The 457,836-nt window shown below is 71.3% G+C and carries 406 protein-coding genes and 3 pseudogenes (1 of these 409 only partly in view); 231 read left to right on the top strand and 178 right to left on the bottom strand.

Annotated features, from left to right (window positions below):
- From QQ657_RS02030 to QQ657_RS01945, 18 genes and pseudogenes are all read left to right on the top strand, one after another.
- A protein-coding gene (locus QQ657_RS02030; RefSeq protein WP_284740277.1) for a hypothetical protein crosses the window boundary here: on the top strand, window positions 1-64 show its end. It extends 1,871 nt beyond the left edge of the window; only the last 64 of its 1,935 coding nucleotides appear in the window; the start codon falls outside the window, past its left edge; the stop codon is at window positions 62-64.
- 136 nt (window positions 65-200) lie between these two features.
- Window positions 201-449: pseudogene (locus QQ657_RS02025) on the top strand (bifunctional DNA primase/polymerase); the annotation flags it as partial.
- Window positions 450-551: 102 nt separating this feature from the next.
- Window positions 552-1,811 carry a tyrosine-type recombinase/integrase gene (locus QQ657_RS02020; RefSeq protein ID WP_284740433.1) on the top strand — a complete coding sequence of 420 codons (1,260 nt, stop codon included), beginning with the start codon at window positions 552-554 and terminating at the stop codon, window positions 1,809-1,811.
- A 182-nt stretch (window positions 1,812-1,993) separates the two neighbouring features.
- Window positions 1,994-4,204, top strand: a complete 2,211-nt coding sequence (locus QQ657_RS02015) for a tyrosine-type recombinase/integrase (protein WP_284740276.1) — start codon at window positions 1,994-1,996, stop codon at window positions 4,202-4,204.
- A gap of 45 nt (window positions 4,205-4,249) precedes the next feature.
- Window positions 4,250-5,224: a bifunctional DNA primase/polymerase gene (locus tag QQ657_RS02010; RefSeq protein WP_284740275.1), complete on the top strand. Its 975-nt coding sequence runs from the start codon at window positions 4,250-4,252 to the stop codon at window positions 5,222-5,224.
- A gap of 126 nt (window positions 5,225-5,350) precedes the next feature.
- A complete protein-coding gene (locus QQ657_RS02005; RefSeq protein ID WP_284740274.1) occupies window positions 5,351-5,944 on the top strand; it encodes a hypothetical protein in 594 nt (197 codons plus the stop codon).
- Window positions 5,945-5,972: 28 nt separating this feature from the next.
- Window positions 5,973-6,161, top strand: a complete 189-nt coding sequence (locus tag QQ657_RS02000) for a hypothetical protein (RefSeq protein ID WP_284740273.1) — start codon at window positions 5,973-5,975, stop codon at window positions 6,159-6,161.
- 300 nt (window positions 6,162-6,461) lie between these two features.
- Window positions 6,462-7,238, top strand: coding sequence for a DUF4192 family protein (locus tag QQ657_RS01995; protein ID WP_350310629.1), 777 nt, complete (start codon window positions 6,462-6,464; stop codon window positions 7,236-7,238).
- 60 nt (window positions 7,239-7,298) lie between these two features.
- Window positions 7,299-7,487 carry a hypothetical protein gene (locus QQ657_RS01990; protein ID WP_284740272.1) on the top strand — a complete coding sequence of 63 codons (189 nt, stop codon included), beginning with the start codon at window positions 7,299-7,301 and terminating at the stop codon, window positions 7,485-7,487.
- A 582-nt stretch (window positions 7,488-8,069) separates the two neighbouring features.
- The gene (locus tag QQ657_RS01985; RefSeq protein ID WP_284740271.1) at window positions 8,070-9,368 is read left to right on the top strand and encodes a hypothetical protein; all 1,299 of its coding nucleotides are present in this window, start codon (window positions 8,070-8,072) and stop codon (window positions 9,366-9,368) included.
- Window positions 9,356-10,162 carry a class II glutamine amidotransferase domain-containing protein gene (locus QQ657_RS01980; RefSeq protein WP_284740270.1) on the top strand — a complete coding sequence of 269 codons (807 nt, stop codon included), beginning with the start codon at window positions 9,356-9,358 and terminating at the stop codon, window positions 10,160-10,162. The genes QQ657_RS01985 and QQ657_RS01980 overlap by 13 nt, the downstream gene beginning before the upstream one ends.
- A 68-nt stretch (window positions 10,163-10,230) precedes the next feature.
- Window positions 10,231-10,773 carry a hypothetical protein gene (locus tag QQ657_RS01975; RefSeq protein WP_284740269.1) on the top strand — a complete coding sequence of 181 codons (543 nt, stop codon included), beginning with the start codon at window positions 10,231-10,233 and terminating at the stop codon, window positions 10,771-10,773.
- Between the two features lie 30 nt (window positions 10,774-10,803).
- Window positions 10,804-11,283 (top strand): hypothetical protein, encoded by a 480-nt coding sequence (locus QQ657_RS01970; protein ID WP_284740268.1) that lies wholly within the window; start codon window positions 10,804-10,806, stop codon window positions 11,281-11,283.
- Window positions 11,280-11,468 carry a hypothetical protein gene (locus QQ657_RS01965; protein ID WP_284740267.1) on the top strand — a complete coding sequence of 63 codons (189 nt, stop codon included), beginning with the start codon at window positions 11,280-11,282 and terminating at the stop codon, window positions 11,466-11,468. Before QQ657_RS01970 ends, QQ657_RS01965 begins: the two co-directional genes overlap by 4 nt.
- Window positions 11,469-11,522: 54 nt before the next feature.
- Window positions 11,523-11,909, top strand: coding sequence for a hypothetical protein (locus QQ657_RS01960; RefSeq protein ID WP_284740266.1), 387 nt, complete (start codon window positions 11,523-11,525; stop codon window positions 11,907-11,909).
- Window positions 11,910-11,964: 55 nt separating this feature from the next.
- Window positions 11,965-13,008: a DUF4192 domain-containing protein gene (locus QQ657_RS01955; RefSeq protein ID WP_284740265.1), complete on the top strand. Its 1,044-nt coding sequence runs from the start codon at window positions 11,965-11,967 to the stop codon at window positions 13,006-13,008.
- Between the two features lie 400 nt (window positions 13,009-13,408).
- Entirely contained in the window at window positions 13,409-13,909 is a 501-nt protein-coding gene (locus tag QQ657_RS01950) for a single-stranded DNA-binding protein (protein ID WP_284740264.1), read from the top strand.
- Window positions 13,910-14,167: 258 nt separating this feature from the next.
- Entirely contained in the window at window positions 14,168-14,632 is a 465-nt protein-coding gene (locus QQ657_RS01945) for a hypothetical protein (RefSeq protein WP_284740263.1), read from the top strand.
- A gap of 13 nt (window positions 14,633-14,645) precedes the next feature.
- Here the strand turns inward: QQ657_RS01945 and QQ657_RS01940 are convergent, their stop codons facing one another.
- Window positions 14,646-15,293: a hypothetical protein gene (locus tag QQ657_RS01940; protein WP_284740262.1), complete on the bottom strand. Its 648-nt coding sequence runs from the start codon at window positions 15,291-15,293 to the stop codon at window positions 14,646-14,648.
- A 164-nt stretch (window positions 15,294-15,457) separates the two neighbouring features.
- Between QQ657_RS01940 and QQ657_RS01935 the strand changes: the two genes are divergently transcribed.
- The 9 genes from QQ657_RS01935 to QQ657_RS01895 all read left to right on the top strand — a co-directional run bounded on the left by QQ657_RS01935 (window position 15,458) and on the right by QQ657_RS01895 (window position 24,093).
- The gene (locus QQ657_RS01935) at window positions 15,458-15,847 is read left to right on the top strand and encodes a DUF6283 family protein (protein WP_284740261.1); all 390 of its coding nucleotides are present in this window, start codon (window positions 15,458-15,460) and stop codon (window positions 15,845-15,847) included.
- A 68-nt stretch (window positions 15,848-15,915) separates the two neighbouring features.
- On the top strand, window positions 15,916-16,737 hold the full coding sequence (locus QQ657_RS01930; protein WP_284740260.1) for a DUF6283 family protein: 822 nt from the start codon (window positions 15,916-15,918) through the stop codon (window positions 16,735-16,737).
- Window positions 16,738-17,489: 752 nt separating this feature from the next.
- Window positions 17,490-18,686, top strand: a complete 1,197-nt coding sequence (locus tag QQ657_RS01925; RefSeq protein WP_284740259.1) for a hypothetical protein — start codon at window positions 17,490-17,492, stop codon at window positions 18,684-18,686.
- Between the two features lie 69 nt (window positions 18,687-18,755).
- On the top strand, window positions 18,756-18,977 hold the full coding sequence (locus tag QQ657_RS01920) for a hypothetical protein (RefSeq protein WP_284740258.1): 222 nt from the start codon (window positions 18,756-18,758) through the stop codon (window positions 18,975-18,977).
- 545 nt (window positions 18,978-19,522) lie between these two features.
- On the top strand, window positions 19,523-20,632 hold the full coding sequence (locus QQ657_RS01915; RefSeq protein WP_284740257.1) for a tyrosine-type recombinase/integrase: 1,110 nt from the start codon (window positions 19,523-19,525) through the stop codon (window positions 20,630-20,632).
- Between the two features lie 9 nt (window positions 20,633-20,641).
- Entirely contained in the window at window positions 20,642-20,983 is a 342-nt protein-coding gene (locus QQ657_RS01910) for a helix-turn-helix domain-containing protein (protein ID WP_284740256.1), read from the top strand.
- On the top strand, window positions 20,980-22,491 hold the full coding sequence (locus QQ657_RS01905) for a site-specific integrase (RefSeq protein WP_284740255.1): 1,512 nt from the start codon (window positions 20,980-20,982) through the stop codon (window positions 22,489-22,491). The genes QQ657_RS01910 and QQ657_RS01905 overlap by 4 nt, the downstream gene beginning before the upstream one ends.
- Entirely contained in the window at window positions 22,488-23,492 is a 1,005-nt protein-coding gene (locus QQ657_RS01900) for a hypothetical protein (RefSeq protein WP_284740254.1), read from the top strand. Before QQ657_RS01905 ends, QQ657_RS01900 begins: the two co-directional genes overlap by 4 nt.
- Window positions 23,485-24,093, top strand: coding sequence for a hypothetical protein (locus tag QQ657_RS01895; protein WP_284740253.1), 609 nt, complete (start codon window positions 23,485-23,487; stop codon window positions 24,091-24,093). Before QQ657_RS01900 ends, QQ657_RS01895 begins: the two co-directional genes overlap by 8 nt.
- 84 nt (window positions 24,094-24,177) lie before the next feature.
- On the opposite strand, the gene QQ657_RS01890 is transcribed toward QQ657_RS01895, so the two are convergent.
- Complete coding sequence (locus QQ657_RS01890) at window positions 24,178-25,032, bottom strand: restriction endonuclease (protein ID WP_284740252.1); 855 nt, start codon at window positions 25,030-25,032, stop codon at window positions 24,178-24,180.
- Window positions 25,033-25,316: 284 nt separating this feature from the next.
- On the opposite strand from QQ657_RS01890, the gene mobF reads away from it, so the two are divergent.
- A complete protein-coding gene (gene mobF / locus QQ657_RS01885) occupies window positions 25,317-30,425 on the top strand; it encodes a MobF family relaxase (RefSeq protein ID WP_350310620.1) in 5,109 nt (1,702 codons plus the stop codon).
- On the opposite strand, the gene QQ657_RS01880 is transcribed toward mobF, so the two are convergent.
- Window positions 30,419-31,207, bottom strand: coding sequence for an NYN domain-containing protein (locus QQ657_RS01880; RefSeq protein ID WP_284740251.1), 789 nt, complete (start codon window positions 31,205-31,207; stop codon window positions 30,419-30,421). The genes mobF and QQ657_RS01880 overlap by 7 nt on opposite strands.
- A gap of 79 nt (window positions 31,208-31,286) precedes the next feature.
- Here QQ657_RS01880 and QQ657_RS01875 point away from each other — a divergent pair, with 79 nt between their 5' ends.
- Window positions 31,287-32,663 carry a hypothetical protein gene (locus tag QQ657_RS01875; protein WP_284740250.1) on the top strand — a complete coding sequence of 459 codons (1,377 nt, stop codon included), beginning with the start codon at window positions 31,287-31,289 and terminating at the stop codon, window positions 32,661-32,663.
- Between the two features lie 252 nt (window positions 32,664-32,915).
- Here the strand turns inward: QQ657_RS01875 and QQ657_RS01870 are convergent, their stop codons facing one another.
- Genes QQ657_RS01870 through QQ657_RS01855 form a run of 4 tightly spaced genes read right to left on the bottom strand, consistent with a single transcriptional unit; the run spans window position 32,916 to window position 37,547 of the window.
- Window positions 32,916-33,935, bottom strand: a complete 1,020-nt coding sequence (locus tag QQ657_RS01870; protein ID WP_284740249.1) for a YaaC family protein — start codon at window positions 33,933-33,935, stop codon at window positions 32,916-32,918.
- A gap of 10 nt (window positions 33,936-33,945) precedes the next feature.
- The gene (locus tag QQ657_RS01865) at window positions 33,946-34,554 is read right to left on the bottom strand and encodes a hypothetical protein (protein WP_284740248.1); all 609 of its coding nucleotides are present in this window, start codon (window positions 34,552-34,554) and stop codon (window positions 33,946-33,948) included.
- On the bottom strand, window positions 34,551-36,431 hold the full coding sequence (locus QQ657_RS01860; protein ID WP_284740247.1) for a type IV secretory system conjugative DNA transfer family protein: 1,881 nt from the start codon (window positions 36,429-36,431) through the stop codon (window positions 34,551-34,553). The genes QQ657_RS01865 and QQ657_RS01860 overlap by 4 nt, the downstream gene beginning before the upstream one ends.
- A 45-nt stretch (window positions 36,432-36,476) precedes the next feature.
- A complete protein-coding gene (locus QQ657_RS01855; protein ID WP_350310627.1) occupies window positions 36,477-37,547 on the bottom strand; it encodes a C40 family peptidase in 1,071 nt (356 codons plus the stop codon).
- A gap of 266 nt (window positions 37,548-37,813) precedes the next feature.
- On the opposite strand from QQ657_RS01855, the gene QQ657_RS01850 reads away from it, so the two are divergent.
- The 3 genes from QQ657_RS01850 (at window position 37,814) to QQ657_RS01840 (ending at window position 40,936) form a co-directional block, all read left to right on the top strand.
- Window positions 37,814-38,899, top strand: coding sequence for a tyrosine-type recombinase/integrase (locus QQ657_RS01850; RefSeq protein WP_284740245.1), 1,086 nt, complete (start codon window positions 37,814-37,816; stop codon window positions 38,897-38,899).
- 4 nt (window positions 38,900-38,903) lie between these two features.
- Window positions 38,904-39,221 (top strand): helix-turn-helix domain-containing protein, encoded by a 318-nt coding sequence (locus QQ657_RS01845; protein ID WP_284740244.1) that lies wholly within the window; start codon window positions 38,904-38,906, stop codon window positions 39,219-39,221.
- Between the two features lie 392 nt (window positions 39,222-39,613).
- The gene (locus QQ657_RS01840; RefSeq protein ID WP_284740243.1) at window positions 39,614-40,936 is read left to right on the top strand and encodes a site-specific integrase; all 1,323 of its coding nucleotides are present in this window, start codon (window positions 39,614-39,616) and stop codon (window positions 40,934-40,936) included.
- A 38-nt stretch (window positions 40,937-40,974) separates the two neighbouring features.
- Here QQ657_RS01840 and QQ657_RS01835 read toward each other — a convergent pair whose 3' ends face one another.
- From QQ657_RS01835 to QQ657_RS01810, 6 genes are all read right to left on the bottom strand, one after another.
- A complete protein-coding gene (locus QQ657_RS01835) occupies window positions 40,975-42,534 on the bottom strand; it encodes an ATP-binding protein (protein WP_284740242.1) in 1,560 nt (519 codons plus the stop codon).
- The gene (locus QQ657_RS01830) at window positions 42,531-44,039 is read right to left on the bottom strand and encodes an SCO6880 family protein (RefSeq protein WP_284740241.1); all 1,509 of its coding nucleotides are present in this window, start codon (window positions 44,037-44,039) and stop codon (window positions 42,531-42,533) included. Before QQ657_RS01830 ends, QQ657_RS01835 begins: the two co-directional genes overlap by 4 nt.
- Window positions 44,036-45,436 (bottom strand): ICP22 family protein, encoded by a 1,401-nt coding sequence (locus QQ657_RS01825; protein WP_284740240.1) that lies wholly within the window; start codon window positions 45,434-45,436, stop codon window positions 44,036-44,038. Before QQ657_RS01825 ends, QQ657_RS01830 begins: the two co-directional genes overlap by 4 nt.
- On the bottom strand, window positions 45,433-46,248 hold the full coding sequence (locus QQ657_RS01820; protein ID WP_284740239.1) for a hypothetical protein: 816 nt from the start codon (window positions 46,246-46,248) through the stop codon (window positions 45,433-45,435). The genes QQ657_RS01825 and QQ657_RS01820 overlap by 4 nt, the downstream gene beginning before the upstream one ends.
- Window positions 46,249-46,251: 3 nt before the next feature.
- Window positions 46,252-46,542 (bottom strand): hypothetical protein, encoded by a 291-nt coding sequence (locus tag QQ657_RS01815; protein WP_284740238.1) that lies wholly within the window; start codon window positions 46,540-46,542, stop codon window positions 46,252-46,254.
- Between the two features lie 92 nt (window positions 46,543-46,634).
- Window positions 46,635-47,561, bottom strand: a complete 927-nt coding sequence (locus tag QQ657_RS01810; protein ID WP_284740237.1) for a P-loop NTPase family protein — start codon at window positions 47,559-47,561, stop codon at window positions 46,635-46,637.
- A 238-nt stretch (window positions 47,562-47,799) separates the two neighbouring features.
- Between QQ657_RS01810 and QQ657_RS01805 the strand changes: the two genes are divergently transcribed.
- Entirely contained in the window at window positions 47,800-48,453 is a 654-nt protein-coding gene (locus QQ657_RS01805; RefSeq protein ID WP_284740236.1) for a hypothetical protein, read from the top strand.
- 25 nt (window positions 48,454-48,478) lie between these two features.
- On the opposite strand, the gene QQ657_RS01800 is transcribed toward QQ657_RS01805, so the two are convergent.
- Complete coding sequence (locus QQ657_RS01800) at window positions 48,479-49,687, bottom strand: hypothetical protein (RefSeq protein WP_284740235.1); 1,209 nt, start codon at window positions 49,685-49,687, stop codon at window positions 48,479-48,481.
- Window positions 49,680-50,240 carry an ImmA/IrrE family metallo-endopeptidase gene (locus QQ657_RS01795; RefSeq protein ID WP_284740234.1) on the bottom strand — a complete coding sequence of 187 codons (561 nt, stop codon included), beginning with the start codon at window positions 50,238-50,240 and terminating at the stop codon, window positions 49,680-49,682. The genes QQ657_RS01800 and QQ657_RS01795 overlap by 8 nt, the downstream gene beginning before the upstream one ends.
- A gap of 167 nt (window positions 50,241-50,407) precedes the next feature.
- On the opposite strand from QQ657_RS01795, the gene QQ657_RS01790 reads away from it, so the two are divergent.
- Window positions 50,408-51,643: a cytochrome P450 gene (locus QQ657_RS01790; RefSeq protein WP_284740233.1), complete on the top strand. Its 1,236-nt coding sequence runs from the start codon at window positions 50,408-50,410 to the stop codon at window positions 51,641-51,643.
- On the opposite strand, the gene QQ657_RS01785 is transcribed toward QQ657_RS01790, so the two are convergent.
- Entirely contained in the window at window positions 51,597-53,855 is a 2,259-nt protein-coding gene (locus QQ657_RS01785; protein WP_284740232.1) for an ATP-binding protein, read from the bottom strand. The two genes, QQ657_RS01790 and QQ657_RS01785, sit on opposite strands and share 47 nt — an antisense overlap.
- Window positions 53,856-54,775: 920 nt before the next feature.
- On the opposite strand from QQ657_RS01785, the gene QQ657_RS01780 reads away from it, so the two are divergent.
- The 9 genes from QQ657_RS01780 to QQ657_RS01740 all read left to right on the top strand — a co-directional run bounded on the left by QQ657_RS01780 (window position 54,776) and on the right by QQ657_RS01740 (window position 63,206).
- A complete protein-coding gene (locus QQ657_RS01780) occupies window positions 54,776-56,695 on the top strand; it encodes a S53 family peptidase (RefSeq protein ID WP_284740231.1) in 1,920 nt (639 codons plus the stop codon).
- Window positions 56,696-56,778: 83 nt separating this feature from the next.
- Window positions 56,779-57,639 (top strand): L,D-transpeptidase family protein, encoded by an 861-nt coding sequence (locus QQ657_RS01775; RefSeq protein ID WP_284740230.1) that lies wholly within the window; start codon window positions 56,779-56,781, stop codon window positions 57,637-57,639.
- A 31-nt stretch (window positions 57,640-57,670) separates the two neighbouring features.
- Window positions 57,671-58,423 (top strand): hypothetical protein, encoded by a 753-nt coding sequence (locus tag QQ657_RS01770; RefSeq protein WP_284740229.1) that lies wholly within the window; start codon window positions 57,671-57,673, stop codon window positions 58,421-58,423.
- Between the two features lie 143 nt (window positions 58,424-58,566).
- Window positions 58,567-59,673, top strand: coding sequence for a hypothetical protein (locus tag QQ657_RS01765; protein WP_284740228.1), 1,107 nt, complete (start codon window positions 58,567-58,569; stop codon window positions 59,671-59,673).
- Between the two features lie 23 nt (window positions 59,674-59,696).
- Window positions 59,697-60,170 (top strand): cupin domain-containing protein, encoded by a 474-nt coding sequence (locus tag QQ657_RS01760; protein ID WP_284740227.1) that lies wholly within the window; start codon window positions 59,697-59,699, stop codon window positions 60,168-60,170.
- A gap of 108 nt (window positions 60,171-60,278) precedes the next feature.
- Window positions 60,279-60,476, top strand: a complete 198-nt coding sequence (locus tag QQ657_RS01755; protein ID WP_284740226.1) for a hypothetical protein — start codon at window positions 60,279-60,281, stop codon at window positions 60,474-60,476.
- A gap of 2 nt (window positions 60,477-60,478) precedes the next feature.
- The gene (locus tag QQ657_RS01750) at window positions 60,479-61,609 is read left to right on the top strand and encodes a 3-oxoacyl-[acyl-carrier-protein] synthase III C-terminal domain-containing protein (protein WP_284740225.1); all 1,131 of its coding nucleotides are present in this window, start codon (window positions 60,479-60,481) and stop codon (window positions 61,607-61,609) included.
- Complete coding sequence (locus QQ657_RS01745) at window positions 61,609-62,145, top strand: hypothetical protein (RefSeq protein WP_284740224.1); 537 nt, start codon at window positions 61,609-61,611, stop codon at window positions 62,143-62,145. The genes QQ657_RS01750 and QQ657_RS01745 overlap by 1 nt, the downstream gene beginning before the upstream one ends.
- Window positions 62,142-63,206: a tyrosine-type recombinase/integrase gene (locus tag QQ657_RS01740; protein ID WP_284740223.1), complete on the top strand. Its 1,065-nt coding sequence runs from the start codon at window positions 62,142-62,144 to the stop codon at window positions 63,204-63,206. The genes QQ657_RS01745 and QQ657_RS01740 overlap by 4 nt, the downstream gene beginning before the upstream one ends.
- Before the next feature lie 77 nt (window positions 63,207-63,283).
- On the opposite strand, the gene QQ657_RS01735 is transcribed toward QQ657_RS01740, so the two are convergent.
- Complete coding sequence (locus tag QQ657_RS01735; protein ID WP_284740222.1) at window positions 63,284-64,105, bottom strand: hypothetical protein; 822 nt, start codon at window positions 64,103-64,105, stop codon at window positions 63,284-63,286.
- A gap of 351 nt (window positions 64,106-64,456) precedes the next feature.
- Here QQ657_RS01735 and QQ657_RS01730 point away from each other — a divergent pair, with 351 nt between their 5' ends.
- A complete protein-coding gene (locus QQ657_RS01730) occupies window positions 64,457-65,125 on the top strand; it encodes a hypothetical protein (protein WP_284740221.1) in 669 nt (222 codons plus the stop codon).
- On the opposite strand, the gene QQ657_RS01725 is transcribed toward QQ657_RS01730, so the two are convergent.
- A complete protein-coding gene (locus QQ657_RS01725; protein WP_284740220.1) occupies window positions 65,100-66,257 on the bottom strand; it encodes a hypothetical protein in 1,158 nt (385 codons plus the stop codon). The two genes, QQ657_RS01730 and QQ657_RS01725, sit on opposite strands and share 26 nt — an antisense overlap.
- Complete coding sequence (locus QQ657_RS01720; RefSeq protein WP_284740219.1) at window positions 66,254-67,339, bottom strand: helix-turn-helix domain-containing protein; 1,086 nt, start codon at window positions 67,337-67,339, stop codon at window positions 66,254-66,256. Before QQ657_RS01720 ends, QQ657_RS01725 begins: the two co-directional genes overlap by 4 nt.
- 297 nt (window positions 67,340-67,636) lie before the next feature.
- Here QQ657_RS01720 and fabG point away from each other — a divergent pair, with 297 nt between their 5' ends.
- The 6 genes from fabG (at window position 67,637) to QQ657_RS01690 (ending at window position 73,547) form a co-directional block, all read left to right on the top strand.
- The gene (gene fabG, locus QQ657_RS01715; protein WP_284740218.1) at window positions 67,637-68,398 is read left to right on the top strand and encodes a 3-oxoacyl-ACP reductase FabG; all 762 of its coding nucleotides are present in this window, start codon (window positions 67,637-67,639) and stop codon (window positions 68,396-68,398) included.
- Window positions 68,399-68,403: 5 nt separating this feature from the next.
- Window positions 68,404-68,856 (top strand): MaoC family dehydratase, encoded by a 453-nt coding sequence (locus tag QQ657_RS01710; protein WP_284740217.1) that lies wholly within the window; start codon window positions 68,404-68,406, stop codon window positions 68,854-68,856.
- A gap of 167 nt (window positions 68,857-69,023) precedes the next feature.
- The gene (locus tag QQ657_RS01705) at window positions 69,024-70,040 is read left to right on the top strand and encodes a phosphotransferase family protein (protein WP_284740216.1); all 1,017 of its coding nucleotides are present in this window, start codon (window positions 69,024-69,026) and stop codon (window positions 70,038-70,040) included.
- On the top strand, window positions 70,040-71,263 hold the full coding sequence (locus tag QQ657_RS01700; protein ID WP_284740215.1) for an acyl-CoA dehydrogenase family protein: 1,224 nt from the start codon (window positions 70,040-70,042) through the stop codon (window positions 71,261-71,263). Before QQ657_RS01705 ends, QQ657_RS01700 begins: the two co-directional genes overlap by 1 nt.
- On the top strand, window positions 71,260-72,444 hold the full coding sequence (locus tag QQ657_RS01695; RefSeq protein ID WP_284740214.1) for an acyl-CoA dehydrogenase family protein: 1,185 nt from the start codon (window positions 71,260-71,262) through the stop codon (window positions 72,442-72,444). The genes QQ657_RS01700 and QQ657_RS01695 overlap by 4 nt, the downstream gene beginning before the upstream one ends.
- Window positions 72,441-73,547 (top strand): acyl-CoA dehydrogenase family protein, encoded by a 1,107-nt coding sequence (locus QQ657_RS01690; protein ID WP_284740213.1) that lies wholly within the window; start codon window positions 72,441-72,443, stop codon window positions 73,545-73,547. The genes QQ657_RS01695 and QQ657_RS01690 overlap by 4 nt, the downstream gene beginning before the upstream one ends.
- A 62-nt stretch (window positions 73,548-73,609) precedes the next feature.
- Here QQ657_RS01690 and QQ657_RS01685 read toward each other — a convergent pair whose 3' ends face one another.
- The 3 genes from QQ657_RS01685 to QQ657_RS01675 all read right to left on the bottom strand — a co-directional run bounded on the left by QQ657_RS01685 (window position 73,610) and on the right by QQ657_RS01675 (window position 78,647).
- Window positions 73,610-76,798, bottom strand: a complete 3,189-nt coding sequence (locus QQ657_RS01685) for an AfsR/SARP family transcriptional regulator (protein WP_284740212.1) — start codon at window positions 76,796-76,798, stop codon at window positions 73,610-73,612.
- A gap of 66 nt (window positions 76,799-76,864) precedes the next feature.
- On the bottom strand, window positions 76,865-78,109 hold the full coding sequence (locus QQ657_RS01680; RefSeq protein WP_284740211.1) for a cytochrome P450: 1,245 nt from the start codon (window positions 78,107-78,109) through the stop codon (window positions 76,865-76,867).
- 184 nt (window positions 78,110-78,293) lie between these two features.
- On the bottom strand, window positions 78,294-78,647 hold the full coding sequence (locus QQ657_RS01675) for a hypothetical protein (protein WP_284740210.1): 354 nt from the start codon (window positions 78,645-78,647) through the stop codon (window positions 78,294-78,296).
- 753 nt (window positions 78,648-79,400) lie between these two features.
- Here QQ657_RS01675 and QQ657_RS01670 point away from each other — a divergent pair.
- Window positions 79,401-80,288, top strand: coding sequence for an alpha/beta fold hydrolase (locus QQ657_RS01670; protein ID WP_284740209.1), 888 nt, complete (start codon window positions 79,401-79,403; stop codon window positions 80,286-80,288).
- Here the strand turns inward: QQ657_RS01670 and QQ657_RS01665 are convergent.
- The 4 genes from QQ657_RS01665 to QQ657_RS01650 are packed head-to-tail and all read right to left on the bottom strand — an operon-like array spanning window position 80,285 to window position 86,002.
- Complete coding sequence (locus QQ657_RS01665) at window positions 80,285-82,708, bottom strand: hypothetical protein (RefSeq protein ID WP_284740208.1); 2,424 nt, start codon at window positions 82,706-82,708, stop codon at window positions 80,285-80,287. The genes QQ657_RS01670 and QQ657_RS01665 overlap by 4 nt on opposite strands.
- Before the next feature lie 8 nt (window positions 82,709-82,716).
- The gene (locus QQ657_RS01660; protein ID WP_284740207.1) at window positions 82,717-83,340 is read right to left on the bottom strand and encodes a TetR/AcrR family transcriptional regulator; all 624 of its coding nucleotides are present in this window, start codon (window positions 83,338-83,340) and stop codon (window positions 82,717-82,719) included.
- 41 nt (window positions 83,341-83,381) lie between these two features.
- Window positions 83,382-84,350: a phosphotriesterase family protein gene (locus QQ657_RS01655; RefSeq protein WP_284740206.1), complete on the bottom strand. Its 969-nt coding sequence runs from the start codon at window positions 84,348-84,350 to the stop codon at window positions 83,382-83,384.
- Complete coding sequence (locus QQ657_RS01650) at window positions 84,350-86,002, bottom strand: AMP-binding protein (protein WP_284740205.1); 1,653 nt, start codon at window positions 86,000-86,002, stop codon at window positions 84,350-84,352. The genes QQ657_RS01655 and QQ657_RS01650 overlap by 1 nt, the downstream gene beginning before the upstream one ends.
- A gap of 288 nt (window positions 86,003-86,290) precedes the next feature.
- Here QQ657_RS01650 and QQ657_RS01645 point away from each other — a divergent pair, with 288 nt between their 5' ends.
- Complete coding sequence (locus tag QQ657_RS01645; protein WP_284740204.1) at window positions 86,291-87,106, top strand: hypothetical protein; 816 nt, start codon at window positions 86,291-86,293, stop codon at window positions 87,104-87,106.
- A gap of 54 nt (window positions 87,107-87,160) precedes the next feature.
- On the opposite strand, the gene QQ657_RS01640 is transcribed toward QQ657_RS01645, so the two are convergent.
- Window positions 87,161-90,208, bottom strand: coding sequence for a glycoside hydrolase family 2 TIM barrel-domain containing protein (locus QQ657_RS01640; RefSeq protein WP_284740203.1), 3,048 nt, complete (start codon window positions 90,206-90,208; stop codon window positions 87,161-87,163).
- Between the two features lie 155 nt (window positions 90,209-90,363).
- Between QQ657_RS01640 and QQ657_RS01635 the strand changes: the two genes are divergently transcribed.
- The 3 genes from QQ657_RS01635 to QQ657_RS01625 all read left to right on the top strand — a co-directional run bounded on the left by QQ657_RS01635 (window position 90,364) and on the right by QQ657_RS01625 (window position 92,854).
- Complete coding sequence (locus QQ657_RS01635) at window positions 90,364-91,161, top strand: enoyl-CoA hydratase-related protein (protein WP_284740202.1); 798 nt, start codon at window positions 90,364-90,366, stop codon at window positions 91,159-91,161.
- Between the two features lie 68 nt (window positions 91,162-91,229).
- Window positions 91,230-91,538 (top strand): Rossmann-fold NAD(P)-binding domain-containing protein, encoded by a 309-nt coding sequence (locus QQ657_RS01630; protein ID WP_284740201.1) that lies wholly within the window; start codon window positions 91,230-91,232, stop codon window positions 91,536-91,538.
- Window positions 91,535-92,854: a DUF4474 domain-containing protein gene (locus QQ657_RS01625; protein WP_284740200.1), complete on the top strand. Its 1,320-nt coding sequence runs from the start codon at window positions 91,535-91,537 to the stop codon at window positions 92,852-92,854. The genes QQ657_RS01630 and QQ657_RS01625 overlap by 4 nt, the downstream gene beginning before the upstream one ends.
- A 6-nt stretch (window positions 92,855-92,860) precedes the next feature.
- Here the strand turns inward: QQ657_RS01625 and QQ657_RS01620 are convergent, their stop codons facing one another.
- Window positions 92,861-93,112, bottom strand: a complete 252-nt coding sequence (locus tag QQ657_RS01620) for a hypothetical protein (protein ID WP_284740199.1) — start codon at window positions 93,110-93,112, stop codon at window positions 92,861-92,863.
- Between the two features lie 36 nt (window positions 93,113-93,148).
- Window positions 93,149-95,806: a lectin gene (locus QQ657_RS01615; protein WP_284740198.1), complete on the bottom strand. Its 2,658-nt coding sequence runs from the start codon at window positions 95,804-95,806 to the stop codon at window positions 93,149-93,151.
- A gap of 193 nt (window positions 95,807-95,999) precedes the next feature.
- On the opposite strand from QQ657_RS01615, the gene QQ657_RS01610 reads away from it, so the two are divergent.
- Window positions 96,000-96,518, top strand: a complete 519-nt coding sequence (locus tag QQ657_RS01610) for a dihydrofolate reductase family protein (protein ID WP_284740197.1) — start codon at window positions 96,000-96,002, stop codon at window positions 96,516-96,518.
- 100 nt (window positions 96,519-96,618) lie between these two features.
- On the opposite strand, the gene QQ657_RS01605 is transcribed toward QQ657_RS01610, so the two are convergent.
- From QQ657_RS01605 to QQ657_RS01580, 6 genes are all read right to left on the bottom strand, one after another.
- Window positions 96,619-98,061, bottom strand: a complete 1,443-nt coding sequence (locus QQ657_RS01605; RefSeq protein WP_284740196.1) for an acyl-CoA carboxylase subunit beta — start codon at window positions 98,059-98,061, stop codon at window positions 96,619-96,621.
- Complete coding sequence (locus tag QQ657_RS01600; RefSeq protein WP_284740195.1) at window positions 98,058-98,828, bottom strand: SDR family oxidoreductase; 771 nt, start codon at window positions 98,826-98,828, stop codon at window positions 98,058-98,060. The genes QQ657_RS01605 and QQ657_RS01600 overlap by 4 nt, the downstream gene beginning before the upstream one ends.
- A complete protein-coding gene (locus QQ657_RS01595; RefSeq protein ID WP_284740194.1) occupies window positions 98,825-99,577 on the bottom strand; it encodes an SDR family oxidoreductase in 753 nt (250 codons plus the stop codon). The genes QQ657_RS01600 and QQ657_RS01595 overlap by 4 nt, the downstream gene beginning before the upstream one ends.
- Window positions 99,578-99,702: 125 nt before the next feature.
- Window positions 99,703-100,191, bottom strand: coding sequence for a RipA family octameric membrane protein (locus QQ657_RS01590; protein WP_284740193.1), 489 nt, complete (start codon window positions 100,189-100,191; stop codon window positions 99,703-99,705).
- 105 nt (window positions 100,192-100,296) lie between these two features.
- A complete protein-coding gene (locus QQ657_RS01585; protein WP_284740192.1) occupies window positions 100,297-101,079 on the bottom strand; it encodes a hypothetical protein in 783 nt (260 codons plus the stop codon).
- Between the two features lie 106 nt (window positions 101,080-101,185).
- Window positions 101,186-102,070 carry an SDR family NAD(P)-dependent oxidoreductase gene (locus QQ657_RS01580; protein ID WP_284740191.1) on the bottom strand — a complete coding sequence of 295 codons (885 nt, stop codon included), beginning with the start codon at window positions 102,068-102,070 and terminating at the stop codon, window positions 101,186-101,188.
- Between the two features lie 93 nt (window positions 102,071-102,163).
- On the opposite strand from QQ657_RS01580, the gene QQ657_RS01575 reads away from it, so the two are divergent.
- Complete coding sequence (locus QQ657_RS01575; RefSeq protein WP_284740190.1) at window positions 102,164-102,826, top strand: TetR/AcrR family transcriptional regulator; 663 nt, start codon at window positions 102,164-102,166, stop codon at window positions 102,824-102,826.
- Here the strand turns inward: QQ657_RS01575 and QQ657_RS01570 are convergent, their stop codons facing one another.
- The 7 genes and pseudogenes from QQ657_RS01570 to QQ657_RS01545 form a co-directional block, all read right to left on the bottom strand.
- On the bottom strand, window positions 102,827-103,705 hold the full coding sequence (locus QQ657_RS01570) for an SIS domain-containing protein (protein ID WP_284740189.1): 879 nt from the start codon (window positions 103,703-103,705) through the stop codon (window positions 102,827-102,829).
- 20 nt (window positions 103,706-103,725) lie between these two features.
- Entirely contained in the window at window positions 103,726-105,033 is a 1,308-nt protein-coding gene (locus QQ657_RS01565; protein ID WP_284740188.1) for an alpha-glucosidase/alpha-galactosidase, read from the bottom strand.
- Window positions 105,034-105,172: 139 nt separating this feature from the next.
- Window positions 105,173-105,241, bottom strand: a pseudogene (locus QQ657_RS56605) (hypothetical protein); the annotation flags it as partial.
- Window positions 105,242-105,309: 68 nt separating this feature from the next.
- Window positions 105,310-106,188 carry a carbohydrate ABC transporter permease gene (locus QQ657_RS01560; protein WP_284740187.1) on the bottom strand — a complete coding sequence of 293 codons (879 nt, stop codon included), beginning with the start codon at window positions 106,186-106,188 and terminating at the stop codon, window positions 105,310-105,312.
- Window positions 106,185-107,099, bottom strand: a complete 915-nt coding sequence (locus tag QQ657_RS01555) for a carbohydrate ABC transporter permease (RefSeq protein ID WP_284740186.1) — start codon at window positions 107,097-107,099, stop codon at window positions 106,185-106,187. The genes QQ657_RS01560 and QQ657_RS01555 overlap by 4 nt, the downstream gene beginning before the upstream one ends.
- Before the next feature lie 9 nt (window positions 107,100-107,108).
- Window positions 107,109-108,374, bottom strand: a complete 1,266-nt coding sequence (locus QQ657_RS01550) for an ABC transporter substrate-binding protein (protein ID WP_284740185.1) — start codon at window positions 108,372-108,374, stop codon at window positions 107,109-107,111.
- Window positions 108,374-109,201, bottom strand: coding sequence for an endo alpha-1,4 polygalactosaminidase (locus QQ657_RS01545; RefSeq protein WP_284740184.1), 828 nt, complete (start codon window positions 109,199-109,201; stop codon window positions 108,374-108,376). The genes QQ657_RS01550 and QQ657_RS01545 overlap by 1 nt, the downstream gene beginning before the upstream one ends.
- Window positions 109,202-109,451: 250 nt before the next feature.
- On the opposite strand from QQ657_RS01545, the gene QQ657_RS01540 reads away from it, so the two are divergent.
- From QQ657_RS01540 to QQ657_RS01525, 4 genes are all read left to right on the top strand, one after another.
- Complete coding sequence (locus tag QQ657_RS01540; RefSeq protein ID WP_284740183.1) at window positions 109,452-110,540, top strand: sensor histidine kinase; 1,089 nt, start codon at window positions 109,452-109,454, stop codon at window positions 110,538-110,540.
- Window positions 110,533-111,711, top strand: coding sequence for a hypothetical protein (locus QQ657_RS01535; protein ID WP_284740182.1), 1,179 nt, complete (start codon window positions 110,533-110,535; stop codon window positions 111,709-111,711). Before QQ657_RS01540 ends, QQ657_RS01535 begins: the two co-directional genes overlap by 8 nt.
- The gene (locus tag QQ657_RS01530) at window positions 111,696-112,346 is read left to right on the top strand and encodes a response regulator transcription factor (RefSeq protein WP_284740181.1); all 651 of its coding nucleotides are present in this window, start codon (window positions 111,696-111,698) and stop codon (window positions 112,344-112,346) included. Before QQ657_RS01535 ends, QQ657_RS01530 begins: the two co-directional genes overlap by 16 nt.
- 171 nt (window positions 112,347-112,517) lie before the next feature.
- A complete protein-coding gene (locus tag QQ657_RS01525; protein ID WP_284740180.1) occupies window positions 112,518-113,144 on the top strand; it encodes a hypothetical protein in 627 nt (208 codons plus the stop codon).
- Between the two features lie 49 nt (window positions 113,145-113,193).
- Here QQ657_RS01525 and QQ657_RS01520 read toward each other — a convergent pair whose 3' ends face one another.
- A complete protein-coding gene (locus QQ657_RS01520) occupies window positions 113,194-114,276 on the bottom strand; it encodes a DUF8189 domain-containing protein (RefSeq protein ID WP_284740179.1) in 1,083 nt (360 codons plus the stop codon).
- Between the two features lie 215 nt (window positions 114,277-114,491).
- Here QQ657_RS01520 and QQ657_RS01515 point away from each other — a divergent pair, with 215 nt between their 5' ends.
- The 7 genes from QQ657_RS01515 (at window position 114,492) to QQ657_RS01485 (ending at window position 125,713) form a co-directional block, all read left to right on the top strand.
- Complete coding sequence (locus QQ657_RS01515) at window positions 114,492-117,449, top strand: AfsR/SARP family transcriptional regulator (protein WP_284740178.1); 2,958 nt, start codon at window positions 114,492-114,494, stop codon at window positions 117,447-117,449.
- A gap of 169 nt (window positions 117,450-117,618) precedes the next feature.
- Window positions 117,619-119,844 carry a hypothetical protein gene (locus QQ657_RS01510; RefSeq protein ID WP_284740177.1) on the top strand — a complete coding sequence of 742 codons (2,226 nt, stop codon included), beginning with the start codon at window positions 117,619-117,621 and terminating at the stop codon, window positions 119,842-119,844.
- Window positions 119,837-121,102, top strand: a complete 1,266-nt coding sequence (locus tag QQ657_RS01505) for a hypothetical protein (protein WP_284740176.1) — start codon at window positions 119,837-119,839, stop codon at window positions 121,100-121,102. Before QQ657_RS01510 ends, QQ657_RS01505 begins: the two co-directional genes overlap by 8 nt.
- 23 nt (window positions 121,103-121,125) lie before the next feature.
- A complete protein-coding gene (locus tag QQ657_RS01500) occupies window positions 121,126-121,719 on the top strand; it encodes a hypothetical protein (protein ID WP_284740175.1) in 594 nt (197 codons plus the stop codon).
- An 18-nt stretch (window positions 121,720-121,737) separates the two neighbouring features.
- The gene (locus tag QQ657_RS01495; RefSeq protein ID WP_284740174.1) at window positions 121,738-123,051 is read left to right on the top strand and encodes a hypothetical protein; all 1,314 of its coding nucleotides are present in this window, start codon (window positions 121,738-121,740) and stop codon (window positions 123,049-123,051) included.
- A 53-nt stretch (window positions 123,052-123,104) separates the two neighbouring features.
- Complete coding sequence (locus tag QQ657_RS01490; RefSeq protein WP_284740173.1) at window positions 123,105-124,613, top strand: DUF4056 domain-containing protein; 1,509 nt, start codon at window positions 123,105-123,107, stop codon at window positions 124,611-124,613.
- Window positions 124,610-125,713 (top strand): hypothetical protein, encoded by a 1,104-nt coding sequence (locus tag QQ657_RS01485; protein WP_284740172.1) that lies wholly within the window; start codon window positions 124,610-124,612, stop codon window positions 125,711-125,713. The genes QQ657_RS01490 and QQ657_RS01485 overlap by 4 nt, the downstream gene beginning before the upstream one ends.
- 23 nt (window positions 125,714-125,736) lie before the next feature.
- Here QQ657_RS01485 and QQ657_RS01480 read toward each other — a convergent pair whose 3' ends face one another.
- Window positions 125,737-127,566: a bifunctional sugar phosphate isomerase/epimerase/4-hydroxyphenylpyruvate dioxygenase family protein gene (locus tag QQ657_RS01480; RefSeq protein WP_284740171.1), complete on the bottom strand. Its 1,830-nt coding sequence runs from the start codon at window positions 127,564-127,566 to the stop codon at window positions 125,737-125,739.
- Window positions 127,553-128,599, bottom strand: coding sequence for a shikimate dehydrogenase (locus QQ657_RS01475; protein WP_434056712.1), 1,047 nt, complete (start codon window positions 128,597-128,599; stop codon window positions 127,553-127,555). Before QQ657_RS01475 ends, QQ657_RS01480 begins: the two co-directional genes overlap by 14 nt.
- A gap of 180 nt (window positions 128,600-128,779) precedes the next feature.
- Here QQ657_RS01475 and QQ657_RS01470 point away from each other — a divergent pair, with 180 nt between their 5' ends.
- Window positions 128,780-129,442, top strand: a complete 663-nt coding sequence (locus tag QQ657_RS01470; RefSeq protein ID WP_284740170.1) for a TetR/AcrR family transcriptional regulator — start codon at window positions 128,780-128,782, stop codon at window positions 129,440-129,442.
- Here the strand turns inward: QQ657_RS01470 and QQ657_RS01465 are convergent.
- Together QQ657_RS01465 and QQ657_RS01460 are read right to left on the bottom strand one after the other, a co-directional pair.
- Window positions 129,420-130,190 carry an N-acyl homoserine lactonase family protein gene (locus QQ657_RS01465; protein WP_284740169.1) on the bottom strand — a complete coding sequence of 257 codons (771 nt, stop codon included), beginning with the start codon at window positions 130,188-130,190 and terminating at the stop codon, window positions 129,420-129,422. The genes QQ657_RS01470 and QQ657_RS01465 overlap by 23 nt on opposite strands.
- A complete protein-coding gene (locus QQ657_RS01460) occupies window positions 130,187-131,530 on the bottom strand; it encodes an MFS transporter (RefSeq protein ID WP_284740168.1) in 1,344 nt (447 codons plus the stop codon). Before QQ657_RS01460 ends, QQ657_RS01465 begins: the two co-directional genes overlap by 4 nt.
- A 240-nt stretch (window positions 131,531-131,770) precedes the next feature.
- Between QQ657_RS01460 and QQ657_RS01455 the strand changes: the two genes are divergently transcribed.
- The 6 genes from QQ657_RS01455 (at window position 131,771) to QQ657_RS01430 (ending at window position 139,733) form a co-directional block, all read left to right on the top strand.
- Window positions 131,771-135,070: a hypothetical protein gene (locus QQ657_RS01455; RefSeq protein WP_284740167.1), complete on the top strand. Its 3,300-nt coding sequence runs from the start codon at window positions 131,771-131,773 to the stop codon at window positions 135,068-135,070.
- Window positions 135,071-135,234: 164 nt separating this feature from the next.
- Entirely contained in the window at window positions 135,235-135,399 is a 165-nt protein-coding gene (gene trpM, locus QQ657_RS01450; protein ID WP_284740166.1) for a tryptophan biosynthesis modulator TrpM, read from the top strand.
- 94 nt (window positions 135,400-135,493) lie between these two features.
- Window positions 135,494-136,723: a tryptophan synthase subunit beta gene (gene trpB, locus QQ657_RS01445; protein ID WP_284740165.1), complete on the top strand. Its 1,230-nt coding sequence runs from the start codon at window positions 135,494-135,496 to the stop codon at window positions 136,721-136,723.
- Window positions 136,720-137,514 (top strand): tryptophan synthase subunit alpha, encoded by a 795-nt coding sequence (gene trpA, locus QQ657_RS01440; RefSeq protein ID WP_284740164.1) that lies wholly within the window; start codon window positions 136,720-136,722, stop codon window positions 137,512-137,514. The genes trpB and trpA overlap by 4 nt, the downstream gene beginning before the upstream one ends.
- A gap of 115 nt (window positions 137,515-137,629) precedes the next feature.
- Window positions 137,630-139,087, top strand: a complete 1,458-nt coding sequence (locus QQ657_RS01435; protein WP_284740163.1) for a helix-turn-helix domain-containing protein — start codon at window positions 137,630-137,632, stop codon at window positions 139,085-139,087.
- Window positions 139,088-139,331: 244 nt separating this feature from the next.
- Window positions 139,332-139,733: a DUF302 domain-containing protein gene (locus QQ657_RS01430; protein ID WP_284740162.1), complete on the top strand. Its 402-nt coding sequence runs from the start codon at window positions 139,332-139,334 to the stop codon at window positions 139,731-139,733.
- Between the two features lie 3 nt (window positions 139,734-139,736).
- On the opposite strand, the gene QQ657_RS01425 is transcribed toward QQ657_RS01430, so the two are convergent.
- From QQ657_RS01425 to QQ657_RS01415, 3 genes are read right to left on the bottom strand one after another with little or no spacing between them, the layout of a single operon-like run.
- Window positions 139,737-140,432 (bottom strand): hypothetical protein, encoded by a 696-nt coding sequence (locus QQ657_RS01425; RefSeq protein ID WP_284740161.1) that lies wholly within the window; start codon window positions 140,430-140,432, stop codon window positions 139,737-139,739.
- Window positions 140,432-141,310, bottom strand: a complete 879-nt coding sequence (locus QQ657_RS01420) for an ATP-binding cassette domain-containing protein (RefSeq protein ID WP_284740160.1) — start codon at window positions 141,308-141,310, stop codon at window positions 140,432-140,434. Before QQ657_RS01420 ends, QQ657_RS01425 begins: the two co-directional genes overlap by 1 nt.
- A complete protein-coding gene (locus QQ657_RS01415) occupies window positions 141,310-141,666 on the bottom strand; it encodes a GntR family transcriptional regulator (RefSeq protein WP_284740429.1) in 357 nt (118 codons plus the stop codon). Before QQ657_RS01415 ends, QQ657_RS01420 begins: the two co-directional genes overlap by 1 nt.
- A gap of 686 nt (window positions 141,667-142,352) precedes the next feature.
- On the opposite strand from QQ657_RS01415, the gene QQ657_RS01410 reads away from it, so the two are divergent.
- From QQ657_RS01410 to QQ657_RS01390, 5 genes are all read left to right on the top strand, one after another.
- Window positions 142,353-143,021 carry a serine hydrolase domain-containing protein gene (locus tag QQ657_RS01410; RefSeq protein ID WP_284740159.1) on the top strand — a complete coding sequence of 223 codons (669 nt, stop codon included), beginning with the start codon at window positions 142,353-142,355 and terminating at the stop codon, window positions 143,019-143,021.
- 70 nt (window positions 143,022-143,091) lie between these two features.
- Window positions 143,092-144,207, top strand: coding sequence for a methyltransferase (locus QQ657_RS01405; RefSeq protein ID WP_284740158.1), 1,116 nt, complete (start codon window positions 143,092-143,094; stop codon window positions 144,205-144,207).
- A gap of 52 nt (window positions 144,208-144,259) precedes the next feature.
- Window positions 144,260-144,868, top strand: a complete 609-nt coding sequence (locus QQ657_RS01400) for a TetR/AcrR family transcriptional regulator (protein WP_284740157.1) — start codon at window positions 144,260-144,262, stop codon at window positions 144,866-144,868.
- A 91-nt stretch (window positions 144,869-144,959) separates the two neighbouring features.
- A complete protein-coding gene (locus QQ657_RS01395) occupies window positions 144,960-145,361 on the top strand; it encodes an ester cyclase (RefSeq protein ID WP_284740156.1) in 402 nt (133 codons plus the stop codon).
- A complete protein-coding gene (locus QQ657_RS01390; RefSeq protein WP_284740155.1) occupies window positions 145,358-146,044 on the top strand; it encodes an SDR family NAD(P)-dependent oxidoreductase in 687 nt (228 codons plus the stop codon). Before QQ657_RS01395 ends, QQ657_RS01390 begins: the two co-directional genes overlap by 4 nt.
- Here QQ657_RS01390 and QQ657_RS01385 read toward each other — a convergent pair whose 3' ends face one another.
- Window positions 146,045-146,668 carry a TetR/AcrR family transcriptional regulator gene (locus QQ657_RS01385; protein ID WP_284740154.1) on the bottom strand — a complete coding sequence of 208 codons (624 nt, stop codon included), beginning with the start codon at window positions 146,666-146,668 and terminating at the stop codon, window positions 146,045-146,047.
- 28 nt (window positions 146,669-146,696) lie between these two features.
- Here QQ657_RS01385 and QQ657_RS01380 point away from each other — a divergent pair, with 28 nt between their 5' ends.
- Window positions 146,697-147,320: a nitroreductase family protein gene (locus QQ657_RS01380; RefSeq protein WP_284740153.1), complete on the top strand. Its 624-nt coding sequence runs from the start codon at window positions 146,697-146,699 to the stop codon at window positions 147,318-147,320.
- 85 nt (window positions 147,321-147,405) lie between these two features.
- A complete protein-coding gene (locus tag QQ657_RS01375) occupies window positions 147,406-148,524 on the top strand; it encodes an LLM class flavin-dependent oxidoreductase (RefSeq protein WP_284740152.1) in 1,119 nt (372 codons plus the stop codon).
- A gap of 6 nt (window positions 148,525-148,530) precedes the next feature.
- Here the strand turns inward: QQ657_RS01375 and QQ657_RS01370 are convergent, their stop codons facing one another.
- Together QQ657_RS01370 and QQ657_RS01365 are read right to left on the bottom strand one after the other, a co-directional pair.
- Window positions 148,531-149,019: a GNAT family N-acetyltransferase gene (locus QQ657_RS01370; RefSeq protein WP_284740151.1), complete on the bottom strand. Its 489-nt coding sequence runs from the start codon at window positions 149,017-149,019 to the stop codon at window positions 148,531-148,533.
- On the bottom strand, window positions 149,012-149,839 hold the full coding sequence (locus QQ657_RS01365; protein ID WP_284740150.1) for a LysR family transcriptional regulator: 828 nt from the start codon (window positions 149,837-149,839) through the stop codon (window positions 149,012-149,014). The genes QQ657_RS01370 and QQ657_RS01365 overlap by 8 nt, the downstream gene beginning before the upstream one ends.
- A gap of 95 nt (window positions 149,840-149,934) precedes the next feature.
- On the opposite strand from QQ657_RS01365, the gene QQ657_RS01360 reads away from it, so the two are divergent.
- Window positions 149,935-150,807 carry a TIGR03620 family F420-dependent LLM class oxidoreductase gene (locus QQ657_RS01360; protein ID WP_284740149.1) on the top strand — a complete coding sequence of 291 codons (873 nt, stop codon included), beginning with the start codon at window positions 149,935-149,937 and terminating at the stop codon, window positions 150,805-150,807.
- Window positions 150,808-150,857: 50 nt separating this feature from the next.
- Here the strand turns inward: QQ657_RS01360 and QQ657_RS01355 are convergent, their stop codons facing one another.
- Window positions 150,858-152,000 (bottom strand): acyl-CoA dehydrogenase family protein, encoded by a 1,143-nt coding sequence (locus QQ657_RS01355; RefSeq protein WP_284740148.1) that lies wholly within the window; start codon window positions 151,998-152,000, stop codon window positions 150,858-150,860.
- Window positions 152,001-152,163: 163 nt separating this feature from the next.
- On the opposite strand from QQ657_RS01355, the gene QQ657_RS01350 reads away from it, so the two are divergent.
- The 14 genes from QQ657_RS01350 (at window position 152,164) to QQ657_RS01285 (ending at window position 164,696) form a co-directional block, all read left to right on the top strand.
- The gene (locus QQ657_RS01350; protein WP_284740147.1) at window positions 152,164-153,273 is read left to right on the top strand and encodes an LLM class flavin-dependent oxidoreductase; all 1,110 of its coding nucleotides are present in this window, start codon (window positions 152,164-152,166) and stop codon (window positions 153,271-153,273) included.
- On the top strand, window positions 153,270-153,917 hold the full coding sequence (locus QQ657_RS01345; RefSeq protein ID WP_284740146.1) for an alpha/beta hydrolase: 648 nt from the start codon (window positions 153,270-153,272) through the stop codon (window positions 153,915-153,917). Before QQ657_RS01350 ends, QQ657_RS01345 begins: the two co-directional genes overlap by 4 nt.
- Before the next feature lie 8 nt (window positions 153,918-153,925).
- Window positions 153,926-154,348 (top strand): RrF2 family transcriptional regulator, encoded by a 423-nt coding sequence (locus QQ657_RS01340; RefSeq protein ID WP_284740145.1) that lies wholly within the window; start codon window positions 153,926-153,928, stop codon window positions 154,346-154,348.
- Between the two features lie 14 nt (window positions 154,349-154,362).
- Entirely contained in the window at window positions 154,363-154,791 is a 429-nt protein-coding gene (locus tag QQ657_RS01335; protein ID WP_284740144.1) for a cupin domain-containing protein, read from the top strand.
- 3 nt (window positions 154,792-154,794) lie between these two features.
- The gene (locus QQ657_RS01330; protein ID WP_284740143.1) at window positions 154,795-155,493 is read left to right on the top strand and encodes a DsbA family oxidoreductase; all 699 of its coding nucleotides are present in this window, start codon (window positions 154,795-154,797) and stop codon (window positions 155,491-155,493) included.
- Window positions 155,494-155,634: 141 nt separating this feature from the next.
- Entirely contained in the window at window positions 155,635-156,603 is a 969-nt protein-coding gene (locus QQ657_RS01325) for an ABC transporter substrate-binding protein (RefSeq protein ID WP_284740142.1), read from the top strand.
- Window positions 156,600-157,403: an ABC transporter permease subunit gene (locus QQ657_RS01320; protein ID WP_284740141.1), complete on the top strand. Its 804-nt coding sequence runs from the start codon at window positions 156,600-156,602 to the stop codon at window positions 157,401-157,403. The genes QQ657_RS01325 and QQ657_RS01320 overlap by 4 nt, the downstream gene beginning before the upstream one ends.
- 9 nt (window positions 157,404-157,412) lie before the next feature.
- The gene (locus tag QQ657_RS01315) at window positions 157,413-158,381 is read left to right on the top strand and encodes an ABC transporter substrate-binding protein (protein ID WP_284740140.1); all 969 of its coding nucleotides are present in this window, start codon (window positions 157,413-157,415) and stop codon (window positions 158,379-158,381) included.
- The gene (locus QQ657_RS01310) at window positions 158,378-159,076 is read left to right on the top strand and encodes an ABC transporter ATP-binding protein (protein WP_284740139.1); all 699 of its coding nucleotides are present in this window, start codon (window positions 158,378-158,380) and stop codon (window positions 159,074-159,076) included. The genes QQ657_RS01315 and QQ657_RS01310 overlap by 4 nt, the downstream gene beginning before the upstream one ends.
- A complete protein-coding gene (locus tag QQ657_RS01305; RefSeq protein WP_284740138.1) occupies window positions 159,073-160,542 on the top strand; it encodes an FAD-dependent oxidoreductase in 1,470 nt (489 codons plus the stop codon). Before QQ657_RS01310 ends, QQ657_RS01305 begins: the two co-directional genes overlap by 4 nt.
- Window positions 160,539-160,892: a 4Fe-4S dicluster domain-containing protein gene (locus QQ657_RS01300; protein ID WP_284740137.1), complete on the top strand. Its 354-nt coding sequence runs from the start codon at window positions 160,539-160,541 to the stop codon at window positions 160,890-160,892. Before QQ657_RS01305 ends, QQ657_RS01300 begins: the two co-directional genes overlap by 4 nt.
- Entirely contained in the window at window positions 160,889-161,947 is a 1,059-nt protein-coding gene (locus QQ657_RS01295) for an LLM class flavin-dependent oxidoreductase (RefSeq protein ID WP_284740136.1), read from the top strand. Before QQ657_RS01300 ends, QQ657_RS01295 begins: the two co-directional genes overlap by 4 nt.
- Window positions 161,944-164,175, top strand: a complete 2,232-nt coding sequence (locus tag QQ657_RS01290) for a molybdopterin-dependent oxidoreductase (protein WP_284740135.1) — start codon at window positions 161,944-161,946, stop codon at window positions 164,173-164,175. The genes QQ657_RS01295 and QQ657_RS01290 overlap by 4 nt, the downstream gene beginning before the upstream one ends.
- The gene (locus QQ657_RS01285; protein WP_284740134.1) at window positions 164,172-164,696 is read left to right on the top strand and encodes a flavin reductase family protein; all 525 of its coding nucleotides are present in this window, start codon (window positions 164,172-164,174) and stop codon (window positions 164,694-164,696) included. The genes QQ657_RS01290 and QQ657_RS01285 overlap by 4 nt, the downstream gene beginning before the upstream one ends.
- A 27-nt stretch (window positions 164,697-164,723) precedes the next feature.
- Here QQ657_RS01285 and QQ657_RS01280 read toward each other — a convergent pair whose 3' ends face one another.
- Window positions 164,724-166,298, bottom strand: a complete 1,575-nt coding sequence (locus QQ657_RS01280; protein ID WP_284740133.1) for a DUF8189 domain-containing protein — start codon at window positions 166,296-166,298, stop codon at window positions 164,724-164,726.
- Between the two features lie 182 nt (window positions 166,299-166,480).
- On the opposite strand from QQ657_RS01280, the gene QQ657_RS01275 reads away from it, so the two are divergent.
- A complete protein-coding gene (locus QQ657_RS01275; RefSeq protein WP_284740428.1) occupies window positions 166,481-169,477 on the top strand; it encodes an AfsR/SARP family transcriptional regulator in 2,997 nt (998 codons plus the stop codon).
- A 5-nt stretch (window positions 169,478-169,482) separates the two neighbouring features.
- Complete coding sequence (locus QQ657_RS01270; RefSeq protein WP_284740132.1) at window positions 169,483-171,156, top strand: glucosaminidase domain-containing protein; 1,674 nt, start codon at window positions 169,483-169,485, stop codon at window positions 171,154-171,156.
- Between the two features lie 268 nt (window positions 171,157-171,424).
- Here the strand turns inward: QQ657_RS01270 and QQ657_RS01265 are convergent, their stop codons facing one another.
- Window positions 171,425-172,012 (bottom strand): DinB family protein, encoded by a 588-nt coding sequence (locus QQ657_RS01265; protein ID WP_284740131.1) that lies wholly within the window; start codon window positions 172,010-172,012, stop codon window positions 171,425-171,427.
- A 92-nt stretch (window positions 172,013-172,104) separates the two neighbouring features.
- Window positions 172,105-173,979, bottom strand: a complete 1,875-nt coding sequence (locus tag QQ657_RS01260; protein ID WP_284740130.1) for a Calx-beta domain-containing protein — start codon at window positions 173,977-173,979, stop codon at window positions 172,105-172,107.
- A 347-nt stretch (window positions 173,980-174,326) separates the two neighbouring features.
- Between QQ657_RS01260 and QQ657_RS01255 the strand changes: the two genes are divergently transcribed.
- Window positions 174,327-175,127, top strand: a complete 801-nt coding sequence (locus QQ657_RS01255) for an LLM class flavin-dependent oxidoreductase (RefSeq protein WP_284740129.1) — start codon at window positions 174,327-174,329, stop codon at window positions 175,125-175,127.
- Window positions 175,128-175,135: 8 nt separating this feature from the next.
- Here the strand turns inward: QQ657_RS01255 and QQ657_RS01250 are convergent, their stop codons facing one another.
- Window positions 175,136-176,350 (bottom strand): MFS transporter, encoded by a 1,215-nt coding sequence (locus QQ657_RS01250; protein WP_284740128.1) that lies wholly within the window; start codon window positions 176,348-176,350, stop codon window positions 175,136-175,138.
- Between the two features lie 59 nt (window positions 176,351-176,409).
- Here QQ657_RS01250 and QQ657_RS01245 point away from each other — a divergent pair, with 59 nt between their 5' ends.
- A complete protein-coding gene (locus tag QQ657_RS01245; protein ID WP_284740127.1) occupies window positions 176,410-177,507 on the top strand; it encodes an ROK family transcriptional regulator in 1,098 nt (365 codons plus the stop codon).
- Here the strand turns inward: QQ657_RS01245 and map are convergent, their stop codons facing one another.
- From map to QQ657_RS01230, 3 genes are all read right to left on the bottom strand, one after another.
- Window positions 177,508-178,290, bottom strand: a complete 783-nt coding sequence (map, locus tag QQ657_RS01240; protein ID WP_284740126.1) for a type I methionyl aminopeptidase — start codon at window positions 178,288-178,290, stop codon at window positions 177,508-177,510. It lies immediately after the preceding gene.
- Between the two features lie 100 nt (window positions 178,291-178,390).
- The gene (locus QQ657_RS01235) at window positions 178,391-179,380 is read right to left on the bottom strand and encodes an LLM class flavin-dependent oxidoreductase (protein WP_284740125.1); all 990 of its coding nucleotides are present in this window, start codon (window positions 179,378-179,380) and stop codon (window positions 178,391-178,393) included.
- Window positions 179,381-179,407: 27 nt separating this feature from the next.
- Entirely contained in the window at window positions 179,408-180,295 is an 888-nt protein-coding gene (locus QQ657_RS01230) for an SMP-30/gluconolactonase/LRE family protein (protein ID WP_284740124.1), read from the bottom strand.
- Between the two features lie 140 nt (window positions 180,296-180,435).
- On the opposite strand from QQ657_RS01230, the gene QQ657_RS01225 reads away from it, so the two are divergent.
- The 4 genes from QQ657_RS01225 to QQ657_RS01210 all read left to right on the top strand — a co-directional run bounded on the left by QQ657_RS01225 (window position 180,436) and on the right by QQ657_RS01210 (window position 183,687).
- Complete coding sequence (locus QQ657_RS01225) at window positions 180,436-181,122, top strand: TetR/AcrR family transcriptional regulator (RefSeq protein ID WP_284740123.1); 687 nt, start codon at window positions 180,436-180,438, stop codon at window positions 181,120-181,122.
- A gap of 324 nt (window positions 181,123-181,446) precedes the next feature.
- On the top strand, window positions 181,447-181,743 hold the full coding sequence (locus QQ657_RS01220; RefSeq protein ID WP_284740122.1) for a hypothetical protein: 297 nt from the start codon (window positions 181,447-181,449) through the stop codon (window positions 181,741-181,743).
- Window positions 181,730-182,767 carry a ketoacyl-ACP synthase III family protein gene (locus QQ657_RS01215; protein ID WP_284740121.1) on the top strand — a complete coding sequence of 346 codons (1,038 nt, stop codon included), beginning with the start codon at window positions 181,730-181,732 and terminating at the stop codon, window positions 182,765-182,767. Before QQ657_RS01220 ends, QQ657_RS01215 begins: the two co-directional genes overlap by 14 nt.
- Before the next feature lie 113 nt (window positions 182,768-182,880).
- The gene (locus QQ657_RS01210; RefSeq protein WP_284740120.1) at window positions 182,881-183,687 is read left to right on the top strand and encodes a family 43 glycosylhydrolase; all 807 of its coding nucleotides are present in this window, start codon (window positions 182,881-182,883) and stop codon (window positions 183,685-183,687) included.
- Here the strand turns inward: QQ657_RS01210 and QQ657_RS01205 are convergent.
- Window positions 183,639-183,929, bottom strand: a complete 291-nt coding sequence (locus QQ657_RS01205) for a hypothetical protein (RefSeq protein ID WP_284740119.1) — start codon at window positions 183,927-183,929, stop codon at window positions 183,639-183,641. The genes QQ657_RS01210 and QQ657_RS01205 overlap by 49 nt on opposite strands.
- Window positions 183,930-184,361: 432 nt before the next feature.
- On the opposite strand from QQ657_RS01205, the gene QQ657_RS01200 reads away from it, so the two are divergent.
- Together QQ657_RS01200 and QQ657_RS01195 are read left to right on the top strand one after the other, a co-directional pair.
- Window positions 184,362-185,522, top strand: coding sequence for a 4-hydroxybenzoate 3-monooxygenase (locus QQ657_RS01200; RefSeq protein WP_284740118.1), 1,161 nt, complete (start codon window positions 184,362-184,364; stop codon window positions 185,520-185,522).
- A gap of 15 nt (window positions 185,523-185,537) precedes the next feature.
- A complete protein-coding gene (locus QQ657_RS01195; protein ID WP_284740117.1) occupies window positions 185,538-187,196 on the top strand; it encodes a methyltransferase in 1,659 nt (552 codons plus the stop codon).
- On the opposite strand, the gene QQ657_RS01190 is transcribed toward QQ657_RS01195, so the two are convergent.
- On the bottom strand, window positions 187,180-187,428 hold the full coding sequence (locus QQ657_RS01190) for a hypothetical protein (RefSeq protein ID WP_284740116.1): 249 nt from the start codon (window positions 187,426-187,428) through the stop codon (window positions 187,180-187,182). The genes QQ657_RS01195 and QQ657_RS01190 overlap by 17 nt on opposite strands.
- Between QQ657_RS01190 and QQ657_RS01185 the strand changes: the two genes are divergently transcribed.
- Entirely contained in the window at window positions 187,403-188,488 is a 1,086-nt protein-coding gene (locus tag QQ657_RS01185; RefSeq protein WP_284740115.1) for an SGNH/GDSL hydrolase family protein, read from the top strand. The genes QQ657_RS01190 and QQ657_RS01185 overlap by 26 nt on opposite strands.
- 1 nt (window position 188,489) lies before the next feature.
- Here the strand turns inward: QQ657_RS01185 and QQ657_RS01180 are convergent, their stop codons facing one another.
- On the bottom strand, window positions 188,490-191,096 hold the full coding sequence (locus QQ657_RS01180; protein ID WP_284740114.1) for a hypothetical protein: 2,607 nt from the start codon (window positions 191,094-191,096) through the stop codon (window positions 188,490-188,492).
- A 308-nt stretch (window positions 191,097-191,404) separates the two neighbouring features.
- On the opposite strand from QQ657_RS01180, the gene QQ657_RS01175 reads away from it, so the two are divergent.
- Complete coding sequence (locus QQ657_RS01175; protein WP_284740113.1) at window positions 191,405-193,024, top strand: FAD-dependent monooxygenase; 1,620 nt, start codon at window positions 191,405-191,407, stop codon at window positions 193,022-193,024.
- A gap of 94 nt (window positions 193,025-193,118) precedes the next feature.
- On the opposite strand, the gene QQ657_RS01170 is transcribed toward QQ657_RS01175, so the two are convergent.
- The 3 genes from QQ657_RS01170 to QQ657_RS01160 are packed head-to-tail and all read right to left on the bottom strand — an operon-like array spanning window position 193,119 to window position 194,946.
- Entirely contained in the window at window positions 193,119-193,529 is a 411-nt protein-coding gene (locus QQ657_RS01170; protein WP_284740112.1) for an arsenate reductase ArsC, read from the bottom strand.
- The gene (gene arsB, locus QQ657_RS01165) at window positions 193,526-194,548 is read right to left on the bottom strand and encodes an ACR3 family arsenite efflux transporter (RefSeq protein ID WP_284740427.1); all 1,023 of its coding nucleotides are present in this window, start codon (window positions 194,546-194,548) and stop codon (window positions 193,526-193,528) included. The genes QQ657_RS01170 and arsB overlap by 4 nt, the downstream gene beginning before the upstream one ends.
- A gap of 35 nt (window positions 194,549-194,583) precedes the next feature.
- Window positions 194,584-194,946, bottom strand: a complete 363-nt coding sequence (locus tag QQ657_RS01160; protein WP_284740111.1) for an ArsR/SmtB family transcription factor — start codon at window positions 194,944-194,946, stop codon at window positions 194,584-194,586.
- 83 nt (window positions 194,947-195,029) lie between these two features.
- Between QQ657_RS01160 and QQ657_RS01155 the strand changes: the two genes are divergently transcribed.
- The gene (locus QQ657_RS01155; RefSeq protein ID WP_284740110.1) at window positions 195,030-195,485 is read left to right on the top strand and encodes an ArsI/CadI family heavy metal resistance metalloenzyme; all 456 of its coding nucleotides are present in this window, start codon (window positions 195,030-195,032) and stop codon (window positions 195,483-195,485) included.
- Between the two features lie 46 nt (window positions 195,486-195,531).
- On the opposite strand, the gene QQ657_RS01150 is transcribed toward QQ657_RS01155, so the two are convergent.
- Together QQ657_RS01150 and QQ657_RS01145 are read right to left on the bottom strand one after the other, a co-directional pair.
- On the bottom strand, window positions 195,532-196,743 hold the full coding sequence (locus QQ657_RS01150; RefSeq protein ID WP_284740109.1) for a GNAT family N-acetyltransferase: 1,212 nt from the start codon (window positions 196,741-196,743) through the stop codon (window positions 195,532-195,534).
- A complete protein-coding gene (locus QQ657_RS01145) occupies window positions 196,740-197,069 on the bottom strand; it encodes an ArsR/SmtB family transcription factor (RefSeq protein ID WP_284740108.1) in 330 nt (109 codons plus the stop codon). The genes QQ657_RS01150 and QQ657_RS01145 overlap by 4 nt, the downstream gene beginning before the upstream one ends.
- Window positions 197,070-197,204: 135 nt before the next feature.
- Here QQ657_RS01145 and QQ657_RS01140 point away from each other — a divergent pair, with 135 nt between their 5' ends.
- From QQ657_RS01140 to QQ657_RS01130, 3 genes are read left to right on the top strand one after another with little or no spacing between them, the layout of a single operon-like run.
- Window positions 197,205-197,531, top strand: a complete 327-nt coding sequence (locus tag QQ657_RS01140) for an ArsR/SmtB family transcription factor (protein ID WP_284740107.1) — start codon at window positions 197,205-197,207, stop codon at window positions 197,529-197,531.
- On the top strand, window positions 197,528-198,028 hold the full coding sequence (locus tag QQ657_RS01135; RefSeq protein WP_284740106.1) for an SRPBCC family protein: 501 nt from the start codon (window positions 197,528-197,530) through the stop codon (window positions 198,026-198,028). The genes QQ657_RS01140 and QQ657_RS01135 overlap by 4 nt, the downstream gene beginning before the upstream one ends.
- Window positions 198,025-198,474 (top strand): VOC family protein, encoded by a 450-nt coding sequence (locus QQ657_RS01130; protein WP_284740105.1) that lies wholly within the window; start codon window positions 198,025-198,027, stop codon window positions 198,472-198,474. The genes QQ657_RS01135 and QQ657_RS01130 overlap by 4 nt, the downstream gene beginning before the upstream one ends.
- A gap of 7 nt (window positions 198,475-198,481) precedes the next feature.
- Here QQ657_RS01130 and QQ657_RS01125 read toward each other — a convergent pair whose 3' ends face one another.
- From QQ657_RS01125 to QQ657_RS01105, 5 genes are read right to left on the bottom strand one after another with little or no spacing between them, the layout of a single operon-like run.
- On the bottom strand, window positions 198,482-199,375 hold the full coding sequence (locus tag QQ657_RS01125; RefSeq protein WP_284740104.1) for an alpha/beta hydrolase fold domain-containing protein: 894 nt from the start codon (window positions 199,373-199,375) through the stop codon (window positions 198,482-198,484).
- An 8-nt stretch (window positions 199,376-199,383) separates the two neighbouring features.
- Window positions 199,384-199,815 (bottom strand): DUF3237 family protein, encoded by a 432-nt coding sequence (locus tag QQ657_RS01120; protein ID WP_284740103.1) that lies wholly within the window; start codon window positions 199,813-199,815, stop codon window positions 199,384-199,386.
- Window positions 199,812-200,387, bottom strand: coding sequence for a TetR/AcrR family transcriptional regulator (locus QQ657_RS01115; RefSeq protein ID WP_284740102.1), 576 nt, complete (start codon window positions 200,385-200,387; stop codon window positions 199,812-199,814). The genes QQ657_RS01120 and QQ657_RS01115 overlap by 4 nt, the downstream gene beginning before the upstream one ends.
- 20 nt (window positions 200,388-200,407) lie before the next feature.
- Entirely contained in the window at window positions 200,408-201,274 is an 867-nt protein-coding gene (locus QQ657_RS01110; RefSeq protein ID WP_284740101.1) for a VOC family protein, read from the bottom strand.
- An 11-nt stretch (window positions 201,275-201,285) separates the two neighbouring features.
- Window positions 201,286-202,464 (bottom strand): FAD-dependent oxidoreductase, encoded by a 1,179-nt coding sequence (locus tag QQ657_RS01105; protein WP_284740100.1) that lies wholly within the window; start codon window positions 202,462-202,464, stop codon window positions 201,286-201,288.
- Window positions 202,465-202,584: 120 nt separating this feature from the next.
- Here QQ657_RS01105 and QQ657_RS01100 point away from each other — a divergent pair, with 120 nt between their 5' ends.
- Together QQ657_RS01100 and QQ657_RS01095 are read left to right on the top strand one after the other, a co-directional pair.
- Window positions 202,585-203,271 carry a TetR/AcrR family transcriptional regulator gene (locus QQ657_RS01100; protein ID WP_284740099.1) on the top strand — a complete coding sequence of 229 codons (687 nt, stop codon included), beginning with the start codon at window positions 202,585-202,587 and terminating at the stop codon, window positions 203,269-203,271.
- Window positions 203,272-203,391: 120 nt separating this feature from the next.
- Complete coding sequence (locus QQ657_RS01095; RefSeq protein ID WP_284740098.1) at window positions 203,392-206,589, top strand: family 78 glycoside hydrolase catalytic domain; 3,198 nt, start codon at window positions 203,392-203,394, stop codon at window positions 206,587-206,589.
- 41 nt (window positions 206,590-206,630) lie between these two features.
- On the opposite strand, the gene QQ657_RS01090 is transcribed toward QQ657_RS01095, so the two are convergent.
- Complete coding sequence (locus QQ657_RS01090; RefSeq protein WP_284740097.1) at window positions 206,631-207,653, bottom strand: NAD-dependent epimerase/dehydratase family protein; 1,023 nt, start codon at window positions 207,651-207,653, stop codon at window positions 206,631-206,633.
- 51 nt (window positions 207,654-207,704) lie between these two features.
- Entirely contained in the window at window positions 207,705-208,667 is a 963-nt protein-coding gene (locus QQ657_RS01085; protein WP_284740096.1) for an alpha/beta fold hydrolase, read from the bottom strand.
- Between the two features lie 90 nt (window positions 208,668-208,757).
- Between QQ657_RS01085 and QQ657_RS01080 the strand changes: the two genes are divergently transcribed.
- The gene (locus tag QQ657_RS01080) at window positions 208,758-209,375 is read left to right on the top strand and encodes a TetR/AcrR family transcriptional regulator (protein ID WP_284740095.1); all 618 of its coding nucleotides are present in this window, start codon (window positions 208,758-208,760) and stop codon (window positions 209,373-209,375) included.
- 17 nt (window positions 209,376-209,392) lie between these two features.
- Here the strand turns inward: QQ657_RS01080 and QQ657_RS01075 are convergent, their stop codons facing one another.
- A complete protein-coding gene (locus QQ657_RS01075) occupies window positions 209,393-209,806 on the bottom strand; it encodes a DUF2255 family protein (RefSeq protein ID WP_284740094.1) in 414 nt (137 codons plus the stop codon).
- Between the two features lie 153 nt (window positions 209,807-209,959).
- Here QQ657_RS01075 and QQ657_RS01070 point away from each other — a divergent pair, with 153 nt between their 5' ends.
- On the top strand, window positions 209,960-211,624 hold the full coding sequence (locus QQ657_RS01070; protein WP_284740093.1) for a glycoside hydrolase family 99 protein: 1,665 nt from the start codon (window positions 209,960-209,962) through the stop codon (window positions 211,622-211,624).
- A 150-nt stretch (window positions 211,625-211,774) separates the two neighbouring features.
- On the top strand, window positions 211,775-214,627 hold the full coding sequence (locus QQ657_RS01065; RefSeq protein WP_284740092.1) for an alpha-L-rhamnosidase-related protein: 2,853 nt from the start codon (window positions 211,775-211,777) through the stop codon (window positions 214,625-214,627).
- A 49-nt stretch (window positions 214,628-214,676) separates the two neighbouring features.
- Here the strand turns inward: QQ657_RS01065 and QQ657_RS01060 are convergent, their stop codons facing one another.
- Window positions 214,677-217,487 (bottom strand): type 2 lanthipeptide synthetase LanM family protein, encoded by a 2,811-nt coding sequence (locus QQ657_RS01060; RefSeq protein WP_284740091.1) that lies wholly within the window; start codon window positions 217,485-217,487, stop codon window positions 214,677-214,679.
- 88 nt (window positions 217,488-217,575) lie between these two features.
- A complete protein-coding gene (locus QQ657_RS01055) occupies window positions 217,576-217,977 on the bottom strand; it encodes a DUF6229 family protein (RefSeq protein WP_284740090.1) in 402 nt (133 codons plus the stop codon).
- Between the two features lie 409 nt (window positions 217,978-218,386).
- Between QQ657_RS01055 and QQ657_RS01050 the strand changes: the two genes are divergently transcribed.
- Genes QQ657_RS01050 through QQ657_RS01015 form a run of 8 tightly spaced genes read left to right on the top strand, consistent with a single transcriptional unit; the run spans window position 218,387 to window position 226,205 of the window.
- Window positions 218,387-219,706 carry an MSMEG_0569 family flavin-dependent oxidoreductase gene (locus QQ657_RS01050; protein ID WP_284740089.1) on the top strand — a complete coding sequence of 440 codons (1,320 nt, stop codon included), beginning with the start codon at window positions 218,387-218,389 and terminating at the stop codon, window positions 219,704-219,706.
- Complete coding sequence (locus QQ657_RS01045; protein ID WP_284740088.1) at window positions 219,706-220,542, top strand: amidohydrolase family protein; 837 nt, start codon at window positions 219,706-219,708, stop codon at window positions 220,540-220,542. The genes QQ657_RS01050 and QQ657_RS01045 overlap by 1 nt, the downstream gene beginning before the upstream one ends.
- Window positions 220,543-220,546: 4 nt before the next feature.
- Window positions 220,547-221,059, top strand: coding sequence for an MSMEG_0572/Sll0783 family nitrogen starvation response protein (locus tag QQ657_RS01040; protein ID WP_003073383.1), 513 nt, complete (start codon window positions 220,547-220,549; stop codon window positions 221,057-221,059).
- Window positions 221,060-221,067: 8 nt separating this feature from the next.
- Window positions 221,068-222,138: an MSMEG_0568 family radical SAM protein gene (locus QQ657_RS01035; protein WP_284740087.1), complete on the top strand. Its 1,071-nt coding sequence runs from the start codon at window positions 221,068-221,070 to the stop codon at window positions 222,136-222,138.
- Window position 222,139: 1 nt separating this feature from the next.
- Complete coding sequence (locus QQ657_RS01030; RefSeq protein ID WP_284740086.1) at window positions 222,140-223,510, top strand: MSMEG_0567/sll0787 family protein; 1,371 nt, start codon at window positions 222,140-222,142, stop codon at window positions 223,508-223,510.
- Entirely contained in the window at window positions 223,507-224,337 is an 831-nt protein-coding gene (locus QQ657_RS01025) for a carbon-nitrogen hydrolase family protein (RefSeq protein WP_284740085.1), read from the top strand. The genes QQ657_RS01030 and QQ657_RS01025 overlap by 4 nt, the downstream gene beginning before the upstream one ends.
- Entirely contained in the window at window positions 224,338-225,168 is an 831-nt protein-coding gene (locus QQ657_RS01020) for a carbon-nitrogen hydrolase family protein (protein WP_284740084.1), read from the top strand.
- Window positions 225,168-226,205 carry an MSMEG_0565 family glycosyltransferase gene (locus QQ657_RS01015; RefSeq protein ID WP_284740083.1) on the top strand — a complete coding sequence of 346 codons (1,038 nt, stop codon included), beginning with the start codon at window positions 225,168-225,170 and terminating at the stop codon, window positions 226,203-226,205. The genes QQ657_RS01020 and QQ657_RS01015 overlap by 1 nt, the downstream gene beginning before the upstream one ends.
- On the opposite strand, the gene QQ657_RS01010 is transcribed toward QQ657_RS01015, so the two are convergent.
- Complete coding sequence (locus QQ657_RS01010; RefSeq protein ID WP_284740082.1) at window positions 226,190-226,564, bottom strand: HPF/RaiA family ribosome-associated protein; 375 nt, start codon at window positions 226,562-226,564, stop codon at window positions 226,190-226,192. The two genes, QQ657_RS01015 and QQ657_RS01010, sit on opposite strands and share 16 nt — an antisense overlap.
- Window positions 226,565-226,691: 127 nt before the next feature.
- Here QQ657_RS01010 and QQ657_RS01005 point away from each other — a divergent pair, with 127 nt between their 5' ends.
- Both QQ657_RS01005 and QQ657_RS01000 read left to right on the top strand, forming a co-directional pair.
- Entirely contained in the window at window positions 226,692-227,045 is a 354-nt protein-coding gene (locus QQ657_RS01005) for a hypothetical protein (protein WP_284740081.1), read from the top strand.
- Between the two features lie 84 nt (window positions 227,046-227,129).
- Window positions 227,130-227,525 carry an Imm7 family immunity protein gene (locus QQ657_RS01000; protein ID WP_284740080.1) on the top strand — a complete coding sequence of 132 codons (396 nt, stop codon included), beginning with the start codon at window positions 227,130-227,132 and terminating at the stop codon, window positions 227,523-227,525.
- Window positions 227,526-227,534: 9 nt separating this feature from the next.
- Here QQ657_RS01000 and QQ657_RS00995 read toward each other — a convergent pair whose 3' ends face one another.
- The gene (locus tag QQ657_RS00995; RefSeq protein ID WP_284740079.1) at window positions 227,535-227,885 is read right to left on the bottom strand and encodes a TraR/DksA family transcriptional regulator; all 351 of its coding nucleotides are present in this window, start codon (window positions 227,883-227,885) and stop codon (window positions 227,535-227,537) included.
- Between the two features lie 98 nt (window positions 227,886-227,983).
- On the opposite strand from QQ657_RS00995, the gene QQ657_RS00990 reads away from it, so the two are divergent.
- From QQ657_RS00990 to QQ657_RS00975, 4 genes are all read left to right on the top strand, one after another.
- The gene (locus tag QQ657_RS00990; RefSeq protein ID WP_284740078.1) at window positions 227,984-228,619 is read left to right on the top strand and encodes a GntR family transcriptional regulator; all 636 of its coding nucleotides are present in this window, start codon (window positions 227,984-227,986) and stop codon (window positions 228,617-228,619) included.
- 132 nt (window positions 228,620-228,751) lie between these two features.
- The gene (locus QQ657_RS00985; protein WP_284740077.1) at window positions 228,752-230,167 is read left to right on the top strand and encodes an MFS transporter; all 1,416 of its coding nucleotides are present in this window, start codon (window positions 228,752-228,754) and stop codon (window positions 230,165-230,167) included.
- A 20-nt stretch (window positions 230,168-230,187) separates the two neighbouring features.
- Window positions 230,188-231,087: an ABC transporter substrate-binding protein gene (locus QQ657_RS00980; protein ID WP_284740076.1), complete on the top strand. Its 900-nt coding sequence runs from the start codon at window positions 230,188-230,190 to the stop codon at window positions 231,085-231,087.
- Window positions 231,084-232,076, top strand: a complete 993-nt coding sequence (locus QQ657_RS00975; protein ID WP_284740075.1) for an ornithine cyclodeaminase family protein — start codon at window positions 231,084-231,086, stop codon at window positions 232,074-232,076. Before QQ657_RS00980 ends, QQ657_RS00975 begins: the two co-directional genes overlap by 4 nt.
- A gap of 13 nt (window positions 232,077-232,089) precedes the next feature.
- On the opposite strand, the gene QQ657_RS00970 is transcribed toward QQ657_RS00975, so the two are convergent.
- From QQ657_RS00970 to QQ657_RS00940, 7 genes are read right to left on the bottom strand one after another with little or no spacing between them, the layout of a single operon-like run.
- The gene (locus QQ657_RS00970) at window positions 232,090-233,838 is read right to left on the bottom strand and encodes an acyclic terpene utilization AtuA family protein (RefSeq protein WP_284740074.1); all 1,749 of its coding nucleotides are present in this window, start codon (window positions 233,836-233,838) and stop codon (window positions 232,090-232,092) included.
- Entirely contained in the window at window positions 233,835-234,614 is a 780-nt protein-coding gene (locus tag QQ657_RS00965; RefSeq protein ID WP_284740073.1) for a TIGR03084 family metal-binding protein, read from the bottom strand. The genes QQ657_RS00970 and QQ657_RS00965 overlap by 4 nt, the downstream gene beginning before the upstream one ends.
- A gap of 1 nt (window position 234,615) precedes the next feature.
- Window positions 234,616-235,362 carry an enoyl-CoA hydratase/isomerase family protein gene (locus QQ657_RS00960; RefSeq protein ID WP_284740072.1) on the bottom strand — a complete coding sequence of 249 codons (747 nt, stop codon included), beginning with the start codon at window positions 235,360-235,362 and terminating at the stop codon, window positions 234,616-234,618.
- On the bottom strand, window positions 235,359-237,311 hold the full coding sequence (locus QQ657_RS00955; protein WP_284740071.1) for an acetyl/propionyl/methylcrotonyl-CoA carboxylase subunit alpha: 1,953 nt from the start codon (window positions 237,309-237,311) through the stop codon (window positions 235,359-235,361). The genes QQ657_RS00960 and QQ657_RS00955 overlap by 4 nt, the downstream gene beginning before the upstream one ends.
- Before the next feature lie 4 nt (window positions 237,312-237,315).
- Window positions 237,316-238,914, bottom strand: a complete 1,599-nt coding sequence (locus QQ657_RS00950) for an acyl-CoA carboxylase subunit beta (RefSeq protein WP_284740070.1) — start codon at window positions 238,912-238,914, stop codon at window positions 237,316-237,318.
- Window positions 238,911-240,476 (bottom strand): AMP-binding protein, encoded by a 1,566-nt coding sequence (locus QQ657_RS00945; protein WP_284740069.1) that lies wholly within the window; start codon window positions 240,474-240,476, stop codon window positions 238,911-238,913. The genes QQ657_RS00950 and QQ657_RS00945 overlap by 4 nt, the downstream gene beginning before the upstream one ends.
- An 8-nt stretch (window positions 240,477-240,484) precedes the next feature.
- Window positions 240,485-241,636 (bottom strand): acyl-CoA dehydrogenase family protein, encoded by a 1,152-nt coding sequence (locus QQ657_RS00940; protein ID WP_284740068.1) that lies wholly within the window; start codon window positions 241,634-241,636, stop codon window positions 240,485-240,487.
- A gap of 69 nt (window positions 241,637-241,705) precedes the next feature.
- Between QQ657_RS00940 and QQ657_RS00935 the strand changes: the two genes are divergently transcribed.
- Window positions 241,706-242,326 carry a TetR/AcrR family transcriptional regulator gene (locus QQ657_RS00935; protein WP_284740067.1) on the top strand — a complete coding sequence of 207 codons (621 nt, stop codon included), beginning with the start codon at window positions 241,706-241,708 and terminating at the stop codon, window positions 242,324-242,326.
- A 69-nt stretch (window positions 242,327-242,395) separates the two neighbouring features.
- Window positions 242,396-244,060: an AMP-binding protein gene (locus QQ657_RS00930; RefSeq protein WP_284740066.1), complete on the top strand. Its 1,665-nt coding sequence runs from the start codon at window positions 242,396-242,398 to the stop codon at window positions 244,058-244,060.
- On the opposite strand, the gene QQ657_RS00925 is transcribed toward QQ657_RS00930, so the two are convergent.
- On the bottom strand, window positions 244,057-244,905 hold the full coding sequence (locus tag QQ657_RS00925) for an alpha/beta fold hydrolase (protein ID WP_284740065.1): 849 nt from the start codon (window positions 244,903-244,905) through the stop codon (window positions 244,057-244,059). The two genes, QQ657_RS00930 and QQ657_RS00925, sit on opposite strands and share 4 nt — an antisense overlap.
- 85 nt (window positions 244,906-244,990) lie before the next feature.
- The gene (locus tag QQ657_RS00920; protein ID WP_284740064.1) at window positions 244,991-246,523 is read right to left on the bottom strand and encodes an FG-GAP-like repeat-containing protein; all 1,533 of its coding nucleotides are present in this window, start codon (window positions 246,521-246,523) and stop codon (window positions 244,991-244,993) included.
- Between the two features lie 244 nt (window positions 246,524-246,767).
- Between QQ657_RS00920 and QQ657_RS00915 the strand changes: the two genes are divergently transcribed.
- The 4 genes from QQ657_RS00915 (at window position 246,768) to QQ657_RS00900 (ending at window position 249,809) form a co-directional block, all read left to right on the top strand.
- A complete protein-coding gene (locus tag QQ657_RS00915; protein WP_284740063.1) occupies window positions 246,768-247,181 on the top strand; it encodes a cysteine/serine endopeptidase inhibitor in 414 nt (137 codons plus the stop codon).
- A 13-nt stretch (window positions 247,182-247,194) separates the two neighbouring features.
- Window positions 247,195-247,938: a thaumatin family protein gene (locus QQ657_RS00910; protein ID WP_284740062.1), complete on the top strand. Its 744-nt coding sequence runs from the start codon at window positions 247,195-247,197 to the stop codon at window positions 247,936-247,938.
- A 97-nt stretch (window positions 247,939-248,035) separates the two neighbouring features.
- Window positions 248,036-248,806 carry a polysaccharide lyase family 7 protein gene (locus QQ657_RS00905; RefSeq protein ID WP_284740061.1) on the top strand — a complete coding sequence of 257 codons (771 nt, stop codon included), beginning with the start codon at window positions 248,036-248,038 and terminating at the stop codon, window positions 248,804-248,806.
- Window positions 248,807-248,816: 10 nt separating this feature from the next.
- Window positions 248,817-249,809, top strand: coding sequence for an SdiA-regulated/phytase-like domain-containing protein (locus QQ657_RS00900; RefSeq protein ID WP_284740060.1), 993 nt, complete (start codon window positions 248,817-248,819; stop codon window positions 249,807-249,809).
- Here the strand turns inward: QQ657_RS00900 and QQ657_RS00895 are convergent.
- Window positions 249,806-250,672 (bottom strand): alpha/beta fold hydrolase, encoded by an 867-nt coding sequence (locus tag QQ657_RS00895; RefSeq protein ID WP_284740059.1) that lies wholly within the window; start codon window positions 250,670-250,672, stop codon window positions 249,806-249,808. The genes QQ657_RS00900 and QQ657_RS00895 overlap by 4 nt on opposite strands.
- A 95-nt stretch (window positions 250,673-250,767) precedes the next feature.
- Here QQ657_RS00895 and QQ657_RS00890 point away from each other — a divergent pair, with 95 nt between their 5' ends.
- Window positions 250,768-251,223: a MarR family winged helix-turn-helix transcriptional regulator gene (locus QQ657_RS00890; protein WP_284740058.1), complete on the top strand. Its 456-nt coding sequence runs from the start codon at window positions 250,768-250,770 to the stop codon at window positions 251,221-251,223.
- Between the two features lie 14 nt (window positions 251,224-251,237).
- Here the strand turns inward: QQ657_RS00890 and QQ657_RS00885 are convergent, their stop codons facing one another.
- From QQ657_RS00885 to QQ657_RS00875, 3 genes are all read right to left on the bottom strand, one after another.
- A complete protein-coding gene (locus tag QQ657_RS00885) occupies window positions 251,238-252,740 on the bottom strand; it encodes an AbgT family transporter (protein WP_284740057.1) in 1,503 nt (500 codons plus the stop codon).
- A gap of 68 nt (window positions 252,741-252,808) precedes the next feature.
- Window positions 252,809-253,963, bottom strand: coding sequence for an NAD(P)/FAD-dependent oxidoreductase (locus QQ657_RS00880; RefSeq protein WP_284740056.1), 1,155 nt, complete (start codon window positions 253,961-253,963; stop codon window positions 252,809-252,811).
- 35 nt (window positions 253,964-253,998) lie between these two features.
- Entirely contained in the window at window positions 253,999-254,712 is a 714-nt protein-coding gene (locus QQ657_RS00875; protein ID WP_284740055.1) for a GntR family transcriptional regulator, read from the bottom strand.
- A gap of 939 nt (window positions 254,713-255,651) precedes the next feature.
- Between QQ657_RS00875 and QQ657_RS00870 the strand changes: the two genes are divergently transcribed.
- Genes QQ657_RS00870 through QQ657_RS00830 form a run of 9 tightly spaced genes read left to right on the top strand, consistent with a single transcriptional unit; the run spans window position 255,652 to window position 264,287 of the window.
- Entirely contained in the window at window positions 255,652-256,431 is a 780-nt protein-coding gene (locus tag QQ657_RS00870; protein ID WP_284740054.1) for a glycosyltransferase family 2 protein, read from the top strand.
- The gene (locus tag QQ657_RS00865) at window positions 256,428-258,437 is read left to right on the top strand and encodes a glycosyltransferase family 2 protein (protein ID WP_284740053.1); all 2,010 of its coding nucleotides are present in this window, start codon (window positions 256,428-256,430) and stop codon (window positions 258,435-258,437) included. The genes QQ657_RS00870 and QQ657_RS00865 overlap by 4 nt, the downstream gene beginning before the upstream one ends.
- The gene (locus tag QQ657_RS00860; protein WP_284740052.1) at window positions 258,434-258,778 is read left to right on the top strand and encodes a hypothetical protein; all 345 of its coding nucleotides are present in this window, start codon (window positions 258,434-258,436) and stop codon (window positions 258,776-258,778) included. The genes QQ657_RS00865 and QQ657_RS00860 overlap by 4 nt, the downstream gene beginning before the upstream one ends.
- Window positions 258,775-260,025 (top strand): polysaccharide biosynthesis protein, encoded by a 1,251-nt coding sequence (locus tag QQ657_RS00855; protein WP_284740051.1) that lies wholly within the window; start codon window positions 258,775-258,777, stop codon window positions 260,023-260,025. The genes QQ657_RS00860 and QQ657_RS00855 overlap by 4 nt, the downstream gene beginning before the upstream one ends.
- Window positions 260,022-261,716, top strand: a complete 1,695-nt coding sequence (locus QQ657_RS00850; protein WP_284740050.1) for a hypothetical protein — start codon at window positions 260,022-260,024, stop codon at window positions 261,714-261,716. Before QQ657_RS00855 ends, QQ657_RS00850 begins: the two co-directional genes overlap by 4 nt.
- Entirely contained in the window at window positions 261,713-262,768 is a 1,056-nt protein-coding gene (locus QQ657_RS00845) for a polysaccharide pyruvyl transferase family protein (RefSeq protein WP_284740049.1), read from the top strand. Before QQ657_RS00850 ends, QQ657_RS00845 begins: the two co-directional genes overlap by 4 nt.
- Window positions 262,765-263,301, top strand: coding sequence for an acyltransferase (locus tag QQ657_RS00840; RefSeq protein WP_284740048.1), 537 nt, complete (start codon window positions 262,765-262,767; stop codon window positions 263,299-263,301). Before QQ657_RS00845 ends, QQ657_RS00840 begins: the two co-directional genes overlap by 4 nt.
- Window positions 263,298-263,477: a hypothetical protein gene (locus QQ657_RS00835; protein WP_284740047.1), complete on the top strand. Its 180-nt coding sequence runs from the start codon at window positions 263,298-263,300 to the stop codon at window positions 263,475-263,477. Before QQ657_RS00840 ends, QQ657_RS00835 begins: the two co-directional genes overlap by 4 nt.
- 15 nt (window positions 263,478-263,492) lie before the next feature.
- Window positions 263,493-264,287 (top strand): glycoside hydrolase family 16 protein, encoded by a 795-nt coding sequence (locus QQ657_RS00830; RefSeq protein WP_284740046.1) that lies wholly within the window; start codon window positions 263,493-263,495, stop codon window positions 264,285-264,287.
- Here QQ657_RS00830 and QQ657_RS00825 read toward each other — a convergent pair.
- Window positions 264,284-265,180, bottom strand: a complete 897-nt coding sequence (locus QQ657_RS00825; RefSeq protein ID WP_284740045.1) for a hypothetical protein — start codon at window positions 265,178-265,180, stop codon at window positions 264,284-264,286. The genes QQ657_RS00830 and QQ657_RS00825 overlap by 4 nt on opposite strands.
- 194 nt (window positions 265,181-265,374) lie before the next feature.
- On the opposite strand from QQ657_RS00825, the gene QQ657_RS00820 reads away from it, so the two are divergent.
- Genes QQ657_RS00820 through QQ657_RS00810 form a run of 3 tightly spaced genes read left to right on the top strand, consistent with a single transcriptional unit; the run spans window position 265,375 to window position 268,337 of the window.
- The gene (locus QQ657_RS00820; RefSeq protein ID WP_284740044.1) at window positions 265,375-266,280 is read left to right on the top strand and encodes an ABC transporter ATP-binding protein; all 906 of its coding nucleotides are present in this window, start codon (window positions 265,375-265,377) and stop codon (window positions 266,278-266,280) included.
- Window positions 266,277-267,053 (top strand): ABC transporter permease, encoded by a 777-nt coding sequence (locus tag QQ657_RS00815; RefSeq protein WP_284740043.1) that lies wholly within the window; start codon window positions 266,277-266,279, stop codon window positions 267,051-267,053. Before QQ657_RS00820 ends, QQ657_RS00815 begins: the two co-directional genes overlap by 4 nt.
- A gap of 36 nt (window positions 267,054-267,089) precedes the next feature.
- Window positions 267,090-268,337, top strand: coding sequence for a prolyl oligopeptidase family serine peptidase (locus tag QQ657_RS00810; protein ID WP_284740042.1), 1,248 nt, complete (start codon window positions 267,090-267,092; stop codon window positions 268,335-268,337).
- A gap of 5 nt (window positions 268,338-268,342) precedes the next feature.
- Here QQ657_RS00810 and QQ657_RS00805 read toward each other — a convergent pair whose 3' ends face one another.
- Window positions 268,343-268,678: a putative quinol monooxygenase gene (locus QQ657_RS00805; RefSeq protein WP_284740041.1), complete on the bottom strand. Its 336-nt coding sequence runs from the start codon at window positions 268,676-268,678 to the stop codon at window positions 268,343-268,345.
- The gene (locus QQ657_RS00800) at window positions 268,678-270,099 is read right to left on the bottom strand and encodes an FAD-dependent oxidoreductase (RefSeq protein WP_284740040.1); all 1,422 of its coding nucleotides are present in this window, start codon (window positions 270,097-270,099) and stop codon (window positions 268,678-268,680) included. Before QQ657_RS00800 ends, QQ657_RS00805 begins: the two co-directional genes overlap by 1 nt.
- 88 nt (window positions 270,100-270,187) lie before the next feature.
- On the opposite strand from QQ657_RS00800, the gene QQ657_RS00795 reads away from it, so the two are divergent.
- The gene (locus tag QQ657_RS00795; protein WP_284740039.1) at window positions 270,188-270,766 is read left to right on the top strand and encodes a TetR/AcrR family transcriptional regulator; all 579 of its coding nucleotides are present in this window, start codon (window positions 270,188-270,190) and stop codon (window positions 270,764-270,766) included.
- 12 nt (window positions 270,767-270,778) lie between these two features.
- Here the strand turns inward: QQ657_RS00795 and QQ657_RS00790 are convergent, their stop codons facing one another.
- Window positions 270,779-271,474: a TetR/AcrR family transcriptional regulator gene (locus QQ657_RS00790; protein ID WP_284740038.1), complete on the bottom strand. Its 696-nt coding sequence runs from the start codon at window positions 271,472-271,474 to the stop codon at window positions 270,779-270,781.
- 117 nt (window positions 271,475-271,591) lie between these two features.
- On the opposite strand from QQ657_RS00790, the gene QQ657_RS00785 reads away from it, so the two are divergent.
- Both QQ657_RS00785 and QQ657_RS00780 read left to right on the top strand, forming a co-directional pair.
- Window positions 271,592-273,064, top strand: a complete 1,473-nt coding sequence (locus QQ657_RS00785) for an MFS transporter (RefSeq protein WP_284740037.1) — start codon at window positions 271,592-271,594, stop codon at window positions 273,062-273,064.
- A 5-nt stretch (window positions 273,065-273,069) separates the two neighbouring features.
- A complete protein-coding gene (locus QQ657_RS00780; protein WP_284740036.1) occupies window positions 273,070-273,981 on the top strand; it encodes an NADP-dependent oxidoreductase in 912 nt (303 codons plus the stop codon).
- On the opposite strand, the gene QQ657_RS00775 is transcribed toward QQ657_RS00780, so the two are convergent.
- From QQ657_RS00775 to QQ657_RS00745, 7 genes are all read right to left on the bottom strand, one after another.
- The gene (locus QQ657_RS00775; RefSeq protein ID WP_284740035.1) at window positions 273,974-274,480 is read right to left on the bottom strand and encodes a cysteine hydrolase family protein; all 507 of its coding nucleotides are present in this window, start codon (window positions 274,478-274,480) and stop codon (window positions 273,974-273,976) included. The two genes, QQ657_RS00780 and QQ657_RS00775, sit on opposite strands and share 8 nt — an antisense overlap.
- Before the next feature lie 6 nt (window positions 274,481-274,486).
- Window positions 274,487-275,242 carry a PIG-L deacetylase family protein gene (locus tag QQ657_RS00770; RefSeq protein ID WP_284740034.1) on the bottom strand — a complete coding sequence of 252 codons (756 nt, stop codon included), beginning with the start codon at window positions 275,240-275,242 and terminating at the stop codon, window positions 274,487-274,489.
- Between the two features lie 92 nt (window positions 275,243-275,334).
- Complete coding sequence (locus QQ657_RS00765) at window positions 275,335-278,091, bottom strand: bifunctional YncE family protein/alkaline phosphatase family protein (RefSeq protein ID WP_284740033.1); 2,757 nt, start codon at window positions 278,089-278,091, stop codon at window positions 275,335-275,337.
- A 4-nt stretch (window positions 278,092-278,095) separates the two neighbouring features.
- Entirely contained in the window at window positions 278,096-279,439 is a 1,344-nt protein-coding gene (locus tag QQ657_RS00760; RefSeq protein WP_284740032.1) for an ABC transporter permease, read from the bottom strand.
- Window positions 279,436-280,362, bottom strand: coding sequence for an ABC transporter ATP-binding protein (locus QQ657_RS00755; protein ID WP_284740031.1), 927 nt, complete (start codon window positions 280,360-280,362; stop codon window positions 279,436-279,438). The genes QQ657_RS00760 and QQ657_RS00755 overlap by 4 nt, the downstream gene beginning before the upstream one ends.
- 198 nt (window positions 280,363-280,560) lie before the next feature.
- Window positions 280,561-281,223, bottom strand: a complete 663-nt coding sequence (locus QQ657_RS00750; protein WP_284740030.1) for a response regulator — start codon at window positions 281,221-281,223, stop codon at window positions 280,561-280,563.
- Complete coding sequence (locus QQ657_RS00745) at window positions 281,220-282,335, bottom strand: sensor histidine kinase (RefSeq protein WP_284740029.1); 1,116 nt, start codon at window positions 282,333-282,335, stop codon at window positions 281,220-281,222. The genes QQ657_RS00750 and QQ657_RS00745 overlap by 4 nt, the downstream gene beginning before the upstream one ends.
- Window positions 282,336-282,521: 186 nt before the next feature.
- Between QQ657_RS00745 and QQ657_RS00740 the strand changes: the two genes are divergently transcribed.
- The 3 genes from QQ657_RS00740 (at window position 282,522) to QQ657_RS00730 (ending at window position 285,103) form a co-directional block, all read left to right on the top strand.
- Window positions 282,522-282,893 carry a DUF6223 family protein gene (locus tag QQ657_RS00740; RefSeq protein ID WP_284740028.1) on the top strand — a complete coding sequence of 124 codons (372 nt, stop codon included), beginning with the start codon at window positions 282,522-282,524 and terminating at the stop codon, window positions 282,891-282,893.
- 79 nt (window positions 282,894-282,972) lie between these two features.
- Window positions 282,973-284,154, top strand: a complete 1,182-nt coding sequence (locus QQ657_RS00735) for an NAD(P)/FAD-dependent oxidoreductase (protein WP_284740027.1) — start codon at window positions 282,973-282,975, stop codon at window positions 284,152-284,154.
- 10 nt (window positions 284,155-284,164) lie between these two features.
- Entirely contained in the window at window positions 284,165-285,103 is a 939-nt protein-coding gene (locus QQ657_RS00730) for a sigma-70 family RNA polymerase sigma factor (RefSeq protein WP_284740026.1), read from the top strand.
- A 34-nt stretch (window positions 285,104-285,137) separates the two neighbouring features.
- Here QQ657_RS00730 and QQ657_RS00725 read toward each other — a convergent pair whose 3' ends face one another.
- Both QQ657_RS00725 and QQ657_RS00720 read right to left on the bottom strand, forming a co-directional pair.
- Window positions 285,138-285,326, bottom strand: coding sequence for a hypothetical protein (locus QQ657_RS00725; RefSeq protein WP_284740025.1), 189 nt, complete (start codon window positions 285,324-285,326; stop codon window positions 285,138-285,140).
- Window positions 285,323-286,774 (bottom strand): DNA-binding protein, encoded by a 1,452-nt coding sequence (locus QQ657_RS00720; protein ID WP_284740024.1) that lies wholly within the window; start codon window positions 286,772-286,774, stop codon window positions 285,323-285,325. The genes QQ657_RS00725 and QQ657_RS00720 overlap by 4 nt, the downstream gene beginning before the upstream one ends.
- 321 nt (window positions 286,775-287,095) lie before the next feature.
- Here QQ657_RS00720 and QQ657_RS00715 point away from each other — a divergent pair, with 321 nt between their 5' ends.
- On the top strand, window positions 287,096-288,490 hold the full coding sequence (locus tag QQ657_RS00715) for a DNA-binding protein (protein WP_284740023.1): 1,395 nt from the start codon (window positions 287,096-287,098) through the stop codon (window positions 288,488-288,490).
- A gap of 11 nt (window positions 288,491-288,501) precedes the next feature.
- Here the strand turns inward: QQ657_RS00715 and QQ657_RS00710 are convergent, their stop codons facing one another.
- The 11 genes from QQ657_RS00710 to QQ657_RS00665 form a co-directional block, all read right to left on the bottom strand.
- Complete coding sequence (locus QQ657_RS00710; RefSeq protein WP_284740022.1) at window positions 288,502-288,675, bottom strand: recombination activating protein 1; 174 nt, start codon at window positions 288,673-288,675, stop codon at window positions 288,502-288,504.
- Window positions 288,676-288,747: 72 nt separating this feature from the next.
- Window positions 288,748-290,430, bottom strand: a complete 1,683-nt coding sequence (locus QQ657_RS00705) for a PQQ-dependent dehydrogenase, methanol/ethanol family (RefSeq protein WP_284740021.1) — start codon at window positions 290,428-290,430, stop codon at window positions 288,748-288,750.
- 16 nt (window positions 290,431-290,446) lie between these two features.
- Window positions 290,447-290,902 (bottom strand): MSMEG_3727 family PQQ-associated protein, encoded by a 456-nt coding sequence (locus tag QQ657_RS00700; protein WP_284740020.1) that lies wholly within the window; start codon window positions 290,900-290,902, stop codon window positions 290,447-290,449.
- Between the two features lie 137 nt (window positions 290,903-291,039).
- Entirely contained in the window at window positions 291,040-293,235 is a 2,196-nt protein-coding gene (katG, locus tag QQ657_RS00695; protein WP_284740019.1) for a catalase/peroxidase HPI, read from the bottom strand.
- 23 nt (window positions 293,236-293,258) lie between these two features.
- A complete protein-coding gene (locus tag QQ657_RS00690; protein ID WP_284740018.1) occupies window positions 293,259-293,807 on the bottom strand; it encodes a manganese efflux pump MntP in 549 nt (182 codons plus the stop codon).
- Between the two features lie 87 nt (window positions 293,808-293,894).
- Window positions 293,895-293,969, bottom strand: a complete 75-nt coding sequence (gene pqqA, locus QQ657_RS56600; RefSeq protein ID WP_350310625.1) for a pyrroloquinoline quinone precursor peptide PqqA — start codon at window positions 293,967-293,969, stop codon at window positions 293,895-293,897.
- A gap of 154 nt (window positions 293,970-294,123) precedes the next feature.
- Window positions 294,124-295,233 (bottom strand): pyrroloquinoline quinone biosynthesis protein PqqE, encoded by a 1,110-nt coding sequence (gene pqqE / locus QQ657_RS00685; protein WP_284740017.1) that lies wholly within the window; start codon window positions 295,231-295,233, stop codon window positions 294,124-294,126.
- The gene (pqqD, locus tag QQ657_RS00680; protein ID WP_284740016.1) at window positions 295,230-295,505 is read right to left on the bottom strand and encodes a pyrroloquinoline quinone biosynthesis peptide chaperone PqqD; all 276 of its coding nucleotides are present in this window, start codon (window positions 295,503-295,505) and stop codon (window positions 295,230-295,232) included. The genes pqqE and pqqD overlap by 4 nt, the downstream gene beginning before the upstream one ends.
- Window positions 295,505-296,200 carry a pyrroloquinoline-quinone synthase PqqC gene (gene pqqC / locus QQ657_RS00675; RefSeq protein ID WP_284740015.1) on the bottom strand — a complete coding sequence of 232 codons (696 nt, stop codon included), beginning with the start codon at window positions 296,198-296,200 and terminating at the stop codon, window positions 295,505-295,507. Before pqqC ends, pqqD begins: the two co-directional genes overlap by 1 nt.
- A gap of 138 nt (window positions 296,201-296,338) precedes the next feature.
- Window positions 296,339-296,761 (bottom strand): YkvA family protein, encoded by a 423-nt coding sequence (locus tag QQ657_RS00670; protein WP_284740014.1) that lies wholly within the window; start codon window positions 296,759-296,761, stop codon window positions 296,339-296,341.
- The gene (locus QQ657_RS00665) at window positions 296,758-297,336 is read right to left on the bottom strand and encodes a Chromate resistance protein ChrB (protein WP_284740013.1); all 579 of its coding nucleotides are present in this window, start codon (window positions 297,334-297,336) and stop codon (window positions 296,758-296,760) included. Before QQ657_RS00665 ends, QQ657_RS00670 begins: the two co-directional genes overlap by 4 nt.
- Window positions 297,337-297,527: 191 nt before the next feature.
- Between QQ657_RS00665 and QQ657_RS00660 the strand changes: the two genes are divergently transcribed.
- From QQ657_RS00660 to QQ657_RS00645, 4 genes are read left to right on the top strand one after another with little or no spacing between them, the layout of a single operon-like run.
- Complete coding sequence (locus QQ657_RS00660) at window positions 297,528-298,466, top strand: ABC transporter ATP-binding protein (RefSeq protein WP_284740012.1); 939 nt, start codon at window positions 297,528-297,530, stop codon at window positions 298,464-298,466.
- Window positions 298,463-299,302, top strand: a complete 840-nt coding sequence (locus QQ657_RS00655) for an ABC transporter permease (RefSeq protein WP_284740011.1) — start codon at window positions 298,463-298,465, stop codon at window positions 299,300-299,302. Before QQ657_RS00660 ends, QQ657_RS00655 begins: the two co-directional genes overlap by 4 nt.
- 50 nt (window positions 299,303-299,352) lie before the next feature.
- Window positions 299,353-300,675 (top strand): sensor histidine kinase, encoded by a 1,323-nt coding sequence (locus QQ657_RS00650; RefSeq protein WP_284740426.1) that lies wholly within the window; start codon window positions 299,353-299,355, stop codon window positions 300,673-300,675.
- Window positions 300,672-301,349 carry a response regulator gene (locus tag QQ657_RS00645; RefSeq protein WP_284740010.1) on the top strand — a complete coding sequence of 226 codons (678 nt, stop codon included), beginning with the start codon at window positions 300,672-300,674 and terminating at the stop codon, window positions 301,347-301,349. Before QQ657_RS00650 ends, QQ657_RS00645 begins: the two co-directional genes overlap by 4 nt.
- Here QQ657_RS00645 and QQ657_RS00640 read toward each other — a convergent pair.
- Together QQ657_RS00640 and QQ657_RS00635 are read right to left on the bottom strand one after the other, a co-directional pair.
- Window positions 301,310-301,588 carry a hypothetical protein gene (locus QQ657_RS00640; RefSeq protein WP_284740009.1) on the bottom strand — a complete coding sequence of 93 codons (279 nt, stop codon included), beginning with the start codon at window positions 301,586-301,588 and terminating at the stop codon, window positions 301,310-301,312. The two genes, QQ657_RS00645 and QQ657_RS00640, sit on opposite strands and share 40 nt — an antisense overlap.
- 41 nt (window positions 301,589-301,629) lie before the next feature.
- Complete coding sequence (locus QQ657_RS00635; RefSeq protein ID WP_284740008.1) at window positions 301,630-302,094, bottom strand: DUF1707 SHOCT-like domain-containing protein; 465 nt, start codon at window positions 302,092-302,094, stop codon at window positions 301,630-301,632.
- Between the two features lie 162 nt (window positions 302,095-302,256).
- Here QQ657_RS00635 and QQ657_RS00630 point away from each other — a divergent pair, with 162 nt between their 5' ends.
- From QQ657_RS00630 to QQ657_RS56595, 7 genes and pseudogenes are all read left to right on the top strand, one after another.
- Window positions 302,257-302,952 carry a response regulator transcription factor gene (locus QQ657_RS00630; protein ID WP_284740007.1) on the top strand — a complete coding sequence of 232 codons (696 nt, stop codon included), beginning with the start codon at window positions 302,257-302,259 and terminating at the stop codon, window positions 302,950-302,952.
- Window positions 302,949-304,352 carry a HAMP domain-containing sensor histidine kinase gene (locus tag QQ657_RS00625; RefSeq protein ID WP_284740006.1) on the top strand — a complete coding sequence of 468 codons (1,404 nt, stop codon included), beginning with the start codon at window positions 302,949-302,951 and terminating at the stop codon, window positions 304,350-304,352. The genes QQ657_RS00630 and QQ657_RS00625 overlap by 4 nt, the downstream gene beginning before the upstream one ends.
- A gap of 56 nt (window positions 304,353-304,408) precedes the next feature.
- Entirely contained in the window at window positions 304,409-305,032 is a 624-nt protein-coding gene (locus QQ657_RS00620; RefSeq protein ID WP_284740005.1) for a DUF998 domain-containing protein, read from the top strand.
- Entirely contained in the window at window positions 305,029-307,032 is a 2,004-nt protein-coding gene (locus tag QQ657_RS00615) for a glycosyltransferase family 4 protein (RefSeq protein WP_284740004.1), read from the top strand. Before QQ657_RS00620 ends, QQ657_RS00615 begins: the two co-directional genes overlap by 4 nt.
- A gap of 73 nt (window positions 307,033-307,105) precedes the next feature.
- Window positions 307,106-308,179 carry a LacI family DNA-binding transcriptional regulator gene (locus QQ657_RS00610; RefSeq protein ID WP_284740003.1) on the top strand — a complete coding sequence of 358 codons (1,074 nt, stop codon included), beginning with the start codon at window positions 307,106-307,108 and terminating at the stop codon, window positions 308,177-308,179.
- A 363-nt stretch (window positions 308,180-308,542) separates the two neighbouring features.
- Window positions 308,543-309,646 (top strand): DUF5005 domain-containing protein, encoded by a 1,104-nt coding sequence (locus QQ657_RS00605; RefSeq protein ID WP_284740002.1) that lies wholly within the window; start codon window positions 308,543-308,545, stop codon window positions 309,644-309,646.
- An 87-nt stretch (window positions 309,647-309,733) separates the two neighbouring features.
- Window positions 309,734-309,826: pseudogene (locus tag QQ657_RS56595) on the top strand (glycoside hydrolase family 2 protein); the annotation flags it as partial.
- A 25-nt stretch (window positions 309,827-309,851) separates the two neighbouring features.
- On the opposite strand, the gene QQ657_RS00600 reads toward QQ657_RS56595, so the two are convergent.
- The gene (locus QQ657_RS00600) at window positions 309,852-310,874 is read right to left on the bottom strand and encodes a LacI family DNA-binding transcriptional regulator (protein WP_284740001.1); all 1,023 of its coding nucleotides are present in this window, start codon (window positions 310,872-310,874) and stop codon (window positions 309,852-309,854) included.
- 208 nt (window positions 310,875-311,082) lie between these two features.
- Between QQ657_RS00600 and QQ657_RS00595 the strand changes: the two genes are divergently transcribed.
- The 6 genes from QQ657_RS00595 to QQ657_RS00570 are packed head-to-tail and all read left to right on the top strand — an operon-like array spanning window position 311,083 to window position 318,797.
- Complete coding sequence (locus QQ657_RS00595) at window positions 311,083-312,732, top strand: ABC transporter substrate-binding protein (protein WP_284740000.1); 1,650 nt, start codon at window positions 311,083-311,085, stop codon at window positions 312,730-312,732.
- A complete protein-coding gene (locus tag QQ657_RS00590) occupies window positions 312,733-313,731 on the top strand; it encodes an ABC transporter permease (RefSeq protein WP_284739999.1) in 999 nt (332 codons plus the stop codon).
- Window positions 313,728-314,624 (top strand): ABC transporter permease, encoded by an 897-nt coding sequence (locus tag QQ657_RS00585; RefSeq protein WP_284739998.1) that lies wholly within the window; start codon window positions 313,728-313,730, stop codon window positions 314,622-314,624. Before QQ657_RS00590 ends, QQ657_RS00585 begins: the two co-directional genes overlap by 4 nt.
- Complete coding sequence (locus QQ657_RS00580) at window positions 314,621-315,619, top strand: ABC transporter ATP-binding protein (RefSeq protein ID WP_284739997.1); 999 nt, start codon at window positions 314,621-314,623, stop codon at window positions 315,617-315,619. The genes QQ657_RS00585 and QQ657_RS00580 overlap by 4 nt, the downstream gene beginning before the upstream one ends.
- The gene (locus QQ657_RS00575) at window positions 315,616-316,365 is read left to right on the top strand and encodes an ABC transporter ATP-binding protein (RefSeq protein WP_284739996.1); all 750 of its coding nucleotides are present in this window, start codon (window positions 315,616-315,618) and stop codon (window positions 316,363-316,365) included. The genes QQ657_RS00580 and QQ657_RS00575 overlap by 4 nt, the downstream gene beginning before the upstream one ends.
- A 29-nt stretch (window positions 316,366-316,394) precedes the next feature.
- Complete coding sequence (locus QQ657_RS00570; protein ID WP_284739995.1) at window positions 316,395-318,797, top strand: glycoside hydrolase family 2 protein; 2,403 nt, start codon at window positions 316,395-316,397, stop codon at window positions 318,795-318,797.
- A 6-nt stretch (window positions 318,798-318,803) separates the two neighbouring features.
- Here QQ657_RS00570 and QQ657_RS00565 read toward each other — a convergent pair whose 3' ends face one another.
- Window positions 318,804-319,193, bottom strand: coding sequence for an MmpS family transport accessory protein (locus QQ657_RS00565; RefSeq protein WP_284739994.1), 390 nt, complete (start codon window positions 319,191-319,193; stop codon window positions 318,804-318,806).
- Window positions 319,194-319,319: 126 nt separating this feature from the next.
- On the opposite strand from QQ657_RS00565, the gene QQ657_RS00560 reads away from it, so the two are divergent.
- Entirely contained in the window at window positions 319,320-320,435 is a 1,116-nt protein-coding gene (locus QQ657_RS00560; protein WP_284739993.1) for a GDSL-type esterase/lipase family protein, read from the top strand.
- Between the two features lie 33 nt (window positions 320,436-320,468).
- On the opposite strand, the gene QQ657_RS00555 is transcribed toward QQ657_RS00560, so the two are convergent.
- The 12 genes from QQ657_RS00555 to QQ657_RS00500 all read right to left on the bottom strand — a co-directional run bounded on the left by QQ657_RS00555 (window position 320,469) and on the right by QQ657_RS00500 (window position 334,316).
- The gene (locus tag QQ657_RS00555) at window positions 320,469-321,458 is read right to left on the bottom strand and encodes a glycoside hydrolase family 26 protein (protein ID WP_284739992.1); all 990 of its coding nucleotides are present in this window, start codon (window positions 321,456-321,458) and stop codon (window positions 320,469-320,471) included.
- A 142-nt stretch (window positions 321,459-321,600) separates the two neighbouring features.
- Window positions 321,601-322,974 carry a PepSY-associated TM helix domain-containing protein gene (locus QQ657_RS00550; protein ID WP_284739991.1) on the bottom strand — a complete coding sequence of 458 codons (1,374 nt, stop codon included), beginning with the start codon at window positions 322,972-322,974 and terminating at the stop codon, window positions 321,601-321,603.
- A gap of 29 nt (window positions 322,975-323,003) precedes the next feature.
- A complete protein-coding gene (locus QQ657_RS00545) occupies window positions 323,004-324,680 on the bottom strand; it encodes a copper resistance CopC family protein (RefSeq protein WP_284739990.1) in 1,677 nt (558 codons plus the stop codon).
- Window positions 324,677-325,450 carry a DUF1775 domain-containing protein gene (locus tag QQ657_RS00540; protein WP_284739989.1) on the bottom strand — a complete coding sequence of 258 codons (774 nt, stop codon included), beginning with the start codon at window positions 325,448-325,450 and terminating at the stop codon, window positions 324,677-324,679. Before QQ657_RS00540 ends, QQ657_RS00545 begins: the two co-directional genes overlap by 4 nt.
- Window positions 325,451-325,519: 69 nt before the next feature.
- Window positions 325,520-327,832, bottom strand: coding sequence for a YncE family protein (locus tag QQ657_RS00535; protein WP_284739988.1), 2,313 nt, complete (start codon window positions 327,830-327,832; stop codon window positions 325,520-325,522).
- A gap of 204 nt (window positions 327,833-328,036) precedes the next feature.
- A complete protein-coding gene (locus tag QQ657_RS00530; RefSeq protein ID WP_284739987.1) occupies window positions 328,037-328,534 on the bottom strand; it encodes a hypothetical protein in 498 nt (165 codons plus the stop codon).
- Window positions 328,535-329,506, bottom strand: a complete 972-nt coding sequence (locus QQ657_RS00525; RefSeq protein WP_284739986.1) for a PDR/VanB family oxidoreductase — start codon at window positions 329,504-329,506, stop codon at window positions 328,535-328,537.
- Between the two features lie 214 nt (window positions 329,507-329,720).
- On the bottom strand, window positions 329,721-330,554 hold the full coding sequence (locus QQ657_RS00520; RefSeq protein WP_284739985.1) for a helix-turn-helix domain-containing protein: 834 nt from the start codon (window positions 330,552-330,554) through the stop codon (window positions 329,721-329,723).
- A 133-nt stretch (window positions 330,555-330,687) separates the two neighbouring features.
- Window positions 330,688-331,500, bottom strand: coding sequence for a hypothetical protein (locus QQ657_RS00515; RefSeq protein ID WP_284739984.1), 813 nt, complete (start codon window positions 331,498-331,500; stop codon window positions 330,688-330,690).
- A gap of 465 nt (window positions 331,501-331,965) precedes the next feature.
- The gene (locus QQ657_RS00510; protein WP_284739983.1) at window positions 331,966-332,688 is read right to left on the bottom strand and encodes a helix-turn-helix domain-containing protein; all 723 of its coding nucleotides are present in this window, start codon (window positions 332,686-332,688) and stop codon (window positions 331,966-331,968) included.
- A gap of 27 nt (window positions 332,689-332,715) precedes the next feature.
- Window positions 332,716-333,438 (bottom strand): DUF1775 domain-containing protein, encoded by a 723-nt coding sequence (locus tag QQ657_RS00505; protein ID WP_284739982.1) that lies wholly within the window; start codon window positions 333,436-333,438, stop codon window positions 332,716-332,718.
- A 422-nt stretch (window positions 333,439-333,860) separates the two neighbouring features.
- Window positions 333,861-334,316, bottom strand: coding sequence for a MarR family winged helix-turn-helix transcriptional regulator (locus QQ657_RS00500; protein WP_284739981.1), 456 nt, complete (start codon window positions 334,314-334,316; stop codon window positions 333,861-333,863).
- A gap of 91 nt (window positions 334,317-334,407) precedes the next feature.
- On the opposite strand from QQ657_RS00500, the gene QQ657_RS00495 reads away from it, so the two are divergent.
- Window positions 334,408-335,625, top strand: a complete 1,218-nt coding sequence (locus tag QQ657_RS00495; RefSeq protein WP_284739980.1) for an amidohydrolase family protein — start codon at window positions 334,408-334,410, stop codon at window positions 335,623-335,625.
- A gap of 9 nt (window positions 335,626-335,634) precedes the next feature.
- On the opposite strand, the gene QQ657_RS00490 is transcribed toward QQ657_RS00495, so the two are convergent.
- The 7 genes from QQ657_RS00490 to QQ657_RS00460 all read right to left on the bottom strand — a co-directional run bounded on the left by QQ657_RS00490 (window position 335,635) and on the right by QQ657_RS00460 (window position 342,169).
- The gene (locus QQ657_RS00490) at window positions 335,635-336,258 is read right to left on the bottom strand and encodes a TetR/AcrR family transcriptional regulator (RefSeq protein WP_284739979.1); all 624 of its coding nucleotides are present in this window, start codon (window positions 336,256-336,258) and stop codon (window positions 335,635-335,637) included.
- The gene (locus QQ657_RS00485; protein WP_284739978.1) at window positions 336,255-337,520 is read right to left on the bottom strand and encodes a cytochrome P450; all 1,266 of its coding nucleotides are present in this window, start codon (window positions 337,518-337,520) and stop codon (window positions 336,255-336,257) included. Before QQ657_RS00485 ends, QQ657_RS00490 begins: the two co-directional genes overlap by 4 nt.
- A 92-nt stretch (window positions 337,521-337,612) precedes the next feature.
- On the bottom strand, window positions 337,613-338,083 hold the full coding sequence (locus QQ657_RS00480) for a MarR family winged helix-turn-helix transcriptional regulator (protein ID WP_284739977.1): 471 nt from the start codon (window positions 338,081-338,083) through the stop codon (window positions 337,613-337,615).
- 25 nt (window positions 338,084-338,108) lie between these two features.
- Window positions 338,109-339,524, bottom strand: a complete 1,416-nt coding sequence (locus QQ657_RS00475) for a dihydrolipoyl dehydrogenase family protein (protein WP_284739976.1) — start codon at window positions 339,522-339,524, stop codon at window positions 338,109-338,111.
- Window position 339,525: 1 nt separating this feature from the next.
- On the bottom strand, window positions 339,526-340,089 hold the full coding sequence (locus QQ657_RS00470) for a hypothetical protein (RefSeq protein ID WP_284739975.1): 564 nt from the start codon (window positions 340,087-340,089) through the stop codon (window positions 339,526-339,528).
- Window positions 340,090-340,381: 292 nt separating this feature from the next.
- On the bottom strand, window positions 340,382-340,975 hold the full coding sequence (locus QQ657_RS00465; protein WP_284739974.1) for a TetR/AcrR family transcriptional regulator: 594 nt from the start codon (window positions 340,973-340,975) through the stop codon (window positions 340,382-340,384).
- A 159-nt stretch (window positions 340,976-341,134) separates the two neighbouring features.
- The gene (locus QQ657_RS00460; protein WP_284739973.1) at window positions 341,135-342,169 is read right to left on the bottom strand and encodes an aldo/keto reductase; all 1,035 of its coding nucleotides are present in this window, start codon (window positions 342,167-342,169) and stop codon (window positions 341,135-341,137) included.
- A gap of 63 nt (window positions 342,170-342,232) precedes the next feature.
- Here QQ657_RS00460 and QQ657_RS00455 point away from each other — a divergent pair, with 63 nt between their 5' ends.
- Window positions 342,233-342,769, top strand: a complete 537-nt coding sequence (locus tag QQ657_RS00455; RefSeq protein WP_284739972.1) for a TetR/AcrR family transcriptional regulator — start codon at window positions 342,233-342,235, stop codon at window positions 342,767-342,769.
- 13 nt (window positions 342,770-342,782) lie between these two features.
- Here the strand turns inward: QQ657_RS00455 and QQ657_RS00450 are convergent, their stop codons facing one another.
- Window positions 342,783-343,652, bottom strand: a complete 870-nt coding sequence (locus QQ657_RS00450; RefSeq protein WP_284740425.1) for a helix-turn-helix transcriptional regulator — start codon at window positions 343,650-343,652, stop codon at window positions 342,783-342,785.
- A 106-nt stretch (window positions 343,653-343,758) separates the two neighbouring features.
- Here QQ657_RS00450 and QQ657_RS00445 point away from each other — a divergent pair, with 106 nt between their 5' ends.
- Window positions 343,759-344,538 (top strand): SDR family NAD(P)-dependent oxidoreductase, encoded by a 780-nt coding sequence (locus QQ657_RS00445; protein WP_284739971.1) that lies wholly within the window; start codon window positions 343,759-343,761, stop codon window positions 344,536-344,538.
- On the opposite strand, the gene QQ657_RS00440 is transcribed toward QQ657_RS00445, so the two are convergent.
- Both QQ657_RS00440 and QQ657_RS00435 read right to left on the bottom strand, forming a co-directional pair.
- Window positions 344,513-345,502: an alpha/beta hydrolase gene (locus QQ657_RS00440; protein ID WP_284739970.1), complete on the bottom strand. Its 990-nt coding sequence runs from the start codon at window positions 345,500-345,502 to the stop codon at window positions 344,513-344,515. The two genes, QQ657_RS00445 and QQ657_RS00440, sit on opposite strands and share 26 nt — an antisense overlap.
- Before the next feature lie 13 nt (window positions 345,503-345,515).
- Complete coding sequence (locus QQ657_RS00435; protein WP_284739969.1) at window positions 345,516-346,412, bottom strand: oxidoreductase; 897 nt, start codon at window positions 346,410-346,412, stop codon at window positions 345,516-345,518.
- Window positions 346,413-346,509: 97 nt separating this feature from the next.
- Between QQ657_RS00435 and QQ657_RS00430 the strand changes: the two genes are divergently transcribed.
- A complete protein-coding gene (locus tag QQ657_RS00430; RefSeq protein ID WP_284739968.1) occupies window positions 346,510-347,076 on the top strand; it encodes a TetR/AcrR family transcriptional regulator in 567 nt (188 codons plus the stop codon).
- A gap of 21 nt (window positions 347,077-347,097) precedes the next feature.
- Here QQ657_RS00430 and QQ657_RS00425 read toward each other — a convergent pair whose 3' ends face one another.
- On the bottom strand, window positions 347,098-348,261 hold the full coding sequence (locus tag QQ657_RS00425; protein ID WP_284739967.1) for a TetR/AcrR family transcriptional regulator: 1,164 nt from the start codon (window positions 348,259-348,261) through the stop codon (window positions 347,098-347,100).
- A gap of 208 nt (window positions 348,262-348,469) precedes the next feature.
- Here QQ657_RS00425 and QQ657_RS00420 point away from each other — a divergent pair, with 208 nt between their 5' ends.
- On the top strand, window positions 348,470-349,663 hold the full coding sequence (locus QQ657_RS00420) for an oxygenase MpaB family protein (protein WP_284739966.1): 1,194 nt from the start codon (window positions 348,470-348,472) through the stop codon (window positions 349,661-349,663).
- A gap of 562 nt (window positions 349,664-350,225) precedes the next feature.
- Here the strand turns inward: QQ657_RS00420 and QQ657_RS00415 are convergent.
- From QQ657_RS00415 to groL, 4 genes are all read right to left on the bottom strand, one after another.
- Window positions 350,226-351,170 (bottom strand): sigma factor-like helix-turn-helix DNA-binding protein, encoded by a 945-nt coding sequence (locus QQ657_RS00415; RefSeq protein ID WP_284739965.1) that lies wholly within the window; start codon window positions 351,168-351,170, stop codon window positions 350,226-350,228.
- A 50-nt stretch (window positions 351,171-351,220) separates the two neighbouring features.
- The gene (locus QQ657_RS00410) at window positions 351,221-351,583 is read right to left on the bottom strand and encodes an effector-associated constant component EACC1 (protein WP_284739964.1); all 363 of its coding nucleotides are present in this window, start codon (window positions 351,581-351,583) and stop codon (window positions 351,221-351,223) included.
- Between the two features lie 9 nt (window positions 351,584-351,592).
- A complete protein-coding gene (locus QQ657_RS00405) occupies window positions 351,593-355,024 on the bottom strand; it encodes a caspase, EACC1-associated type (RefSeq protein WP_284739963.1) in 3,432 nt (1,143 codons plus the stop codon).
- A 153-nt stretch (window positions 355,025-355,177) separates the two neighbouring features.
- Complete coding sequence (gene groL, locus QQ657_RS00400) at window positions 355,178-356,788, bottom strand: chaperonin GroEL (RefSeq protein ID WP_284739962.1); 1,611 nt, start codon at window positions 356,786-356,788, stop codon at window positions 355,178-355,180.
- Window positions 356,789-356,992: 204 nt separating this feature from the next.
- Here groL and QQ657_RS00395 point away from each other — a divergent pair, with 204 nt between their 5' ends.
- Together QQ657_RS00395 and QQ657_RS00390 are read left to right on the top strand one after the other, a co-directional pair.
- Window positions 356,993-357,676 (top strand): TetR/AcrR family transcriptional regulator, encoded by a 684-nt coding sequence (locus QQ657_RS00395; protein ID WP_284739961.1) that lies wholly within the window; start codon window positions 356,993-356,995, stop codon window positions 357,674-357,676.
- 81 nt (window positions 357,677-357,757) lie between these two features.
- The gene (locus tag QQ657_RS00390) at window positions 357,758-358,492 is read left to right on the top strand and encodes an AMP-binding enzyme (RefSeq protein ID WP_284739960.1); all 735 of its coding nucleotides are present in this window, start codon (window positions 357,758-357,760) and stop codon (window positions 358,490-358,492) included.
- Here the strand turns inward: QQ657_RS00390 and QQ657_RS00385 are convergent.
- Window positions 358,428-360,221, bottom strand: a complete 1,794-nt coding sequence (locus tag QQ657_RS00385; RefSeq protein ID WP_284739959.1) for a GNAT family N-acetyltransferase — start codon at window positions 360,219-360,221, stop codon at window positions 358,428-358,430. The two genes, QQ657_RS00390 and QQ657_RS00385, sit on opposite strands and share 65 nt — an antisense overlap.
- Window positions 360,222-360,446: 225 nt before the next feature.
- On the opposite strand from QQ657_RS00385, the gene QQ657_RS00380 reads away from it, so the two are divergent.
- From QQ657_RS00380 to QQ657_RS00370, 3 genes are all read left to right on the top strand, one after another.
- Window positions 360,447-361,736 (top strand): hypothetical protein, encoded by a 1,290-nt coding sequence (locus QQ657_RS00380; protein ID WP_284739958.1) that lies wholly within the window; start codon window positions 360,447-360,449, stop codon window positions 361,734-361,736.
- A 75-nt stretch (window positions 361,737-361,811) separates the two neighbouring features.
- A complete protein-coding gene (locus QQ657_RS00375) occupies window positions 361,812-363,035 on the top strand; it encodes an AAA family ATPase (protein WP_284739957.1) in 1,224 nt (407 codons plus the stop codon).
- Window positions 363,032-364,237 (top strand): vWA domain-containing protein, encoded by a 1,206-nt coding sequence (locus QQ657_RS00370; protein WP_284739956.1) that lies wholly within the window; start codon window positions 363,032-363,034, stop codon window positions 364,235-364,237. Before QQ657_RS00375 ends, QQ657_RS00370 begins: the two co-directional genes overlap by 4 nt.
- Window positions 364,238-364,316: 79 nt before the next feature.
- Here QQ657_RS00370 and QQ657_RS00365 read toward each other — a convergent pair whose 3' ends face one another.
- The 3 genes from QQ657_RS00365 to QQ657_RS00355 all read right to left on the bottom strand — a co-directional run bounded on the left by QQ657_RS00365 (window position 364,317) and on the right by QQ657_RS00355 (window position 365,923).
- Window positions 364,317-364,895, bottom strand: a complete 579-nt coding sequence (locus tag QQ657_RS00365) for a DUF8817 family protein (protein WP_284739955.1) — start codon at window positions 364,893-364,895, stop codon at window positions 364,317-364,319.
- Window positions 364,896-364,986: 91 nt separating this feature from the next.
- Window positions 364,987-365,424, bottom strand: a complete 438-nt coding sequence (locus tag QQ657_RS00360; protein WP_284739954.1) for a hypothetical protein — start codon at window positions 365,422-365,424, stop codon at window positions 364,987-364,989.
- Window positions 365,425-365,458: 34 nt separating this feature from the next.
- Window positions 365,459-365,923: a MarR family winged helix-turn-helix transcriptional regulator gene (locus tag QQ657_RS00355; protein ID WP_284739953.1), complete on the bottom strand. Its 465-nt coding sequence runs from the start codon at window positions 365,921-365,923 to the stop codon at window positions 365,459-365,461.
- Between the two features lie 134 nt (window positions 365,924-366,057).
- On the opposite strand from QQ657_RS00355, the gene QQ657_RS00350 reads away from it, so the two are divergent.
- Window positions 366,058-366,945, top strand: a complete 888-nt coding sequence (locus QQ657_RS00350) for an NmrA/HSCARG family protein (RefSeq protein WP_284739952.1) — start codon at window positions 366,058-366,060, stop codon at window positions 366,943-366,945.
- Between the two features lie 353 nt (window positions 366,946-367,298).
- Here QQ657_RS00350 and QQ657_RS00345 read toward each other — a convergent pair whose 3' ends face one another.
- Window positions 367,299-370,385, bottom strand: coding sequence for an NACHT domain-containing protein (locus QQ657_RS00345; protein ID WP_284739951.1), 3,087 nt, complete (start codon window positions 370,383-370,385; stop codon window positions 367,299-367,301).
- A 215-nt stretch (window positions 370,386-370,600) separates the two neighbouring features.
- Here QQ657_RS00345 and QQ657_RS00340 point away from each other — a divergent pair, with 215 nt between their 5' ends.
- Both QQ657_RS00340 and QQ657_RS00335 read left to right on the top strand, forming a co-directional pair.
- Window positions 370,601-372,016, top strand: coding sequence for an SEFIR domain-containing protein (locus tag QQ657_RS00340; protein WP_284739950.1), 1,416 nt, complete (start codon window positions 370,601-370,603; stop codon window positions 372,014-372,016).
- Between the two features lie 103 nt (window positions 372,017-372,119).
- Window positions 372,120-374,450, top strand: a complete 2,331-nt coding sequence (locus QQ657_RS00335; RefSeq protein WP_284739949.1) for an SEFIR domain-containing protein — start codon at window positions 372,120-372,122, stop codon at window positions 374,448-374,450.
- Between the two features lie 46 nt (window positions 374,451-374,496).
- Here the strand turns inward: QQ657_RS00335 and QQ657_RS00330 are convergent, their stop codons facing one another.
- Window positions 374,497-375,552: a YbhB/YbcL family Raf kinase inhibitor-like protein gene (locus QQ657_RS00330; protein WP_284739948.1), complete on the bottom strand. Its 1,056-nt coding sequence runs from the start codon at window positions 375,550-375,552 to the stop codon at window positions 374,497-374,499.
- Window positions 375,553-375,677: 125 nt separating this feature from the next.
- Here QQ657_RS00330 and QQ657_RS00325 point away from each other — a divergent pair, with 125 nt between their 5' ends.
- A complete protein-coding gene (locus QQ657_RS00325) occupies window positions 375,678-376,355 on the top strand; it encodes a GntR family transcriptional regulator (RefSeq protein WP_284740424.1) in 678 nt (225 codons plus the stop codon).
- On the opposite strand, the gene QQ657_RS00320 is transcribed toward QQ657_RS00325, so the two are convergent.
- Both QQ657_RS00320 and QQ657_RS00315 read right to left on the bottom strand, forming a co-directional pair.
- Window positions 376,325-376,792 carry a hypothetical protein gene (locus QQ657_RS00320; RefSeq protein ID WP_284739947.1) on the bottom strand — a complete coding sequence of 156 codons (468 nt, stop codon included), beginning with the start codon at window positions 376,790-376,792 and terminating at the stop codon, window positions 376,325-376,327. The two genes, QQ657_RS00325 and QQ657_RS00320, sit on opposite strands and share 31 nt — an antisense overlap.
- 14 nt (window positions 376,793-376,806) lie before the next feature.
- Window positions 376,807-377,964 (bottom strand): mandelate racemase/muconate lactonizing enzyme family protein, encoded by a 1,158-nt coding sequence (locus tag QQ657_RS00315; RefSeq protein WP_284739946.1) that lies wholly within the window; start codon window positions 377,962-377,964, stop codon window positions 376,807-376,809.
- Between the two features lie 73 nt (window positions 377,965-378,037).
- Between QQ657_RS00315 and QQ657_RS00310 the strand changes: the two genes are divergently transcribed.
- The 5 genes from QQ657_RS00310 (at window position 378,038) to QQ657_RS00290 (ending at window position 384,797) form a co-directional block, all read left to right on the top strand.
- On the top strand, window positions 378,038-378,784 hold the full coding sequence (locus tag QQ657_RS00310; protein WP_284739945.1) for a FadR/GntR family transcriptional regulator: 747 nt from the start codon (window positions 378,038-378,040) through the stop codon (window positions 378,782-378,784).
- A gap of 53 nt (window positions 378,785-378,837) precedes the next feature.
- Window positions 378,838-379,986, top strand: a complete 1,149-nt coding sequence (locus tag QQ657_RS00305; protein WP_284739944.1) for a Gfo/Idh/MocA family protein — start codon at window positions 378,838-378,840, stop codon at window positions 379,984-379,986.
- 103 nt (window positions 379,987-380,089) lie between these two features.
- Window positions 380,090-381,526 (top strand): extracellular solute-binding protein, encoded by a 1,437-nt coding sequence (locus QQ657_RS00300; RefSeq protein WP_284739943.1) that lies wholly within the window; start codon window positions 380,090-380,092, stop codon window positions 381,524-381,526.
- On the top strand, window positions 381,523-383,541 hold the full coding sequence (locus QQ657_RS00295; protein WP_284739942.1) for an ABC transporter permease: 2,019 nt from the start codon (window positions 381,523-381,525) through the stop codon (window positions 383,539-383,541). The genes QQ657_RS00300 and QQ657_RS00295 overlap by 4 nt, the downstream gene beginning before the upstream one ends.
- Window positions 383,538-384,797, top strand: a complete 1,260-nt coding sequence (locus tag QQ657_RS00290) for a mandelate racemase/muconate lactonizing enzyme family protein (RefSeq protein ID WP_284739941.1) — start codon at window positions 383,538-383,540, stop codon at window positions 384,795-384,797. The genes QQ657_RS00295 and QQ657_RS00290 overlap by 4 nt, the downstream gene beginning before the upstream one ends.
- Here the strand turns inward: QQ657_RS00290 and QQ657_RS00285 are convergent.
- Window positions 384,794-385,582: a ribonuclease activity regulator RraA gene (locus tag QQ657_RS00285; RefSeq protein WP_284739940.1), complete on the bottom strand. Its 789-nt coding sequence runs from the start codon at window positions 385,580-385,582 to the stop codon at window positions 384,794-384,796. The two genes, QQ657_RS00290 and QQ657_RS00285, sit on opposite strands and share 4 nt — an antisense overlap.
- A 102-nt stretch (window positions 385,583-385,684) precedes the next feature.
- On the opposite strand from QQ657_RS00285, the gene QQ657_RS00280 reads away from it, so the two are divergent.
- Together QQ657_RS00280 and QQ657_RS00275 are read left to right on the top strand one after the other, a co-directional pair.
- Entirely contained in the window at window positions 385,685-387,274 is a 1,590-nt protein-coding gene (locus tag QQ657_RS00280; protein WP_284739939.1) for an AMP-binding protein, read from the top strand.
- Between the two features lie 224 nt (window positions 387,275-387,498).
- Window positions 387,499-389,502 (top strand): APC family permease, encoded by a 2,004-nt coding sequence (locus QQ657_RS00275; RefSeq protein WP_284739938.1) that lies wholly within the window; start codon window positions 387,499-387,501, stop codon window positions 389,500-389,502.
- Between the two features lie 30 nt (window positions 389,503-389,532).
- On the opposite strand, the gene QQ657_RS00270 is transcribed toward QQ657_RS00275, so the two are convergent.
- Window positions 389,533-391,086, bottom strand: a complete 1,554-nt coding sequence (locus tag QQ657_RS00270) for a Na+/H+ antiporter (protein WP_284739937.1) — start codon at window positions 391,084-391,086, stop codon at window positions 389,533-389,535.
- A gap of 158 nt (window positions 391,087-391,244) precedes the next feature.
- Between QQ657_RS00270 and QQ657_RS00265 the strand changes: the two genes are divergently transcribed.
- Entirely contained in the window at window positions 391,245-394,337 is a 3,093-nt protein-coding gene (locus QQ657_RS00265; RefSeq protein ID WP_284739936.1) for an ATP-binding protein, read from the top strand.
- On the opposite strand, the gene QQ657_RS00260 is transcribed toward QQ657_RS00265, so the two are convergent.
- Window positions 394,295-395,059: an ABC transporter permease gene (locus QQ657_RS00260; RefSeq protein ID WP_284739935.1), complete on the bottom strand. Its 765-nt coding sequence runs from the start codon at window positions 395,057-395,059 to the stop codon at window positions 394,295-394,297. The two genes, QQ657_RS00265 and QQ657_RS00260, sit on opposite strands and share 43 nt — an antisense overlap.
- Window positions 395,056-396,009 (bottom strand): ATP-binding cassette domain-containing protein, encoded by a 954-nt coding sequence (locus tag QQ657_RS00255; RefSeq protein ID WP_284739934.1) that lies wholly within the window; start codon window positions 396,007-396,009, stop codon window positions 395,056-395,058. Before QQ657_RS00255 ends, QQ657_RS00260 begins: the two co-directional genes overlap by 4 nt.
- 206 nt (window positions 396,010-396,215) lie before the next feature.
- Here QQ657_RS00255 and QQ657_RS00250 point away from each other — a divergent pair, with 206 nt between their 5' ends.
- From QQ657_RS00250 to QQ657_RS00240, 3 genes are all read left to right on the top strand, one after another.
- On the top strand, window positions 396,216-397,421 hold the full coding sequence (locus tag QQ657_RS00250) for a PucR-like N-terminal domain-containing protein (protein WP_284739933.1): 1,206 nt from the start codon (window positions 396,216-396,218) through the stop codon (window positions 397,419-397,421).
- Between the two features lie 246 nt (window positions 397,422-397,667).
- The gene (locus tag QQ657_RS00245; protein WP_284739932.1) at window positions 397,668-398,843 is read left to right on the top strand and encodes a PucR family transcriptional regulator; all 1,176 of its coding nucleotides are present in this window, start codon (window positions 397,668-397,670) and stop codon (window positions 398,841-398,843) included.
- A gap of 261 nt (window positions 398,844-399,104) precedes the next feature.
- Entirely contained in the window at window positions 399,105-400,718 is a 1,614-nt protein-coding gene (locus tag QQ657_RS00240; protein ID WP_284739931.1) for an nSTAND1 domain-containing NTPase, read from the top strand.
- Here the strand turns inward: QQ657_RS00240 and QQ657_RS00235 are convergent.
- Both QQ657_RS00235 and QQ657_RS00230 read right to left on the bottom strand, forming a co-directional pair.
- A complete protein-coding gene (locus QQ657_RS00235; protein ID WP_284739930.1) occupies window positions 400,702-401,412 on the bottom strand; it encodes a serine protease in 711 nt (236 codons plus the stop codon). The genes QQ657_RS00240 and QQ657_RS00235 overlap by 17 nt on opposite strands.
- Before the next feature lie 108 nt (window positions 401,413-401,520).
- Window positions 401,521-402,687, bottom strand: a complete 1,167-nt coding sequence (locus QQ657_RS00230; protein WP_284739929.1) for a PucR family transcriptional regulator — start codon at window positions 402,685-402,687, stop codon at window positions 401,521-401,523.
- A 516-nt stretch (window positions 402,688-403,203) separates the two neighbouring features.
- Between QQ657_RS00230 and QQ657_RS00225 the strand changes: the two genes are divergently transcribed.
- Window positions 403,204-403,371 carry a hypothetical protein gene (locus QQ657_RS00225; RefSeq protein WP_284739928.1) on the top strand — a complete coding sequence of 56 codons (168 nt, stop codon included), beginning with the start codon at window positions 403,204-403,206 and terminating at the stop codon, window positions 403,369-403,371.
- Window positions 403,372-403,378: 7 nt separating this feature from the next.
- Here the strand turns inward: QQ657_RS00225 and QQ657_RS00220 are convergent, their stop codons facing one another.
- The gene (locus tag QQ657_RS00220; RefSeq protein ID WP_284739927.1) at window positions 403,379-404,602 is read right to left on the bottom strand and encodes an ROK family transcriptional regulator; all 1,224 of its coding nucleotides are present in this window, start codon (window positions 404,600-404,602) and stop codon (window positions 403,379-403,381) included.
- Between the two features lie 253 nt (window positions 404,603-404,855).
- Here QQ657_RS00220 and QQ657_RS00215 point away from each other — a divergent pair, with 253 nt between their 5' ends.
- Both QQ657_RS00215 and QQ657_RS00210 read left to right on the top strand, forming a co-directional pair.
- Window positions 404,856-406,133, top strand: coding sequence for a PucR family transcriptional regulator (locus QQ657_RS00215; protein ID WP_284739926.1), 1,278 nt, complete (start codon window positions 404,856-404,858; stop codon window positions 406,131-406,133).
- 79 nt (window positions 406,134-406,212) lie between these two features.
- On the top strand, window positions 406,213-407,931 hold the full coding sequence (locus QQ657_RS00210) for an anthranilate synthase family protein (protein ID WP_284739925.1): 1,719 nt from the start codon (window positions 406,213-406,215) through the stop codon (window positions 407,929-407,931).
- 55 nt (window positions 407,932-407,986) lie between these two features.
- Here the strand turns inward: QQ657_RS00210 and QQ657_RS00205 are convergent, their stop codons facing one another.
- A complete protein-coding gene (locus QQ657_RS00205; protein ID WP_284739924.1) occupies window positions 407,987-408,637 on the bottom strand; it encodes a CAP domain-containing protein in 651 nt (216 codons plus the stop codon).
- A gap of 307 nt (window positions 408,638-408,944) precedes the next feature.
- On the opposite strand from QQ657_RS00205, the gene QQ657_RS00200 reads away from it, so the two are divergent.
- The 4 genes from QQ657_RS00200 to QQ657_RS00185 all read left to right on the top strand — a co-directional run bounded on the left by QQ657_RS00200 (window position 408,945) and on the right by QQ657_RS00185 (window position 412,760).
- Window positions 408,945-410,363: a S8 family peptidase gene (locus QQ657_RS00200; protein WP_284739923.1), complete on the top strand. Its 1,419-nt coding sequence runs from the start codon at window positions 408,945-408,947 to the stop codon at window positions 410,361-410,363.
- A gap of 338 nt (window positions 410,364-410,701) precedes the next feature.
- Window positions 410,702-411,109, top strand: coding sequence for a histone-like nucleoid-structuring protein Lsr2 (locus tag QQ657_RS00195; protein WP_284739922.1), 408 nt, complete (start codon window positions 410,702-410,704; stop codon window positions 411,107-411,109).
- A 64-nt stretch (window positions 411,110-411,173) separates the two neighbouring features.
- On the top strand, window positions 411,174-412,361 hold the full coding sequence (locus QQ657_RS00190) for a cytochrome P450 (RefSeq protein WP_284739921.1): 1,188 nt from the start codon (window positions 411,174-411,176) through the stop codon (window positions 412,359-412,361).
- Window positions 412,362-412,400: 39 nt separating this feature from the next.
- A complete protein-coding gene (locus QQ657_RS00185) occupies window positions 412,401-412,760 on the top strand; it encodes a hypothetical protein (RefSeq protein WP_284739920.1) in 360 nt (119 codons plus the stop codon).
- Between the two features lie 219 nt (window positions 412,761-412,979).
- On the opposite strand, the gene QQ657_RS00180 is transcribed toward QQ657_RS00185, so the two are convergent.
- Entirely contained in the window at window positions 412,980-415,775 is a 2,796-nt protein-coding gene (locus QQ657_RS00180) for a glycoside hydrolase family 2 TIM barrel-domain containing protein (protein ID WP_284739919.1), read from the bottom strand.
- 167 nt (window positions 415,776-415,942) lie between these two features.
- On the opposite strand from QQ657_RS00180, the gene QQ657_RS00175 reads away from it, so the two are divergent.
- From QQ657_RS00175 to QQ657_RS00160, 4 genes are all read left to right on the top strand, one after another.
- Window positions 415,943-418,009: a PQQ-dependent sugar dehydrogenase gene (locus QQ657_RS00175; RefSeq protein ID WP_284739918.1), complete on the top strand. Its 2,067-nt coding sequence runs from the start codon at window positions 415,943-415,945 to the stop codon at window positions 418,007-418,009.
- Window positions 418,010-418,082: 73 nt separating this feature from the next.
- The gene (locus tag QQ657_RS00170) at window positions 418,083-418,664 is read left to right on the top strand and encodes a DUF3558 family protein (protein ID WP_284739917.1); all 582 of its coding nucleotides are present in this window, start codon (window positions 418,083-418,085) and stop codon (window positions 418,662-418,664) included.
- A gap of 136 nt (window positions 418,665-418,800) precedes the next feature.
- Window positions 418,801-420,006, top strand: coding sequence for an LLM class flavin-dependent oxidoreductase (locus QQ657_RS00165; RefSeq protein ID WP_284739916.1), 1,206 nt, complete (start codon window positions 418,801-418,803; stop codon window positions 420,004-420,006).
- Window positions 420,007-420,018: 12 nt separating this feature from the next.
- Window positions 420,019-421,359, top strand: coding sequence for an NtaA/DmoA family FMN-dependent monooxygenase (locus tag QQ657_RS00160; RefSeq protein WP_284739915.1), 1,341 nt, complete (start codon window positions 420,019-420,021; stop codon window positions 421,357-421,359).
- Here QQ657_RS00160 and QQ657_RS00155 read toward each other — a convergent pair.
- The gene (locus tag QQ657_RS00155) at window positions 421,356-421,733 is read right to left on the bottom strand and encodes a MerR family transcriptional regulator (protein WP_284739914.1); all 378 of its coding nucleotides are present in this window, start codon (window positions 421,731-421,733) and stop codon (window positions 421,356-421,358) included. The genes QQ657_RS00160 and QQ657_RS00155 overlap by 4 nt on opposite strands.
- Before the next feature lie 51 nt (window positions 421,734-421,784).
- On the opposite strand from QQ657_RS00155, the gene QQ657_RS00150 reads away from it, so the two are divergent.
- Entirely contained in the window at window positions 421,785-422,915 is a 1,131-nt protein-coding gene (locus QQ657_RS00150) for a serine hydrolase domain-containing protein (protein ID WP_284739913.1), read from the top strand.
- 152 nt (window positions 422,916-423,067) lie between these two features.
- Window positions 423,068-424,102 (top strand): LuxR C-terminal-related transcriptional regulator, encoded by a 1,035-nt coding sequence (locus QQ657_RS00145; protein ID WP_284739912.1) that lies wholly within the window; start codon window positions 423,068-423,070, stop codon window positions 424,100-424,102.
- On the opposite strand, the gene QQ657_RS00140 is transcribed toward QQ657_RS00145, so the two are convergent.
- Window positions 424,089-427,793 carry a S8 family serine peptidase gene (locus QQ657_RS00140; RefSeq protein ID WP_284739911.1) on the bottom strand — a complete coding sequence of 1,235 codons (3,705 nt, stop codon included), beginning with the start codon at window positions 427,791-427,793 and terminating at the stop codon, window positions 424,089-424,091. The genes QQ657_RS00145 and QQ657_RS00140 overlap by 14 nt on opposite strands.
- 75 nt (window positions 427,794-427,868) lie before the next feature.
- Window positions 427,869-428,732 carry an NADP-dependent oxidoreductase gene (locus QQ657_RS00135; protein ID WP_284739910.1) on the bottom strand — a complete coding sequence of 288 codons (864 nt, stop codon included), beginning with the start codon at window positions 428,730-428,732 and terminating at the stop codon, window positions 427,869-427,871.
- An 83-nt stretch (window positions 428,733-428,815) separates the two neighbouring features.
- Here QQ657_RS00135 and QQ657_RS00130 point away from each other — a divergent pair, with 83 nt between their 5' ends.
- The 12 genes from QQ657_RS00130 to QQ657_RS00075 all read left to right on the top strand — a co-directional run bounded on the left by QQ657_RS00130 (window position 428,816) and on the right by QQ657_RS00075 (window position 439,899).
- Window positions 428,816-429,730 carry an AraC family transcriptional regulator gene (locus QQ657_RS00130; protein WP_434056711.1) on the top strand — a complete coding sequence of 305 codons (915 nt, stop codon included), beginning with the start codon at window positions 428,816-428,818 and terminating at the stop codon, window positions 429,728-429,730.
- Between the two features lie 228 nt (window positions 429,731-429,958).
- A complete protein-coding gene (locus QQ657_RS00125) occupies window positions 429,959-430,741 on the top strand; it encodes an HpcH/HpaI aldolase family protein (protein ID WP_284739908.1) in 783 nt (260 codons plus the stop codon).
- Window positions 430,738-431,448 carry a CoA transferase subunit A gene (locus QQ657_RS00120; protein ID WP_284739907.1) on the top strand — a complete coding sequence of 237 codons (711 nt, stop codon included), beginning with the start codon at window positions 430,738-430,740 and terminating at the stop codon, window positions 431,446-431,448. The genes QQ657_RS00125 and QQ657_RS00120 overlap by 4 nt, the downstream gene beginning before the upstream one ends.
- Window positions 431,448-432,098 (top strand): 3-oxoacid CoA-transferase subunit B, encoded by a 651-nt coding sequence (locus QQ657_RS00115; RefSeq protein ID WP_284739906.1) that lies wholly within the window; start codon window positions 431,448-431,450, stop codon window positions 432,096-432,098. Before QQ657_RS00120 ends, QQ657_RS00115 begins: the two co-directional genes overlap by 1 nt.
- Complete coding sequence (locus QQ657_RS00110; protein ID WP_284739905.1) at window positions 432,095-433,252, top strand: thiolase domain-containing protein; 1,158 nt, start codon at window positions 432,095-432,097, stop codon at window positions 433,250-433,252. The genes QQ657_RS00115 and QQ657_RS00110 overlap by 4 nt, the downstream gene beginning before the upstream one ends.
- Window positions 433,249-433,641 (top strand): Zn-ribbon domain-containing OB-fold protein, encoded by a 393-nt coding sequence (locus tag QQ657_RS00105; RefSeq protein ID WP_284739904.1) that lies wholly within the window; start codon window positions 433,249-433,251, stop codon window positions 433,639-433,641. Before QQ657_RS00110 ends, QQ657_RS00105 begins: the two co-directional genes overlap by 4 nt.
- Entirely contained in the window at window positions 433,638-434,534 is an 897-nt protein-coding gene (locus QQ657_RS00100; protein WP_284739903.1) for a cupin domain-containing protein, read from the top strand. Before QQ657_RS00105 ends, QQ657_RS00100 begins: the two co-directional genes overlap by 4 nt.
- A 30-nt stretch (window positions 434,535-434,564) precedes the next feature.
- On the top strand, window positions 434,565-435,914 hold the full coding sequence (locus QQ657_RS00095; protein WP_284739902.1) for an MFS transporter: 1,350 nt from the start codon (window positions 434,565-434,567) through the stop codon (window positions 435,912-435,914).
- A 21-nt stretch (window positions 435,915-435,935) separates the two neighbouring features.
- A complete protein-coding gene (locus tag QQ657_RS00090; protein WP_284739901.1) occupies window positions 435,936-437,126 on the top strand; it encodes an MFS transporter in 1,191 nt (396 codons plus the stop codon).
- Entirely contained in the window at window positions 437,098-438,090 is a 993-nt protein-coding gene (locus tag QQ657_RS00085) for a cyclase family protein (protein WP_284739900.1), read from the top strand. Before QQ657_RS00090 ends, QQ657_RS00085 begins: the two co-directional genes overlap by 29 nt.
- A 22-nt stretch (window positions 438,091-438,112) precedes the next feature.
- Window positions 438,113-439,060 carry a DUF6282 family protein gene (locus tag QQ657_RS00080; RefSeq protein WP_284739899.1) on the top strand — a complete coding sequence of 316 codons (948 nt, stop codon included), beginning with the start codon at window positions 438,113-438,115 and terminating at the stop codon, window positions 439,058-439,060.
- Window positions 439,061-439,119: 59 nt separating this feature from the next.
- Complete coding sequence (locus tag QQ657_RS00075) at window positions 439,120-439,899, top strand: IclR family transcriptional regulator (RefSeq protein WP_284739898.1); 780 nt, start codon at window positions 439,120-439,122, stop codon at window positions 439,897-439,899.
- A gap of 7 nt (window positions 439,900-439,906) precedes the next feature.
- On the opposite strand, the gene QQ657_RS00070 is transcribed toward QQ657_RS00075, so the two are convergent.
- The 3 genes from QQ657_RS00070 to QQ657_RS00060 are packed head-to-tail and all read right to left on the bottom strand — an operon-like array spanning window position 439,907 to window position 443,063.
- On the bottom strand, window positions 439,907-441,187 hold the full coding sequence (locus QQ657_RS00070) for an FAD-dependent oxidoreductase (protein WP_284739897.1): 1,281 nt from the start codon (window positions 441,185-441,187) through the stop codon (window positions 439,907-439,909).
- Window positions 441,184-441,882, bottom strand: coding sequence for a response regulator (locus QQ657_RS00065; protein WP_284739896.1), 699 nt, complete (start codon window positions 441,880-441,882; stop codon window positions 441,184-441,186). The genes QQ657_RS00070 and QQ657_RS00065 overlap by 4 nt, the downstream gene beginning before the upstream one ends.
- Complete coding sequence (locus QQ657_RS00060) at window positions 441,879-443,063, bottom strand: sensor histidine kinase (RefSeq protein ID WP_284739895.1); 1,185 nt, start codon at window positions 443,061-443,063, stop codon at window positions 441,879-441,881. The genes QQ657_RS00065 and QQ657_RS00060 overlap by 4 nt, the downstream gene beginning before the upstream one ends.
- Before the next feature lie 107 nt (window positions 443,064-443,170).
- Between QQ657_RS00060 and QQ657_RS00055 the strand changes: the two genes are divergently transcribed.
- From QQ657_RS00055 to QQ657_RS00045, 3 genes are all read left to right on the top strand, one after another.
- On the top strand, window positions 443,171-445,147 hold the full coding sequence (locus QQ657_RS00055; RefSeq protein WP_284739894.1) for an alpha/beta hydrolase: 1,977 nt from the start codon (window positions 443,171-443,173) through the stop codon (window positions 445,145-445,147).
- A 200-nt stretch (window positions 445,148-445,347) separates the two neighbouring features.
- Window positions 445,348-445,689 carry a peptidase inhibitor family I36 protein gene (locus QQ657_RS00050; protein WP_284739893.1) on the top strand — a complete coding sequence of 114 codons (342 nt, stop codon included), beginning with the start codon at window positions 445,348-445,350 and terminating at the stop codon, window positions 445,687-445,689.
- Entirely contained in the window at window positions 445,686-446,048 is a 363-nt protein-coding gene (locus QQ657_RS00045) for a hypothetical protein (protein ID WP_284739892.1), read from the top strand. Before QQ657_RS00050 ends, QQ657_RS00045 begins: the two co-directional genes overlap by 4 nt.
- A 123-nt stretch (window positions 446,049-446,171) precedes the next feature.
- Here the strand turns inward: QQ657_RS00045 and QQ657_RS00040 are convergent, their stop codons facing one another.
- Genes QQ657_RS00040 through QQ657_RS00030 form a run of 3 tightly spaced genes read right to left on the bottom strand, consistent with a single transcriptional unit; the run spans window position 446,172 to window position 448,360 of the window.
- Window positions 446,172-446,465, bottom strand: coding sequence for a DUF1330 domain-containing protein (locus QQ657_RS00040; RefSeq protein WP_284739891.1), 294 nt, complete (start codon window positions 446,463-446,465; stop codon window positions 446,172-446,174).
- A gap of 33 nt (window positions 446,466-446,498) precedes the next feature.
- Entirely contained in the window at window positions 446,499-447,914 is a 1,416-nt protein-coding gene (locus tag QQ657_RS00035) for an MFS transporter (RefSeq protein ID WP_284739890.1), read from the bottom strand.
- On the bottom strand, window positions 447,911-448,360 hold the full coding sequence (locus QQ657_RS00030) for a MarR family winged helix-turn-helix transcriptional regulator (protein WP_284739889.1): 450 nt from the start codon (window positions 448,358-448,360) through the stop codon (window positions 447,911-447,913). The genes QQ657_RS00035 and QQ657_RS00030 overlap by 4 nt, the downstream gene beginning before the upstream one ends.
- 215 nt (window positions 448,361-448,575) lie before the next feature.
- On the opposite strand from QQ657_RS00030, the gene QQ657_RS00025 reads away from it, so the two are divergent.
- Both QQ657_RS00025 and QQ657_RS00020 read left to right on the top strand, forming a co-directional pair.
- Window positions 448,576-449,571 (top strand): aldo/keto reductase, encoded by a 996-nt coding sequence (locus QQ657_RS00025; RefSeq protein WP_284739888.1) that lies wholly within the window; start codon window positions 448,576-448,578, stop codon window positions 449,569-449,571.
- 5 nt (window positions 449,572-449,576) lie between these two features.
- The gene (locus QQ657_RS00020) at window positions 449,577-449,735 is read left to right on the top strand and encodes a hypothetical protein (protein WP_284739887.1); all 159 of its coding nucleotides are present in this window, start codon (window positions 449,577-449,579) and stop codon (window positions 449,733-449,735) included.
- An 83-nt stretch (window positions 449,736-449,818) separates the two neighbouring features.
- Here the strand turns inward: QQ657_RS00020 and QQ657_RS00015 are convergent, their stop codons facing one another.
- The 3 genes from QQ657_RS00015 to QQ657_RS00005 are packed head-to-tail and all read right to left on the bottom strand — an operon-like array spanning window position 449,819 to window position 457,269.
- Window positions 449,819-454,684 (bottom strand): DNA repair ATPase, encoded by a 4,866-nt coding sequence (locus QQ657_RS00015; protein ID WP_284739886.1) that lies wholly within the window; start codon window positions 454,682-454,684, stop codon window positions 449,819-449,821.
- A complete protein-coding gene (locus tag QQ657_RS00010) occupies window positions 454,681-456,690 on the bottom strand; it encodes a flotillin family protein (protein WP_284739885.1) in 2,010 nt (669 codons plus the stop codon). Before QQ657_RS00010 ends, QQ657_RS00015 begins: the two co-directional genes overlap by 4 nt.
- A 3-nt stretch (window positions 456,691-456,693) precedes the next feature.
- Window positions 456,694-457,269, bottom strand: a complete 576-nt coding sequence (locus QQ657_RS00005) for a hypothetical protein (protein WP_284739884.1) — start codon at window positions 457,267-457,269, stop codon at window positions 456,694-456,696.
- Window positions 457,270-457,836 lie beyond the last annotated feature (567 nt).

Below are 457,836 nucleotides of genomic sequence, written 5' to 3'. Positions count from 1 at the left end.
CGGCACCGGCGCTGCGGCAGATCTGGGCGTCGACGCCGCGGAGCTGGCCGGAGCCGCGATCTAGCCGGTCGACGCCACCCCCGACGTCGCCGGACAGGGGCGGGCCCGCCCACCTCCTGCCGGGCCCGCCCCTGCCGTCGCTGTCCTCCTCGTCGCCCGCGCCGCGCGGCGTGCCCACGGCGCAGAACGGAGTTTCGCCGATGCATCCAAACCTTCCGCCGATCTTCCAGCACATCCACCGCACCAGCACCGACAGCGCCAGGCACCGCCCCGTCGACGCCGTCCCTTGCCCCGGCGAACTCCTCCACACCGCGCTGGACGCCGCCGAGCGCGGATGGCCGGTGTTCCCGCTCGCCCCCCGCAGTAAGCGGCCCGCCATTCACGACTGGCAGCAACGAGCAACCTGCGATCCCGACCGCATCCGCCGCTGGTGGACCCGCTACCCGACGTGCAACCTGTTGACCGGACTAACGGACGACACGCCGATGGCTTTGCCGTCAACCTGCCGACCGGCCGGTAGGACTCCCAGATCGTCAAGATCGGGAGGTCGGATGGAGATCCATGAGGCCGGGCGGGCCGACGCACACCCAGCAGTGCTGCCTCGCTGGGGTCGGGTTGTTGCCGCTGACGGCGTTGTGCCGTGGTTGCTGTTGGACGACAGCGACGAGCCGGTGACGCCGGTACACCAGTTTCTCGTCGACTTCGTCGCGCGCGGAAACAGTCCCGGTTCGGTCCGCAGTTACGCATACGGACTGCTGCGCTGGTGGCGGTGGCTCGTATTCGTTGACGTCGCGTGGGACAAGGCGACGTCCGCGGAAGTCCGGGGGTTGGTGTTGTGGCTGCAACAGGCAGCCAAGCGGCGTGAGGCAGACCGCACGCTGTCAGCAGCGACAGCCGGCACGGTCAATCCGGTCACACGCAAGGAGTACCTTGACGACAGCTACAAACCTCGAACCATCCGGCACTCCAATGCCGTGATCCGGTCGTTCTACGAGTTCTGGCTCGACCTCGGCGAAGCGCAAGGCCCCCTGGTCAATCCGGTACCGCTGCGGCGCAGCCGCGGTGCCCGTCCGAACGCGCACCACAACCCGCTGCAGCAATGGCGCACCGACGGACAGCTGCGCTACAACCCGAAAATCCCGAAGCGGATGCCGCGCGCGATGACCGACGAGCAGTGGTTCGCGCTGTTCGGCGCTCTGCGGTCCAATCGCGACCGCGCGATCCTGGCGGTCGCGGTGAGCAGCGCCGCACGCGCGGCCGAGCTGCTGGGCGTCCGGCCGGCAGACCTGGACTGGGGCGAACAGCTCATTCAGGTGACCCGCAAGGGAACCTGCGCGCGCCAGTGGCTGCCGGCCAGTGCCGAGGCGTTCGTCTGGATCCGCTGCTATCTGGCTGATCTCGGCGCACCGTTGGAGCCCACTGAGCCGTTGTGGCAGACGCTACGGCGACGCGATCACGGCACTGGCCTGGTTCGCCAACCCCTGAACTATGAGGCACTGCGGGCGGTTTTCCGACGGGTCAACGCCACGCTGGGCAGCAACTGGTCGATGCACGACCTGCGGCATACCGCGGCGCTGCGGATGAGCCGCGACGAGTCCCTGTCGCTGCGCGACGTTCAGGTCATCCTCGGACACGCACATCTGAGTACGACCGCAGACGTCTACCTCGTCGAGGAGGAGGCCGAAGTCGTCCGGCGGGTACACCAGCACTTCTCCAGACACGCTGATCAGCAACGACAACCAGCACCGGTCGCCGCGGCCGGCTACGACGACCACGACCTTGCCGTGCTGTTCGGAAAGGCTGCCCGATGACAGAGGTTCCTTCTGCGCCGACCACCAGCCAGATCGACCACAACGTAACCTGCCCCGGCCATCCAGCCGGTCCGCACGATCTTCTTGCTACAGAAGATATTCTGCGCATGTTGCCGACTCTGCCGCGCTGGTCTGAGCCGGACCGCAGCTCCCCCGGACGACGGCTGCGAGGAGCAGCTCGCATGCTGCACTGGCTGTCCGCCATGCCGGGTACCGGATGGCAGCAACAGTGGGCTTCCGCAGGCTGCGACCACCACTCCCGCTGGGTCGACCAGGCAGCCGAGGGTGATCCCCGCGACCGTGAAACCTCGCTCGCGGAGTTCCGGGCCGGGATGAACTGGCTGTTCCTCGCACGGATCATTCAGCCCAGCTACGACTATTTCCTCCACTGCAAGACATACACCCTCTTCGAGGTGGCGCCCCGCGTGTTCAGTGTCGACCTCTTCGCCCGCCTCGCCGACAGCGCCGCCAAGATCCCCACGATGTCGGTCGGGCACTACGCGGCGGCAAGTAACACGCTGGTCAAGGTCGTGCTGCACACCGGCAAGGACCTCGAACACCTCTGCGCGAAGGATCTGCTCGAGTTCCGCGACTGGCACCGCGGACGCCAAAAGAAGCCTGAGGGCATCAACACCGCCTGGGATCTGCTACGCGAGGCCGGAGTGCTGGACTCCGACCGGGCGATGTTCACGATGAACCGGCAGGGTCAACGGTCCACAAGCGAGCTCGTCGACTTCTACGGCATCCGCAGCAACAGCATCCGCCAGGTGTTGATCGCCTATCTCGAGGAGCGCCGACCACAGGTGGACTACGCCTCTCTGCGCGGAATCGCCGGGGCGCTCGCGGGCACGTTCTGGGCAGACATCGAGCGCCATCACCCGGGCATTGACAGCCTCGACCTGCCAGACACCGTCGCCACCGCCTGGAAGGAACGCCTGGCCGTCATCCGCACCGCTGACGGCCAGACCCGGCCACGCAAGAGCGTGTTGGACATATTCACTGCCGTCCGGGCCTTCTACCTCGACATCCAGGAATGGGCTCATGTCGATGCGAGCTGGGCGCGCTGGGCCGTCCGCTGCCCGATCCGGCGCGGCGACACCAACGGGATCGTCAAAGCCCGGCAACAAGCCACCGCGCAGATGCACCAACGCGTCCGCGAACGGCTACCGCAGCTGCACGTTCTCGTCGACACCGCCGAACGTCACCTCGCGCACCAGCAGGCCTTGCTCACCGCGGGCCGTGTGATCGTCGGTGAAGGACTGTTCACCCACGACGGGCAGCTCTACCGCCGGATCATTCCCGTCGACGAACTGAAGAAGAACCCCCGCCATCGCAATCACAACAGGCTCGCCGTCGAGCACGTCGGCACCGGCGCCCGCAGCGACCTGATCCAGAGCGAGCAAGACGCGTTCTGGAGCTGGGCGATCATCGAGACTTTCCGCCACACCGGCGTCCGAATCGAGGAACTCCTCGAGATCACCCACCTGGCGCTGGTCACCTATCCGCTGCCCGACACCGGCGAAATCGTCCCACTACTGCAGATCGTTCCCTCCAAGAGCAACGAGGAGCGGCTGCTGCTGGTCAGCCCCGAGCTGGCCAGCGTCCTGGCGACCATCATCACCCGGCTCCGACGCGAGAACGGCAGCACCGTCGCGTTGACCGCCCGCTACGACATCCACGACCGGATCAACGGCCCCGCCCTGCCGCACCTGTTCCAACGACGGATCGGGAACAACTGGCGCGTGTTCAGCTACTACACCGTCCAGCGCCTGCTCAGCGACACCGTCGCCAGAACCGAACTCCGCGACGCAGCAGGAGAACCGCTGCGTTTCACTCCGCATGACTTCCGCCGGATCTTCGCCACCGACGCGGTCACCGGCGGGCTTCCAGTGCACATCGCCGCGCGGCTGCTCGGCCACAGTTCGGTAGCCACCACTCAGTCCTACCTTGCTGTCTTCCAAGACGACCTCGTCCGCTCCTACCGCTCCTTCCTCGACAACCGCCGTGCTGTCCGTCCCGAAGCCGAATACCGCGAACCAACCAGCGATGAATGGCGCGAGTTCGAGCAGCATTTCCAACTCCGGAAGCTCGAACTTGGAACCTGCGGCCGCCCTTACGGAAGTCCTTGCCAGCACGAACATGCCTGCATCCGATGCCCGATGCTGCGAGTCGATCCCCAGCAACGCCACCGTCTCGTCGCTATCAGCCGCAACCTCTCCGACCGCATCGCCGAGGCGAAACAGAACCATTGGCTTGGCGAAGTCCGCGGACTGGAAACCAGTCTCGCTGCTGCGAACGCCAAACTCCTCAGCCTCGATCGCACCGCTCGAACAACGACCGGCTCCCTGACCGATCTCGGCATCCCCCAGCTTCCTCCGCGCCACCAACACTGAGGCCCGCTCAACGTCTGGAATCGGGCCTCTGGAAAGAACGATTCGATGACTGACAACGAATTCCGGTCTGCTGCACTCGACGCCGCCCGCCGCGGCTGGCACGTCTTCCCCCTGCACCCTTACTCCAAGATCCCCGCCATCAAACGGTGGGAAAATCGTGCGACCACCGACGAAGAGACCATCCACAGGTGGTGGCCCGACAAATCCAGAAAAAACGTCGGGATCAGCTGCGGGCCCGCCGGCCTGCTGGTGCTGGACCTCGACGCCGCGCACGGGCGGGTCCCCGAACAGTGGGCACGCCACGACGTCACCCATGGCCGGGACGTCTTGGCGCTGCTGGCCCAGCTGGCCGGTGAGCCCGACCCGGTGGACACCTTCACCGTCGCCACCCCACGCGGCGGCGAGCACCGGTACTTCTACCGGCCGCCCGGGTCGCGGCTGCGCAGCACCGTCGGCGCCCGCGGCCGCGGGCTCGGCTGGCACGTCGACACCCGCGGCCCCGGCGCACTCGTCGCCGCACCCGGATCGCTGGCCACCGTCCGCGGCGTGCCAGTGCCCTACACCGTCACCTGGAACCTGCCCGTCGCGATCCTGCCCGGCTGGCTGGTCGCCGCCCTCACACCCCTGCCTCTGCCACCGCTGGAAGCGGCCCCGCCGTCGCCGCTTCCAGCGACCAGCCGCCGGGTCACCGCCTACGTCCAGGCGGCCGTCGACGCCGAGTGCCGCAACGTCGCCACCGCCACCGAAGGCCACCGCCACATCACTGTGTTCGCCGCCGCGGCTGCCCTCGGCGAGCTACTCGGCAACGGCTGGATCAGCGCCGCCACGATCACCCAGCACCTCACCGACGCCGCCCGCCGGCACCTCGGCGTCGCAGACTTCGACCACGACGAGCTGAGCAGAACCATCCGCGACGGCATCGCGACCGGCCGCGAGCACCGGCGCGTCCTCACCGACCGACCCGCGCCGCGGCCCGGCCGCGCACACGCTGAGGAGCGAAGAACGCCACGCCCGAGGTGATCGCATCCGGTCCGCGCGGCGCGCCCTGCGCGCCAATCTCGCGAACGCCTGACGCTACGAGTAAACGGGGCACCTGACGTGCTCCCTCAACATCACTGTCCATTTGAGACATGAGAGGTGATCGTCATGTCCAAGGATGTGCATCAGCACGACGACAATGCCGTCCGCGCCGACGAACAGCTTGTCAGCGGGGATGGCCAGCCTGCCTTTCCCGCTCGACTCGGTGAGCCGCAGCTGATCGCCGAAACCGACGGGGACCAACAGTTCTATACGGTGACACCCCGGTTTCGCCGAGCTGTTGCCGAATGGGTCGCCATCTCCGTCGAAGCCACTTTCGACCACCTGAGGTTTCGCTGGGACGGCGCCGACCTGCTCGTCATCGACGACGCCGCGATCGACCCCGACGATCCGGCGAGCACGCCCCACATCGACCGCATCCGGCCCGACTCCAGCGGCCGGTACTTCTTCGACGGCTGGTTGTGGAACGAGGCCGACGCCACCACGCACCGATCCGACGACACCTCCCGCGCGGCCTTGACTCTGCTGGCCCAGGACCGCCCGCGGCCGGTCGCGCCGTTGATCCGGTACGTCGCCGAGCGCACCGACCCGCCGCTTGACCCGGCGGAACTGCGACGTATCCGCCGACGGCACCGGACCCGGACGACCTCAGTCCTCTCGGTAACAGCGTTGCGTCCGAAGCACGGGGAAGCCGAGGAGTGACAGCTACGTTGATGTTCCACCGGACTCGGTGATCGAGGTCGCGCGTCCGGGAGACGACGTGGGCGCCAAAGTCGTTCCCGACGGCCAGATCGCGTCACTCGTGGGCGACCACGATACCGGCGTCGCCGTGATCCAGGGCACTCACCGGCAACTCGACGCGCTCCTGCGCCGGGCCGCTCAAGCACTGGATCAAGTAGTGGAGGCCCGCGGCGCGTAGCCGACCGGCGCGCTGGCCCGCCATCAGGACAGCGCACCGGGCTCCGGGCCCAGCCCACCCGCCATGTTCATCGGGTGCGGAGTATCCCGGGGCCTCGGCGTGCTCCGAGGGCGGCTGGTCAGCCGCGCCCGGCGCGGACATCCAGCCCATTGAAGGGAATTGACCGTCGTGCACGGTTGCCGCGCAACGCCTCCCCACCCACCGCAGTCCCTGCCCGTCACACGCCAATCCGCCGATCCCTCGTGAGGTTTCCCATGCCTGCAGCCATGTACTTGACCGACGCCGACCTTCTCGCCGCCGATCCCAGCCACGCTGGGATACGTGCCCGCCGACTCGCTCGTCCTCGTCGCGGCCACCGCCCGCGGCGACGGCACTGCGCGCATGGGCCCGGTCACCCGCTTCGACCTCGACACCGTGGTCCGCCACCCCGGCTACGTCGTCGCCCACCTGCACCCTGACCGACCCCGCCACTTCCCCGATGACCGCGCACGTCATCGCCCTGGGCAACCGTGTCTACCGCAGCCGCGACGAATTCCTGCAGCAGTTCCTCCCCGCCCTGCCGACACCCGCGGCCGCATCGCCGCCCTTGCCGACCCGATCACCGACGAGGTCGAGCGAGAAGAACTTGCCGACGACCGCCCGCGCCTGCGCCGGCGCCTGGACCGGATCGACGATGCCGTCACCGCCGCCACCGGCAGCCAGTTGCCGACCGGTGAGCACGTGATCGCCGACCTTCTGGCCTCCCTCTGCAGTCTCCGCCTGCGCAGTATCCACCTCACCCAGGCCACCGCCGAGAGAGCCGCGGCCGCGCACGCTTTGTGGCTGCACCTGTGGCGTCACGCCCTCGAACGGTACGCACCTGACATGGCCGCCCTGGTCGCCACCACGGCCTACCTGCGCCACGACGGCAGTTCCGCCGCTGCGATCTTCGCCAAGGATCCGCGACCGAACCAGCTCAGCCAGCTGATCCACGCGATGCACCGCAACGGTATCGACCCGGCCACTGTCGACCCCGACTTCGCCACCATCTCCCAGGAACTGCGCACCGAGCTGACCACGTCCGCGCCCGACTTCTGAGCCATCTCCGACGCTCCTGAATGGACATCACCTTCCCCGCTGAAACGAAAGGCCCATCGCATGCAGTCCACTCTCGATTCCACGTGCACGAACACCGCGCCCACCGCGTCCGCAGCACCGCTGCACTATCTCGAACTGACGGTCACCATCGTCGGCATCTTCGTCGCCGTGATCGGGTCGATCACACTGCTGTACTTCCTCCCGACGCTACTCACGTCGATCTCGGCCCGTCTGCGCCGCCGGAAGTAGTTACCGGGAAACCGTTACGACACAAACGATGGCTGTCCCGAACTGACGTCAACCCTGGGCCAGGACATCGAATCCAAGCAGGGCAGGTGGCAACTCCCAGCATCGTCGGCCATGCGGGTCATCGAGAGCACAGCACCCCCAGTCCCGGGGCGCCTGAACCCGGCGCCCGGCCACATCCGGCGCGGGTGAACCGGCGCCGCGGCACCGCGCGCCCACGCGCGTCTCCGACCGCCGGCTCACACCGGCCGGACGAGCCCGCCGGGCTTCACGCCCCGGGCCCGCGGGCGCTCGACCGCGTCGCGTCCCGCACACCGACGAGGCCCAGGAGGCCACCACAGCAACAACGACGACCGTCCACACGCGACTACGCGAGCCGGACGGTCCCAGCCCGCTGACACTTCTCAGCTCGGTGTCCCGGCCGGGACCTCCCTACCCGGCCGGGACACCGTCCCCGAGGGCCGGTAGCGCGGTGCGCGCCGAACACCCAACACCGCGCTACCGGCTCTCCATTTATCCATGCGCCCCTCTCGGTTTCCCGCCGGGAGGCGCTTTTTCACGTCTTCAGCGCGAAAGGCCATCACCATGACCACACCTGTCGACGACATCCTCCGCTGCGGCGACTGCGGCAGCACGACCCCGACGCCGTTCTACCTGAGCCCCACCCTGGCCGTCTGTGACGACTGCGTGCGCGCTCTGCACCAGTGCAGTGGATGCGGGCAGATCACCGACGTCACCTCGGTCACCGACGGCGACGGCCGGATCTGCGACTACTGCGAGCGCGCCGAGCGCTACCGCAGCTGCGATCAGTGCGACATCCTCATCCGCGACGGCTTCCTGTGCCGGAATCACGCTCTCGATGAGGCGGACAATTCCTTCACCTGCGACCGGTGTTCGGGCCTCGTGCCGCTGCGACTGTACGAACCGCTTTACGCCACCGGCGACCGCCAGCTGTGCCCGAACTGCCTCGACGGCTTCGACCTCTGTGACCACTGCGCCTTCTACGACGACGCATTACGTAGCACCGAGACCGGCCGCGACCTGTGCGACAACTGCGCGAGCCGACTCGACTACGTCGAGTGCGACGTCTGCACCACTCTCATCGACAGCGGAAACTACTGCGAGGACCACTGCGACGACGAGGACGACCTCGACGCCCTGCACAGCTACGGGTACAAGCCCACACCAGTCTTCCACGGCATCGGCCCCCGCTACCTCGGCCTCGAACTGGAAATCAACGTCCCGCACGGGCACCTGCCCGACCGCATCGACGACACCGTCGACACCCTCAACGGACTCGGCTACCTCAAAGAAGACATGTCCATCGACTACGGGTTCGAGCTCGTCACCCACCCGATGGCCTACCGCTGGGCCCTCGACTCCTTCCCCTGGCACCTGCTGCAACAGCTCGACCGTGCCGGCTGCAGCGGCGACGGCAACGGACTCCACGTCCACATCAGCCGCGCCGCCTTCACCGGCCCCTGCCACGTATTCCGGTGGATGAAGTTCGTCTACCGCAACGCCCCCGACGTCCAGACCCTCGCCCGCCGCTCCAGCAGCTACGCCGCGTTCCGTGACTCCGAACGCCACAACATCAGAGACGCCTGCAAGGGCAAGTACTGGGGGCCGCGCAGCTGCGCCATCAACACCCAGCCTGCCGACACCTTCGAGCTGCGGGTCTTCGCCTCCAGCCTCGACATCCAGCACGTGCAGGCCGCACTCGCCTTCGCCGACGCCTCCGTCGCCTACACCCGCGACCTCACCGTCCCCGACATCACCCAGGCCGCCGGCTGGATCTGGGGCGCCTTCACCCAGTGGCTGCGCACCCGCCCGCAGTACGCGCCGCTCACCCGTGAACTGGAGGACCTGGCATGTGCATGCTGACCTACCTTCCCGCCGGGATCCAGCCCGACACCACCGCCCTGGCCAACGGAGCCGTGCACAACAAGGACGGCCACGGCTACGCCATCGTCGAGGCTGACCGCATCATCACCGGCCGCGGCATGAACGCCGCCGCCGTCATCGACGAGTTCGCCGCCCTGCGCGGCCTGCACCCCGACCAGCCCGCGCTGTTCCACAGCCGCTTCGCCACCCACGGCCCGGTCACCGAAGACAACATCCACCCGTTCCCGATCGGCGGCGATCCCCGCACCGTGCTGGCCCACAACGGAGTCCTGCCGGAGAAGGCGCGCCCTTCCCGGTGGGATCCGCGGTCGGACACCCGCATCGCCGCCGAAGACATCCTCTCCGCCAAGCGGTTCCTCGCCCTCGATCGCCCCGCCACCCGGCGGCGCATCGAGTCCTGGCTGGGCACGTTCAACAAGGTGGTCATCCTGACCGTCAACCCGCGCTACCCCGATCACGGCTACCTGTTCAACGAGCGCGCCGGGCACTGGGACAACCAGATCTGGTACTCCAACCGCGACTACCTCGACCTGCACCCCGGCCAGACCGCGTGGTGGGGACAGGACGAGGGCTGTCTCTACTGCGGCGTGGCTGACGCCGTCGACCCCGAGACGGGACTGTGCCTCGCGTGCGGCGCGTGTCCTTTCTGCGCCGCCGACAACCAGCCCTGCCCATCCTGGTGCTTCCGGTTGCTCGCCGGCGTCTCCTGCTTCACCTGCGGCGAGGACCTCGACGACTGCGTCTGCGTCGTCGCACCCGCACTCAACGCCTGAACCGCACGCTCTTCGACTGCTGGCCGGGCGCGGCGGCTGCCCCCGCGCCCGGCCGGAAAGGGACCGTCATGCCCTCCCCTCCCGACTACGCCGAGACGACACCACCGATTCCTGCGGCCCTGGCCGACTTGCCCGTCCTCAGCGGTCTCATCGTCCCCTGGGTGACGCCCCGCACCGCCGACGGCCGGTATCTGCTCGGCGCAGTCGATGCCGCCAAAACCCACACCGCCATCCACCGGCGGCTCTGCGGCGTCTGCGGCCGCGCGCTCGCCGACCGCCTGGTCCTGCTCGTGCGCGAGTCCGACCTGGCCCGCTGCGCCAGCACCGAACCCGGGCTGCATCCGCACTGCGCCGCCTACACCACCACGGCCTGCCCGATGGTCGCCGGGCGCCGCAGCCACTACCGCACCAGCGCCCACAAGATCGACGAAGACGCCGTCCACGGCGCGGACGTCGACCGGCGCCTCGGCGCCCCCGCCGAACGCTGGCATGCGGTCTGGCTGACCCGCTACGACGTCGTCACCCTCCACGGCCACCCCGCCGCCTGCTACCTGCTCACGCCGCCGCTGCGCATCCGCCCGGTCAGCGCGTCGCCGCGAAACCGCATCTGACGATCCGCTCAATCCGGAAAGGACAATCCCGTGCCGTCTGACGAAGCGCTGGTGTTCATCGCCAGCAAACACACCACCCCGACCCGCCGACGCGTTCTCTGGCGCGTCACCGTCGCCGACGCCAAGAAGATCTGCAGCGATCCCCGCACCGCCGGCGCCCACTACATGCTGTGCTTCACCACCGAGAACATCGACGATCCCGCCTCGTTCGTGTACGTGCCCGACGACGGTCGCCACGCCGAGGTCCTTCACGACCACGACATCCCACGTCATCCGCGATCACACCACGCGCCAGCCGGCCACGAAACGCCAGCCGCGGTAGGTCCCCGCGCCTGGGCCATCGAGACACTCCGAGAACGTCGTGTTCGGCGCGGAAGCTCGCTGCCAGGAAAGCACACCCGGGCCCCGGCGCCGACCTTCCGTCACTCGGCCGCGCCGACCGATCAGGCGCCGGGGTCCCGGCGTGCTGATCGGGCGCGTCATCCGCACCCGACACGGAGGTTCTCGTGACCACTTTCACCGTCCACACGTCCGCCGACCAGATCGGCTCCGCCTACGAGCAGGCGTGCCGGCTGATTGAAACCGAACTCGGCGGCCGCCGCATCATGGCCGACCCCGACGAACCCGACGCCCGCTTCGCGGTGTGCGCGGGCCCGGAACATCTCATCGACCGCGACAGCACGCTGGAGGCCTGACAGATGCCCGAGAACCAGCTGTGGTTCAGCGCCTACGACTGGAGTCGCTCCTAGGTGCTGCCCGAGTCGGTCGCTTGCAACATCTCCCGTCGCGGCGGCCTCGACGACTACGGCGCCTGGAACGTCGCGCGCGGTGTCCTCGTCGAGCTGTGCCGCGCGCTGCCCGCGACACCGGTCTCGTTGCTCTACGACGAGACCGTGCAGCGCCGCGACCGCATGCGAGTCGCGATCCGGATCACCGCGCACGCCCGTCGCACCGACGGGCAGGACGTGATCGTCATCTACCGCAGCGAACGCAGCGACATCGAGCCATGGCCGGAGTTCTGGAGCGTCGTGGTCAACGGGTTCGTCCCGGCCTCCGGCCACGACGTCCGACGGCCGTCGCCCCCGTGGATCGCCCACACCGCCGCGCAGACGCTACGCACCGAACTCGGCCACTGATCCCAACCCGGTCCCCGCCGACAGCCCTTGCACCCTCTTCTCGGGAAGGACGTTCATGTCCCTCACTCTCGCCAGCACCACCGCCGTCGTCGCCAGCATCCCGGCGCTCATCGGCTTCGTTCCCGACGACTCCCTGATGCTGATCACCACGCTCACCAACGACGACGGCTCGGTCACCACCGGCCCGCTCATCCGAATCGACCTCACCCACCTCACCAGCCACGCCGACGACTGCGTGCTGCAGTTCAACCGGCAATGCGGCGACCTGCCTATTCTCTGCGTCACCGGCATCCTCGTCCGCACCATCGACGAGGACGCCACGAGCGACGACTCGCTGCCGCTGCGCGCCGAGGTCGACACCGTGGTCGAACTGCTGGCCGAGCACGGTTTCACCGACGTCGACGTCGTGCACGTGCCAGCCATCGCCGAGGGCGCGCACTGGCGCTCCTACCTCGACCCCGAGCGCACTGCTGTCCTGCCCGACCCCGCGACCACCGCAGCCGCGGCAGCCGCCGTCGCCGCCGGACACACCATCGCCGCCTCCCGGGACGACCTCGCGGCGCGGTTCACCCCCGCACCGGAGCATCTCCGCTCCCGTCTGCAGCCCCGCATCGCCGACGCCGCCGAATCCGCCGCCATCGACCAGCACTGGCACCTCGCCGCACACGCCCGCCTGGCCCGCGCCGACGCCGCGATCCGCGCCGCCGCCCACGGCGAACTGCCCGCCGACGACGACGCCATCGTCGATCTCGCCGCGACCTTCGCCACGCTGCCGTTCCGCGACGCCCTGCTCGCCGTCCCCGACGACACCGCGCGCTTGGCGGCCGAGAACCTGGTCCTGCACCTGTGGCGCCACAGCTGCGACCCCATCGCCGGCCAGCTCGCCACCGTCATCGCGGTGCACGCCTACCTGCGCGGCGACGGAACAGGCGCGCGGATCGCACTCGAGAACGCCGACCCCGAGCAGCTCATGGTGCGACTGCTCTCGAACATGCTCGGCCACGCCGTCCCGCCGTCGAAGGTCCACCACGTGTTCCAGAACGCCAGCGCCGACGCTCGCTGCACGCTGCTCAGCGAGCCCGCGGTCGATCAGGCATAACGCCATCCCGCAACGCCGTTCGCGTCGGTTCGCGGGGCTGGGTGCGCGATGCTGTGAGCCCGCCGAGCGAACGCCCGTCGCACGCAACCTGGACGGTCGTGGTTGACGGCGCGGCGGTGAGTGCGTGCCACCGGCAATGGCCTCACCCGGCTCGCTGGGACGTGGATCGCCCGAAGGTAAGCACACCCCGGCCGGGGGCAGTGCGTCCCCGAAGCCCGGCCCGATCCGCCCGGGTGAACCAGCCCCTCGACTTTCGATCTCCGATGCCGGTCGAGCAGCGGGCTGGTTCACGCCGGGCGGATGAGCCGGGGCCGGGGACGTCGCCTCACGGCGACCCCCGGGCCGCCGCGTGCTCAGGCTGCGCCGCGTTCCACACCCCAACAAGCCCAAGGAGGCCACCATGGCCGGCGACACCACCATCACCATCATCGGCAACCTCACCGCCGACCCCGAGCTGCGCTTCACCGCCACCGGGGCGGCGGTCGCGAACTTCACCGTCGCCTCCACCCCGCGCACCTTCAATCGCGCCACCAGCGAATGGGAAGACGGCGAGGCACTGTTCCTGCGGTGCACCATCTGGCGGCAGGCGGCGGAGAACGTCGCCGAGTCCCTGACCCGCGGCGCCCGCGTCGTCGTCCAGGGCCGCCTCCAGCAGCGCTCCTTCGAGACCAGCGAGGGCGAGAAGCGCACCGTGCTGGAACTGACCGTTGACGAGATCGGCCCGTCGCTGCGCTACGCCACCACCACGGTCACCAAGAACGCGAAGAACGCGGCCTCGAAGGCCAACCCGGACCTGGTGACCAGCACGCCCGCAACCCCGGCCGAGGACCCCTGGGGTCCGGCCGCCGAGCGGGACCTGGTCGGCGCAAGCGCCGGTGCCAACGACGCGCCGCCCTTCTGATAGAGCCCGGTGTCCGGCCGGACCTTCCCCTCCGGCCGGGCACCAACCCGAAGGCCGGGGCCAGCCTGACGGCTGGCCCCGGCCTTTCTCATGTCACACCACCACGCCCCGGAGGTCACGATGCCCGCCACCCACAACACCAAGCAATCCGCGACGTCCAATACACCGCCCCAGACCCGCCTCGAGCGCACGCGGCGAATGCTCGCACTGGCCCGGAAATCACCCTTTGGGGTAGTAGAATCGCTTTACGCTCGGAGCATGAGCAATCGTTACGGCGTCACGATCCCCGGGCTCGTCCTCGCCGGAGGCACCGGCGTCTACCTCGGCATCCAGCCCTTCGGCTACATCGGACTGATCGTCACACTGTTCACCGACCCCGCCGGGCTGCTCGCCCTGCCCGGCGCGCTCCTGTTCGGTGCGCTGCTCGGGTGCGGAGTCGCCTACCTCAGCCGGCACCGGATCAGGCCCAAGCTCGACCGCGCCAAGCGCTACCGGCTCGCCGCCATCCTCGGCGCCGTCACGCTGCCCGGCTACGTCTTCCTCGCGCACTTCCCCGGCGCCGACGGCGACGGAGCCGGGAACCGCTGGCCCGTCGGCTTCGCGTGCTGCTGCGGCGTCGCCGCGATGATCACCTACTACCGGCGACGCAAGCGTCTGACGCTCGCCCGGCACGCCCGGCGGCTCGCGGATCAGGAAGCTGACCGGCAGACGGCGACGACCTGACTGGGCACGCAGCTCAGTCTGTCTCCTCTCCAGACCACTCGGCGGCCTCACCCACAGGCCCCGGTTCCTCAGCAGCGTCCAGTACGGCGACACCATCGGCAACGGTCGGCTCGAGCTCCGCAGCCGCGGCCGTATCGACGGGCGCCGTCGCACTCCCCTCGTCGTCCGACTCCGGCTCTGCCGCCATCGTGCCGACGGGCGCGGCGTCAGGCGCCTGCCGAGACAACGCCGTCACCGCCTTTGCCGAGATCCCCAGCAGTGCCGCTGTGTCCGCCACGCCGACCTCGCAACTGCGGATCTGCGCCACGGACGTCGCCAGCACCGACCGCCACTCAGCAATCTCCATCTCCGCGTCCGCGCGCACCTGCTCCACGTGCCGCTCGCACTCCGCGACCTTCGCCGCGCGTTGGCGGTCCAGCTCCGCGAGCTTGCGCTCCAACTGGGCCTCAACAGCCGCAATCCGATCCTCGCGCCGACTCTCCGCCGCCTCGATCGCCGTCGCTGCCTCCGCGAACGGACCCAGCGCAGCGTCCACGCGGCGCTCCTTCTCGCGTTCACGCTCCAGCTGTTCCACGCGTCGCTGTCGCGCCGTCTCCAGTCGCTGCAGCGTCGCCGACGACCGGCGCTTCCGCCGCGGACCAGTAGTCCTGCGTTCAACCATGACGAACCTCCCGCGCGCGGGAGGGCACCATCCCAGGCTACCCGCGACGCCACCAGCGCATCGTCGCTTCGGCGGGCCCAGCCGCTATCGTCGATCCCCGTCACGTTGAGGGCCCGACCCGCTGCAACATGCTGGGCCGCCGGCACGACAGACAAGGAGTGGCCGTGAGCTCCGAGCCGCATCGGGCGCAGCCGTGCCGCCAGTGCCCCTGGCGCCAAGACGCGGACCTCACCGCGTTCAGCGAGGCCGACATGATCAAGCTGGCCAACGCCAACGGCTCACCCGGCGCCGAAGCCGCTACCACGGCTCCGGCCATGTCCTGCCACCTCGACCAGCCCGACACCACCCACCCCATGCGGCTGTGCGCCGGGTGGCTCGCGGTCGTCGGCCGCCACCACCTCAGCATCCGCATGGCTCTGCTTGCCGGCACGCTCCCACCTACCGCCGTCACGGCCGACGCCGACTGGCCCGCGCTACATCCCAGCCTCGACGACCTGGTCGCCGAACTAGCTCGCCAGCAGGCCCAACGCCGGCACCCGCGGGCCGCCGGCTGACCGACCGATCTGCTGCCCCATCTCCGCGACTACCCTGTACCTCGGCAACCAGCAAGGGAGTGTTGACCGTGTCGACCCCGACCAGCGACGACGCCACGCCTACCGGCGCCGAGATCCTCGCCGTCCACGACGGCGCCGACGGCTGGGGCGTCGTCACCGCCGCCGCACCCGCTGGCGCCTACCAGGCCAGCCCCTGCGCCCGCTGCCCCTGGCTACGAGACTCCCCCGTCGGCGCGTTCCCGCCGGAAGTGTTCCGCCACTCCGCGCGCACCACCTACGACCTTGCGACTCACAAGTTCGGCTGTCACTCCAGCACCCCCGAGCAACCCAAGACCTGCGCCGGGTTCTTGCTGCGCGGAGCCGCCCACAACCTCTCCGTCCGTGTCCACGGCCCCGACGTCACCACCGCGGTTTCCACCAACCGGCCGCTCTATGACAATTACCGCGAGATGGCCATCGCCAACGGCGTCCACCCCGACGACCCGAGTCTCAAGCCGTGCCGCGACAGCCGCGCCTACCTCGACGATGCCACCATGCTCGACGACGGCGCGCCCCACCCGCAGACTCACCTGGCTCTCGCCCGCGCCGCACGCGTCATCCGCGACTTCATCGTCGCCAGCGTCGGCGCCGACCACGGCGAAGAGATGACCAGCCAAGCGCAGCTGCTTGCAGGCCGCCTTGCCGCGCACGGGCACCTCGCAACCGGCATCACCGCATTCCACGCTGTCGTTCAGCTGCCGGGTGCTGTCATCCGTGACTTCATCGTGGAGTCCGTTGGCGAAGACACCGGCGACGACATGACCGACCAGGCCGAACAGCTACGCCACCAGCTCGCCGCAGCCGGCCTACTTGCCGACGGGGTCTACCAACCCGTCCCGCTCGCGCCGTAGACCTCGACCAGGTATGGCGCCCTGCGTGCTCTGGTACGGGTAGGTCGCGGTACCGCCGCAGTAGCCCCGAGGGGCCACGCCACCGAAGTGGCGAGCTGCGAAACTCGCGGCGGCCCGCTGACGCTCCGACTCAGGGACACGTACGCCCGCGGAGCGCTAGCGGCAGCTTACCTGCGGGTCACCGATGTCGTCGCGCGGCGGGGCCGGAGTCACCGTTTCAGCTGGTCAGACAGCATTTTCGGTGCGCGCCGGCCGTGGGCCCTTTCGCAGGTTCTCGTTGCGTCCGCGGGTGGTGGGTGGCCCCGAAATTGTATCGGTCGCTCCCCCAAATACAAGGGCACCCCAAACTATTTTTGACCGAAAAGCGTGGTCAAAAATAGTTCGAGGCCCCACCCTTGTATTTGGGGCCCCTACTCCCTAGGTCAGGCGTTAAGGGCAGGCCGGGGGCCTGCCCTGGTTGCTTCGGGGCCACCCACCACCCACTCAGCATGTCGTCGCCCATACCGCACCGACCAGTGGAAACAGGCCAACCACCAGGACGGCCGACAGCCACGACGCGCGACGAGAACGACCCTCGACAACAAATCAAACCCATCGCAATTTTGCGCGCTTTAAATTGGCCGAAAAAGTCCCATAAAGAGAGGCTTTCAAGTGGAACAGCACACGCGCCCTCGGTAGTATGGAAATCGCAAGGTGATCGGGAACTGCGAGCCCGAGATCCGAACTCAGCCAACACGTAAGGACCGACTGTCATGGTTTCGACCATCCACCGTAAGCACCGCCGCAGTATCGACCGCGCCGTGCAGGCATTGCGGGAGCAGCCGCCGCGCGTCCGGACCGCGCTCACCGAGCTGCGGAACGTCTTCGCCGACAGCGGCGAGAACCCGCCCGCCATCCTCGCTGCGTGCGCGACGCTGCTCAACACCGACGCCGCGATCAGCGGCGACGTCCTGGCCGCCGTGCGCGCCGCTCACGCCGAGTGGGACAGCTACAGCGAGCAGGAGCGTGCGCTGTTCCATCAGTGCGTGTACACCAGCCAGAGCCGCCGCGCCGTCGCCGTGACCGACGTCAACGACGTGACGGCCATGCTGCGCGAGACTCCCCGACGCGTCTCGGACGCGCTCAACGGGTTGCGGTGGCTCAATGCCCAGACCAACGACGCACACCGCGACGTGTTCACCGCATGCGGGACACTGCTGAAGAACCCCAGCGCCGACCACCCCGCCATCGTCGAAGCCATCCAGACCGCACACCACCTCTGGCCGATCCTCACCCACGACCTGCGCACACTCGTCACATCGTGCGTGTACGCGAGCAAGGCCCGCGCCGCCCACGCGCGCGCCCGAACCGCCGCCCGGCAGCAGGCCACCGAAGCCGAGTCCGCCGATGTGCACCGGTGCGGCAACTGTGACGGCAACCTCGCCGGACTCCCCGAAATGCGGTACTGCTCCGACGCCTGCCGCAAGGACGCCGAGAGTGCCGAGCGCCCGACCGACGGCGAGCACACCACCACGGCCCCCGTGTCCGCCGCCGGGCACGAGCCGATCGAGCAGCAGGCCGCGCGCCGCTACGTCGTCGGCGAAGTCGAAGCCGAGTACGACGAGCACTGGCGGGCGATCGAGAAGGCGATCCCGTCCGCCGGGCTCGTGCGCAAGAACGAAAGCGGCGTCGACGCCTACGAAGCCGAACGCGAGCGCCACCGCGACACCGACGACAGCCGCGAAACCGTGACCGACCTGACCGGCCGCGCAGTGACGGACGATGACTATGACCGGTTGGCCTTGCGCGGCATCGACCCGGATGCGTTGTGCGTGGCGTGCAACCTCGAACGCACCCCCAGCGAGCAGCGCACCCCGAGCACGGACGACCGATGCGAGATGTGCCGAGACCGGAACATGCCGCCGCTGTTCACGTTCGCGCCGTCGCGCGAACTCGCCGCCGTCGCCTGACCACCCACTCGCCAGCGGGGGCACCCGGACCGGGTGCCCCCACCCACTCCAAGACCAGGAGCCGCCACCGTGCGCACCTTTACTGACATTCTCGCCGACATCGACCGCGAGCTAGCCGCCGTCGACATGATCCCGACCGACGAACCCGCCGCCGTCGCCGCCTACCTGCGCGCGCTACTCACCCGCTACGCCCTGACGCTGCCCGACCTCGACGGGGGCGAGGTCGCCATCGTGCCCGCCGCCGCCATCCGTCTCGAACTGTCCTACCTCACCCAGGACAGCCCGAGCTAACGACCGTCCACACAGAACGCGGCCGCCGATCCTGCGATCGGCGGCCGCTTTCGTGTGCCCGGACATCTGGGGACCGCGCCGGCGCCGGCAGACGGCGCCCGGGGCGCCTTAGTGCAGGCGCCGGCGCTCGACCCGAAATTTCGGTCACCACCAACCCGCCTCACCAACCCCACCCCGCCTACCGCACACCGCCCGCCACCACACCCCACCCCGCACCTTCCCCGCCACCCACTCACCCCGCCGACCACGCCACCGCCCCCACCTCAGCCAGCCCCAACCCCGCACACAGCACGTCTTGCAGACGTTCTGAAACCAGGTCGAATCGCATCTGATGCGAACACGCGCCGCGCTACACGCGGCGGTAAAGCGGCGTTCGTGGAGCCCGCCGAAGGGGCGTCGACACGGCCTTCGGGGTCCGAGAGTAGCGCAGGCCAGGACAGCGGAGCGCCATGCCGCGCCGCGTTCGCATCGTGCACTGCAACCAGCTACGATCGCATTAGACGCGAGATCATCGCATCTAATGCGACGGGGCAAAGGCGGATTTTGTGGCGTCGGACGATCGGTTGGCGGGCTCGGCCGGCCTGCACCTGGCCACGGGGGTGCCGCTTCTCCATCCGGAGGAGCAGGTGTTCGCCGCGATGCTGGACGGCTGGTGCAATCAGCTGCTGGCGCGGAACCTGGCACGCTCGACGGTCGCATCCGCACAGCGAGTAGTGCGGCAGTTCGGCGAACACAGCGGCACGTACCCGTGGTTGTGGACCCCCCAGCTGGCCGACGAATGGTTCGCCGATCTGCGTGCGGTCCGGCACCTGTCACTGTCCACAGTGCGCAACTACCAGGGAGCGCTGCGTAGATTCGGCGCGTTCGTCACCGACCCGGCCTACGGGTGGGCAGCCGAGTGCGAGCGCCGGTTCGGCACGCATCCGGTGAAGGTGATCAACGAGGTCAACGCCGCGGTGCACGTCGCGGACTCGGAGGCGGACGCAAGCAAGCGCGCGTTCAGCCGCGTCGAGCTACAGGCGCTGTTCGACTACGCCGACGACGAGGTCGACCGTAAACGAGCGGCGGGCCGCAAAGGCTGGCTGACAGCGTTCCGAGACGCGACGTGTTTCAAGGTCGCCTACGGCTTCGGGCTGCGGCGCAACGAGACGCGGATGCTCGACGTCGTCGACTTCGGGCGGAATCCGCACGGTCCGGAGTTCGGCGGGTACGGCGTGCTCGACGTCCGCCACGGCAAGGCGAAGAAGGGCTCGCCGCCGAAGCGGCGCAGCGTGCTGTGTGTCTGGGAATGGGTGGCCGAAGTCGTCGAGCAGTGGTCAACCGAGGTGCGGCCACTGCTCGGAGTGGACGGCAATCCGGCGCAGTGGCCTTCGGAGCGTGGCTTGCGGATCGGGAACAAGCAGCTCAACCGGCAGCTGGCGACCTACCGCGACGCGCTCGGCCTGGACCCCGCGCTCGACTTCCACTCGCTGCGCCGCGCCTACGTTACGCACCTGATCGAGGACGGCTGGGATCCGCGATTCGTGCAGGAACAGGTCGGTCATGACCACGCGAGCACGACCTCGATCTACACGTGCGTGTCGTCTGACTTCCGTACGAGAACCCTGCGACGGGTGCTGGATGGGACGATCAATCGAGCTCTGGGCTGGGAGTGAGGAGAGTCGATGACAGGCAAGAAGCGGTCGGTCAGCTACAGCTGGCGGCTGCGCGAGGTCATGGCCGAGCACGGCATATTCCAGACCACCGAGCTGGTGGAGCCGCTGCAGGAACGCGGCATCTACCTGTCGGTCTCACAGGTGCACCGGCTGGTGACTGGCAGACCGGAGCGGTTGTCACTGCAGGTTCTGGCGGCGTTGTGCGACATCTTCGCGACCGTCCCCTCAGAGCTGATCGTCACCGACGCGGAGAACGTTGGGATCCGCAAGACCGGCACCGCCGACCGTCCCGCACCGACCGGAGTCACCGAGCTGCGACCCCGGCGCGCCCGGATCACCAGCACCGAATGAGCCGTTCCCGCGAATTCTGCGCCCGCTGCGAGCAGGCGGTGTGCACCGATTGGGAGAAGACGAAGCTGCGTGATCCGCGACTGCGGACCCGGATTCGCTGGCCCGAAGGCCCGGTATGCGTGAAGTGCTACGACGACGCCGTGCACACGCGAGGCCGGTGCGACGGCTGCGACGTCGACCGCCTGCTACCCGGGATCGGCCCGGCTGGAGCGCGGCTGTGCACCAGCTGCGCGGGCGGTCTCGGCGACTTCACCTGCCGCCGATGCGGCCAGGAAGGACCGCGCTACCGCGCCGGAGAATGTGCGCGATGCGTCCTCTCCGAGCGGCTCGCGGCCTGTCTGGACGACGGGACTGGCGCAATCCGGCCCGAGCTGCGGCCGTTCTACGAGTCGTTCCGGGCCATGCCCCGCGCTCGCGGCGGCCTCCTGTGGCTGTCCAAACCGCACATCCCGCCACTGCTGAGCGCACTGGCCGGCGGCGCCGTGCCGCTAACGCACGCCGGGCTGAGCACGCTGCAGCCCTGGCGAGCCGTGATCCACCTGCGCGACCTGCTCGTCGACGCCGGAGTTCTCCCGCCGGTCGACCGGTTCCTGTTCCTGCTCGAGCAGTGGCTTCACGGCTGGCTCTCCTCGATCGAGGACCCGCAGCACCGCAGCATGCTCGAGCGTTTCGCGACCTGGCACGTCCTGCGACAGCTGCGCAACACCGCGGCGAGACAGCCCATCAACCCCGGCCGCGCGAACCTGGCCCGGCACGTCCTGCGGACCTCCGCTCAGTTCCTGGTTCACCTCGCCGAGCACAACCGGCCCCTCGAGGACTGCGGCCAGGCTGACATCGACCGCTGGTTCGCCGCCGATCTCGGCCGCGCGGAGCACTCTCGCGCGTTCTTGCGCTGGTGCATCGCCCAGCGCGAACTGCCCCGCCTGCGGATTCCGTCCGTCGTGAAGAAGACCGGAGCGCGGCTTAGCCAGCCACAGCGCTTGGCCTTCATCCGCCGCGTGCTCACCGACCCGTCCATTCCGGCGGCCGACCGGGTGCTTGCGCTGCTGATCCTGCTCTACGCACAACCGCTGGTGAAGGTCGCGCGGCTGACCGTTGACGACGTCCTGCGCGAGCAGGACCAGGTCCTGCTCCGGCTCGGCGACCCACCGATCCCAGTGCCGCTGCCCTTCGCTGACGTGCTGCTCGACTATGTCGCCAACCGCCCCAACATGTTCTCCGCCACCAACCCCAGCAGTCGCCTCTTGTTCCCTGGGCGCCGCGCCGGGCAGCCGATGCACACGACCTCCCTGCGCCTGCGGCTGCGAAACCTCGGTCTGCCCAGCATCGACGCGCGCACCGCCACGATCCGCCAACTGCTGCTCGAAGCCCCCGCCGCGGTCGTGGCCGGCATGCTCGGCTACCACGTCGGCACCGCCGAAACCCTCGCCATCCAAGCCGGTTCCACCTGGGCTCGCTACGCCGCGGGCGACCACCAACGACCACCACAACCACAGGGAGCGCGATGACCGTTGATGACACCACCGGATCCGAAGCCCGCGCGCACATGAGCGCTGGCTGGGACGGCTGGCCGCACGCTGGCACGCCACTGCACGATGCGACAGAGGCGGGAGGTCTCACCGGATACGTCTACGCCGTCGAGTTCTCGAACAGATGGATCAAGATCGGCGAGACGAACAACGCGAAACGGCGCATCACCAACGAGCATTGCACCGATGCCGCGAAGTTCGGGATCACCATTACGCGGTCGTGGGTTTCCCCCTTGCACCACGAGCGCAAGGTCAGCGAAGAAGCATTGATCGCATACTGCGAGCAGCACGGCCAGCGAACCGCGGGTCGCGAACGGTTCGCCGGTGTCGACTTCGCCGACCTGCAAGCCCACGCCGAGAGCCTTGACTACCGCGCGGTTCCACCAGCACGGGCCATCGACGACATCGACCTCGACCGCATGAAGGCCCTCGCAGCCGACGACAAACTGTGGACGATTGCTCAGGTCGCGGAGGGGTTGGGCCTATCGCTGCGACGAACACGGCAGCTGTGGCGCCAGATGACCGACTGGCTCCAGTACGGCCAAGGAATCTGGCCGCCCAGGCCGGACACCTACCTGACCGATCCGCACCCGGTACAGCTGGAATGGTTTCCGCCCCACCAGACGCTGCTGCCATTGCCAGACGACGACGCAACGGGCCAACCCCGATGGCGAGCCGGAACGATCCGAATGTGGGCAATGCAAACGGGTCGCATGAACCCCGATGGAACCCCAAAACACGCCAAGCCTTCCGGCCGGCCGCGTCAAGCTCCGGCACTTACGGGCTCCGCCGCCCCGGCACCGGGGCCTCGGGCGATGTCACGATCATCCACTGAGAGGGCAAAGCCTGGCCAGCCCCGCCCCCGGCAGACTGGCCAACATCGCACGCCAGCCAAGTCTGCCACGATTTCGGCGACTACTACTGGGACCTCCGACGAGCTCGGCGCTCCCACGGCTGGAACGGAGAGCCGTCATGATTGAGCCTGGCGACATCGCCACCTGGGCGGCCGCTGCCGTCGCCGTTGTGGCTGCCGGCATCGCCGGATGGCAGACCCGCGAGGCCCACAAGTCTCGGATCGCCGCGCAGGCCCAGGCGACCGAGGCGGCCAAGTCCCGCGAGGCTGCTGAAACACAAGCCCGTGCCGCTGAAGAGCAAGTGGCGCTGATGCGTGCCGACCGCGACGAACGCGACGCGCCGGAGTTCTCCGTGTCGGCGGTCGACGCATTCACCGACGATGCGAATTCCTTCGCGGCCAAGGTCGTGCTGCGCATGGAAAGAGGCCGGGCGCTGCGTTCGCTGACCGTCACCGCCACAGGTGACTACCTCGACAAGAATCCCCTGTACCGCTTCACCGACGCCTCAGGCGGCGTCGCCGCTGGCATCCAGCTCACCTTCGACGACATCCGCAACGGACGCGAAGTCGTCTTCTACGCCCAGACCAAGGACGGCTACGTCGGCAGTACCGTCGACCTCGAGTTGACCTGCCACGAACGCGACGGCGAACGCACCTGGCAACGTCACCACGCCTGCACCATCATCCCACGCCCTCCGCGTACCTGGCCGACCTTCAGACCCCTCTGACCGGGGTCACTCAGAAGAGCAGATGAGTGCAGCCGACGCGCTGACGCGCGCCGAGCTGGCGGACCCTGCGCGACGAAGGGACGCTCAGCTGTCGAGGTTGTGCCACTCGTCCCCGAGCACCCACCGAAGCGCAGAAATCCGACCCGAGAGGTAACCCCAAGCCCAGTCCGATTCGACATCTTTTGCAAGCTCCTCGACGCCATACTGCTCCTCTACCCGGCGCTTGGCCGCGAGCATTCCCGCCTTGATGTCCTCCGCCCAGTCGTACTGGTCGACATCCTCATCTGCGGGCTTCCTCCCGTACCAGAGCCGATCCATGAGCTCCGACTCGGACCGCAGGATCTCCGACACTCGTCTCAGCGTGCTCGTACCCACATCGTGCCGGAAGGCGAGGTCGAGGTTCTTCTCTACTAGTCGGAGGAGCTGCGGCTTCTCCCACACGCGAATGCGAAAGGGCGGGCGGTTTGTGCGCTGGTAGTCCGCGATCCAATCCTTCGCGCCGTTGGTGAGGTAGCCAGAGGCAATGAAGAGCACGACCGCGGGACGCTCGGCGTTCGCCCAGGCGAGCGTCCCCTGGAGTGCGTCGGGTGGCACTCCGCGCTTGTAGTGCTTGCAGTCGACGAACCACTGCTCTTCGTACTCGTGGCCGTCGATGTCTCTTAGGGTCTTACGGGCAACGATGTCGCGGCCCCGGTCAGAGGGCGACGACGCTAGCGGTGTGCCCTTCCGCCAGTCCACGTTGGAGAAGCCGCTCTCGGCCATGAGATCGAAGCAGAACTCCTCGAAGTCCGTGGGCGACAGCCCCTCGAAGTCGAGGGAGCCGAGCGCGAAGTCGTCCTCCGACTCGGCAAACTCCTCCACCCGCCCGTCAGCTCGCTCCTCGGGCGGCTGCTCGCTCGCTGCCTGTTCATCGGCTTGCTCGTCCGGCTCACTCTCCATTCCCTGAGTATACGAAGCGGTGCGAAGTGGATGCCTGTTGGCAGCCCGGATCGACGGCACGCACTAGCCAACGGCCAAGCACTATTCGGCAACGCGTCCGTCGATACCTCGACCGGGACGATGTCGCTCGCAGCCGCTTTCGGAGCCGGGCTCCTGCCAAGACAGACTCCATAATGCCTTAGGCCTTGGCGTTTCCAAGGTTTCGCACACGCGCCGACCGAATACGCGTCGTTACCAGTAACCGGGTGGGCGTCGACGCCTTTTCGGCGTAGTCTGGTGTGGACATGATGGGCTTGCGGAAGCTGAGCCCTGGTGGTCATGAGTACCTCACGAACACGGTGGCGTGCGCCGATCGCAGCCGTGAGCTCGCACCCGGCGAGCTGTTAAGTGACTACTACCTCTCCCGTGGATACCCAGCAGGCCAATGGTTCGGCGCCGGAGCAGAGCACTTAGGACTCTCCGGCGCAGTCACCCCTGCCCAAATGAACGCCCTCTTCGGCGAAGGCCGGCACCCGAACGCCGACGCCATCGAAGCCGAGATGATCGCCAACGGCGCTACCGCCGCAGAGGCGCTGAAGGCCACCCGCCTCGGTCGGCGGTTCCCGCAGTACTCCGCACTGGACCACCTACGCAGCCAAGTCTCCCAGGCGTATAAGGACCACAACCGCCAGCACGACCGCCCGATCGGCGCGCCCATCTCCGCGGCAACACGCGCCGAGATCCGCCGCGGCATGCAATTGCAGGCCTACCGCACAGCCCACGACGGCAACGGTCCCGCCGACGACAAAGAGCTGAACGGATGGCTGGCCGAGCAGAAAGGGAACCTCAAGTCCGCGGTCTCCGGGGTCGAGGCCGTGTTCAGTTACGACAAAACCCTCTCCATCGCATGGGCGATGGCGTCGCCGTCCGGACGGAAGCGCATTGTCGGTATGGCGCGTCAGGCGGCCCTCGACACCGTGACCTACGTGGAACGCAACATCGCCTACACCCGCCGCGGGAACATGGGCGAGGCACAGGTCGACGTCAACGGGATCACCGCGGCGATGTTCGAGCACTGGGACTCCCGCGCCGCCGACCCGCACCTGCACTTTCACGTCCTGATCTCCTCGAAGGTGCAGCGCAGCGACGACGGAGAGTGGACCGCGCTTGACGGGCGCACCATGTTCGCCGCGGCGGTCACCGCATCGGAGTACTTCGACAACCGCCTGCGCGACCTGTTCCGCGAGCAAGGCGCTTCGTGGGTGCAGCGCGGCGCCGAGGGCGTGGCCATGAAACGCCCGGTCTGGCAGCTCGAAGGGATCCCTGTCGAGCTAGTGAAGCTGTTCTCCCAGCGCCACCGCCAGTTCGAAGCCGCCCGAGCCAAGCGCATCGTCGAGTTCACGGCCAAGCACGGGAAAGAGCCGACGCCGAAGGACATCTTCGCCATCGACCGCGCCGCCCAGTACGACAACCGACCCGGCAAGCAGCCACCCAAGACGCTTCCGGAACATCTCAAGGCGTGGCGCGAGCACGCGCTGAGCATCGTGCCCGCGAAAGTTCTGAACACGCTTGCCGACCGAGTGTTCCTCAGCGTACGCGCGGAGCCGGATGCGTTCGACATCGCCAAACTCACCCAGGCGACTCGGGGTGTCGTGTCGGACAACTACAGCCACTTCTCGTGGTGGAACCTCGCCGCCGAAGCCCACCGCCAGACGGCGCACCTCACGGTGCCAGTCGACAAGCGCGAACAGCTCGTCGACGACGTCGTCGACACGATCCTCGCCCAGCCCGACACCCTCGCCCTCGTCGGCCCGACCGCGGTCAACGAACCCGCGTCGCTGCGCCGGCGCGACGGCGAGTCAGTGTTCGTTGAACACCGCTCCACCCGCTACACCACCACCGCGACCCTCGCCGCAGAAGGCGACTTGGTCGCGTGGGCGCGCCGCGGCGGCGGGCACCGCCTGCGCGCCGACACCGTAGAGAAGGCCCTCGCCGGGCAGAAGCTCAATGCCGGGCAGACGGAGATGGTGCGCCAGTTCGCCCGCTCCGGGCGGCGCCTGCAGCTCGCGTTGGCCCCGGCCGGGGCGGGCAAGACTTCGGCGATGAAGGTCCTGGCAACTGCGTGGCGGCGCACAGGGCACCGCGTCTACGCCTTCGGTCCCTCCGCCCGGGCGGCCCAGGAGCTCGGCGCGTCGATCGGGGCGAAGCCGCACACGCTGCATCAGCTGACCACCGCTTTGTGGTTCGGGTTCGCCCACCGTGCGTTCCCGATGGAGGCCGGGGACCTGGTGATTGTCGACGAGGCAGCAATGGCCGGCACCCACACCCTGCACAAGGTCGTGAAGTACGCGCTGAACAACGGCGCAGACGTGCGGCTGATCGGGGACGACGCGCAGCTGGCCGCGGTCGAGGCCGGCGGTGCAATCCGGCTGATCGCCCACGACGTCGGCGCCGTGCGGTTCCGGGAGATCGTGCGGTTCCGCGGCGAAGACCGGGAGGAACAGGCCGCGGCGTCGTTGCAAATCCGGGCCTGGAATCCCAAGGGGCTCGAGTACTACGTCGACAGCGGCCGCGTCTCCGACGGGTCGCTGGAAACGATGCGCGACGCCGCCCGCTCGCACTGGCAGGCCGATCTCGACGCCGGTGTGCAGTCGCTGCTGATCGTGCCGACCAACGAGGACACCGTCGCGCTGAACATCGACGCCCGCGAACGGCGCCTCGGGCGTGGCGCGCTCGACCGGGGGCGGGAGGTGGAACTACACGACGCCACCACCGCGAGCGTCGGCGACTGGGTCGTCACCCGGCACAACCAACGGCTGCTCTCGCTGTTCGGGGGAAAGGACTTCGTCAAGAACGGTGACGTCTGGACCATCACCGACGTCCACGCCAACGGCAAGATCACCGTGCAACACAAGGTGCACAAGGCGGCGATCACCCTGCCGGCCGGGTACGTCCAGGCCCACGTCGAGCTCGCCTACGCCGCCACCATTAACCGGGTCCAGGGCATGACCAGCACCGGCAACGCCCACCTGCTGGTCCCGCCGACGATGACCCGCGAGCAGTTCTACCCCGGCATCACCCGCGCCATGCTCGGCAATTTCATCTACGTCGTCACCCACCACCACGTCATCGACCAGCACCGCGAAACCCCCGACCCGGTGTCCCCGCGGTCGGTGCTGACCGGGGTGCTGAACCACTCCGGCGCCGAGGTCTCGGCCACCGAGACCTTGCGGGAGGCGCAGGACGAGGCGGTGTCGATGGGCACGCTGGTGTTGCGCTACAACTACACCGCCACCTACCGCGACGAGGACCGCTACCGCGACGTCCTCACCCGACACGCCCCCTCAACAGTCGATCTCGACAGTGAGCCGGCGCTGATCCAGACATTGCGCAACGCCCATGACCTCGGCTGGGAACCCGATCCCCTTGTCGCCGCGGTCATGCGCTGGCGCCAGTCCCTCGACGACGCCGACAACCCGGGCGCGGCGCTGCAAGCCCGGATCCGAAAGCACCTTGAACGCCGTACGCCGCCCTCACCGACCGCTCCGCCCCACCCTGCGGATATCACTCGCTGGCGGGGCATCGTCGACGCAATCGCGCCACACGCCGCCGTCGAAGACCCGGAGTGGCACAAGATCTGGCAGCGCGCGGCCGGCGGCCTGGCGGTCGGATTCGACATCGAGGCCGCCCTGACCGTCGTCGCCCACCAGCTCGCTGCACGTCCGGCAGTGCCGGATCCGATGCCGGATGACCGCTACGCCGACGCCGCTCTCGCCGCCGAACTGGAACGCCGACGTGAGCGCGGAGAAGCCCACGTGCGCGCCGTTCCCTGGCTGGCCCGCCCCGACTTCGCCCACGTCCGCCACCACCCGGGACATGCCCAGTACCTGCACGAGATGAACCACGCCATCGCCGAGCGCGTCGAGCACCTGCGCGCTGCGGTGATCCGCGACCAACCCGCCTGGGTCTCGGCGCTCGGGCCGCGGCCAGGCAACCCGATATCGGCCGAGGACTGGGACGACCTTGTCGGCCTGGTCGCCGCCTACCGCGAAACCTTCCGCATCAAGGGCGAGTCTGCGCTGGGCGCCAAGCCCGATAGCCACGGCGCGCGGGCACGCGCCTGGCACACCCTGACTGAGCGCTGGGATGCCTTCGGCCGCGCGCAAGCGCACCCCTCCGCTCCAGCGAAGGCACGCACGACCGCTCGGACCGGCGAGCTGGACGATGTGTTCGCCGAGTTCGAGCACGCCGAAGAACGAGTCGTCCTCGAGCCCCTCAACGTGCTCCTTCGCCGCTACGAGCTGCTGGCCCGCGACGGTGATGAAGACCGTTACCTCGACATCCTTGCCCGCTACGTCCCCGGCGCGATCAACGCCGGCGCCGAGCCCGCCGCGCTGAACGCGCTCGCCAACGCCCAGGATCAGGGCTGGCAGGCCGAACGGCTGGTCCGCAAGCTCACCGACGACAGCGGCTTCGCCTGGGCCAGCGATCCGGCCGCCGTCCTGGCCAAACGCATCTCCACGCACCTCAGCGAGCACCGGCCACCGGCACGGATCGGGACGCCGACCGACGAGCAGGTCGACCGGTGGCGCAGCATCGTCGCCGAACACCTGCCGGACGCGATGGTGACCGACGAGCAGTGGGGCATTGTCTGGCGCCACGCCGCCGGCGGAACCGCACTCGGCCTCGACGCCGACACCGCCCTCACCGAAGCTCTCACCGGCCTCGCCGGCGACATCACCGGCGGCGCCGACGGTGACTACCGGCGTGCCGGTGAAGCACTCGTCGCCGTGTTGACCGACCACCACCGGGCCGGCGAAGGGCTACACGCCGCGCTCCCGTGGCAGGCTCAACCGGACTTCGGGACATCCGGAGAGCACCGCGGTGCCTTGGAGGGTCTGGACGGCCTCAACGGCGAGATCGCCGCCCGCGCCGACCAGCTGCTCGACCAGGCGCACCGTGAACAACCTCGGTGGGCCGCCCAGATCGGTCACCGCCCCCACGACTCCGGCCAAGCTGCGAGCTGGGATCAGGTCGTCCGGCTGGTCGCGGCGTACCGTGAAACCTACGGAATCACCACCACCGATGCCGCCTCCCCGCTCGGCCTGCGACCCGCCAGCAACGACCCCAAAGCCACGGCCTGGGACCAGATCACCAACCAATGGAGGCAGCTGATGACCACACCAGACCGGCAAGACGCCGCGTCGGATGCGATGCTCACCGTCGAATCCCGCCACGACACCCTCGACGCCCTGCGCGACGAATTCACCAGCGGCGTCGCCGCACGCACCCAACAGCTCCAGGATCAAGACGAGAAGGAACGGCGGGAGGCACGCCGCGACGAGGCAGAGGACGAGTACGACGACCGCCGGGAAACCTCCGGCGACGACCTGCACCGCGGCATGGGTTACTGACCGGCCCGTTGATCCGGGTCGGGCCGCTGCCGATCGTCCAGTACGTACACGACGCTGGCCTTCCCGTCCGGTGCGGAACGGCGCTCGAGCTGAAACAGCGTGGTGGCTTCGATCAGGCCGCTGAGTTTCGGGTAGCCGTAGTTGCGGGCGTCGAAGTCCGGGCGCCGTTTGAGGATGATGTTTCCCACGGCGCCAAGCGGCGCCCAACCGTCCTCATCGGAGGCAGCGTCGACCGCGCTGCGCAACAGCGTCACCAGTCCGGTGTCCTGCTTCAACTCGGCAGCTGATCGTCGCGGGCTTGGCTTCTCCGTCACGCCTACCGGGCTCGCCGTGCTGGCCACGCGGACCAGGTTTTCGGTGTAGACGAACTTGTCGCACGCCGCGACGAACGGAGCCGGTGTCTTGCGTTCCCCGAATCCGTACACCGTCAGCCCGGACTCCCGCAGCCGCGAGGCGAGGCGGGTGAAGTCACTGTCGCTGGATACCAGGCAGAAGCCGTCGAACCGCTCGGTGTAGAGCAGGTCCATCGCATCGATGATCATTGCCGCGTCGGTGGCGTTCTTGCCGGTGGTGTAGGCGAACTGCTGCATCGGCTGGATCGAGGCGGTCAGCAGCTGTTCCTTCCAGCCGCGCAAGTTCGTGCCGGTCCAGTCGCCGTATGCGCGTTTGACGTGGGCGGTGCCGTACTTGGCGACCTCTGCCAGCAGTCCGTCGATGGTGCCGGGCTGGGCATTGTCCGCGTCGATCAGGACAGCCAGCTTCGCCGCATCGGAGTTGGCCACGGTGTCCTTCCCTTCACCTGCTACATCGGTGATCGTCTATCGACGCGCCCGGGCGTGCGACTCTGCGATCTTTCCAAGCGTGCACGACGCCGGCTCCGGAGGCAACCGGACGCCCCAAGCGGCCTTCGTCATCGCCGCACACCGGATTCCTCTCAGGCTGATTGCGGCGATGGCTGGCGCGGCCCTAGCTCTGAGTCCTCCGGCCGATCGCCAAGTGACCCTGCCTCGTCCCGGAACCGGTGGATCGAGTGTGATGGTCGGTATGACTGTCTTTTCGGAACTCGAGCGCACCGATCCCTCCCCAGGCGAGCACGGGGACAGCCACTTTGAGTTCCTCGACCGGGTGGCGGGTCCCTACTGGGACCAGGTCCGGGGTCTGATCGAGGACTGGTTCTCTCGGCTCTGTCCGGACGCCCAAGCGGACGTCAGAGGAAGGTTGCGATCCCGTGATGACCGGCAGTACAAAGGGGCCTTCTTCGAGCTGTACTTGCACGAGTGTCTTCTCCGGATGGGTTACGCGGTGACCTGTCACCCGGAGATCGAGGGGACCAATCGCCGTCCTGACTTCCTCGCGGTGAAGGATGGCGCGGCGGTCTACGTCGAAGCTCGCTCAGCGTCGTCCAGCGATGTCATGGTGGGCGCGGCTGCGAGGGTCAACACTCTGTACGAGTCGCTTAACAAGATCGACAGCCCGAACTTCTTCCTGTGGATCGACGTGGAGAAGCAGGGAGGCGACCCGCTCCGTGCTCGCCCGCTGCGCTCAAGACTGGAAAAATGGCTTACGGAGCTGGACCCGGACGCCTACACGGATCGTGGGAACGGCCGCGACGACTTTCCGAACCTGCCCTACGAAGCGAACGGGTGGCGAATCCAGTTCCATGCTCTCCCGAAGTCGGCTGAGGCACGCGGAAAGGAGGGCGTGAGGCCGCTGGGGATCTTCGGTGGTGGGCATGCCTTCTTGGTGCATGACGAGGAGGGGATCAAGAATGCGCTGAGCGACAAAGGATCCGCGTACGGCCCGCTCGGTGCTCCGTATATCGTCGCGGTGGCGTCGAGCAGCCTCAGCACCGATGACTACGACGTGAAGAACGCGCTATATGGCACTGAAGCCCTGTTGATCGGCACCGGCCCTGGCGGTGAGACCGACCCGGACGCTGTCGTCCGCAGGCCCGATGGTTACTGGTTCAAAGGTGACCATTGGGGGCATCGCCACGTGTCGGCGGTGCTCGTCGTCAAGCAACTTCACCCCGCCTTCGTAGGCACCAAGCAGCACACCATCTGGGAGCACCCCGACCCTGAGTGGTCCGTCCCGTCACTCCCGATGTGGCGGCGATCTACCGTCGACGCCCACGGTGTAATGCACTTCGCCGATCCTGCGCGCACGCCCGGGGAGTGGTTCGGCTTGGCAGACCCGTGGCCGATCGGGGAGCCCTTCCCGGACCGGAGGCGCCCCTAGACGGTCAGACTAGCCCCCTAGCCCGGCCGACATGCGTGTTTCACGGCGACCTGTCACTCAGCCCCATTGCCGCGCCCAAATCGGTGCTACGACGGAGTGGACCCTGGTTCCGCGTCGTCATCCAGCTCCACGACCTCAAGGTTCTCTGGTGGCGCAGCGGACTTGCGTGCGTCGGAGACCTCTTGAGCCTCCAGGGTGAAACGGTCGGTCAGTGGCGTCGCCCCAACCCGCACATGTGCCGGCAAGGGGTTGTTACGGGGTGACTTGGCGGAGAGTCTCCAAGACCAGCCGCGGCACGACGTGGAGCGCTCGCCGGAGAAGCCGCTCGATAGGTGTTGCGTATCGGCTAGCGTCGACGTCGATGTGGGTCGCCCACTCGCCGGGCTGGTACCTGGCGAGCATCGACAAGGTGTGGAGAACGGCCCACCAAGTCATCAGCGGATGGAGAGTGGCCACGTTGGCGCCAACTGTGGGAAAGAAGTACAACTGGCCCAGGTAGGAATGGGACATCGACCTCAGGTACTTCAACCGCGTAGCACTGTCCACCGAGGTGCCATCTTGGACTTGCCAGTTCATCGTCAGCTCGGACCATCCGTCGACGTGCACCGTCATCGCCGGCAGGTCCGGATCACGCTGAACGTTAACGTAGTTGTGGTAGTCACGAGCACCTGGGAATGCGGCGAGGTATCCGTCCAACATGGCTCGATCGACATTGCCCTGGCCGAACCGAGGCGGGAATCCGACAACCGGAACACTGACCAGTGGATGCGGCTCGTCCCAGAGATCGCGGTCCTCCATCCAGAGCGGCGTCCGCCTTGCGCTGCCTCGGTCCGCCAGCGGCGCGCGTTCGTTCTCCGGCAGTGTGTCCCACAGCTCGTTTAAGGGCACCGGTGTCTTGCCCCACACCGGCGATCCAAGCAAGGCCGAAAGCCGCACGAAGCTGCCCGCGCTTGACGGCTTGTCGGTAGCGACGCCCACGGAAGGCAGGTCTGTGCTCAGGTTGATCGACGCGATCCCGTGTCCTTTCAATTCCCATTCTTGAAGGGTGGACGCTGCTGCGATTGCCCGACCTGCCTGGCTAAGGCCATAGAAGACCTGCAAGGGGCGGGTGGACGTGCCGACCACGGCCGCGGCCCGGAACATCTGTTCGGCCTGCTCCAGCGCCGATACGTAAGTAGCGGCACGAACTCGATCAGCGGAAGCTGCACCGGGCGGGTGCCAGCGAGTTTCCCGTAGTTCGTCCCACGCCGTCTCGCCCAAGTTGTCCTGCACCCGCGACACTCTATCCGCCGCGTCGTTCGGGGGTGTGGCGGTCGATCAATGGCGCGGCACCGACAGGCTTGTGAACCTCGGTCAGGCACTGCTGGTGAGTCCACTCGGTGATCATGCGTTCGGCGAATCCGGCGCGCCACCGGTCGTGCCAGTACTGGGCATCGCTGGCCTTGGCGCCCTTGCCGACGTGCGCGGCCCTCCACGTGTAGGCCAGCGTCGCCAGCTCCGCCACCAACCCGGGATGCTGCGGCCAGCAGTCCGGGATCGCGACCGCGCGCGTCCCGCCTTTGCCGACGTAGACGGCGTTGTAGTACTGCACGAAATTGGTAATCGTGAACACCGGGGTCTGCTCTCGGTGCTGCTTGTCCTCCGCTGCCGGCGGTGCCGGGAACGGCAACCACGGCGCCAGCCGCGGTTTCTCCTCGGCGTCGCTCTCCAGCTCCGCGATCTTCTCGTGGAGCTGCTCGATCTCCGACTGTTGGACCTGCACCCGCGCCCATAGTTCCTCGGTCATCGCGTCGAGCTCGGCGCGCGACCGCGCGGATTGCTGCGGTTCCGGCTGCGTTATGTCGTCCGGTTGTTCGGGTTCCGGGGTGGCGAGGTCATCGTCCTCGGTCATCGCCGCGGCTCCCGAATGTGCGGACCGCCCGCCAACGCCGACGGGAGCGGGCGGAGATACCCATCTGCACCGACTGGGGTATCACCGCGGCGGATCGCGGCGACATCGGCCTGCAGCTGGGGCCAGTCCGGCCGTTGTCGCACGTCAACGGTGCGGCCGAGGATCGGGCGGAGATTGCCGTGCAGGATCAGGACCCGGTCGCGGTCGAGGGTGCGGATGTCCCCGGCGCGCAGCGTCGGGACGGTTTCCTCGCCGCTGGCACCGCGTCCGGGGCTGAAGATCCCGTCGCTGTGATGCTGGTGGGTGCGGCGGCGGTGGTGCCCGGACAGCGTGGACAGCCACTCCAGGGTCTTGTCGTCCTTCAGCCCGGGGAACGCGGTCAGGGTGAGGGTGTTGTCGATCAGCTGCAGCCGGCCGGGCTCGCCGTAGAGCTCGTCCAGCTGGGAGCGCGACTGCGCGGACCAGTGGATCAGGACGCCCCGGCCGGCGGAGTCGGCGATGATCGCCGGCAGCCGCGGCACCGGCGTCCCGGCGAACAACTCGTCCAGGATCGCCGTCGTCGGCGGTTCCAGCCGGCGCCGTTCGTACCGCAGCGCGGTGTCCTGAGCCGTGGTGAGGATCTGCTCCACCAGGGCAGTCAGCACGGCGCGGGCCTGGGGCGCCTGGTGCTCGCCGGCGACGATGAACAGGCTGCCGCGGCGGCGCAGGAACTCGTCGATGTCGAGTTCCTGCCCCGGCGCGGGGGTGGCGAAGTACCGGATGGCCGGGTTCATGAACGGCTCGATCGCCCGCCGCACCGACATCCAGACCGCATCCGCGGTCTCGGCGACCATCCCGATCTCCGAGCGCAGGTTGAACGCCAGCTCAGGGAACCGTTGCCGCAGCAGCTCCACCGGCTCCTGATCCGGCGGCTTGGTGACCGACCAGACGACCAGGTCGCTCACCGTCCGGTGGTGCAGTGCGGCGGCCAGCAGGTAGGCCTGCAGCACGATCGTGGCGCGGCCGCGGAACACCGCGTCGTTGCCGCCGACGTCGTCCAGCCCGAGTGAGGACGCTTCGATCAGCGTCTCCGCCCGTCGCAGTGCAATGGCGGGATCCGCGCAGCCGGTGACCGGCGACCAGCGAGCATGCGCCGGCCAGGACAGCGTTCCGGTGGCGTCGATCACCAGCACCGGCCCGGCATCGGGGCGGCGGGCGCGGGCCAGCAGACACCACTCGGCGAGGTCGTTCTTCGTCGTCGACGCGATCAGCGCGCCCGGCGCGGCGAGGACCTTGTGCACCAGATCCGTCCGCGACTTGCCGGAACGGGTCGGCGCGATCGTCCCGGTCGGGGTCTCCAGCGAGGTCACCAGCCGCTGGCACCGGGGGCCCCGGTGCAGCGGGACCGCGATCTGCTCGACCGGCGCGGTCCGGCGCTGCTCGTCGGTGAGGTCACCGCGAGTCCACACCGCGGTCTTGCGCGCGGCCGCGACCGACAACGTCGTGGCCATCTCGCGGCGGCTGGCGTGTCCCGGGTCGACGGGCCCCACCCGGCGCCAGACCGGGATCGCCGTGCCGACCGTCAGGCCGACGGTGAGCATGGTGATCGTGGTGAACCAGATGTAGAACGCCAGCTGGTGATCGCTGATGGCGCTCGACCACGGGCCCGGCAAGTGTGGTCCTGGGTCGGCGACGTGGAAGGCGACGCTGAGAGCGAAGCCTGCCCACGTGGTGATCGGCGGCCACGTCCAGCTACCGGCGTGAAAACCGGTAACCAGGACGACGGCGGTGACCACGATCGCGCCGAGGACGCAGATGATCGCCAGGGCGGCGATCGCCAGGCCCATCAGGGCGACGTCGCGGTCGAGGTTGAGGGTGTCGGTGCGTGTGCGCGGCATCGGCCGCTCCTCCCGGACAGCGGGAGAGCGGCACCACGTTGTTCATCAGAGTGGGCTCCCTCCCGGTGGCGGGGAGGGCGAACTGGGGTCGGCGATCCGGCGGATCGCGACGATCTTCGAGGTCCAGGCCGAGAGGGGTTCGAGGATGACGCCGGTGTCGGTGTCGTAGGCGTCGACGATCAGCCCGTGCCCGGCGTACATCCCGACGTGCCGCGGCACCTGCGCGGTGCCCAGCGAGCCGGGGATGAACAGCAGATCCCCGGATTGCACCTGCTGGATCGAGGCGACGGCGTGCCCGGCGTGAACCTGGCTGACCGTCCCGGCCGGGATACCGACGCCGGCGGCGGCCCATGAGGCGAGCATCAGGCCGGAGCAGTCGTAGGCGTTCGGGCCTTTCGCGCCCCACACGTAGGGTTTGCCGAGCTGGTTGAGGGCGAAGCCGACCGCGGCGCGCTGCCGGAGGTCGGCGGGCAGCGTGAATCCCGGTGGCAGCTTCGTCGGGTCGACCTGGCCGGGGTCGCGGGGGACGTCGGATCCGCCTTGGTCCGGGCACAGCGTCTTGGCCTGCGCCGCCTCCGTGCCGCCGCCGGGCGGCACTGGCGGGGTGGGATTGTCCGGGCCGGTCCAGAACCGATCCACGATCGCTGCGGCGGCCGGTTCGCGAGGAGCGTAGCGGTCTGGGAAGCCGCTGCGCTGGACCGCCTGCTCCGCCCGTCCCGGGGCCATGGTGTCCCAGCCGGGCAGCGCGATGAGGGCGTCGAGGAATCTGCCGGCGGCGTAGACGGGGTCGAGGATCTGCCCGCGGGTGCCCCAGCCTTGACTCGGCCGTTGCTGGAACACCCCGAGCGAGTCGCGGTCGCCGTAGTCGAGATTGCGCAGCCCCGACTCGACCATCGCCGTAGTGATCGCCAACACTGCGGCCCGCTGCGGTAGCCGGCGTTGCTGCACGAGGTCGACTATGGTGCGGGCGATGTCCATCTCGCCCGCGCCCAGCTGCTGCCGGTCGACCACGACCGAGCCGCCGCCCGGGCCGCCTTGCTCGCAGCCGCTCAGTTGCACGACCGTCGCGGTGGCAGCTTGGCCGACGATGAGGGTCAGTGCGAGGATCGGTAGCACAACCAACCCGACTAGCGCACCGGCGCATGCAGCGACAACGCCGTTGGTCCTCATGATGACGTCGCCATCAATTCGTTGCTGGCTAACGGATTTGCTTTTGTCTCTAGTGTCGTGAGTTCGTGACAGGTCTCGAGGTCCTGGTAGGACGCTGTCCCTGGTGGAGCGCCGTTCACTCCTCTGGATGAAAATTCGATGCTTCGGTCGAGAATCCTGACGGTTCTGCCGAATAAATGACCTATGGACGGGTTTGCTGAACAGGAGGCGCGATGAGCCTCGCTGTCGTGCGGAACGTCGGTGCCCCGCGAAGCCTCCGCTCGACGCAGGACCTCGAGGACTTCGAGCAGGAGATCGTCGACCAGTACGCCCTGGCGATGGCAGCGGCCGGCCTGACCGACGGACACATCAGCGCATCGCGGTCCACTGTGGTCGAGTTCGCCCGAACCCTGTCGGGCCCGTTGTGGTCCGCCTCGACCGACGACGCTGACCGCTACCTCACCGATCTGCGCCGGCACGGCCGCGCACGCAGCACAGTCAAAGGCAAGGCCGACGGAGTCGCCCGCTTCTACGACTTCCTGCTCACCCGCTACCAGGGCGACATTCACCGGCTCACCGGCTGGGTCGTCGCGCAGCCGGTCGACGAGTACAACCGGCCCACCAACCCGACGCACGGGTCGGTCCGCGTCCCGCCCTCCGACGACGAGATTGAGGAACTGTTTTCCCAGTGGCGGCAGGCAATCACCCACGCACGGAAGTACTTGCCGGCGGCGCGTGACTACTTCGCCGCATCGTTGTGGCGCCGGCTGGGGTTGCGGATCAGCGAGACGGTCATGCTCGACATCCGCGACTGGCGTCCCGATCTGAGCGAGCTCGGCAAGCTGCACGTACGCCACGGCAAGGGAAGCGCCGGACGTGGACCGAAGCCACGGCTCGTCCCCGCCATCAACTCCGCAGACGTGCTGATCGATTGGTGGCTGGCCGAAGTGCGACCACAGTACGGCCCGGACTGGGCCGACCCGGATGCCCCGATGCTGCCCAGCGAACGCCGGGACCCCGACCTCGGCCGCCGCATGAGAGTGGGCGACGACGGCCTGCGCAGCGGACTGGCCGCCGCGACCGAACGGTGGCTGCCCGCCTGGATCGGCAAGCTGACCCCCCACGTGCTGCGCCACTACTGCGCCTCCTCGCTCTACGGCAACGGAATGGACCTCAAGGCAGTGCAAGAACTTCTCGGCCACGAATGGCTCTCCACGACGACTCGGTACGTGCACGTGCGCAGCGACTGCATCGAACGGGCCTGGGAACAGGCCAATCAGCGCCTCACGGCACGATTCGCGACAACAGAGGGACGGTGAGGACGTGCGGTGGAATCTGCGGATGAAGGCCGCGGAGTGCGGGATCTGGAAGTCCGCCGAGCTGCGCCGCAGGCTGGCTGATGCCGGGCTCGAGATCAGCGCCGGGAAGATGTCCGCACTGTGGGCCGGAACGCCCACCACCATCCGGCTGGACGATCTCGACGTGATCTGCACCGTGCTCGACTGCGAGCCCACCGAGCTGCTGATCCGCGAACCCGAGAAAGTCGCCGCGTTACGTCCGGCGAAGGCCGCAACCAACCAAGCCGGCCCGACACCGGTCACCCCGCGACTCGGCCATCCCCGCTCGACGCCACCGGTATGAACACCCCACCACGCTTCTGCGCTGCCTGCCGCACCAACCGTGTTGCCTGGACGGCGCCCCGGGTCGACTACTGCTACGCCTGCCTGCCCGGCGGCCCGTTCACTCCGCCGCTCTGCCAAGCGTGCGGGTCCGAGGACTACTTCTGCCAGGGACTGTGCGGCGTCTGCCATCCCAGCGCTCCCGACCATCCTGGGGCCTGCAAGGACTGCCTGGCTTGGGGCGTGCTCCGCAAGCACAACTGGCGATGCTGGAGTTGCCGGGGATGGCGGTACCGGCACCCGGTCGACAACTGCCCCTACTGTGGTGAAAGCAGACCGCTGGCCGCCCACGGAGCCTGTCGGCTCTGCTGGCACCAAGCACTCACGGCTCGCCAACCCGACGAACCGATCGAGTTGGCCGAAGCCAACCGCTTTGGACAGCAACTGTTCTTGGCCAACATGCACTACCAACCGCGCGGCCCACGCCGCGGCAGTCGCCAGCCGCGCCGATTCCGCGCGTCGGCGCCGTCGCGAGGACAGGCCGAGCAAACGGACTTCGCCGTCGTGGATAGCGAACAGCTGGCGCTGTTCTGGTCCCGGCCGGACTTGCGGCGAGCACAATCGCTGCCGGCCGCACCGGACTCGATCATGTCCCGCTACTGCGACACAGTCCTGCACGAGCACGCGGCGCGCAACGGGTGGAGCAAGCGTCTGATCAACGTCGTCAGTCGATCGCTGGACATGGTGCAAGCACAGCAGCCAACACCCGGCGCCAAAATCAAGGCGAGCGAAGCACGGTCGCTGCTGACACAGGACGGCCTCACCGCCGACTCCACGCTGGAAGTCCTGGCCGCGGCCGGTCTGCTCATCGACGACCGCGTTCCCGCCATCCGCACCTATTTCCTCGCGCAGACCGCTGCTCTTCCCGATGCCATCCGCGCACAGTTGGAGATCTGGTACACGATCATGGCCGAGGGAACCGCTGTCCCTCCACGCCGCAAACCACGCCACCCGCAGACCATCCGGATCCAGTTGCAAGCAATGGTCCCCCGCCTCCAGGCGTGGGCTGACGACGGCCACGAGAGCCTGGCTGAGATCACGCCGGACGACATCCACGCGGCACTGACCGGCACTGCAGCTCAGCGCAAGCTCGTCGGCCAGGCCCTGCGGTCGCTGTTTCGTATCCTCAAGTCCCGCAAAGAAATCTTCACCAACCCCACGGCGTCGATATCGACGGAACGACCAGCCGCCAGCACTCCGATGCCGATCGACACCACGACCATCCAGGACGCGCTCAACGCACCGCACCCGGCCCGGGCCCTGGCTGTCGCGCTGGTGGCCTTCCACGGCCTCACCGCCGGGCAGATCACGAAGATCCTGATCACGGACGTACGCGATAGCCGCCTTACCCTCGACGGCCGGACCATTCCGTTGGCCGGGCCCGTCCGAACCCGGCTGAGGGCCTACCTCGACTACCGAAACCAGCGATGGCCGAACACGGCCAACCCGCACCTCCTGGTCAACCGCAAATCTGCTCCCCACGTGACACCGGTCGCTGCCCGATATCCCTGGCACAGATATCCGCTGGCTCCGAGACCTTTGCGCGAAGACCGGATCCTCCACGAGGTCCACGCCACCGGCGGCGACGTCCGCCGCATCTGCGATCTGTTCGGTCTCAGCATCAAAGGCGCCATGCGCTACCAAGCGGTCCTCGAACACCCCGACCTGACCGAGTAGCCCACCTTGAGTTCCTGAACCCACGACACCGCGCCCCGTCATGACCGGACCCCTACACTTGGGTTCCGGCCAACAGAACCGTCAGTTTTCCTGAACCCACGGGGGACCCGGATCAGCTGAGCGTTGGTGTCGAAGATCTGCCGCTCAATCCGGCTGAGCACGGTCTGGATCCGAAGCCCGGTCCGGTTCTCGATCTTCCACAGGGCACGTCCTTGACGGTCGTTGGCCCACCCGGTCGTGGCCTCCTGTTCCTTGTCCGAGAGAGCAAGGACATCGGCCAGTTCGCTCGCCACCCGTGTTGACTGTCCAAGCAGGACACGGATCGAGCACAGGGCGAGCAGGTCGCGGGCGATGGCGACCTCTTGGGAGCCGGTGGCGCCGACGGAGAGGAAGTCGCCGGGTTTGTGGCTGACCAGCACCTGGATCTTGCGTTCCGCGCGGGACAGGCGCAGTTCGCTGTCCACCGCCTGCACCGCGCGCAGACCCAGGCGGAGTTGCCGCCAGATCTCGTCCCGGACGACGATCCGCAGCTCCCCGTCCTCCTGCAGATCCGTGGCCAGCGACGACCACGAGCCCAGGCAGGTCAGCGCGACGGCGACGGCCTGGTCGCCGCGGGTGCGCAGCCGTGAGAGGTCCAGGCTCTGGATCGGGGCGTCCCAGTCGACGGTGAAATTCGTGGCTGCGTCGAACAACCCCGCCAACGGTCCGCTGATCAGGTTGGCCAGCGCGTCGGTGATCGAGCGGAGGTGGTCGAGGAATTGGCGGCGGCCGGCGAAGCGCAGGCTCGACCAGAGCTGGTCGTCCGGGTCGGACAGCATCCGGTGGACATCGGGGATGGTGATCGGCTTCAGGCGGGTGTAGCCGTCGCTGACGCCGAGCAGCTGCCGCAGCACCGCCGAGAGGGCGGCTTCGTCGGTGACGGTGGGCCGGTAGCCTTGGGCTTCGGCGAGCGCGACCAGCAGCTGCACCCACCGGCCCAGAACGCCGTCGACCTCGTCGCGTTGCCGCGCGGTCGACCACGCATCCCAGCGGGCAGCCAGCGGGCCGAGGTCGAGGGCGTTGAGGCGTGCGCTGCTGCCGCGGCCGAGCATGATCGGCGCGACACCCAAGGCGTGCAGCAGCGGGGTGTATTCGCCTTTGACGTCGCCGGAGATCAGGGTGCGGACGCCGGTGAGCATCATCCGCAGCAGGAACGCCACGACCGTGGATGACTTGCCCCGCCCGGGCTCGCCGAACAGGACGAGGTTCGGGTTGGTGCAGATGGAGCGGAGGACGAACTCCACGGGATGCAGGTAGAACGCGCCGCCGGAGTGGACGTCGTAGCCCATCCGCGCTCCGACCGCCGGCAGCGGGCTCGCCGCCAGCAGCGGGAACAACCCGCCGATCTCGTGGGTGCCGGCCTGATATACCTGCAGCGGGGCCGCGACCGGCGACCACCCGTACCCGGGCCGGGCGAACCCGCGCCGGGGCGCCACCCACTGGTTCAGGCGAGCGCTGCGGCCGTCCGGACGCCGACGTCCGGGCGGGCGTGTGCTGACCGCGGGGCCGAAGGTGGCGAGCAGTTCCGCGGCGGTCCGTTCGGCTGCACGGCGGCTCACGATGCACCGCCACGTAGCCGGGGCAGCCCCACACCGACCGGCAGGACCGCGGCGACGAACCCCGCGTCCTGGGCCAGTTCCATCCGCAGCAGCTGGAAGCGGCCGGCGATGTCGTTCTCCAGCCGGGCGGCGTGGTCCTCGACGTTCCACGTTTCGGGGATCGTGACCGCGGCGGCGACGGCGAAGCGGACGATCCCATGTCCGGCCGCGACCGCGTGCTCCTGCGCCCGGGCCCCGCCCGCCTCGCGGGCTTCGGTCGCGCCGGAGTTGAAGCCCTTCGAAGACTTCCAGTCCCGCACCACCCCGGTCCTGAACCGCAGCCGACGCACGGCCTTGCGGGACCGGTGCTGCGAGAGCGTCTCGTAGTGGATGGCGAGGCTGCGGCGCTCGCCGGCGGTCTTGACCGCCAGCAGCCCACCGAGCGATCCGAAAACGGTCCCCGCTTCCGGCATCAGCACCGAGTAGGAGACGGTGGCGAAGCCGTCGTGCTGGTACGCCCTCGCCGACGGCGCCGGAGCATGCACCGGTCCGGCGGTCGCCCACCGGACACCGGCGTCACCGCCAGCCTGGTGGCGGCGCGCGGCGAGACCCGCGGCGGTAGCCGGGTTGAACCCGGTGCGGATCGCCACCGCCAACTCCGGGCCCGAGAGCCACTTCACGCCGGTGGCCCCGAGACTCTTGAGCTTGTCCTCAAGCCCGTCGAGCACCCGGTAGAGCACCGCGGCCCGGCCGGCGACCCCGCCACCGGCCGCAGTAGCCGGGCGTCGCAGGGCGTCTTCGGTGCCGGAGAGGGTGACGAACACTTCGTGCCGGACCGACACCGCCCCGACCAGCCGGTCCAGCTCCGCAGTGGCCTGCCGCGCGAGCGCTGGGGCGTTGGGGACGTCGTGTTCGGTTCGCCAGGCGTGGTAGTCGGCGCCGTCGTCGGGGACGGTGCGCACCAGCAGGCTCATCCGGTCGATGACCTCGCGGTGCCCGATCGACAACAGCAGGTTCCCAAGCCGGTTGGCCAGCCGCTCGCACTGCGCGTCGGACAGCATCCCGACTCCGGCGTGGGTCAGCCGGGCGGTGGCGCCCCACCGCCCGTCGCCGGTGTCGTGGATCAGGCACACCCGGCCCACATCGCGCAGCGGTGGACCGTCGGGGAACCGCAGCCGGGCCAGCACCCCGGGCAGATCCGGCTCATCCAGGTCGTGGGCTTGACCGGCGATCGCGCGCGACTGCCACCGCGACCAGCCCAGCGCGTTCCCGGCGCGGTAGAGCAGCAGGTGTCCCAGCCACCGCAGCGCCGGACGGCCGCGCACCGGGACCACCACCAGCGCCGCCGCACTGCCGCAGAGCCCGCCCAGGGCTAGAGCCTGCCCGAAACGCCCAGCCGCCAGCGCCAGGATCACCGGCACGGCCAGCCCGACACACACGAACGCTTGTATGGGTGTCAGCCCGATGATCCAGCCCGCACGCTCTCTGCGGGACAGTCCTTTGTAGATCCGCGGCGCGGCGCTCACAGCAGCACCGCCGCGTCCTCGGCTGCGCCGGCCGCGGCACCACCGTCGCCGTTATCCGATGGCGGACCACCGTGGGGCTTCGGAACCGGCGGGGTCGGTGGACCGGTATCGCCGGGCGGGTCCGCAGGTGGGGACTCGCCGTCATCGTCGTCGACGGGTCCGGTCACGCTCGCGCCGCCGGTACCGCTGGCCTCGGGGGTGGGCGGATCTGCCGGATCGGTGCCTGACTCTCCTTCGCCGCCGCTGGACTCGCCGGCTTCGGACGCGTCGCCGCCGGAAGCCGTGCCGGCCGCGCTCGCGTCGCCGGACGCGTGCTCGTCGCCAGTCGCATCGAGTGGCCCGGCGGTCGTGTCATCCTCGGCGGCGGCCTGGTCGAAGCGGTCGACGTTCGCCTGCTCCTGGCTATCGCCGCCGTCTTCGCCGTCGCCGCTGTTTGCGTTGTTGCCCATTTCTTTGCGGGCCTTGTTCGAGAATGCGCCGGCTATGCGTCCGGCGATGCTGTTGGCGCCGTAGGAGTCCAACCCGGCGTCCGAGAGCTTGTCCCGGAACACTCCTTGCGGGTCGGAGTCGGGGTCGACGAACGCGAAGAGCTTGAACAGCACGAGCGGCACGCACAGCGCGACGAACAGGACTCCGATGCCGGCCAGCAGTCCGGACAGGCCCTGCGCGCCGCCGACGATCGCGACGGCCAGCACCAGCACGAACGCCAGGGCGGGTTTCATCACGATGGCGACCAGGGCCCAGCGGACGACTTTCCAGTACCAGCGTGCGGTCGCATCCGCCAGCAGTCCGGCTGCGGCGATGGGGATCGTGGCGACCAGGATGTAGATCGCGGCCTCGCGGAACACCGCCTCGAACGCGAACCCCAACCCTGCCGGGATCACCCCGAAGGCCCCGGCCAAGCCGAGCACGACGTTCTTGACCTCATCCGACAGCGCATCGGTGAAGCCGGTCATGTTCAACGCGTCCCGGAAGTTCCCCACACGCAGCCCGGTGGACAGGATCGCTTCGGTTAGGCCGTCGGCGGCGGCGAGCAACGCCGCGACCACGCTCACGGTGAGCGCCAGAGCGATTCCGTACTGGATGGGGCCGGTGACCAGGCGGACGAAGCCGCGGCCGCCGTGTAGGACGGTGGTGATGATCTGCCAGAAGAATATGCCCAGCGCGATGGCTCCGGAGATCCACAGCGTCATCGGCCACAGAATCGACACCGGTCCGTCCGTGGTGGACACCGTGAAGATGGAGAACTGGTCGACCAGCTGGAACGCGGTCCGCAAGATGAACAAGGCCGAGGCCCAGGTGGCCGCCATGAGCGGCTCGAGGACCCCGTCGGCGACCGCGCCGACCGCGCTGCCTGCCAGCTTGCCCAGCTCGTCCAGCAGGTCCAGGGGGTTCATCGGACGCCGTCCCGGGTCAGGGGCCGGTAGCCGGCGGTGACCGATTCGATGCTGCCCGGCCACGCGTGTGTGGCGTAGGCGGCGCGGGCGCCGGGGGCGATGCGCCAGGCGGTGCCGGTCCAGCGCAGGGCCTGGCAGTCGCCGATGCCCATGCTCGTGCTCTGGCCCTGGTAGTCGAAGTTCAGCTGCCCGAGGGTGCACACGACCGCGAACCGGCTCTCGTCGGCGGTGCCTTTGATCAGGCCTTGGGTGACGTCGTAGGTCACGGTCAGGCCGGGCTTGAGCTCTCCGGGGCGGATGTCGGCTCGCTCTCGGAAGGAGGTCAACAGGGCGTACAGGCCGCTGCCCTGCGGGGCCGGGGCATGCGGGAGTGCCGATTCGCTGTAGGCCCGTAGGTAGGTGGCCGGGTCGCCGCCCCGCAGTGCGGTTTCGTTCAGGTCGGCGAGCCAGCCGAGCGCCCCTTCGGCGGTCGCCGGGACCCCGTCGGCGATCAGGCGGTTTGCGATCGGGGCCGGTCGCGGCACAGTGATCGGCGGACCGGCCGTGACAGTGGTGAGTTCGTGCGGCAGCGCCGCCTCGCGCGACAGTGTCAGCATGGGACGGGTCGCCAGCGCGGTCGCCTCGTCGACCGGCGCTGTCGGTGTCGGCGAGGGCGCGGCGCCGGGCGGAGTCGGTGCCGGAGGCGGCGACGGCGGTGCCGTTGTTTGCCGGGCAACGAGCACCACGGCGATCGCGGCGACGAGCAGGACGGTGACGGTGATCAGGCGGCGCGCGCGTGTGCGGGTGCGTGGCGGCGTGGCGGGGGTGAACATGGCTCAGCCGCCCGCGAAGCTGTTGATGAGCGACCAGCCGATGCCGTAGAGGATCGCGCCGGCGATGGCGCAGAGCATCATGACGACGCCGACTTTCCCGGCCCGGTGATGGTCGACCCAGCGGCCGCCGGCCCAGACGATCAGCCCGACGAAGAATCCGAAGACGAGGGCGACACCCGCGCCCCACTTGACGTTGTTGAGCAGCCCCAAGATCTTGTCGCCTCCGACGGCGGGCTGCACCGGTGTCGGATTCGGGATCTGGACGAGCCAGTCGATGACAATGTGCGCGGACATCGCGCCCTCCACATCGCACCGCCCGACGTCACGTCAGGCGGGTCAGGTGGGAGGGCGTTGAAGTTCCTTGTCAGCTGAGCGGCGGAACGGGCTCAGCCGGTGTCGCGGTCGGAGACATGACTGTCGTGGCCGCGGGCGATCCGCGGCCACCGCCGGGACGGGCGGCGTGTCCGCTGCGGCAGCACATGCCACGAACGAAGCAGGTGTTCGGCCGGCGATCGCAGCGACGGCGGTGTCACGTCCGCGGTCACTCCATGTGTGGCAACACCACGATCGTTCGGGAAGAACACCGCATCAGGCAGCAGGACGCTCGTGCGGCGGCCCGCAGTGCCACTGACGCCTTTCGGCCACCTGCGGGCCCCGACGACGAGCAGTTGCGTGGGCGGGGTCGCCGCACCGGCCCGCGCCCACGGGGCCAGTCGGGCCAGGACCTGCTCGGCGTGCGCGAGCCCGGGCACCGTCGGTCGCACCACCAAGGCGGGTATCGGTGAGGGGCTGCCGACGCGCAGCCACTGTCCTGGTCCGAGAGCAGGGTCGGACGCCAGGCGCCAGGGGTCGTGGCCGACGTCGACCACGGTCACGTCGACGCCGCGACCGCCGCCCGGGTGCCAGTGCAGGGGCGGCGGGAACATCACCGGCTCGGCGGCGAGCTCTGAGAGGTCGAGGCGGGCCAGGAGTGCGCGGGCGCGCCGGGAGAAGCGGACTCCCGCCGCGGGATCGGGGCCGTCCCGGCGTGGCCCGTCGGTGCGCGCGGCGCGGCCGAGTCCGGATCGGACGGGATCGCCGGCGTCGATGAGCAGGACTGATCGGCCCGCCAGCTGGAGCGCGTCGGCGATCGCGACGGCGGTGCTCGTCGCACCGGCGCCGGGAGATGCGGCCAGGATCGGCAGGACCCGGCCGAACGCCGACCAGTCGACCAGCTCAACCGCAGGTTCCGCGGGCGTGGACTGCTGCTGCTCGGCGGCCGACGTGTCCACACGGGAGCGAACGTCCGCAGCTGAGTCTTGAGAAGTGATCATGACGGGCCTCCCCTCAGCGGTGGTGGTGCGCCGGTGACGGGTGCGGCGGTCACAGTGGGACCGTGCTCCAACCCCCTGGTCGGGGTGGCGTGGGTTGCGTTCTCTCGACGTTCCGAAGATACTCGCAACAAGCGTGGTGCTTACTTCGATAGTAGACGCAACCGGCGATGTGTCAAATGTCTGCTAACGCGGCCCGACGTTCCACGCTCACTGATGTCGATACGCGATGGGGCAGACGATGAAACGAGCATCCGACGACGGGTCGGGCCCACACGAGAGCAAACCGGTCGCACCACCATCGACTGAACTGCTCTCGCCGATCCCGCGCCGCCGGGCAGCCGACCAACAGGAACTCACCGTCGCGCTGCTGAACCTCGACACCTTCGCCGAGCGGTTGACGTACCTGTTCGACCACGCCTCCACCTACTATCTCTTGCGCGGTGACCCTGTCGTCGATCCCGACGCGATCGACCGGCTCACCGCCGAGGGCGATCCGACATTCCTGACCTTCACCGCGCGGCCGCCGTTGGTCGCCCAGTGGGTGCGCGACCGGACCGGGTTGCCGCTGGCCGAGCAGGCACTACGCAACTTCAAGGCCGGCATCCGGCAGAACAGTCGCCCGGGGATCACGGACGCACTGGCCGAATTCTGGCGGATCCACCATAAGCTGCTCGACCCCTTCGTCCCTGCCAGTGATTTCGCGCTACCCGAGGACGAAATCGCCCGTAAAACCCACGCTCTGATCACCGAACTCGGCTTGGTCGGATTCAACGCACGCGACATCACCAGCTCGATCGGCGATGCGCCCGACGCCGACCGCAAGCAGCTGCTGCAGGTGGTGGAGCAGATCGCACGAACACGGCGCGCCGCACGCGACAATCCCAGCTCCTGATTTCGTCGATTCACCGACAGAGCGATCACGCCTCGCAGACCCTGCCGCGCGTCGCGCTGCTCCTTGCTGCCAGGCGTTGCACACGACGGCTCGTCAGCACCTGTCCGACAGCCGCCAGCCACGTGATCCTGGCGGGGTCGTCGAGCTGCACGCGCTCGGTCTCCGGCCACCATGCCTCGGTCCCAGCATCCTCGACCTCCTCATCCGGGACGTACTGCGCCGACGGTTGAGACAGATGCGCGACGACGACGGAGATCGCAATCTCGATCTCAACGGCGGTCGCCCGCGGTTCAGTGAGGTCTTTGAAAAGGGCGCGGCTCCGCAGGTCGCGGAATATCGTGCGCCGTGTCTCATCGTCGATCAGCTGATCGACGATAAGCAGGGCGTCCTCGATCTCGACCAGCTGCTGGGCCAGAGTCAGCGGTGGCCGCTGCCGGCAAGCGAGCAGCACGCGGACACGCGTCCAGAGCTGTTCAATCGCGGCCTCCCGGCGCTTGCTGCGGCGCCGGTCGAGCCAGTCGAACAACCGCCGGGTCGCCGCGGCGAACAGCGACCCGGCGACGAACAATGCCAGGCCCGCGGCGTCGGTGAACACCGCGAAATGCGTCCCGCGGGGCGGATGGTGCGGGTCGAGCAGCAACCGGAGCACGACACCGAACCGCCAGCACAGTCCGGCCAGCGACACCGCGACCCCCAGCTGAGCCAAGGCGACGCCGCCGCGCACCGCCGCCGGCTCACCTTGGGCCACGGCCATTACACCGACCAGGAGCAGCACGAGCCAGCCGACCATGTAGGCCAGGTAGACGGCGCTGTAGAGCTGTGAGGGCAGAGCCGGATTCCGTGGCGATCCGAAGAAGGACGTGTGCGCCCCGGCCAGCACATACACGGTGACCATCACCGCCGCGCAGACCGCGAAGATCGTGACCACCGCCGGCATCGGGAGGCGCAGCCGCCCGAGGGTGTGCAGGAACCCGGCAGTGCAGACCATGGCCAGCATGGCCAGCACGTTGTGGACGACGATCCCGGCGTTGTGCAGGCCGGTCAGGTGGTCGGCCCAGCCCAAGGTCATCGGGTCACCGAAGGCCAGCGACAAGGCCATGCAGGCGATGCCGGCGGTCAGGAAATGGCGGCTGAGCGCATAGCCGACACCCCGGTTGACCAGCGCCTTGCGGACTGCCTCAACCACGCCCGTGGCCGCGGCGCCGTACCAGAGGAGCGAGACCGCGTCAGCCATCGGCGCACAAGTGCCGACGGGCCCCGAACGCCGCCCGCAGCGCGGTGTGGCCCGGCGGCAGCCGCTCGCGGTGACGGGCTGCCCCGACGCGCACGTGAGCTCGCAGAAGGTGGGCGAATTGTTCGGCTTCGGATTCCCAGCGGTCATCCGGGTGCGTGCGGCGAGTGCAGAGGTGATCGCCCGGATGTCCGAGCACCCAGTGGCCGACCTCGTGGAAGGCGATGTGGGTGCGGTGCGCCGGCGTGGCCTTCGCCGCGACCATGAGCCAGCACTCTTCGCGGGAGCGCGCCAGCAACCCGCTGGCCCCACCGCGTCTCGTCGGCAGCCGGCCCAGGACCACTGACATGCCCCGTTGCCGTCCCACCGCGTCAAGGAAAGCCCGCAATTCGAACGGGTGGCGAATCGGCAGTGTGCTGATGATGGCTTCGCAACGCCGAACGAACTGCTGATCCCCGTACTCGGTAGTGCTCACGTTCACCCCTGTGTGTTCGATATGTCCAGCCGGCCCCCGCCGGCACCCCTGCACGCCCCGCCCAACCTTGACGATCTGCATCGCGGCAGGTCAGGGCGTTGGAGCCATAGTGACGGACACGCTCCGCAACCGACGCCGCTTCTGGCCACAATCGGCCCACATTTCCGTGATGCGGAGTCCACAATCTTCTCCACATCGTCCCGACAGACCCTTGACCTCCGTCAATCGCGAGCAGTAGCCAGATGGGTATGGCTCTGGAAATGGGGGGCGCTGCGGCGCAGATGTCCGGGACCGATCCGACGGATCTGGCGTGGTCGTTCAACCACCTCGATCCCGCCATCGCCGAGACCGCCTACGACACGCTGGGAACGATCCGACGCGGGTGCCCGGTGGCGCGCAGCGGCGAGCTGGGCGGGTTCGTCCTGGTCACCGGGTACGCCGAGATCCGGGAGGCCGCGCGCGCCTCCGATCGGTTCAGTGCCTACGTCGACGGGCTGGGTGCAGCGGCGGTGGTCACCGAGATGCGCGACGCCATCGCGCCGATGTTCGAGACCGACCAGGAGCACCACCACCAGTGGCGCCGGCTGCTGCAGCGCTTCTTCACCCCGGCGGCCGCGGCCGCGCAGGAGCAGTACGTGCGAGCGGTCTGCCGGGAGCAACTGCAGGAACTCATCTCGCACGGCGCCGCGGACCTCGTCGGCGCCTACACCCGCCAGGTGCCGCCGCTGGTGATCGGGCGGGTGCTCGGCCTCGCCGAACTCGAACGCGCCTGGCTATCCGAACACGTGCGGGCTCTCTACAACGCCGAGACGCACGCCGAAGCCCAGCAAGCCGGCCGGATCTACGCAGACTTCCTGCTCGGCCAGATCCGGGAACGCCGCGCCCACCCCGGCCGCGACCTGCTCTCGCGCATGGTCACCACCGAAGTCGACGGGCATACCTCCGGCGATGACGAGCTGGTCAAGATGACCATGCTCATGGTCGCCGCCGGACACTTGACCACCGCCGACGTCTGCGCCACCGCGCTACTGCACCTGCTGGAGGACCAGCCGCTGCGGGAACACATGGCCTCCGATCCGGCGATGCTGGAGGCGTTCGTGGAGGAGCTGGTCCGCTACGAGCCAGCGGTCGCGGCCACTGGACGCACCGTGACTGCGGAGGCCCGCCTCGGCGGAATGCCACTGTTCCCGGGAGATCGGCTGCTGCTGGCGTGGGGCAGCGCCAACCGCGACGAACGCGTCTTCGACGACGGCGACGTCTTCCGCCTCGACCGCGACCGCACCACGCCGCAGCACCTCGGATGGGGCGCCGGCGAACACCGCTGCCTCGGCCGGCACCTCGCTCGCGTGGAACTGCGCGTCATGCTCACCGAGCTACTGCGGGCGTTGCCCGGTCTGCGGCTTCAACCCGGCGCCGCCGTGCGGCGGACCTTCGGCGTCATCCGCGGCGTCGCCGCCCTGCCGGTGCGGTGGGAGCGGCGCTAGGCGCCGACCGAGCCAGGTACCACTCGGCCAGCTGCTGACGTCCCTCCAGGCCCAGCAGCTCATAGATCGCGGTCAGCTCGGTCTCGACCGTGCGCGTCGAGAACTGCACAATCGCCGCGATCTGCGGATTCTTCAGCTTCCGAGCGACCAGTCTGGTGATCTCCCACTGGCGCTCGGTCAACGTCGGCTCCGGCAGGGAGTCGGCGTCGTCGAACGCGAGGGCCACGATCTGCTCATCGGCCAGCAGGCTGCCCTCGAGGTAGGCCGCCGTCGACTCCACCGGCCCGAGCACCAACGCGATCGCCGCTTTCGCCCGTCCCCGGTGATACTTGAAGCCGGCCAGGCCGTTGTAGTGGACGCCATGGCGGGCCTGCAGGCTGTCCGAGCCTCCGATCCGTCGCGCCGCGCCGACGTAGTCTCCGTCGTTCGCCAGTTCCCAGGCTCTCCTTTCGACCCACCAGATAGGCCCCCACAGGTCACCGAGGGCGATCTGCCGCCGCAGCGGCGCGGGGTTGTCGGTCACCGGTTCGGAACACACGGGCAGCCCGCGCGTCCACTCCGCCCACGTCAACGCCCACTCGGCGCCACGGCGGCGAGCCTCGGCCACACACCGTTGCGACAGCTGGTCCGCCTCCTCGGCCGGCCCGAGCAGACCGGCGGTCATGCCGTGAAACAAGTCCGCCATGAACGCCGGACCGTCGGCACCTGCGTCGCGGAAGCCTTCACTGGCGGCCGCCAGTTTCGCGAACCCGCTGCGCTGCCCCAGAGCCAGTGCCTCATAAGTGCCCTCGACGAGCTGAACTGCCGGGGCGCCATCCTTGCCCACTTCGCGGGACAGGCGCAGGCATTCGTCCAGCATCTCCTTGCCGCGCGTTTGCTCGCCGAGGGCGATCCAGACCCAGCCGGCCAACCCCAGCGCCGAGATCCGCACGTCCGACGCCGCCGGTGGCGCATCACGCAGCAGATCCTCGACCTGATGGCACACCTGGACCTCGGTGGCGAAGAAGAACGGCGCCCGCGTCGACAGCACATCCACCATGATCGCCAGGCCGCGCTCCACGTCCTCGCGCTCCACACACCACGCCACCGCCGCCATGATGTTGCGGGACTCGGCGTTGACCAGATCCAGCCACCGGACTTCCTCAGGCCCGAACCATCGCTCGGCCGCCTGCCGAACCAGCCCGGCCACCCAGCGGCAGTGCCGTTCACCGATCTCGTCCAGTTCGCCGAACGTGCTCAGCCTGCGCCGGCCGTACTCGCGCAGGAACGTGTGCTGGCGGTAGCGCGCATCGGAGGAGGCACCCTCGATGATCGAGTGCCGAACCAGGTGGTCCAACGTCGCGAGGATCTCGTCACGGTCGATCAGCTCGTCCGCGCAGACTTGTTCGGCGGCCTCAAGAGCGAATCCGCCGGTGAAAACCGTCAACCGCGCCCAGACCCGCTGCTGCTCCGGCGAACACAGGTCCCAGGACTCGGTGATCGCGATGTCGAGCGCGAGGTGGTGCGACGGGACACCACGCGCGCCAGGCCCGTACTTCAGCGACGCGCCACCCTGGAGGCGATCGAGAACCACCCCCGGCGCCCGGCCCGCGCCGAACTGGGCCGCGATCAGCTCCAGCACCAGCGGGACACCCGCCGACCAGCGAACCAGATCGACGATGGCCGACCAGTCGTCCTGCTCGGTCAGTGGCCGTCCGACCGTGACGGCGCGGTCGGCCAGCAGCCGAACCGCGTCGCTCTGCTCGGCCAGCGCACGGTCCACGTGCTCGGCAGGGGTCGACAACGGCCCCAGGTGCACCCGGTGCTCGCCCTGGACGTCCAGGTAGGCGCGGCTGGTGGCGATCACCTGCACCGTGGCGGTCTCGGTGATGATGCGGTTCACCAGGTCGGCCACCGCGTCGAGCACTTGCTCGCAGTTGTCCAGCACAATCAGCACGCGCCGATCACGGACCTGCTCGATCAGCACGTCCACGAGGTCGACATCGGGCTGGTGATGCGAGATGCGTAACGCTGCGATGAGCAAGTTGCAGATCCGCTGCACGACGTCCGGGGTATTCGCATGCACGCCGAGTTCGGCGAGCCGGACGAACACCGATGCGTCGTAGTGCTCGTTCATATGCATGAGCAGTTCGCCGGCGAATCGCGTCTTTCCGACCCCGGGCGATCCGGTCAGGGTCACCGTGCGGTCGCCGGCGTTCAGTCGCTCACACACCTCGGCAAGCTCGTGCGATCGCCCAAAGAATGTCGTCGGCTGGACACCGGCGGATGGTTGTCCGACTGACCTACGAATGCGCTTATCCACCGCAACGGATGCAGCTACGCCGGCCAGCACCGACCGCAGAATTTGTTCGCCTCACTGTGTCGTTCACCTTCCCCTCCTCGCGCCACAGCGCCCTGTCCGCCCGATCGGCGGACGAGGCCACTCCGCTCGTGACGCCCTCCGTGGCAGATGTCGTACCATCCGTGGCCTGCGAAGATCGACCCCCTGACAACCAAACACCCGATCGGGTTAATCGTCAACACACTGTCCGCGCTGAAGTAACACCGGACCGTGAACGATGGTTTCACTCGGCCGACAGAAACCAGATCGCGCGAGGACCGGCGGCGGGCTTGCGGGCGGCGGTGATGCACCCGGACCTCATTGACGGTACGAACTCGTGCAACTACCTGCCGCGACATTCTGCAGCACGGTCGACCGATCCGAATCGCACTCACAACAAGAACGCCACAACTGTTTGAACTTTCCTGCCGAACCGGTTAGTGTTCGTCTCAGCAAGGCAGGCTCGTGCTCCACCCTGGGGAGGCGTGGAATCTCGCACGGTCCGCCCGACACGTAGGGACATTCTCGTGTTTCCAACCTCCGCACATCGCCGTACGCAGGTAGCTCGCGGACCGCCGACGGTGCAACTCATCAGTAGTACATCGTCACGCGTCCGACGCTGCTTCGGGACTTCTCGATCAGCGAACTCCACGACCGGCTTCACACGGCCGGGCCTTGTGGCCCCTGACGTCTCCGCTCAGCCCCTTTTCGCGTATCGCTGGCTGCGGCACGAGGCACGCCCTTCAGCACTCCCGTCGATCACGCGACGCAGCGCTGGATGGCTTTCCCTTTTCATACAAGGAGAAACCTCGATGCACAGCCGTCTTTTGCACGCTCTCGCCGCGACCGCGGCCCTACTCGCATCCACCGCAGCCACCGCTGTCGCGGCACCCACTACCCCCGCCGGCGACACCGGCGACCGCGCGCCCATCACCGGCAGTACCCCGGCCTGGGCTACCCCGCACACCCAAGTCGCCCGCACCAACGGAAACACCGTTCGGCACATCAAGGTCGCGCTCGCGTTGCGCGACCAGCCCGGCGCCGAACACCTCGCCGCTCAGCTGGCCACGCCAGGCAGCGCCGAGCACAGGAAGTTCCTGTCCTCACAACAGTTCCTCGACCGGTTCGCTCCCGCTCAGAACACCGTGGATCAGGTTTCGCAGTGGCTGGCTCAGCAAGGCCTGCACGTGACCGGGGTCAGCGCTAACAGGCACTTCGTCGACGCCGAAGCCCCCACCGCTGCGCTGGAAACCGCGTTCGGTACGAGGATCTCCGCGTTCCGCACGCGTATCGACGGCACGGTCCGCACGCTGACCGCTCCGGCGTCGCCGGTCACCGTGCCGACCTCGCTGCGCGCGTCGATCACCGCGGTACTCGGGCTGGACGACAGCGCCGCCCTGCTCAAGCCGCAGCACACCCGCCCCGCTGCGGCGGCGGCCGAGCAGCACTGCGCGCGGTGGTGGGGCGAGCAGAACAACACCGACGTCCCGCAGAAGTACCCGTCCGGATCCCAGAGCAACTCGCTGTGCGGCTACACCGGCACCCAGGTCCGCGCGATGTACAAGCTGGACAACGGAAACACCGGCGCCGGTACGACGATCGGTGTCGTCGGCGCCTACAACTCCGACACCGTTGTCGTCGACACCAACCAGGCCGCAGCACAGCTCGGCGTGCCGCCGCTCGCGGCCGGCCAGTACAGCGCGGTGCTGCCGCAGGGCGGGTTCACCGACGCGACCGAGTGTGGCGCCGACGGCTGGGCCGCCGAACAGACCCTGGACGTGCAGGCCTCCCACACGATCGCCCCGGGTGCGAAGATCCGCTACTACGCCGGGAAAACCTGCAAGGGCACCGGGCTCTACGACGCGTTCAACCAGGCCGTCACCGACAACGCCGTGGACGTGATCAGCAACAGCTACGGCAATGCCGACGGCGAACGCTCGCTCCCGCAGGCGGCGCGGGATCAGTTCAACAGCATGGCGCTGCAGGCGGCGATCCAGGGCCAGACCATCACCGTGTCCACCGGAGACGCCGGCAACAACTCCGGCCCCGCCGGACGAGCCACCGCCAGCTTCCCGTCCTCCAGCCCGTGGGTCGTGGCGGTCGGCGGGACCAGTGTCGGCCTCGACCGGAACGACCAGGCCACGGTGCTGACCGGGTGGGAGAACAGCGGCAACACCCAGTCCGGCACCACCTGGGCACCGCAGCGGGACGCCGATGGACCGTTCGCATCCGGTGCTGGCGGTGGCGCCTCCGCGCTGTATGACGCGCCGGACTGGCAGGCCGGCGTCGTCCCGGGCAGCGGCGGGAAGCGGGCGGTGCCGGACATCGCCGCGTTGGCCGACTCCTACACCGGGATGCTGGTCGGGCATACCATCAAGGGCCAGTTCGGGATCGGGTCCTACGGCGGCACCTCGCTCGCGTCGCCGCTGATCGCCGGGCTCGTCGTCGACGCTCAGCAGGCCCGTTCTGGCAACGCGCGGGCCGGGCTGCTCACCCCGATCCTCTACAGCTTGAAGGGGTCCAGCGCGATCGCGGACGTCGTGCCGCAGAAGGCCGGGGTCTGGACGCCGATGATGCACGCTTTCGGCGGCGTCGCCGTCCCCGGCGGCCAGGGCAGCTACCTGATCGACTTCGACGCCCGCCCGCAGAACCTGCAAAGCGGCCCCGGCTGGGACGACGTCACCGGACTCGGCACCCCCAACAGCGGCTTCATTCCGGCACTTTCCCAGTAACCACAACCTCTTCTCGCGGCAGGCCCGCTCGACGCCGGGCGGGCCTGCCCCGGCCTCCATCGACCTTGTGGAAGGACTGTTCCATGTCCGAGATGCCACAGCCGGCGCCGAACCGGTGGCGGGTACTCGCACTCTGGCTAGCCGGGATCGCGCTGGTCAGCACCGCGGGCGTGCTGCTCGCACCGTCGCAACCCGCACCCGACACAGCGCGCGGCACCGACCCGGTCGAGCTGGGCGTCGAACTGGACGCACCGGTCATCGCGGCCCGCGTGGTCCCGAGTCTGACCGGGCTGCCTGAGGCCAGCACCTTCGGCACCGTGCCGGCCGCCCCGCAGGACGCGACAGCAGACGAGGTCCCGGACGGGCAGCTCGTCCACCCGACCACCCCGGTGCCGGTGTACGGGCAGCCCGGTGGCGCAGCCATCGCCGTCATGCCGACCGCGCAGCTGGGATCCGACACGTGGGTTCCGGTCATCGCCGACGAACCGGGCTGGGTGCAGGTGCTGCTGCCGTCCCGGCCCAACGGCTCCACCGGATGGCTCTCCACCCAGGACAACACCCTCAAGATCCGGTCGACGACCGACCGCATCATCGTCGACCGGGCCGCTTTGCGGCTCACGCTCTACCGCGACCACCAGCAGATCGGAACCTGGAGCGTCGGACTCGGATCTCCGGCCGCGCCGACCCCGGCCGGGCGGACGTTCGTGCTCGCCTCGATGACCGACGCGAAGCAGAAGTTCAGCCCGGTGATCTTCCCGCTCGGGATCCACTCCACGACCTATTCCACCTACGGCGGCGGCCCCGGTACCACCGGAATCCACGGCTGGCCCACCACCGACGTGTTCGGCCGCCCGTCCAGCGACGGATGCATCCGCGTCCCCGCTGACGCCCTCACCTCACTCGTCGACCAGGTGCCCATCGGCACCCCGGTCCTCATCCGCTAACCCGACCACACCAACACTTTCGGAGACATACATGAACACCACTCGCACCGCCCTCGCCGCCGCCGGAGCCGGAGCGCTCCTCATCGGCACCCTCACCACCCTCGCCTCCAGCTGCACCCCCGCCACCGCGGCACCGCCGGCCCTCGCCGCCGCCGCGGTGACGTCGACGGCAACCGGGATCTCCGTCTCCGGCGGAGAACACCTCTCCGCACGGCCGAGCGTGTCCAGCAGCGGCGCGATCAAATCCGCCGGCGGGTCGGCGTCCAGCCCGAGCGGCGCAGTCGTCGCCAGCGGCATCAGCCTGCAGGCCGGCGCCGGGTTCGCCGAAGCCCGGGTCGCCTCGGTGCGGGTCGGCGGGACCACGGTCGGGCCGTTCACCGCGACCTGCCGCAACGGCGCCATCACCACCAGCGCTCCCAACGGCGGCAGCGGCAACCTGAAGGTCTCGCCCGGCGGGCACGGCACCGCCGGGGTCATCACCGTCACCACCAGCACCGCCCCCACCCGCACAAGCGGATCTGATGGACCGACGTCGAGCAAGCCGACCGCGGGCACGGCGATCACCGTGACCGTGGCGACGGTCAGCTGCGGCGCCGGAACGCCGCCGCCGCCGACGGGCAACCCGCCGACCGGCACCCGACCGGCGCCGACGCGCAAGCCCGGCGCTCCCGGGACGTCCCGTCCGGCATCGCCGGGCGAGCGGCACCAGCAGGGCGACAACCCGGGTGACCGGACCGCGCCCAAGCCACAACCCAAGCCCGGCCACGTCGCCGTGACCGGCTGACCACCCAGGACCGCGGGCCCGCACGCCCTCAACCCTCCATCGCGGGCCCGCGCCCCCTCCCACCCCACGTCCCCGCCGGGCGGCCTCCCCGCGCCCGCACAACCACACAACCTCATCCGCCTCACCGAACAGGGGAGAAACCCATGTCCACGCTCGTTTTCAGCCAGACCAGCCACGACCTGCTCGACACCGCCTCATCCGAAGACGTCCGGGCCGTCCACTTCGTCGGCTCGCTGCCCGCCGTCCTGACCGGCGATCACCGCGCGACGATGCAGTGGTTCCTCGACCACAGCACCGACACGTCGCTGACCGGTCTGCCGTGCGACCCGGATCCGCGGTGGATCATCGACTGGCTCGACGGCCTCGCCGCCGTCGACGCCCTCGAACCCGTCCGCACCGGCCACTCCGCCGACTACGACGACATGCCGACCTACCGCCTCAAGCGCGGGCACTGGCTCGAATCCGAGGACCTGTCCCTCGGGCGCGCCGCACACACCGACGCGGTGATGGCCGCGCGGAACCAGCTGCAGGACGACCGCGACTTTCCGCCGCATCAGGTGTCGGTCCCGAACCCCTACGACCTGGCGCTGTTCACCTTCGGCAGCCCCGGTGCCGCGGTCACGCATCTGCCGGTGTTCCGCCAGGCTGTGCTCGACGACGTCCACACCATCCACAACCAGCACGGCAACCAGGTCGTCTTCCAGCTCGAGACCCCCGCGGTGCTGGCCACGCTGGACCGCACCCCACGGCCCTTGTGGCCCGCCGCCGTGCGCGCGCTGGCCAAACAGGTCGCGCGCATCTTCGCCGACGGCCCACGCGACGCGACGTGGCGGATCCATCTCTGCCACGGCGACCTCGGCCACCAGCCGCTGTTCGCCCTGACCGACCTCGTGCCTGCGGTGCAGTTCCTCAACGCGCTGCGCAAGCAGCTGCACCGGTTGCGGATCCCCATGCCGGCCGCGCACATCCCGATGTGCACGGGCACAGCCGCACCCTCGGTGGATCCGCGGTTCTACCGGTCGCTGCGGCACCTGCGCCGCGACATCGACGTCATCGCCGGACTCGTCGACGAAACCCAACCGAAGGACTCCGGCGCCGCGCTGGGGCTGGTCGAGACCGAACTGGACCGGCCGGTGCTGGCGGTCGCCGCGGCGTGCGGGCACGGCCGCAGGCTCGTACCGGACGCCGTCGCCAACGCCGCGCTCGCCTGCAAGCTCGCCCACCACACCACCGACACCCCCGCCCGCTGAACTCACCTGGAAGGACTGTCGAGATGGACACCACGACCACGCCGTTGCCGTCAGCTGCGGGGAATCTGGCCGACGAGGACGAGACGCTCACCCCGATCCTGCGCACCGGGGTCGTGCCCACCCGCGCGCTCTCCGGCGGCCGGATGCACCTGCCCGGCGCCACCACCCTTGCACCGCAACGTCACGACACCACCGAAACTGCGATCGCGATCATCAGTGGCCACGTCGCGGTGCTCTCCGGCAACGCGATGCAGCCGTTCCACCCGCAGGCCGGCGACATGATCTACATCCCCGTCACCCTGCCGTACGCGGTGGTCAACCTCAGCAACAACGCCTCCGTCCTCGCACTGGTCTTCCGCACCGACCCCGGCTTCAACACCGACATCCATCGCATGCCCGAACTCGACCACGCCGCCCGCGACCAGATCCCCGACCTGCGCCGCGCCCACCACAAGGCCGTGCTCACCCGGCGCAACGGCCGCGCCCGCCGCCCCTAGCCCAGCTCGTCTCGTCAAGCCGTCCCAGCGTTCACGCCACCTACCGGACCGTCCGGCATCTCCCCGTCACCTGGCGTGCCAACCCACCCGCCCGACCGGGGAGACCCCATGCGCACCTGGATCACCGACACCACCCGCGACCTACTCGACAACCCGCCACCCGGCGGACCGGTCACACTCGACGAAATCGCCGCCTGTACTGGCATCACGACCCATCACCTACGGGCCTACTACGGCTCAGTCGACGCCATCGTCACCGACATCACGTCCAGCTCGGCGGAGCCCACCCGAGACGGGCGGTGCTGACGATGCGCTGGAAGAACACGCACCTCCGCGGTGTCGGAGCCGCGCTCGGCGACATCGTCACCGTCGAGAACCTCAAGACCACGCGGACGCTGCACGGAGCGACCAGCCAGCGCGCGGTATCGATCGCGTCGGACAGCACCGGGATGGACCTGGCTGTGCGGGCCGGACGCAACGCCCTGGCCAGCATCGCCATGACCACCACCGGCCCGCTGCCCGTCCCCGACCTGCACTTCCACGCCGCGATCTGGCGCGGCAGCCGCGGCATCGACTTCTGGTCCCGCGCCGCCTACGTCCGCAGCCGCCTCGGCCTGCCCGCCGGCCGCGGCATCGCCACCGAGCTCAACGCCATGAGCAACAGCCTCATCGGCGGCATCGACATCTCCGCCCGCGTCCTCGCCGGCAGCCCCGACCTCGACACCGTCCTGCTCACCGGCGGCGAAACCTTCGGCCCACCCGCCTTCGACCACCTCACCGCCGACCACGGCATCGCCTACGGCGACGGCGGCTCCGCCCTCATCCTCGGCCGCCACCCCGGCCTCGCCCACATCCTCGCCACCAGCTCCTACACCGACCCCACCCTCGAACAACTCCACCGCGGCAACCACCGCTTCCTCCCCGCCGGCACCACCGAACTCGGGATCGAGCGCATCCGCGAGCGGAAACGCCAGTACACCGACGCCGTCGGCGCGGCCTCGGTCAACCGCCGCAATCACGACGGGGTCCGCGCCGTCATGGACGAGGCGCTCCACGACGCCGGCCTGCAGCTCGACCAGCTGCGCTGGGTACTGCTTCCGCACTACGGCCGACACCTGCTCGACACCCACTGCCTGCAACCCCTCGGCATCACCGCCGACCGCACCCTCTGCCACGCCGGCGACCAATGGGGCCACATCGGACCCAACGACCAAATCATCGGCCTCACCCACCTGCTCACCCGCGGCGCGGTTGCCTCCGGCGATCACGTAGCTCTGCTGGGCATCGGCATCGGCATGACCTGGACCGCCGCGATCCTCCGCATCGACTCCACACCGCCAGGGTTGGACGTCCTCGCCCCGACGCTGCGCTGGCCTTGGCGGGCTGACCGCGTACCGGAAGAGGAAACACGGCATGGCTACCACACGAGGAGTCGATGATGCCCATCCGGGAAGACGTCGACTACCGAGTGGGCGACGCAGTCGATCTCGAAGCCGTTGCCAGACGCTCCGTCACCCAAGAGGGATCCGCAGCGGTCGATCGCATCCTGAACGCCGTGATCCCCGATGCCCTCGCAACTGTTGAACCGTCGCCTCCGGAGCCGCTTCCGGTGGCTCGGCTACTCTCCTCGCGTCGTGATGACTCCATGACGTTCGCGCTCCCGCGGGTCGACCGCGCCGGTCGCGCGCACGACCAACAGGTCGTCGACGCCGCCGCGTGGCTGCCCGGTGAGCCGATCGAGGTCATCGCGACAACCCACGCCGTCGTCTTCCGTCCCCACCCGAACGGCCTCTTGAAAGTCGCGCCGACAAGGTGCGTGACCATCCCCGCCGCAACGCGCCGCCGGTTCAGCATCGCGGCCGGCGACCGCGTTCTGCTCGCTGCGATCGAGGCTCACCGGACTGTCATCGCCTACCCACTCACGACGCTCGACGAGGCCCTCGCGGCGTTCCACAGCACCTCACCGGCACGATGACCGCGTACCTCGGTGCGGCGCCCTTGGAAGTCGGCCGTGCCACTCCTCGTAGGGATGCCGACCTGGAGACGGCGAAGCTTCTCCTCGACCGGCTCGGCGTCACCGCCGAGGACATCTTGGCGGACGACCGGATGGCGAAGACAGCCGTTCCGACTTTCGCCGAGTACATCCCCAGCATTACGGCAGCGACCTCCCCGAAATCGGCTGCGACCTGGTCCGTCTACTGGCGAGTCTTGAACGAGAAGTGGCCCGACCGCGCCATCGACGAACCGACGACGTCGGAGTTGAAGGCTCTGGCCAACGAAGTCCAGGCACGCGCAGCGAGGCGCCCCGGCGCGCGTGGCGGCCTGGCGGCCAAAGCGACTTTCACCGATGCAGTAAGAGCCCTCTACCGTTCCGCGGTGGACGATCAACTCATCCGGGCTCCGAGAAACCCGGCCCTGGGGCTGCGGAAGCCTCGACAGCGAAAGAACCTCCGGCGAGCGTTGACCGCTCGGCAGTTGATCGAAATTAACGAGGTCGCCGCGACGACCGGAACGGATCCCGCTCTCGACACCCTGCTTCTCCGTCTCCACACGGAAACCGCGTGCCGAAGAGGCGGAGCGCTGGCGATCCGGCCGTGTGACGTCAACACAGAGCTCTGCCTGCTCAAGCTTAGGGAGAAGGGCGGCACGACGCGCGACCAGCCGATCTCGCGCACCCTCGCATTGGGCCTCCTCGAACACGCAGAGGAGCGCTCGTCCCACCTCACGGAGTACGATCAGCTTCTTCGGCATCGCAACGGAAATCCGATCTGCCACACCAGGTACGAGACGTTCTGGAAGCGGCTCAGCAACCACCTGCCGTGGATCCGGGAGATGGGCATCACCGCGCACTGGATCCGGTACACGACCCTCACCTGGGTCGAGAGGAACTACGGGTATGCCGTGGCAGCGACGTATGCGGGTCACGCTGCCGGCTATCAGACCGGCAGCACGTTGACCTACGTCGCCGCACCGCTCGAGGAACTGGCCGCCGCGTTGTCTGCCTTGACTGCGGAGCCACACCCGCTCGCGGCGTAGACTGGCTCTCCCGGCCGACCTCTTCGTTCGCGACCAACGCCTTACGCATATAGGTTCGGAAAGTTCGGAAACGCTAATCAGAGATCGCCGGCTGTGAGCTTGAAGGCGTACGGGGAAGGCTGCTCGTCGCCGAGCAGCCGGCGGAACTCCGCGTCGACGGCGACCAGAATTTCGACGCCGTCATCGAAACCGGGAGGTTTTTCTCCAGGCGCCCCTGCCGAGAACACCAGGTTCGTCCAGCGGTTCGCGGACCTCGACCACACCACGAGGTGTAGCGGCGCGAAAAGGAACCACACTGCGTCCGCCTCGCCGGGCAGGTCAGTCAGAGGTTCCAGATGGTGCGCGATGACGACATCAAGGACCTCGGCGAACATGTGGTCAAGCAGGTGCGAAATCAAGAAGACGTTGCGGGCGCAATCTGGCGACGACTTCTTGCTAAGCTGCTCGGCGGCCCGTTCGATCATCTCCCGACCGGCTTCAACAATCGCATTCGCAGACGTGACCTGGGTTTTCCTCGAGCGGTCCCGTTCGCTGAGTTCCTGACCGCGCTTGAGGGCACGCTTGATCCTGGCGTCGAACGCCCGAGCTGGGCCGGGGAGGGACTTCACTTCGAAGTCAACGAACCGGACGTCAGTCCGGCCAATCAGCTCCGCTGCATGCCCGCGCATGTCCACATCGAGATCAAATCGGATGTCGGTACCACCGTCGGAGTCCACCGAACTCGGCGGCACACCGAGGAACGCCGCGGCCAGCACCACGGCCAAGTGCTCTCCGGACCTCGTCTTCAACTTTGCTGCGCCGTCGACGCCGAGGACGTTGATAACTTCCTCGACCATCCGCCAAACGGCCTGGTGATGGATCGCGACGACATAGCTTCCGGCCGGATCGCGGTGTGCCATTGCACAAGCATGCCACCGACCGACGGCCGCGGCTCCTGATGTCGACGGCCTCCCGTCCACTGCCGAAGTTGATCCGTCGCTGACCGACCCAACTCGCACGCGACGGCGTCCCTACGAGAAGCCCGTCGAACCTAGACGCCGCTCGTAAAATTTGTAAAACTACAAATATGCAGGACCTAGTCGGGCCACGGCGGATCTCACAGGTGAACCAGGTCGCAATCCCGGTCAAACTCCTGCGTGCGCTCGGGCTGTCGCCGGGTGACTCCGTGTACTTCGAGCTTCGCGACGAGACGAGTGGCGAACTCACCCTCGTGGCTGAACAGGAAGTGCGTCGTCGGTACTCGCGCAGCGATGACGAGCCTCACCCTGTTGCACTATCGGGTGACCCGTCTAGGCTGCGGGACCGGCCGTCAGCACGAACGCGGGAAGAGGGCACTACCGATGTCGAGTGAGCGGCGGGGCGGCCTGCTCCTGTCCACCGAAGCCGCAGATCGCCATCCCGCGCGCACGGTGATCGACGACCTGGGCTGGGATGGAGTTCTGGCGTCGAACATCACCCTGTTCGGCAAGCAGGTCTCCGTACTGGCGCTCGTCGACGGGGAAGCCCACGCTCTGCGGTTGCGTCGAGGCATGTCCCCGGTCACTGACCGCACGTCTGTCGCCCTGTGGGAGTGGCCAGAACTTCCGGCACCGCCAGCGGTGGTAAGCCTGTCCGCAGTCATCGCGACAGGTTCGAGCTGGCAATCCGGGATGAAGGCGGCAAGCGGCTTTGCCGGGTTCGCCTCGACGGTGCTGGTCTTGCAGCAGGATGAAGCCGCGCCCCAAGCATGCCTGACGGCGGCCGAACGCTACGGAGTCTGGGTTCTGCGATCGAGGTGTTCGGGTGCCATCGTCGACCATCGAGGACGGGTTGGCCCGGTGGCCTCGTCACGACCGACGACTGTGACGAGGTGGACCGAGGAACTGGTCTACGCCCGCCTCCTCGAAGACGGCCTCATCGAGCCTGCGCCGGCAGGCTGAAGTCAGAGGTATCCTTTCCTCGCTGTACCCAACGTCCCAGGTAGGGCGGTACTTCCCACGCGAAGTGGGTCGTGTCGATCTCCATGTGCTTGAACTCTGCGTGCGAGCACTGCTCGGTCCACGCCTTTCGGCGCGTCAAGAGGTCACCACCTCGCAGGATTTCGCGCCGGATGCGGTAGAGGATTTCGATCGAATGCAGGAACGCTGCAATGTCGGGATCAGGAGACGAGCCGAGCTGCTGTAGCGACTGGCCGTTGCAAACATCGCAGTCGCAGTGCCAGTCCGGGTGGTCGGGGTCCATCTGCGCGGTGAGGTCGATCTTCTCCAGGTGCACGTAGGACAGGAGCCGCTCGACCACGGCAGCCGGCTTGGGTCTTCCTCCGCCCGACCCGTCCGAGATCGGATAGAAGTGGCGAAGGTTGGACCGCGTTCCCACGGCGGCGGCGAGCGCACCGTAGGCGAGTGCTCCGATCGATGATGTGTCACATCGGAGCAGGATCACAGGCGCGGGGATCTGCAGTAAGGCCACCAGCCCGTAGATCGCGTACTTCGCACCCAATGGGTCATGCGCATGTTCGAAAGCAACCGCGATCGGCGTACCCGCATCCGTGACGGCATCGACCAGGCGCGGCAGCTTGTCGGGATGAAGCCAGCTCACGTGCAGAAACAGGGAGGCGGCGACGTCCGGGCCTAGAGCGGCACATCGCTGCAGCACGCTGTCCAGTCCGGCATCGTCGTGCTCGCCGACGTAACCGGCGTCCGGAATCACGACGGGAAGTTCCAGCCGACGTTGACGCTCGATCCAGCTGAGATCTAGGTGATCGGACGCTAAGGCCCGGTTCTTACCCGTGTACCGACTGCGGTCGACGAGAATCGGCCTCTGATAGCGCTGGCTGCGGACGAGGTGCTCGGCCGCCTGGAGAGCCTTCTCCCCAGTCAGGACGATGCCGCCGCCCAGGCGGTCCGAGCGCTCGATCGCGACGTCGACCCCGGCATCGCTCGCATCCGCCTGAACGAGCAGAACGTCGGCCAGGGCAGACTCGATTCGACTATACGGCTTGCCCTGCGCCGTTCTGGCGGCGATCGGGTTGACCACGCTGACCCCCTCGGGTCCCAGGTTGTCCGGATTCATGATCGCACCGTCGCGGCGGCGGACTCTTCCACCACAAGAGGTAGGTAGTGGCGCCGGAACGGCTCCGGCAGCATCAGGGCGAGTTCTGCGACGGCGTCGACATCTTGTTCGTGCCGGTCGAGCTGGGCCGTGATCAAGTTGGCGACATGGCGAGGCGCCTCGGCCGAGAGGTCCCCGGGTTCGTGTTGGCTCCAGCCGTACTGGTTCAGCCGGATGCGGAAAGTCTTGAACTGGCTCGCGGAGATGCACTCGAGGTCGGCCGCACGCTGGATGAGCATCGCCATGGACACTTTCCAGGTCATCTTCAGGTCCGCGAGCTTCGCGAACTGTCGCACGGTCAATCCCCGCAGCAGCGGTTCCAGCTCGTCGGCCGGTGCGAGGAACTCTCCGGCGAACCGGTTCGCCTCCTTCTCCTGGTCGTCGGCAGGCAACTCGTGCATCAGGAGGTGGCCGACCTCGTGCGCAAGCGTGAAGCGCTCGCGGTCGGCAGGAAGATCTCGGTTGAGGAGGATCAACGGCTGCCCGTGCGCTGGCCAGGTGCTCACCGCGTCCTGTGCGGCAGTGCCCAAGTCGCGGCGCATCACACGGACGCCCGCGGACTCGAGCAGCGCGACAAGGTCCTCGACGGGTCCGGTCGGTAGTTCCCACGTCTGCCGGAGAGCGGCCGCGACTGCCGCGGGGTCGCCGTGTTCGGCAAGCGGCATCCGGGCCAGTTCGAGGAGCTGCGGCCGCGAGTCGTACACGCCTGCGGACAAGCCGTCGACTGTCAGCCGAGTCAGCTGGGTGAGGCCTTCGACCGCGCGCATCATCTTCACCGACATGACGCCGGAGCGGCGGCGGTGGTGGAGGCAGGTGACCTCAACACCTCCGATTGGACCGGTTACCCGAAGCAGATCCGTGGGCACAGCCAGGGCTTCGGCGACGGCAGCGAGGTACTCAGCCGTCAGGGGAAGAAGTCCTTTTTCGACCTTCGAAACAAAGCCTTGCGAGACGCCGGCCGCGTCGGCCAGGTCGGCCTGAGCCCAACCCCGGGCTTCGCGCACCGTGCGGACCATGCGCGCGATAGCGGCCGTATCGCTCATCGGTCCTCGCTCTCCAGCGGTCCGTCGAATGAAAGCCTACCAAAACTGTGCTCAAATATTCCGATCCGACGCCCTGTTGATACAGCACTCCGATCCAGCAAGTCAAGAGTGCGACGGGCGGGATCACCTGGAGCGGTTCCCCCAAGCGGACCAACCGAGCACCTGCATTCGGCCCCGGCTACGATTCCGCGCATGCCATCACCACTTTCGCGATCAGTCGCGCGTATTCTCCAGAAAGCAACCGCTTAGTAGGCTCGCGGGCACGAGCCCGCTTTCTCAACGACGAGGAGGTCCCCCGTGACCGATTCCCCTTCCCGTGTCGCCGTGGTCACCGGTGCCGGCCGTGGCATCGGCGCCGCTGTGGCTGCTCGGCTGGCCGCTGATGGCTTTGCCGTCGCGCTGCTGGACCTGGACGAGGCCGGTGTCAAGCAGGGCGCCGAGGCCATCGTCGCCGGTGGCGGCAAGGCCGTCGGTGTCGCGCTGGACGTCAGTGACGCCGAGCAGGTCGAGGCCGCCGTCACCCGCGTCGCCGACGAGCTCGGGCCGCCGGTCGTGCTGATCAACAACGCCGGCATCACCCGCGACAACCTGATCTTCAAGATGACCGAGCAGGACTGGGACTCCGTGCTCGGCGTGCACCTCAAGGGCTCGTTCCTGATGACCCGCGCGGTGCAGAAGTACATGACGCAGGAGAAGCACGGCCGGATCGTCAACCTGTCGAGCACGTCGGCACTGGGCAACCGCGGCCAGGTCAACTACTCCGCCGCGAAGGCCGGCATGCAGGGCTTCACCAAGACCCTCGCCATCGAACTGGGCAAGTTCAACGTCACCGCCAACGCGATCGCGCCGGGCTTCATCGCCACCGACATGACCGCCGCGACGGCCGAACGCCTCGGCATGGGCTTCGAGGACTTCAAGGCCGCCGCCGCGACGCAGATCCCGGTGCAGCGCGTCGGCACGCCCGACGACATCGCCCACCTGACCTCCTTCCTGGTCAGCGAGGGCGCCGGGTTCATCTCCGGCCAGGTCATCTACGCCGCCGGCGGACCGAAGGACTGAGGCAGATGCGCGAGTTCGCTTCTTTGGACGAGTTCGCCGCCGCGGTCGGCGAGCACCTCGGGTACAGCGAGTGGCACACGATCACCCAGGACCGGGTGAACAAGTTCGCCGACGCCACCGACGACCACCAGTGGATCCACGTCGACGAGGCGATGGCGGCCGCGGGCCCGTTCGGCGGCACCATCGCCCACGGCTTCCTGACGCTGTCGCTGCTCTCGGCGTTCGGCCCGAAGATCTACAAGGTCAACGGGATCAAGATGGGGATCAACTACGGCCTCAACAAGGTCCGCTTCCCGCAGCCGGTGAAGGTCGGCTCGAAGCTGCGCGCGGGCGCGGAGCTGATCGAGATCACCGACATCCCGGGCGGCAAGCAGGCGGTGTCGAAGTGGACGGTCGAGATCGACGGCGAAGCGAAGCCCGCTTGCGTCGCCGAATGGGTGACGCGGTTCCTCGCGTGACGTCGCCGGGTGCGGAGCTTTCCCGTGAAAGCTCCGCACCCGAGCATCTCTGTACGTCATACCGACTAGTCGGTATGCTCCCCCGCAACTGTGTTGTCCGGGGCTTCGCCCCGAGCCGGGGGCTCCGCCACCCGGACCCCCGGAAAGCATTCGAGTGAGGAGGTTCGATGAACCCGCCAGGACTCGACCTGGGCCGCCTGCGCGCCCACCTGGACGCGCACCGGCCCGGCCTGGTCGCCGGGGAGCTGACCGCGGACGTCGTGGAAGGCGGCCGGTCGAACCTCACCTACGTGGTGGGCGACGGCCGGTCGCGCTGGGTGGTGCGCCGCCCGCCGCTCGGGCACGTCCTGCCGACCGCGCACGACATGACCCGCGAGTTCCGGGTGATCTCGGGCCTGCGCGACACCGCCGTGCCAGTGCCCGAAGCGCTGCTGCTGTGCGAGGACGCGGACGTCATCGGGGCGCAGTTCTACGTCATGAGCTTCGTCGAGGGCACGCCCTACCGGACCGCGGACGAACTCGCGGAACTCGGCGAAGCACGCACCAGGGCCATCGCCGACGCGCTGGTCGACACCCTCGTCGACCTGCACGCCGTCGACCCGGCCACGGTCGGGCTCGGTGACTTCGGCCGGCCCGAAGGCTTCCTGGAGCGGCAGCTGCGGCGCTGGAAGAAGCAGCTCGACGCGTCCCGCAGCCGCGACCTGGACGGCATCGAGGACCTGCACGACCGGCTCGCCGCGGCGGTGCCGGCGTCCGGGAAGCCGTCGATCATCCACGGCGACTACCGCCTCGACAACGTCCTCGTCGACGGCGGCGACAAGATCTCCGCGGTGCTCGACTGGGAGATGTCGACGCTGGGCGACCCGCTGACGGACCTCGCGCTGCTGGTGGCCTACGCCGAGCGCGACAAGGTGTCACTGCAGTTCGTCTCGAACGCCAGCTCGGCCCCGGGCTACCCGACCACCGACGAGGTCGTCGCCCGCTACGCCGAACGCTCGGGGCGCGACGTCTCGCAGCTGAACTGGTACGTCAGCTTCGCGTTCTTCAAGCTGGCCGTGATCCTGGAAGGCATCTACTACCGCTACCAAAAAGGCCAGACGGTCGGAGCTGGCTTCGAGGGCGTCGGGGCCGGCGTCCCGCTGCTCATCACGCACGGCAACGAGATTCTCAAAGAGGAGAAGTAATGGACTTCGCGTTCGACGAGAAGACCGAGGAGCTGCGCGGGAAGCTCCTCGAGTTCATGGACTCGCACATCTACCCCGCCGAGCCGGTGTTCGAGCAGCAGCTCGCCGAACGCGACGACCCGTGGGCCATCCCGCCGGTCATGGACGAGCTCAAGGCCGAAGCCCGCAAGCGCGGCCTGTGGAACTTCTTCCTCCCCGGCGACCACGGCGCGGGCCTGACGAACCTGCAGTACGCGCCGCTCGCCGAGATCACCGGCCGCAGCATCCGGCTGGCGCCGACCGCGGTCAACTGCGCCGCGCCCGACACCGGGAACATGGAAGTCCTGGCCATGTTCGGCAACGACGACCAGAAGAAGCAGTGGCTGGAACCGTTGCTGAACGGCGAGATCCGCTCCGCGTTCGCGATGACCGAGCCGGACGTCGCCTCCTCCGACGCCCGCAACATCGAGACCAGCATCCGCCGCGACGGCGACGAGTACGTCATCAACGGCCGCAAGTGGTACATCTCCGGCGCGATGAACCCGGCCTGCCAGATCTTCATCGTGATGGGCAAGACCGACACCGAAGCCGCGCCGCACAAGCAGCAGAGCATGATCCTGGTCCCGCGCGACGCCCCGGGCCTGACGGTCAAGCGCGGCATGCACGTCTTCGGCTACGACGACAGCGACCACGGCGGCCACGCCGAGGTGCTCTTCGAGGACGTCCGCGTGCCGGTGGAGAACCTCATCGCCGGCGAGGGCGACGGCTTCGCGATCGCCCAGGCCCGCCTCGGCCCCGGCCGCATCCACCACTGCATGCGCGCCATCGGGATGGCCGAGCGGGCGCTCGAGCTCATGTGCCGCCGCGCGATCTCGCGCGAGGCGTTCGGCAAGCCGATCGCGCAGCAGGGCGTCGTCCAGGACTGGATCGCCGAGTCGCGCGTGAAGATCGAGCAGCAGCGGCTGCTCGTGCTCAAGACCGCGTGGCTGATGGACACCGTCGGCAACCAGGGCGCGCACACCGAGATCCAGGCGATCAAGATCTCCACCCCGATCACCGTCGAGTGGATCCTCGACAAGGCCGTGCAGGTGCACGGCGCGGGCGGCGTCAGCCAGGACTTCCCGCTGGCGGCGATGTGGGCCGGGAACCGCACGCTGCGGCTGGCCGACGGGCCGGACGAGGTCCACAAGCGGTCGCTGGCCCGGCGTGAACTGAAGAAGTACCTCTCGGAGGGCGCGAAGTGACTGTCACCGCCGAAGATCTGACCCGCCAGGCGACCGGGTTCCTGGCCGCGCACGACCCCGCGTCGACGGACCGGATGGACTTCCTGCGGGCCCGGTTCGACGCCGGGCTCGCCTGGATCCACTTCCCGGCCGGCCTCGGCGGGCAGAACGCGCCGCGCGCCCTGCAGTCCGTTGTGGACGGTGTGTTCACCGAGGCGGGCGCGCCGGACAACAACCCGCGCCGGATCGGCATCGGCCTGGGCATGGCCGCGCCGACCATCCTCGCCTTCGGCACGCCGGAGCAGCACCAGCGCTTCCTGCGTCCACTGTGGACCGGCGAGGAGGTGTGGTGCCAGCTGTTCAGCGAACCGGGCGCCGGCTCGGACCTCGCGGCCCTGGGCACGCGGGCGGTGCGTGACGGCGACGACTGGATCGTCACCGGCCAGAAGGTGTGGACGTCGGGCGCGCACGAGTCGCAGTGGGCGATCCTGGTCACCCGCACCGACCCGGACGTGCCCAAGCACCAGGGCATGACGTACTTCATGTGCGACATGACGGCGCCGGGCGTCGAAGTCCGGCCGCTGCGCCAGATCACCGGCGAGGCCGAGTTCAACGAGGTGTTCCTGACCGAGGTCCGGATCCCGGACACGCAGCGCCTCGGCGCCGTCGGCGAGGGCTGGAAGGTCGCGCAGACCACGCTGATGAACGAGCGCGTCGCGATCGGCGGGCACGTCCAGCCGCGCGAAGGCGGGCTGATCGGGATCGTCACGAAGACCTGGCGCGAGCGGCCCGAGCTGCGGACGCCGGAGCTGCGTGACCGGCTCGTGCAGCGCTGGGTCGAGGCGGAGACGCTGCGGCTGGCCGGCACCCGGCTGCGCCAGCAGCTGACGAAGGGTGCGCCCGGGCCGGAGGGTTCGGCCATGAAGGTCGCGTTCTCGGAGCTGAACCAGGCGCTCACCGGCCTGGAGGTCGAACTGCTCGGCGAAGAGGGCCTGGCCTACGACGACTGGACGTTCCGGCGCCCGGCGATCGTCGACTTCACCGGCCGCGAGGCCGGCTACCGCTACCTGCGCGCGAAGGGGAACTCCATCGAGGGCGGCACCTCGGAGGTCCTGCGCAACATCATCGCCGAGCGCGTGCTGGGGCTGCCCTCGGAGCCGCGCGTCGACAAGGACGTCGCCTGGAAGGACCTCCCCCGATGAGTCAAACACCGCCTGACCTGCTGTATTCGGACATTGAGGAAGACCTGCGGGCGTCAGTCCGGGACCTGCTCAAGGCCAAGGCGGACGCTTCGGCCCTGCTGGCCCGCGTCGAGACGGCCGAGGGCTACGACCTGAAGCTGTGGCGCACGCTGGCCGACGAGGTCGGCGTGGCCGGGCTGGCGGTACCCGAAGAGCTGGGCGGGCACGGCGCGTCGGCCCGCGAAGTGGCCGTGGTGGCCGAGGAGCTGGGCCGCAGCGTGGCGCCGGTGCCGTTCCTCGGCAGCGTGGTGCTGGCGACGACGGCGCTGGTCCGCGCGGGCGCGGACGACTTCGTCCGCCGGCTTGCGACGGGTTCGGCGATCGGCGCGCTGGCCGTGCCGCTGTCGACGGCGCCGGGTGCGGGCTTCCCGTCATCGGTGACGGCCTCGCCGGACGGCACGCTTTCCGGCCGGGTGGGCACGGTGGCCGACGCGTCGGTGGCGGACCTGCTGGTCGTCCCGGCCGCGGGCCCGGACGGGCCGGGGCTGTACGTGGTCTCGGCGGCCGACGCGACGGTGACGGAGCTGGTGTCGTTCGACCTGACGCGCCGGGTGGCCGACGTGGAGCTGTCGGGCGCGCCGGCGGTGCTCGTGGCGGCGGGCCCGGACGCGGCTTCGGCGCTGGAGGAGGCGCTGCTGTTCGGGGCGGGGATCCTGGCGTCGGAGCAGACCGGTGTCGCCGAATGGGCGTTGACGGAGACGGTGTCGTACCTCAAGGGCCGGTACCAGTTCGGCCGCCCGGTGGGCGGGTTCCAGTCGCTCAAGCACCGGCTGGCGAACTTGTACACGGACCTGGTCCTGGCCCGGGCGGCGGCGCGTTATGCGGCGGATTCCCTGGCGACGGGCACCGACGTGCCGATCGCGGTGGCGGTGGCCCAGGCGCGCAACGGCCCGATCGCGGTGAAGGCCACGGAGGAGGCGATCCAGCTCCACGGCGGGATCGGGATGACGTGGGAACACCCGGCGCACCTGTACCTGAAGCGGGCGAAGGCGGACGAGCTGGCGCTGGGGACTCCGGGCAAGCACCGGGCCCGGCTGGCCGAGCTGGTGGACCTGCCCGCCTGAGAGACGCCGGCCGTCGTCCGTGAATGCCGCCTTGAGGGACGCCAAGTCCCTCAAGGCGGCATTCACGGCTTTCGGAAGCCGGACAGCAGGCGGCGGGCTTCGGCCAGTGCGGGAGCGGCGCCGGCTGCGGCGAGGAGCTTTTCGGCCTCGCGCCAGCATTTTCGGGCCGCATCAGGGCTGGTGGTGACGGCGCGGGCGTTGCCGAGGATCAGCAGGGCCCATGCCTCGCCCAAGCGGTGGCCCGCCTGGCGGAAGCCGTCGAGCGCGTGGGCCGCTTCGGTTTCGGCGCGCTCCGGGTGGCCGTCGGTGAGGGCCGTTGTCGCCAGGGTCGTCCGGGCTTGTTCGGCCAGTAACCGGAAACCGCCTTCTTCGGCGGTGCGCAGGGCCGACTCCGCGTCCGCGGCCGTGGTGTCCACGGAGGACATGCCGATCGCCGTCGTCAGCTCGCCGCGGAGGTAGCAGATCTTTTCCGCCAGCGCGTGGGCTTCGCCGTAGTCGGCGAGTGCGGCCGCCGCGTCGCCTGTCTGGCGGTGCAGGTCGCCGAGGGCGCTGAGCGCGTCCACCTCGAACCGCTGGTTGCCCGCCTCGCGCGCCACCGTCACCGCGAGCCGGACGGCCGGCCAGGCCCGCGCGACGTCGCCGGTGACCCGGTGGACCGCCGCGAGCCGCACGAGCGCGTCGGCCTCGTCATCGCGGGAACCCAGCTCCCGCAACGCATCCAGGGCTTCGGTGAGCACGGCCAGCGCACGGGGCAGGTCGCCGGAGACGCGGTAGCCGTAGCCGAGGTTGCACTGCGCGATCGCCGCCGCGTGGGGTGAGCCGAGCCGGCGGCAGAGCTCCAGCGCCTGCTCGTTGTGCCGGATGCCCTCGGCGAGCTTGCCGTGTTCCATGAGCACGGCGCCCAGGTTGATCAGCCCGTTCGCGGCCCGGATCGGCGTGCCGTGCCGCCGGGCGCCGGCCAGCGCCGCCGTGAAGTGCTCGATCGCCCGGTCGAGCCGGCCCAGGTCGAGGTGCACGACGCCGAGGGCGTGCAGCACCGAGTCCGCGCCGCCGCGGGCGCCGGCGACCCGGTAGGACTCCTGGGCGGCCTCCAGCTCGGCGAGAGCGGCCGGGTAGTCGCCGCGGCTCCAGGCCAGCGCGCCGAGGCTGTGCCGCATCGCGCCGGCCGCCCGCTCGTCCCCGGCTCGGCGCGCCGCGGCCAGCCCCGCGGTCGCGGCCGCCTGCCACTCCGCGTCGAGCCGGTGCGAGTGGAAGAACCCGCGCAGCAGGTCCGCCGCCTGCCAGGCGAACGGCCCGGGCGCCGACCGGATCGCCGCCAGCAGGTTCGCGTGCTCGGCCAGCAGCCAGCGGCGGGCTTCGGCCGGTTCGGCGGCCTCGGTGCCGCCGGGCAAGCCGGACAGCAGCTGAAGATCCGGGTAGAGCGCGGCCGCCGCCCGGGCCCCGGTGCGCAGGTAGTGCTCGAGGAGCCGGTCGAGGGCGGCCGTCCGGTCCGCCTCCGGCAGGCCGTCGCGGGCGCGGGCGACCGCGTACCCGCGGAGCAGGTCGTGCAGCCCGAACCGGTCGTCGCCCCGGGACTGCACCAGGTGGCTCGCGGCCAGTTCCCGCAGCAGCGCACCGGCCCGGACCTCGTCGGCCCCGGCCAGCGCCGCCGCGCTCGGCACGTCGATGTCGGCGCCCGGCACCAGCCCGAGCCGGCGGAAGAACCCGGCGGCGGCGGGGGAAACGGCGTCGAACGAGAGGTCGAAGGCTCGACGCACCCCCAGCTGCTCGGCGCCGGGCACCGCCAGCCGCGTCACCAGGTCGGGCCCGGCCAGCTCGGCGAGGTAGCCGCGCAGCGACCGGTCCGGCCACAGCGCCAGGTTCGCCGCGACGATCCGCAGGGCCAGGGGCAGCCCGGCACACAGCCGCACCAGTTCGCGCGCCGCGTCGTCCTCCGCGCGCACCCGGTCCGCGCCGACGACCGCGGCCAGCAGCGCCAGCGAGTCCTCCGGCGGCAGCTCAGCCAGCTCGACGCGCCGGGTGTCCACCGTCGCGGTGAGGCCGCCGAGCCGGTCGCGGCTGGTGATCAGCACCGCGCAGCCGGGGCTGCCGGGCAGCAGGGCGCGGACCTGGTCCGGCCCGGCCGCGTTGTCCAGCACGATCAGCACCCGCCGGTCGGCCAGCACCGACCGGTACAGCGCGGCGGCGTCGGCGAGCTCGGTCGGGACGTGCCCCGGCCGGACGCCGAGCGCGTGCGAAAACCGGGTCAGCACCTCGATCCCGGCGAGCGCCGGGAGCGTCGAACTGCCCTGGAGGTCGACGAAGAGCTGGCCGTCCGGGAAGTGCCGGGCGGCCCGGTGCGCCCAGTGCACGGCGGCGGTCGTCTTGCCGACGCCGGCCGGCCCGACCAGCAGCGCGATCGGCGGGTGCGTGGCGGCGGGCCGGTCCGGCCCCAGCACCGCGTCCAAAGTGGACATCAGATCGGCCCGGCCGGCCAGCGCCCCGACGTCCGGCGGCAGCTGGCGCGGCCGGAACCGCGATCGCGCGGCGGCCGGCTCGCCGGCCAGCACCGCCTGGTGGGCGTGCCGCAGCCGCTCGCCGGGGCCGATCCCGAGCTCGTCGGCGAGCCTCCGGTGCACCTTGCGGTACACCTCGAGCGCGTCGGCACGGCGCCCCGAGCCGTGCAGTGCCTCGAGGTACAACGCCCAGAACGCCTCTTGCCAGGGGTGCTCGCCGGTCAGCCTGCCCAGCTCGGCGGTGACCTCGGCGTGGCGCCCGAGCTCGAGGCTCACCTCGAAGAAGCGCTCCTGGGCCCACAGCCGCTCTTCGGCGGGCCCGGTCTCGACGCGGCCCACGATCTCCACCGGGAGGTCGGCGAGCAGCGGGCCGCGCCAGCAGGCGAGGGCGTCGGCGAGCAGCGCGCGTTCGGCCTCGGGCGCGGGCTCCGCGCGGGAGTCGGCGAGCAGCCGGCGGAAGCGCAGCAGGTCGTGCCGCTCGGGCCGCGCGTGCAGCAGGTAGCCGGTCGGCCGGGTCTCGACGACGCCGTCGCCGAGCACGCGCCGCAGCCGGACGGTGTGCACCTGGATGCTCTTGCGGGCGGTCTCCGGCGGATCGTCGCCCCACAGCAGCTCGGTGAGCCGGTCGAACGACACGATCGCGTTCGCCCGCAGCGCCAGGACGGCGAGCAGCGCCCGCACCTTCGGCCCCTTGACCGGCACCGGAACGCCGTCGCGCAGAACCCGCAACGGTCCCAGCACCCCGAATTCGAGCACTTCTCCGCACCCCCCGCTGACCGGGCAAACCGGTCATTCCCGGTCACGAGGGTAGCGGGAAAAGGATCACCCGAGCGGAACGGGCCGCACCACCGGCGGGGCGAGCAGCGAGCCGAACACGGGATCGGGGTCGACGACCTGAAGGCCCAGGCCGTCGAGCGCGTCCGAGCAGGCGACCACCCGGGCCGTCACCCGGTTGACGAACCGGGAGCCGACGCACGCGGCGCTGCCGAAGCCGTAGGGCAGGTAGCGGGCCTTGTAGCTCTCGGGTGGCCGGTCCCACCGCTGTGGGCGGTACTCCCCCGGTTCGGACCAGAAGTCCGGGTCGCGGTGCAGCAGGTAGGTGCACAGGTAGAGCCGGTCGCCGGGGACCAGGTCGACGCCGCCCAGCTCGGTCGCCTCGGTGACGGTGCGGGCGAGCTGCCAGGCGACCGGCCACAGGCGCAGAGCCTCGCGGACGCGGTGCTCGGCGGGTGCGGCTTCCGCCGGCCGCGGGATCGTGCTGATCGGGTCGCCGGGCTGCAGGACGGGGTGCTCGGGCGCGGCGCCCGCTCGCGGCGACAGGACCGTGCCGATCGAGTCGCCGGGATCCCGGACGGAGCGTTCAGGCGCGGCGCCCGCTCGCGGCCGCAGGATCGTGCCCGCCGGCGTGCCTGGTCGCCAGCCGCGGTCGAGCAGGATGGTCCAGGCGGCCACCATGGACGCGGCGCGGCAGACCGCGCCGACCAGGCCGTGCAGGGCCAGCGCGACGTCGTCCGAGGCGCCGAGCGTCGCCCGGAGCGCTTCGGGAAGCGCGCCGTCGTTGCCCGCCGCCCAGCGGTGGAGCGCGGCGTCGGCCCGGCTGTGCGCGAGCCGGCCCCGAAACCGCCGCAGCGCCGAGCCGGCCCGGTCGAGTCCGTCGGAAGCGGCCAGCGCGTCCCGCAACGGCGATGTGGGCAGGCCGGGAAAGAGCTGGTCGCCGAACAACCGGAGGTAGACGCCGGCGAGCGCGCCGGGCCACGGCTCTCGCGAGGTCGCGAGTTCCGCCCTGATCGCGTCGTCCGGCACGGCTTGCCAGGCCCGGTCCAGCTCGCGCCCCAGCGCGGCGTTGACCGGGCGGCTGCGGTCGGAACCGGGCACCCAGTCGGCGACGGCGCCGAAGGTCGCCGCCTTGGCTTCGAACGGGCGGGTGGTCGAGGCCAGCGCGGTGCGGACGAGATCGTCGCCGGACACGAGGTACCGGCCCGGCCCGAACGGCCGGATCGGCAGCCGGTCGTCCGCCCAGCCGGCGAGCGTCGGCAGCGGGTCGGCGAGGATGGCGGAGGTGTGCACGGAAGTCTCCCGCGGAGGCGGCCGTGCCCGCGGCTTTCCGCCGCGGGCACGGGGTGATCAGTAGATTTCGTAGTAGATGACCCAGGTGTTGCCGAGCCGGCGGTTGCGCACGCTGCGCACCACGGAGCGGGTGAAGAAGCGGATCGTCGTCATGGCTGTTCTCCTCTATCCCAGTGGGTGTTCACTACCAGCGGAGGCCGATGTTCGACGGGCCCGCGGGCCCGGAAACGACGCCCTCCAGTTCGCCGGCCGGCACGCCACGGCAGACCCACGACTGCGGGCCGCTTTCGGCGGCGAAACCGGTCCGGCAGACCACGCCGCCCGGGCCGCGGACGACCCATTCGGCGGGTCCGCTTCCGTGCACGTCCGCGTCGACCGACAGGGTTCCGCCCGGGAACCAGACCGGTGGGGTGACGCAGGCGCTGTCGGGGCAGGTGCTCGAGACGCCCCCTTGTTCGGCCGCCGACGCGACCGGCCCGGCGAAGACGCTCGCCGCGACCGCGCCCACGACCAGGGCGCACTTCAGTGTGGTGTGCATAGATTTCCCCTCTTCCCGGGGCGGCACTGCGCGTTCCCAGCCCGGCAGTGCGCATCGCGACCGCGACGCGGAACGTGGTTCCCCCGAAGCCCCCTCCGATGCCAGACGGCCGCCGTTCCCCCGGCACCCCCCGCGCCGTGGCCCCCATTTCCCACGGCCGGCCGCCTGACGAACCCGATCTTGCCCGGTGGCGGCTAAAGCCGGGTAAAACCCGGTTCGAGGGGGTGTGGGCCTGGTGATCGACGGGATCTCCCGGGCTGGGCCGGAGTGTCGGGTGTGAGGCCGGGCCGCGGGGCGTGCTGGGCCGCCACGCAGACTCGCCGACCGGTGACGCCTCACCCGGCCGGCGAGGTCACAAGCGAGCCAGGCTGACGCGTCGGCCCAGCGGACTGGGTTCAGGGCGGCCGGGGCTACCGGCGGCCGGGGCGGTGCGGAGCCGCCCAGGTCGCGAGCAGCGGACGCATGCCACTTATCCCCGCGAGCCGCCCGAGGCCGAGCCCCATCGCCTCGCCAACCCCACCAGCGGAGCCACTCCGATCGCACGCACCGACCGAGCGCCACCCACCCGGCTCCACCACGCCCGCCCCGCACCCCCACTCACCCCCCATTTCGTGAATACTCTTCAGATTCTTTCGCATTTTCGCTCATCTGAGCGAAAATTCTGTGAGCCAGACCACTCGGGAGGCAAAAGGGTGGCAAAAGTGCCCGACTTCCCATGGTTCTCCCCACCCGTCGCGATCTAGCCTGGGCGCCATGGAATTCGCCGTCGCGCCGACGGATGCCGGTGCGCCCGCCGCCTTGGAAGAAATGACCGTCGTCGTCGGCGGTCATCGGCACAGTGCGCTCGCGGCCGGGCCCGAATCGGGCGAACTCGTCCTGCTGCTGCACGGCTGGCCGGAATTCGCCGATGCCTGGACCGAGCAGCTGCACTCCCTCGGCGAAGCCGGCTACCGCGCCATCGCGGTCGACCAGCGTGGCTATGCCCGCCAGGCGCGTCCCGACGGTGTCGAGCACTACTCGATCGAGCACCTGGTCGGCGACGCCCTCGCCTTCGCCGACAGCCAGGGCGCCGACCGGTTCCACCTGGTCGCCCGCGACTGGGGCGGCATGGTCGCCTGGGCGCTGGCCACCGCGCACCCCGGCCGGCTGCGGTCGCTGACCGTGCTGTCCACGCCGCACCCGTCGGCGCTGCAGCGCGCCGCCGCCACCGACGACGGGCAGTTCCACGACCTCGGCTACATCCGGTTCTTCCGGCGCGGCGTCGGCAAAGCCGAGAAATTCTTATTACGCGACGAAGCCGCACAATTACGCGCTGTCTACAACCGCCGGATTCCCGTCGAATTCGTCGAGAGCGCGGTCGCCCGCCTTTCCGAACCGGGCGCGCTGACCGCGACGCTGAATTGGTACCGAGGCGCCACAAACGACGTATTCGACGTCCCGGCCGGCCGCATCACCGTGCCGACGCTCTACCTGTGGGGCAGCGAGGACCCGTACCTCGGCCAGAGCGCCGCGGAGCTGACGGTCCACCACATCGACGCGGAGTACCGCTTCCAGATCGTCGAGGGCGCGAGCCAGTGGATGGCGATGGAAGCACCCGACGAGGTCAGCGCCCTCCTGCTGGACCACCTCCGGCAGCACTAGCCGGTCTTGCGGACCAGCCCGGTGTAGCCGACCAGCGCGAGGGTGGCCAGCGCCCAGATCGCGGCCTGCACCAGCCAGATCGCCACGGTGAACCACTGCCCGGCGGGGATCCCGGTGTTGAGGTCGCACCGCCCGCGCACCCCCGGCGACAGCGGCAGCCCGCGGTCCAGGCCGACGCCGATCAGCTCCACGGTCGTGCAGGGCGTACCGCGGGCAGCCGTGAGGTCCGAGGTGCGCTCGGCGGCGCGATGACCGGCGTCGCCGACGTGCCCGGCCCAGAGCCCCAGTCCCCCGGCGGCGACCACGGCGAACAGCAGTGCGGCGGCCGTGCGCCGGGCCCGGTAGCCGTACCCGGCGAGGGCGCCCCACAGCCAGTGGAACCGCCGGGCCGGCCAGCCGCCGATCGCCTCGGGCGCGCGCCGCTGGAGGTCCCGCTGCTGGGCGATGAGGATCTGCCGGGCGTTCCCGTCGTGCCCGGCGGCCCGTTCCGCCGCCGCCAGCCGCTGGTACGGCCCGGGCCGGTACACGGCGGTGTGGTCCCGGATCAGGTCGAGCCACTCGCGCCAGGTGGCGTCACCGAGCGAGCCGAACCGGAAGCCGTCGAGGTCGATTCGGCCGGCCGGGCCCACCAGTTCGGCGGGGAGGAAGACCAGCCCGTCGACGACGGCGTCCTCGAGGTCCACGAGGGTTCCTTCGTCACGGTGGGTCAGTTCGGCGCCGGTGAAGGTCAGCTGGCCACCGATGTGGGTCCCGAGCAGGTGGATCGTGGGGTCCTCGCCGGCGCCGCTCCCCCGCAGGCCGCTCAGCGTCAGGCTGTCCCGGACCTCGCACCGGTCGGCGACCAGCACCGGTCCCTCATCGTTGGTGACGGCGGCGCCGGCGAGCGTGGCCGAGCCCTGGACCCGGGCCGACCGCAGGCTCAGCGCGCCCAGCTCGGACGAGCAGGTCACCTGCACTTCGACGAGCTCGAGGTAGCTGCCGACCCGCAGGTCGTCGGCGCTGAGGGCGGGACCGGTCGCGTTGGCCAATTCCGCGCCGGGGAGCCGCAGCTGGCTGCCGACCTCGGCGTTGTGCAGCCGGAGCGCCCCCTCCTCCCCCGCTCCGGCGACGGACGCGCCGGTCAGGTCCAGGTTGCCGCCGACGTGCAGGCTGTCGGCGTACAGCGCCGGGCCGGCGTCGTTGGTGATCCGGGCGCCTTCGAGGTACAGCTCACCGCCGATGCGGGCGCTGAGCAGGCGGAACGTGCCCGGTTCGCCGGATCCGGCCGCGCTGGTTTCCTGGAGGTGGGCGTTGCCGTCGACCCGGAGCCGGTCGCCGCTCAGCGCCGCCCCGGAGTCGTTGGCCAGCTCCATGCCCTCGAGGTAGCAGTTTCCGCCGATGTGCGCACCGAGCAGGCAGAGCGCGCCGTACTCGCCCGAGCCGCGCACTTTTATGCCTTCGCCGGAGAAGCTGTCCTCGACCCGGATGCCGTCGGCGCTCAGCCCCCGGCCGCCGCTGCTGGTGATCACCGCGCCGCCGAGATCGACCTGGCCGGCGATCCGCGCACCGAGCAGGTCGATCGCGGCACCGGCGGCGGTCGCGGTGACACCGGCGAGGCGGAGGTCGCCGGCCCGGAGGCGGTCGGCCGCCAGCCCGGGCCCGCTGTCGTTGGTGAGCACGGCCGCACCGAGCGCGACCTCGCCGGACACGTGGGCGCCGAGCAGGCGGACCGCGCCGTCCTCGCCGGCGCCGGTCACCGTCGCGCCGGCCAGGCGCAGGTCGCCGTCGACGACCACGCCGTCCGCGTGCAGCGCGGGCCCGGAGTCGTTGCCCAGCACCGCCTCGTCCAACGAGAGCTCACCGGACACGTGGGCGCCGAGCAGGCGGACCGCGCCGAGGTCGCCCGTGCCGGTCGCCCGCAGGCCGCGGCCCTTCAAGCCCCGGCTCTCCCCGGCGTCGAGGTACAGCGCGGGGCCGTCGCTGCTCCGGATCTCCGCGCGGGCGACGATGACCAGACCGTCGACGCGGGCATCGCGCAGGCAGATCACGCCGAACTCGCCGGAGCCGGTCGCGCGGACCCCGCTCAGGTCGAGGTCGTGGCCGATCCGGACGGCGGTGCCGTCGAGCCCGGCGATCCGGCTGCCGGACAGGTCGAGCCACGGGAGCCGGGCGTGCCGGGCGCTGATCGCGTTCACGATCACGCAGTCCACCAGCGCGAGACCCACTCCGGCCTCGACGTGGTCGAGATTCAGCGTCCCGGCGATCCGCGCGCTCCCGAGGCGCACCCCGCGCGGGTCCACCGGACCACGGAGGCCGAGCAGCAGCTCGCGCAGCACCGCGGCCCGCACCGGGGCGTCGGTTACGTAAGCGAGGCCGTGCCGGGCGGCGTCGACCAGCTCTCGCTCCGCTCCGGTCAGCTTGTCGAGAACAGGCAGCGTCACCCCGTCAATCAACCAGGTGGGCGGAGCGCGTCCAGGAGCAGGTCCGCGTAGTGGTCGCCCACCTGCCGCGCCGACAGCGTGCCGCCGCGGCGGTACCACGAGCCCAGGTGGTGGACCGAGCCGAAGAAGAAGTCGACCACCACGTCGGCCGGCTTGTCCGTGCGGAACTCGCCCGAGGCCTGCCCTTCCTCGACCAGGCCGCGGAAGCGCTCGTGGTACTTGCGGCGCTCGGCGCGGACCGCCTTCTGCTTGTCCGGGGACAGCTGGTGCATCGACTGCAGGAAGATCGTGTTGTCGTCGAGGTTGTCGATGCTGGACACGACCACGTCGGACGCCGCCGCGGCGAGGCGTTCACGCAGCGGGGCACTCGACGACGCGACGCTCTCCAGCTGGCGGGTCTGCTCGCGCAGGACCCGGGCGTAGATCTCGTAGAGCAGGTCGTCCTTCGAGCCGAAGTAGTGGTACATCGCGCCCTTGGTGACGCCCGCGGCCTCGACGATCTCCTGGACGGACGTGCGGTCGAAGCCCTTCTTGGCGAACAGCTTCGTCGCGTGCTCCAGCAGCCGGCGCGGCACGGCGGCCTGGTCGTCGCCGGCCGCCTCGCCCGGCTTGCGGGTGCTTGCACGAGTCACAGCAAGTACCCCCTCTCGAGTCGAACGCACAGGATAACGGCTCACTCGCGCCAGGACAGGAACCGCCGCGGATTGTCCACGAGCATCGTGGTGATGTCCGTTTCGGACACCCCGCGGTCCCGCAGTGCGGGCAGCACGTCCCGGGTGATGTGCAGGTAGTGCCAGTTCGGCGTGAGCACCGGCAACTGCTCGGCAGGCAGCCAGTCGATGTAGCAGGACGCGTCGTGCGAGAGCACCATGCTGCCCGCGTAGCCGCGTTCGCACATCGCGGCGACCGTGTTCACCCGCTCCTCGAACGGCAGCAGCAGGTCCAGCCCGAAGCGGTCCATGCCCAGCAGCGACCCGCGGTCGGCCAGCTCGGTCAGGTAGCCCAGGTCCGTCGAGTCGCCGGAGTGCCCGACCAGCACGCGGCTCAGGTCGACGCCCTCGTCGGTGAAGATCGCCTGCTGCTCCAGCCCGCGCCGCGTGCCGGCGTGCGTGTGCGTCATGATCGGCGCGCCCGTCTCGACGTGCGCCTTCGCCACCGCGCGCAGCACCCGCTCGACACCGGGCGTCACGCCGGGTTCGTCGGTGGCGCACTTGAGCAGCCCCGCCTTGACGCCGGTGCCCGCGATGCCCTCGCGGAGGTCCCCGGTGAACATCCCGACGAGCGGGTCCTCGCCCTGCAGCATCGTGCCGGGCCCGCGGAAGTGCAGGTAGTGCGGCACGTCGTTGTAGGTGTAGAGCCCGGTGGCGACGACGATGTTGACGTCGACCTCGGCGGCGACCCGCTGCACGCGCGGGATGTAGCGGCCCAGGCCGATCACCGTCGGATCGACGATCGTGTCGATACCCGCGTCCTTCAGCTCCTTGAGCCGCCGGATCGCCTCGGGGACGTGCTCGTCCTCCTTGAAGCCTTCGTGTTCGGGGTAGTTGGCGACGAATTCGGGACTGAGCACGAAGAGGTGTTCGTGCATCAGGACCTTGCCCAGCGCTTCCGGCGCGATCGCGCCGCGGACCGTCTCGACCATCAGCCCCTCGCTCGCAGTTCGCGGCGCAGGATCTTGCCGCTCGTGGTCTTCGGCAGCTCGTCGAGGACTTCGATGGTGCGCGGGTACTTGTAGGCGGCGAGCCGTTCCTTGCACCAGGCCACGAGCTCCGCTGGGTCGGCGGTGACGCCGGGCGCGGGGCTGACGTACGCCTTGACCGTCTCGCCGCGGTACTCGTCGGCGATCCCGACGACGGCGGCCTCGCGCACCGACGGGTGCGTGTACAGGACGTCTTCGACCTCACGTGGCCAGACCTTGAAGCCGGACGCGTTGATCATGTCCTTCTTGCGGTCGACGACGTAGACCCAGCCGCGCTCGTCCATGAACCCGATGTCGCCGGTGAGCAGCCGCCCGCCGGGCAGCGCCTCGGCCGTCGCGTCCGGGCGGTTCCAGTAGCCGGAGACGACCATCGGGCCCTCGACGGCGATCTCGCCCGGCTGTCCGAATGGCAGTTCTTCGCCGTTCTCGCCGAGGATCCGGACGATCGTGTCCGGCACCGGCAGGCCGATCGAGATCGTGCCGGACTCCGGGTCGATCGGCGCCTCGAGGGTGCCGGGGACGACGACGCAGCCGGCCGTCGTCTCGGTGAGGCCGTAGCCGTTGTGGATGTAGTGCCCGGTCTTCGCGCGGAACGCCTCGACGACCGCGGGCGGCAGCGCGGCGCCGCCGGAGTAGAGCAGGGCGAACGACGCGAAGTGGTCGCGGCTGAAGGACGGGTGGGCCATCAGGGCCATGTAGGCCGTCGACGGCCCGACCGTGTACGACGGCTCGTGCTCGAGGAAGGCGTCGAGCACGACCCCGGCGTCGAAGCGGTAGGCGAGGGCGAGCGTGCCCCCGATGTCGATCGCGGAGCCGACTTCACAGACCATGCCGGTGATGTGGAACAGCGGCGCGAGCCCGAAGAGCGTCGAGCCTTCGGGGAGCCCGCTGAACGAGCCGAGGCCGGCGGCGTTGGTGCCGATGTTGCCGTGGGTGTTGGTGGCGCCCTTGGGGGTGCCGCTCGTGCCGGAGGTGTAGCTGATCAGCGCGGTGTCGTCGAGCGCGAAGGCGGGTTCGGGCGGCTTCGGGCCCGGGGTGGCGGCGGCTTCGAGGAGTTCGGTGGCTCCCGGAGTCTCTTCGCGAGTGACCTTGCCCAACACGCGCTCGTCGTTCCGCGACTGGAACTCCAGCTCGCTGGTGGTGAGCGTGATGCCGACGCCGTTTTCGGCCGCGGTCTTGCCGATGTAGGCGTTCCAGCCGCGCTGGGAGCAGACGACCGCCTTGACGTCGGCGTCGGTGAAGACGTGGGTCAGCTCGCGCTCGCGGTACATCGGGTTGACCGGCACCACGATCCCGCCGGCCTTCCACGCGCCGAGCAGCGCGATGACGAACTGCGGGATGTTCTGCAGCACCAGGGCGAGCCGGTCGCCACGGCCGAAGCCGTTCCGCGTGAGGTAGCGGGCGACGCCGTCGGAGAGGTCGTCGACCTCGCGGTAGCTCAGCCGGGCGTCGAAGTAGGCGATCGCGGCCCGGTCGGGGACGTGGTCCACCGCGCGGCGGAACGACTCGGGCAGCGTCGTCGGCTTCGCCGGTTCCGCGGTCCGCGCCCGTTCGTCGTAGCTCGCGAGCCAGGGCTTCGCGTCGTACCAGCTCATCCAGTGACCTCCTTTGGACACCGACCGGTCGGTATGGCGACGCTAGGAGGCCATGGCGGTCCGCGTCAAGACCCGGCTCCGCCACGGAAATTCAGAACTCTCGTTTCACTACTGAATACGGACGCCGGTTCGAAATGGTTCAGCATCTCTCTATTTCTCGACTCACTCTGGACAAATGCCTGGTGGAGCCGCCACGATGGCTTCCGCGACCGACTCGGCCGCACCATTCGGAACAACCGCGCGCTGCCCGTGTGGACCCTCTATGTTCACGCTAACTTGGAGTGATTCATGCCTGCTACCGGTGGACGACACCGCCTCTCGCGGCGGACGAAGATCGCGACGGCGGCCCTCGGCCTCGGGATCGCGGCCGGAGCGCTGGTGATCGCGACGACCGTCGGCGACCCCGGCGCCGCCAACGCCGCCACGGGTGGGCAGATCACCTGCCCGGACGTCGCCTCGCAGCTCCCCGCGATTCCCGCTCAGGCCCAGGCCGAGGTCCAGCGCAACCTCGACCTGCTGAACACGCAGATCGCCGAAGCGAACAACCGCCTCGTCAGCACCGCGGGCCAGGGTGGCCCCAACTTCGTGCAGAACGCCATCCTCGGCCCGCTGGCCGACAAGCGGACGTCGACGATCGACCGGATCGCCATCGCCATCGGCCGCCAGGGCGAGAAGCCGCAGAACCTCGGCGGGCTCGCCGCGTGCTCGCTGGGCGGGCAGGCCGGCACCGGCGCGGGGACCGTCTCGACCGCGCCGGCCCAAGGCACCGGGAACACCGGGAACGCGGGCGGCAACGCCGGGAATACCGGCACCGACGCCGGGCAGATCTCGTGCCCCGACGTGGAAAGCCGGCTGCCGGCGATTCCCGCCCAGGCTCAAGCCGAGGTCCAGCGCAACCTCGACCTGCTGAACACGCAGATCGCCGAAGCGAACAACCGGCTCGTCACCAGCGCTGGTGAAGGCGGTGCGAACTTCGTCCAGAACGCCATCCTCGGCCCGCTCGAGGACAAGCGCGTCGCGACGATCAACCGCATCGCGACCGCCATCGGCCGCAACGCCGACAAACCGCAGGGCCTCGACGCACTCGCCCCCTGCAGCCTCTGACCGCGTCGTGAGTGAGAAACAGTGTTTTAACCCTGTTTCTCACTCACGACCGCGTTAGCGGGCGACGAGGGTGCTGATCCGGAGGAACGTCCGGGTCGTCAACGTGACCCGCACTTCCGTGGTGGTGACCGGCTCGAACGAGAACGTCGTCGGGTCGTTCGATCCGGTCCCCCACGTGATCTTCAGGTCGCGCACCGCCGCGATCCCGCGGTCCGTGCGGTAGGCGACCTCGACCGCGTCCGGGCGTCCGTGCCGGGCGTCCACGACGAAGTTCGCCGTGATCGTGGCGAAGCGCTGCGGCCTCGGCCAGACGAGGGACACCCAGTCTTCCGGCCGCGCCCGGCTCACCGCGGGCAGCGTCGCGGTCGCCTGCTTCACGTAGAAGTTCGACCAGCCGGTGGCCGGGTCGCCGTCCAGCATCGCCGCGGGCAGCGTGTCCGGGGCGCCCGAATAGCTCGCGTCCGCGGCCAGGACGACCGGTGCGTCCGGACGGTCGACCGCTCGTGCGCCGGGGCCGTTGCGCTGCCCGAGGTTCGTCCCCGGCACCGTGATCTTCCCCGGCGTCAGGCCCGGCGCGCTCGCCGTGACGGTGATCGGGCCCCGGCCGCCGGTCGCGGCGATGACGGCGACGGCCTGGCCGTGGAACGCCGGGATCGACGGCTGCTGGTAGCTCTGCGCGAGCTCCTGCCGGCCGTTGTCCACCCCGGCGACCCGCCCCGGCCCGCCGACGGTGAACCGCAGCACCGGCTCCCCACTGGGCACGACGACGCCGCGGGAGTCCACGACCGACGCCGTCACGAACGCCATGGCGCCCTCGCCGCGCGGCTCGGCGGTGAGCGTGACCGCGCGCGGCGGCCCGGCCGTCACGAGCTTGTCGCGGGCGACTTCGCGCCCGCCGGACCGGGCGATCGCGGTGAGCGTGCCGGGTTCGAACGGCACCGTCCACGTCAGGTGCAGCTTGCCGGAACTGCCGTTCGGGCTGGTGTAGCTGCCGGAGGGGTCGTTCTTGTCGTCGCCGACGAGCTCGGTCGTCTCGAGGTAGGACCGGCCGTCCACAGTGGTCTTCCGGTCGAACTTCTTGACCCCCAACGACTTGCCGTTGAGGACCAGCTCGACGGTGTCCACAGTGGAGTAGACCCACACCGCGACGGGTTCGCCGGGACGGGGGGTCGTCCAGTCCATCGGCGTCAGGTGCACCATCGGCGTGGTGACCCACTGGCTGCGGAAGAGGTGGAAGGCGTCCTTGGGCAGGCCCGCGCTGTCGACCGCGCCGAAGAACGACGTCTTGACCGGGAAGACGTCGTACGGCGTCGGCTCGCCCAGGTAGTCCTGGCCGGCCCAGAGGAACTGGCCCTGGCAGAACTTCCGGTCACGGTCCTTCTTCAGCGAGTACTCGCCGCTGAACGTCCACGAGGCCAGGTTGTTGTCGTACGACGACGTCGCCCGCTTGCCCGGCGTGTGGTTCTCGCCGGTGTTGAGCAGGCCCGGGTCCTGGTACGCCCCGCGCGTCGAGGTCTCCGACGACGACTCGGACTCGAAGAAGAACTTGTCCGGGTAGGCCGCGTGCAGGCCGTCGATCGACTGGGCGGTGTTGTAGTTGACGCCGAGACCGTCGAGCTGCCGCAGGATCAGGTCCTGCGGCGAGCCGGGCGCGGGCACGCTCCGGTAGCGGTCCGAGCCCATGATGACAGGCCTGGTCGGGTCGATGCCGCGAACGACGGCGATCAGCCCCGCCGCGATCTCCGGGCCGCCGGCCATCGACGCGTCCGGCACCTCGTTGCCGATCGACCAGAGCACGACCGACGGCGAGTTCTTGGCCGCGTGCACCATTTCGGCGATGTCGCGCGCGCTCCACGCGTCGAAGTCGCGGTGGTAGTCGAACTCGACCTTCCCGGTCCGCCAGCAGTCGAACGCCTCGACCATCATCAGGATCCCGAGCCGGTCGCAGGCCGCCACCAGCTCGGGCGCGGGCGGGTTGTGCGCGGTCCGCAGCGCATTGACGCCCATCGCGAGCATCAGCCGCAGCTGCCGCTCCAGCGCGGCCGGGTCGATCACGGCACCGAGCGCGCCCTGGCTCGCATGCAGGTTGACCCCGCGCAGCTTCATCGGCACGCCGTTGAGCGAGAACCCGTGGTCCGGGTGGAACTCGGTGTAGCGGAAGCCGAAGTCCGTCGTGGTCGTGTCGAGCACGCGCCCGGCGACGACGACGTCGGTGCGGACGCGGTACAGCCGGGGCTGCTCGACCGACCACAACCGCGGGTCGGCGACGCTCTGCGTGGTGACGGCCGTGGTGGTCTTCCCCGCGGCCACCGGCACGGTCGCCGAGCCCGTCGCCACCACGCGGCCCGCGGCGTCGGTGACGGTGGTGCGCACCAGCGCTGCCAGCGCCCCGGCGGAGTCGTTCACGACGTCGGTGGCCACCTTGACGGTGCCGCGGCCGGCGGCGACGTCGGGGGTGGTGACGAAGGTGCCGTGCCGGGCGATGTGCACCGGCTCGGTGACGACCAGCCGGACCTTGCGGTAGATGCCGCTGCCGGAGTACCAGCGGCTGCTGGGCAGCGGGTTCACCGCCCGCACGGCGAGAACGTTCGGGGTCCGGCCGTCGGTGTGCAGGCGGCCGGTGAGGTCGAAGGCGAAGCCGGTGTAGGCGTACGGGTGGTTGCCGAGCAGCTCACCGTTCACGTGAACATGCGCGTCCGAATAAACGCCGTCGAACTCGACCGACACGCGTTTGCCGGCGACCGAGGGCGGCAGGGTGAACGTCTTGCGGTACCAGCCGAGGCCGCCGCGGAAGAAGCCGGACGAGCTGACGGTGCCGTTCGGGGTCGGCGGGAGTTCGATGCTCCAGTCGTGGGGGACGTCGACGAGCTGCCACCCCGAGTCGTCGTACGCGGGGTTCGCGGCGTCGGCGAAGCGGCCGTCCGGGTCGGTGACGCCGTCGGGGTTCGCGAGGACGAACCGCCAGCCGCCGGTCAGGTCGGTAGTCCGGCCGGCGAGCGCGGGGCCCGCTCCGGCGACCGCGGCGACCGGCGCGAGGGCCGAGGTCACGACAGCGGCGCCGGCTCCGCCCAGGACCTGACGTCTGCTCGGGGTGTGCGGCATCGGAGAAGTCCCTTCCAGCGGCGTCGCGGGCGGAAAGGACTATCGCACAAGGATTTCGCCAGCTCCAAAGGGTTCGATAATTTCGAACTCGCGGTTCGGCTGGCCACGACGCCAAGCGACCGCTTAGTATGGGCAGCGACCCCGAGGAGGCAGTCATGTCCACTGTGGACGGAGTCCGGTACGCGGCGGACGGCCCGGTCGCCACGCTGACGTTCGACAAACCCGACCGCAGCAACGCGATGGACGTGCCGATGCAGGTCCGCTATGGCGGCCTGCTGCGGGAGGCGGACGCGGACCCGGCGATCCGGGCGGTGGTCGTCACGGGCGCGGGCCGGGCGTTCTGCCCGGGTGCCGACCTGGGGTTGCTGGACGACATCGCCGCCGCTCCCCCGGCATCCGGCGGCGGGCACGAGAACTTCCGCGACGTCCTGGCGGCGTCGTCGGTGGGCGTGCCGGTGGTGGCGGCGATCAACGGAGGCTGCGCGGGCCTGGGGTTCGTGATCGCGTGCTCGGCGGACGTCCGGTTCGCCGCGGCGGGCGCGAAGTTCACCACGGCGTTCGCCCGCCGCGGGCTGATCGCGGAGTACGGGATCGCGAAGCTGCTGCCCACGCTGGTGGGCGAGGGCCGGGCGCGCGACCTGCTGCTGTCCGGGCGGACGTTCACGGCGGAACAGGCGCTGGAGTACGGGCTGGTCCAGGAGGTGGTCCCGGCGGAGGAGTTGCCGTTGCGGGCTCACGCGTACGCGACGGAGCTGGCGACGTACAGCGCGCCTCGGTCGATGGCGGTGATGAAGGCGCAGTTCTTGCGGGAGGCGCTGCTGCCCCTGGAGGAGGCGGCTCGCGAGGCTACGGCGTTGATGATCGAGTCGTTCGGGCGTCCGGAGCTGGCCGAGGGGCTGGCCAGCTGGAACGAGCGTCGCGAGCCGAAGTTCCCGTCCCACCCGGCTGACTGAAACCCCCACGCTCACCGCGGCACGACTGTTACATTGCCGACAGATCGTGTCACACGGGGAGGAAGCCGGTGGGGTTCGAGGTCGACGTCGAAGGCATTCGCAAGGCCGCGGCCAAGCTCGGCGAGGGAAAGCCGCCCACACTCGCCGCAGGCGGGTCTCCGAATGTCGGTGCCAGCGATCGAGCTGCCGGATTCGCCGGCGACTACGACGTCTGGCTCACCACCCGGCAGGAAGACCTGCAGGCCGCGCAGCAGCAGGTCGCGAGCCTGGTCGAAAGCATCCAGACCGCCGCGAAGAGCTATCACGCCACCGACGCCGGAGCCCGCGACGCGTTCCTGAAAGCCCTCGACAGCGGCTTCGGACGGATCGACCGGTGACCGGGGTCTTCGACCGGATCCACGACCTCGCCGCCAAGGTCGACCAAGGCAGCACGACCGAGCTGGACGACCGGGCCCGCGCCTGCCGGACCGCCAAGGAAGCCGTCGAGGACGCCAAGGCGCTGATCGAGAGCGTCCGCGTCGAACTGAGCGAGGGCTGGCAAGGCGGCGCCGGCGAAGCCGCGCTGAGTTCGCTCGACGCCTTCAAGAAGAACCGCGACGAACAGGCCGAAGACCTCGAGGAGTCGGCGAAGTCGTTCGAGGTGATCCGCGACGCGCTGGCGAAGGCCCAGTCGGAAGCCCGCGACAAGCGTGAGCGTGCCGACGCCCTCCGGACGAAGCTCGACCGCGTCTGGCACGACCTGAGCAACGGCAAGGGGAACATCGTCTTCGCCTGGGGACAGGACAAGATCTTCAAGGCCGAAGCCCTGGTTCTGCTGGCCGACCTGCAGCTGGCCGTCACGACCTATGACGCCGTCCTGCTCGCCGAAGGCCTGAAGCTGCGCAACAAGACCGGGCAGATCTGGGAGCTCGCGGGCTCCGAAAAGCGCAACCCGGCCGAGATCGCCGCGATCCTGCTCCGTGAGCTGCCGGCCCTCGCCGCGCTGGTGGCGAAGAACCCGGAACTGCGGCTCGCCCTGCTCGCGGGCGACTGGGACAAGATCATGCAGGACCCCGACGTCGCGCAGGTGATCTACGACTACTTCGGCTTCAAGTACGACGAGAACGGCGACTTCTACACCACCGGCGAGCACTCGGTGCAGAGCTACCTCGGCTGGCACGACCTCTACGACAAGCTGGAACCCGTCATCGGCGCGAAGCTCGACCACACCAGCGACGACGGCGACAACATGGAGTTCACCGACCCCAAGACCGGGAAGCAGTACCGGCTGGAGCTGTGGAAGGGCAGCTACGGCTTCGGCGACGCGTTCGGCGGCGAAGTCGGCTTCTACACGCGAGAGCCCGGAGACGACCACCCCGAGGGCTACTACTCCGCCGCCCAGGGCGACGACCAGATCAAGGTCACCCAGCAGATCTACGACAAGACGACCGGCGAGGTCTACTTCACCAACGACGGCCAGGGCGCCGACGGCACCGACAAGAAGCACTTCTGGAACCTGGCGATCCGCACCGACTCGAGCGTGAACCCCGACGCACTCGGCCAGCGGGCCACGATCGAGGTGCGCGACACCGACATGCGCGACCGGATCTACGCCGAGATGACCCGGTACGCCGCGGCGCACCCCGACCAGCACCTCACGGTCACGAAGGGCTCCGACGACCCGCCCACCCTGAGCTACGACTGGCGGAAGTGACGCCCGTCAGTAGCCGGTCAGCGGCTTGAACTCCCAGGCCCCGTCCTCGTCCCGGTCATCCTGGCGCGCCGGGGCCGGGCGGTCGGCGAGGCCGTCGAACACCCCGGCGACGTCGACCAGCGCGGCGACCTCGTCGGCGACGTGGCGACCGTGCCGGGCTTCGATGTCTTCCAGCCCTTCGCGCAGGGCCGTGGTCGCGGCGCTCCTGGCCTGGCCCTGCAGGGTGCGGGCCAGCTCCGCCGGGGTCGAGTCGCTCATGGACCCACCCTAAGGGCCCGGGTCTGCCGCGGCCGGTCAGCCGTGGGTCCACTTCTGGGCCGCGCTCTGGTTGCAGTCGTAGATCTGCAGTTGCGTCCCATCGGTCGTCGTGCTGCCCGGGTCGTCCAGGCAGCGGCCCGACTGCGGGTTCACCAGCGCGCCGCCCGTGCCCGCCTGCCATGTCTGGGCACCCGATCCGTTGCACTGCCACAGCTGGACCTTCGTGCCGTTCGCCGTGCCGCTGTTGCTCACGTCGAGGCAGCCGCCCTGGGCCTGGAACGTCCCGTCCGCTCCCGCGAACCACTTCTGCGCCCCGGTGCTGTTGCACGTGTACAGCTGCGCGTGCGTCCCGTTCGCCGTGCCGCTCTGCGCCACGTCCGCGCACTTGCCAGCGATGCCCGAGGTCAGCGGCCCCAAGTGCGGCAGCGTCCCGTCGTACGACGGCGGCGGGTTCGACGCCGCCCACGCCGTGTTCGGCGACGTCCCCAGCGAGAACGCCAGCGTCCCGCCCGAGGTGATCGCCGACGTCGGGGCGTACGCGTTGTTCCACACCGACCCGTTCCACGACGCGCTCTGGACGTACGGCGCGTTGTCCGCGGCCGCCGGGGCGTTCACCGTCAGCGTGCTGCCGCTCGGGAGCGTCACCACCGCCTGCGTGAACAGCGGGCTGCCCAGCGCCAGGTCCGCCGTGCCCGGCGTCATCGGGTAGAAACCCAGTGCGGAGAACACGTACCACGCGCTCATCGCGCCGAGGTCGTCGTTGCCGGCCAGCCCGCCCGGCGCGTCGGTCCAGATCTGGTCCTGCACCTGCCGGACGACCTTCTGCGTCTTGTACGGCTGCCCGACGTAGTCGTACTCCCACGGCAGCTCCAGGCTCGGCTCGTTGCCGAGGTCGGCCTGCGACCCGCCGCTGCCGTGGAACCCGGCCAGCACGCTGTCGAGATAGCTGATCAGCGACGCGTTGCCGCCGCGCGCCGCGGCGAGGCCGGCGACGTTGAACGGCACCATGCCGGTGTACTGCCACGACGTGCCCTCGACGAAGTTCGACCCGCTCGCCGGGTTGAAGCCGCCGGTCCAGCCGCCGCCCGTGTCCTTGGGCTGCATGAACCCGCTGGACGCGTTGAAGGTGTTCTTCCAGTTCTGCGCCCGGCCGGCGTAGAACGCCTGGTTCGCGGTGTCCCCGAGCGCTCCGGCGAACGCCGAGAGCGCGAAGTCCGCCGTGTCGTACTCCAGCTGCGTCGAGACCGGGCCATAGAAGTTGCAGCACTGGTAGGTGCCGTTCGCCGGCAGATAGCCGGGCGCATTCGTCGCGTTGAGCCCCGGCCGGACGTTGGTGAGCGCGCTCGCTTCGTGCAGCATCGCCTGCAACGCCGCCGACGTGTCGAAGTTCCGGGCTCCGAAGGCGTAGTAGCTCGCGAGGATCGCCGTGCCGGGGTCACCGACCATCACGTACGTCTCGCCGTTGTTCTGCGACCACTTGGGCAGCCCGCCGCCCTGGGCGTAGTCGGCGATCATCGACTGCGCGATGTCGCTCGTCTGCGCCGGCGCCAGCAACGCGGTCAGTTGCGCCTGCGTGCGGTAGATGTCCCAGCCGGAGAAGTTGGCGTAGTGCGCCGAGTGTCCACTCGCGACGGTGTGCACCTGGTTGTCGAAGCCGATGTACTGGCCATTGCGGTCGGAGAACACGTTGGGGTGCAACAGCGAGTGGTACAGCGCGGTGTAGAAGACGCGCTGCTGCGCCGCGGTGCCGCCGGCGACCTGGATCCGGCCGAGCAGGGAGTTCCAGCTGTCGTGCGCGGCCTGCTTGGTGGCGGCGAAGTCGAACGCCGGGATGTCGGCCGCGCGGTTCGCGACCGCGTTGGCCACCGAGACGTAGGAGATGCCGACCTTGGCCTGCACCGTGGGGTTGGTGGTCGTGTCGAACCGGACGTACGCGCTGCCCGGGCTGGCGTCCGGAGCCGCGGCGGCGGCCGTCGCGGTGCCGTGCAGTTTCCCGGGTGATGCCTTGGGGGTCACGGCCGCTGCGGCCGCGGTGCCGCTGGAGCTGAACGCGCGGTCGAAGACGACGTCGAAGTAGAGCGTGTAGGTGAACCCGGCGCCGCAGAAGTGCCCGGACGTGACCGAACCGGACACTTCGGTCGGGCTGACCACCGTCCACGTCTGGTTCGACGTGCCGTTCTGGCTGCCGTTGAGCTTGAACTGCAGGTTCGCCTGGGACGTCGAGGGGAACGTGAACCGGCCGATCCCGGACCGCAGCGCGGCGGTCAGTTCGGTGTTCACGCCGTTTCCGAGGTTCACCGAGTAGGCGCCCGGGCTCGCGGATTCGTTGCCGTGGCTGAAGGACACGCTCGCGCCGGTGTTCACCGCGCCGACCGTCGGCAGGATCGGGACGTCGCCGTCGGCGCCGCAGCCCGGGCCGGACAGGTGCGTCAGGCTGAACCCGGTGATGGACGAGTCCTTGTACTCGTAGCCGCCGCCGTCGGGACGGCTGGGCGTGTCGGGACTCCACTGGAGCATCCCGAACGGGACGTCCGCGCCGGGGAAGTCGTCGGCGGCGTTGGAGGTGCCGATGAACGGGTTCACCAGCGACGCCGGGTCGGTGACCAGCGGCGCCGCGGACGCGGGTACGGGGATCAGCCCGGCCAGAGCCAGGACGGTCACGGCTGTCAGCCGCGTGAGGGAACGCAAGACCATGTCACTTGTCCTTCACCGTCGAGCACAAGTAGTTCAGCCTGTTGCGATCCGGAACGGTCCTCGCGCGCTGACACCGTTGTCAACGGTCCGTGGTGATCCTGTCGCGTTCCGGACACGACCGGGTGAAGCCGATGACTTTCCCCGGCCGCCGACGTCAGTACTGAAGTCCGCGAACCGGCCCAAAGGAGACATCGTGGCGAAACTGCTCTACGGCTTCAGCTGCTCGGTCGACGGCTTCATCGCCGGCCCGGGCGGCGACATGTCCTGGCTGACCCCGTACCTCGGCCCGGACCAGCTGGTCGACGAGCTGATCCCGGAGATCGGCTCGCTGCTCGTCGGGCGCCGCACGTTCGGCGGCGACGACCCGCACCGCGGCGACCCGGAGCGCGAGGGCAAGGCCTTCGGCGGCGGCTGGGAGGGCCCGCAGGTCGTGCTGACCCACCGCCCGGCGGCCCCGGTCCCGGGCGTCACGTTCGTCGACAACCTTGTCGGCGCGGTCACCGCGGCGAAGGAGGCGGCGGGCGACAGGTACGTCAACGTCCTCGGCGCGGACATCGCCCGGCAGTGCCTCGAAGCCGGCCTGCTCGACGAGATCCTCGCGATGCCGGTGCCGGTGCTGCTCGGGGATGGCGTGCGGATGTTCGACCACCCGGGCGGCAAGCCCGTCGGGCTGGAACTGCTGCGGCCCAACTGGTACCGCGTGGTCCGCTAGGGCCGCATGCCGAACGACGGACGGCCCACCAGCTTCGGCAGCACTGCGTACGCGTCCGGCACCCAGTCGCACAGTCGCTCGCGGGTCTCGCGCGGGTCGATCACGTCCTCCACCGAAAACCGCTCCGCCGTGCGGAACGGCGAGCGCACCGCGTCCAGGCGGGCGCGGATCTCCTCGATCCGGGCCTCCCGGTCGTCGGCCGCGTCGAGTTCCGCGCGGTAAGCCGCTTCGATGCCGCCCTCGACCGGGAGGGACCCCAGTCGCCCGAGGGCCAGGCCCAGCGGCGGACCAGGCGGTGGCGGTTGACCTGGCCCGCGCCGCCGACGCCGAACACGCGCCTCACGATCACCTCGGCCATCGGGACCCGTGCCTGGTAGACCGCCGTCACCGCGCGGGCGCCGTGGCGGATCGCGCCCGCGCGCTCGGCGGCCGCGCCGATCACCATGCCCGCCTGGTCGGTCAGCGAGACTAGTGGCAGGTGGAACGTCTCGCAGAGGTCGACCAGCCGCGTCATGACGTCGGCACCTTCGGGCGTCAACGTCGCGCCGCGGTACGGGTCGGTGGCCAGGACGCCGACCGGGTGGCCGTTCAGCCGCGCGAGTCCCGCGTAGGCCGACCCACCCGAGACGGCGTAGTCGAACACCGAACCTTCGTCGAAGACGCCGTCGAGCAGCGGCCGCAACCGGTAGGGGTGACGCCGGTTGCGCGGCACCAGCGACAGCAGCGCCTCGTCCCGCCGGTCCACCGGGTCCGAAGTGGACCCGACCGGCGGCAACGAGTCCACAGAGGACGGCAGGTACGCGAGGAACTGTTTCACGACCGCGAAAGCCTCGGCCTCCGACGCCACGATCCGGTCGATCGCGCCGCTGCGCCGGTGGACGTCCGCGCCGCCCAGCTCCTCCTTGGTGAGGTCCTCCCCCGTCGCGTGCTTGACCACCGGCGGCCCGGCGACGAACAGCTGCCCGGCGCCTTCGACCAGGACGTTCACGTGCGCCATCACCGCCCGCGCGGCACCGAGCCCGGCCACCGGGCCGAGGCAGAGCGCGACCACCGGCACCGTCGAGAGGTTGTCCACCACGAGGTCCCAGCCCGGGTTGACCGGAACATAGGTGAACCCGTGCTGCTCCAGCATCTTGACGCTGCCGCCGCCCCCGGTGCCCTCGATCAGCCGCACCATCGGCAGCCCGAGCTCGTTGGCCAGGCGCTCGGCGTGGACCTGCTTCTCCATGATCGCCGCGTCGGCCGCACCGCCGCGGACGGTGAAGTCGTCTCCGCCGATCGCGACGCGGCGCCCATCTAGTCGAGCGGTGCCGATGACGAAGTTGGCCGGGGTGAACGACTCCAGCGAGCCGTCCACATAGGACGCCGTACCGGCGAGCGCGCCGATCTCGTCGAAGCTGCCGGGGTCGGCGAGCGCGGCGATCCGCTCGCGGACCGTCGAGCGCCCGGCGGCGTGCTGGCGGGCCACCTTCTCCGGCCCGCCCATGCGCTCGGCCAGCGCGCGCCGCCGCGCGATCTCGTCGACCTCCGGCTGCCAGCTCATTCGGCTTCGAGGGCCGCTTCGACCTTGCGCTGCAGCTTGTTCATCCCGCTCAGCCAGCGGTCGGTCTGCGTCGCGCGGGCCGCGTAGTAGTCCGCGACCTCCGGATGCGGCAGGACGAGGAACTGCTTCGCCTCGATGGCCGCGAACAGCGCGTCCGCGACCTGCTCGGGCTCGATCGCCGACGCACCCATCAGCAGCTGCCCGGCCGTGCCGGTGCTCTCCAGCATCGCGGTGCGCACACCCTGCGGGCAGATCGCCTGCACGGTGATGCCGCGGTGCCGGTAGGTCGCCGACAGGTACTCGGCGAACGCCAGCGCGCCGTGCTTGGTCACCGAGTACGGCGCCGAGCCGAGGCTGGTGAGCAGGCCGGCGGCGGACACCGTCGCGATGAAGTGGCCCTGGCCGCGCTCGAGCCACGCGGGCAGCAGCAGGTTGGCCGCGCGGACGTGCGCCATGACGTTGACGTCCCAGGTGCGCGCCCACACCTCCTCGGGGCTTTCCGGGCCGCCGAAGGGCGCGATGCCGGCATTGGCGCAGAAGACGTCGATCTCGCCGAGGGTCTCGCGCGCACTCTCGACCAGCTTCGCGACGCCGTCGACGCTCGCGACGTCGCCGACGAACGCCGTCCCGCCGACCTCTTTCGCGATCTCCGCGGCCTTGTCGCCGTCGAGGTCCGCGACCACGACCTGAGCACCGTCCGCGGCGAAGCGGCGGGCCAGCGCGGCACCGATGCCCCCGCCGCCCCCGGTGACGACGACGCCGGTCACAGGCCACCGCCCAGGGTCACGCCGCCGTCGAGCACCATGGTCTGGCCGGTGATCCAGCTCGCGTCGTCGGACAGCAGGAACGCGACGGCGCCGGCGATGTCGGCCGGCACGCCGAGGCGCTTCATCGGGTAGGCCGCCGAGACTTCTTCTTCGCGGCCTTCGTAGAGCGCGGTGGCGAACTTCGTCTTGACGACGGCGGGCGCGACGGCGTTGACGCGGATCTTCGGCCCCAGCTCGGCGCCGAGCTCGACGGTCAGCCGGATCAGCGCGGCCTTGCTGACGCCGTACATGCCGATGCCGGGCGAGGCGCCGAGGCCGGCGACGGAGGCGACGTTGACGACGGCACCGCCGTGCTCCCCCATCCACGCGTCGCGGGCGCGCTTGGTCCAGCCGAGCGGCGCGAGGACGTTGACGCCGAGGATCTTCGCCGCGGCGGCCGGGTCGATGTCCAGGGTGGGCCCGTAGACCGGGTTGATGCCGGTGTTGTTGACCAGGTAGTCGAGCCGGCCGAAGGTCTCGATCGTCTTCGCGATCGCCTCGTCCTGGTGGTCGGTGTCGTCGGACTTGCCGGGGACGAACATGGCGACGTCGGGCCCGCCGAGGGAGTTGACGGCCTCTTCGAGGGCCTCGGGCTTGCGCGCGGTGATGCACACCTTGGCCCCGCGCTCGACGAGCGTCTTCGCGATCCCGAGGCCGATGCCCCGGCTGGCCCCCGTGACGATCGCGACGCGATCCTTGAACGAGTTCACGGCAGTGTGTCTCCTTCGCGGTGTGGTACCCGGCACATGCTAAGCGGTCGGTCAGGTGCTCATTATGCGCGATGCGGCCATCCTCTCAAGCCGACCCACGTCACACCGGACGACGACGCGGGTACTCAGCGCCAGAACGGCAGGCAGACCCAGTACGCGGCCGCCACGACGGGAACGAGCAGGAAGAGCACGGTCGCCGGAACACCGGTGACGCGCTTCGACGGCAGCCGGCCCGCCTCGGCCACCAGCCGTTCGCGCATCCGCAGGCGGATCCTCGGCGAGGCGATCGCGGCGGACCAGCTCGCTTCGAGCCCGGCCTCGATCTCTTCGATGCGCTTGCTGCTGATCTGCCGGACGGCCCGGATCCGCCACAGCATCGCCATCCAGCCGAGGGTCACCACGAACCCGAAGAAGGCGAACAGCACGAGCACGGCGGGCGGCAGCCGGGACACCTCACCGGACGCCGCGGAGACGGCGATCAGCGCGCTGTTCAGCGTGATGAGCAGGCCGCCCGTGCGGAAGTAGATCTGGTCTTCGTGGAAATAGTGCGCGGAGAGCAGCTTGTATTCTTCCAGCAGCCAGGCTTCTTCGCGCTCCGGCAACGGTGACGTCATGCCCGTGAGTCGCCGGCCGTCGTCGCGGCGGAACACCACGCACTCGTTCGGAGCAGCGGCCGGGGGCGCCGCCCGGTTCGGACAGCGCCCCCGGCCGGTCCGGCCCTACCGGGACTTGTTCTCGGTCTTGCCCTTGCCCGCGGCCGCGTGGCCGTTGGCGCCGTTGGCCGGCTTGGGCGCCGGCGGCTTCGGGGCCTCGGCCGGCTTGGGAGCCGCCGCGGCCGGTTGCGCGGGCGCCGGCGGCTTCGGGGCGTCAGCTGGCTTGGGGGCCGCGGCCACCGGCTTGGCCGGCGTCGGCGGCACCGCCTGGTCGGCCGGGGTCACCACCTTGTCGGCCGGCACCGGCGCCTTCTCCTCTTCCTCCACCAGCGGGTTCGACCGCTTGACCTGCACGACGGCCACGATCGCGGCGGCCACCGCGCCGAAGGCGAGCACCCACGGCCAGCGGGCCCGCCGGGTGCGCTCCCCGCGTGCCACGCTCTTCGCTTCCTCCAGCGCCACGGCCAGGTCCCGCTTCGCCGTCGCGACGGCCTTGCGCCGCTTGCGGTTCGAGTCGTTCGCCGAACCGGCCACCGTCGCGATCGCCTGCGCCGCCTTGCGGCCCGGGTCACGCAGCTTCACCGCGCGGGAGAGCACCTCGTCGCGGGCGGCGACCGAGTGCTTCCGCACGTCCCGGCGGGAAGACCGGGTGCTCTTGTCGAAGTCCTTGGACGCCGAGCGGCCGACCTTCGCCAGCTCGTCCGCGCCTTCCGTCAGCTTCCGATCGGTGATCTCCACCGCGCGCGCGGCCGCGGCCGCACCGACTCGCGCCGCCTCCGCGGCAAGATCCCGGACGCCGGCCGCCGCTGTCTTCACCGATCGCCCGACCGGAGCATCGCCCTGGCCCATGTGATCACCTCTCACTAGTCCCGCAGGCAGGGGCCTGCTCAGTCTCACTCCTGTGGGCTACCCACCAATCCGCCTTCCGGAACCTCGGACCACCCGTCGGTGTCGGTCAGGCCCGCACGTCGGGCAGGCTCTTGCCGCGCTGCAGGCGCCACGCGTCGCCGGATTCGTCGTCGTCCGTCGAGCTGCTCAGGTGGGCCCACTTCGCGTCGGTGTCGACGCGGTGCCGCCACGCCTCGCGGCCGTACTCGTAAGCGTCGCTGCCCGCCAGCAGGCGCAGCGGCGGCTCGTCGAGGCCCGCGACCGTGAGCACCAGGTCGGCGACCTTCCGCGGGTCGCTGTTCGCGTGCTTTTCGAAGTCGGCCATCGCGCGGGCGGACGCGCCGACCGTCGCCTCGTACGGCTCGCTGATCGGCGGCGTGACCATCGACGCGCCGCCCCAGTCGGTGCGCATGCCGCCCGGCTCGAGGACCGTGAGCTTGATGCCCAGCGGGGCGACCTCGGCGGCGAGCGCTTCGGTGAACCCGCCGACCGCCCACTTCGCCGACTGGTACGCCGTCATCCCGGGGCTGCCGACGCGGCCGCCGACGGACGAGATCTGGATGATCCGCCCGCCACCTTGCCTGCGCAGCACCGGCACCGCGGCCTTGGTGACGTACACCGTGCCGAGGAAGTTCGTCTCGATCTGCCGGCGGAAGACGTCGAGCGTCGTGTCCTCCAGCGACACCCGGTCGCCCTGGCCGGCGTTGTTGACCACGACGTCGATCCGGCCGAACGCGGCGACGCCGGCGGCCACCGCGGCTTCGGCGGCCGAGGCGTCGGTGACGTCGAGCGGCTCGACGTGGACGCGGTCGCCGTAGCGGGCCACGAGGTCGTCCAGGGCCCGCGGGTCCCGGGCGGTCGCGACGACGCGGTGCCCGGCGTCGAGGGCCCGCTCGGCGATGCGCCGGCCGAGGCCGCGGGACGAGCCGGTCACGAAAAACACTGAACTCATCGGAAGCTCCTTCGTTAACGCAACGTCTTTGCGTTAACCCGAACATAGCTCCGCCTCCGGGTTAAGTCAAAGCGGTTGCGTTATCGTGGACGCGTGCCCCAGCCCCGCCAGCGCGCCCGCTCCGACCAGGACAAAGAGGTGCGCAAGACCGCCCTCCTGACCGCCGCGCGCGAGCTCGCGGTCGAGCGCGGCGTGCGCGAGGTCACGCTCACCGAGGTGACGAGCCGGGTGGGCCTGCACCCCTCGGCGCTGCGGCGGTACTTCGAATCCCGCGAGGAGCTGCTGCTCGAACTCGCGGAGCAAGGCTGGGCCGACTGGCGCTCGCGCCTGCTGGCCGACCTCGAGGGCCGCCGCTTGGACCCGGTCGAGGTCGCCGAGGTCGTCGCCGGATCGCTGGACGCGCTCCCCCTGTTCTGCGACCTGCAGACGCACGTCGGCCTCAGCCTGGAGGGCGCGGTCCGGTTGGAGCGGGCGCGGGCCTACAAGACCGCGGCCTCGGCGGCGTTCGACGCGATGACGGCGGCCCTGGTCGAGACGGGGGCCGGCTTGGACGCCGAGGGCGCGCGGACCCTCCTGACGGCGGCGATGAGCTGCGCGGCGTACCTCTTCCAGCTGTCCCGGCCGTCGCCGACCCTGCGCCGGCTGTACGACGAGGTGCCGAGGTGGGCCCACAGCGCGCTGCGGTTCCGGGAACAGCTGACGACGCTGCTGCGGGCGGTCGCCGTGGGAGCCGCCCGGCAGGCGGGCAACGCCTGATCAGCTCGCCAGCACCACCGACCGGGTCAGGTGCGCGGGCCGGTCCGGATCACGGCCGGCCCGCTCCGCCAGGACGACCGCCAGCCGCTGGATCGCGACCAGCTCGGCCAGCGGGTCCAGCCCGCCCTGGCGGAGGAACGCGCCCGTCGCCTCGATGCGGGACACCAGGTCGGCGTCGAGCGGGGCCAGGCTCCAGACCGCGCGGCCCGGGGCCGCCACCGCGATCGGGCCGTGGCGGTACTCCATCGCCGAGTACGACTCCGTCCACCACGCCGCCGCCTCGCGGACCTTCAGCGCCGCTTCGTTCGCCAGCCCGACGGACCATTCGGTACCCAGGAAGGAAATCTGGGACGCCGTCACAAAGGCGTCGAGTGGCTCGGCCAGCGCCCGAGTGACGTCGCCGAGGGCCCGCTCCACCGGCAACCCCAGGTGGGCGCGCAGGAGCAGCAGCTGCGTCGTCGGGAAGCGGGTCTGCACCACCGAAACCTCGTCGGCGTACGGCAGGCAGACGACGTCGCCGGACAGGCGGGCCGCCGGCGAATCGGCCACCGCGGTGATCGTCGTGACGCGGGTGCCCGGGCGGACGCGGGCCAGCGCGTCGAGGATCTCGGTCGTCGTGCCGGAGCGGGTCATCGCCAGCACCCGGTCGTAGGGCCGCCCGAGCTTCGCCTCCGACGCCGCGAAGACGTCGGTGACGCCCTGGCCCGCGTCTTCGCGCAGCCGCGCGTAGCTCTGGGCCATGAACAACGACGTCCCGCAGCCGATGACCACCACGCGCTCGCCCGGCGCGGGCAGCTTGGGCGCGTGCTCCGGCAGCTCCCGCAGGGCGCGCGCCCAGCACGCGGGCTGGCTGGTGATCTCGTCGAGGGTGTGCGACATGGTTCTCCCGGTCTCGAGGGTCAGCGGCCGAGGGTGGCGCGCAGGGCGGGCTGGAGGCGGTCGCCGTGCGCGCGGACGAGGTCGTCGCACAGCTCGAAGATCCGCTCGACCGGCAGCGCGGCCGCCGTGGCCGGATCGGTCATCGCGGCGTGCCGGATGTGACGCGGGTCGTCCTCGACGGCCGCGCGCACGACGAGTTCGTTCACGCTCAGGTACGTCCGGTTGAGCGCGGCGAGCTGCGGCGGCAGCGCGCCGATCCGGGTCGGCCGGACGCCAGTGGCGTCGACCAGGCACGGCACCTCGACCACCCCGCCGGCGGGCAGGTTCTCGATCAGGCCCCGGTTGACGACGTTGCCGTAGACGGTCCGCGGGGTGCCGGTGAGGACACTGTGGACGATCTGCGGCGCGTACTCGCCGGTGCCTTCGACCGGCAGCGGCTCGTCGGCCGCGATCGCGTGCCGGGTGCGTTCGTACTCGGCTTCGTTCTCCGCGACGATGCCGAGGTAGTCCCCGACCGGCAGCCGCAGGCGCTCGATTTCGGAGTCGTGCTTGAGGTACCAGGGCACGTACTCGGCGGAGTGCTCGCTGGTCTCCGTCGGGTAGTAGCCGAGCCGCCGCAGCATGTCGAACCGGACGCGCCGCCGCAGCTGCTCGTCGGCAGCGGCCAGCTCGCGTAGCCGCGGGTAGAGGTCGGTGCCCGCGTGCTCCAGCCGCAGCACCCACGCCTGGTGGTTGACGCCGGCGGCGACGTAGGTGACCTCGTCGAACGGCACCCCGACGAGCTCGGCGAGCCCGTGCACGGTCCAGTAAACCGAGTGGCAGAGCCCGACGACCCGCGTCAGGCCGGTGACCTCGCTCAGGTACTGGACGTTCATCGCCATCGGGTTGGTGTAGTTCAGCAGCCACGCCTCCGGGCAGACCTCGGCGATGTCTTCGCCGAGTGCCTTGAGGAAGGGGAACGTCCGCAACGCGCGGAAGATCCCGCCGATGCCGAGGGTGTCGCCGATGGTCTGGCGCAGGCCGTAGCGCGCCGGGACGTCGAAGTCGGTGCGCGTCGCCTCCGCCATCCCGATCTGGACCATGTTCACGACGAAGTCCGCGCCCGACAACGCTTCCCGGCGGTCTGGGTGCGCCGTGAGCACCGGCTTGACACCCCGGACGGCGGCGATCCGCCGGGCCGCGGCCAGTGCCGTCGCCAGCCGGTCCGGGTCGATGTCGTGCAGGGCGATGTGCACGCCGTCCAGTTCCGGGTAGGCGAACAGGTCGGCGAGCAGGCCCTGGGTGAACACGACGCTGCCCGCGCCGACGAAGGTGATCTTGGGGGTCATGCGAGGTCCGATCCGGTGCGTTCGAGGTGGACGAGGACGTCGTCCCACGTGGCCGGCCTGCCGTGCCGCCGGGCGCGCGGACGGAGAAGCCGGCGTTGAAGCTGTCCCCGGCACCCACGGTGTCGACGGCATCCGCCGGGATGCCCGGGGCGAAGGTGAATTCGCCGTCACGGCAGGAAAAGGCACCGTCGGCGCCGTCCTTGACCACGACGGCGGGGCCGCGTGCAGCCAGTACCGCGGCGGCCTGCCGCGCGTCGGAGGTCGAATCGGTGCATCTCAGCCCTTGAGCCCGCTGGAGGTCACGGACTGGACGAACGTCTTCTGCGCGCCGAGGAAGGCCAGCAGCACGGGCAGGACGGTGATGACGTTGCCCGCCATCACCGCGGCCCAGTTCGTGTGGTGCTGGCCCTGGAACGTGGTGAGCCCCAGCTGCAGGGTGTACGTCGTGTCGTGGTTGAGCGCGATCAGCGGCCAGGTCAGGTCGTTCCACGTGGTCAGGAACGTCAGCACGGCCACCGTCGCCAGCGCTGGCCGCGACAGGGGCAGCACGATCGTGAACAGCACGCGCAGCCGCGAGCAGCCGTCGATCCACGCCGCTTCTTCGAGTTCCCGGGGCAGCGACAGGAAGAACTGGCGCAGCAGGAACACCGCGAACGGCGTCACCAGCGACGGCACGATGAGCGCGCCCAGGCTGTCGATCAAGCCCAGCTTCTTCATCACCAAGAAAGTCGGGATCATGGTGAGCTGGAACGGGATCGCCATCGTCGCGACCATCAACGCGAGCAGGGCCCGCGACCCGGCGAACCGCATCCGCGCGAACGCGTACCCGCCCAGCGCGCCGAACAGCAGGTTCGACACCACGGTGACCGCCGAGACGATCAGCGAGTTCCCGAACCAGCGCAGGAAGAGCGCGTTCTCGAGGACATAGCGGTACCCGGCGAAGTCCACATGGGACGGCCACAGCGCGGGCGGGAACCGGTTGATCTCGGCGTTGCTCATCACCGAGCTGAGCAGCAGCCACACCAGCGGCGCGGCGAACACCAGCGCCAGCGGCACGAGCAGCAGGTGCCACGGGCTGAACGGCAGCCGGGGCCGGCGCGGCACCGGCAGGACGCGGGTTGCGGGGACATCGAGCTGCGCCGGCTGTGTGGTCATCGGAGGGCCTTCCCGGGCCGCCGCAGCACGCGCAGGACGACCACGACGACGAGCAGGGCGAGCGCGAGCACGTAGGCCGACGCCGCGCCGTAGCCGGCGGTGAAGTTCTTGAACGCCTGCTCCCAGACGAAGTAGACGATGACCGTCGTGGAGCCGAGCGGGCCGCCCTTGGTCGTCACGTAGACCAGGTCGAACACCTGCAGCGACGTGATCAGCTGCCACAGCACGAGGAACAGCGTCACCGGCGTCACCGCGGGCAGCGTCACGTGCCGGAGCACGCGCCAGGTGCCGGCGCCGTCCAGCCGCGCGGCCTCGACCAGCGACGGCGGGACGTCCTGCAGCGCGGCCAGGTACACCACGACGCAGAAGCCCGTGCCGCTCCACAGCGTGATCCCGACCAGCACCAGCAGCGCCTGCGCGGGGTCGGTCAGGAACCCTTGCGGGGAAACGCCGAGATGGTGCAGGAGCGAGTTGGCCGCGCCGAACTGCGGGTCGAGGATGAAGGAGAACAGCACGCCCTGGGCCGTCGCCGACAGCACGAACGGGACCAGCACCAGCGTCCGGTAGAGCCCGGCCAGGCGGATGCGCCGGTTCAGCGCCTGGGCCAGCAGGAACCCGAACAGGATGCTGAGCGGGACGTAGAGCACCGTGTACAGCACGGTGTTCCCGACCGCCTGGGCGAAGTGCGGGTCCTGGGCGAGGGCCGCGTAGTTGTCCAGGCCGGTCCAGCGGCTCGGGGTCACCAGGTCGTCGACCTGGAAGGAGAGCACCAGTGACCAGGCGACGGGCACCACGCCGAGGCCGAGGATGATGAGCACGGCGGGCGAGACGTAGGCCCACGCCGCGGCGGTCTCGCGACGGCGCCGGCGTTGGACGGGTGTCACGGTGATGGGCCTCGGCAGTCCGGGCATGGCGGCTCCCTATCGCGGAATGATCAGGGCGGCGTTCGCGGCCGCGGCGCAGTCGCGCAACGCGTCGGCCGGCGTCGCCTGGCCGAGCAGCACGGCGACGATCGCGGTGCCGACGGCGGCCGACACCTGGGGGTAGGCCGGGTGCACCGGCCGGACGCGGGCGCTCTCCAGCGCGTCGACGAAGACCGGCAGACCGGGGGTCTCCGCGGTTTTCTCTTGCCACGCGGGCAGTTGCTGCGTCGCGCGGCTCAGCGGGAGGCTGCCCGCGCCGTCGTCCCAGCGGACGTCCTGGGCCGGGTCGGCCAGCCAGGACAGGAAGGTGCGCGCCGCCTCGACGCGCTCCTCGCCGTTGTCGAACAGCGTCCAGGTGTCCGGGCCCGAAATGGTCATCGGCCGGCCGCTGAAGCTGGGCAGCGGCACGATCGCGTAGTCGATCCCGGCGTCGGCGATGTCGGGCAGCTGCCACGGGCCGGTCGGGACCATGCCGATGTGGCCGGCTTCGAACGCCTGGTACATCTGCTCGCTGCCGGTCTTCGGGTCGAGGTAGACCGCCTTCGCCGCGGCGAGGTCGCGGACGACCTCCAGCGCCCGCACGCCTTGGCCCGCGAACCCGATGCCGCGCCCGCCCGCGCCGATGACGTCACCGCCGAGGTCCCACACCATCGGCCACAGCCGCCACACGGTGTCCTCGTCGCCGGTGGCGGGCCAGGCCGTGCCGAAGGTGCCGTTGCCCGCGTCGGTGAGTTTCCTTGCCGTATCGACGAAGTCGGCCCACGTCCAGCCCGCGGCGGGCAACGGGATCCCCGCCTGCTCGAACAACGTCTTGTTGCACACCACGGCCAGGGAGTCGAGCAGCGCCGGGACCGCGCGGACGCGGCCGTTGACGGTGACCGCTTCCCGGGCGGGCGCCCAGAAACCGGGGCCCGCGTCGACGAGGTCGGTGACGTCGACGACGCTCGGGCTGCGCGCGACGCTGGCGAGGTCCGAGCCGAAGACGTAGGCGATGTCCGGGAACGACCCCGACGCGAGCGCCGCGGTGATCTTCTGGAGCATCGCGTCGGCGAGGACGCCGCCACCCAGGTCGATCCGGATGCCGGGGTGCGTCCGGTGGAAGTCCGCGACGAGCGCGTCGAGGACCTTCTTGCCGGTGTCGGTCTGGCCGTGCCAGACCTCGACGGTGACCGGGCCGCCGGTGGTCCGCGCCGGGCCGCAGCCGGCCACGGCTGCGCCCAGAGCGAGACCACCGGCGCCGCGCAGGAATCCGCGGCGGTCCATCAGCAGGTCTTGCGGACGTAGCCGGCTTCGCCCTTCGGGACGACGTCGACGTCGCGGCGCACGATGCTGAGCGAGCTCCACCGGCTGCACGCGGTCTTGAGCCCGCCGTCGGTGTACTCGATCACGATCACGTGGTCGCCGAACGCGGGCGTGAACTCGTCGCAGTTCTTCTGCTGCCCGCACTCTTCGGCGATGGCGAAGTCGAGCCCGTTCGCCTGGCGCTGACCGGACAGTTCGGAGGTGTTCTTCTGGGCGATCGCCAGGCCCTTTCCGTGGGCGTGGGCGGACAGCAGACGGATGTAGGCCTGGGCGTTGCTGTCGGTCAGAAGTCCTTTGGAGCGCGTGAAACTGTCGTAGTTGTCGGGCTCGATCGCCTGGTAGCCCCGGGTGGCGCAGTCGTCGACCCAGGCGTTCACCTTGGCCGCGACCCGGGTCCGCTTGTCCGCCGTGCGGAGGTCGAGCAGGGCTTCGTCCCAGTCCTCGTCGATGACGACGTTGCCGTTGGCGTCACGGAGAAGCAGGTCGCCCCACTCCCCCTCGGCGCCGGGCTGGGCCTGGAAAGCGTTGACGTAGCAGATGTTGTAGAGGCCCGCGGCGGGCTGGGCGGTGTGGTCGCGGCTGACGACCTTGACGTCGCCCGCCGGGGTGTAGGCGCCGCCGATCTGGTAGTCGAAACCGGCCTTGACCGGCGGGGGCGTGACGGTGGCTGCCGGTGCCGCGGAGGCGGAACACGCGGTCCCGGCCACGACCACGACCGCCAGGGCGGCGCCGGCGAGGAACTGAACGCGGGAAGAGGGCATCATCGGGCTCCGGATGATGGTGGGCACGACCCCGCCTCGGACCACGAGCGCGTCCTGGCGACTCAGTCCGGGCTCGCGGCGGGGGCCGACATACCGGCTGGGCGTACCTCTGACGTCGGGCGTCCGTTCCGACGTGCTCAGCAGTAAAGCGAGCAACACCGGGCATGTCAAGTGCTCGATAGTGCAGGAAGTCCGCCCTTATTGGACAGAATTGCGCGTCGCGCGCGGCCTGGTAGCGTCCGATTTCCGCAGTTCGACCAGGGTCTACGGGGGTGTGATGACGGCCAGCGCGCCGGGGCCGGTCGAGGCGCAGTTCCGGGCTTCCGTCGCCCGGTTCGCCGGGCCCGCGCGAGCCGTCGCCACCGCGGCCGTCGGCGTCTTCGGGGTGGTCGCGGCACCGGGTGCGTTCCCGGCTTTCGGGCTGCTCGCGGTGACGCTCGTCGCGGGCGCCGCGGATGTCTTCGCCGGGCGGCGCACGTCGTTCGCGCTGGCGGTGCTGCGGGCCGGGGCGGTGGGCGCGTGCCAGCCGTGGATCACGTCGGTGCCCGGCGAGGCGAGCCTGTGGGCGGTGAACGTCCTCACGATCACGGCGATCACGTGGCAGTGGGAGCACCCGCCGCGGCTGACCGGGCCGGCGCTGGTGGTGCTGCTGGCCGTGGGGATCGCCGCGGGCGGCGGGGACTGGCTGCCGGTGGCGTTGCGGGTCGTGGTGGAGACCGTGCTGGCGCGGCTGGCGTTCGTGCTGCTCATCCGCTCGACGGCCCGCACGGACACGGCGCGCGCCGAGCAGGCGGCACTCGAGCGGGCGGCGGCGCTCGACCGGGACCGCCGTCGCCGCGAGCGCGAGTACTTGGCGCTGCTGCACGACACGGCATCGGCGACGTTCCTGACGGTGGCGTCCGGCGCGGCGGCCGACCCTTCGGCGGTGGCCGGGTATGCGGCCCGGGACTTGGCGATCCTGACCGGTTCACCCCGGGAGGAGGACACCCCGGCCGACCTGGAGGCGGGCCTGCGCGCGACGTTGGCGGGGCGCGCGGTGCCGGTCGAGGCGGTGTGGGAGCCGGTGCCGCTGATCCCGGCGTCGGCGGCGTTGGCGTTGGTGCGCGCGGCCGAGGAGGCGCTGCGGAACGCCGAACGCCATTCGGGCGCGGACTCGGTTTCGCTGCGGTTGGGCGCTTCGCCGGACGGAGTGGCGGTGACGATCACCGACGACGGCGCGGGCTTCGACCCGGCCACGGTTTCCCCGGCACGGCGCGGGGTCCGCGGCTCGGTGGTCGAGCGGATGCGCGCGGCGGGCGGGACGGCGGAGGTGGCGTCGAGCCCCGGCGCGGGGACGGTCGTGACGTTGAGGTGGTCCCGTGGCTGAAACCACCGCAGGCAACACTTCCCTCGAAACCGCAACCCATTCCGCCGTTGCACGCGGCGCCACCAACGACCTCACCGCAACCAGCGCCGCCGCTGATCCCGCCGTCCGGCTTGCCGCGGCCATCCGGATCGTGCTGCTCGGCGTCACCGGCATCATCCAGCTCGGCCTCGGGCTCGCTCCCCTCCTCCGTCACCACTCCGCCTACCGGCCACCCGTCCTCGCCGATCTCGCCTACGCCGCCCTCGCCGGGGTCACCGCCCTCTGCGCCCTCTGGGTGCTGCGCCGCAAGCCCCTCCCGGCCGCAGTCGCCGTCGGCGGGACGCTTGTCGTTCTGCTTGCCTCCTCCGCCGCGACCGCCGCGCTGCCGCCGGACTCCTTCTTCCGCGAACCTCACTGGTCCTTCGGGCTCGTCGGGTGGCATCTGCTCGTCCTGCTCGCCGATCGGCCGCCCGCCCTGCTCACCGCGCTCGCCGCCCACACCGCCGCCAGCGTCACCCAATTCCTGCTCGGCGGGGCGCCCACGCGCACCGAACTCGGCGATGCCGCGATCGTGCTCTTCGGCGTCACCGTCTTCCAGCTCGCCATCGCCGGGCTGATCCGCCTACTCGACCGCCGCGCGGGTGAGGCCGCCGCGGCCGCCGCCGAACGGGAACGCCTCGCCATCCGGGCCGCCCTCGCCGCGCAGGCCGGGCGGGATCTGCGCGCCGGGTTCGCCGGACAGCTCGGGGCCACCCTGCCGCTGCTGGCCGGCCTCGCCGACGGCACCGTCGACCCCCGCACGCCCGACGCCCGCGCCCGCTGTGCGCTCGCCGCCGCGCAACTGCGGCGGCTCTTCGCCGAAAACGACGACGTGCCCGATCCGCTGGTGCACGAGGTCACCGCCTGCCTCGACGTCGCCGAGCGGCGCGGGGTCGCCGTGACGCTCGCCGTGAGCGGTGACGTCGTCGACGTCCCGGCGCCGGCCCGCCGTGACCTGACCGGCCCCGTGCTCACCGCGCTGGCCGCCGCCCGCACCCGGGCCCGCGTGAGCGTGCTGCGCACCCCCGAGCTGGTGCGCGTCGCCGTGGTCGCGGACGGTTCCGCGGAAGTGACCGGATCCGCGGCGGTCCCCGTCACGTCCCACTCCCGGGACGGGCAGACCTGGATGGAGGCGCGGTGGCGACCCGAGTGACGGCCGTCGTGGTCGACGACCACCCGGCGGTGCGCGCCGGCGTGGCGTACTGGCTCGCGGCCGGCGACCCGCCGATCGACGTCGTCGCCGAGGGCGAGGACGTCAAGGCCGCCTGGCTCGGCCCGGGCGCGGCCGCCGACGTGGTGATCTTCGACCTGCACCTGGGCGGCCCCGCGCCCGCGTTCGGCGACCTGCGGCGCCTGGCCGAGGCCGGGCGCCGGGTGGTCGTCTACTCGATGCGCGCGGACGACGACGTCGCCCTGCAGTGCCTCGAACTGGGCGCGCTCTGCTACCTGACGAAGGCCGAAGGCGCCGGGCACCTCGTGGAAGCGACGCGGGCGGCAGCGCAGGACCGGCCCTACACCCCGCCCTCGCTGGCCGGGGCGCTCGCCGGCGACCGGTCGGAGACACGGCCCGCGCTCTCGGCGCGGGAGGCCGAGGTGCTCGTCGAGTGGTTCCAGTCGGAGTCGAAGGAGTTCGTCGCGCACCGGCTCGGGATCTCGGCCAGCACGGTGAACTCCCACCTGGAGCGGATCCGGGTCAAGTACGCGCGCATCGGCCGCGAGGCGCCGACCAAGGCCGCGCTCGTCGCCCGGGCCATCCAGGACGGCCTGATCGGCGTCGACGATCTGTGACCTCCGTGTGGTGCGAACGGCCCACACCGCCGGTGCTGCGTTCGGGTTAGCTTCCCGCTGACGGAGCCGCGAGGGCGCACCGTTCCCGGCCGCCGCGACCGACCTGGGGGCGGCCGCGGCGCTCGGCTCCGCCCGGCCGGAACCCGTCCGGCGGGCCTTCCGAGGAGATCCATGAAGCACGTCCGCACCACCGCCCTGCTCGCCGCCTGCGCCGCCGGCCTCCTGCTGTCCGCGTGCGGCGAGGAGTCCGGCCAGGCCGCGCCCGCCGCCCCCACCAGCGCCCCCGCCGCCCCGGCGTCCGACTCGGCGTCCCCCGAGTCCTCGACGGCCGCGGCCGCTCCGGCCGGCGACGTCACGAAGCCCGGCACCGAACTGAAGCTCGGCGAGCGCGCGGTGGTCCCGTTCAAGTACGGCACCACCAAGTCCGGCACGATCGCGATCACCGTGACGGCGATCGAGAAGGGCGCCAACGCCGACCTCGCGAAGTACGGCGACAAGGCCAAGGGCATCACGCCGTTCTACCTGCGTGCCACGGTCGAGAACGTCGACGGCGCCGACCTGGCCTACTCCTCGGTGAGCCTGCGCGCCCTCGGCACCGACGGCCGCTCGACCGGCGTGATCATCACCGGCAGCACCGACCAGTGCAAGTCCGGCACCGCGGGCAAGGACTTCACCAAGGCGGGCGCGAAGTTCGAGACGTGCACGCTGCAGGGTGCCCGCGAAGGCAGCGAAGTCGCCGCGGCGACGTTCGACAAGGGCGACGGCTACGACAAGTCCCCGCTGGTCTGGAAGAACTGACCCGGGCGCGGGAGCCACCGCCGGGTCCCGGCCGTGGCTCCCGCCCTCGTCACGGCGTGGACGAACACACCCGCAGCGGCCCGACCCGCGCTCCGGTCGGGAAGTTCGTCGCGGCCACCGACCAGCCGCCGAACGCGTTCGCCGTCGCTTCGGGGTTGTTCGGCGACGGCGTCCCGTACCCCTGGTCGACGACGATCCAGCCCGACCAGCTCGCCCCGCCGTCGAACGAGGAGTTGCGCCAGATCGGCCGGACGGGCGTGCGCACCTCACCGCCCCGGACGAACACGACCAGCTCGCCCGACCCCGTCGCCGCCGCCCCCGGCTCGGACACCGCGCCGCCCGGCGGTCCCGCCAGGTCGGACCACGGGCTCCAGGACGAACCGTCGTAGGAGATGCCGTACACCCTCGATCCCGTGCCGCGGACGAACACGTCGACCTTGCCCGGTCCGCGCGACACCGCGACCGGGTCGACGGAGAACCGGCCGCCGAGCCCGACCCAGGGACCCCAGCTGCCGCCGGTCCGCTCCAGGTAGTACAGGTCGTCGGCCTGGCCGCGGGTCACCACCGCGATGTGGCCCTGTGTCGTGGAAACGCCGATCGGGCTGGACGTCAGCACGCCGCCGAGGCTGGTGTGCGGACCCCAGGCGCCGTCCGCGAACTCCCGGTACCACAGCTGCTTGTTCGTGCCCCGGTAGAAGACGATGAGGTGCCCGGGCCGCTCCGACACCGCGTACGGGTTCCACGTGAGCTGCCCGCCCAGGTTCTGCCAGCCGGTCGCGACGCCGTTCTCGAACTGCATGAAGTACAACGCGTCGTCGCCGCCCCGCACGAAGGCCGCCGTGTGCCCCGCTCCCCACGAGACCACCGACGGCTCGGACCGCGACACCCCGCCCAGGTCCTGGAAGCCGAGGATCGTGTTCGTGCGCGGGTCCACCTGCGTGCGGAAGACGTTGCCGACGAGGCCGGTCTGGAAGATCTCCACCGGGCCGTCCGCCCTGGCCGCCAGCCCCGCGTCGTTGTTGTTGCCCCTGGCGAGTTCGGCGCACCCGGTGGCGGCCGCCGCCGTCGCCGGGCCGGACAGGGTCGCGGCCGCGATGGCGGCGACCGCGCAGATTGTCTTTGCTGTGCGCAAATTTCCTCCTAGCTCGAATGGAGACGAAGAGGAACGCCGGGTGGGCCCGTGACACGGTTACCAGATGCCCGACGTCCCGTTTCGTTCACGGGCAGGACTTTCGCCGCCGGTTCCACCCGGGAATGTTGTGGATGTGTTGTGGTCATCGAAATCGCGGCTCTACGATGCGGGGAGGGACAAAACCGGCAGAGCGCCCACCGGTCGGGGGAGGCAGCGTGGATTTCCGGGTCCTGGGGCCGCTTCGCCTGGACGCGGACGGGCAGGCCATCGAGCTCGGCGAGCCGCGCCGCCAGGCGGTGCTCGCCGCGCTGCTGTTCGAGGCGGGCCGGACCGTCGGAGTCGACGTGCTGGTGGACCGGGTCTGGGGCGAGTCCCCGCCCAAGCAGGTCCGCCGGTCCCTGCAGGCCCACATCACGCGGATCCGGCGCCTGCTCGAACAAGCCGATCCCAGCGGCGCCCGGGTGGCCAGGGACTCCGGCGGCTACCGCCTGGTGGTCCGGCCCGAGCAGGTCGACGTGTTCCGGTTCCGCAGCGCGCTGCGCGAGCACCCGTCCGACGCCGCCGCGCTGCGCGCCGCCCTTTCGCTCTGGCACGGCGAACCGCTGGCCGGCCTGCGCGGCCATTGGGCGGAGCGGACCCGGCGGGCCCTGCACCAGGAACACGCGGACGCCGTCGTGGCGTGGGCCGAGGCCGAGATCCGCGACGGCGACGCGGCGTCGACGATCGCCCGGCTGACCGAGCTGACCGACGAGCACCCGCTGCAGGAACGGGCCGCGGCGGCGCTGATGCGCGCGTTCTACGCCGTCGGCCGGGGCACCGACGCCCTCGCCCACTTCGAGCGGACCCGCCGGGCGTTGCGCGACGAGCTCGGGGTGGACCCCGGCCCCGACCTGGCCGCCGTGCACGAAGCCGTGCTGCGCCACGACCTCCGGCCGGTCGCGGTCGCCGCGGCCGTCCCCGCGCAGCTGCCCGCCGACGTCACGGCGTTCATCGGGCGGACCGGTGAACTGGCCGAGCTGGACCGGCTCGCCGGCCGGGCCGGCGGCGAACCGGTGATCGCCTGTCTCACCGGCACGGCCGGGGCGGGCAAGACCGCCACCGCCGTGCGCTGGGGACACAGCTCCCGCGACCGGTTCCCGGACGGGCAGCTGTACCTGGACCTGTGCGGGTACGACCCGGGCGAGCCGATGACCTCGACCGACGCGCTGGCCGTGCTCCTGACCGCGTTGCTGCCGGCCGGCACGGAGATCCCGCTGCGGCCGGCCGAGCGCGCCGCCCGGTTCCGCACCGAGGTCTCGGCCAGGCGGATGCTGGTCGTGCTGGACAACGCCGCGTCCGTCGAGCAGGTCCGGCCGCTGCTGCCGGGCACGCCTGCCTCGGTCGTCGTCGTCACCAGCCGCGACTCGCTCGGCGGTCTCGTGGCCCTGCACGGCGCGCACCGCGTCGAGATGGACCGGCTGCCGGCCGCCGACGCGGTCGCGCTGCTGGGCCGGCTGATCGGGGACCGGGTGGCCGCCGAGCCGGCGGCCGCGGCGGCGCTGGCGGAGCGGTGCGTGCGGCTGCCGCTGACCCTGCGCCTGGCCGCCGAGCACGCCGTGTCGCGGCCGGGCACTCCCCTGGCCCGGCTGGTCGACGAGCTGCGGGCGGCGCAGCACGCGCTGGACGTGCTCAGCGGCGGTAGCGACCGGCGGGCCGCCGTCCGGGCGGTGTTCTCGTGGTCGCTGCGGCAGCTGAGCCCCGGCGCCAACCGCGCGTTCGCCGTGCTCGGCCGGCACCCGGCGCCGCGCTTCGACGCCCACGCGCTGGCGGCGCTCGCCGGCTGTCCCCTGGAGGAAGCCTGGCGGCGGCTGGACGTCCTCGTCCGCGCGCACCTGGTGCACCCCGCGGGCGCCGACCGCTACGGCATGCACGACCTGCTCAAGGCCTACGCCGCGGAGGTCGGCGACGACCTCGACGAACACGCCGCGCTGGGCCGGGTCTACCGGTACTGCTTCGCGACCGTCTCCGCGGCGATGGACCTGCTGTACCCGGGGGAAGCCCACCGGCGGCCGTCGGTGGCCGCGCCGGCCGGCCCGGTGCCGGGGTTCCGGGACGCCGACGCCGCGCGCGAGTGGCTGGACGCCGAGCTGCCCACCTTCCAGGCGCTCGTCGCCCACGCGGCGACGCGGGGCCGGCCGCGGCAGGCCGTGACGCTGTCGGCGTTGCTCTTCCGCTACCTCGACGGGCACCACGAGGCGGCGGCGCTGGCGATCAACGGGCACGCCCAGGCGGCGGCGCACGCCACCGGCGACCGCGCGGCCGAGGCCAACGCGCGGATCGCGCTGGGCGGGGTGCACAACCAGGCCGGCCGGGGCGAATCGGCGGCGGCGGAGATGTGGACGGCCCACGCGCTCTACGACGAGGTCGGTGACGTGCTCGGCCAGGGGCGGGCGCTGGGCAACGTCGGGATCCTCGAGGAGAGCGCCGGCCGGTACGTCCCGGCGACGGGGTACTACACGCGGGCGCTGTCGATGTTCGACCGGGTCGGCGACGCGACCGGCCGCGCGCACTTCCTGACCCGGCTCGGCACGGTCGAAGTCCGGACCGGCCGCAGCACCGCGGGCCACCACCACCTGCGGCAGGCGATGGTGCTGCACGAGCGGGCCGGCCACCGCTTCGGCGAAGCGTGGGTGAAGGTCGGCCTGGGCGAGCTGGCCGCCCACGAGGGCAACCCGGCCGAGGCGGTCCGCCAGCACGCGGAAGCGGCGGACCTGTTCGGCCGGCTCGGCCACGGCGACAGCGAGGCGTGGGCCATCGACGGCCTGGCCCGCGCCGAGGCGACGAGCGGCGACGCGTTCGAGGCGGCCGCGCACCACCGGCTGGCGCTGGACCTGTTCCGCCGCAACGGCGACCGGCCGGGCGAAGCGTGGGCCCTCAACGGCCTCGGCGAGGCCTGCCGGGCGTGCGGCTACCCGGCCACGGCCCGCGACCACCACACGTCGGCACTGGCGGTGGCCACGAGGACCGGCTGCCACGAGCAGATCGCCCGGGCCCACCGGGGCATCGCCGGGGCCCTCTCCCGCACCGACGCGGAATCCGCGCGGCAGCACTACGAACGGGCGATCGCGATTTACGCCGAGCTGGAGCTGGCGGCCGCTGACGAGACGCGCGCGGAGCTGGCCGGCCTCGGCTGACGACGTCGCGCGTGCGGAAGCCTGTTCCGGCTGCCCGCACGGTCTTTCCGGTGCACGGCACCAAACCGAGGTACACCGCCGCTCCTGAACCCACTGTCGACGAATTGTCGACGGGTGGTGGAACCGTGGTCCGGTATCAGAGGAGTCCGGCGAGGCGAGGGAGTTCCAGATGAGCATGCCGATGCTCAGGCCGTACGGTCCGGGCGGCGAGGCCGGCGACCCCGTGATGACCGAAGCGGGCGCGATTTCGCCCTTCGCACCGGTGACCCTGTCGGGCGACGCCGAGCCGAGACCGGCTCCGCCGCCCGGGCAGGTGCTGCACTCCCCGTTCGCCGAGGCCGCGTCCGCGGTGGGTGCGTCCGACCTGGGTGCCGAGGCGACCGGTGCGCTGCTGGCCGAGCTCGACGACGCCCGGTTCGCCGAAGCCCTGGAAATGCTGGAGGACGACGTCGCCGCGCGGCACCTCCAGTCGATCGGCACCTGGTCGAGCGAATCCGCGGCGCCCGTCCTCGCCACGGCCGACACCGCGCAGTGGATGGCGGAACTGGCCGAAGAAGCCGACCGCATGCTCGGCGCACTGGAAGAACACTTCGGGGACCGGCCGGCGGATTCCGTGCAGGCGAGCGAAATCGACGCGGTCGCCGGCTACCGCGAGGCGGACGGTTTCACCAATCCGCTGACCTCCCAGCAGCTTTTCCTCGGCGGTCTGCTGGACAAGGCGAAGAAACTGGCGAGGGGCGTGGGCAAGCTCGCGCGGAAGGGGCTCGCCTTCGCCGGCAAGCTCGCGCTGGGCCCGCTGTTCGGGCTGCTCCGCAAGCTCGTCCGGCCACTGTTGCGGAAGGTGCTCGACAGCGCCATCGGCCGGCTGCCCGAGTCCCTGCGCCCGCTGGCCACGCAGCTGGCGGCCAAGCTGCGGGGCAGCGGCGAACTGTCCACTGAGGACACCTTCGCGGAGGAGTTCGACCGCGAGCTCGCCGCGGCCGTCACCACCCCCGGCGAGGCCGGCCGGCTGCCCGCCGGGGACCCGGAGTTCACCGGCGACGACCCCGGGCCGGGGCACGACCTGGACGACGCCCGTGCCCGGCTGTCGCGCGAGCTGGCCACCGCCGACCCCGGCGTGCCCCCCACCGAGCAGCTGGAGCAGTTCATCCCCGTGGTGATGGCGGCGCTGCCGCTGATCCGGACGGGCATCGGCATCATCGGCCGCGACAAGATCGTCGACGCGATCGCCGGCCCCCTCTCCCAGCTGATCTCGGGCATGGTCGGCGCGGACGCGGCCAAGCTGCTGTCCCGGCACATCGCCGGCGCCGGGCTGGGGCTGCTCGGGCTCGAGGCCGGCGGCGACGGAACCCTCGGCGGCGAGGCCCTGGTGGCCGCGGCCGAGGACACCGTCCGGCAGGTCATGACGCTGCCCCCCGAATCGCTGGGGCACGAGCTGCTCGTCGAGACCGAGGTGCAGGACGCCTTCGCCGAAGCGGCCGCCCGGCACCTGCCCGCGGCGGTGCTCCGCGCCGAGCTGGTGGGACCGGACCACGGGGTGTGGGTCATGATGCCGCGCGCGACCCGGCCCTGCTTCCGCTACAAGAAGTACGGCCGCGTCATCCCGGTCCGGCTCACCCGGCCGATGGCCCGCGCGATCGTCCTGTCCGGCGGCGAGACGCTCGAACGGCGGCTGCTCGAATCCGGCGTCCAGGCGTGGCCGGTCGAGGGCGAGGTGGAGCTGTACGAGCTGCTGGCCGGCGGCCGGCCGGGCCACATCGCCGCGTACGAGTCGGCCGACGGCGCGAACGCGGCCGAGTTCGAAGAGCTGACGCAGACCGCCGCGATGCTGCTGACGGGCAATCCCCGCCTGGCCGGGACACACCGGCACGGGCACCACCGCCGGGCGGGCGGCCGGTACTTCCGGTTCCGCCGCCAGGGACGTCCGCTGCACCGCGGGCACCGGCAGGGCTTCGTCGTGGGGTTCGACCTGACCGCGCCGCAGCCGGTGCTGCGGGTCAACCTGCTGATCGGCGAGCGGGACAGCCACGAGCTCGCGGCCCAGCTCCAGCGCCGGCAGCTCGTCCAGGTCGTCTCGACCGTGCGGCGGCTGCTCGACGACGCCGCGCTCCAGGCGATGACGACCCGGCTGGAACGGCTGATGACCAAGCACGGCATCACCGCCCCGGTCGGCGTCGGCAGGCAGCTGGCCCAGCGGCTCGCCGACGGCATCCTGCGGACGGTGTCGGAGCAGCTGCCGGCGTCGGCCCAGACGCTCGCCCAGGCGGCCCAGGATCCCGCCCCCGGGGCGACGTTGACCTTCACGTTCTCCTTCGCCGACCGCGCCGCGGTCGCCGCGGGCACGCCGGCCGGCGACCCGGCCGTCACCATCCGGCCGGGACTGCACCGTGACTGACCTCGCCACGGACCGGCAGACCGAGGCGGAGCTGGTGCACTGGCAGCTCGCGGTCGAAGCGCTGGCCGATCTCGACACGGTGGCCGCGCCCGAGGCGTGGCAGGCGCTGGAGGACTACCTGCAGCGCCAGGTCCGGGGCCGGCTGTCGGAGGTGGTCGCGGTGCTGGTCGCCGAGGGCCGGGCGCTGCACCGCAGGCTCGGCGCGGACGGCGATCCCGCCGGGATCCGGCAGGCGGTCCTGCGGCTGCGCACCCGGTACCTCCAGGTGGAGACGATCCTCGACTTCTACGGCGACGCGGTGAACAGCCGGACGAACCCGGCCCTGCGGGCACTGCTGCGCGGGTACGACACGCTGGCGGGCGACAGCATGGCCGCCGTCCTGAACCGGCTCGGCATCGAGTCCCCGCCCGCGCTGATCTACCTGGACCGCGGGCTGGGCGCGGCGATCCTGCGCGCCGGGATCCGGCTGTGGGACCACGGTCACCCGTCGCCGGCCGCGGCGATCAAGCTGACCCGGCACAACCTCGCCTACCCGACCGCGCTGCTGCACGAAACGGGCCACCAGGTGGCGCACCTGACCGGCTGGACCACCGAACTGGCCGACTCGCTGGCCGCCGTGCTCGCGCCGCGCTCGACGGAGCTGGCCGAGCTGTGGCGGGGCTGGGCCGGGGAGATCGCCGCCGACGTCCACGCCTTCGCGCAGGCCGGGTGGGCCCCGGTGGCCGCGTTGGCGAACGTCGTCGACGGTCCGACGCAGGCCGTGTTCCGGGTCCGGTTCAACGATCCGCACCCGTTCCCGTTCCTGCGGGTGATGCTCAACGCCGAGCTGTGCCGCAGCTGGTTCGGGGCCGGGCCGTGGGACGACGTCGCCGCCGTCTGGCGACAGCGGAACCCGCTCGCCGACGCACCCGGGGACGTGGCCGCGCTGACCCGCCTCAGCCTCGCCGCGCTGCCGGACGTCGTCGACGTCTGCACCCGCCGGCCGATGGCGGCTTTCGGTGGCGCGCCGCTGTCGGCACTGCTCGATCCGCGCCGCGTGTCCCCCACCGCGCTGGAGTCGCTCGCCCGGCAGGCCGGTCCGTCGCTGCTGGCTTCGGCGTACCTGAGACGGCGTGAACCGTTGCGGATCCTCGCCCACCTCTCCACCCGCGCGGTGCTCGAACCGGCCGCCGCGGCCGAGCACCAGGCCCGGCTCCTGGCCTGGGTCACCGATGTCGGTGCCGAGGCCGCACCGCGCTCCCACCACCAAGCCGCTTGACCGGAGGGGAACAGGAAAACGCCATGACCAATCCGAAGACAGCCGAATCCCGCGTCACCGCGGGACGGCCGAAACCGGCCACCGCGCCGACGGCCAAGACCGGCAAAGAGGCCGCTACCGTGTCCACAGAGGACAGTACCGCGGCGGGCCCGGCGCACAACGGGCAGAACCCGGTGCTCGACCAGCTGGTGGCGCTCACCCGCTCGATCGGTGACCTCGTCCAGCAGAACGTCGGAACCGGCGACCAGCTCACCACCGCGGCCACCGACGCCGCGGAGCAAGCACGGGTCGTCTTCGCCTACGACTTCCTCGGTGTCGTGCTCGGCCGGCGCGCGCCGAGTGTGTTCCAGCTGACGACTGTGACCGTCGAGCGCCGCTTCGGCACCTTGACCTTCACCGGCCTCGGCGCGGCGAAGGCGGCCAAGATCCGGGCCGCCGACAACACCGTCCGGTTCCTGGAAGGACTGCGGGACGGCGTGGCCGTCACCATCGACGAGGGTCCCAAGGCCATCTCCGACGACCTGCGGATCGATTCGATCATCACGTTCACCGCCCTCGGAGGCACGCCGGTGGCGATCGGGCCGTGCCTCGGCCCGGCCGTCGGGGGCGACGGATAGACGACAGGAGACACCACCATGTTCTTTCCACTGGCCAAGGCCCTCGGCAACCAGAACGCCGAACTCGGGGCCCAGCGCGTGTTCCGCCTCCACCCGAACCAGATCGCCAATCTCCTCGACGAAATCTGGGGTTCGGCGCGAAGAACGCCCCAGATCCCCGATCCGTCCGGGGAAAAGGACCTGGTCTTCTTCGCCCGGTTCTTCGACGACACCGTGCTCGACGCGCTGGACCTGCCGACCCAGCCGGGCGACGACCCGTTCTTCCCGACCGACGGGCTCGACGCCTTTCTCGCCCCGTCCGGCGTCGCCACCACCGGGTCGTTCGAGTGGAGCGGCCGGCCGAACGAACTGTTCTGCCCGCCGCTGCTGTGGCACCACCTCGCCTACGCCTACGTCCTGGAGAGCACCGGCATCGTCGAGATCTTCGCCGAAGTGGTCCGGCGGCTGGTCGTCGGCGAGACGATGGGCGTCCTTTCCCCGGACAGCATCGCCTGGCTGCGCGCGACCGAGCAGCTGTTCTTCCGCGATCTGCCGACCTTCTCGGTGGCGAGCGTGCTGAGCCAGGTCCGCCCGTTCGACCGGACCAACCGCCGCAACGCCTACTGGCGGATGTTCGGGCTCGACCTCGCGCACGCGGTGCCGCCGCTGTGGGCCGGGTCCGGGCCGCTGTCGGACTGGAAGGACCTGACCGGTCCGGTGAACCACGACTTCCGGCAGAAGTGGAGCGAACTGCTCCGGCAGATCTGGATCGGCGTGGAGAACCGGGCCAACAACAGCGGCGCCAACCCGACCGACCCGAGCTACATCGCGCTGCTTTCCCGCGCGCTCAAGGACCTGCTCGGCAACCGCCGCCGCGGCGGCGCGCTCGCCCGCGAAGAGTTCGCCTACGTGACGATGCTGAACTGGTTCCACCTGACCGTGGACAGCGACACGTCGCTGATCGTCGATCTGCAGGCGCAGGCGAGCAGTGCGGCCGACCGGCTGGGAGCACTGGGCCAGAAGGTCGGGATCACGCCCGCGTTGCGGTCCCGGGAGCTGTTCGACCTGGCCGAGCCGATGTCGACGCTGCTACGCGGGATCGAGCTCGGGCTGTTCGACACCGAGTCGACCGCGGCCACCCTCTTCACCGGCGGGACGAACATCTTCCGGGACGTCCTCGACACGATCAACAACTGGCAGTCGGCCACCGGCGAACGGGTCAAGGAGAGCCCCGCGCGTCAGCTCGCGACCGCGGGCGGCGGGCAGCCGCTGCGGGTGCCGGTGCCGGCGGCATCACCCGCCGCGATGGCACCGCTCAACGGCTCGGCCCCGGCGTCCTCCCTGAAGGGCTGAGCGTCGTGCAGGCCGGGAGCCCGGCGACCTGGGCGTGGACCCCACCCGATCCGGTGACGGAAGGAGAGAACACGGGCTACGAGCCCGAATGGCACGACGAGCTGACCGAGGAGCCGGAACAGCGGTGGGCGGGCGAGCTGATCAGCCCGTTCGCGACCGTTCCCGAGGTGCCGGGGGCCGATCCGGTGGCGTCCGGGGAGGCGGACCCGCCGGGTCCGTTCTCCGTCGAAGGCGAGCTTCTGCTGTGGGCCACCGAGCTGGCCCAGGCACCGCAACAGGTCCGGGCGGCGTTCGACCGGGAGGAGCAGGCCCACGCCGTGCGGCTGCTCGTCGGCAGCGGGGTCCGGGACGAACAGTGGCTGACCGACCTCGTCTTCCACGCCCGGCACCGCGAGCTCGGCGGCCGGTCGATCCAGCCCGGCGATGCCGCGCTGGCCGAGGAATGGCGCGCCATCCGCGACGACGAGGTCCGGCCACGGATCGACGGCGATCCGGCGGACCGGCTCGAAGGCGAGGGCCCCGGCGGGGTCTTCGGGAACCTCGTGAGCGACGTCCTGGCGACGAACGCCGTGCGGGCCGCGTTCGCCGGCGGCGAGCGCGACGAGAACACGCTCACCGACCTCGGCTACCGCGCGTTCCCGGGCACGGCCCCGAAGATCAAGGCGACCGATCCCCCGGAGTTCAAGCAACGGTGGACCGGGATCCGGGACCGCGTCGTGCGCCCGTTCCTCCGCTTGAAGAAGACCGGGCTCGACCGGCTGGTTTCCCGGGGACAGCCGTTCGAGCGCCTGTGTTGCCTGCTCTTCGGTCCCGTCGTCCTCGACCTGGCCGGTCTCGGCACGCACGGTACCGGCCCGGTCGACGCGCTCGGCGAGGTCTACACGCGCAAGCTGGGCTTCATCGATCTCGGGCACGCCCGCGAGACCGCGGACGTGACGCTGTGGGTACTGACGCAGCTGCAGCGCCAGGCCACGGCGGGCACCACCGTCCAGCTGGTCCACGGTTCGGCGCGGCTGCTCCAGGACGTCCCGTTCGAACGACGGCTCGCGCTCGCGCAGCAGCTGGCGTACGTCGATTCGGTCGAACACGAGATCGCGACCTTCGGCGTCCCCGGCGCGGGCGCCGACAATTCGTCGTTCTCGCCGGAAGACCTCCCGTCCAACCTTTTCGGCACCCTGGTCGCCGCGGCCGCCTTCCGCGCCGACGGCGGCACCGACGCCGCGCTCACGCAGCAGTTCAAGCAGCTTTTGCAGGCCGCCGGCGCGCAACCCGTGGCAGTGGCGGTGGCGGTGCAGAACGCCGCGGCCGGCCGGGGCTGGTGGGGCCCCGCGTCGGTGTGGTGGGCGGATGCCCCGCTGCGGAAACGGAACTTCACCGCGGACCCCTGGCTGATCGACGAGCACGGGTCGGCGCGGATCGCTCACGGAGCGCTGCCCGCCGCACCGTCCTTGGTGGGTGCCGATTTCGAGTACGAGTCGGCGGCGCACCTGAAGAACACCGACTTCGCGCAGAAGATCGCCGCCATCCGCGCGCAGGTCCCGGCCTCGGCGAGGACGCCGTGACCATCGCGTTCTCCGTGGAAGGAGAGCTGGAAAGCTGGGCGGACACGCTCCTGCGGCTGCCGGCCGGGGTGCGGGCGGCGATCCGGGCCGGGCACGCGGAGGAGGCCGTCCGCCTGCTCGTCGCCGGGGGCAAGCGGGACGAGAACTGGCTGACCGACGTCGTGTTCCACACCCGCCACCCCGAACTGCGGGGGCGGGCGATCCGGCCCGCCGAGCGGGCCCTGGCGCAGGAATGGCTGGCCGTCCGCACGAGCATCGTGCACCCGGTGCTGACGGCCCCGCCCGCTCCCACCCCGGCCACGCCGGCCCCGGTGGTCTCCGCCCCACCGGCCCGGCCGGTCGCGGACTGGCGGCTGCGCGCGCTGCGGGCCGCCGGGATCGACCCGGCCCGGTGGGACCCGGACGCGGGGTTCACCGCCACCCGGCCGATCGTCGAGCGGGTCTACGCCTACGACATGGCGTTGTTCGACCACGACGAACGTCTTCTGTGGGCCGGGATGGCGAAGCTGGCCGGCGCTCAGGTGTACCGCGGGCTGAGCGTCACCCAGGCCACCATCGACGCGGCCGCGATGACGGCCGACCAGGTCGTCTCGGCCGACATCCTGATCTCCTACGCTTCGAGCGTGCAGGTGAAGCTGCTCATCGGGCAGCGCGCGATCTTCGACGACCTGGCCTGGCAGCACCAGGCGTTCGTGGAGGGCGGCCTGCCGGCGCTGGAGGCAGCCGCTCCCGCCGGTCAGGTCGGCGCCTGGCGGGACATCGCCTCCGGCGACCCCGACCGGGTCCGGCGCGGCAACCGGGCGCTGCTCCGCCACGAACAGGAAGTGGTGCTGGCGCCGTCCTACGCGTCGATCCGCGACATCCCGGACTTCGACCAGATCCCGAAGCGCATGTCCGCCGAGGCGCTGTCCCCGATCCCCGGCGGGAAACCGTTCCGGGAAGTGGTGCCGGGTGGCGACATCACGGTGTTCGCGGACCGGTGGAAGTGGATCGAGACCGACATGCTTCCGGCGTACGAGGGGCTGACGCCGTCGCGCCGCCGTCAGCTGGTCGACGCTCCGCTGGCCGACCTCGCCGACCGACGCTGGCCACCCGGCTGACTCTCTTCCGCGGGCGAGCGGGGCTAGGCATCGCGCCGCCGGGCCTCGCGCTGCCTCCGGTGCGCCGCCATCCGCACCGGCGAATTCACCGCGCCATCGCCTGCGTACCCGCCAATGCGGTGCACCACCTCGAAGAACACGCGCCCGCCGAGCACCACCGTGAAGAAGTGCAGCAGCTCGCCACCCTCATCACGGTCGTAGAGCACCGACTGCTGCCGCAACTCCGCCAGCAGCGAGGGATCCGGAGCCAACCGGGCATCGAGGTCGTCGTAGTAGTTGCCGGGGATCTCCAGCAGCGGTGCTCCCAGCTCGCGCATCCGGCGGGCACTCGCCAGCGCGTCACCGGTCGTCAACGCGACCCGCTGCGGCTCGCGCACCCCGGGTGCCCACTCCCCCCGCCGCAGGAGGGCCGATTCGAGGGCGATGCGGACCCGACCGGACGGGTCGGCCACCGTGCGGCTGCGCACCAGCCCGAACGGGGCCGCGAACTCCGTCACCGGTTCCGGTTCCAGGCCGAGGACCGCCCGGTAGAACAACGCCGCCTCGTCGAAGTGGTCGAACGGCTGGGTCAACGCCAGGTGATCGATCCCGGTCACCCCGGCTTCGCCGCCGGTCGCCGGGGTCTGGGTGAAGTCGCCGAGCCAGCTGTCCGCCGTGTCGGCGCCGGTGCGGCAGAAGAAGACCGATGTCCCGTCGGGCGCGGCGATGGCCGACAGGTCCGCCTCGTCCGCGCGGTGGGTGCGCGGCAGGATCGGGGCGAGCAACCGCTGGGCGCGCCGGGCCGAGGCGACCGGGTCGGCGCTCTCGACGGCGACCGCGCCGACCGACGCGCCCCCGGGGCCCGAAGCGTTCAGCAGGATCCGCGCGTCCCCCTGCTGCCACAGCCGGACGGGCTTCGACCGGTGCCGGCCGGTCTCCGCGAAACCGAGGCCCCGCAACGCCTCCGCCAGGGTGGGTTCCGCTTCGCCGTCGACCGCCAGCTCGACGAACGCGTGCCCGGCGAGTGCCGGCGCGGGCGGCAGGTGCGCGACCCCGAGGGTTTCCTGCAGGCCGAGCAGGGACCGCATCGCGTCGACCGCCGCCGGTCCCGGGTCGGCCTGGCGGAAGACGTCGTTGAACACCTCGAGCGACAGCGGCCCGCGGTAGCCGGCCGCCAGCACGTGCCCGGTGAACGCGGTCAGGTCGAACGCGCCCTGGCCGGGGAAGAGCCGGTGGTGCCTGCTCCACTGCAGGACGTCCATCTGCAGCCGCGGCGCGTCGGCCAGCTGCAGGAAGAACAGCTTCTCGCCCGGGATCGTGCGGATCGCGGCCGGGTCGCTGCCCCGCGACAGGATGTGGAAGCTGTCCAGGCACAGCCCGAGCGCGGGGTGGGCGGCGCGGCGCACGATGCGCCACGAGTGCTCGTAGGTGTTGACGAACCGGCCCCACGCCAGCGCTTCGTAGGCGATCCGGATGCCCCGCGCCGCGGCGCGCTCGGCGAGCAGGTGCAGCTGCTCGGCGGCGAGGTCGTCGTCGTCGACCGCGTCCGGGGAGACCGACGAGCACACCAGCATCGTGTCGGCGCCGAGCTGCTCCATGACGTCGAACTTGAGCTCCGCGCGCCGCAGGTTGCGGGCGAGCACGTCCGGCGGGACCGCTTCGAAGTCCCGGAACGGCTGGTAAAGGTCGATCGACAACCCCAGCTCGGCGCAGTGTTCGCCGATTTCCTTCGCCGGCCACGACGAAGCGACGAGGTCGTTCTCGAAGATCTCCACCCCGTCGAACCCGGCGCGGGCGGCCGCGGTCAGCTTGTCCTCCAGGGTCCCGGAGAGGCAGACCGTGGCGATCGAACGGCGGGCTTCAGTCGAGGACATCGGCGGGCTGCCTTTCCAGGGGAGCGGTTCCGGTGAGGACGGCGAAGTGCCGCAGCATCCGCGCGGCGTCGGGTTCGGTGCCGGTGAACAGGCCGAAGGCCTCGGCGGCCTGGAAAACCGCCATGCGGCCACCATCGAGCACCCGGGCCCCGGCGGCGCGCGCGGCGCGGACCAGTTCAGTTTCGAGCGGCCGGTAGACGACCTCGGCGACCCAGAGGTCCGGGCGCAGCAGCCCGGCCGGCACCGGAAGGCCGGGGTGGGCGGCCATGCCGGTCGGGGTGGCATGCACGAGCCCGTCTGCGGCGCCTATCGCCGCTTCGAGATCCGTGCCCGCAGGCGCGCGGCCGGTCCCGAGTCGGGCGCCGACCGCCGTCTCGGGGGCCGATCCTGCCGACCCGCGACCCTCCCCGAACCGGCCGCCGACCGCTGTCTCGGGAGCCGATCCCGCAGACCCGCGAGCCTCCCCGAACCCGCCGCCCACCGCCGCCTCGAGGCCCGCCCCAGCCGACGCCCGGCCCGGCCCGAACCGGCCGACCAGCGCGGCCGCGAGCTCCGCCGCCCGGCCGGCGTCGAGGTCGAAGACCCGGACGCGGCCCGCACCCGCCGTGAGCAGGCCGTGGGCCACCGCGGCCCCCGCGCCGCCCGCGCCGAGCAGTACGACGGAGCCCAGTTCGGCGTCCGGCAGCCCGGTCCGCAGGCCCCGCGCGAAGCCGGACCAGTCGGTGTTGTGCCCGATCGCGCGGCCGTCCTCGAGCACGACGGTGTTGACCGCGGCCAGCGCGGCGGCGTCCGGGGACAGCTCGTCCAGGTGTTCCAGCACGACCTGCTTGCACGGGTGCGTGATGTTCAGCCCGCGGAACCCGGCGTCGCGGGCCGCGGCCAGCAGTGGCCCGACGGCGGTGGCCGGCACGCCGAGTTCGTCGAGGTCGAAGCGGGCGTAGACCAGCTCGACCCCGAGCCGGCGGGCCTCGGTCTCGTGCAGCGGCGGGCTCAGCGACGGCCCGATGCCCGCGCCGATCAGCCCGGTGAGCACCGTGCCCGGGGTCGCCCGCGCGGCGTGCGCGCGGATCGCGTCGATCGCTGAAGACAAGGTCACGAGCACTCCCGTAATGTACGAACCAGTACGTTATTTGTACCTCATGGTGTCGCCGCCGTGAAGGGCCCCGGCGACGTCCTACAGTGGGAACATCAGCTGAAGCGAGGAAGGAAGTCCGTGGCCGCACCATCGTCGGACGCAGTGGCGAAGAGCGGACCCGCACGCATCCGCGACGCGGACCGCACGCGCGCCGAGATCCTCGACACCGCCGCCCGCGAGTTCGCCGAGAAGGGCTTCGACGGCGCCCGGGTGGACGAGATCGCCGCGAAGACCCGCACCACCAAGCGGATGATCTACTACTACTTCACCAACAAGGACCAGCTGTTCGTCGAGGTGCTCGAGCGGGCCTACACGGTCATCCGCTCCCTCGAGCAGGACCTCGACGTCGACCACCTCGACCCCGCCGAGGCGATCCGGCAGCTCGCCGGGCTCACGTTCGACCACCACGAGTCCCACCCGGACTTCGTGCGGCTGGTCAGCATCGAGAACATCCACCGCGCCGAGCACATCGGCCGGTCGAACGCGCTGTCCAACCTGGCCAACCCGGCGCTGGACGTGCTCACCCGCATCCTCGCGCGCGGCCGCGAAGCCGGGCAATTCCGCGAAGACGTCGACGCGCTCGACGTGCACATGGCCATCAGCGCGTTCTGCGTGTTCCGCACCGCGAACCGCTACACGTTCAACGCCATCTTCGACCGCGACATGCTCGACCCGGCCTTCCGCGACCACCACCGGCGCATGGTCGCCGACATGCTCGTCAGCTACCTGACGGCGCGCTGAGCCGCACGACCCGGTCGGCGACGGGCGGGTAGCGGGCGAGCACCTCCGGATCGTGGCCCGGGACGACCGGGCCGGCGCCGGCCAGCTCCTTGACCCGGTCGAAGGCGCCGTACACGCCGGTCATCGAGTGCAGCAGCGGCGCCGGGCGGTCGTCGTCGAGGTTCTCGTGGAAGTGACTGGCGTCGGAAGCCAGCACGACCGGCCCGGCGGCGGTCTCGACCCGCACGACCTGCATGCCCGCGGTGTGCCCGCCGACGAGGTGGACGCTGAGCCCCGGCACCACCTCGGCGTCCCCGTCGACCAGGTCGACCGGGCCCGCCCGCACGTGGTCGAGCGCCACTTCGTCGAGCAGCCACCGCTCCCGCTCGATCCGCTTCGCCCACGGGCCGGTCCAGTAGTCCAGTTCGGACCGCTGGACCACGAACCGCGCGCCCGGGAAGTCCGCCACCGTGCCGCAGTGGTCGTAGTGCAGGTGCGTGAGGACGACGTGGCCGACCTGCCCCGGATCGACGCCGAGCGCGGCGAGCAGCCGGACGGGCTCGACGTACTCGAGCCCGTCCACCTCCCTCGCCCGGGCCGCCCGGATGCCCGCGTCGACGAGCACCGTGTGCTCCGGCGACACCGCCAGCCAGACGTAGTAGGCGGTCGGGTGGGGTGCCGCGGAATCCCGGTCGTGGCCCAGGAAATGCTCGCCGCGGTACCCCGTGCGCCGGCCGTAGCAGAGCGCGTAGACCTCGAACACGCTCATTGCGGAACGCTGACCTCGCTACGCGCCGGCTCCTTGAGGCCCAGCCGCGCGGTCGGCACCCGGTAGGTCTCCTTCCCGGTCGCCACGGCGATCACGTTCACCAGGCACAGCGCGGCGGTGAAGACGGCGACGCCCAGCCACGCGCCCCGGCCCGTGCCGGTGACCCCGACCGCGATGGTGGGCAGGAACCCGCTGATCGCGAACCCGATCTGCGTCCCGATCGCGGTGCCCGACAACCGCACCCGCGCCGGGAACATCTCGCCGTAGAACGACGGCCACACGGCGCTCGTGGCGGTGTACACGATGCCGAACATCCCGATGCCGACGACGAAGATCCAGAGGTAGCTGCCGGCCGAGATGGCGCCCAGGTAAGGGAAGATCAGGATCGCGCAGCCCAGCGAACCGGCCATGAAGATCCGCTTGCGCCCGATCCGGTCGGAGAACTTGGCCCACAGCGGGATCGTGATCACCGCGGCGACGTTGGCCAGCACGCCGACCCACAACATGGGTGTCTTGTTCAGGCCCACCGTGTTCACGGCGTAGCTGAGCGCGTAGACGGTGAAGATCGTGCTGACGGAAGCGATCAAAGCGGCCACGACCACGCGTAGGACGTCGGCCCAGTGGTCGCGCAGCAGCACGGCCAGCGGCAGCTTCACCACTTCGCCACTGGCGACCTCTTCCTGGAAGACCGGCGTCTCGTCCAGCGAACGGCGGATGTAGTACCCGACCAGCACCACGACGGCGCTGAGCCAGAACGGGACCCGCCAGCCCCAGGACAGCAGCGCTTCCTGCGGCAACGCGGCCACCGGCAGGAACACGGCGGTCGCCAGGATCTGCCCGGCTTGCGTGCCGCTGAGGGTGAAGCTCGTGTAGTAGGCGCGCCGGTGTTCGGGAGCGTGTTCGAGGCTCATGGAGTTCGCGCTGGCCTGCTCGCCGCCGGCGGACAGGCCCTGCAGCAACCGCAGTGCCACCAGCAGGATCGGCGCGGCCACGCCCAGCGTCCCGTAGCCCGGCAGGCAGCCGACGAGCACAGTGGACAGTCCCATCAGCAGCAAGGTGATCAGCAGCACCCGTTTGCGGCCGAACTTGTCCCCCAGATGCCCCAGCAGCAGTGCCCCGAGCGGCCGCGACACGTAGCCGACGCCGAACGTCGACAGCGCGAGCAGGGTGCCGGTCGCCGGGGAGGAGGCCGGGAAGAAGATCTTGCCGAAGACGAGCGCGGCGGCCGTGCCGTAGATGAAGAAGTCGTAGTACTCGAGGGCGCTGCCGATCCACGCGGCCAAGGCCGCCTTGGCGGGCCTACCCACGGGCGCGGCTGCGCCATCCGGACGATCGGTCACGTCAATCTCCTCCGTGGGTGCGCCGGTGCAGTCCAAGTAACTAACCGGTCAGGTATGTACCGTACGGTTAATTAGAGAGATTGAACGGCGGCCGCGGGCTTGTCAAGTACCGATTTCCGGAGGTGATCAGGCGCCGCCCGTGGTCGCACCCGGAGTCGATCGTGCCCCTCCGCGCACGCCGTCACCTCGCCCACCGGAATTCCGTTGGCCCGGCCGAGCCGATCCGGAACAATGTCCGGAATGGACATGCGCGCCCTGACCGAACGAGTCGATCAGCTGGCCGCGCCCGCGCGGCGGCGGGTCTTCGCCGACACCGCACGCGCGCTGGCCGGCACCCCCGACCTGACCGCACTGCTCGCGGAACTCGATGCCACGCCGGGGATCCCGCGCACCTGGGCGGCGATGATGGCGGTCATCGCGGGCGATGACGCCCACCTCCGGCGGTGCCTCGTCGCGGCGGAGACCCCCGTCGCCGGCCCGGTGCTGAACCACTGCGCACGGCTCGGCCGGCACTTCGACGTCGTCGTGGCGACGCTGCCGACGGCTCCCCTGGCGTGGCGGCACACCCTCTACCGCGCGGTGCGCGCCACCGGCGCGGCCGAGTGGGCCCGGACTCTGCTCCCCCTCGTGCGTGAACGGTTCGGTGACCACGAGGCCGCCGCCGTCCTGCCGGCCTGCGACTCCGCAACGGTGGCGGCGCTGCTGCCGGAGCTCGACTTCGCCGTGCCGAACCTGGCTGCACTGGCTCGCCGGCATCCCGCCGTCGTGCTCGCGCACCTGCGCCGCCGGCTGTCCGAAGCCGGTGAGGCCGGCCGGGACGCCGTCTGGCTGCGGTTCGGGCCGGCGCTCGGGCACCTCGTCCGGCACGACGCCGGGCAGCTCGTCGGCCTGCTGGAGCACACCGGACCGCTCACCGGGCTGCCGCGCGGCGCGGACAGCTGGCTGGCCACGGCGACCGCGGCCGCACCGGACCGCGTCGTCGCCCTGCTCGCCGATCCGGCCCGGCGCATCCGGTTCCGGCCGGGCCGGAGCCTGGAACGCGCGCTGCGACAGGCATCGGACGCGTCCCTGATCGCGCTCGCCCGCACTCTGCTCGCCGATGAGACTTCGTTGACGGCGGTGCTGCGCGGCCTGCCGCCCGCCCGCCGCGCGCTCGTGCTGGCCGGGGCACTGGGCGAACGGGACCTGCGCCAGGCCGGGCTTTCCCTGGCGCTGCTGGACGTCCTGCCGTGGCGGCCCCGGCACGAGCAGGCCCGGCGGCTGCTCGCCACTCGCCCGGTGACCGACGACCCCGGCCTGCGGCGGGCCGCCACCGCCCGGCTGCCGTGGCCGGAGGCCGAACCCGTGCTGCGCACCGAGACCGCCCGCCCGACCGCGGTGGAGCGGGTCCTCGGCTACCCGCTGCTGATCGGCGCGGCGGCGGCCACCCGGGACCCGGACGTCGTCGCCCGCCTGCTGGCGTCGCTGACCCGGCTGCCCAACGAGCAGGACCCGGTCCGCTCCGCCGCGCTCGGCGCCGTCGCCGCGATCCCGGGGTGGCTGCTGCGGTCGGCGGACCTGACCGTGCTGGTCAAGCTGGGCGCCGATGCCGTCCAGGCCCGGGACGCGTCCTGGGGCACGCGGCAGGCCGTCGGCACCCTGGCCGTCGGGCTGGTCCGGCAGGGCACGCTGAGCACCCGCCCCGACATGGTCGAAAGCGGGCTGGAGATCCTGGGGCTGGCCGGCGGCCACGCTCCCGGTCTCGCCCTGCACCGGCTGGACCAGGACCTGCCCCGGGACGCCGAGCACGCGTTGTTCGCCGCGCTGCGCCCGCGCGTCACCTCCGACGCCCGCGCCGGCCGCTACGACCTGGTCCTGTCCCTGGCCGCTGGCCTGCGCCGGCGGGCCTGGGCCGTGCCCGATCTGCAGGCCTACGTCGGCGAGGCGACGGGTGCGGCGGACGACAGCACGGTCCGGCGGGCCATCGACCTCTGGCTGGCGCCACCCGCGACCCGGGACGAGCGCGTCGAGGCCGTGCTCCGCCGCGACCCGTCCACGGTCACGGTGCCCTCGGTGGCGGAAGCGATCGGCCGGCACCGCACCGATCTGCTCGACCGGGTGCTGAAGCGGCCGCCGCACGGCCGGTTCGTCGCGCGGGGTGTCCGGCTGGTGCCGACGTTCCCCGGTTCGCTGCGGAACTGGCTGCCGCGCCAGGTCGCCCGGTACGGCGAGCTGCTGGCCGATCTCGCCACCGCGCCCCGGAAGTCCGTCTGGGAGCGGGTCGCGGCCGTGCGCCGGTTGGCGAGCCTGCCCGGCGCCGGCGTCGACGACGTGGCGCCGTTCCTGTCCGACGACGAGGTCGCCGTGGTCGAGGCCGCGCTGGCCGGGCTGGCGTGGATCGACCGGCCCGGCGACGCGCTGGGCACGTTGTTCGGTTACGCCGACACCGATCGCGCGCGGGTCGCGGTGTACGCGGCCGCGCGGGCCGCCCGGACCATCCGGCCGGCCGAACTGGGCGCCGCGCTGCGCCCCGTGCTGGCCGGGAAGAAGCTGACGTCCCGGAAGGAAGCGATCCGGCTGCTGGCCGAACACCGCGTGCCGGACGCGGCCGGTGTGCTGGCCGCGCTGTGGGCGGACCCGGCACTGCACCGAGACCTGCGCCGCGCCGTCGTCTCGGCCGCGCGATGGTTCCTCGACGACGACCGGGCCTGGGCGTGGCTCACCGAAGCGTCCACTGTGGACGACGTGGCCACCGCGCTGACCGAAGCCGGCCCGATGGCGCTCGCCGAACGCCACCGCGCGCGCTACGGTGCGCTGGTGCGGGCGGTGGCGGGCCGCGCCGACCCCGACGTCGCGCGGATCGGCCTGGCCGCCTGGCCGGCGTGGAGTGTCTGGGACCGCGAGGGATCGGCGGCGCTGGTGGCCCGGATCGGCGACCTGACCGAGACCGAGACCGCGACCTGGCGGGAAGCGGTTCACGCGGTACTCCACGCGTGCGCGGTCACCGGTGACCCGACGCCGTTGCGTGCCGTCGTCACCGTGCTGTCCGAAGCGGACGAACTCATCGCCGCGGACCGCGACCAGCCCGCGCGGCAGCGGTTGCGCCACTTCGTCGCCTGCCTCTCGGCTCGTCTGCACACCAGCGGCGAGACGCTCCTCGACGCGGGGGCACGGTTGGCGGCGGAGCTGGCCGGGCGGGCGGAGTACCGGACGGACGCGCTGACGCTCGCCGTCGCGGCCCTTCCCCACCAGGGCGACCCGCGGCCGGCGGTGCGCCGGATCGCCGCGCTCGCCGACCGTCCCGCGTTGGCCTGGCAGGTGACCGACCAGCTGGCCGGCTGGCTCGCCCGCCACGACCCCGGCCGGCCCGAGCTGCTGGACACGGCCCGGGGCCTCGTGGACGGCCCGGTGGAGGCGCTGTTCGCGCTGGGCATCGCGAGCGAGGCGGGAGCCCACGCCGGCTGGCCGCGGCCGTGGCGGGAACTGGTGACAGGGCTGCGCGAGCACGACGACCCCGATGTCCGCGAACGCGCGTCGCGCATCGCCCTCGCTCCCGAGTGACGGCGGTCAGCCGCGCAGGCTGGTGCCCTTCGTCTCCGGGATGCCCTTCAGCAACACCGGCAACGTCCGCCGGCGGCCGCGAACCGGTCGCCGGACCGCGACCTCCGTCACCGGCGAACGGTAATTCTTGCCGGGACCGGCCGCCCGCGGGTTAAGCTGCCGCCGTGCCCCTCACCGTCCGCTTCGCCCGTGGCCGCCGGCCGCGTGGCTGCCAGGCGCCCGCGCGGCGCGTGCGCGGACGGCGGGTGCGGTACGCGATCGGCTCCGAGGCGGGCCAGGTCGACGGGATGCGATGGCCGCGTGCGCCGCGCACCACGCCGGATCACTGAGGGACCCCTCGTGATTCCGCGTGTTCGTGCGCTCCGGTGATCCCCGACCAGCCACGAACCCACCCGGGACTGCCCGGGTCAGGAGCACATCGCCATGGAGCACGCCTTCTTCTTCCCGGCCGCGCCGGGAACCCCGCCGACCGCCGAGGGGTACTTCGGTGCCTTCGGCGGCCGGTTCGTCCCGCAGGCCCTCGTCGCCGCCGTCGACCAGGTCGCCGCCGAATACGAGCGGGCCAAGACCGATCCCGCCTTCGTCGCCCGGTTCGAGGACCTGCTCGCCCACTACGTCGGGCGCCCGAGCGCGCTCACCGAAGTGCCCCGCTTCGGCGGGCACGCCGGGGGCGCGCGGGTCTTCCTCAAACGCGAAGACCTCAACCACACCGGCTCGCACAAGGTCAACAACGCGCTCGGGCAGGCGTTGCTGGCCGTGCGGATGGGCAAGACCCGCGTCATCGCCGAGACCGGCGCGGGCTCGCACGGCGTCGCGACCGCCACCGCGTGCGCCCTGACCGGCCTCGCCTGCACCGTCTACATGGGAGAGACGGACATGCGGCGCCAGGCGGTCAACGTCGCGCGGATGGAACTGCTCGGCGCCGAGGTCGTCCCGGTGACGTCGGGCTCGCGCACCCTCAAGGACGCCATCAACGAGACGTTCCGCGACTGGGTCGCCCACGTCGGCGACACGCACTACCTGTTCGGCACCGTCGCCGGGCCGCACCCGTTCCCCGCCATGATCCGCGACTTCCAGCGCGTCATCGGCGTCGAAGCCCGCCGCCAGCTCCTGGCGCGGACCGGGCGGCTGCCCGATGCCGCAATCGCTTGCGTCGGCGGCGGATCCAACGCGATCGGCCTGTTCCACGCCTTCCTCGACGACCCCGGCGTCCGCCTGATCGGCTGCGAAGCCGCCGGCCACGGCGTCCGGAGCGGGAAGCACGCGGCGTCGCTGTCGGCCGGCGAACCGGGTGTCCTGCACGGCTCCCGCTCCTACGTCCTGCAGGACGACGAAGGCCAGATCCTCGAAGCCTGGTCGATCTCGGCCGGGCTCGACTACCCCGGTGTCGGCCCGGAACACGCGCACCTGCACGACTCCGGCCGCGCCGAATACCGCCCGGTCACCGACGACGAGGCGATGCGCGCGTTCCGGCTGCTCGCCGAGACCGAGGGCATCGTCCCGGCGATCGAGAGCGCGCACGCGCTGGCCGGTGCCCTCGATGTCGGCGCCGAGCTCGGCCCGGACGCCGTCATCCTGGTGAACCTCTCCGGCCGCGGGGACAAGGACCTGGACACCGCCTCCGTCCACTTCGGACTGGAGGGCGCGCGATGAGCCGGCGCCTGCTCACCGAAACGCTCGCCGGGGCGAAGCGGGCCGGCCGGGCCGCGCTCATCACGTACCTGCCGGCCGGGTTCCCCACCGTCGACGGCGGGATCGCCGCGCTCCGGGCCACCCTCGACGCCGGCGCGGACATCGTCGAAGTCGGCCTGCCCCACAGCGACCCGGTGCTGGACGGCCCGGTCATCCAGGCCGCCGACGACCTCGCGCTGCGCGGCGGGGTCCGGATCGCCGGGGTCCTGCGCACGGTGCGCGAAGTCCACGCCGCCACGGGCAAACCGGTGCTGGTGATGTCGTACTGGAACCCGGTGTCCCGCTACGGCGTCGAGCGGTTCGCCCGCGAGCTGGCCGAGGCCGGGGGCTCGGGGTGCGTGCTGCCGGATCTGCCGTTGGCGGAGTCCGCGACGTGGCGCCGGCACGCCGCGGCGCACGAGCTGGCCACGGTGTTCGTCGTCGCGCCGAGCAGCACGGACGCGCAGCTGGCGGAAACCGCCGCGGCCGGGACCGGGTTCGTCTACGCGGCCGCGCTGATGGGCGTCACGGGGACGCGGGCGTCGGTCGACGAGGCGGCCGCCGTCCTGGTGCGTCGCCTGCGCGCGGTCACCGGCCTGCCGGTCTGCGTCGGGATGGGCATCGCGGACGCCGGTCAGGCCGCCGAGGTCGCCGGGTTCGCGGACGGCGTGATCGTCGGCTCGGCGTTGGTCGAGACGCTCCTCGGCGCCGGCGACCGGGCCGCGCTCGAGCGGCTGACGGAGCAGCTCGCGGCCGGAGTGCGCGGGGCCTGACAAGTGCCGGGCCGCGCCACGACGGCGCGGCCCGGTCCGGCACTGCCACGGGGCGCGGTGATCAGAGTCGTTGCGGTACGGTGGAATCCGGCTGGCCGAAGGGGGCGGGTCACCAGTGGGCCATGCCGGAGCCCCGCGCACCGACCGCACCGGAGACCTCATCACCCTGGCCCGGCTGTCCGCCGGAACCGCCGCGGTCGAAGAGATTCTCGGCTGGCTCGCCGGGCGCACCGGCGGGGCGGTGGCACTGCTCGGCATCGACGGCGACGTCGTGGCCGCGCCGCCGGGGCGGCCACCTCCCCACCCCGCCGTCCTCGCCGCGGCCGCCACCGCGGTGTCCGGAATGCACCGGCACGGGACCGCTTCGGCCGTTCTCGGCGAAGGGCCGGAAACCGTCGACCTCGTCCGGCTCGGCTCGGAGTCCCGGACGTTCCTGATGGTCACGGGATCCGCGGAGCGCCGGCACGGGAACCTGCTCGCCGACGCCGCCCGCATCCTGGGCCTGTGCTGGCGGCTCCAGGAGGCCGAACGGACCAGCCGTCGGGTCGCCTCGGCCATGGCGCACAGCCGCGAGGCCGTGCTCCACCTGCTCATGGCCGGCAGCCTGGCCGCCGCCCGGCGGATCGCCGCGACGCTGGGACCACGCCTGCCCGATCACTCCCGCGTGTACGTCGTGGAGTGCCCGGCCGGCCGGCGCCGCCGCGTCGCGGACCGCATCGAGCGCTTCGCCGGGCAGCGGGCGTGGATCGTGCCCTGTCCCGTCCACGCCCGCCACCTGATCGCGCTCGTCCCGCCCGGGCGCGCCGCCACCCTGGACCGGCTGATCGCCGAAACCGTCCCCGAGGCCCGGGTCGGCGCGAGTGACGAGCTGCCGCTGAGCGAGACCGCGATCGGCTACGAGCAGGCGTTCCACGCCCTCGCGGTGGCCCGCGGCGTGCCCGGCCGGTACGCCCGGTTCGACCGGCACACCGACCTCACGCCGCTCGTCGAGGGCTTCGGGCACGCCTGGGCGGCCGGGTTCCTGGCGCCCTGCCTGTCCCACACCCCGGCCCGGCGCGCCGATCCCGGCGCCGAAGAGCTCTTGGCCACCCTGTACTCCTGGCTCACCTTCGACAGCGGCGCGAGCCGCCACCTCAAGATCCACCGCAACACGCTCTCGGCCCGCCTGCACCTGCTCGACGGACTGCTCGGCGTGGACCTGACCCGGATGGCCGACCAGTCGGCCGCCTGGCTCGCGGTGCGCCTGCACGCCGCCCCTCGCGCCACCCCCGCGGAGCCGGGCCGGCCCGTCACCCTCGACCGGCTGCTGGCCACCCCGGCGGCGAAAGCCTGGGCACAGTCCCGGCTCCGCCCCCTCGAACGGGCCGGGCCGCCAGCCGGCATCGAGACGCTCGATGCCTGGCTGCGCACCGACACCCGGCTTTCCGCGACCGCCGCCGCGCTCGGCATCTCCGTTCCGGCCGTGCGCAAGCGGCTGGCCCGGATCGAACAGGTCCTCGGCCGGTCCCTGCTGCACGCGCCCAGCGCCAAGCACGAACTCTGGCTGGCCATGCGGGCGTCCGGCTCGCTGTGACTCGCCGGCGTCCCCCGATCACCGGGCACCGGGAAACCACCGCGGCCGCTCACTGTGCACTCTGTGACTCGCCGCGCCGTGAGGCGTGCGGCTACCGTCGGAGACTCGGCAACCGGGGAAGGTCGACGCTCGCCGGCCGTCCTGGGGGTGCGGCCGGAGAGCGTTCGCCCACCCCGCTCCGGTCTCCGCGACCAGTACGCTGGTGACGGAGTGAGCGTCGGGCCCGCTCAGCCGAGGAGACCGCGTGGATCAGCAGGGCTTGGTGACCGTCGCGAGCAAGTGGCCGGTGGACACGACCATCGACCGGCTCGAGCAGGCCATCGCCACCGCCGGGCTCGTCGTGTTCGCCCGGGTCGACCACTCGCGCAACGCCCGCGAGGTCGACCTGGACCTCCGCCCGACGTTCCTGCTCATCTTCGGCAACCCGCGCGGCGGCACCCTGCTCATGCAGGAGAACCAGGTCGCCGGCATCGACCTGCCGCTGAAGTTCCTCGTCTGGGAGGACGAGCACGGCCAGGCCCGCGTGACCTACAACGACGTCGCCTGGATCGCGCGACGCCACGGCCTGTCCCCGGAGACGGCCGGCGTCGTCACGGCGACCGCCTCCGCCGTCGAAAACCTGGCGCGCCAGGCGAGCCAGGACTGACCATCAGGCCGTCGCGCGCCGGAGGACCAGCCACGCCGCGCCGCCGAGGGCCAGCGCGAACACCAGCGGATACGCCGTGTACAGCGCGAACGACGGCTGCCCGCCGAGGAAGTCGCCGATCGCGGGCCACCAGCTCCGCCGGGACACCAGGAGCTTGATCCCGGCGACCAGCGCGACGGCCCCGGCGAGGGCGAGGTAGATCCCGGTCTGCCGCCAGCGCTGGAACACCACGCCCGCCAGCACGCCGATGGCGGACACCGCGACCAGCGGTCCACTGTAGACGAACCACAGCGCGGCCGGGCCGTGCTGTCCCAGCACATCCAGCCCGAAGATCCGCGCCTCCCGGCCCCAGCCGCCGGTCGACCGCTCGACGACGTCGAACACCACCATCACGAGCCCGAGGAGCAGGGCCTGCCCGAGGACGACCAGCGCGGTGGCCGCGGCGAACGTCCGGCGGGTCACGCCGAGCCCCAGCGCGAACGGGAACACCTGCGTCATCGACTGCAGGTGCGCGGGGGCGACCACACCCCACAGCGCCGGCAGCAGGTAGATCTCGTGCGCGCCGAACGCGCCTTCGCCGTTGGAGACGTCGATGCCCCAGCCCAGCAGCGGCAGCACGGCCAGCAGACCCAGCGGGTAGGCGAGCAGGACCGGCCAGTTGACCAGCTGGATCCGCGCGACGTCGAGCACGCGTGTCATCAGGATTCCTTCCCGGCGGCGACCGGCCCGCCGTGGCCTTGGGTGGTGCGGACGACCAGCTGCTGCAACGAAACCGGCTCGAAGTCCAGCCCGGGCTCGTACCGGTCGCGGGCCCCGGTGAGGGTGACGCGCAGGGAGCCGCCGAACCGCTCGCGGTGCAGTTCCCGGTGCCCGGCGGCGAAGCGCTCGACGGCCTCCGCGGGCCCGGTCACCGCGACGGCCTCGCCGCGCAGCGACTCCGCGTCGGTGTCGATGAGCACCCGGCCCCGGTCGAGCAGCACGACGTGCTCGATCAGCTTGTCGACCTCGTCGATCAGGTGCGTGGAGAGCACGATCGTGCGCGGGTGCTCGGCGAAGTCGGCGAGCAAGCGGTCGTAGAACAGCTGGCGCGCGACGGCGTCGAGGCCGAGGTAGGGCTCGTCGAACAGGGTCAGCGGAGCCCGCGAAGCCAGCCCGATGATCACCCCGACCGCCGAGAGCTGCCCGCGCGAGAGCCGGCCGACCCGGCTGCCGGCCGGGACGGCGAAGTCCGCCAGCAGCGCCGCGGCGTAGGCGTCGTCCCAGTCCGGGTAGAGCAGTCCGGCGGCCCGCAGCGCGTGCTTGACGCGGAACTTCTCCGGGTAGTGCTGGCTTTCCTTGATGAAGCAGACCCGTGAGAGCACGTCGGCGTTCTCGTACGGGTGCTGCCCGAAGACCTCCACCGTGCCGCCGGTTTCGAAGGCCTGCCCGGTGAGGATCCGCATCAGCGTGGTCTTGCCGGCGCCGTTGCGGCCGAGCAGGCCGTGGATCGTGTTCCCGGCGAGCTCCACGCTCACCCCGTCGAGCGCGGCGAGCGGGCCGTAGCGCTTCGTCACCCCGGTTGTGCGCACCACGTTCATCACTGCGGCTCCCAGACGTCGATCAGCTTCTTGATCTCCTCGGCGTCCATGCCGAGCTTGCCCGCCTCCGCCATCAGCGGGGCGAGGAACTGCCGCGTGAAGTCCCGCCGCCGCCGCTCCAGCAGCTGCACGCGGGCGTCCGGCGCGACGAACATGCCGATGCCGCGCCGCTTGTAGAGGATCCCGTCGGCGACGAGCTGGTTGATGCCCTTGGCCGCGGTCGCCGGGTTGATCCGGTGGAAAGCCGCGAGCTCGTTGGTGGAGGGCACCTGCGTGTCCGCGGGCAGGCTGCCGTCGACGATCGAGCTCTCGATCCGCTCGGCGATCTGCAGGAACAGCGGCCGCCCGTCGTCCATCACGCCGACCACCGCACGCGGCGGTTCGTCGGTTCATTACTCATGTAACTAACCATGGAGGCTCGGGCCGGGCTTTGTCAAGGCCGGGACCGATCCCCTGGGTGCGCCCTGGAAGATCGCGACGATCCTGGGTGCGACTGCGTGCGGCCGCGGCCGCTCCAGCCGCCCTGCGCCTGGCGTCCTCGGTGGCCTTCACCCCCGACGACCGCGACGTACACCGGTCCTCCCCCACCGTTCACCGCGGGCGCGGGCGCGGGCGCGGGGAGGCCGGCCCGAGCTGGGGAGTGACGTCCCGCGCGGAGTTCACCCTGACCGCCGGGTTCACGCTCGTCCTAATGTCGCGCGTCCGAGTTTCGTCGACAGGGGTCCGGCAGCGCGCCGCCCGGGCGGAATCGTCCGGCTGGGGGCCCGGCCGCAAGGTGTCGATGGAGGATTCGGGACGCCGGGTGGCCGGAATCCTCCATCGACGAGGACCGAGGGCCCCTGCCGTGACGCGACCCTGACGACGGAACCGTCGCCGGAGCTTCAGCGGGCGAACCCGCGCTGACGCTCACCCACCGCGGTTCAGCCCGTCAAGTCGCCTTCCCGCTCGTTGCGTCCGGCGTAATGAGCCAGCTTCTCTTCGTCCACCGTCACGCCCAGCCCCGGCCCGGACGGCACCCGCAACCCCGCCGGGCGGGACACCGTTGTGGCGCACGTTCCCGACGCGCGCGGCGTTGCTGGAAGCGATCCGGACGACGCCGCTGCCCGCCCCGCCCGGCAGCCGGGTGGAGTACTCGTCGCAGGGGTTCATCCTCCTAGGCGTGATCGCGTCGGCGGCTTCGGGGCGGCCGCTGGACCGCCTGGTCGCGGACCTGGTGACGACCCCGGCGGGGATGCGGGACACGACGTTCGGCCCGGCGGACGACGCGGTGGCCACCGAGGACTGCCCGTGGCGCGGCCGCGTCGTGACCGGCGAGGTCCACGACGAGAACGCGGTGGTGCTGGGCGGGATCTGCGGGCACGCGGGCCTGTTCGCGCCCCTGGCGGACGTGGCGCGCCTGGGCCGGATCCTGGCCGCGGGTGCGTCCCCGCTGCTGAAGCCGCAGACGCACGCGGAGATGATCGCCTGCCACACCCGGGGGTTGCGCCGCGGTCTGGCGTGGCAGGGCCTGGACGTCCCCGGCTCGCCCGTCGGGACCGCGCTGCAGCCGGATTCCTACGGCCACACCGGGTTCACGGGCACGAGCCTCTGGGTAGAGCCCGCCCGCCGCCGGTACTACGTGCTGCTGACGAACCGCGTGCACCCGAGCCGGGCCCGCGACGTGTCGGCGATCCGCCACGCGTTCCACGACACCGCGGCGCGCATCAGCTAGGTGCACGTCCGTGGTGAACTCGCGTCTGACATCGTGGGGTGCCGGGAAAACCGTGGTCTGGGGGAAATCGATGCTCGTCCGCTGGGTCGAGGGCGGCGAAGAGCTGACCGCCGAGTGGCGGTCGGAGAACAACGCGCCGCCGCCGGCCGAGATCGTGGTCGCCGACGACGACCTCACCGCCGACGAGGCCTACCGACTGGCCGTCGAGGGCAAGGCCGTGTTGTGGCGCGGTGACTTCCAGAACGCGCGGCAGCTGCTGAAGGCCGTGGACCGGAGGATCGGCCGGGCCGGCAAGCGACGTCCGGCGAAGAACGCCACCGAGGCGTTCCACCTGCACCGCCAACGGCAGGCCCGGCAGGCCCAGCTGCTGGGCAGGCTGCTCGTGCCCGTCGACCCCGGGCACGTCGTCCCCCTGCGCCGGGCACCCGACGTGCGGGAGGCGTGCACGGAGGCCTACGGCCCGGCGGAGGGGCCGTCGGTCGTGTCGTTGCGCGAGCTGCTCGGCGTGATCGGCGCGCACGAGTGGCGGCGCAAGGGGGTCGAGGTGCCCGGGCTCGGCGCCCGGATCCACCCGCACTACGGGGTGTTCTCGCCGGCCCGCGGCGAGTACGTCGACCTCGTGGCGACGGCACCGCTGCCGTCGAGCAGGCTCGCGTTCGACATCGGGACCGGCTCCGGCGTGCTCGCCGCGGTGCTGCTCGCCCGCGGGGTCGGCTCGGTCGTGGCCACGGACCAGGACCAGCGGGCGCTGGACTGCGCGCAGGACAACCTCGAGCGGCTCGGGTTCGCCGATCGCGTGCGGTTCGAGCGGACCGACCTGTTCCCGGCGGGCGAGGCACCCCTGGTCGTCTGCAATCCGCCGTGGCTGCCGGCCAAGCCGACCTCGCCGATCGAGCACGCGGTGTACGACCCGGGCAGCCGGATGCTCCGGGGATACCTGGATCGGCTGGGCAAGCACCTCGAGCCCGGCGGCGAGGGGTGGCTGGTGCTGTCGGACCTCGCCGAGCACCTCGGGTTGCGGTCCCGCGCCGATCTCCTCGAAGCGATCGACGCCGCCGGGCTGACGGTGGCCGGCAAGACCGACACCCGGCCACGCCACCCCCGCGCGTCCGATCCGGACGATCCCCTGCACGCCGCGCGCGCGGCCGAAGTCACCTCACTCTGGCGGCTCGCCGTTCAGCACTGATCGGCTGGGCACGTTTCGCATCGATCGATGCGAAAAAAGGTAGACTGCGGCGGTGGAGACCGAGAAGCGGCGCCCGACCGGCCGGCCGCGGGGGTTCGACCCCGACGCGGCACTCGAGCGCGCCCTGCTGGTGTTCTGGGAGCAGGGCTACGAGGGGGCCAGCCTGGCCACCCTGACCGAGGCGATGGGCATCTCGACCACGAGCATGTACGCGACCTTCGGCAACAAGGAAGAACTCTTCCGCAAGGCCCTGGAGCGCTACACCGAAGGTCCGAGCGCGTACGTCGTGCAAGCCCTTGACGAGCCCACCGCCCTCGACGTCGCCACCGCGATCATCGCGGGCACGATCCGGACGACCACCCGCCCGGCCGGCCCGCACGGGTGCCTGGGCGTCCAAGGCGCCTTGGCCACCGGCGACGCCGGCAGCGGCGCCCGCGACCTGCTCGTCGGCTGGCGCGACGACGGCTACTCCACCCTTCGCGACCGGTTCGAGCGTGCCGTCGACGACGGCGACCTGCCCCCGGAGGCGAATCCGGCCCTGCTCGCCCGCTACCTCACCGCCTTGACGTACGGCATCGCCGTGCAAGCGGCGAGCGGCGTCGGCCGCGGCGAACTGCAGGAGATGGCCGACGCCGCCCTGCGCGGCTGGCCTCTCGTCTAACCCTTCAGGCTTCCGCATCGATCGATGCGCAATCTGCTACAGTCGAGTTCTGCATCGTTCGATGCGGAAGTGGACGAGACCGAGGCCACCGATGTCCGACCTGCGTGAGTTCTACCTGCGCTACCTGAACGAGCTCAACGCCCACCGTTTCGACCGGATGGCCGAGTTCATCGCCGACCGGACCACCCTCAACGGCGAGCCGGCCACCCGGGACGACCTCATCGCCGTCCAGCGGGCCGACGTGGACGCGGTCCCCGACCTGCACTGGGAGCTGAAGGACCTGCTCTTCGACGGCGACCGCCTGGCCGCGCGCCTGGTCAACACGGGCACGCCGGTGAAGGAGTGGCTCGGCGTGGCACCGGCCGGCGCCTCGTTCGAGATCGACGAGTACGCCATCTACCAGGTCCGCGACGGACGGTTCGTCCACATGACGGCCCTCCACGACGCCGGCGAGCTGCGCCGGCAGCTGACCGACCGAAAGGACACCCCATGACCGTCACCCTGATCACCGGAGCCAACAAGGGCATCGGTTTCGAGACGGCGAAACAGCTTCTGGCCCAGGGACACACCGTCTACATCGGAGCCCGCGACGTCGAGCGCGGCGAGAAGGCCGCGGCCGAGCTCGGCGCCCGGTTCGTGCAGCTCGACGTGACCGACGACGCCTCGGTCGCCGGCGCGCTGGCCACGATCGGCTCGACGGAGGGACGGCTCGACGTCCTGGTCCACAACGCGGGCGTCCTCGGCAGCGAAGCCCTCGACGGTCCCACCGCGCTGCGGGTCTTCGACACCAACGCGGTGGGGATCGTGCGCGTCACCGAAGCGGCGCTTCCGTTGCTGCGCAAGTCGTCGAACCCCACCGTGGTCACGGTTTCGAGCAGCGCAGGGTCGTTCTGGGCGGTGACCAACCCCGACCGGCCGGAGTTCGGGCTGCCGCTCGCGCTCTACTCCGCGTCCAAGGCGGCGGCCACCATGCTGACGGTCCAGTACGCGAAGTCCCAGCCGGGCATCAAGTTCAACGCGGTCGAGCCCGGTACGACCGCCACCGACATGACGGCGGCTTTCGGGATCGGACGTTCCCCGGAAGAAAGCGCCCGGACTGTCGTGAGCCTGGCGACCCTCGCCGCGGACGGCCCCACGGGGACCCTCCAGGACGAAACCGGGGAACTGCCCTGGTAGTCATCCGCGGCGCAGACCGGCAATGAGCAGGTCAAGCTGATACTCGAAGTCCTGGACGCAGTCACCCGCCTCCAAGGCCGGCAACACCCGATGCAGGCTCGGCAACTCCGCCGCCGTCACCGTCCGCCGGAACCACGCCGCCACCGGCTCGGCGCGGACGGCCGGAGTGGCCGTGCCCGCCGTCCCGGTGAGCACCGAACCGAACAGCATTCCCAGCAGGGACCGGTAACTCCGGGCCGCGGCCTCCTCGGCGAGGCCCGCGTCGAGCAGCGCCCCCAGCAGTGCGTCGATCACCCGCAGCGCCCCGGGCGAACGCGGGTTCGCGTCCTGCGCCGCCAGTGCCCGGACCACCACCGGGTGCCGGGAAAAGCTCGCGTGCAGCCCTTCGGCCAGCGAGCGCAGCCGCGCGTCCCAGTGCGTCGCGGGATCGGGGAGCGTCACCTCCTCGAAGACCCGCGCGGTGAGCCCGTCCAGCAGGTCGCCCTTGTTCTCGACGTGGTTGTAGAGCGACATCGCCTCGACGCCGACCGCCGCCGCGACCTTGCGCATCGACAGCGCCGCCATCCCCCGCTCGTCGGCCAGCCGCAATGCCGCGTCGAGAATTTCCTCCCGGGTCAGAGACATACTTACAGTGTACGCATACGCTGTAAGTATGGATGCCGAAACCGTGCTCACCACCACCCGGTCCGTCCGTCGCAAGCTCGACCTGGACCGCGATGTCCCGCAGGACGTCCTGGACGACTGCCTCCGCATCGCCCAGCAGGCGCCGGCCGCGGGCAGCCTGGCCGCGCAGTTCCGCTGGCTGCTCGTCCGGGACGCCGGGGCCAAGGCCGAGATCGCCGCTTACAGCCGCGCGACCGCCGAAGCGTCCTGGGCGAAGTACGGGCACCTCGTCGAGCGGCGCGCGCTGGAGTCCGCCCAGCACCTCGTCCGCACCCTCGAGCGCGTGCCGGTGCTGGCCATTCCCTGCATGATCGGCCGCCCGCCGGCCGACGCGTTCTCCCAGTCCGCGTACTTCGGCTCCGCCTACCCGGCCATCTGGAGCTTCCAGCTCGCCCTGCGCGCCCGCGGCCTCGGCAGCTCGATCTGCGGCTACCACCTCCAAGACCACGAAGCCGCGGTCGCCGCCGTGCTGGGCATCCCGGCCGAGGTCACCCAGATCAGCCTGCTGGCCGTCGCCTACACCACGCAACGCGACTTCCGGCCGGCCGCGCGCCCGGACTTGGCAAGCGCCGTCTACCTCGATGCCTGGGAGCGCCCGGTTTCCACATCCTGAGCACCCGTGCGGCGACGGCCGCGCTCGGATAGTCGTGGAGTCCTCACCGTGGACGGCTCACCACCGGAACCGACTAGGACCACTCATGCCCGAAGTCCCGCTGTCCGTGCTCGACCTCGTCCCGATCAGCGCCGGTTCCGATGTCGCCGGAGCCGTGCGCAACACCGTCGACCTCGCGCGGCGGGCCGAAGAGTTCGGCTACCACCGCTACTGGTTCGCCGAACACCACCTCAATCCCGGCGTCGCCGGCGCGTCCCCGCCGGTGCTGATCGCGCTCGTGGCGGGTGCGACGACCACGATCCGGCTCGGGTCCGCGGGCGTCCAGCTCGCCCACCGCACGCCCTTGGCCGTGGTCGAGGAGTTCGGGCTCATCGAAGCGCTGCACCCCGGGCGGCTCGACCTGGGACTCGGCCGCAGCGGCAAGCAGCTCGTCCGCGAATACGCCGCGGCGGCGGCGAATCCGGTCGCGCCCACCCAAGCCGCCAACGGCCTCCTGATCCCGCCGAAGCCGGACTTCAGCGGCCTGGCCCGGTCGGCACGGATCGGCGTGACCTTCGGGCTCCTGCAGCAGCCCGGCGCCGAATCACCCGACTACGGCGAGCAGGTCGACGACATCCTCGCCCTGCTCGGCGGCACCTACCGCGCCCCCGACGGGGTGGAAGCACACGCCGTGCCGGGCGAAGGCGCGAGCCCGCAGATCTGGATCCTCGGCAGCAGCGGCGGGCAGAGCGCGTCCGTGGCCGGCCGGAACTCCTTGCGGTTCGCCGCGAACTACCACGTCAGCCCGTCGAGCGTGCTCGAAGCCGTGGACGCCTACCGGCGGGCGTTCCGGCCCTCGGACACGCTCCCCCGGCCCTACGTCGCGGTGTCGGCCGACGTGGTCGTCGCCGAGGACGACGCCAGGGCCCGGGAGCTCGCCTCGGGGTACGGCCTCTGGGTCCGCAGCATCCGCCGCGCCGAGGGCGCGATCCGCTTCCCCACCCCGGAGGAAGCCGCGGCGCACGAGTGGACCGACGAGGACCGCGCCCTGGTCGCCGACCGCGTCGGCACCCAGTTCACCGGCTCCCCGGCCACCGTGGCCGCTCGGCTGCGGCAGCTGCAGGAAGCCACCGGCGCCGATGAGCTCGTCGTCACGACCATCACCCACGCGCACGCGGACCGCGTCCGGTCCTACGAACTGCTCGCCGAGCACTGGCACCGCTGAGCCGGATCACCGCAGCGGAATGCGGTAGCGCCACGTGGCACCGGCGTCTTCGAGCACCCCGCCGCGACGCTCGATCGTCCTCGCCGAAGCGACGTTGCCCGCCGCGCACACCAGCACCACGTGGTCCATGCCGAGGCTGCGGGCTTCGGCCAGCATCCAGCCCAAGGCCCACCCGGCCAGGCCGCGGCCGCGCGCGGAGGGCCGGATGCCGTAGCCGAGGTGCCCGGCCCGCCGGACGGACTCGTGGGTTCCGTGCCGCAGGGCGATCCCGCCGAGCACCGCGCCGTCCTCGGCGATCCACCGGTACGTGCAGCTCGTGTCCCGGCCGAGCCGGGCGACCCAGGACGAAAAACCTTGCGGGGTAAGGACTTCGTCGGCGCCCAGGAGACCGAAGCCGTCCTCGTGCCTGCCCGGCCCCCACTCCGCGTGCGCGTCGAGCCAGGCCGCGCGCAGCCGCGTGGCGGGGGCGACCAGCCGCGGTCCGGTGTCAGTCACCGAACGCGGCCCGGTGGGCCGCCGCACAGGTGTGCGGGAGGTCGTCCGGGACGACGACGCTGCCGGTGATCGTCGTCCGCGGCGCGAGCGGGATCGCCCGCACCCGGGTCGACCGGATCTCCGCGACCTGGTCCGCGGGCAGCACCGTCCAGGCCCGCGGATCCGCGCCGACCTCGACGATCGTGTCCTGGACCGTCCCCGCCGGACGCCCCGGCCGCACTGGGACACCGGCTTCGCGCAGCACGGCCGGGTCGTGGACGCGCAGGTCGCCGTCGGCCAGTTCGGCCACGCTCACGACCTCGCGGCCGGCGGCGGGGTGCCGCGCGGACACGACCGCGAACAGCGGCTCGGTCCAGGCCGGCAGCACCCGCACCCCGGGCGCCGCGGTCACACCCCGGGCGAGTGCCAGGTCGATCTCCCCCTGCCGCAGGGCGTCCAATCGCTCGGCCGGCGGCAGGTCGACGAGCACGAAGCCGAACGCCGGAGACCGCTCCCGCAGCGCGTCGATCCCGCGCTCCAGCCGCGCGGTGGCCCCGGCCGCCGTGCCGATGCGCATGACGCCCGCGGGCCCGGCGGCCGCGCTCCGGACCCGGTCCGCGGCCGCGAGCGCGTCCCGGGCGGCGGCCAGCACCCGGTGCCCGGCCGCGGTCAGCCGGACCCGGCGCGGCGACCGGTCGAACAGCCGCTCCCCCAGCTCGCGCTCCAGCCGCGCGATCTGCCTGCTGACCGCGGGCTGGGCGATGTGCAGCCGCTGCGCGGCGCGGCCGAAGTGCAGCTCGTCGGCGACCGTGACGAAGTACCGCAAGGCCCGTAGTTCCACCGGTGCTCCCCTGGGCTGGGACGATGCCTCCAGGTTATCGCTGCGCGTCGCGCCTGGCGCTGGTTCGCGGTCGGCCGCGGTGCTGGAGTCGGGGCATGAACCTCGATCCCGGTCTGCTCGGCGCCCACCTGCGCGAGCACGAAGTGACCCCGGAACGCGCCGCCGAAGTCGAGCGGGCCGGCTACGGCACGCTCTGGCTGGACGCCTCGCCGCCCGCCGACCTCGCCTTCGCCGAGGCGCTGCTCGACGCCACCACGCGGCTGGTCATCGGCACGAGCGTGGTGAACGCGTGGACCGCCGACGCGGAGACGGTCGCCGCGTCCTACCACCGGATCGTCGCGAAGCACCCCGGCCGCTTCCTGCTGGGCGTCGGGATCGGGCACCGCGAAGTCCACGCCGAGTACGCCTCGCCGTACGCCACGCTGGTGTCCTACTTGGACAGTCTCGCGCACGCGGGCGTGCCGGCGGACCGGATCGTGGTGGCCGCGCTCGGGCCGAGGATGCTGCGACTGGCCCGCGACCGCACCGCCGGGACGGTCCCGTGCCTGGTCACGCCGGAGCACACCCGCCGGGCGCGCTCGGTCCTCGGTGCGGGCAAACTGGTGCTGCCGGGGCATTTCGCCCTGATCGAGCCGGACGCGGCCCGGGCTCGCGCGATCGCCCGGTCGGCGCCGCCCGGAACAGCGCTGGGCGTCGCCAACTACGCGACCAACCTCCGGCGCCTGGGCTTCACCGAGGACGACCTCGCGGGCGCGGGCAGCGACCGCCTCATCGACGCGCTCGTGGCACACGGCGATCCGGCGACCGTCGCGAAGCGGCTGCTGGCTCACCGGGCAGCGGGCGCGGACCAGGTCGGCATCTACCCCCTCGGCGACGACCCGATCGCGCCGCTGCGCACGGTCGCCGACGGGGGGTTCTCGCAGCAGGGGCTGCCGGTTGCCCGGCTCCCTGGGGTGCTGGTCCGGTAAGCGGCGGGGGTGGCGGGCGACGTCGCGAGCCACCCAAGGAAGTGACCGGCTCACGCCAAGATCGACCGCCCCAGTCCGGTCAGCACCGCGTCGTCCTGGGGAGTGTGGACCCGGCTGCACAGCACGTCGCGGTAGTGGCGCTGCAACGGGTTTCCGTGCGTCAGCCCCGGGTTGCCGGCCAGTGCGACCGCCTGCTCGACCGCCTCGATGAGCAGCCGGGTCGCGAGCACCTTGGCCACACCCGCGTGCGCCGCCGCACCGGGGTCACCCTCGTCGACCCGGCGGGCCAGTCCGAACAAAACCTCCTGCGCGCCGGTGATCCGCGCGGCGATCTCGCCCACGCCGGTCTGGAACCGCGGCAGCGTGGACAACGGCTTGCCCAGTCCGCTCGGGACACGCTCGCGCAAGAACCCGGTGAGCCAGTCCAGCGCGTTGCGCGCCACGCCGAGGTACAACGCGGGCAGTGCCAACGGGAACGTCAGCACCGGCGGCCGCTGGGTGTCCGGTGTGGACAGTCCGATGGTGGCACCTTCGGCCACCGGCACGTCGGTGAACACCACGTCGTGGCTCGCACTCGCGCGCAGCCCGAGGTGGTCCCACGTCGGCTCGATCGCGATGCCCGGCGCGTCGGCCCGCACCAGGAACCCGCCGACGCGCGGCTCCGGCTCGTCGGTCCGGGCCCAGACCACCAGCCACCGCAGGCCCACCGAACCGGTCGAGTAGATCTTGCGGCCGGACAGCCGCCAGCCGTCCGCGGTCCGGCGCGCGACCGTCGCCGGCAGGCCGCCGCGGGTCGGTGACCCCAGCTCCGGTTCGACGCGCAAGGCGTTGATCAGCACCGGTCTCACCGCGGACTCGGCGAGCACCTCCCGGTAGACGTCGTCCGGCCAGGTCGGGTCGAGACCCTGCCCCGCGTGGACGAACAGCGTCATCGCGGTCACCAGCGCGACCGACGGATCACCGCGGCCGAGCTCGGCGAGCAGCCGCGCGGTGTCGAGCACTCCGGCGCCGGGACCGCCGTAGCGCGGGTGCACGGTCGTCGTCAGCAACCCGGCCGCGTGCACGAGCGCGACGCCCTCGTGCGGGAACGTCGCCTCGCGGTCGTGTTCGCCCGCGCGCGACGCCAGCCCGGCCACGATCGACGGCAACGCGGCGAGATCGGGCGGCGGCACGGTGGCGACGGTCGTGGTCACGAAAGTCCTCCGGAAAGGTCGGCGAGCGGGAGACGATAAGCCGCCCCGACCGCCCGCGGCCAGCGGCGTCCACCAAATGGACACCTGGAGATGCCCAATTGACAGGGCGACCGCGGATGCCGTTCCCTACCGTTGCGTTTGTCTTGCGGCGAAAGGAAAGCAGATGCCCGTCGAGTTCGTCGGCATGATCGGCACCCAGGACGCGAGCGAGACCCGGCCGGCCAGAGGACCGGTCATCGACCCCGCCTACGTCCGCCGGTTCGCCCGGGCGCACGAGGACGGCGGCTTCGACCGCGTGCTCATCGGCTACGGCGCGGGCTGGCCGGAGGGCCAGCAGGTCGCCGCCTACGCGGCCGCCCACACCGAGCGCCTCGGCGTGCTGGTCGCGCACCGCCCCGGCTTCGTCGCGCCGACGCTGGCGGCGCGCGCGTTCGCCACCCTCGACCACTTCAGCGGCGGGCGCGTCGCGGTGCACACCATCACCGGCGGCAGCGACGTCGAGCAGGCCCGCGACGGCGACTACCTGACCAAGGACGAGCGCTACGAGCGCACCGACGAGTACCTGGAGATCCTCAAGCGCGCCTGGACGTCCGGGTCGGTGTTCTCCCACCACGGCAAGCACTACCGGCTCGACGAGTTCACCCCGCAGGTGCGGCCGCTGCAGAACCCGCGGATCCCGCTCTACTTCGGCGGTTCCTCGGAAGCGGCCTACCGCGTCGGCGGCAAGCACGCCGACGTCTTCGCGCTCTGGGGCGAGCCGCTGAAGGAAACGGCGGAGCAGATCGCGTCCGTCCGGGCGGCGGCGAAGGCGGCCGGCCGGCTCACCCCGCCCGGGATCAGCGTGTCCTTCCGGCCCATCCTCGCCCCGACCGAAGAGCTGGCCTGGGAACGCGCGGAGCGGATCCTCGACAAGATCACCGCGACCGGCGCGGCGAAGGCGGCGCGCGAGTGGCGCGACGGCGGCCCGCCCGGCAACGTCGGCAGCGTCCGACTGCTGGCCGCGGCGGCGAAGGCCGACCGCCACGACCGTGCACTGTGGACTCCCCTGGCCACCGCGACCGGCGCCGCCGGCAACTCGACCGCGCTGGTCGGCACGCCCGAAACCGTCGCCGAGGCGCTGCTGGATTACGTCGGCATCGGCGTCACCACCCTGCTGATCCGCGGCTACGACCCACTCGACGACGCCATCGACTACGGCAGGCACCTGCTGCCGCTGGTGCGGTCCGAGCTGGCCCGCCGCGAGCGCCGGCCCGCCACGGCGGCCGCCGTATGACCCTCGCCCCGCCCGGCCCGGCCCGCTGGGCCCCGGCCGAAGGAATCACCGTCCGCGGCACGGTCGTCCTGCTGCCCGGCCGCGGCGAGCACCCGGCGCTGTACCACCGGCTCGGCACGCGGCTGGCCTTCGACGGGTACCGGGTGACGACTTCCGAAGCGGACCTCGGCGGAGACCCGGTGGTGCTGCTCGGGCACGACACCGGCGGGCTCCGGGCCCTCGAGCTGGCCACCGAGACCCCGGTCGCCGGGGTGGCGGTGACCGGCCTGCCCCTCGAACCGACCGCGCCGGTGGACGGCTGGCCCGGCGAGCTCGACGCCCGGACCGCCTGTCCCGTGCACCGCGCCCTCCTCGCCGGCGACCGCGAGTTCCGGCGGGACGCGCTGCGCGATCCCGTCCCGGGCACGATCGCCCGCCCGGCCGCCCCGGTCCTCGTGCTCCACGGCGAAGCCGACCGCGTCGCGTCCCCTGAAGCCGCGCGCGCTTTCGCGACCACGCTCCCCCGGGCCCGGTTCGTGCTCGTCGCCGGCGGCCACCACGACGTGCTCAACGACCTGGACCACCGCAGCGTCGCCGCCGAGCTCGTCCAGTTCCTGGAATGGCTGCGCGCCGGGACGAGCGCCCCGGCGCTGGTCCGGGGATGATGGCGGGCATGCGCATCTCGGCCAGAGCGGACTACGCGATCAGGGTGCTGCTCGAGCTCGCCGCGGACACCACGCGGCCGATCACGTGCGAAGCCGTCGCGTCCACCCAGGACATCCCCGCGCGGTTCATCAAGGCGGTCATCCGCGACCTGCGCCAGGCCGGGCTGGTCCGCAGCCAGCGCGGCTGCGAGGGCGGCTACTGGCTGGCCAGGGCGGCCGGCGAGATCACCGTGCGGGACGCCGTCGTGGCGGTCGACGGCGAGTTCCTCTCCGTCCGCGGCGAGGCCCGGCCCGCCCTGGCCTACCACGGCACCGCCGCCGGCCTGACCCCGTTCTGGTCGGACGTCGAGGCCGGGCTCGACGCGATCCTGCGCGCGACGACGATCGCCGGCCTGCTCACCCACGCGGCCCCCGCCCGGGTCGCCACCTGAGGAGAAGGAATCCCATGACCGACCTGTGGCACCAGCCGCTGCGGCACATCCGCGGCGCGGACCTGACCGGCGACACCAACCAGACCACCGGGATGACGCGCCTGGAGGCCATCTCCGGCAAGACCGTCGGCTCGTCGAAGGTGTGGATGGGCGAGACGCACGTCGCGCCGGTCACCAACTCCGGCGACCACCACCACGGCGAGGCCGAGACGGCGATCTACGTCAAGTCCGGCCACCCGGTGTTCGTCTTCGCCGACGGCGAGGAGGAGATCCGCATCGAAACCGGTCCCGGCGACTACATCTTCGTGCCGCCGTACGTCCCGCACCGCGAGGAGAACCCGACCGACGAAGAGGCGGTGGTCATCATCGCCCGCAGCAGCCAGGAGGGCGTCGTGGTCAACCTGCCGAGCCTGTGGTCGCCGGTCGACGTGCCCGAGGACTGACCCGTGGCGCCGGCGCTCGAAGTCGTCGAGTACACCGATCCCGCCTGCCCGTGGGCCTGGGGTTCGGAGCCGAAGTTCCGCCTGCTGCGCGCGGAGCTCGCCGGCGTCCGGTGGCGCCGGGTCTTCGGCATCCTCTTCGACGACGACGAGGACCCCGCGCCGGACCCGGCCGCGGAAGCCGCCTGGTACGCGAAGTTCATCGACGGCGTCACCGAGCACACCGGCGCCCCGAAACCGCCACGCCTGTGCTGGGTCGCGAAGACGAGCTGGCCGGCCTCGCTGGCCGCGAAAGCCGCCGAAGCGCAAGGGGAAACGGTCGCCGAGCTCGTCCTGAGCCGGCTGCGCGAGACGACGTTCGTGCACGGCACCCCGGCCGACGACACCGATCGCGTGCTCGCGGCCGTCGAGGACGTCCCCGGCCTCGACGTCGAGGCGTTGCACGCGGCCATGCTGAGTGACGAAGTCCGCCAGGCCGTCCGCGCCGACTGGCGCGAGACCCGCTCCCCGTGCCCGGAAGTCCTCGACATCACCGCGCCCGGACCGCACAGCGGCCGCGCGAAGCACCTGGAGCACCACGTCCGCTACGCCCTGCCGACGCTGACCTTCACCGGTCCCGGCGGCCGGTTCGTCGTGCCCGGCTGGCGTCCGCTGCGGGAATACCTCGACGCGGTGCGCGCCGCGGCCGGCGACCGTCCACTGTAGAGCCTTCCCGGCTCGTGGGAACCACGGCGCGAGCATTGACTCTCCCCCGGCCCCGGGGAAAATAGACACATGCCGGTGACTGATTAGCCCGGCCCCCGACACCGAATCTCCGCGGCCGACACCGCATTGGGGAGTTCCCGCATGCCCTCGAAACCCCGGCTCGCCCTGCTCGTGGCCGCGTTGCTCGGCCTCACCACGCTGACGGCGTGCGGATCGTCCACTTCGGACGCTTCCGGCGAGGTCGTGCTGCGCGTCGGCGACCAGACCGGTGCCACGCAGTCCCGGCTGAAGGCGGCCGGGCTGCTCGACAACCTGCCCTACAAGATCGAGTGGTCGCAGTTCGCCGCCGCGGTCAACCTGCACGAGGCCTTGCGCGCGGACGCCATCGACATCGGCGGCGCCAACGACTCCCCCACGGTGACCGCGATCGCCGGCGGCTCCAAGATCAAGGTCGCCGCGGCCTGGAGCAACGGCGGCAAGGGCACTTACCTGCTGGTGCCGAAGGACAGTCCCGCCCGCACGGTCGCCGACCTCAAGGGCAAGCGCATCTCCCCGACGACCCGCGGCAGCGTCGCGCACTACCTCGTGATCGGCGCACTGAAACAAGCCGGTCTCTCGGACAAGGACGTCACGCTCAACTTCCTCGCCCCGTCCGAAGCGAACGGCGCGTTCTCGACCGGCAACATCGACGCCTGGGCCACCTGGAGCGTCTACGCCGCCCGGGCCCGCGGCGAGCTCGGCGCCCGCGTCCTGTCCGACGGCGCGGGCATCAACTCCGGCCTCAACGTGCTGTCGGCCACCGACAAAGCCTTGGGAGATCCCCGCAAGCGCACGGCCATCCAGGACTTCGCGAGCCGCGTCGACAAGAGCTACGCCTGGTCGAAGGACAACCCCGGCGCGTTCGACAAGTGGTACGCCGGCTTCGCCCACCAGCCCCTGGAGATCGCGACGCAGGTTCGGCCGGACGAGACGACCTACCAGCGGATCCCGGTCGACGCCGCGCTCGCCGCGCAGCTGCAGAAGACCTACGACACCTGGGTGCAGCAAGGCCTGTTCCCGGGCGGCAAGAAGCTGGCCGAGTACATCGACTCCGGACTCGATCCGCGGTGACGCGCGTCCTCGAACGGCCGCCCGCCGGGGTCCGGTTCCCGTACCGGGCCGTGTCGTGGCTGACGCCGGTGGCCCTGCTCGTCTTCTGGGAACTGCTGGCCCGGACCGGGATCCTGCCCCAGCAGGTCCTGCCCGCACCGAGCAGCGTGCTGGCGAAGGCGGGCGACCTGCTGGCCGACGGCGAGCTCGTGGCCAACCTGCTCGCCAGCCTCCGGCGCTCGGCCACCGGGTTCGCGATCGGCGCGAGCCTCGGCCTCGGGGCCGGGCTGCTGGTCGGACTGTCCAAAGTGGCCGAAGCACTGCTGGACCGCAGCATCCAGATGGTGCGCGCGGTGCCGTTCCTGGCCATCCTGCCGCTGGTCATCGTCTGGTTCGGGATCGGCGAGGCCGGGAAGATCTTCCTGATCTCACTCGGCACCGCGGTCCCGCTCTACCTGACCACCGTGCTCGGCATCCGGCAGATCGACCCGAAGCTGCTGGAGATGGCCGACGTCGTCGGCCTCGGCCGGGCCGCGCGGATCCGCTGGGTCGTGCTGCCGGGCGCACTGCCGTCGATCCTCGGCGGGCTGCGGCTCTCGCTCACCGCGGCCTGGCTCGCGCTGGTCATCGCCGAGACGCTCGGCGCCGACGCCGGGCTCGGGTTCATGGCCACCAACGCCCGCGAGTTCCTGCAGACCGACGTGATCGTGCTCGTCGTGCTCATCTACGCCGTGATCGGGGTCCTCTGCGACCTCGTCACCCGCCTGCTCGAGCGCCGGCTGCTGCGCTGGCACCCCACCTACGCCCGCCTGACCGCCTGAGGAACCGCCATGACACTTTCGCGACGCACGTTCCTGACCGCCGCCGGACTCACCGCGCTGGCCGCCCCGCTCGCCGCCTGCGCCACCGGTTCGGCCGGCGGCGCCACCCAGGGCAAGGTGCGCCTGACCTACAGCACCATCTCCGTCCCCAAAGCCCGTGGTGTGCTCGAGAAGACGCTCGCCGGCCAGGGCATCGCGGTCGAGTGGGTCGGGCCGTTCCCCAACCACGCGCCCACGCTGCAGGCGGTCGTCGGCGGCACCGCCGACTTCAGCTTCGGCGGCAGCACCACCCCGGCCGACCAGGCGATCCTGTCGGGCGCCGACCTCGTCTACGTCGCCTGGGCGGCGTCGACCCCGCGGACCACCGCGATCGTCGCCGGCGCGCACACCGGCATCGGGAGAGTCACCGACCTGGTGGGCAAGACCGTCGCGGTCAACAAAGCCGGGCTCGGCGAGTTCCTGCTGGTGGCCGCGCTGGAGAAGTACCACGTGCCGCGCGACTCGGTGAAGATCACCTACCTCAACCCGCCCGAGGCGTCGGCCGCGTTCGGCGCCGGGAAGATCGACGCCTGGGCCATCTGGCAGGGCTTCCGCGAGATCGCCGAGGTCCAGTACGGCGCGAAGCCCATCTTCGTCGACGGCGACGAGCTGGACTTCCAGATCGACTTCACCAGCTTCCTCGTCCGCCGCGACTACGCCGAGCAGAACGCCGACACGATCCGCAAGGTGATCGCGGCGTTCCAGGCCGACTACGAGTGGCAGAACCAGCACTACAAGGAGTCCCTGGACATCGGCAACGCCGTTTCCCACTACCCGCAGGCCGTGCTGGACAAGATGGCCGCGAAGAACGTCCGGACGAAGCTCTCGTTGATCGACGACGACGGGATCGCGCAGCTGCAGCGCGGGGCCGACTGGCTCTCCCAGCGCAAGATCCTCAGCGGCCCGATCACCATCGCCGACCACGCGGTGAAGCTGTGACGACCGCCGTCCGCGTACGCGGGCTCACCAAGAACTTCGGCGACCGGACCGTCCTGAGTGGACTCGACCTCGACATCGCGCCCGGCGAGTTCGTCGCGCTGATCGGTGAAAGCGGCTGCGGCAAGACGACGTTGCTGCGCCTGCTCGCCGGGCTCGACGCCCCCGACGGCGGTGACGTCGACGCCCCGGCCGAGCGGATGGTGGTCTTCCAGGAGCACCGGCTGCTGCCGTGGCGGCGGGTCTGGCAGAACGTCGCCGTCGGCCTCCCCCGCGAGGCTGCCGCACGTGCGCTGGCCGAAGTCGGCTTGGCCGGGCACCTCGACGCCTGGCCGGTCACCTTGTCCGGCGGCGAGGCTCAGCGCGTCGCGCTCGCCCGGGCCCTGGTGCGAGAGCCGCGTCTGCTGCTGCTCGACGAGCCGTTCGCCGCCCTGGACGCGCTCACCCGGATCAAGATGCACGCCCTGGTCCGGCAGCTCGTCGCCGCGCACCGCCCGGCCGTCCTGCTCGTCACCCACGACGTCGACGAGGCCATCCTGCTCGCCGACCGCGTGGTCGCGATGCGGTCCGGGCGGCTCGCCGCCGACCACCGCGTGACCTTCGACGGCGAACGCAGCCGTCGCAACCCCGAGTTCGACGAGCTGCGTCATCGCCTTCTCGCCGAACTCGGCGTCGCCGAACTGGCCGAGACCCGGTGAACGCCGACGTGCTGGTCATCGGGGGCGGCCTCGCGGCGACCTGGACGGCCTTGGCCGCGGCCCAGGCCGGCGGGGACGTCGTGCTCGCCGACAAGGGCTACTGCGGCACCAGCGGCGTCACCGCCACGGCCGGGGTCACGCACTGGTTCGTCCGGCCCGAGGACCACGAGCGCGCGGTGACCGAGCGGCACGCGCACGCCGGCGGGCTCGCCGATCCCGAGCAGGCGCTGCGGGTGCTGCGCACGACCTGGGACCGGCTGCCCACCTTGGACCGCTACTACCCGTTCCCCGTCCACAACGGACAGCCGGACCGGACGAACAACGTGCGCGGGCCGGAGTACCTGCGCGCGATGCGTGGCCTCGTCCACCGCGCCGGGGTCCGGATCCTCGACCACCACCCGGCGCTCGAACTGCTGCTGCGCCCGGACGGTTCGGTGGGGGGCGCGGCCGGGGTCCGGCGGCAGGCGGGCGGGAACTGGCGGGTCCGCGCGGGCGCGGTCGTGCTGGCCACCGGCGGCACGGCGTTCCGCTCGCACCTGCTCGGCTCCCGCGGCAACACCGGCGACGGGCACCTGATGGCCGTCGAAGCCGGCGCGCGGCTGTCCGGCCTGGAGTTCTCGAACTACTACACCCTGGCACCGGCGTACTCGACGATGGCGCGGTCGATGTCGTACCTGTTCGGCACCTTCACCGACGCCGACGGCCACGAGATCGCGCTGCCGTCCGGCCCGGACCGCAACCGCGTCCTCGGCGCGGCCCTGCTGCGCGGCCCGGTGTTCACGACGCTCGACCGCGCGCCGGACTGGGTACGCCGGAAGATGCCCGTGGTCCAGCCGAACTTCCTGCTGCCGTTCACCCGCCGCGGCCTCGACCCGTACACCCAGCCGTTCGAAGTGACGCTGCTCGGCGAGGGCACGATCCGCGGGGTCGGCGGGCTGGCCGTCGCCGCGCCCGACTGCGCGACTGGCGTGCCTGGGCTGTTCGCGGCCGGTGACGTCGCGAGCCGGGTCCCGGTCGTCGGCGCGATCTCCGGCGGCGGGTCGCCGAACTCCGCGTGGGCGGTGTCATCGGGCACCTGGGCCGGCCGGGCCGCGGTCCGGTACGCGCGCGGTGCCCTCGCGGCTCCCCTGCGTCCGGCGGGGCGGGCGGGGATCCGGCCGAGCGGGCGACGGGCCACTGTGGACACCACCGCCGTGGCCGACGTCGTGCGGGAGGAGCTGAACGCCTACGACAAGAACATGTTCCGCGACGAAGCCGGTCTCCGAAGCTCTTTGTCTACATTGGATACTTTGTGGGCAGAGGTCGAAACCGCGCTGACCGGTGAGGGCCGCGACGCCGTGACCGCGCGCGAAACGGCGTCGCTGGTCGCCATGGGCCGCTGGGTCAAGACCGCCGCGATGCGCCGGCGCGAGACCCTCGGCATGCACTGGCGCACCGACGACCCGACCTGGCAGGCCGTCGCATGATCGAACTCGTGCTCGCCGATCGCTGCATCGCCTGCGACAAGTGCGTCCAGGTGTGCCCCAGCGACGTCTTCGACGCTGTTCCCGATGCCGTGCCGGTCATCGCGCGGCAGTCCGACTGCCAGACCTGTTTCCTCTGCGAGCTCTACTGCCCGGTCGACGCGCTGTTCGTCGATCCGGACTGCCGTACGCCCGTCACCGTCGACGAAACCGCCGTGCGGGCCGGTGACTGGCCCGCGCAGTACCGGCGCGACTCCGGCTGGGGCCGGGCGCGCCGCACCCATCCGAACGAAAGCTGGCGGATGAGCGACATCTTCGCCGCCGCCCGCGCCTTGGGACAGGAGACCCCGTGACGCTCGAGTTCATCGGTTACGCCGCCGGCCGCCAGGCCAGCGAGATCATCGCGCCGGAAGGCCCGATCATCCAGCCCGGCTACCTGCGCGAAGTCGCCCGCACGCACGAAGAGGCCGGGTTCGACCGGGTGCTGATCGCCCAGTCGGCGAGCAGCCCGGACGGGTTCGTGCTCGCCGACCAGGTCCTGGCCGCCACCGAGCGGCTCGGCGTGCTGCTCGCCCACCGGCCCGGGTTCGTCGCGCCCACCCAGCTGGCCCGCAAGTTCGCCACGCTCGACGCGTTCCACCCCGGCCGGATCGCACTGCACGTGATCACCGGCGGCGACGACGCCGACCAGGCCCGCGACGGCGACTTCACCGACAAGCCCACCCGCTACCGCCGCACCGACGACTTCCTCTCGGTCGTGCGGCGGACGTGGGACTCGGCCGAGCCGTTCGACCACGAGGGCGAGTTCTACCGGGTCCGCGGCGGCCTCTCCGACGTCCGCCCGGCCGGCGGGATCCCGGTGTACTTCGGCGGCGCGTCCGCCGACGCGATCCGGGTCGGCGGCAAGCACGCCGACGTCTACGCGTTCTGGGGCGAGCCGCTGGCCGGGATCGCCGAGCGCATCGACGAGGTCCGCGCGGCCGCGGCCGGCCGGGACATCGCGTTCAGCGTCAGCCTCCGGCCGATCCCGGCGGCCACCGAAGCCGAGGCGTGGGAGCGGGCGCGCGAGATCCTGCGGCTGACCCAGGACCGCGTCGGCGAGTTCAAGGGCCGCCGCGACTCGAGCGAGGCCGTCGGGTCGCGGCGGCTCCTGGAGGCCGCGGCGACCGGTGAAGTGGTCGACGAACGGCTGTGGACGGCGGTGGCCAAGACGACCGGCGCGGCGGGGAACTCCACCGCGCTGGTCGGCAGCTACGAGCAGGTCGCGGACTCGCTGCTGGACTACGTCCGGCTCGGCGTCGGCACGCTGCTGATCCGCGGGTTCTCGCCGCTGGCCGACGCCCGCGACTACGGCACCCTGATCAAGCTCGTCCGGGAGCGGGCCGACGCGGTTACCGTCGGGGCATGAAGCCGAGCACATCGCACTGGGGCGCCTTTTCCGCCGAGGTCGACGCCGACGGCCGGCTGCGGGTCGAGCCGCACCCGGCCGACCCGGCGCCGTCGCCGCTGCTGGGCAACCTGGCCGCCGCGCTGGACCACCCCACCCGGGTGGCCCGGCCGGCGGTCCGCCGCGGCTGGCTCGAAGACGGCCCCGGCCCGGACGCCCGGCGCGGCCGCGACGAGTTCGTCGAGGTGCCGTGGGACGAGGTGCTCGACCGGCTGGCCGGCGAGCTCGGCCGCGTCCGGGCCGAGCACGGCAACCAGGCGATCTTCGGCGGCTCCTACGGCTGGGCCAGCGCCGGGCGGTTCCACCACGCGCAGAGCCAGCTGCACCGGTTCCTGAACACCATCGGCGGCTTCACGTCGTCACGGAACTCCTACAGCAACGGGACGTCGTCGGTGCTGCTGCCGCACGTCGTCGGCGACCCGCACGCGGTGCTGCGGCAGGCGTCGACCTGGCCGACGATCGCCGCGCACACCGAGCTGATCGTCGCGTTCGGCGGCGTGCCGGAGAAGAACGTCTTCGTCACGCCCGGCGGGGTCACGGTCCACGGGACTCCCGGGCACCTCGCGCGCTTCGGCGGCCGGGTCGCGCTCGTCAGCCCGCTGCGCGACGACCTCCCGTCCACAGTGGACGCTCGGTGGTACCCGATCCGGCCGGCGACCGACACCGCGCTGATGCTGGCGCTGGCTCACACGCTCGTCGTCGAGGGCTTGCACGACCGGGCGTTCCTCGAGCGCTACTGCACCGGCTACCCGGAGTTCGAGCATTACCTGCTCGACGACCCGAAGGACGCCGCGTGGGCCGCCGGCCTCACCGGCATCCCGGCCGCCGACATCGTCGCACTGGCCCGCGAGATGGCGGCGAAACGGACGCTGATCACCGTCACGTGGTCGTTGCAGCGCACCGAACACGGGGAGCAGCCGGTGTGGGCGGGCATCGCGCTGGCCGCGATGCTGGGGCAGATCGGCCTGCCGGGCGGCGGGTTCGGCCACGGCTACGGCTCGATGGGCGACGTCGGCGACACCGGCCCCGAGCTGCGGATCCCGTCCCTGTCCCAAGGCGTGAACCCGGTCGGCGAGTTCATCCCCGTCGCGCGGATCGCCGATCTGCTGCTGCACCCCGGCGAGACCTACGACTACAACGGCGAAGTCCGCCGCTACCCGGACATCCGGCTCGTGTACTGGGCGGGCGGCAACCCGTTCCACCACCACCAGGACCTCAACCGCCTGCGCCGCGCGTTCACCCGGCCGGACACGGTGGTCGTCCACGAGCCGCACTGGACGGCGACCGCCCGCCACGCCGACATCGTGCTGCCCGCCACGACCGCGCTGGAGCGCGAGGACATCGGCTCCGGCCGCCGCGACACGCACGTGATCGCCATGCACCGGATCGCCCCGCCCGCGGGCGAAGCACGGGACGACTACGCGATCTTCGCCGGGTTGTCGGCGCGTCTCGGCGTTGCCGGGGAATTCACGGAAGGCCGGACGGCCCGGCAGTGGCTGGAACACCTCTACGGCGGCTGGCGGGACACGCCTTCGTTCGCCGAGTTCTGGGCCGCCGGGGAGCTGCGGCTCCCGCCCGGCCGCGAACACCACACGCTGTTCGCGGACTTCCGCGCCGACCCGGTCGCCCATCCCCTGCGCACGCCGAGCGGCCGCATCGAGCTCACGTCGGCGACCGTCGCGGGGTTCGGGTACGCCGACTGCCCCGGCCACCCGGTCTGGCTGCCGCCGAGCGAGTCCGGGCCGCTGTGGCTGATCGCGAACCAGCCGCACACCCGCCTGCACAGCCAGCTCGACGCCGGCGACACGAGCCGCGCGGGCAAGGTGGCGGGCCGCGAGCGGATCCGGCTCAACCCGGCCGACGCGGCGGCCCGGGGCATCGCGACCGGCGACGTCGTCCGGGTGTTCAACACGCGCGGCGCGTGCCTGGCGGGCGCGGTCCTCGACGACGCGCTCCGGCCCGGCGTGGTCCAGCTCCCGACGGGCGCGTGGTTCGACCCGGTCGACGACCACCCGTCGGGCCCGCTGTGCGCGCACGGCAACCCGAACGTCCTGACCGCCGACGTGCCGTCGTCGCGGCTGTCGCAGGGCTGCGCGGGCCAGCACGCGGCCGTCGACGTCGAGCGCTTCGAGGGCCCGGTCCCGGAAGTGCGAGTCCTGCGTCCACCGATCGTGAAAGGACATCGATGACCGCCTTGCAGCCCGTGACGTCCGAAAGCCGGTTGCGCGAAGCGTTCGGGTGCTTCCCGTCCGGCGTCACCGCCGTGTGCGCCCTCATCGACGGCCGCCCTCACGGGATGGCCGCGAGTTCGTTCACGTCGGTCTCGCTGTCCCCGCCGCTGGTGTCGATCTGCATCCAGCGCACCTCCTCGACCTGGCCCCGGCTGCGCGACCGGCGCCGCCTCGGGCTGAGCGTCCTGGCCGAGGGCCAGGACGAGGCGTGCCTGAAGCTGTCGGCCCGCCACGGTGACCGGTTCCGGGACATCTCCTGGCAGACCGGCCCGGACAGCAGCGTGTTCATCACGGGCTCGAGCGCGTGGCTCGAGTGCTCACTGGAAGAGGAAGTCCCCGCCGGCGACCACCTGATCGCGTTGCTGCGCATCCACGGCCCTGCACACGGCGGAGAACCCGCCCCTGGTGTTCCACGGCAGCCGCTTCCGCCGGCTCGCCGCCGTCTGAGCCCGCCGGTGGGGCACCGCGAACCCCCCTGATCCCCCGGTGCCCCATCGGCGCGCGCCTCAGTCGCCGACGACCGCGTGCCCGCCTTCGACCACCGTCAGCGGCCCGTGCTGCAGGTCGCTGCCCAGGTAGGTGTGCACCAGCAGGTCGCCGTCGCCGCGGGCGTAGATCTCGACCGACCGGCGCGACTCGTGGTAGATCGCCGTCAGCAGGCCCCGCACCGGGGTGCCGCTGACCACCGACCACGCGCCGTGCTGGCCGTTCTTGTCGAGGTAGGAGTGGATCAGCAGGTTCTGCGCGTCGTGCCCGTAGATCTCCACGGCGCCGGAGTTCGGGTTGTAGACCGGGACCGGCGGCGCGTAGATGTGCCAGTCGCCGACGACCGACCACGGGCCGTGCTTGAGATCGCTGCCCAGGTACGTGTGGATCAGCAGGTTCTTCGTGTCCTGGGCGTAGATCTCCACCGAGCGGCGGTAGTCGTCGTAGACCGCGACCGGACGGCTCGCCAGGTGCCAGTCACCGACGACGTCCCACGGCCCGTACTGGCCGTCGGCGCCGAGGTAGCTGTGCACGAGCAGGCCCAAGGTGTCGCGCCCGTAAACCTCGACGGCGCGGGACACGGGGTTGTAGACCACCGAAGGCGAGTCGGTCAGCACCCACTCCCCCGCCACCGTCCACGGGCCGTGCTTGAGGTCGGCGCCGAGGTAGGTGTGGACGGGCTTGCCGTCGGTGCCGACGGCGTAGATCTCGACGGCCCGGGAGTTCGGGTTGTAGACCACCGACGGACGGCCGGCGATGTGCCGATCACCGACGACGTCCCAGGGCCCGTACTGCCCGTCGCGGCCGATGTAGGTGTGGATCAGCAGGCCCAGGGTGTCGCGGGCGTAGACCTCGACGGCCCCGGAGTTCGGGTTGTAGACCGACACCGGCTGGCTGGCGAGCGCCCAGTCGCCGTGGGTGCTCCAGGCACCCGACCGGCCGTCGGGGCCGAGGTAGGTGTGCCCGAGCAGGTTGTCGGTGCCGCGCGCGAACATCTCGACCGACGCCGTGAGCGCGTTGTAGGTGCCCTGGCTGCCCTGGACGGGTGCGAGGCCGGGCGCCGGCGCGTCCTGGATCCCGACCGGGCGGACGATCGTCGGGGTGGCGTTCATGTCCGCGCCCGGCCGGTGCCAGTCGGTGAAGCTGACGATGCCCGGGGAGGCGCCCTGGTTGCCGCCGATCGTCTGCACCAGGCCGTCGTCGCGGACGGCGGTGACGATGTTGACGTGGTCGGCGTAGGCGGCGCCGTCGTAGTTGTAGACGATCGCGTCACCGACGTGCGGCGTCCCGGTCACCGTGCCGCGGTTGTTCCCGTAGACGACGACGCTCCCGGCCGCCGGGGTGATCCCGGCCGTGTCGATCCCGGCCCGGTCCCAGACCCACTTGAGGAAGTCCGCGCACCAAGCGCCGGGGTCGCAGCGCCAGCCGTTGCCGTCGCACCCCTTGCCGAGCTGGCCGGAGGCGACCTGGACGACGTCCTGGCCGGTCGCGGCGCTCGCGGGGACGGCCCCGAGCGGGAGGGCCAGCAGCACCGTCAGCGCGGCCGTGACCAGCAAGCCGGCCGGCCGGAGCCGGCCCGGCGGTTTCGTTCTCATCGCAAGACTCCCGTGCCCATCGCGGCGACGGGCGGCGGTTCCGCCCGTCGATCCCGCTCAGCGTCGTGCACCGCTCTGCGAGAAATCTGCGAGCCGGTCTTGAGAAGTCCGCGATCACCGGCAAGGCTACGTTTGGTCCGGTTCGTCCGGTCGCGGATCCTTGGGGAGGGGACGGCTTGCGGGTGGGATTGCTCGGTGCGGTCGAAGTGCGGGACGGGGACCGGGCCGTGGTGCTCGGCGGCCCGAAGCCGCGGGCCCTGATCGCCGTCCTGGCGCTGCACGCCGGGCACGCGGTGTCGCTGGACCGGCTGGTCGACGCGCTGTGGGAAGACAGCCCGGCGGCCGACGTCCGCGGTGCGCTCTACACCTACATCTCGGGGCTGCGCCGCCTGCTGGGCGACGTCGTCGTGCGCGCCGGCGGCGGCTACCTGCTGGACCTGCCGCCCGAAGCGGTCGACGTCGAGCTGTTCACCCGCACGGTGGCCGAAGCCCGCGGCGCCGACGACCCCGCGGTGACCGCCGAAAAGCTGCGTTCGGCGCTGGACCTGTGGCGCGGCCGCCCGCTGGACGGCGTCACCGGGAGCTGGGCGGACGCCGAGCGCGCCCGGCTGGAGGAGCTGCGCCTGGTCGCCGTCGAGGAACGGCTCGCCGCCGAGCTGACGCTGGGCTGGGGCGACCGGCTGGTCGGCGAGCTCACCGCGCTGACCGGGCAGCACCCGCTCCGGGAACGGCTGCAGGCCCACCGCATCACCGCGCTGCACCAGGCGGGCCGCCGCACGGAGGCACTGGCCCACTACCGCGCCGTGCGGACCGAGCTGGTCGACGAGCTCGGCGTCGAACCCGGCCCTGAGCTGCGCGCCGCGCACGAGCGGGTGCTGCAGGCCGACAACGCCGCGGCCGCCGGTGGCCCGGCCGTCGCGGTGCCGGCCCAGCTGCCGACGGACATCGCGGACTTCACCGGCCGCGACGACGACGTCCTGGCCCTGGCCGGGCTGCTGTCCGGCCAGCCGGGCACGGCGGTGCGCGTGGCCGCGGTGTCCGGCCCGCCCGGAGCGGGCAAGAGCACTCTCGTGCGGCACGTCGCCCACCAGGTCCGCGCCGAGTTCCCCGGCGGGCAGCTGTACGCCCACCTCGCCGGCACGCGCCCGGCCGCCGCGGATCCCGCGGACGTCCTCGGCGGGTTCCTGCGGGCGCTCGGCGTGCCGGAGGCGGCCATCCCGGCGGGCCTGGACGACCGGATCGCCCGCTACCGCTCCGAGCTGGCCGGGCGCCGGGTGCTCGTGGTGCTCGACGACGCCGCCGGCGAACAGCAGGTCCGGCCGCTGCTGCCGGGCGGCCGGGGGTGCGCGGTCCTGGTCACCAGCAGGCAACGGCTGGGCGCGCTGGAAGGCGCCCGGCAGCGCGAACTCGGCGTGCTGTCCGAAGAAGAGGCGGTGCGGCTGCTCGACGCGGTGGTCGGCGGCGGGCGAGCCGGGCGGGAACCGGCGGTGGCGGCCGAGATCGCCCGTCTCTGCGGCCGCCTGCCGCTCGCCGTGCGGATCGCCGGGGCCCGGCTGGCGGCGCGCCCGCAGTGGCCGCTGGCCCAGCTGGCCCGGCGCCTCCGGTCGGAACGCACGGTGCTGAGCGAACTGCGCGTCGGCGACCTCGAAGTGCGGGGCAGCCTGGCGCTGAGCTACGCCGGCCTGTCCGGGCCCGCCCGGACGGCGCTGCGCCGGCTCGGGTACCTGGAGCTCTCCTCGTTCGCCTCGTGGCTGCTGGCGCCGCTGCTCGGCTGTTCGCCCGCGATGGCCGAGGACGTCGTCGAGCACCTGGTGGACAGCCGCCTCGCGGACGCCTCGGGCGAGCGTTACGCGCTGCACGACCTCACCCGCGCCTTCGGCCGGGAACGCGCCGAGGCCGAAGAAACCCGCGAAGAGCTCGAGTCCGCGGTGACCCGCGCCGCCGGCGAATACCTGGCGCTGATGGAGCACGCTGCCATCCGGATGCCCGGCGCCGCCGAGGTCATCGCCGCCGAGTCGGCGTCCACATTGGACGACGCACTGGTCGCGGACCTCCTCGCCGAACCGGAACAGTGGTTCGAAGCCGAGCAGGCCGGCTTGGTCGCCGTCGTCGAACGCGCGGCCGCACTCGACCTGAGCGCGCTCGCCTCCAGGCTGGCCGCGGCCCTCAGCTCGTCGTCGTTCGCCCTCACCAACCAGTTCAGCCTCTGGTGGCGCACGCACCAGGCGGCCCTGGCGGCCGCGGAGCGCACCGGCGACCGGGCGGCGGAAGCCCGGCTGCTCGGCGGGCTCGGGTGGCTGCGCTACGAGCAGGACCGCCTCGACGAGTCGGCCGACTACTACGGGCGGGCCCTCGCCTGCTGGGTGACGGCGGGCGACCTCCCGCAGCAGGCGCGGACCCGGCTCGAGCTCAGCCGCGTCCACCGCGAACGCGGCGACCTCGCCGACGCGATCGCGCTGCTCGACGAGACCATCCCGGTGCTGCGGGTGATGGACGATCCGGTGCTGCTCGCCCGCGCCCACCACACCGCGGCCCTGACCCACACCGAACGCGGCGACCTCCCGGCCGCCTGGAGCGCCGGTGAGCAGGCGCGGCTGATCTACGAGCGGCAAGGCGACGACCACGGCGTCGCGCTCGTGCTGCGGTCCCTCAGCCTGGTCCGGCGGGCGGAGGGCGACTGGGACGCGGCGATCGGGCTGTGCGAGCGCGCGCTCGGCGTGCTCCACCGGATCGGTGACCGGCTGATGATCGCCTACACCACCCAGGCGCTGGCGAAGGCACGACTGCGCCGGGGCGACGCGAGCACAGGCCCGGCCCTGCGGGACGGCCTCGCCGTCTGCAACGAGATGCAGGACAGCTTCGGGCAGGCCCTCATCACCCGGACCCTCGGCGAACTGGAGCTCGCGCAGGGACGTCCCGCCGCGGCGAAGGAGCTCCTCGAGCACGCGTTGCACTGGTGGGACGCCCTGAGCCTGCCGCTGTGGCGGGCGCGGACCCTGCGCGACCTGTCCGTCGCCCTCGCGGCGGCCGGCGACCCGGCCGCGGCCGACGCTGCCTGGGCGGAGGCATCGGCGATCTTCGGCCGCCACGGCAGCCGCGAAGGGGCCGAGCCGCGGCCGTCCGTGGTGCCGTCTCAAAACCGGCTCACAGGTTCTCCGGAGACCCGCGCCGCACGCTGAGCACCATGACCAGAACCCACGCCCGGCGACGCCTCTTCACGGTCGCCGTCACGTTGTTCGCGGCCCAGTTCGCCGGCGGCATCGCCCAGGCGGCACCGCCACCCGACGCCCCCGCGGTGATCGCCGACGCCGCACGGGACGGCGAGACGGCACCGGTCGCCATCGCGGCCGGCAGCCAGGAGGACTTCATCAACGCCGCCGGGCCCGCCGCCCAACGCGGCCAGGCCGAGTACGGCGTGCCCGCGTCGGTCACGGTGGCGCAGGCCATCCAGGAGTCCGCCTGGGGCACGGCCGCGCCGAACAACAACCACTTCGGCATCAAGTGCTCGGGCGGCGTCCCCGGCCCGATCGCCACCGGGTGCGCGCGGCTCAAGACGTTCGAGTGCAACCCGGACGGCACCTGCTACGAGACCTACGCCGACTTCCGGATGTACGCGTCCATGGAGGACTCGTTCCGCGACCACGGCCGGTTCCTGCGCGAGAACACGCGCTACGCCAACGCCTTCAACTACACGGGCGACCCGGACCAGTTCATCCGCGAGGTCCACCGGGCCGGCTACGCCACCGACGTCAACTACTCGAACACGATCATCAACCTGATGGTCACGTACAACCTCTACCGCTTCAACACGGTCGCGAACCCCGCCCTCGCACCCACCCCGGGTGCCCAGGGCACCTACAACGGGCTGACGGCGTCGGTGGAGATGTTCACCCGCGACACCGACGGCCTGCTCGCGCACACCTACCTGAGCCCCGACGGCCGGTCGGGTGCCTGGAGCACCCACGGTGACTGGCACATCGTCGGCAAGCCCGTCACGGTGTACAACCCGAACTCCGGCGCCGTCGAGGTCTACGCCCGTGACACGAAGGACCTCCTGATCCACACCTACATCGGGCGCGACGGCCAGTACGGCCCGTGGGACGTCATCGGCGACTGGCACATCACCACGCCGCCGGCCGCGACCTACAACCCCCGCAGCCGCGCGGTGGAGATCTACGGCCGGGACGTCAGCGGCCTGCTCATCCACACCTACCTCGGCAGCGACCTCAAGCACGGCCCGTGGTCGGTGGTGGGCGACCGGCACTTCGAGGGAACGCCTTCGGCGGTGTACAACCCGGTGTCGGACGCGGTCGACGTCTACGCCCGCGAAACGACGTCCGGCCTGCTGATCCACACCTACCTGGGCAACGACGGGCAGCACGGCCCGTGGAGCGCCGTCGGCGACCGGCACCTCACCGACGACCCCACGGCGGTCTTCAACGACCAGCGCCGGTCCGTGGAGGTCTACGCCCGGGAGACGACCGGTCTGCTCGTCCACACGTACCTCGGCAGCGACCTGCAGCACGGCCCGTGGAGTGCCGTCGGCGACTGGCACGTGACGGGCACCCCGGCCGCGGCGTACAACCCGAGCTCCGGTGCGGTCGAGGTCTACGGCCGCGACGTGAACGGCCTGCTGATCCACAACTACCTCGACCGCGACGGCCGCACGGGCACGTGGTCGGTCATCGGCGACTGGCACATCACCGGCACCCCGACGGCGGTCTTGCACCAGTCCCGCCGCTCGATCGAGGTGTACGCCCGCGACACGCTGGGCCTGCTGATCCACACGTACCTCGGCCCGGACCTCCAGCACGGCCCGTGGTCGGTGATCGACGCGGACCACCACATCACCGACTGAGGGTCACCCGGAATCCCTTACCCGGTGCCGATTCCGATCGGCACCGGGTAGCGGCGGCTGAAGAGCGGCCGGCGGATTTCCGCCTCCGGCGGCCGCTTCCGCACGTCGACCGGCTGCCCACTCCGGCCGGATGACCGCCCGGCCGGCCGATCTCGACGCCGCGGCCGATACCTGCGCCGAACGTCGGCGCCGGACCATCGTGGCCGGCTAAGCCCCACGAGCCGGCCTCGCCTCCGGAAGCCATCTCCCGCACGTCGACCGGCAGCTACTACTGCTCGTCACGACGCGAGCCGGCCGATGGCGAGCGGAGCGCGGCCTCGGCCAGGCAGTGCCGGATGTCTTCGAGATGGTGCGTGACCTCGTGGGCGGCTTGGCGGACCAGCCAGCGGGCCGTACGGTGTTCGCCCGGCAGACGGGTCACCGTGCGTTCGAGGTCCGGTGGCCTCAGCCGCGCGATCTCGTCACTGAGACCGGCGGCGCAGGCCGCCAACTCGTCGCGTACTCCGTCGAACAACCGTTCGTTGTAACGGAAACGCCGCGCCCGCAGGTCGTTGAGCATCGGTTCGAGGACGGGCCGGTCCTCGGTGCGGGCACGATGCAACCGGATCGTGTACGTGACGCACACGTCGCGCAGGTGGAACAGGTACTCCAGCGCCGACCAGTGGTCCGGCCGAGGGCGGTGCCGGAGGTCCGGCACCGCGTCCCCGATCACGGCGTCCACCGCGCCGGGCAGGGACGCGATGATCGCGGCGGCGGCCTCGATCGTGAGCGCGGGATAGGAAAGCCCGCACCCGGCGCAGGCGTGGTCCTCCCCCGCCAGCGGCGGGATGGCCTTCCCCCGGGACTCATCGGACACGGCCACCATGCTCGCCGACCCGAGCGCCCGAGGGCAACCTGAACGGGACCCGGGGCGGGCGGAAACCCGCCCGCCCCGGGGTGTTCACCGGATCAGCGCCGGCAGGGGTTGCCCGCCGGGTGCGCGGCGCTGCCGTGCACGTCGGCCTGGGACTCCGCCAGCACGATCTTCGCCAGCGCGGTGTCCAGCGCCACCGCCTGCTGCTTCACGACGCCGCCCGCCACGGTCTGCCCGTTCAGCTTCAGCGAGCCGATGACCAGCGGGATGGTCAGCGGCGCCGAGCCGACCGTGACCGAGACGCCGTTGATCTTCAGCGACGCGACGTTCGAGCTGCCGGTCAGCACCGGGGCGAGCCCGCCCGGCGCCGGCTGGCAGGTCGCCGCCGCCTGGGACTGGATCACGCCCAGCTCGATCGTGAGCCCGATCGTGCTGATCACCGTCTTGTCGATCTTGGCCGACGCCTGCGCGTGGTCACCGGCCGCCGGGGCCGCGGACTGGTTGTCCGGGCTCAGGTCGGTCGACGAGGTCAGCGCGTGGGTCTGCACCTTGATCAGACCGGCGTTGAGCGTCGCGTCGAGGACGGTCTTGCTGTCGTCGGCGCAGGGCAGGTTCTGCGGGTTCGCCACGGCGGCGGTGATGCCGAGGACGTTCGCCGCGGTGCCGGTGCAGGAGAAGGCGCCGTCGCGGTCGTCGTCGACGATCGTGCCGACGCCGGTCGGGTCCACCAGCCCGGCGCCGGCCGGGGTGGAGAGGTTCACGGTGAACGTCTCGTCCGGCTCGTCGACGGTGTCGGGGTTGACCAGCACGGTCACCGGTTTGGCCGTCTCACCGGGCGCGAAGGACACGTCACCGCTGGCGGCGGCGTAGTCGGCCGGCGCGCCAGCGGTCCCGTTCGCGGTGGCGTAGTGCACGGTCACCGGGTTCGGGCTCGCGCCGCCGAGCAGCGACACGGTGAAGGTGGCCGGCACCGGTGCGCCGCCGGAGCCTTCGGTCACCGTGACGTCGTTGACGGCCAGGCCGAGCACGCGCACGGTCGTCGTCTCGACGAAGCCGCGGGACACGCCGTCGACCAGGTAGTCGACCGAGCAGTGGTAGGTGCCCGGGGCGGCACCGGCCGCGGCGGCGATCGTCTCGGTGAACGTCGCGACGTCACCGCTGGGCACCTTGACGCTCGCCGGGGCGTTGGTGAGCGTCAGCTGCGGGTCGCAGCTGGTGACGTGCGGGGTCACCGTCACTTCGATGGACTTGATGCCGTCCAGGATGGCCTGCGACACCTGGTTCGACGGCACGTTGTTCAGCAGCACCCCGCCGGTGGCTTCGGTGATGGCCGTGGCTTGGCCGGTGGCGTCGAGCGCGCCGACGTTCACCGCGACGACCCGGATGTTCGCCGCCTTGAGCGCGGCGACCGTGTCGGCCAGGGTGTGCCCGCCGCTGGGGTCGTGCGACGGCGCGTCGCCGAACCACGCGACGATGCGGGTCCCGTCCGGGCGGAACGAGACGGCGCCGGTGGCCAGTTCGTAGAGGGCGTTGAGGTCGGCCTCGGGCCCGTCGCCCCCGCCGCCCGCGGCCCACTGGTTGATGCCGGCCTGGACCGCGCCGGTGTCGGCGGTGATGCCCTGGTTGACCTTGAACGGCACGGAGTCGGAGAAGTCCTTGTACTCGGCGACGCCGAACTGCGCGGTCGGCTGCGCTGCGAGCACGTCCCCGGTGATGGCGTTGGCGTTCGCGCGGACGTTGGTGATGGCGCCGCCCATGCTGCCGGTGGTGTCGGCGAGCAGGACGAGATCGGGGTTCGGCGGCACGGCGGAGGTGGTGACGTGCTTGGTGACGGTGGTGCTCTGCCCGGCGGCGAGCGTGAGGTCGACGGTGGCCGGGTCGACCCCCGGCGGGGCCGCGGCCGCCACCGCGGCCGGGGCCAGCAGCGCGCCGACCGCGGTGAGGGCGACGAAAACTGATCTTCGTGACATGGACTTCCCTTTCGAGCACCGGCGGCAGGCCGGATTCGGTGTGGGGTGCCTGGGAAAGACGAAACGCGCGGGTATTCGTTAGCCGAGTCCGCGAACGTCACCCGGAGCGCCCTGTGTCAAGTCCCTCAACGGGCTACCGAGGGGAAATCCGGCCTACGCAGATCATGGCGGGAATACGCCGAAGGATGGGAAACGCCGGAAGTGCGTCACGCTCCAGAGCGACGGGAATCGCGCATTTCGGCACGACGAGTATCGCCGTTCGGGCGGAGGTACCGCGTTTTCCGGGTTTCGGCGCCCGAATTACCACCGGATGTCGTAACGCGCCCGGTCTGGGTAGCGTGCCGGGCATGACTCCACAGCACGCGCTCTGGCTCCCGCTCTTCGACGAGCTGGCCGACCCGGCGCTCGTCGCCCGCCTCGCCGCCGATGCCGAAGAAGCGGGCTGGGACGGCTTCTTCGTCTGGGACCACCTCCGCTGGCGCGAGCCGGTGGCCGCGGTGGCCGATCCCTGGATCACGCTGGCCGCGATCGCCACCGCGACGTCGAAGCTGCGCTTCGGGCCGATGGTCAGCGCGATCACCCGCCGCCGCCCCGTCAAGCTCGCCCGCGAGACCGCGACTCTCGACCGCCTCGGCGGCGGCCGGCTCACGCTCGGCGTCGGCCTCGGCAGCGACCGGTTCGGGGAGGAGTTCTCCCGCACCGGCGAGGAGTGCGACGACCGGGTGCGCGCCCGCATGCTCGACGAGGCACTGGACATCCTGGCCGCGGCCTGGTCCGGCGAAGTCGTGGACCACCGCGGCGAGCACTACACGGTGGCCGGCATCCGGTTCCTGCCGACGCCGGCGCGGCGGATCCCGGTCTGGGCGGCGGGCTTCCCCGGCAAGCTCAACCCGATGCGCCGGGCCGCGCGCCTCGACGGCTACTTCCCGGTGAACCTCGACTCCGCCGATCGCTTCGGCGAAGCCGTGGCCCAGGTCGAGGCGCTGCGCACCGGAACCGGGCCGTTCGACTACGTCGCGGAGGTCGAACCCGGCGAGGACAGCGCGCCGTACGCACGGGCCGGAGCGACCTGGCTGCTGACCGCCTTCGACCCTGAAGCGCTTTCCGTCGACCACGTGCGCGGCGTACTGCGCGACGGCCCGCGCTGAGCCACCGCTCAGGGCACGAGCTGGTCCACCGGTGTCCGGGCGCGGCGACGACGATCCACCGCGAACCCGGCCACCGCCAGGACGAGCCCGATCGCACTCACCACCACACCCGCCCACGCCGTCGCGCGGTAACCCAGACCCGTCGCGATGACCACGCTCCCCAGCGCCGCCCCGAGGCTGTTGGCCGTGTTGAACGCCGACTGGTTCAGCGCCGCGCCCATCAGCTGGGCGCCCGGGGCCACCGCGATCAGCCGGGCCTGCAGCACCGGGCCCAGGAACAGGATCGTCCCGCCGATCAGGAACGCGCCGGTGAACAGGCCGAACGCCGAGCCCACCATCAGTCCGAAGTAGACGTTCGCGGCGATCACCGCGGCGAAGCCCACGACCATGGCCCGCCGCAGGTTCCGGTCGGCCTGCCAGCCGCCCAGGAAGTTCCCTGCCGTCATGCCGAGACCGACCGCGACCAGGGCCCACGGGACCGCGCCCGGTGACAGCCCGGTGACCGACGTGGTGATCGGCGCGAGGTAGCTGTCGACGGCGAAGAAGCCGGCGATCCCGATCGACGCCGTCACCGCGACGAGCCACACCTGCGGGCTGCGCAGCGCGCGCAGCTCGTCGGCCGGTGACCCGCCCGCCGCCGGCGCGTCCGGCACCGTGGCCGCCACCGCCACCAGCGCGAGCAGGAAGACGCCGGCGATGACCAGGTAGGCCGTCCGCCAGCCGGCGGCCTGCCCGAGCCGGGTGATCACCGGGACGCCCGCGACGTTGGCCACGGTCAGCCCGCTCAGCACCACGGCGAACCCGCGGCCCTCGCTGCCCGGCCCCATCAGCGTCGCCGCCAGCAGGCCGGCGGCCCCGAAGTACGCGCCGTGCGGCAGGCCCGCGGCGAACCGGGCCACCAGCACCAGGCCGAACGTCGACGCCACCGCCGAGGCGACGGTGCCGAGCACGAACAGCACCAGCAGCCCGAGAACCAAACGTTTGCGCCGCATCCGCGCGGTGATCGTGGCGAGCACCGGCGCGCCCACGACCACGCCCAGCGCGTACGCGGTGATCATCCACCCCGCCCGCGCGACCGAATCCGGTTCGGCGTTCCCGAGCACGCTGCGCGCGATGTCCGGCAGCAGCCCGGCCGGCACGAACTCGGTCAGCCCGATCGCCACCGAGCCGAGGGCCAGGGCCAGCAGGGCCGCCCATCGGCGTCGCCGGGAGAGATCATCCATTCCGGCGACTTTAGCAACGCTGTTGCGTTAATACCAGCTCCCGGCGGTAGGGTGACGCCGTGCACCTGGCTTTCCTGCGGGACTACCACGAAGCGCTGGTGATCGCGCTGGCCCGGACGGTCCCCACGCTCGAACGCGGCACCGTCGCCGAGCTCACCGGGCTGACCCCGCAGGCCGTGTCGAAGGTGCTCGCCCGGCTGGTCGAGGAAGGCCTGCTCGAACCGGCCGGCGTGCGGCGCCCGGCACGCGGCAAGCCGGCCGCGGTCTACCGCCTCGTCCCCGGCAGCCGCCACGCGATCGGGGCGCACGTGACCCGCCGTGAACTGCGCCTGGTCCTCGCCGACCTGGCCGGCACCGTCCGTGCTTCGGTCGCGACGCCGCTACCCGCCGACTTCACGCCGGACCAGCTGCTGGACGAGCTGGCCTCCGGCGTCACGGCGATGCTCGCCGAGCACCGTCTCGCCGCTTCCGAGCTCGCGGGTGTCGGCATCGGGATGATCGGGCCGCTCGACCAGTCGACGGGCACCGTCCGCGGCGCCCACCGGCTGCGGCACTGGCGTGACGTCCCGCTGGCCGAACTCGCGGAGCAGCGCCTGGGCCTGCCCGTGGTCCTGGACAAGGACGTCACCGCCGGCGTCACGGCCGAAGCCTGGCGCCGCGGAACGACTTTCCGCGACGCGGCCCTGGTCGTGGTCGACGCCGGGGTCGGCGCCGGACTGTGGCTGGGCGGCGCCGCCCACCGCGGAGCGCACACCAACGCGAGCGAGTTCGGCCACGCGGTCGTCCAGCTCGACGGTCCGCGCTGCGCCTGCGGCCGGAACGGGTGCCTGGAAGCGGTCCACGAGCAGGCACCCGACCCCGCCACGGCGGCCGCGGTGCTCGCGACCGGCGTGGTCAACCTCCTCCAGACACTCGACCTGGGCCACATCGTCCTCGGCGGCGCGGACCTGCTCCCCCACGGCGAGCTCTACCGCGACGCCGTCGAACACGCGGTGCGCACCCAGGTGCCGGGCGCCGAGTGGCTCACGGTGGAGGTCTCCTTGACGTCCCTGGGCACGGACGTCGTGGCGGCCGGCGCGGCCATGCAGGTGCTCAACGCCCGCTACGGCTTCCCGGCCCCGACCCGGCCCCGCGAGCCCGCTGTCATCCGCGGGTGACTACCCCGCCAGTTCCGCCTCGCGCCGGGTGAGGACCAGCGGCGCGTCCTCGGTGACGGCGATCGTGTGCTCGGAGTGGGCCGTGCGTGAGCCGTCGGCCGAGCGGATGGTCCAGCCGTCGGGGTCGAAGACGATCCGGTCGGTCGTGCGGGCGAACCAGGGTTCCAGTGCGAGGGTCAATCCCGGCCGGAGCTTCAGGCCGCGGCCCGGGTTGCCCTTGTTGGGCACGTGGAGGTCCTCGTGCATGGTGCGCCCGATGCCGTGGCCGCCGAACTCCGTGTTGACCGGATAGCCGTACTCGGCGGCCACCGCCCCGATCGCCGCCGAGATGTCGCCGAGGCGGTTGCCCGGGCGCGCCGCCTCGATCGCCGCCTCCAGCGCGACTTCGGTGGCGCGGATGATCCGCAGGTCCTCCTCGGCGGCCGTGCCGACGATGACCGTGCGCGCCGAGTCGGCCGCCCAGCCGTCGATGCTGACCGCGAGGTCCGCGGTGACCACGTCCCCGTCGCGCAGGACGTAGTCGTGGGGCAGGCCGTGCAGGACGGCGTCGTTGACCGACAGGCAGATGACGTTGCGGAACGGCCCCTTGCCGAAGGAAGGTGCGTAGTCCCAGTAGCACGACTCCGCCCCGCGCCGCTTGATCATGCCGCGCGCGTGGTGTTCCAGGTCGAGGAGGTTGACGCCCACGTCGGCGAGCCGGCCGACCTCGGAGAGCACCTCCGCGACGAAGCGCCCGGCCACGTGCATGCGGTCGATCTCCGCAGGCGTCTTCAGTTCGATCACGAGTACCTCGCGTCCCAGGGTGTCGGTATAGTTATACCGATACCCTAGCCGCTCGCGACCGGCCACCGCCGACGCGGCCCAGGCGAAGTCCTCCCGCCGGTCACCCGGTCGCGGCGGCGAAGAACCGCTCGAGCTCGGCCCGGAGGTCGGGCCCGCACGGCTGGAACACGATCTCGGTGACACCCCGTGCGGCGACCTCGTCCAGCTGCTCCCGGATCTGCTCGGGCGTGCCGCTCATCGTCACGTCCCGCACCATCTCGTGGCCGCCGGCCTTCCACGCCGCCTGGTCGGCCTCCCCCAGCTCCACGCAGTGACCGGTGTGGACCGCGAGGTGCCGCTGCCGCACCGGCGTCCGCTCCACCACCTCCAGCCACTCCGGGCCGCCCGGGAGTTCGCGCACGGCGGAAGGCCCGCCGAATTCGTAGGCGCCGTGATAGGCCAGCGCCCAGCCGGGCCCGGCGGCCCGGCGCGCGTGCTCGGTGTCGGTCGGTTCCCCTTCGTCGAACACCGTGCCCCACACGAGATAGGGCACCCACGAGTACTCGCTCATGAACTCGGGCAGCTGCAGCGTGACGTACAGCCCGTCGCCGAGCTCCTTGGCCACCCGATGCCCCTTCGGGCCGAGCGCCCCGATCAGGACGGGGACGTCGACGGGCCGCGCGGGCGCGTGCCCGCCGGGGTGCAGCATCCGCATCCGCGCCCCTTCCCACTCGACGACGTCACCCTGCAGAAGACCGCGGTAGGCCCGGATGTAGGAGTCCATATAGGACCACGTGATCGCGCCGTACCCCATCGCGCGGCGGCCGGTGAACCCGGTGCCGAAGGAGACCGCGACCCGACCGGGCGCCAGCGCGGCGAGGGTGGCGGTCGCCGCGGCGTTGACCATCGGATGCCGGAGGCTGGGCACCAGCACGCCGGGGCCGAGCCCGATCCGCTCGGTCCGCTCGGCGGCCAGCGCGAGGGTCATCCACACATCGGGGCTCTGCTGGGGTGTGTCGTAGACCCAGGCCCGTTTGTAGCCCAGCTCTTCGGCCACGACGATGTCGTCCGGAGTGGCCAGTGCGGTCGGGAAAGCGCAGGAGACGTCCATGGGGCCCTCCGTTTCGGCGGGGTCGGTTCAGGGCAGGCCGGCGTGCGGGACCTCGACGTCGACCGAGAGCAGCTGGGCCTCACGCACCGGTCGGCGTTCGTGCTCGGCGAAAGACGGCGCCGCGCAGAGGAAGAGCGTCCGCCCGTCGTCGCCGCCGAGCATGCAGGCGAAGACCCCGGTGCCGGCGTCGATCTCGTCGAGGATCCGGCCGCCCTCCTCAACCCGCAGGACGCGGTTGTGGACGGCGTCGGCCACCCAGATCGCGCCTTCGGCGTCGGCGCAGATGCCGTCGGGGGCCACTTCGAGGCGCTGCACCGCTTCCCCGACGTCGTCGGTCTGCGGGGTCTGCCCGAACTGCGCCCACACGCGGCGCCCGCTCAGCTCGCCGTCCTCGCCGATGTCGAAGGCGGTCAGCCGCCCGGCGAAGGTCTCGGCGACGACCAGCACCCCGCCGGGCAGGATCACCATGCCGTTGGGGAACCCGAGGTCCTCGGCGGCGACGGCGACGCTCCCGTCCGCGTCGACGCGGGTGAGCGTGGTGTAGCGCACCGGCGCGCCGCCCATGAGGTCGAAGCCGAAGTTGCCCACCCAGGCTCGTCCGCGGTCGTCGACGACCATGTCGTTGAGCACCCCGGAGACCACACCGGACAGATCGGCGTGCTCCTTCAACTGCCCTGACTCGTCGCGCACGAGCACGCGGTGGTCGCGCATCGAGACGACGAGCAGGCGCCCGTCGGGCAGGAACCCGAGGCCCGAGGGCTGGTGCGGAACTTCGGCGACGACCTCGATGCCACCGCTGCCGTCGATCGCCACGACCCGCTCGGTGTAGAAGTCGGACACCCACAGCCGCCCGGCGTGCCACCTCGGGCATTCGAGGTAGGAGAAGCCTTCGAGCACGACTGCCGGCTGTCCCATCGCGACCCTCCTCGAGTCATCGTCGACCGTTTTCAGGGTGTTCGCTGTGACTAACTGAGCGCACAGTTACCATGACTGCGAGGCCGGGACGTGTCAAGTCCGAGTCGGCACGCGCCGGCCCCCGATGAGGGGAGACGGCGATGCCGGAGAAGAAGCGCGGCGGCGGAAGACACCCGGCGGCGGCCGCGATGGAGCTCACGACCAGCCTCGGCCCCGAGACGGTCCCCGCCGAGTTCTGGGGAGAGCACACTTCGCCGGTGGCTCGCGCGCTGCTGTCGTCGGCCGTGCAGTGCTTCGCCCGCAAGGGTTTCCACGCCACGACGACCCGCGACATCACCACCGTCGTCGGCCTCAGCCCCGGCTCGCTGTACGTGCACTTCCCGTCGAAGGAAGCCGTGCTGTTCCGCATCGCCCGGACCGGCCACGAGCGAGCCTTGGCGGAGCTGCGGGCCCAGCCCGACGACGGCGACCCGCGAAGCCACATCCGGCGTCTGGTGGCCGGGCACGTGTCGTGGCACGCCCGCCACCACACGGTGGCCAGGGTCTGCCAGTACGAACTGGCGGCGCTCGAGCCGGCGCACCACGCCGAGATCCTCGGCCTCCGGCAGCAGTTTTCCGCGATGATGCAGGAAGTCGTGGAACGCGGAGTCCGGGAAGGCGCTTTCGACGTGCCGGACATCGACCGCGCGGTCCGCGCGATCCTGTCGCTCGGCATCGACCTGGTCCGCTGGTACCGGCTCGACGGCGCGGACTCCCCGGAGGCCCTCGGCGAGTCGTACGCGGAGCTGGCGGCCCGGATGCTCGGCTCCCCCGGCTCGCTCAGCTGACGCCGCGCAGTGTCATGGTGAGGTGACGGCCCGGCCGACCGCACTGACGCGCCCGGCTCGGCGAGCGAGCAGGTACACGAAGAGTAACCACAAGCCGAAGGAATCTCACGACCGACCTCGGCGAAAACCGAGCTGTTTTCAGGAAACCGGCTTCCGTACCAGCCCCGCCGATCACTCTGTGTATCAGGGGGTGACTCGGCGCGCATGATCATCACGGTAGGTTTCACGGCGTTCCCAGGGGCCTCGACGACGCGGTCCCCACTTCCCCTTCAGCAGCGCGCGCCCCCGGGGTGCGTGCTGTTCGCCGTGCCGAAAGGAAGTTGCTTGACCGCCACGACGTTGACACAGGTGCTGCGCGAAACCCACGCCGCCGCCGGGACCACCCGGCTGGTCGTGCGGTGGGACCGCGAGACCGGCTGGGCGCACCTGGCCATCGCCGTTCCCGGCTCCGGTCCCGTCTGTTTCGGGGGTTTCCACCGGTTCTCCGGGGGAAGCGCCGAAGCCGTCGCCGCCGAGCTCGCCGCCCTCGGGTGCGTGTCCGCTCCGCCGCTGCACCTCGACGACACACTCTCGGAGATCGAAGCCGTGCTGCCGGAGGTGACCCCGGATGCGCGTCGATGACCTGCACCTCACCGGGATCGGCACCGACGTCGGCGCGCTGACGCCGGTCGCCGTGCCGCTCGCGGCCGGTGAGTTCACCTCCACCGACGCCGACCGCACCGGCCAGCTGTCCACCGCCGTCTCGACGCTGCCGGGCCCGGAACTGGCCGTCCGCGCCGGACGCGAAGCGTTGCGGCAGAGCGAACTCACGACCGGCGGCGCCGCCTGGCCGACGCTGTGCCTGCACGCCGGGATCTACCACCCCGGGATCGACTTCTGGCACGCCGCGTCCTACGTCCGCGACCAGCTCGGCCTCGGCGCCGGTCCCGGCCTCACCCTCGAGCTCGGCGCGATGAGCAACAGCCTGGTGGCCGGCCTGGACATCGCGGCGAGCGTGCTGCGCGGCCGCCCGGACCACGACGCCGCGCTCATCACCGCCGGCGACCGGTTCGGCGCGCCGGGCTTCCCGCACTGGAGCACCGACACCGGCATCGTCTACGGCGACGCGGGCAGCGCGGTCGTCCTCTCGCGCCGGCCGGGCCTGGCCCGGATCCGCGCGGTCGCGTCGTTCACCGACCCGTCGCTGGAAGGGCTGCAGCGCGGCGACGAACCGTTCCGCACGGCGAGCGTCACGGCCCACCGGTCCCTGGACATCCGGCGCCGCAAGCGGCAGTGGCTCGGCCGGCACGGCGGTCCGGCGCACGTCGACACCCGCAACGCCGACGGGGTCACGACGGTCGTGAAGACCGCCCTGTCCGACGCGGGGATCGACCTGCCCGACATCGCGAAGATCTGTGCCCCGCACTACGGCCGCCGCCTGGTGCACACGCAGATCCTGCGCCCGCTCGGCGTGCCCGAAGACCGCACGATGACCGAGCTGGGGCTGCGCGTGGGGCACCTCGGGGCCAGCGACCAGATCGTGGCGCTCGACCACCTGCTCCGGACCGGCGAAGCGAGCCCGGGCGATCACGTGCTGCTGCTGGGCATCGGCGTGGGCATGACCTGGACGGCCGTCGTCCTGCAACTCGGCCCCGCCTGCCGCTGACGGTGCGGGCGCCGCTCCGGCGCCCGCACCTTCCGGAACGCTTCGGCAGGACCGCGTGAAGCGGCAGCCGCACCTGCTGTGTACCCCCAAGTGCGTCCGGCTGGTTCGTTGCGGTGAAACCGAGCCGGGATGCGACCGCACTGACGAGTGGAACTCCGGCACGGAAAGGAACCTCGGCGCGGGCCACCCCGTTTCCGCGTCGGCACAGGAATATCGAGTGGCAGGCTGGGCCACGATGGCCGGAGGAGAAGACGGCACCTTCGTCCCGAGGAGAACCGCGTGCACCCCAAACACAGATCTGGGCACCCGACGTCTCACGGCGCGCGGACGGCACCTGGCTCATGTACTTCTCGGCGACCTCGGCCGAACGCGCGGCGATGTGCGTGGGCGCCGCCGTCGCCGACGTGCGCGGCCCGTACCGGCCCGCGGGCGACCGGCCGCTCGTCTGCCCGCCCCACGACGGCAGCGACATCGCCCCGCAGGGCTTCACCGACACCGACGGCACCCGTTACCTGCTCTACAAGAGCCTCCACGGCACGGGCGAGCCCTCGACCCTCTGGCTGCAGCGGGTGGACCGGGCCGGTCTCACGCTCACCGGCGGCCGAAAACCGTTGCTGCGCGTGGATTCCCCGGACGAAGAGGGGGTCATCGAGGCACCGTTCCTGCGGAACACCGGCGGCGGCTACACCGACGAGAGCTACCACACTTCGTACGCGACCGCGTCCACAGTGGATGGTCCGTACCGCAAAGCCGGCGCGCTGCTCACGACGGACGGACTCGGCGGCGCGGTCGACGGGCCGGGCGGCGCGGCGATCGCGGACGGGACCCTCTACTTCCACGGCCGGCTCCCCGGCCGCAAGGCCCGCGCGCTCTACTCACTGCCGATCCGCTTCGACGGCACGAAGCCGGTCCTCGGCTGAGCACGGAAGTCGAGCTCGTCGTCCAGCGCGGCTTCGACCTTCGCCGCCGCGCGCACCAGCGCCCGGTAGACGAGCACCGAGGCACCCACGAGCCCGAACACGGCAGCCATCGCCCAGAGGTCACCCCCGTCATCGGCGGGCACGACGGCGACGGTGACCACGGCGAACAGCAGCCACCGGTTGCGCACGGCGGGCCGCACCCGCCATCGGCCGCCGAGCTGCCGCCTGCCGACCAGGGACATCGGACCATGAGCACCCACGAGCGACCGACCTTTCGTCCGGGACCAGGCACGGAATGCGACCGATCACGAATGGGAGACGCCTCGACAGTCGCGGAATCAGCCATCGGAGTTACCAGTTTCGACCCGAGCGACCCTTGGTGAGCAACAGTCCACTCGAAAGAGTGAGATGCACAGTTGTTGCATTCTTGTGACACGAGCCCGGATTGTCTTGCTGCCAAAAACTGATTCATGGTGGCCGAGGAATTCCGCAGCGGCGCCGGGCCTGCGAGTTCGCGGATCTCGGTCCACATCGGACGACCACTCTCATATGGGTGATCAATCGCGCCACGATGCCGGCTTGCGCGCCGCGCCGACCTGAACCTGGTTAGGTCTGCCCCCGGGCGGCCCGGGGTGGGCCGCCTTTCTTTCGGGAAGGGAACGGGCCGGGGACTCATGGCCGATCGGACATCGGTGCTCATCGTCGGCGCGGGGCCCGCCGGGCTGGTGCTGGGCAACCTGCTGCGCGCCGGCGGGATCGACACCCTCATCCTCGAACGCGGCAGCCGGGAGCACGTGCAAGCCCGGGCGCGGGCGGGGTTCCTCGGTGCGAACAGCGCGCGGGTGCTGACCGAGCACGGCCTCGGCGCCGGGATGCTGCGCGACGGCAGCACCCACGGCACCTGCGCCTTCCGCGACGACGGCGGCGAGTTCGAACTCCGGTACGACCGGCTCGGCCGCGGCGAACGGCACACCGTCTACCCGCAGCACCGGCTCGTCACCGACCTCGTCGGCGAATACCTCGCGCGCGGCGGCGAGCTGCGGTTCGGCGTGACCGTCACGGACGTCGACACCGAAACCGCGACCGTCCGCTTCCGCGACGACCAGGGCAACACCGGCCAGGTGAGCGCCCGGTTCCTCGCGGGCTGCGACGGCAGCAACGGCGCCACCCGCCAGGCCGTCCCGGCGCCGGCCCGATGCGCCCGTGACCACGGCATCTCCTGGCTGGCCGTGCTCGCCGAGGCACCCCAGAGCATGCCGGCCGTCACCTATGCCCTGCACGAGCGCGGGTTCGCCGGGCACATGGCGCGCAGCCCCTCGGTGACCCGCTACTACCTCCAGGTCCCGCGCGGCGACGACGCCGCGGCCTGGAGCGACGAGCGGATCTGGACCGAACTCGCCGTCCGCATGCGCACCGGGAAGTTCGGCGAGCTGCGCCAAGGGCCGGTCACCGAGCGCCGGATCGTGCGCCTGCGCTCCGACGTCGTCGACCCCCTGCGGCACGGCAGGCTGTTCCTCGTCGGCGACGCCGCGAGCCTGATCAGCCCGTCCGCTGCCAAGGGCGCCAACCTGGCGATCATGGCGGCCGAAGTCCTGGCCGCCGCGCTCGCCGACGCCCTCCTGCGCGACGACGAGCGCGCCCTCGCCGCGTACTCCCGCACCTGCCTGCCCCGCATCTGGCGGGCGCAGGAGTTCTCGCACTGGATGATCGGGCTCCTCCACGACCCGGCCGGCGCCGGGACCTTCGGGTCCGCCCTGCGCCGCACCCGGCTCGACAACCTGCGCGAATCCCGCGCACACCAAGACTTCTTCGCCGAGAACTACGTCGGCATCTGAGCAACAGGAGTGCCCATGACCGCGACGCTCGCCCCCACGCTCGCACCCGAGGATCTCGACCGCCTCACCACGGCGAGGGACCTCGTCCGCACCAGCGACACCACCACGGTGCTCGCCGCCGCCCTGCCGTCGCTGCCCACCGCCGAACGGGCGGCTTTGGCGGCGCACGCGCCCTTTTCGCACGTCGGGTTGCTCATCTTCCCGAGCACCCTCGACGGGCTCGGCGAAGAACTGGCCCGCCACGGCCTCGAGACGGGGCTGATGAGCCACAGCGTCGTCGTCCGGGACCGGATCGCCCGCCGCTACGGCGTGCCCGCCGACGACCTGACGGTCGGCATCCTGCGCGCCCCGGTGACCGACCACGACGGCCGCCCGTGCGCGCTGGAGATCTTCGTCCTGGTCACGCCGCCGGACCTGGCCCACATCGCCGCCGACGAGCGCCGGCGCGGCCACGAGGACCACTTCGCGCTAGGGGTGCCGCGCGCCGACCCGATCGTCCTCGATGGACTCCGTGCGGCGATCGCCGGGCAGCTGCGCCCGGACGGCGGCGGCTACAACGGGCACGAAGACGCCACTGTGCTGTACTTCCAAGACGCGCACCACCCCGCGCCGGCCTACCGGCGGCTGGAGCTGCTGTACGCGGGCGAGTTCCCGCGGGTGCTCGCCGCGCACCAGCGCGACTCCGAGCCCGGCACGGAACTGCTCGGGCTGCTGACCGGCGCCTGGGCGACGCAGGCCGTCTCGACGGCCGTCGAGCTGCGCCTGCCGGATCACCTGGCCACGACCGCAGACCTCGGCGCCCTGGCCGCGGCGACCGGCACCGACCGCGAGAGCCTCGGCCGGCTCCTGCGGTACCTGGCCACCCTCGGCGTCGTCCGCGCGACGGCGGCGGGGTACGTGCTCACCGAGGTGGGGGCGCTGCTGCGCTCGGACGTCGAAGGCACCATGAGCGCACTCGCCCTGATGTACGGCGGCCCGTTCTACCGGTCCTTCGCCGCGCTCACCGACGCCGTCCGCACCGGCGAGGAGTCGTTCGCGAAGGTCTTCGGCGCGCACCACTTCGCCCACCTGGCCGCGAATCCGGACCTGGCGGACCTGTTCCACCGGTCGATGGCGGCCAGCAACGCGATGTTCGCCGAGCTCACCCGCGTCGCCGACTTCTCGGCCACCCGGGTGGTCGTCGACGTGGCCGGCGGCAACGGCGCGCTGCTGTCCCGCGTCCTCGACGCCCACCCGGCGACCACCGGCGTGCTCATGGACCGCCCGGAGGCCCTGGCCGTCGCCGGCCCGGCACTGGCGAAGCACGCGACGCGCTGCACCCTGGTGGCCGGCGACTTCACGGAAGCCGTTCCCGGTGGCGGTGACGTGTACCTGCTGTCCCGCGTCCTGCACGACTGGGACGACGAGCGGTGCCACACCATTCTCAGCACGTGTGCATCCGGTATGCCGGACGACGCCGAACTCCTGATCGTCGAGCGCCTGCTGCCGGCGGAAAGCGGGACGGCGTCGCTGGCGGTGCCGTGGGACATCCACATGCTCTGCAACGTCGGCGGTCGCGAGCGCACCGAGTCCCACTACCGCGCGCTGCTGGCCGACGCGGGCTTCGAGCTGACCGGCGTCCGCCCGCTGGCGTTGGACGCGTACGTCCTGCGCGCGGTCAAAGCCCCACGATGACGAGGTCCCCGAAATAGCCCTGGCCATTTCCGGCAAGGCGTGGCAATACTGGAACTCCCCCACCGAAGAGGTGATTTCCGGTAATGACAAAGAAGACACTCCTTGCCGTGGCGACCATCATTTCGCTGATTTCGGGCAGTACGAATACGGCCGTCGCGGAAACCGATTCCTCCGCGCACCGGCCGATTTCGGCCTGGTCGCCGAGCATGACGATCGGCGGCCCGAACTTCACCGACCGGACACTGCGGATGGTCGTCCACCCCAGCGTCGGCGGTGACGCGCTACGCGTGCACCTGTCGAACCTGCGCGGCACCACCCCTCTCGTCGTCGGCGGCGTCAGCCTCGCCCTGCAGGCCGGGAAGGCGACCGCCGTCGAAGGATCCCGGCGCACAGTCACGTTCTCGCGCGCGAGAACGCTGACGATCCCGGCGGGGCAGGAGGTCGTCAGCGACCCGGTGGCGCTGCCGGTGCGCGCGGAGCAGAACCTGCTCGTGAGCCTGTACCTGCCCCAGGCCACCAGCTCGGCGACCTGGCACTCCGACGCCTTCGACGTCTCCTACCTCTCGAAGCCGGGCGACCACGCGGCCGACACCGACGACGGGAACTACGTCGCCGCCACGACTTCCTGGTACTACCTGTCCGGTTTGGACGTCGTCTCCCCCGCCGCCACCGGCACCGTGGTGGCCTTCGGCGACTCCATCACCGACGGCTACAACACCCCGGCGAGCGTCTACCACCGCTGGCCTGACGACCTCGCTCGACGGCTGGCCGGGCCGCACCCGACCGCCGTGGTCGACGCCGGGATCGGCGGCAACCGGGTGCTGACCGACGTGCCGAACATCTGGCAGGGCGTCAGCGCGCTCAAGCGGTTCGCCCACGACGCGCTGGCGCAGCCCGGCGTGCGGACCGTGATCCTCATGGAGGGCATCAACGACATCGGGAACAACGCAGGCCCGGACGGCGGCCCGCTCACCGCGCAGCAGCTGATCGACGGCTACCGCGCGCTGATCCGGCAGGCGCACGCGGCCGGGGTGCGGATCCTCGGCGGGACGATGCTGCCGGACAAGGGCGCCGGCTACTACAGCGAACCCGCCGAGGCGATCCGCCAGGCGGCGAACGCGTGGATCCGCACGAGCGGGCAGTTCGACGGCGTCGTCGACTTCGACCGGGCGCTGCAAGACCCCTCCGATCCCGCGGCGCTGCAGGCCGGCTTCGACTCGGGTGATCACCTCCACCCGAACGAAGCCGGCATGCAGGCCATGGCCGACGCGGTCGACCTGCGGCTGCTCTGACTCAAGAAATGCGGAAGCCGTCCACCAGGAAATAGGTTCCGCTCGCTTTGGCAACGGTCAGCGTGTGCCGTCCGGCGGCGAGCCCGGTCACCGAATAAACGGGGACCTGGGTTTGCCGCTGGGCGGTGTTCGCACTGACTGTTCCCTTAGCAACCCCGTCGAGCGTGACGGCGATATCCCCTTCGTCGGAATTCGTCTCGGTGAGGAGACTGATCCCGGTCCCGGTGAAGGTGATCGACGCCGCATCGCCGTTCTGCTGGGTGTAGTGCACGCCGTTCTCGAGGTCGCCGTAGGTCCGCGAACCGCTCGAGGCCCAGCTCCCGGTGTAGGCGATCCGCAGATCGTCGTCGTCGAGCACCTTGCCCGGCGGGGTACCCGGCCCGGCCGCGTCGATGATCGACTGGGCCGCGGGCGGCCAGCGGCCGTCGGTGACCACAGTGGACGGTTCGAGGTCGATGTCCGTGCCGTTGTTGTTGTAGCGGTCGGTGTCGGTGAAGTTGCCGTGGATGGAGTCGTCGTGGATGGTCGGCGTCCACAGGTTCAGCCACAGCGAGCCGTTGCTGAACTTCACCACGTTGTCGTGGGTGTTCCACAGCGAGCTGCCCTCGTCGTGGTAGATCATGTTGCAGCCGTTGACGCATTCGCCGAGCACGTTGCCGGCGAACTCGGAACCCGATGCCTGGCCGCCGAGGGTGTAGATCGGGCCGCCGTCGAACAGCACGCCCATCACGCTGTGCACGTGGTTGCCGACGACGTGGTTGCCGCCGGTGTAGGTCGTGCCGTGCAGGCACGGGTCGGGCAGGCCCTGCTTGGCCTGCAGGGCGCAGCTCGACGCCCAGCCCCAGCCCCAGCCGATCGACACGCCCGAGTACGGCGTGTAGCCGATGTCGTTGTGGGACAACGTGGTCCCGCGGCTGTGGCCGACCCAGACGCCGACGGCGTCCTGGTACTCCTGCCCCGGCCGCTGGATGATGTTGCCGGCGACGGTGTTGCCGCTGGTCATCAGCGACGGCTGGGTCTGGTAGTAGTCGTCGACCTCCCCGACGTCGACGCCGCTGCCGCCGATGTCGGTGATCGAGCTGCCGGACACCGTCGAGTCCTGGGTCTGGTCGGCGAGGTCGATGCCGCTGGTCCCGGTGTGCTGCACGGTGACGCCGGTGAAGGCGATCCGCGCGCCGCGGTGCACCTGCACGGCGGCGGGGATCCGGGTCGGCGCCCGGGTGGCCGGGTCCCACAGGATCCCGGCCTGGTTGTCGATGTAGCCCGCGGTGCTCGGAGCGGTCCAGGTCGTGTAGGCGAAGGTGATGCCTTCGAAAGCGATGTCGTGCACCGGCGCGACGACGTCGGGGATGACGGTGACGGCGTCGATCAGCAGGTAGTCACCGCCGGCCTTGACCACGCGGACGGTGTGCTTGCCCTTGGCCAGCCCGGTGACCGAGACGACGGCCTGCTGCGCGAGGCGCTCGTCGCTCTTGGCCGACACCGTCTGCTTCTTGACGTCATCGATGTAGACGTCGATGTCGCCTTCATCCGAGTTCGTCTCGGTCAGCACCTGGATTCCGGTGCCGGTGAAGGAGTAGCTGAAGGCGTCGCCGTTGGTCTGGGTGTAGTGGACGTCGGCGCCGAGGTCGCCCAGGTGCCGGCCGCTCGAGTAGTTCCAGGCGCCGGTGTAGGTCGCGCGCCAGTCGGTGTCGTTGAGCGGCGCGAGGTGCCCGGGGGTGCCGGCCAGGTCGAGCAGTTCCGGCGCGACGGGCAGTTCGACGTCGGCCTTGGCGAGGTCCTCGCCGGGCCGGGGCACGTAGTAGAGGAACCCGGCGTCGCCGTCGAGGTAGAACTGGCCGGGGGTGCCGAGCAGCTGGTAGGCGTTCTCGAGCCAGGTCACGCGGTCGAGGCTCGGCAGGCCGGCGCCGTTGAACGGGAAGCTGGGGTTGGGGACCGAGGTGTGGTTGTTGGTCCAGCACCCCGGGTCGACGGTCAGCGCCGAGCCGCCCGACGCGCCGGGCGTGATGGAGGCCAGCGGGCAGCGCAGCTGCTTCCAGCCGTTGTTCGCGACCACCTCGACCCGGGCGGCGTTCGTCCAGGACGTGGAGGACGCGTCGGCGGTGGTGAACCCGGTGGCGGACACGGAGAACCCGCCCGGGTCCTGGGCGGTGCGGGCGCGCACCGCGCGGACGCCGTTCACGAACAGCTCCCGGCTCGCGGTCCCCTTCGGCACGGGCGCGCGGTAGATGTTCTTCGCGGCGTCGGTCTTCCGGAAGCCGCCGACCTTCAGGGCGCCGCTGAAGACCGGCGTCTGGCCGGGGGCCGCGCGGTAGACGACGCGGTGTCCCGGCCGGCCGGAGTCCTGCACGCCCAGCCGCAGCGGCGTGGTCAGCGAGTAGGTACCGCCACGCAGTTCGACGACGACGTCCCCGGCGGCCCGCGGGACGAGCTCGCGGACGCGGTCGCGGGCCGTGGCGAGGTCGCACGGGGCGGCGGAGCTGCAGGCGGAGCCGTGACCGGACGGGGCGGCGTAGAGGACGTCCGGAGGTCTTCCGGGAGTGGCGCCGACAGCCGCGACAACGGCTGCGGCGGTGACCAGGTGCGCGACGACGGTGGCGATTCGCATCGGAGATCTCCGGCGGGGTCAGCGGACAAACATCAGATGAATATAGCTCGGAGTCTTGGGTTGCGGGACACCTGATTTCGACTCGGTCGACCGTCTGATCCGGGCAGATGCCGGGCTTGCGGCCCGAATGGGACATTGCAGGACAGGATCCGCCGCCGCTCTTGACAGTGCAGAGTTCCTACCTTTGGCTGTCCTGCGCCGAGCTGGACGACAGTGCCGCTGTGGGACCCGATCACTCCCGGCCGAACCCACCGGCACTCACGTACCCTGCGCGATGACGATCACGCCGACCCGCGGGGAGCCTCGCCATGACGAGCAGCACCGAGCACGTGGAGACCACCGAGGTCGTCATCGCCGGCGGCGGCCCGGTCGGGCTGACCCTCGCCCACGAACTCGGCTCCCGCGGGATCGGCTGCGTCCTGCTCGAACCGCGGCCGGAGCCGAGCCTCGCTTCCCCGCGGTGCAAGCAGATGAATCCCCGCTCGATGGAGATCTTCCGGCGCCTGGGCATCGCCGACGCCGTCCGCGGCAACGCGCGCCTGCCCTTCGGGTGGTCGGACTCGGCGGTCTTCTGCACCGCGCTCACCGGGCATCGGCTGGAACGCTTCGACGGCGTCTTCGCCCTCAGCGACGTCCAGCGACCGGACCTGGCCGAACCCGCGCTGTGGTGCGCGCAGAACCACGTCGAAGAGGCCTTGCGCGACACCCTCACGCGGCGCGAGACGGTCAGCGCGCGCTGGGGTTGGACCCTGACCGGCCTCGAACAGGACGCCACCGGCGTCACCGCCACCGCGACGGACGACGCGGGCCGGGAGCGCGTCGTGCGGGGCCGCTACCTGGTCGGCGCCGACGGTGCCCGCAGCGCCGTGCGGCGGGCCTGCGACATCCCGCTGACCGGGCGGAGCCACGAAATCCGGAACGTGCAGGTGATCTTCGACGCGCCGGGGCTGTCCGCCCGCCACCGGCTGGGCCGCGCCGTGCAGTACTGGGTCGTCAACCCCGAAGTCAACGGCCTGATGGGCATGCTGACCACCGAAGACCTGTGGTGGGCCATCATCATCAACGCCCGCGAAGACGCCGACGCCGCGTGGTACGAGCGGGCGGTCCACCGCATGATCGGCGCCGAAGAGCCCATCACCGTCACCGCGACCGATCCCTGGACCGCCCGGATGCTGGTGGCCGACCGCTACCGGGAGGGCCGCTGTTTCCTCGCCGGCGACGCCGCCCACCAGAACCCGCCGTGGGGCGGATTCGGTGCCAACACGGGCATCGGGGACGCCGCCGACCTCGGCTGGAAGCTCACGGCCGCGCTGCGCGGGTGGGCCGGCGACGGCCTGCTCGACTCCTACGAGACCGAACGCCGTCCCATCGCCCGGCGCGCGATCGCCGAGGCCGAGCGGAACATGCGGGTGCTGACCGGAGAGCTCGCCGTGCCGGGCCTGGACGGCGACGGACCGGACGGCCGGGCCCTGCGCGCCAAGACGGCGGAGCTGATCCGGCAGGCCAAGACCGCCGAGATGTACACCGTGGGTTTCGTGCTCGGCACCGCGTACTCGGGCTCGCCGATCGTCCTCCCCGACGACGGCCCCGCGCCGGCGTCCACCGGGACGGAGTACCGGCCGTCCGGTGCCCCGGGCAACCGGCTGCCGCACCAGTGGCTCAGCCGGAACCGGTCACTCCAGGACGAGCTCGGCCCCGGCTTCACGCTCCTGGAGATCGCGGCACCGCCGGCACCGGAATGGGAACCCGCCGCGGCGGAGGCCGGCGTGCCGTTGACCCGGTACCGGCTCAACCGGCCGGACCTGCACGGTCTTTACGCGGCCCGGTATGTCTTGGTGCGGCCCGATGGGTACATCGCGTGGCGCGGCGAGGCCTCTCCTGGTGACCCGCGGGCGGTGCTGGACCACGCTCGGGGACAGCACGGCTGACGATCGGTGAGGCCGCGTCCGCTTCACGCCTGCGCGGCCAGCAGCTCCCGCAGGCGGGACAGCACGACTGCCCCTCGGCGAGGTGACGCCCGGTTCACGCCTGCGCGGCCAGCAGCTCGGCGAGCAGCTCCCGCACCCGGCGATCGATCTCGTCCCGGATCGGCCGGACGGCCTCGATGCCCTTGCCCGCGGGGTCGTCGAGCTGCCAGTCCAGATAGCGCTTGCCGGGGAAGATCGGGCAGGCGTCGCCGCAGCCCATGGTGATCACGACGTCGGCGGCCTCGACCGCGTCCGTCGTCAGCTTCTTCGGGACCTCCTGGGAGAGATCTAGGCCGATCTCGGTCATCGCCTCGCGGACGGCGGGGTTGATGCTGTCGGCCGGCGCGGAGCCGGCCGAGCGGACGTCGACCGCGCCGTGGGCGTGGTGGGCCAGCAGCGCTGCGGCCATCTGAGAACGGCCGGCGTTGTGCACGCAGACAAAGAGAACCTCGGGCTTGCGAGTCATCGAGAACTCCCGGCGAAGCGGCGCCGCAGCGCGAGGGAAACGTACACGAGGGCGACGAGCACGGGCACTTCGATCAGCGGCCCGACGACCCCGGCGAGTGCCTGCCCGCTCGTGGCCCCGAAGGTCGCGATGGCCACGGCGATGGCCAGCTCGAAGTTGTTGCCCGCAGCAGTGAACGCGAGCGTCGTCGTCCGTTCGTAGGACAGGCCGACGGCTTTGCCGAACGCGTAGGAACCGGCCCACATCAGTCCGAAGTAGACCAACAGCGGCACGGCGATCCGGACCACGTCCAGCGGTCGCGCGGTGATCTGTTCTCCTTGCAGGGCAAAGAGAATCACGATCGTGAACAACAGGCCGTAGAGCGCGACCGGGCCGATCTTCGGCAGGAACCGCGTCTCGTACCAATCCCGGCCTCGAGCACGTTCGCCGAAGCGCCGGGTCAGGTACCCGGCGACCAACGGGATGCCGAGGAAGATCAGCACACTCTTCGCGATCTGCCACCCGGACACCGCCAGGTCGGCTTGCGGGAGACCGAGCCAGCCCGGCAGGACCGAGAGGTAGAACCAGCCCAACAGCCCGAACGCGACGACCTGGAACACCGAGTTCAGCGCGACCAGCACGGCGGCGGCTTCACGATCGCCGCAGGCGAGGTCGTTCCAGATGATCACCATGGCGATGCACCGAGCAAGGCCGACGATGATCAGCCCGGTCCGATACTCCGGCAGGTCCGGCAGCAACAGCCGCGCGAGGGCGAACATCAACGCCGGTCCGACGACCCAGTTCAGCACCAGCGACGGCCACAACAGCCGCCGGTCCCGGGTGACGGTGCCGAGGCGGTCGTAGCGGACCTTCGCCAGCACCGGGTACATCATCACCAGCAGCCCGAGCGCGATCGGGAGCGAAATCCCGTCGATCCGGACCGCGGAGAGTGCGGTGTTCAGGCCGGGAATCGAGCGGCCGGCCAGCAGTCCGGCGACCATGGCGACCGCGATCCAGACCGGCAGCAGCTTGTCCATCATGGACAGACGGGGTGCCGTCCCAGCATCGACGGCGGTCACGCCGTGACTGCTTCGCCGGTGGTGGTCAGCACCGCCGACAGCCGCGTCAGCACCTCAGGGTGCACGCGGTAGTAGATCCAGGTGCCGCGCCGGTCGCCGGTGATCAGCCCGGACTCGCGCAGGACCTTCAGGTGATGGGAGATGGTCGGACCGGTCAGGTCGAACGCGTCCGTCAGGTCGCAGACGCACGCCTCGCCGCCCGCGTGGGAGGCGATCAGCGACAGCAGCCGCAGCCGAACCGGGTCCGCCATCGCCTTGAACAGGTGCGACAGCTCGACCGCCTGGTCCTGCGTCAGCGGCTCCCGGGCCAGGGGCGCGCAGCAGGCGTCCATCGCGACGAGCGGCAGTTGCTTCGACATGCCTCTATATTGACAGACTTGTATATAGAGAGCAATCTAAGTTCGTCTGGTTAGACAGTCATCTATTCAAGGAGGCGGCAAGGATGTCCAGGGTGCAACTGGCGCTGCGGGTCGGCGACCTCAAGGGCTCGATCGACTTCTACTCCAAGCTCTTCGGCACCGAACCGGCCAAGCTCCGGCCGGGCTACGCGAACTTCGCCGTCGAGGAGCCCGCGTTGAAGCTGGTCCTGCTCGAAGGCGAACCCGGCCAGGAGACGGTGATGGACCACCTCGGCGTGGAGGTCGAGTCGACCGACCAGGTCAACGCGGCCACCCAGCGACTCACCGGCGAAGGCCTCGAGACGCTCACCGAGGACGACACGACGTGCTGCTACGCGGTGCAGGACAAGGTGTGGGTGCACGGACCCGGCAAGGAGCCCTGGGAGGTCTACACGGTCAAGGGCGACTCGACGACCTACGGCACCGACAGCGCCGCGCTGGTCACCCCGGCGACGTGCTGCACGAGCGACGCCGCCAAGCCCGAGGGCTGCTGCAACTGAGGACGGACGCCGGTGCGCAATCGAGGGGCGCACCGGCTCCACTCCCCTACGTGCCGACGCAGATGCTGCGCCGCTCGATCATGACGACATCGCGCCAGGCACCGTGATGCCGGCCCACCCGTTCCCGCACGCCGATCTCCCGGAACCCGGCTCGGCGATGGAGTGCCCGGCTGGCGGTGTTCTCCGGGAACACGCCGCTCTGGATCGTCCAGATACCCGCCTTCTCGGTCGAGGCGATCAACGCCGCCAGCAGAGCCTGCCCGACTCCGCGGCCACGAGCCTCGGCTTCGACGTACACGCTGTGCTCGACAACGCCTTCGTAGACGCACCGCGAGGACACAGCGGTGATCGCGGCCCAGCCGAGCACCCGCCCCGCCGGATCGAGGGCGACCAGCCGATGGTCCGGAAGATGGGCAGCATCCCAGGTCTTCCAGTCGGGCGCGACGATCTCGAAGCTCGCCTGCCCGGTGTCGAGCCCGGCCTGGTAGATCGCCAGCACTTGGCCCGCGTGCTCGGACGTCATCGCCACGACCGGGATCGGTTTGGTGGCGCGGATAATCGCGGAGTGGAGCTTGTCGCCGACCTCGTGGGTCAGTTCGATCTCGACATCGGCAAGCCCGGCTTCGAGCAGCAGGGTCCGGTAGCGCTCCGCGGTAAGCGCGCCGCCGAGGCACTCGACCGCACCGGCCCGCGCCGCGCGTTCGGCGTCGGTGAGCGTGTCGTCGGCCAGGATGTCGGTGACACCGAGGCGCCCACCGGCGCGCAGGACGCGGGCGATCCCGGCGAACACGGCGGGCTTGTCGGGCGAGAGCGCGATGACGCAGTTGGAGATGACGACGTCGACCGAGGCGTCCGGCAGCGGAATCTGCTCGATGGTGCCCTTGACGAACTCGACGTTGGTCACGCCGGCCCGCTCGGCGTGCCGGCGGGCGAGGGCGAGCATGTCGTCGGTCATGTCCAGGCCGATCGCCCGCCCGTCCGGCCCGACGCGGCGCGCGGACAGCAGGACGTCCAGCCCGCCGCCGGACCCGAGATCGAGCACGGTCTCACCAGACTTCAGCTCGGCGACGGCGAGAGGGTTGCCACAGCCGAGGCTGGTCGCGGTCACCTCGGCGGGGAGTTCCGAGTCGAGGTAGTGGACCGCGCCCAGGCGGTCGGCGTCTCCGTCGCCGGTGAGCATGCCGGTTCCCTCGCCGGCCAGGGCTCGCTGGGCGGCAGTGGCGTACCGGTCACGGACCGCATCACGGTCGGGGTTCATCCGGCCACCTCTTCGGCTTCGGCGAACGGCCGGACACCCCGGCCCATGACGACGTCGGCCGCGCTCGGGAAGCACGAGACGCACTCCTGGTTGACCCGGTAGAGCCGGGCGGTCCCGCGTGGCTCGACGAGCACGAACCCGACGCCGGCCAGGATTTTCAGGTGCGCGGAGACGGTGGACTGCCCGACGCTGACCTGCTCGACGACCTCCCCCACCGTCATCGGCCCGCCGGCCTCGGCGAGCAGGTTGACGATCTGCACGCGCGTCGGGTCGGCGAGCGCGCGAAACCATCCGGCGTAGATCTGGGCGGCATCCCGGCTCAGCACGGCAGCTCCTTCCATCGGTCATCGACGATAGACGATGAAGGGGGCGCGCGAAACCCCAGCCCGTTGGACACACCGCTTGACACCGCTCTGAACAGCCTATATAAACCAATCGGTTACAAAACCGAAAGGTTATCAATGGGCACGAGCACCACCCTGGACGCGACCTTCGCAGCACTCGCGGACCCCACCCGGCGGGCCATCCTCGCCCGGCTCGCGACCGGCGACGCCACCGTCACCGAACTCGCCGCCCCCTTCGCGATGAGCCAGCCCGCCGTGTCGAAACACCTCCGGGTGCTCGAGCGTGCCGGGCTGGTGAAACGCGGCCGGGACGCCCAGCGGCGGCCGTGTCACCTGGTGGCCGAACCGCTGAAAGCCGCCACCGCCTGGCTGGCCGGCTACCGGGACTACTGGGAAGCCAGCTACCGGCAGCTCGACGACCTCCTGAAGGACCTGCAACCGTGACGCCCCCGCTCCGGAGCCCGGGACTCCAGGTCACCGAAGCGGGCGACACCGGGCTCGTGCTCACCCGGTCCTTCGCCGCTCCCGCCGACCTCGTCTTCGCCGCCCTCACGCAGCCCGAACTGTTGCGGCGCTGGCACGGCGCCCGCGGCTGGCGCCTGGCCGGCTGCGAAGTCGACCTGCGGCCCGGGGGCGCCTGGCGGTTCGTCTCCCACGGGCCCGGCGGCGCGGAAATGGAGATGTACGGCGAATTCCGCGAAGTCGAGCCGCCCGCGCGGCTCGTGCAGACCGAGATCCACCGCGGCTGGCCCGAAGGCGCCGCGCTCGTCACCACCGTCCTGGCCGAGACCGGTGGCCACACCACCATGACCGTCGCCGTGCGGTACCCGTCGGCGGAAATCCGCGACCAGGTCGTGCGCACCCCGATGCGACGCGGTGCCGGCGAATCCTACGACCGCCTCAGTTCCCTGCTCGACCACGAGAAACGAGACCACTCATGACCGACCCCGCCACCAAGATCCCCGACGCCTCCGAGGTCATCAACGCGCCCGGGAACCCGCCCGTGCCCCCGGGCGCGTTCCTGCTCGAACTCGTCCCGGTGCCGGTCGCGGACCTCGACCGGGCCATCGCCTTCTACCGGGACCAGGCCGGCTTCGCCCTCGACGTCGACGTCCGCCCGGCCGAGGGCGTCCGCATCGTGCAGCTCACCCCGCCCGGCTCGGCCTGCTCGATCTCCCTCACCGAGGGCGTCCAGCCCCTCGCCCTGCCGCCGGGCGCGATGCGCGGGCTGCACCTGGTGGTCGCCGACATCGAGCAGGCGCGCGCCCAGCTCGTCGAGCGCGGGGTCGAGGTCGGCCCCGTCGAAGACATGGGCGGCGTGCTCTACGCCTACTTCGCCGACCCGGACGGCAACACCTGGTGCCTGCAGCACATGCCCTGGCGCTGACGCGCCGTCACCCGCTCACCGCGCGTTCGACGTGCAGGGCCAGGAACGCGTACACCCGCCGGACCAGCTCGGGTTCTCCGCTCATGAGGTCGTACCCGTGGTCGACGCCCCGGATGTCGTAGTGCTCCACCAGCGCACCGGCCTCCGCGAGCTTGCCGGCGTAGGTGACGGCTTCGGCGCGCAGCCGGTCGTGCTCGCAGGTGATCACCAGCGCGGGCGCGATCCCCGCCAAGCCGTCACCGTTGCTCCCCCACGCCGGGGACGCCAGCGGGTCCGTGCGGCGGGCGGCGTCGGGGATGTAGGCGGTGTCGAAGACCTCCCCCATCCACGGCCGGATCACGACGCCCGGCGACGCGGGTTTGGCCGCGGCCGGGGTGACCAGGTCGAGCGGCGGATAGTGCAGCACCTGCAACGCGATCTCCGGCCCGCCCTCGCGCAGCGCGAGCCGGGACGCCGCGGCCGCCAGTGAGCCGCCGGCACTCTGCCCGCCGACGCAGAGCCGCGCGCCCTCCCACTCGCGCTCGGGCGCGGCCGCCCACGTCAGCGCGTCGAAGACCTGTTCGCACGGCACGGGAAACCGCCGTGCCGGCGCGAGCGCGTAGTCGACGTTGACCACGAACACCCCGGCGTGCTCGGCGAGGTACCGGCACAGCGGGTCGTCCCCGATCGGGCCGCCCACCACGAACCCGCCGCCGTGGGCGTTGACGTACACACCCTGGGCACCCTTCCGCGGGCGGTAGAGGGTGGCGGGCATCGGCCCGTGCCGGGTCGGCACCGTGATTTCCGTGGTACGGGCGGGAATCTCGGGGAACAGCGGCCGCGGCTTGATCGCGCGGGCGGCGGCCGCCCCCATCAGGCGGGCCACGCCGTCGGCGACGAACGGCTTCGACAGGATCGACACGGGCGACCTCACTTCACGCGGATCTGGTGGAACTCGAGCGAAACCCCGAGCGGCCGGGCGCCCTCCAGCATGGGGATGAGCGTGCCGACGAGAACGGCGTCGTTGAGCCAGGAGTACGGGCCTTCGGGCGCTTCGATGCGCGGCGTCGTGACGATGCCCTGCGCGGTGAAGGCGCCGGTGTTGGTCACCGTGAGCACGACGCCGTCGTCGGTGCGGATCAGGTACTTCGCCGTCACCGCGGCGACGCCGTCACCCCGCACGACACTCCAGTCCGCGCCGATGCCGAGCACTTCTCCGGTGATCCGCGGGCCGGTGACGGTGCCGCCGGTGATCGGGATGACCCGGCGGTGCCCGGTCGGTGTCACTCCCGCGTCGATCGGTTCGGAAATCAGGACTTCCAGCCGTGCCACCAGATCCATCGCGAGTTCGGGGTGGGTCACCGGTCCCCTTCCGGAAGTCCGCCGAAGGTGTGCATGAGCCGGACGAGGCGGTCGGTCAGCTTTTCGGGATCGAGGGGGTCTTCGTCGCTGAGAAGCCAGGCGTTGATCAGCGCGCCGGCGCCGCCGGTGACGAACACCGCGAGGTCGTCCGCCGTCGCGGCGGGCACCTGGTCACCGAAGAGCGCCCGGATCACCTGGCGGTTGCCCGGCGCGAGCAGGTCGGTCAGGGCGGTGGTCAGCGCGAAGGCGCACGGGCCGGTGAGCAGGGCGCGGTAGAACGCGCGGTGGGCGGCGAAGTGCCGGGCCGTGGCGAGCACGGCGGCCCGGCCCGACTCCTCGCCGAACACCAGTTCCCGCCGGGCGAGGTCGATCGCCGCCGCGACCAGCAGCGCGTCCCGGTCGGCGAAGTGCAGGTAGACGAGCTGCCGGCTGACCCCGGCGGCCTCGGCGAGGTCGGTGACCGGGACGTTCGCGCTGCCGCGCCCGGACACCAGCTCGACCGCGGCCGCGAACAGCGCCGCGCGCGAACGCACAGCGCGGAGTTCGCGCCCGTCGGTCGTGTCGATGCTCACCTGAACTTTATAGACAGGTGTCAAAGAACTGGCAAGAGGCCGCCCCCGGTGAACCGCAGCAGGTTTCCCGACGGGTCCCGCACCCGCAGCACGTCCGCCGCAAGCTCGTGCGGGTAGCCCGCCGCGGAGAGCCGGCCGGCCAGCTCGCGCACGTCGGCTGCCTCGGGGAGCACCAGATCGACGCCGACGAGGTGGGCACTGTCCTCGGGCGCGGGCTCACCCCCGGCCGGGCTGAACCGGTTGGTGAAGACCAGCAGCGCGCGGTGCTCGACGACCCCGACCGCGAGGAACATGGTTCCCAGGCGGCCCTCGACGGCGAAGCCGAGCAGGTCGCAGTAGAACGGCTCCGTGGCCGCCAGCTCCGGGTCGGTCACCTTGAGCTGGACGTGCCCCAGCTCGGTGCCCGCCGGAAGGCCCTCGAACGGCAGTTCCCAGCCGGGTTCGCCGGAGAAGTCCGTCATGGCCAAGGGATCGGCGACGAGCACCGGCCGGCCGTCCTGCCAGCGCCACTCCTCCCGCGGCCGGGCGGAGGTGACTTCGACGCAGTGACCGTCCGGGTCCACGACGTAACACGAGCGCGCGACGACGTGATCCGTCAGCTGGAATTCGGTGTGCCGGGCCGTGTAGTGCCGGACGAACCGGGCCAGGTCCGCCGCGGTGGGCACTTGCGGCGCGAAGTGGCTGAGGCCGCTGCCCGACGACGGCGGCGGCCCCGCCCCGGGGCGCTCGCGCAAGACGACGAACGCACGCTCGGGCACGCCCAGCCGGGCACCGTCTTCGCCGCGGTCGAGCAGGCGCAGGCCGATGTCGCGCGTGTAGTACTCCACGCTGCGGCCGAGGTCGGCGACCGTCAGTTCGACGGCGCCCAGTGCCAGGTTTCCGTCCATCGGACGCTCCTTCATTTCGTGCGGCTCCCCGCCGCGAACACGCGCTCGAACGGCCGGGTCAGCCGCGAAACGAGGCCCATGGTCCGGAAGAACCAGATGATCTTCCGCGGCGGGCGGTCGGCGAACATCAGGTCGAGGCCCTTTTGCGACGCGGCCGCGGACTTGGCCGCCCGGGGGAACATCGTCTTCTCGTAGACCGCGAGTGCGGTGTCGAGGTCGTCGTGGCCCAGGATCGCCCGGGCGAGATCGGCTCCGTCGATCAGCGCGAGGTTGGCCCCTTCGCCGGCGAACGGCGACATCAGGTGCGCCGCGTCGCCGACGACCGTCACCCCGGGGACCCGGTCCCAGGTGAGCCCGATCGGCAGGGCGTGGATCGGGCGCGGCCAGATCGTGTCGTCGCAGTCGCGGATCAGCCCGGTCAGGGACGGGTCCCAATCGGTGAACCGGCTCAGCAGCGCCTCGCGGGCCGCGGCCGGGGACTCCCAGTCGATCCCGCCGGCGGAGACCCAGTCTTCGGGGACGCGGAAGCCGCAGCCGAGGGCGATGGTGTCCCCGCCGTGCCCGCCGAGGTACTTGCCGTCCGAGAGCGCGAAAAGGCTGCCCCGGCCGGTCAGGGCGAGCGCGTCCGGGTGCGCGGTGGCCGCGTCGGAGAGGCGGATCTCGACGATGGTGATCCCGGTGTACGCGGGCTTGCCCGGCGTCAGCAGGGCCCGGATCTTCGACCACGCGCCGTCGGCTCCGACGACCAGATCGGCGGACACCGTGGTGCCGTCGGCGAACTCCAGTTCGTGCCCCGGCCGCGTGGCGACGACCTTGCGTCCCCAGGCGACGGTGCCCGGCTCGAGCGAGTCGATGAGCAGCTGCCGCAAGGCTTTCCGGTCGATCTCCGGCCGGCCGCGGCCGCCGGGCGGCTCCGGGTGGTCGACGTGGACCCGGGCGTTCTTGTCGAGCACGCGGACGGCTTCCCCGCCGGCGTGCGTGCGTTCGCGGAACGCCTCGAGCAGGCCGGCCTCGGCGAGCGCGACCTGCCCGGTGTCGGCGTGGATGTCGAGCGAGCCGCCCTGCTGGCGGGCGGCCGCCGTGGCGTCCGCTTCGTAGACGGTGACGGCCCTCCCGCCGCGCTGGAGGATTCGCGCGCAGACCAGTCCGCTCAGGCCTGCGCCGACGATCGCGATGCTGGGTGTCGGCATGGGTTCCGTCCTCTCTCTCGTCCGGAACAACACTGACGAACGGTATTCGTCTAGAACACCGTTCGTCAAGGAATCGACCCCGATTTGACGAACGGTGTTCGTGACGAATACCGTCGGCCGATGCCGTCCCGCGACCCTTTCCGCGAATCGCACGTGGCGAGCCGCCGCAACCGGCCGGCGAAGCCCCCGCTGAGCCGCGACGCGATCGTCGCGGAGGCACTGCGCCAGATTTCGCGGGACGGCGGCGGAATGAGCCTGCGCAAGATCGCCACGGCGCTCGACACGGGCCCGGCTTCGCTCTACGCCTACGTCGACGACCTGAGCGAGCTGCAGGCGCTGGTCCTCGACCACGCACTGGACGAGGTCACCGTCGGCGAGGCCGGCGAACCGTGGCGCGGCCGCCTCGAACGGCTTCTTCGTTCCTACGCGGAGGTTCTGGCGAAGAGCCCCACCCTCGCCCAGCTGGCCTTCCAGACGGTCGCCGTCGGACCCAACGCGCTGCGCATCGCCGAAGCCCTCCTCGAGATCCTGGCCGAGCCCGGCGTCGAGCCGGCGACCGCCGCGTGGGCCATCGACATGCTGACGATGTCGATGGCCGCGGCCGCGGCGGGACACGCCTACGGCCTGGACCCCGCCGCGCCGGACAGCCCGGTCACGCAGGCGATCAACCGGGTGTCGGCGGACGAGTACCCCCGCGTGCACGCGGCCCGGGAGGACATCATGTCCGGCACCGGGGACGAGCGGTTCGCCTGGTCGGTGGACATCCTGATCCGCGGCATCCTCGCGTCCGGGCGCACGCACCCCTGACCCCGCACCGTTGTCTCTTCCGGAGAAGCGCTATATCGTTTCTCCATCGCGGCGGGTTGAAACGATTCAAGGTCGCGGCCACTCCCTGCGACGACGGAGGACAGTGCGATGAGATCGCGGATGACGGGACTCTCGGCCGCACTGGTGGTCATGCTGGCCATGCCCGTCGTCGGGACAGCGCCGGTGCTGGCCGACCCGGGCATCGTCGCCGGGGCGCGGGATCTGCGAGCCGGGTCACTGACGGTCGAGCACCAGGAGGATCCGCTCGGCATCGACGTCGCCAAGCCCAGGCTCGGCTGGACGCTGAACCCGGACCTGGCCGGTGGCCGGCAGTCGGCTTACCAGGTGCAGGTGTCCTCGGCGCCGGGCCGGGCGGGCGATGTGTGGGACAGCGGCCGGGTTTCGTCGGCGAAGTCGTTCGACGTCGAGTACGCCGGAGCCGCCCTGCGCCCGCGGACCCGGTACTCGTGGCGGGTCCGCGTCTGGGACGCCGATCAGCGGGCGTCGGCGTGGAGCGAAGCCGCGTGGTTCGAGACCGCTTTCCTGGACGGCAAAGACTTCCAGGGCGACTGGATCGGAGCGCGCGCGGAGCCGGTCACCACCTCGCTGCAAGGCGCGAGCTGGATCTGGTACCCCCAGGGAAATCCGGCGGACTCCGCGCCGGTCGGCACGCGGTACTTCCGGCGGACGGTCGACCTGCCCGCCGGCGCCCGCGTCACGGCGGCCCACTTCCAGCTGACCGCCGACGACAGCTTCGTCCTCCACGTCAACGGAAAGCAGGTCGCCGGCTCGCCCCAGGTCGCCGACTCGTGGCGAACGGCCGTCGACGTCGACCTCACGGCCGAACTGCGTCCCGGGCGCAACGTCCTCGCGATCCAGGCCGCCAACGCCCAGCCCGGGCCGTCGGGGCTCGTCGGCAAGCTGCACATCGAGACAGCGGACGCCAACCCGATCGACATCGTCACCGACACCGCCTGGAAGTCGTCCGACACGGACACCCCGGGGTGGCAGCAACCGGACTTCGACGACTCGGCGTGGCCGTCGTCGCTGGTGGCCGCCGCCTACGGGTCGGGCCCCTGGGGAAACTCCGTCTCGGCGACGACACCACCGGAACCGTTGCTGCGCAAGGACTTCACGGCGAAGAAGCAGATCCGGTCCGCCCGTGCCTACATCGCCGGGCTCGGCTACTACAAGCTCTACCTCAACGGCCGGCGGGTCGGCGACCACGAGCTCGACCCCGCGTTCACGGTCTACGACAAGACGGACCTCTACGCGACCTACGACGTGACCCAGGCACTGCGGTCCGGCGACAACGCGATCGGCGTGAGCCTGGGACGCGGCTACTACGCGATGACCAACCCCGACGAGTGGCTGAGCTCGCCGTGGCACAGTGAGCCGAAGCTGAAGCTCGAGCTCGACATCACCTATGCGGACGGCACGAGCGGGCGCGTCGTCAGCGACGGGAGCTGGTCGCTCGCCGACGGTCCCACCACTTCGGAATCGCTGTGGTTCGGCGAAACATACGACGCCCGGCTCGCGCAGCCGGGCTGGAACGACACCGGGTTCGACGACTCCGGCTGGCGCCCCGCCCGCGTCGTCCCGGCGCCCGCGGGTGCGCTCCGGGCACAGTCGTTCCCGCCGATCAAGGTGACCGGCACGCTCCCGGCCACCAAGGTGACCACCCCCGCCCCCGGGACGACGGTGCGCGACTACGGCTCCCCGACCGCGGGCTGGGCCGGTGTCGCCGTGCGCGGACCGGCCGGCGCCACCGTGACGATCACCTACGGCGAGAAGCTGAAAGCCGACGGCACCGTCGACAACGTCGGCGGTTTCGGGATGCAGCTGCAGAAGTACGCGTTCATCCTGAAGGGCGGCGGGCCGGAGACGTTCACGCCCAGCTACTCCTACGCCGGCTTCCAGTACGTCCAGGTCACCGCACCCGAAGGCGTCACCGTCGATTCGGTGACCGCGCAGCGCGTCCACACCGCGGTCGCCAAGACCGGCGCGTTCACCAGCTCGAGCGACCTGTTCAACCGCTACCACGACGCGCAGGCGAACACGATCCTCAACAACCTGCACTCGGTGCCGACGGACACCCCGATGTACGAGAAGCGGCCTTACACCGCGGACGCCTTCCTGTCCGCCGACTCCGCCATCGCCAGCTACGACATGCAGGACTTCTACGAGAACTGGCTGCGCGACCACCGGGACGACCAGAACCCGGACGGATCGGTCGGCCAGACCGTGCCCGCGACGGTGGGCGGCAAGAAGGTCACCGACCCGGTGTGGTCGGCGAGCTTCGTCCTGATCGCCTGGGACCTGTACTGGTACTACGGTGACACGCGCGCGCTCGCGGAGAACTACGACGCGATGAAGGCGTGGCTCGCCTTCTACGAACGCGACATCGCCAAGACCGGCAACATCTACACGGGATTCAGCTACGGCGACTGGCTCGCACCCGGCGCGGCGAACCCGCCGGAGGGCACCCGGCTCTCCGGCACCGCCTACCTCCACAAGACCGCCACGACCATGGCCGGGATCGCGCGCGCATTGGGCCACGGCGCCGATGCCGCGCACTTCGACACCCTGGCGGGCACGATCGCGAACGCCCTCAACACGACGTTCTTCGACAAGGCGGCCGGCGCCTACTTCGACGACCGCGCGGCCGGGTACCGCCAGACGTCCAACCTGCTGCCGCTGAGCCTCGGCATCGTGCCCGCGGCGGACCGCCCGGCCGTCGTAGCCCGCCTCGTCCAGGACATCCGGTCGCGCGGCGTCCACCTGAACACCGGCGCGCTGGGCACGAAGCTCATCCTCCCGGCACTCACCGACGCGGGCTACGGCGACCTCGCCTACCAGGTGGCGACCAACCCGGCCTACCCCGGCTGGGGCTACTGGTTCCAGGAGCTCGGGGCCACGACGATGTGGGAGGAGTGGGCCGCCACATCACGATCGCACGACCACGCCTTCCTCGGCACCATCGACGACTGGCTGTACCAGCGCGTCGCCGGGATCCAGCCGGCCGCGCCCGGCTACACGGCGATCAGGATCCGGCCCTACCCGGTCGGTGCGCTCACGAACGCGTCCGCGTACGTCGACTCGCCGCTCGGCCGGGTGAGCTCGGCCTGGACCCGCGACCAGGGCCGGTTCACCCTGCGCGCCGGCGTGCCGGCCGGAGCGACGGCCGAGATCTTCATCCCGGCGCGGGACGGCCGGGCCGTCCAGGCTCCCCCGGGCGCCCGGTTCGAGGGGGTGCGGGACGGGTATGCCGCCTTCCAGGTGGGTTCGGGCGACCACGTGTTCCGCTCCACGACCTGAACGACCGGCTCCTATGGCCGGGTGAGCGCGTGCGGGCTGATTCAGGAGGCCACGACGTCGTGGTCGAGGAGGCTGCGCGCGCAGTCGAGGACGCTGGCCGCCGCCGGGCGGGGCGTCCAGTCCAGCAGGCGCTTCGCCTTCGCGGTGCTGTGGCGGTTGCGGCGGCCGAGACCTGGCATCACGTCGCGCAGGGACTTGTCGAACAGCGCGGCGGTGCGGACGGCGAAGTTCGGCAGCTGCCGGGTGGGCACCTTCTCCCCCGCGTCGCCGAGGCCTTCGCGCAGGATGACCGCGATGTCGTGCATCCACAGGAATTCGCCGGTCGCGAGGAAGCGCTGCCCGGCGGCCTCGGGGGCGGTCATGGCCCGGACGTGGACGTCGGCGAGGTCCCGGACGTCGACGACCTCCAGGCCGATGCGCGGCGTGCCCGGCATCGCCCCGGACAGCATCCGCGCGATGATCCGCACCGACCCGAGCGTGTCGGGCGAGAGCAGCGGCCCGAACACCGCGCCCGGCAGGACCGTGGCGAGCGTCATCGGCCCCTCATACGAATCCATGAACTCCCACGCCGCCAGCTCGGCCGCGGTCTTGGACCGCCGGTAGGCGGGAAGCTTCGGGGTGGCGAGGTCCGTCCACAGTGTCTCGTCGGTGACCCCTTCGGAGCGGTAGGAGGCCGGGCTGGCGGTGTTCGCCGCCGACGTCATGACCACCCGGCGGACACCGGCCGCGGCCGCGGCGCGCAGTACGCGCACCGTGCCGTCGCGGGCCGGGATCAGCAGCGCCTGCTCCTCGTCCCCGTCCGCGCCGAGCGGTGAGGCCACGTGCAGGACGTAGTCGCAGCCGTCCATCGCGGCCTTCCAGCCGTCGTCGGCGGTCAGGTCGGCGACGGCGAACTCGAGGTGGTCCGCCCGGTCCGACACCGTCGCGACCGCGCGCCGGACGCGGTCGCCGCGACTCGCGTCACGCACGGTCGCCCGCACGTCGTAGCCGCGGCCGAGCAGCTCCGCGACGCACCAGCCGGCCACGTAGCCGGTCCCGCCGGTCACCAGCACCGTTTCCGCCATGCTGCCCTCCTCCATTTCGTTAGCCGATTGGCTAACGAAATCAGCTTAGCATCACGCCCCTGCCCCGCGCAGGAACGGCACGACCCGTTCGAGGACCGCGGCCGCCTGCCCGTAGGTGATGGCGTGCCCCTGCCCCGGCAGGGTGAACAGCTCCAGCCGGGGAATCCACTGCTTCACCTGCGCCGACTGCGCATACGGGTTGACGACGTCCGCGGTGCCCCAGGCGGCGAAGACCGGGATGCCGGAGCGCCCGACCGCCTGGTAGACGTCCGGCTGCCAGGTCGAGTCGTAGTTGCGGACGGTGTTGAGGATGCCTTCGGCGATCCCGCCGAAGCGGGTCTGCTCGGCCATCCACGCGACCATCTCGTCCCGCGCGGTGCCGGGCGGGTAGGCGTCGGCGATCATGCTCCGCACCTGCGCCGGCCCGGCGACGCGGAAGATCCAGTCGCCGAGCACCGGCCACGTCAGCACCGGCGCGACGACGTCGGACCGCCCGCCGCCGCTCGGCGCCATGAGCGCGAGCGAGGCCACCCGTTCGGGGTGGGCCGCGGTGAACGCGGTCGCGATCGCCCCGCCCAGCGACGCACCGATGACGTGGACCGGGGCGGTCATCCCGAGGCCGTCCAGCAGCTCACGCAGCTGGCGCGTGTAGAACTCCCGCGTGTACGGCACGTCCGGGCGCTCCGAATAGCCGTAGCCGAGCAGATCCGGCACCACGACCCGGAAACCCGCGTCCGCCAAGGGTTTCCGCCACGCGGCGAAGCCCTGGCCGCCGACCGCGCCGCCGTGCACGAGCAGGACGACGGGCCCCTTCTCGGGCCCCGAGAGGCGAACGTTCAGCACCCCTTGCGACGTCGGCACGAAGTGCTCGGCCTTCCCGTCGCGCAGCAGTTCCGCGCGGGCGGGCTCGTCGAGCGTCGCCCGCGTCGCCCCCGCGATGACGTAGGTCGCCGCCAGCCCCACGACCAGCGTCGCGACCGCGACCCCGCCCCACTTCAGCACTCTCCCCGGCATCCGGCGCTCCTCGCTCGCGTGTTCGTTAGCCGATCGGCTAACGAACACGCTACGCCGATTCCGCGACCCGGGTGCGGTTAGCATGACCGCATGGCGGCGACCAGGGCGGCTCAGGCCGAGCGGACCAGGCAGGCAGTGCTCGACACGTCGCGGAGCCTGTTCCTGGAACACGGCTTCGACGCCACCTCGCTGCAGACCATCGCCGACACCATGGGCGTCACGAAGGCCAACGTCTACTACTACTTCCGCACGAAGATCGCGATCCTCGAAGAGCTGCTCGCCCCCACGGTGGCGGCGCTCACCGAGCGGCTCCAGGCGGCCGAGCGCATCACCGACCGCGCCGAACGCGTCGACTACCTGATCACGACGTGGGTCGACCAGGTCGTGACCGCCTACCGGACGCTCGCGCCCATGAGCCGGCACGACCCGATCGTGCGCCGCCACGAGCGGATCAGCCGCGAGCTCGACGAGCTGAGCCACCGCGGCCTGGAGCTGATGTTCGGGCCGGACCCCACGGTCGACGAGCGGGCCGCGTACTGGCTCATCAGCGATCTCGGCGTGGTGAACCGCCGGCTGGACCACCTCTCCGACGACGAGCTGCGCGAGACGCTCACCCGGCTGTGCCGCCGGGTGATCGGCGACCTTCCGCCCACCGAGCGCGGATCCGGAACCCGGCGGCGAGCTTCGCGCCCGGGTTCACGCCGGTGAGCTGATCGACCGGAAGCTCAGGCTCGCGGGACGGGCGCCAGCCGCAGGGTCGTGGCCGCGGCGGACGCGTTCACCATGTCTCCGACCGATCCCTCACCGAAGCGCCCGTACTTGACGCGGTAAGCGGTATCGATATCCGCGCGGTGCTCGAGGCCGACGTCCTCGATCGCGACGTCGGCTTCCCAGCCCTCGACACCGATCCGCGCCCGGCGGGTGCGCAGGGCCTGGCCGAACCACCCGGTGTCGCGCCGGTACCAGGTCCGGACGTACACGTGCGAACCCGCGCACACGACCCACACCGGCACCGCCCGCCGCAGCGTGTCGTCGGCGCGCCGGACGGCGATCTCGAGTTCCCGGGCCGCGTCGAGCCGCGCCAGGTCCGCTGACGACCACAGTGATTCGCCAGTGCGGCGGACGAGGTTCTCTGCCATGAGAACCACGGTAACCCGGACCGCCAGGCAACATCTTGCGCGATCTGATCGGAAACTTTCAGAAATCAGTACGAGTATTGCCACTTCTTGGCCAAAGACCTACAGTCCTCTCACCGGCAGACGTACTCGTGCAGCGTGGCGGGAGGAACGGGCATGGCGATCTCGCGCAGGACGTTCATCGGCTCGGCCGCGGCCGCTTCGGCCTGGGGTGCACTGTCCCTCGCCGGCGCCCCCGGTGCCGCGGCGGCCAGCCCGCCCGGGGACGTCGTCGGCAAGATCACCGTCGGGTACCAGGGCTGGTTCGCCTGCGCCGGCGACGGCGCGCCGATCGACGGCTGGTGGCATTGGAGCCAGAACTGGAGCCAGACCCCGTCGCCGGGCAACAACGTCATCAAGGCCTGGCCGGACATGCGCGAGTACACCCGCGCCTACCCGACCGCCTACGGCAGCCTCGGCAACGGGCAGCCCGCCACCCTCTTCTCGTCCTACGACCAGCAAACCGTCGACACGCACTTCCTGTGGATGCAGCAGAACGGCTGCGACACCGCCGCGCTGCAGCGCTTCAACCCCAACAGCAGCGAAGGCCCGACGCGCGACGCGATAGCCGCGAAGGTCCGCAGCGCCGCCGAGTCGCACGGACGCAAGTTCTACATCATGTACGACGCCACCGGCTGGGCGAACATGCAGCCGGAGATGAAAGCCGACTGGACGACGAAGATGTCCGCGCACACGGCGTCCTCCGCCTACGCGCGCCAGAACGGCAAACCGGTCGTCTGCATCTGGGGCTTCGGCTACAACGACGGCAACCACCCGTGGGACGCGAACACCTGCCTCGACGTCGTGAACTGGTTCAAGGCCCAGGGTTGTTACGTCATCGGTGGCGTGCCGCGGGAGTGGCGCACCAGCGACGGCGGCTCGCGGCCGGGCTTCGGCGACGTCTACCGCGCGTTCAACATGATTTCGCCGTGGATGGTCGGCGCCGTCGGCGACGTGGCCGGCTCGGACTGGATGTACGCGAACCTCAACGTCCCCGACGCGGCCGACTGCGCCGCCCACGGCATCGACTACCAGCCGTGCGTGCTCCCCGGCGACGTCTCCGGGCGCCAGCGCGCCCACGGCGACTTCATGTGGCGCCAGTTCTACAACATGGTGCGGGCCGGCGCGCAGGGCATCTACATCTCGATGTTCGACGAATACGGTGAAGGCAACCAGATCGCCAAGACCGCGGAAACCGCCGCGATGTCCCCCGTCGGCGCCGGTCTGCTCGCCCTCGACGAAGACGGGACGGCGTGCTCGTCGGACTACTACCTGCGCCTGACCGCCGACGGCGGCCGCATGCTCAAGGGACAGATTCCGCTCACCCCGACCCGTCCGACCTCGCCGATATTGACCACCGGCGGTTCGACCGACCTCGCCCGCGGCCGCGCCACCACCGAAAGCAGCCACACCCAGAACTACGGCTCGGGCAACGCCGTCGACGGGAACGCCGACAGCTACTGGGAAAGCGCGAACAACGCGTTCCCCCAATGGCTCCAGGCCGACCTCGGCGCGGCGACGGCGGTGACGCGGATCGTGGTGGCCGTCCCGCCGTCGAGCGCGTGGGGCACCCGGACGCAGACGCTGGCCGTGTCGGGTTCCGCCGACGGCACCACGTTCGCCACCCTCGTCCCGGCGACGGGGTACGTCTTCGATCCGGCGAGGGGCAACAGCGTCACCATCACCGTGCCGGCCGGCAGCCGCCGGTTCCTCCGCCTGACCTGCACCGGCAACACCGGGTGGCCGGCCGGCCAGATCGCCCGGTTCGAGGTCTACAGCTGAGTTCACGGCCGGCCGGGCATTGACATGACCATGGACGTGGAGCACCCTGACGGGAACGAACTCGTCTAGACCAATCTGCCCCCTTGCGCTCCGCTCGCTCGCAGAACCCGTCCGGTCCGGATTTGAAACGTTCCAATCCTGGAGGTCGCCATGCGTTCCGCCGGCTTGGCCGCTGCCTTGCTCCTGGTTCTCCTGGCCACACCGCCCGTCGAAGCCCGCGTGAGCGCTCCGCCGCGCACCTCGGCCGCCCTGGCGCCACCGCCCGGGGCGCTCGAGGCGCTGAACCTCTCGCCGACCTCGCGGACGGTGCGGCCGGTCGCCGTCCAGGGCACTGCCGGATCGGTGACCAGCCCGCAGAACGTGCTGACCGGGCAAGCGACCCGGCTCTCCGGGACGAACTCGTCGATCACGCTCGACTTCGGCAAGGAGGTCGGCGGGATCGCCACGCTCTCGTTCGGCGCGACCAGCGGCGGGCAGCGGGCCGGGCTCGCGTTCACCGAGTCGTCGCTCTACATCGGACGGACGAGCGACGCGAGCAGCGGCGGCAACGCCGACGGCGCGATCCACGGAAACGCCCCCACCAACGGGACCTACACGATGCCGGCGGCGAGACTGCGCGGCGGCTTCCGGTACTTGACGATCTTCCTGGACACGGCGGGCTGGGTCGATCTCACCGGCGTGTCCCTGGCCTTCACGCCCGCACCGGGCAAACCGAACCCCGCGGCGTACGCGAACTACTTCTACTCGAGCGACGACCTGCTCAACCGGATCTGGTACGCGGGCGCGTACACCGTGCAGACCAACATCATCGCGAGCGACCAGGGCCGGGCCTGGCCACCGCCATCGTCCGAATGGGACAACAGCGCCGTGGTCGGAGTGGGCAATTCCGTGCTGGTGGACGGCGCCAAGCGCGACCGGACCGTCTGGCCCGGCGACCTCGGCATCTCGGTCCCGACCGCCTACGCGTCGATGAACGAGCTGGAAGCCACCCGGAACGCCCTGTCGACCATGTACGGCGTGCAGGCCGCCAACGGGGAGATTCCGTGGTCCGGCCCCGTGTTCAACCTCAAGGGGTCCGACACCTACCACACGTGGACCCTGCTCGGGACGTCGTTGTACTACACGTACTCCGCCGACCGGGCCTGGCTCGACTCGGTGTGGTCGAACTACACCCGCGGGATGCAGTTCATCATCGGCAAGATCGACTCCGGCAACCTGCTCAACGTGACCGCGACCCAGGACTGGGCGCGCTCCGGCCAGGGTGGCGAGAACATCGAGGCGAACGCGCTGCTCTACGCCGCGCTCACCGGCGGCGCCTCCCTCGCGACCGTCAAGGGCGACAGCGGTTTGGCCGCCACCTACGCGAACCGGGCCGCCGCGCTGAAGGCCGCGGCGAACGCCCGGCTCTGGGACTCCGGTGCGGGCATGTACCGCGACAACCCGAACAGCGGCCTGTACCCGCAGGACGGCAACTCGCTCGCGGTCTGGTACGGCCTGACCGACTCGCCGTCGAAGGCCACCAGCATCGTCCGGGCCCTCGCCGGCCGCTGGAACGCCTTCGGCGCGACGACCCCCGAGTGGGGCGGCGGCGTGCACCCCTTCTCCGGCGGCATGGAGGTGCAGGCGCACTTCGCGGCCAACGACGACTTCACCGCCCTCGCCCAGATCCGCCGCACCTGGGGCCACATGCTGAACAGCCCGGTCGGCACCAAGAGCACCTTCTGGGAAGGAATCAACGCCGACGGCACCCCGGCCTACGGCGGGTCGTTCATGAGCATGGCGCACGGCTGGTCGAGCGGCCCGACCTCCGCGCTGACCTTCGACGTCCTGGGCACCGCACCGGAACCCCAGGTGGGTCAGTACCGGTTCGTCCCCCATCCCGGTGACCTGAGCAGCGCCGAGGGCCGCATCACGCTGCCGCAGGGGCCGGTGAACGCGTCCTGGTCCCGCAATCCCGGCGCCGGCACCTACACCGCCCACCTCGGCAGCCCGGGCGGCACGACGGGCCGGATCGGCGTGCCCAAACTGGGTGGCGCGAACATCTCGGTCTCCGTCAACGGTGCGGTCGTGTGGAGCAACAACACGTTCACACCCCGCCCCGGGATCAGTGCCGCCTCGCAGGACGGCGACTACGTCTACCTCACCGGCGTCGCGCCGGGCACCTACGACGTGACCGCCGCCGGCCTCGGCAACCCGGTCCCTCCCCCGCCGCCCGCCGCCGCCGGTCTTCCCGCCGGTTTCACCCACTGTGCGGCGGAAGGCGGTCAATGCGCCTTCTCCGGCACCCGCAGCGTCGCCTACGGCGCCGGGGCCTACACGTTCAAGACCGCGACCTCCGCGACCGCCTGCACGAACGACGCGTTCGGGATCGACCCGGCCGCGAACCTGGCCAAGTCCTGTTACGTGGCGCCGCTCGGCGGCCCGGCCGGATACACGGCCTGCGCGGCCGAGAACGGCACCTGCTCGTTCACCGGCTACGGCCGCAGCATCGCCTACGGCGCGAACGGGGTGTTCGCGTACCGGGTGTTCAGCGCCGGCACCCCGTGCACGAACGCCGTCTTCGGCGACCCGATCGCCAACGTCGCGAAGTCGTGCTACCTCGCCCCGGCCGGACCACCCGCGGGAGGCTGGAGCCAGTGCGCGGCCGAGGGCGGTTCCTGTCCGGCCGTCAGCGGCCAGCCGGTGGCCTACGGCGCGTTCGGTGCCTTCCGGTACGTCACCGCCTCGGGCACGCTCGGCTGTGCCAACGGTTCCTTCGGCGGCGACCCGATCCCGGGCGAGGCCAAGGCGTGCTACACCAGGGACGGCAGCCCGCCCGGCTACGCCACGTCGTGTGCCGCGGAAGGCGCCACCTGCGGGTTCGCCGGGCAGCGGACGGTCGCCTACGGTGCGCGGGGCGCGTTCGTGTACCGCACCTTCACGGGCGGGACGCCGTGCACGACCGCGGCGTTCGGCACCGACCCGCTGACCGGGATCGCGAAGTCCTGCTACCTGACGCCGTGAACCGGGGGCGGGCCCGGGACATCGTCGCGGCGACGTCCCGGGCCCGTTCCTAGTCCAGCAGCAGCGGGGAGGGCAGGCGCTGCTCGGGGCGCATGCGGAGCAGGCCGTGCACCACCCCGGCCAGCCCGGACATCAGGCTCGGGGAAAACGCCTCCCGGGCCAGGCCGCCGACCGGGCCGCGTTGCTCGAGGCCGGTCAGCAGTTCGCCGTCGATCTCGTCGCGGTCCGGGCCGTCCCAGGACGGGTCGGCGAGGCGGATGGCGTCCAGCATCTCCCACAGGCCCATGTCGCCGTGGCACAGGGTGTGGCTCCAGCCGAAGCCTTCGGCGGCGCTCGCGCGGGCGGCGCGGACCGCCATCTCCAGCCGCCGCGGGTCGCCGGTGCGCCGGTGCAGGTCGAGCATGGCCAGGCCGATGCCGGCGCTGCCGTGGCACCAGCTGGTGAAGAAGTCCTCTTCGCTGCCGATGCGGGCGTCGAACCAGTTGCCGACCTCCGGGCGGTAAAGCCATTCCTGGTAGGCGAATGCCCGCTCGGCGAGCTCCCGCCAGGTGGCCCGTTCCGCCGGGGTTCCGGCGTCGCTGAGCGCGAGCCGCGTCAGCGTCCAGCCGATGCCGGTGGCGCCGTGGGCGAACCCGCCGATGCCCTCGGGGTTGAGCCGGGTGGGCCACCGGGCCCCGTAGTCCTCGTGCACGGCCAGGTCGGCCAGCCGGTTCCCCACCGCCGCGGCCACCGGCAGCCACTTCGGCCGTCCGGTCGCGGCCAGGCCGAGCAGCGGCACCCCGGCGCCCGCGACGCCGTTGAGCAGGTCCACCTCGCGATCCTCGGCGATCATGCGGCCGTCGGCGAACTGGCCGGCTCGCTCCTCCGCCCGGTCCAGCAGCCAGTCCCAGCCCAGCACGCGGTGCAGCGCGAGCCAGGTCCACACCTGGGACGCCGCACCGCTGAACGCCCCGGCGGACGGCGTCTCGGTCAGTTCCTCGACGCTCATCAGGACCTTCAGCGCGCCGTCGAAGCACTCCTGCACGCCGTCGACCTCGTCGGCGCGTCCGGCGCGCACCTCGGCCAGGTACTCGGCCAGGGTGAGCACCACGCCGCCCTGGCCGGTGTACAGGTCGGCGGGCAGGACACGGATCGACCAGCCGGCCGGGGTGAACACGGGACTGACCCAGCTGACCGTGCCGTCCGAGCCGCGCACCGCGCCGTCGCACAGCTGCCGGACCAGCCGCGCGGCCAGCGCCCGGCGCCGGGGCTCGCGGTCCCGGCAATGCGGGTCGTGGGCGGGGTACTGGCGGCGCGAGGGCAGGGTGCGCTCGTTGAGGTAGGCCCCGACGAGCGCGTCCTGGATGATCGCCTCCTCGAACGGCAGGTCCGCGCCGCGCCAGTCGGCCACCGACGCCTCGATCGCCGCGCGGTCCACCTCGAAGCTGAACAGCGGGACGTCCCCGGCCAGCAGGTCGGCGATCTCCGCGTCGATGGCCGGGAGGTCCTGCGGCGCGCCGTGCAGGACCTTCGCGTTGCGGAGCAGGATGTCGCGGCCGCGCTCGATCGCGGCCGCTTCGTCGTGCAGGGACGCCGGGTGCCACAGCATCCGGCCGATGTCGACGTAGGCCTGCGTCGGGCGCAGGATCCGGCGGGCCTCGACGCCCTCGAAGTGCCGGAGCAGGTGGTGCACGCCGGGACCGGCGTCGAGGCGGTGCAGGTGCGCGGTCATCTCGCGGAAGCCCTCGAGCACGCGGTCCCAGTGGGCGTGCAGCACCGCGGTCGGGCTGGGGTGGTTGCCCGCGGCCGGCATCTCGACCAGGTCGACCTCCAGGCGCGCGGCGGCCGTGCCCGCGTCGGCGATGACCGGCGACGGGATGCGCGGCTGCTGCCCGGGCAGCGCGCCGATGCCGGAGATGTCCACCCCGCCGAGCGCGTAGCCCTTGCCGCGCACCGGGAGGAGGCCGGTGCGCAGGACCGTCCGGCGGATCGCGGCGGTCGCGACGTCGACGGCGTCGCCCTGGCCGCTGGGCGGGAACTCCGCGGGGGCGTCGAACAGGGTCTCGGCGTCCACGATGACCGGCACCGGGCCCGCCGCGATCATGTTCTCCGCGTGCATGTCGGTGCCGCCGCACAGGCGCAGGACCGCCAGCCAGTGCCCGAGGTTGCGGTAGAAGAGGCCCAGCTCGCGCTCGTCCGCGCAGTAGCGGGGTTCGACGAACTCCGCCCACCCGTAGCCGTCGCGCCGGAGCACCGGCGGCACCCGGATCCGCTCGGCGGCCGGCGGGGCGCCGGGGAACGTCTCGTAGACGTCCTCGATCAAGGCCGCGAGCGCGGTGTCGATCGCCGAATTCCGCGGCTTGTACATGATGGTCCCGTCGCCGACGTCGACCCGGCTGACCGTCAGGCCGCCCCGGTGCGTGTCGCCGCGGCCGAAGGTGACCGCCCGCAGTTCCCCGCGCAACGGCGCACCGAACAGCGGGCGGTCCGCCGCCAGCCGCGCGGCGAACCCGGCGACGGCGGCCACGGACAGCCGCGCCACCGACTCGACCCGCCGCGGGAGGACCGGGTAGCGCCCTTCGATGCTCGCCAGGTAGTCCTCGCGCGTCGCTTCCTCGACGTACTCCGCCCAAAGTCCGGTGCCGTCGCCGCCCGCGGTCAGCTGCCGGGCGTGCAGTTCGATCAAGAACACCCGCGACAGCTTCGCGTGCAACGACTGGACCAGCGCGTCACTCCCGGCGGCCAGCACCACGGCGCGCTCGTCCGGGGTCAGGCCGGGGATGGCGTCGAGCGCATCCGCCAGCGCGGTCCGCCACGGCCGCGCGAGCCGGTCCACCGGCCCGCCGAACGGGAGGGTCTCACTGTCTGCTGAATCGAGCACCACTGGCCTCCGGCTGATCCGACCCGGGGCGCGCGCCCGCGCTCCCCCGGCAAGGGAGTCGCGGGCGCGTGCCGATGAACGACTTTCGTCAGCAGCACCAGCTGCCGTGCGAACCACTCGGGCTCGAACAGAACGCGTACAGCATGTCGGTCGGGTCGACCAGCGAAGCCTCGGCGGCGTTTCCGCCGACGTACAGCGGGCCGGCGGGGTTCGCCAGTCCGTGCGCCGATTCCGAACCCGACAGCCAGCCTTCCAAGACGGCGGTTGAATCAACGGTCTGCATGAAGAACCTCCAGGTAGACGAAGGATCGGGAACATACCCGGCGGAGTGTAACCAGCAAAACTTCAGCGCTTCGACGGCCATTCGGCGGATACCGAAGATCCATTTCTGTCCGCTTTTTCCGGAAACGCGCACAAACCAACAAAAGAAGGTCGTTGACCACACCGAACGGGTGACGACAAAAGTACCCTGCTGCCCGGAAAGATTCATTAGGGCGGCGGCGGGCCGCCATTTCTGGTCCAGCTGGGGGCGGGGTCCTGACAGAGTCGCCTGCCTGGCCGCCCCGGCGCCGGTCGACGGGTGTGGCGCCCTGGGCAGACGTCTTGAATGAGTCATTCAGGACCTCGCAAGACCTGAATGACTCATTCAAGACACCGCCGGAGGTGCGGCGGGCGACGCGAGCCGGGCGGCGCGAGCCGCGAAGCGCGAGCCGGGCGGCGCGAGCCGCGAGCCGCGAACCTGCGAGGCGGGCGGCGTCGGGCCGCCATTTCCGGTCCGGCCGGCGGCGGGCGGCGTGTTACGAGCGCCCCGGCGCAAGCGTTACCCCCGGCCGGTCTGGTAACACGCCGATGTTCCGGATGAAACCGTCCGGAAATCGTCCGCCGGTGCACTGATCGGCATGAACCTCCAGCTCGACGGCCTGCACCGGCCGGTGATCGTGGTCGGCGGCGGCCAGGCGGGACTGTCGATGTCCCACTGCCTGACCACTGCCGGGGTCGGGCACCTCGTGCTCGAACGCGAGCGCGCGGGGCACGAATGGCGGACCCGCCGCTGGGACAGTTTCTGCCTGGTCACGCCCAACTGGCAGTGCCGGCTGCCCGGTTTCCCCTACGCGGGTGACGATCCGGACGGGTTCATGGTCCGGGACGAGATCGTCGCCTACCTCGAGTCGTACGTGAAGGACTTCGACGTTCCCCTGCACGAGGGCGTCGAGGCGACGCGGCTGCGGCAGCTGCCCGGCGGCGGGTTCCGGCTCACGACGTCGGCCGGCGAGCTGACCGCCGACCACGTCGTGCTGGCCACCGGCCCGTACCAGGTGCCGTTGAAGCCGCGGCTGGCCGAGCGGCTGCCGGACCACGTCGTCCAGCTGCACTCGGCCGAGTACCGCAACCCCGCGCAGCTGCCGGACGGGGACGTCCTGGTGGTCGGCACCGGGCAGTCCGGCTGCCAGATCGCCGAGGACCTGCACCTGGCCGGGCGGCGGGTGCACCTCGCCGTCGGGTCGGCGCCGCGCGTCGCCCGGCGTTACCGCGGTCGCGACGTCGTCGCCTGGCTCGACGAAATGGGGTACTACGCCAGGGGAATCGACGAGTTCGCCGACGCGGACGCCGTCCGGTTCCGCGCCAACCACTACGTCACCGGCCGCGACGGTGGCCACGACATCGACCTGCGCGCGTTCGCCGCGGAGGGCATGCAGCTCTACGGCCGACTGAAAAGTGTCCGAAGTGGACACCTGGAGTTCGCCGACGACCTGCGCCGCAACCTCGACGCGGCGGACGCGGTGTCCGAGGGCATCAAGGACTCGATCGACGGGTTCATCGCCCACCGCGGGATCGCCACACCGAAGGAAGATCGCTACAAGCCGGTGTGGGAGCCACAAGGCGGCCAACGCACCCTCGACACGGAAGCGCTCTCCGCGGTCGTCTGGAGCACCGGCTTCGGCCGCGACCACCGCTGGATCGACGTCCCGGTCTTCGACGGCAAGGGCTACCCGACGCACCACCGCGGCGTCACCAGCTGCCCCGGCCTGTACTTCCTCGGCCTGCCCTGGCAGCACACCTGGGGTTCCGGGCGGTTCTGCGGGGTCGCCGCGGACGCCGAGTACCTGGCCCGGCGGATCACCGGAGGCGGCCGCGGTGACGTCCGGTGGCTCTCCGGGACGCCTGTGAGCACCTACCCGGCCGACGACGACTGGGTCGCGCCGCGGACGGTGGCCTGATGCGCTGGACGAACGATGCCCACCGCCACCTGGGTGTGCTACCCGCGTTCCCGTTCTACGGCGGCCCGCCGGTCGCCCCGGCGATCGGCAGCCGCGCGACGATCGGCGAACTCTTGTCCGATTTGGACCGCGAAGGCACCGAACGCGCGCTGGTGATCCCGAACTACGGCGTCCCGGACCCGGCGATCGCGTTCTCCTTCAACGAACTCTGCGTCGAGGCGGCAGGCAAGGACGACCGGATCAGCGCCGCGCTGTGGGTGTCGCCGCGAGCCGAAGACGCCGACCGTACCGACAACGCCCTGAAGCTGGCCGGCGAACCAGGCGTGCGGGCGCTCAAACTCAGCTTCCTGCTGGGTGGCAAGGCATCCGACCCGGCGTGCAAGCCGCAGCTCGACAAGATCTTCGCCACGGCAAGGGAACACGACCTCGTCGTGCACGTCCACACCTCGCCGGGTGCGGCGTCGGACATCGACGAGGTCGGCAAGCTCGTCGACACCTACGCCGGCGACGTCAAGCTGCACCTCGTCCACTTCGGCGGCGGGATGAGCGGGCACATCAAGCTCGTCGGCGGCCGCTTCTTCGACTGGATCGCCGCCGGGAAGCAGGTCTACACGGACCTGTCCTGGGCGATCGGCTTCACGCCCCGCTGGCTCGTCGAGGAGATCTCGCGCCGTGGTATCGGCCACGACCGCGTGCTCTTCGCCTCCGACGAACCGTGGGGCGATCACGAGGGCGAACTCGCCAAGCTGGCCGCCGCGGCCGGCGACGGCGAGCTCGCCGACCTGGTTTTCCGCGGCACGTTCGACGTGCTGTACGGACCGAAGAAAGGGAAATAGACCGATGGCAGAGCTGACCGAGACCGAGAAGACCAGCCTCGACGAGATCCCGCACCCGTCGCTGCCGCAGGGGTCCAACCTGTACGGCGGGACCAAGGTCTTCCCGGACTACCAGGCCGAACCCGGCCAGAGCTACTTCACGCTCGTGCACGGCATCGCGCACGAGTCGTCGGTGAGCTTCGTCGCGATCCTGCAGGCGACCCGCGCGCTGCGGAAGGGCTTCGAAGCCGCGATCTACTTCTACGGGCCGGGTTCGCTGAACTGCCTGGCCACGCGTGGCTTCCCGACCACCGGCAACGCCGCGTTCCCGGGCGAGCTGAACATCAACGACCAGCTCAAGACGTTCATCAGCGAGGGCGGCAAGGCCTACTGCTGCCGCTTCGGCCTGTCGCTGCACGGCGCACGCGAAGAGGACCTCATCGAGGGCGTCATCCCGACGCACCCCCTGGACGTGCAGGACGCGCTGATCCACTACGCGCGCAAGGGCGCGATCATCAACTCCACCTACATGTTCTAGGAGCCAGTGTGCGCGTTGGCATCGAAGAAGACCTGGAAACCCGCGCCGACATCGCCGTCCGCGGAGTGCGTGTGGACGCACCTGTGCAACGCAGCAAGGGCGCCGGGCCGAGCGACGACGGCCACCTGGTGGTCGACGGTGCCAACGCCACGCTGCCCCTGAACCCGTCGAGCCCGTACGTCGTCCGCGACGGCCGGATCTTCCGCGAGACGATCGACCTGGGCCTGAGCGTCGCCCCGGTCGGCCGCCCGCGGTTCTACGATCTGTCCACTGCGGACGGTGTGCCGTACCGGAAGATCGCTTTGCTGCACGGGCAAGACGTCCTCGCGACGACGGTCGTGCAGACGTGCATCCGGTACGCCGAGGACCAGCGCTGCCGGTTCTGCACCATCGAGGAGTCGCTGCGCGCGGGGTCCACTGTGGCCGCGAAGACGCCGCAGCAGCTCGCGGAAGTCGCCGAGGCGGCGGTGCGGCTCGATGGCGTCCGGCAGATGGTGATGACCACCGGCACGACATCCGGGCCCGACCGCGGCGCCCGGCACCTCGTGCGGTGCGTCCGCGCGGTGCTCGACGCCGTGCCGGGCCTGCCGATCCAGGTGCAGATCGAGCCACCGGGCGATCTCGGTGTGCTGCAAGACCTGCGGGACGCCGGGGCGACGTCGATCGGCATCCACGTCGAGTCGCTGGACGACGACGTCCGGCGGCGCTGGATGCCGGGCAAGTCGACCGTGCCGCTGGCGGAGTACGAGGCCGCGTGGGCGGAGGCGGTCCGGGTGTTCGGCCGCAACCGCGTCTCGACGTACCTGCTGATCGGCCTCGGCGAGGACCCGGACGCGCTGGTCGAGGGCGCGGGGCGGCTTGTCGACATGGGCGTCTACCCGTTCGCGGTGCCGATGCGGCCGATGGTCGGGACGCTGGCCCGTCAGGACGGCGCCACCGCGCCTTCGCCCGCATTGGTCGCCGACGTCACCGGCCGGATCGCCGCGCTGCTGCGGGCCGCCGGGATGACCGGCGCCGACCAGGGCGCGGGCTGTGCCGCGTGCGGTGCCTGCGGGCTGCTCAGCGCGGCGGGTGGCTGACGTGGACCACGACATCCTCGCGTTGCTGGGTGACGTCCGCAGCGTCGCGGCGCGCCCGGCGTTCACCATCGGCGAATCCGACCACAGTGGACTGACTACGTACCGCTCGCTGCGTCACGAAGCTTTCGTTGCCCGGCAAGGACTTTTCGCCGGCCACGACCTCGACGACCACGACACCGACCCGCGCACCCTGGTCCTGGTGGCCCGGGACGCGTCGGGAGAGGTGCTCGGCGGCGTCCGGCTCGGCCCGGCGACCGACGGCCCGGACCTCGGCTGGTGGAAGGGCGGCCGCCTGGTCGTCGCCCCCGGTTCGCCGGCCGGGATCGGCTCGGCCCTGGTGCGCGCGGCGTGCGCACGAGCCGAGGCCGAAGGCGCACTGCGGTTCGAGGCGACCGTGCAGACCCGCACCGAGCGGCTGTTCACCCGCCTCGGCTGGCAGCGCGTGCGACCGGTGACCGTCGCCGGGCACGACCACGTGCTGATGCGGTGGCCGATCGGCCGGATCGCGGCGCTGGCCCGGTCGACGAAGGCCGCGCTCGGCCCGCTGCTCCACGGAATGACCGGCGTGCCGGGCTTCATCGGTGACGACGGCGTCCCGCTGCCCGGCACCGACGTCGTCGCAGCGTGCGACGCGATCATCCCGTCCATGGTCGAGCGCGACCCGGAATGGGCGGGCTGGTGCTCGGTGCTGGTCAACCTCAACGACCTGGCCGCGATGGGCGCGGCGCCGACCGGGCTGCTCGATGCGCTGGGCGCGCGGGACGCGTCCTTCGCCGCCCGTGTCCTCAGTGGACTGCGCAAGGCGAGCGAGGCGTACGGCGTCCCGGTGCTGGGCGGGCACACACAGTTCGGCGTCCCGGCCTCGCTGTCGGTGACGGCTCTGGGCCGCACGACCGATCCGGTGCCCGGTGGCGGCGGCAAGCCGGGTGAGCGCGTCTGGCTCACGGCGGACGTGAGCGGCAGCTGGCGGCCGGGCTACACCGGACGTCAGTGGGACTCGACGAGCTTCCGCCGCACGCCGGAGCTGCGTGAACTGCTCGGTTCGGTCGCGAAAGCGCGGCCGGCGGCGGCCAAGGACGTCTCGATGGCCGGGATCGCCGGGACGCTCGGCATGCTCGCGGAGGCGTCCGGCTGCGGTGCGGTACTGGACGTCGAGAAGGTGCCACGGCCGCGCGGAGCGTCCATCGGGGACTGGCTGACCTGCTTCCCCGGCTTCGCGATGCTCACCACCGGCACACCCGCGCCCGCGGGCCCGGCGGTCACCGCGGATTGCGGCGAGCTGGTCGCGGGCACCGGCGTCACGCTGCGCTGGCCCGACGGCGAACTGACGCCCGCCATCGACGGCGGCGTCACCGGATTGGGGAACTCATGACGACACTCAGGATGGCCGCGGTCGCCGCGCCGTTCGACCGCGACCTCGAAGGCGACTTCGCGCGCATCGAGAAGCTGATCGGCGAGGCGAAGGCCGAGGGCGTGCGGCTGCTGGCGCTGCCGGAAGCGGCCCTCGGCGGTTACCTCGCCAACCTCGACGGCGGCGCCGAGGGCCCGCCCGCGCTGGCCGTCGACGGCCCGGAGGTGAAACGCCTGGCCGCGCTGGCCGGCGACCTCGTCGTCACGGCGGGGTACTGCGAGATCGCCGACGGCCGCCGTTACAACTCCGCGGTCTGCGTCACCGGCGACGGCGTCCTCGGCAACCACCGCAAGGTCCACCAGCCCCTGGCCGAAAACGCCAGCTACGGCGCCGGCCGCGGGTTCGCCGCCTTCGAGACGCCGGTCGGGCGGCTGGGCATGATGATCTGCTACGACAAGGCTTTCCCCGAGTCCGCGCGGGCGCTGGCCCTGGACGGCGCCGAGATCGTCGTCTGCCTGAGCGCCTGGCCCGGCAGCCGGACCAACGCGGCTCCCGATCTGGCGCAGGACCGCTGGAAGCGGCGGTTCGACCTGTTCGACCGGGCCCGCGCACTGGAGAACCAGATCGTCTGGCTCTCGGCCAACCAGTCCGGCACCTTCGGCGACCTGCGGTTCGTCGCCGGGGCGAAGATCGTCGACCCGGGCGGCGAGATCGTCGCCGACACCGGCGTCACCGAGGGGATGGCGATCGCCGAGTTCGACGTCCAGGCCGCGCTCGCGACCGCGCGCCGGTCGATGGGGCACCTGGCGGACAGACGACCCGACGCCTACCCCGTTAGTGTCCCGTGAATGGGGCAGATCCGGATCGCCGCCGTCGCCGCGCACTTCGGCCGCGACCTCGACTTCGACCTGCAGCGCATCGCGACGCTGATCGACCACGCGCGCTCGTCGGGCGTCGCGCTGCTGGTGCTGCCGGACGCGGCCCTCGGCGGCTACCTCGCCGACCTGCGCCATCCGGACCCGGAGGCGCTCCCGCCGGCCCTCGACCCCGACTGCGCGGAGCTCAAGACGATCCGGTCGCTGGCCGCGGAGATGGTCGTCTGCGTCGGCTACTGCGAGGCCGACGGGCCGCGGCGCTACAACTCCGCGGTGTGCGTCACGGGTGACGGTGTCCTGGGCCGGCACCGGAAGGTGCACCAGCCACCGGGGGAAAGCGTGGCGTACGAGCCGGGGGCCGAGTTCGCCGCGTTCGAGACGCCGGTCGGGCGCCTCGGCATGCTGATCGACTACGACAAGACGTTCCCCGAGTCGGCCCGCTCGCTGGCGGTCGACGGCGCGGACATCGTCGCCTGCCTGAGCGCGTGGCCGACGAGCATCACCAGCCGCGCCCCGCGGATGGCCCAGGACCGCCAGTCGCGGCTGTTCGACCTCTACGACCAGGCGCGGGCGGCGGAGAACCAGGTCGTGCTCGTGTCGTCCAACCAGACCGGCGCGATGGGCGGCATGCGGTTCCTCGGCCAGGCCAAGGTGGTCGGGCCGGGCGGCGAGATCCTCGCGCGGACCTGGTCGAAGGCCGGCATCGCGGTCGCCGAGCTGGACGTCGAGCAGGAGATCGCCAACGCCCGCCGCGTGCTGCACCACCTGGGGGAACGGAAACCGTCGGTGTACCGGGAGGCTTGATGCGCATCGCCCTGCTGAGCTACTCGACGAAACCCCGCGGCGGGGTAGTGCACACGCTCGCGCTGGCCGAAGCGCTGGCGGCGCTGGGCGAGGACGTCACGGTGTGGACGCTCGGCCGCGGCGGCGACGCGGGGTTCTTCCGGCCGGTCGACCCGGCGGTGCGGTTGTCGATCGTGCCGTTCCCGGACGTGCCCGGCGAGAGCGTCGGCGAGCGGATCCTGCGGTCGATCGCGGTGCTGCGCGCCGCGTTCACCCCGGACGAGTACGACGTCGTGCACGCACAGGACTGCATCAGCGCCAACGCGGTCGACCGGTGCGTCCGGACGATCCACCACCTCGACACTTTCACGACGCCGGAGCTGGCGGCCTGCCACGAGCGGGCCATCGTCCGGCCGTACGCGCACATCTGCGTGTCCGCGGCGGTGGCGGCGGAGGTCCACGCCGGCTGGGGCATCGAGGCGACGGTCATCCCCAACGGCGTCGACTACGACCGTTTCGCCACCGCCCTTCCGGATGCCGGCCTGGGACGGTACGTGCTGGCGGTCGGCGGAATCGAGCCGCGCAAGGGCTCCCTGGACCTGCTGGAGGCGTACGCGCTGCTGGCCTCACCGGAGGTCCGCCTGCTGATCGCCGGCGGCGAGACGCTCTTCGACTACCGCGACTACCGCGCGCGGTGGGAGAAACGCGCCGCCGAGCTGGGTGTCGAGCCGGAGGTGCTGGGCCCGGTCCCGCACGACGAACTGCCGTCACTGATGGCGTCGGCGGCGGTGTTCGCCTTCCCGTCGACCAAGGAGGGTTTCGGGCTGGCCGCGATGGAGGCGCTGGCCGCGGGGGTGCCGGTGGTGACCCGCGACCTCCCGGTGCTGCGCGAGATCTTCGGCGGCGTAGCCCGCTTCGCGACCGACCCGCCTGGGTTCGCGCGAGCCCTGCGAGAGGCATTGGCGGGCGGCGACCCGGAACCCGGAAAGGCCGTCGCCCGCCGCTACAGCTGGCCGTCCGCCGCGCAGGCGCACCGGGCTTTCTACCGGTCGCTGTGATCGTCTTCCGGGTCTTCCGGAGCGGGCATGTGCCGGATGCTTTCGCTGCCCTTGTAGTCATGGGCGCGGTCGTAGCGGGAATCCAGCACGCGCCCCAATTTTTGCGCCGCCCCGGCGTAGGCGTCGTCCACAGTGGTCGCGTGGTGGGTGACCGCAACGGGTTGCTTACCCCCGGGCCGAGCTTCGATCACGCACTTCTTGTCCTCGGGCTTGCCACCGCCGTCTTCGCTGAGGTGCACCTCCACCCGGGTCAACCATCCGCCGAACCGGGAGAGGCTGCCCTCAAGGTCGGTGGTCACGAAGGTGGCCAGCCGTTCGCCACCGTGGATGTTGTGGTCGGTGTTGACCTGGATCTGCACGAGCACCCTCCAAAACGGGACGACGATGATCCCGGTCAGTACCACGGCTGCGGTCGCCTCAAACCCCGGCGGCCTTCGCAGGCGACTCGCTCATCGGCCGAAGAGGACGTCTGACGACAATGAGGCCATGAGCTTTGATCTGGTGGTCCTGGCCTTGAACGCAGGCAGTGAAGCCGACTCCGTACGTCGGATGTTCGAGCGTTGCACCGCCGTGGGCACACACAACGTCGGCGAGCCTGACAGGCGCATCGTGGCCTTCTACGAGCAGGTGCGGTCCATCTACCCCGACCGTGGTCCGGCTGTTGAAGCGCCTGGCTGCCCTTGGAACTCGGCGCCGCTTTCGGTCGGTATCGACCACGTGATCATGCATTTTGGATCCGGTCCCCGGAGCACGCCGGCGATCGAGACAGTCCTGCGCCTGGCCGCGCACCACGGGCTGGCCGTCTACGACCCGCAAGGCGACGACGTCCACCTCGCGTAACACAGCGAACGAACGTTTGCGCGTCGGCAAGTCAGCGCGGTCGTGCCCGGTCGTAGCGCGTCGTGGTGCGCTTAGACTTCCGTCATGTTCGAGTACCACGGGTGGATCACGCTTCGCTCGACCGCCGAAGCCCTGGAAGACGAACCGCCCCTTCGGCTCGGCGAAATCCAGGCCCTGGTCGACGAGCTCGCCGGCTACGCGTTGATGGATCTTCAACCGATGAACGGCACCCACTACATCCACCTCGGCGGGAACCCGAATCACCGCGGGCAGCACGGTAAAGCCGTGCTCGACTTGTTCACCAAGATCGGACAGCTCGCCCCCGGGGCATACGGCCTGCTGTACGTCCACGACGACGAACACCCGGAGCACATGCTGAACTTCCGTGTCTTCCGGCTGGTCCGTGGCAAGGTCACCGAGCACGCGGACCACCTTCTGTCCCCGGTTATCCCCACGCTGGAAGACCAGAGCACCAGCTGACCCGGCGGATCAACGCACTTTGTTCGCGCAGCCGATGCAGATCCGCGTCGCCGGCAGGGCGGTCAGCCGCTCTTCGGCGATCGGGCCGCCGCAGCGCTCGCACGTTTCCCAGACGCCCACTCGTACTCGCTCCGCTGCCCGGTCGAGGTCGGCGAGGTCGTCCTGGGCCTGGCGCAAAAGCGCCTGCACTTGCGCCCGTTCGAAGGCGATCGTCACGCCCTCCGGGTCGTGCTCGTCGTCGTTGCTGGTGAACTCCGATGCCTCGACGATCCCGTCCCGCTGCCGGGCCAGCGCGGCGGCCAGGCGAGCCGTCTCGGTGCGGGCCTGCTCGATCAGCTCGATCGCGGCGCGGTCATCCATGGCGCCGGACGTCCCAGTACGTCATCCCCCCAGCGAACCACACTCGGGCGAGGCGCGGCCTGAAGGCGGAACCGTGCCCGGTCGCCTATCCTCGCCTCGTGGTCGCCAAGTCGAATTCGGTCGTGACGGTGCTGCGTGCGGAGATCATCGACGGCACGATCCCCGCGGGGACGCGCCTGAAGGAAGAGGCCATCGCCACCCGCTTCGGGGTCTCCCGGGTGCCCATCCGCGAAGCCCTGCTCCAGCTCGAGAGCGAAGGCTTCGTCAACACCGAGAAGTACAAGGGCGCCACCGTCTCCGCCCGCTCGCAGCACGACGTCGTCGAGCTGATGCAGATCCGGCGCGGCCTGGAAGTCCTCGCCGCCACCCTCGCGGCCGAGGCGCACGGCGGCGACCAGGCCGAGCACCTGCGGGCGGTCGTGGCGCGCGGGCGCCAGGCCGGCGAGGACGGCGCCGTGGACCAGCTGCCGCCGCTGATCATGGAGTTCCACGAGGTGGTCGCCCGCGCGTCGGGCAACGCCGAGCTGGCCCGCATGCTCGAGGAGCTGCTGCGCCGGATCTCGTGGGGCTTCGAGCTCGAGATCGAGGACCGCATCGACACGTCGTGGGCCGACCACGCCGCGATCGCCACCGCGATCCTCGGCGGGTCCCCGGTCCAGGCGGGCTACCTGATGGGCGAGCACATCCTCAAGGACGAGTGGATCTACCGTCGCCAGGCCGCCCCGTCAGCCTGATTCGTATACAAAAGATCTCCGCCAGCTAGCCAGTTCACGTCTTCGGCACACGTGGTAACGTCCCGGCAATAAGTCTCGTATACAAAACAGAGGTTCGTTGCTCGGCCGCCTCTCCCGATGGGAGCCCAGCCCATGACCTCGACCCACACCCCGGAGCGCGCCACCCCCGGTACCCTCGCCCTGCACCTCGACCGCATCGGCTTCAGCCGCGCCCAGTTCTGGGTGCTCATGCTCATCCTCGCGGGGATGTTCTTCGACACCCTCGAGCAGAACTCCGTCGGCGCGATGGGCGCGAACCTCAAGCTCGCGCTCGGGATCACCGACACCCAGCTGACCACGATCAACACCGCCACCGTGCTCGGCGGGCTCGTCGGCAGGCTCGCCGGCGGGTGGCTCGCCGACCGGTACGGCCGCCGCGCCTCCCTGTCGCTGAACCTGCTGCTCTACACCCTCGGCGGCCTGCTCAGCGCCGTCGCCGTGAACTACGACATGATGCTGGCCAGCCGGTTCGTCGTCGGTATCGGCCTGGGCGGCGAGTTCACCATCGGCATCGCGATGCTCGCCGAGATGGTCGCCACCCGGCACCGGGGCGCGCTGGTCGCGACGCTCAACATCGGCTCCGGCGGCGTCGGCAACTTCCTGTCCTACGGGCTGTTCTTCCTGCTCCTCGGCCCGCTCGCGCCGGCACTCGGCGGCGACCACCTCGTGTGGCGCTGGACCTTCCTGTTCCTCGCGCTCCCGGCGCTGCTCGTCGTCCTCTACCGGCGCCGCCTCCCGGAGACGCCCCGGTTCCTGCTCGCCAAGGGCCGCGTCGAGGACGCCAACCGCTCCCTCGCGATCCTGGCTTCCGGCTCCCTGAAACGCACCGCGGCGACGCCGGTCGGCGGCCCGCTGACGACGGCGGACGTGCCCGCGCGCCAGCTCAAGTCCTCCCCCGCGGCCGTGTTCGCCCGCGCCGTCCTGCCCCGCACGCTCTCGATCGGCGCCGCGTCCTGGATGGCCTTCGGCGCGCAGGTCACGCTCAACTTCCTGATGCCGACGCTGCTCGTGGAGCGCGGTTACTCCATTTCGGACAGCCTGCTGTTCACCATGATCATGAACGTCGGGTCGCTGCTCGGCGCCTGCGCCGCCGCGTTGCTGGCCGGACGGGTCGGCCGGCGCACTGCCGTCGGCGGCGCGGGCGCGCTCGGCTGCGTCACGGCCGCGGCGTTCGCGGCCTTCGGGGACTCGACGGTGCTGATCCTCGTGCTGGGCGCCCTCTTCCAGTTCTTCACGATGATCACCAACACGACGCTCGCGGTCTGGTCGCCGGAGCTGTACCCGACGTCGATCCGCGCGACCGGCACCTCGATCGTCAACGGCATCGGCAACATCGCCGGCGCGGTCATGCCGTTCCTCGCTGTCGCCCTCTTCGCCGCGTTCGGCCTCGCCGGGGTGTTCGGCATGGTCGCGGTGATGTACGCCCTGCTCGTCGTCGCTTCGCGGTTCGCGCCCGAGACCCGGGCCCGGACGCTGGAACAGATCAACGAAGACACCGCCGCCGCCTGACCACGAAACGGAGAAAACCCTTGGAAACACTGCGCATTTCCGCGACCGCCAACGGTCTCAACTACCTGCCCGAGTACCTCGCGGACACGACCGGCCTGTTCCGTGACGCGGGCCTGGCGGTGACCGCCCGCGCCTGCGACCCGTGGACCGGCGTGCTGGACGACCTGGCCTCCGGCGAGGCCGACCTCGCGCTGGGCGGGCTCTGGGTGCCGGGCATGTACGCCGGCAGCGGCCGCGCGCTGACCGTGGTCTGCCAGCTCAACCACCAGGCGCCCAAGGCGATCGTGCACCGCGGCGCCCCGGACGGCTTCACCCTGCCCGACCTGACCGGCAAGGTCGTCCTCGCGCCCGGCATCGGCGGCAGCGCGCCGTACGCGGTCACCGCCGGGTTGATCCGGGAGGCGGGCGCCGATCCGGCCGACGTCACCTTCGTCCGGGACCTCTCGACGCCGATGCTGGTCGAGCTGTTCGGTGCCGGGCTGGGTGACGCGATCATCCTGGACCTCGTCTCGGCGCTCGAACTCGAGGCCACCGGCCAGGGGCGGATCGTGTTCCGCAACCTCGACCAGGGCGGGATCATGCCCAACAGCGTCTACTACTGCCGCACCGATCGCGTCGAAGAGCTGCGAGAGCGGTTCACCCGCTTCGTCGGCTGCATCGACGCGGCGATGCAGCGCCTGCCCTCGACGCCGGCGGAGACGATCGACGGGATCCTCACGACGCGCTGGCCGGGCAAGGACCTCGGGATCCTGCGCGAAGCCACCCGCCAGATGACCGCGAGCGCGGTCTGGGAAACCGTCGCGATCGACCCCGCGGGCAGTGACCGGTGGATGCGGATGCTGGCCGAAAGCGCGATGCTCACCCAGGTCCCGGCCTACGACGAGCTGGCCGACGACAGCTTCATGAAGGCCTACCGGTGACCACCGTGCTGCCGGACGACGCCCTGGCCGAGCTCGTCGACCTCGGCGAGCTGATCGACGCCGTCCGGGCCGCGCACACCGACCTGGCGCTCGGGCGGGCCGAACAGCCGGTCCCGGCGATCAGCTCGACGGCGGGCGCCACCATCGTGCTGCCGATGGTGGCGACCTCCCACCGCCTCGGGCTGACCGTCGTCAAGGTCCTCACCGACGCGCCCGGCAACCGGGACGGCGACGGCCCCGCCCAGCAGTCCACGGTGGTGGTGCTGGACTCCCGGACCGGCGCCCGCCTGGCCGTCATGAACGGCGGGACCGGCACCCGGATGCGGACCGCCGCCGCCAGCGCCGTCGCCACGGATGCCTTGTCCCGCAAGGACTCCCGGGTCCTCGGGCTCGTCGGCGCCGGTCCCCTCGCGGTCGAGCACGTCGCCGCCGTCCGCGCGGTCCGGGCGATCGGCACCGTCGTCGTCTGGTCCCGCTCGGCGGCCCGGGTCGCCGAGTTCCGCCACGCGCTGCACCGGCGGGAACACGCGGACGGCGTCCCGGCCCTCGACGTCGTCGCCGCTTCGGGGCCGCGCCAGGTCGTCGAAGCGGCCGACGTGCTCTGCACGCTGACGCCGTCGCGCGTCCCCGTCGTGGAAGGCGCGTGGTTCCGGCCGGGCCTGCACGTCAACGCCGTCGGCGCGCCACCCCGGCCCGACCACCGCGAGATCGACTCCGCCGGGATGGCCCGGGCGACCGTCTTCGTCGACAGCACCGGCGTCCAGCTGCGGAAGTCGGGGGAAGCGCTGCTGTCCCTGCGGGAAGGCGTGACGACCGAGGACGACTTCCGGCGTGAGCTCGGCGCGGTGCTGGCCGGGCTGGTGCCGGGGCGGACCGGGGCGGCGGAGATCACCCTGTTCAACTCGGTCGGCATCGCCTTGCAGGACCTCGCTTTCGCCGCCCTCGCCCTGCGGATCACGGCGGGCGAATCCCTCGAGGTCGGCACCTGAGGGGCGGAACCGCTCAGAACACCGCGGGCACGTCGACCACCCGGCTGCGCAGGTATTCGCCGAGCCCCTTCGCCTGCGGGTCGGGCCGGGTCGCCGCGGCGACGCCTTCGCCCAGCAGGCCCACCACCGCGAAGTTGAGCGCGCGCAGGTTCGGCAGCGCGAACCGGCGGACGTCGAGCGTGGCCGCTTCGGGCAGCAGCTGCCGGAAGCGGTCTTCGTCGAGATATCCGCGCAGCCACGCGTATTCGTCGTCGGTGCGGGTCCAGAAGCCGACGTTGGCGTTGCCGCCCTTGTCCCCCGAGCGGGCGCCCGCCACGTCGCCCAGCGGCGCCCGCCGGGTCGGGCCGAAGTCCTGTGGCGGTACCGAGTCGGGCACCCGCGCCGGGAGGAGCGGGCCGGTGGGCGGATGCGGGATGACGACCGCCGTCCCGTCCGGCAGCGTGACCCGGTGCGCCACCTCGGCGGCCGGGACCAAGGCCGGCCAGTAGACGCCGAACGCGCTCTCGGCCGACGGCGGGGTCGTCGTGTGGAAGCCCGGGTAGCCGCCGAGCGCGAGTCCCATCGTCGCGTTCGAGAACCGGCGGCCGACCTTGCGGGCGTCCGGGTCCTTGACCGTGATCCGCAGGTGCGCCGTGGCTTCGGCGTTCACCGGCGCGTCCGCGTGGTCGAACCGCAGCAGCGTGACGTCGGCCTCGGCGAACTGGTCCTTTCCGCCCAGCAGCGCGAAAAGCTGCTGCTCGGCCCACGCCGCCTTCTCCTCGATGCGGGTGCCGGTGAGCACGAGGGTCATCGTGTTCCGGTAGCCGCCGTCGTGGTTCAGCGCCACCTTGAGGTGCTCGCCCGGCGGGCTGCCGCGGGTGCCGCTGACCCGCACCCGGTCCGGTCCGGTCTGCTCGAGCCGCAGGGTGTCGAAGTGCGCGACGGCGTCCGGCCCGGCGTAGGCCGGTTCGGCGATCTCGTACAGCAGCTGCGCGGTGACCGTGCCGGGTGAGACCAGTCCCCCGGTGTCCGCGTGCTTGGTGATGACGCACGAGCCGTCGGCTTCGACCTCGGCGATCGGGAAGCCGGGGTACCGCCGGTCGGTCACCTCTTCGAAGAACGCGTAGTTGCCGCCGGTGGCCTGCGGGCCGCACTCGATGACGTGCCCGGCGGCCATCGCGCCCGCGATCGCGTCGAGGTCCGTGGGTGCCCAGCCGTGCCACCAGGCGGCCGGGCCGACGACCAGCGAAGCGTCGGTGACCCGGCCGGTCACGACGACGTCGGCGCCGGCGGCCAGCGCCGACGAGATGCCCCAGCCGCCGAGATAAGCGTTGGCGGTCAACGGTTCCACGCCGGCTTCCGCGAGCTTCCGGCCGGTGTCGAGGTGCGCGAGATCGTGCCCGGCCGCCTGCAGGTCGGCCAGCCGGCCGACGATGTCGTCGCCGTCGACGTGGGCGATCTCCGGGTGCAGGCCGAGCCGTTCGGCGAGGGCGCCGATCTCGGCGGCCAGCCCCGGCGGGTTCAGCCCGCCGGCGTTCGAGACGATCCGGATGCCGCGGTCGAGGCAAGTGCCCAGGACGTGCTCGAGCTGGGTGAGGAACGTCTTCGCGTACCCGAGCGCGGGGTCCTTCCGGCGGGCCTTCCAGAGGATGAGCATGGTCAGCTCGGCGAGGTAGTCCCCGGTGAGCACGTCGATCGGGCCGCCTTCGACCATCTCGCGGGCCGCTTCGAGGCGGTCGCCGTAGAAGCCGGAGCAGTTGGCGATCCGGACCGGGCGGCTCACGCGCGTCCCCGGCCGGGCGCGCCCGCGAAGGCCTGGGCGATGCCGATCCACTCCCGCGCCGCCGGCCCGCGCACGACCAGACCGGTGTCCTCGGCAAGCCGTCGCTGGGTGACCGTGAGGCAGAAGTCGAGCGCGGTGCCTTCGACGCGGTCGGCGGCGGCGCCGTCCCCCCACGTCCACCGGTCGCCCGAGGGTGCGTGCAGGACGACCCGGATCGGGACGACCGGCGCCGGACGACCGTGGAGCCCGAAGCTGAACGCGGTCGTCGAGACGCCGAGGTGGGCGATGTGCCGGAGCCGGTCGGTCGCCACCCGCGTCACGCCGAGGGTATCGGCGATGTCCTGGCCGTGCGCCCAGGTCTCCATGATCCGCGCGGTCACCGACGACGCCACGCTCATGTCCGGCCCGTACCAAGGCAGCCGGGCGCGGGCGTCGCGGCCGCGGAACGTCGTGACCAACGCCGCTCGCGCTCGGGCGAACCACGCCCGGACTTCCTCGGCGGGCAATCCCGCGTGCTCGGCGGCGACGCGGTCGGGGAAGTCCATGCCCTCGGCCATCAACGCGGCCGCCGCGCGGCGGAACCCGTCCGGGTCAAGCAGGGCCTGCGTCGCGGCTTCGTCGAAGAACGCCAGGTGCGTGAGCTGGTCGCGGATGTCCCAGCCCGCCGCGGGGGTCGGCCGCGCGATGCCGGTGTCGTCGAGCGGCGCGACCATCTTTTCGACGTCGGCGGTCTCGGCGAGGAGGTCGTCGAGCAGAGCATCGAGGGAGACGGGCATGTCAGCGTCCTTCCCACACCGGCGGGCGCTTCTCGCGGAACGCCGCCGGGCCCTCCTGGGCGTCACGCGAGCGGTACACCGGCGCCCAGATCTCTTCGGCGCGGTCGTAGACGTCGGGACAGGACAGATAGGCGGTGCGTTTCGCCGCGCGGACCGACAGCGGCGCGTTGGCGGCGATCCGCCGGGCGAGCTCCTGGGTGCGGGAACGCAAGTCCGCCAAGGGAACCACGTCGTTCACCAGGCCCACTTCCCGGGCGCGCCGGGCATCGAGGGGATCTCCGGTGAGCAGGATCTCCAGGGCCACCCGCGGGGGCACGAGCCACGACAGCGGCGCCGCCCACGGCGCCCCGCGGCCCACCTTCACTTCGGTCACCGCGAAGCGCGCGTGCGAAGCCGCCACGACCAGGTCGCACTGCTGCGCCAGCAGGAAGCCACCCGCGTAGGCCACGCCGTTGACCGCGGCGATCGTCGGCTTCGGGACGTCGATGTTGCGGCCGAAGACCGGCAGGAAGTCCGGCGGCGGGATCTCCAGCGCCGTTTCGGCCATCTCCTTGAGGTCCCCGCCGGCGCAGAACGCCTTGTCGCCCGCGCCGGTCAGCACGAGCACCGCGGCGGAGTCGTCGGCGACGAACCGGCGGGTGCCCGCCCACAACCCGTCTCTGACCTCTTTGGACAGTGCGTTGCGCGCTTCGGGACGGTCGATCGTCAGCCAGGCGATCCCGTCGTCGACCTCGTAGGAGACGCTCATGACACGACCGCCAGCACCTGGCCGGTGTCGACCTGGTCGCCCTGGCGCACCCGCAGGTCGGACAGCACGCCGTCGGCCGGCGCGGCGACCGTGTGCTCCATCTTCATCGCCTCCAGGACGAGCAACGGCTGCCCGGCCGTCACGGCATCGCCCGAGGCCGCGAACACCCGCACCACCGCACCGGGCATGGCGGCGAGCAACGAGCCGGTGGCCGTGGCGGCGTCCGGGTCGGCGAACCGCGGCACCTCGGTCAGCGCGACGGACCCGTCCGGTCCATCCACATAGGACACTCCGGCGTACGTCCGCACGGCGTAGGCGAGGTGGACGCCGTCGATCTCCAGCTCCACCAGCGAAGGTGACGCGGACAGCAACCGCACCGAACCACCGAGTGGCTCACCGTTCACCCTGACGCGCAGGCGGGAGCGCCGTAACGAGTACGCGACCTCCAGCGTTTCCGGACCTACCGTGTAAGCAACCCGCTGGGACGCGCCCCCGACGTTGCGCCACCCGGACGGCATCTCGGGCACGACCCGCGCGGCACGCCGGTTGCGCGCCTGCGCCGCCAAAGCCGCGGCCGCGGCCTGCCGGGCACCGCCGGAGGACGCGCCGAGCGCGGCCGGGTCGTGCCGGGTCAGGTAGCCGGTGTCGGTCCGCCCGGCCAGGAACTCGGGCTCGGCCAGGATGCCGGCCAGGAGGTTCCGGTTGGTCGTGACGCCGTGCAGCTCGGCGTGCCGCAACGCCCGCGCGAGCGTCCGGGCGGCTTCGCGGCGGGTCCGGCCGTGGGCGATCACCTTGGCCAGCATCGGGTCGTAGTGCGGGCCCACCACGGAACCGTCGGTGACGCCGGAGTCGACGCGGACCCCGCGCAGCGCGGGGACGTGGAAGCGGTGCAGGGTGCCGGTGGCGGGCAGGAACCCGGCCGGGACGTCCTCGGCGTAGAGCCGCACCTCGATCGCGTGCCCGGTGATGCGGGCGCCGGTGACCTCGGGCGGCAGGGCCTCGCCCTCGGCGACGCGCAGCTGCTGCTCGACCAGGTCGATCCCGGTGACGAGCTCCGTGACCGGGTGCTCCACCTGCAGCCGCGTGTTGACCTCGAGGAAGAAGAACCGGCCGTCGGCATCCAGGACGAACTCGACGGTGCCCGCGCCGGTGTAGCCGATGGCCTTCCCTGCGGCCACGGCCGCGGCACCCAGTTCAGCGCGCAGCGCGTCGTCCACCGCCGGTGACGGGCACTCTTCGACGATCTTCTGGTACCGCCGCTGGATCGAGCACTCCCGCTCGAACAGGTGCACCACCTCGCCGTGCGCGTCCCCGAGGATCTGCACTTCGATGTGCCGCGGGTCGACGACGAACCGCTCCAGGAACACCGTCCCGTCCCCGAACGCCGACGCGGCTTCCCACCGGGCACCCTCCACCGCATCGGACAGCCCGGCTTCGTCGTGCACCACACGCATGCCCCGGCCCCCGCCACCGAACGCGGCTTTCACCAACACGGGGAAGCCGATCGACGCGGCCACCGCGGCGAGGTCCGTCTCGTCGGTGACGGTCGCGCCGGGCAGCACCGGGACGCCGGCCGCGTCCATCAGCGCCTTGGCCTCGATCTTCGACCCCATCGAGGCGATGGCTTCCGGGGACGGGCCGACGAACGTCAGCCCGGCTTCGGCGCAGGCGCGGGCGAACCCGGCGTTCTCCGACAGGAACCCGTATCCCGGGTGGATCGCGTCGGCGCCGGTCGCCCGCGCGGCCGCGATGACCAAATCAGCGCGCAGATAGGTGTCGGCAGGCGCCGATCCGGGCAGCCGGACGGCTTCGTCGGCGAGCCGGGCGAAGGGCGCGCCGGCGTCCGGGTCGGAGTAGACCGCGACGGTCGAGATGCCGAGGTCGTGCGCGGTGCGCAGGACCCGGGCCGCGATCTCCCCGCGGTTGGCGACGAGCAGCTTGGTGATCATCGGCTCACATCCGGAAGACGCCGAAGCCGCGACGGCCCTCGACGCGGTTGGAGTGGACGGCGGACAGCGACATCCCCAGCACGTCCCGGGTGTCGCGCGGGTCGACGATGCCGTCGTCGTAGAGCCGGGCGGTGACGGCGAAGGCGTGCGACTCGGTGTCGATCTGGCTTTCGATCGCCGCGGTGCGCGCCCGGTCGGCGTCTTCGTCGAACGGCTTGCCCTGCGACGCGGCCGAGGCCCGCCCGACGATCGACATCACCCCGGCGAGCTGGGGCGCGCCCATCACCGCGAGCTTCGCGCCGGGCCAGGCGAACATCAGCCGCGGGTCGTAGGCCCGCCCGGACATGCCGTAGTTGCCCGCCCCGAACGACGACGCCATGTTGACCGTCAGGTGCGGCACCGTGCTGTTGGTGACGGCGTTGATCATCTTGGCGCCGTCCTTGATGATGCCGCCCTGCTCGTACCGCGTGCCGACCATGTAGCCGGTCGTGTTCTGCAGGAACACCAGCGGGACGTCGGTCTGGTTGGCGAGCAGGATGAACTCGCTGGCCTTCTTGGCCTCCTCGCTGAACAGCACCCCGCGGTGGTTGGCGAGCACGCCGACCGGATAGCCGTGGAGGCTCGCCCAGCCGGTCACCAGCGAGGTGCCGTAAAGCGGTTTGTACTCGTCGAAGTCGGAGCCGTCGACGGTGCGGGCGAGGATCTCGCGCGGGTCGAAGGGCACCTTGGTGTCCGGCGGCACGATGCCGAGGATCTCCTCCGGGTCGTACTTCGGCGGCTCCGGCGTCCGGCTGGGGGCCGGGCCGAGCTTGCGCCAGTTGATCCGGGACAGGACTCGCCGGCCGAGGCGGAGCGCGTCCAGTTCGTCGACCGCGAAGTAGTCGGACAGCCCCGAGACGCGGGAATGCATGTCCGCGCCGCCGAGCGACTCGTCGTCGGCCTCCTCCCCGGTGGCCATCTTGACCAGCGGCGGGCCGCCGAGGAACACCTTGGCCTGGCGGTCGACGAGCACCGCGTAGTCGCACATGCCCGGCACGTACGCCCCGCCGGCGGTCGAGTTGCCGAACACGATCGCCAGGGTCGGGATACCCAGCGACGACAGCTCGGTCAGCTCGTGGAAGATCCGCCCGGCCGGCACGAACAGGTCGGCCTGCGTCGGGAGGTCCGCCCCGCCCGACTCGACGAGGTTGATCACCGGCAGCCGGTTGACGCGGGCGATCTCCAGCGCCCGCAACGTCTTCCGCAGCGAGTACGGGTTCATCGCGCCGCCGCGCACGGTCGGGTCGTGCCCGATGATCACGCACTCCACATCGGACACCACACCGATACCGGTGACCACCGAGGCGCCCACGGTGAAGTCGGTGCCCCACGCCGCGAGCGCGGACAGTTCGAGGAACGGGCTGTCCGGGTCGAGCAGCAGTTCCAGGCGTTCGCGGACGGGGAGCTTCCCGCGGTCGCGGTGGCGCTGGACATAGCGCTCACCGCCGCCCGCGACGGCCAGCTCCAGCTGCTCCTCGAGCCGCGCGAGCAGTTCGAGCTGCGTCTTCCGGTTGGCCGTGTACGTCTCGGCGGAGACGTCCAGCTGCGACTTGAGCACGGTCATCGAGCGGCCCCGTAGTGCCCCGCGTGCCGCTCGCGGACGACGTTCTTCTGGATCTTCCCGGTGGACGTGCGCGGCAGCTCGTCGGCGACGATCACGGCCTTCGGGACCTTGTAGCCGTCGAGCCGGTCCTTCAGCCGGGTCCGCAGGTCGTCCGCGTCGATCCGCTCCCCCGGCTTGGGCAGGACGACCGCGGTGATGGCCTCGCTCCACCGCTCGTGCGGGAGGCCGACGACCACGACCTCGGCGACGTTCGGCTCGGTGTCGTAGATCGCCCGCTCCACTTCGATCGAGGCGACGTTCTCGCCGCCGGTCTTGATCACGTCCTTGAAGCGGTCGGCGAACCACAGCACGCCGTCCTCGCCGAACCGGCCGACGTCACCGGAGTGGAACCAGCCGTGCCGGAACGCCTCCGCCGTCGCCTCGGGGTTGTGCAGGTACTCCTGCATGGCCGACGGCGCCCGGTAGACGATCTCGCCCTGCTCGCCGCGCGGCAGCAGGTTGCCGTCCGGGTCCATGATCCCGACCTGGACGCCGGTGAGCGGCGTGCCGACCGCGCCGACGTGCGACAGCTGGTGCTCCGGCCGGAACAGCGTCGTGATCGGGCTCATCTCCGTCTGGCCGAACAGCAGCGCGAAGTCGCAGCCGAAGCCGTCGAGGCAGGCCTTGATCTGCGCCTCGGGCATCGGCGCCATCGCGTAGACCGCGCGCCGCAGCGACGACAGGTCGCGCCCGGCGAACGACGGGTGCTCCAGCGCCGCGCGGTACATCATCGGCAGGCCGAAGACCTGGGTGATCTGCTCGCGTTCGATCGTCGTGAGGAAGCGGTCCGGGTCGAAGCCGCGGTGCACGAAGATCGTGGCGCCGACGACGATCGCGGGCGTGCAGAAGGCATTCAGCTGCGCGGTGTGGAACATCGGCATCATCGCGACGAACTTGTCGTCGGCGCGCCAGCCGGAGTCGAGCGCGGCCGACATGGACTCCAGGTGGATCGCCAGGTGCGTGCCGACCACGCCCTTCGGGAACGACGTCGTGCCTGATGTGTACAAATAGGACAGTGGGGCACGGTCTTCGACGACCACCTCGGGCGAGGTCGGGTCGTCCGAGAGCACGTCGTCGATCGCCAGCCCGGTGCCGTCGCCGCCGGTGCCCGGCGCGATGATCACGTCGGTGACGCCGGGTGCCTCGGCCACGGCGGGAGTGATCGCGCCGAGGAGCTGGCTCTCCACGACGATGCCGCGGGCCTGCGAATGCTTCAGGACGTACGCGACTTCGTCGCCGCGCCAGCCGAGGTTGACCGGGACGCAGACGAGCCCGAGCTTCGCGCAGGCGTAGTAGACGGCGAGGAACTCGGCGCTGTTGGCCGACGCCAGCGCGAGGACGTCACCGGTGGTGTAGCCGCGTCCTTCCAGGCCGTGTGCGAGCCGGTTGACCCACGTGTCGAACTCGCCGTAGGTCCAGCGGCGATCGCCGTCGACCACGGCGAGAGCTTCCGGCCGGGAGAACGCGACGCGGGTCAGGGCGTCGCCGACATTGACCCGATGGACGAGGTTGTGGTCCGTCATCAGTCCTCCTAATAGGACCGGGGCAGCCCGAGACTGTGCTGCGCGACGAAGTTGAGGATCATTTCGCGGTTCACCGGGGCGATCCGCAGCAGCCGGGCGAGCCCCCAGTACGGCAGCAGCCCGAAGTCCGCCGAGACGCCGTTGCCGCCGTGGGTCTGGATCGCGGCGTCGACGGCGGCCAGCGCGGCCTCCGCGGCGGCGTACTTGGCCATGTTCGACGCTTCGCCCGCCGGCTGGCCCGCGTCGTGCAGGGCGGCCGCCCGGTGCGTCATCAGGGCGGCCAGCTCGGTCTCGATCTTGGCCTTGGCCAAGGCGTGCGACACCCCTTGGTGCGCTCCGATCGGCCGATCCCAGACGACGCGCTCGCGGGCGTAGCGGCTGGCGACGTCGAGGGCGTAGCGCGCGATGCCGACGCAGAGCGCGGCGCCGGTGATGCGTTCGGGGTTGAGGCCGTGGAAGACCTGCCGGAACCCGGCGCCCTCGTCGCCGACGAGCGCCGACGCGGGCAGCCGGACGCCGTCGAAGTGCAGCGTGAACTGCTTCTCCGGGAGCATGACGTCCACCGGCAGCGGCGTCACCGTCAGGCCGGGCGCGTCCACCGGGACGAGGAACAGCGAGAGCTGGGCGGTCCCGTCGGGGTCACGGCCGGTGCGGGCGACCAGCAGCAGCGCGTCGGCGGTGTCGACGCCGGAGATGTAGTACTTCTCGCCGTCGACGATCCAGTCGTCGCCGTCGCGGCGGGCGGTGGTGCTCAGCTTGTGGGTGTTGGAGCCGGCGTCCGGCTCGGTGATGGCGAAGACGACCTTCGTCCGGCCGGTCGCGATGCCGGGCAGCCACTCCTTGCGCTGCTCCGGCGTGCCGAACTCGGTGAGCACCTCGGCGGAGATGGCTTCGGTGACGAGCAGCAGCAGGATCGGCGCGCCCTTCGCGGCGCTCTCCTCGATCACGATGGTCAGCTCGGCCAGGCCGCGGCCGCCCCCACCGTACTCCTCGGGGATGTTGACGCCGATGAAGCCGGCGTCGCCGAGGGCGTGCCACAGCTCGGTGCACTCCCGGCCTTCGCGGGCGTGCTCGACGTAGTACCGGCCGCCGAACGGAGCGGCGATGGCGCCCACCGCGGCCCGGAGGTCACGGGCCTCGTCGCTCTCGAACACGTCCACGCCGACGCTCCTTAGTGATTCAAAATTCACTTATAGCGCACCGTAGCGCCCGGCTGCGATGATGACAAGATGACGACGACCTCCCCAGCCACCCGCCGCCGGCGCGATCCCGAGCGGCGGGAGCGGATCCTGACCGCCGCCGCCGAGCTGACCGCCCGGCGCGGGTTCCACGCGATCGGCATGGCCGACATCGGCGCGGAGGCGGGCATCGTCGGCTCCGGCGTCTACCGGCACTTCGAGAACAAGGACGCGATCCTGGTCGCGCTGCTCGACCGCGTGATGGCGCGCCTGCAGGACGGCGCCGCCGCCATCCTCGCCGCCGCGACGGACGACCACGCCGCGTTGTCGGGCCTGATCAGGGACCACGTCCTGGTCGCCATCGAGGACCGCACCGTGCTCGCCGTCTACCACCGCGAGATCCACAACCTGCCCGAGGACGACCGCCGCCGCCTGCGCCGGCTGCAGCGGCACTACCTCGAGGACTGGGTCCACGTGCTCGCCCCGCTGCGCCCCGACCTCGCCGACGGCGAGCTCCGGCTGGCCGTGCACGCCGCGATCGGCGCGGTGCAGTCCACGCTGTTCTTCCGCAGCGGGCTCGCGCCGGAGCGGCTCGCCGAACTGCTCGGCGGGATGGCCCACGCCTGCCTCGGGGTCACGCCGACACCGGCTCCGTCAGTGAATGGCGAATAACTTTCTCTTGATTTGGTGACCTGGCTCACGGCATGCTGATCGACGTCAGCGACGGCGAAGGAGCCCGGCATGACCACGACCGACCACACGGCAGCCCTCATCGACGTCGAGACGCTCCGCGGCCGTCGAGCCGTGCACCGCTGGGAGCGGACGTCGGTGGGCGACGTCTTCGAGCGGCTCACCTGGAGCCGCCCGGACCAGGTCGCGATCAGCGCGGCCGAGGGCGCGTGCGGGGAAGCGCAGTTCGCCTCCGTGACCTACCGGGAAGCCGACCAGGCCGCCAACCGGCTCGCCCACGCCCTGGCCGCCGAGGGACTCGTGCCCGGCGACCGCGTGCTGCTGTTCTGCGAGAACACCGTCGAGGCGTTCCTCGCCAAGATCGGGATCGCCAAGGCGGGCATGGTCGCCGTCCCGCTGAACCCCGGCCTCGCCCCGGACGTCCTCGACCACCTGGTGCGCCTGACCGAGCCGCGGCTGGCGATCGTCGACGCGGAGCTGTGGCCCCGGCTTGCCGGCGTCTCGGGCGTGCGGGTCGGCGCGACGATCACGGTCGGCGGCGGGCCGGTCGCGGGGACGCCGTCGTTCGGCGAGTTCCTCGACGGGCAGCCGGCCACCGAGCCCGACGTCGAGATCCACGGCGACGACATCTTCCAGCTGCTGTTCACCTCCGGCACCACCGCGCTGCCGAAGGGCGTGATGCTGTCGCACAGCTACGCCCACCTGGCCGGGCTGAACTTCGCGCTGTCGCTCACGCGCGGCCTGCGCCACGAGACCGACCTGCGGGTCTGCACGTTCCTGCCGATGATCTACCACGTCGGTGACGCGCTGTTCACGTACTCGACGTTCCTCGCCGGCGGCACGCTGGTCCTCGGCCGCCGCCCGGTCCCCGGCCCGGTCGCGGCGACCCTCGCGGAGTCGCGGGCGACCGCCGTCTGGGCCGGGTCACCGCAGTTCGTCGCCGCTCTGGCCGACGCGGTCGACGCCGACCCGTCGCTCGACCTGACCTCGCTGACCACGCTCGTCTACGGCTGGGGCGCGCTCGCTCCGGCGCTGCTGCGGCGGCTCGAAGCCCACGCCGCGCCCGGGTTCGTCACGGTCGGCATCTTCGGGCAGACGGAAGCCATCGCCTGCCACCGGTTCTGGCCGAGCGCGTGGCCGGAGGTGCACGCGCGCACCGCGCCCGCGATGAACTACGTCGGCGTGCCGAGCGGGTTGCTCGCCTCCGACGTCGTGGACGAACTGGGCGAGCCGGTCCGCGGCGTCCCGGGTGAGGCGGTGTACCGGTCGCCGGTGATGACCGCGGGCTACTACCGCGACGAAGAAGCGACGCGCACGGCGTTCCGCGGCGGCTGGTTCCACTCCGGCGACTCGGCCGTCGTCGACGAAGCCGGGCTGCGCGTGATGGTCGACCGGTACAAGGACATCGTGAAGTCGGGTGGGGAGAACGTCTCCAGCATGCGCGTGGAGGCCGTGCTCCACCAGCACCCCGCGGTCCTGCGCGCGGCCGTGATCGGGCTGCCGCACGAACACTGGGGCGAGGCGGTCACGGCCGTCGTCGTCCCCCGCTCCGGCGCCGAACCGGCCGCGGCGGAGCTGATCGCGTTCTGCCGCGAGCACCTGGCCGGCTACGAAACCCCGAAGGCGGTGGTGTTCTCCGACGAGCTCCCCGAGACCGTCGGCGGCAAGATCCTCAAGTACAAGCTCCGCGAGCGGCATTCGGGCCTGTACGGCTAGATCCTCTTTTCGGCCCACGCGAGGATTTCCGCGACCACCTCGGCGCGGTTCGTCTCGTTGAGGATCTCGTGCCGGGCACCCGGGTACACCCGGACCGTCAGGTCCTTGACGCCCGCGTCGCGGTAGCGCTGCACCAGGACGTCGAACAACGCGAGGTTGCCGGTCACCGGGTCCTGGTCCCCCACCGCGAGGTAGAGCGGCAGATCGGGCCGCATCCGCGCGACCGCGTCCGGATCCGCCAGCCGGCGGGCGCCCGCGAACATCGCCTTCGTGTTCACCGGGTCGAGCCCGAAGCCGCACAACGGGTCCGCGACATAAGCGTCCACTTCGGACTCGTCACGGCTGAGCCAGTCGTAGTCCGTCCGCTGCGGCTGGAACGCCGCGTTGAACATCGACAGGTCCAGCGGCTGGTCGAGGTCCAGCGCGGGCTCGAGGATGTCGAGCGCGGCGGTGCCGGTGAGGATCACCGCGTCGACGTCGGCCGAGTGGTCGAGCAGGTACTGCTGGGCGGCGAAGGAACCCATGCTGTGCGCCAGCAGGACGACCGGCAGGCCCGGGTGCTCTTCGCGGGCTCGCGCCGTCAGGACGCCGATGTCGGCCACCAGTGCCGCCCAGCCGTCCGGGCCGAGGTCGCCGGGTTCCGCCGTGACGGACGCGCCGTGACCGCGGTGGTCCTGGCCGTAGACGGCGAACCCGCGGCCGGTGAACGCCCGCGCGACCCGCTCGTAGCGGCGCACGTGCTCCCCCATGCCGTGGGTCAGCTGCAAGACACTGACCGGCGCGCCCACCGGGTCCCACCGGTAAGCGGTCACGGCTCCGGGCAGGGTGAAAGTCGCGTCGGGCATCGTCGCCTCCTCAGTCGACCCCACCCTGCCGCACCGGCGGCCGGATTTCGACCCCGTTCGCGAGGTTCTTCATCGCGGCGATCGGTCAGCCGATCGGCACACCGCCGGCCACCTTGCCGAGGTTCGCCCAGCCGCCGTGGCCGTCGCCGCCCTCCCAGGAGTACACCGTCGCCGCGTTCGTCGCCGGATCCGCCAGCGCGTAGTCCGCGGTGCCGCCACCCGTGAAGTCCGCGAACGCGACGCGGTCGGCCGCCGTGGTCAGGCCCGTCGCGACCTGGCCGTACTGCAGCCAGCCGCCGTGGCCGTCGCCGCCGCGGTTGAGGAACGCCGTCACCGCGCCGGAGGCGGCGATCGCCGCGTAGTCGGCCGCGCCGTCGCCGTCGAAGTCGGCGAACCGGACCTGGGTGGCGTCGGTGGTCGTCCCCGTCGCCACCTGGCCCAGGCCGAGCCAGCCGCCGTGCCCGTCACCGCCGCGGTTGAGGAACGCCGTCACCGCGCCGGTGCTCGCGATCGTCAGGTAGTCCGTCCGGCCGTCGCCGTCGAAGTCCGCGAACCGGACCCGCGCCGGGTCGGTGGTGGTGCCGGTCGCCACCTGGCCCAGGCCGAGCCAGCCACCACGGCCGTCACCGCCGCGGTTCAGAAAGGCCGTCACCGCACCGGTGCTCCCGATCGTCAGGTAGTCCGCCCGGCCGTCGCCGTCGAAGTCCGCGAACCTTGCCCGTCCCGGATCCGTGGTCGTGCCGGTCGCCACCTGGCCCAGCACCGACCAGCCCCCGCGTCCGTCACCACCCCGGTTCAGGAACGCCGACACCGCACCGGTGCTCGCGACCGCGAGGTAGTCGGCCCGGCCGTCACCGTCGAAGTCGGCCCAGCGGACCTTGCCCGCGCCACCGGCTTCGGTGGCCGCGCCGAGCGCGGGGTGCGTCGCGATCCAGCCGTCGGTGTACGCCTGGTCAAGCGGCCCGTACAGGGCTTGCGCCATCAGCTGGTAGCCCGCGTCGTCCGGATGCAGGTTGTCGGCCATCTCCGCGGACGTCAACGCCGGCGGGTCGACGTAGCGGAACCGGTGCCCGGCCTGCTGTTCACTCCCCTGCATCGCCTTCACCTGGCTGTTGAACGACGCCGTCGCGCTCTCCAGCCCCGGCGTGGTCGGGATCAGCCCCAGGAACAGCAGCGCGACCCCGGGCCGGTCCGCGAAGATCCGGTCGGCCAGCGTCCGCAACCGTTGCGGCGCATGGGCGACGTCGATGCCGCGCGCCAGGTCGTTGATGCCGACGTGCAGCAGCACCACGTCCGGCCGGTCGACCGCGACCCACCCGTCGATCCCGGCCGTCAGCTGGTCGATCGTGTAACCACTGTGTCCCTCGTTCGCCGGGCCGGGAAGGCTCCCGGACGCCTGCGTCCCGACGAACCGCGCCGAATACCGCGACTGCGCGGCCAGCATCCGCGACAGCGGCGCGCGGTAGGACGACGTGGTGGCACTGCCCACGCCCCAGGTGATCGAGTCCCCGAGCGGCATGACCCGCACCGCGGGCCCGAGCGCGGCGGCGGACGCGGCCGGCGCCAGGACGACGCTGAACGCGAACAAGGCGAAGACGACGAGCAGCCGGCGAAACACGCGGAACCTCCCGGATCGACGGGCTTTCCCGGGGGCGCCATCGCGCCGTGAGAATTCCGGAAGCACGCTGAGCGCGTTTCAGGTTGAGCAGTTCCGGGCGCCGTGTCAACAGTTGTCACCAATCTTGTCTGGACAACTTGTGATCACCGCCTTCGGTATTGGTCTTTGCGGGGCAACCACCGGGACCCGAGCCGGAAACCGGGATACGATGCGGCATCCCAGACCTCGAGGAAAGGGAACGAGAATGCGGAAAACCGCCAAGTCGCTCGGCGTACTCACCGTCGCGGTCACGCTTTCCTTCGTGTCCGCCGGCGCGGCCTGGGCCGACATCCCCTTCGACCAGCCGATCACCGGCAATGCCACGTACTACAACGACGCCGGGTACGGAGCCTGCGGCACGCAGATCGACGCCTCGACGCAACTGCTGGCCGCCGCGCCGGCCGCGTACTGGACCACCGCGAACCCGAACAACGACCCGCTGTGCCAAGGCGTTTCCGTCCGAGTTTCCTACCAAGGCCGCAGCATCACCGTGCCGGTCGTCGACAAGTGCCCGAGCTGCGACAGCACGCATGTCGACCTCAGCGCTCCCGCGTTTTCCCAGCTGGCCGACACCGGCCTGGGGACCATCCCGGTGACCTGGTCGTTCGTGCACTCCTGACCGGAGGAGGATCATGCTTTCCGTTGTGGTGAAACGTCTTCTGCTCGGCGGCGTGGTACTCGCGTCGATGCTCGTGGCGCACCCCGCCGCCGCGGCCGCCGACCACACCGTCACCTTCGTCAACCGGTCCGGGCAGACGCTGTGGCTCGGCAGCACGGTGAATGCCGACGGGTCGGTCAACTTCACCGGCCTGCCCACGCTCGCCGACGGGCAGTCGGCGACGGTGACGATCCCGGAGTCGGCCGAACCCGGCCACTGGCGCGGGAAGTTCTTCGGCCGCCAGGGATGCACCGGCACCTCCGGACAGGACTTCCATTGCCTCGTCGGCGATTGCGGCGCCTACGCCGACCACTGCACGACCGGGGAGCAACCGGCGAGTCTCGCCGAATTCAACTTCGACCGCGGCGACAGCCTCGCACCCTGGTACGACGTCAGCTACGTCAACTCCTTCTCGGTGCCGGTCACCATCGAGCCCGTCGACGCGACCGTGCCGCCCGGCTCGGCGTCCTGCGGCTCCGCCGGGTGCGTCGACGACCTGCTGCCGTTCTGCCCCGCCGAGGACCTCCAGCACGGCCCGGACGGCGCGCCGCTCAACTGCGTCAACCCGAACCGCGACAGCCCGACGAGCTACAGCGACACCATCAAGGCGCACTGCCCGAAGGCCTACGCGTGGTCCAAGCAGGACACCGAGCCGGGGAACCAGACCATGTACCAGTGCGGCTCTTGCCGCGGGTTCACCGTGACCTTCCACGGCTAGCGGCCCTCCCGGTCGCTTGTCGATAGATCACGTCATTGACGTCTTGGTCGGCGGAAACTTACGATGCGTCCACAGTCGCATACGCAGGGGGAAGCCGATGAGGGTCAAGCGCGGGTTGACGGCGGCAACCGTCCTGAGTGCCGCGGCGGTGCTCGCCGGGGGCGCGGCCGCGATCGCGGCGCCGGCAGCCCCGGCCACGGCGTCCTGCACCTACCCGGCCGACGTCCTGGACCTGCACAACTGGTACGAGGGGCTGCCGATCGGCGATGCCGAGAGCCCGAAGAACGTGAAGCAGCCCGAACTGGCGACCTACCGCGCCGACCCCTGGTTCACCGCGACGCCCGACTGCTCCGGCGTCCAGTTCCGGGCCGCGGTGAACGGCGTCACCACCAGCGGGTCGAGCTATCCGCGGTCGGAACTGCGCGAGACCGACGGGCCGGAGAACGCGAGCTGGTCGTCGACCTCGGGCACCCACACGATGGTGGTCAAGGAAGCGGTCACCCACCTGCCCGAGAACAAGAACCAGGTGGTCGCGGGCCAGATCCACGGCTCGGACGACGACCTGACGGTCTTCCGTCTCGAGGGCACCAAGCTCTACGTCACCAAGGGCGACGACACCCACTACAAGCTCATCACCGGCGACTACCGGCTCGGCACGGTGTTCGAGGCCAAGTTCGTCGTCTCCGGCGGGGCGGTCAAGGCCTACTACAACGGCGCGCTGCAGGCCACGATCACCCAGAAGTTCAGCGGCGCCTACTTCAAGGCCGGCGCCTACACGCAGGCCAACTGCGACAAGTCCGCGCCGTGCTCGGCCGACAACTACGGCGAAGTGGTCATCCACGACCTGACCGTCACCCACACGAGCTAGAAGGCGGATCATGACTTTTCGACGACGGCTGCCGGTGCTCATCGCGGCGTTCGTGACCGCCGGCGGCTTGGCGGCCGTCCCGGCGGCCGCCCAGGGACAGGCGGCCACCGCTTGGCCGGGCAGCGCGTCCGTGCGGACCGCCGACGACGCGAACGTGTTCGGCGAGAACCTCAGCGGACTGTCGTTCGAGAGCCCGGACGTGCTCTGGGCCGTGAAGAACGGCCCCGGCACCCTGTACCGGCTCGTCCCCGACGGTCCGAAGTGGACACCGGCCGCCGACTGGGCCCTGCACTACGGCGACGGCAGCGGCGACGCCGACGCGGAGGGCGTCGTCGCCACGCCGGACGGGATCTTCGCGGCCACCGAACGCGACAACGACGACAAGGACGAGAGCAAGCAGGAGATCCTGCGCTTCGACCCGAGCGCGGGCAGCGGCGCCCTCGACGCCACCGGGCAGTGGGACCTCACCCCGGACCTGCCGAAGTCGGACCCGAACACCGGGATCGAGGCGATCTCCTGGGTCCCCGACTCCTTCCTGACCGCACACGGCTTCACCGACCAGAAGACCGGCGCGGCCTACGACCCGGCCACCTACCCGGGACACGGCAGCGGCCTGTACTTCGCAGGCCTGGAATCCAACGGGACCGTCTACGCCTACGCGCTCGATCTCAACGGCCAGGGCTACACCCGGGTGGCGTCGTTCAAGAGCGGCTTCCCGGCGGTGATGGACCTGGAGTTCGAGCCGGAAACCGGGCACCTGTGGGCCGCGTGCGACGACACCTGCAAGGGCCAGACCGCGACGCTCGACGTCCGGCAGGGTGCCTTCGCGGTCTCCGCCGTCTACAACCGCCCGAGCGGGATGCCGAACTACAACAACGAAGGCTTCGCGATCGCGCCGCAGTCCACGTGCACCGGCGGCCGCAAAGCCGTGCTGTGGTCGGATGACGGCAACGACGACGATCACGCTCTGCGCAGCGGCGATCTCCCCTGCACAGCGCCCTAGGAGATGCCCGCGTAGAAGGAGCGAAGGGCCGCCGCGAGCCGGTCGGGGGCTTCCATCGCCACGTAGTGACCGATCCCCTCGATGCCGACCGTGGTCACGTTCGTGGCGACCTGCCGCAACGTCGTGGGCGTCCGGTCCGAGAAGCCCGCCACCGCGAGTACGGGCATGTCCAGCTTCCGGGCCGCGAGCTTGCGGAGTTCGTCGCCCTCCGAGAGGAGGGACCGGTACAGACCGGCAGCGCCGGCGAACGCGCCGGGTCGCGCGTAGGAGCGGACGAGCTCGTCGACGTCGTCTTCGGCGAACGCGCCGGGGCTCGCGGTGAGGGACGGGATCGCGTAGTCGGCGAGGAACGCACGCTCGCGTCCGGCGAGGAGCATCTCGGGGATGCCGGGCGCGGCGAGGACGCCGATGTGCCAGGCGCCGCCGTGGGTGACGTCGGCGAGCGTCTCGGCGCCGAATCCCGGCAGTGCGGTCTCGATCCCGGTGTAGCTGCGGACGAGTTCGGGGTGGGACGCGGCGACGCGGAACGTCGTGGGGCCGGCGATGTCCTGGCCGGTGAGGTGGACGGGCCCGACGTCCAGGAAGGCGATCAGGTCGCTCAGGTCCTTAGCCGAGGTCGCGCTGTCGTGGTCCGGGCCGGCGGTGGCGGAGTCGCCGAATCCGCGCAGGTCGACGGCGAACACGCGGTGGTGCTCGCTCAGCAGGGGGATCAGCTTGTGGAAGACCCACCAGGTCTCGGGGAAGCCGTGCACCAGCAGGACGGGCGAGCCGGCGGTACCGGCGGCCACGTAGTGCAGTTCGGTGCCGTTGAGGCGGACGCGGTGGTGGTCGACACCGGGGATGGTGGCGGCGAGGCGATTCACGGGGTTCCTCCGGATCGATAGACAAGTTACTTGTCGAACCCTAGAGGATGGACAAGTAACTTGTCCACCTCGGCGGGCGTCGTATGATCGGCCGCATGGCGCAGTCCAGCGGCGCCGAGCTCGCGCTTCTGCTGCTCGGCGGGTTCCACTCGATGGTCGACGAAGTGAACGTGGAGCTCGCGAAACGCGGCCACGAAGGTGTCCGCCCGGTGCACGAGTTCGCGTTGCGCGCGGTGGACGCGGGCGCGGACACGGCCTCCGAGCTCGGCCGCCGGCTGTCGGTCACCAAGCAGGCCGCCGCGCAGACGATCGCCGCGCTGGAGGAGTTCGGCTACGTCGACCGCGAGCCCGACCCGGGCGACGCCCGCCGCAAGCGCGTGCGGGTCACCCCCCGGGGCCACGAGCTGATGGCCATCGGCGGCGCCCTGTTCGACGACGTCCGCAGCCGCTGGGCGGCCCGGATCGGCGACGAGCAGCTCAAGACTCTCGAAAGCCACCTGGCGCAGCTCACCGAGCGCCGTTCGTTCACCGCCGAGGACCTGCGGGACTGATCCGCACCGCCGCCCTACCTCAGCGACACCCCCGGGCCCAGCGGAAGGCCGAGGCCGTACCAGAGCGCGAACAACGCCGACCAGGCGATCAGGAAGACGAACGCGATCGGCACGGTGAAGGACATCAGGGTGCCGATGCCCGCGTTCTTCCGGTACTGCTGCACGAACCCCAAGGCCAGCACGAAGTACGGGCTCATCGGGGTCACCGCGTTGGTGACCGAGTCGCCGATCATGAAGGCGCCCATCGCCGCTTCCGGGCGCACCTGCAGGTACATCATCATCGGCACCAGGATCGGCGCGAGGATCGCCCACATCGCCGACCCGCTGGTGACGAGCATGTTCAGCAGGGCGACCGCCAGCACGATGGCGAGCAGCACGACCAGGTGCGGCGCGTTCAGCGAACGCAGGAGGTCCGCGCCCCCGACCGCCACGACCGACCCGATGCCGGTCCACGTGAAGTAGGCCAGGAACTGCGAGACGGCGAAGAAGAGCACGATCACCGGCGCGATCTTGGCCACTCCCCCGGCCATGATCACCGGGACCTGCGCGAGCGACGGGATCGTCCCGGTGACCCGGCCGTAGCCGACGCCCAGGATCGCGAACAGCAGGGCGATGAACACGCTGATGTTCACCACGACCGCCGACCGCACGAAACTGCCGCCGGCACCCATCAGCGGCGAGCCCGGCAGCACCACCAGCACCGCGACCACCGCCAGGAACAACACGAACAACCCGGCGGTCACCTTCATCGCCCGGCGTTCCACGGCGGTCAGCCGGATGGCCGGGGCCGGGTCACCGTCCTCTTCGGAGGGTGCGAACTCGGGCCGCTTGGCCAGGACGAGCTCGACCACCAGGGTGATGAGCCCCGCCAGGACCACCGACGACACCGCGGAGAAGAAGTACGTCGCGACCGGCGTCACCACGTAGCCGGGGTCGACGGTCTTCGCCGCCGCGGCCGTCAGCGACGACCTGATCGCGTCGGACGGCGTGACCAGCGGGCTGGCGTTGAACCCCGCCGACACCGCGACGTAGGCGACCATCACCCCGAGCACGGGACTGCGGCCCGCCGCGCGGAAAGCCAGCGCTCCCAACGGAATCATCACGAGGTACGCCGAGTCGCTCATGATGTGCGCGATCATCCCGCTGAACGCGATCGCGAACGTCACCCAGCGCCCGGGCAGCCGGACCACCGTGATCCGCAGCAGGGCCTCGAGCAGGCCGCTCTTCTCGGCGACGCTCACCCCGAGCAGCATGACGAGGATGACCGCCAGCGGCGGGAACTTCGCGAGGTTGTCCAATGCGGACTTCGCGGCGAAGCCGATCCCGTCGAGCGAAAGCAGATTCTTGACCTCGACGACCTCGCCGGTCTTCGGCAGGGTGACGTGGACGCCGGCCAGTGCCAGCACGAGGCTGGTGACCGCCAGCACCGCGGCCAGGATCCAGAACAGCCAGAACGGGTGCGGGAGCTTGTTCCCGGCGCGTTCGATCGCGCCGATGACGCGGAAGAGAACGGTCATCCCGGTCTTCGGACCGGTGGTGGGTCGGTGCGTGTCCGTCATCCCGATCGGCCTTCCGTAGTGGGGACTTATTGCTCACCCAGCCGGGTGGCGTGCTGGTCCGCGTCGAAGTCCGCGCGCCGCCGGCCGGCGAACCGGGCAGGGCGGAACGCGTCCAGGAGGTCGTCGCCCCGGCCGGTCACGAGCTCGGTCGCGACCAGGCGGCCCAGGAGCGGGCCCAGGGTGACACCGCTGTGCGAAACGAGGCAGTAGACGCGGGGTGAGCCGAACCCGGCGATCGTGTGGCCGTCCGCGGGCAGGGACCGGAACCCGACGCGCAGGTCGATGTCCGAGACCGGCTCGGGCAGCACGGCCGAGAGCCGCCGGGTGATCTCGCGCGCGATCGGCCCGTCCGGGGACGGCGGGTCGGCCGGGTCGACGTCGGCGTTCAGGTCGAGCGCCTGCACGACGGTGTGCCCGCCGGCCGCGGGACGCAGGTTGAGCCCCGGCGAGTGGACCACGCAGCGCAGGTCGATCCCGGGCGCCCGCACGTAGCCGAGCAGCCCGACCGCGGGCGATCCCCGCTCGACGCCCGCCAGCATGGGCAGGGCGATCCCGGCGCCCGCCGCGAGCCGCTCGCTCCAGCGGCCGGTCGCCAGGACGACCCGGTCGGCCGTGCGGACCTCGCCGCCGGCCAGCGTGACGGCCACCCCGCCGGGGCCGTCGTCGATGCCGGCGACCTCGCCGATCGCGAAGGTCGCACCGTGCCGCTCGGCGTCCGCGAGCAGGTTTCCCAGCAACCGGTCCGGCAGGACGTACCCCTCGCTCGGGAAGTGCGCGAACGACACCGCGTCCGAGGGGATCCGGAGTGCGCCGGCGATCCGCGACGCTTCGTCGCGCTCGACCCACCGCACCGGGTACCCGAGGGCCCGCAAGCGGTCGACGTTGTCCGTGAGCCAGGGCGCGCTCGCGGAGTTCGCCCAATGCAGGGCACCGCTGGGGAAGTACGCCGCCGCACCGGGCAGCTGCCGGGCGAGGTCCGCGTGCTCGGCCATCCCCGCGACGTTCAGCCGGTGGTAGGCCGGGTCGAGCTTGCGGTTCGCGTTGGTCCACGCGAACGTCGTCGAGGTGGTTCCGGTGCCCGGGCGCCCCCGGTCCAGCAGGAGCACCTCCTCGCCGGCGACGGCGAGCGCCCGGGCGACCGCGGTCCCCAGCACCCCGGCCCCGACCACGATGACCTTCATCCCCGAACCTCCCTTTCCGAAGTGGACAGTGGTGCTCACACGGCCGAAGCGGGCAGCTCCACGAAGAACTCGGCGGTGCCCGGGCGGACGAGCGCGGTGACGACTTCGACGACGGTCCCGTCGGTGACGCGCAGCTCGCGTCGCCGCCGCATGGTCGCCGTGCCCGGTTCGCTGTCGAGCAGGGCCGCGTCGGCCTCGTCGAGGCTCACCGGATCGAGGTAGAGCCGGATCGTGTCGACCGGCACTTCCCGGCGCCGCAGGTACGCCAGGCTGACGAGGTGTTCGAGGTCCTCGTCGAGCAGGTCGGGAGCCACCGAGAAGAGCACGACGTGCCGCTCGATCGACTGCGGCCGCTCACGCAGGTCCAGCTTGCGGCGCACCAGTTCCACGACGGCGACGTCGGGTGCCGCGCCGGGGAGCGCGAGCACCGCGTCGGCGGCCGTGGTGATCCGCGCGGACACGATCTCGTGGCGGCCGGGGGCACCCTTCTCGGCGGTCCCGGGCACGACGAAGTTGAGCAGGTTGACCTGCCGCACGCCGTCCGCGACGAACGTGCCGTGCCGCCGGCGGCGGACGGCCAGGCCGGCTTTCGCCAGGTCGTTGAGCACGCGCTGCGCGGTGGCACGGCTGACGCCGTACTGGTCGCACAGGTCTTTTTCGGTCGGCAGCCGCGCTCCGGCGGGCAGCTCCCCGGAGTGGATCCGCTCTTCGATCGCCCGCTTGATCCGCAGGTGCAACGCCTCAGGCATGATTTGACCGTACAATTGAGCAAATGTCCGGTCAAGTGCCAGTTCGCGGACCGCCGCCCGCAACCGGCGCCGCCGAAGGTCGCGAACCAAGGCCCCTACGGCGAAAGATCGTGTTAAAAGACCGGGAAAGCCTGATTAACCCTGCGACCCGGGAGCGGGCTCGAAGACGTTCCGACGCGATCGCGCGGAGTTCGTTCCAGGACCCTCAAGCGCCATCCGCGCGAGGGAAGAAGAGGCGGCCGACCAGTAGGCCTGACCATGGCCAACGCCGAAGTATGGATGATCTTCGCCGAGCCTGGCAAGGCCGTGCGCTGAGGTCCAGACCATCGTCGGGTAATGGCCTGCCCTGTCATTGACAACGTGCGGGTGACCTGTGAGTCTCGGCCTCACGCGCAGTTGTCAAAAGATCACACAACAACCGTTCGGATCTTTTTATGATTCACATCGCCGAAGTCCCCCCGGCCACGTGCAGCCGCCGAGGAAGCTCGACGGCCGTCAGACGCACTCGCAGACCGCGCTGCGCCTGATCACCCGCGCCGGCTGTCGCCCGGCTCCGGGAGGGAACCCTTCGGGCTCGCGGACTTCGCGCCCTTGTCCCGCCTGAACCGGGAACACCGCTCAGCGCCGCAGCTGCCGCAGTCGCTCCCGGGCCGGAAATGGCGATGAGCCGCTTCGGTGTGTCCGCACACGCAAACCTGCTCGCCGGTCATTCGCCGCGCCCACTCCTCGCCGCGTAGCTGCGTTCATCCATCCGGTCCGCCAGTGTAGCCGATCGGACCCCGCACCCCTCCGGTGCCGCGATCACGCGGCCCCACCGGCGTTTCGTCGTGCGCTCCGGAGGGTTCGACCACCGCCGCCACCCGTTTCGACCGTTTCCGATGCCAGTGCCGTCGTCGTCTCGAACCGGTGACGCGGCTCCGACACCTGTGAAAGGTGGCCATGCGTAGCCCCGATCCCCGCATCTCCCTGGTCATACCCGTGCTCAACGAGGCGAGGAACCTGGAGGTGGTGCTGCCCGGCCTGCCCGAGGTCCACCAGGTGATCCTGGTGGACGGCAACTCAGTGGACGACTCGGTCGAAGTCGCGAAGCGCTGCCTCCCCGGCATCGAGATCGTGACGCAGACCCGTGGTGGCAAAGGCAATGCGCTCGCCTGCGGGTTCGCCCGCGTGACCGGCGACGTCGTCGTGATGTTCGACGCGGACGGGTCCGCCGCACCCGAGGAGATCCCGCTCTTCGCCAAGACCCTGGTCGCCGGCGCGGACTTCGCCAAAGGCAGCCGGTTCACCTCCGGCGGCGGCAGCGACGACATCACCTTGCTGCGCAGGTCCGGCAACGCCGTGCTGAACGGGTTCACGAACCTCTTGCTGCGCACCAGGTTCACCGATCTCTGCTACGGCTACAACGCGTTCTGGTCGGACCTCATCCCGGTGCTGGCGCTGCCGCCGACCGACCTGGACCGCGACGCGGGCCGGCAGTGGGGTGACGGGTTCGAGATCGAGACGCTGATCAACTGCCGGATCGCGTTGGCGGGCTTGCGGATCAGCGAGGTGCCCAGCTTCGAACGCGACCGCATGTTCGGCACGAGCAACCTCAACACGTTCCGCGACGGCATCCGCGTGCTGCGCGTGATCCTCCGCGAGTGCACCCGTTCGTGGCGGACCGGACGGCGGCACCGGGTACCCACACTGTCCGATTCGGACCGCGCGGTGCGGTCATGACCGAGGTTTCGGTGGTGATCTGCTGCTACACCGAGGATCGCTGGGCCGATCTCACCGCCTCGGTCGCGTCGGTCGCCGCGCAGACGGAGGTGCCGGCCGAGCTGATCGTGGTCGTCGACCACAACCCCGCGCTGCTGCAGCGGGCCACCGAGGCGTTCACCGGGGACGCCGTCCGGGTGATCGGCAACGACCGCACGGCCGGCCTGTCCGGCGCGCGCAACTCGGGTTACCTCGCGGCCAAGGGCGAGATCGTCGCGTTCCTCGACGACGACGCCGCGGCCGACCCGTGGTGGCTCGCGGAAACCCTGGCGCCGTACGGTGATCCGGACGTCGCCGCGGTCGGCGGCCGGGCGATCCCGGTGTGGCCGGGTGCCGCCGCGCCGCCGTGGTTGCCCCCGGAGCTGCACTGGATCGTCGGCTGCGGCTACACCGGCCAGCCCGTCGAGCCGGCCGAGGTGCGCAACATCATGGGCTGCGCGATGTCCTTCCGCCGCGAGCACCTGGAGCGCCTGGGCGGGTTCGCCGAAAGCGTCGGCCGCACCGCAGCGCTGCCCCTGGGTTGTGAGGAGACGGAGCTCTGCATCCGGCTGCGGCAACGGGTTCTGGGCGCCAAGGTGCTCCTGCTGCCGCACGCGACCGTCCGTCACCGCGTGTCGGACGACCGCACACGACGGCGGTACGTCCGGCAGCGCAGCTGGGCCGAGGGACTGTCCAAAGCGGCCGTGTCCCGGCTCGTCGGCGCCCAGGACGCGCTCTCGACCGAGCGGTCGTACCTGCGTTCGGTGCTGCCGAAGGCCGTGTTCCGCGAACTGCGCGGGGGAAATCCCGCGGGTGCGCTGTCGGTGTTCGTGGCGACGGCGGCAGCGGGCGCCGGGTACGTGCGCGGCCGGGCCCGCACCCCGGTGACCGAACTCGATGCGGTGCCCGCGTACACAGTGGACATCGCGGATGGACCATCCACCTGGGACGGCGAGGCCGACGTGCTCGTCCGGTCCGGTGGGGTGGTGCTGGGCGCCGCCCGGCGCAGTGAGGAGATCAGCACCCTCGCCGGGTCGCTGTCGGACCAGGTGCGAGACCGGCCGCCACGGCCGCCCGTACTGCCGCGCGTGAGCGTGGTACTCGCCACCGCGGGGAAGCCTTCGGACGTCCGCCGGTGCGTCGCGAGTGTGCTGGCCACCGGGTACCCCGACCTCGAAGTCCTGGTGGTGGACAACGTTCCTGCCGGGCCGAGGGAGGAACTGCTCGCGCTGGCCGCGGCCGACGACCGCGTGCGCTGCCTGCACGAACCGGTGCCCGGCGCGAGCCGGGCGCGCAACCTGGGCGCGCGCGAAGCGACCGGCACCGTGCTCGCCTTCACCGACGACGACACGGTCGTCGACCCGGCCTGGCCCGCCGAGCTCGTCGCCGAACTCGCCCAGCCGGGGACGTCGTGCGTGACCGGGCTCGTCGCGCCGCTGTGCCTGGACACCCCGGCGCAGGTGTGGTTCGAGGCGTTCGGCGGCTTCGGCAAGGGCTACCGGCGCCAGGTCTTCACCGAGGACCCGCGGAACCTGCTCTCCCCCGGCCGGTTCGGCTCGGGGAACAACATGGCGTGGCACCGCGACGCGTTCCTGGCGCTCGGCGGGTTCGACGAACGGCTCGGTCCCGGGCGGCGCACGCACTCCGGCGAAGACCTCGACCTGTACCTGCGGCTCGTGCGCTCGGGCGGGCGGATCGTCTACACCCCGCACGCCCTGGTCCGGCACGAACACCGGGCGACCGAAGCGGACCTGCTGCGCCAGCTGCGCGGGTACGGCACCGGCCTGGCCGCGCTGTACCTGCTGCACGCCCGGCGGCGCGGCGGCCTCCGCGAGCTGGCGGCCGCGCTGCCACGCGGGCTCCCCGCGTTGTTCGGCCGCCGGCCCGCCGAGGCGAGCGCGTCACCTTTCCCCCGCCGGCTGGTCATCGCCCAGGTGCGCGGGACGCTGTCCGGTCCGCTGGCCCTGGTCCGGGAGCGGACCAGGTGAGCCCCCGGATCGTCACCGCCGTGCTGCTGGGCATCACGGCCGTGACCGCGGCGCTCGCCGTGCTCGACGTCCACGGCACCGCACGCGTCTTGCTCACCCTGCTGTTCCTGTTCTTCGTCCCCGGCTGGTCCGTGATCGCCTTCTTCCGCCACGGCACGTCGTCGCTCACCTGGGCCCTGGTCGTGGCCACCAGCGTCGCGATCGACCTGCTCGGCGCGCAGCTGATGCTCCTGACCGCCTGGCGGCCAGGCGTCGCGTCGGCGTGCGCGCTCGGCGGATGCGCGCTCCTGCTCGGGTTCCACCTCGTCGCGGCCCGTCGCGGGGAAGGAGCGACCGCATGACGACCGTGTCCGCGAAGGCCCGCAGCGACCGGCAGGCCCTCGGTGCCGGGACGGCTCTGTCCCTCAGCGCGGCCATCACCGGTGTCGCCGGGCTGGTCTGCTGGGTGGTCGCCGCGGGCACGCTGCCGCAGGAGACCGTCGGCCGGGCGGCCGGTTTCGTCTCGGGTTTCGTGCTCGTCGCGGGGATCGCGCAGCTCAACGTCGGGCTCGGGCTGCTGCGCTGGCTGCCCGGCGCCGGCCACCGGACCGGGTGGCTGGTCGGCCGCGGCTACCTCCTGGTGGGCCTGACGGCGGCAGTCGGCGGGCTCGGGTTCGTGCTGCTGCCGGTCGGCCGGCAGAACGCCCCCGGCGCGCTGGCGCTGCTGTTCGTCGTCGCGTGCGTGTGCTGGGCACTGTTCCAGCTCCAGGACTCCGTGCTCGCCGCGCTCGGCCGGGTCTGGTGGGTGCCGCTGTTCAACAGCGCGTTCGGCTTCGCCCGGATCGCGGTGCTGCCCGTGCTCGGCGCGGCGCTGGGCGCGCTCGGCGTGCTGGTCTCCTGGGTGGTCCCGACGGTCGTCTGCACGGCGATCGCGGGTTCGCTCGTGGCCGTGCTGGTCCGCCGCAAGCGCGCGGAACCGGACCTGGTGACGCTGCCGCAGCGGCGCACGGTCGTGGCGTTCCTGGCCCCGACCTACCTGGCCACCATCGGCACGACGGTGCTCTACAACGTCGTGCCGCTCGTCGTGACCACCCGCTTCGGCCCGGCCGGCGGAGCGGTGTTCTTCGTGGTGTGGAACGGCCTCACCGCGACCGACTACGCGATCAACGGCTTCGTGAACTCGATGGTGCTGCGGGGATCGGGTGATCCGGAGAGCCGGCCCGCGATCCTGCGGGCCGTCGGCAAGCGCCTCGGCCTGCTCGTGGGCTCGGGCGCCGTCGCCGGAATCGCTTTGGCACCGCTGCTGCTCGGCCTGTTCGGCGCGGGCTACGCGGAAGAAGGGGGCAGCGCGTTGCGCATCGTGCTCGCCGGGCTGGTGGCCCGGACGGTCGTCGCGCTCGGCGTGGCGGTCCGGCTGATGGACGGCGACGGGATGAGCGCGGCGCGGGTCCAGCTGTCCGGCGCGGCGCTCGTCGTCGGCGGGGTGCTCGTGGTCCCCGCCGGGTGGCACCTGCCCGGACCGGCACTCGGGTTCGTGCTGGCCCAGGTCGTCGTCGGCGCGCTGGTCCTGCCCTCGCTCGTGCGGCGGCTGCGCGAGGTGCGCCGATGAGCCTGGTGATGACCGAACCCGAGACGGCTCCCGCGACCAGCTCGCGTGGCCTGCTGGCGCCGGCGTTGTGCGTGGTCGCCGTGGTCCTGCAAGGGGTGTTCCTGAAGAGCGTCGACCCGGGCACGCTCGGGTCGTTCGGGCTGCTCGAGGCCCTGTCCCCCGGTGCGCTCGCGGGACTCGTGGTGCTGACCGCGGCCTTCGTCGTGGAAGTGCGGTCGGCCCGGCCGCGGACCTGGCTGCTGGCCACCGCCGTGGTGCTGACCGTGCTCGGCATGTACGGCCTGCAGCCGTTGACCGAGCCCGTCGCGCGGCTGCCGGTCGCGTGGCTGCACGCCGGGTGGACCGACTACATCGGCGCGCACGGCACGGTGCTGCACGACTTCGACGCGCGGTTCTCCTGGCCCGCCTTCTTCGCCGGAGCGGCCTGGCTGACCAAGTTCGCCGGTCTCGGCAGCACGACCGCGCTGCTCGCCTGGGCCCCGCCGGTGCTGACCGGGCTCGCGGCCCTCGGGGTGCACGCCGTTGCGACGGCGGTGCTGGGCCGCGGCCGCGCGCCGTGGCTGGCCGCGTGGACGTTCCTCTGCGTCAACTGGGTCGAGCAGGACTACTTTTCCCCGCAGGGGCTGGCTTTCCTGCTGTACCTGGGCGCGCTGGCGCTGGTGTTCCGGTGGCTGTGCGGTGACGCCGACCCGAAGCGCCGGGTCGCCGCGTCCGGCGGGCTCGTCCTGCTGATCCTCGCGCTCGCGCCGACGCACCAGGTGACGCCGTTCGCGCTGGCCGCGATCCTCGCCGTGCTGGTGGTGGGCAAGCGGCTCACCCAGCCGTGGCTGCTCGCCGTCGCGATCCTGGCCCCGCTGACCTGGCTCGTGGTCGGCGCCAGCGACTACTGGGTCGGCCACCTGCAGGTGCTGACCGGCGGCATCGGCGACCTGTCCGGCTCGGTGCAGCAGAACGTGCAGGAACGCGTGGGCGGCGACCCCGGCCGGCTGACCGTGCTCGGCTTCCGGTTCGCGCTGGTCGCGCTGGCCGGGGTGCTCGCCGCCGCCGGCTGGTGGGGCCTGCGGACCCCGCGGGGCCGGCGCCCGTACGTGCTCGGCGTCGCGGCGGTGGTGCCCGCCGGCCTCGTCGCCCTGCAGTCCTACGGCGGGGAAATGCTGCTGCGGTCGTACTTGTACGCGCTCCCGCTGCTGTGCGCACTCGCCGGCGCCGGGCTCGACCGGCTGCTGAGCCGCGGCAACCGGCTCGTCCCGGTCGCACTTGCCGCCGTCCTCGGCGTCGCCGCGGTGCTCCTCGTGGGCGCGCGCGGTGGCAACGACGGCTACGTCGCCTTCCGGCAGTCCGACCAGGCGGTGGTGGCCGAGGCCTACCAGCTGGCCCGGCCGGGTCAGCGGATCGCGTCGCTGACCGCGTACGCGCCGATGAACTGGGCGCGGGTCGGCGAAGTCAAGCAGGGCTCCCTCGAGCGGACCTGCGTGCCCGGCCCCGGCGCCGGGCCGTGCGTCGGCCGGGTCGGCCCCGACTTCGTCGTCATCACCCGGGCCCAGGACGACTACGGCGTGACCCTGCTCGGCCTGCCGGCCGGGTGGACCGAATCCGTGCGCGCCGACCTCGTCTCGTCCGGCGCCTACCAGGAGCAGCTGCGATCCGGCGACGCCGTGCTGCTCACCCACCGACCCGGAGGTTCCCGATGAACGACGCCCGCTCCCGCCTGCTGTACGTCGGGTGGACCGGCCACGGAAACCTCGGCGACGACGCCATCGCCGACGCGCTGCTGCCGCACCTGCCCGCTGTCGAGCCGTGGCACGTCCCCCACGACCCGAAGGCGTTCGCGCACCGGGTGCTCCGCGGGGGTCTTCGCGGAGCCGGTGACCGGGCCGTGCTCGTCGGCGGCGGCACGGTCGTCGGACGGCGGAACTGGCGGCTGCTCCTGGAAGCCTCCGGCCTGCTGCTGGCCCGGCGCCGGCCGTGGCACCTGATCGGCATCGGCGTCGAGGATCCTTCGTTCCAGGGCAAGAACTCCTTCTCCGCCGGCGGCGAGCTGGCGCGCTGGAAGGGGCTGTGCAAGAGGTTCGACCGGGTCACCGTGCGCGGTCCGCGTTCGGCCGCGCTGCTGGAGTCCGTCGGCATCGACGCGGAGGTGGTCGGCGATCCGGCTTTGCTGCACGAACCCGCGTCGCCGATCGCGCCCCGGGACAAGCTGCTCGCCGTGAATCTCGGCTTCGGGGACGACCTGTGGGGCCACGACCACGAGCGGGTCGTCGACGCCGCCGCCGGTCTCGCCCGCGGAGTCGTCGCCGATGGCTGGTCGGTGCGGTTCCTGGTGATCAACCCGAAGGACCGGCCGTTCGCGGAGGAGGCTCTTCGCCGCGCCGCCGTCACCGGTGAGATCCGCCTCGCCACGACCGTGCCCGACTACTTCGCCGCGGTCGGCGACTGCACTGTCCTTGTCGCCGAACGCTTGCACGCGCTCGTCTTGGCCGCCGCGGCCGGGGTTCCGATGGCCGGCCTGGAGTACCAGCCGAAGTGCGCCGACTTCCTCGCTTCCGTCGGGTCGGCGGAGTGGTCGGTGCGCACGGACCGCGTCACGCCGGAGATCCTGCGCGAGCACGTCGACACCCTGGCCCGGCAACGGCCGACCGAGTCGGCGCGGCTGCTCGGTGAGGTGGGTGTGCTCCGCACCCGGTTGCGTGACGAGCTGGCCCGGATCCGCTCGGGCGCCGAGACCGCCGGGAGCCTCCGATGAGCGGCGGCCGGCTCCGGCGGGAGCTGCGGATCGAGTTCACCATGCTGACCCGGCGGGCATTGCTGAACGTCGTCGCCGGCAGTTCCCTCGTCCCGCGTCCGCTGCGGTGGCTGATCTACCGTGCGTGCGGCGCCGATGTGCGCTCCCCCAACGTCTTTCCCGGCCTCGAGATCGCGGGCCGGCCGGGGAACCTGACCCTGGGTGCCGGGACGTTCGTCAACACGGGTTGCTTCTTCGAGCTGGTCGCACCGGTGTCGATCGGCCGCGACTGCCAGCTCGGCATGCGGACGATGGTGGTCACCTCCCACCACGAGACCACGGCGGCCGGCACGTCACGGCGGCCGGTCGGCCTGCCGGTCCGGATCGGCGACCGGGTCTGGACCGGGGCCAGGGTGACGATCCTGCCGGGCGTGACGATCGCCGACGACGTCGTGGTCGCGGCGGGGGCGGTGGTGACCGCCGACTGCCCGGAACCCGGTGTCTACGCGGGTGTTCCCGCTCGACTGATCCGCTCGACGGCGGGTGCCCGATGATCCACACACTGAACTGGACCGCTGCCACGGCGTTCGGGCTGTTCCTCGCGCTGGTACTGACCCGCGTCGCGGTGGCGGAACTCGGAACCGCCGAACGGCGGTTCGACCTGGCGGCCGGTGCGGCGGCCGTGATCCTGGTGGCGGTGCTCGCGGCGCGCGTGCTCGCCCAGTTGTAGAAGACGGGAGTACTGATGACGAAGCGGACGACAGTGGTGCTGGCCGCGGTGCTCTGCCTGCTGCTCGGGTACCAGGTCGGCGTCGTCTCGGCGCGGGGCGTGGAGTCCGAAGTGGACGGCACGGCGCAGGCGCGGCAGCTGGTCGCCTCGGACGAGTTCGACGGCGCCGGGCTGGACACGACCAAGTGGTCGCCGTACGACTCGAAGTCGTCGAACGGTGTCTCGCGGTGGAAACCCGAGGAGGTCGGGGTCGCCGACGGCGAGCTGCGGATCACCGGGCACGGCAAGGATCCCAGCGGCAAGGCGAACACGTCGGGCGCGCTGTGCTGGTGCCGCGGCGACGGCGACCGGACCTACGGGCTGTGGATGGCCCGGGCGAAGTTCGACGCGGGCGCGGGGTTCGGGGTGGCGATGCTGCTGTGGCCGCAGTCGAACCAGTGGCCGCAGGACGGTGAGCTCGACCTCGTGGAAAGCGCCCGCCCGCAGAAGAACACGGCGCTGTCGTCGGTCCACTGGGGTTCGCCGCCCCAAGGCCAGCGCGACAGCGGCAAGCTCACCGGCGACTACACCCAGTGGCACGTGTACGCGGTGGACTGGCAGCCGGACCACATCAAGTACTCGATCGATGGCCAGACGGTCTACGACACGCGGTACAGCAGCAAGAAACCCGGCATCCCGAACAAGCCGATGCACCTGGTGATGCAGCAGGAACCCGGCCCGTTCGGCGCGCCCGGCTGGATCCCAGCGCCGGATGCGTCGACCCCCGACCAGGTCACCTTCCACGTCGACTGGGTGCGTGTGTTCGCCTAGCAGTCGTCCTTGGCGGTGTCGCGGACGACGAGCAGGCTGGTGAGCCCGGTGCCGTGGACCTCGGACGGCACGTTGCCCGGCGCGCCCTCTAGCCGGTGTGCCTCGTCCGCGGTGACCTCATATGCCTCCAGGTAGAACGGGCCGGTGTCGCCCGGCAGCCCGATGACGAGACTCAGCGCCGACCACCGGCCGGAGCCGTCGAACTCCACGACCCGCTCGAAGTACCGGTTCTTCGGGTCCTGCGCCTGCCGCACCAGGAGCACGACCTTGTCCGCACCCGGCTGCGTCCCGTCACCGAAGTAGTTGTGGCAGTGCGGCACGGTCTTCACGGCGTCGAACTTGAACGCGACCGGCGCCTGGGTGGGCGGCGTGGGCGGCAGGACCTTCGTGGGCGTGGTCGTGGGCGGGGCCGTCGTGCTCGTGGACGTCATGGTCGCGGCACCGTTCGGGGTGCTGGTGCCGGCCGCCGGGACGTCCGGCGGCTTCGACGACGTCGCCGTGGGGGCGGCCGAGGTCGTCGACGCGGGCGGCGCCGCGACCTCTCGCCCGCCGATCCCGAGCAGCGCCGCCGTGGCGACCCCGGCACCCGCGGCGCAGACCATGAGGATCACCGCCAGCACCAGCGAGATCGCGCGCGCGGGCTTGCGCTGGCGCAGGAGTTTCACCAGCCGCGGCACCAGGAACCATGCGGCGCCCGCCAGCACCAGCACCGCGAGGGTGAGCACCCACGTCGCCGGCCCCTGTCCCGTGAAGGGCTGGAACTGGTCCTGCAAGGCCGAGAAGAACCCGACCCCGGGACCGAGCACGGCCACCATGGCACCGAAGGCGGTCCGTTCGAGCACGGTGCGCTTGTGGTCCTCGCCGGGCAACGCCGGCGGCAGCTCCTCGGTCACGCAACCCCACTTCCGACGTCGGACGATGCCCACGAGGTCGCCGGAAGCCGTTGCCCTGTAACCACCTTCGAAGCTGAACACCCGAACGGACGCAGTTGGCCAATCCCCTACGGACGTGCAAGGAGTACGCTGGCCCACGGAGTGCCGGGAAGCCTGGTCGGCGTCGTATCGGAACGCGCGAAACGAGGCTTCCCATGGTGATCGACGCTGTCGGCCTGACCAAGGCCTATCGCGACGTCCTCGCGGTCGACGGGCTCGACCTGCACGTGGCGCCCGGGGAAATCCATGCGCTGCTCGGCCTCAACGGGGCGGGGAAGACCACCACCATCCGGATGCTGCTCGGCATGGTGCGCCCCACCCGCGGCCGGGTTTCGCTGCTGGGCTCGCCCATCCGGCCCGGTGCACGCGCCGTCTGGGCCGGGGTCGGGTACCTCGTCGAGACACCCTCCGCGTACCCGGATCTCACCGTCGACGAGAACATCCGGATGGCCGCCCGGCTGCACGGCTTGCGCGACGAAAAGGCCGTCGCCGCCGTGATCTCGCGGCTGGGACTCGACCGTCACACCCGGCACCGCGCCCGCACGCTGTCGCTGGGCAACAAGCAGCGGCTCGGTCTCGCCAAGGCGCTGGTGCACCGGCCCGGACTGCTGATCCTCGACGAACCGGCCAACGGCCTCGACCCCGCCGGGGTCGTCGAAATCCGGCAGCTGCTGCACGACCTCGCCCACTCCCAGGGAGTCACCGTGCTCCTCTCCAGCCACATCCTCACCGAGGTCGCCCGCCTGGCCACCCGCATCGGCGTCCTCGACCGCGGCCGGCTCGTCTGGGAAGGCGCCGCCGGCGATCTCGTCGCCCAGGCCCGCCCGCGGCTCAGCGTCGTCGTCCACGACCGGCCCAAGGCGGCCGCGATCCTGCACGCGGCCGGACATCCCACCGCGGACAACGGCGACCGCGCGCTCACGCTCACCGGCGACCGGGCGATCCGGCGCCCCGAGGACATCGCCACGCTGCTCGTCGACGCCGGCTGCCCGCCGAGCCGGCTCGCCGTCGAGCAAGACGACCTGGAAACGTGCTTCCTGCGCCTGGTCGGCACCCGATGAACGCCATCGCGGCCGAACTGCTGAAGGCGCGCCGATCCCGCCTGCCCTGGGTGACCGCGGTCGCGTTCACGATCGCGGCCGGCTTCGGCGGCCTGGTCATGTTCATCCTCCAGGACCTGCGCCGCGCCCGCGCCCTCGGTCTGCTCGGCGCCAAGGCGTCGCTCACCGGCGGCACCGCCGACTGGCCCGGCTACTTCGCGCTGCTCGCCCAGACAATCGCCGTCGGGGGCACCCTGCTCTTCGGGCTGATCGTGGTGTGGGTGTTCGGCCGGGAATTCAGCCAAGGCACGGCGAAGGACCTCCTGGCCCTCCCGACGCCGCGCACCGCGATCGTCGGCGCCAAGTTCGGTGTCGTCGCGGCCTGGAGCCTGCTCCTCACGCTCTACACCTCCCTGCTCGGGCTCGCGATCGGCTCGGCGATCGGCCTGACCGGGTGGTCGACCGCGATCGCCGCCGCCAGCTTGGCGAACCTGCTGCTCACCGCGGCCATGACGATCGCGCTGGTCACGCCGTTCGCACTGGCGGCCAGCGCCGGTCGCGGTTACCTGGCCGGCGTCGCCGCCATGTTCGTGGTGACGTTCCTGGCCCAGGTCATCACCTTGCTGGGCTACGGCCGCTACTTCCCCTGGTCGGTTCCCGCGCTCTTCGCCGGAACCGCGGGGCCCCAAGGCGATCTGCCGGGTCCGCTCGGTTACGCCCTCGTCGTCCTCGTCGGCGTCCTCGGCACCACCGGTACGGCCGCGTGGTGGAAACTCGCCGACCAAGACCGTTGAGCGGTACCGTAATACGTCCCACGACAAAGGAGTCGCATGGACAAGGTGTTCAGCCGTCGCATCGCCTTGGTCACCGGAGCGGGCGTCACCGCCGGCCTGGCGTTGCCGGGCGTCGCCCACGCCCACGGGACGGACAGCGTGAAGTTCGCCCTCGACGCGGAAACCCTCGACGGCGGAGAACAGATCACCTCGATCACCCTCGACACCAACCGGTTCGGGCCGATCGATCCGGCAAGCCTCACCACCACCACGTTCACCGTGCACGCGAAGGCCACCAGCCCGATCGACACCGGCGGCCAGGACATCGGCTACGACCTCGACCGGCCCGTCACCGCCGCACGGCTCGACCGCGGCGGCAACATCGTGCTCGAGCTGAGCCACGGCGAAGGCCAGACCGGCGGCGGCACCCTCGGCTACATCAACGGCAAGAGCCGCAACGTCCGGCTCGATCTGGTCTACACCATCACGCAGAACGTCCCCATCCGGCAACGGCACGGACGGCCGGTCACCTTCACCCGGTTCACGCAAGGCCGGCTGGGCAACCCCGAAGTAGACGCTTTCAGCTACCACGCTTCGCGCTCGGGGATGAAGTACCGGCTGTACTCCCCCGCGTCACACCGTGGCCGGCAACCCCTGATCGTCTGGCTGCACGGCGGCGGCGAAGGCGCTTCCCTGCCCGACGGCTACTACGACAACGAGACCACCTTGCGCGCCAACCGCGGCGCACTGGGTTTCGCCACCCGGGAAGCACAAGCGATCTTCGACGGCGCCTACGTGGTCGCCCCGCAGAGCACGTCCGCCTGGATGGACGACGGTCCCCGTTTCGCCCCGCTCATCCAGGAGATCGTCCGGGACGTCGTGCGCACGCGGCCGATCGATCCCGCACGCGTCTACGTCGTCGGCTGCAGCAACGGCGGCTACATGAGCCTGAAGATGACCACCGTCTACCCCCGCACGTTCGCCGCGTCGGTACCGATCTGCGGAGTCGTCACCGCTCGCGCAGAAGGCAACCCGCCGCTGATCCCCGACGCCGAGCTGACCGCGATCAGCGCCCCCACCTGGCTGGTCGCCTCCCGCGACGACGACACGGTGGATCCGCAGGCCAACACCGTCCACGCGCACGAGCTCATCCCCCGCTCCGAGCTGACGCTCTACGACCACGTGGTCCGCAACGGCCACCAGTTCCCCGGCCACTGGTCCTGGATCTACGTGGCCCGCAACGACCCGAGCATCGGCGGCACCCACGTCTGGCAGTGGATGGCGCGGAAGGAGCTGCACCGCTAGCCCGCTCACCGGACGACCCGGGCCGGCACCGGCAGGAGGGCCAGCTCCTGCCAGCCGTCCCCGGGCATCGTCGTCATCAGCACCTGGGGCGTCTCGACCAAAGCCGCCGGCCATTCGCGTTGGATCTTCGGGATCAGCGGGGACTTCAGGTGCTGCTCGACGCCGTCCTCGCGGTGACCCTCCAACAGGAAGAAGACACCCGGCTCGTCGACACTGCGCGCCCACCAGAACCACAGGTTGCTGTCCTCGGCCCGCGTCGCGCGGGTGAACTCGCCGACGAGATCGGGCCATCGGCCGACCCACTCTTCGCGCACGGTGAAACGGATGACGACGACCTGCATCAGCGGCCACTCCGTTCGCGTTGCGGCGCGGTCCAGCGGTCCAGGACCGCGGCCCACTCCCCCGCCGTGACGTCGCCCGCCCAGGCGACGTAACCGTCCGGGCGCACCAGCAACCCCGGCCCGTCGTCCGTGCGGTGCACCACCGGCACCGGCGCGGTCACCGGCCCGGCGCCCTTGCCCGCCACGAGCACGAAACCGCCGTGGCGCAAGGATTCCGGCAACCGCCCGTCCCGCAGCGGAAGCTCGCCCACGGGAGTTCCGACCAGCCGGTGCTCGGCCGGCGCGCGCCGGTAGCGGATCCCCGTCCCGGTGAACATCCCGGCGGCCTTGCGGGAGAACCGGCCGCTGCGCAGGAGCGCGCCGATCACGTGGTTGCGCAGCATCCGCGCCGGCCACGCCCGCACCGTCATCAGCCGGATCGTGGCCCCGCTCGTGCGCAGCACCAGCTTGCCGACCGGGTGCCGTTCCGCGTGGTAGGTGTCGAGGATCGCGGGGTCGGCGCCGTCGAGGACGGCGGCCAGCTTCCAGCCGAGGTTGGCCGCGTCCTGGATGCCGGTGTTCATGCCCTGCCCGCCCGCGGGCGAATGGACGTGCGCGGCGTCGCCGGCGAAGAACACGCGCCCCGAGCGGTACGCGCCGATCTGGCGCTCGTCGCTGCGGAACTGGGAGATCCACCGCGTCTCGCCCATGCCGAAGTCCGTGCCCATCGTCCGCCGGAGGATGTCGCGCACCAGCGCGGGTTCCGCCCGGAAGGCCGCGTCGTCTTCGTGCCGCCGGTCCCAGGCGATGACGCGGAACCACCCGTCGCCGAACGGGGCGAGGAACGCGAAGCTGTCCTTGACCGCGTCCACGGTGATGACCGTGGCGGGCGGGTCCGCGAGCCGCACGTCCGCGAGCATGATCGACTTCAGCAGCACCGTGCCCGGGAACTCCGTGCCGGTCAGCCGCCGGACGGTGCTGTGCGCGCCGTCGGCCGCGACCACATAGGACGCTTTCCACGCGAGTCCGCCGGCGCGGACGACGACGCCGTCGTCCCGCTGTTCGAGGTCGGTGACGGCGGTGCCGCGCACGATCCGCGCGCCCTGGTCCCGCGCGTGCTTCTCCAGCAGCGAGTCGACGTTGCGCTGCGGCGTCACGAGCAGGAACGGGAACCGCGACGGCAGCCGGGTCAGGTCGAGCCCCGCGCTCTTCCACAAGCTCAGGCTGCCCGCGCGCGTCCCCGTGGCGACCAGGTCGTCGGCGAGCCCGCGGGTGTCCAGGACCTCCAGCGTCCGGGCGTGGGTCCCGAACGCCCGGCTGAGCGGCGACGCCTCCGCGTGCTTCTCGACGACCACGACCGACCGGCCGGCCAGGGCCAGCTCCCCGGCCAGCATGCAGCCGGCCGGGCCGGCTCCGACCACGACGACATCCACGGTGTCCACGCCGAACCTCCTAAGTCAACAGCGGGTGACTTAGACGGTAGCGGGCACCATCGCGACAAGTCAACCGCCGGTGACTTATGCTGACGGCGTGCCCGAGACCCGCCGCCGTTCTGCCCCCGCGACCCGCGCCGCGATCCTCGACGCCGCCCGCACCCGCTTCGGCGCGCAAGGATTCGACCGCGTGCGGCTGCGCGACGTGGCCGCCGACGTCGGCGTCGACCCGGCGATGGTCATCCGCTACTTCGGCACGAAGGAAGGCCTCTTCGCGGCGGCCGCGGAGTTCGAACTGAACCTGCCCGACCTCACCGGGGTCAGCGCCGAGAACCTCGGGCACGTGCTGATGCCCCGCTTCTTCGGCGTCTGGGAAGACGACGCCGGTTTCCTGTCCCTGCTGCGCGCGGCCACGACCAGCGAGGCGGCCGCGGCGAAGATGCTGGAGCTGTTCACCGGCCAGGTCGCTCCGGCGGTCGCGGCCGTCGTCGCGGACCGGGCCCCCGAACGCGCCGCGCTCCTCGGCTCGCAGATCCTCGGCCTGGCCGTCTCACGCTACGTGCTGAAGGTGCCGCCGCTGGCCGGCATGGGGCGTGACGAGCTCGAAGCCTGGGTCGCGCCGGTCATCCGCCACTACCTGACCGGTCCCGCGGTCGAGGCCGCCGGGCCGGAGTAGCCGAGGGGCGGGTCAGCTCGCGGAGAGCAACTGGTCGAGAACCCGGTCGAGGCCGAGGCCGAACAGTTCGTCGTCGCTCCACTCCCCATCGGTGAAGCCGGACGTGCTGAGCGTCGGGTAGCGCTCACCGAGGCCGAGGATGTGCGCCCGCGCCTTGGCGAACACGGCGGGATCGTCGAACTGGCGCCAGGTGGCGTCCGCCATCGCCGCGCCGATCACGAAGTTGGCCAGCAGGCGGGTGGCGGACGCGAGGTCCACTCCGGACAGCCCCGAGCGGACGAGCATCGCCTGGATGAACTCGGTCCGCGCCAGCACGTTCGGCCCCAGCAGCGGCCGGCCGAGCAGGCCGGGCAGCCACGGGTGCGCGAGCATCGCGGCCCGCCAGCCGAGCAGCACCGCCCGGAGCCCGGACCGCGGATCGAGGTCGGGCGCGGGCAGCGGCGCCTCGCCGACGGCGTGGTCGAGCGCGAGGTCGAGCAGATCCCGTTTGGTCGAGACGTGCCAGTAGAGCGCCGTCGAGGTCACCTCGAGCCGCTCGGCGAGCTTGCGCATCGTCAGCCGCTCCGCCCCGTGCGCGTCGAGTTCGGCGATGGCCGCGTCGATGATGCGCTCCAGGGTGAGCGGCGTGCTCCGGCGCGGCGGTCGTGGCGGCTCTTCGCGCAGCCACAGGACGTCACCGCTGCCGGTCGCCGGCTCTCCAGTGCTCACGGTCACCGACCTTACCCGTCGCCAACTGAATTACCATTGATAAGTTAATATACCGATGTTAAGTTAACGCGGCCGACGACCAGTCCACCCGGTGTCCACCGGAGATCGAGGGCCGAAATGCACCGCACAGCCAACCGCTGGATCGCGCTCGTCGTCCTGAGCCTGGCCCAGCTGATGGTCATCCTGGACTCCACGATCGTGAACATCGCGCTGCCGACCGCGCAGCACGACCTGGCGTTCTCCGACGGCAACCGCCAGTGGGTGGTGACCGGCTACGCGCTCGCCTTCGGCAGTCTCCTGCTCCTCGGCGGCCGGCTCTCCGACCTGTACGGGCGGAAGCGGCTCTTCATCGCCGGGATGGTGGGGTTCGCGATCGCGTCGGCCGCCGGTGGCGCCGCGGACGGGTTCGGCGTCCTGCTGATCGCGCGGATCGCGCAGGGTGCGTTCGCCGCGATGCTCGCGCCGGCGGCGCTGTCGATGCTGTCGGTGACCTTCGCCGACGACGCGGACGAACGCGGTCGCGCCTTCGGGGTCTTCGGCGCGATCTCGGGCGCCGGCGGCGCATTGGGCCTGCTGCTGGGCGGCGTGCTCACGCAGAACCTGTCGTGGCGGTGGTGCCTGTACGTGAACGTCATCATCGCGGCGGTCGCGATCGCGGGCGCGCTGGCCTTCCTCGTGGACCGGGACCGGCCGGAGCGCACCCGGCTGGACGTGCCGGGAACGGTCCTAGCGCTGCTCGGCCTGTTCGGCATCGTCTACGGCCTCGGCAACGCCACCTCCGACGGCTGGACCGGCTTCCGGACGCTGGCCCCGACGGTGGCCGGCGTGGTGCTGATCGTCGTGTTCGTGCTGGTCGAACGCCGCGTCCGCGACCCGCTGCTCCCCCTGCCGGTCGTCTTGGACCGGGACCGGGGAGCCTCCTACCTCGCGATCGGGATCTCGGGCGCCGGCGGGTTCGCGGTCTTCCTGTTCGTCACCTACTACCTCGCGGAGACGCTGAAGTTCACGCCGCTGGAAAGCGGACTGGCGTTCCTGCCGATGGTCGGCCTGGTGATGGTGGGCGCGATGGTGTCGGGCGCGGTGCTGCTCCCGCGCGTCGGGCCACGCCCGATCGTCCCGGCCGGCAGCCTCCTCACCGCGATCGGCATGGCGCTGCTCACCGGCCTCGACGCGGATTCGACGTACGCCACGGGTGTTCTGCCGGCCCTGCTCGTCATCGGCCTCGGCCTGGGAATGATCTTCGGGCCGGGTCAGAACGCGGCGACCAGTGGCGTGCGCTCGCACGAAGCCGGCGTGGCCTCGGCGATGGTGAACATCACCCAGCAGGTCGGCGGCTCCATCGGACTGGCCGTGTTCAGTTCCCTGGGCACGACGGTGACGGCGGGCTACCTCAGCACGCACGCCTCGACGGCGGCCGACCCGGCCACGATCGCCGAAGCGACCCTCACCGGCTACCACTTCGTGTTCTGGATCGCGGCCGGGTTGTTCTTCGGAGGCGCGGTGCTGTCCGCCGGCCTCTTCCGCGGCGGCCCCCTGGCGGCCGATCCCGGCGCGGAGCAGTTCGTCACCCAGCAGAGCGGAAAGGCCTGAGTGTCATGAAAGCAGTGCAGTTCAAGCAGTACGGCGGCCCCGAGGTCCTCGAGCTCGTGGACCTTCCCGACCCCCACCCGGGTCCCGGCCAGGTCCGCATCGCGGTGCGCGCGACCGGGATCAGCGCCACGGACTCCAAGGTGCGCCGCGGTGACCTGAGTTTCGGTGCGGCACTGCCGCAGACGACGGGCGCCGACGTGGCGGGCGTCGTCGACGAGGTCGGCGAAGGCGTCACGGACGTCGCGGTCGGCGACCGGGTGTTCGGCATCTCCGACGATCAGGCGGGCGCCGCCGAATTCGCCCTGCTGACCTTCCGGGCGATCATCCCGCCGTCACTGGGGTTCGTCGACGCGGCCGGCATCCCCGTCGCGCTCGAAACGGCCACGCGCAGCCTCGACCAGCTCCACGTCACCGCCGGCACCACGCTGTTCGTCAACGGGGCCTCCGGCGGGATCGGCAGCACCGCCGTCCAGCTCGCCGTCGCGCGCGGCGCGCGGGTGATCGGCGCCGCCAGTGCCCGCAACAGCGGCTACCTGAGCCTGCTGGGCGCGGAACCGGTGACCTACGGGGAAGGCATGGCCGACCGGGTGCGCGCCCTGTCCCCCGACGGCGTCGACACCGCGCTCGACGTCGCCGGCAGCGGCGTCCTGCCCGAGCTCATCGACCTCGCCGGCGACGCGAAGAACGTGGTGACGCTCGCCGACTTCGCGGGTGCCGAGCAGCACGGCGTCCACTTCAGCAACGGATTCGTCGACGGCACCGGTTTCCACGCGCTCGCGACGGTGGGTGAGCTCATCGAAGCCGGGAAGTTCTGGCTGCCGGTCGACCGGACCTTCCCGCTCGCCGGGATCGCCGACGCGCACCGCACCAGCGAAAGCGGTCACGTCCGGGGGAGGCTGGTCCTGATCGTCAGCTGACGCCGGCGCAGCGCGCGACCTCGAATCCCCGGCCGGGAAAGACCTTCTCCACGAAGAACTCGTGGACGGCCGGGTCACCGTCGGCACACCCGTCGGCGAGCACGGTGACCCGGTAGCCGCGATCGGCCGCGTCGTAGGCCGTCGCGGCGACCATCGCGCTCGTGGCCACGCCGGCGAGGACCACCGTGTCCACGCCGCGTGCCCGGAGCACGAGATCCAGGTCCGTGCCGGCGAACGCGCTCGTCCGGCGTTTGCGCACGACGACGTCCTCGCCGTGCACCGGCAGGTCGAGCCCGATGCCGGGCGAGCCCTCGGCGATCGCGAGGAGCGCGTAGGTGAAACTGCCGGTGGCGGTCTTGATCGCGCCGGTGAAGTACGGGCCGATGAACCCCGAGCCGGTCGCGAGCCGTGCGGCCGTAGAGCGTCCCACCTGGTGCAGCGCGGCGGCGACGGTCGTCCCGATCGCTCCCGGGCCGATCCCGGCGACAGTCGAGTCCACCACAGCTCAGGTGCCGAGGTCCGGCGGCGCCTGGAGGTCGTGGGCGCGGAACAGGACCGCGTGCTCGACACCCATCGCCTTGCCGCTCATCGCGGCGAACTGCGGGATGAAGTCCGCGGGGGCAGGGTGATCCGGGAGCGCGGCCAGGTACGCGGCGTGCGCCTCGAGCGAAGCGACGCCACGGCGCAACGGCTCACCGGTGACCTCGACGCCGTGGGTCGCGCCGGCGCCGGGCGGCCCGGGGATGAGGAACCAGCGCACCGAGTGCGGTTCGAGGTGCTCGTCGCCGACCTGCTCCGGGAAGACCCACCGGTTGCCCGCGTCGCGGATCGCGTCGAGCGTCGCGAGCCCGGCCGCGCGGTGGTCGGCCTGGTCGAAGCCGTACGGCGTCTCGACGTCCCATCCGGTGCCGAGCACGACGTCCGGCTTGAACCGGCGGATCTCCCGGCAGATGTCCCGGCGCAGGTCGAGGCCGTAGACGAGGACGCCGTCGGGGTGTTCGAGGACGGTCAGGTGTTCGACGCCGACGGCGGCACAGGCGGCCCGCTGCTCGGCGACGCGCAGGCGTGCCGTCTCCTCGGGCGGGTTCGGCATGCCTGCCTCGCCGCGGGTGAGCAGGAGGTAACCGACCTCGATGCCGCGCGCGGTCCAGCGGGCGACGGCCGCGGACGGGCCGTACTCCATGTCGTCCGGGTGCGCGACGACGCAGAGCACCCGCTGGAAGGACTCCTCGGGCAGAGCAGGCAACGTCATGCGGGCCATCCTCCCGCGTTTCGGGGCCGGTCGCCCGCCACCGCCGGTGAACGCCATCGCGGCGCCCGGTCCGGGCAGGACCGAGCGCCGCGATGGGTTTCTCAGCCGTCCGACTCGGCCGACGGGAGGTACGCGCCCGGGACCTGCTCCGGGGCGAGCACCTGGTTCTCACCCGGGTACGGCAGCTGCCAGCCGTGCGTCTGGTACCACGTGAAGTGGTTCATCTGCGCGGGGTTGGCGTAGTCGGCGACCGCGTTCGGGCCGGTCAGCCGCTGGTGCGTCGTCCACTCCTGCCACTGCGCCGCCACCCGCGCCTTGTCCGCCGGCACCGCCGACGACGGCACCGGGGCCGCCGCGGGGTCCGGCGGGGCGGGGGTGTCCGCGCCGCAGGACGGCTGGGTTGCCAGGCCGCCCGTCAGCGAGGTGCGGTTCGGCAACGCGGTGAACGGCGCGTAGTTCGGCTTCGGGGTGAAGGCCGCACTCATCGGCGTCGCCGCGCTGTCCTTCTGGTTCATCGGCTTGACCCCGAGGATCTGCTCGATCGTCCGGATCATCGTGATCTGCGAGTAGTAGTGGCTGTCGACGACGCCGTGCTGGGCGTACGGGCTGATGATCTGCACCGGCGCCCGGTGGCCGTCGACGTGGTCGAGACCGGCCTGGGAGTCGTCCTCGACGACGAAGATCGCCGAGTCCTTCCAGTACTGGCTGTGCGAGATCGTGTCGACGATCTTGCCGACAGCGAGGTCGTTGTCGGCGACCTGGGCGGCCGCGTTCGGCGGGCCGCCGGTGTGGTCGCTCGACAGCCAGAACATGTTCAGGTTGGCCGGCCCGTGCTTCTCGAAGTCGTCCTTCCAGATCTGGTACCGGTACTGGTCCGGCACCGCGGTGTCGAACTTCGGGAACCCGGGCACCGAAACGTCGTTCAGCGACGGGATCGGCGACGACGACACCAGCGGGTAGGCGCTGGGCTCGCCGGTCGCCGCCATGTTCTTGCTGTCGCAGTAGAGGTTCTGCCAGCTCGCGTCGGCCGGCTTGGTCAGGAACTGCTGGAACTCGCCGAAGTCCCGCACCGACTTCCCGGCCGCCTGCGCGCCGGTCCAGAGGAACCCGGAGCTCTGGTGGCCGAGGGCGTCGTCCTCGGTGTCGTAGCTGCGCAGGTACTCCCCCGCCGACGACTCGGTGTACTCCGGGTTGTCGGCCTGCATCAGCCAGTTGTGGCCCTCGGCGGAGTTCGTGCCGATGTCGTAGGTGTTGTCGTACAAGCCGAACTGCCGCTCCAGCGCGTGCTGGTTCGGCGTCACGTTCTCGCCGAACTGCGCCACGGCCGGGTCGCCGTTGCCGCGTGCGTCGTCGCCGAAGAGCTGGTCGTAGGTCCGGTTTTCCTTGACCAGCAGGAAGACGTGCTTGATCGTCGACGGGTCGCCGAGCCGCGCCGGGACCGGGACCGCCTTCCGGTGGCCGTCGTCGTGCGCCACCTGGACCGAGTCGTCCGTCCAGCCGTTCTGCTTGAAGACCTGGCCGGTGTACCCGCGGATCGCGCGGTCGTCCGGCAGCCGGAAGCGCTGCACGCTCGACGTCGTGTCGTGGGTGCCGTGCCCGGCGGCCGTGGTGGGCCGGCGGGCGTCGATGCCACGCGTGTTGGAGACGACGACGTCCGGGCCGACGGTGGTGATCGCCGTCGGGAAGTAGTCCGTCGGCAGCAGGCCGACGTAGCTCACCGGCTCCTGCGCCCGCTGGTAGCGGTAGACGGCGACGGCGTTGGCGCGGCCGAGCGTCACCAGCAGGTGCCCGTCGCCGGTGAGGGTCACCCCGTCCGGCTCGTACCCGACCGAAGCCTGCGGCCACGGCTGGGTCGCGATGGTCTGGACGACCTTGTCGCGGCCGGTGTCGATGACGGAAACGGTGTTGCTCGCGGTGTTCGTGACGAACAGCGCGCCCTTGGCGGAGTACACCGCGGTCGGGTGCAGGCCGACGTCGATGCTCTTCGGCGCGGCGGCCGCGTTCGCGAGGTCGATGACGCTGACCGTGCCGCTGGTCGTCGCACCGGTGAACGGGCTGGCCGGCACCTGGGTGTTGTAGGAGTTCAGCGTCGGCTCGCCGGGCCGTGCCGGGCGGCCGCCTTCGTTGCTGACGTACAGCTTCGTCCCGACACGGACCAGGTCACGCGGCGCGTTGCCGACGGCCCAGCTCTGCTTGATCGCGCCGGTCACCGCGTCGAGGGCGACGACGCGGTTCTGGCCGTTCACCGCCGAATACACGGTTGTGCCGTCGGGCGAGAACACGGCCTGGGCCACCAGCGCGTGCTTCGCGCCGTCCGCTGGGATCTTGACCGTCGTCGGGGCGGCGACCGTGCCGTCCGGGTTCACCGTGAACCGGGTGTAGCCGTCGGTCTGCGCCAGCCACAGCGCCTTGCCGTCCGGGGAGTACGCCGGCCCTTCTTGACCGACATCGTTGCCGGGGATGCGCAGGTTCGCCGTCGCGGAGTTGCCGACGAGCTGCTGCACCTGCCAGCTCTTCAGGTCGACGATGGTGAGCGCGATCCCGCCGTCGGTGGTCAGCGCGGCGAGGTGGGCGCCGTCGGGGCTGACCGAGGACGCCATGATCTTGCCGTTGTTCACGACCAGCCGGTCGCCGATCGGCTTGAGGTACTGGTCGGCGGAGACGACCTGGCCGTTCTCGGTGACCTGGCCGACCTGGTCCTCGCCGAACTGCTGCGTCGACGCGACACCGACGCCGGTGCCGGTCGCGACGAGCACGAGCGTGGCGGAACCGGCTGTCGCGTAGCGGAACCGGTGACCAGCGAGGTGACCGGGAAGGCGAGCCTTCCCGACACGCCGTCTGCGGCGTGTTACCTGCATCGGGTTATCCCTTCGTGGAGGAGAGCAGCTCGACGTTCCCGTCGAACTGCCAGAGCGGGTTGGGCTGGTCCCCCGCGGGGGTCCGCACCTGGAAGTAGCCGTTCACTTCCTTCGGTCCGTCGCCGTCGGCGACGTACCGCCCGTCCGAGGTGATGTCCAGCTGGTAGATCGCCGACCCCGTCGCCGCGATGCCCGGCAGGTGCCAGGAGACGACGCACCGCCAGTCGTTGCCGGGGCCCTCGGGCTCGACCAGGCCGTCGCCCTTGGTGCACGCGGCCGTGGCGGCCAGCTGCGCCTCGGTGACGTCGGGCCGGTTGAGCTGCCCGGCCTGCAGCCGGTAGAGGTGGGCGAACGCGGTGGCGACCGACCGCTGGACCTTGTCCAGGCCGATCCCGGACCCGGTGGCCGGCGTGGCGACGGCGACGATCCCGGCCGTGACGGCGAGCAGCCCGGCCAGCGGCACGACACCGACGACGAGCCCGCGACGGCCCGAGCCGTCGTGAGCCGGGTTGGTGAAGTCGCGGCGTGCGAAGAGCAGGTAGGCCAGCGCGGTCGCGACCACGGCCCACGCCAGGCTGACGCCGACCGCGATCAGCAGCGGCCCGAGCTGCGCCGGGTCGGTGAACAGGCCGTTCCACGCGATGAAGGCGTAGCTGGGCAGGGCGAGGCGGACGGCGACCGGCAGCGGCAGCAGCTGGGCGAGCGCCAGCACGAGCGCGACGACCGCGGGCAGCAGCAGGCCCATCGGCGAGCGGCCCCAGACGACCGAGCCGAGCAACCCGATCGCGCCCAGGGCGAGCGTCGGGGCGAACACGCAGACCCAGACGAGCAGGACCCGCACCGCGGCGTCGCCGGGCGTCAGCAGGTGGCCGTCGAGGCCGGCCAGCGGCCGGTCGCCGGCGGCGAGGAGCCCGCCCACCGCACCGGAAACGGCCATCCCGGCCACCAGCACGAAGATCACGGTGAGGCTGGCAAGCGCTTTCGCGACGAAGATCCGCCGGGTGGAGCGGACGGCGACCAGCAGGTGGCGCCAGGTGCCGAGCCGGTCTTCGGAGGCGAAGACGTCCCCGGCGACGACCGACGTCAGCAGCGGAAGCGCGTACGTGCCCGCGAAACCGAGCATCACCAGCGGCCCGGCCCAGCCGGTGGCGTTCATCCACCGGCCGAAGAGCGTGTCGACGGGCAGCGAGCTCTGCCCGCTCACCACGGCGACGAACACCGCGGGCGCGAGCCAGCAGGCCAGCACCAGCAGGCGGATCCGCCAGGCGGAGAACAGCTTGACGAGTTCGAAGTGGTAGCCGCGCGTCACCGGGACGGGCCGGCCGGCTACCGGGACGGTCGCGGTCATCGGCCGGCCTCCGGCTGTTCGGTGAGGGCGAGGAAAGCGGCTTCGAGCGGGGACACGACCGGCGCGAGCTCGCGCACCGCGATGCCCTCCTTCGCCAGCCGCAGCACCAGTTCGTCGAGGGCGGGCACCAGCGCGCGGACCACGAAGGCGTCGGTGTCCGCGTCGGTGAGGCGGATCCCCGGCGCGCCGGCGACCAGGGGCCGTGCGGCCGCCGGGTCGGACGTGCGCAGCCGGTAGTCGAGCTCGCCGTTCTCGGCCGAGAGCTTGCCCAGCGGGCCGGTGAAGACGACGCGGCCGGTGGACAAGATGGTGACTTCGGAGCACAGCGCTTCGAGGTCGTCCATCCGGTGGCTGGAGAGCACCACCGTGGTACCGCCGGCGGCGAGCCGGTCGAGGACGCCGTGCACGTGCTTCTTGCCGGCCGGGTCGAGGCCGTTGGCCGGCTCGTCGAGCACCAGGAGGCGGGGTTCGGTGAGCAGGGCGGCGGCGAGGCCGAGCCGCTGCCGCATGCCGAGGGAAAAGCCCCGCACGCGGTCGTCGGCGACGTCGGTGAGCCCGACCTCGCCGAGGACGTCGCCGATCTTCGCGGTCCGCCGGTCGCCGCCGCGGAGGGCGGCCAGCGCGGCGAGGTTCTGCCGGGCGGTGAGCGAGGGGTAGAGCCCGGGGCCGTCGACGAACCCGGCGACGCCACCGGGCGCGCTGAGGGTCTTCCCGACCGGCGTCCCGAGGATCTCGAGCCGGCCCTCGTCGGCGACCGCCAGGCTCAGCAGCAGGCCGAGCAGCGTCGTCTTGCCCGCGCCGTTCGGGCCGACCAGCCCGTGGATCTGTCCCGGCGCCACATCCAGATCGATGCCGTCCAGCGCGACGACGTCGTCGAAGCACTTGGTGATTCCGCGCGCTCGCACCGCGACGGGCGTGTCCATGGTTCCCCTTGCCTCTTTTCCTGAGTCGCGACAGAAACTTAGGCATGACAAGTGACTTCGGCGGGCGCGTCGGGTGAACGCGGATCGAACGAGAACCGACCGGCGGGCACCACACCGGTGAAATGTCCGAGTTAAAGCCGGACCTTGCGCGGAGTTAACCGGTGCCTTGCCTTCGAACGACCCCGAAACCGTTGGGGGTCAAGAAGTGCGCGGTACCACCAAGCCGGATTCGTAGGCGAGGACCACGAGCTGCGCCCGGTCGCGGGCGTGGAGCTTGGTCATCGCCCGGTTGATGTGGGTCTTCGCGGTCAGCGGGCTGATCACCATGCGGTCGGCGATCTGGTCGTTCGCCAGCCCCTGCGCGACCAGGGTGACGGCTTCGCGTTCGCGGTTGGTCAGGTGTGCCAGCCCGGCCGGGGCGCCGGTCTCGAGGGGCTGGGTGACGTACCGGTCGATCAGCTTGCGGGTGATCGACGGCGCGAGCAGGGCGTCGCCGCGGGCCGCGACCCGCACGGCGTGCAGGAAGTCCTCCGGCTGGATGTCCTTGACGAGGAACCCGGCCGCGCCGGCGCGCAACGCCGTGAAGACGTACTCGTCCAGGCCGTAGTTGGTCAGGATGACCACGTGCACCCCGGCCAGCGCAGGATCGGCGGCGATGCGCCGGGTCGCCTCGATGCCGTCCACGACCGGCATCTGGACGTCGATGAGCGCGATGTCGGGCAGGTGCTGCCCGGCCAGCGCCACGGCCTCGCCACCGTCGGCGGCCTCGGCCACCACCTCGATGTCGTCCTCGATGTCGAGGAGCGCACGGAACCCGCTGCGGATGAGCGGCTGGTCGTCGGCCAGCAGGACCCTGATCACGACGCGGGGCCCACGGGAAGTTCGGCGTGGACGGTGAAGCCGCCTTCGCTGCGCGGCGCCGCCCGCAGGTGGCCGCCGAGCGCGGTGACTCGTTCGCGCATCCCGAGCAGCCCCACGCCGGGGACCGGTGCGGTGTCCGGAGTGGCCGTGCCGTCGTCGTCGACGCGGATTTCGAGCGTGCCGGGGCGGTAGCCGATCCGGACCGACGCGGTCTCGGCGGCGGCGTGGCGGGCGATGTTGGTCAGCGACTCCTGGACGATCCGGTAGCCGGTCCGGTCCGTCGCGACGGGAACGTCGTCGCGCTCTCCCTCGATCGTCAGCGTCGCGTCCAGACCGGCGGCCCGTGCCCGCCGCACCAGGTCCGGGACGTCGTCGAGCCCGTGCGGGGGATTCTGGTCGTCGCGCAACGCTTCCAGGGTCGCGCGCAGCTCGCGTGCCGCCTCACGGCCCGCGTCCCGGATCACCAGCAGCGCGTCCGGCACCTGCTCCCCGCGCTTGCCGGCGAGGTGGACGGCGACCTCGGCCTGCACCTTGATGACCGAAATCTGATGGGTGAGCGAGTCGTGCAGCTCCCGGGCGATGTGCAGCCGCTCCTCGTCGGCACGCCGCCGCGCGGTCTCCTCGCGGGTGCGCTCGGCCTCCTCCGCCCGGCGCTCGGCCTGCCGCAGCGCTTCACCAGCGGCACCGGCGGCGATCAGCCACGCGATCTGGAGGACGTCTCGGGTGTGCGTGATCGCCTCGCCCACGGCCAGGTCGCCGGGCGCGGCGAGGATCGCGACCGGCAGAACGCACACCATGAGCACCGCGCTCACCACCGCGATGAGGCGATGTCCCGCCCGGACCGCGGCGTACACCGCGAGCAGGTACGCGACGGCGGGGACGTCGACCCCGACGGCCTGGTAACCCAGCGCGCACAGGCCGGTCACCACCAGCACCGTGACCGGCGCCCGGCGGTACGCGGCCGGCGCCAGGCCGCCGATCACCAGCAGCGCGTAGCCCAGCGGGGCCAGGCTCGTGGCGGGGTGGTGCGCGTACAGCCCGGCGACGAGCAGGGCCGCCGCCACACCGACGGCGATCAGTCCGTCCCCGAGCCGGATCCGTGCCGTGCTCATGCCTGCACGGTAATCGCGTGCGGACCCGGGCGACTCCTGCGCACGGATGATCCTCGGACTACCGCAGACGCAGTACTTTCCCGGCTCCTGCGGCGGCCGCGGCAGCGCGAAGTGCCTACGCCTGCCGGACGACCCGTGGTGGGTCCGGCGGACAGGATCGAGCGACACCCAGCAGAGGAGAACCTCATGTCCGCCACCCAAGCCTTCCTCGAACTCGCCACGCCGGCGCCGGCCGCCGTCACCGTGTACACCGTGACCGCCGCACGGCTCTGGGCGACGGCGGCCGCGCTGCTGGGGCTGGCCGGCGCGATCATCGGCGGCCGGGTGTTCGCCCGCAGCCGCCGCCGTCCCGGAGCCGGCGGGCGGAAGGGAGCCGTGGTGGCGCTGGCGTCGGGCCTGGTCGCCGTCGCCGTCGGTGTGGTCAACCTGGCCGTCGCCGACGGTGGTCCCGGCACCGGCAACGGCGTCGTCGGGGGCGCCGCGGCCGTGGTCGCGGGTCTCCTGGCCGTCGTTCTCGGCGGGCTGACCCTCTTGCCGGGCCGTCGCCGTCAAGCGTGACCCACGTCACCGGCCGGCGCTGTCAGGGATTCGGGAGCTGTCTCGTTCAGGGGGCACGCGAACCTGACAGGAGCGAACCATGCCGCATCGCATCGTCGTCCTCGGGGCCGGATACGCCGGAGCCTTCTCCGCCGGATACCTGGCCCGCCGCCTGCACCCCGGCGATTTCGAGATCACCGTCGTCAACGCCGAACCCGACTTCGTCGAGCGGCTGCGCCTGCACCAGCTCGCCGCCGGGCGGGAGCTCCGCCACCGGCCGCTGACCGAGGTGTTCGCCGGCACCGGGATCCGGCTGCGCGTGGCGCGGGTGACCGCCGTCGACGCCGAGCACCGGACGGCCACCGTCGCCGACGGCGAAGGCCTCGAATACGACACCCTCCTCTACGCGCTCGGCAGCACCGTCGCCGACCACGGCGTCCCGGGCGTCGGCGAGCACGCCTTCGCCGTGGCCGCGCGGCCGTCCGCGCTCCGGCTGCGCGCCCGGCTGGACGAGCTGGGCGAGGACGGGCAGGTGCTGGTGGTCGGCGGCAACCTCACCGCGATCGAGGCCGCCACCGAGATCGCCGAATCCCGGCCGGGACTTCGGGTCGGCCTCGCCACCAGCGGCGAACTGGGCGGCTGGCTCGGCGCCAAGGCCCGCCGTCACCTGCTGCGTGCCTTCGACCGGTTCGGCATCGACGTCCACGAGCACACCACCATCGAGCGCGTCGGGGAGACGACGGCGGTCGCCGCCGACGGCACCGCTTTCGCCGCCGACGCGACCGTGTGGGCCGCCGGCTTCGCCGTGCCCCCGATCGCCGCCGCCGGCGGCCTCGAGGTGGTGGCCGACGGCCGGATCACCGTCGACCGGCAGCTGCGGTCGGTCTCGCACCCGGACGTCTACGTCGCCGGGGACAGCGCTTTCGTCATCGGCGAGAACGGCCGGCCGCTGCCGATGTCCTGCGCCTCCGCGGGGTTCACCGCGCTGCAGGCGACGGCCGCGATCATCGGCGACCGGACCGGGCGCGAGGTCAAGACGACCGCGTTGAGCTACCTCGGCAACCACATCAGCCTCGGCCGCGAGGACGGGATCTTCCAGCTGGTCGACGGCGATGCGCGCGCGAGGTCCGGGGCCCTGTGCGGCCGGCCGGCCGCGCACGTCAAGGCGGCGGTCCTGGCGGCCAGCGGCTGGACCATCAGCCGCCCGACCTTCGGCAGGCCGGGTCACCGGTACCGCTTGGCCACCACCGGAAAGCACTCCCCCGACGTGGTCGCCGCCTAAAGTCGTGCTCATGGACACCGCCGCCGTGGCGCGTTTCGAGGCCAGCCGGAACCGGCTGGCCTCACTCGCCTACCGCCTGCTCGGCTCGGCCGCCGACGCGGAGGACACGGTGCAGGACGCGTTCCTGCGGTGGCAGGCGGCCGATCGCGGGTACGTCGAGGTGCCCGAGGCGTGGCTGACCAAGATCGTCACCAACCTGGCGCTCGACCGGCTCCGTTCGGCGAAGGTGCGGCGCGAACGCGCGGTCGGCACCTGGCTGCCCGAACCGCTCCTCGACGGCGACCCGATGCTGGGCCCGGCCGACACCGTCGAGCAGCGTGAATCGGTGACCCTGGCGGTGCTGACGCTCATGGAGCGCCTGTCACCGGCCGAACGAGCCGCTTACGTGCTGCACGAGGCCTTCGCCTACAGCCACGCCGAAATCGCCGGCATCCTCGGCATCACCGAGTCCGGGAGCCAGCAGCACCTGCACCGGGCCCGCCGCCGGATCGCCGCCGGCCGCGGCACGGACATCGACCACGCCTCGGCGCGCCGGATCGTCGAGGCGTTCGTCGAGGCCGCCTCCTCGGGCCGGACCGAGCGGCTGGTGGCGCTGCTGACCGACGACGCGACCGGCATCTCCGACGGCGCCGGACTGGGGCTGGCGGAGAGGCTGATCCGGTACCCGACCCCGGAGCGGATCGCCGGCGCGCTGCGTGCCGGCTTCAAACCGTCTCCGGCCAAGCGGAGGCTCGCCGGTGGCTCCCCTTCGATCCACGCGGTCGTGGTCAACGCCTGCCCGGCCATGCTCGCCACGCTCGACGACCGGGTCCTGGGCGTCGTGGTCCTGGAGATCCGGGCCGGCAAGATCGCCGTGGTCCGCGGCATCGCCGCCCCGGACCGGCTCGATCGCCTCACCGGGCAATGGCGGCGGCAGGAGCGTGGCGCTCCCCTGATCGAATCGTGGTGACACCGCTGCGTGTGTCCACTGTGTCCGGTGGGCGTCACCAGTAGCGCACCGCACAGATCCGGCACGGTATCGACTTGTCGTCGTGCTCGCACAGCGCGCGGCACGCGGCATCCGATCGCCGGATGTCCGTCAGCCGGCCGCGCAGCCATGCGAGCACGGTCAGCCGGAGGCCGGGCACCTCGCCGCGGCGGGCGGAGCCGGGAAACGCTTTCCTGGTGGTCACACCCCGAGCAGGCGCCGCAGATCCGGGGCGTGGCGGCGGGAAACGGGCACGAACTCGTGCCCCCGGGAGTCCAGGATCAGGAACAGTTCACCCTTGATACCGCGCTCGATTTCCGCCACCCGGCGCAGATTGACCAGGAAACGCCGGTGCACGCGGCGGAATCCGTAGGACGCCAGGGATCGTTCGACGTTGTCCAGGCCCCGGGTCGCGGCCTGGATCCGGCCGCGTTCCGTGACCAGCCAGACGATGTTCCGGTCGGCCTCGGCGTAGCGGATCTCCGACGGCGCCAGCAGAACCAGCCGGTCGTTGCGCATCCCGATGACGCTGCGGGGCAGCGGCCCGACCTCGTCGTCGGCGCCGCCCTCGTAGGCTTCACCCTCCTGCACCCCGAACGCGCACAGCATGCCCACCACGTGGTTCGCGTCGACGACCGCCCGCATGGTCAACGGCGTGGGCTCTTCACCGGGGCACACCGGCAGCAGCGCGTAGCCGCTCCACTCGGCGCTTCCCCGGGCCCGGTCCTTCGCCCACCGCAGCACTTCCGGTAGTCCCGCGATGTCCGGGGTCCACCGCCGCGCCGGTTCGGCCGCGCCCGCGAAGATGGGAGCTTCGCCGGCCAGCCCGAGCATCGCGACCGCCGATTCGTTCGCGGCGAGCACGTTTCCCCCGCGATCCATCGCCAGGAACGAACCCCCGGCCTGCGCGCACTTCCTGGTGAACTCGGCGATGACCTTGTCGGCTTCGTGGATGGCGCGCCGGTAGATCTCCTGTTCCACGAAGGCCGCCGCCTTCGTCAGCCACGGCGACACGAGCTCGGACAGCGCCGCGTTCCACCGCGAAATGTTGATCGACGCGACCGGCGCGCCGGTCACCACGTCGCGGACGGAGGTGCCCGCGCACGCCCAGTGGTGGAACGCTTCGCACCAGTGTTCCGGCCCCGTCACGGTCACCGGGCCGGACACCTCGAGCGACGTGCCCATCCCGTTCGTGCCGGTGCACTCCTCCGACCACGACGACCACGGCGCGAGGTTGTGCAGTTCGGCGCGCCGTTGCGCGGTGGGGTCGCCCCAGGCGCCGAGGACCCGCCCGTCCCCGTCCGTCACGGTGACGACGGCGCCGTCACGCTCCACTTCCTGGCCGGCCAGGGCACCGAGTCCGCCGAGCGAGGTGAAGATCACGCCGTCGTCGCTGCGCTGGTCCTCGTCGCCTTCGGCTCCCGGCGCGACGTCCAGCGTGCGGTCCACGTCGTAGCGGTCCCGGCACCGGTACCAGGAAGCCAGGATCTCCGGCCGCACACCCGTTTCGATGTTTTCGCCCGCCGCGAAGTTCTCCCACGCGCGGGCCACTTCCTTCGCCGACGAGGTGGCCACCAGGGAGCCGGCCGGGACGCGCTCGCGTCCGCCGGGCCGGCGCGGTGCGATCACCAGTGGCGGCACTCTCCCGGTCATCGCGACCTCCTTGTCGCCGGGCGAAGCGTCTCACGACATGTTCACACCGTTCGACCACTTCGCTGTAGAACTACCCGAACGGACGGGTAGGCTGGGAGCAGCAAATCCGGGCTGGCTTCGAGCATATGCCCGGCTGGTTGCGAAACGCCGTCCCGACCGCTGGTGGGTGAATGGCCGCCGCCCGTCATCGCCGCACCACCGTTCGTGGGACGTTCGCCCGCGGTCATCACGCGCCGCTTGCCCTCGGTCCGATGCCCGGTTTAGCTTGCTACGAAGGCCAATCGCCGCGCCCGGGCCCGACAGACCAAAGGCGGTCTAACCATGGCACAGGTACGCCGGCTCGACCCGCACTCCCGTGCGAGTGGCGGAGCGACGGTGTACCAGGCGTGGGAACGGTTCGCGCGGGGCGGCGACGATCTCAGCGGAGTCCGGCCCGAGATAGCGATTTCCTGGCAGCGGTGCCGGGACCAGTACCGGGTCGACCCGGGCCTGACCGAAGCCCCGGCGGCCGTCGCGGATGTCGGCCACGCGCTGGAGCACGACGTCGTGTTCGCCGAACTCGGCTTCCGCGCCGCCTCGCTGGCGCACGAGGTCGGCACCCTCGGCGGCATGGTGACCATCACCGACGGCACCGGGCGAGTGCTGGCCCAATGGGGTGACCAGGCCACGCAGGACGTCGCCGCCGAAGCCAACCTGGCCCGGTGGTTCTGCTGGTCCGAAGGCGCCACCGGGACGAACGGCATGGGTACCGCGCTGATGTCCTACGCCCCGGTGCTGATCCGCGGCGCCGAGCACTGGTGCCGGGCGTTCCAGGACTGGACCTGCGCCGGGGTGGCCGTGCGGGACGTCGTGACCAGGGAACCGGTCGCGGTGCTCAACATCTCGTGCTGGCGCGGCGATCTCCCCGGCACGGTGGGGGCCTGGCTCGGCAACGCCGCCACGATGACCCAGCGCATCCTGCGAAGGCGCGCCAAGGACGACGGCGCCGAACTGATGGCCGCCTTCAGCCACGTCAGGTCGGGCTCGAGCGCGGCACTCGCGGCCGTGGACGCCGCGGGCCGGGTCGTGCTCGCCGACGACACGGCCGGCGTGCTCCTCGGCATCCCTGGCTCCACGCCGGCGCCCGATCCCGCGGTGCGGTGGAAACCGGAACTGCCGGAGTTCATCCGGGCCGCCAAGTACGCCGCCGAGCAGGCGGTGCGCAACCCCGGCTGGGCCGGTTCGACGCAGATCTTCACCCGGTTGGCCACCGAACCGACGTCGATCAGCTTCCAGCCGGTGTTCCTGTCCGGGCACCTGGTCGGCAACGTCGTTTCGTTCGGCGTGGCCGAAGGGGATCCGTTGCCCCGGGCGAAAGAGGACGTGCCGCCGCACGTGCAGCCGCACCGGATGGTCGCGACGCGCGAGAACCGCATGGTCCTGCTGTGGCTGCCCGAAGTCTCCTTCGCGCAGTCGGACGGCAACGACGTGTGGCTGTCCACCGACCAGGGACTGCTGCGCTCCGCCTCGCCGGGCCTCGACCGGCTCGAGGCCGAGCTGACCGATTCGGGGTTCCTCCGGGTGCACCGCCAGTACGTGGTGAACCTCAGCCGGATCCGCGAGGTCGAGCGCCGGCACAAGGGCGAGCTGTTCCTGGTCATGGACGACGACGCCAAGACCATGGTGCCGGTTTCCCGGCGCAACGCCCCGACCGTGCGCCGGGCGCTGGAGATCTGACCCGGCGCTCGTCAGCCGCGGTACCGGTGCACGTCACAGACGCAGTACATGAGCCGGCAGGCGAAGCACGCGGGCTTGTCGACGCACGTGATGCAGCGCTCGCAGTGCACCGGCTCGGTGTGCCGCGCGACGTCGTCGGGCCCGTAGCGCTCCCCGCAGTACAGGCACGGCGGCGGCTGGTCCATCACATCACCTTCGTTCCGGTGGCCGAGCCGTCGCCGGGACGACGGCTCGGCCACGTCAGCGGCGGTTTCCCGTCACAGGGAGAACACGATCAACGCGGCACCGTGCCCCTGACCGGACATGCCGGGGACGATGCCCTCGAGCCAGCCACCCCAGCCGACCGGCACCGCGACGTACTGCTTGCCGTCGACGCTGTAGGTGCTCGGGCTGCTGTGGTGACCGCAGCCGCACTGGAAGCTCCAGAGCTTCTCCCCCGTTTCCGCGTGCAGCGCCAGGAAATCGCCCGCGGGCGTGCCGGCGAACACGACGTTCCCCGCGGTGCTGAGGGTCGACGCGGCCATCGGCATGCCGTCGAGGCGGTGACGCCACTTCTCTTCACCGTGGGAGTCGAACGCGCTGACCGAGCCGGCCATGTTGTCGATGTCGACCTCGACGGCGGCACCCCAGTAGGGCATGCCTTCCTTGAACTCGCGACGACGCCGGGTGGCGGTCGCACCGACGTCGGCCACCGGGACGTAGAACAGGTCGTGGTCCGGGTTGTACGACACGTGCGTCCATTCCTTCGCACCGGCGGGGCCGGGGAAGAAGTGGCAGGGCTCGCCTTCCTTGTCCGGGTACTTCCGCGCGGTCACCTTGCCGTCGCGGGTGATGACACCCCAGTCGATCCGGTCGACGAACGGCGTGACGTGCTGCAGCTCGCCGTTGGTGCGGTCGAGGACGAACATGTACCCGTTCTTGTCGAAGTGGGCCAGCAGCTTCTTGCCGTCCCGCTCGAACAGGGTCATCTCCATCGTGGAGTCGTAGTCCCACAGGTCGTGCGGGGTGAACTGGTAGTGCCACTTGATCTCACCCGTGTCGACGTCCAGCGCGACCACGCTGTCGGTGTAGAGGTTGTCCCCTTCACGGACCTCGCCGTCGAAGTCGGGAGCCGGGTTCCCGGTGCCGGCGTAGTAGAGGTTCAGCTCCGGGTCGAAGGATCCGGTCACCCAGTGGTTCGCGCCGCCGCGCTGCCAAGCCTCGCCGTCGGCGGGCCAGGTCTCCGAACCGGGCTCCCCCGGCTTCGGCACGGTGTAGGCGCGCCAGCGCCGCTCGCCGGTCTCGAGGTCCCAGCAGTCGATGTGGCCGCGGACGCCGTACTCGCCACCGGAGGAGCCGGTGATGAGGGTGTCCTTGATGACCAGCGGCGCGATCGTGGCGCTCTCGCCCGCCCGCACGTCGCCGATGGGCTTCTGCCAGACCTTCCGCCCGGTGGTGGCGTCGAGCGCGACCAGCTGGGCGTTCTGGGTCACCATGTAGACCTTGCCGCCCGCCACCGCGCAGCCGCGGTTGACGTTGGCGCAGCACAGGGTCACGTCGATCGGGATCGCGTGCTTGTAGCGCCACAGCTGTTCGCCGCTCTTCGCGTCGAGCGCCCAGAGCCAGCCGTCCCAGCCGGTGACGAACATGACGCCGTCGACGACCAGCGGGCAGGCCTCGAACGCGTACGTCGAAGTGGAGGCGATCATCCCGCTCGCACCCGCCTGGAAGATCCAGGCGACCTTCAGGTCCTTGGCGTTCCCGGCGTTGATCTGGTCGAGCAGGCTGTGCCGCTTGCCGTCGTAGTCGCCGTAGTAGGTGATCCAGTTCCGGGATTCGCTGCGCGCCTGGAGGATGCGCTCGTAGCCGAGGCCGCGCGTCACGTCCGGCGCGCTGTGCGGCAGGTTGGACAGCTTGCTGTGATCGAACGCCTTGCCGGCGTCGAGGTATTCGAGTGTCATGGTGTCTCCTGCCTTTCTACGGACGCGGCTGGGCGGGTCGGTCGAGCTTGGCCTCCGGCGGCACCTCGCCGGTCACGACGATGGCGGCGGTCAGGCCCCGGCCCTCGTCGTTGCCCGCCGGCGAGCCGTACCAGTAGCAGCCGGGACCGTCCAGTTCGATGGTCGCGCTGCCCTTCGAGTGGTTCAGCAGACCGATGAACTGCTTGTCCCCGTTGCTGGGCAGCAGGCAGGCGTGGGTGTTCTTGTCGTCGTTGATGATCGTCAGTTCGAGGACACCGGAATGCGGCATGATCAGCACCCCCGGCTCCCACGCCATCGCGTCCTCCCGGATCCGGATGGTCGCTTCCATCGTGCCGTCGGCACGCTCGTCCGCCCGGGCGATCGTGCCGGACCCGAGCACGGCACCGATGGTCGCCTTGTTCTGTCCGCGCAGTTCGGCCAGGAGGTCTTCTCGTTCCTGGGTAGTCGTCATCGGACCTCGCCTCCAGGTGCTGGTTCGCACTCTTGTTGTCCTGCAACGCGTTCGGACTCTACCGCCGGGGACGCCGGCCCGATATCCGTTGCCACAGAACAGCCGGGGTCCACCGTTCGCCCGGCGAGAGGTACCGTTCAGCGCAGGTCGAACCGGTCGAGTTCCATGACCTTCACCCACGCCGCGACGAAGTCCCGGACGAACTTCCCGCCCGCGTCGTCACTCGCGTAGACCTCCGAAAGCGCTCTCAGTTCGGAGTGCGAACCGAAGAGGAGGTCGACCCGGCTCGCGGTCCATTTCACCTCCCCGGTTCTCCGGCCTTCGTAGCTCGCCGTCCAGCGGCGTCCGTCCCCTTTCGGCACCCATTCCGTCCCCATGTCCAGCAGGTTGACGAAGAAGTCGTTCGTCAGCGACCCCGGCGCCGAGGTCAGCACCCCCATCGGAGAACCTCGGTGCGTGGCGCCGAGCACTCGCAGCCCGCCGATCAGCACGGTCATCTCGGGCGCGCTCAAGGTCAGCAGGTTCGCCCGGTCGACCAGCAGGTGTTCCGGTGGCAGCCGGACGCCGTCGCCGAGGTAGTTCCGGAAGCCGTCCGCCCGCGGCCGCAACGCGCCGAACCACTCGACGTCGGTCCAGTCCGGCGTCGCATCGGTGCGCCCGGGCCGGAACGGGACGCCGACCTCGTGGCCACCGGCCGCGGCGGCGTGCTCCACCGCGGCACACCCGCCGAGCACGATCAAGTCGGCCATCGAGATCCGCTTGCCGCCCTGCTGGGCGGCGTTGAACCGCTCCTGGATCTCTTCCAGCGCGGGCAGGACGATGTTCAGCTGCCCGGGTTCGTTGACCGGCCAGCCGCGCTGCGGTTCGAGCCGGATCCGCGCGCCGTTCGCCCCGCCGCGCTTGTCGCTGTCGCGGTACGTCGAAGCCGATGCCCACGCCGTCGCCACGAGCTGCGCGACAGTCAGGCCGGAGCCGAGGATCTCGCGTTTGAGGGCGGCGACGTCGGCGGCGTCCACCAGTTCGTGGTCCACCTCCGGCACCGGGTCCTGCCAGATCAGCCGTTCGGCCGGGACGAGCGGCCCCAGGTACCGCCCGATCGGGCCCATGTCGAGGTGCGTCAGCTTGAACCAGGCCCGCGCGAACGCGTCCTCGAACTGGTCCGGGTGTTCCAGGAACCGCCGCGAAATCGCCGCGTAGACCCGGTCTTCCTGCAACGAGAGGTCCGTGGTCAGCATGACCGGGTGGTGTTTCACGTCCGGGTCGAAGGGGTCCGGCACGGTGCCTTCACCCTGGCCGTCGCTCGGGATCCACTGCCACAGTCCCGCCGGGCTGAGCTCGACGTCCCACTTGTACTCGAAGAGCGTCTCGAAGAACGTGTGGTCCCACCGGGCGGGCGTGCGCGTCCACATCCCTTCCAGCCCGCTGGTGACCGTGTCCGCCGCGATGCCGCTGCCGTGCCCGCCGCGCCAGCCCAGGCCCTGCGCGGTGACCGGCGCGGCCTCGGGTTCGGGACCGCAGACGACGTTCGGGTCCGCCGGGCCGTGGGTCTTGCCGAAGGTGTGCCCGCCCGCGATGAGCGCCACCGTTTCCTCGTCGCCCAGCCCCATCCGCTTGAAGGTCTCCCGGATGTCGCGGGCCGCGAGCACCGGGTCGGGATTGGTGGCCGGGCCCTGCGGGTCGACGTAGATCAGCCCCATCTCGGTGGCGGCCAGTGGCTCGTCGAGGTCACGCAGGCCGCTGTAGCGCTCTTCGGCCAGCCACTTGCGTTCCGGGCCCCAGTACGTCTCGTCGGGCTCCCACACCTCGGCGCGGCCGCCGCCGAACCCGAACGTCCGGAAGCCCATCGACTCCAGTGCCCGGTTGCCGGCGAAGACCATCAGGTCCGCCCAGGAGATCCGGCGCCCGTACTTCTTCTTGACCGGCCACAGCAACCGGCGTGCCTTGTCCAGGTTGCGGTTGTCCGGCCAGCTGTTCACCGGGGCGAAGCGCTGCATCCCGGCACTGGCACCGCCTCGGCCGTCGCTGACGCGGTAGGTGCCCGCGGCGTGCCAGGCCATGCGCAGCACGAGCGGACCGTAGTGCCCGAATTCGGCCGGCCACCAGTCTTGTGACGTCGTCAGCACCTCGTCGACGTCACGCGCCAGTTCGTCGAGATCCACCGTCGCGAACTGTGCGGCGTAGTCGAAGTCCGCGCCCAGCGGGTCGTCCCCGGGCCGGCGCAACGCTTTCAGGTCGACGCGGTGCGGCCACCGGTCGCCAGGCCGGTTCCGCCGGCTCTCGCCCAGGACCTGGTCGTAGGTGCGGTAGACGTGGGTGTCGGGATTCTCGGGCATCCGGTGTCCTCGTCACCCGCGGCTCAGCCGAAGACCAGGGGCAGCAGGATTGCCGCGCCCAGCAACGAAATCCCGCTGAACAGGTCGGACCGGACCCGCACGACCCTGGCGGCCATCCGCCCCACGTACAGGCCGGCGAACGACATCACCACGGTCATGGCACCGAAGACCAGCATCGGGACCACGAGGGAGAACCCGGCGATGCCCAGGCCGGCGCCGGCGATGAAGTTGTCGATGGTCAGCGAAAGCGGCATCCCGAAGAGCGTCACCCAGGGGTGGTCCATGTCTTCCGGCTCCGGGTTCCGGATCGCCCCGACGATGAAGTAGACCCCGTACAACCCCAGCGCGGCCGCCCCGATGTACTCCGCCGAGTCACCGAGGAAGTCACCCAGGTACCGGCCGAGGAATCCACCGAGCAGCGGCCCCACGGCGTCCCACACCCCGAAGACGAGCGCCACCTGCAACGCGCGCCGCCAGCCGAACGGGATGGTGCCGATGGCGATCGACGAACGGAAGTTGTCGAGGCTGAGGCCGAAGGCGAGGGCGATCAGCGGAAGGAATTCAAGCGTCACTCGAACCACCTCGAGAGAATGACCGGAGTGGCGCGAGGACCCGGCGGGCCGGGGCCTCGCGCCGACGCGGGCCCGGGGGCCCGGATGTCAGCCCCGGTGGAAGTAACCGGTGACCTCAGCGCACACCTCGACGATCGTGTACTCCGGAGTTTCCCACTTCATGCCTGATCCTCCTGTCGTCTGCGCCCGGCGCCTGGGCGGAATTCCGCGGACACCGGTGAGCATCTTCGATTCGGTCGAGCCGCCACAACCGATCTTGAACCAGCGGTCGGCAACCGGTGCCGAACGGCATCCCGGAGCCCACGAGTGGGACGGGCTACCGCTCGCGTGCCGGCACCGTCGGCCGACGGTGGACGAGCTGTCCGCCGGCCGCGGCGTCCTCCTGGTTGGCCCGGACGAGAGCGTCCTGCACCAGGTGGTGGTCCGGCGAGTGCCGGCACACCGGGTCGGTGCGTCCCGCGTCGCCGGTCAACGCGAAGGCCTGGCACCGGCAGCCGCCGAAGTCCAGCTCCTTGCGCGGGCAGCTTCGGCACGGGTCGGGCATCCAGTCGGTGCCGCGGAAAGCCTCGAACGCGGCGGACTTCGCCCAGATCCACGCGAGGTCGTGCTCGCGTACCGAAGGGAACTCCATCGTCGTGATCTCCGCTGCCACCGGGCAGGGGTAGACCATGCCGTCCGGGGCGACGGTCAGGGCCGTCCGCGCCCAGCCGCCCATGCACGGCTTGGGGTAGGGCTCGTAGTAGTCCGGGAGGATCCACAGCAGCTCCACCTGCTCCGCCAGCTCGGCCTTGCGGCGTGCGTAGACACCGACGGCCTCGTCCAGCTGGGCCTTGCTCGGCATCAGCCGGTCGCGGTTGCGCAGCGCCCAGCCGTAGTACTGGGTGTTGGCGAGCTCCAGCCGTTCGGCGCCCCACTTCACGCAGACGTCGATGATCGCGTCCAGCCGGTCCAGGTTCAGCCGGTGCAGGACGACGTTCATGTTCAGCGGCAGCCCGGCGTCGCGGATGATGCGCGCGGCCGCCTCCTTCTTGTCGAAGCGCTTGCTCGCCGCGATCAGGTCGGTCGCCTCGGCGGCGTCGCCCTGGATGCTCAGCTGGGCGCTGTTGAGTCCCGCCGCGACGAGCGATTCCGCCCGGCGCTCGGTGAGCCCGAGGCCGCTGGTGATCAGGTTCGTGTACAGGCCGAGGCGACGGCACTCGGCGACCAGCGTTTCCAGATCCCCGCGGACGAGGGGTTCCCCGCCCGAAAAGTGGACCTGCAGGACACCGAGCTCGGCCGCTTCGCCGAGCACCCGCACCCAGTGCTCGGTGGCGAGCTCGTCCTGCCTGTCGAGCAGCGCCAAGGGGTTCGAGCAGTAGACGCAGTGCAGCGGGCACCGGTGGGTGACCTCGGCCAGCAGGCCGTAGGGCGGTGGCGGCCCGTTCACTTGACCACCACCCAGCCGCGTCCGCTGGCGTCCTGGAGGAACGCCATGACGTCGTCGGTGAGGTCGGTCGCCTCGAAGTCGTGCTCGAGCCGCTCGACCAGCTGCCGCACGGTCCGGCTGCCGTCGCAGAGTCCCAGGATCGCCGCGCCGGACTTGTTCAGGAGCACGACCCGTTCCGGCAGCAGGAGCAGTTCGACGTCGCGGACGCTGTCGTGCTTGAGCATCGCCTTGGTGGCCAGCCGGGGCGTGGCGGTCAGGTCGTCGGCGTCCATCAGGAGCTCTTGCCGTACTCGAGCTGCACGGCGTCGAGCAGGCTCCAGAGGACGTCGCACTTGAATTCCAGAGCCCGCGCGCAGGCGTCCTGCTGCTCCCGGGACGTCGCGTGGGTGAGCACCAGCTCGAGCAGGTGCGCGATGTCCTTCGGCTGCTGGGTGAGCCGGGCCCGGAAGTAGTCCAGGCCTTCCGTCGCGATCCACGGGTAGTGGTGCCGGACGTCGGTGATCCGCCGGCTGAGCAGATCCGTCGCGAACAGCTCGGTCAGCGCCGACGCCACGGACTCCAGCCACGGCTGCCGTCGGCAGAAGTCCACGTAGGCGTCCACGGCGAAGCGCACGCCGGGCAGGACCGTGTCGGTGTCGAACAGTTGCTCGCGGGTCAATCCGACGGCTTCGCCGAGGCGTACCCACTTCTCGAGGCCGCCCTCGTCCCCGGTGCGCCCGTCGTGGTCGATGATGCGCCGGATCCACCGGCGCCGGTCGTCGCGGCCGGGGAGCTTGGTCAGGATGAACGCGTCCTTCACCGGCAGGTTCAGCTGGTAGTAGAAGCGGTTCCGCACCCAGCCCCGGAATTCCTCTTCGCTCAGCGAGCCCGCGTGCATCCGTTCGTTGAACGGGTGCAGATGGTGGTACCGCTTTTCCCCGATCGACCGAAGCCGCGCTTCGAACTCTTCGGCGGTCCAGGCGTCCATCCGTCCACCTCCCATCGCTCGGCTTTCTCCCGAAACCTTCTTCGCCTCGCTCCGGGCCTGGCAACCGATCGCGAACGACCGGCACCGGATCCCGGACGAACGGCGGCCGTCCCCGCACGAGCGGATCACGCCGCCGGGTCAGCTCCCCGGGGTCCGGATTCCGGCCAGGCGAGCCGCGGCCGCGAAGCCGTCATCGGTGCCGGGCCAGTGGGCACGCACGGCCTCGAGCCCCGCACGGCGGACGACGCCGCGAAGGACGGCCGTGACGAGGATGGCGTCGTCGGCGTGGCCGAGCACCGGGATGAAGTCGGGGATCAGGTCGATCGGCATGGCGAGGTAGACCAGCAGGAGGCCGAGCCGGATCCGGACGCCGCGGGGCAGGGTGGGGTCCGCGGCCAGGCGCCGGATGAGCCGGAGCACGTCAGGCAGCAGCCGCAGGGCCTCCCGCAGGAGCCCGCCCTTCGGCCGGACGAGGACGAGCGCGACGATCAGCACCAGCCACGCCACCACGAGCGCCGCGGCGAGGCCGATCAGCAGGTCACCCCAGAACGAGCCGGTCACGGCTGGTCGACGACGCGGAGGCGGGGCGCCGGGCGGTTGGGCGCCTCGGCGTGGAGGGCAGCCTCTTCGAAGGCGGCGAGTTCGGCGGCGGCCTCCTCGACGGCGTCCCGAGCGTCCCGGCCACCCGGTGCGCCGAAGTAGTCGCGGGCGGCGATCTTGGTCATCCAGCTCCGGAATCGCAGCAGGTCGGCCTCGGACTCCTCGACTTCGGCGTAGGTGAGGTTGCCGCGGGCCCGTTCGTCGGCGAGCTCCCGGCGCAGCGCGGGAAGCCGGTCGAGGACTTCGCGGTACTCGACGTCCCGGGCGGCATCGAGCTCGGCGATCACGGCCGCTTCCTCGGCCGGATCGGTGAAGGTCATCGGCAGCACCCGCGCGGTGCCGCCCTGGTGGCGAACCCGGTCGGCCAGCCGGCGGATCTCCCGCACGACCTCGGGCCGGGCGGGCAGCAGGCACACCGACTGCTGCAGGTAGAGCGCACCGAGGGACCGCAGCTTGCGCCAGACCTGCACCCGCAGCGAGTCGGGAGCGCCGGCGGTCGACACGCTGATCACGAGCCAGCCCTGGTCGATACCCATCCTGGCATGTTACGCCCGTAACAACGGAATGATCCAGGTGTAACAGGGTGGTCGGCTGCGCCGTCGTACCGCGGTACTACGGGCCGCGCCGGATTCCCTCCTCCGGTACCACGATCCGCCTCGACTCCGTCCCTAACGTCGGAAGCGAACGGCCCGGGTAGTCCGGGCCGGGGACTTCCAGGGGATGAGCGATGATCGAGGCACACCAGCTGACCAAGCGGTACGGGGAAAAGACCGCGGTGGACACAGTGGACTTCACTGTCCGCCCGGGGACCGTCACCGGGTTCCTGGGGCCCAACGGGGCGGGCAAGTCGACCACGATGCGGATGATCGTCGGGCTCGATGCCCCGACCAGTGGCTCGGTCGTGGTCAACGGCCGCCGCTACGCCGAGCACCGTGCGCCGCTGCAGGAGGTCGGGGTCCTGCTCGAGGCGAGGTCGGTGCACCCCGGCCGGTCGGCGTTCGACCACCTGCTCGCGCAGGCCCAGACCCACGGCATTCCCCGCCGGCGGGTCGACGAAGTGATCGAACTGACCGGGCTGCAGTCCGTGGCGAAGAAGCGCGCGGGGAACTTCTCACTCGGGATGGGCCAGCGGCTGGGGATCGCCGCGGCCCTGCTGGGCGACCCGGCGACGGTCATCCTCGACGAACCGGTCAACGGCCTGGACCCCGAGGGCGTCCTCTGGATCCGCACCCTGCTCACCGAACTCGCCGCGGACGGCCGGACCGTCTTCGTCTCCTCGCACCTGATGAGCGAGATGGCGCTCGTCGCCGAGCACCTCATCGTCGTCGGCCGGGGGCGGCTGCTCGCCGACACCACCGTGCGCGACCTCGTCCGGGACGCCGGCGGCGACACTGTGCACCTGGCTACAGCCGAGCCGGGCCGGTTGCGTGACCTCCTGGCCGGGCCGGGTGTCGAGATCACCGGCCGCACCGGATCCGAGGAACTCCAGGTGAGTGGTCTTTCGGCCCGGGCCATCGGGCTCAAGGCCGCGGAGCACGGCATCGCCCTGTTCGAACTCTCCCCCCGGACCGTCTCCCTCGAGGACGCCTTCATGGACCTGACCCGCGACGCCGTCGAGTACCACGGCGCCACCACCGGCATCGACACGCTCGGGAGGGCGGCATGAGCACCCTGACGACACCCGCCGTTCCCACCGCCCGGGCCGCCCGCCCGGCCTACCGCGTGACCGGGCGCCACGTCCTGCGCTCGGAGTGGACGAAGCTCTGGTCCCTGCGCTCCACCTGGATCACCCTCGGTCTCGGCCTGGTGTTCCTGGTGGCGTTCGGGTTGATCTCCGCCGCCCGGTACAAGTCCAACATCGGCTCCGGCCAGCCCCTCGACGAGGACTTCGCCGGCGCCACCGCCCTCAACCTGTCGCTCTTCGGCACGAACTTCGCGCAACTGGCGCTGGGCGTGCTGGGGGTCCTGGTCACCGCCGGCGAGTACTCCACCGGCATGATCCGCTCGACGCTGACCGGGGTCCCACGCCGGCTGCCCGTGCTGTGGTCCAAGTCGGCGGTGTTCGGCGTCGTCGCGCTGCTCGTGGGTTTGGCCGGCGCGTTCCTCGCCTTCGTGTTCGGCAGCGGCATCGTGGCCGGGACACCGGCGGCGATGACACTGTCCGACACGGGTGTCCTGCGCAGCCTGCTGGGCACCGGTCTCTACCTGGGCCTGGTCGGCGTGATCGGCGTCGCGCTCGGGGCGCTGCTGCGGTCGGTCGCGGGCGGCATCTCGGTCCTGGTCGGGGCGCTCATGCTGATCCCGGGCCTGGTCTCGCTGCTCCCGAAGTCCTGGCAGGGCGACATCAGCCCGTACCTGCCGAGCAACGCGGGCCAGTCGATGTTCGCCCTGACCCACGACGCCACGAGCCTGTCGCCGGGCGCCGGGCTGCTGGTCTTCCTCGGCTGGACCGTCCTGCTGCTGGGCGGAGCGGCCTACCGGCTGGCGCGGTCCGACGCCTGACCCGGGTGCCGCACGGACGGACTTTCCTCCACGATGGACAGGTGACGCACATGCGTGGCGACGACGAGACCGGTTCCGGGGTGCTTCCCGGGCCGGCCTCGTCGTGGGCCGCTGCCCCGCCCGCGCACCCGCTGGTCACCCGGCTGACGCGGCTCGGCCAGTCGGTGCGGCAGGCGGACCGGCGGCACCCGTGGGTCCTGGACCTGGCCGTCGTCGCCGCGCTGTTCGTCATGTTCTGCTTGCCGGACCTGGTCCCGGACCACGACGACGGCGGCCCGGAGGAGTTGCTGCTCACCTTCCGGCAGCTGCCGCCGGTGGGCACCGTGGCCCTGCAGGCCGGGCTGCTGCTGCCCTTGCTGTGGCGGCGGCGGGCACCGTCGGTCGCGCTGGCCCTGACCGCGGTGGCGTTCCTGGTCCAGTGGTCGCTCGGGGTCTTCCTGCGTGCCGACGTCGCGCTGCTCGTCGCGCTCTACAGCGTGACCCTGCACGGGCGCCTGAAGCACCTGCCGTGGGCCTGCGCGGCCGAGATCGCGCTCCTGATTCCGGTCGCCGCCCGGGTTTCCGGTTTCGTGTCGTTCTGGGAAGCACTGTTCTTCCTGCTCACCACGATCACCGCGGCCGTCGCGCTCGGGCTGGCCGTCCGGATCCGCCGGGCCCAGCTCACGAGCCTGCGCGACCACGCGACCCGGCTGGAGATCGAACGCGACCAGCGCAGCCGGCTGGCCGCCGCCACCGAACGCGTGCGGGTGGCCAGGGAGATGCACGACATCGTCGGCCACAACCTGTCGGTCATCATCACGCTGGCCGACGGCGGCGTCTACGCGGCCGACGTCGCCCCGGAGCGCAGCAAGGAAGCGCTCCGGCTGGTGGGCGACGCCGGCCGCCAGGCGCTGGGCGAGCTGCGGCGCATGCTGGGCGTCCTGCGCGAGAAGGCGGACGCCCCCGAGCTGGATCCCCAGCCGGGGATCGCCGACCTCGGCGCGTTGTGCGCGCGGATCCGCGCGGCCGGGCCGGAGGTCGTCTACCGGTCCGGCGGCGAACTGGACACGCTCGACCGGGGCGTGCAGCTGATGGCCTACCGCATTGTCCAGGAAGCGTTCACGAACACGCTCAACCACGCCGGGCCCCGTACCCGGATCGACGTCCTGATCGCCGCCGACGGCCGGGAGCTGCGCATCCGCGTCCGGGACAGCGGGCGCGGCGACAGCCCGGCGCACCCAGAAGTGCAGCCGGAGAAGGGAAACGGGCTCGCAGGGATGCGGGAGCGGGCCGCCCTGTACGGCGGCACGGTCGACGCGGGCCCCACCCCCGGCGGCGGATGGGTCGTCATGGCCGTTCTCGACCTCGCGCCACTGCCCGGCGGGACACCGTGACGACCATCCTCATCGCCGACGACCAGCCGTTGCAGCGCTTCGGTTTCCGCATGCTGCTGGACGCGACGCCGGACACCGAAGTCGTCGGCGAGGCGGCCCACGGCGCGGAGGCCGTGCGCCGGACGGCGGAGCTGCGGCCCGACGTCGTCCTGATGGACATCCGAATGCCCGGCATGGACGGCATCGAAGCCACCCGCCGCATCCTCGCGACCGGCGGCCGGTCCCGCGTCCTCGTCATGACGACGTTCGACATGGACGAGTACGCCTACGCCGCCCTTCGCGCGGGAGCCAGCGGGTTCCTCCTCAAGGACGCCCACCCCGAGGAACTGCTCGCCGGCATCCGAGCCGTCGCGGGCGGCGACGCGGTCATCGCCCCCGCCCTGACCCGGCGGCTCCTCGACACCTACGGCCACCGGCTCCCCGACGGCGGAGCCACGCCGGCGCACCCCGCGGATCCTCGCTGGCAGTCCTTGACCGCCCGCGAACAGGACATCCTGGTGGCGATCGGGCGGGGGTGGACCAACGGGGAGATCGCCGAGCGCCTCGTGCTGTCGGAATCGACGGTCAAGACGCATGTCGGGCGGGTGCTCGCGAAGGTGGGTGCCCGGGACCGGATCCAGGCGGTGATCCTCGCCTACGACCTCGGCTTGACCCGTCCGAACCCGCCCGCCTGAGCCGCTTTCCGGGCCTCGAAGGCGAATCCCAGTACAGCCACGACGGGCGCCGCGACGGCGACCGCGCGGAGACAGATCACCGGGACACCCGGGCGCGGGGTCACCGTCACTCCTGGGGGCGGGTCGGGCGCCTGGAAGCGCAACGTCTTCGTCATGTGGTGCCAGACGAAGATCTCCTTCCAGATCAGGTACCAGCTGACGGGCCAGGCCACCAGCGCGACGATCCGCAGCATCCGCATGACCGCCATTGTCCGCTTGGCGCAACACCACCGCCGAGGTATCACCCTCGACCGTGCTCACCGGCTTCGATACCGTGCGGCTCGAAGCCATCCCCGCCGAAGCCGTGCACCGCCGCGACGACGATCGCCGCCGCAACCAGCAGTCCGATGAGGACAGTCACGATCAGCAGCAGCCGTCGTCGACCGGGTGCCGGTTCGGGCGACCGACCGAGCAGCACCGCCAGATCCGCCGCGAGGGTCCGGCGGACACCCGCGACGATCGGCCGCCAGCCGTGCGTCGCCTCCGCTGCCGGGCCCGGCAGATCCGCCGTCAAGTCGGCGAGTTCGTGGCGGAAGCGGACTTCCTCGATCCGCGCCAGCCGCTCTTCGACCTCGTCCATCGTCAAACGGCCTTCGCCGGCCGCCGCGAAGAGCGTGGCCCGGACCTGCTCACGTTCCGCATCCGAGCAGCGGATCCCGTCCGCGGTATCCGTGGGCAGCGTCGTGCCGGGCGCGTTCTCGCTCATCATTTCCTCTTTCGCTCCGGGAAATCACTTCTCCCGAGGCTAACCGCGAAAAACCGAAGCCCGAGCCGGCGAACGTTAATGTTCGATGAGAGTTGCCCGCCCCTGCCACGTCCTCAACTACAGTTACCCAGTGTCATCACCACCCGGACGAAAGGACGCCGAGTGCACCTGGTGATCGTCGACGACGAGACGGCCCTGCAGGACTCGCTGTCGCGCACCCTGCGCTTCGAGGGCTACACCGTCTCCGTCGCCGGCGACGGTGCGGCCGGGCTCGAGCTGGTCCGCGGCGAAACGCCCGACGGCGTGCTGCTCGACGTCACCATGCCGGTGCTCGGCGGGCTGGAAGTGTGCCGGGTGCTGCGGGCCGAAGGCAACACCGTGCCCGTTCTCATGCTGACCGCGCGGACCGCCGTGACCGATCGGGTCGCCGGCCTCGACGCCGGTGCCGACGACTACCTCGTCAAGCCCTTCGCGCTGCAGGAGCTCCTCGCCCGCGTGCGTGCCCTGCTGCGCCGCACCGAGTACCACGCTCCGCCCGCGCCGTCGGCCCCCGCGGCGCTGCGGTTCGCGGACGTGACCCTGGACCCGGCGACCCGGGAGGTGTTCCGCGGCGACCGGCCCGTGCACCTGACCCGGACCGAGTTCGCCATGCTCGAGGCTTTCCTGCGCAACCCGCGGATCGTGCTGACCCGGACCGTGATGTTCGAGAACGTGTGGGGCTACGACTTCGGCACCGCGTCCAACGGCCTCGACGTCTACGTGAGCTACCTGCGGCGCAAGCTGGAGGCCGAGGGCGAACCCCGGCTGCTGCACACGGTGCGCGGGGTCGGTTACGTGCTGCGCGAGGAACCGCTGTGAAACGCCCCCGGTGGAAGCGGCTGTCGCTGCGCGCGCGGCTCGGTGTCCTGGTCGCCGCCGCCGTCGCGATCGCCGTGGTCCTGGTGTCGGCGATCTCCTTCAGCGTCACCCGCGCGGATCTCTTCGACCAGTTCGACGCCCGGCTGCAGTCCTATGCCCAGCTGGCGGCGAAAACCGCGTCTCCGGCCGAGGCGCTGGAAACCCTCCGCTCCGCGGACAACCACGGTTCCGGCATGGGCTCCGGCCGCGACGGCGGGCTGACCGTGCAGTTCCTGTCCCCCACCGGCGAGGTGACGGGCACGGCGGGCGCCAAGTCCGTCATCCCGCCCCTGCCGCCGGAAGCACCGGTGGCCCTGGGCGCGCTCGGCCGCACCTCCGACACCCGCCGGATCGACGGCGACCGGTTCCGGGTGTGGACGGCCCAGCGCTCCGACGGCGGCACGGTCGAGGTCGCCCAGGACTCCGAAGACATCGAGGACACGCTGGCGCGGCTGGGTTTCTGGCTCATCGTCGTGTCGCTGGCCGGGGTCGTCGGGGCGACGCTGGTGGGCCGGGTGATCGCCCGGTCGGCGCTGCGCCCGGTCGACGACCTGACCGCGGCGGCCGAGAACGTCGCCCGGACGCAGGAGCTGTCGGCGGCCATCGAAGTCACCGCCGCCGGGGAGATCGGCAGGCTCGCCAGCGCGTTCAACGCGATGCTGAGCGCGTTGAGCCGGTCCCGCGACGAGCAGCGGCGGCTCGCCGAAGACGCCGGGCACGAGCTGCGCACGCCGTTGACGAGCCTGCGCAACAACATCGAGCTGCTCATCCACGCCGAGGCGAACCCGCAGCGGCAGCTGTCGGCCGAGGACCGGTCGCGGCTGCTGGCCGACCTCGACACCCAGGCCGTCGAGCTGACGGCGCTGATCGGCGAGCTGGTCGACCTCTCCACCGGCGAACGGCCCAGTGAGGTGGCCGAACGGGTGGCGCTGGCCGACGTCGTCGGGTCCGCGCTCGAACGCGCCCGGTCGCGGTGGCCGAAGGTGTCCTTCACCGCCGAGCTGACCGGCGCCGAGGTGCTCGCCCGGCCGGCAGCCCTGGAACGCGCCGTGCTGAACGTCCTGGAAAACGCCGCGAAGTGGTCGCCGCCCGGCGGAACCGTGCAGGTGACGATGGCGGTGACGCCGGACGCGGTGCGCGTCCGCGTCGACGACGAAGGCCCGGGCATCGCCGACGCCGATCTGCCGCACGTGTTCGAGCGCTTCTACCGGGCCGACGCCGCCCGCGCGCTGCCCGGCTCGGGCCTCGGGCTGGCCATCGTCGACCAGGTGCTCACCCAGCACGGCGGCCGCGCCGAGGCCGGCCGGGCCGAAACGGGCGGCGCGCGGTTCGACCTCGTCGTCCCGCCCGCCGCTTCTTAACCAAACCCCGCGTGATCTTCATCGAACTCTCATGGACGGGCACCACCGTCTGAAGGGTGACTCCACGGTCCACGCTCTCGCCCACGCCGCTGGCGACCCTGACGCTGGTGATGGCCGCCGTCGCCCAGGCCATCATCGCCGGGCTGACCTTCGGCTTCGCCGGCAACGTCAGCCCGTGGCACGACCCGGTCAGCGACTACGCCTGGCACCGCGGCGGCCGGTTCCTGTTCGCGGCGGCCGTCGTGCTCCTGCTCGCGGCCGCCGCGGCCCTCGCCGTCGCCGCGCACCTCGCCGCGCTGCCCCGGACGCCCCTCGTGAGCGCCCTGTTCCTGCTGTGGACGGCCGGGCTCGTCGTGGTCCTGCTGTTCCGCAGCAACGTCAGCACCGCGGACCCGACCGCGTCCGGGGAGATCCACCGGCTGGGCGGGGCCGTGCTGTTCGCGAGCCTCCCGCTGGCCGCGTGGACACTGAGCACCCGGCTGCGGACCGACACCCGCTGGCTCGCCGCGGCGGCCACCCTCCGGCGGGGCGCGGTCGCGGGCGTCGTGACCGCGGCGGCGTTCGGCCTGGCGCAGGTCGTCGGCTGGCTCCCGGCCGGCCTGCTCGAACGCGTCGCGCTCCTGGCCGAGTTCCTGATCATCGCCACCATGGCGACCGCGCTGCGGCGGGCCGCCCGATGACCGCCATCGCCATCGCCTGCGCCCTGCTCGCCGCCGTCCTCTTCGCGGCGGCGGCCACCCGGCAGCACGACGAGGTCGCCGGCCTGGCCGTCGACGGCACGCCCCGGCTGCGCACCCTCGCCCGGCTGCTGCGGTCACGCGGGTGGTGGACGGGGACGTCGCTGGCGACCGGAGGGAGCCTGCTGCACGTCGTCGCCCTGTCCCTCGCTCCGCTTCCGGTGGTACAGCCGCTGGGCGTCTTCAGCCTGGTGCTGACGGTCGTCTTCGCCCGCCGCGCCCGCGACCGACGCGTCCTCGGCGCCGTCGTCCTGGTCCTGCTCGGCGTCGCCGGTTTCGTGGCGCTGGCGGCGTCCACGACGACCGACACGGCGATCAGCTGGACGACGACCGAATCGGTCGCGGTAGCCGGATTCGCGCTGGCCGCGGTCGTCTGGTTCGCCCGGGCGAGCTGTGCCGTCCTGGCCGGGGCGGCGGCTGTCCTCTTCGGACTCGGCTCGGCGGTCGTGCACGCCGCCGTCACCCAGCCGTTCGCGACGGCCGTCCTGCTGGGTGCGCAAGCCCTTCTGCTGCTGGGCGCCGGTGGCGTGGTCCTGCACCGCGCCTACGCCGCCGGGCACACCGCCGTCGTCGTCGGCACCACGACCGTGCTGGACCCGCTGACCGCCGTCGCCGTGGCCGCGCTGGCCTACGGCGAGGCCCCGCACCTCACCACGACCACCGCGGTCCTCGCGGCCGCGGCCGCTTTCGTCGCTCTCGCCGGCGTGCGCGTGCTCGCCGGTGCCCTCTCGCAAGATCCGTCCCGAGCCAAGGAGAACTCCGTGCCCGCTTCCGGCCTTCGCATCCTGATCGGCGCCGACACCTTCCCGCCCAACGTCAACGGCGCGTCGTTCTTCGCCGAGCGGCTGGCCCGGGGCCTCGCCCGGCGCGGGCACGACGTCCACGTCGCCTGCCCGTCCGACGACGGCCCGTCGCGCACCGAGGAGCGCGACGGCTACACCGTCCACCGGATCCGGTCCCGGGCCATCCCGTTCCACGGCGACTACCGGTTCTGCACGCCGGGCAGCGCCCGCGCGGAAGTCCGCCCGCTCCTGGAGCGGCTGCGTCCCGACGTCGTCCACGTCCAGGCCCACTTCGGCGTCGGCCGCGCCCTGCTCGAAGCGGCGGCCGAACGCGGGCTGCCCGGCATGGCCACGAACCACTTCATGCCGGACAACCTGCTCGGCTACACGCCCTTCCCGAAGCGGGTCAAGGACGCGCTCGCCCGCTGGGCCTGGCGGGACCTGCTGCGCGTCTACCGCGACGCGCGCCTGGTGACCACGCCGACGCCGCGCGCCGCCGAGGTTCTCGCCGGCATCGGGCTCGACCGGCCGGTCCAGGTCGTCTCCTGCGGCATCGACCTCGCGCACTACGCCGCGCCCGCCGTGCGCCCCGCCGACCGGCCGATGTCGGTGCTGTTCGTCGGCCGCCTGGACGCGGAGAAGAACATCGACCAGCTGCTGCGCGCCCTCGCTCCGCTGCCGCACGTGCGCGCGGACCTCGTCGGCGACGGCACCCGGCGCGACGAGCTCGAGGCCCTCGCCGCCGGGCTGGGCATCACCGAGCGCGTGACGTTCCACGGCTTCGTCTCCGACGCCGAGCTCGTCCACCGCTACGCCGAGGCCGACGTGTTCTGCATGCCCGGCACGGCCGAGCTGCAGAGCCTCGCCACGATGGAGGCGATGGCCGCCGGGCTGCCGGTGATCGCCGCCGACGCGCTCGCCCTGCCGCACCTCGTGCACCACGGCGTCAACGGCTACCTGTTCGCACCGGGCGCGATCACCAGTGTTTCGCGGTGGATCGCCGACCTGGCCGCGGATCCGGCTGCCCGTGTCCGGATGGGAGCGGAGTCCCGGGCCCTCGTCGCGCACCACGACATCGACGGCGCCTTGGCCACTTTCGAGGCTCAGTACCGGATCCTGCTCGGCCTGCCCGCGCCGGCGATGATCAGCCAGACCGCGTAGGCCGGGCGGTGCCGCCCGGCTCGGCGAATCCTGTTGCCCGACAATGGCTCCGGGGCTGAGGTAGGGTGCCGCCGTGACGCGAGCCTCGGATGCGGAGCGCTCGGCGGGCGGCCGGCGTGGACCGGCGCCCACCGGGCGGCCCACCATGCGCGACGTCGCGTCGGCCGCGTCGGTGAGCGTCAAGACCGTGTCGCGGGTGGTGCACAACTACCCGTTCATCAGCGACGACGTGCGCGGGCGCGTCCAGGCCGAGATCCGCCGGCTCGGGTTCCGGCCCAACGGAAACGCCGTGGGCCTGCGGCGGACCGACCGGCCCGCGGGCGGCATCGGTGTGCTCGCCGCGGACCTGGCCGACCCGTTCTACGCGGGGATGCTCAGCGCGATCGAGCAGGTGAGCACCGCGCGGTCGTTCACCACCCTGGTCGCCGGCTCGGACGAAGATCCGGCGCGTGAACGCGGGCTGCTCGGCACGTTCGTCGAGCGCCGCCTCGACGGGCTCATCGTGGTGTCGGCCGACGTCCGGCACGACCACCTGCGCCCGAAGCTGGACGTCGGCACCCGGATGGTGTTCGCCGACCGCCCGCCGAGGCGGCTGCCGGTGGACTGCGTGCTGGCCGCGCACGCCGAGGGCGCCGGGCAGGCCGTGGCGCACCTGCTCGGGCAGGGTCACCGGGCGATCGCGTACGTCGGCCACTCCCCCGTGATCCACACGGCGCGGGAGCGGCTGCGCGGGTTCCGCGCAGCGCTGGCCGAGGCGGGTCTCGAACCACGCGCGGTCCGCACGGACGCGGTCGACGCGGCGGCCGCCCACCGGGCCGCCGCCGAGCTGCTTGCCGCGAGCGACGCCCCGACGGCGCTGTTCGCCGACAACCCCCGCCTCGTCGGTGGGGTGGCCCGGGCGATCGCCGAGTCGGCCGCGCCGCGGACGGCGCTGGTGGCCTTCGACGACTCGGAGCTGGCCCAGGTGCTGGGCGTGACGGTGGTGGCGCAGGACCCCCGCGAGCTGGGCAAGAGGGCGGCCGAGCTGCTGTTCGCCCGCCTCGACGGAGACCGTTCCCGGCCGCGGCGGGTGGTGTTGCCGACCACGCTCGTGCCGCGCGGCTCCGGCGAGGGTCTCGGGGTCGCGTTGCGCTCAGGCGGGGACTGAACCGCCGGTCACCACCGCGTCGCGCCGACCGCTCCCGGCCCGCGGCGGGCGCCCGCGGACCCGCCTGAAACCCCGTCACAAACCCGCGCCGAGGCACTCAGCCGGTCAGCGAAACCCGCGCCGGGCAGCGGTTCTGTCCAGTCCTGGCCATTGACAACGCTGACAATGCCGATCGAGACTGGGCCGCGTTGCCAACGTTGTCAATCCGCACCGGGACACGTCGGCGCCTGCCCGCCCGATCTCCTAGGGAGCTCCCGTGCCGTCCTACGCCTGGACCCCGCAGGGCACTCGCCGGCGCGGCCACGACGTCCCTCGCCGAAGTCGAACTGCTCGGTCACCGCTGACCACGGAAAGGATCGGCTCATGAAGTTCCGCCGCACCCTGGCACTGTCCGCCGCCGTCACCGCCTCCCTCGCCATCGCCGGACCCGCCGCCGCGACCGACCGTCCACTTCGGATCGTCGGCGCCACCGCCGACACCGCGCTCACCCAGCGCTGGCAGGACTTCGGCCGCCGCCCCGGCGTCGGCTGGGCCGCGGCCGACGGCACCTACTCGACGCGGCTGCCGTCCGGATTGGACGTCTGGCTGTACAACGACACCTTCTTCGGGCCCGTGCGCGCCGACGACAGCCTGCCGGAGTCCGCGCCGTTCACCCACAACTCGGCCGTACTGTCCACACCGGACGCGAAGCACATCCTCACCACGATCGCACCCGGACCGCCCGGGCACCCGAAGTCCTTGGTCGGGCCGACCCCGAACAGCCCGGGTGAGCCGAACGACTACTGGTACTGGAACGGCGACGGCATCGTCGACGGCGGCAAGCTGCGGGTCATCGAGTTCGAGCAGGCGCCGACCGACGACCCGCCGCCGTTCAACTTCGCCTGGACCAAGACGAAGCTCGCGACGCTCGACCCGGACACGTTCCGGCTGGAGAAGCTCACCGACGTGGCTTCGGTCGGCAACGTCCAGTGGGGCACCGAACTGATGCGCGACGGCGCGTGGACCTACATCTACGGCGTCGAAGGCGAAGGCTTCACGAAGTACCTGCACGTCGCCCGCGCCCCGATCGGCCGCCTCGACGGGCCGTGGCAGTTCCGGACCGCGACCGGCTGGTCGGCCGACCCGGCGGCGTCGGCACGGCTGCTCGGCAACGTCGGCAGCTCGTTCGGCGTGACGCCGGTGGGTGGCGAGTACCTGCTCACGACGTTCGGCTCGGGCCTGGAAAGCACCATCCACGCCTACCACGCGACCAGCCCGGTCGGGCCGTTCACCGGCGGCGAGACGATCTACACCGCGCCGGAAGCCGGGAACGGGCGCTACACCTACAACGTCGCGGCGCACCCCGAGATCAGCCGCCCCGGGGAGCTCGTCATCTCGTACAACACCAACAGCGAGAAGCTGGCCGACCTCTACGCGAACATCGACAACAACCGCCCGCGGTTCGTCGATCTCAAGCTCTCCCGATAGGTGCCCCGACCGTGAGCGGTCTGTCCCGTCGTAACACCGCCGGGTAGTCACCGCTGGCGCCCGCGTCTCGGCCACGACGCGCGCACCGACGAGCGGGTCCTTCCCTTGCGCTGCAGCGAGAACTACCTCTGGCTACTCCCCGGTGAGACGGCCACGGTGACGGTGTCGTGGCCGTCCCGCGCCGCACCAGCTGACGCCCGGGCCGTCACGAATCCAGCGGAGCCCGGGCGGTGCTGGCGCGGGGCATCAAGATCGGCGCCGGTGCTTGGACGTGCTCGGCCGCGCCCACCGCCAGCACCTCGTTCAGCGTCTCGATCGCCAGCACGCCGTGCTGGGTGATGTGCCGGTCCAGCGCCGTCACGGCCGGACGGACCAGCCGGCACAGCGCCGAGTCGTCCCAGGACACGATGGACAGCTGCTCGGGCACGGAAATGCCCATCTCCTGGGCCGCGGCCATCGCCGAGAGCGCCATCACGTCGTTGTCGAAGATCACCGCCGTCGCCCGGTTGCGCTCGGACAGCAGCCGGCGGGCGGCCCGGGCGCCGCTGTCGCCGGAGTAGTCGCCGTGGACGGTCTTCGACCACTCCAGCTGGTGCGTCCCGGCCGCTTTGGTGAACGCCTCGTCGCGGCGGAGCGTGTGCGCGAACCGGTCCGGGCCGGCCACCCGGGCGATCCGCCGGTGCCCGAGCGCCGCGAGGTAGCCGACCGCCTCCTCCATCGGGGCCGCGTCGTCGGCCCACACGCACGGCACCTCGGCCGACTCCGGGTAGCCGAGCGCAACCGCGGGCAGCCCGATCTCGGCCAGCACGCCGGTGCGGATGTCGTTCTCGTGCAGGTCGACAACGATGACGCCGTCGACGCGCCGCTCGGCCCACCAGCGGCGGTAGGTCTCGATCTCGGCGTCCCGGTCGTCGGTGACGGCCAGCATCAGGGCCGTCGACGGGTCCGAGCGCAACGCCATCTCGATGCCGGAGACCAGCTGCATGAAGAACGGCTCGATCCCCAGCACCTGGGCGGGCCGGTCGACGATCAGCCCGATCGCGCCGGACCGGGAGCGGGTCAGCGCGCGGGCGGCGTTGCTGGGCCGCCAGCCCATCCGGTCGGCGATCTCCAGCACGCGCTCGCGCGTCGCCGCCGACACCCCGGGCTTCCCGTTGAGCGCGTAGGACACCGCCCCCGTCGACACCCCGGCCGCGTCCGCGATGTCCGAGATGGTCAGCCGCTTCATCGCGCTCCTTCACTCAATCGCTTCACCACGCACGAGGCTACCCGGAGCTCGTCCCAGTCCATTGACATGACGTGACCGAGGTTACAAGATGTGAAGCGCTTAACCCAGGCTCGCCCCCGATCGCCGCCTGACGACACCGAGCTCTCCCGGCGCCCAGTCAGCGCGGCCGCCCGTGACGTTAACCGCTTAAGCACCTCCTGGAGTCCCCATGAAGGCCGGAAGGCACTGCCGCCTGCTCGCCCCCGCCGCCGTCGTCCTCACGCTCGGTCTCGCGATGAGTTCGTGCTCCAGCACCGCGACCAGCACCGACGGCGTGATCATCACCGCGAACACCGGCGCGTCGGGCGCGTTCGTCCGCAACTTCAACCCGTTCCTGCCGAACCAGGCCCAGGCGGGGTACGGCGGCACCATCTACGAGTCGCTGTTGTTCTTCGACATGGCCGAGCGGCGCCCGCCGGTGCCGCAGCTGGCCACGTCCGCGACCTTCTCCCCCGACGGCCGGACGCTCACCGTCACCACCCGCGACGGCGTCAAGTGGCAGGACGGCCAGGCCTTCACCGCGCAGGACGTCGCCTTCACCTTCGACGCCATGATCAAGCACCCCGAGCTGAACACGAACGGGCTGACGCTCGCCGCCGCGACCGCGCCGGACGACCACACCGCGAAGATCACCTTCGCCCAGCCCGCGTTCAACCAGCTGTGGGGCGCGGCGGGCCGCACACTGATCGTGCCGAAGCACATCTGGGAGAAGATCGCCGACCCCGCCACGGAACTCAACCCGAACCCGGTCGGCACCGGGCCGTTCACCCTCGATTCGTTCTCCCCGCAGACTTTCCTGCTGAAGAAGAACCCGAACTACTGGGAGCAAGGCAAGCCGGCCATCGACGGCGTGCGGTTCATCTCCTTCAGCGACAACACGAGCGCGAACCAGTCGCTGCTGGCCGGGAAGATCGACTGGGGCAACACCTTTGTGCCCGACCCGCAGAAGAACTGGGTCGCCAAAGACCCGAAGACCCACCTGGTCCCGTCGGCCGGCATCTACCAGACCAGCCTCGTGCCCAATCTGACGAGCTGGCCGACGAACGACCTCGCCGTGCGGCAGGCGATGAACCTGGCGCTGGACCGCAAACGCATCGTCGACACCGTCTACTTCGGAATCGCGAAGGTGCCGAGCCCCGAGCTGCTGCAGACCCCGCGCGACGACGGCTTCCGGATCACCGGCCCGGTCACCCGCGACCCCGCCGTCGCGCGGGCCGCCCTGGAGAAGGCCGGCTACACCCGCGGCGCGGACGGTGTCTACGTCGACAAGGGCGGCCGCCGCCTCGAAGTCTCGATCAAGGTCGTCACCGGCTACACCGACTACATCCAGGCGCTGCAGCTGATGCAGCAGCAGCTCGCCGAAACCGGGATCGCCCTGACCGTGCAGCAGGTTTCGAGCGCCCAGTTCAACTCCGACCGCTCCACCGGCACCTTCCAGCTCCTCATCGACGGCCTGGGCGGCAAACCCGACCCGTACCAGCTCTACAACCAGGTGCTCGCCTCGGCGACCACCGCGCCGATCGGGCAGAAGGCCGCGTCGAACTGGTCACGCTTCTCCGACCCGCAGGTCGACGCCGCGCTCAGCGCGATGGCCGGGACCGACGACCAGGCCGTGCTCAAGCAGCGCGCCCAGGAGATCGCTCGCGTCATGCTCGACAAGCTGCCCTACGTCCCGATCTTCCAGAACAGCCCGAACGCGACGTTCCTCGCCACGAAGGTCACCGGCTGGCCGACCGACGACAACGCCTACGCCCTCTCGCGCGCGGACAGTTTCCCCGACACCGGGTTCGTCGCCAAGAACCTGAAGCCGGTCAAGTAGATGCGGTTTCTCGGCAAGAAGCTGATGTTCTACGCGGTGGCGCTGCTCGCGGCGCTGTCGCTGAACTTCCTCATCCCCCGCCTCGCGCCCGGCAACCCGGTGGACGCGGTGCTGGCCCGGCAGTCGTCGATGGCGCCGGTCTCCCCGGAGGCGCGGCATTCGCTGGAACTGCTGCTGGGCGTGAACGACCAGCCGCTGTGGCAGCAGTACCTGCGCTACCTCGGGCAGATCTTCTCCGGCGACCTCGGCCGCTCGGTGACGTTCTTCCCGGCGCCGGTCGGGGACATCATCGGCCAGGCCCTGCCGTGGACGCTGGGCCTGGTCGGCGTCGCGACGGTCGTGTCGTTCACCCTCGGCATCTCCCTCGGCGCGCTGGCCGGGTGGTTCCGCCGCGGGGTCGTGGACTCGCTCGTCGCGGGGTCGACGATGCTCGCCGCCATCCCGTACTTCTGGCTCGCGCTGGCCGCGCTGTACTTCCTCTCGGCCGGCCTCGGCTGGTTCCCGCTCGGCCTCGGCTACGACGTCGAGATCGAACCGGGCTGGTCGGGTGAGTTCGTCGGCAACGTCGTCTACCACGCGCTGCTGCCGGCGCTCACGATCGTCGTCAGCTCGCTGGCCGGCTGGCTGCTGGGGATGCGGAACATGATGGTCTCCACGATGGGCGAGGACTACGTCGTGACGGCGCAGGCGAAAGGCCTCAGCCTGCGGCGGGTGATGGTCACCTACGCCGCCCGCAACGCCGTCCTGCCGAGCGTCTCCGGCGTCGCGGTGTCGCTCGGGTTCGTCGTCGGCGGCGCGATCGTCACCGAAGCCGTGTTCTCCTACCCCGGCATCGGGTTCACGCTGCTGCAGGCCGTCCGCAACAGCGACTACCCGCTGATGCAGGGCATCTTCCTGATCATCACCCTCGCGGTGCTCGGCGCGAATCTCCTGGTCGACCTGCTCTACGCGGTCATCGACCCGCGCGTGCGCACCACGGCGAAAGCAGGTGCCCGATGACCCAGGCCGTGATCACACCCGTCCGCGCCGCCGGGCGGGTCTCCGCCCTGACCCGGCGGCCGAAGTTCCTGCTGGGCGCGGGCATCGTCGCGGTCTACGCGGCCGTCGCGGTCATCGGGCCGCTGCTGGTCGGCGACCCGCACGCGACGGGCGACGATCTGCTGGCCGCGCCCTCGGCCGCGCACCTGCTCGGCACCACCAACAACGGGCAGGACGTCTTCGCCCAGTTGATCGTCGGCTTCCGGTCGTCGCTGTTGGTCGGGCTGCTCGCCGGCACCGTCACGATGGTGCTGGCCGCGCTGGTCGGGGTGGTCGGCGGGTACGCGGGCGGCTGGGCCGACGAGGTGCTCAACCTGATCGGCAACGTCTTCCTCGTCATCCCGGCCCTTCCGCTGATCGTGGTCGCCGCCAGTTACCTGCACTCCAGCGGGATCGCCGTGATCGCGCTGCTGATCGCGGTCACCAGCTGGGCCGCCTCCGCGCGCGTCCTGCGCGCCCAGACGGCGTCGCTGGCGCACCGGGACTACGTCGACGCCGTCCGCGCGTCGGGCGAACGCGCATGGCGGATCGTCGTCGTCGAGATCCTGCCGAACCTCTACCCCATCCTCATTTCGCAGTTCGTGTTCGCGATGATCGGCGCCATCCTCGGCGAGGCCGGGCTGTCGTTCCTCGGGCTCGGCGACCTCAACTCCGTCACCTGGGGCACGATGCTGTTCTTCGCCCAGAACGGCGAGGCGCTCTCGCAAGGCGCGTGGTGGTGGTTCCTCCCGCCGGGCCTGTGCATCGCGGTGCTCGGCGCGGCCTTGACGCTGTTGAACATCGGCGTCGACGAACTGGTCAACCCGCGGCTGCGCGTGCGGCGCCGCGGTGACGCCCAGGGGGACATCCGATGACGCCCGTGCTCCAGGTGCGCAACCTGCACGTCGACTACGAAACCGCCGCCGGGCCGGTGCACGCCGTCCGCGGGGTCGACCTGGACGTGCACCGCGGCGAGCTGGTCGGCATCGTCGGCGAGAGTGGTTGCGGCAAAACAACTCTGGCCTACGCGATCACGCGGCTGCTGCGCGCTCCCGCGCACCTGACCGCCGGCAGCGTCACCTTCCAGGGCGTGCACGACACCACGCCGGTGTCGGTGACGGCGTTGACCGGCGCCGCGCTGCGGAAGTTCCGCTGGGACCGGATGTCGATGGTGTTCCAGGGCGCGATGAACGCGCTCAACCCCGTCCAGCGGGTCAGCGCGCAGCTGCAGGACCTCTTCCACGCCCACCGGCCGCAGCTGACCAAGGCCGAACGCCGGACGCGGGTGGGCGAGCTGCTGGACCTGGTCGGACTCCCCGAGCGCGTCGCCCGCTCGTACCCGCACCAGCTCTCCGGCGGGATGCGGCAACGCGTGATGATCGCGATGGCCCTGGCGCTCGACCCCGACGTCGTCGTGATGGACGAGCCCACGACCGCCCTCGACGTCCTCGTGCAGCGGGAAATCCTCGACGCGATTTCCGAGCTGCGGCAACGGCTCGGGTTCGCGGTCGTCTTCATCACCCACGACCTGTCGCTGCTGCTGGAGATCAGTGACCGCATCGCGGTGATGTACGCCGGGCGCGTCGTCGAACTCGGCGACAGCGTGCGGTTGCGGGAGAATCCCCAGCACCCGTACACGACCGGGCTCCTCAACGCGTTCCCGACGTTACGCTCGGAACGGCGCGACCGGCACGGCATCCCAGGCCACCCACCGGACCTGTCGATGCCGATCGCCGGGTGCGCGTTCGCCGACCGGTGCGCGTTCGTCCGCCCGGAATGCACGACGACCGACATCACGCTGCTGCCGGTCGGCGGCACCGACGTCGCCTGCCACCTCTACACCGCCCAGCGGCAGGAGGTATCCGGATGACCAAGCTGAGCGCGCACGACCTCGTGCGCGAATACTCCGGGCTCCGCGCGGTCGACGGCGTCAGCTTCACCGTCACCTCCGGGCAGACCCTGGCGCTGGTGGGCGCGAGTGGCAGCGGGAAGTCCACGATCGCCCGGATGCTGTGCGGGCTGGACCGGCCCACCTCCGGGACCATCACGATCGACGGCGAACCCCGCCGCCCCGGCTACCGGGCGCTGCGGGAGTACCGCAAGCACGTGCAGATGGTGTTCCAGGATCCGTTCGCCTCGCTCAACCCGGTCAAACCGGTGCACCACCAGCTCGTCCGCCCCTTGCGCGTCCACGGGCTCGACGGCGACCGGCGGGCCGTGCTGGACCTGCTCGACCGCGTCCACCTGCGGCCGGCCGACCAGTTCGCGGACAAGCTGCCGCACGAGCTGTCCGGCGGGCAACGCCAGCGCGTCGCCATCGCGCGGGCCCTCGCGCCCCGGCCGAAGGTGCTGCTGGCCGACGAACCGGTGTCCATGCTGGACGTTTCGGTCCGGCTGGACATCCTGAACCTGCTGGAAGAACTCAAGCGGGACAACGATCTCGCCGTCCTCTACATCACCCACGACCTCGCCACCGCCCGGCACTTCTCCACCACGACCATGGTGCTGAACGCCGGCCGCGTCGTCGAGATCGGCGACTCCGACCAGGTCATCTTCCACCCGGCCGACGACTACACCCGTCGCCTCGCCGCCGCCGCGCCCGACCCGTGGCGCTGACCCTCCCATCCACCAGAAGGGACCCACCCGTGCGGATCGACCTCGGCGCCCGCGACTGGACGCTGCGCGCCTGCGGACCTCTGACCCACGTCCCGATCGAGCTGGCCCGCCGGCTCGCCGAAGGGATCCCGGCGACCGTGCCGGGCACGGTGCACACCGACCTGCTCGCCGCCGGGCTCATCCCCGACCCCTACCTCGACCGCACCGAGAACGAGCTGCAGTGGATCGGCCTCACCGGCTGGCGCTACGAGACGACGTTCGACCGCCCGGCCGAACCCGGCGTGGTCGAGCTGGTCTTCGACGGCCTGGACACCATCGCCGAGGTCGAGCTGAACCACCGCGTCGTCTCCACCACGGCCAACATGCACCGCTCGTACCGCGTCCCGGTGACCGACCTGCTGGCCGACGGCAACACCCTCGCCGTCACGTTCAGCTCGGCCGTCCGCTACGCCCGCGACGAGCGCCGCCGGCTCGGCAGCCTGCCCAACCTGGGCAACGACGAGCCGTCGAACTTCATCCGCAAGATGGCCTGCAACTTCGGCTGGGACTGGGGTCCCAAGCTCGTCACCGCGGGCCTGTGGAAGAGCGCGGCGATCGACGTCTGGGACGTCGGACGGCTGCGTCCGGTCCGGCCGCTGGTGACCGTGACGCCCGAGGGTGACGGCGTCGTCGAGATCCACGCCGAGGCCGACGGCGATCTCGTGCTGCGGGCCCGGGTGGCCGGGGCCGAAGTGGCCGGAGCCGCCGGGTCGCCGTTGTCGGTGACGGTCGAGCAGCCACGGCTGTGGTGGCCGCACAGCATGGGCGAGCAGCAGCTGTACCCGCTCACCGTCACCCTCGAGACGGCCGATGGATCCATTGTGGACACGTGGTCGCGCGAGATCGGCTTCCGCACCATCGAACTCGACGAGCTGGATGGTGCGTTCACCTTCCGCGTCAACGGCGTCCCACTGTTCGTCCGCGGCGCCAACTGGATCCCCGACGACTGCTTCCCGCACCGGGTCGACGCCGCTCGTTACGACCGCCGCGTCAAGCAGGCCACCGACGCCCGCATCGACCTGCTGCGCGTCTGGGGCGGCGGGATCTACGAAAGTGACGACTTCTACGCGGCCTGTGACCGGCGGGGAGTGCTGGTGTGGCAGGACTTCCTGTTCGCCTGCGCCGGTTACCCCGAGGACGAGCCCCTGCGCGGCGAGGTCGAGGCCGAGGCCCGCGAGGCGGTCGTCCGGCTCGCGGCGCACCCGTCACTCGCGTTATGGTGCGGCAACAACGAGAACTACATGGGCTGGTTCCACTGGGGCTGGCAAACGGAACTCGCCGACCGCGACTGGGGTGCCGGCTACTACGAGCACCTGCTGCCGGACATCGTCGCCGAACTCGACCCGACGCGGCCCTACATCCCCGGCAGCCCCTGGTCCGGCGACCCGGCGCGGGACACCCAGGACGACGATCACGGTTGCGTGCACATCTGGGACGTCTGGAACGAGCGTGACTTCAGTGGTTACCTCGAGCGCGTCCCCCGGTTCGTCTCGGAGTTCGGCTGGCAGGCCCCGCCGGCGTGGTCGACGCTCACCGCGGCCGTCCACGACCAGCCGCTGACCCCGGAGTCGCCGGGCATCCTGCACCACCAGAAAGCCCAGGACGGCAACGGAAAGCTCGCCCGCGGCCTGGCTCGCCACTTCGCCACTCCGACGTCCACAGAGGACTGGCACTACCTGACCCAGGTGACGCAGGCCCGCGCCATCCGGACCGGCATCGAGCACTTCCGCAGCCACCGGCCGCGGTGCATGGGCACGATCGTCTGGCAGCTCAACGACTGCTGGCCGGTGACGTCCTGGAGCGCGATCGACGGCGCGGAGCGTCGCAAGCCGCTCTGGTACGCACTGCGCGACGCCTACGCCGACCGCCTGATCACCATCCAGGAGCGGGACGGCGGCCGGGCCGCGATCCTGGTCAACGACTCCGCGTCACCCTGGGAGACGCCCCTGGAACTGCGCCGGATCACCGTGGACGGCGAGATCCTCGCCAAGACCGGCACGACCGTGCTCGTACCCCCGCGCGACACCGTGACGCTGCCGTTCGGTGACGTCGGTACCGCCGCCGACCCGTCCCGGGAACTGCTGGTCGCCGACACGGGCGCCGAGCGCACGATCCGGTTCCTGGCCGACGACCTCGACATCGCCTACCCCGAGCCCCGGTTCGACACCGACGTCACCCGGACGAAGGCGGGCTACGACATCACGGTCACCGCACGGTCTCTGGTTCACGAGCTGGCGGTGTTCGCGGACCGGCTCGCGCCCGACGCGGAAGCGGACCAGTGTCTGCTGACGCTGTTGCCCGGGGATCACGCGACGATCCGGGTGGCCACGCGCTACCGGCTCGATCCGGCGAAGCTGACCGCTCCCCCGGTTCTGCGCTGCGTCAACGACTGAAGGCGCTCACGAGTCGGTGGTCTTGGCGCACGACACCGGTTTCCCGGGTCCCGGCGCGGTGGCCCGGGCCAGCTCCTTCTGGGCGTCGAGCAGGATGCGGCAGGTGAGGGTGAGGTCCCCGGTCGGCGTGGCGGTGATCTCCGCCTTCTGGCCGGCGGTCACCACCACGTCCTGCTTCCACGGCACCCCGACCGGGCCCTGGACGGTCTGCTGCTTGATCTCGTCGTTGTAGCGGTTCGGGGAGTCCGCGTAGCCGACGTTCGCCAGCGTCCCGGCGTTCTGCCCGGTCACCTCGTAGGTGATGGCCCACGACTTGCCGCTCGGGTTGGAGCACGCCGCGACGCCGGCCAGCGCGCCGCAGAGAACGACCGTCCCGAGCACTGCCTCGATCTTCATGCTCCGAACGGTAGATGCGGCGCACGCCCCCGGCATCGCACCGAAGAACGATCATCCGATAGTGCGATGGTCGTAGCTCGCCGCCAGGATCTTGACATCTCTGGAACGCCGTTCCAGACTGGCGGCATGCGATGGCAGGCGACGTGGACCCAGGCGATGACGGACTTCCGCGGTGACGACGAGGAGCCGCCGTTCGCCGATGTCGCCGTCCGCATGACGGTGCCCGCGAGCATCGGCGGCAGCCACGTCCGGGCGGAGCTGAGCAACCGCTTCGGGGACGAGCCCGTCCTGATCGGACACGGCGCGATCGGCGTCGGCGACCAGTCGCTCGACATCACCTTCGACGGGCAGCGGTCCGTCGAGATCCCCGCCGGCGAATCGTGGTGGACCGACCCGGTCGAGCTGACCGTCGGCCGCAGTGACCACGTCGTCGTCGACCTCTACCTGCCCGAACCGACGCCTTACGCGACCGCGAACGGATTCAGGTTCCAGCGCGCGACGGCCCCGGGAGACGTCGTGGGTTCGCGGCAGTTCCCGGCGGCCGAGACCGGACTCGCCGCCGAGGGAACCGGGTGGTCCCTTCCGTCCGGCGGCCCGTTCCTGCGCGCCGTCGAAGTCGCCGGCACGGAAGCCGCCGCGGTGATCGTGTGCCTCGGCGCGTCCATCACGACCATGGGCTGGCCGCAGCTCGCCGCCGCGATGCTGCCCGCCGACGCGCGGATCGCCGTCCTGAACCGCGGGATCCCAGGAAACCGGCTTCGGCACGACGCCCCGCCCGCGCACCCGCCCTGGGGACGGTCGGGACTGTCCCGGTTCGACGAAGACGTCCTCGGCACCACCGGCGTCACCCACGTGGTGCTTGCCCACGCGGGCAACGACATCGGCCTCCCAGGAGAACACGCACCGATCGGCGAGCTGCCCACGGCCGCCCAGCAGATCGACGCCTACCGGCAGCTCATCGATCGCGCGACCGCGGCCGGGCTCGGCGTGGCGCTCGCCACCATCACTCCCATAGCGCCCGGGCAGGGCGATGACCGGGAGCCGATCCGCACCGCGGTGAACGACTGGATCCGGGCGTCGGGCCACGAGTTCGCCGACTTCGACGCGGTGCTCCGCTCCGCCGCGGTCCCCTCGCGCATGGCGGCCGAGTACGACGCCGGCGACCACCAGCACCCCAACGTCACGGGAGAAAACCTCCTCGCCCGCGCGATGAGCGAGACCATCACGCGGTTGCTGCGGTGAACCGGGTGCCGGGAGAACCCGGCACCCGGGACGTCAGCCGCGTTGCATCTCGCCGAGCACCAGCACGCGCCCGTCGAAGTACGTGCGCTGGATGGCCGCGTTGGAGTTGCTGCCCTGCAGGTATTCCGACCACTCCATGAAGTAGGTCCACTTCGGCTGCGACGCGAGCAGCTCGGGCGACGGGATCGTCCCGGTCTCCCCCAGCGCGATGGGCTTGCCGTGCGAGACGTTCAGCATCGCCTGGTAGTCCGACGCCGACGAGTTCGCCTTCATCCAGACGTCGAGGGCCGCGACGTCGACGTAGGCGTCACCCGGGTAGTAGCTCGCGATCGAGCCCATGTTGACGTCCTTGACCGCCCAGTCCCAGACGATGCTCGTCAGCCCCTTGCCCACCAGGTAGTCGTGGGTGATCCGGTAGAGGCCGGCGCTGCCGCCGAGGCCCGGGCGCCCGCCCCACCACGCCCAGCCGTCGTTCAGCTCGTGCAGCGGCCGGAACAGCAGCTGGACGCCCGCGTTCTGCAGCTGCTGCAGGTAGGGCACGACCTCGTCGAGGCGCGCCTTGTAGCGGTTGTCGAGGTTCGAGCCGTTCGTCATCAGCTCGCTCCACTGGGCATCGCTGAGCTTGCTCGTCACGCCGGACGACCAGTCGCAGGAGCTGCCCTGCGTGGGCGGGCACATGTGCCAGGTCATGGTGACGATCGCGCCGTGGCTCCACTCGAGCTTGGCCTGGTCGATGACGGCCTGCCGGTTGGCGACGTCCGAGCCGCCGAAGAAGAAGTCGCCGCCCCACAGGCCGGGGTACTGGCCGGTGATGTCGTGCGCCTTGCCGGTGTAGAAGGACGGCTGGTTCGCGGGTTCCTTGTTGTGCTGCCCGGCGATCGTGTACTGCCCGGAGATCTGCTTGAGGTAGTTCAGGGTGCCCCCGGCTCGGGGACTGGCGACGGCGTCGGGCGCCGCCAGGGCCGTGGTGACGATCGCGGCCGCGGCGAGAGCGAGGCGAGTCTTGCGCAGGCGTGGGGACACGGGCTGGCTCCTCTGCGTTGAGGACGACATTAAGCGCTTAAGTCTGCCAGCGCACCCGCATTACCTGTCAAGAGATCCTGCGACAATCCGCTAAGCTTGTCCAGCGCGGTGACAATCTCTCCCTTCCGGAAGCGCCTGGGACTTAAGCGGTTGACAGCTCCGCGGGTTTCGTACGCCGCTTGAACCGGCTCAAGCCCGCGTCGACGGCCAGGAACACCGGCAGGCTCGCGCCGAGCACCGGCAGCCGCCACGCCAGCAGCGCGACGCCGAGCAGGACGGCGATCAACGGCCAGCCCGCCAGCTGGCGCCACACCGGCCGCGGCAAGGACGTCCACCGTCCCCGGTACGGGTTGTGGATCCACCACATGCGGTACCCGAGCGCGAGCAGGACGAGCGTGGCGACCGCCAGCGCCGCGAGGACGAGCTGGTTCGCGAGCCCGAACAGCGTGCCCGTGTGGAACTCGGTGCCCAGGGCGCTGAGCTTGGCGACCCAGGAGTAGTCGCCCCAGCCGATCTGTTCGGTCACCCGTGCCGTGTACGGGTCGATCGCGACGGCACCCCGGTGGATCGGCAGCCCTTCCGCGATCTCCGTGACGGTGAAGGGCGCACCTGCCACGGTCGGCGGGTTCACGGCCAGCTCGCCGCTCAGCCCCGCGGCCTCGGCGGCCGCCACCGCGCGGTCCAAGCCGATCGGCTGGGCGCCGGGCGGAACCGGCACCGGGGCCGCGGTGAGCACCGGGGCCCGCAGGTGGATCGGGTCGGCCGCCCGGTCCGCGCGGCCACCCGCGAACTGGCTCATGGCGAGCCCGGTGACGCCGACGAGCAACAGGCCCACCGCGAGCCACAGCCCGGCGGAGCCGTGCACCACGCGCAGGCGCGTCCACCCCGTCTTGTCCCGGGTGGACGGCGCGAGCACCTCCCGCAGGCGGCGTTTGCGGCGGGTGCGGGCGAGCCACAGCACCAGGCCGCCGACGACGATGAGCGGCAGCCAGCTCGCGGCGAGTTCGGCGTAGAGCCGGCCGGGCGTTCCCAGCTGCAGGTTGCCGTGCAGCTGGCGCAACCACGTGTTCGCGGGCAGCCGGTTCTCGACCGTCGCCAGCTCGCCGTTGATCAACGCGGTGTACGGGTCGACGAACACCGTGCGGTCCGGCGTGCCGGCCGGGCCGGGGACCGACAGCACCACGCGGGTCGTGCGGTCCGCGGCGGGCGGCGTGAGGACCGACTTGAGCGTGGCCTCGGGGTGTGCCGTGAGCGCCGCCCGGATCTGCTCGGCGAGCGGACGGCGGACGTCGCCGGCCTCGTTCACGTGCAGGTCGGTCCGGTAGAGGCTGTCGTGGATCTGCGGGCTGAACACGTACACCAGCCCGGTCAGGCACAGCACCGCGAGGAAGGGCGCGACCACGATGCCGGCCAGGAAGTGCAGCCGCCGGGAAACGAGCTGCAGGACGGTGCTCAGCCGCGGCGAGGGTGACGGCCGGCGGGCTCGGTGCGCGGGGGCGGTTTGCGTGGCGGACAAGGCGGCTCCTGGGCGGCTGGATGCGACGCTCATCGCACGTCGATGGGCTGCTTGACCGTGTGCGTGCTCCCGTCCCCGGCCCGCAGGGTCAGCGCGAGCTCCCACCGGCCGGATCCGGGCACGGTCGCCTGCCCCGTCCAGTAGCCGGTCCCGGCGTGGTCCAGGGGCAACGCCGTCGTCTGGTTCCCCTGACTGAGCGCGGCCGTCACGGTGGTGTCCTCCCGGTGCGGGCCGAGCACCGAAACGCGCGCGTCGAGCCGGGCCGCGCCGGGGATGAGGACCAGGTCCACCGATCCCTGGCCGTCCGGCGTGCCGGTGTCGTAGGCGAGCCGCGTCGGCGCGACCTGCTGCCGGATCGCCGCGGGCACCTCGCCGGGCGCGCCCAGTGCGTGCGCGTTCCCGGCGGGGTCGAGCGCGAGCAGCGCCGCGGTGGCGACGACGACCACCGACACCAGCCCCGCGACACCGGCGACCCGGCGGCCGAACCGCCGCTGCCGCGCGACCGGCCCGCCCACGCGACGCGCGCTGAGCCAGGCGAAGCCGCCGAGCACCGAGGCCAGCGCGAGCGCGCCGGCCGGGAGCCAACCGAAGCGGTGCCCGTACCAGGCCTGCGCGGTCCCGGCCGCAGCGAGCAGCACAGCGCATCCCAGCAGCGGCCGGACGAACCGGGACACCGTGTTCCGGTCACGGACGGCGGGCAACCGGAACATCAGCAGGCCGCCGGCTGGCAGGGCGAGCGCGGTGAGCAGGACGACGTCCACGGCGAGCGCGAGCGGCGACAGCGCGCCCGGTGGCCGTGGATCGGCGAAGGTCCAGGTGGCCAGCGCGGCCGTCGCACAGCCGAGCACTCCGGCGCCGCGCAGCCGGCGCTCACCGGCGGTCGAGGCGGGCGGGCTTTTCATGAGCAGCGCGAGGCCGAGCGTGGCGGGGACGAGCACGTACAGGCGGGCGAGCAGCGCGCCGCCCGCGTCGGATTCGACGGCGGCCGACAGCAGCCGCGCGTCGAACGCGTCGCGCACCGGCACCCACGCGGCGTACGCCCCGAAGGACACGAGAGCGCCGAGCGTGCCCGCCACCACCAGCCACCACGTCGTCTTGACCAGCCGGCGCGTGACTCGGGTCCGCGCGGCGACCGGCCCGATCGCCGCGACGAAGAACGCCACGCCGGCGAGCACGATCATGGCCGCGATCGCCACCGTCCGCGCCGTCAGGTACACCGCCGCGACCACCGGGTCGCGCGTCGTCTCGATCTCGGGCACGCCGTCGGGCCGGATCGGGTACGAGACGTCGAACGTGAAGGAGCCGCTGACGGGTTGCAGCCGGCTCGACGGCAGCGTCCACGCCACCGCGTACGTGCCTTCGTGCCGCTCCGCGGGCATCGGCACGGAGATCGTGTCCGCGCGGCCGTCCGGGTGGACCGGCCGCTCGAAGACGACCTGGCTGCCGTCGGGGTCGAGGACGCGCACGGTGGCCAGGGCGGCGGGCACCGCGCGGTCGAAGGTCAGCACGACGGCGTCGGGCGACTTGACCACCTCGGTGCTGCCCGGCGAGGTGGTCACGAGCACCGGGTCCCCGGTCGCCGCCGGTGTCGTGGCGAGCAGGGTGCCCCAGCACGCGGCGACCAGGACCAGGAGCGCGACGAGCCGCCCGGCCACGCGGGGCGGCGGTGCGGTTGCCGCGCGGGGACGCTCCAGCACCTTCGTCATTCGGCACCCACCTGGGTTTCCTCCGCGCGTTCGAGTTCGGGCTCCGGTTCACCGGCGGCGATGGCGGCCTTCCGGCGATGGGCCTGGTACCCGACGGCGGCGATCACGACGAGAGAGAGTCCGATCGCTCCCCACAACAAGGCGAACGGAAGCCCGCCGGAACCACCTTCGCCCGGCGGCGCCGCCTCGTCCGCCGGAGCCGCCACACCGCCGGCCTGAACCGGTTGCGCGGCAACGGATCCGGGAGCGGGCGCGGGTCCGGATCCGAACGTGATCGCCGGGGTGGGCGAGGTCGTTTCGTCCCAGTGCGCGACCGCTCCGTTCGCGAAGGTCTGCGTCGCCTGGAACTGCAGCCGCCCGTCGGCGGGCAGCGGGCCCATGGTGACGAGGAACTGCTCGAACTGCTTCGGCGCGACCGCGCCGCCTTCGAACACGAGCGTTCCGGCGACCTCGCCGATCACCTTGCCGCCGACGTGCAGCGGCGGGTCGAGCGGCCGCGGCCGGACCGTGGCGGTCCAACCCTGCGCCGGCGCGACCTCGACGTACGCGACGGGAGGGTTCTGCGGGAAGACCAGTTCGAGCCGGGTCGACTTCGTCTCGGCTCGTTCATTGGCCAGCCGGAAGGCGAAGGTCTGCGTGCCACCGCCGTCGACCCGATCGGGCACGATGGACACTTGGGCGGCCGCGGGCGCCGACAGCGCGAGCAGGCCGAGCACGGCCGTGAGCAACGCGGACAGGGTGCGGGACAAGGCTTTCCAGCGGTGCGACATGGGATCTCCTGAACGCCGTGGCCCGGGGCCGGATATCGTCCGGCCCCGGACCACGGCAGTCGTGCTAGGTCAGCAGGTGGACTTGCCGATGGGGTCGAGCTGCCGGCAGGTCAGCTGCGACCGCCAGCTCCCCTGGTTCTGCTGGGCCCATCCGTTGTAGACCAGCGGAACCGGCAGCACTCCCTGGCCGCCGTAGCCGGCCTTACCGGCGATCGAACCGTCCATCTTGGTCGTCGCCGTCGGGTCCAGCGTCAGCTGGCCCGCCACCTTCGCGTCATCGAGGTTGCCGTCGCCGTTCGGGTCGACGTCGATGATCTGCATGACGTTGGCGAACTTGTTCGACACGTAGGCGTAGTAGCCGCCACCCTTCTTGGCGCCGAAGTTGATACCGTGGCAGCCCGCGCTGCACGGCAGGTCCTTGACGACCTTGTCGGTCCTCGGGTCGACGACCGTGATCGTCTGGGACAGCACGTTCGCACCGAGCATCGCCTTGCCGTCCGGGCTCACCGGCAGCTGGATCATCAGCCCGCCGAACGGCGCGCCGCTCTTCGGGCCGTCCTGCGGGCTGTAGTTCGCCCACAGGTCGATCGTCTTGCTGTGCACCTTCTGCCCGTTGTCCGCACAGGCGTCCTGGGCGAGCGAAACGCAGGTGATCGATTCGCCGAGGAAGTCCGCCGTGTAGAACTTCGAGGAGTCCGGAGCCATGCTCGAGGCGATCGGGAACTGGCCCGTCTTCTCGGTCCGGACCGTGCCGGTCGGCATGTCGATCACCGACGCGTTGTTGGTCCGCACGTTCGGGGTGACCACGGTCTTCCCGTCCGCGCTGGTCCAGTGCGCGTGCGGGTGCCGGATCTCACCGGTCGGGCTGACGGTGATCTTCCGGAGCACGCTCGTGGCGCCCGGTGCCAGCTCGACGATCTCGTTGCCGGCGTTGATGCCGATGACGAGCTTGTCGCTGCCCGTCTCCGTCATCACGTGCGCCGGGTTCTGGCCGACCTGCGTGGACCGGATGAACTGGCCCGTCTCCCGGTCGAACACATCGACCTTGTTGGAGAACCATTCGGTCTGGTACAGGTACTTGTAGTCCTTGTCGGTCCACATGTTGTGCGGGTTGTTCATGTTGATCGACGGCGCGCCGATCTTCCGGTCGACCGTCCAGTTGGTCACATTGACCTTGGTGGCCGAGCCGACCGCCTTCTTCTCGGCCCACTCCTCGACCTCGGTGTCGACCCACACCTCGCCGACCCCCGGCGTCGCCGGAGGCTGGTTGCCCTTCGACAACGTCTTCGGGTACGAGAACTTCTTGTTGAAGTAGGCATCCAGGTTGGGGATCAGCACCGGGTTGCCCGCGGCGTCGTACTGCAGGATCGGCACCGGCGGCTGGATCGCGTCGAAGCTGTTCTCCGAGTCCGGCTTGAACTGCTGCCAGTTGTTCGGGTTGGTGATGTTGAAGAACGTGTTCACCAGCCGGTTGACGATGTCGGAGTTGGTCGGGACGACGAGGTTGCGCGAGTTCACCATCGACGCCTTGCCGAAGTCGAGCCCGATGGTGAGCGGGTCGTCGACCACCACCGCGCCCAGCATGTACGGCGTGACCATGTCGGTGAACGCGTACAGCCCGGGCTCGGTCAGCTGGATCGACCGCTGGCCGAAGAACGCGCCGCCGGGCATGTCGTACGGGAAGCCTTCCGCCCCTTCGGGAGCGATCAGGCCCATCGGGTCGCGGGCGCCGGTGGACTCCTTCGGGTCGATCACGAAGTTCACCGTCACGGGCGGGCCCTTGATCGCGAACTGGGCGAGGTCGTTGAGGGCCCCCTGCAGGTCGAGGCCCACCGGCAGGGAGTTGAGGTTCACCGGCTTGTCGGCCGGGAGTGCCGAAAGCCCCTGCGCGAACTGCCCGAGCAGCCCGGCCGCCTTGGTCGCCGCCGGGGCGGCCCGCGGGTTGGACTTCCCGATCGACTGGACCGCCGACAGCGTGCTGTCGAGGTTCAGCGCCTTCCACAGCTGGCTGCCGAGCGAGCCGAGCACCGGGACCTGGCCGACGACGTTCTGCAGCAGGTTCCCGGCCGCGCCGACGAGGTCGGAGTTGAGGAGGCTGGTGAGCTCGCCGCCGGTCGTGAGGCCGCCCAGCGTGCCGAGGCGGGGCATCTCCGCCACGGCCAGGGACTGGTCACCGAACAGGTTCAGCCCGGAGTCGAACCACTTGCCGTTGTCGTCCTTCATGTGGAACGTGATCGGCACCGGGCCGACCCCGATGGGCTGCTGCGCCGCGGCCGGAACCGAGGCCACCGCGGAGGCGCCGAGGCTGACGACGGCGAGGGCGACCACCGCCTTCGCGCGCCGCCGCCTCGTGCGGGCTCCTGGCGGAGATTCTGGGGACATGGGCTTCCTTTCTGCGTCTGCTCGGCGGAAACGGGCCGCCCGAACGGAAGAAAGTGAATCACGAACAAAGCGCGCCAATCCGGTTTCGCCTGTTAACGGGAAGTGAAATAGTCCGGCGGAAGAACAGCTTCCCATAGTGAAGAATCGGGACGATAAAAGGCCGGAAAGAGTTTGTCTTGAATACTTCCCAAGAATGGTCCTGGGTCAGCCGAGAAGGTTCAGGACGGTGCAGAGCAACGATCCCAGCAGCCCGCTCGCATCGCATTCCGGAGCGGGCTGCGGCGGGGCGGGCTCGGTCGGCGGAGGTTCAGGTGACGGGGATTCCGGCGGCGACGGCGTGGTCGTCACCGACGGCGGCAGCGGGAACGTTTCCCCGGGCGGGGACGGGAACTCCACCGTCGGAGGCGGATAGCCCGGCGGGGTCGTGACCACGGGAGGGCGGCCGACGACCGGCTGGGCAGGACCGGTGGGATCCGGCCCGGGAACCGCCGGGGGTGCCGTCGGAGGTGGTGTCACAGAGGGGGAAACGGGCGGCGTCACCGGCCACGTCGGCGGAGGCGCCGGGCGCGGGATCGCGACCTGCGCCGCCCGCGGCGGGACGTCCCCGAGGTCGCCCGCCACCGTCCACAACGCCCAGCCGCAGGACGTGGCGGCCAGCAGGGTGGCCGCCCAGGTTCCGAGTTTCTTCGTCGTCGCGAGCATTCAGAGGTCCAGCTCCAGTTTCCGGCCGCGGGCTCGCGACACGCAGATCATCATCGTCTCGTTCGCCGCCCGCTCCTCGCCGGTGAGCAAGGAGTCGCGATGGTCGGGAACCCCGCCGAGCACCGCGGTTTCGCACGTGCCGCAGGTGCCTTCGCGACAGGACGACAGCACCGGGACGCCGGCGTCTTCGGCCACCTCGAGGATCGACCGGTCGGCGGGCACGGTCAGCGTCAGCCCCGAGCGGGCGAGCTCGACGTCGAACCCGGTCGCGGCGCCCGAGCTCTCCTTGGGGGTGAACCGTTCCAGGTGAAGCCCGAGGCCCGGCAGGCCGGCACACGCCTCTTCGGCGACGGCCAGGAGCGGCTCGGGCCCGCAGCAGTAGACCGCGGTACCGGGGAGCGCGGCACCCAAGATCCCGCGCACGTCGAGCAGTCCCGCTTCGTCCTGCGGCCGCACCACCACCCGGTCGCCGTACTGCTGCCTCAACTCCGCGGCGAACGCCATCGACGAGCGCGTCCGGCCGCCGTACACCAGCTGCCAGCCGGCGCCGCTCGCATCGGCCGCCGCCATCATCGGGACGAACGGGGTGATGCCGATCCCACCCGCGAGGAACAGGTACCGCTCGGCGCGGACGAACGGGAAGTTGTTGCGGGGCGCGCGGATCCGAACCCGGTCCCCGGCGAGCAGCGCGTCGTGCACGAACGCGGAACCCCCGCGCCCGGCGCGCTCGCGCAGCACGGCGACCTCCAGCACGGAGCGGTCGCCGGGGTCGCCGCAGAGGGAGTACTGGCGGACGAGGTCCGGGCGGAGCAGCAGATCCACGTGCGCGCCCGGAGCCCACGCCGGCAGCGGGTCCCCCGTGAGGTGGCGGAACACCAGCCGGACGACGCCGTCGGCGATCGTCTCCTTGTGCGCCAGCAGCACTTCGAGGTCGAGGTCGAGGTCGGCCGAAGGAAGGGTGTTGACGGTCATGGCTCTCCCACTTGTCCGCGTCGGTTCGGAAACAAGTCAAACCACCGCCGGAAACAGCGGCGTGCCCGGGAAATGAATTCCGTGTATCGCCGTTTTCACGGCGTGCGACAGGGGCGGTGAGATTTTCCGCGGCCCCGGATCGGGAACTGTGGTCAAATACTACCCATTCTCGGCATCGTCGCAAGCGGTGAATCCGTTCGTTTCGGCAAAACTTTCAGTCGAGGGCGAAGCGCACGGACAGCCGGCCGGGCGCCGGCTCCGGCCAGCCGCGCAGGATCTCGTCGTGCTGGACGGGCCAGTCGCAGACGACGACGTCGAGCCCCCGGCCGAACTGCTCCGCCAGCCGCGCCAGGAACTCGTTGGCCTGCCGCGCATCGAAGGCTCCCCGCCGAGCTTGGAAATACACCATCCCGCGGTGGGACAGGGCGAGCAGGAGGTTGACGTCGCCGAAGTGGTCGCGAAAGCCCGTCAGCAGGTTCCGCCGGTCGGCCACCGGGCCGCGCCGCGCATCGGCCGGGGTGCGCGGCCGCGTCCACGCCAGCCAGAGGATCTCGGCGTTCGCGAGCCATTCGGTGCCGGGACGCGGTTCCGGCGGGCGGTCCGAGATCACCCGGCTGCGCCGCATCTCCAGCAGCCGGCGCTCCTCGACCAGTCCCCAGCGGTCCAGGTACTGCGACACCGTCGGCGAGCTGATCAGGATGCCGAACTCCCGGTGGGCCAGCTCGGCGATCGCCTGCCGGGTCCAGAGCCGCTGGGGCAGCCCGATCCGGTCGGGCGGACCGTCGACGATCGTCCGCACGACCCACGCCTGCTGTTCGGACGACAGCGCGAACTGCTCGCCGGGCCGCCGCCCCCGGCGTCGCGGCCGGAACGCCTCGGTGCCCTCCCGCCGGTAGGCCGCGACCCACGCGCCGACGGTCTTGCGGGAGACACCGAACAGCCGGGCGACCTCCGCCCGCGTCACGCCGGCTTCGACGGCCGCGACCGCTCGACGCCGGAGGTCCTCGAGGGCGTCGGCGGGGAGGCTGCGCGCGTCACGGCCGGTCACGTTCAAGTCCCGAATGGTCGCAGTTGTGCTGTTCGTGGGAAAGTTCCTTTCGTAAACGGGAGATCACCGCCCGTCCCTCCTGCCCGGCAGCCCGTAACCCGGGGGTAACGGAGCACTCCGCGGCCGAAGCGGGTCAGCGTGGGGTGCGCAGGACCCATCGGCGCACCAGCAGGGCGCTCACCGCCGCCAGCACCAGGATCGCCGCGAGCACCGGCCACGACAGGCCGTCACGCCGCTGCTCGGGCAGCGCTTCCACGGACCCGAGCGAGCGCCGGGCCTCGACCACCACCGGCGCCTCGGTGCCCGCCTGCGGGACCCCGGTACCGGCCGATCCCGGGAAGCCGGCACCCGGCAACTGACCCGGGATCGGGGTGCCGAACACCGCGCCGCCACCCGACACCGGCCCGGGCACCGGGGCGACCGTCCACTGCCGTCCCGCCACCGGCGTACCGCTGCCCGCCGGAGAACCGGGCCCGGCGGGCTGCCCCGGCTCCGCGGGCGTCGTGGCTCCGGGAGCACCCGGCACCTGACCGCGCACCAGGATGCCGCAGAGCGACGCCAGCGAGGTGCGCACGGAGGACACCAAGGGCGTGAGAACCGGTGCCAGCACGGGGATCTCGCCGAGGCGGGCGAGCACCGCGTCGGCGATCCGGCCACCCGGTATCTCGGCCTCGCCCGCGGGGACGGTACCCACCGGGATCGGCGGGGTGCTCGCCCAGACCGTGCGGAACGTGCCGGTCAGCACGCCCAGCGGATCCAGGCCGGAGAGCACCCGCACCACGGGCTCGGCCACCGACGCGGGGGCGAGCGACACCTGCTGCCCCGGCACCCCGGCGACCGTCGACGAGCACCCCGGCGCCGTCACCGGAGACCCGGCCGCGAACGCGGGTGTCCCGGCCAGCACGAAGGTCAGCGTGCCGACGGTGAGCAAAATCCTGGTTCGCACTTGCCGCCTCCTCGGGAACCGGACTCTTGGCCCGGTCTCAGGTATTCACCGGCCGGATGTGCCAGGCTTGGAAAAACCGGCGACCGCATCGTGACAGGTTTACCGGTTCTTTGACCAGCACGGTGAAAAGCGAGCACGACACTTCATTGCGTCGTTGTTGCCATTGCCACTGGCAGCTCGCTGACCAGCACAGACGACCACCGCCACGAAATCGGAACGGAAATGACCGACGAGCGGCCGAGGGCAAATACCGGACAGGTCCGCATACGCCGGTCCGTGGTCGCGAACGCGATGACCCGAGCACGTTGTAACCTTTAAAGAGCCGGCATGGGACTTCGAATGCGCGAGATCACCGGACGCCGCCCGCGAGAACGGGAAACTGTTTACGCGCGGGTAACACCCCGGCACGCACGAAAAAGGCCTGCCGACCCGGAATTCCGGGTCGGCAGGCCTGACGCGCCGGACTCAGGCGGGTACCACGACCTCCTGGTCCGGCTCGCGCCCGTCGCCGAGCAGGGCCGGACGAGCGACGGGCCAGTCGTGCGCGACCAGCCGGACGTCCCGGCCGAACTGCATCCGCAACCGGCTCCGGAACTCGGCGATCCCGGCGAACGGCTGCGCCGCGGCGAGGAAGAACAGCACGCCGCGGCCGCTCACCGCGACCAGCGCGTGCAGCTCGCCGGTGCCGGTGAGCGAGCGCGGATGAGTCCACGTCACCAGCAGCGTTCCCGCCGGGCAGTCCCGCGGCGGCGCCGCCCCGCCGTCCCGGCCGGTCAGCTCCCACCGGAGCAGGTACTTGTCGATCGTCGTCCCGGCCAGCACGACCCCGAAGTCGCGGGAGATCAGCTCGGCGACCGCTTTGCGCGTCCACACCAGCCACGGCAGCCCGGCGGCGTCCGGCGGCCCGGCCGCCAGAGTGTCGACCACCCGGCCCTGCTGGGCCGCGGACAACGCCAGGCGCTGCCCGGCGCGGCGGCCGCGAGGGCGGGGACGCAGCGTCGGCTCTCCTCCGGCCTGGTACGCCCGCACCCAGGTGCCGACCGCCTTCCTGGACACCCCGAACATGCTCGCGACCCGCGTCTGCGAAGCCCCCGATTCGACCGCGGCCACGGCTTTCCGCCGAAGCTGCTCCAGGGCGTCCGGAGACAGGCTGCGGGCACCACCGGAGCCCTGCTGAACCTCCACCATTGCCATCCCCATCCGGTTCGGTCGGGCCTACAGCTGGACGTTTTCCCGTTCGCGGGTCTCGCCGACGACCTCGGGCCGACTGCCACCGGATCGCCTGCGGAGCCACGCCGCACCCACGGCCACGATCGCGACCCCGAGCGCGGCACCGCCCAGCGCCCGGGCCGGACCGTCCACATCGGACGCCTCGGCGACGACCGCGGCAGCCACGGTGACGACCGGTGCGGGGTGCTCCGGCTCGGGCTCCCCCGGCGGCGCCGGGTCGGCCCAGCGGACGACCTGTCCGTCCGAATAGGTCTGCAGCGCCTGGAAGGTGAGCGTGCCGGCGGCCGGCAGTGCCCCGATCCGCACCGGGAACTCCTGGAAGGTGCCGGTGGGGACGGCCCCGCCCTCCCACACGATCGACGCCACCGGCTTCCCCGCCATCCCGTCACCGCCGCCGGCGGCGGTCATCTGCTCGCGCACGCCGATCTTCCAGCCCGGCAGGTTCCCGGGCGTCGCCGAGGTGATCGCCGGCTGGGCCGGGAACAGCACCTCCAGCCGCACCACCGCCGCGTCGTCGCGTTCGTTCGGTACCCGGAAGGCGATCGTGGCCGGTTCCCCCGGAGCGATCGTGTCCGGCGTGGCGGACACGTGGGCGGCCGCGACCGCCGGGCAGGCCAGCGTCACCGCGACCCCGGCGAGGGCGGCTACGGCGAGGCGCGGTGCTCGGAACGGCTTTCGCCCTCCGATGCGCAGCGAAGGTGCGCGCATATTCGTCCCTTCTGGGATTCACCATCGTGACCGGACCATTCCGGTACGGCCGGATGGCGGAATGAAGATCGTGGTCCGGCCAATGGTGCGGGACCGTGTGACGAGGACGTCACGCCGTGGTTGACAGCCCATTACCGGAAGTTCCCGCGCCGCCGGAGCGCCTGGTGATCTTCCGGGCGTCGCTCGCGGAGTCCCCCCGCTGAGGGTAAAGGTGTCCCATCGCCGACCGGAGCCGGCCGGGCGCCGGTAATCGTTTCTTCCTTCTCAGGCCATGGGTACCGGCGTCTTCATCACTCGAAAGAGTGAGTCACTTATTTGCCTGCCGACCTTTGCCTTGACTTGGCCCGGCTTCGAAGCTCCTGCCTCCCGGCACGGACGCGCAAGCGGAAGGACTCCGAGGTCCGGGCACCGTTTCCCGCGGGTTAACGGATGTCGTCGTCCTCAACGGCCTTCCGGCGGCGGGACCACGCGCCGGCGTCGGCGGTGTAGCGGACGAGCAGCCGCGCGAACTGCGCGCGGTCCTCCGGCGACCAGGCGGCCGTGATGTCTTCGAACGCCTCGCGCTGCTCGGCGGCGAACCGGATCCGCTCGGCCTCGCCGCGCTCGGTCAGCTCGAGCACCGTCCGGCGGCCGTCCGCCTGGGACGCCGCCCGCCGCAGCAGGCCCTCGGCGATGCCGGCCGCGACCGTCCGGCTGGCCACCGGCTGCGCGACGCCCATCTCGGCGGCGAGCCCGCCGACGGTCAGCTCGCCCGGGGCGTCGGCGACCACGTTCAGCACCAGGTTGCGCGACAGGTCGCGACCCGAGGCCGGGGCGCGCCGGCGCAGCCGGGACAGCGCCGGCCCGATCTGGTCCAGCAGAAGGTCCTCACCGCTCACCCCGTGGATCGTAGTACCCGGCGCATTTGCATACCAGTCGTCAACTGCATAGCATTGGGTATGTAACTGCGAGCGAGAGAGCGAGGCCACCATGGCCACCACCGCCATCACCGGCGCCCGGGTGTTCGACGGGGAGAAGACCCTGGGAGTGCGGACCGTCGTCCTCGACGGCCACAAGATCACCCAGGTCGGCGGCGAAGCACCCGGCGACGCCGAGATCGTCGACGGCCGGGGCGCGACCCTGCTGCCCGGGCTGATCGACGCGCACGTCCACTCCGGCCCCGGCACCCTGGCGCTGGCCCTGCGGTTCGGCGTCACCACCGAACTGGAGATGCAGGGCATGAACACCCGCGAAAACCGCGGGCACATCACCGAGGACGACACGGTCGCCGACGTGCGGTCGGCGGGCTTCGGCATCACCCCGCCCGGCGGTCACCCCAGCGAGCTCATGCCGGAAGGGTTCCGGCCACCCGGAAACCTGCCGCGGGAGATGCCGCTGATGCCGTTCTCCACCACGCCGGAGGAGGCCGTCGCGTACGTCCCGCAGCTCTTGGCGCGGGGCTCGGACTACATCAAGTTCATGATCGACGACGGCAGCGTCGAAGGGCACCCCGGCCTGCCGATGCTCGACCAGGCCACGCTGAACGCGGGCGTCGCCGAAGCCAGGAAGTACGGCGCCCTCACCGTCGCGCACACACTGACCCTCGACGCCACCCGGATGGCCGTCGAGGCCGGCGTCGACGGCGTCGTCCACGTGTTCATGGACCGGCCGCACACCACCGAGATCGTCGAGCTCATCGCCGGGGCGGGGATGTTCGTCGTGCCGTGCGTCTGCCTCGACGCGTCGATGATGGGCATCACCGGCGACGTTCTCGCCGACGACCCCCGCGTCGCCCGCCGCCTCGACTCCCAGTGGGAGGAAACCCTGCGCTCCAGCTACGACCGGTACCCGCAGGGCAAGCTCGAAGACGTCCTGGAGACCGTGCGGGCGCTGGCCGCCGCGGGCGTCGACGTGCTGGCGGGCACCGACGCCTCCGTGGCCGAGGCCTTCTTCGGCGGCTTGGCGCACGGAGCCAGCCTGCACCACGAACTGCAGTACCTCGTGGCGGCGGGCCTGACACCCGCGCAGGCGCTGCGCGCGGCGACGGCGACCACGGCCCGCCGCTTCGGCCTCGGCGACCGGGGCCGCGTCGCCGAAGGGCTCCGCGCCGACCTGCTGCTCGTCGACGGCGACCCGACGGTGACCATCGGCGACACGCTCAACACGCGCGCTGTCTGGCGGCGGGGCACCCGGCTCACCGAGTCGTGATGCCGGAGTTCACCACCGTGCCGTGGTCAGCAGGGCCGTGATGCCGTCGACCAGGATCTCGCCGGTCTCGGCCCAGCCGGGGATGCCCGAACGGTCCCCGGCCAGCTCGGCTTCCCGCTCCGCGCAGGTGTGGACGATGGCGTGCCGGGCCATCGCCGACCGGGTGAGGATCGCGGGATCGGCGGGATCACCGGCGTGCGCGGCCACCGCCCGCAGGGCCCGGTGCATGACCGGCGTCGACGTGGTGACCGACAGCGCGGGCGCGCGCAACACGGGATCGCTGACGACATGGGCGGCGAAGCGGGCGTAGTAGCTGGGGACGCCGAGTTCCGCGAGGTGCAGAGTCGTCGGCAGTACCAGCGCTTCGACGTGGTCGCGCAGCCGCGTCGAGCCTTCGGCCGCGTCCACCATCGCGGCCCGGATGTGGTCCATCGCCTCGCCGTGCTCGCGCAGCACGGCGAGGATGACCTCCTCCATCGTGCCGACGTGGTAGGCGACGGCGGAGTTGTTGGCCTGCCCGGCTTCCTGACCGAGCCGGCGGCTCGACACCTGGGCGACGCCGTGCTCGGCGATCAACCGTTCCGCCGTCGCCAGCAGCCGGGCGCGGGTGGCCGCCGACCTCCCGCCCGTCACCACCGCACCAGGACCTGGTCGATCCCGCCGACGATCAGCCCTTGCCGGGCACGCAGATCCGCGGCGTCCCCGACGAGTTCCAGCGTGGGCAGGCGACGCAGCAGTACATCGAGGACGGTCTGCAGCTCCACCCGCGCGAGCTGCTGCCCGACGCACGAATGCGGACCGGCACCGAAGGCCAGGTGCGGGTTGGGCCGGCGGGCGAGGTCCATGTCGCCGGCGCCGTCGAACGCGTCGGTGTCGCGGTTGCCCGACGCCATGCTGCACACCACGGTCGTGCCGCGCGGCAGAGTGGTGCCCCCGACGACGGTCTCTTCCGAGACGTAGCGCGGCATCCCGAACCCGGGGTTGGCGTCGAAGCGCAGCGCCTCTTCGACGGCGGAAGGCACCAGCGACGGGTCGGCCAGCAGCCGCTCCCAGCGGTTTTCGCGGTCCGCCAGCAGCATCGCGACCATCTTGCCGATCATGTTCGCGGTGGTTTCGTGGCCGGCGATGAGCAGACCCTGCCCGGTCATGACCAGCTCGGTCGCGGTCATGTCGGCGGCGAGGTCGCTCAGCAGGTCGTCACCGGGCTCGGATCGCTTGGTGGCGACCAGTTCCGTCATGTACTCGTAGAACTCCCGGCCCGACCGGTCGATCTCGTCCTGGGTGAACCGGGTCATGTTCAGCATCGTGTCCGACCAGTGCGCGAACCGGCCCCGGTCCGCGCGCGGCACCCCGAGCAGGTCGCAGATCACGAACACGGGCAGCGGAAACCCCAGCGCGGGGCCGATGTTCGCGGGCGCGCCGGCTTCGACCATGTCCGTGATCAGCTGCTCGGCCAGCTCCGCCATCCCGGGCCGCAACGCCTGCACCCGCTTGACGGTGAACGCTTTCCCGACCAGCCGCCGCCAGCGCCGGTGCCCGGGACCACCGAGCATCGACGCTTCCGGCTCGTCCGCGTCCGCCTCACCGCCGGTCGACGCCGCGGGCCTGCTGAACACCCCGCCGTCGTCGCTGTCGGAGACCCGCGAGGCGTCCGCGGCATCGAGCTGCCGGGTGAACCGCGGGTCGGACAGCATCGTCCGGACGTCGTCGTAGCGGGTCAGCAGCAGCGCTTCGTCGCCACTGGCCAGTTCGATGCGCGCCACCGGGCACTGCGAACGCAGCCGCGCCCACTCCGGCGGCGGCTCCAGCGCGGTGGGGTTCGGGAACGGGTAGGGCGGCAATCCCGCCAGGACCGCAGCCGGGTCGTCACCTGCGTGCGCTCTGTCGTCGGCCATGTCCGCAGCCTAGGTAAGACAGTTGACTTAATCAAGACATCTGTCTTAACCCCGGCCGGGGCGGCCGAAACTCCTCACGGCGCAGCAGGACATCAGCCGGCTCCGCCGCAACGCCGGGAAGGCCTGGCAGCCGCGCCACCGTTGAACCTCGCCAGCAGCTCGGCGAAGGCGTGGACCTCGTGCTCCGGCCACGACTCGAGGAGCTTGCCCAGCCGCCGTCCCCGAGCGGCCCGAACCTCTTCAACGCGCCGGTGGCCCTCGCCGGTCAGCCGCACCAAATACGCCCGGCCGTCGTCCCGTGCCTGGAGGCGCTCGATGAGCCCGAGTTCCTCCAGGTGCTGCAGCCGGCGCGAAATGGTCGGTGAGGTCACTCCGACGTGGCACGCCAGCTCGGTCGGCCGGCGCGGGCCGCGCTCGGCCAGGTGAGCCAGCAGGCGGTACGCGGCGACCGGGAGGTCCGGGTGCACCTCCCGGCCGAGCTGTCCCGACGCCGCGCGGTCCTGGCGAACGAAGACGGCGAACTCGCGCTCGAGGTCCGCGATCGTCGTCTCATCGAGCGTCATCGTGGTCCGTCCCCGTGCTCGTGGATCAACGGCCGTAGGCTTCAAGCAGCCGCAGCCACACCTCGCTGACGGTGGGAAACGCCGGGACCGCGTGCCAGAGCCGGTCCAGCGGCACCTCACCGGCCACCGCGATCGTCGCCGCGTGCAGCATCTCCGCGACGTCCGGGCCGACGAGCGTAAAGCCGACGATCACCTTGCGGTCCTCGTCGACGACCATCCGGGCGTGCCCCCGGTAGCCCTCGGCGTGCAGGGCGGATCCGGCGGTGGCGGCCAGGTCGTAGTCGACGACCCGGATCCGCAGCCCGGCGGCCTCGGCGTTGGCCGCGGTCAAGCCCACCGACGCGACTTCCGGTTCGGTGAAGACCACCTGCGGGACCGCGCGCTCGTCGGCGGTCGCCGCGTGGCGGCCCCACTCGGCGTCGTCAACCGGCTCACCTTTCGCGCGCGCCACGATGACGTCGCCGGCCAGCCGGGCCTGGTACTTGCCTTGGTGCGTCAGCAGAACGCGCCGGTTGACGTCGCCGGCGGCGTAGAGCCAGCCGTCCGTCCCGACGACCCGCATCGTGCCGTCGACCGTCAGCCAGCTACCCGGCTTCAGGCCGACGTTGTCCAGGCCGATGTCCTGGGTGTTCGGAGTCCGGCCGATCGCGACGAGCAGCTCGTCGGCTTCGATCTGCTCGCCGTCGGTGAGCGTGATCGACACCGTGCCGTCGTCGTTGCGCTTGACGGACCCGGCCTCGGCGCCGATGCGAACCGAAACTCCCCTGTCCCGCAACGACACCGCCACCTGCTCGCCGACGAACGGCTCGTTGAGGTGCAGCACGCCGTCCCGGGCCAGCATGGTCACCGACGACCCCAGCCCGGTGAACGCGGTCGCCATCTCCGAGGCCACCACCCCGCCGCCGATGACGGCGAGCCGGGCCGGGATCTCCTTCGCGGCAACGGTTTCCCGGCTCGTCCACGGCTTCGCGTCGCGGAGGCCCTCGATGTCCGGGACCAGCGCGCCGCTGCCGGTGGCGACGACGACCGCGTGCCGTGCGGTCAGCGTCGTGGTGGTGCCGTCGGCGCCCGTCACCTCGACGACCCGGTCGCCGCCAATGCGTCCGTGGCCGCGGAACAGCGCGACGCCGACCGAGTCGAGCCAGGACACCTGGCCGTCGTCCTGCCAGTCCGAAGCGAAGGCGTCACGACGGCGGAGCACGGCGGCCACGTCGAGCTCGCCGGTCACCGCTTCCCGCGCGCCGGGCACCTGCCGGACGGCCCGGAGCGCCGCGCCACTGCGCAGCAGGGCCTTGGTCGGCATGCAGGCCCAGTAGGAGCACTCGCCCCCGACCAGGTCCCGCTCGACGATCGCGGCGGTCAGGCCGCCCCGCACCACCCGGTCGGCCACGTTTTCCCCGGCCGGGCCGGCGCCGAGGACGATGACGTCGTAGGTGGTCACGTCAGTTCCCCTTCGCGGCGCGGCCGAGCCGGATCGCCGAGACGAGGAAGAAGATGCCGCCGAGAACGGCGTAGCCGGCGACGTTGGCCAGCGACGGGTTCGCCGCGGAGGCGCCGATGACGAAGTTGGCGCCGGCCAGCACGGAGATGCCGCCGCTGAGGATCATCGGCCACTGGCCGCCCATCTTGCGGCGGGTGACCCCCACGATCAGCTGGACCAGCCCGGCGACGATCGCCCAGGCACCCCACACCCGCAGCACCCCCGGGACACCGGACGCGGCGGCCACGCCGACGCCGATGGTGGCGAGCAGGCTGATCGCCATGTTCACGTACAGCCCGCGAACCGACCCGGCGCCCTTCGCCGACCGAGCGTCCACAACGGCCGCACCCACGTCGAACAGCGGGTACACGACGACCAGGACGACGCCGGCCGCCCCCAAGCCCGACTTGGTCGTCAGGAACACCAGGACCGCCCACACGATGGCGAACGCGAACCGCACGAAGTACAACCGGCGCAGCGCCGGGGCGAACCCACCAACGGCGGGCGAGTCGACAGTAGTCACCATGATCCCTTCAGCATGAGGGAAGCCCCCTCGGTAGACCGAACGTTCTATCTCAATTCAGCATGGTCGTGGTGCCACGAGCTGTCAAGACAGAACGTTCTATCTAAAGTCTTACGCCCAGCTCCGCGAGGTTGTCGTCGAGCCGCCGCACCTCGCCCGGCTCCGGCATCCCGATGGGCGTGAGCCCGCCCAGTTCGCCCAGGTGCCGGTGATGAGCCTGCGGGTCAGCGAATTGCCCCAGCACGGCGACATCGCGCCGTGCTCACGAAAGCTCCGTCGGGCGCCAGGGAAGCTGCTACTTGGCCGCCGCGTCGAGGCGGAACCGCACGATCCCGTCGACGCCCTGAAGGAACGTGTCGCAGACCTGGGCCGGGTCCGACAGGCAGCCCGAGGCCATCGCGCCGTCGCGCAGCATCACGAAGTGCCGCCCCGCGGGCTCCGGCGGCGTCTCGCCGACCTGCGCGAGCAAGTCCGTGACGGTGCGGCGGAACCACTCGCGGTGGGCGAGCACGGCCTGGTGCACGGGGTGCGCGGGATCCGGGTACTCCGCCACCGCGTTGAGGAAGGCACAGCCGCGGAAGTGCGCCGACCGGATGCCTTCGGCGATCGACTCGGCGACGGCGCGCAGCGTGTCGACCGCCGGCAGCCCGGCGGCGAGCGCCTTGTCGAGACCTTCGCGCTCCATCTCGTGGACACCCTGCAGATAGGCGACGACCAGGTCTTCCTTGCCGGGGAAGTGCCGGTACAGGGTGGCGCGGGTGACCTTCGCCTCCGCGACGATCCGGTCGATCCCCACGGAGTGCAGACCCTCGGCGTAGAAGATCCGGGTGGCCGTCGCGAGCAGCCTCGACCGCGCTTCGGACACCTGACCACGAGTGTTGCGCACCATCCGTTCGAGTTTAGCAGAGAGAACGGTCGGTATCTCAGCGAAGCGCGAGCGCCCGAAGTCGTGCGGGAGCCCTCCGGCCATCGGTCGAGTGAACCGCACGTCGCGGAAAACCACGCCTCCAGCGGCGGCAGCTCGTCGAAGGTCCGGGAGGCCGGGGATTCACGGCACGGGCACGGGCGGAACGTCGAGCAGGCTCCGGTCGCCGTCGATGCCGTGCGCCAGTGCGGCCGCCACGTCCTCGTGGGGCGTACCCGGCCGGATCGCGCTGACCTCGTCCAGCAGCCGGTAGTGCTCGTCGGCGAGTTCGACGTCCAGCGCGTCGAGGTAGCCCCTCAAGTGAGCCGGGGTGCGCGGTCCCACGATGGGGATCATCGAGGTCCGGGCCCGGGAGGCGCGGTGGCGCAACCAGGCCAGGGCGACCTGGACCGGGGTCGTCCCGGCCTTCTCGGCGACGGCGAGAACCGCGTCGAGCACGGCGGAGCCCTCGGCTTCGGTCGCCGCGGCGCTGAGCCGCCCCTGCTCGCCGCGGCGGTACTTCCCGGTCAGCAGACCGCCCGCCAACGGTGAGTAGAGGACGACGCCGAGCCCGTGGGCCTCGGCCATCGGCAGGAGCTCCCGTTCCGCGGAGCGCTCGGCCAGGCTGTACTCGGTCTGGATGCCCACCAGCGAGGCCCGCCCGCCCAGCTCCGACCGGACCGCGGCGCCGGCGACCCGCCAGGCCGGGAAGTTCGACAGCCCGCCGTAGCGGATCTTGCCCGACCGGATCAGGTCCTCGAAGCCGGCCAGGATCTCCGCCACCGGGGTGACGCCGTCGGGGAAGTGCGGCATGAAGACGTCGACGTAGTCGGTCTTCAAGCGCCGCAGGCTTTCCTCCAGGGAGCGGATCATCGTCTTGCGGCTGTTGCCGGTGGTGCCCGGCCGGACGTCCGCCCGCCTCGTCCCGCTGTACTTGGTGATCAGCACGAAGTCGTCGCGCTCGCGGCCGAGGAGCTCGCCAAGGACGGTCTCGGCCTCGCCGTTCTGGTAGATGTTCGAGACGTCGAACGTGGTGCCACCGGCCGCGACGAACGTGTCGAAAATCGTCTTGGCGCCCGCGACGCCCGCGGCGGACGGCGCCGAGCCGAAGGTGGCCGTGCCCAGCACGTACTCCGAGACCCGCAAGCCGCTCTGCCGCCCGAATGTCTGATAACGCACGGAAGTCTCCTGTTCTGGGGTATGGTCGGGACGCTATCACAAAAAACGAATGGTCGTTCTTTTATGCCGAGAGTCACCCAGGCCCACCTCGACGCCCGCCGCCGGCAGATCGTCGACGCGGCCCGCGCCCGCTTCGCCACGCACGGCTTCGCCCGGACGTCGATGACCGACCTCGTCGAAGCCTCCGGCCTCTCCGTCGGCGCGATCTACCGGTACTTCAAGGGCAAGGACGAGATCGTCGCCGCCATCTGCGAGCACTCGACGCAGGCGCTCCCCGCCGAGCTGACGGCGGCGACCGTGCACGAGTTCCTCGAGCACATCCGCACCATGGCGCGCGAGGAGGACCACGCCCGGCTGGTCGCGCAGATCTACGCCGAGGCCGCCGTATCCCCGCCGCTCACCGCCCTCGTCCACCGCCAGCTCGAAGACCTGCGCACCGCGGTCGCCGCCCTGCTCCCCCACCGCGAGCCGGCCGAAGCGGCCCGGATCGCCGAAGCCTTCGTGGCTTTCTGCCACGGCTACACCCAGCAACTCGCCGTCCGCGGCGACCTCGACCCGGCCCCGTTCACGGCAGCACTGGTGGCGATCATCGAGTCGTGACGTCCGGCCGCGCTCAGCGGCCGGAAACCTCGCCCGTCTCGACGCTTTCTTGCAGGAGCCGCACCTTCGCCCAGGATTCTTCGTCCACCGGGGTGTAGGTGGCGAGCTTCATCCCCGAACGCTCGCCGAAGGACAGCTGCGTGTAGTCCAGCGTCAGCAGGCCCACCTCGGGGTGCAGGAAATGCTTCGTGAAGTTCTCCGGGCCGCGCACCTCGTGCCGCTCCCACAAGCGCCCGAAGTCCGGTGACTCCTGCCGCAACCGCCGGACCAGCCCCTTCCAGCCGGACTCGGCGGCGTGTGCCGCCATCCCGGCCCGGAACCGGCCGACCAGGCGCGCGGCGGCGTCCTCCCAGTCGAGAATCCGGGCCCGCCACCTCGGCGAAGTGAACATCAGCACCAGCCAGTTGCGGTCCTCGGGCGGCAGATCGTCCACTCCGCCGACCAGCCGCTCGTAGGTGCGGTTGAAGGCGAGCAGGTCGAACCGGGCGTTGATCACCGCGGCCGGAATCGGCTCGAGCCGGCGCACCATCACCAGCACGGCACGCGGAATGGCGGCGGAGTCACGCTCGACCGGCGGCTCGGGATGCCCGGCCAGCGTGTAGAGGTGGGCACGCTCGTACGGATCGAGCCGCAACGTGGCAGCGATCGCGTCGAGCACCTGCTCGGAGACCTTGATGTCCCGGCCCTGCTCCAGCCACGTGTACCAGGTCACGCCCATCCCGGCGAGGTGCGCGACCTCCTCACGGCGCAACCCCGGCGTCCGCCGGCGGCCCGTCGGCGGCAATCCGGCCTGCTCGGGAGAGATGCGTTCGCGCCTGCTGCGCAAGAACGACGCCAGCTCCCGCCGTCTGACCTGCTCATCGGTCAACGCCTCCGCGGACATCGTCACGGGTCCACTGTGCCACCGCGCGCAGTCGGTTACCAGGTGGTCCATATACCTGGATAAACCCGCTCTGGCACCCCCCTGGATCGAGCCGCAGAGTGGGGTCATGGAGACCATTCCGGCAGACACCACCACCCTGACCTCGACAGTCGCGCTGGTCACGGGCGCCAGCAGCGGCATCGGCCAGGCCACCGCCCGCCGGCTCGCCGCCCGAGGCGCTGCCGTCGTGCTCGTCGCCCGCCGCCAGGACCGCCTCGACGTGCTGGCGAAGGAGATCACCGGGCAGGGCGGCCAGGCGGTCGCGCTGGCCGCCGACCTGACCGACGCCGACACCGCGGCCGACATCGTCACCACCACCATCGAGCGGTTCGGCCGGCTGGACACCCTCGTCAACGCGGCCGGTGTCATGCTCACCGGCGACTCCGGCACGTCCCCGCTGACCGAGTGGCAGCGGATGGTCGACATCAACCTCAACGGGTTGCTCTACCTCACCAAGGCCGCCCTGCCGCAGCTCGTCGAGGCTGCCGCCACCAGCCCGCGTCAGGTCGCCGACGTGGTCAACATCAGCTCCATCGCCGGCCGCTGGGTCATCCCCCACGCCGCGGTGTACAACGCCACCAAGTTCGGCGTCACCGCCGCCACCGAGGCCTGGCGCCAGGAATACGCCCGGCGCAACGTCCGCTTCTCCGTCGTCGAGCCGGGTCTCGTCGAGACCGAACTCCTCGGCCACCAGCAAACCGCTGTCCAGGAACGCATGGCGGCCAGGTTCGCCGACGTCGAACAGCTGCCCGCCGACGACATCGCCGAGGCCGTCGCTTACATCGTCACGAGTCCACGCCGCCGGGCCGTGGCCGAAATCGTCATCCGGCCCACGGACCAAGTCTGAGCCGCGGAGTGTTGCCGAGGGGAGTCCGGGCAAGCAGGGCCTTCACCCACGCGTTGATCCGCCGCTGCGCCGGCAGCCCGGTCGGCGGCGTCATCCCGACGAACCCGTGCGGCGACTCCGGCCACACCGCCAGTTCGCTCGCGCCGCCCGCAGCCCGCCAGCGCGCGGCCATGAACAGCGAATCGTCCAGCAGGGGGTCGCGGTCCCCGACCGTGAACAGCGCGGGCGGCATCCCGTGCAGGCCGGCGTACAGCGGGGAGACACCGCCGTCCCGCAGCTGCTCCCCGTCGAGTCCGGGGAACGCCATCCCGACGAACTGGTCGATCCACCGCGGCGGCAGCACCGGGGTGTCCGGCGCGGCTGCGCGCGAACTCGGCGTCCGCGCCAGGTCGTAGACGCCGAACACCAGGCTCGCCCCCACCACCCGCGCGAGCAGCTCGGGGTACTCGTCCCGCAGCCGCAGCAACGTCTGCACCGCCAGGTGTCCCCCCGCCGAATACCCGGACACCACGATCCGGCCGGTGCCGAACTCCTCCTCCACCGCCCCGGCCAGCCACACCGCCGCCGCGAGGCAGTCGTCGAGGCCGGCCGGAAACGGGTGCTCCGGCGCGAGCCGGTAGCGGGCGGACACCACGGCGACGCCGGCCGTGCGGGCCAGCAGGTCGTTGACCGCGTCGTCGTCGGCGGGCGCGCCGAGCACGAAACCGCCGCCGTGCACGTGGAACACCACGCCGTTCAGCGGACCGTCCGGCCGGATGATCCGCACGGTCACCTCGCCCGCGGGTCCGGACACCACCCGGTCGACCGGGGTCAGCTCGGTCGGCGCCGGAACCCGGAACGTCGTCCCGCGCAGCACCGCCAGTCCTTCGGCGGTGCTGGGGTCCGGCAGTTCGGCGGCGGAGAGCTGGGCGTTGATCTCCCGCATCTGATCCAAAGTGGACTCGGGAACGGTCTCGAAGGTCATGACGGAAAACCTTTCACCGGAAGGAATAGGCGACGCGCGTCAGCTCTTCGGACAGCTCCCACAGCCGCCTGCCGACGTCGGGATCGGTTGCCGCGACGGGCAGTTCGGCGACGTGGGGAGCCCCGCGCAGTTCGCCGCGTGCGTCCGGCACGACGAAGTCGCCCGGCTTGATGCCGGGGTTCGTCGCGGCGTGAAGGGAAGGCCGTGCCGCGTCGGCGGGGCTCTGGCCCACGAACCGTTCGAGCAGCGCGGACGCGAGGACCTGCGCGTACTTCGGCAGGTGCTGCTGCAGCCCGGTCGCGCTCGTGCCGGGGTGCACGGCGACGGCGGTGATCCCGGTTCCGGTCGCCCGCCGGGCCAGTTCCAGCGTGAAGACGACGTTCGCCAGCTTCGACTTCGTGTAGGCGGCCATCCCCGCGTAGGACACCGCGCTCAGCGGGTCCTCCAGCGTCGCGCCCTTGTTCCGCGCCACCTTCGCGCTCACCGTCACGACCCGGGCCGCGGGCGCGGCCAGCAGGGCCGGCAGCAGGTGCCCGGTCAGCGCGAAGTGCCCGAGGTGGTTCGTCCCGAACGTCACCTCGAACCCGTCCACGGTCTCCCGTCGCTCCGGCACGGCCATGACGCCGGCGTTGTTGATCAGCAGATCCAGCGGCTGCCCGGTGGCGAGCACTTCGGCGGCGGCCCGGTCGATCGACGCCAGCGAGGCGAGGTCGAGCACCAGCCCCGTCACCTTGGCGGTGCCGACGGCCTCGCGGACCGCCGCGACGGCGTGGTCGACCTTCGTCTTCGCGCGTCCGGCGACCACGACCTCGGCGCCGGCCCCGGCCAGCGCCAACGCCGTCTCCAAGCCGATTCCGCCGGTGCCACCGGTGACCAGCGCGCGTTTGCCGGTTAGCGGAGGGATGACCATCGCAACTCCTGACTGAACGTTCATTCAATTCGACCGACTCAGGTAAGCACCGCTCGCCCAGCTTGTCAAATGAACGTTCACTCAATACGCTCGGCACATGGCACCCCGAGACCCCGAGGCGAAGCGCCGCGCTCTGCTGGAGGCCGCGCTGGCCGAGTTCGCCGAACACGGCATCGCCGGCGCGCGGATCGACCGGCTCGCGGGCCGGGCCGGCTGCAGCGCAGGCCTCGTCTACACCTACTTCGGCAGCAAGGAAGAGCTGTTCGACGCCGTGTTCGACGAGGTCGTCGTGCGGACGACCGAGCAGGCCCCGATCACCCCGGACGACCTGCCGGAGTACGCGGGCGCCCTCTTCGACGGCCAGACCGCCCATCCCGAGGTGATGCGCCTCGCCACCTGGCACCGGCTGGAGCAGCAGGGAGGCCGGCCCGCGATCGAGGCCGTCACCCGGTCGAACCAGGCGAAGATCGACGCGATCCGGCAGGCCCAGGAGGAAGGCAGGCTCTCCACCCGCTTCACGGCTCCGGAGCTGCTGATGCTCACCATCAACACCGCCTCGATGTGGGCCCTGCAGAACCAGGAGATCAGCGACCTGGGCCCACGCGACCACGCCGCCAGGCGGGCGACGGTCGTCGAAGCCGTGCGCAGGCTGGTCGAGCCGTAGCCGGCTGCGGCTGCGCGTCGCTCACAGGTCCAGGGCATTCACCAGCAGCGCGGCGACCGCGGCGCGATGCTCAGGGCTGTTCCGCCACCGCAGGCGACGTCCGGCCTCGACCACGACGCCGAAACCGGCGTGCACCAGCACCCGCGCCTGGCGCGCGTCGAGGCCCGGCCGCGCCTGCCGCAGGTACTGCTCCCACACGGCGATGTGCTCGCGCTGCGCGACGACCAGCGGACGGCGCAGGCCGGCCGGCAACCCGACGATCTCGGCGTCGGCCACGCTGGTGAGGGCGTTGTGTTCGAAGCTGTACGCGACGTAGGTCGCCGTCAGGGCGGTCAAGGCGTCGTGCGGATCGGTCACGCCGCGGAGGTTGTGCTCGACCGCCTGGGCCAGCAGGCCCGCGGCCTGCAGGCACGCCGCCGCCAGGATGTCGGCCTTGCCCGGGAAGTACCGGTAGAGCCCGGACGGCGCCAGCCCCACGGCGTCCGCGATCATGCCGTTCGTGACGGCGGTGAACCCGTCGCGTTCGAACAGCGGGATGGCCGCCGCGAGGATTTCCGACCGCCGGGTGCGGGGCTGCGGTCGCGCGGGCAGTTCGACGACGCGCGCGTCCGCGAGCGCCGCCGAGGGATCGGCCGCGGCCACGCGAAGAGCGGACGCCCGCAGCAGGTCTTCGACCCGGCGGCGGGCGATCGAGTTGTGGTGCATCGTGATGGAACCGATCGCGCCCAAGGCCGCCACGGCGCGCAGGTGCTCGTCCGGCCACGGGTATTCGCGCCGCACCACTTCCGCCACCCGCTCGACGACGTGCGCGAACTTCCCCTTGAGCACCCGGCGGTCCTCGCGGTTGAGGTACCGCGCCTCCCACCGGTACACGCCGCCGGCCCCGCGGTGGGCCACGGTGACTCGTGTGACGGCGGCGAGGACCTCCGCCAGTGCCGCGTCGGCGGGTACCTCGCCGAGCGCCGCGACGAGCCGGTCGACCATGACGTTCGCGCACTCGGCGAACAGGGCGTACTTGTTCGGGAAGTGCCGGTACAGCGCGGCCGCGGTGATGCCCACGCCGGCCGCGATCTCCTCCATCGACGCCGCGTGGTACCCGCGCTCGCTGAAGACGGTGGCGCCCGCTTCGACGATGAGCTGCCTGCGGTTGCGCGGCCGGACGGCCGCGGCCGGCTCGGCGGTCACCGCGGCCGCCGGGCGGGGGTGCGCGGGAGCAAGGCCATGCGTGCCAGTCAACCACGAAGCGAGCCGGGGACTCGCGAAGCCGCGGCGGACCGATTCAGCCCGGCGAGCCCCTTGCCGACCCGCGACCGGCCTCGCTATGTTAATGAGGAATCTCCCATTGCACCTGCTCAGCTCATGCCAATGCCTATCAAGGAAGCTAGGTAAGTAAATGAGCAATCTCAGCCGAAGGAACGTCCTCTCCCTGGGTGTCGCGCTGGGCCTGGCGAGCGCGACGGGCGTCGTCCCGGCCTGGGCGTCGGCCGGCGGTGCCGCCGCCGGCACGGACCCCTGGTGGACCTGGGACGACGAAGTCGACCGCCTGATGGCGGGCATCGTCGACACCGGCGGGGTCCCCGCGGTCAACACCGCGCTGCGGCCGTGGGTGAACAACAACGACGTGCTGCCCACCGGCCTGCCCGCAGACCTCGCCGCCTACCTCCAGCAGGCCAACCGGCTGCCCTCCTGGGCCGACCCGGTCAAGCTGCGCCGCGCCGCGGACTTCAACCGGCGCAAGGACACCTACCTGTTCATGCTCTACGGCTTGGGCAGCGGCATCATGAGCACGGTGATCCCGCGGGAGGCCAAGTCGGTCTACTGGTCCGCGGGCGGGGCGAACATGCAGGACCGCGCGGCCAAGACGTTCACCTTCGGCTACGACCTGAGCGACCTGAACGCGTTCGAGCCGACGGGCCAGTTCGTCGTCACGGCCAACAAGACGAGGCTGGTGCACGCGGCCGTGCGCCACCTGCTGCCGCAGTCACCGCACTGGCGGGCGGTCGCCGACGAGCAGATCCCGATCAGCAACGGCGACATCCTGGTGACGTTCCACAGCCTCGGCACGTTCGTCCACCGCAAGCTGCTCGACTGGCGCGTCCCGATGTCCGCCGCGGACGAAGCGGCTTTCCTGCACCAGTGGCAGGTCGCCATCCACCTGCTCGGCGTGCGCGACGAGTTCATCCCCCAGACGTGGGCCGAGGCCGACGCGCAGTCGACGCGGGTCCTCACCCCGCTCCTGTCCCCCACGACCGAGGGCAAGGAACTGGCCGAGGACCTGCTCGGCTTGACAGCGCAGATCGACCTGGGCGTCACCCGCGGATTCCTCAACGAGTTCGTCCGCTACGTCCTGAGCGACGCGATCGGCGACTGGCTCCACCTCCCCCGCGACTACGCGGCGGCCGCCCTCGTCCGCACGGGATGGCCCGCGTACATCGCATTCCGCGAGGGGCTCCTGCCGATAGCACCGGCGGGCTTCTACCTGTTCGACCAGTTCGTGCGCGCGATCGCGATGCTCTTCCTCAACAAGGTCACGTCCCCGACGAGCACCCCGATCACGATCCCGACCGGGAACCGCCCCGGAGCCTGACCCCGGGACAGCACCGGTGACGCCGCGCGGCACCGCCAGTCCGGCGAGGCGGTGGTCACAGTGGACGGCTGACGCCCGAGCCCGTCGGCGCGGCGACACGCAAGCGACCGGTCGCCGCGCCACAGGGACCAGAGCCGCTAGTTGCGCGTCCAGCCGGCTGCGCCGACCCACAGCGTCTGGTTGTTGCGAGTCGGTACGACGTCGTCCCGGAACACGTACCTGTAGTAGCCCGGCCACTTGTTGCAGTGACCTTCCCGCCGCTCTCGCAGTTGCCCAGCCACGTCGGGAACGAGAAGTAGACCCAGCCGAACGTCGTCGCCTGCGCAGCGCTCTGGCCGCCGAGCATGCTGCCCAGCAGCATCACCAGTGCCGCACCGAAAGCCTGCCGTCCGCGCCTACCTCGCGGCTGACGAGCAACGCTGCCGGGCGACCATGCTCGGCGGCACCCGGTGATCGCCGGTTCCCGGACGGAATCGAGGGTTCAGCGACCAAGCACGCCAGCGCGCAGGCCCGCTGCCGACAGGCAACGTCGAAGTCGCGCACGGCGAAACAGGATTCCTGGTCACCGCGGTTCGCGAAGCCCCTGAGTCGAGCGCCTCGCCAGGGACTCCCCGGAGGAGCAATCCGCCTCCGGACGTGCGGACAACCCGTGGGCCACGAACGACAGCTTCTCCGGCTTGGCGACAATCCGCAGACCGACGATCCGGCCGTTTTCGATCTCCATCGCCACCACGGCCAGCAGCGTCCCACCGGCAACCGCGAGTATCGCCGTACCCGCGTTGACTTCGGCGAACCCGAACTTGACCGGCACCGCGATCCTCCGGAACGCCGCGACGAGGAAACAAGCCACCTGCTCCCTGCCCTCGACGGGGCGAGGCGCGGTGGCGACACGACGGACACCGTCGGCCCAGAGCGTGACGTCCCGCGCCAAGATCGCTTCAAGCGCACCCAGTTCACCGGCTCTGATCGCGGCGAGGAACTGCCCGGCCAGCCGCACGCGCTCGCCACGATCCGGTTGACGGGGCGGCCTCCGGCTCGCGAGGTGCTGCGTCGTGCGGTGGTAGAGCTGGCGGCAGTTCCCCGGCGACAGCTCCAGGATCTCCGCGATGGCGCGATACCGGTACTCGAAAGCGGTGCGCAACACGAACACCGCGCGCTCGTGCGGCGTCCGACGTTCGAGCAAGACCAGCAAGGCGAGGGAGACCGAGTCTCGCTGCTCGGCCGTGGGCAGCGGGCCGAGCGCGTCGGTCAGGACCGGCGCCGGCAGCCACGGACCGCGGTAGTCCTCACGGCCGGCCCGCACAGCGCGCAGCCGGACGAGACAGAGCCGCGTGACGACCGCCGTCAGCGATTCTCGCGAGTGCGCAGTCACCTCGGAGCCCGGTCTTTTCCAGCGCCGGTACGCGTCGTCGACGGCGTCCTCGGCCTCGTCCGCGGCTCCCAGCAGCCGATACGCCAGGCCGAACAGCTGTTGTCGTCCCGCTCCGAGCTCCGCGGCTGGGGTCACCCCGCGAGTATGGCGCACTCCACCCCGCGAGTGGGCCGCCCGGCCTTCGGTCATTCGGGAGCGTCGGTGATCTCGGCGGTCAACTCCCGCACCGCGGCCGCGTCGAGGTTGCGCACGTGCGTGGCTTCGAGGTCGAACGTCGAACCGTCCGGGCGGGTGCCGGTGATCTTCACCGATCCGGTCCGGTGCCGGATCCAGGTGACGAGCACCGTCGCGACCGCGGTCGCGACACCGCCCGGCGCGAGCGCCACGGCCAGCGCCTCCGGAAGTCCGGCGGCGAGGGTGCCCGGCTCGCCGGCCGCGGCGAGCACGTGGATGCGGCCGCGCAATTGCTCGTCGGCGGACAGCCAGTCGTTCAGGGAACCGAGTTCCGCGACGGCGTCGTCGGCGGTGATCCGGATGATCAGGTCCACTTCGGGCTCCTACTCTGTGTGGGCGACGTCGATCGTTTGTGGTGGCTTCCCGTCGGCGTACCGGACGATCCCGACCGCCTTGCGCGCCGGGACGCCGTGCGGGCCGAAGTCGAGGTCCTCTTCGGCTCCGGGCACGGACACGGCGGCCGGGTTCACCCACCCGGACGGCCGTGCCGCAGAGACCGCGGTGACCAGCGTCATCAGTGCGTCGTGCGTCGAAATCGCGTCCCCGGTCGCGGCGCCCGCCGGATCGAACCCCGCGGCGGCGAAGTCGTCCCGGTATCGCTGGTACCGAGCCGGGTTCTCGGGTGCCGGTCCGGACGGCACTGCCCAGCCGGCCGGGATGAACGCGGTGACGGCGATGTTCGAGGCCGCGAGGCGGGAGCTCCGGTCCCGGTCGAGAAGTACGTCGCCGGGTTCCACGGCGACCACCTCGATCGGGCCACAGTCGAACTCCGCGACCGCGTCGAGGAAACCGGCGAGATCTCCCTGGTTCCCGGTGAAGAACACCAGCTTGGGGCGAGTGCCGCAAAAGCCTCGCACGACATTGGGAAAGGAGGCCAACCTCGAGCCTCGCGAGCCGACATAGCCGTGCACGGTCATCGACTCCACGGTGGGGCCGACCTGGTCCTTGACGTCCTCCCCCAGCGACTGGGCGTAGAGGTTGCCGGAGTCGGTGTCGCCGACCAGCACGGCCTTGCCCTTGAGTTCCCTGTCCCGGATGTACCGGGCGATGACGGCAGCCAGCTGAACGTTGGGCGGCCGCACCCGGAGCAGGTTCAACGGTTCCTCGTCGAAGTCGTCGGCGGTGACAAGTGAAGCCACGACGGGCAGGCCCTTGCCTCCGAGTGCGCGGACACCCTGCAGTGTTTCCGGCGAGCTGACGCCCATACCGATCACGCCCACCAGCGGCGCCGCACCGGAGGTCATCCCCGCCAGCTGGCCGACCACCGGTTCCCAGGCGCCTTCCGACGCCCCTTCGTTGGCCAGCACCAGCCGAACCTCCGGGGTGAGCCGATTGGCGGCCACCTGCGCGGTGTAGGCACCTTCCAGCTGACGCCGGATCGAATCGACGGAGAACACGCCGTTCCCGTTGCCCACCGGGAACGGAGCCATGAGCGCCACCGTGACGGCCGGGCCACCGCCGGACTCGACACGGGCGTTCTCCTCGGCGATCCGGTGCTCGACCGCGGCCAGCTCCGGCCGGAACACGTAGGTCCCGGCCGTCACGCCGACGCATTCGTCGCCGAAGGTGACACTGCTGGAGGACTGCAGGCCGGACGGACATTCCTGGCCGCGCACGGCAGTTCCGTAGACCACCACCGAAGTGACGACGAGAACGGCCGCGGCGAGCGCGGACACCCGGCGGAAACGACGCCGCCGGGCCGTGCTCGCGTCAAGGAACGCCCGTGACCGCACGGGCAGCGGAGTGTCCCCCTGCTCGGCCAGCTCGGCGGCGACGGTCAGCTGGGCGCCCCGGTACAGCAGGCGCTGCCGCTGGTGCTCGTCGTGCCAGCGCTCGGCCGCCGTGGCCAGCCGGCGGCGCACCAGCAGCGACTGGCGGCTGTCCTCCAGCCACGTCCGCAGCCGCGGCCACGCCCGCAGGACGGCGGAATGCGCCAGGCCGACCGCGTCCCCGTCGGTCACCACCAGTCCGCTCGCGACCAGCGCGTCCAGGATGCGTTCGGCCACCGGCCGGGTCTCCGGCGCGACGTCGTCGACCAGCGTGTCCCGGGCCACCAGCTGGCGGGTGATGGCCATCCCCTGCTGCACCGCGGCCAGCCGCAGCGCGAGCGCGCGGAGCACCACGCGGCCCGGCTCGTCGAGGGCATCGTGCACTCGCTCGGCCGAGGTCTCCACAGCGCGGGCGACGCGGCCGGAGTTCGCGTACCCGGTCACGGTCAGCAGGCCGCCCTGGCGGCGTTCCCAGGTTTCCCGCAGCGCGTGCGAGAGCAGCGGAAGCACCTCGCCCTGCTGCAGGTCGAGCTCCGTGCCCTTGTCCGCCGCGAGGGCCTCGGCCTGGTCGTGCACGTCCTGGAGCACGATCTGCACCAGCCCGGCCTGCAGGGTCAGCCCGGCGGCCGCGGCGGGCGCCTGGACCGCGGTCGCGAGCTCGGCACCCGAGAGCGGGCCGAGCAGGACCTGGCTGGTCTCCAACGCGCGGCGCAGTCCGGAGTAGGTCAGGCAGTGGCGATAGAAGTCCGCCCGGAGGCCGAGCAGGACGACGGCGTTGCCCAGCAGCCCGTCGCCGTCCGGCCCGGCGGTGAGGGCCGCGACGAAGCTGTCGCGTTCCTGGCGGTCGGCGCACTCGGTGAAGATCTCCTCGAGCTGATCGACGACCAGCAGGATCGGCCCGGTTCCGCGGTCGGCCAAGGCTTCGTACAGGGCGCTCAGCGGCCGCGGCCCAGGAGTGAACACGATCGGGAGGCGAGGTTCCACGGCGTGGGCCGCGCCGAACGCCACGCCGGCGCGCAGCAGCGAGGACTTGCCCACCCCCGACGGGCCGACCAAGGTCACCGGCGGGTCGCCCGGTCGCGCCTTCGCGACTCGGTCGAGCAGCGTGCGCGTCTCGTCGGCGCGGCCGAAGAACCAAGCCGAGTCCCCGGTGTCGAACGCGGCGAGCCCGCGGTAGGGGCAGGCGTCTTCGTCGCCGGTGCCTGGTTCGGTGTCAGGGTCGGTGTCGGTGAGCCGGAACGCCGGGTTGATCGCGAGGACGAACCCGTCGGCCGCCTCGGTCGCCAGGCGCCGAGGTCGCGGAAAGCCGCGCGCGGGCAGCATTTCCCGCAGGTGGGCGTACACGTGCTGCAGGGTCAGCTCCCGCGGGCCGTCCGGGTCGCCTTCGGTCAGCAACTGGATCAACGCACCGCCGAACGCGGTGTGCCGGTCCCCCGGCGGTGCGAGGGCGGCCTCGTTCGCACCGGCGGCGGTCAGCACGTAACCGCCGTGGATGCGCGAGAGACCGGTCGCCTCGGGCCCGGCCGTATCCCCCAGCGTCGCGAACGCGCGCCCGGAGTAACAGCAGTCCAGAATGACGATCTTCACGCGCGCCGGGCTCTCCAGCACGGCGTCACGCACCTGGGCGTAGGCGACGGCGGTGTGCGTCAGGTACCCCGGACGGCTGTCGGTGGCGGCGGTGGCCAGGTAGAGGGTGCCGTCGAGACTGACCAGCCCGTGACCGCAGAAGTAGATCAGCAGCGCGTCTTCCGCGCGCCGCGTCTCCTCGGCCAGCGCTTCACCGACACCGAACGGCAGGGCCGGATCGAGGACGACCCGGACGTTGCCGGCCGTCATCCCGCACCGGTCGACCAGCGTGGTGGCGAGATCGGTCACCGTCGCCGCGACGGCCGGGACACCAGTGAGGCCGGCCGCGCCGGAACCACCGGTGGCGCACCCGGTGCCGATGAGGACCGCCCGCGAGCCCGCCGCGCGCAGATCGGTCACCGCAGCTCGCTGGGGGCAGGGCCGGTTTTGCTCACGGGCATCAGTATCTGTAGCTCGGAACCGTGCGTTACAGAGAAGCGCGAAGCGCCCTCGATCGTGGCCCAGAGCGGCCCGAGCCGAACCGGGCGCGGGCCGCTCACGGTCGCGCCGGCTTCAGAAGTCCATGTCGCCGACGGGGGCGGCTGAAGCCTTCTCCGGCTTGTCCGCCACGACGGCCTCAGTGGTCAGGAACAGCGCCGCGATCGAAGCGGCGTTCTGCAGCGCGGAACGGGTGACCTTCGTCGGGTCCGGCACACCGGCGGCGAGCAGGTCCTCGTAAACACCCGTGGCAGCGTTCAGGCCGTGACCCTGCGGCAGGCCCTTGACCTTCTCCACCACAACGCCACCCTCGAGGCCGGCGTTGATCGCGATCTGCTTGAGCGGCGCCTCGACGGCCACCTTGACGATGTTGGCACCAGTGGCCTCGTCGCCCTCGAGCTTCAGACCCGCGAACGCAGCCTCGGCAGCCTGGATGAGAGCGACGCCACCACCGGCGACGATGCCCTCTTCAACAGCGGCCTTGGCGTTGCGCACCGCGTCCTCGATGCGGTGCTTGCGCTCCTTGAGCTCGACCTCGGTCGCGGCACCGGCCTTGATGACGGCCACGCCGCCGGCCAGCTTCGCCAGCCGCTCCTGCAGCTTCTCACGGTCGTAGTCCGAGTCCGAGTTGTCGATCTCGGCACGGATCTGGTTGACCCGACCCTGGATCTGGTCGGCGTCGCCCGCACCCTCGACGATCGTCGTCTCGTCCTTGGTGACGACCACCTTCCGCGCCCTGCCCAGCAGCGACAGCTCGGCGTTCTCCAGCTTCAGGCCGACCTCCTCGCTGATGACCTGGCCACCGGTCAGGATCGCCAGGTCCTGGAGCATCGCCTTGCGACGGTCACCGAAGCCCGGCGCCTTGACGGCCACCGACTTGAAGGTGCCTTTCAGCTTGTTCAGGATCAGCGTGGCCAGCGCCTCGGTCTCCACGTCGTCCGCGACCACCAGCAGAGGCTTGCCGGCCTGCATGACTTTTTCCAGTAGTGGCACCAAGTCCTTGACCGTGGCGATCTTCGTCGAGGTGAACAGCAGATAGGGCTCGTCGAGGACGGCGTCCATCCGGTCGGTGTCGGTCACGAAGTGCGTGGACAGGTAGCCCTTGTCGAAGCGCATGCCCTCGGTGAGCTCCAGCTCGAGGCCGAAGGTGTTGCTCTCCTCGACGGTGATGACGCCTTCCCGGCCGACTTTGTCCATGGCCTCGGCGATCAGCTCGCCGATGGTGGTGTCGGCCGCGGAGATGGACGCGGTGGCCGCGATCTGCTCCTTGGTCTCCACCTCCCTGGCGGACTTGTGCAGCTCCTCGACGACGGCCTCGACGGCCGCCTCGATGCCCCGCTTCAGGGAGATGGGGTCGGCGCCGGCGGCGACGTTGCGCAGCCCCTCGCGAACGAGGGCCTGCGCGAGCACGGTGGCGGTGGTGGTGCCGTCACCCGCGACGTCGTCGGTCTTCTTGGCGACCTCCTTGACGAGCTCGGCCCCGATCTTCTCCCACGGGTCCTCGAGCTCGATCTCCTTGGCGATGGAGACACCGTCGTTGGTGATGGTCGGCGCGCCCCACTTCTTCTCGAGCACGACGTTCCGGCCCCGCGGGCCGAGGGTCACCTTGACGGCATCGGCGAGGATGTTCAGCCCACGTTCGAGGCCGCGGCGGGCGTCCTCGTCGAACGCGATCAGTTTGGCCATTGCGGTGTCGTCCTTTCCGGACAGAGTGCGGCAGGGGTTCTCGCCGGGTGGCCGGTGCCGGTGCCCGCGACGGGTGGATCAGCCGATCCCGCCGGCACCGGCAACCCGGCTGGCACTCCGCGATGCCGAGTGCCAGCCCCACCATACACAAAAGTGCGTGTACGCAAAATTGCGTTCGCGCATGATCGTGGTTAGGCTGGCGGCATGGCAGCGCACGAACCGGACCACGACCACGACGAGCCGGATCCCGGTCCCCGCCTCGGGTTGCGCGAGCGGAAGAAGCTGGCCACCCGCGAGGCCCTCAGCGTCGCCGCGCTGCGCCTGGCGCTGGAACACGGCCCGGACAACGTGCGGGTCGACGACATCGCCGACGCCGCGGGCGTGTCACCCCGGACCTACAACAACTACTTCTCCAGCCGGGAGCAGGCCATCGTGGCCGCGGTGACGGCCGAACGGGCGTTGCGGATCGCGGCCGCGCTGCGCGCCCGTCCCGCCACCGAACCCCTGGATCGAGCGGTGATCGACACGGTCGTCGAGCAGTACACCGGTGAACCGGCCGGCGAGGCGCTGACGATGATCACCACGACACCGCGGCTGCGGGCGGAGTTCATCGAGGCCGCGTCCGCGGTCCAGTCCCCGCTCGCCGCCGCGCTGGCCGATCGCATCGGCGACACCGAGTCCCTCACCGCCGACGTGCTCGCCGCCGCGGTCTCGGCGGCCATCCGGGTCGCCATGCAGTGCTGGGTGCGTCCACCGGCCGAGAACACGCTGGCCGGCAAGGGGTTTCTGGTCGTCACGGAGAGGCCGCTGCCCGAACTGTTGCGCGAAGCCCTGGACTGCCTCGCCCCCGCCCTCCGGGCCGCCGACCCGGACGGAGCCTCCAACTGACCGTTTTGCGGCAAGGGAGAACCGGATGTCCCGTACCATCGTGCGGGTTGACGCCTCTTCCGACGCTTGGAGACATCCGTTATGGGCTATGACGATGTCGAGGCGGAACTTCGCAGGCATCCGAAAGTGCGGGAGTGCGTGGTCGCCACGATCCACACCGGGTCACGGAACACCCTCGTCGCGTACGTTGTCACCGCCGGCCGAACCGATCCAGCGGAGATCCGGGCGTTCCTGGCCACCCAGCGGGTGCGATCCGACCGGATCCCCCGGGCCGTGATAGTGGTGGACTCCCTGCCCCGCACCAGTTCCGGTGAGGTGGACCGCGAAGGTCTTCCGCTCCCGGTGCTGCCGGGACGAGCCGCAGGCGGCAAGGGGTCGCTGCCCGCGTTCGGCGATGGGCCGCCCGGGCCGGTCATGCTGGTTCTGGCAGTGATCGTCGCCGTGCCGGCGTTCCTGCTGACCAACACTTTCTGGCCGGGCTCCACCGACCTGTCGGTGGTGCCCCAGCCGTGGGCCGGGCTGTTCACCGTGCTCTATGTGGCCGAATGCCTGTCCTTCGGACTGGGGGCCGGTTTCCTGTTCCTCGGCCGCAGGCGGTTACTCGGGATGGGACGCCCGCCATGGCTGACCACGCTGGCTCACCTGTCGGTGGTCTGGCTGCTGGTCGCTTGGTGGCCGCAGGACAACTTCTACCGGCTCGCCGCCAAGAACGACTGGGAGCGTCAGGCCGCCCTCGTCTACGGGTTCAACATCACGTTGATGATCGCCGCGGCCGTGCTCGTCGCCTTCGCGGTCCGCGAGGATCGCGCAGGCTGACCTCCAGATCGCCGAACATCTCGCCCAGGGCCGCGTTCGCGCCGCGGACGACGTTCTCCGCCTCCTCGAGGATCCGCCTGGTACGCGCCGCGATCGCCACACCCAGGTAAGGGACGGGATCGAAGGCCGCCGTCGGGATGGTGACCAGCAGGGACGCGCCGAGCACCCGGCACCTCTGGGCAGTACGGGCGACGTGCTCACGCAGCGCCCCCGCCGGCAGCCGCGCACCCAGCGGCAACCGGTCGAGCGTGCGGACGAAGTGACACCCTCCTCGCAAGCGATCGAAGGCAGCCTGAAGGTGGAACGCGACAGCCGGCCCGGTGAGCCGCAGGTTGATCTCGACTGGAGCGAGACGACCTGACCGGTCAGTGACGAAATCGACGTCGTACCAACCCCGATAGCCCTCCTGAGCCAAGGCCCGGCCCACCGCGCCCCCGAACCGGACGGCCGTGTCGGTCAGCGGCTCGGCCAGAACACCGGGACCGACGGTGACTCCGCGGTAGCTGGTTTCCTCGACGTCCATCAGGCCGACGCCGACCGGGTGAACCTCGCCGTCGGAGTCGATGACTGCGTCGAAGGTGGGATTGCGGTAGGGGCCCGGTCCCTCCACGTACTCCTCCAGCAGCACGTCGCCGGCCCAGCGCCGTGCCAGGGCTCGGAGCCCTTCCGTCTCAGGGGACACGATCAGCGTGCCCGACCCGCCGACGCCGTACTCCCTCTTCAGAACCACCCGCGTCCCTCCGGCCAACTCCCGGGCGAGGGCGCGACGCGAACCGACCTGCCGTTGTGCGGGGACGACGATTCCCGGGTGCTCGGAAGCGAGCGCACGGAACAATGCGTGCGCATGCCTCTTGGACTCATACCGTCTGATGGCCGCCAGCACACCGCCGGGTGATGCGGCGATCGGTTCGAACGCCGCCGTCCGCCCCCACGGCAGCACGGGCGCTGCCCGGGAGGCGAGGCGTTCCCACAACTCCGCCCGGGCCACGATCGCCTCGGAAACCCGGCCGTCACCGGCGATCCCGCTGATCACCTCCACGTCACTCCAGCCGAGTGCGGCACTGATGTCCCGGACCCACCAATCGCCGACCTGCTGGGGAAGAACGAGAATCGCGGGCCGCGGACCGCAGAACGCGGCCAGGCACGAATAGTGGTCGGGACCCCGCACACCGCCGGCGAACTGGCCGTTGAATTCGGCGACATTGCCGACCCGGACCGCAGGTCCTCCCGCGTTCCAAACCACCGACCAGGAGGGCTCCGGACGAACCGGCCACGCCACCAGCACCGGCAGGGCACGGTCCGCGTCCTGCTGGGCAACGGTGTGTCGCTGCGCGCCCATCGCCAGGTAGAACCCCTCGGCGTTGGGGTCGGATTCGATCGTCGCCCGGGTGAACCCCAGCCGCCCCGCCGCTTCCATCACATGCTGGTAGAGCATGCGCCCCACGCCGCGGCCCATCGCGTCCGGCTCCACGAACAGCAGGCCGAGTTCACCCTCCGGCGGATCACCCTCGAAAGTGGCCACACCCAGAACCACGCCGTTCCGTTCGGCGACCACGGTGCGCCGTTCGACGACCTCACCGCGCCGAAGCCGAAGTTCATCCCGGCAGCCGGCCAGGAACGCTTCGTCATAGCCCCAATACGCCTTGGAACGCATTGTCAGCCCACTGAGCGCTTCGGCTTCGTCCGGCCGCGCCGCCCTCAGCTTCACCGGTCCGGTCAGGTCACTCATGCCAAGATGTTCTCACTGGGGCAGCAAGCGTGAGGTGCCGAACGACGATCGGCAAAGTGTGTCGAACGGGCAAACAGCTCGACCGCTCCTCGTTCGATTCCCGCCGGAGTGCGCGAGCAGACGGGCGGCAGCTGCTTCTGGTGTCCCGGCGGTCCTGCTACGCTCGTCCGCGATGACTACCTACTCCAGCAGATCGGGGGTTCCGTTCGCCAAAGGTGAGTGCTGATGCACCCTTTGACCGCGAACGAGAACTTCCGCCTCCTTTTCTGGGCGCGCGTGCGCGAGTTCGCCGTGCCGCAATCGATGATCGAGTCAGCGACTGCCCGCCGGGTGGTGGGCGACTGGGCCGGGGCCTGCGCCGCCGCGCGGGTCGATGTGGATCTGGACCTGCGAGCCGTGGGTCGTACCCACGGCGCCGGGTTGGCGGCACAGGTCCGCGCCGATCTGCGTCACCTGGCTCCTGACCTGCTTCGCTGGCATTTCCCGAGGATCAGCCCGGACGGCCTGGTGCGGCCGGGCCTCACCGTGTCCCTCGCTCGGTACTGTTCGACCACTGACAGCGGCGGTGCGATACACCTCGTGGCGCGCACGCCGCCCGCCTGGGCGAATGCCGGTCAACGGATCAGCCTCGCGCTGTGGACACCGTCCCGGCGCGACGCGGGTCCTCATCCACATCCCCGTCCCGACCGCCGTCATCGCTTCGACCTGCACCGCCACTTGTGGGACGCGCGCCGGACCGGTGAACTGCGGGAGCGGTCCGGACACGGGGTGGGCGCCTGCGCCGTGGACCGGTGGATCGCCGAAGCGGCGCTGCTGCTGCACGCGGACAGGTGCGCGGACGACGTCGTCGCCGTGCGGCTCACCAGCCGGCGCCGGCTGCTGGTGCACCTGGGCGCGCCGGGTGCGGCAGCCGGCGGCCGGGCGGTGCCGGTCCTGTCCGACGCCGCGACCTGGGTCCCGCCCGATCTGCGGTTGCTCCACGCCGGACTGATCGACGCCGACCGGCTGCACCCGCTCGTCGCCTCGGCCCTTCGACCCGGCCACCGGCCGGCCGGTGCGGCACGGATTCCGGACGGCTCGCCGAATTCGCGCTTCGTCGAATGTCGTGGTGCCACCCATCGGATCGCCGTGGTGGACGGGGTTCTTGTCCCGCTGGACCACGATTCCGCCGAGATCCGCCGCGAAGAGCTGCTGGGCGCGCTGGGCGGCACCGAGCTGCCGTGCCTGCGCGCGATCGACGAGGCGCACCGGCACCCGGAAAGCCTGGTGGACGTCCGAGCTCGGCTGGACCACGGCGACAACGCCGGCGCCCTCTCCGCCGTCGAAGGTCTGCTCGGACCGGACGTGCTCCTGCGCAGCGGCGCACTGCGCGACGAACTCGAGACGGCCGTGCGCCGGCAGGTGCTCCACGGGCTATACCGGGCCGGGCTGGCCGGATCCGGTCCGATTTCGTCCACAAAGGACAAACTCCGGCGTGCTGCGCGGATCCGGCCGCGCCACGCGACCCGTCCCTGACCTCTCACCTCTCCGCCCGCCTGGCCGGCACCCGGCCTCGAACCGACCCCAAGGTGATCAAAACTGTCTACTGCCATGGATATTTCTTCCGAAGCGGCACACCTCCGACCGCTCGACGTCGCCGCCGATCTGCTGACCCTGTTGCACGACACGACCACCGAGCCGCGTGCCGACACCCAGCTGGAAGCCTTGACACTGGCCGTGTCCGCCGATCTGCCGGTACTGCTGTGGGGCGAGCCGGGCATCGGCAAGACCGCCGCGCTGAACCAGCTCGCGGAGGCTCTCGACCTGCCCCTGACCACGGTGATCGCGAGCGTGCACGAGCCGTCCGACTTCTCCGGGCTGCCCGTGGTCGGCGACGATCCCGCGACGCAGGGGGTGCCGATGGCCCCGCCGGAGTGGGCCGTGCGCCTGGTCCGCGCCGGCCGCGGTCTGCTGTTCCTGGACGAGCTGTCCACCGCGCCGCCCGCCGTCCAGGCCGCGCTGTTGCGCGTCGTGCTCGAGCGACAGGTCGGTGCCTTGCGGCTGCCGCCGGGTATCCGGATCGTCGCCGCCGCCAATCCGCGTTCCTCCGCGGCCGACGGGTGGGAGCTGAGCCCGCCGCTGGCCAACCGGTTCGTCCATCTCCAGTGGACCTACGACCACGACGTCGTGCTCCGCGGGCTGGGCGGGACGTGGCCGAAGGCGGAGCTGCCACGGCTGGACCGGGAGCGGCTGCCCGACGCCGTGACCTTCGCCCGCCGCGCCGTCTGCGGCCTGCTCGCCGCCCGGCCCGAACTGGTTCACCAGCTGCCGAAGAACGAAGCACGCCGTGGCGGTCCGTGGCCCTCCCCACGCAGCTGGGAGATGGCGCTGCGCCTGATCGCGTTCACCACCGCGGCGGGCGTCTCCCGGGACGTGTTGTCCATGCTGGTGCGGGGTGCCGTCGGCGACGGTCCCGGTCTGGAACTGCTGGCCGGCCTGGATCGGATGGATCTGCCGGACCCCGAAACACTGCTCGCGGACCCGGAGGCGGCGGTGCTGCCCGAGCGTGGCGACCTGCGCCGGACGGTGCTCGACGGCGTGGTCGCGGCGGTGCGCAAGCGGCCGGAGCTGTCCCGGTGGAACGCGGCGTGGTCGCTGCTGGTGCGAGCGCTGGAAACCGGCGCGCCGGACCTGGTGGTCGTGCCCGCGGCCACGCTCGCCGCGCTGCGCCGCGACGACTGGCAGGTGCCGGCGGCGATCGAGCGGCTGTCCGTGGCGGTGTCGTTGTCGCGGCGGGCGGACGAGGCCGCGGCCGGCGTGGGAGAGCGCCGATGATGGACGAGGAGAAGCTGTTCGCCGCTCGGTTGCACGCCGTCCGGAGCCGGCCGTATCTCGCGACGGCCTTGTTCGCCCTGCACACGGTGGAATCCCGGCGAGTGCCGACGATGGCCGTGGACCGTCACTGGCGCTGTTACGCATCGCCGGCGTTCGTGGACCGCACTCCGCCGGCCGAGCTGGCCGGGGTCTGGGTGCACGAGGTCTCCCACCTGCTGCGCGACCACCACGGGCGCAGCGACCGGTTCGCCGTGAAGCACGAGCTGACCGGGCCGGGAGAGCGATTGCGGATGAACATCGCCGCGGACTGCGAAATCAACGACGACGTGTTCGGCGACGGCCTGGTGCGGCCCGAGAGCGCCGTCCTTCCGGCGTCGCTCAGGCTTCGCGAGGGGCAGCTGATGGAGGACTACCTGCGCGAGTTCAGTCTTGGGCCCTACACGGCCGGATACGCCTGGCTCGACTGCGGCAGCGGCGCGGACGGACTGGAGCGCGAGTGGGATCTGGGTGCCGAGGGTGCGCACGGGCTCAGCGCGCAGGAACGCGACGCCGTCCGGTTCCGGGTTGCGCACGGCATCAACGGGAGCCCCGGCGATGTCCCGAAGGGCTGGCAGCGCTGGGCGCAGGAGGCGTTCCACCCGCCGCAGCCGTGGCGAGAGCTGCTGGGGGCGGCGGTCCGTTCGGCGATGTCCGGTGCCGGGGAGGACTACACCTACGGCCGGCCCGTGCGCAGGTCGGCGAGCCTGCCCGGGGTTGTCATGCCGAGCCTGCGGCGCCGGCCGCCGCGCGTCTGCGTGATCGTCGACACCTCCGGCTCGGTGAGCGACGCCGAATTGGGGAGCGCACTCCTCGAAATCGCGGCGATCGTCCACGCGGTCGGCGGCCGGCGCGATCTCGTCTCGGTGCTGTCGTGCGACGCCGCCGCCCACGTCACCCATGAGCTGTGCCGTGCCGAGGGAATCCCGTTGGTGGGCGGCGGCGGCACGGATCTGCGCACCGGCTTCGTGAAGGTCCAGCGCGGCAACCCCCGTGCCGACGTGATCGTGGTCCTGACGGACGGCCAGACACCGTGGCCGGAGGCACGACCGCCCGGCCGGACGATCGTGGGCCTGTTCTCCCGGCCGCGTCCGGTGGACGAGAACAATCCGCACTACAGGCCGGAAGCGCCCCCTGCTTGGGCGAGAGTGGTCACCGTGGGCTGATGGGTCGACGAGCTGCACTCGGCGGGCGATGGCCTTCTACAGCGTGCCCACCGAGTGCGGGCTGCCCGCTGGACGTGGCTCAGACCCCGTTGATCCGTTCGGTGAGCTCGTCGCGGTACTCCCGCACCGCCTGAAACTCCGGTTCGTCGCCGGTCGCCCGCTTCAACGCGCCTTCCAGGATCTTCAGCCCCTGACGCTCGTCGCCGCGCGCATCCGCCTGCCTCGCGGCGTTCTCCATGGCTTTGGCGAGCTTGGTCCGCGCCTCGGGTTCCTGGGCGGCCTTGGTGATCCGGATCCAGTTGCCACCCGGATCGACGACGGTGAACCCGGTGTACCGGTCGTTGCGCAGCCGCGGCCGGGTCATCCGCGGGATGCCGGAGACGAGCAGTTTCCCGTGCACAGAACGCATCCCCGCCGCGAAGGCCTCGAACAGCTCGCCGGTGTCCGCCACGATGACCAGGCACGTGCTGTACGACTGCGCCGGGTCGTAGCCGTCCATCCCGAAGAAGTGCAGATTGATGTCCTCCCGTCGCAGCGCGACGTGCGGGTTCGGCCGCGTCTGCCGATAGGTGATCTCGAAGCCGAGCATCTCGTAGAACGACGCGATCTCATCGATGGAAGGACAGGGCAGGAGCGGAATGGTCAGTTCGTTCGCCATCGCCCGAAACTATGCCCGGACCTGTCGAAACGACACCGAGCTATTTGCTCATGCGAACAGCATGACTGTCCCCTTCGAAGGCATGACAACTTCAGTGCCAGCCGAGGTCGGCCAGCTGTTTCTCGATTTTGTCCCCAGGCCACACCGTCACCTTGTCCAACCGGCCCGACGCGGTTCGGAATTTGAGGCCGCGACCGGCACGCACCCACCACAGGCCGGTCACCTCGGCGCGGGTGATCCGGATCGTTTCGGTGCGATGGATGCGCAGCTCGATCTGGCCGCGGCTGACCAGCAGGCTGGCAAAGAGCCACGTCGCGTTGAGCCGGTTCACCTGGGCCCCGCCCTTCAGGACGAGGTCGTAGTCCTCGTCGCGCAGCGCAGCGAACTCGCGTGCGTGGGCCGGGTCCGGCGGCGGGACCCGGCCGAAAGCCCGGAACTTCTCCGGCCACCGGATCCTGATGATCACCATCACGACGGCCAGAACCACGAACGCCGGCACGATGATCCCCAACTCCGCACCAGAGCCCATCGATGTCCCTCCTGCGCGAAGTATCCCACTCGTTCTAGTCGCCGACCCCGAGACGATCCGCGTCGGGCACGGGCGACGACGTCCGGCGGACCGGAGCCGTGATCCGGGCGACGGAGCCGGCGAACCGGTGGCGCTCATCGGCAGGCAGCGCACCGGCGATCTCGGCGATCCGTTCGTCGACGTCGGCGTAGAGCGCACCGACGATCTGCTTGCCGAGAGCGGTGGCGCTGAGTGTCACCGTCCGCCGATCGTGCTGGAGCGTCTCCCGCCGCACGAGCCCGCGCCGTTCCATGCGGTCGACGAGCCCGCTGAGTGCGTTCTTCGCCGCTCCGAGCGCCTGCGCGAGCTCGCCCATGCCTTGCGGCTCATCCATGATCACGCACAGGAGAGTCGCCTGCGCAGACGTGAGGTCGTGTTCGGCGCAGATCTGCACGTACCGGCGCTGCACCAGCACCGACAACCACACGAGGTCGTTCCCGAAGCCGCTGTTCTCCGCCACCGCCACGTCCTTCCCTTCGCTTCGCGTCAGCTTACCTTGCGGAAGTTCACGACAAGAACTACTATAGTTCACATCAGGAACTAACAGTGAGCTCATGGAGCCTCACAATTGGTGAGCACGAAGAGAGAAGGATCATGGACACACAGCCGTCCGGCACGATCGCCGTCTTCGGCGGTACGGGCAAGCAAGGCGGGGCGGTCATCGACGCGCTGCTGTCCCGGGGTGCGCAGGTACGCGCCCTCGTCCGCAACCCCGGCTCCGACCGGGCGCAGGCACTTGCCGCGCGCGGGGTCGAGCTCGCGCGCGTCGAGATCGGCGACGCCGCCTCGCTGTCGGCCGCACTCGAGGGAGTGGACGCGTTCTTCTTCATGACCACACCCGAAAGCACCTCCGCCGCCGACATCGCGGCCGAGACGCCGCAGGGCGTCGCCCTCGCCGACGCGGCGGTCGCCGCGGCCGTACCGCACGTCGTGTACAGCTCGGTCGGTGGCGCGGAACGCGACTCGGGCGTGCCGCACTTCGAGACGAAGCGGCGGGTGGAGGAGCACCTCGAGAAGTCCGGCCTGCGGGTGACGGTGGTCCGCCCGGTCGCCTTCATGGACAACTTCGCGGGCATGGGGCCGAGCGTCGAGAACGGCGAGGTCGTGCTGCGCTGGCCGCTGCCCGACGGCGTCCCGCTGCAGCTGATCGCCGTGCGGGACATCGGGCAGATCAGCGCCGCGTTCCTGCTGGAGACCGCGAAGGCTGCCGGCGGCACCATCGAAATCGCGGGCGACGAGCTCACCGGCAGCCAGATCGCCGCCGCGTTCGGCGCGCACGCCGGGCTCCCGGCCCGGTACGAAGCCCTTCCCCTGCAGGTCCTCGGGGACGACGAGGACGCGCAGGCGATGTTCCGCTGGTTCGCGGAGACGCCCGCTTACCAGGCCGACTTCGAAGCGGCGAAGACGATCGAGCCGAGCGTGTGGGACCTGCCCACCTGGATCCGTTCCAGCGGCTGGACGGTCCCGGCCGCGAATCGATGACCAGCGTGGGGGCCTCCGGACCCGGAGGCCCCCACGACGTACACCCGCGCGACCGGACCGAGCGGCGCACGGAAGCCGCTCACTGGCGGTCCAAGGACGAGATCGTCGCCGAGGCCCTGCGGCGCCAGAACAACGGCGACGCAGCCGAGATTCCGGACACCGGCGGCCGGACCGCCGCCAGCCACCGCGCCCGGCGGCGTCACCCACCGAGATGACCGTCTTGACCGGGGCGGCGGCCTGTACCGTCTCTTGTGGACATCGGTCGCACACATCGCACTGGAGGACGAAGCTTTCTCGGCGACCTTCACCGAGTTCGCTTGTCCAGCAGGGAGCTACCGGGCCGAAGCCGCCATTCAGTGGCGAACGAAGGCTTCGGCCTCCTCCTTCTTCCACGCGTCGAACCAGGCGAGCCATTCCGGGCTGCAGTTCAGCGTCGGGGCGAACCGGATGACGCAGGCTCCCAGCTCGTCACGGCTCAGCGTCAGCTGCCCGGCCTTGTCCACTCGGGTGAGAGGGATCATGAGATCGCTGAACCCGGGTAAGCGAGAGCCGATCATGTGCCACGTGCCTGACCGGCTCTCACCGAGCCACGGGGCACGTTCGTAGGCGGCGAGCATCGTCGCCAGGAAGAGCAGGTAGAACCCGGTCGACGACGGGGGAAGGTCCCGTCCGATCGGGAACTGACGGCGCACGGCTGCCGGCTCGAACGGCGCCCGCGGCTCGAGCGCCGCGGGAGTCGTCTCGTCCGGTACCTCGTCCGAGGCGAGCAGTTCGGCCAGCGCCGACTTGTCGTCGAACATGGGGCGCATCTCGGCCGACAGCGGGGTGATCTCGGCTTCGGGCTCGTCGTGCCCGAAGGATCCGGAGAGCGCGGATGCCTCGGACAGCCTGCCGATGTCGGCAAGCTCCATCAACACGAGCCAGCGGAGCGGGAGCACGTAGGCCGGCGACGCGGCGATCCGCGCGAGCATGGCATGGAGATCCGGATCGAGCTCACCGGCGGAGAAGAATCGCCGGAGCAGGCCCACCAGCGGACCTGGTGTCTCATCGGGCGTGCCGTGCAGCTGCACCGACAGCAGCCCACGAGCTCCCATGGCTTCGACGTATCGCTCCATCGGCACCAGGTCACGACGGCACAGCTCCACGACCACGCCCGGATGGGAAGACGCGATCCTCGGTGCGAGGCCGACCACGGTCCCGGCCAGCGCGTCCGGCTGGGACTCCAGGCGGCGAGCCAGTTCGGCGGGCACCGTCCCGTCGGCGACCACCTGGAACAACTCGTCGACGATGGCGGCGCCGCACTCGGCGTTCACGGCGACGTTCCCGGTCAGGATCGCCCGGCAACTTCGCCGAGCTGTCGGGAAGGTGTCCGGCGGACAGGAGAGCAGCAGCGCCAGCAGCTGGGTGTCCCTGGTTCTGGTGTAGAGCAGAATCGCGGCCGTGTAGAGCCGATCGAGCACTCTCGGGCTCGGGCGCATGAACCGCAGCGAACGCAGAGCGAACTCCACCTGGACGCGACGGTCGGCATCCGACCGGTCGAGCACGAGCAGCTCCAGACAGTCGTCGATGCCGTCGGCGCGTCGTGCGTCGAACTGCTGGATCGCAATCTGGGGGACCACTTCGCTGGTGTTGAACTGGATCAGCGGCCGGATCATGCCGATGACGTCGCGTGCGCTGTTGCAGTGGCGGACGATGAAACACGCGGCGAAGTACTCGAGGAACGTGCGGTGGGTGAATCCGAAGAGCCGTTCCCCGCGTTCGGAGGTTCCGGTCTGTGCCAGCAGCCAAGCCCGCCCGGCACAGAAGTCCAGGAAGTCCTGAGCCTGCAGAGAAGCGGACTCGGCGTCGTCGACGACGTTGCGCTCGAAGTAGTCCTTGATGTTCTGTTTCAGCCTTCCTTCGGGAAGTCCGCTCTGCACGCTTCCCTGGTTGAAGAAGTTGTACGCGAGCTCTTGGATCAAGTACCGCGTCTTGGTGTTCGACTTGAACGAAATAGGTACGCGGCGCATCCGGTCCCATCGTTCGAAGAGCAGCTCGGCGCATTCTTCGTACACCTGCGGCCGGTTTTCCGGGATGAACCCGTCGTACTCGTAGATCATGCACAGCAGCGACAACATCAGCGGGTTGGTCCGCAGATCGGCGACGTGCACGCTGTCCTCGAGGAAGTTCCGCACCCGGTCGCCGGGCTCGAAGTGCCTCGGCTGAGCGACGATCCGGAACCAGCGCTGAACGTACAGTTCCAGCTGCTCGTCGGTGAAGTCGGGAAGGTAGTAGACCGGGAAGAGTGCCGGGTCGAGACGGGCGCGGAGGTAGCCCTCCTCGCGGGAAGTCACCACTACCGTGACGAGCGGATAGCGTCGGCAGAACTCCTCGATCCCGGCGACCGTCGAACGCCGCATGTCGATTTCTTCAATCTCGTCGAGGCCGTCGAAAACGATCACGCCGAGCCCCAGGAAAAGGATGTCCCGGATGGTGTCGGCACCGAACTCGGCCTGCGCCACGACGCGCAGGGTGTCGGCCAAGATGGTGAGGTAGGAGGTGGTCGGCGCCTGATGGTCCTTGAGTTCGACGACCATCGGCGCGATCGGCGTCTCGTCGTCCTGGCGCGAGGCGACACGATGGAGCAGGTTGCGGATGAAGGTGCTCTTGCCGGCCCCGGGGTGGCCGACGACGACGAAACGCCGGTCTGCCATCTCCGACTCCGCCAGCGGCGCCAGGTCGTTCGCAGCTGCGGCCGCGAAGTCCTCGACGGCCTCTGCCGGGCCGCCGGTATCCGATCGTTCGTCGGCGCCGGGGCGCGCTCGACGGGACTTGACCATTTGGAAGTGGGGTCGCGGAGTCAGCAAGCGGGCGACGTAGATCTGCTCGATGGGGACTCGGTGGTCATCACGCGAGTGCGGCATCACCATCATGGCGTACCGCGTTCGCATCGCCTGGCGGATCACGCGAACGGCGGCGTGGGCAGCGGAAGCCCGTTGCCGCTGGCCCGAAAGAGCCCATCGCTCGGATACCGCGGACGCCAGTGAGGACTCGGCGGGCGGGCTCCCGCCGAGGTTGCGAAGGCTTGTCGCGTAGAGGAAATCATCGGAGGTGAAGACATTCTCTTCACGCAGTTCCTGGAGCTGCAGGCGCACGCACGCGCACAGCTCGGACCAGAGGGACTCGGCGATCCGTTTTCCTGCGCATCGGGAAGATCGAGCTTGTCCACGAGCTCCCGGACGAAGCTCTCCCCCAGCCGGTCGCACTCTTCCGCCGTGTCCGGGCCTTCTCCGGTCATCTCCAGATAGGCGAATATCTCCAGCAGGCCGGTGCACAGACGCCCTTGCAGGTACGTGGAGATCGCGGCCTGCTGCGCGCGCACGAGCTTGACATCTCGCCAGCTCGCCGACTGCCTGACCGGCGCCGGAGCGGGACGGAGCCTCTTCGCCGCAGCTTTCCACGCGGGCGCCGACGCTCGGACCGCCATACCGCCGACGGCTTTGGCTGCGGATTGCGCGATGAGAGTTGCCAGCACCGCCGAAGACATGTCCGCGATACTACCGGCTGGACAAGCCGGACACCGGCGGTTGTACAGCGCTGTCCAGGTCGACGACGCGTTGCTTCTTCACCGGCGGTACGAAACCTCTGACCCGGCAAGAATGGGAAGCGTCCTATCGTGAACGATCATCGCGGACGGGACCTGAGTGACAGTCTCGATAGAATCGGCCGCACGGACCGCTTGACCGGCGACCGCGATCTCGATATCCCTTCGGCCAGCGCAGTACTGGCCGGTTTGCCACAGAAGGGCGACGACCACCTCATGCCCATTGGACCTGGTCTACCGGCCAACGGCGCCCAGACCGGCAACGACAGGGGCCCCGCGCAGGCACCGAAGGCGTTCATCTCCTACGCCCACGACTCGGCCGACCACAAAGACGCGGTGCTCGCGCTGGCAGAACTACTCACCAGGAAGGGTATCGACGTCATCCTCGACCAGTGGGCCGACCCCGTCCGCAAGGACTGGGGCTCCTGGGCGCTCGGGCATATCATGAACAGCGACTTCGTGATCATCGTCGCATCGCTCGACTACCAGCGGGTCGGCGACGGCCTGATCGCCACGACGAACAACCCGGGCGCGCAGTCCGAGGTCGTGGTGATCCGCGACCAGCTCCACCACGACCGCCCTGCCTGGACTCGCAAGCTGCTGCCGGTGGTGCTCCCCGGCCACAGCATCGGCGAGATCCCCCTCTTCTTGCAGCCTTTCAGCGCCGACCACTACGTCATCAGCGAGTTGACCGACGCAGGCATCGACGACCTGCTGCGGACGCTGACCGGACAACCCAGCCGAGTCCGGCCGCCGCTCGGCGCCGTGCCGGACCTGCCACCGCTGCCATCCACGCTGCCGCCCTCGGCGTTCGCTCGGGCCGCCGAGCCGGCCGTGTCAGCACCACACTGGTCGGTGTTGCCGGAGCCGATCGCCGTGACCTGGCGTGCGACCCTGCTCGACGATCGTTGGGGCGCGCAGCGTGCCGCGATGGTGGAACTCCATATCGTGCCCGATGGTGGCGACCCGTTGCCGGCCGGCCGCCTCCGCCGAGTCGGCACCACACTGGCTTCGCTGGGCCGCGGCCACGGCCTGTTCGCTGACACCGACGGGGTGACTCCTCGATCGGACCAGACCGCAGTCGTTGCCACTACCGATGGCCTCGCGGGTTCTGGCGTAGCGGTACTCCGCAGCGGCCAATGCAGCGCATGGCTGCCGTTGCCGAAAGCCAAGATCGGCTATGTCCTGGACGCGGACGACGTCGCCGGCCGCGTCACCGGATTGCTGGCCCTCCTCGCCGAATTGGACATACCCCACCCGCCGTACGTAGTGCCGACGATCGGTATCGAGCCGGCCACATCGGTCTGGGAAGGCTCCATTGGTGACACAAACCGCACCAGCGTGCAGATGTCGCTACACCAGCGCGATCAGATCCGGCTCCCGGCGGACGAACGGCTGCGCTGGGACGACGTCGTCGGGCACCCCGACGTGGTCGCCGAGGAGCTGACGATCCGATTGCTCGAGGTCTTCCGCAACGGAAACCGCTGAACTGGACAGTTCCGGTCCGCCGCGGCCGCCACTTTCGCGGGTCTCGCGGCGGAAGTCCGGGGTCCCGCCCCGACCCCGTGCGGCGGCACTAGAATCGGTCGACGTGCCGCCCACGCGATGTCCCCGGGTGTTCGTCTCGTACGCCGGTGACTCTGGCGGACACACCGACACCGTCGTTCGGTTCGCTGAACAACTGCGCGGCGAACTGGGCATCGACGTGCGCCTGGATCTGTGGGAGCGCGATCAGCGGCGGGACTGGCTCGAATGGGCGGTGGACCAGATCGAGCACGGTGACTTCGTGCTCGCGATCGGCTCCCCCAAGTACAAGCGGCTGGCCGCATCGGACGGCGGTCCGCACGACCACGCCCGGTTCCAACTCGCGATGCTGCGCGAGCACCTGGCCGCGGACCGGGCTCAGTGGCTGGCCAAGATCCTTCCGGTCGTCCTGCCCGGATGCTCCGCTGACGACCTGCCGGCGTTCCTCCAGCCCTATTCCGCGACCCGATACGCAGTCCCCGAGCAACTCGACGAGTTGCTGCGTGTGCTGACCGGGCAGCCCCGCCGCGTCCAGCCGGAACTGGGACCACGCGCCGATCCGGCGATCACGGAACAAGACGGGCTGTTCCGCTCGGCAGTGCTGAGCGCGGACCTGAGCCGAGTACTGGTCGAGGCTGCGGAGGGCCTCGCGGGCGCGGTCGCCGACCTGTGGCGAGGTGAGTCCAGGCGGCTCGGCCTGGACGACCCGCGCCCGCTCGCCACCCGATGGCGCACTGATGACGGCGAATTCGACCGGCTCGGGCCGTTCTTCCGCCGGGACGTGCCGTCCCGGCGGCTGCTCATGCTCGGCCGCCCGGGATCCGGCAAGAGCGTATCGGCGATCCGGCTCGTGTCCGATCTGCTGGACGGGTGGACCAGGGGCGACCCGGTGCCGGTGCTGGTCCCGGTCACCGACTGGCACCCAGGTGAGCTGCACGCGTTCGACTGGCTCGCTCGCCGGCTGGCCCGCGACCACCGGCTGGGCCGGACCGTGCGCTGGGTCGACGGGACGCGCATCACGCTGGCGTCCGCGCTGCTGGAGGTGGGCCTGGTGCTGCCCGTCCTCGACGGCCTGGAGACGATCGCGGAGGACCTGAGGGCCGAGGCGATCGCGGCGCTCAACCGTCTGGGGTCGTCGATTCCGCTGATCGTCACGTGCGGCTTGGCCGAGTACCGCGAACTGGACGCTGCGGGTATCGGGCTGGCGCGCGCCACCCATGCCGAACTGCTGCCGCTCGGCCGGGATGACGTCGAGGAGTACTTGGCCGAGACCGTGCCCCATGGCGCGTCCCGCTTGGCCCCGCTGTTCGCCCGGCTGCGTGCGGAGCCCGCGCCGACGCCGCTCGTGGTGTGGCTGATCCGCGTGGTCCACCAGGAACTCGGCCGCGATCCCGGTGACCTGTGCGACCGGATCCGCTTCCCGGACTGGGACTCGATCGAGGCTCACTTGATGAAGCACCTCGTCCGCGGGGTCTATCCGGACTACCCCGGTCGCCGCCCCCACGTGGCCTTCGCCCGAGTGCACCACAGCACCGTGCAGCGCTGGCTGGAGCACCTCGCCCACAACCTCGCCTCGACCGGGGCAGCGGACATCGCGTGGTGGCAGCTCGATCGTTCCCTCCCGTGGGTCGCTCCCACCTGTCGGGTCGTGGCGGGCGCCGTGCTGGGCTTCGGGCTGCTCAGCGCGGTCGGCGTCGTGCCCGGGTTGGTGGCCGCCGCTGTGGTCGGGCTGGCCGCCGGCAACTCGTGGTACCTGGCCTACTTCAACGTGACCGACATCGAAACCCCGCACGCGTTCGACAGTTCGACGCATAAGGTGCGCGCCGAATTGCGCGACTTCGCGAAACTGCTGGGGAGCGCGCTGTTGTTCGTGGTCGGCGTGCTCGCGCTGCTGATCGCCGGCCGGGGCATCGCGACCGGACTCGTGCTCAACCTCCGCGCGGCACTGACGCTGACGACGCTCGTACTCGGCGGCGGGTTCCTGGTCTGGTGGTCCGGACGCAAGCTGTGGCACCGGCAACGCCACGGCCGCAGCGACGGCGTGGTGGTGCTCGCTGATCTCAAGCGCCCGACGAGCCCGGGCGGAACCCTCCGCGCGGACCGAAAGGTGGTCCTGGCCGGGACCGGAACCATGCTCGCGATCGCGGCGGTGTTCGCCGTGCTGGGCGTCGACCACGCGGTCCGGATCGCCCTCGGCTACGGCGCCGCGTGGATGTTGTTCAGCGCGTACGCCAGATTCACCGTGGCCCGGCTCGTGCTTGCCGCGCGCGGCAAGCTGCCGTGGCGGCTGTTCGGGTTCCTGGACGATGCCCGCGACCGCGGCGTGCTCCGCCAGTACGGAGCGGTCTACCAGTTCCGACACCAGCACCTGCAACGGAACCTGGACGACCCGGCGTAGCCGGTGCCGCCCGTTCCGCCCGTTCCGCCCGTTCCGCCCCGAGAATCTACCGAGCGTCACCGGACGGAGGAACCGGCAAAGCGCCCAAAATTGCCCGACGCCGGACTGTGCGCTCGAGGATTCCGAGCGTGGCCTTCAGTGCGGACTCGGGGACCACCGGGAACGTGATGCGCTCCTTCCACTCCTCGCTGATCTCCGACCAGTCGTAGTACGACGTGACCAGGGTGCCGGTCTCGGCCGGCTCCAGCCGGTAGCCGTAGATGTGCCGGGCATGCGGCCGGACGCGGCCTTCGACCGTCCAGGCGATCTCCTCGTCCGGGACGAGCCGGGTGATGACCACTTCGACGTCGTACTTGCCCAGAGGAACGTCGCCGAGGGCTTCCCGGTCCATGTGGACCAGGAATCGGTCGCCGGACTGCTTGACTCGCTCCCCTTCGGCGTCGATGAGCATTCCCGACGCGTCGATGTCCACGTGGCCCTTCGGGTCCGTCAGCACCGCGAAGATGGCGTCTGCAGGGGCGGGGATGAGCCGGGAAACCTCGATCCGTTCGAGGCTTTCTTCCGTGCGAGGGGTTTCCGCCGTGGCGGTCAAGACCGCGCGGCCGAGGGTGTGCGAGGACATCGTGAAGCCGAGGAACGCCGGGGTGGCGTCGGGCGGGACCTCGACGGACTCGACGTCGAGGGCGTGCACCACGACGAAGTAGCGGTGCGGGCCGTGCCCGGCCGGTGGGGCGGCGCCGATGAAGCGGGCCGCGCGGGCGTCGTTGGGCAGCTGGAAAGCCCCCTCGGGCAGGCCCGAGCCGGTGTCGTCGCCGGCGCCCTCGGGCAACTCGGTGACGGTGGCGGGGATGCCGGCGACCGCCCAGTGCCAGAACCCGGACCCGGTGGGGGCGTCGGGGTCGTAGACGGTGACGGCGTAGCTCTTGGTGCCTTCCGGGGCGCCGCTCCAGGACAGCTGCGGGGAGATGTCTTTCCCGCCGGGGACGCCGAAGATGCCGGAAAACTGCTCGGGTGACCAAGCGGCGCCATCGGTGACGGTCTTGCTGGTGACCGCGAAGGATGCCGCCTCCGGGAGGCGGGCGAACGGGTCGTTGGCGCTCATCGCGTGCTTCCTTTCAAGCCGATCTGACAGATCGACCATAACACAGATAATCGATTATCTTCCGGATCGTCTATGCTGTCATCATGCCCGAGACGGCCCGCACCTCCCCCTCGTCGAAGAAGCAGATGCTCTCCGAGCAGGTCTACGAGCACCTGAAGGACGCGATCATGCGCGGCGACCACAAGCCCGGCGAGGCGCTCAAACCGCAGGACCTCGCCGGCCGGCAGGGCGTGAGCCTCGCCGTCGTGCGCGAAGCGCTCGTGCGGATGGTCGGCGACGGCCTCGCCGACCGGCTGCCCAACCGCGGCTTCGCCGTCCCGGCCTTCTCCGACCGCCGGTGGCAGGAGGTCATGGAGGCCCGCCGGATCATCGAACCGGTGCTGCTGCGCACGTCTGTCGAACGCGGCGACATCGACTGGGAAGCCCGCGTCCGGGCCGCTCACCACCGCCTGGCCCGCACTCCGCCGTTCGAGCCGGACGAGGGCGCCTACTACAGCGCGGCCTGGTCGGAAGCCCACCGGGTCTTCCACCGCACGCTGCTGGAAGGGTGCGGCAACCCGGTCCTGCTGGAGACCTTCGACCGGATGTGGACCGCGAGCGAGCTGGCCCGCCGCTGGTCGGCGCACCGCACCCCCGCCCGCGACCACGTCGGCGAGCACCGCCGGCTGGAGGAGGCGGCGCTGGCCCGCGACGCCGACGCCGCGGCCGAGGCGCTGGTGCGGCACCTCACCCTGACCGCGGCCGGACTCACCCTGCCTCCGGACCGGGCAAGTCAGCGGTCCGCGGCACCCGGGAACACGTAGTGAGTGTCGGAACCCCGCTCGAACAGGCGCCATTGCTCGATCGGGCCGCCGCAAGCCGGGAAGACCTCGATTGCGACGGACCCCATGAGCGACAGCGTCACCGTCCCCGCCCCGCCCAAGGTCGCCGTTTCGACGACGTACTCGACGGACCGGAAACGCTCGCTGACCTGACGCGCCCGCTTGTCGAACATCGTCTCGTTCGTCCGGTAGGCCTCGTCCGGGTCGGCGTCGGCCGTTGCGGGGTAAGCCATGTCCACCGTGCCGAACCAGGTCGACTCGCCGCGAGTCACCCGGAACGGGCACTGTGCGTGCAGCCAGGTTTCGACGCCGCCGCGGGTGAAGCCGACTTCGGCGATGTTCACCGTCCTGCTGAAGGCCGTCACCCTGGCCGAGACCAGCCCGGCCAGCCCGGCCTTCAGCTCATCGACCGTCGACACCGGATCGGCTCCCCCTACTCGAACACTCCGTAGCCCGCGACAGCATGGGCCCGGACGCCGTCCATGTCGAGCTCCACCCCGATGCCGGGAGTGTCGGGAAGCGTGATGTAACCGTCCTTCACGATCGAGCCGCTGCCGTCGGGGGCGTGGACGTAGCTGTCCCACACCTCGCGCTCCTCGAGGGCGTGCCATTCCTGGACGAGGAAGTTGGGGATCGCTCCACATTGGTGTGATGTGGCCATCGTGCCCAGCGGCGTCGACACCAGGTGCGGTGCGAACGGAATGTAGTGCAGCTCCGCGAGGTTGGCGATCTTCTTGGCTTCCGCGAGGCCACCGCACTTCGGCACGTCCGGTTCGATGACGTCCACCGCGCCGCGTTCGAGCAGTTCGCGGAATCCCCAGCGCAGGTAAAGGTTCTCGCCCGCGCAGATCGGCGTGCGGGTCTGTTCCCGCACCCGCACCAGCGCGTCGATGTTCTCCGCCGGCAGCGGTTCCTCCAGCCACATCAGGTGGAACGGCTCGAGCTCCTGCGAAATCCGGCACGCGCTCGGCACGTCGTAGCGGGCGTGGAGGTCGATGGCCAGGTCGACGTCCGGTCCGATCGCCTCCCGGACGGCGGCCACGCGCTCGACCATCGAGCGCAGCTCGGCGGCGTTGATCGTGTGGTTGAAATCGTCGAACTTGGCCGGGTGGCGCAGGTTGTCGATGTCGAACTTGATGGCGGTGAAGCCTTCGGCGACCATCCGCTGGGCCCGGTCGACGCACCCGGCGATCGAACCCGCCGGGTCGTCGCCGTCGCCGCAGTCGGCGTAGAGGCGGATCCGGTCGCGGAACTTCCCGCCCAGCAGCCGATACACGGGCTGGCCCGCGGCCTTGCCCGCGAGGTCCCACAGCGCGAGCTCGATCCCGGACAGCGCGATCACGAACACGCCGCTCTGAGCACCCGCGAAAACCTTGCTGCGGCGCAGTTTCTCCCAGCACCGCTCGACGTTGCGCGGGTCCTCGCCGATCAGGAGCGGCTTCAGGGAGTCGATCATCCCGACGACGGCGCCCGCGCCGGCGTCGGGATTCGCCTCACCGAACCCGCTGAGGCCCTCGTCGGTGTCGATCCGCACCAGCGTGGCCTGACCGTGGTAGGCCACCACCGCCGTCGTGACGTTCACGATCCGCATTGCTCTCCTGCCGCTGCGTAGTGCCGAAGAACGGGTCTGTCGCGATGTCTAACTTGTCCTATAAGCTGATGACATGCCAAGGAGACAAGAGTCTCCGGACGCTGTCAAGGTCCGGACTCTTCCGGTGCAGGTGGCGGCCCACCTGACCCGGCGCATCGTCAAGGGCGAAATCGAGGACGGCCGGGCGCCGTCGGAACTCGAGATCTCCCAGGAGTTCGGCGTTTCCCGTGTGGTGGCGAGGGAAACGCTCAAGATCCTCGCCTCGCTCGACATCGTCGACGTCGCGCAGGGCCGCCGCGTCGTCGTGCGTCCCCGCGCGGAATGGGACTACCTGAACCCGTTGCTGATCGAGTGGCTGCCGACGGAGATCGTCGACGAGCTGCTGCAGGAACTGCACCAGATGCGCGTGCTGCTCGAGCCCGAACTCGCCGCGATGGCCGCGACCGGCATCACCGACGAGACGCTGGCCCGGCTCGGGAAAGAGATCGAGCGGATGTCGGCGCTCGAGGCGGATCCCGAGGCCTACCTCGAGGTCGACCACGAGTTCCACATGGAGATCTGCCGGGCGGCCGACAACCGCATCCTCGACCGGATCATGTACTCCGCGCGCTGGCTCGGCACGGCCAGCCGCCGCCTCACCAACGAGGCGCCGGCCGGGCTGCACCGCGCCACCGCCCAGCACACGGAGATCTACGAGGCGCTCGTGGCGCGCGATCCTTCGGGCGCCCGCGCGGCGATGCGCAAGCACTTGAGCAACAACTACTCCACGCTCCTCGCGGAGAAGGAGCAGCGAAGCAAGCGGGCCGCCCGGCGGCGTTAGCCACACCCCCTGCACGACCGAGCTCCGGAACCGATGACGAGGACGGACGAGGCATGGCAGCATCCGCGATCCCGCCGATCCGGCTGGGGCTGATCGGCACCGGGCTCGCGGTCGAAAAGCTGCACTGGCCGGCGTTGCGCACGCTCGCCGACCGGTTCGCGGTCACCGCGTTCACCGACTCCTCCGCCGAGCAGAGCACGAGGTTCGCCCGCTACAGCGGGACCGATCCGGCCCTGGCCGCCGCCGACCGGGCCGCGCTGCTGGCTCGCGGCGACGTCGACGCCGTGCTGATCTCGGTGCCGATCCCGCACCTGTACGAGGTGGCGCGCGACGCGCTCGCGGCGGGCAAGGACGTGCTCTGCGAGAAGCCGGCCGGCGTCGACGCGGAGCAGGCCGAGGCCTTCCTCGCCCTGGCGGCCGGGCATCCGGACCGCACCTTCGTGATGGGCGAGAACTACTTCTACCGCGACGATCTGCGCTACGCCCGCGCCTTGCTCGACAGTGGCGCGATCGGCCGCCCGCACCTGATGGCGTGGCGGCACGCCGGCCGGGTGGTGCCCCGCGAGGGCGGGTTCACCGGCACGCCGTGGCGGCACCGGCCGCAGTACCGCGGCGGTGTGCACCTCGACTTCGGCGTGCACCACATCGCCCAGATCCGGCTGCTCTGCGGCGACATCGCGCGGGTGCACGGTGCCGTGCAGACGGCCAACAGCACGATCGACGCACCGTCGGACCTCGCGCTCAACCTCGTCTTCACCGGAGGCGCCATCGGCAACTACACCGCGTCCTACCCCGAAATCCCGCTGCCGCCCGAACCCAACGACATGCGGCTGTACGGCACCGAAGGAGTGCTCGTGCTCGCCGGATCCGAGTCGGAGCGCAGCGTGACCCGCAGCGGTTCCGACGCCACCGCCCACACGACGGTCTTCCGCGGCAGCGACAACGGCTACCGCGCGGAACTCGTCGACTTCGCCGATGCCGTGCAGTTCGGAGCGCGGCCGGTCGGCAGCGTCGCCCAGAGCGTGGCCAACGCGATGGTCGTCCAGCGGGCGCTCGACTCCGCGGAACGGGCGGCCGCACTGGCGCTCGACCCCGTGCCCGGCGCGGGCCCGGTACCGCTGTGGCGGCCCCGCGGCGCGACCGGGTTGTTCGACGGGCTGCCAGGACAACGCATCAGCAGTACGGCGTCCTTCGCCGCATGAAAGACCCAGCTTCGAAGACTCGGCTTTGAAGACTCACAGCGCGGCACTCGCCTCGCTGTCCCCGCCGGTTGCACCGTCGCCCCGTCGGTACGAGGAGTTTGTCATGGAAGAGAAAACTGACCTGTCGAGGCGCACGTTCCTCGGTATGAGCGCGGGGGTGAGCGCGCTGGGCGTGCTCGGTCTCGCCGGGTGCGGGAGCGGCCCCGCACCCGCACCGCAGGTCGACGTCCAGGTCCCCAAGGCGCTGCTCGACCAGGCGGCCGCCCTGCGAGGCGGGTCGGTGGGGATGCTCTCGCAGAAGCTGTACTCGGAAGCCGCCAACAAGGCACTGGACAAGTCGCTGCAGGTGTTCGCGCAGGCCACCGGCACCACGGTCCGCAACGACCTGGTCTCCGGCGACGCCGGTGACATGGTCGCGAAGATGGACGCCGAAGTGAAGGCGGGCACCAACCGTGATCTGGCCTTCATGAGCGACCTGCGGTTCGTCGGCCAGCTCCACAACCTCGGCGCCCTCACCGACGTCACCGACGTGGTCACCGAGATGAAAGCGCTTTACGGGGAGCCCGCGACGGAGGCGACCAACTACTGCGTGTTCGACGGGCGCTGGTTCGCGATCCCCTACCACTTCATCGGGACCGGGATGTACCTGCGCAAGGACTGGTACCAGGAAAAGGGTCTCCCGCTCAAGCCCTACTACTCGTGGGAAGAGCTGCGCGACAACGCGCTGGCGGTCTCCGACCCGGCCAAGCGGCGCTTCGGCTGGGGCCTCACGGTGAACCGCTCCGGCGACGCCAACGGCTTCATCCAGAACGTCATCAACACCTACGGCGGGGCGATCGCGGACAACACCGGCACGAAGGTGGTGTTCAACTCTCCGGAGACCGTCGAAGCCATCACGTTCATCGGCGACATCTACACGAACCCGAAGTACGCGCCGATGCTGCCGCCCGGCATCGGCAGCTGGACCGACTCGAGCAACAACGAGAACTGGCTGGCCCAGATCCTGGGGCTCACGCTCAACCAGTTCAGCGTCTACGCCGACTCGAAGACCAAGAAGAACCCGGTCTACGCCAACACCCACCCGTTCAACGGCGCCACCGGACCGGCGCTCGACCGGCCGCTCGCGTACGGCCAGTCCAACTCGTTCGTCGTGTTCAAGGGGGCCAAGAACCCCGACCTCGCCAAGCTGGTGGCGAAGTTCATGGCCGGCGGGAGCGCATTGCTCGGTGTGGCAAAGGAAGCGCCGTGCCTGGTCAACCCCTCGTGGGACAAGGTGTGGGACTCCGACCCGTACTACACCACCGGTGACCCGGCCTTCGCCGCGCTGCGGGAGCAGACCCGCGCGCCGCTCCCGGTGAAGATCAAGACCGGCTACGCCTTCCCCCAGGCCCCGAGCCCCGGCGAGCAGGCCGCCGTCGCCGCCTACCTGCTGACCGACATGATGCAGTCGGTCATCCAGGGCACCAAGCCGGCCGAGGCCGTGGCCACGACGCACACCCGGATCGTGCAGATCTTCGAACAACAGGGCTACCGGCAATGACCGTCCTGCGTCCGAAGACGACACCGCCGGCGCCGGCCCGTCCGGCGCCGGGCGGGTCGTCCTCGCTCACCCCGACCCAGCGGCGGCTCGGGCGCGACTGGCGCCTCGCCGCGCTGTTCATCGGGCCGACGCTGGTGCTGGTCGCCGGCCTGATCCTGGTCCCGATCATCAGCTCGGTCTTCACCAGCGCCACCGAACGCCACGGTGCGGACACGGTCTTCGTCGGGCTGGACAACTACACCGCCCTCATCGGCGACGCGCTGTTCCACAAAGGCGTGCTCAACTCGTTCGTCTTCACCGCCTACGCCGAGATCTTCAAGGTGGTCTTCGGCCTCATCGCGGCGTTGATGCTGCACCACATGCGCCGCGGCCGGGCGATCCTCGCCGGGGTGATCCTGCTGCCGTGGGTGATCCCGACGGTCGTCACGGCCTTCACCTGGCGGTCGTTGCTCGACCCGATCTTCGGCAGCGTCAACGTCCTGCTCACCGACTCCGGGATCGGGCCTGCCCTCGCCGCGATGGGGCTCGTCGACAAGTGGCCCGCGGAGTGGCTGTCCGATCCCACGCTCGCCATGCCGGCGGTCATCCTGGTCAACGTCTGGAAGGGCATCCCGTTCTTCACGGTGACGTTCCTCGCCGGGCTCAAGGCCATCGACAGCGGGCTCCACGAGGCGGCGATGGTGGACGGCGCCTCGCCGTGGCAGCGCTTCGTGCACATCACGCTGCCGGGGCTGCGCCCCGTCATGATCGTGACGGTGCTGCTGTCGTCTATCTGGACGTTCAACAACTTCGACCTGATCTGGCTGATGACCCAGGGCGGGCCGGGCGACGCCACCGCCCCGTACGTGATGGTGGCCTACTCCAAGGCCATCCAGCAGCTGCAGCTGGGCGCGGGCGCCGCGGTCACGCTGGTGATGCTGCCGATCATCGCCATCCTGGTGGTGATCCTCGTGCGGATGATGCGCCGCAGCGACCAGCCGGGCGCGGCCGATATGGGGCGCCGGCGGCTGAGTCCGGCTCAGCGCCGGGCGATGCCGTGGGTGATCGTCGCGGGCACGGTGCTCGTGCTGGTCTGGGCGTCGCCGCAGATCATCTGGAAGGCCGCGCTCGTGCTGGGCGTGTTCGTGGTGCTCGCGGCCGCCGTCGGCCGGCTCGTCTCCATGCTCGCCTCGCGCGGCAACCGGCTGGCCGCACGCCTGGTCGGGGGCACCGGCTCGGGGGTCGCGCTCGTGGGCCTGCTGGGCTTCGTGCTCGCCCCGCTCTACTGGATGACGGTCACGGCCTTCAAGTCCGACGACCAGATCGTCGCACGCACCGACGACCTCTGGCCGACGCCCTGGAGCACCGAGCAGTTCACCAACCTGTTCGAGGGCCGGGCGTTCGGCACCTGGTACCTCAACACGATCCTGGTGTCGGTGGCGTCCACCGTGATCGCCCTGGTCTGCGCGGCGCTGGCCGGCTACGCGCTGGCGCGGCTGAAGTTCCGGGGTTCGGAAAGCTTCACGGTGACGATCCTGCTCACCTACGTGATGCCGGGCGCGCTGCTGTTCATCCCGCTGTACCAGCTGATGAGCGGGATCGGGCTCAACGACTCGCTGTGGGCGCTCGTGCTCGCCTACCCGACGTTCACCCTGCCGTTCGCGACGTGGCTGCTCGTCGGCTACTTCAAGTCGATCCCGGCCGACCTCGAGGAGGCCGCGCTGGTCGACGGCTGCACGCGGTTCGGGGCGTTCCGCCGGATCGTGCTGCCGCTGGCCAAACCGGGCCTGCTCGCGGTCGCGCTGTTCACGCTCACCAACGCGTGGAACGAGTTCCTGTTCGCCTTCGTGTTCATCACCAAGGACGAATACAAGACACTGCCCGTCGGCATGCAGTCGATGATCTTCGGCGACGTCGTGCCGCAGGGGCAGCTGGCCGCGGCCTCGCTGCTGGTCAGCATCCCGGTCGTGCTCATGTACGGGTTCGGGCAGCGGTTCCTGACCGAGGGCCTCACCGCGGGGGCGGTGAAGGGATGAGCGAGATCACCGAGGAGTACGTCGCCACGGCGTCCCGGCCGAGCAAGCTGCTCATCACCGACCTGCGGGTGGCCACCCTGGCCGGCGTGCCGTTCCGCTCGGCGATCATCCGGATCGACACCAACCAGGGCCTGTCCGGCTACGGGGAGGTGCGCGACGGGGCCAGCGCCACCTACGCGCTCATGCTCAAGAGCAGGCTCGTCGGGGAGAACCCCTGCAACCTCGACAAGATCTTCCGCAAGATCAAGCAGTTCGGGTTCCACGGCCGGCAGGGCGGCGGCGTCTCCGGCGTCGAAATGGCGCTGATGGACCTGGCAGGCAAGGCGTACGGAGTGCCCGCGTACGCGCTGATCGGGGGCCGGTTCCGGGACGAGATCCGCTGTTACGCCGACACTCCGTCCCTATCGGACCCGCACGCGATGGGCGCCCGGCTGCTGGAGCGCAAGCAACGCGGGTTCACGATGCTGAAGATGGACGTGGGCGTCGACCTGCTGTGGGACGTGCCGGGGGCGCTGATCGCGCCGCCGGGTGCCCGCGAAGACGTAACGACGATGCATCCGTTCACCGGCATCCAGGTCACCGTCAAGGGTGTCGACCATCTGGAGTCCTATGTGGACATCGTCCGCTCCGTCGTCGGCTACGACGTCGCGCTCGCCGCCGACCACTTCGGCCACATCGCCCTCGACTCGTGCATAAGGATCGGCCGCGCGCTGGAACCGTTCACGCTGGCGTGGATCGAGGACCTGATCCCCTGGCAGCTGACCGACCAGTGGCGCCGGCTCACCGCGGCCGTCGCCGTCCCGACGTGCACGGGAGAGGACATCTACCTGCTCGACGGCTTCCGGCCGCTGCTGGACGCCGGCGCCATCAGCGTCGTGCACCCCGACCCGGCGACGGCGGGCGGGATCGCGGAGACCAAGCGGCTCGGCGACTACGCGCAGGAGCGCGGGGTCGCGATGGCACTGCACCTGGCGGCGTCCCCGATCGCGACGATGGCGTGCGTGCACCTGGCCGCCGCCACGGAGAACTTCCTCGCCCTCGAACACCACGCGGCCGACGTGGAGTTCTGGAGCGACCTCGTCACCGCCCCGCTGATCCGGAACGGCCACATCACGGTGCCGGACACCCCGGGCCTGGGGTTCGGGGATGTCAACGAGGACTTGCTGCGCCGCCACCTCGACCCGCGCGATCCGGTGTTCTTCGCCGAGACGACGCACTGGGACAAGGAGTCGAGCCACGACCGGCTGTGGAGCTAGGCTTTGCCCCGCTCGGCGCGCCACCGCTCGTACTCGGGCCGGGCCTCGTCCGAAAGCGGGTAGTACAGCCGCATGTCGCCACCCTCGCTCAACCGGATCCGGGAGAACTCCTCCCATTCCGCGTGTTCCTGAGCGTGGGCCACCAGAGCGGGGGCGAGCTTGACCGGCACCACGACCGCGCCGTCGTCGTCGGCGACGACGATGTCGCCCGGCTCGACGAGCGTGCCACCGCACGCCACCGGCACGTTGACGGCGGCCGGGACGATGTCGGTCTGGACGTGGAAGTTCGGTGTGGCGCCCCGGATCCACAGCCCGAGGCCGAGCTGCTTGGCCTCGCCGATGTCGCGCAGGCAGCCGTCGACCACCACACCGAGGCCGCCGCGGCCCTTGAAGTAGGTCAGCATCATCTCGCCGAACACACCGCTGCCCATGTCGCCGCGCGCGTCGACGACGATCATGTCGCCGGGCTGGGCGTGGTACATGACGTGCCGGTGCAGCTGCTTTTCCGGTTCTTCGTACTCGTCGACGGGATAGAGGTCTTCCCGCTTCGGCAGGAACTGCAGCGTCAGCGCCGGGCCGGCCACGCGCACGCCGGGGGTCACCGAAACCGGGCCGCGGATGAAGGCGCTGCGGATGCCCATGCGGCTGAGCTCGCCGCTGGCGGTCGCGCTGCCGATGGCCGCGAGGGCCGCGCTGAGTTCGGCAGGCGGGCGAACGATGTCGTGCGTCTCGACCACGTCGATGGCTCCCTCGGGTCCGCGCTGACCGTGAACTTCGATCTCCATCCGAGCGTACCCCTGTAACCGTTGCGAGATCGAAGACGACTCACCACGGCCTGGCTTGTCGTGACCGGTCACGACGGCGGCAACCGATTCGAGGAGGCCTCCATGCCGGACCCGGCCCTGGTACCCGCGGCAGCCCCGGACTCGGTGCGCGAGCTGACCGTCGGTTCCCTGCTCCGTGAAGCAGCCGAGCGCGCGCCGTCGGTGACCGCGCTGGTCGAAGGCGTCCCCGATCCGCAGGCCCGGCGCCGCTGGACGTACGCGGATCTGCTGACCGAAGCCGAAGAGGCGGCCCGGGCCCTGCTCGGCCGGTTCCGGCCGGGCGAGCGGGTCGCCGTGTGGGCCCACAACATTCCGGAGTGGGTGGTGCTGGAGATGGCGGCCGCGCTCGCCGGGGTGACGCTGGTGACGGTGAACCCCGCCTTGCGGGAGAGCGAGCTCCGGCACGTCCTGAGCCAGTCGCGGGCCGCCGGGGTCTTCCTGGTGGCGGAGTACCGCGGCAGCCCGATGGCGGACCTGCTCGCCCGGGTGCGCCCCGGCCTCCCGCACCTGCGGGAGACGGTGCTGTTCGAAGACTGGCCGGCGTTCCGCGGATCCCGTTCCCCCACCGAGGTGCTGCCGGCGGTGAGCCCGGACGACCCGGCGCAGATCCAGTACACCTCCGGCACGACCGGCACCCCCAAGGGAGCGGTCCTGCACCACCGCGGCATCACCAACAACGCGCTGCTGTCCTACGTGCGGACGCTGGACATGCGGCCCGGCGAGAGTTTCGTCAACCCGATGCCGCTGTTCCACACCGCGGGCTGCGTGCTGGCCACCCTGGCGCCGATCGCCTCGCTGGGCACCCAGGTCCTGCTGCCGTGGTTCGACCCCGGGATGCAGCTGGAGCTGATCGAATCCGAGCGCGGCGCGGTGTTCGGCGGGGTCCCGACCATGCTGCTGGCCCTGCTGGGCCACCCGCGGTTTCCCCGGACCGACTTCTCGTCCGTCCGCTACGCCCTCGCCGGCGGTGCGACGGTCCCGCCCGAGCTGGTCAGGCGTATCGAGTCGGCGCTGGGGGTGCCGATGAGCATCGTCTACGCACAGACCGAGGCCTCCCCCGGGATCACGATGACCCGCCTGGACGACAGTCCCGAAGACCGGGCGGAGACACTCGGGCGGCCGTTGCCCGGCTGCGCGGTCAAGATCACCGACCCGGCCACCGGCGACGTGCGTGCCCGCGACGAGATCGGTGAGGTGTGCACCCGCGGATACCACGTGATGACCGGCTACTTCGACCGTCCCGACCAGACGGCCGAAGCGATCGACCCGGAGGGCTGGCTGCACACCGGCGACCTCGCGAGCATGGACGAGCGCGGCTACCTCCGGATTGAGGGCCGCGTCAAGGAGATGATCATCCGCGGCGGCGAGAACATCTACCCCCGCGAGATCGAACACGTCCTGCTCGACCACCCGGCCGTGCAGGACGTCGCGGTGGTCGGCGTCCCCGACCCGGAGTGGGGTGAACAGGTGGCCGCTTTTGTCCGGCTCACGCCCGGCGAGACCGTGGGCGAAGCGGAACTGTTCGCCCATGTGCGAGAGAAGCTCGCGCCCCACAAGACGCCCCGGGTCTGGCGGTTCGTCACCGAATTCCCGTTGACCGGCTCCGGGAAGATCAAGAAGCACGTTCTCCGCGACTCGCTGGCGGTTTCCTGAGGTTCCGTCGTGCTCCGCCGGAACGGCTCACGGCCACAGCAGAGCAGCACCGTGCCAGACAGCCGACCGGTTCAAGCCCTACACCCGCATCGAGCGGCCCCTCGGGTACTTGACGCAACCCTGACGAGCGCCCCGGCGTTTCTTGACGAAATCCCTACGCCGCGCCGCGGATCTTGATGTTTTCCATATCCCGCACCGCGGGTGCCCGGGAGACGCTTCCGTACGTGCCGGCACCCACCTCATCGCTCAAACGGCTGGTACTCGGCCGGCCGTTCCGCAGCGACACCCTCGGCGAGACTCTGCTGCCCAAGTGGCTCGCCCTGCCCATCTTCGCCAGCGACCCGCTGTCGTCGGTCGCCTACGCGACCCAGGAGATCCTGCTCATCCTCAGCATCGGCGGCCTGGCCTACCTCACGCTGGCGCCGTGGATCGGCCTGGCCGTCGCGGTGCTGCTGACCGTCGTGGTCGTGTCCTACCGGCAGGTCGTGCGCGCCTACCCCAGCGGCGGCGGCTCGTACGAAGTGGCGTCGAAGAACCTGGGCAGCTCCGCCGGGCTCGTCGTGGCCGGGGCGCTGATGGTCGACTACATCATGACCGTCGCGGTGTCGGTCGCCTCCGGTGTGGACAACATCATCTCCGCCGTCCCCCAGCTCAACGACTACCGCATCGGCCTCGACATCGGCTTCATCGTGCTGCTGACGGCGATGAACCTGCGCGGCATCCGCGAGTCCGGCCGCACGTTCGCGATCCCGACCTACCTGTTCATCGGCGGGGTCATGCTGATGATCGTGCTCGGGTTCGGGCAGCTGGTCGCCGGGCACGCCCCGGTCGCCGAGAGCGCGGGCTACGACGTCCGGCCCGAGCAGGCCGGGCTGACCGGACTGGCGCTGGTCTTCCTGCTGTTGCGGTCCTTCTCCTCCGGCTGCACCGCCCTCACCGGTGTCGAGGCCATCTCCAACGGCGTCCCCGCCTTCCGCAAACCCAAGAGCGCCAACGCCGCCCGCACGATGACCGCGATGGGCGCCATCGCCGTCGTCATGTTCGGCGGCATCACCGCGCTCGCGATGATCTCCCGGGTCAAGATCGCCGAGAACACCTGCGACCTCACCGGTTTCCGCGGCAACTGCGACAGCGACCCGCAGCGGACCGTGATCAGCCAGATCGCCGCGGCCGTCTTCGGCGGCGACCACTCCGTCATGTTCTACTTCCTGCAGGCCACCACCGCGCTGATCCTGATCCTGGCGGCCAACACCGCGTTCAACGGGTTCCCGCTGCTGGCCTCGATCCTCGCCCAGGACCGCTTCCTGCCCCGCCAGCTGCACACCCGCGGCGACCGGCTCGCGTTCTCCAACGGCATCATCGCCCTCGCGCTGGTCGCCGGGATCCTGATCTTCGCCTTCGACGGCTCGACGACCCGGCTGATCCAGCTCTACATCCTCGGCGTGTTCACCTCGTTCACGCTCTGCCAGGCGGGCATGGTCCGGCACTGGAACCGCGAGCTGGCCACCGCGACCGACGCCCGGCAGCGCCGGTCGATCCAGCGTTCCCGGCTGATCAACGCCCTCGGCGCGGTGCTCACCGCGATCGTCCTGGTCGTCGTCATGATCACGAAGTTCACCCACGGCGCCTACCTGGTCGTCATCGCGATCCCGGTGCTGTGGGTGATGATGCGCGCGATCCACCGCCACTACAGCCACGTCCGCGAAGAGCTCCAGGCCGACGACGAGAGCGAGCTGCTGCCCAGCCGCGTCCACGCCGTCGTGCTGGTGTCCACTTTGCACAAGCCCAGCCAGCGGGCGATCGCGTTCGCCCGCGCCACCCGGCCCGACACCCTGGCCGCGATCACGGTGAACGTCGACGACGCCGACACGCGGTCGTTGCAGCGGCAGTGGGAGCTGCGGGACATGAAGATCCCGCTCAAGGTGCTCGAGTCCCCCTACCGCGAGATCACCCGGCCCGTGGTGGCCTACGTCAAGAACCTGCGGCGCGCCAGCCCCCGCGACGTCGTGTGCGTCTACATCCCCGAATACGTCGTCGGGCGCTGGTGGGAGAACATCCTGCACAACCAGAGCTCGCTGCGGCTGAAGGGCCGGCTGCTGTTCGAACCCGGCGTGATGGTCACCAGCGTCCCTTGGCAGCTGCACTCGACCAGCCGCCGCGACCTCCAGCGCGTCCGCCCGCTCCCGGGCGACACCCGCCGCGGCATCACGCCGCAACGACGTTCATGAAGGCGAGTCGAGACGCGCGAGCCGGCCCGTTCACTCGAGGCCGGCGTGCTCCAGGTCCAGCAGGCGCTGGATGCGGCGGCGAGTACCGTCGGTGATCTCGCCGGCTTCGAAGAGCCGGGTCAGCTCGGCGGTCTCGACGTCGATCAGCTCTCGCCGCAGTGACCGGTAGTCGATCCTTCTCTCCAGGTCCGGGGTGGCTTCGGCGGCGTCGTCCTCGATGCGCTCGAGCCGGGCCTGCCAGCCCGTCCGCAGCTGGTCGACGACGAACTCCGGCGCCGATTCCGTTTCGGACAGGTGCTGCAGGTGGCTCAGCCCGGCCTCGGTGAGCTTCCGGCGGGCGGCGCTGTACTCGGTGCGCAGGTCGGCCGGGTCCAGCGCGATCCCGGCGCGTCGCACCAGCGGCGCGAGCGTGAACCCCTGCACCACCAGCGTCAGCACGATCACCGCGGTCGTCAGCAGCAGCACCAGATCGCGCGCCGGCAGGGCGGAGCCGTCCAGGGTGAGCACCGGCAGCGACAGCGCCGCGGCCAGCGGCACCACCCCGCGCGCGCCCGCCCAGGAGACGACCGCGGGCACTTGCCAGGAGATCCGCTCGCCGCCGCGGCGCTGCCGGATCGCCGAAAGCACGAACACGAGCACCAGCCGGGCCAAGACCAGCGTCGCCGCGATGGCCAGGGCTTGCAGCAGCCACCACGCCCCGCTCCCGGCGAGCCGCCGCACCAGGGCGGGCAGCTGCAGGCCGATCAGTCCGAACACGACGCTTTCCAGCAGGAACACCACGGTCTGGTACACCGCACCGACCTGCAGCCGGATCCGCGCGGTCGTCAGCCGTTCGGCCTGGGTCCCCAGGATCACGCTCGCCACGACGACCGCCGTCACGCCCGACCCGCCGACCGACTCCGCGACGACGTAGCCGGCGTACGGCGTGACCAGCGAGATCACCGTCTCCAGGATCGGATCTTCGGTGCGCCGCCGGATCAGGAACGCCCCGAGCGCCGTCAGGACGCCGACCGCGAGACCGCCGCCGGCCAGCACCGCGAACTCCCCCAAGGTCCGGCCCCACGACGCCGCCCCGCCGGCGATGGCCAGGAACAGTGCCACCCGGAACAGCAGCAAGCTGGTCGCGTCGTTGAACAGGCTCTCCGCCTGGATCAGCGCCTGCACCCGCGGCGGCAGCGCCAGCCTCCGTGCCAGCGCCGTCACCGCGACCGGGTCCGTGCTGGCCAGGATCGCGCCGAGCACGAAGGCCATCCCGACCGGCAGCGGCGTCACGAGGACGGCTGTCCCGATCACCGCGGCGGCCGAGAGCAGCACCAGCCCGACCGAGAGCACGGCGACCGGCCGCCCGACGGCACGCAGGTCCCGCCAGGGCAGCTCCTCCCCCGCGGCGAACAACAGCGGCGGCAGCACGACCAGGCTGATCACTTCGGGCGTCACCTGCACCGCGGCGACGCCGGGCAGCAACCCGACGGCGACCCCGGCAACGACCAGGAGAGACGGCGCGGGCACCCGCAGCCGGTTCGCGAAGGTGGCGACGACGGTCGCGACGATCACCAGGAACAGTACGGTTTCGACCCCGCGCATCAGCCGGTCCTCCACATCCCGAATCCGGATGCCGACCAGACTTCCCGGCGCGCCGCGCTCAGCCTACGCGACGCGCCCGCCCGTCGGGGGCGAACCGCTCCCGGGCGCCATGGCCGCAAGCCCCGAGCCTGGCACCGGGTCCCGATAACCTGAGGTCCGTGACCGTCGAGCTGACCCTGCTGACCCGGGTCTCCTTCCGCGGCCGGGAGCTCACCGGCGCCCGGCCGGGGTCGCTGCTGGCCCTGCTCGCGGGCAGCCTGCGCACGGGGTGCGGTGCGGAACGGCTGATTGCCGGGCTGTGGCCGGGCGAACGGCCCGAGCACCCGGCCAAGGCGGTGCAGATCCTGGTGTCGCGGACCCGGGCGCGGCTCGGCCCGGACGTCATCGTGAACACCCCCACCGGCTACCGCCTCGCGCTGGCCGAAGAGCAGGTCGACACGTCCGCCGTCCTGCTCCACGCGGCGGCGAGCGAGCAAGCCGCCCGCGCCGGCGACCACGCGGGCGCGCTCGAACACGCCGACGCCGGGCTCATGCTTTACAACGGCCCCGCGTACGACGGCCCGGCGGACACCGCCCTCGACGACCCGCTGTCCGCCCTGCGGGCCGCCCGCGCCACGACCTACCGGAGCCTGACCCGCTCCCGGGCACTCGCCCTGGCCCGGCTCGGCCGGTACGCCGAGGCCGCCGTCCCCCTCGGCGAAGCCCGGCAGGACCGGCCGGCGGACGAAGAAGTCCTGCTGGAACTGCTGCGCTGCGAGGCCTCGACCACCAGCCCGGCCGCGGCACTGAACCGCTACGAGGACTACCGGCGGGCCCTGCGCGACGACCTGGGCAGCGACCCCGGCCCCGCGCTCCGGGCGCTGCACCGCGAACTGCTGCTCGGCGACGCCCCCGCGCAGCGGCACGGCGTCCACCACGAACCGAACCCGTTGCTCGGCCGGGAGCGGGACATCGCCGCGGTGACCGCGCTGCTGCGCACCTCGCGGGTCGTGTCGATCGCCGGCCCCGGCGGCCTGGGCAAGACCCGGCTCGCGCACGCCGTCAGCCGTCAGGCCGACCAGCGGGTCGTGCACTTCATCGAACTGGCCGCCCTCACCGCGGACAGCGACGTCGCGGCGGCGGTCGCGGCCGAGTTCGGCGTGAGCGGCACCACGGCGCTCGCCGACGTCGTCGAAGCCATCGGCACGGACCCCGTGCTGCTGGTGCTGGACAACTGCGAGCACGTCGTCCGGGGCGCGGCGGACCTGGCGCACGGCCTGGTGTCACTGAGCGGCGACCTGCGGGTGCTGACCACCAGCCGGGCCCCGCTCGGCGTCTCCTCCGAAGCCGTTTACGCGCTTCCCGAGCTGGACCTGCCGACGGCCGCCGAGCTGTTCACCCAGCGCGCCCGGGCGGCCCGGCCTGGCGCCGACCTCCCGGCCGAAGCCGTCCGGAACCTCTGCGAGCGGCTGGACGGGCTGCCGCTCGCGGTCGAACTCGCCGCGGCCCGGATCCGCGTCCTGTCCGTCGCCGAGATCGCCGGCCGGCTGGCGGATCGGTTCACCGTGCTGCGCGGTGCCACCCGGGACGCACCCGACCGGCACCGGACGCTGCACGCCGTCATCGACTGGAGCTGGCACCTGCTCGACGACAGCGGCCAGGCCGCCATGCGCACGCTCTCGGTGTTCCCTGATGGCTTCACCGCCGACGCCGCCCGCCGGCTGCTCGGTGACGACGGCGTTCTCGAGCAGCTGGTCGACCAGTCGCTGCTCAAACCGGCCGACGCCACCGCGGGCACCCGGTTCCGGATGCTGGAGACCGTGCGCGAGTTCAGCGGAGCACGCCGCGACGAGATCGACGGCGAAACCGACCGGGTGATCGGGGCCTTTCTTTCCTGGGCCCGGGATTTCGGGATGTCGCACCACGATTCGGTGGTCGGTCCCGACCTCGTCCAGGCGGTCGGCCGGATCCGGGTCGAAGAGGACAACCTGGCGCTTGCCCTGCACCACGGGCTCGACCGCGAAGACGGGGCGGCCGTCGCCGCGATCGCGGCGGTCCTGGGCAGCCTGTGGGTCACCGAGTCGAACTTCACGCGGCTCACCGCACTGGCCGAGGAAACCGCCTGGCTGCTGTCGCACTACCGCCCGGCGCCCGGCCTCCTCGAAGCCACCCGCACCGCGGCCGTGCTGGGTGCGCTGATCAGCCTGCTCATGCGCACCGCGTCGGCCCGCCGCACCCTGGTCACCCTGCGCCGGCTGCCCGCCGCGTCGCCGGACGACCCCGTCCGGGCCATCCAGGCGGCGTTGTGCGCCCCGGATGACGCGGCGCTGCAACGACTCTGCGACAGCGACCGGCCGATCCTCGCGGGCATGGCCTGCTACATCGCCAGCTACGTCAGGGAAAGCGCCAACGATCTCGACGGCGCGCTGCGGGCGGCCCGCCGGATGCTCGCGCGGCTCGAGCACGACGGCACGCCGCTGCCGGTGGCGCTCGCGCACGCCCGCGTCGGCGAGCTGTGCCTGCAGGTCGATCCCGGCGACGAAGCCCTCCGGCACATCGACGTCGCCCTCTCGCTGCTCGAAGAGCTCGGCGCGCGGTCCACGTCCACCCGGGCCCGCTGGGCCAAGGTGCTGGCCAACCTGCAGCGCGGCGCGTTCGACGAAGCCGAACGGGGCCTGCAGCCGGGGGCCGAAGACGACGAGACGATCGCCCTGCCGATGTTCGACGTCTGCTCCCGCGCCGAGATCCTGCTCAGCCGCGGTGACATCGACGGTGGCCTGCGCTTGTGGCGGCAGGCCGCCGAGCACCTCCGGACGACGTCCGGCACCGGGCTCTGGAAGTGGGAGGTGCAGGCCGTCGCCGTGGTCACCCACGCCCGCCATGGCCGGTCGGACCTCGTCGCGCACATCGTCGAGACCCTGCCGGGACCACTGTCCACAATGGTCGATTCGGCGCCGGTCGTGGAATTCCCGGCCTGCGGGTCACTACTGGTGGCCTTGGCCGTTTCGGACCTCGACCGTGGGGACACCGCGTCGGGGGCCCGCCTGATCGCGCTGGCGGAACGGTTCGGGCTGCAGCGGTCGTTCCAGCCGGCGATGTCGATCACGCGGCTGCGAGACGTCGCGGAGCAAGCCGACCCGGCGGCGTACGCCGAGGCCGTCTCGACGTACGCCGACCTGGACCACGACGGCCTTCGCGCCGCGGCATCGGCCGAGCTGGGAGCCCGGGATCAGCTCGGGTCCCGCTTGAACAGCGCCCGCGCCCAGAAGTAGCCGGCCAGCGCGAGACCCACGCACCAGCCGACGGCGAGGAGGCCGTAGCCGGCCACCGGGGTGCCCAGCAGCAGGCCGCGCAGGGCGTCGATGATCGGGGTGAACGGCTCGTGCGCCGCGAACCAGCGGACCACGCCCGACATCGCGTCCGGGGACACGAACGCGCTGCTGAGGAACGGCAGCAGCTGGACGGCGAAGGTGAACGGCGCGGTGCCCTCGGCGGTCTTGGCGGCCAGCCCGACCGCGACGCCGAGCCAGGTGAGGGCGAGCGTGAGCAGGGCGACGATGCCGAAGGCACCCAGCCACCGCAGCGGATCCCCGCCCGGCCGGAAACCCAGCAGGAGCGCGACCACGACCACGAGGACGGCACTGACCAGGGTGCGGACGGTCGAGCCGACGACGTGCCCGGTCAGCACCGACGCGCGGGAGATCGCCATCGTGCGGAACCGGGCGATGATGCCCGCGGTCATGTCCCGGTTGACCGCCATCGCCGTCGTGGTGGCGCCGTAGCCGACGGTCATCAGCAGGATCCCGGCGACGAGGTAGTCGATGTAGCCGCGCCCCTGCGTCGCCGTCCCGAGCCCGGTGGTCAGCGCGCCGCCGAAAACGCCGACGAACAACAGCAGGAGCACGACCGGGAGCGCGATCGTCATGATCATCGCCCCCGGGTTGCGGAGCGTGTGGCGGAAGTTGCGCCGCACCATGGTCGTCGCGTCGCTCATCGGGCGGTCTCCTTCGCGGTGGTCGAGTGGCCGGTGAGGGCGAAGAAGACGTCGTCGAGGTCGGGGGTGTGCACGGACAGCTCTTCGGGGTCGATCCCGGCGTCTTCCAGGCGGTCCAGCACGGCCCGCAGCGCGCGGACACCGCCGTCGCCGGGCACCTGGAGGGCGACGGTTTCGTCGTCGCGGCGCCCTTCGCCGAAGGCTCGCGCGGCCGCGTCGAGGTCGGCGGCGTCGCGGAACTGCAGGCGCACGTGGCCGCCGGGGACGCTGCGCTTGAGCTCCTTCGCGGTCCCGGCCGCCACGATCTCGCCGTGGTCGAGGACCGCGATCCGGTCGGCCAGCTCGTCGGCCTCCTCCAGGTACTGCGTGGTGAGGAAGATCGTGACGCCGCCGGCCACCAGTTCCCGGATGATCTGCCACATCGTGCGGCGGCTGCGCGGGTCGAGCCCGGTCGTCGGCTCGTCGAGGAAGATCACCCGCGGGTGGCCCACCAGCGTCATCGCCAGGTCGAGGCGCCGGCGCATGCCTCCGGAGTACGTCGAAGCGAGCTTCGCGGACGCGTCGGTGAGGTCGAAGCGGCCGAGCAGGTCGGTGACCCGTCGTCGTCCTTCCGCGCGGCCGAGGTGGTGCAGGTCCGCCATCAGGACCAGGTTCTCCTCGCCGGTCAGCAGATCGTCCACCGCCGAGAACTGTCCGGTGACCCCGATCGCGGCCCGGACCGCGTCCGGTTCGGCGGTGAGGTCGTGCCCGGCGATCCGGGCCCGGCCGCCGTCCGCGCGGATCAGGGTGGAGAGGATCCGGACCGCGGTGGTCTTCCCGGCCCCGTTCGGCCCCAGCAGCGCGAACGTCGTCCCGGCCGGCACGTCGAGGTCGATGCCGTCGAGCACGACCTGGTCACCGAACGCCTTGCGCAGCCCGGTCACCGCGATCGCGGATGCAGCGCTGTCCATGCGCCCCCTTCCATCGGCGTGGCCCGGTCGGCCACGACACGAAGAGGATGCGGGCCGCGGGATTCACGACGGTTTCACCGCGGTTTCCGCCGGTCCGACAGGGCAGGTGGCTGCCGCCACGTGTTTGTGGACCGTGACAGCCACAGGCCCGCATTCTGGAAACTGTCCAGTCGCCGCGCGCACCACCCCGAGACGACGATTGCCCGGTGCACCCACACCATTCCGGCCCGGACCCCGGCAGAGCGAGCCCCGGAACGCCGCCGCTCCCGCCGGCCGTCGCCGAACGCCTCCGGCCGGGAGCGCCCGAACTGGCACGGCGGCTGGCCGACGCCATCCGCGCCCACGTTCCCGCCTATTCGGGGCCGGCCGACGAACCGAAGGGGACAGCGATCCGGCACGCGGCCGAGGCGGCCGTCGGGCTCTTCCTCGATCGCATCACCGATCCGGCCGCGTCCGGCCACCGGGCCTGCGACGTGCACCTGCGGATCGGCCGTCACGAACGGGAGACCGGGCACGGGCTCGACTCCCTGCAGGCCGCTTACCGGGTCGGCACCCGCTTCGCCTGGCGCTGGGTCATGCGGGCCGGCCGCCAGGCGGAGTTCCCGGCTGCCGTGTTCGCGCACCTGGCCGACCTGACGCTCGACGTGGCCGACGAACTGGTGACCACGGCGGTCGGCGGCTACCGCGAAGCCGGTGAGTCCCCGGAAAGCCGTCGACGGCGGCTGCTCCACGTGCTGCTCGACGAACCGGCGGCGGCACCGGCGATCATCGCCGTGTTCGCCGCGCGCGCGGCGTGGCTCGTTCCCGAGGTGGCCACCCCCGTCGCGATCACGGGTGAAGTCTCCTTCGCCACGCCGGCGCCTTCCGCCGATGTCCTCGCGGAACTCGACATCGTCCGGCCCCGCCTCATCGTCCCCGGTGAAGCGGACGACGAGCGGCTCGACAGTATCCGCGCCGCTCTGCCCGGAGCCCAGCTGGCGGTCGGTCCGACGGTCCCGCTCGGCCGGCTCGGTTCCGCGCTGCGCTGGACCTACCACGCACTCGAGATGCGCGATGAACCACTGGTCATGGTCGAAGACCACCTTCCCGAGGTGCTCGTCCGCGCCGACCGGGCACTCGGTGCCCACCTGCGGGACCGGCTGCTCCGGCCGATGCGGACCTTCACCGAAAGCCGCCGGCACCGGCAGCTCGAGACCCTCCGCGCCTGGCTGGACCTCCGCGGGGACGTCCCCGAAATGGCGGCGCGGCTGGCGATCCACCCGCAGACCGTCCGGTACCGCGTGCGGCAGCTCCAGCAGCTCTACGGGATGCAGATGGCCGGCTCGGCAGGACGTCTCGAACTCGAGCTGGGCCTGCTGACCGGCAGCGGCGACACCGCGGCGGCGGATGCTCCGGATCGGACACTTCCCTGAACCGGAATTGTCATGCGAACACAGCGAAACCCGGCCGTCCCGAGGGTGGTGAGCGCCGGCCGTTCCGGTCCGGAACCGGTCCGGAACGCCGTCACGGGAACCTCACCTGGCCGTTCGTGACCGGACCACCTCGCGTCGGTGGTCCGGTCACGGTTCCGGGGGTGGAATAGCCGTTGCCGGCGGCCGGCCGGAGTCGCCGTCGCCGGTGACTCCGGACGTATTCCGCATTTCACGACGAGGAGAGCCGTGTCCCGCCGCGTCCCCGGTTCCGAGCAGTTCCCCCATCCCCGAGGCGAACACCTCGACAGCGACACCCTTTCGGCCGAGACGCTCGCTCATACGCGCCGCACGTTGCAGGACTTCGGCAGGCCCGGTGGCGAACCGGCATCCCCCGAAATCGTCGCGGCGGTGCGGAGCCGGCTGCGATCGCTCGTCTCGGAAGCCGAACCGGACGAACACGCCATCGCCGAGGCCACCGCCCGCGCCGTCGACGAAGACGTCTCGCTCGACGAGCTGGTGGGTGCCCACCTCCGCGGCGCCGAGGTCGTGTACCACGCGTTGTCCGGCGAAGCGCCCGCGATCCACTCGCTGGGGAAACGGCTGTTGGCGCACACCCGGGCCACAGTCGAGGCGCTGACCCGGCACTACGTCGCCGAACTCCGTGACCGGGAGCGCCGGGAACAGGAAGAACACCGGACCCTGCTGACGATCCTCACCCACGGCGCCGCCACGCCCGTGCTGCAGGTGCGGGGCTTCGCTCTCGTACCGCAGTACGTCATGCTCCACCTCGCGTTCGGCTCGACCGCCGAACCGGCCGCGCTGCCGGACGACTCGCGGACGCTGACCCGGCGGGTGCTCGCCGCGTTCGCCCCGGCCGGTGGCGACCCGGTGCTGAGCTCGCTCGGCGCGGCGGGCGGGATCGTGCTCGTCCCGGCCCGGATCCCGGTCGACTGGCAGCGGTGGCGCGCGGGACTGCGGGACGCCGAACGGGTCGCCGGGATCAGCATCACGGCCGCGGCCGCGATCGTCCGGCCCGCCGAAGTGGCCGACGCGGTCACCCGGACCGCGGAGGTACTCGAAGTCCTGCGCTGGTTCGACCGCCCGCCCGGGCTCTACCGGCTCGAAGACGTCTTGGTCGAATACCAGATGACCCGGCCCGGCGAGGCTCGCGCGCAGCTCGCTTCCCTCGTGAGCACCCTCACCGAGTACCCCGACCTGATCGAAACCCTGACCGTCTACGTCGGCCAGGAGAACAACCGCCGGCGGACCGCGACCCGGCTGCACATCCACCCCAACACGGTGGACTACCGGTTGCGGCGGATCTCGGAGATCACCGGCGTCGACCTGTCACAGCCGACGGCCCTGCACCGGATCACGGCGGCGCTCGCGGCTCACCGCGCGGAAAGCGTCACCCGGGACTGACCACGAATGTGACACCGGCCGCCGGAATGTTCATGACCAGCCCCAAACAACCGCGCGAGGAATTGGCGAACTTCCAGCCGGCGGGCCCATCGTTTCCGCGCTGCCGTTATTACACTGGAGGTACGGTCAAGCCGTGCCGAAAACGCCGAACCCCGACACGGCCGCCGGTACCGGGGCCCGTATTCCGCAACCATTCGGAATACGGGCCCCGCATCCGGTAAAGGTGTCCCACCTGTCACCCCGGAGAAGAAGCCGCATCCCGTGATCGACCCCAGCGACGAGCCTTCCCCGCGCACGGCCTTTTCCGCCCGGTTCGCCTTGCTGTACACCGCCGCCGGAAGCCCGCGGATGGCGGATGTCGTGACCGCGGTGCGCCGAAGCCGCCGCGCCGACGAACGGGGGCAGCTCGTCCGCGTCTCGATCCAGCGGATCAGCGACTGGCGGCGCGGGCGCAACGTGCCGGCGCGCTTCGGGGTCTTCGCCGCCGTGCTCGACGTGCTGATCAAGCAGGCCCGGCTCACCACGATCCCGGCCCCGGCCGACGGCCTGTACTCACCGGAGCGGTGGCGCTCGTGGTGGGAAGCCGCGCTGACGAGTCCCGCCGGACCGGAACCCCGGCCGGTGGCCGCCGACCGGTGTCCCTACCCGGGGCTCGCCGCCTACACCCAAGCCGATTCGGCCCGGTTCCACGGACGGCGTCGAGCCACCGCGGACCTGGTGGCCCGGTTGCAGCGGGCCGGCACCGGGGTCGTCGCGGTCACCGGCGCCTCGGGGAGCGGGAAGTCCTCGCTGATCGCCGCCGGCGTCCTGCCGTCGCTCCAGGAGCGCTCACCCGCACCGGCGCGATGGTGGGTCGTGACGGCCACCCCGGGGAACCGCCCCGTGACACTGGTTCCCCGGCTGGCCGGCGAGCTCGCGCGGGCAGCGGGACACAGCCGCCGGCTGGTCGTCGTCGACCAGTTCGAAGAGCTCTTCACCTGGTGTCCCGACGAGCGTGAGCGCGACCGGCTCCTCGACCGGCTCACGGCCCTCCCCGCCACCGTCCTCATCGGACTGAGAGCCGACTTCACCGCGGCCGCACTGCGCCACCCCGGTCTGGCCGCGCACTTGCGGGAGCGTCCGCTGGAACTGGAGCCGATGAACGAGGCGGAACTCCGTGAAGCGATCACCGGACCAGCGACGTCCGCGGGCCTCGATCGCGAACCCGGACTGACCGAAGTGGTCTTGCGAGACCTCGGCGCGGGCCCGGGTGCGAAGCGCGGCCCGGTCGCCGGAGCGCTGCCCTTCCTGTCCCTCGCGTTGCGCGCGACCTGGGAGAACCGCGACGACACGCTGCTCACCCTGGCCGGGTACGACGCCGGCGGCGGCGTCCACGGCCTCATCGCGGCACTCGCGGAGCGGACCTGGGCGGCCTCCGATGCCGCGGAGCGCACGGGGATGCGGAAGGTGCTGCTGTCCTTGGTCCGGGTCGGCGAAACCGGGGACGACACGCGAGCCCGGGTCGCCCACGCCGCCCTTTCGGAGCAAGGGGCGGCCGCCCGGACGGCGTTGCGTGCCTTGATCGCGGCGCGGCTGGTGACCGCCGACGCCGAGGCGGCCGAGATCGCCCACGACGCGGTGCTGACCGGCTGGCCGAGGCTGCGCACTTGGCTCGACACCGACCGCGAGCACCTGCTGAACCGGCAACGCCTGGAAGCGGACGCCGCCGAGTGGGCCGGCCGGCGGCGTGACCGTGCCTTGCTCTACCGCGGCAGCCGGCTCGACGCGGTCGAGGCGAGCACGCACCTGCCGTCCCTGCCGGGACCGAGCACGCTCGGCCGGGATTTCCTGGCTGTGTCGAGGCGCCGCGCCCGCTGGTTCACGAGCTACCGGTGAGCGGGAGCTCCGCCAGGATGCTCGCCACTTCGGTGTACCGTCCCGGCCGGTCCGGCCGCGCGCAGCCGGGTCCGGCCGCGACGATGCCGATCACGGTGTCACCGACCAGCACCGGACCGCCCGAGCCGTCCCGGCAGGTGTCCTCGCCACCATCCGGACGGCTCGCGCACACCATGCCGTCCGCGAAGGAATCTTCGCCCGGCTGCGCGCACGAAGCACCGGAACCCACGACCACGTCGGCTTTCCGGAGCGTGTCCGGCCACTCTCCGGTGTAGGGCAGGCGGCCCCAGCCGAGGATGGTCGCCTTCGTCCCCGGTGCGTACCGGAATCCGGGACCGGCGAGCTTCGGCAGCCGGCCGCTCGGCACCGGCACGGGCCGGGCCAGGGTCAGGACCGCGATGTCGTGCGTTTTCCCTTTGTCCGGCGGGTGTTCCGGCTGTGTCCAGGTGCCGGCGACGAGCACCGTGATGCCGGCTTTGCCGTCGGGCCCCCGCCGCCCGGCGAGGATCGTCAGCGCGCCCGGTTCGCGACCCTCGACGCACCGGGCGGCGGTCACCACGGAGTACCGGGTGACCAGCACGCCGGCACAGTGCGCGGCGCCCGGTTCGGTCAGCACCCGCACGACGTAGGGCCAGTTCTCGACGGCGGCTTCCGGTCCCCCGGCGATCGTCGCGGGCGCGCCCGGAATCGCCATGATCAGAGCTGCCGCCACTACCCCGGCAACGATCGGATTTCCAGCGCGGTAACGCACCGACGCTCCCTCGTACGTCTGGCGGACAGGAGGTTCCGAGAGCGGGACGGGTCAGCTCGCCACGCCGCGGGACCGCACCACGAGGTGCAGCGCGAACCGGTCCCGCGGTTCGCGCAGCTGGTCGCCCAGCGCTTCCTCGAGCCGTCGCAGCCGGTACCGGACGGTGTGCGGGTGGATGTGCAGCCGGGCCCCCATGCCCTCGACGGATCCTTGTTCGTCCAGCCAGCACTCCAGCGTCTCCAGGATCACCCGGCGTTCCTGCTCCGCCAGCTTCTTCAGCGGCCGCAGCGCCTTCGCCGTCAACCGGTCGAGCACGGCGCGGTCGCTGTGCAGCAGCAGTTCGGCGAGGTGCTCTTCGGCCCGGATCAACGACGGCGCCTCGACCTTGCCGCGCCGGGACAGTTCGAGCACCTCTCGCGCGATCCGCTCGCCTTCGGGCGCGCACTCCGCGGAGCCCGCAGGCCCGACGACGACGGTCGCCTTCGGGAACGCCGCCCTCAGGGCAACCGTCCAGCGGTCGTTCACGACCCCGGGCACCAAGACCCGTGCCCAGCCGTGCGCGCTCTCCGCGAGCGCGCCGTCCAGCTCCCGCAGGTGCGGCTTGAGACCGCCGAGCCGGACGACCACCGGGGTCAGCTCACCCGAGACATCGAACCGGACCAGCCTCGCCATCTCGAGCATCGCGTGGCGCGACGCCTGCGGCGAGGCGAGCACGAGGTGCAGCAGCTTCCGGCGCCAGACGATCAAGGTGTCGCCGGTCGTGGCCACAGCGTCTCGGTAACCGTCGGCGGCCGCGCGGGCGAGGTCGTCCACGAGCGTGAAGAGCTCCTCGGCGAGGTAGGACACGACCACGGCGGCGAAGGCCTCCTCCGCCCCGATCCGGGCGATCCGTTGCCACGCCGCACGCGCACCCAGCCGATAGCAGGCCTGGAGCCGCTCGATCGGCCGGCCGCTGTGGAGCTCCGCGGCCCCGAACACCTGGTGCTGTTCGAGGAGATCCACCCGGCCCGCGTGCGGGTTCTCGATCCGGTCCACGTAGTTCGTGACGATCGCACAGACGGCGGTACGCAGCACCGTGCCACCATCGCACTCGGGTGCCTGCCGCCGGATCTCGGCGACCACCGCGCCCGTGATCGCCGTGACGTGGGAGCGCAGGGCCTGCACGGCCTTTTGCTGGTTGTGGGGAGAGAGCGGCCCCTGGCCGTCGCCGAGACTCATCGGAGGACCGTTCCCATCGACACCCACTCCGATCGTGCGAATACACCGCTCGCCGCCGAAATTAGGCCGTATCGACCGGCTGAGCCACCCGATCGCCGGAGATCTGGAGATCGTCCCATGCGGCGCCGCGGAAACTGTCGAACTTCCCAACCGTCCCTTGTGCGCGCCCACAATGGACAGTCGGGATCTTTGCCCGCACTCCCAGTAAAGGCGGCCGGGCCGGCTGCCGATGATTCCTGTGTGGGGCACCACCGGGCACGGGTACCGGCCGAGAGGGGCGGCAGGCAACCACCGGACGAAATGGGTCGCACAGGCGCTGGGGGGCGCCGGCCGGCCGGCGGATCCAGGCCCAGGATCCGCCGGCTGTGCCCCACGCGGCCCGGCCTGTGATGCGTCCCAAGCGATCGGGCCGGGCTCGGTGCGATTCCCAAATGCGCGACCCGCACTTGACCGGCCGATCACCCGGGAGTTGTACTCGGGCTCGTTCCCCGCCGCCACAGTTTCCTGGAGCACTCCATGCTGTCCGGAATTCCCCGCCTCGCCCTCGCTGCCGCGTCTCGCAGCGCCGGGGAAAGCCGCCTTCACGCGAGCCACCCCGGTGCCCGGCCGTCGTCCGGGTCCGCCGCCGAGGCCGGGCACGTCGACGCCGGCCGGTTCGCGATCGGCCACTACCGCGGTGCTTGACCGCGGCTCACCGTCCGGCCCGGGCCGCGCCCGGTGCGTTGATGCCGTTGAGGAATCCCTGCAACGCGAGCGTCGCCGCACCGCGGCTGACCGGGTTGCCCGGGATCGCGCTGAGCCGCAAGCGCACCTCCCGGCCCGGCCTGGCCCACACCTGCCGTTCGACGACCCGCTCGGTCTCGGCGAGCAGGCGCGGGCCCAGCGCCTCGGCGACGGACCCCTCGAAAACGAGTACTTCGGGATCGAAGAGGTGCACCAGCGTGGTCACCCCGGTGCCGAGGTGGCGCGCGACGACCTCGACGGCCTTGACGGCGTCCGGATCGCCGTCCGCCGCGGCACGCCCGAGGGCGGCGACGATCTGGTCGTCGTCGCCGGCCGGCAGCGGGCTCCCGGGAGCGACCTCCCGGAGCGTCGCGGCGACCCCGGTGGTGCCGACGTAGGCCTCGACGCACCCCAGGTTTCCGCAGCGGCAGAGCCGGCCGTCCGGCACGAGGCACGAGTGGCCCCATTCCCCGGCGCTGTTCGTGCCACCGCGGTAAAGCGCACCGTCGACCGCGATGCCCACGCCGGCCCCGCCGCGCAGGGTGACCACCAGGAGGTTCGCCGCCTCCCGCCCGGCCCCGAACCACATTTCGGCGACCGTGCCCGCCATCAGCGGGTTCTCGACGTAGATCGGCAGCTCCAGCCGCTCGGCCAGCAGCGAGCGCACCGGGACGTCCTTCCACGACCAGCACGGCGAACAGACGCTCACCCCGCGTTCGGGTTCGACCAGCCCCGGGATGGCGATCCCGAACCCGAGCACGTCGTCCAGGGCCCGGTCCAGGCCGGAGAGCATCGTCCGGACCCGCTGCGCGATCAGGTCCGAGGTACCTTCCGGCGGGACGGTGCCCTGCTCGATCGGGCGCTCGAACTCGGCCAGCACGTTCATGGCGAGGTCGAAGACCGCGAAGTGGACACTCGTTTCCGCGACGTCCACACCGACCAGGAGCCCGCGCCGCGCGTTCACGGCCAAGCGGGCGCGGGGACGGCCACCGCCGCCGGAGTACTGCCGCGCGGCCTCGATCAGGACCCCGGCGTCGAGCAGTTCGCCGACCAGGGTGGCGACCGTCGCGAACGAGAGGCCGGTGGCCGCGGCGATCTCCTGGCGGCTCACGGGCTCGTCCGCCGCGTAGATCCGGCGGAGCACGTCGAACCGGTTCCGGCACCGGATCTCGTGTGCGGTACCCGTGGACATCGAACTGCCTTTCCTGGTCGGCGCGGTGGTTCGGCCGATGGTTCGTCCAACGGCCGTAATATAGCGCGCCGCGCGGCCCGCGGGCAGGTGCCTCGACGTTTTCGCAGGCGGTAGTCGCCTGATAACCGCAGGTCAGAGCGGTCCCCCTGGAGGGCGAGCAATATTTACAAGGGTTAGACGAACGGTTAACGTCTCGCCGGGCGGACCTGCCGCCGCTCCGGCTCACGAAGCTCGAATCGAGGTGTGGTTCACCATGAGGACATCCGCCGTGAACGGCCGCGCACCGGCCCGACCGGAGCCGGTGGTGATCGCGGGAACCGCCGTCGACCGGATCCTGCTGACCCAGCTGCCGGACATCGTCGAGCAGATGATCGGGAGCCACCGGCGGGCCAGCACGGACTACCGGCGGCTGCCGCCGGAGGTGCTCCAGAACGACGTGAAGTCGGTCAGCACCGACGCCGTCCGGTTCTACGCCCGCTGGCTCCGCGAGGGCGCGTCGGCCACCCCGAAAGAACACGACCGCCTGGCCGACTCCGCCGCCAGGCGCGCTGAAGAAGGCCTCCCGCTCGAAGCCGTGCTGTCCGCGTACTGCCGGGGCATCCAGGGCCTGTACCTGCGGCTGACGGACGCGGCGGGCGACCAGGACCTGGAGTCGGTCCGCGAACTGGGCGCCCGGCTGTTCGACTGTCTCCGGGAAGCGGTGAACGCGGTGACCGGCGGCTACGTCGACGAGGTGCGGCAGCGCGCCGGTGCCGAACAGGACGCGAAGCAGATCCTGTTTTCGGCGCTGCTCGACGAGAACCCCTCGGCGCTCGTGGACAACGCCGTGGCTTCGCGCTACCTCGTGCTGAACCTCGCCCTCGGCCGGCACCCCGACGAGCTGCGCCCCGGGATCAACACGACGATCCTCGGGCGTCGCGTGGCCGGCCGCCTGCACAAGACGATCGCCGCGGCCACCGACGATCAGGCCATGACCTCCTTGAACGGCCGGGGCGGGATCGTCCTGGTGCCGGTGGAGGACGGCTTTTCCCGCCGGCACTGGGCCGACGTCCTCACCGCGGCCGAACAGGCCGCCGGAGTACCGGTGACCGCGGTCGTGGCCGTCGCGGCGCCGGACCGGATCCGGGCCACCGCGGTGCAGAACGCCGACGTGCTGGACGTCCTGCGCTGGTTCGAACGGCCGCCGGGGCTCTACGGCCTCGACGACGTGCTCGTCGAGTACCAGCTGACCCGCCCCGGCCCGGCCCGCCGCCGGCTGGCGGCGACGCTCGAACCCCTGGACCACCACCCGGAACTGGCGGAAACCCTGTCCTGTTACGTGGAAAACGCCGAGAACCGCCGTCGCACGGCAACCCGCCTCAACGTCCACCCCAACACGGTCGACTACCGCCTCCGCCGCGTTTCGGAGGTCGTCGGCCGGGACGTCACCGAGCCGTCGGGCATGCACCACGTCATGGCCGCCCTCGCCGCCCGCCGCGCGGAAGGGACGTCGTTCCCCCGCGAAAGCGTTCGGAAAGCGGCCGGCGAATAGCCGCCGCTCGACCGGGAAGACCGTGCCGGCCCCGGCTTTCCGCGTATTCCCACCGCAGTCACCCTCGGACAAGGTTTCCATGAGCATTCCTCCCATTGCCGACGAGCGTCCGTGGCCCGGGCTCCCGGCGCCGAACCAGTGGGGACGTCGTTCGTTCGCCCTGCTTTACCGGCCGGAATCGAGTCCGGCTCCGCGGGTGGAGCTCCTCGCGGGGACGACTTCGGTGATGAGCACGTACGCGGAGCTCCGGAGGATCGTCGACGAAGGCGGCCAGGACGTGCTCGCCGTGCTGCCCCGCAACCAGGACGGCGCTCCCTTGCTCGCGTTACAGGTCACCCATCGCGAAGCTGTCCCACTGGAGACGGCACTGAGGCGGCTGCCCGCCGTCGCCGGCGAGGTGACCGACGCCATCGAGGGCTTCGACCTCGACCGGGCGCTCGCCGTCTTCCGCCACCTGCTGGCCGGCGAACGCGGGGCCTATTGGACCTTCCTGGTCCACACGGGCGAGTCGACCTTCGTCGGCGCCAGTCCGGAGCGGCACATCAGCGCCCACCGCGGCGTCGTCACCATGAACCCCGTTACCGGCACCTACCGCTATCCCCCGGCCGGCCCCGACCTGCCGAGCCTCCGCGCGTTCCTCTACGACTCGAACGAGAAGGGCGAGCTCCTCACGGTCGTCGACGAGGCGCTCAAGACGATGTCGAACATCTGCGAGCGGGGCGCGACCGTCCGGGGTCCCCGGCTCAGGGAGATGCGGCGGCTCGCGCACACCGAGTTCCTGCTCACCGGGCGGACCGGGCTGCCGGCCCACGAGGTGCTCCGGCGCAGCCTGTCCGTGCCGGCCGCCACCGGCGGAGTGCTGGCGCTGTTCGGCCGCGACCCCGGCAGCACGCCCGGGCTCGACTCGTGCGTCATGATCGGCACCGCGGAGGTCCCGGCTCGAGGCGACGTCGGTGCCACCATCGTCGGCGACTCGGACCCGGAAGCGGCCGAGACCCGTCCCACGCTGTTGAGCGAAAACGGGGAAGTACGTGCCGCCCTCGCCCAACGCCGGGGCGTGCTGTCCCCGTTCTGGCTGTCCGAGCCGTCCGGGCGAACCGCCCCCGGCAAGCTTTTCCCGCAACCGCGAGTCGTCCTCGTCGACGCCGAGGACTCGTTCACCGGGATGCTCGGTCACCAGCTCGCCGCGCACGGGTGCGCCGTCGAAATCATCCCGTGGTCGGCACCTCTCGACCGCCACGAAGCGGATCTCGTGGTCGTCGGGACGGGCCCCGGGGACCCCCGTGATCTGGACAACCCCCGGATCGCCGCCGTCCACCGGCTCACCCGGGCGCTGCTCTCCGGCGACCGGCCGTTCCTTTCCGCGTGCCTCGGGCACCAGGTGCTCTGCGCCCAGCTCGGCCTGCGCGTCGTCCGCGGGACCACCCCGCACCAAGGCGTGCGGAAGGAGATCGAGTTCTTCGGCGCGAACCTGAAATTGGGGTTCTACAACACTTTCGCCGCGCTGGCCGACGGCCGGAGGCACTTCGACGGTTCCGGACGGCCGTTCCGGGTCAGCCGGGATCCGTCGACCGGGGAGGTGCACGGCCTGGTCGGCACGCACTGGGGTTCGTTCCAGTTCCACCCGGAATCGGTGCTCAGCAGGGACGGGCAGCAGTTCCTCGGTGTGTTCGTGCGCGAAATCCTGTCCCTCGGACCGGCGGGGCCGACCGACCGCGTCGGCGAGCAGTCGTCCGGCCCGGGTTCCGGCGCCCGGCCCGCCGAGCCGGCCCTGGCCGCGGAAGGAACCCGGTCGTGATCACGTCGCCGCGCTCCCGCCGCGACGGCGGCCGCGGCCGCCGTCGCACCGGACGCTAAGGCCGCCCGACGCGGAGTGCCGCGACGACCCGTACTCCGTCGGTGACGATCGCGCCGCCGCCCATCGTCAAGACGGGGCCGGTCAGCACTTCTCGGTGCTTCGGGCTGTGAAACCAGACGCTGATGACTTTGTCCGGGTCGAGCCGCGCCGTGCTGTTGGTTCCCCAGAGTGTTTCGTAGCCGCAATGCGAGAGAGTGCGCGCTTCGAGATTCTTGCGCGCGCAGGCCTCGGCCAGCTGTGCCAATCGTGGTTCGAACCGGACCGGAGCGAGCCCCAGTTCCCGGCGGGACTTGTTCAGGGCGGTCACCAGTTCGCTCTGCCCGTAGGTGGTGAACGTGCTGTTGCCCGGGGCCGGCCGGGTGCCCGGCGTCCGCTCGGGAGCCGGTGTGCCGGTCTCCGCGGTGGGTTCGACGGTGACGGGTCCGTCCGGATCGACCGCACCGGAGCCGGGGGTGCCGGGCTCTTCCGGCGGCCGGGACGAGGATGCCGTCGCGGAAGCCGGCGGTGACGCGGCGCTGCCGACGGACGGGTTCTGCGTTGTCGACGGTGCGCCGATGACGTGAGCGCCGGGATCGACCGCGCACGAGGACAGGGTCGAAGCGCTGAAGGCGGTGACCGCCAGCGTGACCCGGAGTGCCTGGCGCACTCGATGAAGGGAGACATTCATTGTTTGTGGACTACCTGTCTGAAGTCGACGAGCCCGGGAATCAAGGCGGCGAAACACTAACTCAGGACACCGGCAGCGAACAAGACGGAATCCGTGATCCGGCCCGCTTCGGAAAGACGCATTGGGGCCACCGACAAAGGCGGGCAACGGCTTTTGTGAAAAATCAGAACCTGCGATCCGATCGTTCACCGGCCCGATATCGTTCCGCGACGAGGACGGTGCGTCGCGGCTCTGCCGAGCCCGACGTCGGCTCCCCTGTCGCCCTTCGCCGAATCATGGAGGTTGCATGTCCCGGATCAGACACCTGCTCGTCCCCGCGCTCGTCGCGGTGGCCGGAAGCGTGCTGGTGGCCCCGTCGGCGAGTGCCGCACCCGCACCGCAGTGCAACACCACGAACAAGCAGTTCACCTACGTGGTGCTCTATGACCCGGGTACGCCGGAACTCCAGGTCGACACGGAACTGCGCGCGAAATGTGGCGAGAAGGTGGCGTACCACCCGGCGATCGGGGTCGCGGTGGCGACCTCGCGCAACGCCGATTTCCAGGCGAAGATCGGTGCCTTCCGCGCCTACTCGGGCGGTCGCGACGTCGCGCTCTCGTCCTGGACTTCGGGCAGTTCGAACAGCTCGAACCTGGTCGGCGCCAAGGAGAACGAAGAGACCACCGATACCGTCGTCGCCGACAAGCTGTCGGCGCAGCAGTGGGACATGCGGGCGATCCACGCTCCCGAGGCGAACAAGATCTCCGGTGGCAGCCCCTCGGTGACCGTCGGCGTGCTGGACTCGGGCATCGATCCCACCCACCCCGCGTTGAAGAACGCGCTGGACCCGAAGGCGTCCGCGGGCTGCACCTCGGGTGCGCCCGACACCACGCCCGCCGCGTGGGCGCCCACGACCTCCGACCACGGCACGCACGTCGCCGGCACGATCGCGGGCAAAGACACCGAGCACGACTTCACGGGCATCGCGCCCGGCGTGAAGCTCGCGTCGGTGAAGGTCGTGAACGACAACGGCCTGATCTTCCCCGAAGCCGCGGTCTGCGGGTTCATGTGGGCGGCGAACCACCACTTCGCGGTGACGAACAACAGCTACTACATCGACCCGGGCATGTTCTACTGCTCGAAGGAGCCGGGCGACGCCGCCGCGTACGAGGCCGTCCGCCGCGCGGTGGTCCACTCGACCGGTCAAGGCGTGCTGAACATCGCCGCCGCGGGCAACAGCGGTTTCGACGTCACGCAGCAGACCAGCGACCCGAACCGCCCGCACGCCGTCGATGCGAGCTGCGGCATCCTGCCGAAGGCGATCGAAGGCGTAGTGACGGTCTCGGCCATCGGCTACAGCGGTACCAAGTCGCCTTACAGCAACTTCGGCCCCGGCCAGATCGAGGTGACCGCCCCCGGCGGTGCCTACTACGACACGCCGCCCGCCGGCCAGGGTGCCAGTTGCCCGCTGTCGACGGTCCTGAACGGCGCCTACGGCACCAAGTGCGGCACGTCGATGGCATCCCCGCACGCCGCCGGCGTCGCCGCGCTGCTGGCGTCCCGCTTCCCCGGCGCCCCGCCGCAAAAGCTGACCAGGCTGCTGGAAGAGCAGGCGGATCCGGTCCCGTGCGACACCGTGACCGCGGCGCAGGCCTGCGCGGACCCGGCGCAGAACAAGCCGTACTACGGCCACGGGCGCGTCAACGCCCTGGACGCGGTGCAATAGTCGCTCTTTCGCGCGCCGGCGGAAACCTTTCCGGCGGCACGCGCGATTCACACCCGGTTACTCCGAACAGACCAGACCGAAAGCGCTTCCGGGCGGAAACCGAGACCGCCGCTGCAACTTGCAGATTCTCGTTGCCCTCTGGCGCCATTCCCGGATTCACCGTGGCTTCTTCCCCACGGATCCGATTCATCTCAGACACACAGGACAGCGGCTCATTTGATCCGAGCTGCCACCGGGAGGGAGAAATTTCCCTGCCGGGACCGGCGTGTATACACTCCACAGAGGAGCGCGTAATTCCTGCGCTCACATACTGGTACATACCGCCTCAAGGAGCAGGAATGGCCCAGAAGGTCCTCGTCGAGATGCTCGACGACATCGACGGAACCCCCGCCGCCCACACCATCCCGTTTTCCCTCGACGGCGTCACCTACGAGATCGACCTCTCCGACGACAACGCGGCATCCCTGCGCGACGGGCTCGCCCGCTACATCGGTGCCGGCCGCCGCACCGGTGGGCGCAAGGTCCGCGTCGCCACCGGCCAGCCGACCACGACCGCGTCCGACCGTGAACGCAACCAGCAGATCCGCGCCTGGGCCAACGCCAACGGCTACGAAGTTTCCGAACGCGGCCGTCTCTCCTCCGAAGTGATCGCCGCCTACGACGCCGCCCAGTTGCAGGAAGCCGAGCCCGTCAAGGCGACCCGCAAGCGCGCGCCCCGCAAGAAAGTCGCCGCCGCCCGGAAGTGACCGACGCGGCACGGACGACCATTGGGCGGTACGCGGCGGCGCACGCGTGCCGCACGATGGGGCGGTGGAGGTCCAGCCGGTTCCCTACCCCTTCGCGCCCGCCGTGGCGCTGCGGCTCCACCCGCGGTTCGCCGAGCTGCGCAAGTCCGAAGCGCCGGTCCGCGTCACGATGCCCTACGGCGGCGACGCCTGGCTGGTGACGCGCTACGAGCAGACGCGGTTCGTGCTGTCGGACCCACGGTTCTCGCGCGCCGCGGCGGCCGGGGCGGACGTGCCGCGCGGACGTCCCGGCTTCGAACCGGCGGGCAACCTGCTGGCCATGGACCCGCCCGAGCACGACCGGATCCGGGCGCTGGTGGCCAAGGCGTTCACCGGCCGGCGGGTGGAGCTGCTCCAGCCCCGGATCCGGGAAATCGTCGACACGCTCCTCGACGGCATCGACCCGCCCGCCGACTTCGCCTCGTCGGTGGCGTGGGAGCTGCCCGTGCAGGTGATCAGCGAGCTGCTCGGCGTGCCGCCGGGCGAGCGCCGGATGGTGCGCGAGTGCACCGAAACGCTGGTCGCCTCGGGCGGAACCGTCACCCCCGCGGACGTCACCGAAGCTCGCGGAAGGCTGGCGGGCGCGCTGAACACGCTGATCGCGCAGCGCCGGGCAGAGCCTGCCGACGACCTGCTGACCGCGCTCGTCGCGGCCCGCGACGACGGAGACCGCCTGACGGACAACGAACTGCTCATGCTCGGCGTGGCGCTGCTGGCCGGTGGCCACGAGACCACGGCGAACCTGACCGGCAGCTTCCTGGTGGAGCTGCTGTCCGACCGGGAACGGTGGACGGCGCTCGTCGCGCGTCCCGAGCTGATCCCGTCGGCGGTGGAGGAGCTGCTGCGGTTCGTGCCGCTGGTGACGGTCGCGGATCTCGCGCGGATCGCCCAGGAGGATCTCGAGATCGGCGGTCAGGCCATCCGGGCCGGCGACGCGGTCCTGGTCCAGCTGGACTCGGCCAACCGCGACGAATCGGTGTTCGCCTCCGCCGGGGACCTGGACTTCGGGCGCAAGGTCAACCACCATGTCGCGTTCGGCTTCGGCGTGCATCACTGCGTCGGGGCGCCGCTGGCGAGGCTGGAGCTGCGCGTCCTGCTGACGACGCTGGTCCGTCGCCTGCCGGACCTGCGCCTCGCGGTCTCCGCGAAGGACCTCGCGTGGCGCCGCGACGGATTGATGCGTGGCGTCACGAGCCTGCCCGTCACCTGGTAGCGGACCCCGACGGCGGCGCCGGCGGCCTCGGGTGCCTGGATGCGCGCCGCCTGGGTCCGGCTGCGGATGCAGGGGGTGCGGAACCGGCCGTTCGTCCGGTTCCGGGATGGCAAGCCCGGCAAGATCCTGCCGGCCACCGGCCGGGCCATCGACTTCGAACAGATCCGCGGACGCGTGTCCGCGCCGATCCGGGAATCGCCGTCAGGTCAGCCGGATGCGTACCCGCTGCGCTTCTTCCGGTACGTCGAGCCAGACCCGCAGCCGGGCTACCCCCGGCGGCGCCGGGTAGTGGTGGCGGAATTCCTCACCGACCATGTCCGCCACCTCGAACCCGTCCCGCAGGATCCGGAGTGGGCCGTCGAAGACGCAGGTTCCCTCGTCTTCGCCGTCGTCCAGTGAGACACCGACATCCACCGGCTCGGCACCTCCCTGCGCGACAGCGACGACGACGCATTCTTCGTGACTGTCCACGAGCGAACCCGACGGATCCCTTTCGGGAATACCGATGGACGAGCCCACGGATTCGACCCGAAGCAGGCCCCACGGCACGTCGACGCTGAATCTGTCCATGTCCCCAGCCAACCACGCGGAGCCGGCCAAGAGCTCACGGAGCACCGCTCAAGTGTCGAAGCGCAGGTACACCGTGCGGTGGTAGTCGCCCGTGCCCGTGTTCGGGCGGCTCTCCGGGCCCAGCGACGCGACTCCGTGGAACTTGTTGCCGATCGGCGCGATCCCGTCCAGGAAGGAGATCCCGCCGGCCGGGTAGGTGACCACCGCGTTCTGCGGATCGGGTCCCACCGCCGGGGTGAACAGCCGCAGGTACAAGCCCTCTTCCGCGGCGACCACCGTGACCGCGCCTTCGGTCGTGTCCAGTACCGCCCAGCAGGTCCGCGCGTGGTAGCCCTTGAACTCCGGGTAGGCGAACCCGCTCGCCCCGGTCGCGGTGTCGTTGTACGGCTTGCTCCAGACGTCGGGCTGCACGCCGCGCAGCCGGTTCTTGTACACGCGGTACGGCCCGTCCCCGAGCCACGTCATGCCCCGGACGTTCGCCTCCGGGTAGTCGAAGTTCACGCCGAGGTGGTCGTGGTCGCCGGTGGCGCGGTAGCGGTATTCCAGCCGCAGCCAGCCGTTGGCGTCCAGGCGCCAGCGCACGGACGTCAGGTCGCCGCTGTAGTCGGCCTGCACGACCCAGCCGGTGCCGTCGCGGAAGTGGCTGAATGCCGTGAGCGTCGCCGTCCCGCCGGCCGGGGCGGGACCGTTGGCCAGCGACACCGGGGAGCCGCCGCGGCGCACGCCGTTCAGCCGTCCGTCGGATTTGCCGATGGTGACCCGGGTTGCGCCGGCGACGAGCGTGACGTCCGTGGCGGTCTCGGCCGCGGTGACGCTGCCCGTGGTCGCCGGTTTCACCAGCCGCGCGGTGAAGTCCGGCGCCTTGCGGATGCGCCACGTCCAACCGGCGATCTCCCGGCCGGTCGGATCGGTCACGCTCAGCCGGAGCGCGTCGGCGCCGGTCCAGTCGGCGGGCAGGCCGAGCGTCACCGCGCCCGTCGCCCCCGGCGCGACGTCCGGCCCGCCAGTCTGACCCTGGGACAGGACCTGGTGGCCGGTTCCCGCGCCGGGCAACGGAAAGGCCAGCAGCTGCCAGGTGCACCGGCACTGCCGCAGGTTCGTGAAGTCGTACCGGTTGACGAGCTTCACGGTCTTGTCGAACGACGCCGGGAACACCGAGTCGTAGTAGGCGGGACTGGCCAGCTGGACCGGCGACCAGATGTCCTTGATCGTGAAGAAGCTGCCTTCCTTTTCGCGGTACGGGCCGAGGATGCCGTCGGGGGCCCGGCTGCCGTTCGTGTCGAGGGCGCCACCGCGGTCGTCGCGCGCGACGCTTTCGTCGACCAGCGCCCAGATGAACCCGCCCGCCGAGCGCTGGGCGCCGCCCATGAGCTTCCAGTAGTCGTTCAGCCCGGCTCCGGCGCCGCCGTCGTAGAGGCCGTGCAGGAACTCGGTCGGCATGAAGATCGTGCCGGCGGCGGCCTTGCTCACGGTGCTGCTGTAGGTCTGGTAGTGGCTGGTGTCGATACCGCCGAACGTCGTCCACGGGTGCAGCACCGCCCGCCGCTGCGGGTCGTACAGCCCGAAGTCGTCGTCCAGCGCGGTGTTCCAGCCGCCTTCGTTGCCGTTGTCCCAGAACAGGATCGACGGGTGGTTGACGTCGCGCTCCACCAGCGCCTCGACCAGCGGGGCGCCGACACCCTCGTCGTAGTGGCGCTGCCAGCCGGTCAGCTCGTCCAGGACGTAGAGCCCGAGCTCGTCGCAGAGGTCGAGGAAGAACGCGTCCGGCGGGTAGTGCGACATCCGGACGGCGTTCATGTTCATGTCCTTCATCAGCCCGATGTCCAGCCGGGCGAGGCGAGGACTGGACGCCCGGCCGGACGTCGGCCAGAAGGTGTGCCGGTTCGCTCCTTTGAGGACGATCCGCTTCCCGTTGACATAAACGCCGTCACCGGGCCGGACCTCGATCGTGCGGAAGCCGAAGCGCTCGACTGTGCTGTGCAAGGGCACGCCGGTGGCACTCGCGAGCGTCAGCTCGACCCGGTACAGGTTCGGCGTTTCGGCCGTCCACAGCAAGGGTTGCGCCGCGGTGGTGGTCAAGGTCGCGCCGGTGGCGCCGCTCGCGACGGCGACCGAAACGGCCCCGCCGACGGCCGTGCCGTCGAGCCGGCGCAGCTGCGCGGTCAGCCGGGCCGCCGCGGTCAGCCCGGCGAGTGTGACCTGGGCGGCGAAAGTCCCGTCCGCGCGGGCGTCGATCGCGACGCGGTCGATCCGGGCGGCCGGGTACGCCTCCAGTGACACCGGCCGGAAGAGCCCGCCGAAGTTCCAGAAGTCGCCGCGGCGCTCGGCGTCGTTCACCGAGTTGTCCGCCGATTCCTTGCTGACGGTCACTTCGAGCAGGTTCGGCTCGCCGAGCCGCAGCAGGGTCGTGACGTCGTAGCGGAAGCGGTAGAAGCCGCCCTGGTGCACCGGTCCCGCCGAGACGCCGTTGACCCGCACGTCGGCGTCGGTCATCGCGGCCTCGAACACCAGGAAGATCCGGCGCCCGGCCCAGGACGCCGACGGCGTGAACCGGTGCCGGTAGTTACCCTTCTCCGCCGGGACGAGGTCGCCGCCGTAGTGGTAGCTGCCGAAGCCGTGGCACTCCCAGTTCGACGGCGTCGGGATCGTGGCCTGCTCCCCCGCGCGCCGGCCGGCCGTGACCTGGAAGTCCCAGTCGACGGTGTGGTCGGCGTCGCTGCCGGTGAGCAGCATGGTCTCCGTTGCCGGGCCGGTTCCGGCCGCCGAAGCGACTCCGGACGCCGGCAGTGCGGCGGCCACACCGGCCGCGCTGATCGCCAGCGCCTGACGACGGGTGAGCTCCACCAGACCTCCCGAGTCCGATCTGATATATGACACACCGTACAACGGGCAATCACCGACCGAGCGGACAAGGAGCCGGACAAGTCTTGACGGCCGGTCGTGGTCCCACCACAGTGGTGCGGCACTCCGGCCCCTCCCGCGGTCTCCGATCCACCGTGAAAGGTAGGAGAATGGTCTCCTCGAGCACCCTCCGGCGACTGCGTCTCGGTGTCCTGGCCGCGGTGATCGCCGCGGCCGCGCTGGTCGCGCCCACCGCGACCGCCGCCGCCGGCTCGACCGTGGTCGGCGTGGCCTCCGGGCGGTGCCTGGACGTCGTCGGCAACAGCACGGCGTCGAAAACGCGCGTCAACATCTACGACTGCAACGGGCAAGCCAACCAGGCGTGGACGTTCACGCCGGCGGGCGAACTCCGGGTGTATGACGCCGCGATGTGCCTCGACGTCGCCGGCGCGAGCACCACTTCCCCGGCCGACGCGCAGATCTACCCGTGCAACGGCGGGGCCAACCAGAAGTGGCGGATCACCGCCGACGGCACCATCACGGGCGTGCAGTCGGGCCTCTGCCTGGACGTCACCGCGGCGGGCACCGCGAACAGCACCCTCGTCGGGCTGTGGACCTGCAACGGCGGCGGCAACCAGAAGTGGCGCACCTCCCTCGGCGACGCCCAGCCGCCGAGCGTGCCGGGCAACCCGCGGGTGAGCGACCTGGTCTGCGACGCCGTGACGTTCTCGTGGAACGCCGCCACCGACAACGTGAGTGTCGCGTTCTACGACGTCTACCACGACGGCCAGCAGATGAAGTCGGTGAGCGGGAGCACGCTGTCGACGAGCCTCACCGTGGTCGGCGGCGTCACCTGGGGCCTGTACGTCAACGCCCGCGACGCCGCGGGCAACGTCTCGCAGGCCAGTGCCACGGTGCCGATCACGCCGCCGCAGTGCCAGCCGGACACCCAGGCGCCGAGCGCGCCCACCGGGCTCACCGGCAGCGCGTCCGGCACCACGGTGACCCTGAACTGGACCGCGGCGACGGACAACATCGGCGTGCGGGCGTACGACGTCTACCGCGGCGGCGCCAAGGTCGGCACGGTCACCGGGACCGCCACCGCGCCGCCCGCGACCACGTTCGTGGACAGCGGGCTGGCGGCGAACACGAGCTACCAGTACCACGTCGTCGCGCGTGACGCGCAGGCGAACGTGTCGGCGCCGAGTGCGTCGACGACCGTGACCACCGGCGCGGCCTGCGGCGACTCGGTGTGCGCGGTGACGCAGATCGCGGGCGACACCGACATCCCGTGGGGCCTGGTGACCCTGCCGGACGGAACGATCCTCTACACCCGGCGCGACGCCCACGACATCGTCCACCTGAACCCCGCCACCGGGGCCAAGACCAGCGTGGGCACGGTCCCCGGCGTGGACAACACCGACGGCGAAGGCGGGCTGCTCGGCCTGGCCGTCTCGACCGGTTTCGCCGGCGACCACTGGCTGTACATCATGCACACGTCGCCGTCGGACAACCGGATCGTGCGGATCAAGCTGGCGAACGACCAGCTCGACACGGCGTCGGAGCAGGTCTTGCTCAGTGGCTTGCTGCGCAACAAGTTCCACAACGGCGGGCGGCTGCGCTTCGGCCCCGACGGCAAGCTCTACGCCAGCACCGGCGACGCCCAGAACGGCGACAACGCGCAGAACAAGACCAGCCTCAACGGCAAGATCCTGCGGATCAACCCGGACGGCAGCGTGCCTTCGGACAACCCCTTCGGCAACCAGGTGTGGAGCTACGGCCACCGCAACCCGCAGGGGCTGGCGTTCGACTCGCAGGGCCGGTTGTGGGAGCAGGAGTTCGGCAACGCGGTGATGGACGAGACCAACCTGATCACCAAGGGCGGCAACTACGGCTGGCCGGCGTGCGAAGGCACGTCCGGGACGTGCGGCACCGCGGGTTTCCTCGCGCCCAAGCGGACGTATTCGACGGCGGACGGTTCCTGCTCCGGCATCGCGATCGTCCGTGATGTGCTTTACGTCGCCTGCGAACGCGGGACCCGGATGTACCGGGAGGTGATCAGCGGCAGCGACTTGACGGACGTCCAGGCGTACTTCAACGGCACGTACGGCCGGCTGCGCACGGTGGAACCCGCACCGGACGGCGGCCTGTGGCTGACGACGACCAACAATGGGGACAAGGACAGCATCCCCGACAACAGCGATGAGAAGATCTTCCACGTCGCGCTGGGCGGGTAACCACGGGGTGTTTCAGACTGGGCGTGATCGACGACCCCGCCCGATGGCACGTCAAGCCAGGAGCCACCCAGCCATGACCGGCCACCACCGCACCAGCCGCACATTCGTCGCCGTGGCCGTGGGCCTCACCGTGAGCTGTTCACCCAGCCCGCCGCCGGCGCCCTCGGTGTCCATCCCACCCATTCCCGGAACCGGGCTCGCCGGCGCCGCCCGATTCCGTACCGACCCTTGCGCCGCCGTCACCATCGAGCAGCTCGACGACCTCGGGTTCACCGGCGGTGACCGCAGCATCGACGGCGGCCGGTGCGTCACCAAGTTCGGGCCCGTCGCCAGCGTCGACACCGTCAACCGCGGCAACAGCCTCACCACGCTCTACCTCGAGCACGCTCGCGGCCACGACACCGGCAACCACTGGGAACCCATCACCGTCGACACCATTCACCCCGCCGTCATTGTCGCCATCGACGACAACGTCCCCGGCAAACAAGCCGACGGCCCCCTCGGCTGCACCCTCGCCCTCGCCGCCGACAACACCACCCTCGTCTACATCACCGCCGCCACCTACGCGAAGCCCGAGACCGGTCCGTGGCAGCACGACCCTTGCGGCGCCGCCCGGAAGATCGCCGAACTCGCCGTCCACAACCTCAAGACCTGACTCCCGTACGAGCGGCGCCCGCCCGGCCCGGCGATTATTCCCACCACCGGCGCCGTCCCAGCAGCTGGCCTTTTCCGCCCGAACCGCGGAATCCGGCGCACACTGCGGAGACGAGCCGACAGGAGGGAACGCCGGGATGGCTTCAGGAACCGGACCACGGATCGCCGTCGCGCTGGACGGGGCGGGGTGGCACCCCGCCGCGTGGCGGGACCCCGCCGCACGGCCGCGGGAGCTGCTCGCCGCCGGCTACTGGGCCGACCTCGTCCGGGAGGCCGAGGCGGGCAAGCTGGACTTCGTCACCATCGAAGACTCCCTCGCCCTGCAGACGGTGAGCTACCTCGACCGGCCGGGCGAGCGGACCGACATCGTCCAGGGCCGGCTCGACGCGGTGCTCATCGCCGCCCGCGTCGCGCCGCTGACCTCGCACATCGGGCTCGTGCCGACCGCCGTGGTCACCCACACCGAGCCGTTCCACCTCTCGAAGGCGATCGCCACGCTCGACTACGTCAGCGGCGGCCGGGCGGGCGTCCGGGTGCAGGTCGCCGGCCGGGCCGACGACAACCGGCACTTCGGGCGCCGCGAGTTCGGTGAGTTCCGGCTCGAAGACTCCGCCGAACCGGACAAGGCGAGCGCCCTGGCCGACCTGTTCGACGAGGCGGCGGACTACGTCGAGGTCCTGCGCCGGCTCTGGGACAGCTGGGAGGACGACGCCGAGATCCGCGACGTCGCCACCGGCCGGTTCGTCGACCGCGAAAAGCTGCACTACATCGACTTCAACGGGCGCTGGTTCTCGGTGAAAGGCCCGTCCATCACGCCACGGCCACCCCAGGGCCAGCCCCCGGTGACGTCGCTCGCGCACGCCGCCATCCCCTACCGGCTCGCCGCCCGCTCGGCCGACGTCGTCTACGTGACGCCCTTCGACCGCGCCCAGGCCGCCACGATCGCCGCCGCCGTCCGGGACGAGCAGGACCGGGCCGGCCGCGGCGGGGAGACGCTGCACGTCTTCGGCGACGTCGTCGTGTTCCTCGGCGAGACCGAGCAGGCCGCCGCGGAGCGCAAAGCGCGGCTCGACGAGCTGGCGGGCGCGGAATACGCCTCCGACGCGTACGTCTTCACCGGCACCCCGGGCGGGCTGGCCGACCTGCTGCTCGACTGGCACCGCGCCGGGCTCTCGGGCTTCCGGCTGCGGCCGGGTGCCGTGCCGCACGACCTGACCGCGATCACCCGCGGCCTGGTCCCCGAACTGCGGTCGCGCGGAGCGTTCCGCACCGAGTACGAGGCCGGCACCCTGCGCGGGCTGCTCGGCCTCCCCCGTCCCGCCAACCGCTACGCCGCCGTCTGAGGAGGCCCCGAGATGACCCGCAAGCAGATCCACCTCGCGGCGCACTTCCCCGGCGTCAACAACACGACCGTGTGGAGCGACCCCGAAGCCGGCAGCCACATCGAGTTCAGCTCGTTCGTCAAGCTCGCGCAGACGGCCGAGCGCGCGAAGTTCGACTTCTTCTTCCTCGCCGAGGGCCTGCGGCTGCGCGAGCAGAACGGGCAGATCTACGACCTCGACGTCGTCGGCCGCCCGGACACCTTCACCGTCCTGTCCGCGCTGGCCGCGGTCACCGAACGGCTCGGCCTGGCCGGCACCATCAACTCGACGTTCAACGAACCGTACGAGGTGGCCCGCCAGTTCGCCTCCCTCGACCACCTCTCGGCGGGGCGAGCCGCGTGGAACGTCGTCACGTCGTGGGACGCCTTCACCGGCGAGAACTTCCGCCGCGGCGGGTTCCTCCCGCAGGATCAGCGCTACGACCGCGCCGAGACGTTCCTGCGCACCGCGTGGGAGCTGTTCGACTCGTGGCGCGGCGACGAGATCGCCGCCGACGCCGGGACCGGCGTGTTCCTGCGCGATCCCGAGGCGGGCGCCTTCGCCCACCACGACGCGCACTTCACCATCGAAGGCCGCTTCCCGGTGCCGCGCAGCCCGCAGGGCCGCCCGGTGATCATCCAGGCCGGCGACTCCGAGGAGGGACGCGAATTCGCCGCGGCCACCGCCGACGCGATCTTCAGCCGGTACGGCACCCTCGAAGCGGGGCAGGCGTTCTATTCCGACGTGAAGGGCCGGCTGGCGAAGTACGGCCGGACACCGGACCAGCTGGTGATCCTGCCCGCGGCGACGTTCGTCCTCGGCGACACCGACGCCGACGCCCACGAGCGCGCCCACGTCGTGCGGCGCCAGCAGGTCAGCGCGCAGACCGCGATCAAGTTCCTGGAGCAGGTCTGGAACACCGATCTGAGCGACCACGACCCGGACGGCCCGCTGCCGTCGACCGATCCCGTGGTCGACGGGTCCACGATCGCGCCCGGCCGCGCCAGCGTCCGCATGTACCGCGACCCGCTGGCCACCGCCCGCGAATGGCGGCAGCTGGCCGAGGCGAAGAACCTCTCCACCCGCGACCTGATCGTCGAGGTCACCGGCAGGCAGACGTTCATCGGCTCACCCGCGACCGTGGCGGCGGCGATCGACGACCTGGTCCAGGCCGACGCGAGCGACGGTTTCATCCTGGTCCCGCACGTCACGCCGGGCGGCCTCGACGCATTCGCCGACCAGGTCGTCCCGCTGCTGCAGGAGCGCGGCTCGTTCCGCACCGAGTACACCGGGACGACCCTGCGCGACCACCTCGGCCTGAGCAGCTCGGTCTAGGTCCCCGGGACGGCGCAAGGCTTGCCCGCCGTCAGCGAGCGGCTGGACGTCACGATGATGGCGTCCAGCCGCTCTCGGGTCGCCGTCATCTCCTGGACGCGCTCCTCGATGCGGTCGCGTTCGGCGGTCAGCCGGTCCAGCAGCTCCGGGGTGACCTCGCCGGTCACCACGCACGGCAGGATGCCCAGGATCGTCCGGCTCGACAGTCCCGCCGCGTAGAGCTGCTGGATCAGCTCGACGCGGCCGACCGCGGCGGCCGGGTACTGCCGCTGGCCACTGGGGCTGCGCTCCGAAACCAGCAGGTCCCGCTCCTCGTAGTACCGCAGCGCCCGGACGCTCACGCCCGTCTTCGCGGCCAGCTCCCCGATCCGCATGACATTCGATCCTTGCCTCTGACGTCAACGTCAGGTTTTAGCGTACCCGGCATGACCGAACCGCACGGAACCCACGAACCCCGCTTCGCCTCCGTCCACGACGCGCTGCGGCGCAACCTCGCCTCGGGCGCGGAGCTGGGCGCGTCCCTCGTCGTCGACATCGACGGTGAAGTCGTGCTCGACCTGTGGGGCGGCTTCCGCGACGAAGCACGCACCACGCCGTGGGACCGGGACACCATCACCAACGTCTGGTCGACCACCAAGACCGTCGTCAGCCTGGCGGCCCTGATGCTCGTGGACCGCGGCGAACTCGACGTGCACGCACCGGTCGCCCGGTACTGGCCCGAATTCGCCGCGAACGGCAAGGAGCACGTCGAGGTCCGCCACCTGCTCTCCCACACGTCCGGGGTGTCCGGGCTGGAGCAGCCCGCCGCGCTGGAGGGCCTCTACGACTGGGACAAGACGACGGCCCGGCTCGCCGCGCAGGCGCCGTGGTGGGCACCCGGCACCGCTTCGGGCTATCACGCCACCAATTTCGGCCACCTGGCCGGCGAGGTGATCCGGCGGGTCAGCGGCAAGACCGTCAAGCAGTTCGTGGCCGAGGAGATCGCCGGCCCGCTGGACGCCGACTTCCGGATCGGCGCCGCGGAAGCGGACTGGCCCCGGATCGCGCCCATCGTGCCGCCCCCGCCCGCGCAGTTCGACCCCGAGCCGGGCAGTGTCATGGCCAGGACCCTGAGCGGCCCGGCCGTCGACGCGGCCATCGCCAACACCGCGGCGTGGCGCCACGCGGACATCGGCGCGGTGAACGGCCACGGCAACGCCCGCTCGGTCGCCCGGATGCTCTCGGCGCTCGCCCTCGGCGGCACGGTCGGCGGCGTCCGCCTGCTCGGCCCGGACACGATCGACCTCGTCTTCGCCGAACAGGCGAACGGGACCGACCTCGGCCTGGGAATCCCGCTGCGCTGGGGCATCGGCTACGCACTCTCCCGGCCCGACGCGGTGCCGTGGGTCCCCGACGGCAAGGTCTGCTTCTGGGGCGGCTGGGGTGGTTCGGTGATCCTCACGGACCTCGACCGGCGCCTGACGATCTCCTACGTGATGAACAAGATGGCGCCCGGCATCATCGGCTCCGACCGCAGCACCACCTACGTCGACGCGATCTACCGCGCACTCCGCTGAGCCGTCTCCGGCTGACCGGACGTCGCACGACCCGGCGGCGGATCGCCGCGATCGGGGGCGCACGATTCACCCGTTTGCCCCCGCGTTGTACGTTGTGATCAAGCCGTCAGCGCCGATGGGACACCCTTCGCCGCACGCGGCCAGGAGGCATTGTGCTGGAAGCGCTGGGCATGACTCCCGACGAAGAACGGGTCTACCGCGTGATCGTCGGCGGGTACCGGACCGCCCCCGGCGAGATCGCGGGCCAGGCCGGCGTGAACCGGGGCGAGGTGGACCCGATCCTGGAGGTCCTGCTGGCGAAGGGACTCGTCAGCAAGGCCGGCGAGTACTACACGTCCGCGCCGCCGGACGTCTCGCTCGGCCCGCTGCTGGTGCACGGCCAGGAGAAGCTCGAGGCCGCCCGGGCCGCGGTGTCCCAGCTCGCCGAGGAGTACCGCGGCAGCGCGCGGCGGCGTGACTCCGCGCAGCTCGTCGAGGTCATCACCGGGGTCGACGCGATCCGGCGGCAGGCACTCGCCATCCAGCGCGGGGCCCGCGAAGAGTCGCTGTGGTTCTGCCTGGAGGGCAACGTCGCGATGGCGGCGTCGGAGAACGTCGAGGAGGCGCTGGCGCAGGCCCGCGGCGTGCGCTACCGCGTGATCTACGAGACCGGCCTGCTCGAGGAACCCGGCCGGATCGTCAACGTCCTGGAGGGGATCGAGGGCGGCGAGATCGCCCGCTCGATCTCGAAACTGCCGGTGCGCCTGGCCATCTCCGACCGCTCGGTGGCCCTGTGCCCGCTGGTCAGCCACGACAGCACGGGCGAGCCCACCGCCGCGCTCGTCCGGGAAAGCAGCCTGCTGTCCGCGCTGGTCGCGTTGTTCGAGGTCTACTGGGAACGCGCGTCGCCGCTGCGGATCGGCGACACCGCGCCCACGAGCCACCTCGACCCCGACGAACGGCGGCTGCTGTCGCTGCTCATCGGCGGGGTCAGCGACAAGTCGATCGCGACGCAGCTGGACGTCAGCTACCGGACCGTCCAGCGGCGCCTGCAGGACCTGATGCGCCGGGTCAACGTCCGCACCCGGATGCAGCTGGCCTGGCAGGCGAGCAAACTCGGCTGGCTGGACGAGCCGAGCCCCGGGTACCTCCTGCCGCGTGACGGCGGAAGGCACCCGGACCCCTTGAGCGACGCTATTTCTGGCTGAGCCCGTACGCCCGGATCACCGTCTGGTCGACGATGTCGCCCGCGTTGTCGGTGGCCTGCACCCGCAACGCGACGTACTTGTTCGTGGCACCGAGCGACGGGTGGTCGATCGTGGCCTCATAGGACTTCCCGGCGCGCTTGACGTCGACCGTGCGCCAGGTCTTGCCGTCGTCGTAGGACACCCAGGCCTTCATCGACCGCACGTCCGGCGCGGCCATCCCGTCCTGGAGCCGTGCGGTCAGGCCGATCTTCGCCTTGCGGCCGGCCGGAAGCCGGTTGCCGGCGTCGGCGTCCACCGCGTAGTCCAGCTGCAGCAGCGGAAGCAGCGCCGGTGCCGCCGACCGTGCCGAGCGGAACGTCCACGACGTCTGCGTGCTGGTGCCGAACAGCCACTCCGGCGAATCGCGCCGCACCGCCAGGTCGAGCCGGTAGATCGCCGGGTCCGCGCCGGCCGGGAAGGTGCCGAACGCGTAGGGCTGTTCCGACACGAGCTTGCCGTCACGGAACAGTTTCGCCGACGTCGTGGCCGGGGCGGCCTGGTCGTCGCCCTCGTTGAAGCCGTAGTGACCGGCCTGGCTGTCGACGAACTCCGGGACCTGGATCCGGAACTTGTCGCCCTCACGGGCCGAGTCCATGCCCGGCACGCCCCGCGGGATGGCGGGCCGCACGACCGGCGCGAACCAGTCCTCGGTCAGGTTCTCCTTGCCCGTGTAGGTGCGCGGCGCCGAGGTCATGCCGCCGTCGAGCGGCGACATCTCGTCCCAGACCAGGCCGTGCTTGACCCGGTGCTGCCACAGGATGTCCCCGGAGCTGACGTACTCCTCCCGCGTGGACGGCGTCGTCACGTACCGCTGGTACTCGTTGACGGCGAAGTCCTGCCACGGCTTCCACGCGAACCGCTGTTCCTTGGCCTCACCGCCGCTGCCGGTCTGGCGGTAGTGGGTGGTGACGGTCGCGGTGTTCGCCGCCGTGACCTGGTGGACGAGCTTCTCCGGGATCCGGTCGTGCTCGGTCTGCACCACGTCGTAGAGGTACGGGCTGACCGCGATCCCCTGCAGGCTCAGGAAAGTCGGGAAGCGCTTGATCTTGGCGAGGAGCGCCAAGCCGTCGTCCCGGTCGAGCTGGACGGTCGGGATCGTCAGGTACGGCGCCGCGCTGATCGACGGCACCGCGGCGGTGCCCCAGCCGTCCGGCACGGTGATGAAGACCATCGCCGCCCCGGCGTCCGCCGCGGCGCGGGAGACCTCGTCCCGGTTGTAGTCCGCCGGGTCCGGGTCGACGATCGCGGCCTTCCCGCGCACGTTCGCCTTCTTGAAGTCCGCCGGTTTGCCCGCACCCGCGGAGACGGCTTGCTGCAGCCGCCAGCCGTCCAGCTTGGGCGACCCGGCGAGGTAGCGGGTCGTGAGCGGACCGCGGCTACCCAGGACGTTCGCCGTCAACGGCGGCGCGATCCTCGACCAGCGGGAACCGAACTCGAAGGCCCCGGTCGTCACCTTCGGCGTCGGGGTGACCCAGAGTTCGCGGGTGTAGTCGAACTGCATGGCGTAGTTCGCGATCTTGCGCGGACCGAGCTCCCGGTAGGTGTAGTAGCTCCAGATCCCGGCTTGTTCCGACGGTTTCGGGGTCTCGATCTGCACCTTCACCGCCTTGCGGGCGTCCAGCACGATGGTCGTGTCGCCGGTGATCCGGATCTCCGGCTGGACGACCTGGTAGACGTAGTCGCTGCTCTGGACGCCGTTGACCTGCGCGGTCAGGTAGTACACGCCCGCGCCGAGTTCGGTCGTCATGCTGCCTGCCATCGCGGTGTTGACGTCGAAGCGGTAGTCCTCGCCGTACATCAGCAGCCACGGCACGAGGGCCGGTTTGCCCTGCAGGTCGAGTGCGGTGACGGTGACCTTGTGCTTCGGCGCGGTCTTGTCCGCACCGAGCGAGGTGTGCGCGACGACCCCGTCGGCGGTCGCGGTGAGCCGCCCGCTGTAGGTACCCGCCGCCAGTTTCGCAGGATCGCCGGTGAGCGTGACGCTCGCCTGGCCGCCGGCCGGGACGTCCACAGTGGATTTGTCGAGCCGGATCCCGTCGGCGGCGGGGACACCGGCGAGGGACTTGGCGTCGAGGGCGAGCTTCAGCGAGACCGGCGTGGTGCCGGCGTTGGTGTAGGTGACCACTTTGGACACCGGGGCCTTGCCGTCCTCGACCGCGCCGAGGTCGAGCGTGCCGGTGGCGAACACCTTCTGCTTCACCGCGCGCGCCACGTCGACCCGGCCACCACCCTGCTCGAACACCGAAAGTCCGTTGGCGGTCAGGGAGGTGCTGGACAGCGCGTCCTTCAGTTGCCTGCCCGTCCAGTCGGGGTGCTGCTGGGCGAGGATCGCCGCCGCGCCCGCGACGTGCGGCGTCGCCATCGAGGTGCCGGAAGCGGCGGTGTAGTGGTCGTCGACGACGTCACCCATGGCGGTCCCCGCGGCGCGGGCGGCGACGATGCCGACGCCGGGCGCGGTGATGTCGGGCTTGACGGCGTTGTCGCCCAGGCGCGGGCCGCGGCTGGAGAACGGCGCCAAGCGCTCGTCACGGCCGACCGCGCCGACGGTCAGCGCGGCTTCGGCGGTGCCGGGCGAGCCGATCGTGTAGGCGCCCAGTTCGCCGTCGTTGCCGCCGGCCACCACGAAGAGCGTGCCGGTCTCGGCGCTGAGCGCTTCGAGCCCGAGGCTGAGCTCGTCGGTGCCGTCGGTCGGACCGCCGCCGAGGCTCATGTTGACCGCCTTGGCGCCGGAGTGCGCCGCCCACTCCATCCCGGCGAGGACCCAAGACTCGTAGCCGAAGCCGTCGTCGTCGAGCACCTTGCCGACGAGCAGTTTCGCGCCCGGCGCGGCACCCTTGAGCCGGCCGCCCGATGCGGCGCCGGAGCCCGCGATCGTCGAGGCGACGTGCGTGCCGTGGCCGAAGTGGTCGGTGGTGTCGGGGCTGGTCGTGAAGTTGACCGCCTCCTTCACGCGACCGGCGAGGTCGGGGTGGGTGGGGTCGTAGCCGGTGTCGAGCACCGCGACCGTGGTGCCAGTGCCGTCGTAGCCCGCGGCCCACGCCTCGGGGGCGCCGATCTGCGGGACGCTGCGGTCGAGGGAGGCACGAACCTTGCGGTCCAAGGAGATCCGCTCGATCGCGGTGCCCGCCGACGAGGCCCAGAACGCGGTGGCGTTGGCCTTGCTGGCCCGCGCGGAGCGGCCGTTGACGCTGGTCAGGGTCGCACCCAGCTCGGCCGCCGCCGGAGCCGCCTCGGCGGCGCGGAGGTCCGCGCCCTTGCGGTAGGTGAGGATCAGCGGGAGGGTCGCCGACCGCTCGTCGGCGTACCCCTCGGCGATCAGCTCGGTGACGTCGAACAGGGTCCGGTCGACCTGCTTCGAGCCCAGCCGCGGCGCGACGTCCTCGGGGAAGACGCTGAGGTGGCCGTCGACCTCCTGCTGGTGGAACCGGATCTTCTCCCGGCCCGGCGCGGGCTGGATGGTGGCGGCCTGCTTGCCGCCAGGCTGCCGTTCGACCTGGACGACGTCCCCGGTGAGCAGGGTGACCGAATGCCGTTCGACGCCCGCGGGCGAGGGCGCCGCTTTCGGGCCGGGGGCCGCGTTCGCGGCTCCGGCGGTGCCCGCGGCCAGGGTGCCGGCGCAGGCCAGGACCAGAACACGTGATCTCCAGTGCATCGCACCAGGCTCGCGCCGGCACCGTCATCCGTCACTAGGGCCGGCGCGTCCGAATCACGACACGTCGCATCTTCGTCACCGGGCCAGGATCACGACCTTCCCGCGGATATCCCCGGCCTCGCTCCGGCGGTGCACGTCGGCGAGCCCGTCGAGGGTGTGCGTCTCGGCGACGTCGACGGTCACGACGCCCGCGTCCACGAGATCGACCAGTTCGGTCAGCTGGGCGGCGTCGTAGCGGACGACCACGTGCGCCGAGGTCACCCCGGGCGGCGCGGTCACGGGCGCCGCCGCGGAGATGATCGTGCCGGCCCGCCGGACGGGCGGGGTCCACGGCGGCGGGGCGCCGACCAGGTGGATCAGCACGTCGACGGGCTCGACCGCGGACGCGACGGACTCGCTGGTGTAGTCGATGATCTCATCGGCGCCGTGCCGCCGGACGGCGTCGAAGCTGCGCGCGCTCGCGGTGGCGACGACGTGGGCGCCGGCGCGTTTCGCGAACTGGACGACGAACCCGCCGATCCCGCCGCCCGCGCCGTTGACCAGGACGCGCTGCCCGGCGGAAACGTGCGGGAAGACGACCTGCCACGCGGTGAGCCCGGCGAGCGGGATGGCCGCGGCGTCGGCGAGCGGGATGCCCGTGGGCGCGGGAACGAGCCGGCCGGCCGGCGCGACGGCGTACTCCGCGGCCGCTCCCCGCTCGAGCCAGCCGATGACCGGGTGGCCGGCCACCGTGCCCGCGACGTCCCAGCCGAGGGTGCGGGGAAGGTCGATCGGGAACAGGGACCGCAGGGCCCCGGACCGCAGGGCGGTTTCGGTCGGGTTGAACGACGTCGCCGCGACCTCGACCAGCACCTCACCGTCACCGGGGACCGGCCGCGGGACGTCGTCGATCCGGATGACGGAAGGGTCGCCGTGACGGTGGATCCGTGCGCTTCTCATGAAAAGCACCCTATGATCGAGCGGGGAGACGCTCCATGCGTGCAAATCCTCGTTTCATGTCCGATCGTCTTGCCGGAGAGACTGTGGATGTCCTGAGCGACGTGCTCGCCGTGATGCGCACGGGTGAGCCGCGCTCGGCCCGGGTGGTGTGGACCGCGCCCTGGGCGCAGTGGTTCGCGCCGGTGCCGGGCGCCGCCGGGTTCCAGGTGGTCTTGCACGGGACCTGCTGGCTCCTCCGCGCGGACGCGGAACCGCTGCCGCTGACCGCCGGCGACGTCGTCTTCCTGCCCCACGGGCAGGGCCACGCACTGGCCGACAACCCGGCGACGCCGGTGGACACGCAGGCGTGCGACCCGGACGATCCCGGGTTCACTGAGCGCTACGCGAACCGGCCGGCGACCGGCACGGGCCCGAAGACCGTGACGCTGTGCGGTGCGTACCGGCTGGATCCGGCGCGGATGCACCCGTTGCTGTCGAGCCTGCCCGAAGTCGTGCACCTGCCCGCCCGGCTCGACCGTGATCTGCGAGCCGTGGTCGACCTGCTCAGCGCCGAACTGGAACGCCCGCGGCTCGGCACGGACGCGCTGATCCCGGCCCTGCTGGACGCGCTGCTGCTGTACATCCTGCGCGCCTGGTTCGACGAGCGCGCCACGGCGGACGAGACCGGCTGGGCCGCGGCGTTGCGGGACCCCGCGATCACCGCCGCACTGCACGCGATCCACCGCGACCCGGCCCACCCCTGGACCGTCGCGAGCCTCGCGGCCCGGGCGGGGCTGTCCCGGGCGCCGTTCGCGCGGAGGTTCACCGAGAAGATCGGCCGGCCGCCACTCGCCTACCTGACGTGGTGGCGGCTGACCCTCGCCGCCCGGCTGCTGCGCGACACCGACGCCCCGCTGCGCGTGATCGCGGGACAGAGCGGCTACACCTCGGAGTTCGCCTTCGCCAAGGCCTTCAAACGCCACCACGGCACGGCGCCCGGCCGGCTCCGGCGGGGCTGAACCGGGCATCGGGTCGCCGATCTCGGCCGATCCGTCCTCTGTGGATCGGCACGTTCGCCGCGCGCTGCGGCCATGCGGCCTCGGCGGTCGTGGGATGCGGAGTCGTGACCGAGGTCCGTGAGAGCACCCTCTTGCCCGGCAGACGCCTGCGTGCGATGCTACCTATCGCGAACAGGCTGTTCGTATAACGAACTCGCTCGGAACCGGACTCATCAACGGAGATCGCGCATGTTCCAGCAGCTGCTGAAGTCGTCCCGCCCGCCCGTGGTCGGCACGTTCGTCAAGATCCCCGCACTGGAGGTCGCCGAGATCATCGGCGCCGCGGGGTTCGACTTCGTCGTGATCGACACCGAACACGCCCTGCTCTCGGTCCGCGACGTGTACGCGCTGATCGTCGTGTACTCCCGGATCGGCGTCGCGCCGCTGGTGCGGATCACCGACCACGGTTACGGCGACGCCCAGCGCTACCTCGACGCGGGCGCCGCCGGCGTGCTCGTGCCGCACGTCTCCGACGCCGCGCAGGCGAAGGCGGTCATGCGGCAGTTCCTGTTCCCGCCCGCCGGCACCCGCGGCATGGGCTACGCCGCCCGCGCCGGGGTGTGGGGCGGCCTCGACGGCGGCGTCGCGGAATACGTGCGTGCGGGCCAGGAAGACGTCGCGCGGATCGCGATGATCGAGGAACGGGAAGCGGTCGAGGACATCGAGGGCATCCTGGCCGCGCCCGGCCTCGACGCCGTGTTCGTCGGGCCCGGCGACCTGTCGCTCAGCCTGGGCGTTCCCCCCGGCTCCCCGGCCGTGCACGACGCCGTGACGCGGTCGATCGAGGCCGCGGTCCGCGCCGGTGTCCCGGTCGGCACCGTGGTCCAGGGCGAGGACCAGCTCCGCCTGAGGGCCGGGCAGGGCTGCGGCTTCCTGCTCGTCGGCAACGACACCGGCATGATCTCCGGTGCCGCCCGCCGCGCGGTCGCCCAAGCGCGCGAAGCGCTGGCCCAGCCGGTGAGCGCGTCGTGATCGACAAGATCCGGGCCGGCGCCACCGCGGCCCTCGACACGGTCCACAGTGGAGCCTCGGTCGTGATCGGCGGCTTCGGCCGGACCGGTGTGCCGGTCGACCTGATCGACGCGCTCTGCGACCGCGACGTCCGCGAGCTGCACGTCATCGCCAACAACGGCGGCCAGGGACTGCCCGGCGAGCGCGGCATCGGGCGGCTGCTCGCCGAGAACCGGGTGAAGAAGTTCTCCTGCTCCTTCCCGGTGAACCCCGCCTTCTTCCGGCGCTACTTCGACGGGGAAGTCGAGATCGAGCTCGTGCCGCAGGGCACGCTGGCCGAACGCCTGCGCGCGGGCGGCTCGGGCCTCGGCGGCTTCTACACGCCCACCGCCGCGGGCACCATCCTCGCCGACGGCGGCTTCGTGATGCGCCACGGGACCCCGGAGAAAACGCTTCCCCCGAAGGAACAGCGTGTGATCGACGGCCGGACCTACGTGCTCGAATCCCCGCTGCGGCCGGACTTCGCGCTGGTGAAAGCGGATCGGGCGGACCGGTACGGCAACCTCCGGTTCCGGCTCGGCGCGCGCAACTTCAACCCGCTGGCCGCGATGGCCGCGCGCACGACCGTCGTGCAGGCCGACCACATCGGCTCCCTGGCGCCGGACGACATCCACCTGCCGGGCCCCTTCGTGGACCACCTGGTGCGGACCGAACCGGAGGCGGCCTGATGCCCCTGCTCAGGACGGAACTCGCCCGGCGCGTGGCCGGCGACCTCGAAGACGGCTGGTGCGTCAACGTCGGGATCGGCGCGCCGCTGCTGCTGCCGGGACAGCCCACGCCCGGCAAGGAGATCCTCTACCACTGCGAACACGGCCTGCTCGGCGTCGGCCCGCCCCCGGAGGGCGAGCCGGACCCGGACATCACCGACGCCGGCAAGAACCCGGTCACGCTGCTGGCGGGCGCGGCGGCGTTCGACTCGTCGGTGTCCTTCGCGATCGCCCGGGGCGGACGGCTCGACCTGTGCGTGCTGGGCGCGTTGCAGGTCGGCGAGCACGGCGACCTGGCGAACTGGCTGGTCCCCGGCGGCAATCCCGGCGTGGGCGGCGCGATGGATCTGGCGGTCGGCGCCCGCCGCGTCTGGGTGATGATGAACCACGTCGACAAGCAGGGGAACGCCAAGCTGCGCAAGGCATGCACGTTCCCGCTCACCGGCGTGGGCGTGGTCGACCGCGTCTACACCGACCTGGCCGTGTTCGAGTTCACCGGCGGCGTGCTGACCCTGCGGGAACGCGCCCCCGGGGTCCGGCTCGAGGAGATCGCCGCGCTGACCGAAGCCACCTACACCGTCGACCTCTGGAACCGAGGAGCAGCCGCATGACCAGGCAGGTGACCGCGCGCATCGCCGGTGCCTTCGAGCACCCGCAGCGCAAGATCCCCGGCAAGACCGTGCCCCAGGTGCTCGCCGAAGTCGCGTACGGCGCGCTCGCCGACGCCGGGCTGAGCCTGTCCGACGTGGACGGCTTCTTCTGCTCGGAGGTCCCCGGGCTCGGCTCGATCGCGATGGCCGACTACCTCGGCCTGACCAATCTGTCCTATGTGGACGTCACCGAGGGCGGCGGCGCGTCCTACGTGATGCACGCCGGGCACGCCGTGGCCGCGGTGGCGGCGGGCAAGTGCCGGGTCGCGCTGCTCGCGATGGCCGGGCTGCCGTTGTCCGGCGCGCGCTCCGGCGGCGGCGAGCGCGGCCCGGACCACCCGTACGAATCGGCCTACGGCGTCACCGTTCCGGCCGGGTACGCGCTGGCGGCGCAGCGGCACATGCACGAGTTCGGCACCACGTCCGAACAGCTCGCCGAGGTCAAGGTCGCGGCCGCGCACCACGCGCAGTTCAACCCGAACGCGGTGCTGCGCAAGCCCGTCACGATCGCCGACGTCGTCGAGTCACCGCTGATCTCCGATCCCCTGCACCGGCTCGACTGCTGCATCACCAGCGACGGCGGGGCCGCGCTGGTGATCGTCGCCGAGGACGTCGCCCGCTCGCTGCCCGGCCGCACGGTGAAGATCCTCGGCCACGGCGAGGCGATCAAGCACAGCGCGGCCGGCAGCATCGACCTGACCTACACCGGCGCCGCGCTCTCCGGCCCGCGGGCGTTCGCCGAAGCGGGCCTGACCCCACGCGACGTCGACTACGTCTCGATCTACGACTCCTTCACCATCACGGTGCTGATGAGCCTGGAGGACCTCGGCTTCTGCGAGAAGGGCAAGGGCGGGGCGTTCGTCACCGACGGCACCCTGCAAGGCCCGGACGGGCGGTTGCCGTTCAACACCGACGGCGGCGGCCTGTGCAACAACCACCCGGACTTCCGCGGCGGCATGGTCCGCACCGTCGAGGCCGTCCGCCAGCTGCGCGGCGAGGCCACGCCGGAGGTCCAGGTGCCCGGCGCCCGGATCGGGCTCGTCCAGGCCCACGGCGGCAGCCTCGGCTTCCGCACCGCCGCCGCCACCCTGCTGCTCGGAACGGAGGACGCATGACCGTCGAAGACCCCGTGCTCGCCCGCTTCACCGAAGCGCTGTCCGCCGGACGGCTCGACCTGCCCCGCTGCACCGGCTGCGGCGCACTGGTCTGGTACCCGCGCGCCCGCTGCCCGCACTGCATGTCCGACCGCCTCGAATGGGAAGCGCTTTCCGGCGCCGGCACGGTCTACTCCTACACCGTCAACCGGCGCGGCCAGGGCAAGTACACCGGCGCCGACCCTTTCGTCATCGCCTACGTCGAACTGGCCGAAGGCCCCCGCGTCCTGGCCCGGCTGGACGGGACACCGGACGTCGGGCTGCCGGTCCGGTTCACCCGCGGCCTCGACGACGAGGGCCAGGTACGGCTGACGTTCGAGCGCGACCCCCGTGTGAAGGAGAGCTCATGACCTACGCCAAGGACGACCTCCGCTCCGCCCTGACCACCAGCGCTCCCCCACGTCCCGCCGGCGCGGTCGCCGCCCCGGAGTTCCTCGACTTCTCCGTCACCGCACCCGACGTCGTCACGCCTGCGGAGAGCCGGCAGTGGATCGTGCGGGGCCAGAACTTCGTGCTGATCCACACCGAGCCCGTGCCCGGCGACGTCATCTTCTCGGGCGAACTGCGGTCCGAGCAGGTCGTCCTGGTGATCGAGGAAAGCAGCGGAATCAAGGGGACGCAGGCCGTCACCGGACCGGCCCTCGTCGTGGTCCCGCCCGGGCCCGCCGAAATCGTCAGCACCGGAACCGGCCAGCTCACCCAGCTGATCCAGTCCGACGAACTCGAGTGGGCCGCCAAAGCGTCCAATGCGGACAGCTACGCCCACCCGCACCCGCACGTCGCGCCGCTGGAGCTGTGGCCGGAACCCGTCGGCGGCTACCGGTGGCGGACCTACCGGATGGCCGACGTGCCCGACGACCCGAAGCGCTTCGGGCGCATCTTCCGCACCCGCGCGTTCATGGTCAACTTCTTGAAGGCCAACCAGGGCCCGCGGAACCCGCACAAGCTGTCCCCGCACTTCCACGACGACTTCGAGCAGTGCAGCCTGATCGTCGCCGGCACCTACGTGCACCACATCCAGACGCCGTGGGGCACCGACGCCGACGACTGGCGGCCCGAAGACCACGCCCGCGTCGGCAGCCCGTCGGCGACCGTCATCCCGCCGCCGACGGTGCACACCTCGCAGGCCATCGGCTCCGGCACCAACCACCTGATCGACATCTTCTCCGGTCCCCGCCACGACTTCTCGGCCCAGCCCGGCTGGGTCCTCAACGCCGACGAGTACCCCGCACCACCCGCCTGAGCTCCACCTTCAGCGTCGAAGGGAACGTCCATGTCCTCCAGCACCGGCGAAGTCGCGGCCACTTCGCTCGATCCTGCCTTCATCGCACGCAGACGCCGGGCGATCACGAGCGCCTGGGCGGGCTTCGCGATCGACTCGTACTCCATCTACGTGGCGTCGACCTCGCTCCTGCCGGCGATGGTCTACTTCCAGGCACACCTGTCGGCCAGCCAGCTTTCGGTGTTCGTGGGCATGACCTTCGCCGCGACCCTGCTCGGCCGGCCGATCGGCGCACTGCTGTTCGGGCACTTCGCCGACCGCATCGGCCGGCGCCGCGTCGGCTCCATCACGATCTACGGCTTCGGCACGATCTCGCTGTTCATCGCGATGCTGCCGGGCGCCGAGCAGGTGGGCGCGGGGGCCGCCACCGCGCTGCTGCTGGGCTTGCGGTTCATCGAGGGCATCTTCCTCGGCGGCGAATACACCGCCGCGACGCCGCTGGCCCTCGAGTACGCCTCGCGGGGCCGACGCGGGTTCACCGGGGCGCTCATCCAGTGCTCGGCCAGTGGTGGCCCGTTCGTCGTCGCCGTGCTGACGTCGCTGGTGCTGGTGTTCGCCCCGAACGCGGGCCTGCACTCGCCGTACGTCCAGTGGGGCTGGCGGATCCCGTTCGTCATCGGGGCGTTCCTCGCCTGGTTCGTCGCCTGGTTCCTGCGGCGGCGGGTCGAGGACTCCGACACCTGGAAGGAGACCACGCGCAGCAAGTCCCCGCTGCGGGACATGCTCAAGGGTTCCTCCGGGCGCGCCTTCCTCCAGTCCTACATCATCATGACCGGGGTCTTCTTCGCGGTGAACATGCTCGGCAGCGTCATGCCGCAGCTGTTGCTGTCCAACAAGGGGTACACCGCGGCCGACCTCGCGCACACCCAGCTGATCAACGCCTGGCCGGGGATCGCGACGTACCTGTTCTTCGGCTGGCTCAGCGACCGCATCGGGCGCAAGCGCGCGCTCTACATCGCCGCGACCATCACGATCGTCTTCACCCCGATCACCTACACCCTGATGGCCAACGGATCCGTGCACGGCTGGGCGAACCTCACCCTGCTCGCCGCGTCGACCAACGTGGTCACGCTCGGCGCGCTCGGGGTGCTGCCGGCCTACATCAACGAACGCTTCGCCACCGCCGTCCGGTCTTCGGGCTGGGGCGTCGCCTACAGCACCGCCGTCGTCATCCCGGCGTTCTTCTCCTACTACCAGCTGGGGCTGGCGCACCTGGTGCCCGCCGCGTTCACCCCGGGCATCCTCGCCGCGTTCGGGGGCGTGCTCATCCTGTTCGCCGTCATGGCAGGCCCGGAGACGCGCGGGAGCGACCTGCACACCGTGGGCGAGGCCGGGTCATGACCCTCCGCACGAAGGCCAGGTATGCAGCCCGACCACCCGACCACGCGTGTCGCCGTCGCCATCTTCGTCCTGCAGACCGCGGGCAGCGGCGTGGCGGTCTACGGCATCCCGATCTACATCGCGGCGTTCCTGCGCTCGGGCACGGTGCACCCCGCGGAGCTGTCCCTGGCGAGCACGGCGTTCTTCCTGGCGGGTGCGCTGGCCGGGCCGGCGATCAGCGGGGCCGGGCAACGTTCGCCGAACGGGGTGCTGCGGGGCTCGGTCCTCGGCGCCGCGGCGGCGATCGCGGCACTGGCCGTGGACCCGTCGGGCCCGGTCGTGATCGCGGCCTTCTGCCTCCTGGGCGCGACCTTCAACGGCGGGCTCGTGGTCGTGGGCACGACCGTGCTGGTGCGGGTCTTCGACGGCAGGCCGACGTCCGGGATGGCGCTGGCGACCGCCGGGTCTTCGGCGGGCGGCATCCTGGTTTCCCCGCTGCTGGCGCTGCTGCTGACCACGCAGGCGGTCACGGCCGGCTCGTTCCTGGCGGTGGCAGCGGGATTCCTGGCCGTCAGCGGGCTCGCGCTCACGCTGATCTGGCGGGTCTCCGCGCGGCCGGCCCAGGTCGAGGCGCCCGCGGCGGCGCCGAGCCGGCTCAGCGCGCACTGGCCGCTCGTGCTCGCGTTCAGCCTGGTCAGCGCGTCCCAGCTGGGCGCGACGTCGTACCTGGTGGCGACCGGGCTCGCCCGGGACTTCACCGGCGCCCGCCTGGCCGTCTCCGTCGCCACCGCGACGGCGGTCGCCTCCCGCTGGCTCGGCAGCGCCGGGATCCGGCGGCTCGGCCTGGGCCGCTGGACGATCACCAGCTTCGGCGCCCAGGCGGCCGGAGTCGCGCTGGTCGGGCTGGCGCCGTCCGGGTGGGTGCTGTTCCTCGGTGCGGCGCTGATCGGGCAGAGCCTCGGCAACACGATCCTCATCCGCTCGCAGGTCGTCGTGGAGCTGTTCGGGGTCGGCGACTTCGCGGGCAAGTTCGCGCGGTTCCAGACCTGGACCTCGCTCGGGTCGGCGGCCGGGCCGTTCGTGCTCGGGCAGCTGTTTTCCCTGACGCACGACTACCTGCCCGCCTACCTGGCGCTGGTCGTGCTCAACGTGATCGCCGTGCCGCTCCTGCGGCCCTGGCTGAGACAGTCGCGGCGGAGGGTCGATGAGCTCCAGCACGGTTCCGCGGTATGAAGAACTCCGCCACCGCACCGACGCCCCGCCCGGCTCGTCCTGGCACCTGTTCGGGCCGGACGACCAGCTCGGCACGCTCAACTTCCTCACCGAGCGGAGCGCGCTCGACGGCGCGGCGCTGGTCAACCGCGGCCGGACGTTCAACTTGGACTACCCGTTGAACACGTTCGTGCCCAGCCTCGCCGGGACGCGGCCCGCGACCGAGCACCACATCTTCTCCAACAACCCGAACCACCGCGACGACTGGCTGGACTCCTTCTACCTCCAGTCGACGTCCCAAGTGGACGGTCTCCGCCACATCCGCCACCCGCGCCACGGGTTCTACGGCGGGGTGCCGGACGAGCGCGTGGCCGTCGGCGAACCCGCGCTGGGCATCCAGCTGCTCGCCGAAAAGGGCCTGGTGGGCCGGGGCATCCTGCTCGACGCCGTCCGGTACTTCGACCACCTCGGCGAACCGCTCGCGCCGGACGCTCCCCGCGGGATCACCCCGGCCGAGCTGGACGCCATGGCGGCGCACGCCGGCGTGGAAGTCCGGCCCGGAGACATCCTGCTGCTGCGCACCGGGTTCGCCGAGCACTGGCTTTCCTCGACACCGGAGCAGCGCGCGAAGCGCACCGGCGGCCCCGGCCTGCACCAGTCCGAAGAGATGCTCGCCTGGCTGTGGGACCACCGGATCTCCCTGGCCGCGGCCGACAACGGTGGCCTCGAAGCGTTCCCCGTCGATCCGTCTTCGGGCTGGGTCGACCCGGACGAGCCGCCGCCACCGCGGGGCCCGTCGCACAACGGCATGCTGCACCGCCCGCTGATCGCCCTGCTCGGGCTGATCATCGGCGAGCTCTGGAAGCTCGACGAACTGGCCGAAGACTGCGCCGCCGACGGGGTCTGCGAGTTCCTGCTGACCGCCAAGCCGCTCAACCTCGTGGGCGGGGTCGGCTCGCCGCCGAACGCCCTGGCCGTCAAGTAACCCGACAAGTGAGGACCTTCTCGTGACGCAGACGATCAGTGAACTCTGGGACCCGGTGCTGGACGCCGACCGGCAGCAGGCGGACCCGGAAGTCGACGAACTCCTGCAGGGCGCCGTCGACCTGCACACCCACCCCGGGCCCAGCCCGTTCCCCCGCCGGATGTCCATCCTGGACGCCGCGACCGACGCCGCGACCGTCGGATTCCGCGCCCTGGTGGCGAAGTCGCACCACCACAGCATGCAGACCGACATCCTGGCGCTCGAGACGGCCGGGCTGCAGGACGTGCCGGTCAAGGTCTACGGCGGCGTCGCGCTCAACCGCACGGTCGGCGGCCTCAACCCGTACGCCGTCGAGCTGGCGTTGCGGATGGGCGGCCGGGTCGTGTGGTTCCCGACCATCTCCTCGCCCGCGCACCTGGAGTTCCACGCGCACAACCACAGCAGCGGCTTCCCGGTCGCGGGCATCCCGCTGCGCGAGAACGAACCGATCAGCGTGCTCGACGAATCCGGCGCGCTGAAGACGGCCGCGCGGGACGTCCTCGACGTCATCGCGGCGGAGTCGGCGATCCTCAACTGCGGGCACCTGCCCGCGGCCGAGATCGACGTGCTGATCCCGGGCGCGCTCGAAGCCGGCGTGACGCGGATCGTGGTGAGCCACCCCGAATTCGTGCTCGGCGCCGGGCCCGACCGGATCGGGCGGTGGGCGCGCCAGGGCGTGTTCGTCGAGCACTGCCTGGCGATGCTCGTCGGCCGGGAGCCGAAGCCCGAACCGGTCGCGAAGATCGCCGAGTTCTACCAGGCGGCCGGGCCCGGCCAGACCATCTTCTCCTCCGACCTCGGCCAGAAGGGCAACCCGTTGCCCGTCACGGCCTACCGCCGGATGGTGCGGGCCCTGCTGGACTCCGGCGTCGTCCCCGCCGACATCAAGGCGATGACGGGGGGCAACGCCGGCGGGCTGCTGGCCGGCTGAACCGGGGGCCGGGGCTCGGTATAGTCCGGCACGGGCGGAGCGAATCGAGGAGCGGACCTGTGGCGAACGGCGGCGGCACCGGTGACATCCAGGCAGTCCACCGGGTCGCGGAGATCCTGAAGTTGTTCACGCTGACCAGCCCGCGGGTCACCGTCGCCGAGGCCGCCGCCACGCTCGGCCTGAACCGGACCACCACGCACCGGTACTTCAGCTCGCTCGTGCTGGACGAGATCCTGGAACGCTCGCCCGACGACGCGACGACGTACACCCCGGGGCGGCTGCTGCTGCAGGTCGGCGCGGTCGCCCAGGGGCAGCGGCGGGTGCTGGACGTCGCCCCGCGGCACATGGGTGAGCTGTCGGTCGAAACCGGGCTGACCGTGGTGCTGTCGCTGTGGGGCGCGTCCGGGCCGGTGGTGTCGCTGGTCTCCGAAGCCGGCACCCACCCGATCCTGATCACGGTCCGGATCGGGTCGATGCTCGGCTGGGACTCGGCGCAGACGCGGCTGTACCTGGCGCTGTCGCAGGACGCGAGCCGCGGCGAGCGGTACCTGGACCGGCTGCCGCCCGAGCAGCGGACCCAGCTGGAAAGCCGGCTCCCGGCCTGCCGGGCCCGCGGGCTCTGCCGGATCCCGGTGCCCCCGATCGACGGCGTGGTGCTGGCGGCGGCCGTGTTCGACGAGCACGACGTCGCGGCCACGGTGGCCTTGGTGGGCACCACGTCGTCACTGCCGGAGAAGGCGGACTCGATGGAGTCGGCCCTGCTGGACACCGTTTCCTCGATCACCGCGGAGCTGGGCGGCACCGGCCTGCGCGACGCCGTCCTCACCGACCGGGTGTAGCGCCCCTTCAGCGCGCCAGGCACCGGCGGCCGGCGGGCCGGCGGCGGGCGAACGCGGGCGCCCGCTCCGGCCGGAACCCCACCCCCACCAGGTACACCGCCGCCAGGCGGCTGAAGGGCAGCCACCGCGAGGCCCGCAGGGCCGGACCCACCAGTCCGGCGGTCTTCCCCGACTGCAGGGGACCGGCGAGATCGGCGTGCATGACCCGCTGCAGAGCCTGGACCAGCACGGTCGGCAGGAAGCGACGGCGGCGGACCCGGTCCAGGTCCGCGCCGCTGACCGCACCACGGCGCAACGGCCCGGCCAGCACGCGGGCCGCGGCCACCGCGTCCTGCACGGCCAGGTTGATCCCCATCCCGCCGACCGGGGACATCGCGTGCGCGGCGTCGCCGAGGCACAGCAACCCCGCGACGTGCCACCGGCGCAACCGGTTGAGCCGCACGTCGAGGTGCTTGACGTCGTCCATCGTGGTCAGTTCGCCGACCCGGTCCGCGTACTCCGGCAGCAGCTCCGCGACGTCGGCCCGGAACGCCTCGACCCCGCGGGCGCGCAGCTGCGCGTCAGTGCCCTTACTCGCGACGTACCCGATCTGGAAGTAGCCCTCCCGCGGGATGACGATGGCGAACCGGCCCCGGCCGGGGCGGCGGGTCAGCTCGCCGATCTGCTCGCCGTCGCGGCGGGAGAGCCGGAACCACCAGGTGTCGAACGGGACGTCGGACTCCGCCACCGCGAGACCGGACTCCGCGCGCAGGATCGAGTCACGCCCGTCGCACGCCACGGTCAGGTCGGCCCGGATCTCGCCCTCGACGGACTCGCCCGCGGCGTTCACCGTGCGGTGCCGGACGCCGGCCACCCGGCCGTCTTCGGTCAGCAACGAGGTCACGGTCACGCCTTGGCGCAGCCGGAACGCCGGCTCCTCGCGGGCCGCGTCGGCGAGCAGGTTCAGCAGGTCCCACTGCGGGACGATGGTCAGGTACGGGTGCCGCACGCCCCAGTGCCGCAACGCCCCGAAGTCGCCGATCCGCCGGGTGCCACCGCGGTCGTCGGGCAGCACCACCTCGGTGACCCGTGACTGGGGCAGCTCGGCGAACCGCTCGCCCAGCCCGAGGTCGTCGAGCAGGTCGAGGGTGGCGGGGTGGACGGTGTCCCCGCGGAAGTCGTCCAGGAAGTCGCCGTGCTTCTCCAGCACGGTCACGGCCACGCCGGCCCGGGCGAGCAGCAGGCCGAGCATCATCCCGGCCGGGCCCCCGCCGACGACGCAGCACGTCGTCCGGTCGAAATCGCTCATCTGACGTCTTTCCCTTGTCTCAGCCAGGTTCCCTTGTCGGCGAACCCGGTGATGTGGGCGTAGGCGACGGCGTGGGTGCGGTCGCGCAGGCCGAGTTTGCGCAGGATGCCGGACACGTGGGTCTTCACCGTCTCCTCGCCGACGTGGAGCTGCCGGGCGATCTCCGCGTTGGTGTGGGCGCGCGAAAGCAGTTGCAGCACATCGCGTTCGCGCGCGGTCAGCCGGTCGATGTCGTCCGCGCCGGGCGGCCGGCTCAGCGTGTCGGTGAAGCGGGCGACGTGCCGCTTGAAGATGGACGGGTCGATCAGGACGTCGTCGCGGGCCGCGACCCGCACGGCGGCGATCATCTCCTCGGGCGGCATCGACTTGAGCAGGAAGCCGCGCGCGCCGGCCCGCATGGCGCGGTGCACGTACTCGTCGGTGTCGTGGGTGGTCAGGACGACGACCCGGGTGCGGTTGCCGGGCACGGCGAGGATCGCCGACGCCGCGCCCAGGCCGTCCCGGCGCGGCATGCGGATGTCGAGGACGGCGACGTCGGGACGCAGCCGGAGCACGGCTTCGACGGCCTGTTCCCCGTCCCCGGCTTCCGCGACGACTTCGATGTCGTCCTCCATGTCGAGGATGGCGCGCAAGCCCGAGCGGAAGACCGCGTGGTCGTCGGCGACCAGGACGGTGATGGGCGACGGCTCGGTCATGCCGGGTCTCCGAGGTCGAAGGAAACGGCGGTCCGCCAGGTGCGGCCGTCCGGGCGCGGACCGCTGGCCGGCCGGCCCGCGAACGCTTGCGCCCGGGCGCGGATGCCGGTCAGCCCGCGTCCCTCGGCCGTCGCCTCGCCGGTCGCCGGGAACGGGTTGACGGTCTCCACCTCGAGCCGGCCGGCCGAGTGGCGGATCGCCACGTCGATGGGGCCGCCGCTGCCGTGCCGCAGCGCGTTGGTCAGCATCTCCTGGACGATCCGGAACAGCGCGGCGTCGAGGGGGCCGGGCAGCGCGGGCGGTGTCCCGGTGGTTTCCAGCCGGACCGCGATGCCCGTCGACCGCAGGCTTTCCAGCAGCTCCCCCACGTCGTCCAGACCGGGGTCCCGCCGCGCTTTCGGCCGCTGCCCGAGCAGCAGGTCGAGCATGTGGCGCAGATCGTGCAAGGCCGACCGGCTGGAGTTCTCGACCGAGCACACCGACGCGAGAGCGGACTGATCGCCGCCGGTCCGGGTGAGCCGCAGCCGCGCCGCCCCGGCGTGCACGCTGATCGCGCTGACGTGGTGGGTGACGACGTCGTGCAGGTCCCGGGCGATCGCCGCGCGGTCCTCGGTGACGGCCCGGTCGACCTCGGCCTGCGCTTCGCGCTTCTCCTGCTCGGCCTGCCGCCGCATCTCCTCCAGGTAGGCACGGCGTGCGGTCGTGTAGCGGCCGACGAGCCACGAGACCAGACCGATCTTCGCGGCGGCCACCGCGACGTGCCAGTCGAGCGTGTACCCGCGGGCGAGGTGCGCGAACACGAGACCGCCGATCACCGCGCCCAGCGTGGCGACGGCCTGCGTGCCGCGCAGCCACGCGCCCGCCCGGTACGACGCGACCAGCACACCCGCCTCGTTGAGCCGGAGGTCGGCCGGCCCGCCGAGCAGCACGGCCGCACCCACGTTCACGGCCACCGCGGCGACCGCGGTGACGCCCGACCACTTCGTCGAGGTGGCGAGCGCGGCGTCGGCGGCGACGATGGCGAGCAGGGCCACGGTCCAGGCGAAGCTCCCGGCCGGCAGGTCCTGGGTCACGAACGACAGCACGTCGGCGCCCACGCAGACGACCGCGACCAGCAGGGACTGGCGCTGCAGGCTGGTCCGGGCCCGGGCGAGCATGGTCGGCGGCGGGCCTTTCGTCATGCGGTGACAATGGCAGGTCCCCCCAGCCGCGGCTTCCCTCGTGCGAGGGAGGCCGCGCGACTCCGCCGAGGGAAGATCGGAAGCGCCCGAATTCCTACGGTACCGGCATGGCATCGTTCAAGCTCCGGCCCCGCGTAGTCGCTTTCGCGGTCACCGGCGGGATTCTCTTCACCCTACTCGCGTCAGCCGGGTGGCCGGTTCAAGGCCTGACCGTCCCCAGTGGAGCCACCGCGGGCTCGCTGACCACCCGGCCCTGCGACTTCGACACCGAGGCGGGGAGCGTCACCGCGGACTGCGGAACGCTCGTGGTGCCGGAGAACCGGCGAGACCCGGCAGCCGAGCTGATCGCGCTCCCGGTGACCAGGATCCGCGCCGCCGCGGCCGATCCCCGGGAGCCGATCTTCCGGCTCGGCGGCGGACCGGGCGCCACGAACATGACCTTCCCCGAAGCGAGCCGGCTCACCGAGCACCACGACGTCGTCCTCGTCGGCTACCGGGGCGTCGACGGTTCGCGGCGGCTGGACTGTCCCGAGGTCGCCGGCGCGATGCACGCTCCCGACGAGCTCACCGGCGCGAAAGCCCTGCCCGCCACCACCAAGGCGTTCGAACTGTGCGCCCGCCGGCTGACCCACGACGGCGTCGACCTCACCGGGTACTCCGTCGCCCAGCGGGTCGACGACCTGGAAGCCGCTCGCACCGCGCTCGGTTACGGGCGGATCGACCTGCTCAGTTCCAGCGCCGGGACGCGCACGGCGATGGTCTACTCCTGGCGCCATCCCGGATCCCTGCTCCGGTCCACCATGGTCTCGGTGAACCCACCCGGGCACCTGTTCTGGAACCCGCGGGTCACCGATTCCCAGTTCGGCCAGTACGCGCACCTGTGCCGCGCCGACGCCGCCTGCGCCGCCCGCACCCCGGACCTGGCCGCCTCGATCCGGGACACCGCCGCCCACCTCCCGAGCGGCTGGGGTCCGCTGACGATCAAGGACACCAACGTCCGGGTGCTGAGCCAGTACGCCATGCACCACAACGGCAGTACGTCGGCCCCGAACAACGCGCCGACGGTCATCGACGCCTACCTGAGCGAGGATCCCGGCGCGCTGTGGGCGATGTCCGTGCTCGCCGACGTCACCCTGCCGGAGTCGATCGTCTGGGGCGAGTTCGCGTCGTTCTCCATGATCGACGCCCCGGCGGCGGAGCGCTACTACGCCGAGGGCGGCGATCCGGGGTCGATCCTGGGCAACGCCTCGACCGACTTCCTGTGGGCCGGGCCGTCCGGCGTGGCCACGGTCTGGCCGGACAGCCCGGACAACGCCGAGTACCGCACCATGCGGCCCACGGACGTCGAAACCCTGCTCGTCGGCGGCGAAGTCGACTTCTCGACACCCGCCCAGAACGCGACCCGGGAGGTGCTGCCCACCTTGCGCCACGGACAGCAGGTGATCCTGCCCGGGCTGGGTCACACGGCCGACTTCTGGGAACGCGCCGAAGCGAGCAAGCACCTGCTGACCACGTTCTTCGACACCGGCAAGGTCGACAGTTCGCGGTTCGACCGCCGGCCGGTCGCGTTCGCCGACGTCCCGCTGAGCATGTCCACGCTCGCCCGGCTGCTCATCGGCATCCCCGTCGCCGGAGCGGTGGCCGGGTTGGCCGTGCTCGCCTTGCTCGCCCGCGCATCCCACCGCCGCGGCGGCCTCAGCCCGCGGCGGAGTGCGTGGCTCCGAGTCCTGACCGCCGTTCCCCTCGGCCTCGGCGGGTGGTTCCTCGGAGTGCTCGCGGTCTGGACGATCAACCCGGACGACTTCGTGTTCAGCGCGACGGTGGTAGTGCCGGGAACGGGCCTGCTCGTCGGCGTCGGCGCGTATCTGGCGTGGACGCGCCGGAATTCGCCGAGCCGGCGCCGGGCGCTGATCGCCGCTGTCGGCGGAGCGCTCGCAGGTGCGTTCCTCGGCTGCAGTGCCCTGCCCGGCTTCGCCGCACCGGCCGCAGCGATCGCGGGAGCGGCCGCGGCGGCGAACCTCGCGCTGCTGTGCCTCGACCTCCCTTGGCGGCGGCGCGCCTCGCACGTCGTGACGCCCGCCTAGCGTGGCAAGGCCTTCGCCACTCCACCCCGGCACGCGGACCTGCGCATTTTATGAATCTGCGGAAGTTTCGTCCAACAGCAGGCGGATCGTCCTCAGGCACAGGTTGCCGACAGCGGGAGGACGATCGGATGACCAGAACTTCAAAGATGCGGGGCCGGGCACGCCTGGCCGGAGTCGCCGCCCTGACCCTCTTGGGCTCGGTGACGGCGGCGATCGGCTCCGCCGCGGCGGCGACCGGCCCCGGAACGTTCGGACCGGACAGCTTCAGCGACTGCCCGCTCAACCGCATCTGCGTTTACGCCGCCACGAACGGCGGCAGTTTGCCCGGGTGGGCCTCGTACACCGCGACCTCGCCCGGCCGGTGCACCAACGCTCCGATCGCGACTTTGGTCGGTGTACGCGGAGCACTCTCGGTCTACAACAGGACAGGCCACGTCCAGAAGGTCTATGCGGTTTTCGACTGCGGCGGAGACCCACGGGTCGTCAATGTCAACACGGCGATCCCGAACCTCGGCGCCGCGCACTGGTCCATCGGCGGATGACCCGGGTGGCCGGCCCGGCGAAGTCGTCGGCCGACGGCCCGAAACCCAACAAATGCGGGGGAAAAATGGTGAAGACGAAATCGGGTAGGGCGATCGCGCGCGGTCTGACGACACTGGCGGTCGCGGTGGCCGCGGCAGCCGCGTTCACCGTGACAGCCGCCGGGCCCGCTCAGGCCAGCTCGGCGAAATGCCAGGAATCGCTGCGTCAGCAGCATTACACGGTGGGACCGAAGGTGCGGGCCGCCTGCAACGCCGGGCAGACCGGCGGCGCGGGGATTCTGGCCTGCTACGTCTCGTTGCTCGCGATCGACGTCAAACCCGACCACGCCGCGGTCGCCTGCAACGCCGCGGACGACTAGCGCATCGCCGAGGTGATCAGCGGCCGGGGTGGATGCCGGTCGGCGAACAGGTGTTCGCCGACCGGCACCGATGCCACTGGCCCGACGCTGTTCGCGATGGTGCTGCCGGTGCGGCCTCGATCGTCAGTCGAGGCCTTCGATGATGCGGAAGTCGCGCTCGACGCCGTCGGCGAGTGCGGCCAGCGCCTCCTGGTAGGCCGCACTCGCCCGTGCGGCGACCGCCTGGTCGAAGCTGTCGAACTCGATCAGGATGGTGCGCTCGGCGATTCCGGCGTCGTGGGCGACGACGCGGCCATCGCGGGCGAGCACCCGCCCGCCCCCGGCCTTGACGGCCGGAGCAGCCAGCTTGTTGTAGGCAGCCAGCTTCTCGGGGTCCGCGATGGTGCGGTAGACGCTGACCCAGTAGCCCTTGGGCATGGAACCTCCGGTGTGGGGATGAGTGAATCCGACTTACGTGTTGGTCTCGGACGAGCGCCGGCGGGCGAGGGCGAGGCTTGTCAGCGTAGTGATCACCATGGCGCCGATGCCGACCAGCGCCGCGGTGGTGTAGGCGCCGTCGTCGGGGAAGAGGTGGCCGGGGCCGGTGCCCGCGGCGAGGATCAGGCCGCCGATGGCGCTGCCCAGGGAGTACCCGACGCTGCGGACGACGTAGTTGAAGCTCATGGCGCTCGACGTCTCGCTCCGGGGGGTGACGGCCAGGATGACGCCGGGCATGGCGGCCGAGAAGCTGCCGACGCCGAAGCCCAGCACGCCCATGGCCGCGAGCAGTTCGGCCAGGGTGGAGCGGGCGGTGGCGAACAGGACGAACCCGCCGCCGACGATGGCGGCGCTGCCGGCCAGGAGCAGGGGGCCGTCGATCCGCGTCCGGACCCGCGGCGTGAGCTTGCCGGCGACGAACCCCAGCACGGAGAACGGGATGAGGACCAGCCCCGCCACGAAGGTGGTCAGCCCGAAGCCGTAGCCGGCGCTGTGCGGCGTCTGCGCGTAGCGGGTGATGAGCGTGAGCAGGAGGTACATGCCGATCCCGCCGACGAACATGGCGAGGTTCGCCCCGGCGACCGCCGGGTGCCGGACCGCCCGGACGTCGACCAGGGGCGTCCGGGTTCGCAGTTCGGAAACGGCCCAGACGCAGAGCAGGAGTACGGCGGCGACGGCAAGGGTCACCGCCACGGCGAGGTGCCGGCTCCACAGGCTCCGCTCGCCGGCCAGGAACAGGACGAGGAGCAGACCACCCGCCAGGACGAGCGCACCTGGCACGTTCACGTGAGCGGAGCGACCTTCGGGAGCCGCGGGCATGGAGCGCCACGCGGTCACGAAAGCGATCGCGGTGACGAGCAGGCCAAGGCCGTAGGCGGCCCGCAGTCCGCCGAACTCGGCGAGCAGCGCGGCCAGCGGGTAGCCGACGCCGGCTCCGATGATGGAGACCACCGAGATCAGGGCGATCGTGGCCGCGCCGCGCTCCTCGGGAAGGTGGTCGCGCGCCACGCCCATCATCAGCGCCGTGAGACCGAGTCCGGCGCCTTGGGCCGCTCGGCCCACGAGCAGCCAGGCGAACGGCAGCGGCAGCACGGTGAGCGCGCTGCCGGCGACGACGATCGCCAGCGTGGCGAGGATCGTGGCCCGCCGGCGCGGACCGGCTCCGAGCCGGCCGAGGACGGGGGTGGCGACGGCGCCGCTGAGCAGCGCGATGGTCAGCGTCCACTGCGCGCTGTCGAGGGAGACGTGGAACGTGGTCGCCACGCTGGTGATGAGCGGCGTCCCGAGGCTGGCGACCGCCGCCACGACGAGGGCGATGAACATCAGGGCGGGGACCAGCAGACGTGCTCCGAAAGGTGTCAGCTGGTCATGAGCCGGGGACGCGGTCACCGGTCCGACTCCTCGCGGGCGTGGCTTTCGAGCTCCGCCAGATGCCGCAGCGCCGGAAGGGCCGCTGCCAAGGCCTCGACCTCGTCACCGGTGAGTTCGCCGATCAACCGCGCGTACGCGTCGACGCCCGCCTGGCGTCGCGTCCGGACGTAGGACGCGCCGGCCTCGGTCAGGCACACCAGCGTGACCCGCTTGTCGGACGGATCGCCCGTCCGCTCGACCAGCCCGGCTTCCTCCATCACCCGGACCAGGACGGTCATCGCGGGCTGGGTGACGCCCTCGGCCACCGCCAGATCGGTGATCCGTCGCGGGCCGGTCTTGTCCAGGGTGGCCAAGGTGGCGGCGGACGTCAGGCTCATGTCGCGGGGAAGGCGCCGCACGGCCCTGGTGGCCAGACCGTAGAGGGCTGACCCGATGGCATCGGAAGTGGCGTGTCGGCGACTCACGCCTGAAGCATAGCAGATTTATATGAATCCTTTATGCATCTCCCGATCGTGTACCGGATGTACCCGACGCCCCTGCCGGTTCCCGCGGCGCCCTGGCCCGTGGGCGGGGCAGGTTCTCCGGCTTGATCTGGAGCGCGCTCCAAGTCCTAGCGTCGGAGGCGTTCGTCAGCCCTCGAGGTACCGCCCGGTCCGCCGGGCAGGAGGAGTATCCGCGCATGATCACCCGAACCACGCTCGGCTCGCCCGGTCTCACCGTCAGTGCGATGGGCCTGGGGTGCATGGGGATGAGCGAAAGCTACGGCGCCGCCGACTGGGACGGCGGCCTGGCCACCATCGACCGGGCCCTGGAGCTGGGCGTCACGTTCCTGGACACCGCCGACGCCTACGGCACCGGGCACAACGAGGTGCTGGTGGGCCGGGCCGTCCGCTCCAGTCTCCCCGACCAGGTGCAGCTGGCCACCAAGTTCGGCATCGACCGCAGCGCCGGTGACCGGGCACGCCGCATCCGCGGTGCCCGGGACTACGTGCTGCGCGCCTGCGACGCCTCGCTGCTGCGGCTGGGCGTCGAGGTGATCGACCTGTACTACGCCCACCGCCCACCGCAGGACGTGGAGATCGAGGAGACCGTCGGGGCGATGGCCGAGCTGGTCGAGGCGGGCAAGGTCCGCCATCTGGGCCTGTCCGAGGTCGATGGCACACTGCTGCGCCGGGCGCACGCGGTGCACCCGATCACCGCGGTGCAGAGCGAGTACTCGCTGTGGACCCGCGACGTCGAGGCCCTCACCCCGGTGCTGGCCGAGCTGGGGGTCGGGCTGGTGCCGTACTCGCCGCTGGGGCGGGGGTTCCTGACCGGCACCCTGGACCGCTCCACGCTGGGCGAGAAGGACTTCCGGCGCACCAACCCCCGCTTCGCCGGCGAGGCAGGCGAGGCCAACGAGAAGATCGCGCGGACCGTGCGCGAGGTGGCCGACCGGCTGGGTGCCACCCCGGCCCAGGTGGCGCTGGCCTGGGTGTACGCCCAGGCCGAGCGGCTCGGGGTGGCGGTGGCGGCCATTCCGGGCACCCGCAGCCCGGCCCGGCTGGAGCAGAACGCGGCCGCGCTGGAGCTCACCCTGGACGCCGAGGCGCTGGCCGTGCTGGACCCGCTGAGCGACCAGGTGAGGGGCGAGCGCTACACCCCCGCGCACACCGCTGAGGTCGCTCGGGGTTAGCCGGCGTGGCGCACGCACGCGACCCGGAGCTCGACGGTGTCCGGCACGCCGCGCGGGAACGCCGCGAAGCAGGCGTTGTGCCGCACATGGTCGCCGACCAGGCCGCGGCGACGACGGCCACGGCGAGGTCCATCGCCGCACCGGACTCGAGAGCGGAAAGATAGGTCACGACGGTAAGCCCGGGGAATGCGCCATGTGTTCGTGTGGATCCCATCCCCACCGCCCGCGCCGACCGGCGTCGAAGCAATCAAGCTTCTTCACGCACAAGCCGTTGCGCCGCACGGCCGATGGCGGTTTCGACCGCGCCCACCCGGTCGGCCAGCAGGCCCACCGCGCCGACCGCGCGGCTCATCGGATCCTCGTCGTCGCCGCCCAGTGCCTGTGCCCGCAGGTACGCGGCCTTGACGTCGGCCCACCGCCGGGCCTGTTCCTCGGACAGGCGTCCCCGCAGCTCGGCCAGCTTGAGCAGGTTGGCTTCGGCGCCCGAAGTCAGCGTCTGCGCCTCGCCCGCGTAGTGGTCGTCGATCAGGGCCTCGAGTTCCGCGTCGTTCATCGCGGGCACGATCCGCTCGGCCAGCTTGTTCATGTTCCGGTACGAACCCTGCAGCTGGAACGGCGGCTCGGTGCGGGACGCGTCCGCCTGCGCCGCCGAGGCGATGTAGGCCCGGTTGTTCGCCAGCACGGTCCGCTGCACCCGCAGGAGTTTCCGCAGCACCGCGAGGATCTGTTCCAGCTCCGTCGCCGAATACGCCTGCGAAAGCTGGTCGGCGCGCACGGAACCGTCACCGCGCGCCATCCGGACCAGAATGTCCACATCGGACTTTTCGCGGGAAACCAAAGGCGCCAGCACGGAGTTCGACGTCAGCGAGTTCTCGACGTAGCTCAGCGCGAAGAGGTCTTCCTTCCCGGACAGCACGTCGCCGAGGTTCCACACGTCCGCGCGGTTGGCGAGCATGTCGGGGATGCGGAACCGCTTGCCCTGCTCGGTGTACGGGTTCCCGGCCATGCACACCGCGAACCGCTTGCCGCGCAGGTCGTAGGTCCGCGTGCGGCCCTCCCACACGCCTTCCATCCGTCGCTGCGCGTCGCACAGGGAGATGAACTTCTGCAGCAGCTCCGGCGACGTGTGCTGGATGTCGTCGAGGTACAGCAGCACGTTGTTGCCCTGCTCCAGCGCGAACGAGATCTTCTCGACCTCCTGCCGCGCGGTCGCGTTGGGCGCGTCGGCCGGGTCGACGGAGGTGACGTCGTGGCCGAGTGCCGGCCCGTTGACCTTCACGAACACCAGCCCGAGCCGGCTGGCCACGTACTCCATGAGCGTCGTCTTGCCGTACCCCGGCGGCGAAATCAGCAGGAGCAGGCCGGACTGGTCGGTGCGCCTGGCGTCCCCGGTCGCGCCGAGCTGCTTGGCCAGGTTGTCGCCGATCAGCGGGAGGTAGACCTCGTCCAGCAGCCGGTTGCGCACGAAGGCGCTCATCACCTTCGGCTTGTACTCGTCCAGCCGGAGCCGGTCGCGTTCGGCCGCGACGAGCTCGTTGCGCAGCCGCTGGTAGGCGCGGAACCCCGGCACGCGATCACGCCGGAACCGGTGCGTCCTGGCCAGCACCTCGTCGAGCCGCAGCGTCACCGACCGTCCGGTGATCCGCGGGTGCGAGCCGAGCAGACCGTCCACAGTGGTCGTCAGCGTCGCCGACGAGTCGTACCGCGGGAGGTCGCACAGCTCGATCGCGACGGCCTCCGGCAGCTCGTCGGCCGGCAGCCCGGCGGCGTCTGCAAAGGATCGCAGCCAGGCGTCGGCCAGCTGGTACCGGTCCGCCAGGGCGTCGAGGGAACGCAGGTCCTCGGCGAAGCTCCGCCGGTCGAGCCGGAACTTGTCCAGGACCGTCCGCGCACCACCACTGGTGACGAACCCGGGCGGCGCGACGGCGAGTTCTTCGACCAGGTACTCCCCGGCGAACTCGGTCTCGATCGCCAGACCCGCACCGTCGAGGAACGCCGTCATCGCGTCCGTGAGTTCCCGCGCCAGCGCGTCGATCGCCGTGGTGTGGCCGAACGCCTCCCGCACCCGCGCGAGTGACGCGGCTCGCGTCGTCCACGCGGCCTTGGCCCGTTCGTCGGCGCCGAAGGCCCAGAACAGCTGCGCCGCCGCCCGCGCCGCGGGCGGGTAGCGCAGCAGGCCGGCAGCCGACCGCAGGCGCAGCAGGGCCGCCAGGATCGCGGCCGCGTCGTGGTCGTGCACCCCGCGCGCGTAGCCCTCGTCGTAGCGCTCCCCGGCCACACTGCGCACGACGTCGAGCAGATCGGCGTCACGCAACTCCGGCCGTTCGGCGAGGATCGACGTCGCGAGGTACTCGGCCCGGTAGACCTCCGGCGACTCCGAGACCAGCAGCTGGTCCCAGTACGGCCGCGTCGCCTCGAACGCCTCGTCGCGCACCGGCGCCCGGTAGTCGGTGCCGGTGATCGCGAACTTCATCGAGCTCTCGTGCGGCACCAGCGTCAGGTCGATGTCCTGCGTGTTGACGGCGAAGGTGCTGCGGCCGAGGCGGATCGTCTCGCCGCCCTCGCCGTAGAGGTCCAGCCGGTCGCGCAGGCTCCGGCCGGCCTCCTGGCGGGCGGCCTTCACCCGGCCTTCGAGCTCTTCGGCGCGGACCTGGTCGCCGAGCGCCCGCAGGTCCTCGACGACGCTGCGCAGCTTCGAGACCATCGGATCGGCCGCGAAGTAGGTGTTGATCTCGTCGACCGAGCCGAGCGAACCCACCCGGCGGGTCACGCTGCCGAGGATCCGGCCCGCCGAATCGACGAGCCGGTCCGCCCGCCGCGCCCGCTCGTCGAGCAGCGCCTGCTTGCGCGACGAGAACGCCTCGTAGACGTCGGTGCGCTTCTCCCCGAGCGAGGTCAGGAAGTCGTCGAACTCCCCGAACCGGGATTCGAGGTTCTCCAGCTGCAGCAACAGCCTGCCCAGCTGCTCGTCGCAGCGTTCCGGGGTGTCCGCGACCGCGAGCCCGCCCGTGATGGCCTGCGCGAGCAGCGCGAACTCGGCGGCGAACTCCGCCCGGCCCTCGGTCTCCAGGAGTTCCCGGCGCCGCGCGTCCAAGGTGGCCCTGGCGCGGTTGACGGCGCCGATCACCTCGCCGACGCGCTCGAGGATCTTCGTGCGGACGACGGCGTCGGCGATGTCGAGCCCGCCGACGATGTCGGTGAGCACCTCCAGGCCAGCGGACTGCTCGTCGAGCCGCTCGGCGACCGGGCCGGCCTCGGCGACCGTCGTGATCGCGGCCGCCCCGGCGACCAACGCGTCCACCTCGGCGTGGTAGCCGGTGAACGCCTCCTCGCCCTGCAGGAACCGCACGGCGCGGTGCGCGGCCTCGGAAAACTCCGTGTCGAGCTCGCCGATCAGCGTGCCGACGCGCGCGGTGTCGGCGTAGCGCAGCTCCCGCACCGTGACGAGGCGCCCCCGCGCCCGGTGCATTTCGGCGAGGCGGCGCACCCACGCGTCCGCCGTGTTCAGGGCCTCGCCGCGGACCCGCCGCACGAGCGACGCGGTGTCGGCCGCCACCGTGTCGACGGCCTCGGCCGCCTGCGCGGTGAGCGAAGTGACCGTCTCGAACTCGTCCAGCACCTGCTCGGCGGTGACCCGGACGTCGGACAGCGGCGAGCGCAGATCACCGAGCTCGGACTCGCCGAGCCAGTGGTAGTGGTCGAAGACCCGCGCGCACGCGGCGATCAGCGCCTCGAACACCGCCGCCGACGGCGCCATGTCCGCGATCATCGTCGTGATCGAGAGGCAGTCCGAGATCCCGCGGACGAGATCGGCGTTCCCGACCCGCTCCAGCGGCCCGGTCCCGGCCGGCTGCGACGCGGCGTAGGTGTCCGACTGGAACGGCGTGCGCCACACCTGCATCGGGTGCACCCGGCTCGGCTCGTCGGACAGCGCGCGGAACAGGATCATCGTGCCGTCGTCGAACAGCGAGTACCCGTGGCACGGGATCGGGTTGGCGACCTCCTTGCGGATCACGTTGTAGGGCAGGAGGAGCGTGCGTCCCTCGGCCCGCGCGTGGAAGACGTACAGCACGTCCTCGCCGTTGGGCGAGCGGATCACGCGCTCGAACTCGAGACCGTCGACTGTGGTGTCGAACGTCTTGCTCACGCCGGTGTCGAGGTAGTAGCCGCCGGGGAAGATGATGCCGTGGTCCTCGGGGAGCCGCTGGCACGCCTGCCCGATGCCGTCGAGCCGCACGACGTCCTGGGTGCGCGTGTTGAAGACCAGGTAGCGGTAGGTGGTTTCCTTGTACGGCAGCATGCGCAGCAGGACCAGCGGGCCGATCCGGGCGTAGGAGACCTCGGCGTCGGCGAGGCTCTGCAACGGCTCGTCGACCGGCTCGGCGTAGACGCCGGCGCCGGTCTCGGTGTTGTTTTCGACCTTGACCGTCAGGTTGCCGCCGACGGTCTCGACGAACACCTCGTCCTCGATCGAGATGTGCGGATGCCGGCCGAGGACGTGGTTCTCGCGCGTGGTTTCGACCCACTCGAAATCGTGCGACGGCGGGAAGACGTGGTCGCGCTCGCCGCGGTTGTCCAGGTAGGACACCGCGCCGTCGGGCGCGATACCCCACCGCAGCACCCGGATGTCCTCGGTGCGCGGGCCGATCTGGAACACCGCGAGCAGCTTCCCGTCCAGCCGGCGCAGCTGCAGCAGCTTCGCCTGGCGGTAGTACCGGTACAGCTCGCCGAAGTCCCGCCCGAACTGCTCGTCCCGCAGCAGCTCGGGCAGGTCCTGCGCGCTCACGTCGTCGAACCGGAACGCGTTTTCGTCGTGGCTGAAGCGCTGCAGCGAGAAGACGTCGTCGACCGCCGTCTCGGGCTTGAGCCCGATGAAGACGTTGTAGCCGAACAACATCCGCCCGCCGACCGCGACGATGTCCCGGGGCACGCAGTTGTTCGCGGTGCGGATGCGTTCGGTGCCGATCAGCGCGAGCTGCGCGCTGCCGAAGACCGCCAGCCGGCGCGCGTTGAGCTCGTCCGCGCGTTTCGCCAGCTCGGCCGCCTGGGCGGCCAGCCGGACGCGGAGCACGTCATACGTGCCCGCGTCCAGCTCCGTCTCGGCCGCCGTCACTGCTTCGCGGCGACGACGGTGGCGACCGACGTCTCGGCGAGGCCGAGCCGCTGCGCCGTGGTCATCAGCTCACGGAGCTTGTCCGTGTCCGGGCCGCCCGCCTTCAGCTGCTGCGCCAGGAAGGCCGACAGCGTCAGGTTCTTCACGTCCTCGGTGCTGACCGAGCCGATCAGCTTGGCGAGGTCGTCGGTGAGGCTGGCCGACCCGTCGAGGTAGGGCCGAGCGAGCGACTGGACGACGTCGGAGTGCTGCACGAAGCCGTCGACGCTCTTGCCGAGGCCGATCGAGCCGACGATCCGGTCGAAGAACATGGTCTCGCCGCCGACGATGTCGATGTCGGCCTTCTCCAGCCCGACGCTCAGCACGGTCGCCTGCGCCTCGGCGACGTCACGCTGCACGTCGAGCGCGGCCAGCCGGATCTCCTTCTCCGCTTCCAGCCGCAGCCGGTACTCCTCGTGCTCGCGGCTCGCGCTGTCGAGCGCGGCCAGCGCGGCGGCCTTGTCGGTGAGCCCCTCGGCCTCGCCCTTCAGCTTGTCGCGCAGCGCCTCGGCGACCACGATCGCCTTCTCGCGTTCGACGATGGCTTCGGCGCGGCCGACCTTCTCCAGCGCGTCGGCGTCGCGCTCCTTGACCAGCGCCGCGGCGAGGCCGGCGGCGGCCTCCTCGGCCTGGATGCCTTCCGCCAGCCGGATCTTGGCCCGCGTCTCCAGCTCGGCGGCCTGCTGGCGCGCCTCGGCGAGGGTCAGCTCCTCGCGCGCCTTGTGCTTGGCGGCCTGCTCCGAAGCCTCGGCGGCCTTGATGCCCTTGACCAGGTTCTCCTGCGCTTCGGCTTCGGCTCGGATGACGATGGCCTCGCGTGTGCGCTGGGCCTCCTCGACCACGCGCAGCTTCTTGATGTTCTCTTCCTGCTCCGCGACGGTCTTGTCGACGGCGATCCGTTCGCGGATCACCTCGGCGATCGACCGCTTCTCCGTTTCGAGTTCCTTGTCCTTCGAGATCCGGGAAAGCTCGGTTTCGCGCTCGCGGCCGATCACTTCGAGCAGGCGGTCCTTTTCGATCCGCTCGGACTCGATGGCGATGACGCGTTCCCGGTTCTTGCCGGCGACTTCGATTTCGCGCTGCTGGTTCTGCTGCTGGATACCGAGCTGCTCGTCGGTGCGCAGCTGCGCGGCCTGCGACTTGAGCCGCTCCTCGGCCTGCACCTTGAGGATTTCCGCCTCTTCACGCGCCCGCATGGTCTCGACCTCGCGGCGCTGCTTGATCTCCGCGTCGGCCTGGCGCCGCTCCAGTTCGAGGATCGCCTCGCGGGCGTCCACGTTCTGGCGCGTGATTTCCTTCTCTTCGTGGCGGCGGAATTCGTTGGTGCGCACGTGCTCGATCGCGGTCAGCTCGGTGATCTTGCGGATACCCTGCGCGTCCAGGATGTTCGCCGCGTCGAGCGACGTCATCGGCGTCTGCTCGAGGTAGTCGATCGCCGCGTCCTCGAGGCTGTACCCATTCAGGTCGGTGCCGATGACGCGGATGATCTGGTCGCGGAACTCGTTGCGCTTGGTGTAGAGGTCGACGAAGTCGAGCTGCTTGCCGACGGTTTTCAACGCCTCGGAGAACTTCGCGCTGAACAGCGCCTGCAACGTCGTCTCGTCGCTCGCGCGTTCGGTGCCGATGGCCTGCGCGACCTTCACCACGTCCTCGGCCGTCTTGTTGACCCGCACGAAGAACGAAATCCGGATGTCGGCACGGATGTTGTCCCGGCAGATCAGGCCTTCCCGGCCGGTGCGCTCGATGTCGATCGTCTTCACCGAGATGTCCATGACCTCGGACTTGTGCAGCACGGGCAGCACGACGGCGCCGGTGAAGGTGACGTCGACCTTGCGCACCTTGGAGATGATCAGCGCCTTGCCCTGCGGCACCTTCCGGAACAGCCGGCTCACGACGAACAACAGCACCAGCAGGATCAGCACCACGACGGCGATCAACACGCCGGCACCCAGGCCGATGGCATCCATGCGTCAGTCCTTTTCTGCTTCGAGTTCCAGCGGGCTGACCCAGAAGAACTCACCCGCGCTGTCGTAGTCGTAGATGACCACGCGGCTGCCCAGCCCGAGGTTGCCTTCCCCGGCGAGCCGGATGGAGATGATCGCCGACGCCCCATCGGCGGCGGCCACTTCGGCCTGCCCGAAGTCCTCGGTGACGGTCGAGGTCCGCACAACGGCAACCCGGCCGACGAAGTCCTGCCGGCTCGGCACGGCCCCGGCGAAGACGCGCCGCAACGGCACGACGACCAGCCGGGTCCCGAGCGCCCCTCCCCCGAGCGCGGCGACCAGCACGCCAAAGCCGAGCCCGACCCGCAGCGGCGTGTCCACGCCGTCGATGAGCACGGTCCCGACGAGACTGAGGAACCAGCCGAAGGCGACGAGCAGCGACAGCGAGATCGGCAGCGGAACCCCGCCGAAGAACCCGATGTCACCGTCCTCGACGTCGAGAACCCCGACGAGGGCCAGCACCCAGTACCCGATGACGACGATCAGCAGGAAGCTGAAGAGCACGGCAGGAAAAGCCAAAGCCGCGGTGACGAACCCGCTCATCCGACGTCGTTTCCTTCCCCCAAGGAAGGGCCCGGCACTCCAGAGCCCTGGCCAGCGACTATAACCGGCAGGCGAGGGCGGGGAAGAACATTTCGGACACGAACCGGTCACACCGGCGTCTGCCTCCGCGGAGCTGTCAAGCCTTCCGCCGGCCAGGTCGTGCTCACTTTTACCCGGCGCGGCTCCGGCTGGGCACCCATCCGACCGTGCCGGAGCCGTCCACGAGCAGTCGCCGTCGGCCGCGAGTGTGAGCCGCCGGACGGCACCGACCTGGCCGTCGGGACCTTCGACTATCTCGCACTGCCCGATCGCCACCACGAAGTCGGGCAGGTCGCCGAAGCCGCGGACCCGGGCCTGTGCAGCTTCTCCGCGATCCACGATCGGCAGCGGCGGGCTGACTACGTCTCAAGGCCCGGAAACGACGGAGCCGGCCGCCGTCACGGCCGTGGAGTGAACCCGGTGGTGGCGACGACCGGCGGAACGCCGCCGCTTCGGCGTTCCCCGGCGGCGGATCTCGTGCGACCCGCCGCCAGGTCTGGGTACGAACACAATGCGACCGCCGCAGCT

This window comes from Amycolatopsis ponsaeliensis, from assembly GCF_030182635.1.
GTDB lineage: Bacteria > Actinomycetota > Actinomycetes > Mycobacteriales > Pseudonocardiaceae > Amycolatopsis > Amycolatopsis ponsaeliensis.
Note: the sequence above shows the minus strand (reverse complement) of the source record. Positions and strands in the feature narration are given on the sequence as shown.

Bases quoted from the DNA above. Each gene is read 5' to 3' on its own strand.
- QQ657_RS00835 (WP_284740047.1), top strand. From the start codon at position 263,298: ATGATCCACACACTGAACTGGACCGCTGCCACGGCGTTCGGGCTGTTC.
- QQ657_RS00590 (WP_284739999.1), top strand. From the start codon at position 312,733: ATGCGGTTTCTCGGCAAGAAGCTGATGTTCTACGCGGTGGCGCTGCTC.
- QQ657_RS00810 (WP_284740042.1), top strand. From the start codon at position 267,090: ATGGACAAGGTGTTCAGCCGTCGCATCGCCTTGGTCACCGGAGCGGGC.
- QQ657_RS00420 (WP_284739966.1), top strand. From the start codon at position 348,470: ATGAGCAATCTCAGCCGAAGGAACGTCCTCTCCCTGGGTGTCGCGCTG.
- QQ657_RS00365 (WP_284739955.1), bottom strand. From the start codon at position 364,895: ATGGCGAACGAACTGACCATTCCGCTCCTGCCCTGTCCTTCCATCGAT.
- QQ657_RS00985 (WP_284740077.1), top strand. From the start codon at position 228,752: ATGACCTCGACCCACACCCCGGAGCGCGCCACCCCCGGTACCCTCGCC.
- QQ657_RS01990 (WP_284740272.1), top strand. From the start codon at position 7,299: ATGCAGTCCACTCTCGATTCCACGTGCACGAACACCGCGCCCACCGCG.
- katG (WP_284740019.1), bottom strand. From the start codon at position 293,235: ATGCCCGAGAATCCCGACACCCACGTCTACCGCACCTACGACCAGGTC.
- QQ657_RS00070 (WP_284739897.1), bottom strand. From the start codon at position 441,187: ATGAGCGATTTCGACCGGACGACGTGCTGCGTCGTCGGCGGGGGCCCG.
- QQ657_RS00705 (WP_284740021.1), bottom strand. From the start codon at position 290,430: ATGACACTCGAATACCTCGACGCCGGCAAGGCGTTCGATCACAGCAAG.
- QQ657_RS00870 (WP_284740054.1), top strand. From the start codon at position 255,652: ATGCGTAGCCCCGATCCCCGCATCTCCCTGGTCATACCCGTGCTCAAC.
- QQ657_RS01525 (WP_284740180.1), top strand. From the start codon at position 112,518: ATGAAGCACGTCCGCACCACCGCCCTGCTCGCCGCCTGCGCCGCCGGC.
- QQ657_RS00505 (WP_284739982.1), bottom strand. From the start codon at position 333,438: ATGCGCGCACCTTCGCTGCGCATCGGAGGGCGAAAGCCGTTCCGAGCA.
- QQ657_RS00730 (WP_284740026.1), top strand. From the start codon at position 284,165: ATGGACACCGCCGCCGTGGCGCGTTTCGAGGCCAGCCGGAACCGGCTG.
- QQ657_RS01945 (WP_284740263.1), top strand. From the start codon at position 14,168: ATGAGCAATCGTTACGGCGTCACGATCCCCGGGCTCGTCCTCGCCGGA.
- QQ657_RS01325 (WP_284740142.1), top strand. From the start codon at position 155,635: ATGCCCTCGAAACCCCGGCTCGCCCTGCTCGTGGCCGCGTTGCTCGGC.
- QQ657_RS00210 (WP_284739925.1), top strand. From the start codon at position 406,213: ATGAGCATTCCTCCCATTGCCGACGAGCGTCCGTGGCCCGGGCTCCCG.
- QQ657_RS00850 (WP_284740050.1), top strand. From the start codon at position 260,022: ATGAGCCTGGTGATGACCGAACCCGAGACGGCTCCCGCGACCAGCTCG.
- QQ657_RS01175 (WP_284740113.1), top strand. From the start codon at position 191,405: ATGACGAGCAGCACCGAGCACGTGGAGACCACCGAGGTCGTCATCGCC.
- QQ657_RS01020 (WP_284740084.1), top strand. From the start codon at position 224,338: ATGGGGCAGATCCGGATCGCCGCCGTCGCCGCGCACTTCGGCCGCGAC.
- QQ657_RS02015 (WP_284740276.1), top strand. From the start codon at position 1,994: ATGCTGCACTGGCTGTCCGCCATGCCGGGTACCGGATGGCAGCAACAG.
- QQ657_RS00470 (WP_284739975.1), bottom strand. From the start codon at position 340,089: ATGGTGACTACTGTCGACTCGCCCGCCGTTGGTGGGTTCGCCCCGGCG.
- QQ657_RS01500 (WP_284740175.1), top strand. From the start codon at position 121,126: ATGACCAATCCGAAGACAGCCGAATCCCGCGTCACCGCGGGACGGCCG.
- QQ657_RS00285 (WP_284739940.1), bottom strand. From the start codon at position 385,582: ATGGAGATCGAAGTTCACGGTCAGCGCGGACCCGAGGGAGCCATCGAC.
- QQ657_RS01180 (WP_284740114.1), bottom strand. From the start codon at position 191,096: ATGCGAATCGCCACCGTCGTCGCGCACCTGGTCACCGCCGCAGCCGTT.
- QQ657_RS01085 (WP_284740096.1), bottom strand. From the start codon at position 208,667: ATGCCGGGGAGAGTGCTGAAGTGGGGCGGGGTCGCGGTCGCGACGCTG.
- QQ657_RS01340 (WP_284740145.1), top strand. From the start codon at position 153,926: ATGCGCATCTCGGCCAGAGCGGACTACGCGATCAGGGTGCTGCTCGAG.
- QQ657_RS01420 (WP_284740160.1), bottom strand. From the start codon at position 141,310: ATGAACGTGGTGCGCACAACCGGGGTGACGAAGCGCTACGGCCCGCTC.
- QQ657_RS01860 (WP_284740247.1), bottom strand. From the start codon at position 36,431: ATGCCGCGCACACGCACCGACACCCTCAACCTCGACCGCGACGTCGCC.
- QQ657_RS01000 (WP_284740080.1), top strand. From the start codon at position 227,130: ATGTTCGAGTACCACGGGTGGATCACGCTTCGCTCGACCGCCGAAGCC.
- QQ657_RS00580 (WP_284739997.1), top strand. From the start codon at position 314,621: ATGACGCCCGTGCTCCAGGTGCGCAACCTGCACGTCGACTACGAAACC.
- QQ657_RS00560 (WP_284739993.1), top strand. From the start codon at position 319,320: ATGCGATGGCAGGCGACGTGGACCCAGGCGATGACGGACTTCCGCGGT.
- QQ657_RS00455 (WP_284739972.1), top strand. From the start codon at position 342,233: ATGCCGAGAGTCACCCAGGCCCACCTCGACGCCCGCCGCCGGCAGATC.
- QQ657_RS01825 (WP_284740240.1), bottom strand. From the start codon at position 45,436: ATGAACCCCCTGGACCTGCTGGACGAGCTGGGCAAGCTGGCAGGCAGC.
- QQ657_RS01100 (WP_284740099.1), top strand. From the start codon at position 202,585: ATGCCGTCCCGCGACCCTTTCCGCGAATCGCACGTGGCGAGCCGCCGC.
- QQ657_RS01890 (WP_284740252.1), bottom strand. From the start codon at position 25,032: ATGGAGAGTGAGCCGGACGAGCAAGCCGATGAACAGGCAGCGAGCGAG.
- QQ657_RS01615 (WP_284740198.1), bottom strand. From the start codon at position 95,806: ATGGTCTTGCGTTCCCTCACGCGGCTGACAGCCGTGACCGTCCTGGCT.
- QQ657_RS01390 (WP_284740155.1), top strand. From the start codon at position 145,358: ATGACCGTCACCCTGATCACCGGAGCCAACAAGGGCATCGGTTTCGAG.
- QQ657_RS00185 (WP_284739920.1), top strand. From the start codon at position 412,401: ATGCGCGCCGCCTGGGTCCGGCTGCGGATGCAGGGGGTGCGGAACCGG.
- QQ657_RS01005 (WP_284740081.1), top strand. From the start codon at position 226,692: ATGAGCTTTGATCTGGTGGTCCTGGCCTTGAACGCAGGCAGTGAAGCC.
- QQ657_RS00770 (WP_284740034.1), bottom strand. From the start codon at position 275,242: ATGGCCCGCATGACGTTGCCTGCTCTGCCCGAGGAGTCCTTCCAGCGG.
- QQ657_RS00615 (WP_284740004.1), top strand. From the start codon at position 305,029: ATGACCGCCATCGCCATCGCCTGCGCCCTGCTCGCCGCCGTCCTCTTC.
- QQ657_RS01110 (WP_284740101.1), bottom strand. From the start codon at position 201,274: ATGGACGGAAACCTGGCACTGGGCGCCGTCGAACTGACGGTCGCCGAC.
- QQ657_RS00295 (WP_284739942.1), top strand. From the start codon at position 381,523: ATGACCGTCCTGCGTCCGAAGACGACACCGCCGGCGCCGGCCCGTCCG.
- QQ657_RS00360 (WP_284739954.1), bottom strand. From the start codon at position 365,424: ATGGGCTCTGGTGCGGAGTTGGGGATCATCGTGCCGGCGTTCGTGGTT.
- QQ657_RS00430 (WP_284739968.1), top strand. From the start codon at position 346,510: ATGGCACCCCGAGACCCCGAGGCGAAGCGCCGCGCTCTGCTGGAGGCC.
- QQ657_RS01705 (WP_284740216.1), top strand. From the start codon at position 69,024: ATGAACCCGCCAGGACTCGACCTGGGCCGCCTGCGCGCCCACCTGGAC.
- QQ657_RS01185 (WP_284740115.1), top strand. From the start codon at position 187,403: ATGACGATCGGCGGCCCGAACTTCACCGACCGGACACTGCGGATGGTC.
- QQ657_RS01285 (WP_284740134.1), top strand. From the start codon at position 164,172: ATGACCGCCTTGCAGCCCGTGACGTCCGAAAGCCGGTTGCGCGAAGCG.
- QQ657_RS00445 (WP_284739971.1), top strand. From the start codon at position 343,759: ATGGAGACCATTCCGGCAGACACCACCACCCTGACCTCGACAGTCGCG.
- groL (WP_284739962.1), bottom strand. From the start codon at position 356,788: ATGGCCAAACTGATCGCGTTCGACGAGGACGCCCGCCGCGGCCTCGAA.
- trpB (WP_284740165.1), top strand. From the start codon at position 135,494: ATGGAGCACGCCTTCTTCTTCCCGGCCGCGCCGGGAACCCCGCCGACC.
- QQ657_RS01075 (WP_284740094.1), bottom strand. From the start codon at position 209,806: ATGGCAGAGAACCTCGTCCGCCGCACTGGCGAATCACTGTGGTCGTCA.
- QQ657_RS00890 (WP_284740058.1), top strand. From the start codon at position 250,768: ATGGCGCAGTCCAGCGGCGCCGAGCTCGCGCTTCTGCTGCTCGGCGGG.
- QQ657_RS01140 (WP_284740107.1), top strand. From the start codon at position 197,205: ATGGGCACGAGCACCACCCTGGACGCGACCTTCGCAGCACTCGCGGAC.
- QQ657_RS01740 (WP_284740223.1), top strand. From the start codon at position 62,142: ATGACCGCGTACCTCGGTGCGGCGCCCTTGGAAGTCGGCCGTGCCACT.
- QQ657_RS01620 (WP_284740199.1), bottom strand. From the start codon at position 93,112: ATGAGCGACTCGACCCCGGCGGAGCTGGCCCGCACCCTGCAGGGCCAG.
- QQ657_RS01235 (WP_284740125.1), bottom strand. From the start codon at position 179,380: ATGGACGTCTCCTGCGCTTTCCCGACCGCACTGGCCACTCCGGACGAC.
- QQ657_RS01225 (WP_284740123.1), top strand. From the start codon at position 180,436: ATGCCGGAGAAGAAGCGCGGCGGCGGAAGACACCCGGCGGCGGCCGCG.
- QQ657_RS00175 (WP_284739918.1), top strand. From the start codon at position 415,943: ATGGTCTCCTCGAGCACCCTCCGGCGACTGCGTCTCGGTGTCCTGGCC.
- QQ657_RS00545 (WP_284739990.1), bottom strand. From the start codon at position 324,680: ATGACGAAGGTGCTGGAGCGTCCCCGCGCGGCAACCGCACCGCCGCCC.
- QQ657_RS00485 (WP_284739978.1), bottom strand. From the start codon at position 337,520: ATGGCCGACGACAGAGCGCACGCAGGTGACGACCCGGCTGCGGTCCTG.
- QQ657_RS01025 (WP_284740085.1), top strand. From the start codon at position 223,507: ATGACGACACTCAGGATGGCCGCGGTCGCCGCGCCGTTCGACCGCGAC.
- QQ657_RS01090 (WP_284740097.1), bottom strand. From the start codon at position 207,653: ATGGCGGAAACGGTGCTGGTGACCGGCGGGACCGGCTACGTGGCCGGC.
- QQ657_RS01480 (WP_284740171.1), bottom strand. From the start codon at position 127,566: ATGTCCTCGACTGAAGCCCGCCGTTCGATCGCCACGGTCTGCCTCTCC.
- QQ657_RS01865 (WP_284740248.1), bottom strand. From the start codon at position 34,554: ATGACCGAGGACGATGACCTCGCCACCCCGGAACCCGAACAACCGGAC.
- QQ657_RS01395 (WP_284740156.1), top strand. From the start codon at position 144,960: ATGTCCGACCTGCGTGAGTTCTACCTGCGCTACCTGAACGAGCTCAAC.
- QQ657_RS00385 (WP_284739959.1), bottom strand. From the start codon at position 360,221: ATGAGTGACCTGACCGGACCGGTGAAGCTGAGGGCGGCGCGGCCGGAC.
- QQ657_RS00200 (WP_284739923.1), top strand. From the start codon at position 408,945: ATGTCCCGGATCAGACACCTGCTCGTCCCCGCGCTCGTCGCGGTGGCC.
- QQ657_RS00315 (WP_284739946.1), bottom strand. From the start codon at position 377,964: ATGCGGATCGTGAACGTCACGACGGCGGTGGTGGCCTACCACGGTCAG.
- QQ657_RS01050 (WP_284740089.1), top strand. From the start codon at position 218,387: ATGAACCTCCAGCTCGACGGCCTGCACCGGCCGGTGATCGTGGTCGGC.
- QQ657_RS00090 (WP_284739901.1), top strand. From the start codon at position 435,936: ATGCAGCCCGACCACCCGACCACGCGTGTCGCCGTCGCCATCTTCGTC.
- QQ657_RS00950 (WP_284740070.1), bottom strand. From the start codon at position 238,914: ATGACCGTGCTCAAGTCGCAGCTGGACGTCTCCGCCGAGACGTACACG.
- QQ657_RS01160 (WP_284740111.1), bottom strand. From the start codon at position 194,946: ATGTCGAAGCAACTGCCGCTCGTCGCGATGGACGCCTGCTGCGCGCCC.
- QQ657_RS00780 (WP_284740036.1), top strand. From the start codon at position 273,070: ATGAAAGCAGTGCAGTTCAAGCAGTACGGCGGCCCCGAGGTCCTCGAG.
- QQ657_RS01080 (WP_284740095.1), top strand. From the start codon at position 208,758: ATGGCGGCGACCAGGGCGGCTCAGGCCGAGCGGACCAGGCAGGCAGTG.
- QQ657_RS00765 (WP_284740033.1), bottom strand. From the start codon at position 278,091: ATGCAGGTAACACGCCGCAGACGGCGTGTCGGGAAGGCTCGCCTTCCC.
- QQ657_RS00640 (WP_284740009.1), bottom strand. From the start codon at position 301,588: ATGCGGATGCTGCGGATCGTCGCGCTGGTGGCCTGGCCCGTCAGCTGG.
- QQ657_RS00635 (WP_284740008.1), bottom strand. From the start codon at position 302,094: ATGAGCGAGAACGCGCCCGGCACGACGCTGCCCACGGATACCGCGGAC.
- QQ657_RS00660 (WP_284740012.1), top strand. From the start codon at position 297,528: ATGATCGAGGCACACCAGCTGACCAAGCGGTACGGGGAAAAGACCGCG.
- QQ657_RS01590 (WP_284740193.1), bottom strand. From the start codon at position 100,191: ATGACGTCACCGTTGCCGGAGCGCGAAGAAGCCTGGCTGCTGGAAGAA.
- QQ657_RS00270 (WP_284739937.1), bottom strand. From the start codon at position 391,086: ATGCGCGGGGTCGAAACCGTACTGTTCCTGGTGATCGTCGCGACCGTC.
- QQ657_RS00530 (WP_284739987.1), bottom strand. From the start codon at position 328,534: ATGCTCGCGACGACGAAGAAACTCGGAACCTGGGCGGCCACCCTGCTG.
- QQ657_RS00380 (WP_284739958.1), top strand. From the start codon at position 360,447: ATGCACCCTTTGACCGCGAACGAGAACTTCCGCCTCCTTTTCTGGGCG.
- QQ657_RS01360 (WP_284740149.1), top strand. From the start codon at position 149,935: ATGAACCTCGATCCCGGTCTGCTCGGCGCCCACCTGCGCGAGCACGAA.
- QQ657_RS01730 (WP_284740221.1), top strand. From the start codon at position 64,457: ATGACGAGCCTCACCCTGTTGCACTATCGGGTGACCCGTCTAGGCTGC.
- QQ657_RS00155 (WP_284739914.1), bottom strand. From the start codon at position 421,733: ATGCGGATCGGGGAGCTGGCCGCGAAGACGGGCGTGAGCGTCCGGGCG.
- QQ657_RS01670 (WP_284740209.1), top strand. From the start codon at position 79,401: ATGGAATTCGCCGTCGCGCCGACGGATGCCGGTGCGCCCGCCGCCTTG.
- QQ657_RS01155 (WP_284740110.1), top strand. From the start codon at position 195,030: ATGTCCAGGGTGCAACTGGCGCTGCGGGTCGGCGACCTCAAGGGCTCG.
- QQ657_RS01290 (WP_284740135.1), top strand. From the start codon at position 161,944: ATGAAGCCGAGCACATCGCACTGGGGCGCCTTTTCCGCCGAGGTCGAC.
- QQ657_RS00255 (WP_284739934.1), bottom strand. From the start codon at position 396,009: ATGGACAGCGCTGCATCCGCGATCGCGGTGACCGGGCTGCGCAAGGCG.
- QQ657_RS00510 (WP_284739983.1), bottom strand. From the start codon at position 332,688: ATGGTGGAGGTTCAGCAGGGCTCCGGTGGTGCCCGCAGCCTGTCTCCG.
- QQ657_RS01735 (WP_284740222.1), bottom strand. From the start codon at position 64,105: ATGGCACACCGCGATCCGGCCGGAAGCTATGTCGTCGCGATCCATCAC.
- QQ657_RS00195 (WP_284739922.1), top strand. From the start codon at position 410,702: ATGGCCCAGAAGGTCCTCGTCGAGATGCTCGACGACATCGACGGAACC.
- QQ657_RS00100 (WP_284739903.1), top strand. From the start codon at position 433,638: ATGACCTACGCCAAGGACGACCTCCGCTCCGCCCTGACCACCAGCGCT.
- QQ657_RS00150 (WP_284739913.1), top strand. From the start codon at position 421,785: ATGACCGAACCGCACGGAACCCACGAACCCCGCTTCGCCTCCGTCCAC.
- QQ657_RS00905 (WP_284740061.1), top strand. From the start codon at position 248,036: ATGAGGGTCAAGCGCGGGTTGACGGCGGCAACCGTCCTGAGTGCCGCG.
- QQ657_RS01850 (WP_284740245.1), top strand. From the start codon at position 37,814: ATGAGCCTCGCTGTCGTGCGGAACGTCGGTGCCCCGCGAAGCCTCCGC.
- QQ657_RS01910 (WP_284740256.1), top strand. From the start codon at position 20,642: ATGACAGGCAAGAAGCGGTCGGTCAGCTACAGCTGGCGGCTGCGCGAG.
- QQ657_RS01645 (WP_284740204.1), top strand. From the start codon at position 86,291: ATGCCTGCTACCGGTGGACGACACCGCCTCTCGCGGCGGACGAAGATC.
- QQ657_RS00215 (WP_284739926.1), top strand. From the start codon at position 404,856: ATGAGGACATCCGCCGTGAACGGCCGCGCACCGGCCCGACCGGAGCCG.
- QQ657_RS00310 (WP_284739945.1), top strand. From the start codon at position 378,038: ATGCCAAGGAGACAAGAGTCTCCGGACGCTGTCAAGGTCCGGACTCTT.
- QQ657_RS01895 (WP_284740253.1), top strand. From the start codon at position 23,485: ATGATTGAGCCTGGCGACATCGCCACCTGGGCGGCCGCTGCCGTCGCC.
- QQ657_RS00930 (WP_284740066.1), top strand. From the start codon at position 242,396: ATGACCACGACCGACCACACGGCAGCCCTCATCGACGTCGAGACGCTC.
- QQ657_RS00565 (WP_284739994.1), bottom strand. From the start codon at position 319,193: ATGAAGATCGAGGCAGTGCTCGGGACGGTCGTTCTCTGCGGCGCGCTG.
- QQ657_RS00055 (WP_284739894.1), top strand. From the start codon at position 443,171: ATGGCATCGTTCAAGCTCCGGCCCCGCGTAGTCGCTTTCGCGGTCACC.
- QQ657_RS00170 (WP_284739917.1), top strand. From the start codon at position 418,083: ATGACCGGCCACCACCGCACCAGCCGCACATTCGTCGCCGTGGCCGTG.
- QQ657_RS00855 (WP_284740051.1), top strand. From the start codon at position 258,775: ATGACGACCGTGTCCGCGAAGGCCCGCAGCGACCGGCAGGCCCTCGGT.
- QQ657_RS01905 (WP_284740255.1), top strand. From the start codon at position 20,980: ATGAGCCGTTCCCGCGAATTCTGCGCCCGCTGCGAGCAGGCGGTGTGC.
- QQ657_RS00845 (WP_284740049.1), top strand. From the start codon at position 261,713: ATGAACGACGCCCGCTCCCGCCTGCTGTACGTCGGGTGGACCGGCCAC.
- QQ657_RS00960 (WP_284740072.1), bottom strand. From the start codon at position 235,362: ATGAGCGTCTCCTACGAGGTCGACGACGGGATCGCCTGGCTGACGATC.
- QQ657_RS01675 (WP_284740210.1), bottom strand. From the start codon at position 78,647: ATGCACACCACACTGAAGTGCGCCCTGGTCGTGGGCGCGGTCGCGGCG.
- QQ657_RS01900 (WP_284740254.1), top strand. From the start codon at position 22,488: ATGACCGTTGATGACACCACCGGATCCGAAGCCCGCGCGCACATGAGC.
- QQ657_RS01565 (WP_284740188.1), bottom strand. From the start codon at position 105,033: ATGACCCCCAAGATCACCTTCGTCGGCGCGGGCAGCGTCGTGTTCACC.
- QQ657_RS00060 (WP_284739895.1), bottom strand. From the start codon at position 443,063: ATGACGAAAGGCCCGCCGCCGACCATGCTCGCCCGGGCCCGGACCAGC.
- QQ657_RS01810 (WP_284740237.1), bottom strand. From the start codon at position 47,561: ATGATCACTTCTCAAGACTCAGCTGCGGACGTTCGCTCCCGTGTGGAC.
- QQ657_RS00745 (WP_284740029.1), bottom strand. From the start codon at position 282,335: ATGAGCACGGCACGGATCCGGCTCGGGGACGGACTGATCGCCGTCGGT.
- QQ657_RS00160 (WP_284739915.1), top strand. From the start codon at position 420,019: ATGACCCGCAAGCAGATCCACCTCGCGGCGCACTTCCCCGGCGTCAAC.
- QQ657_RS01425 (WP_284740161.1), bottom strand. From the start codon at position 140,432: ATGACACGCGTGCTCGACGTCGCGCGGATCCAGCTGGTCAACTGGCCG.
- QQ657_RS00025 (WP_284739888.1), top strand. From the start codon at position 448,576: ATGATCACCCGAACCACGCTCGGCTCGCCCGGTCTCACCGTCAGTGCG.
- QQ657_RS01105 (WP_284740100.1), bottom strand. From the start codon at position 202,464: ATGCCGACACCCAGCATCGCGATCGTCGGCGCAGGCCTGAGCGGACTG.
- QQ657_RS00885 (WP_284740057.1), bottom strand. From the start codon at position 252,740: ATGACCGTTCTCTTCCGCGTCATCGGCGCGATCGAACGCGCCGGGAAC.
- QQ657_RS01585 (WP_284740192.1), bottom strand. From the start codon at position 101,079: ATGGGCCAGGGCGATGCTCCGGTCGGGCGATCGGTGAAGACAGCGGCG.
- QQ657_RS00450 (WP_284740425.1), bottom strand. From the start codon at position 343,652: ATGTCCGCGGAGGCGTTGACCGATGAGCAGGTCAGACGGCGGGAGCTG.
- QQ657_RS00880 (WP_284740056.1), bottom strand. From the start codon at position 253,963: ATGAAGGTCATCGTGGTCGGGGCCGGGGTGCTGGGGACCGCGGTCGCC.
- QQ657_RS01570 (WP_284740189.1), bottom strand. From the start codon at position 103,705: ATGTCGCACACCCTCGACGAGATCACCAGCCAGCCCGCGTGCTGGGCG.
- QQ657_RS00965 (WP_284740073.1), bottom strand. From the start codon at position 234,614: ATGCCCGTCTCCCTCGATGCTCTGCTCGACGACCTCCTCGCCGAGACC.
- QQ657_RS00605 (WP_284740002.1), top strand. From the start codon at position 308,543: ATGAAGTTCCGCCGCACCCTGGCACTGTCCGCCGCCGTCACCGCCTCC.
- QQ657_RS01795 (WP_284740234.1), bottom strand. From the start codon at position 50,240: ATGCAGATCGTCAAGGTTGGGCGGGGCGTGCAGGGGTGCCGGCGGGGG.
- QQ657_RS01950 (WP_284740264.1), top strand. From the start codon at position 13,409: ATGGCCGGCGACACCACCATCACCATCATCGGCAACCTCACCGCCGAC.
- QQ657_RS01510 (WP_284740177.1), top strand. From the start codon at position 117,619: ATGAGCATGCCGATGCTCAGGCCGTACGGTCCGGGCGGCGAGGCCGGC.
- QQ657_RS01170 (WP_284740112.1), bottom strand. From the start codon at position 193,529: ATGACTCGCAAGCCCGAGGTTCTCTTTGTCTGCGTGCACAACGCCGGC.
- QQ657_RS01550 (WP_284740185.1), bottom strand. From the start codon at position 108,374: ATGGACCGCCGCGGATTCCTGCGCGGCGCCGGTGGTCTCGCTCTGGGC.
- QQ657_RS01940 (WP_284740262.1), bottom strand. From the start codon at position 15,293: ATGGTTGAACGCAGGACTACTGGTCCGCGGCGGAAGCGCCGGTCGTCG.
- QQ657_RS00665 (WP_284740013.1), bottom strand. From the start codon at position 297,336: ATGGGTATCGACCAGGGCTGGCTCGTGATCAGCGTGTCGACCGCCGGC.
- QQ657_RS01750 (WP_284740225.1), top strand. From the start codon at position 60,479: ATGCGCTGGAAGAACACGCACCTCCGCGGTGTCGGAGCCGCGCTCGGC.
- QQ657_RS00925 (WP_284740065.1), bottom strand. From the start codon at position 244,905: ATGCCCGACGCGACTTTCACCCTGCCCGGAGCCGTGACCGCTTACCGG.
- QQ657_RS00995 (WP_284740079.1), bottom strand. From the start codon at position 227,885: ATGGATGACCGCGCCGCGATCGAGCTGATCGAGCAGGCCCGCACCGAG.
- QQ657_RS01045 (WP_284740088.1), top strand. From the start codon at position 219,706: ATGCGCTGGACGAACGATGCCCACCGCCACCTGGGTGTGCTACCCGCG.
- QQ657_RS01040 (WP_003073383.1), top strand. From the start codon at position 220,547: ATGGCAGAGCTGACCGAGACCGAGAAGACCAGCCTCGACGAGATCCCG.
- QQ657_RS00540 (WP_284739989.1), bottom strand. From the start codon at position 325,450: ATGTCGCACCGCTGGAAAGCCTTGTCCCGCACCCTGTCCGCGTTGCTC.
- QQ657_RS01555 (WP_284740186.1), bottom strand. From the start codon at position 107,099: ATGCCCGGACTGCCGAGGCCCATCACCGTGACACCCGTCCAACGCCGG.
- QQ657_RS00395 (WP_284739961.1), top strand. From the start codon at position 356,993: ATGGCAGCGCACGAACCGGACCACGACCACGACGAGCCGGATCCCGGT.
- QQ657_RS00910 (WP_284740062.1), top strand. From the start codon at position 247,195: ATGCTTTCCGTTGTGGTGAAACGTCTTCTGCTCGGCGGCGTGGTACTC.
- QQ657_RS00135 (WP_284739910.1), bottom strand. From the start codon at position 428,732: ATGAGAAGCGCACGGATCCACCGTCACGGCGACCCTTCCGTCATCCGG.
- QQ657_RS00010 (WP_284739885.1), bottom strand. From the start codon at position 456,690: ATGGATGCCATCGGCCTGGGTGCCGGCGTGTTGATCGCCGTCGTGGTG.
- QQ657_RS01150 (WP_284740109.1), bottom strand. From the start codon at position 196,743: ATGAACCCCGACCGTGATGCGGTCCGTGACCGGTACGCCACTGCCGCC.
- QQ657_RS00350 (WP_284739952.1), top strand. From the start codon at position 366,058: ATGGACACACAGCCGTCCGGCACGATCGCCGTCTTCGGCGGTACGGGC.
- QQ657_RS00465 (WP_284739974.1), bottom strand. From the start codon at position 340,975: ATGGTGCGCAACACTCGTGGTCAGGTGTCCGAAGCGCGGTCGAGGCTG.
- QQ657_RS01495 (WP_284740174.1), top strand. From the start codon at position 121,738: ATGTTCTTTCCACTGGCCAAGGCCCTCGGCAACCAGAACGCCGAACTC.
- QQ657_RS00230 (WP_284739929.1), bottom strand. From the start codon at position 402,687: ATGAGTCTCGGCGACGGCCAGGGGCCGCTCTCTCCCCACAACCAGCAA.
- QQ657_RS00595 (WP_284740000.1), top strand. From the start codon at position 311,083: ATGAAGGCCGGAAGGCACTGCCGCCTGCTCGCCCCCGCCGCCGTCGTC.
- QQ657_RS00065 (WP_284739896.1), bottom strand. From the start codon at position 441,882: ATGACCGAGCCGTCGCCCATCACCGTCCTGGTCGCCGACGACCACGCG.
- QQ657_RS01770 (WP_284740229.1), top strand. From the start codon at position 57,671: ATGAACACCACTCGCACCGCCCTCGCCGCCGCCGGAGCCGGAGCGCTC.
- QQ657_RS00830 (WP_284740046.1), top strand. From the start codon at position 263,493: ATGACGAAGCGGACGACAGTGGTGCTGGCCGCGGTGCTCTGCCTGCTG.
- QQ657_RS01335 (WP_284740144.1), top strand. From the start codon at position 154,363: ATGACCGACCTGTGGCACCAGCCGCTGCGGCACATCCGCGGCGCGGAC.
- QQ657_RS00875 (WP_284740055.1), bottom strand. From the start codon at position 254,712: ATGCCTGAGGCGTTGCACCTGCGGATCAAGCGGGCGATCGAAGAGCGG.
- QQ657_RS00585 (WP_284739998.1), top strand. From the start codon at position 313,728: ATGACCCAGGCCGTGATCACACCCGTCCGCGCCGCCGGGCGGGTCTCC.
- QQ657_RS00095 (WP_284739902.1), top strand. From the start codon at position 434,565: ATGTCCTCCAGCACCGGCGAAGTCGCGGCCACTTCGCTCGATCCTGCC.
- QQ657_RS00805 (WP_284740041.1), bottom strand. From the start codon at position 268,678: ATGCAGGTCGTCGTCATCCGTTTCACCGTGCGCGAAGAGTGGGTCGGC.
- QQ657_RS00165 (WP_284739916.1), top strand. From the start codon at position 418,801: ATGGCTTCAGGAACCGGACCACGGATCGCCGTCGCGCTGGACGGGGCG.
- QQ657_RS00760 (WP_284740032.1), bottom strand. From the start codon at position 279,439: ATGACCGCGACCGTCCCGGTAGCCGGCCGGCCCGTCCCGGTGACGCGC.
- QQ657_RS01315 (WP_284740140.1), top strand. From the start codon at position 157,413: ATGACACTTTCGCGACGCACGTTCCTGACCGCCGCCGGACTCACCGCG.
- QQ657_RS00235 (WP_284739930.1), bottom strand. From the start codon at position 401,412: ATGGCGATTCCGGGCGCGCCCGCGACGATCGCCGGGGGACCGGAAGCC.
- pqqC (WP_284740015.1), bottom strand. From the start codon at position 296,200: ATGGACGCCTGGACCGCCGAAGAGTTCGAAGCGCGGCTTCGGTCGATC.
- arsB (WP_284740427.1), bottom strand. From the start codon at position 194,548: ATGATGGACAAGCTGCTGCCGGTCTGGATCGCGGTCGCCATGGTCGCC.
- QQ657_RS01690 (WP_284740213.1), top strand. From the start codon at position 72,441: ATGAGTCAAACACCGCCTGACCTGCTGTATTCGGACATTGAGGAAGAC.
- QQ657_RS01560 (WP_284740187.1), bottom strand. From the start codon at position 106,188: ATGACCACACAGCCGGCGCAGCTCGATGTCCCCGCAACCCGCGTCCTG.
- QQ657_RS00370 (WP_284739956.1), top strand. From the start codon at position 363,032: ATGATGGACGAGGAGAAGCTGTTCGCCGCTCGGTTGCACGCCGTCCGG.
- QQ657_RS01205 (WP_284740119.1), bottom strand. From the start codon at position 183,929: ATGTCCCTGGTCGGCAGGCGGCAGCTCGGCGGCCGATGGCGGGTGCGG.
- QQ657_RS01280 (WP_284740133.1), bottom strand. From the start codon at position 166,298: ATGAGAACGAAACCGCCGGGCCGGCTCCGGCCGGCCGGCTTGCTGGTC.
- QQ657_RS00105 (WP_284739904.1), top strand. From the start codon at position 433,249: ATGACCGTCGAAGACCCCGTGCTCGCCCGCTTCACCGAAGCGCTGTCC.
- QQ657_RS01580 (WP_284740191.1), bottom strand. From the start codon at position 102,070: ATGAGTTCAGTGTTTTTCGTGACCGGCTCGTCCCGCGGCCTCGGCCGG.
- trpA (WP_284740164.1), top strand. From the start codon at position 136,720: ATGAGCCGGCGCCTGCTCACCGAAACGCTCGCCGGGGCGAAGCGGGCC.
- QQ657_RS00735 (WP_284740027.1), top strand. From the start codon at position 282,973: ATGCCGCATCGCATCGTCGTCCTCGGGGCCGGATACGCCGGAGCCTTC.
- QQ657_RS00305 (WP_284739944.1), top strand. From the start codon at position 378,838: ATGGCAGCATCCGCGATCCCGCCGATCCGGCTGGGGCTGATCGGCACC.
- QQ657_RS01980 (WP_284740270.1), top strand. From the start codon at position 9,356: ATGTGCATGCTGACCTACCTTCCCGCCGGGATCCAGCCCGACACCACC.
- QQ657_RS01710 (WP_284740217.1), top strand. From the start codon at position 68,404: ATGCGCGAGTTCGCTTCTTTGGACGAGTTCGCCGCCGCGGTCGGCGAG.
- QQ657_RS01300 (WP_284740137.1), top strand. From the start codon at position 160,539: ATGATCGAACTCGTGCTCGCCGATCGCTGCATCGCCTGCGACAAGTGC.
- QQ657_RS01065 (WP_284740092.1), top strand. From the start codon at position 211,775: ATGCGTTCCGCCGGCTTGGCCGCTGCCTTGCTCCTGGTTCTCCTGGCC.
- QQ657_RS00715 (WP_284740023.1), top strand. From the start codon at position 287,096: ATGGCACAGGTACGCCGGCTCGACCCGCACTCCCGTGCGAGTGGCGGA.
- QQ657_RS01260 (WP_284740130.1), bottom strand. From the start codon at position 173,979: ATGTCACGAAGATCAGTTTTCGTCGCCCTCACCGCGGTCGGCGCGCTG.
- QQ657_RS01055 (WP_284740090.1), bottom strand. From the start codon at position 217,977: ATGAATCTTTCCGGGCAGCAGGGTACTTTTGTCGTCACCCGTTCGGTG.
- QQ657_RS00820 (WP_284740044.1), top strand. From the start codon at position 265,375: ATGGTGATCGACGCTGTCGGCCTGACCAAGGCCTATCGCGACGTCCTC.
- QQ657_RS01725 (WP_284740220.1), bottom strand. From the start codon at position 66,257: ATGAATCCGGACAACCTGGGACCCGAGGGGGTCAGCGTGGTCAACCCG.
- QQ657_RS00495 (WP_284739980.1), top strand. From the start codon at position 334,408: ATGGCCACCACCGCCATCACCGGCGCCCGGGTGTTCGACGGGGAGAAG.
- QQ657_RS00140 (WP_284739911.1), bottom strand. From the start codon at position 427,793: ATGCACTGGAGATCACGTGTTCTGGTCCTGGCCTGCGCCGGCACCCTG.
- QQ657_RS00815 (WP_284740043.1), top strand. From the start codon at position 266,277: ATGAACGCCATCGCGGCCGAACTGCTGAAGGCGCGCCGATCCCGCCTG.
- QQ657_RS00720 (WP_284740024.1), bottom strand. From the start codon at position 286,774: ATGACCGGGAGAGTGCCGCCACTGGTGATCGCACCGCGCCGGCCCGGC.
- QQ657_RS00915 (WP_284740063.1), top strand. From the start codon at position 246,768: ATGCGGAAAACCGCCAAGTCGCTCGGCGTACTCACCGTCGCGGTCACG.
- QQ657_RS01925 (WP_284740259.1), top strand. From the start codon at position 17,490: ATGGTTTCGACCATCCACCGTAAGCACCGCCGCAGTATCGACCGCGCC.
- QQ657_RS01455 (WP_284740167.1), top strand. From the start codon at position 131,771: ATGGACATGCGCGCCCTGACCGAACGAGTCGATCAGCTGGCCGCGCCC.
- QQ657_RS01760 (WP_284740227.1), top strand. From the start codon at position 59,697: ATGGACACCACGACCACGCCGTTGCCGTCAGCTGCGGGGAATCTGGCC.
- QQ657_RS00840 (WP_284740048.1), top strand. From the start codon at position 262,765: ATGAGCGGCGGCCGGCTCCGGCGGGAGCTGCGGATCGAGTTCACCATG.
- QQ657_RS00435 (WP_284739969.1), bottom strand. From the start codon at position 346,412: ATGGTCATCCCTCCGCTAACCGGCAAACGCGCGCTGGTCACCGGTGGC.
- QQ657_RS01380 (WP_284740153.1), top strand. From the start codon at position 146,697: ATGGATGCCGAAACCGTGCTCACCACCACCCGGTCCGTCCGTCGCAAG.
- QQ657_RS00935 (WP_284740067.1), top strand. From the start codon at position 241,706: ATGACGACGACCTCCCCAGCCACCCGCCGCCGGCGCGATCCCGAGCGG.
- QQ657_RS01345 (WP_284740146.1), top strand. From the start codon at position 153,270: ATGACCCTCGCCCCGCCCGGCCCGGCCCGCTGGGCCCCGGCCGAAGGA.
- QQ657_RS02005 (WP_284740274.1), top strand. From the start codon at position 5,351: ATGTCCAAGGATGTGCATCAGCACGACGACAATGCCGTCCGCGCCGAC.
- QQ657_RS01720 (WP_284740219.1), bottom strand. From the start codon at position 67,339: ATGAGCGATACGGCCGCTATCGCGCGCATGGTCCGCACGGTGCGCGAA.
- QQ657_RS00005 (WP_284739884.1), bottom strand. From the start codon at position 457,269: ATGAGCGGGTTCGTCACCGCGGCTTTGGCTTTTCCTGCCGTGCTCTTC.
- QQ657_RS00600 (WP_284740001.1), bottom strand. From the start codon at position 310,874: ATGAAGCGGCTGACCATCTCGGACATCGCGGACGCGGCCGGGGTGTCG.
- QQ657_RS01985 (WP_284740271.1), top strand. From the start codon at position 8,070: ATGACCACACCTGTCGACGACATCCTCCGCTGCGGCGACTGCGGCAGC.
- QQ657_RS01230 (WP_284740124.1), bottom strand. From the start codon at position 180,295: ATGGGACAGCCGGCAGTCGTGCTCGAAGGCTTCTCCTACCTCGAATGC.
- QQ657_RS00375 (WP_284739957.1), top strand. From the start codon at position 361,812: ATGGATATTTCTTCCGAAGCGGCACACCTCCGACCGCTCGACGTCGCC.
- QQ657_RS00785 (WP_284740037.1), top strand. From the start codon at position 271,592: ATGCACCGCACAGCCAACCGCTGGATCGCGCTCGTCGTCCTGAGCCTG.
- QQ657_RS00740 (WP_284740028.1), top strand. From the start codon at position 282,522: ATGTCCGCCACCCAAGCCTTCCTCGAACTCGCCACGCCGGCGCCGGCC.
- QQ657_RS01605 (WP_284740196.1), bottom strand. From the start codon at position 98,061: ATGAGCTGGCAGCCGGAGGTCGACGAGATCGCGCGGCGGCGCGCGCTG.
- QQ657_RS01800 (WP_284740235.1), bottom strand. From the start codon at position 49,687: ATGGCTGACGCGGTCTCGCTCCTCTGGTACGGCGCCGCGGCCACGGGC.
- QQ657_RS01745 (WP_284740224.1), top strand. From the start codon at position 61,609: ATGCCCATCCGGGAAGACGTCGACTACCGAGTGGGCGACGCAGTCGAT.
- QQ657_RS01015 (WP_284740083.1), top strand. From the start codon at position 225,168: ATGCGCATCGCCCTGCTGAGCTACTCGACGAAACCCCGCGGCGGGGTA.
- QQ657_RS00290 (WP_284739941.1), top strand. From the start codon at position 383,538: ATGAGCGAGATCACCGAGGAGTACGTCGCCACGGCGTCCCGGCCGAGC.
- QQ657_RS01765 (WP_284740228.1), top strand. From the start codon at position 58,567: ATGTCCACGCTCGTTTTCAGCCAGACCAGCCACGACCTGCTCGACACC.
- QQ657_RS00225 (WP_284739928.1), top strand. From the start codon at position 403,204: ATGCTGTCCGGAATTCCCCGCCTCGCCCTCGCTGCCGCGTCTCGCAGC.
- QQ657_RS00865 (WP_284740053.1), top strand. From the start codon at position 256,428: ATGACCGAGGTTTCGGTGGTGATCTGCTGCTACACCGAGGATCGCTGG.
- QQ657_RS00945 (WP_284740069.1), bottom strand. From the start codon at position 240,476: ATGACGGACCACAACCTCGTCCATCGGGTCAATGTCGGCGACGCCCTG.
- QQ657_RS00525 (WP_284739986.1), bottom strand. From the start codon at position 329,506: ATGACCGTCAACACCCTTCCTTCGGCCGACCTCGACCTCGACCTCGAA.
- QQ657_RS00325 (WP_284740424.1), top strand. From the start codon at position 375,678: ATGCTCTCCGAGCAGGTCTACGAGCACCTGAAGGACGCGATCATGCGC.
- QQ657_RS00040 (WP_284739891.1), bottom strand. From the start codon at position 446,465: ATGCCCAAGGGCTACTGGGTCAGCGTCTACCGCACCATCGCGGACCCC.
- QQ657_RS01650 (WP_284740205.1), bottom strand. From the start codon at position 86,002: ATGAGCTGGTACGACGCGAAGCCCTGGCTCGCGAGCTACGACGAACGG.
- QQ657_RS01635 (WP_284740202.1), top strand. From the start codon at position 90,364: ATGTCCACTGTGGACGGAGTCCGGTACGCGGCGGACGGCCCGGTCGCC.
- QQ657_RS00440 (WP_284739970.1), bottom strand. From the start codon at position 345,502: ATGACCTTCGAGACCGTTCCCGAGTCCACTTTGGATCAGATGCGGGAG.
- QQ657_RS01640 (WP_284740203.1), bottom strand. From the start codon at position 90,208: ATGCCGCACACCCCGAGCAGACGTCAGGTCCTGGGCGGAGCCGGCGCC.
- QQ657_RS00480 (WP_284739977.1), bottom strand. From the start codon at position 338,083: ATGACGCTCGATGAGACGACGATCGCGGACCTCGAGCGCGAGTTCGCC.
- QQ657_RS01540 (WP_284740183.1), top strand. From the start codon at position 109,452: ATGACGGCCAGCGCGCCGGGGCCGGTCGAGGCGCAGTTCCGGGCTTCC.
- QQ657_RS01195 (WP_284740117.1), top strand. From the start codon at position 185,538: ATGACCGCGACGCTCGCCCCCACGCTCGCACCCGAGGATCTCGACCGC.
- QQ657_RS01130 (WP_284740105.1), top strand. From the start codon at position 198,025: ATGACCGACCCCGCCACCAAGATCCCCGACGCCTCCGAGGTCATCAAC.
- QQ657_RS01955 (WP_284740265.1), top strand. From the start codon at position 11,965: ATGTCCCTCACTCTCGCCAGCACCACCGCCGTCGTCGCCAGCATCCCG.
- QQ657_RS01820 (WP_284740239.1), bottom strand. From the start codon at position 46,248: ATGTTCACCCCCGCCACGCCGCCACGCACCCGCACACGCGCGCGCCGC.
- QQ657_RS01250 (WP_284740128.1), bottom strand. From the start codon at position 176,350: ATGGATGATCTCTCCCGGCGACGCCGATGGGCGGCCCTGCTGGCCCTG.
- QQ657_RS01790 (WP_284740233.1), top strand. From the start codon at position 50,408: ATGGCTCTGGAAATGGGGGGCGCTGCGGCGCAGATGTCCGGGACCGAT.
- QQ657_RS00260 (WP_284739935.1), bottom strand. From the start codon at position 395,059: ATGAGCGACGCGACGACCATGGTGCGGCGCAACTTCCGCCACACGCTC.
- QQ657_RS00955 (WP_284740071.1), bottom strand. From the start codon at position 237,311: ATGATCACCAAGCTGCTCGTCGCCAACCGCGGGGAGATCGCGGCCCGG.
- QQ657_RS00900 (WP_284740060.1), top strand. From the start codon at position 248,817: ATGACTTTTCGACGACGGCTGCCGGTGCTCATCGCGGCGTTCGTGACC.
- QQ657_RS00280 (WP_284739939.1), top strand. From the start codon at position 385,685: ATGCCGGACCCGGCCCTGGTACCCGCGGCAGCCCCGGACTCGGTGCGC.
- QQ657_RS01700 (WP_284740215.1), top strand. From the start codon at position 70,040: ATGGACTTCGCGTTCGACGAGAAGACCGAGGAGCTGCGCGGGAAGCTC.
- QQ657_RS01375 (WP_284740152.1), top strand. From the start codon at position 147,406: ATGCCCGAAGTCCCGCTGTCCGTGCTCGACCTCGTCCCGATCAGCGCC.
- QQ657_RS00710 (WP_284740022.1), bottom strand. From the start codon at position 288,675: ATGGACCAGCCGCCGCCGTGCCTGTACTGCGGGGAGCGCTACGGGCCC.
- QQ657_RS00655 (WP_284740011.1), top strand. From the start codon at position 298,463: ATGAGCACCCTGACGACACCCGCCGTTCCCACCGCCCGGGCCGCCCGC.
- QQ657_RS01465 (WP_284740169.1), bottom strand. From the start codon at position 130,190: ATGAGCGTGTTCGAGGTCTACGCGCTCTGCTACGGCCGGCGCACGGGG.
- QQ657_RS01200 (WP_284740118.1), top strand. From the start codon at position 184,362: ATGGCCGATCGGACATCGGTGCTCATCGTCGGCGCGGGGCCCGCCGGG.
- QQ657_RS00390 (WP_284739960.1), top strand. From the start codon at position 357,758: ATGGGCTATGACGATGTCGAGGCGGAACTTCGCAGGCATCCGAAAGTG.
- QQ657_RS00220 (WP_284739927.1), bottom strand. From the start codon at position 404,602: ATGTCCACGGGTACCGCACACGAGATCCGGTGCCGGAACCGGTTCGAC.
- QQ657_RS00575 (WP_284739996.1), top strand. From the start codon at position 315,616: ATGACCAAGCTGAGCGCGCACGACCTCGTGCGCGAATACTCCGGGCTC.
- QQ657_RS00115 (WP_284739906.1), top strand. From the start codon at position 431,448: ATGCCCCTGCTCAGGACGGAACTCGCCCGGCGCGTGGCCGGCGACCTC.
- QQ657_RS00125 (WP_284739908.1), top strand. From the start codon at position 429,959: ATGTTCCAGCAGCTGCTGAAGTCGTCCCGCCCGCCCGTGGTCGGCACG.
- QQ657_RS01270 (WP_284740132.1), top strand. From the start codon at position 169,483: ATGACCAGAACCCACGCCCGGCGACGCCTCTTCACGGTCGCCGTCACG.
- QQ657_RS01755 (WP_284740226.1), top strand. From the start codon at position 60,279: ATGCGCACCTGGATCACCGACACCACCCGCGACCTACTCGACAACCCG.
- QQ657_RS02010 (WP_284740275.1), top strand. From the start codon at position 4,250: ATGACTGACAACGAATTCCGGTCTGCTGCACTCGACGCCGCCCGCCGC.
- QQ657_RS01255 (WP_284740129.1), top strand. From the start codon at position 174,327: ATGACTCCACAGCACGCGCTCTGGCTCCCGCTCTTCGACGAGCTGGCC.
- QQ657_RS01385 (WP_284740154.1), bottom strand. From the start codon at position 146,668: ATGTCTCTGACCCGGGAGGAAATTCTCGACGCGGCATTGCGGCTGGCC.
- QQ657_RS00650 (WP_284740426.1), top strand. From the start codon at position 299,353: ATGCGTGGCGACGACGAGACCGGTTCCGGGGTGCTTCCCGGGCCGGCC.
- QQ657_RS01350 (WP_284740147.1), top strand. From the start codon at position 152,164: ATGCCCGTCGAGTTCGTCGGCATGATCGGCACCCAGGACGCGAGCGAG.
- QQ657_RS01655 (WP_284740206.1), bottom strand. From the start codon at position 84,350: ATGGTCGAGACGGTCCGCGGCGCGATCGCGCCGGAAGCGCTGGGCAAG.
- QQ657_RS00330 (WP_284739948.1), bottom strand. From the start codon at position 375,552: ATGAGCGCCAACGACCCGTTCGCCCGCCTCCCGGAGGCGGCATCCTTC.
- QQ657_RS01815 (WP_284740238.1), bottom strand. From the start codon at position 46,542: ATGTCCGCGCACATTGTCATCGACTGGCTCGTCCAGATCCCGAATCCG.
- QQ657_RS01975 (WP_284740269.1), top strand. From the start codon at position 10,231: ATGCCCTCCCCTCCCGACTACGCCGAGACGACACCACCGATTCCTGCG.
- QQ657_RS01405 (WP_284740158.1), top strand. From the start codon at position 143,092: ATGCTCGTCCGCTGGGTCGAGGGCGGCGAAGAGCTGACCGCCGAGTGG.
- QQ657_RS00535 (WP_284739988.1), bottom strand. From the start codon at position 327,832: ATGTCCCCAGAATCTCCGCCAGGAGCCCGCACGAGGCGGCGGCGCGCG.
- QQ657_RS00110 (WP_284739905.1), top strand. From the start codon at position 432,095: ATGACCAGGCAGGTGACCGCGCGCATCGCCGGTGCCTTCGAGCACCCG.
- pqqD (WP_284740016.1), bottom strand. From the start codon at position 295,505: ATGGACGCCGACGACCTGACCGCCACGCCCCGGCTGGCCACCAAGGCG.
- QQ657_RS00755 (WP_284740031.1), bottom strand. From the start codon at position 280,362: ATGGACACGCCCGTCGCGGTGCGAGCGCGCGGAATCACCAAGTGCTTC.
- QQ657_RS01805 (WP_284740236.1), top strand. From the start codon at position 47,800: ATGAAACGAGCATCCGACGACGGGTCGGGCCCACACGAGAGCAAACCG.
- QQ657_RS00045 (WP_284739892.1), top strand. From the start codon at position 445,686: ATGACCCGGGTGGCCGGCCCGGCGAAGTCGTCGGCCGACGGCCCGAAA.
- QQ657_RS02020 (WP_284740433.1), top strand. From the start codon at position 552: ATGGAGATCCATGAGGCCGGGCGGGCCGACGCACACCCAGCAGTGCTG.
- QQ657_RS01095 (WP_284740098.1), top strand. From the start codon at position 203,392: ATGACGGGACTCTCGGCCGCACTGGTGGTCATGCTGGCCATGCCCGTC.
- QQ657_RS01215 (WP_284740121.1), top strand. From the start codon at position 181,730: ATGCGCGTCGATGACCTGCACCTCACCGGGATCGGCACCGACGTCGGC.
- QQ657_RS00085 (WP_284739900.1), top strand. From the start codon at position 437,098: ATGAGCTCCAGCACGGTTCCGCGGTATGAAGAACTCCGCCACCGCACC.
- mobF (WP_350310620.1), top strand. From the start codon at position 25,317: ATGATGGGCTTGCGGAAGCTGAGCCCTGGTGGTCATGAGTACCTCACG.
- QQ657_RS00700 (WP_284740020.1), bottom strand. From the start codon at position 290,902: ATGACGACTACCCAGGAACGAGAAGACCTCCTGGCCGAACTGCGCGGA.
- QQ657_RS01415 (WP_284740429.1), bottom strand. From the start codon at position 141,666: ATGGACGACGGGCGGCCGCTGTTCCTGCAGATCGCCGAGCGGATCGAG.
- QQ657_RS01070 (WP_284740093.1), top strand. From the start codon at position 209,960: ATGGCGATCTCGCGCAGGACGTTCATCGGCTCGGCCGCGGCCGCTTCG.
- QQ657_RS01780 (WP_284740231.1), top strand. From the start codon at position 54,776: ATGCACAGCCGTCTTTTGCACGCTCTCGCCGCGACCGCGGCCCTACTC.
- QQ657_RS00300 (WP_284739943.1), top strand. From the start codon at position 380,090: ATGGAAGAGAAAACTGACCTGTCGAGGCGCACGTTCCTCGGTATGAGC.
- QQ657_RS01775 (WP_284740230.1), top strand. From the start codon at position 56,779: ATGTCCGAGATGCCACAGCCGGCGCCGAACCGGTGGCGGGTACTCGCA.